The following is a 369,978-nucleotide window of genomic DNA, read 5'->3' as shown; positions in this document are numbered from 1 at the left end:
GACGGTCGGTGCGCTGGCGAACGGCGCGAACGCGACGCTGACGCTCACCGCGACGGTGACGCAGTCGGGCGCGATCGTGAACACGGCCACGCGCACCGGCGGCGACCAGCTCGATCCGGACAGCAGCAACAACGCCGGCAGCGCGTCGATCAACGGCGGCCTCTCGGCCGACATCCAGGTCAACAAGACGGTCGACACGCTGACGCCGAACCTGGGCTCGAACGTGAGCTTCACGATCACCGTGCGCAACGCCGGCCCGAGTCCGGCGACGGGCGTGAACGTGACGGACCTGCTGCCGGCCGGTCTGGCCTTCGTCAGCGCGACGCCGAGCCTCGGCTCGTACGACGACATCAGCGGCCTGTGGACGGTCGGCGATCTGGCGGCCGATGCGGAGGAGACGCTGACGATCGTCGCGACGGTGACGCAGCCGGGCGAGATCACCAACACGGCGACGGGCGCGGCGAACGAGCCGGATCCGAACACCGCCAACAACCAGTCCGGCGTGACGCCGAACGGGCAGGCGGCCGACCTGCAGGTCGTGAAGACGGTCGACGACGCCAATCCGCTGCTCGGCCAGAACGTGACCTTCACGGTGACGCTGACCAACCTCGGTCCGAACGCGGCGACCAACGTCCGCGTGAACGACGCGCTGCCGGCCGGCCTCGGCTTCGTCAGCGCCAACCCGAGCCAGGGTGCCTACGACGACGCGACCGGCGTGTGGACGGTCGGCGACCTCGCGGTCAGTGGCGCGGGTGCGGTGGCGACGTTGCAGATCACCGCGACGGTGACGCAGACCGGCGCGATCACCAACGTGGCGACCAGCGCGGGCGGCGACCAGACCGACCCGACGCCGAGCAACGACGAAGGCAGCGCGACGGTGACGGTGCCGGCGAGCGTGGACGTGTCGATCACCAAGAGCGGTCCGGCTACGGTGAGCGCCGGCGGCACGATCACCTACACGCTGGTGGTCGCCAACGCCGGTCCGGACCAGGCCAACGGCACCACCTACAGCGACGCCGTGCCGGCCGGCATCACCGGTGTCGGCGCGAGCTGCGGTACGCCGGTCGGCGGCGCGGTCTGCGCCAATCCGAGCGTGACCGGCAACACGGTCAGCGGCACGGTGCCGACGCTGCCGGCGAACGGCAGCGTGACGATCACGATCACCGGCACCGCGCCGGCCGAGGCGACGACGCTGACCAACACGGCGACGGTGACGCCGCCGGCCGGCAGCGACGATCCGACGCCGGGCAACGACACCAGTCCGCCGGTGGAAACGGAAGTGACGCCGGTGGCGGACCTGTCGATCACCAAGACCGGCCCAGCCACGGTCGCGGCGGGCGGCACGATCACCTATACGCTGGTGGTCGCCAACGCCGGTCCGAGCCGCGCCGACGGCGCCGCGGTCAGCGATCCGCTGCCGGCGGGCCTGAGCAACGCAGCGGCGAGTTGCGGCAATGCAACCGGCGGCGCGGTGTGCGGCGCGTTCGACACGAGCGTCGCCGGCACCATCGCGACCTTGCCGGCCGGCGGCAGCGCGACGATCACGATCACCGCGGCCGCGCCGACGCAGGCGAGCACGCTGAGCAACACCGCCACGGTGTCGCCGCCCGCCGGCGTGACCGATCCGGAGCCCGGCAACGACGCCAGCGCCACGGTCGTCACGACCATCGGCGCGCCGATCGCCGACCTGTCCGTGCGCAAGAGCGGCCCGACCTCGGTCGCGGCCGGCGCCACGCTGGTTTACACGGTGGTGGTGACCAACGCCGGTCCGGACACGGCGGTCGCCGTGAACGTCGCCGATCCGACGCCGGCCGGGCTGGTCTTCGTCGGCAACAGCGGCGGCTGCGCGACGGCGTATCCGTGCGCGCTCGGCGACCTCGCCAGCGGCGCCTCGGCGACCATCACCAGCACTTACCAGGTACCGCTCGACTACGCAGGTCCCGATCCGATCGCCAACACGGCGAGCGTGAGCAGCACCACCGCCGACCCGAACCCGGCCGACAACAGCGCCACCGCGCAGACCTCGGTCGACACCTCCGGCCAGGTGTCGGACATGATGGCGACCGGCGCACCGACGCAGACGGTGCCGGTCGGCACGCCGGTGACGGTGGTGACGACGTGCACCAACAACGGACCGCTGGCGGCGCTCGATGCGACCTGCTCGGTGCAGGAGCCGACCGGGCCGACCGCCGCGGCCGCCGTGCTGGCGACCGACTGCACGCCGACGATGCCGGTGGCGAGCCTCGCCGTCGGCGGCGTGATCACCTGTACGACGCAGTTCACGCCGACGCAGCCCGGCACCTGGACGTTGCAGACGACGGCCGCGAGCCGGACGCCCGACTCGATCCCGGCGAACAACGTCGCGCCGAGCGTGGTGATCGCGCTGGCATCGGATGCGGCGGACCTCGCCGTCAGCAAGCAGGGGCCGCCGACGGCGACCGCGGGCGGCAACGTCGTCTACACGCTGAGCGTGACCAACCTCGGTCCGGCGGCGGCGAACGACGTCACGGTGAGCGATCCGACGCCGTCCGGGCTGAGCTTCGTCTCCGCCGACGCGCCGTGCGCGAGCGGCTTCCCGTGCACCCTCGGCACCTTGGCGGGCGGCCAGACGGCGACGTTCACGGTGACCTACGCGGTCGCGGCGAACTTCCGCGGCACGATCACCAATACCGCGACGGCGGAGTCGAGTACCGGCGATCCGAACCCGGCCAACAATCGCAGCACGGCGACGACGACGGTCGGCGGCGGCGAGCCGGTCCCGGTCACGCCGGTGCCGGTCGACGCGCGCTGGATGCTCGCGCTGATGAGCCTGCTGCTGATGCTGGCGGCCGGTGCCGGATTGGCGCGTCGGCGGCGCTGATGCACGCCGTCCCGATCGCCGCACGTGGCGATCGGGACGGCGCGGGATCGACGATTCGACGGCCAGCAGCGCGCGGCGCTCGTCGCCGCGCGCGTTCGTCTATTGTTCTCCGAGCGTGAGCTGGCCGCCGTCCGCCTTGGTGCCGCTGGCGCGCAGCAGGAAGTTGACGTCGTAGCCGATCGCCTGCGCGATGGGCGTGAGATTTTCCTCGGTCAGATCCAGCGCGTACGGCAGGCTGCCGTCGAAACCGTCGGCGAACAGGCGATCGTCGTCCGGCAGGTGGATGGTGCCGATCCAGGAGCGCTGGCGCGTCGCGCCGACCAGGGGGAAGGTGGCCGGTGCGGTTCCCGTGCTGCCGTGCCAGTACAGCGCGATCAGTACGTCGCCGGGGCCGTCGATGCGCACGCCGCCGTTCGGCAGGGGAATCGATTGCAGCGTGCCGAGCGGCGCGCTCACGGCGACGTTCGGCAGCGTCGCGAGCAGCGTGGCGCCGTTGCGCGGATCGTGGTCGTCGTCGCGATAGACGTAGACGTCGAACCGATCGCCGACCGCGGCGCAGATGCGGCCGGTCGCGCCGACGCCGCGGAACAAGGTCTGCACGCTGTCGAGCGTGAACGGATAGTCGGTCGCGCTCGGCGTGAAGCGGTTGAGCCAGACGAAGGTCGAGCCGCGCAGCGTGCCGCCGAGCGCGCGCAGGTAGCCGCGACCCGCGTAGCCGTCGAGGCGCAGCGTGCAGTCGCCGCCGGCGCAGGCGTCGATCGGCGGCGGCGCTTCCGGCGCCTTCACCGCGACGCTGAAATGCTGCTCCGGCGAGGCGCCGTTCGCCTCGCTCAGCACCAGTTCGCCGAAGGCGAGATTGACGGTGTCGGTGGCTGACGGCGTCGCCGTGATCGTCAGCGTCTGCGAGGCGCCCGGAGCCAGCTGGAAGACCGCAGGCGACACGCTGACGCTGGCATCGCCGTAGCGGGCGCGATACGACGTGCTCCAACTGCCGGCGACGGCCAGCCGGTTGGTGACCGTGCGCGTCCAGCTGCAGCCGCTCGGTGCGCAGGCGGTGTCGCGCAGCGACGGCAGGTTCAGCTGCTCGAGAGCGACGGACGCGTCGGTCGGATCGGCCGCGACGAAGCGGTCGTAGCTTTCGTCGAGCGTGAGGCCGGCCAGCGCCGCCTTGCCGAGATCGACGCGGCCGCTGCCGGCGTCGTCGGCGTCCCACGGCGTCGGCTCGGGGGCGACGAAATCGAGCCGCGTGCCGGCGTCGTTAGCGGTCGTCATCAATGCCGATTTCAGCTCCATCGGCGTCCATTGCGGATGCACCGCGCGCAGCAGCGCGGCGGCGCCGGCGACGTGCGGCGTCGCCATCGAGGTTCCGCTCAGCACGCCGTAGTCGCCGTCGTAGGCGTCGAGCGCGGCGTAGACCAGCACGCCCGGCGCGCTGATGTCGGGCTTGGTCAGGTTCTGCAGCGGCGCCGGCGTGGGGCCGGTCAGGCTGAAGATCGCGTGCACGTCGGCGGCGATCGCCGACGCCGGCGGCTCGATCGAGGCCGCGGCGTCGGCGGGATGCGCGGCGATGAAGTCGAGCAGCGCGTCGCCGCTCGTGCGCGACACCGCGTAGATCGGCACGTCCGGCGCGCCGCTGGTATCGAGCACCAGCGGAAACGCGGCGGTCGCGATGACGACCGCGATCGCGCCCGCGTCGACGGCCGCGTGCGCCATCTGGGCGAAGAGGCAGTTCTGGTTCGCCGCCTCGGCCGGATCGAGCAGCAGCACGGCGATCGCGCCGTCGAAGGTGCCGGCGGGGATCGCGGCGCCGGCGGAGCAGCCGGAAAGGTTTCCCTCGTACGATTTCAGCGGCGCGGCGGGCAGCGCCGCGGCGACGATGGGCGTCGTACTGGTCGCCGCCAGCGCCATCGGTCCGAACGCGGCCGGTACGCCGCCGGCCGCGACCGCCAGCGACGGCACCAGCACTCTGTCCTGCGACGACGCGGCGACCGTGGTCATCCACGGTCCGCGGTGTCCGAGCGGCAGACCGTCGTTGCCGGCGGCGGCGGCGACGAAGATGCCGGTCGCGGTCGCGTCGAGGAAGCTGCGGTCCATGTCGTTCCAGGGATCGGTGCCGCCGCTGATCGAGAAGCTGATGACGTCGACCTGGTCGGCGATCGCGTTCTCGATGCCGGCGAGAATCCACGGCTCGGCGCACCACAGCGTCGAGCAGACCTTGTACTGGCGGATCGCAGCGCACGGCGCCACGCCCGACATGTGCACGCCGTCGGCCAGCGCGGGCGCCGGCGACACCGTGTTGTCGATTGTGTTGCCGGCCGCCGTGCTGGCGGTGTGGACGCCGTGACCGAAGCCCGGGATCGCCTCGGGATCCGGACCGCTGCACTGGCCGTTCTCGCTGCGCGTGCAGTCGACCGCGCGCAGCTTCGGGTGGCCCGCGTCGAAGCCGCAGGCCGGATCGTCGGCGAACGACGGGTGCGCGCTGGCGGTGCCGGTGTCGAGCACGCCGATGACGACGCCCTGGCCGCGCGTGGCGACGCCGCCCGGCGTCGCCGTGCCGTTCCACACCGAGTCGGCGCCGATGAACGCCGGTCCGCGCATCGTCGCCGGCTGTTCGTAGCCGGCCAGGCGCACCGAAACGACGCCGGGCAACTGCGCGACGCGCGCGGCTTCGTCGGCATCGAGTTCGGCGGCGACGCCGTTGCGCGTGATCGCGTAGCTGTGCGTGATCTCCGGCGCGTGGCCGAGCGCGTTGCGCATCGCCTGCACGTGCGCGTCGCGCGCAGCGGACAGATAGTCGGCGTACGCGCGTGCGGCAGGCGCTCGCACGTCGAACTTGCGCGCATGTTCGGCGCCGGTCGCGGCGAGACCGGCGACGCCGCCGCGATAGTGCAGCAGGCCTTCCTCGGCGAAGCGGATCAGATAGCTCCGGCGCCCGTCGGCGCGCGGCGGTGGCGTCGCGGCGGCAAGCGCGTGCGTCGGCGGCGGTTCGATCGCCAGCGGCGGCGCCGGCGGCGTGACGGTCGGCGCTCCGGCCAGGGCGAGGCCGAGGGCCGTGGTCAGCGTCTTCAGATAGAGCGGATACGCCATTGCGATGGTCTCCGAGGCGAAAGTGGGGCGGTCGTCGTGCCGCCGCGGAGCGGTCGGGCACGATCGCGGCGGTTGGGATCAGGGCGCGCTGGCGCCGTCGAAGCCGTCCTGGAAGATCGAATCGGCGTCGACCTCGAGCCGCACGCGCAGCGGCAGCAGATGCCGGTACGGATCGTTGCTGCGCAGGCACAGCGTCGTGTCGTAGCTGCCGGCGGCGAGTTCGCTCGCGTCGAGCGCGAGTGCGATCTCGCCGTCGCCTCCGGCGGCGAGCGTGCCCGCCGTCGTCGTCGGCGCCAGCCACGGCACTTGTTCAGGTTGCACGCAGGGACCGCGCGCGCCGGTGAACGAGAACGCGGTGACGCCGATCGGATCGGCGATCGAAGCGATACCGGTGCTGGCGCCGGTCGTCGTGTCGACCGAGAACAGCCAGGTGGTGGCGTCGTTGACGTTCATGCCATTGAGGTACAGGCGGCCGTCGCGCGGGTCGAAGGCGAGGCCGCCGGTCGGCAGGATGAACGGCGCGTCGGTGCCGAGCAGGCCGATGGTGTGCGTGGCGAACGTGACGGGATCGATCGTCAGCAGCAGGCCCTCGTTGTTCTCGTTGGTGGCGATGCCGAACAGGCGGCCATCGTCGTCGATCGCGAATTCCGGGATGCCGTTGGCGCCGAAGGCGAGCGCCGTTTCGTCGAACGTCAACTCACCGAGCCAGGTCGCCGCGCCGGTGTAGCGGTCGAGCGAGACCAGATAGGTCGCGGAGAGGTAGGGAACACTGTGCTGGACCAGGGCATAGAGCGTGTTCGACCACACGTCCCAGGCCGTCGCATAGATGCTGTCCAACTGGGCATAGGCGTTGCTCACGCCGGTGTCGCCGACCACCGCGATGGCGCCGGTCGCGGTGTCGATGGTTTCGAGGAAGCCGCGCGTGGACACGGTCGAGCCGTCGGGCGCGGTGCGCCAGCCGCGCGTCACGTATTCCTTCGAGAAATCGCCGTCGACGAAGGCGCCGCCGCCGTAGCCGCCGTCGATGGTCGCGATCGCCGTGGCGGGACCGCTCGCCGGCACGTCGATGCGCAGGAAGTCGTTCGCGCTGATGTCGATGAATCCGCTGCGCACGCCGAACGCGGACACCGGCGCGCCGGCGGCGGGATCGGGCGCGCCGAGCGTCCAGTCGAGCGCGTGGTCGCCCGGATTGGCGATGCGCAACGTCGCGCTGCGGCGCGCGCCCGGCGCGACGAAGAACGTCGCCGCCGCCGCGGCGTCGAGCTTGGGCCTGCCGACCGTGAGGTTCACGCCGGCACGGGCGACCTCGGCGGCGTTCGCGTTCCAGTCGATGCCCGAGCCGCCGTCGAGCGAGGCTTGCAGGTACGAGAACACCGTTGCGTTCTGCTCGCCGGCCTGCACGCCGACCGTCGCGCAGGCGCCGCCGTCGCAGATCTCCGGATCGCCGTTGGGGTCGAAGTAGGCGGTGTAGTCGACGTCGCCGTACTCGAACGAGAAGCCGCCGCTGGCTTCGTCGAACACGATCTCGAAGCTCGCGTTGTCGGCGTTCATGGTGATCGGCGCGTGGATGCGCTTGTGCCACTGCAGCACGAACTTGCGGTTCGGCGCCGTGCCCAGCGTGTCGGCGTACAGCGCGCCGAAGATGAAGCGGCACGGCCCACCACAGGAATGGCCGTCCGGCCACGGCACGAAGTCGTCCCACAGCGGCATCAGCGCCATTCCGGCCCTGGCCGCGGGCGGCGAACCGACGGCGTTGTTGTCGTACGGGAAGCGGCAGTCCTGCTGCGCCACGCCGACGACGCCGTTGGGAGCGATGCAGAGTCGGTCGGTGCGGATGCCGTAGAACGTGAACGGGAACGGCAGGGTGAAGTCGAGCGCGCCGTACTGCGATCCGACGAAGATCCGGTCGTCGAGAGGAATCGCCGTCGGATTCGCGCTGACGTCGACGAAAGCGCCCGCGCGCCGCTGCGCGGTATAGCCGGGTGCCTGCGCCTGCGCAGTCCAGGTCGCCGTCCGCAGGCCGCCGGCCAGCACGCGCGCGACGCGGTTGTACTGCCAGGTGTCGCCGGGCGCGAGGGAATGCGGCGTGCCGGGCGCGAGCAGGACGCCGTCGACGTCGTCGCTCAAGGCCTGGTAGTCGAGCGCCGCCGCCGTGCGGTTGGTGACGCGATAGCAGAAGTTGACCTCGTCGCCGAAGACCACCTCGAGCGAGGTGGCGCCACCGCAGGCGTTCGGCGAAAGATCGGTGCCGACGGTGACCGCGAGCGCGATGCCGCTGCCGGCCGTGGCCGCGGATGCAGGAGCCGATGCGCCGGCCAGCAGCATGAAGGCGAGAAGGCAGGCGCAGGCCGGCGCGGGTTTGATCGCATGCATAGGGAAGGGCTCTCCGGGCGGCGCGGCCGCGTCTGGTTCGAGCCTTCCATCTTGATGGCAAGCGCGATCTCGCCGCGTGCGCGTAGGGTCTCGCCGGCATCTCGGCGCGATCTCGACGCATCGCGCGCGGATCGCCGCGCGATTTCCGGCGGCCATTCGGCGGCGTACGGCCGACGATGCGCCGGCGTATCGAGCAGCCTATGGATGCGTCAGGGCGATATCGCGACGCGTTCGCCGGCCAGCGTGCGCGCCTTGAGGTCGGCGGCAGCGGCCGGCGCCGGCTGGTCGAGCAGGGCGTGCAGCCCGGCGGCGGCACGTGCGGCGCGGTAGTCGCGGTCGACGTAGGGATCGAGCCGCGTCAGCACGGGCGCGGCGCGCGCGCGGTCGTTGTGCGCGACCAGGAAGGCCGCATAGGCGGCCGCCGCGGTGACGATGTCGGCCGGCTCGCCGGCGCTGTCGGCCTGCGCCAGCGCGGCGGCGAAATGGCGGTCGGCGTCGGCATCCCCGCTCGACGCCTTCAGCTCGCCGCGCGCCAGTTCGGTGACGAACAGCCAGCCGGGATCCTGCGGCGCGGCGAGGAATTCGTCGAGTCGCGCCAGCAGCGGTTCGGCGGCGTCGGCGCGGCGGCTCTGCAACGCGGCCTCGGTCAGCACCAGCGCCGCCTGCGGGATCGAGTCGCTGCAGCTGCCGACCGGCGCGCGCTCGATGCGCGCCAGGATTTCGTCGGCGAGGTGCAAGGCGAGCGGCGCCTTGCCCTGGTCGAGCAGCAGGCCCGCGCGCAGCACGGCGAAGCCGGGATCCTGCGAGGCGTGGTCGCCGCCGCCCTCGAAACGGTCGAGCGCCTGGCCGGCTTCGGCCAGGCGTCCGCTCGAACGCAGCGCGCGGATGTGGTTCTGCGCGACGAACTCGATCAGGCGATGATCCTCCAGCCGCGGCAGCAGCGACCAGGCCTGCGCCGCGCTGGCGACGGCGCCGGTCGTATCGAGCAGGCTCAGCTGAAGGTTCGCCTTGTTCGCCAGCGAGGTGGCGAGGCCGTCGACGATGCCGAAGCGTTCGAAGGCGGCGCTCGAGCGGTCGAACGTCGTCAGCGCCTCGTCGTAGCGTCCGCGCTGGCCGGCGATCAGCGCGGCGTTGAGATCGGCGTAGGCGATGCCGAGCGGATCGCCGCCGCGGCCGAGTTCGCTGCGCGCGCGGCCGATGTCGGCGATCGCCAGGTCGACGCGGCCGAGGCCGCCGCGGACCACGGCGCGTTCGTTGTAGGCGCGGCCGAGCAGGTTGGCGTCGCCGTCCTCGCCGAGCGTGGTCAAGGCCTGCGTGTAGTGCGGTTCGGCGCGATCGTACTGGCGCCGGCGCACGGCGATGCCGCCGAGGCCGAGCTGGGCCTGCGCGCGGATCGCCGCCGGCGTTTCGCCGGTGATGCCGGCGAGCGGGGCGAACGCGGTTTCGGCGTCTTCCAGGCGGCCGCCGCGGAAGGCGATGCGCCCGCTGCGCAGGCGCAGGCGCGGATCGTCGCGCTGCGCGTCCGGAGCGTCGTCGCTCCAGCGGCGCGCCTCGGCGAGGTCGCCGACGAGCAGGGCGGCGTCGATGCGTTGCAGGCGTTCCTCGATCGCGCCGGGGGACTGCGTGCGCACCTGCGAGCCACGGCCGAGGCTGTCGAGAAACGCCGCGGCGGCCAGATCGGCCGCTTGCAGGGGCGCGGCCGCTTCGCCGCGGAAGGTGTGCGCCTGTCGGTCGCGATAGGCGTCGATGGCGAAGCGCCAGCGGCCTTCGGAAAAGCTCGCGCGCAGCGCCAGCAATTGCGCCGCGCCGGTGAGGTGCGCCAGGCGTTCGCGTTCCTGCGCGCCGGCATCGTCCGCGGCTGCCGCTGCGACCAGCGCGACCACGCGTTCGCTCGGCAGCACGCTGAGGTGCGCATCGCGCAGGCGCGAGGCGACGTAGTCCATCGCGCCGAGACGCACCCAGGCGTTCTCGGTCGCGCTGTCGGCCAGCGCGACCGGCAGCACGACGATGTCGGCGGAACTCGCCGCCGGCGCGGCGGCGCGCATCGACGGCCGCGCCAGCATCGCGATCGCGGCGAGCGCGAGCACGGCAGCGAGCGCGGCGAATGCTGCGATTCGCGATGCGCGTGGACGTGTCCGCGAGGGATTCGCGGCGGGCGGGATCGCCGGCGCCGTCGTTTCGGTCTCGGTGTGTTCGACGGAGTTCGTCGCGGCAGATTCGGCGGGCAGGCTGGAGGATTCGCCGATCGCCTCGACCTGCACCGGCGCGACCCAGCGGTAGCCGAACCGCGGCACCGTGCGCAGGCTGCCGTGCTCGCCGCTGCCGTCGCTGTCGCCGACCGCGCGGCGCGCGCGCCAGATCGTCTGCGTCAGCGGCGAGTCGCCGGTATCGACGCGGCCCCAGACGGCCGCGACCAGCTCGTCGCGCCCGACCGCGCGGTCGTGGTGTTCGAGCAGGTAGGCGAGGCATTCCAGCGCCTTCGGCGCGATCGCCACCGGTTCGCCGCGATGCCACAGCTCTCTTGCGGCGGCATCGAGGCGATAGTCGCCGAAACGATAGCGAACGGGCTTCATCCGGCAAGAATAACGCGGATGCCGATGCGCGGTCGGGCGCCGTCAGCGCGTGGCGATGTCCGCGCTGCAGACGAAGCGCACGGCGTCCAGCCGCGGCGCCGCGGTCGCCAGCGCCGCGCGCAATGCGTCGAGTTCTTCCGCCAGCGCGGCGATCTCCTCCGCGCGCACGGACGGATTCACCGCCGCCAGCGCGGTCAGGCGCGCCTGTGCGGCGCCGAGTTCGCGTTCGGCGGCGGCCAGCGCGGCGCCGATCTCGTTCGCCGCGGTGCGGCGCGCCTCGGTTTCGCAGGCGGCCAGCATCGGCGGCACCAGCTTGGCCAGCAGCGGCCGGTAGCGCGCGGCGTCGATCGGCTGCTCCTTCGCGCGGGCGAGGCTGGCCGGGTTCGGCGCGTAGTCGTTGCGCGTCGCCAGGCGCGTGTCGACCACCGTACGCAGCGGCAGCGGCGGCAGGAAGCGGCCGACGTCGAGGCGGCGGTCGGCGACGCAACCGAGCACGAACACGCATTCGAGCAGGGCGGTGCGCGGCGGCAGCGCGGCGTCGATCAGCAGGGCGGCGTTGCCTTGCTCGCTTTCCAGCAGCAGGTCGAGCGCGCCGAGCACGAGCGGATGATCGAGCCGCAGCAGCGGCAGCTCCTCGCGCGCGAGCGCGACGGCGCGGTCGAAGGTGACCTGCTGCGGCCCGTCCTTGAGACCGGGGAAGCCGTCGGTGCTGAGGTATTCGGGGTCGAGCACGCAGGTGCGCGGGCCGGTCTCCTCGCTGTCGACGCCGAACTGCTCGAACAGCGCGAGCACGAACTCGTCGGCGCCGACATCGGCGTCCTGCGCGCGCAGGGCCTCGGCCAGATGCTGCTCGCGCGCCTGGCGTTCGCTGGCGAGTTCGAGCAGGCGGTCGCGGCCGGCGTTGACCAGCTCGGACAATTCGCGGTGCGTCGCCGCGGTCTCGGCGATCAGCGAATCGATTTCGACGTCCGCCTCCTCGCCGCCGAGCGCGTGGCGCTCGGCTTCCTGCAGCAGGCGCGGGCCGTAGCGGCGCAGGATCTCGCGGCCGTCGGACGGGCTCGAGCGCAGCGCGTCGAGGCCTTCGTGGTACCAGCGCAGCAGCGCGTGCTGCGCGCTGCCGGAGAACGCGGCGGCGTGGATCTGGATGTCGTGGCGCTGGCCGATGCGGTCGAGACGGCCGATGCGCTGTTCGAGCAGGTCCGGATCGAGCGGCAGGTCCCACAGCACCAGATGATGGGCGAACTGGAAGTTGCGGCCTTCCGAGCCGATCTCCGAGCACAGCAGCACGCGCGCGCCGTCGGCTTCGGCGAAGAACGCGGCGTTGCGGTCGCGCTGCAGGATCGTCATGCCTTCGTGGAAGCGCGCGACCTTGGCGCCGCTCTTCGTGCGCAGCGCGTCTTCCAGCGCCAGTACCTTGGCCTGGCTGCGGCAGATCAGCAGCAGCTTCTGGCCGGCCAGCTTCTCGATCAGCGCGACCAGCCAGGGCAGGCGCGGATCGTCGGCGTAGTCCAGCTCGCCGGCCGGCGCGTGCGTCTGCGCGTCGGCGTGGAATTCCGCCAGCAGCTGCTGGCGCTGCGCGTCGTCGAGTTCGCCGCCGTCGAGCACGTCGATCTCGGCGACGCGGCGCGGAAAGCCGCCGATCTGCGCGCGCCGGTTGCGGAACATCACCCGTCCGGTGCCGTGGCGATCGATCAGCGCGTCGAGCAGCGCCGGCGCATTGGCGGCGCGGTCCTCGTCGTAGCGTTCGAGCAGGGCGAGCAGTTCGGCGTCGTCGGCGAAGCGCGCCTGCAGTTCCGCGCGCTCGTTCGGCGACAGCGCCTGCGCGTCGAGCAGTTGCGCGGCGACGGCGGAGAGCTGCACGTAGCCATCGGCCTCGGCGGCGAACGCGTCGAGGTCGACGTAGCGCGCCGGATCGAGCAGGCGCAGCCGCGCGAAATGGCCGCTGCGGCCGAGCTGCTGCGGCGTGGCGGTGAGCAGGATCAAGCCGGGCGAGGCCACGGCGAGGCGTTCGACCAGCGCGTAGGAGGCGCTCGTCGCGAGCGGCGACCATTCCAGGTGATGCGCCTCGTCGACGACGACCAGGTCCCACTCGGCGTCGCCGAGCTGCGCCGCGCGCCGGGGCGCGGCGGCGAGCCAGCCGATGTCGGCGATCACGCACTGCTCGTCCTCGAACGGGTTGCGTCCGGCATCGGCGACCTCGATCGCCTCGCAGCGCTCCTCGTCGAACAGCGCGAAGGAGAGATTGAAGCGGCGCAGCAGTTCGATCAGCCATTGGCTGGTCAGGCTGCCCGGCGCGAGCACCAGCACGCGCGCGACGCGTCCGGTGGCGAGCAGGCGGGCGAGGATCATGCCGGCCTCGATCGTCTTGCCGAGGCCGACCTCGTCGGCGAGCAGCGCGCGCGGCGGCTGCCGCTGCGCGACGATCTCGGCGACGCGCAGCTGGTGCGGGATCAGGTCGATGCGCGCGCCGGCGAGCCCGAACGCGGGCGAGCGCATCGCCTCGGCGCGGCGCGTGAGCGCCTGGCGGCGGAAGTCGAAACGGTCCGGCGCGTCGATGCGCGTGGACAGCAGGCGTTCGTCGGCGCGCGAGATCGGCTGCGCGTCGTCGAGCTCGGATTCCGACAGCACGCCGGCGCCGCCGTGGTAGCTGAGCAGACCGCCGGTCTCGCTGACGCGCTCGACGACGAAGCTGCGCTTCTGTCCGGAAATCTTCTGGCCGACGCGGAACTCGGCGCGGGCGAGCGGCGCGGCGTGCATCGCGTAGTGGCGCAGCACGCCGGCGGTGGCGAACAGCACCTGCACGTTACGGCCGTCGAGGCGCACGACGGTGCCGAGGCCGAGTTCGGGTTCGGCGTTGGAGATCCAGCGTTGTCCGGGTACGAAAGCCATCGATCACGAAAGCGGGAAGCGGGCGCGGATTATCCAGCCGCGGGCGACCCATGCAAAGCGCGACGATAGGCGCAGTCGATCACAGCGATCCGTTTTAGCCATTGGTATGCACATTTCGCCGGTGCTAGCGTGCCCGGGTCGTCGCGGTCGCGGCGACGTTCATGCCTCTTCAACCCAACGTTGTCCGGGAGGCCGTATGAAAGCGCATCCGAAGGAGTTCCCGAAGACCCTGCTCGCGATCGCCCTGAGCCTGACTCTCGCAGGCGTCGCGCAGGCCGCAGAAGACAAACCCCCGTCCAGCTATGCGCCGACCGTCGAGGAAGACCTGGCGACGGTGATGAAACGCATGAAGGCGGCCAAGCCCGACATCGAACGACGTCAGGCCGAGCTGCTGAAGCAGCGCTACGACCTGTCCGACAAGGCCGCAGCCGGCGTGACGATGTCGCGCGGCAAACCCGTTCAGGAAGGCGTACGCATCCGCCTCAAGCCCGGCACCAGCTGGGACGGACTCGCCGCGGCGAGTCCGGAGGAGATCCGCGACAAGGGCCTGTTTCCGGCCGGTTTCCTGCCGCTGCCGCATCCGAACCATGCCGAGGGCGGCATGGTGTTCCCGAAGTTCCACATCGAAGAGATCAAGCGCCAGGAGCAGCGCGACCTGACACGCTTCGATCTCGACTTCGATCTGCCCGACCATTTCCTGCCGGAGTTTCCCGCGCCGATCTACCTGACCACGCGTCCCGACCTCGGCGACGTCTCCAAGGGCAAGCTGGTCACGATCGAGAACTACTACGAGCTGTTCAACGGCGTGCTCAATCCCAAGCAGCTCGAAGGCCTGCGCCTCCTGGTCACGCCGTTCCCGCAGCAGCAGTTCAACCAGACCGCGGACCGGCGCAGCGAGCGGCCGAGCCGCGGCGTGGTCTGCTTCGACTGCCACGCCAACGGCCACACCAACGCCTCGACGCATCTGGTCGGCGACATCCGGCCGCAGGAATTCCGCCATCGCATCGACACGCCGTCGTTGCGCGGCGTCAACATCCAGCGCCTGTTCGGCTCGCAGCGCGCGCTGAAGACGGTCGAGGACTTCACCGAGTTCGAGCAGCGCGCGGCGTACTTCGACGGCGATCCGGTGATCGCGACGAAAAAGGGCGTCAACGTGCTCGAACGCGGCAGCCAGGTGCATTTCATGGCCGAGTTCGAGGCGCTGCTCGACTTCCCGCCGGCGCCGAAGCTCGGCATCGACGGCAAGCTCGATCCGCGCAAGGCGAGCGAGGCGGAACTGCGCGGCCAGGCGGTGTTCTTCGGCAAGGGCACCTGCGCGAACTGCCACACGCCGCCGTACTACACCGACAATCTGATGCACAACCTGCGCACGGAGCGCTTCTTCAAGCCGCAGATGATCAACGGCCGCATGGCCAACATGGACGGGCCGATCAAGACCTTCCCGCTGCGCGGCATCAAGGATTCGCCGCCGTACCTGCACGACGACCGCCTGCTGACGCTGGACGACACGGTCGAGTTCTTCAACCTGGTGCTCGAGACGAAGCTGAGCGGCGAGGAGAAGAAGGATCTGGTCGCGTTCCTGCGCACGCTGTAGGCGGATGCCTGCGCGAGCCCGGCGCATCGCCGGGCTCGCGCAGCATGGTCACGGTGTCGCGTCGAAGCCGTCGCGGAAGATCGTGTCGTCGGTCGGCGCATAGGCGACGAAGACGCCGCTGCCCCATTCGACCTGGTTGTCGCCTTCCGGATGGACGCCCGCGATGAACGCGACGTCGCCGAGGCCGTTGATCGCCGGTTTGCCGCTGAACACCGGCGAATCGTCGTGTTGGCCGATCTGCGCGCTGCCCAGGTCGGTCGCGACGACGTCGCCCTTGCCGATCACGCGCACCAGCGACTTGCCGTCGCCGACGTAGATCGCCTGACCGTTCTCGTCCTTGGCGCGGAACGCGACGAGGCCGGCGTCGTTGATCGCGGGCGCGAAGGACTCGATGTCGCGGATCGTCCCGGCGGGGTCGACGCGTGCGATCTCGGTCGCGACGTAGGCGCCGTCGCCCGGCGTGAAACGGTAGAGCGCGCGCACGTTGCCGTCGGCGAGCTTGACCGTGACCGCGATCGCGTTCTGCTGATTGAGGCCGAGGTTGTTGTCGAAGCCGGCGAACGGCGAAGCCGCATCGGTGGCTTGGTCGGCGACGACGAGCTCGCTCTGGTCCGGGCCGTTGAACAGGCGGATCTCGTTGTGGTTGTAGTCCGAGGTGCTGACCTTGCTGGCGATGCGATGCGCGTTGTCCATCGCCGGCGAGTAGATGAATGCATACGGGCTGGTCTCGTCGACGCCGGTGCTGACCGCGTAGATCGTCGTCGAGCCGTTGCCGGCCGTCGCAATGCCGTAGCCGGCGTTCATGCTGGCCCTGAAGCCGATCAGGCCGTCGTCGGCGATGGTCGGGCTGGCGATCGCCGACGGCGTCATCGGCAGCAGGCTGACCGGATTGGATTCGCCGGTGGCCGGATCGTACTTGCGCAGCGTGTAGGTTCCGCCGCCGACGCTGGTGTAGTAGGCGATCATGCCGGACGCGTTCAGTCCGGGCGTGTCGGCGACGATCATGAACGGCGGATCCTCCGGATCGCCGCCGGGCGGCAGCTCGTGCAGGGCGACGATCGCGCCTTCGCCGTGAGCGCCGAGCCACACCCCGCCGCCGGTGTGCGACTGGTCGCCGTCGATCGGGACGACGCCGGCCGTGAACGCGACCTGCTGCGCGTCGTTGATGGCCGGCGAGATGCTGTTGAACGAGGTGCCGGGCGGCAGGTTGAAGCCTTCGTCGTTGACGAGCAGGTTGCTGCGCGCCTGCAGTTCGAATTGGGTGTATTGCGGTACTTCGGCCGCTGCGCTGGCGGCGACGGCCGACGCGAGAAGCGAGAGAACGAGGCGGGTCTTCATGGGTTCGAGAACTCCACGGATTTCAGGGTGGAGCCGGGAACCTAGCGTTACGAGGCCGGAAAGAAAACCCCCGAAAGATCACGCTGCGAGGCTGCGCACATAGCGCAGCCTCGCGCAGCGATCACCAGATCTTCACCTGCTTGTCGCCGTCGCGCACCATCGCATCGCCGGCCTTGCACTGGAACGCCTCGGCGAACGCCGGCATGTTCGACGGCGCGCCGATCGCGCGGAATTTCGCCGGCGCGTGCGGATCCGTGTTGAGCAGCACGAGCTGCGCCTTGTCGCGGATGTTGCCGCGCCACACGCGCGCCCAGTTCAGGAAGAAGCGCTGCTCGCGCGTGAGGCCGTCGATCTTCGGATCGGGCTTGCCTTCGCTCGCCTTCTTCATCGCGTCGTAGGCGAAGGCGAGGCCGCCGAGGTCGCCGATGTTCTCGCCGAGCGTCAGCTTGCCGTTGACGTGCTGGTCGGGATGGTCGGCGAGCGGCACGTAGGCGTCGAACTGCGCGACGAGCTTGGCGGTGCGCTGCTCGAAGCGGTCGCGATCCTCCTTCGTCCACCAGTTCTCGTTGTTGCCGGCGCCGTCGAACTGGCTGCCCTTGTCGTCGAAGCCGTGGCCCGATTCGTGTCCGATCACCGCGCCGATGCCGCCGTAGTTGATCGCGTCGTCGCCGTCGGCGTAGAAGAACGGCGGCTGCAGGATCGCGGCCGGGAAGTTGATCGTATTGGTGCCGGCGCTGTAGTAGGCATTGACCGTCTGCGGCGTCATGCCCCATTCGTAGCGGTCGGTAGGCTTGCCGATCTTGTCGAGCTGGTAGCGGTAGTTGAACGCGGCCGCCGCGCGCAGGTTCGCCGCGTAGTCGTCCGGCACGATCGCAAGGCCGCTCCACTCGCGCCACTGGTCTGGATAGCCGATCTTCGGCAGGAAGGTCGCCCATTTGTCGAGCGCCTTCTTGCGCGTCTCCTCGCTCATCCAATCGAGCTTTTCCAGGCGGGCCTTCATCGCGCCGTTGACGTTGTTCACCAGCGCGAGCGCGCGCGCCTTCGCCGCCGGCGGGAAGTATTCCTTCACGTACAGCTGGCCGAGCGCCATGCCCATGCCGTCGTTGACGGCGTCGAGCACGCGCTTCCAGCGCGCGCGCTGCTCGGGCTGGCCGTTCAGCGTCTTGTCGCGGAACTCGAAGCTCGCATCCTGGAACGGCTTGGACAGATACGGCGCGGCCTCGTCGAGCGTGCGCGCGGCGAGGTAGTCGCGCCACTGCGCCGCCGGTACGCCGGCGAGCATCGCGTCGAACTCGGCGAAGAACTTCGGCTGCGACAGCGAGAAGCCGTCGCCGGGCGCGACGTCGAGCGTCTTGAAGAACGCGGCCCAGTCCAGGTGCGGCGTGATCTTGTTCGCTTCGGCGACGCCGACGAAGTGGTACTGGTTCTTCGGATCGCGCAGCTCGACGCGCGACAGCGACGCCTTCGCCAGGCGCGTCTCGAACGCGAGCACGCCGTCCGCCTTCTTCTTCGCGTCGGCGGGCTTCGTGCCGGTCAGTTCGAACAGCTTGGCCAGATGCGCGAGGTAGGCGGCGCGGATCGCCTTGTGTTCGTCCTTGGTGTAGTAGTCGGGCGTCGGCAGGCCGAGTCCGCCTTGTCCCGCGAACGCGATCTGGCGGCTGGCGTTCTTGAAGTCGGCGCCGGGACCGAAGCGGAAGCCGATGCCGTTGCCTTGCGCGAAGGTTTTACCGAGCCACGCGGCGACGTCGGCGCCGTTCTTCAGCTTGGCGATCGCGTCGAGATCGGGCTTGATCGGCGTCCATCCGGCTTTCTCGATCGCCGTCTCGTCCATGCCGGAGCGATACAGCCAGCCGATCTTCTGCTCGATCGATCCGGCCTGCGCCTGCTCGGCGTTCTTGTCGGCCGCGCCGACGAGCTTGTGTTGCGCGGCGAGGCTCTGTTCGCGCAGTTCGTCGAACGCGCCCCAGCGCGTCTTGTCGGCCGGGATCGGATTGGCGGCGATCCATTTGCCGTTCGCGTAGGCGTTGAAGTCGGCGCAGGCGGAGACGTTCGCGTCGAGATCGGACACGTCGAATACCGACGGAGGAGCAGCCGGCGCGGCGCCGGCCTCGGCGGCAAGCGCCAGCGTGAGAGCGGAAGCGAGGAGCTTGGGAGCGAAACGTGACATCGGGAGACCTCGGACATCGAAGAGAAAAAGCGCCGTACGATCGCGTCCGGCGCAGGACCGCGCGCGACGACGCGTACGGTCCGGCGAGATGTCGAGGAAGCGCTTTCCCGCACCTTCTCGACTCGGCGAGTCGACGGTGTGCGTCGTCGATTCGCCCGGCAGGCCGTCTCTCGACGGCCCGCCGGGCGTGGGATCACCAGATCTTCACCTGCTTGTCGCCGTCGCGCACCATCGCGTCGCCGGTCTTGCACTGGAACGCCTCGGCGAACGCGGGCATGTTCGACGGCGCACCGATCGCGCGGTACTGCGCCGGCGAATGCGGATCGGAGTTCAGCAGCACCTCCTGGCGCTCCGGCCGGGTGCTGCCGCGCCAGATGCGGCCGAAGTTGAGGAAGAAGCGCTGGTCCGGCGTGTAGCCGTCGATCTTCTTCTCGTTCTCGCCCGGGTTCTTCGCCAGCGCGATCTGCAGCGCGTCGAAGGCGACGTTGGCGCCGCCGAGGTCGGCGATGTTCTCGCCGAGCGTCAGCTCGCCGTTGACGCGCTTGCCCGGCAGCGGCTGGTACTCGTTGAACTGCGCCACCAGCTTGGCGGTGCGGCCGTCGAACTTCTCGCGGTCGTCCTTCGTCCACCAGTTGGCGTTGTTGCCCTGCGCGTCGAACTGGCTGCCTTCGTCGTCGAAGCCGTGCGTCGCCTCGTGGCCGATCACCGCGCCGATGCCGCCGTAGTTGAGCGCGTCGTCGGCGTGCGCGTCGAAGAACGGCGGCTGCAGGATCGCGGCCGGGAAGTTGATCGTGTTGTCGGTCGGGTTGTAGTAGGCGTTGACGGTCTGCGGCGTCATGCCCCACTCGAGGCGGTCGGTCGGCTTGCCGATCTTGGCGACATCGTACTCGTAGTTGTACTTCGTCGCGGCGAGCACGTTGGCGAAGTAGTCGTCGGCCGAGACGGTCAGGCCGGACCAGTCGCGCCACTTGTCCGGATAGCCGATCTTCGGCAGGAAGGTCGACCACTTCTCCAGCGCCTTCTTCCTGGTCTCCTCGCTCATCCAGTCCAGATGTTCGATGCGCGTCTTCAGCGCCGCGTTGACGTTGGTGACCAGCTGCATCGCGCGCTGCTTGGATTCCGGCGGGAACGCCTCGGCGACGTAGAGTTCGCCGAGCGCCATGCCCATGCCCTCGTTGACGCTGCCGAGCACGCGCTTCCAGCGCGGCTCCATCGCCTTCTGGCCGTTCAGCGTCTTGCTGTAGAAGGCGAAGTTCTCTTCCGCGAACGGCTTGGACAGATACGGCGAGGCCGAATCGATCGCATGGAAGCGCAGATACGCCTGCCACTGCTCGACCGGCACGTCGACCAGCATCTTGTCGATCTCGGCGAAGAACTTCGGCTGCGACAGCGAGAAGCCGCCCTGGATGTCGGCCTTCTGCGCGGCGAAGAACTTCGTCCACGAGAAATTCGGCGTCGCCTTGTCGGCGTCAGCGAGGCTGATGAAGTGGTACTGGTTCTCCGGCTTGCGCAGCTCGACCGGCGCGAGCGAGGCGGCGGCCAGGCGCGTCTCGAACGCGAGTACCTGCTCGGCCTGCTTCTTCGCCTCCGGCGCCTTGACGCCGGTCAGCTCGAGTACCTTCGCGATGTGCGCCTTGTAGCTCTCTCGCGTCTTGGCGTAGTCGGGCTTGGCGTAGTACTCCGAGGTCGGCAGGCCGAGCCCGCCCTGGTAGGTGTAGGCGATCTGCACCTTCGAGTTCTTGTAGTCGGCGCTGGCGCCCATGTAGAACAGCGAGCCGTGGCCTTGCGCGAAGCTGTCGGTGACGTAGCCGGCGATGTCGGCCGGCGACTTCAGCGCGTCGATCTTCGCGAGCTCGCCCTTGATCGGCGTGAAACCGGCCTTCTCGATCGCGCCCTCGGCCATGCCCGAGCGGTAGAACCAGCCGATCTTCTGCTCGATCGAGCCGGCCTTGGCCTTGTTCGCCTCGCGCGCGGCCTTCTCGACGATGCCGCGCTGCGTCTGCAGGCTCGCCTCGCGCAGGGCGTCGAACGCGCCCCAGCGCGTGCGGTCGGCCGGAATCGGATTGGCGGCGACCCACTTGGCGTTGACGAAGCCGTTGAAGTCGACGCAGGGACTGATCTTCGCGTCGAGATCCTTGACGTCGAACGACGGAGCCGAGGCGGCGCCGACAGCGCCGGTGGACAGGGCCGCGCAGATCGCCAGCGCGAGATTCAAAGGTTTCCGCATGGGAGAGACTCCGTATCGTTCGGTGAAAAGGGAGGTAAACCGCATAGTTTAAGGCCTGGGCGGCCCGGCTCGTGCGGTCGGCGGATTTCCGCCGGATTCGCAGCCACGGGGCCGGATCGGTGCGCGGTACCCGCGCGCGCCGAATCGAACGGCCGATCTGTCACGCCTCCCCGAAAGCGTGGCGCAAGGCTATGCGCCGGCCCGGGAGCGGCACAGTGTCGAAGGTCACTGCGGCCCGCGCCGCCGGGATCAGCCGCCGGCGCCGGCGCGCTTGCGTGCGGCGACTTCCGCACGGCCCCGGGCGACGAGATCGGCGTTGCTGAGTTCGTCCACGCGCAGCGGCACGCGCACGGCGTAGAGCGCGATGCAGGCGAGCAGGACGGCCGCGAACAGCGCCAGCCATCGGCGCAGGTCGGCCGCGGCGATGAATTCGGAGAAACCGGCCAGCACGACCATCGAGAGGATCGCCGCCAGTCCGGCCAGCATGACCGGCCAGGCCTTGCCGGCGACGATCGCGATCTTCAAACCGCACACGCGGCAGCGCGTGCTGCCGGCGGGGCCGAGGCAGAGCTTGCGCCACAGCGGCAGGCAGTGGTTGGAGTGGCAGTGCGGGCAGACGTTCATGCGGTTCGGTGCTGGGGCTTGTAGTGCCGGTAATGAATCGGATCGGTTTTCACCTCTCCCGCTTGCGGGAGAGGTCGCGCCACAGGCGCGGGTGAGGGGAGTCGGCGTGGAGTGCTTCACTTCGAGTTTCCCTCATCCGGCCCTTCGGGCCACCTTCTCCCACTAGTGGGAGAAGGGAAAGCGATGGTGTTCACCTCTCCCGCTCGCGGGAGAGGTCGCGCCGCAGGCGCGGGTGAGGGCCTGCGGAGTGGAGCGTTTCATTCCGACAGCTGCAAGGAAAAATCCCATTCGACTACACGAAAGCCCCCTCTCAAAGATGCGGCACGCCGTCGCCGTCGAGATACTTCTCGAACACCCCCACCGTATTGGCCAAGGTCACCTGAGCCGGAAACGGACTGCCGGTGGCGATGATCTTGGTCTGCGCCGGACCGTCGGAGAAGCGGCCCGGATCGCCCTCGCTGTCGCCGGCGGTCTGCAGCACGCGCTTGGACAACTGCTCCACCTGATCCGGCGAAAGGCTGTTGATCCACGACTGCAATCGATCGGCCGGCACGTGCTTGAGTTCAGCGTACTTCTGCAGGAACGGCAACTGGCCGCTGCCGGCCGCGCCGCTGAGCACGCCGCCCTGCTTGCTCAGTGCGGCCGCCGCCTTGTCGTTGTAGCCGGCCGAGATCAGGAACTTCTCGGAAGCGCCCTCGTACTGGTGCGCGTTCTTGATCGCGTCGTAGGCCAGCTTGCCGACCACGCCGACCGCGGTCACGCCGAGGCCGACCGGGCCGAGCCAGGCGGCCGCGCCGAACGCCGGCGCCACCGTCAGCGCGCCGCCGACCGCGGTGGTCGCCGAGAAGATCGCATTGCCGGTGTCCTGCGCGGTGCCGATGCCGAAGCCCGAGCGCACCGCACTGATGCCGTCGAACACCGCCGACACGCCGGCGATCAGGTCGCCGGCGGTAGCGCGCGCGGCGAGTTTCCATTCGCCGCCGAACTGGCCGAGCTTGGAGGCCTTGTCGACCGCGCCGAGGCCGACCAGGACCTCGGCGTTCTTCTGCGCGAAGCCGGCCGCGTCGAGCACGAGCTTGAGGTCGTTCTGGATGTCGCCCGGATTGGCGGCGGCCTTGTTGTACGAGTTGTACAGGCTGGCGCCGGCGAACGCGACGCCGACGCCGCGCAGCAGCTGGCCCGGCACGGTTTCCTTGTTGAAGGTCTTCGACAGCGCGGCGTCGGTGTCGAGCTTCTTGTTGAGGTCCTGCAGCGCCTTGTTCATCTCGGCCGGCGTGCTGCCGGCCTTGCCGACGGCGTCCTCGACCGCCTTCACGGCCTTGTCGAGATCGCCCTTGGTGACGCCGAGCAGCTTGGCGAAGTTCTCGTTCTTCAGGTCGCCGATCGCCTGCTTCGCCGCGGCGACGCTGGCCGGATCGTGCAGGTTCACGCCCTGCATCTTGTCGAGCACGTGCGTGCGCACGTAGGCCGATGCCGCTTCATTGGTGAACTTGCGCGCGACGTCGCCGAGCTTGGAGAACGCGAACAGGTTCGCCATGCTGGCCGCGTGCGTGTCGTCGGCCAGCTTCGGGTCGGTCTGCAGCGCGGTCGAGATCGCCAGGCCCGCCGAAGGATCGTCGGCGATCTTCTTCAGCGCGTCGTCGATCGCCGGCGCCGCGCCCGTCGGCGCCTTCTCGTTCAGCGCGATCATCTGCTCGGTCAGCTTGGTACCGTCGGCGGCGACCTGCTGGCGCAGCTTGGTTTCCTCGGCCTGCCAGTCGGCGCCCTTGCCCGCGCGGTAGTCGGCCACTGCCTTGTTGAGCTGCTGCGGCGACAGCCCGGCGCCGTCGTTCTGCACCAGCCACGACAGTTCGGCGTCGTGCTGGGCGAGCTTCTTGACGTCGTCGGCGACCTTGTCCTTGAACTTCTGCACGCCGTCGGTGGCGACCTTGACCACGCCGGTGGCGTCGACGCCGGCCGCTTCCATGCGCTTGGCGACGTCGAGCGTCGCCGCCGGGCTCTCGCCGTCGGCGATCTTCGACAGGTCGCGCTGGGTGATGCCGTCATTGATGTTCTGCACGACGATCTTCGGATCGCTGCCGGCCGCCTTCATCTGCCTGGCGAGCTCGATCGCGTAGGCCGGATCGGCGCCGTTGCCGATCGCATTGCGCACGGCATCGATGTGCCACGCGCCGCTGCCGGCGTAGCGCGCGATCGCCGCGTCGCCCTGCGGCGTGCCGGCGATGCGGCTGGTCACGTTCATCAGGTGGGTCACACCCTGCATGCCGAGCGGCGAGCCGCCGCCGAAGTGATCGGCGTTCGCCTTGGCGAAGGCTTCGTAACCGGGCAGCGTCTGCTCGACCAGCGCCGCCGCGGTCTGCTTGTCGAGGCCCTGCGTGATCTGCTCGAGGCGCTGCATCGACGAGGCGGTCTGGCCTTGCGGCAGCGTGCCGTTCGACGGCTTGTCGGTCAGCGGCTGGTTCACCCATGCCGCGGCGTCGGCGAGGATCTTCTTCGCGCCGGGGTCGGCCAGCACGGCGTCCTTGACCGGTTGCGGCACGTTGGCGGTGCCGGTGCCGAGCGCCTTCACCGCGTCGCTCGGATTGCCCTTCGCCTGCGCCGCGGCGACGATGCCCTGCGCCTGGCGCTCGGTGCGGATGCCGGCGACGGCGTCGGTGACGGCTTTCTGGTCGTTCGGATCGGTGTAGCGCGCGGCGATGTCCTGGCCGGCCTTGGCGACCGCGGCGTCGTCCGCCTTGGCGCCGACGCCGGCGTCGATCTCGGCCGAGACCGCCGTCTTCAATTCCTTCTGCGCGCTGGTGAGCTGGCGGTCGAGGTCGCGCACGTCGGCCTTCATCGCTTCGTTGCCGCGCGCGACTTCCTGCTTGTGGTAGGCGAGTTCGCCCTGCGTGCGCGAGACTTCCTTGAGCGCGCCGTCGACGCGCGCCGCTTCCGGCGTCTTCGGCGTCTGCGCCGGCGGCGTCTGCTGCACCGGCGGCTGCACCTGCGTGTCGGCCGGATCGTTCGCCGCCGCCTTCGGCAGCTTCACGCGATCGCCGGGATTGATCACGTCCGGATTGCGGATCTGCGGATTGAGTTTCTGCAGCGTCGGCACGTCGGTGGCGTGCTGCCTGGCGATGCCGTCGAGCGTGTCGCCGCGCTCGACGACGTGTTCGTCGTTCTGCGGCGGTGGCGCCGGCGTCTGGGCGGGCGTCTGCGGACGCGAAGGACTGTTGATCGGCGGCGACATGGCGGCGAGCTCGGGCGAGGGGAGGTCGCGATTGCACCGCAGCCGCGGCGCCGCCGGGATTGGGGAAAGCGATAGGTCGCTTTGTCACACGCGCGTCACCGAAGCGTGCGTCCGGAAATTTCCCCTTCGTGCAGAGGTCAGCGCGGCGCGCGCGCCTTCGCCAGCGCCGCGGCGTCGAGCCGTACGACCGGATAGGCGCCGATCTTCTGCATCGCGTACCACGGCGAGCGCTCGTAGAAGAACGCCAGCCGCGCGGCCGGCGATTTCGCGAACGCGGCATCGGCGGCGAGCTTCGCCTCGAACTCGCTCTTCAGCGCCGGATCCTTCGCCAGCATCTCGCGCGCGAGACGTTCGGCCACGCGCGCGTCGGCGTATTCCTTCTGCTCGAAGATCGTGTCGAAGAACCCCCAGTGCAGCAGCGAATCGGCGGCGCGCGGTTCGAGCAGGTTCACCGCGACGTTCGCGGCCGGCTGGTCCAGCGGTATCAAGATCGCGCCGGCGGCGAAGTCGGCGTCCGCCGTCTCGGTGCTCGAAGCGAAATCGCGCAGCCAGTGGCGGCTCTCGAACGGCTTTTCGTCCCAGCGCGGCGCGTCGAGTCGGTAGCGCTCGATGCGCAGGTGCAGCGGCTGCTCGACGCGCTCGAAACGGATGCCGTGCTGGCGCAGCTTGTCGGCGATCTGCGGCCAGCTCGCCGGCACCAGATAGGCCGCCGGCAGCCGCACGGTTTCCGTCGCCACCAGGTCGCGGAAGAACGGAATCGTGTAGGTCTTCGGCGTGCGCGGGTCGTAGCGGACCCAGCGGTCGCCGGAGATCGCGCTGGCCTCGTGCTCGAACGCGTAGCCTTTCAGCGTGAACGGCTCGGAGCGGTCGCTGGTGCGGAACGCGACCGGCAGGCTCGCCTGCGCGTCGCGCACGCGCGCGACGGTGTCGGCGTCGGCCTGTGTCACCGCCTTGCGCAGGTCGCCCGGATGGCGGTCGAGGTGCGCCAGCGTCGCGACGATCAGGTCGTAGGTCGCGCGCACGCGCGTGGCGTAAGGTTTGAGCATGTGCGTCTCGACCAGCATCGCGGCGCGGTTGCGCAGGGCGACGTAGCCGGTCGAGAAGCGCGCGCCGGAGCCGAAGTTGGCGATGCCCTTGCCGAGGTCGCGATGGTCGACCAGTTCGAGATACGGCGCGGCGAGATGCCCGCGCTTCTCGAAGTCCGGCAGGATCGAGCGCGCGAACGCCTCGCTCTGCCAGCGCTTCACCGCCGGATGCAGCGGGCCCCATTCCTCCAGGTACCAGGTCAGGTCGTACTGGTAGTCGGCGCCGTCGGTGGTGTGGATGTCGAAGAACAGGTCCGGCTGCCAGGCGTCGAACATCGCCAGCCAGTCGCGCATTTCCGGCGCGTCGGCCTTGATGTAGTCGCGATTGAGATTGAGGTTCTGCGCGGTCGCGCGGAAACCCATCTCGCGCGGCCCGTTCTGGTTGATGCGGTTGTACGGATGCGCGTTCTCGTGGCCGTCGACGTTGAAGATCGGCAGCCAGACCAGGATCGCGTGGTCGAGCAGGCGCGCGTGCTTCGCGCCGGCGCGCAGGTCGCGCAGCAGCATCAGCGCGGCGTCCTTGCCCTCGATCTCGCCGGCGTGGATGCCGGACTGCACCAGCACGATCTCCTTGCCCGAGGCGCGTGCCGCTTCCGGCGTGAACTCGCCGTCCTTCGCCGCGACCACCAGCATCAGGTCGCGGCCTTCCGGCGAGACGCCGAAGCGCGTCAGCCGGATCCGTTCCGGCGCGGACGCGGCGAGGCGTTCGAGGTACGCGCGCGTCTGCGCGTACGACGGCGTCGTCGCGAATTCGGCGCGTTCGGCCGGCGTGGTCCAGTCGGCCGACGTCGCCGGCACCCAGCCGAAGAGCAGGCACAACAGCGGAAAGTGTCGCAGCGGGGCGGGAATTCTCATCGCGGAACGGTACGCGGCAGCGGCGGAAGTCCGCGATGGTACGCCGCGCGTCCGCGCACGACGACGCTCAGTCGGGCAGCGGCCGGTTCGTCGCGCCGACGGTGAACGGCAAGGTGTCCGGCCCCGCCGCGCCGGCGGAGAGGATGAAGGCCATCGCCTGGTCGACGCTCCAGTCGGTGGCGATCAGCCGCTCGATCGGCACGATCTCCAGGTAGCCGCCGGTCGGATTCGGCGTGGTCGGCACGTACACCGCGGCGAGTTCGGCGCCGCCGGCGTCGCGGAACACGCGCGTGACGAAGCCGATCGACTTCAGCTGCGGCGACGGGAAGTCGATCAGCACGACGCGCTGCGTGCCGCCCGGCTTGCTCTGCAGCATGCCCATCAGCTTCTTCGCGCCGCCGTAGATGCTGTGCGCGACCGGGATGCGGTCGATCACGCGCTCGAACGCGCCGAGTAGGCGCCGGCCGAACACGTGGCTGACGGCGAAGCCCATCGCATACAGCGCGATGAGCGTGACCGCGAAGGCGAGCAGGGAGGTCAGCCATTCCTGGTTGAAGTGCCCGAGCGTTTCCGGGAACACGCCGGCCAGCGCGTCGAACAGCGCCGCGACCCACGGCAGGTTGACCTGCGAGAGCAGCGAGAAGATCGACTTGAACACGATCCAGGTCAGCCAGATCGGAATGAACGTGAGCAGGCCGGTGAGCAGATAGCGCTGGACGTAGAGCGGACGCATGGCCGCGCGAGTGTAGCCGAGCGCGATGCGCTCGTACGCATCCGTTCTACCGCTGTTCGCGGCGCTCGGCGTCGGGCTGAGGCAGCTCGCGCACGAGGCGGAAACCGACGCTCGCGTAGCCGACGTCGCCCGCGCTCAGGCCGACGCGCGCGAGGTTGGATTCGTCGCCGTCGTCGCGCCAGGACAGGCCGCGGAAGCTGCGTTCGCCGCATTCGCCGGCGCCCGGTTTCGCGCAGCCGTCGATCCATTGGCTGACGTTGCCGGCGATGTCGTACACGCCCGGCGGCGTCGTCGCGAAGCGGCCGACCGGCGCGGTCTGCGCATAGCCGTCGTCGCAGTTGGAGCGCTTGGCGAGGTTGGCGGCGCCACAGGCGGTGCCGGCTTCGGCGGGCTGCGCCAGCAGCAGCCATTCGCGCTGGGTCGGCAGGCGATAGCGCGCGCCGGTCTTGCGGCTGAGCCAGCTCGCGTATGCGCTGGCGTCTTCCCAGCTGACGCAGACGACCGGGTGGTCGTCGGCCTGGGTGAAGCCGGGCGCACGCCAGCTGAGGCCGTCGCGCGCGAACAGGCGCTGCGACTCGCGGCACGGCGCGGTGGCGCGGCCGGTGCTCTCGACGAAGCGTTCGTAGGCGCCGCGCGTGATGTCGCCGGTCGACACCGCGAAGGCGTTCTCCACGTGTCCGGCGGCGGCGAGCAGGCCCGGCACGATGACCAGCGGCGGACCGTCGACGTCGCGGAACGCGCCGCCTTCGGCGAGCAGCCGCTGCGGACGGTCGAGGTCGTCCTGCAGCACGCGCGCGAGCGGCGGGTCGAGCTTGCTCAGCACCCCCTGCAACGGTTGCAGCGCACGCGCCTGCGCGGTGTCGAACGGATCGCCGCCGCTGCGCGCGCGGCGCTGCTCGACCGCGCGCCGGATCGGCGCGGCGAACGCGACGAAGGCCGGGCCGTCGCCGAGCTGCGCGCGTTCGGCCAGTGAGATGCCGGCGCCGATCGGTTCGATCGCCGCCTGCACGTCGCGGCCCTCGATCGCCTTCGCCGCGCGCGTGGCGAGCAGGTTCAACACGTGTGCGATGCCCTTCAGCGCATCGCGCTGGCGCGGCTCCTCGGCGAGGATGTCGAGATAGCGCTCGGCCGCGTTGTCGCCGGCGGGAGCGACCAGCTGCCCGCGCGCGATCAGCGCAGCGGCGTCCTTCAGGCGCTGCGCGCGCGCGTCGTCCTTCGCTTGCGCGTCGTCGACCGGGGGCGATGCGGCCTCCTCGGGCGCCTGCTCGGATCCGGCGGCCGGCGCATCGGTCGAAGGAGGCGCCGCGTCGTTCGCCGCGGCGTGCGAGGCGGCCGGGGGCGCCGGTGCCGCCGTCGGCGGCACCGCGCGGTCCGGCCGGTGCGGCAGCAGCGCGAGCAGGCCTGCCAGCGCGACCAGCATGCCGATGCCGAGCGCGATCGCGCGCCGCTGGCGCGGGATCGCCACCAGGCGCTCGATCAGCGCCATCGACCATCGCGACAGCGCGAACTGCGGCGGCGCCGCCAGCCGCTTCTCGATCAGCGCGAGCGCGGCGAGCATTTCCTCGGCGCTCTGGAAACGCGCGTCGGGCGTCTTCGCCAGCGCCTTGTCGATCAGCGGCTGCCACAGCCGGCGCGTCAGCGGCAGGCGAGGCACCGGCTTCTCGATGTGCGCCAGCGCGACCGAGAGCGAGTCGGCACCCTGGTAGGGCAGCTCGCCGGTCAGCAGTTCGTAGCAGACCACGCCGAGGCTGTAGAGGTCCGAACGCCCGTCCAGCGACTGTCCGCGCGCCTGCTCCGGGCTCATGTAGCCGGACGAGCCGATCGTGGCGCCTTCGCGCGTCACCCGCGGCGCGCGCGTGGAGCTGAGCGCGATGCCGAAGTCGGCCAGCATCGGCCGGTCGAGCTTGTCGAACAGCACGTTCTCCGGCTTCACGTCGCGATGCACGATGCCCTGGTCGTGGGCGAAGCCGAGCGCCTCGGCGACCGCGCGCACGACCTCGAGCACGCGCTGCGGATCCTCGCGCAGGTTGCGCGACAACAGGTCGCCGTTGGCGAGGTACGGCATCGTGTAGTAGATGCTGCCGTCGGAGGTGCGGCCGACCTCGTAGATGCTGACGATGTGCGGATGGTCGAGCCGCGCGATCGTGCGCGCCTCGTGCTGGAAGCGGCGTGCGATCTCGTCGTCCGGCGCGCGCTCGCTGGCCAGCACCTTGACCGCGACCTGGCGCCCGAGCGATTCCTGCACGGCCAGGTACACCGTCGCCATGCCGCCGAGGCCGAGCCTGCGCACGATCCGGTAGCCGGGAATCTCGAACGGGAGGTTCAGGCGGGTCATGGCGTTCGCGCGGGGCCGGACCGCGATTCTAGCGAAGCGGCGCCGCCCGCGCGGGACGCCGCGCTCAGGCCGGCGGCTTGAGCCGGGCGCCCTTGAAGTAATGCACGCGCAGGTCGAGCCCGCGCGCGCTGCGCCCGATGTAGGTGAAGCGCGGATTCCACCAGCTCGCCGCGCGGCCCTTGTCGCGGAAGCGCGCGTTCTCCAGCTCGAGCAGGATGCCGATGCACGGGTAGTCGCGCGCCGCGGCGTACTCCTCCAGCAGCACGCAGGAGCGCTTCAGCAGCGCCATCACCAGCGGCGTCGAGCGCCAGCGCGCGCCGACGAAGCAGCGCCAGAAATAGACCGGCTGGCCGAGCGGCTGCGGCGTCGCCGGCAGCGCGGTGCAGACGCCGGCGACGCGGCCGTCGGCGTCGACGGCGTGCAGCACGATCTGCTGCAGGCGCTCGCTCATCTGCGCCTCGTCATTCAGCGCGCCTTCGGCGCGCCAGAACGCGCGGATCGCGTCGGCGTCGGCGGGGCGGATCGCCGGCCAGTCGACGACGTAGTCGTACGCGGGCGCGGTTTCGCTCATGCGTCGCCCGCTGCCGTGCCGGTGCCGTAGGCGGCCGTGGTCGCCACGGCTTGCGCTTCCGGTTGCGGCGTGAAGCCGACTTCGCGCAAGGCTTCGTCGGGCAGTGCGTAGGAGGAGGTCAGGAATTCGCCCTCGTGGATGATCTCCGGGAACAGCACGCCGGGCAGTGCCTGCACGGCGAAGATCTCCTGCACGCCGCCGGTGAACTTGAGCAGGCCGATCGTGTTGCCGGTGCCGATGTGCACCGCCCACACGCCGCTCTGGCGATCGGCGTTCGCCTCGGTGATCTCGATGTCGGTGAACGCGTTCGTCTCGCGCAGCTGCGACAGGCCGATGAAGGCGACCGGGCCTAAGAAATCGAGCCCGCGCGCGAAGCCGGGCACGCGCGCGACGTCCTTCTTCTCGCCGGTCTTCGGATCGATCGTGACCAGCGCGCCGCGGCCCGATTCGAGCACCCACAGGCGGTCGTCGTACCAGCGCGGCGAGTGCGGCATCGACAGGCCGCGCGCGATGACCTTGTCGGTGGCCATGTCGATCAGGATGCCGCCGTCGCGCTTGTTCTTGCGCCAGCCCTGCGGCTCGTTGGTCTCGCCGAGCGCGGTGAGATAGCGCGGCTTGCCGTCCCGCATCGCCAGTCCGTTGAGGTGGCAGCGGTCCTCCGGCGCGTAGTGCGAGACGAAGCGCGGCCGCCAGCGCGGCACGAAGCTCGACTTGGTGTCCAGCGTGCACAGGCAGGAGAACAGCGTGTTCACGAACCACAGGTCGCCGTGCTTGTCCCAGGCCATCTCGTGGATGTCGATCGCGCCGGTGATGTGGCCGCGCCGCGCCAGGTACACCGCGTCGTGCCGCGGCGGAGTCTGCAGGCGCTTGGCCACCGCCGGCATGTTGCGGAACTCGGCGATCTCGATCGCCGCGCCGAGCGCCAGCCGCTCGCCGTCGGCGGCCATGCCCATCGGCCGGTTGAACGTGCGGAAGTGCGTGTTGATCGAGGCGCCGTCGGGCCTGAGGATCACCAGCTTGCCGGCCTGGTAGGTGCTGACGACGAGGCAGCCGCCGAGCTGGCGCAGCAGGTCGGGGAAGTTGGTCGTGTGCACGCTGCCGAGGACTTCGGCGACGTTGGGCTGTGGGTTCTCCGGGGCGGGTCCAGTGGCGGCGGTGTCGTCGTGTTCGCTCATGGCAGGCTTGTCGATGGCCGGGCCGGCATCCTGTCACGAAAGGCAGGCGATGGCACGCCGGCGGCCTGCGGCGTGCCGTCGTCGTGTCTTTTCAGTCGAAGCCGTCGGCGAACAGCACGTCGCTCTCGATCGCGCCGATGTCCACTCCGGCGCCGACCCGGCGCGGGTAGCCGAGGCCGCGCTGGTCGTAGTCGCCGCTGCCGCTGCCGGCGTTGATCGCGATGCTGTGCGGCAGCGGCAGCATGGTCGGCGTGCGACCGCCGTTGTTCGCCAGCGGACCCAGCCGCGGATCGACGTCGAACAGCGTATCGCCCGGCATCGGGCCGAAGTTCGCCGCCGCTCCGATCAGGTTGTGGCTGCCGCCGACCACGCTGAGACTGCCGGTCGGAGTGCCGATGTCCGATGGCACGCTGGTCGTGTCGTCGAGCCGGTGGTTGCCGGAGACGATCGTGCTGCGCAGGTCGACGTCGACGTCGTAGGCGACGAACAAGCCGGCGCCGTAGCTCGTGTGCGAAGAATTCGCCTCGACGTTGCCGGTGATCGTGCTGTTGCTGATGATGGCGTCGCGACCGATGAACACGCCGCTGCCCACGGCCGAGTCGGTGGCGGTGTTGTCGGTGATCGTGCTATTGGCGATTTCCAGATTCGTTCCGGCGCCGACGCCGAACAGCACGAGACCTCCGATCTGCTCGGCGCTGTTGCCGTGCACGGTGACGAAGCCGATGGCCACGTTGCCCGCGATGGAGGCGGCGCCGCCCATGCCGCTGCTGCCGCCGCTCGAGTAGGCGGCGTTGTTGCGGAAGATGCTGTACTTGGCGACCACGCCGCCGTAGGTGTGCAAGCCGCCGCCGGCGGAAAACGCGCTGGCGGCGCGCACCTCGTTGCCGCTGATGACGCTGTCGAGCATCTCGGCGCCGAGCCTGGCATACACGCCGCCGCCGCGCGCCGCGCCCGTACCGTCGGCCTGCGCCAGGCAGTACTTGGCGCCGGCATCGACCATGCGCACGCCGCCTTGCGAGTAGACGCATCCGCCGAAGGCGTTGGCGCTCCCGCTGGTGTACTTGGCGCCGTCGATGACGGTGAGCCCTTCGATGCCCAAGCGGCCCGTGCCGAGGTGGACCAGCACCGGCGAGCTGTTGTTACCGCTGATGCTGAGTGAGTTCATTCCCGGACCGACCAGGAGCAGGTCGTCGACACCGGTGGCGAGCGCGCCGGTGGTCAGGGTGATCGTGCTGCACGTCAGTCCGCGCAGATCGATGGTGTCGCCGCTTGCCGCATCGCCAATGGCGTCGCGCAGGCTGCCGGCGCCGCTGTCGTCGCAGTTGGTGACGAGGTGGGTGACGCTCCCTTGCGGGCGCGGAGGCGTCGGCGGGTGCCGGAGTTTCCACTGCTCGGCCAGCGGGTTTTCCCCATCCGAAGCGCGTCCGGCGCGGTCGAGCAGCTCGTCGCGCGACAGCGCGGTGGCCGCAGCGGCGCCGCTCGCCGCGCCGAGCGCGAGCGCGACGGCGAGGCTGCCGGCGAGCAGGTGGAGGCTGGGCGGAGCGAAAGTACGTTTGCGATGGCGGTGCACGGCATCTCCCTGTGAGTCGGCCCGGCGGCAATTCCGCCGGTGTGGGATGCCAAGCGCAAAAGAGCGTCGTCAGGAGACAGGCCGTCGCGGATCGCCGGCGCGGCGCGGCTTCTCGCGCACGTAGAGCTGCTTGCGCACGCGCGCGACGACTTCGCCGCTCGCGGTGACGACGGGCGTCTCGCACCAGCGCAGGTATTTCTCGCCGTTCGCGGTGGCGGCGCGGATTTCCTCCAGCATCGCCTCGTCCACTTCGAACTCGGCGTAGACGTCTTCGCGGCCCGGGGCGACGAATTCGATCTCGCCGGCCTTGTCCCAGACGATGTAGTCGCGCCCCAGGCGCTGCATCGTCAGGATCATCCAGAACGGATCGGTCATCGCGAACAGGCTGCCGCCGAAGTGCGTGCCGACGTAGTTGCGGTTGTACCAGCGGCGGCGCAGCGCGACGCGCGCGCGGCACCAGTCGGCGGAGATGTCCAGCACGCGGATGCCCGCGAACAGGAACGGCGGCCACAGGTTCATGAGGCGGCGCAGGCGGGCGGGCTTCATCGTCGCGGGTCGGAAAGCGGGCACCGGCGCAAGCGTACCGGAACGCGCCGGCGCGTCGATGCGAGTTGCCGTGCGCAGGCGGCCGCCCGTATCATCGCCGCGCGCCACGGGGATCGTGGCGTCGTAAGCGTTCACGTCAACCAACGCGCCAACCCGTTTCCGGATTGCCGGACTCGTCGTGCCTTCGCGGAAGCGAGCACGAGGCGCTGTCGCTTGACCGGAATTGAATAGGATTTTCATGAACGCTCCTGCTTCTCCTTCTCCCGCACCCGTCGCTTTCGCGGCGCTCCGCCATCCCGGCTTCCGTGCGTACTTCCTGCTGTCGGCCCTGGCGATGATGGCCGACAACATCGAGCACGTGATCAGCTACTGGGTGATCTTCGAACACTTCCAGTCGCCGGCGCTCGGCGGCTTCGCGGTGGTCTCGCACTGGCTGCCGTTCCTGTTGTTCTCGGTGTATTCCGGCTCGCTCGCCGATCGCTACGACCCGCGCCGCATGATCCAGCTCGGCATGGTGCTGTTCATGGGCGTGTCGATCCTGTGGGGCGTGCTGTTCGTCACCGGGGCCTTGCAGATCTGGCACGCGGCGGCGCTGCTGATCGTGCACGGGCTCGCCGGCGTGCTGTGGGGTCCGCCGTCGCAGCTGCTGCTGCACGACATCGTCGGGCGCGAGCACCTGCAGAGCGCGGTGCGTCTGAACGCGACCGCGCGCCAGCTCGGCATGCTGATGGGCCCCGGCGTCGGCGGCGCGCTGATGCTCGCGCTGGGGCCGAACCTCGGCATCTTCGTCAATGCGCTGCTGTATCTGCCGTTCATCCTGTGGCTGGCGGTGGCGCCGTACGGGCCGAAGTTCCGCGCCGCCGGCGCGGTGGTCGCGACGCGCGCGGTGCGCACGCTCGGCGACGTCGGCCGCGCGTTGACGGAAATCGCGCAGCATCGCGTGATCCTGGCGATGGCCCTGCTCGCGGGCTGCGCGTCGCTGTTCATCGGCAACGCCTACCAGGCGCAGATGCCGGGCTTCGCGCACGACCTCGGCCAGGGCAAGGCCGATTTCTACTACAGCATGCTGCTCGGCGCCGACGCCGCCGGTGCGCTGACCGCCGGTTTCGTACTCGAAGCACGCGGCCTGCTGCAGCCGCGCGCGCGCACCGCCTGCCTGCTGGCGATGATCTGGTGCGTCGCGCTCGGCAGCTTCGCGCTGACGACGAGCTATCCGCTCGCGCTGGCGCTGCTATTCGTCGCCGGCTTCGTCGAGCTGTCCTTCGGCGCGATGGCGCAGACCTTGGTGCAGCTCGAAGCGCCGGCCGAGATGCGCGGCCGCGCGATCGGCGTCTACAACATGTTCGCGCTCGGCATGCGCATGTTCAGCGGCGTCACCGTGGGGCTGGTCGGCGCGCGCATCGGCATCCACTGGTCGCTGGCGTTGAGCGCGGCGGTGTTGTTCGTGGTGATCGGGCTGTTGATGCGGTTCGGTCTGGGCCGCAACGCGCGGAGCGACTGAGCGCCTGCGCGGATCTTCATCGAGGTGAATGCCGCTGTGACGGCGGCATTCCTTTCGGTCGACGTGGCGGTCGTCGGTATCGGTGCGCCTGCATCGGAGTCGCACGCGTCCGATACGTTCGGCGTTCCGATTTTCTCTTCTCTCGATCCGACGAACCGAAGGCTGCGCGGCGGCCGGGCGGCGTTCCGCATCGTGTGATCGTCGTCTCCGTCCGGCCATCACGCTTCGATCGAGCGCAGCAGCGCCGCCGTGCTTTCAGAATGAAAGCAACGTTTTTCAGAACGAAAGAGTCGGGCCTCGCCGGGAAGGATCGGCGTGGGCTAAGAATTTGATTCGAAAGGAAAGAGGAGGGTTGGCACGCAATCTGCCTTAGAGGCAGTCGCAACACTCGCAGCGGTAGGCGGACGAAGCCTAGCTGCGCATATTGCACTGCACAATAGGAAGGAGTCAAGCGTGTCGTCCCGAATCAAGATCATCGTTCCGATTCCGATGGGCGCCGACGGCGTCGCGGCGCGCGCGTCGCAGTTGCCGGCGCATCTGGTGCTGCCGGGCTTCGTGCCGGAATTCGTCTCCGTGGCGAAGGGCGCCGCGCTCGGCGACAGCGCCTACGACATGCTGCTGATGGATTTCGCGGTCGCCGAAGCCGGCATGCGCGCGCAGCAGGAAGGCTATGCGGCGGTGTGCATCGACACCGTCAGCGATTCCGGCCTGGCGGCGCTGCGTTCGCGCCTGGACATTCCGGTGATCGCGCCGGGGCAGGCGGCGTTCCACGTCGCCAGCATGCTCGGCAAGAAGTTCAGCATCCTCACGATGTGGGACGAGTGGTTCCCGCTCTACGAGAAGGTGCTGACCGAATACCGCCTGTGGCCGCGCGTCGCCTCGCTGCGTTCGATCAAGACGCGGCCCGACCTCGAAGAGCTGCTGGCCGGCAAGGAAGAGGTCGTCTTCAAGAAACTCGAGGCCGAGGCGCATCGGGCGATCGAGGAAGACGGCGCCGACGTGATCGTGCTCGGCTCGACCACGATGCACCAGTCGCACGCCTATCTCGCCGGCTGCCTGCCGGTGCCCGTGATCAATCCGGGCCAGGTCGCCTACAAGCTCTGCGAGATGTTCCTGACCCTGGGCCTTCGCCACAGCAAGAAGGCCTATCCCGCGCCGCAGGCGCCCAACGACGCCGTCTACCACGGTTTCGCGAACTGACCCGAGGAGTAACCGCATGTCCAAGCTCACCCGCCAGCAACTGATCGACCTCGGCGTCGAGAAGTATTTCGGCAACGTCGACCGCAAGAACATGGACGCCGTGCTCGCCTGCTGCCACGACGACTGCGCCGTGACGATCCAGACCGACCACCTCACGCACGGCGGCATCGCGGCCATCCGCCGCATGTTCGAGAACCTGTTCGCCGGCTTCGAGGAGATCTGGCACGGCGATTTCGAAGTCACCGCCGACGAGCAGAACCAGACTGTCGCGATGCGCTTCAACGTACGCCTGGTCGACGCCAAGGGCCAGGAGACTCGCTTGAGCAACTGCAACTTCTTCTACGTCGAGGGCGGCCGCTTCCGCCGCTACTACGTGTTCATGAGCGGCGACAACGTCCTGCGCTGAACGATCGACGGATGAACGCGAGCCCACGGCACGGAGCAGGACATCGATGAGCAAGGCGCTGCACGGAATACGCATTCTCGATCTCACCCACATGCTGTCGGGCCCCTACGCGGGGATGATCCTGGCGGACCTGGGGGCCGAGACGATCAAGGTCGAACCGATCGGCGGCGAGGGCACGCGCGCGCTGCTGGCCGGCGATCCGAAGCACTCGTTCCACGGCATGGGTGCGTATTTCATCACGCTCAACCGCAGCAAGAAGAGCATCTGCGTCGACCTGAAGCGGGAGCAGGGCCGCGCCGTGTTCCACGACCTGGTGCGCGTGTCGGACGTGGTGCTCGACAACTTCAGCGCCGGCGTCACGGCCAAGCTCGGCATCGACCACGCGCACCTCAGCCAGATCAACGAACGCATCATCACCTGCTCGGTGTCCGGCTTCGGCCAGGACGGGCCGAACTACCTGCGCCCGGCGTTCGACCAGGTCGTGCAGGGCATCGGCGGCGGCATGTCGATCACCGGCGAGAGCGCCGATCGCCCGATGCGCTCGGGCATTCCGATCGGCGACCTCGCCGGCGGCATGTTCGCCGTGATGGGCGTGCTGGCGGCTTTGCAGGCGCGCTCGCGGCACGGCCGCGGGCAGCACGTGGACATCAGCATGCTCGATTGCCAGATCAGCATGCTGAACTACATGGCGACGATGCACCTGATGAGCGGCGAGAACCCCGAGCCGCTCGGCAACGGCCACTTCGTCCACGTGCCCTACAACACCTACCGCACCGCCGACGGCTTCATCATCGTGGCGGTCATCTTCGACAGCTTCTGGGAACGCCTGGTCGAACTGCTCGACGTCGCCGAGTTCCGCGACGCCAAGTACCGCCAGCAGCCCGGGCGCCTCGCCGACAAGGCGGTGATCGACGCGCGGCTGAACGAGATCTTCGCCACGCAGAGCACGGCGCACTGGGTCGAGCGGCTCACCTCCGTGCGCGTGCCGTGCGCGCCGGTCAACCGCTTCAGCGAAGCGCTGTCCGATCCGCAGGTGCGCCATCGCGGCATGGTGGTGGAGATTCCGCATCCCGAGGGCGGCGCGGTGGAGGCGCCGGGCAATCCGATCAAGCTGTCGATCGACGACGGCGCCGAGTACGGCGCGCCGCCGCTGCTCGGCCAGCATACCCGCGCGGTGCTCGCCGACCTGCTCGGCTACGACGTCTCCAGGATCGACTCGCTGCACGGCGATCGAGTGGTCGCCTGAGATGGCCGCCGATCGGGTCGTCATCAACGAAGTCGGTCCGCGCGACGGCCTGCAGAGCCAGTCGCGCACGCTCGACCTCGACCAGCGCCTGGCGATGATCGAAGCGCTGGTCGCGGCCGGCCTCGCCAGCATCGAGGCCGGCAGCTTCGTCTCGCCGAAGGCGGTGCCGCAGATGGCCGGCACCGGCGAGCTGTTCGCGCGTCTGCCGCAGCGCGAGCGCGTGCGCTATTCCGCGTTGGTGCCGAACGCGCGCGGCTACGAACTCGCCCGCGCCGCCGGCGCGAACACCGTGTCGGTCGTGCTGTCGGCGACCGAGACGATGAATCGCCGCAACATCAACATGGGTCTGGACGAAACGGCCAGCGTCTGCGCCGCGCTGATGCAGCGCGCCGCCGCCGACGGCGCGGACGGATGGGCTTATCTCGCCGTCGCCTACGAATGTCCGTTCGAGGGACCGACGCCGGTCGAAACGGTCGAACGCCTCGCGGCGACCATGATCGAGGCCGGCGCGCGCAAGCTGATCGTCGCCGACACCATCGGCGCTGCGAATCCGGCGCAGGTGCGCACGCTGATCCGGCGTCTGGCCGATGCCTTCGGCGCGCCGCGCATCGGCTGCCATTTCCACGACACGCGTGGCATGGCGCTGGCCAACGTACTGGCCGCGCTCGACCTGGGCGTGCGCGATTTCGACAGTTCCGTCGGGGGGCTCGGCGGCTGTCCTTTTTCTCCCGGTGCGAGCGGCAACGTGGCCACCGAAGACGTGGTGCTGATGCTCGAATCGATGGGAGTGGAAACCGGCGTCGATCTCGACGCGCTGGTCGGTGCGGTCGAACGCTGCGGCGACCTGCTGCAAAGCCCGCTCGGCGGGCATTCCTTCCGCTGGCTGCGCCGGCGCGTCGAGCAGGCGAGGAAGCACGCGCATGCTTGATCGAATCTCCAGTCTGCTCGCGCGCGTTTCGCCGTGGGCCATCATCGCCGGGCTCGCGTACGCGGCGATCTTCGTCGAAGTCGACGTCGACGCGGAGTCGATGGCGCAGCCGCTGGCCGAGAACCGCGACCTGTTCTTCGGCGCGGCCGCCGCCGACGGCCATCTGTGGTTCGTCGGCCAGGGCGGCGCGGTGCTGGCGCGCGAGGAAGCGACGCGCCAATGGCAGCGCACGCAGCTGCAACCGGTCACCAACCTGCAAGGCATCGCGGCTTCGGACGCCGGCGTGCTCGTCGCGGTCGGCAACGGCGGCCGCTACTGGCGCCGCGGCGTCGGCGAAGCCTGGGAGGCGCAGACGCTGCCGGTCGGCGACGTCGGCAACAAGCTGCTCGACGTGGCGTTCTTCGACGGCCATTTCTGGATCGTCGGCGAGATGGGCGCGCTGTTCCGCGGCGATGCGCAAGGCACGAACTGGCAGCGCCTGCGCGATGCCGACGACGTCGCCTTCAATCGCATCCGCCCCGGCCCGGATGGCTCGATCTGGATCGCCGCCGAATTCGGCCGCCTGCTGCACAGCCGCGACGGCGGCGCCACGTGGACCGAAACCGAACTCGGCAGCGAGAGCCTGCAATCGATCGCGTTCGCCGGCGCCGAAGGCGTGCTGGTCGGCAATCGCGGACAGGCGTTCCATTCCGCCGACGGCGGCGCCAGCTGGCAGCCGATCGAACGGTTCAGCGCGGAGCACCTCTACGACGTGCTGGCGCGGCCGGACGGCTGGCTCGCGGTCGGCGACCGCGGCGCGCTGTTCGCCGGCGACCGCGCCGCGGCGCAGTGGCGCGCGCTGACGCCGCAGGGGCTCGGCAAGGGGTATCAGGTGCGCCTGCTCGCCTCGCGCGACGGCGACGTGCTGGTCGGCCGCGGCCTCGGCCTGCTCGGCGCCGACGGCGGCTTCCGTGCGTGGCCGGAGGCGGTGCGATGAAGAAGCTGCTCGACCTCGCCACCGCCGTTTCCTCGTTCTCGATCCGCCATCGCGTCGGCGTCTGCGCGGTCATCGCGCTGATCACGCTGTTCTTCGCCGCCTGCCTCGTGCGGCTCGATGTGCGCACGCGCTTCGGCGACATGGTTCCGCACGACCATCCGTACGTGAAGGTGCACCAGCAGTACCAGGACAGTTTCGCGGCGAGCAATCGCGTCACGATCCTGGTGCGCTCGCAGGACGGCGACATCTTCAAGACACAGGTTTTGGAGGAGATCCGCCGCATCACCTACGACCTGCAGCAGGTGCACGGCGTCAATCCGCTGCAGATCACCTCGCTGGCTTCGAAGAAGCTCAAGCGCGTCGACGCCTCCAGCGAAGGCATCGAGACGCGACCGATGATGTGGCCGGACGTGCCCAAGACGCAGGCCGACATCGACGCGCTGCGCCAGGCGGTGCTGAACAATCCGATGGTGTACGGCCTATATGTCGACGCCGAACTGAAATCGGCGCTGATCCAGGTCGACTTCTACGACCACCTGGTCGACTACGCGAAGATCTTCCCGCAGATCCAGGCCATCCTCGACGCCTCGCCGGCGAAAGAGCAGGTCAGCCTGCACCTGGTCGGCGAGCCGATCCTGTACGGCTGGGTCGCGCACTACCTCGGCGAGACGGTGTCGATCTCGCTGCTGTCGCTGGCGGCGATGCTGGTGCTGCTGTTCGTCATCAGCCGCACCTGGCGCGGCACGGTGCTGCCGCTGCTGGCCGGCCTGGTCTCGGCGACCTGGGCGCTCGGCGTCGGCAGCCTGCTCGGCTACAACTTCGATCCGCTGGTGATCGTGGTCGCCTTCATCATCACCGCGCGCGCGTTCTCGCATTCGGTGCAGCTGATCACGCGCTTCGACGACCTCGCCGTGGGCGAGTCGATCGAGCCGCGGCGCGCCGCCGAGCAGAGCATGCGCGAGCTGTTCCGCCCCGGCATGCTCGGCTTGTACGCCGACGCCGGCGCGATCCTGTGCGTGATCCTCACGCCGATCCCGCTGATGCACAAGGTCGCCATCATCGGCGCGATCTGGGTGATGACGATCGCCGTCTCGGCGGTGATCCTGACGCCGGTGCTGCTGTCGTGGGTGGAGCGGCCGGACCGCTACGTGCATCCGCTCCGGCTCGATCGCGTGCTCGGCCTGTTCACCAGTGCGGCGACGTGGGTGGCGACGAGCAAGGCGCGCTACGCGGTGGCGCCGCTGACCCTGGTGCTGCTCGCCGGGTTCCTGTTCGAGGCCACGCGCATCACCGTGGGCGACGCCAGCGACGGCTCACCGATCCTCTGGCAGGACTCCTCGTTCAACCGCGACAGCGCGCTGATCAACGGCCTGTATCCGGGTTCCGAGCAGATGTTCGTCGCCGTCGAGGGCAAGGCGCCGGACGCGCTGAAGCAGCCGGAGGTGCTGGACTGGATGCAGCGCTTCTCGCGCTACATGGAGCGCCAGCCGGAGATCGGCGGCAGCGTGTCGCTGGCCGACATCGTGGTGGAGATCCGCCGCAACCTGCACGAGGGCAATCCGCGCTACCGCGAGCTCGGCGCCGACGCGGGCGAGAACGGCGAGCTGATCAGCTTCTACATGCAGGGCGCCGACCCGGACGACCTCGACCAGTTCAGCGACGTGCACTTCAAGAACGGCGCGGTCACGTTGTTCTTCCGCGACCACAAGGGCGAGACGCTGCGCCACGCGATCCACAACGGCAAGCAGTTCATCGCCGACAACCCGATGCCGCAGGCCGAGGCGAAGCTGGCCGGCGGCGTGCTCGGCATCACCGCGGCGGTCAACGAGATCCTGCTGCGCGACCAGATCGAGGCGATCGCGCTGGCCTTCCTGGTCGTGGTGCTCTGCTGCCTGGTGGTGTACCGCTCGTCGGTCAGCGGCGTGTTCTTCATCATCCCGGTGCTGATCTCCAACGTGGTGACCTTCGCCTACATGGCCTGGCACGGCATCGGCATGAGCATCAGCACCTTGCCGGTGGTCGCGCTCGGCATCGGCCTCGGCGTCGACTACGCGTTCTACATCGTCGACGCGATCAAGGAACACCTGGAGAAGCATCCCGGCGCCTCGCCGCAGGACGCGGTGCGCCAGTCGCTCGGCTCCGCCGGCCGCGGCGTGATCCTCACCGCGCTGACGCTGGCCGCCGGCGTGCTGCTGTGGTCCGGCTCGTCGCTGCGCTTCCAGGCCGAGATGGGAATCCTCATCGGCCTGTGGCTGATGGTGTCGGCGTTCACCTCGCTGTTCGTGATGCCTTCGCTCGCACTCGTGTTCAAGCCCGATTTCATCTTCGGAAGCGCGCTTCCGGAACAGGCGGCGGCCTCGCACCGCCGCGACCCAGAGTCTTACGCCCGGAGGGGGACGATATGAGAAGAACAGAACACGGCGTCTCGGCGCCGAGATCGCACGCGTTGCACCTGGCTTGCGTCGCCGCGCTGGCCGGACTCGGCCTGGCCGGCACCAGCCGCGCCGACGACGGCTTCCTCGACGGCTGGGAAGTCAGCGGCTACCTGCGCGGCCACCTGTCGATGAACCTCGACAATCCGTACCTCGCCGATCCGACCAACAACGGCGCGCCGAAGGGCGACTACAAGTACGACCTGTCGATGCTGCGCGGCAGCCTCAAGCTGAACCTGTTCAAGGATTTCGGCAACTCCAAGGTCAACATCTCGCTGCGCGGTTCGCAGGAGTACGAGACCAGCTACCTGAAGGACCTGCAGAAGGTCGCCGACCAGTACGCCGCCACCGACCTCTTCAGCAACCGCCGCCGTTCCAGCGTCGACCTGATGGACGACGTCTACAACAAGGCCGAGGTGCGCGAGTTCTGGTGGCAGACCGACCTGCGTCCGGGCACCACGATCAAGCTGGGCAAGCAGCAGGTGGTGTGGGGCGAGACCGACTTCTTCCAGTCGATGGACGTCATCCACGGCTACGACTTCCGCTGGCGCTCGTTCCTCGAGGCGGAGAACGAGGAGCTGCGCAAGCCGCTGTGGATGGCCAACGTCGTGCAGCGCTTCGACGCCGTCGACGGCAGCCTGCAGTTCGTCTACATCCCCGGCCGCATGAACTCGGCCGACCAGCGCGGCAACAGCTACGACGTCGAAGGCGGGCGCTGGGCGAACACGCCCAACCGCGGCATCACCTTCGCCGCGGCGCCGTTCGGCGCCGACGTGCCGTACAACTACGACCACAAGGACGCGCGCATGGACGACGACGCGCTCGGCCTGCGCTGGAAGGCGGTGGCCGGCAAGTGGGAATACTCGCTCGGCTGGTTCCGCGGCCCGGCGCAGGTGCCGGTGATCAATCCCAATCCGGACAACCCGCTCGGCGTCGGCAACGCCACCAGCGGCCGCAGCTTCCTCGGCGCCTGGCACGGCGAATACCGCTCCGACCGCAGCTCCACCGTCGGCGAGCTGATCTTCCCGCAGATCGACGTGTTCGGCATCACCGCCAACCGCTACCTCGAAGGCATCGACTCGGTGTTCTCGATGGAGGCGTCCTACATCCCCGACAACACCTACAACGTCGGTGTGCAGGCCGGTGAGGCCGGCGGCTGCGCGTTCTTCCCCGGCTTCTGCGGCATCGTCGAGCGCGACGTGGTCAAGCTGATGTTGCGCATGGACAAGCAGGTCGACCTGAGCTCGTTCCTGAAGACCAGCCGCCCCTCGTTCCTGTCGGTGCAGCTGTTCGACACCTGGATCCTCGACTACGACCGCAAGGACGAGATCGTCAACCTGGCCGGCTTCGGCGGACGCACCAAGCAGCACTCGGCGATCCTCACCGCGATCCTCGGCATGAACTACAACAGCGATCGCATCAACCCGACGCTGGCGGTGGGCACCGATCTCAGCTACGGCGGCGGCTTCGTCATCCCCAGCGTCGAGTTCGCCTACGGCAACCACTGGCGCATCAAGGCCGAGGCCGACCTGTTCTTCAACCGCAAGTACCAGAAGCGCGCGCTGACCGGCTTCAACGACACCAACCTGTTCGGCTACTTCGACGGCAACAACCAACTGTCCGTCCGCGTGACGTACCAGTTCTGACGGAGCATCGCGATGAGAATCCTCGTTTCCACCCTCGCATTGGCCACACTGTCCTTCACCGCGGCGGTCGGCGCCGCCGAGCTCAAGCCCGGCACCGTGCTGAATGCCTCCAACCTCGCCACGCATCTGTCCGACAGCTTCGAGAACCACGCGATCTCCGATCTGCTGACCGAGCGCATGCAGAAGCTGATCAAGGACGAAGGGCTGACGATCACGCTGAAGGCCTCGCAGCCGGTCGAACTCGGCCGCGATTACCTCAAGGCCACGCAGGACAATGCCGGCAAGGCCAAGTACAACCACGACACGCGCCAGGTCGAAGGCTGGGTCGGCGGCATTCCGTTTCCGAAGGTGGAAGCCAACGATCCGGACGCCGCGGCCAAGCTGATCTGGAACCACCACTACGCGCAGCCGATCAAGAACCTGCAGGACTATCCTAAGTTCGCCTATCTCTTCATCGGCGAGAAGGGCGGCCTGGAGCGGCGCCAGGAGTGGGCGTTCCAGCGCTACTACATGAAGGGACGCCTCGGTGCCGATCCGGTGGTGGAGGGCGACGGTTCGATCCTGACCAAGACCCTGCTCTACGCGACCTATCCGAGCGACATCCGTGGTCTGGGTCTTTTCACGGTGCGCTACGACTCGCCGAAGCTCGAGGACTCGTGGGCGTACCTGAAGTCGGTGCGGCGCACGCGGCGCCTGTCCGGCGGCACCTGGATGGACCCGATCGGCGGCACCGACCAGCTCAACGACGACATCGAGATCTTCAACGCGCACCCGAGCTGGTACGCCGACTACAAGCTGATCGGCAAGCGCTGGATCCTCGCCGTCGCCAACTCGACGACGAAGACCTGGGACACCAAGGCGAGCGGCAACGCGGAATTCCCGGTGATCGACCTCGACGGCGCGCCGCACTGGAATCCGAAGGACGGCTGGGAGCCGCGTGAGGTGTGGGTGATCGAGGCGGTCACGCCGCCCGAGCATCCCTACAGCAAGAAGGTGCTGTACATGGACGCGCAGTTCCCGCGCTTCTACCAGGCCGAGGCGTACGACCGCAAAGGCGAGTTCTGGAAGTGGATGAACTACCACCTGAAGACGATCAAGACCGAGGACGGCGACAAGGGCATCATCTCGGCCGCCGGTTTCACGATCGACTACCAGCGCCGTCACGGCACGGTGTTCATCCTCGCCGACTCGGCCAAGCTCAACACGCCTGGCATCAAGGCCGACAACGTGAATCTGGGAGAGCTGGAGAAGGCGGCGCGCTGACGCGCGGACGACGTCAAAGGGTTTCTACTGGATCCTTCTCCCGCTTGCGGGAGAAGGTGCCGGCAGGCGGATGAGGGAGGCCTTGAGAGGGGCCTTCAAGTGTTCCCTCACCCGCGCCTGCGGCGCGACCTCTCCCGCGAGCGGGAGAGGTGACAGCTCGACTCCGGAGTATCGAGCTTCTGGCGCGCGCAGGCTCCTGACAACGATCAACTCGCAACGATTCAAGAACACGCCGGCCCTGGCCGGTTGCCGAACGGAGCAGTCATGGGTTTTCGATTGGGTGTGGATGTCGGTGGCACGTTCACCGACCTGTTGTTGATGAACGAGGCGAGCGGAGAGAGCTTCACGGCGAAGGTGCCGTCGACACCGCACGATCCGTCGATCGCGGTGCTGGACGGCATCGACAAGATCTGCCGCAGCTCGGGCGTGGCGCCGTCGCAGATCCATTCGGTGATGCACGGCACGACCGTGGCGACGAACGCGATCCTGACCCGCCGCGGCGCACGCGTCGGCCTGGTGACGACGCGCGGCTACAAGCAGGTGCTGCACATCGCGCGCTCGTTCGTGCCCGGCGGCCTCGGCGGCTGGGTCATCTTCAACAAGGGCGAGCTGCTGGCACCGCTGGAACTCACCATCGAAGCCGACGAGCGCGTCGACGCGCGCGGCGAAGTGGTGCGCGCGCTCGACGAGGACGGCGTGCGCGTCGGCCTGCGCCGCCTGCGCGAGGCCGGCGTCGAGGCGCTGACCGTGAGCCTGATCAACGCCTACCGCAACGACGCGCACGAGCAGCGCATCGCCGAGATCGCCGCCGACGTGCTGCCCGGCGTGCCAGTGTCGCTGTCCTCGGAAGTCGTGCCGGAGATGCAGGAGTACGAGCGCACCGAGACGACAGTCGTCAACAGCTACGTGCGCCCGCAGGTCGCGCACTACGTGCGGCATCTGCAAGAGGAACTGCAGCAGCGGCTGCGCCCCGACGTGCGCCTGGCGATCCTGCGTTCCGACGGCGGTCTGGCGACCAGCCAGTCGGCGGCGCAGGCACCGGTCAACATGCTGCTGTCCGGTCCCGCCGGCGGCGTCGCCGGCGCGATCTGGTTCTGTTCGCGCGGCGGTTACTCGAAGGTGCTGACCTGCGACGTCGGCGGCACCTCAACCGACGTCGCGTTGATCGACGACAACCACGCCCGCGTGCGCCGCGAGACGCGCGTCGGCGACATCGCCGTGCGCGCGCCGTCGGTCGACGTGCGCACGGTCGGCGCCGGCGGCGGCTCGATCGCCTTCGTGCCGGAGCTGACGCGCGCGCTGCGCGTCGGCCCGGAGAGCGCCGGCGCGGTGCCGGGTCCTGCCGCGTACGATCGCGGCGGCACTCAGGCCACCGTCACCGACGCCAACATCGTGCTCGGCTATCTGCCGTCGACGCAGAAGCTCGGCGGCGATTTCCAGGTGCGCCTGGATCTCGCCACCGCGGCGGTGCAGAAGATCGCCGACGCGATGGGCGTCGCGCTGCACGAGGCGGCCGAAGGCATCGTGCGCATCGCCAACGAACGCATGTACGGCGCGCTGCGCCTGATCAGCGTCGAGCAGGGCTACGACCCGCGCGACTTCGCGCTGTGCGCGTTCGGCGGCGCCGGTCCCCTGCACGGCAACGCGCTCGGCATCCTGATGAACGCCTGGCCGGTGATCGTGCCGCCGGGACCGGGCGTGCTGTGCGCCTACGGCGACGCGACCACGCGCATCAAGGACGAGGCCTCGCGCTCGCTGGTGCGGCGGCTCACCGAAATCACCGCGGACGAAGTGGCCGAAGCGCTCGATCAGCTCGGCGACGCCGTGCGCGTGTCGCTGGCCGCGCAGGACATTCCGCTCGACCAGCAGCAGATCAACTGGCAGGCCGACGTGCGCTACCAGGGCCAGGCGCTGCTGCTGACGCTGGAGATCGATCCGGCCGAGGTGCGCAAGCAGGGGCTGGAAGCGCTCGCGCACGCGTTCGACGCCGAGCACGAGCGCCAGTTCACCTTCGCTCTCAACGAGGCGCACGAGCTGGTCAGCCTGCGCGCGATCGCGCGCGCGCCACGCCCGGCGATCGCCGACAAGGCGGCCGACGACGCCGGCGCCGATGCCACCGCCGCGGTGATCGGCACGCAGACGATCCACTACGCCGGCCGCGACCACACGGCGACCCTGTACGACCGTTCCCGTCTCGCGCCGAAGCGGCGCGTCGACGGGCCGGCGATCGTGTTCGAAATGGATTCGACGACCTTGATCCTGCCGGATCACCATGCGGTCGTCGACGAGGTCGGCAACCTGCTGATCCGTCCCGGCAGCGAGGAGAAAGCGGCATGAGCGCACGCATCGTTCAATCCAACCCGGCGCCGTTCCGCCGCGTCGAGGTCGACGCGATCACCGTCGACATCGTCGAGAACGCGCTCGCCAACGCGCGCAGCGAGATGGACGCGGTGCTGTTCCGCACCGCGATGAGCCCCGGCATCCGCGAGCAGGGCGACGCGTTCCCGATCATCGCCACCCACGACGGCAAGATGCTGGTCGGCCAGTTCGGCTCGTTCATCGCCGGCCTGTTGCAGGGCTACGACGGCACGGTCGAGGAAGGCGACGTGTTCCTCACCAACGATCCGTACCTGTGCAACGGCGCGGTCAGCCATCTGCCCGACTGGCTGGTGCTGATGCCGATCTTCAAGGACGGCCGCCTGATCAACTACTCGGCGATGTTCGGCCACATGTCCGACGTCGGCGGCAAGGTGCCCGGCAGCCTGCCGACCGACGCGCGCACGATCTGGGAAGAAGGCATCCGCATTCCGCCGGTGAAGCTCTATCGGCGCGGCGAACTCAACGCCGACATGCTCGACGTGATCCTGCACAACGTGCGCATGCCGCGCTGGAACCGCTCCGACCTCAACGCGATCGTCGCCGGCTGCCGCAGCGCCGGCCGGCGCTGCGTGGAACTGGCCGAGCGCTTCGGCGACGACGTGTTCCACAGCGCGCAGCAGTCGATGCTCGAACGCACCTACCGCGCGATGAAGGAAGTCATCCAGCGCGTGGTGCCGGAGACGCGCCAGGTGTTCGAGGACTACATCTGCGACGACGGCGCCGGCTTCGGCCCGTACACGGTGCGCTGCGCGCTCTGGCGCGAGGGCGACAAGGCGATCTTCGACTTCGAGGGCACCGATCCGCAGGCCAGTTCCTCGGTGAACTTCTACCTCAACGAGGAGATGTTCAAGATCTTCTTCGGCGCGCTGACGATCAGCCTGTTCGATCCGGCGATCCTGCTCAACGACGGCTTCTACGACCTGGTCGAAGTGCGCATTCCGAAAGGCTCGATCCTGAAGCCGAACTTCCCCGCGGCGCTGTCGTGCCGCACGCACCTGCTCGGGCGCATCTTCGACGTGATGGGCGGCCTGCTCGGCCAGGGCGCGCCGCAGGCGATGAACGCGGCCGGCTTCTCCGACTCGCCGCATTTCATGTATTCGGGCTATGACGCCGCCGGCGAGTGGTTCCAGCTGTTCCAGATCGGCTTCGGCGGCATCCCGGGCCGGCCGGCCGGCGACGGTCCGGACGGGCATTCGCTGTGGCCGGGCTTCACCAACGTCCCGAACGAATACATCGAGGCGTACTTCCCGCTGCGCATCGAGACCTACGAGACGATCTGCGATTCCGGCGGCGCCGGCCTGCATCGCGGCGGCAACGGCCTGCGCGTCGCCTACCGGCTGCTCGCCGACGGCGACATCTCCATCCACGACGACCGCTGGCTGACCCACCCCTGGGGCGTCAACGGCGGCGAGCCGGGCCAGCGCAGCCGCAAGGAACTGGTGCGCGGCGACGGCAGCCGGCAGATCCTCGCCTCCAAGTGCGACAACGTGAAGGTCAAGGCCGGCGACCTGCTGCTGTTCGACACCTGGGGCGCCGGCGGCTGGGGCGATCCGTTGCAGCGCGAGCCGGCCAAGGTGCTCGCCGACGTGCGCAAGAGCCTGGTCAGCGTCGACGGCGCGCGCCGCTACGGCGTGGTCGTCGCCGGCGACGCGGTCGACGAGGTGGCGACGCGCACCTTGCGTGCGACGATGGCGCAATCGCGCGAACCGATCGGCCTGTTCAACCGCGGCGGCACGCTCGACGAGCTGAAACAGCGTTGCCTGGAAGAAACCGGCCTGCCGGCGCCGGCGACACCGGTGTGGACCTGAGCGAGGAACGCGGCATGGCGCTCGAATCCCGTCGACTCGACGCGGCGCGGCGGTACGCGCTGATCCTGGTCGATCTTTCGGTCGGCTTCACCGACCCTTCGCGCAGCCGCCTCGCCGCGCCCTGCGAGGCGGTGATCGCGGCCAACCAGCGCCTGCTCGCCGCGTTCCGCGCGCGCGGCGCGCCGGTGTACTTCACCACGGTGATGTACGACTCGCCCGATCAGGCGCGCGTGTTCCGCGAGAAGCTGCCGGCGCTGAACGATCTCGCCGCCGGCTCGCCGCTGGTGGAGATCGACGCGCGCGTCGCGCCCGCGCCGGGAGAGGCGGTGATCGTCAAGCGCGCCGCCAGCGGGTTCTTCGGTACCGACCTGGCGCAGCGGCTGCGCGAGGCCGGCGTCGACGGCGTGGTCGTCACCGGACTCACCACCAGCGGCTGCGTGCGCGCGACGGCGCTGGACGCGCTGCAGAACGACCTGCGCGTGCTGATCCCCGAGCAGGCCGTCGGCGACCGCGATCCGGTCGCGCACGCGGCGAACCTGCGCGACCTGCAATTGAAGTACGCCGATGTGGTCGATCTCGATGTCTGTCTGGCGCTGTTCGGCGGCTAGCGTCGTGGCGCTCGCGCTGACGGCGTGCGCGGCCGGCGGCGGATCGCGCGCGCCGGTCGCCGCCGCCGCGCCAGTCGTCGACGCGGCATCGCCGGACGCGGGCACGCCGCCGTCGTGCCGCGACTACGTCGCCGCCTGGGTCGAGCGTTTCCGCGGCCACGTCGCGCGCCTCGACCGCGGCGCCGCGGAAGCCGGCGAGGAACGCCTGCAACGCGCGCGCGAACGGCTGGCGACGGAGCACGTCGACGAAGCGGCGTGCGCGCGCCCGTACTGCATCGTCCGTCCGCTCGGCGACGGACGCCTCGACAGCTGGTGCGGCTATCGCGTGCCCGATCCGAGCGGCGCGGAGCTGTATCGCTGGATTCCCTATCGCTGATGCCCGGACCCAAGACCGTGACCGCCAGGACGCTCTACGACAAGCTCTGGGACACCCATCGCGTCGCCGATCTCGACGACGGTTCGAGCCTGCTCTACATCGATCTGCACCTGCTGCACGAGGTGACGTCGCCGCAGGCGTTCTCGAACCTGCGCCGCATGGGCCGCAAGCCCTGGCGCACGGACGCGACGCTGGCCACGCCCGACCACAACGTGCCGACCGTGCTGCGCGAACTCGGCCTCGGCGGCTTCGACGACCCGATCGCGCGGCGCCAGGTCTCCACCCTGGAAGCGAACTGCCGCGACTTCGACGTGCCGCTGTTCCCGCTCGGCGACCTGCGCCAGGGCATCGTGCACGTGGTCGGTCCGGAGCAGGGGCTGACCCTGCCGGGCATGACCGTCGTCTGCGGCGATTCGCACACCGCCACGCACGGCGCGCTCGCCGCGCTCGCGCACGGCATCGGCAGCAGCGAGGTCGAGCACGTGCTGGCGACGCAGACGCTGCGCAGCCGCAAGTCGAAGAACATGGCGGTGGTCGTCGACGGCCGGCTCGACGACGGCGTGGTCGCCAAGGACCTCGCCCTGCACCTGATCGGCCGCATCGGCACCGCCGGCGCGAGCGGCCACGCGATCGAGTTCCGCGGCAGCGCCGTCGAGGCGCTGTCGATGGAAGCGCGCATGACCTTGTGCAACATGAGCATCGAGGCCGGCGCGCGCGTCGGCCTGATCGACTACGACCGGGTCACGCAGGACTACGTCGAAGGGCGGCCGTTTGCGCCCGGCGGCGCGCAGTGGACGGCCGCGGTGCGCCATTGGCAGGACCTGCGCTCGGACGACGGCGCGTACTTCGACCGCATCGTCGAGCTGCACGCCGACGACGTCGCGCCGTGCGTCACCTGGGGCACCTCGCCGGAGATGGTCGTGCCGATCTCCGGCCGCGTGCCGGATCTGCACGACGCGCGCGACGAGGTGCAGCGCAACGACTGGTCGCGCGCGCTGGCCTACATGGGCCTGGAAGCCGGCCGGCCGATCCAGGGCACGCCGATCGACAAGGTGTTCATCGGCTCGTGCACCAACGCGCGCATCGAGGACCTGCGCGCCGCCGCGCGCGTGCTGCGCGGCCGCCGCATCGACCCGCGCGTCAAGCTGGCGCTGGCGGTGCCGGGCTCGGGCTTGGTCGCCCTGCAGGCCGAGCACGAAGGACTGGACGAAGTGTTCATCGACGCCGGCTTCGAGTGGCGCGCGCCGGGCTGCTCGATGTGCCTGGGCATGAACGCGGACCGCCTCGCGCCCGGCGAACGCTGCGCGTCGACGTCCAACCGCAATTTCGAAGGCCGCCAAGGGCGCGGCGGGCGCACGCATCTGGTGTCGCCGGCGATGGCCGCGGCGGCGGCGCTGGCCGGCGCGCTGATCGACGTCCGGGAGCTGTGAGCATGCAACCCTTGATCCGCCATCGCGGCATCGTGATCCCGATCGACCGCGCCAACGTCGACACCGACATGCTGCTGCCCAAGCAGTACCTGAAGAGCCTCGATGCTTCCGGCTTCGGCGATTTCCTGTTCGACGAGGAGCGCTGGCTCGATCCCGGCGAGATCGACACGCCGATCGCCGCGCGCCGTCCGAACCCGGATTTCGTGCTGAACCGGCCGCCGTACCGCAGCGGCACCGTGGTGCTGGCGCAGGCCAATTTCGGCTGCGGTTCCAGCCGCGAGCACGCGGTGTGGGCGCTGCGCGACTTCGGCGTGCGCGTGCTGATCGCGCCGAGCTACGGCGACATCTTCCGCAACAACTGCTTCAACAACGGCCTGCTCGCGATCACGCTCGGGCAGGACGTGGTCGATCGCCTGTTCGGGCAGGTCCGCGCGCAGCCGGGGCTCGAGGCCGAGGTCGACGTCGCCACCGCCACGCTGAGCGTGGCGCAGGCGAGCTGGACCTTCGCCCTCGACGAGGGGCGCCGCCGCAACCTGCTGAACGGCCTGGACCAGATCGGCGAGACCCTGCTGCTGGCCGAGCGCATCCGCGCCTACGAGGCGCGCCGCCGCGCGGTCGAGCCCTGGGCCTTTCGGCAGGGGCGCGGCGATGCGGTCTAGGCCAGGATCGGTCGTGTTGCCCGGCCGTCCGGCCGGGCCGATGATGCGAACCGGCGGCGCCGTCGGCGGTCGCAGGTAAGGTTTCCGGTCAGGGGGCTGCATGGATTTCGCCAACGTCGCTCAGAGCAAGCCGCGCATCTGCCTGATCGGCAATTCCAAGTTCAGCCAGATGGTGCACAGCCTGATCGGCGAGTTCGAGGCGGTCGCGCGCATCAACATCATCGACAACATCTTCAACGACGCGGTGCGCGCCGCGCGCGAGCTGATCGAGCAGCAGCAGGTCGACATCTTCGTCAGCGCCGGCGCGAACGCGTTCTACCTGCAGGACACCTTGTCGGTGCCGGTGCTCGGCCTGCGCGTCAGCTCCGCCGACCTGATCCAGGCGGTGCTGACCGCGCGGCGCATCTCGCGGCGCATCCTGCTGCTCACCTACGAGCGCCAGAAGACCGACCTCGACGTGCTCAAGGTGTTCGACGACATCGAGGTGACGCACCGCACCTACACCACCGCCGACGAGATCAAGGAAGTCTTCCATCAGTGCCGCGAGGACGGCTACGGCGTGGTGGTCGGCTCCAGCTACACCTGCGACCTGGCCGACCAGTGGGGCATGGCGTCGGTGCTGATCTACTCGCGCGAGTCGTGCCGCAACCTGCTGCGCAAGGCGATCCGCGTCGCCGGCCAGCACAAGCGCCAGCGCCAGCAGACCGCGCTGATGCAGTACGTGCTCGACCGCAGCGCGCATCCGACGGTGATCACCAACCTCGACGGCAGCGCGGTGGCCTGGAACGCGGCGGCGAGCGCGCAGCTGCCGCGCTTCGCCAAGCGCCGCCGCCTCGACGGCCTGCTCGACCGCCGCATCCTCGACGCGCCGAGCTTCCGCTCCGAGCGTCTGCTGCTCGAAGACCGCCTGTGCGCGCTCGACAAGGCGCCGTTCGAATTCGCCGGCGAGACCGTCGGCCACGTCTACAGCGTGCAGTGGAGTCCGGTCGCCGAGACGCAGGACGACAGCCGCCGCCTGGTGTTCCGTTCGCAGCGCATGGCCGAGGTGCACAACCTGCTGGCGGTGTACGGCGCCACCGCCGGCACCGTGCTGCTGCACGGCGAGACCGGCACCGGCAAGGAACTCGCCGCGCGCTGCATCCACGCCGCCGGCGCGAACGCGAAGGGGCCGTTCGTGGCGGTGAACTGCTCGGCGATTCCGGCCGACCTGTTCGAGTCGGAACTGTTCGGCTACGCCGACGGCGCGTTCACCAGCGCCAAGAGCGGCGGCCGTTCCGGCCTGCTGGAGACGGCCAACCACGGCTCGTTCTTCCTCGACGAGATCAATTCGCTGCCGCTGGCGCAGCAGGCCAAGCTGCTGCGCGTGCTGCAGGAGAAGGAAGTCACGCCGGTCGGCTCGCGCCAGGCGATCGCGCTCGACGTGAAGTTCATCGCCGCCTGCAACGTGGATCTGGCCGAGGAGATGCGCGCCGGCCGCTTCCGCGAGGATCTCTACTACCGCATCAGCACGTTCGCGATCCGCATTCCGCCGCTGCGCGAGCGGCCGGAGGACATCGCCGCGCTGACCGCGTACATGGTCCAGCGCGAGGCGCAGCGCTACGGCGCCGAGATCGACGCGAAGGCGCTGGTCGACGGCGTGGTGCCGGCGTTCCGGCGCTACCACTGGCCCGGCAACGTGCGCCAGCTGGAGAACGTGGTCGAGCGGCTGATCGTCTCGCATCGCCTGTACCGCAGCAGCGAGGCGATGGTCGACGCCTTGCCGGCGATCGCGCCGGAGCTGTTCGCGGTGGCGCGCCTGGAACCCGGCGGCGAAGGGCACCTGCGCACCGTCGAGCAGGAAGAGATCCATCGCGCGCTGACGATGTTCAGCGGCAACCGCAGCCGCGCCGCGGATTTCCTCGGCATCAGCCAGACGACGCTGTGGCGGCGGCTGAAGCGGCGGCGGTCCGATTCGCACTGAAGCTGCGGAAGCGGTGTCACGCCAGGATTCGCGAGAGGCATACCTAGACAACTGGCGGTCGGTCGCCGTGCGTCGTCATTCCCGCGTTCGCGGGAATGACGCAGACGAAATCATGCCAAGCGCTTGCGAGCAACCGCGCGAACGGCTGCGCGAATTGGCGGCCGCTGCACCGGTCCAGGCGCGCGCGGCCGCGAGGTTCTGCGGCTAGAACAACAGCGAAGCCATCTTGCGGCGGTAGGCGCCGACCAGATCCTCGTCGTCGAGCACGTTGAACGCGGCGATCAGGCGCTTCTTCGCCTGGCCTTCGTTCCAGTTGCGGTCGCTGCCGAGCACGTGCAGGAACTGGTCGAGGCCGGCCGCGGCGTCGCCGTCGATCAGCAGGCGCACGCCGAGCAGGTCGCGTGCGGCGTGGTCGTCCGGGTCGCGTTCGATGCGCGCGCGCAGCTCGGCCGCGGCCGGCGCGTTCTTCAGGCTCTGCGCGAATTCGAGCTGGCCGCGCAGGCGTCGCGCGCGATCGTCGCCGGCGAGGTTGGCCGGCAGCGCATCCAGCTCGGCTTCGGCGGCCGCAGCATTGCCGACCTGCATCTGCGCGACGGCGAGGTCGAGCTTGAGTTCGGACTTGTCCGGCTCGGCGGCGATCTCCTGCTGCAGCCGTGCGATCGCCTGCTCGGGCGTCTCCTGCACCAGCGGCGCGACGTCGACGTCGACGCCATCGGCCGCGGCCGCGTTCGGCTGCACGTGGCGCGACAGGAACTCGCGGATCGCGCTTTCCGGCAGGGCGCCGGTGAAGCCGTCGACGAGCTGGCCGTCGCGCATCAGCACGACGGTCGGAATGCTGCGCACCCCGAACGAGGCCGCCAGAATCTGCTCCTTGTCGCAGTCGACCTTGGCCATGCGCACGGCGCCGTTGAATTCGTCGACCACCTTCTCGAGCAACGGCCCCAGCGTCTTGCACGGCCCGCACCAGGTCGCCCACAGGTCGACCAGCACCGGCTGCTGGAACGAAGCCTGGATGACTTCGGCTTCGAAATTGGCTTCGGTGGCGTCGAAGACGTGCGGGGAAGGGGAGGCTGCGGACATCAATGAACTCCGGAATTTTCTTGCGTCGTGTGAGGAGAGGCGGCCGAGGCTCGCGGCCTGATCTTCGCGATCATGGCCGATCGCCAAGGCAAATTGCACCGGTGCGGCCGGAAGACAAGTCGATGTAAAAAGGATTTGACATTGGCTATCGAGAATGTAACCTAAAGCGAACATCATGTCCGCTGGGGAATACATCATGCGTCAACGTTGGCTGTTCACCGCCTTGCTGCTGGTCGGCGCCGCCGCGACCTGGCTGCTGCTGGCCGGCCCGGATCGCGTGCTCGGCATCGACACCGGCAATCTCGGCGTGTTCGCGCTGATCACGGTGTCGTGGGCGTCGCTGATCGCCGTCTCGCGACTGCCGCAGGACGGCATCGAGAGCGCCGTCTCGCCGGGCGAGTGGCGCGCGTGGATCGCCTTCGCCTTCACCGCGGTGATCGCCGCCTACGCGATCACCCACGTCGGCGCGTTCCAGGGGCCGCCGTTGTGGCAGAACCCCGATGCGCAGCGCGTCGGCCGCACGATCGCTTTGATGGTCATCGCCTGGATCATTCTGTTCGCCGTGCTGCGCCAGCGCTGGCACGGGCGCGTGCAGGAGGACGAACGCGATCGCGAGATCGAGGCGCGCGCGAGCGAATGGGCGCGCGTCGCGCTCAGCGTGCTGGCGATCGCGCTGGCGGTGCTGCTCGGCTTCACGCCCTCCGACCGGCTCGAATGGGCGCCGCCGCCGGTGATCGCGCACCTGATCGTGCTGGCGCTGATCGCGGCGAGCCTGATCGAGTACGGCTACACCGCGCTCGCCTACTGGCGCGACCGGCACTGACATGGGCGGCACGCCGATCCGCAACGAGATCCGCCGTCTGCGCTTCGAGCACGGCGAGATGACCCAGCAGGCGCTGGCCGACGCCTGCGGCGTCACGCGCCAGACGGTGATCGCGCTGGAGGCGGGCAAGTACGCGCCGTCGCTCGAACTCGCCTTCCGCATCGCGCGCACCTTCGGCGTGCGCGTCGACGACGTGTTCCGCTGGGAGGACGCGGACGCCGCGTCGTAGTGCGCAATCGCGCGCGATCCGCGCCGATGGCGTGATCCGATGCCCTTTGACGTATCCGGTCGTGCAGAGCGACTTCCGGAGCAGCGATCATGGGCCTAGGCCGCAACAATTTCGACCGCATCAGCGACTACGAGGCAGCGACACGCGACTTCCCCCAGGCCAAGCGCGCATTGTGCTTCGGCGACTCCTGGTTCCAGTACGTGCCGCACCCGACCGACCTCGACAAGCAGCTCGCGCGCCTGTTCCGCGGCACGCTGTTCCTCAACGAGGGTGTCGCCGGTCGCGACAGCGCGATGTGGAAGTCCGCGATACCGCGCGTCGAGCGCGAGATCGCCAGCTACCGGTTCGATGCGATCCTGCTTTCCAACGGCGGCAACGACGTGGTCGGCTCCGAAATGAAGGAGTTCATCAAGACCGCCGGTCAGCTGCAATCGCCCGGCTCGACCCGCTGGGGCGAGATCCCGCGCGAGGTGTTCGACCACGTCCGCCTCGAGACCTTCGAGCACGCGCTGCGCTACGCGATCCTCGATCTCAAGCAGATCGTCGACATCGTCAACCAGTACTCGCGCGAGTCGCTGGTGTTCGTGCACACCTACGACTACGTCTGGCCGAGCGGCAAGGGCTTCAAGCTCGGGTTGGTGAAGACCGGTCCCTGGATCAAGCCGTATCTCGACGAGGTCGGTCTGACCGATCCGGCCGGCCAGCGCGTGCTGACGTCCTGGCTGGTCGATCAGTTCGCGCGGGAGCTGAAGGCGTTCGTCTCCGTCAACGCGGCGAACGTCCGCCTGATCGACAGTCGCGGAACCCTGCCGCGGCAGGCGCAATGGGAGAACGAGATCCATCCGACCGCACGCGGCTTCGAGCTGATCGCGACGCAGTGCTGGAAGCCGGCGCTGGCGGCGGTGCTTCGCTAGAGCGTTCGACGTCGGCGCCTGTGCGCCGAGGACGGGCGTTGCGCGCGTCCCTCTCCCGCGCGCAGGAGAGGGAACATGCGGTCGTCGGAATCGAACAGGCGCCGGCTCGACGGCGCCGCGCGCTATTCCTTCGCCTTGCCGTCCTGCTTGTACACCACGCCGTCCTTCATCACGAAGCGCACGTCCTGCATGCGCTTGATGTCTTCGAGCGGATTGCCCTCGACCGCGACCACGTCGGCGAACTTGCCGGCTTCGAGCGAGCCGAGGTCCTTCGACTTCTTCAGCAGTTCCGCCGCGTGCGTCGTCGCCGCCTGCAACGCGTACAGCGGCGGGATGCCGGCTTCGACCATGTACTGGAATTCCTTCGCGTTCTGGCCGTGCGGGTACACCGCCGCGTCGGTGCCGAAGGCGATCTTCACGCCGGCCTTGTAGGCCTTGCCCGCGGTCTGCTGGATGATCGGACCGACCTGCTTGGCTTTCGCCGCGATCTGCGCCGGGTAGTAGCCGGGCTTCTCGGCCATCTCCTGCACGTAGCGGCCGGCGATGATGGTCGGCACGTACCAGGTGCCGTGCTGCTTCATCAGCTTCATGTCCTCGTCGGACATGAAGGTGCCGTGCTCGATCGAATCGACGCCGCCGATCACCGCGCGGCGGATCGCCTCGGCGCCGTGCGCGTGCGCGGCGACGGTGAAGCCGTAGTCGTGCGCGGCGGCGACCACGGCCTGGATCTCCTCGACCGTCATCTGCGCGTTGTCGACGCTGCTGCTCTCGTCGAGCACGCCGCCGGACGGCATGATCTTGAGCAGGTCGACGTGGTCCTTGTAGTGCTGGCGAACGGCCTTCCAGGCGTCGTCCGGGCCGTTGATGATGCTTTCCTTCGCGCCCGGGTCGCCCTGCAGGTCGGCGCGGTAGCCGTCGGTGTCGTCGGCGTGGCCGCCGGTGCTGCCGATCGCGCCGCCGGCGGTGAAGATGCGCGGGCCCGGCACGATGCCGGCGTTGATCGCGTTGCGCAGCGCGACCGACGCGTTGGCGCCGTCGCCGAGGTTGCGCACGGTGGTGAAGCCCGCCTCGAGCGTGCGGCGCGCGTAGACGGTGGAGCGGATCGCGTAGTCGGCGGTGTTCCAGCGGAACTGGTCGGTGTAGCCGGTCGGGCTGGTCTCGCCGGTCAGGTGCGTGTGGCTGTCGATCAGGCCGGGCAGGCAGGTGGAGCCGGCGAGTTCGATCGACTGCGCGCCGGGCACTTCGGCGCGTCCAGCCTTGAGTTCGCGGATGCGCTTGCCGTCGATCACCACCGTGGTTTCGCCGAGCAGCTTGCCGGCCGCGGTGTCGAGCAGGTTCGCGCAATGCAGCGCGACCACGCCGGGCGCCGCGTCCGCCGGTTCCGCGGCGGGGGCCGCGAGCGCGGCAATGGTGGTGGCGAGCAGCAGGTTCATCGCGGTCCCCTTCGGTGGTCGAAAGGCCGCATCTTAGCGAAGCCGCGTCGGCGCGAAGGTGCCGTTCGGCACGGTCGGCCGCGGCTTCGGACGATGCTCTAGAATTGATCCCGATCCGGAGCCCGCAATGGAAGACAGCGCCAACGTGACCCTCCAGTTGCAGCGCTGGCGCGAGGGCGACGCGTATGCGCTCGACGCGCTGCTGCCGGCGGTCTACGGCGACCTGCGCCTGCTCGCGGCGAAGCGGCTGGCCGACCATCCCGAGCAGCGCACGCTGCAGCCGACCGCGCTGCTCAACGAGATGTTCCTGCGCCTGCTCGGCGCCGAGCGCATCGACATCGTCGACCGCGAGCACCTGTTCCGCCTCGCCGCGCGCACGATGCGGCAGATCCTGGTCGACCGCGCGCGCCGCGCCGCCGCCGACAAGCACGGCGGCGACTGGCAGCGCGAGGACCTGACCCAGGCGCTCGGCCTGCCGCTGCCCGACCACACCGACCTCGGCGAACTGGACCAGGCGATCGCCCAGCTCGAACGCCTCGACGAGCGCCTCGCGCGCGTGGTCGAGCTGCGCTACTTCGTCGGTCTCAGCGTGCCCGAGGTCGCCGGCGTGATGAACGTCGACGAGCGCACCGTGTACCGCGACTGGGCGCTGGCGCGCAGCTGGCTGCGCACGCGCCTGGACGGATAGGAAGGGTATGCGCGACTGCCCGGACACCCGCAGCGTCCACCGATGACCGAATTGTCCAGCGAGCGCTTCGCGCGCCTGCGCAGCCTGTTCCATTCCCTGCTCGAGGCGACGCCGGAGACGCGCCGCGCCGAGCTCGCGCGCGTCGCCGCCGCGGACGCCGAGCTCGCGCAGCTCGTGCGCCGGCTGCTCGACGACGCCGACACGCAGATCGACGCCGACGGCGCGCCGCCGGTCGACGCCGGACTGGCGCCCGGCACGGTCGTCGCCGGCCGCTACCGCATCCTGCGCCTGCTCGGCGAGGGCGGTATGGGCGCGGTGCACCTGGCCGAGCGCGTCGACGACATCGCGCAGAAGGTCGCGCTGAAGCTGATGCGCGGCGGCAGCGCGGCCCTGCACAAGCGCTTCCTGCGCGAACGCCAGATCCTGGCGCGACTGAGCCATCCGAACATCGCGCATCTCGTCGACGGCGGCCTCACCGAGGCCGGCGTGCCGTGGTTCGCGATGGAGTACGTCGACGGTGCCGCGCTCACCGAGGCCTGCGACCGGCAGCGGCTCGACCTGCGTGCGCGCGTGCGCCTGCTCGCGCAGGTCTGCCGCGCGGTGCAGTTCGCGCACCGCAACCTCGTGCTGCACCGCGACCTCAAGCCCTCCAACATCCTGCTCGACGCCGAGGGCGCGCCGAAGCTGCTCGACTTCGGCATCGCCAAGCTGCTCGACGACACCGCCGCGGACCGGCCGCAGACGGTGACGATGACGCCGGCCTACGCCGCGCCGGAACAGCTGCGCGGCGAGGCGGTGACGACGGCGAGCGACGTGTACCAGCTCGGCCTGGTGCTGTACGAGCTGCTCGGCGGCGTGTCCGCGCACGAGCTGCGCCGCCGCCGCGCGCTCGCGCGCGAGACGACCAGGTCGCTGCCGCGGCTGGAGCAGGCGTACGCGCAATGCGACCCGCAGCACGCCGCGCGCATCGCCGCCGAACGCGGACTGGCTCCGGCGCGGCTGGCGCGCGCGCTGCGCGGCGACCTCGGCCGCATCGTCGCCAAGGCCACCGCCGACGACCCGCGCGAACGCTACGACGGTGCGCAGGCGCTGGCCGAGGACCTGGAGCGCTGGCTCGCCGGCCTGGCCGTGCTCGCCCAGCGCGGCTCGCTCGGCTACCGCCTCGGCAAGCTGCTGCGCCGGCACGCCTACGCGGCTGCGGCGATCGCGCTGCTCGGCGTCGGCCTGGTCGCCAGCAGCGTGGTGGCGATCAACCGCGCCGGGCACGAGCGCGAGCAGCGCCGCCGCGCGCAGACCGTGGTCGCGTTCATGCGTGAGGTGTTCCGCCAGGGCGATCCGCAGAACGCCGGCGCCGACGCGCGGCCGGTCGACCTGCTCGAGCGCGCGGCGGCGCGGCTGGAGGCGCGCAGGGACGTCGACGACGTCACGCGCGCCGTGCTGCTCGGCGAGATCGCCGGCGTGTTCCAGGCGCTCGGCCGCGACGACGAGGCGATGCCGCGCGCCGCGCGCGCGGTCGAGATGCTTGAGCCGGTGCGCGAGACGCACGCCGAGGAATACCTGTCCGCCGCCGGCAACCTGATCGAGGCGCTGCGCGCGCTCGACACTTCCGCGCGCGAGGTCGAGCTGATCGAGCACGCCCTGCCGCTGGCGCGGCGCACGCCGGGCGGCGAGCGGCTGTGGTACGGCGTGTTCCTCGCCTACCGCGGCTACGCGCAGTTCCAGCGCGAGGACAACGAGGGCGCGGCGGCGAGCCTGGACGCGGCGATCGCCGAGTTCGAGCGCGATTCGGCGCGTTCGCTCGACGACCTCGGCGGCGCGCTGTACCAGCGCGCGTTCGTCGCCGTGGACCGTGGCGACATCCGCAGCGGCATCGCGCTATACCAGCGCGCGCTCGACGCGCACGACCGCGCCGCCGACGGCAGCCGTTTCTCGCGCCTGGCGACCGAGGAGGTGATGGCGCGCGCGTACTGCCTGCTCGGCGACACCGCGACCGGCATCGAGCGCCAGCGCAGCGCGGTCGAGCGGCTCGGCGCGATGCTCGGCCCGACCCACGGCCGCGTGGTGATGTCGCGCGTGAATCTCGTGCAATGCCGGCTCAACCGTGCCGACTATGCCGCCGCGGCGGCCGAACTGGACGAGGTGCAGGCCGCGCGCCGCGGCGGCAGCGTGCTGACGCCGCTGCAGGGCGCGTTCGTCGACCAGGTGGCGACGCGGCTGGACCTGTACCGCCTGCGCACCGCCGCGGCGCTGGCGGGCGCGCGCGCGATCGAGAGTGCGCTGCGTGCGCTGCAGCCGCCGCGGCGCTACGTCATGCGCGCCGACATGCTGCTCGGCGAGAGCCTGCTGCAGGCAGGGCAGTGCGAACAGGCCGGACCGGTGCTGCAGGAGGCGCTGCGCTACGCGCAGGCGCTGTCCGCGGGCACGCCGAACGCCCACACCGGCGAGATCGAGGACAGCCTCGGCCGCTGCGCGCTGGTGCAGGGGCGCCACGACGAGGCGCAGCGCTGGTTCGCGCAGTCCGTCGCGCAGTTCGACGCCGCGCAGGTCGCCGGCGCGCCGTCGCGCGTGCGCAGCGAGATCCATCGCCTGTGGTCGCGCGCGCTCGCCACGCGCGACGCCGCCGCGCTCGAGGCGCTGGCGGCGCGGCGCGCGGAGCTGGTCGCCGCGACCGGCGGCGAGGAGGTCGCGCAGGTCTGGCAGTTCGACCTGCTGCTCGACGAGGTGCGCGCTGGCTTCGGCCTGCCGCAGGCCGATCCCGCCCGCAGCGCGCGCGCGGCTGCCAGCTTGCAGGCGCTGGCCGGTTCCGCGTCGCCGCCGCGCTTCGTCGGCCTGAACGGCTTCTGGTAGCCGGCTGCGCCGCGGCGGCGAAGTTTCGTGTCAGGGTTTCCGGCCACTCTGCGTTAGGGAAGATGCGTCGCGATCGCGCGCCGCCGAGGCGGCCGCGCGGAGCGGGACGCATCGGCGATATCCGTGGCCAGGGACGCGGCCGACAGCACAATCGAGAGGTGTCGGGGTGGCAACGAAGAAACTGGTATGGGCACTGGCCGGCAGCGGCCTTCTGTACGGCGCGCTCGCGGCCGCCGATCCGTCCGCGACGCTGGTGCCCGCGCGCGGGCCGGCGGCGGTGGCAGGGCAGGACAACACCTGCGACGCGGACGGCATCTGCCTCGCGGTCACGGTCAGCCGCAATCTCGATCCGCAGGCCTGCGACGGCGGTCCCTCGCTCGAGGCGGTCGCCGGCGAGCAGGTCAACTTCTGCTACACCGTCACCAACCATTCGGCGACGACCTACGAGTACCACACGCTCGGCGACAACGGCGCCGATCCGGACCAGCAGTTCCTGTTCGGCGTGCACCAGCCGCTGGCGCCGGGCGAGAGCTACCAGTACAACCGCATCCTGACGGTCGGCGCCAACCTCCGTTCGACCGCGACCTGGACCGCGGTCGCGGCACTGCCGAACTACGTCGCCGACGACACCGCGCCGGCGCAGTTCGTCGACATCACGGCCATCGGCCAGGCGCTCGACCTCGGCCAGAACGGCCAGACGCCGGTGGCGCTGCCGTTCCCGGTCCATTTCTACGGCGCTCCGTCGCGGCGCATCGCGGTCAGCGTGCACGGCGCGATCGGCTTCGGCACCGACGTCAGCGGCCTGATCGGCGGGCTCTGGGATCAGCCGCTGCCGACCGCCAACGCGGCCAACAGCGGCATCTATCCGGTGATCGCGCCGCTGTGGATGCGCCTGGACGCGCGCTACGGCGCGATCTACACGGCCACGCTCGGCAGCGCGCCGAACCGTCGCTTCGTGATCGAGTGGTACGACCGCGCCGCGTTCGCCTCCAGCGGGCCGGCCGATCCGCGCGGCGCCACGTTCGAGGTCGTCTTCACCGAGGGCAGCGACGAGATCGAATTCCAGTACCTGCACACGACGTTCGAGGATTCCTCCTACGACCACGGTCTGCAGGCCAGCGTCGGCGTGAACTACGGCGTGATGCCGGACGGCGCGATGGGCGTCGCCACGCAGTATTCGCTGAACGAATCGAGCATCCAGGACGGCATGGCGATCCGCTGGACGCCGAGCGCGATCACGCGCAGCGTCGCGTCGGCGTGGTCCGGCGTCACCGTCGGCGCGCCGGTGATCCGGCTCGACCACGACGCCTACGACGTGACGCTCGCGCCAGGCGGCTCCGCCACGCGGGCGCTGTCGATCGGCAACTACGGCAACCGGCCGCTCGGCTACGAGATCGGCACGCAGTCGACCTCGGCGCATGTGCCCCCGGGGCTGCGTCACGCGCCGGCGGCGCAATCGCCGGGCGAGCTGCAGCTCGACACGTCGCCGTCGGCGCGGCTGACGCCGGCGTGGCTCGCCGCCCTGCAGCGGTTGCAGGCGCCTCTTGCGGTACGGCGAGGGCCGTCGCCGATGGGCAGCGCCGGCGTGCCGGGCTATACCGGCATCAGCACGATCGACGTGAACACCTTCCTCGGCCACGGCGGCCTCGCCGCGTTCGATCTGCTCGCGCCGCAGACGCTGACGCCGGCGCCGTTCGCGCTGCCGGACGAGACGACGTGGTCCGCCGGCGACTTCATCGGCGAGGACCTGACGAACCTGTACGCGGTCACCACCGCCGGCGGCGTGCTGCTGCGCATGGACGTCGACAGCGGCACGGTCACCACGATCGGCGCGACCGGCATCGGCGCCAACGGCGGCAGCGTGACCGGTGCGGCCTACGATCCCGTCAGCGGCCTGTTCTACGTCGTCTCGGTCAGCGAGGACCTGCTCGGCCGCAGCAAGCTGTACACCGTGGACCCGGCCACCGGCGCGTCGAACTTCGTCGGCGGAATCTCCGTTCCCGGCATGCCGGCGGTCGCGATCACCGACATCGCCGTCGACGCCGGCGGCGCGATGTACGGCTTCGAGGGACTGAGCCACGCGCTGGTCGCGATCGACCGCGCCACCGGCGACGCCAACGTCATCGGCGACACCGGCATCTTCACGCAGTACACCGCGGCGATGGATTTCGACGACAGCGACGGCCGCCTGTACGTGGTGGCGCTCGACAACGCCGATACCAGCGGGCTGGTGACCAAGTCCTACGTCGTGGACCCGACCACCGGCGCGGCGACCGAATTGGGCGCGCTCGAAACCGGCGGCGCGCTGGACGCCTATCGCCTGTGGAGCGGAGGCCTTGCGATCGCGCGCTCGGGCAAGCCCTGCGCCAACCTCGACCAGGTGCCGTGGCTGTCCGCCGATCCGGCGGCCGGCGCGATCGACGACTACGGCGTGTCCAATCTGGTCAACCTGACCTTCGACGCGAGCGCTCTCGACGCAGGCGTCTACACGACGACGCTGTGCGTCAACAGCAACGATCCGCGCAAGCGGCACGTCGCCGTGCCGGTCACGTTGACCGTCGGCGACGGCGGCGGGCGCATCTTCGCCAACGGCTTCGACGGCTGATCCGTCGACCCCGCGGTCGGCGCACTCCCTCCGCGCCGCCTTCCGCGCCGCGCCGCCACGTCAGGGCGGCGCGGCTTTTTCGTCCGGGTATGCGCGCCGCGGCGGATTCCCGCGGCGGCGTGGCAGCGGTCCGGAAAAGCGCCGCCTCAGTCGAAGCCGTCACGGAAGAGGCGGTCGACGTAGCTCGATTCGAGCGCGCCGATGTCGCAATGCGCCTCGCCGTCACCGTCGCCGTCGAGCGGGCGCGGCACGCTGCGCGCGTCGTAGCGGGTGCAGCGGGCGTCGTCGCCGCCGTCGATCGCCGGCGCGCCGTGGGCCGGCGGCATCACCAGCACGTACTGGCCGAGGTTCTTCGGCGCGCCGAGCCAGTCCATCGGGCCGGTGACCAGGCTGGTCGGGTCGGGATCGGGCAGCGGGCAGGCGGCGTCGCTGTAGAGGTTGTGGCTGCTCGTCACCTGGCCGAAGCTGTAGGCGCAGCCGGGGCTGTCGGTGCTGCGGTTGTCGACGATGTTGTTGACCAGTTCGAGCGAGCCGACGTTGATTGTGAACGCGCCGCCGTACGGGTTGGCGAAGCCGTCGATGCCGCTGCGGTTCGCGCTGAAGGTGTTGTTGACCATCCGCGCGTAGCAGCAGTTGACGAAACCCACGCCGCCGCTCGAGGCGATGCCACGGTTGGTGTGGAAGGTGCTGTTGAGGATGTTCACGCGCGTCTGCGCCGCGTTGACGAACGACAGCGCGCCGCCGCGCAGCCCGACGTTGTTCTCGAAGAAGTTGCGCTCGACGTCGAAGGTGCCGGCGTCGCTGTGCAGCGCCGCCGCGCCGCCGTCGCCGGTGCCGTCGATGTCGTAGTTCGTGCCGGGCCGGCGGCAGGCGGTGCGATTGCCGGTGAAGGTGGAATCGACGATCGAGCCGACCGAGTTCGCGCCCGGCAAGTACAGGTGCACGGCGCCGCCGACGCCGCTGGAGCACGACGAGGGCAGGCTGTTGAACAGGTAGACACGGTTGTCGCGGAACGTGCTGCGCGCGATTGATACCGCGTGCGCGCCTTCGCTGGACAGCGCGCCGCCGTGCGCGTCGTTGGTTTCGGCCGACTCGCCGAGCGTAAGCGCTTCGTTGCGTTCGAACACGGAGTCGGCCACGGTCAGCGGTCCGGCCGCGTAGACGGCGCCGCCGCGCGCCGGAGTCGCCGCGTCGACGAAGACCTTGCATTCGACGAAGGTCACGTGGTCGATCTCGGTGACGGTATTGGCATTGTGCACACCCACGCAGCCGCCCTTGCCGATGATCTGGCCGCGGCGCAGCGTGAGGTTGGCGATGGTCAGCTTCGTCGTGTCGGAGTCGGCGGCGACGCTCACTTGCGTCCAGCCGCCGCCGTCGATGACGACCGCGCCTTGCATGTCGGCGCCGTCGATGCGCACGTCGGCGCCGACGATGGGTGCGACCGGGCCGTTGAGCGCGATCGGCAGCGTCCCGGAGTAGGCGAAGCGGATTTCCTGCGGCGTGGCGATCGGCTGCAACTGCGCCAGCGCGTCGGCGAAGCTACCCGGCCCGAAATTGCCGCTGTTGGTGACCCAGATGACGATCGGGTTGCCGGCACGGGCGACGCCGGCGAAGGCGAGGGCGAGAACGAAGGCGGCGGCGAGACGGACGCGCATGCGGATTTTCCTGGACGTGTCCATCCAGTACGCGGAAGGGCGCCGGATCTCCCAAATCCTGCGCCGCTGCGGCAGCGGCGAGGTTGGCGCGGATGCTGCGCTGCGATACGCTGGCGCATTCCCCGAAATCAAGGATGGCGCGGCCTCGCGGCGCGCCGCGAGGCCTATGCAAGAGACCTACGAGCCGCAGGCGGTCGAAGCCGCTGCGCAGAAGTACTGGAACGACACGCGCGCCTTCGAAGTGAAGGAGGATCCGGCCCGGCCGAAGTTCTTCTGCCTGTCGATGCTGCCGTATCCGTCCGGCGCGCTGCACATGGGCCACGTGCGCAACTACACGATCGGCGACGTGATCAGCCGCTACCAGCGCATGCAGGGCCGCAACGTGCTGCAGCCGATGGCCTGGGACGCGTTCGGCCTGCCGGCCGAGAACGCCGCGATCAAGAACAAGACCGCGCCGGCGAAGTGGACCTACGCCAACATCGACCACATGCGCGCGCAGCTGAAGACGATGGGCTACGCGATCGACTGGTCGCGCGAGTTCGCCACCTGCCGCCCGGACTACTACGTGCACGAGCAGCGCATGTTCGTGCGCCTGTTCAAGAAGGGCCTGGCGTATCGCAAGAACTCGGTGGTGAACTGGGACCCGGTCGACCAGACCGTGCTCGCCAACGAGCAGGTCATCGACGGCCGCGGCTGGCGCACCGGCGCGCTGGTGGAGAAGCGCGAGATTCCGCAGTGGTTCCTGAAGATCACCGACTACGCGCAGGAACTGCTCGACGGCCTCGACCGCCTGCCGGGCTGGCCGGATTCGGTCAAGACCATGCAGCGCAACTGGATCGGCCGCTCGGAAGGCCTGGAGATCCAGTTCGCCGTCGAAGGCGAGAGCGAGCCGCTGACGGTGTTCACGACACGTCCGGACACGCTGATGGGCGTGACCTATCTCGCCGTCGCCGCCGAGCATCCGCTGGCGCTGAAGGCGGCCGAGGACAAGCCGTTGGTCGCCGCCTTCGTCGAGGAATGCCGCCACGGCGGCACCGCCGAGGCCGACATCGAGACGGCCGAGAAGAAGGGCATCGACACCGGTCTGAGCGCGATCCATCCGATCACCGGCGAGAAGCTGCCGATCTGGATCGCCAACTTCGTGCTGATGGGCTACGGCACCGGCGCGGTGATGGCGGTGCCCGGCCACGACCAGCGCGACTGGGAATTCGCCACCAAGTACGACCTGCTGATCAAGATGGTGGTGATCAGCGACGCCGTGCGCGACGCGATCCGCGAGCTCGGCCGCGATGCCGCGCGCAACGCCGATCCGATGAGCGCCGCGCTCGGCGAGAGCCGCGCGATCGACCCCTACGAGCCGGCCGCCGCCGAGAGCATCGTCGAGGAATTCGAGCGTGCGATCGTCGAGGACGGCGCCTACACCGACTACGGCACGCTGGTGAATTCCGGCGAGTACGACGGCCTGGACTACCGCGGCGCGTTCGACGCGCTGGCCGCGCGGTTCGAGCAGGAAGGCAAGGGCGCGCGCCGCGTCAACTGGCGCCTGCGTGACTGGGGCGTCTCGCGCCAGCGCTACTGGGGCTGCCCGATTCCGATCGTCTACTGCCCCAAGTGCGACGCGGTGCCGGTGCCGGAAGACCAGCTGCCGGTGCTGCTGCCCGAGGACGTCGAGTTCATGGGCGTGCAGTCGCCGATCAAGGCCGACCCCGAATGGCGCAAGACCACCTGCCCGCAGTGCGGCGGTCCGGCCGAGCGCGAGACCGACACCTTCGACACCTTCATGGAGTCGAGCTGGTACTACGCGCGCTACACCTCGCCGGGTGCCGCGACGCAGATCGACCAGCGCGCGAACTACTGGCTGCCGGTCGACCAGTACATCGGCGGCATCGAGCACGCGATCCTGCACCTGCTGTACTTCCGCTTCTACCACAAGCTGCTGCGCGACCAAGGCCTGGTGCAGTCGGACGAGCCGGCGACCAACCTGCTGTGCCAGGGCATGGTCATCGCCGAGACGTTCTACCGCGAGAACGGCGACGGTTCGAAGGAGTGGATCAATCCGGCCGACGTCGAGATCCAGCGCGACGAGCGCGCGCGCGTGACCGGCGCCCTGCTCAAGGCCGACGGCCAGCCGGTGCAGATCGGCGGCATCGAGAAGATGTCCAAGTCGAAGAACAACGGTGTCGATCCACAGTCGATGGTCGGCAAGTTCGGCGCCGACACGGTGCGCCTGTTCTCGATGTTCGCCGCGCCGCCGGAACAGTCGCTCGAATGGAACGAGGCCGGCGTCGAAGGCATGGCGCGTTTCCTGCGCCGTTTCTGGCGCGAGGTCGCCGCGCACGCGGCGAATCCGCCGGCGGGGCCGGTCGACGCGGCGGCTCTGACGCCGGCGCAGAAGACCCTGCGCCGCCAGGTGCACGAGACGATCCAGAAGGTCTCCGACGACATCGGCCGCCGCTACGCCTTCAACACCGCGATCGCGGCGCTGATGGAACTCCTGAACGCGGTCGGCAAGTTCGACGACGCAAGCGAACTGGGCCGCGCCGTGCGCCACGAGGCGCTGACCGCGATGGTGCTGCTGCTCAATCCCGTCACGCCGCACGTCTGCCACACGTTGTGGCAGGCGCTCGGCCACGCCGAGGTTCTGCTCGAGGACCAGTCCTGGCCGAAGGTCGACGCGGGCGCCCTGGTGCGCGATGCCGTCACGCTGGCGGTGCAGGTCAACGGCAAGCTGCGCGGCACCATCGAGATGCCGGTGAACGCGGCCAAGGACGAGATCGAGCGCACCGCGCTGGCCGAGCCGCGCGTCGCCGAGTTCATCGCCGGCGCGACGCCGAAGAAGATCATCGTCGTGCCGGGCAAGATCGTGAACATCGTCGTCTGAAGAGAAGCTTCCCGCCGCGTCGTCCCGGTGCAAGCCGGGATGCGTCCGATCCCGGCCGTCGGCCGACCTGAATGGATTCCGGCTCGCGCCGGAACGAGGGCATCACGAACGTTGCGCTCATGACCCGACCCATCCTCTACAGCAATCGCGAATCCGGCCACAGCTACAAGGTCGCGCTCGCACTGCGCCTGATGGACGTCCCGTTCGAGCAGCGCGCGGTCGACCTGAACCTGCCGCGCGAGCGGCGCCCGGAGGACTTCCGCCGCGTCTCGCTGTTCGGCGAGGTGCCGGTGCTGGTCGACGAGGACGGCCTGGCCGTGTGCCAGTCGAACGCGATCCTCGACCATCTCGCGCGCCGCTACGGCAAGCTCGACGGCGCCACGCCGGCCGCACGCACGCGCGTGCGCGAATGGCTGGCCTGGGAGGCGAACCGCCTCGCGATGAGCTTTCCGCACCTGCGCTTCTCGCGCCGCTTCACGCCGGCCGGCGAGACGCTGGAGGCGTACTGGACCGCGCGCATGCAGGCCGATTTCGACCGCCTCGCGCTCGCGCTCCGCGGGAATGCGTTTCTGGCCTGCGACGCGCCGACGATCGCCGACGTGACCTGCTGCGGCTACCTGTTCTGGACCGACCAGGCCGGCGTCGATCTGGCGCCCTGGCCGGCGATCGCCGAGTGGCTGCAGCGCATCCGCTCGCTGCCGGGCTGGCAGGCACCGTATGATCTGCTGCTTGCCAGCCCGCCGATAGAGCCCGGAACCCGCACATGATCCTTCGCCGACTCGCCCACGCCTTCCTCGCCGTTCTCCTCCTCGCGCTGGCCGGTTGCGGTTTCCACCTGCGCAAGGAAGCCGACCTGCCGCCGAGCATGCAGCGCATCGTCCTGGTCGGCGTCGATCCGAACAGCGCGCTCGGCAAGGATTTGGCGAAGGCGCTGCCGCGATCCGGCGCGACCCTCGTCGACAAGGTCGAGGAGGGCGTGGCGGTAATGAAGTTCGTCGCCAACTCGTTCAACACCGACGTGCTCTCGGTCAGCGGCAGCGCCCGCGCGAACGAGTATTCGCTGCGCTACCACGTCGAATTCCTGGTCGAGAACGCCGGCGGCACCGCGCTGCTGCCGAAGCAGACGATCGAACTCTCGCGCGAGTTCACCTTCGACGCGAGCCAGGCGCTCGGCGTCGCCGCCGAGACCGACCTGCTGACCAAGGAACTGCAGCGCGACATGGTGCAGACGATCCTGCGTCGCCTCGAAGCCGCCGCGCACGCGAAGCCGTGACGCGGCCGCGTCGCCGCACGCCGCGATGGCCACCCATCTCCCCCTGTTCCGCAAGCAGCTCGCCTCCGGCGAGCTGAAGCCCGCCTACCTGATCGCCGGCGCCGAGCACCTGCTCGTGCTCGAAGCCGTCGACGGCCTGCGCGTGCGCGCGAAGGAACTGGGCTACCTCGAGCGCGACGTGCTCGACGTCGAGGCCGGTTTCGACTGGAACCGCCTCGCCGACGCCGGCCGCTCGCTGTCGCTGTTCGCCAGCCGCAAGCTGATCGACCTGCGCCTGCCGACCGGCAAGCCGGGCAAGGAGGGCAGCGCGGCGATCGTCGAGTACTGCCAGGCGCCGCCGGACGACACCGTGCTGCTGATCAGCGCCAACGACTGGAGCAGCAAGCACGACGGCGCCTGGTCGAAGGCGGTCGAGCGCATCGGCACGTTCGTGCCGGTATGGCCGCTGAAACCGGCCGAACTGCCGGACTGGATCGGCGCGCGCATGGCCAGTCGCGGCCTGCGCGCGACGCCGGACGCGATCGCGCTGCTGGCCGAGCGCGTCGAAGGCAACCTGCTCGCGGCGAGCCAGGAGATCGACAAGCTGGCGCTGCTGCACGAAGGCGCGACGATCGACCTCGAAACGCTCGAAGCCGGCGTCGCCGACGATGCGCGCTACGACGTGTTCCGCCTCGCCGACGCGGCGATCGGGGGCGACGCCGGCCGCGCCCTGCACATCGTCGCCGGCCTGCGCGCCGAGGGCGAGGAACTGATTCCGCTGCTCGGCTGGCTGCTGACCCAGTTGCGCCTGCTGTTGCGCCTCGCCTCGGCGCCGAACGCCGACGCCGCGCTGCGCAACGAGCGCATCTGGCCGCAATCGCGCGAGGGCTTGTTCCGTCGCGCGCTGAAGCATTCCGATCGCGTGCACTGGGAGCGCTGCCTCGACCAGGCCGGCCGCATCGACCGCATCGCCAAGGGGCGCGGCGACGGCGACGGCTGGCGCGAACTGGAACGCCTGGTCGCGGCGATCGCCACGCCGCGCCGCGGCGGAGGATTGCTCGCATGAGTGCCGCGCGCCCGCTGGCCCTGCTCGGCGGCACCTTCGATCCGATCCACAACGCGCACCTGCGCGTCGCCTGGGAAGCGGCCGAATTCCTCGACGCCGACGTCAGCCTGCTGCCGGCGCACGTGCCGCCGCATCGCGACCAGCCGCTCGCCGGCGCCGAACAGCGCGCCGCGCTCGTGCGCTTGGCGCTCGCCGGCCAGAACCGGCTGCGCCTGGACACGCGCGAGCTGCGCCGCGAAGGTCCGTCCTACACCGTCGACACCCTGCTGGAATTGCGCGCCGAGCTCGGCGAGGAGCACCCGCTGGTGCTGCTGGTCGGCGCCGACGCCTTCGCCGGCCTGCCGGAATGGCATCGCTGGAAGGAACTGTTCGAACTCGCGCACATCGGGGTGCTGACGCGGCCCGGCCACAACGGCGTGCTGCCGACCGAGCTGCGCACCAAGATCGCTTCGCGCCGCTGCAGCGAAACGCGCTTCGTGCGCGAGGCGCCGGCCGGGCGCGTGATCGCGATCCCGGTCACGCCGCTGGACATCTCCGCGACGCAGGTGCGCGCGCTGCTCGCCGATGGGCGCGAGCCGCGCTATCTGATGCCGGACGCGCTGTTCGCCGATCCGGGGCTGCTGGCGCCGTATCGGGGTGGGGGCTGAGGAGCTTCTGCGCTTCCTGGGAAGGCCGAGGGAAGAAGGCGTTTCTCGTAGAGGCGCAGAGAACGCAGAGGAAAAATCTCCGCTCTCTGCGCGTTCTCTGCGGCTCTGCGAGAGATGGCTTCTCGAACGCACGGATGGGCGTCAGCCTTTCGGCTGCTGCTTCGGTCTGTCGAACCGCAGTGCTTGCGGGCCGGTCGACAAGGCGATTTCTCGCAGAGGCGCAGAGAGCGCAGAGAAAAGATTTCTTTGCTCTCTCCGCGCTCTCCGCGGCTCTGCGAGCAATTGCTTTTTCGAACGTACCGCCGAGCGTCAGCCTTTCGGCCGCCGCTTTGGCTTGTCGAAGCCGCCTTGCGGCTTGGGACGGAACGATGGCGGCTTGGCGGCTTGTGGCTTGCGCGGCTTGCCGAAATCCGGCTCGTCGCCGCCGCGCGTGATGCGCAGTTGCTGGCCGGAGACCCAGACCTTCTTCAGATGCTTGAAGATTTCCGGCGGCATGCCGGACGGCAGGTCGACGTAGCTGTGGTCGTCCTGGATGTCGACGCGGCCGATGTGCTTCGAATCGAGCCCGGCTTCGTTGGCAATGGCACCGACGATGTTGCCGGGCTTGACGCCGTGCGCATGGCCGACTTCGATGCGGAAGGTCTCGAAGCCGGCTTCAGGCACGTGCGGACGATCGTCGCGTCGTGCCCTGTGCTCGCGTTCTTCGCCATGATGCGAGCGCGGTGGGCGGGTTTCGGTGCGCGCCGCGCGTTCGGTCGGAGCGGTTTGCGGACGATGCTCGGGGAATTCGCGCTGCGCAGAATGCGGGCCTTGTCGTGCGTCGTCCGTGCGCACGCCCGGGTCGGGTTTCTTCCTTCGTTCGGCTTGGGTACCGAACTCCGGTTTGCCGCGCAACGACGAATCGCCGCTGCGGTCGCGCGGGCGGGCGTCGCGATCCATTCCGCGCGCCGCGCGTTCGAATCCTGCGGCCCGCTCCGGCCGCGCCTGCGGCGCGAGCAGCAGCGGCTGCTCGCCCTGCACCAGCTTGGCCAGCGCCGCGGCGATCTCGACCGCGGGCACGTTGCGCTCCTGCTCGAACTGCTCGACGAGCTGGCGGAACACGCCGAGGTCGTCGGAGACGAGCGCGTCGGCGATGCGCTGCTTGAACTTGGTGATGCGATGGTCGTTGACCGCCTCGACGCTCGGCAGCTGCATCTCGGCGATCGGCTGGCGCGTGGCGCGCTCGATCGCCATCAGCAGGCGCTTCTCGCGCGGCGCGACGAACAGGATCGCCTCGCCGCTGCGTCCGGCGCGGCCGGTGCGGCCGATGCGGTGCACGTAGGCTTCGGTGTCGGTCGGGATGTCGTAGTTCAGCACGTGGCTGATGCGTTCGACGTCGAGGCCGCGCGCGGCGACGTCGGTGGCGACGAGGATGTCGAGCCGGCCGTCCTTGAGCTGGCCGATCGTGCGCTCGCGCTGCGCCTGCACCAGGTCGCCGTTGATCGCGGCGGCGGCGAAGCCGCGCGCCTGCAGCTTCTGCGCCAGTTCCTCGGTGCCCGACTTGGTGCGCGCGAACACGATCATCGCGTCGAACGGCTCGGCTTCGAGGATGCGCGTCAGCGCGTCGAGCTTCTGCAGGCCGCTGACGTACCAGTAGCGCTGGCGGATGTTCGTCGCGGTGGTGGTCTTGGCCTTGATCGTGATCTCGGCCGGCTCGCGCAGGTAGGTCTGCGCGATGCGCCGGATCGGTGCCGGCATCGTCGCCGAGAACAACGCGACCTGACGCTCCGGCGGCGTCTTCTTCAGCACCGTCTCGACGTCCTCGATGAAGCCCATGCGCAGCATCTCGTCGGCTTCGTCGAGCACCAGCGTGGTCAGCTCGGACAGGTCGAGCGAACCGCGCTCCAGGTGATCGATCACGCGCCCCGGCGTACCGACCACGACGTGCGCGCCGCGGCGCAGGCCGCCGAGCTGCGGGCCGTAGCTCTGGCCGCCGTAGATCGGCAGCACGTGGAAACCGGACAGGTGCGCGGCGTAGCGCTGGAACGCTTCGGCCACCTGGATCGCCAGTTCGCGCGTCGGTGCCAGCACCAGCGCCTGCGGTTTGGTCTTGCTCAAATCCAGTCTCGACAGGATCGGCAGCGCGAACGCGGCGGTCTTGCCGGTGCCGGTCTGCGCCTGGCCGAGCACGTCGCGGCCCTCGAGCAGCGGCGGAATCGTCGCCGCCTGAATGGGCGAGGGCGTCTCGTAGCCGACCGCGGACAGCGCCTGCAGCAGCGCGTCGGCGAGGCCGAGGTCTCGAAAGGCGAGGGTGGGTGCAGCGTCTTCGCGGTCCGCGTTCGACATGAGGGGAAGCGGTCGTGCCGCGGCGGGAATGGTCGTGTAGTTTACCGCGATCGGTTCCCGTACGCGGGAATCGCGCCTATCCGGGCGGATCGAAGCCGTTTCTGAAGATCCGATCGCCCTGCCACTCGAACGCGCCGATGTCGGGACCTGCACCGGCCGAGCCTACGGATGGGAGGCTGTGTCGATCCCATGACACCAGGCGGTCGATCGTCCCGCGGTCGATTGCAGGGCCGGCGCGCATCAGCGCCATCCGGGTCGGCAAGGCCGATCAATCGCGCCTGGTCGCGGTCTCGAAACCGTCCGCGAAGATCGCGTCGAGATCGAGCGGCAAGGTGAACTCGCCGCCGACCGGCGCGCTGCCGGCGTAGGCGCTGTCGACCGCGGCGACGCGCCAGACGTAGCGGCCGGGCGGCAGGCCGCCGAGGTCGCGGCGCAGCGTGTTGCCGATCGAGCCGGGCTGCGGCAGGCGGCCGGGCAGGGCGATCGGCGCGGCGTCGCGCCAGAGTTCGAGGTCGTAGGTCAGCTGGGCGCTCGGCGTGTGGTCGTCGGCCGCGGCGGTCCAGCTGAGGACGATGCCGTCCTCGCCGGACGGTGCCAGGGTGAGGCCGGTCGGCGCCGCCGGCGCGGCGTTCACGGCGACGGCGTCGTTGCGGAACAGGTGGATCTGCGCCTCGACCAGGCCGTTGCCGCCGGGCACGAAGAAGCCGCCGGCGACCAGGTAGTCGAGGTCGCCGTCGCCGTCGAGATCGAACCAGGTGAATGCGCCGCCGCGGCCGATCGAGCCGATCGGCGCCGGCAGCTGCACGCCGATCGGCGCGAAGCTGCCGCCGTCGTTGGCGTAGATCTCCGACTTGCCGGCGATCTTGCTGTCGCCGATGTAGCTGCCGGTGACGAGCAGGTCGACGTCGCCGTCGGAGTCGTAGTCGGCCCAGGTCGCCGCGTTGAAGTCGAGCCATTCGGCGGCCGGCGCGCTGATCAGGTCTTCCGCCGTGTAGCCTGCGCTGTCCTTGCGGTAGAGGCGCACGACGGTGACGAAGGTCTCGTCGGGCTCCTGCAGGTTGCCGGCGACCAGCAGGTCCTGGTCGCCGTCGGCGTCGACGTCGGCCATGTCGGCCAGCCCGTGCGCGACGCGGATGCCGAGAGGATCGCTGGCGTGGAAGCCGTCGGCGTCGTTGCGGTACAGGCGCACGTAGCCGTTGTCGGTGTTCGGATCGACGTTGGCGAGCAGCAGATCCAGATCGCCGTCGCCGTCGTCGTCGGCCCAGGCGCTCTGCGCGTTGACGCTCGGGTCGATCGCCGCGTCGGTGTCGGTGAAGGTCCAGCCGCCGGCGCCGTCGTCGCCGTCGTTGCGCAGCAGGCGCGTGCTGAACGTGAAGCTCGCCTCGTCGAAGACCGACGGCACCAGCAGGTCCAGGTCGCCGTCGTTGTCGACGTCGGCGAGGCTGATCGAACGCAGGTCGTAGGTGTCCTCGTATTCGGAATCCTCGTAGTAGGCCGGCAGCGCGACGTCGGTCGCGACCAGGCTGCCGCCGTCGTTGCGGTAAAGCGCCATCGCGCCGCCGGAGGCGACGAGCAGGTCGTGGTCGCCGTCGCCGTCGATGTCGCCCCAGGCGAGGTCGGAGGCGCCGGCGATCATGCCGTTCAGGGGCAGCTCGACGGTGGTGAACGACCACAGCCCGCCGTCCCCTTCGCCGTCGTTGTGCAGCAGGAGCAGCTTGTCCTCGACGCTGACGTCGTAGACGACGTAGAAGCCGATCACGGCGAGATCGGTGCGGCCGTCGCCGTCGTAGTCGGCCGGCGCGATCGAGTTGATCCAGAAGTCCTCCTCCGGCGGCGTGGCGAAGTACGGCGCCGTGGTCGGAGTGACTTCGCTGAAGGTCACCTGCGCGGCGGCGGGCGGGACGAGGAGCGACAAGGCAAGGAAGACGGATGGGCGCACTGCAATTCCCCGAAGACGAAGGCCACTGCGCCTGGGTTCCGCGGCAAGGGCCGGAAGGTTGCGAGCGGGCCGCCGGCGCGGCCGCCGTCAGTATCCTGTCAAGCAAATGCGCATATACTCGGCCCGCGCCGATCCCGGCGCCTGGCATGAATCGAGGTCGCCTCCACTTGGCTACGTCGGAACAACGCGCCCGGCCACGCAAGGCCGGAACTCCCAAGGCCGCCAAGGCCGCTCCCCGCAAGACCTCCGCTACCGCGAAGAAATCCGCACCCGCCAGGAAGGCGGTCGCTGCGAAGAAGGCGGTGGCCCCGAAAAAGAAGAACGCCGCGCCGCGCGCCGTCAAGCCCGCCGCGGTGAAGTCGGTCGCCAAGCCACGAGCGAAGAAGAAGGTCGATCCGACCGAGCGTCTGCGCGACGTGGTGATCGACGCGCTCGACGGCCTGAAGGCGAAGGACGTGCAGGAGATCGACGTGCGCGGCAAGAGCTCGGTGGCCGACCTGATGGTGGTCGCCAGCGGCACGTCGACGCGGCACGTGAAGTCGCTCGCCGACGAAGTCGTCAAGAAGGCCAAGCAGGCTGGCCTGCCGCCGATCGGCGTCGAAGGCCAGCGCGAGGCGGAATGGGTGCTGGTCGATCTCGGCGACGTGATCGTGCACGTGATGCTGCCGCGCACGCGCGAGTTCTACGGTCTCGAACGGCTGTGGACGGTCGGCGACGCCGAATACGCCGCTGCGGTCTGAGAGACGACTCCGCCGTCAACCGACGCCATGCCCGCGAACGCGGGCATCCGTCGAAACGGTGGCGTGGATGACGGCCCGCGTTCCGCGGGCGGTCCGGCGGGCCATTCGCTTCGCGGATGATGGGCTTTCTCGTATCGCCGCGCGGCCGCCCGACCCGCCGTTCCGCGTTCGCGGGAATGACGATCCTTTCGGAGGCCGCACGTGAAAACTCGCCTGATTTCGGTCGGCGAGCGCATGCCGGCCTGGGTCGCCGAGGGCTTCGCGGAATACCGCAAGCGCCTGTCGCACGATCTTCCGCTCGACCTGGTCGAAATCCCGCTCGGCAATCGCGGCAAGGGACGCGATGTGGCGCGCGCGATCGTCGACGAAGGCGCGGCCGTGCTGGCGGCGCTGCCGAAGGATGCTCATCTCGTCGCGCTCGACGGTCGCGGCAAGCCTTGGTCGAGCGAGCAATTGGCCGCCGAACTCGCGCGCTGGCGCATGTCCGGCCGCGATCTGGCGATCCTGATCGGCGGCCCGGACGGCCACGCGCCCGAGGTGCTCGCGCGCGCCGACCAGCGCTGGTCGCTGGGGCCGCTGACGCTGCCGCACATGCTGGTGCGGCTGGTGGTCGCCGAGCAGCTCTATCGCGCGACGTCGATCAACGCCGGGCACCCCTACCACCGCGCCTGAGCAGCAGGCGCGGCAGGCGTTCCGCTCGGGCGATCAGATGTTCGCCATCGCGTCGAGCGCGCTCTTCAGTCCATCCGCGTCGACGACGAAATCGACGACGTTGGCCTTCAGTGCGTCGTTGAAGCGGAACTCGTAGTGGCCGTCCGCCAGCGGGCGGAAGTCCAGCGTGCCGCTGTGCGCGAAGGCGCATTCCGTCGCGTGGCCGGCGCGGATGTCCGAGACGCAGCGCGCGAACTGCGCGTCGGAGCCGCGCAGGCGAACCACGTGCGCGTCGCCGTAGGCGGAGATCGCAGGCTGGTTGTCGAGTCGCTCGACGACGATGTTCTGGTGCGGGCCGAAGCGCGCCACCTGCAGCGAAGCGGCGGCGAGCAGTCCCAAGGTGGTGACGATCATGGTTTTTCCTTTCCCGTGTGCGGCAGTTCGCGGATCGGCCGCGATGACGTGCGCGAATTCTGTGGGAGGAACCGCGGTAAACAAGTCCTCCCATTTCAATTTGTTGCATTCGATCGAAGCTTCTTCACGGATTTTCACCGCGTGTCGTGATGAGCGATGCGGAAGGGCGCAAAACCGAGGCGTCGATTGCTTCGGCGCGGCAGGCACGGCAGGCTGCGCAGCCCTGCCGCAGCGCGAGCCACACTCATGACGATCCGGCTTTTCCTCGCTTCGCAATCGCCGCGCCGGCGCGAGTTGCTCGCGCAGATCGGTGTCGACTACGAACTCGTCGACGTCGAGGTGCCCGAGCGGCGCGAGCCGGGCGAATCGCCGGAGGACTACGTCAGCCGCGTCGCGCGCGAGAAGGCCGGCGCCGGCTTGCTGCAGCTCGGCGCGGTGCCGGACGCGCTGGTGCTCGGCGCCGACACCGAGGTGGTGCTGGACGAAGAGGTGTTCGGCAAGCCCGCCGACGCCGCCGACGCGACGGCGATGCTGCGCCGCCTGTCCGGCCGCGCGCACCGCGTGGTGTCGACGGTGTGGATCGTCAGCGCGGGCCGCGAGGAGCACGCCACCAGCCTGTCGACGGTCGAGTTCATGCCGCTGGACGAGGCGGCCATCGCCGCCTACGTCGCCAGCGGCGAGGCGTTCGGACGGGCCGGCGCCTACGCGATCCAGGGGCGCGCCGGCCGTTTCGTGCGCCACCTCGAGGGCAGCTACAGCGGCGTCATGGGCCTGCCGCTGTACGAGACCGGCGAACTGCTGCGGCGCTTCGGCGTCGGCTGACGCGTGCGCCGGGAAATCCCCTCATTCCCGCGCGAGCGGGAATCCACGGTGTTCCCGACCGCGCAGGAAAGTCCCGATGCACCCCGCTGCAAGCGCGCCGAGCGCTCGCCGCAGCCGCAGGGATGATCCGCGTCGCGGGATTCCCCGACGCGGCTATTCGACCGGTTCGAAATCGTCGGCGAAGATCGGATCGCGCACGTCGGCATCGACCGTGAACTCGATGTAGGAATCGGTGAAGCGTCCGCCGCCGGCCATCTCGGTGCCGAAGCGGCCTTCGCGGATCGTGCCGTTGAAGCGGTCGGTGTTCTCGATCACGTAGTCGAACGTGTTCTGGCCGGACCAACCGAGATCGACGCCTTCGAGGCGCACCTGCGTCTCCGGCGCGTCCAGCACCGGCACGTCGAAGGTGTAGTAGAAGTCGGCCGCGTCCTGCGTCCCTTCGGTGGTGTAGTGGATGACCAGGGTGGTGCCGATGATGCGGCCGGTGATCGGGCCGTTCTCGTCGCCGAAGTAGCCGAAGGTGAACGCGTAGCTGGCGGTATCCGGGAAATCGACGCGGCGGACCAGGATTTCGGCGTGGGCCGAAGGCGCGGCGAGGACGAGAGCGAGGCCGGCGGCGAGCGAGGCGCGAAGCATGGGATTCTCCGGGGGAATGGCCGTCGCATTGCACCGTGCCGGCGCCGCGCGAGTCTTGACGGTTTCATGACGCGGTCGCGACGAAGCGTGATCCGGCGCGGCTGCGGCGGATTCAGAACGCTGCCAGCCAGCGCGCGTCGAACTCCAGCTCGGGCGATTGCGTGAGCTGGTCGAGACGCGCCTGCTCGGCGTCGGCGTCGGCGTGGCGACCGGTGGCGCGCAGCGCGGCGATGCGCAGGGCGATCGCGTCGGGATGCTGCTCCAGCCACGGTTTCCATTGCGGCCGCGCCAGCAGGTCGGCCGGGCGGTCGAGCGCCAGCTGCCAGCGGCCGAGTTGGAACAGGGCGGCCTGCGCGACCGCGCCGTTGGCGTGGCCGTCGGTGTCGAGCAGCCGCGCCAGGTCGTCGGCGGCCCCGGCAACGTCGCCGGTGGCGCCGCGTTCGAGCGCGGCGATCAGCGGCTGCCAGGCGCGCCAGTGCGCCGCTTCGGCGCCGTTCGCGGTGCGGCGGCGGAACTCGTTCGCGGCCGCCTGCGCGCGCGGCGCGTCGCCGGCCTGCGCGGCGGTCGCGACGGTGTCGGCCAGCACCTGCACGACGTTGCGCTCGATCGCCGCCTCGGCGTAGAGCCGGCGCGCCTGGTCGAGTTCCTCGAAGGCGCGCGGCCAATCGTGCCGGCGCGCAGCGAGGCCGGCCAGCGCCCAGCGCGCCTCGGCCTGCCAGTACGGATTCTTCTCGCGTTCGGCCGCGGCCAGCACCTGTGCGGCGAGTTCGCGCGCTTCCTCGCGCCGCTCAAATGGCGCCAGCGTCCAGATCAGCTGGGTGCCGGTGAGCATCTGCAGATTGAGGTCGCCGCGCGTGCGCGCCAGCGCGATCGCCTGCTTGAACAGCGCGCTGGCGTCGAGCAGGCGGCCTTGGTTGGCCTCGGTCGCGCCGAGATTGCCGAGCGTGGCGCCTTCCAGATACGCATCGCCGGCGGCGCGCGCCGCGTCGAGGCCGGTGCGCAGCGCGGTCGATGCGGCGGCAGCGTCGCCGGCGCCGTTGTCGAGGCTGGCCAGATTCACCAGCACCAGCGCCTCGCCGCGGCGACTGCCGGCGGCACGGGCGAGTTCGAGCGCGCGCTCGAAATGCCGGCGCGACTCGGCGAAGCGGCCGCGCTCGTCCTCGATCGAGCCGTAGGCGACCAGCAGGTCGATCAGGGCCAGCGGCTGTCCTTTCGCCGGCAGCTGCGCCAGCGCCTCGTCGAGCAGCGCGGCGGCGGCGTCCAGGTCGCCGCGCGCGAAGGCGAGCGAGGCGAGCTGCTTCAGCGCCACCGCCAGCAGCTCGGCGTCGCCGCGCTCGCGCGCGGCGGCAGCGACCTTGCCGGCGTTGTCGCGGCTCTCGGCCGCCTCGCCGCTGCGCGCCTGCGCGGTGGCGAGGCCGAGCCGCGCCCAGGCGAGCCCCGGATCGTGGTCGAGGCAGATCGCGAAGTACTTCTTCGCCGTCGCCGCGTCGCCGCGCAGTTGGGCGTCGAGGCCGCGCGCGTAGGCTTCGGCGATGAACGGATTGGCGCGGCCGGCGGCACCGACGTCGGCCGGCGGCGGCGCCTCGAGGTCGAGCCAGCGGCGCACGCGCGCGACCGCGTCGGCGGCCAGCGCGGCCGGTTCGCTGCCGTGCAGGGTGTCGCGGCGCTCGGCGCCGCCGTCGGCGATCAGGCGCACGTCCAGCTCGTAGACCGGACCGAGCCGGCGCAGCTCGCTGGCCAGGAAATGCGTGGCGCCGAGCGCGCGGCGGAGCGTCTGCAGGCTGGCGGCGTCGGTCTCGGCGCGGTCGCCGACCACGGCCTGCACGCTGGCGGCGGCGGCGATCTCGGCCTTGCCGGGCTGACCGAACAGGCTGGTCATCAGCCCCATCAGGCCATTGCGCGTCCAGGCCAGCGTGGCGTCGCCGCTGCGATCGACCACCGGCAGCACGGCGATACGCTGCGGCGGACCGGCGGCGGGCAGGGAAGGCGCCTGTCGCCACAGCAAGCCGGCGGCGAGCAGCAGCACGGCGGCGAACGCGACGGCGAGATACCGGCGCCCGTGCGCGGCGCTGGTCGCCGGCGGCGGATCGACGGGAGGATTCGGCTGCGCAAGCGGCGCCGCGCTCGATGGCGGCGCCGTCTCGTCGGCATCGGCTTCGGCGGTGACCGGCGCGACCCAGCGCAGGCCGCGGCCGTGCACGGTGCGGATCACGCGCTGCGCGTCGCCGTCGTCGCCGAGCGCGCGGCGCGCCTTGCGCAACTGCTGCGAGAGCGCCGCGTCGGTGACCGGACGGTCGCCCCACAGGACGGCGTTCAGCTCGCGCTTGGACAGGGCGCGGTCGCGATCCTGCAGCAGCACGGCGATCAGGTCGAAGACTTTCGCTTCGAGCTCGACCGGGTGCCCGTCGCGATGGATCTCGCGGGCGCCGAGGTCGATCAGGTACTCGCCGGTGCGAAAGCGCGAGGGCGTGGACAAACTCGTTCCGGGGTGGTGCGGGCCCCGGATTCTAAGCGATCACGGGTGCCGGGTCGGACCGCGCGCGGGGCGGGCGCGCGGGCGACGTTGCGGCGTTTGCCCGTCCGGGGCAAAGAATTCTTGCAACGGCGGCGTTTCATTCGACAAGAACGCGCCCGGAAAGCTATAAGTCTCATCAGCTTCCCCCGCCAAGTGCTTTCATGTCCGAAGAAATCCTGATCAACGTCACCCCGCGGGAGACGCGTGTCGCGCTGGTCGAGAACGGCATGCTGCAGGAGGTGCACGTCGAGCGGGCGAGCCGGCGCGGCTACGTCGGCAACATCTACAAGGGCAAGGTCAGCCGGGTGATGCCGGGCATGCAGGCGGCCTTCGTCGAGATTGGCCTGGAGCGCGCGGCGTTCCTGCACGCCTCGGACATCGTGCGGCTGACCTCGCCGCTGATCGGCGACAACGGCGAGAGCGCGCCGGCGCCGCCGCCGCCGATCGGCGAGCTGGTGCGCGACGGCCAGGAAATCGTCGTGCAGGTGGTCAAGGACCCGATCGGCAGCAAGGGCGCGCGCCTGACCACGCACCTGTCGATCCCCTCGCGGCACCTGGTGCTGCTGCCCTACAGCAAGGTGCTCGGCGTGTCGGTGCGCATCGAGGACGAGGCCGAGCGCGCGCGCCTGAAGGAGACGCTGGCCGAGCTGCTCGGCGAGACGCGCTTCGGCTACATCGTGCGTACCAACGCCGAAGGCGAATCGCGCGAGGCGCTGGCGGAGGACATCGACTACCTCGGCCGCCTGTGGAAGGCGGTGCAGGCCGACATCGAGACGGCCAAGGTCGGCCGCTGCATCTACGAGGATCTCAACCTGCCGCTGCGCGCGCTGCGCGACCTGATGCGGCCGTCGGTGGAGAAGGTGCGCGTGGACTCGCGCGAGACCTTCGAGCGTGCCTCGCGTTTCGCGCAGCAGTTCATGCCGGAGTTGGCCGAACGGGTGGAACATTACCCGGGCGAGCGGCCGATCTTCGACCTCAACGGCGTCGAGGACGAGATCCAGAAGGCGCTGCGCAAGGAAGTGCCGCTGAAATCCGGCGGTTATCTGATCGTCGACCAGACCGAGGCGATGACCACGATCGACGTCAACACCGGCGCCTTCCTCGGCTCGCGCAATCTCGAGGAAACCGTGTTCCGCACCAACCTGGAAGCCGCGCAGGCGGTGGCGCGCCAGCTGCGCCTGCGCAATCTCGGCGGCATCATCATCATCGACTTCATCGACATGTCCGACGCCGAGCACCAGCGCCAGGTGCTGCGCCAGCTGCAGAAGTCGATGGCGCGCGACCACGCCAAGTCGACGGTGTACGAGATGTCCTCGCTCGGCCTGGTCGAGATGACGCGCAAGCGCACCACCGAGAGCCTCGAACACCAGCTGTGCGAGCCGTGCCCGGCCTGCAGCGGCCGCGGCACGCTGAAGACCGCCGAGACCGTGACCTACGAGATCTTCCGCGAGATCACCCGCGCGGTGCGCCAGTTCGAGGCCAAGCAGCTGCTCGTGCTGGCGGCGCCGAAGGTCGTCAACCGCATTCTCGAAGAGGACTCCGCCGCCGTCGCCGAGCTGGAGGAGTTCATCGGCAAGACGATCCGCTTCCAGCCCGAAGAGCATTACTCGCAGGAACAATACGATGTGGTCGTGCTGTAACGCCGGGGACGCCGCGTGACGACGGCTCTTCGGGCGCGCCTGCACCGCCTGCGCTTCGCCGCGCTGGCCACGGTGAGTGCGCTGGTGATCGTGCTCGGCCTGTTCGCCGGCCTGGTGCAGCTCGCGCTGCCGTGGGTCGAACGGCATCCGCAGCAGGTCGAGCAGTGGCTGTCGCAGCGGCTCGGGCGCAGCGTGGCGATCGGCCAGGTGCGCGGACAGTGGATCGGCGGCGGCCCGGTGCTGACGCTGGAGAACGTGCGCATCGCCGCGGCCGATCCCCAGGGTGCGCCGTTCACGGTTCCGAACGCGGAGCTGGCCTTCGATCCGTGGGCGTGGTTCCGCCGCAATCACGCGGTCAGCGAATTCCGCATCGGCGGACTCGACCTGCAACTGGCGCGCGTCGACGGTGCGTGGCACCTGCACGGCCTGGATCTCGCGTCGCAGGGTGGCGACGAGGCGTTCTCGATGGGCGCGCTCGGCGCGATCGAGATCCGCGATTCGAAGTTTTCGGTGGTCGATGCGGAACACGACCTCGACCTGCAGCTCGGCGTGCCGGTGCTGCGCCTGCTCAATCGCGGCGCGATCACGCGCGTGGTCGGGCGCGTGCGCCTGCTCGGCAGCGACTCGCCGCCGCTGGAACTGGTCGCCGACCTCGACGTCAACCGGCGCTCCGGCGAGATCTACCTCGGCGGCCGCGATCTCGATCTGGCGCGCGCCGGCGCGCGGCAGACGCCCGGCGGCGTGCTGGTCACCGGCGGCCGCGGCGACGTGCAGGTGTGGGCGCACGTGGACGCGGCGCGCCTCGGCGACGTGCGCGCCAAGGTCGATCTGCGCGAGGCGCAGTTCGGCGGCGTCGTGCCGATTGCATTGGAAGGAAAACCTGCGTCCGACGGCAAGACGCCGTTCGACGAGAAGGCCGAGGTCGCCCCGCGCGCCGCGTTCGAGCGGCTCGCCTTCGTCGCGCGCTGGCGGCGCGAAGACGGCGGCTGGAATCTCGACCTCGCCGATTTCCTCGCCGACGCCGACAAGCAGATGACGCCGGCGCGGATCAGCATCGAACGGCGCGGCGACGCGGACCATCCGAGCTATCGCGCCGGCGCCACCGCGCTGCCGCTGGAGCCGATCGGCAGCCTGGCGATGCTGTTCGCCTCGGCGCCGGAGGGCTTGCGCCGCTGGCTGTATCTGGCGCATCCGCGCGGTCTGGTCGCGAACGCGGGACTGCGCTGGAGCGGCGCGGCCGACTTCGAGGCGGACGCGCAGCTGCGCGGACTGGATCTCGCCGACGCGGACCGCGTTCCGGGCGCCGCATCGCTCGACCTCGACCTGCACGGCGACGCGCAGGCGATCCTGCTCGAGCTGCCGCCGCAGGCGCTGCGCATCGACTATCCGCGCGTGTTCCGCAAGCCGTTCCTGTTCTCGCAATTCGGCGGCGACGTGATCGTGCGCCCGGACGAGGACGGCTGGCACGTCGGGACCGACCGGCTCGTCTTCGAGGGCGAAGGCTACGGCGGCGAGCTGCGCGGCGACGTCGTGCTGCAAGCCGGCCGGCGCCCGTTCCTCGATCTGTACACGGTCGTCACGCACGGCGAGGTGGTCGCCGCCAAGCTGTTCTGGCCGACCACCAACATGTCGCCGAAGGCGATCGCCTGGCTCGACCGCGGTCTCGTCGGCGGCCGCCTCGTCGGCGCGCGCGCGGCGTTGCGCGGCGATCTGGCCGACTGGCCGTTCCGCGAGTATTCCGGCCGCATGATCGCGCGCGCCGAGGTCGCCGATCTCGATCTGATCTATGACGCGAACTGGCCGCGCGCGGAAAAGGTGCACGCGTTCGCGGCGTTCGAGAACAGCGGCATGCAGGTCGAAGTCGCCGCGGCGGAATCGATGGGCAACGAGATCGGCGAGGCCAGCGCGACGATCGCCGACTTCAACCAGTCGATCCTCGACCTCGCGCTGAAAGGCGAGGGCAGCGGCGCGAGCCTGCTCGGCTTCCTGCGCGCCACGCCGATCGGCAAGCGCAACGAGGATGCGCTGAAGGATCTGGAGATCGCCGGCAAGGGCACGGTCGCGCTGAAGCTGAACCTGCCGATCAAGCAGGTCGAGACGCTGGCGCTCGACGGCACGGTCGATCTCGCCGGCGCGAAAGTCGACCAGCGCGCCTACAACTTGCACTTCGACGAGGTCGCCGGCCAGCTGCGCTTCAACCAGAAGGGCATGAAGGTCGACGGGCTGGACGCGAAATTCCGCGGCCGTCCGGCCAAGCTCGGGCTGGCGATCGGCGGCGCGGCCGCGGACTCCCGCCACGCCTTCGAAGCGCGCCTGACCGGTCGCTACCCGGCCACGACGGTGTTCGCCGACGTGCCGACGATCCTGCCGGCGCTGGTCAAGTTTCCCGGCGAATCGACCTGGAACGCCGGTGTCGACATCGACACCGCCGCCGCCGGCGGCCGCAAGCGCCTGACCTTGCAGAGCGACCTGCGCGGCACCGCGATCGAGCTGCCGGCGCCGCTGGCGAAGAGCGCGGATGCGGCGCTGCCGTTCACGCTTGCGCTCGACCTGCCGTATGCGGGGCAGATCGTCGAGGCGACGCTTGCCGATCTGGTCACCGCCCGGGTGCATCCGCTGGACGCCAAGCGTCCGTTCGCGGCGCGCATCGAGTTCGGCAAAGCGACGCCGTCGGCGCCGCCGGCGCAGGGCGTGTCGATCGGCGGCCGCGCACCGAACTTCGACGCCGGCGGCTGGATCGACCTGACCCGCCTCGGCGGCGGCGACGCCGGCGGCGGCATCGGCGGCCTGCTGCAAGGCATCGACCTGCGCATCGACGACTTCCTGGTCGGCGGCCGCGGCTTCGGCGAGATGCGCCTGGTCGTCGACAGCAGCGCCGCCGCCTCGACCATCCGCCTCGACGGCGCGGCGGCGGCCGGCACGCTGACGATTCCGAACACCGATCTCGCGCGCCAGGGAGTCAGCGCCAGGTTCCAGCGCGTGTACTGGCCGGAGGCGCCGGAATCCAGCGGCGACGACGACAAGGGCACGCTCGCCGACACCGCGCCGTCCTCGCTGCCGCCGCTGCATCTGGTGGTCGACGATTTCCGCCTCGGCAAGGCGAGTTTCGGCGCCGCCGAATTCGAGAGCCATCCGATCGCCAACGGCATGCAGATCGAGAAGCTGCAGGCGCGTTCGCCGAACATGGAGATGAAGGCCAGCGGCGAATGGACCGGCGTGGCGAAGAACAACCGCTCCAAGCTCGCCATCGAGCTGACCGCCAAGAACCTCGGCCAGATGATGACCGCGCTCGGCTTCTCCGGCCTGATCGACGGCGGCGCCGCGCGCGCGACGATCGATGCGTCCTGGGTCGGCCCGCCGTCCGCGTTCGCGCTGCCGCGGCTCGACGGCACGCTCGACATCGACGTGTCGGAAGGCCGCTTCCCCGAGGTGGAACCCGGCGCCGGGCGCATCTTCGGCCTGCTCTCGCTGACCGAGATTCCGCGCCGCCTGAGCCTGGACTTCAGCGACTTCTTCAAGTCCGGCCTCAGCTTCAACTCGATCAAGGGCAAGTTCCGGCTCGCCGACGGCAATGCCTACACCGACGGCCTGATCATCAATAGTCCGGCCGCCGACATCGTCGTCACCGGCCGCACCGGCCTGCGCGCGAAGGACTACGACCAGCAGATGACGGTCAGCCCGCACGCCGGCGTGACGCTGCCGATCGTCGGCGCGATCGCCGGCGGCCCGGTCGGCGCGGCCGCCGGCCTGGTCATGCAGGGCATCCTGCACAAGCCGCTCGGCAAGGTCATCTCGATGCGCTACCACGTGCTCGGCAGCTGGGAGAAGCCGCGCATCGTCGCCGTCGCACGCGAGTCGCGCGACGCCAAGAGCGGCGATTCGGGCAAGAAAAACCCGCCGAAGTCCAAGGACTTGCGTTGAGGCGGATTGCGCTGCAGCATGCGCGGCCCCATTGAGGCGGTCATTGGCGATTGGTGATTGGTGATTCGTAAAAGCGAAGCCGCCCCCTCCCGTCGCCGGCGTCGCTCTTACGAATCACCAATCACGAATCACCAATCACAGCCCCCATGGATCTGATCACCCAAGCCGAACAACGCCTGCTGCGCCCCGGCGGTCTCGCCACCGGCGATCTCGACGGCCTCTTCGCGCGCCTGATGGGGCCGTCGATCGACGCCGCCGACCTGTATTTCCAGCACTCGCGCAGCGAGTCGTGGCTGCTCGAGGACGGCATCGTCAAGGACGGCAACCACTCGATCGAGCAGGGCGTCGGCGTGCGCGCGCTGTCCGGCGAGAAAGCCGGCTTCGCCTATTCGGACGAGATCGTGCTGCCGGCCCTGCTCGAAGCGGCCGGTTCCGCGCGTGCGATCGCGCGCGCCGGCAGCAACGGCGTCGGCAAGCCGCTGGCGATCGCCAGCGGTCGTGCGCTGTATCCGGCGATCGATCCGATCGACAGCTTGTCGAACGAGGCGAAGATCGCCGTGTTGCGCGAGGTCGACGCGTACTGCCGCGCGCAGGATCCGCGCGTGAAGCAGGTCATCGTCAGCCTCGCCGCGGCGCTCGACACCGTGCTGATCGCGCAGTCCGACGGCACGCTCGCCGCCGACGTGCGGCCGCTGGTGCGCATGAACGTGCAGGTCGTCGCCGAACAGAACGGCCGCCGCGAATCGGGCAGCCACGGCGGCGGCGGACGCTACGGCTTCGACGAACTGCTCGCCGACGGCCGCGCGCACGCGTTCGCGCGCGAGGCGGTGCGCGTGGCGCTGGTCAACCTCGAATCGGTGCCGGCGCCGGCCGGCAACATGACCGTCGTGCTCGGCCCCGGCTGGCCCGGCGTGCTGCTGCACGAGGCGATCGGCCACGGCTTCGAAGGCGACTTCAACCGCAAGGAAACCTCGGCCTTCGCCGGCATGCTCGGCGAGAAGGTCGCCGCCGACGGCGTCACGGTCGTCGACGACGGCACCCTGGCCGGCCGCCGCGGTTCGCTCAGCATCGACGACGAGGGCACGCCGTCGCAATGCACCGTGCTGGTCGAGAACGGCGTGATGAAGGGCTACATGCAGGACAAGCTCAACGCGCGCCTGATGGGCATGCGCTCGACCGGCAACGGCCGCCGCGAATCGTTCGCGCACCTGCCGATGCCGCGCATGACCAACACCTACATGCGGCCGGGTTCGCGCGATCCGGGCGAGATCATCGAGTCGGTCTCGCGCGGCCTCTACGCGGTCAACTTCGGCGGCGGTCAGGTCGACATCACCAATGGCAAGTTCACCTTCTCGGCCAGCGAGGCCTACCTGATCGAGAACGGCAGGATCACGCGCCCGGTCAAGGGCGCGACGCTGGTCGGTTCCGGCTCCGACGTGCTCAAGCGCATCTCGATGATCGGCAACGACCTGCAGCTCGACGAGGGCGTCGGCGTGTGCGGCAAGGACGGCCAGAGCGTGCCGGTCGGCGTGGGGCAGCCGACGCTGAAGATCGACAGCATGACCGTCGGCGGCACCGCGGCATGACGCTGGCGCGCCGTTTGCGCGGCGGATGCTGGCTGGTGGTCTTCGCGTTGTGCTCCGTCGCGGCGTTCGCGCAGGCGCGTGAGGCGGCCGTGACGACGGTTGCGGCGAAAAGCTGTGCGGCGCTGAAGAGCCGCGTCGATGCGGCGCCCGGCAAGGGCCCGCTGTTCCTGCGCAGCTACGACGGCGGGCAGGGCGGGGCCGAGCCACAGGAACCGGCGCTGCGCACCGCGGCCTTCGTCTACGACGAGGCGCTGGCGGTGATCGCGCTGGACGGTTGCGGCGCGCTGCCCGAGGCATTGCGCGTCGGCGAGGCACTGCGCCTCGCCGCGACGACGGATACGCGGCTGCGCAACGCGTATCGCGCCGGTCCCGTCGACGGTAAGGTGCTGCGCAACGGCTGGTGGGACGCGTCGCAGCAGCGCTGGGTCGAGGACGGCTACCAGGCCGGCACCGCGACCGGCAACGTCGCCTGGGCCGCGCTGGCCTTGCTCGCGTTGCACCGCGCGACGCACGAGGCGAAATGGCTCGACGCGGCGCGCGGCCTCGGCCGCTGGATCGTCGTTCACACCGCCGATACGCGCGGCGCCGGCGGATTCCGCGGCGGCGTGGACGGCTTCGACGAGGCGCCGGTGCCGCTCGACTGGAAGTCGACCGAGCACGCGCTCGATCTCGTCGCGCTGTTCGACGGGCTCGCCGCGGTCGACCGCGGCGGCGAATGGGCGACGTACGCGGCCTCGGCGCGCGCATTCCTCGCCACGCAATGGGACGAGCGCGAGGACCGCTTCACGATCGGCACCGGCGTCGACGGCGCGCAGCCGAACCTGCAGACCTCCGCGCTCGACGTGCAGCTCTGGTCGCAGCTGGTGCCGCAGGCCGAATCGAAATGGAAACGCGCGCTCGCCTACGCCGAACGCGCGCATAGCGTCGATTGCGGTTTCGACTTCGACGCCGACCGCGACGGCGTCTGGCTCGAAGGCACCGCGCAGGCGGCGCTGGCCTACCGCGTGCGCGGCGATCGCGCGGCGGCGGAGCGGCGCCTGGGATGCATCGCGCGTGAATTCAGTGCCGACGGCTACGTCTACGCGACGCGCGAAGCGCGCATCACGACGGGGCTCGCGGCCGGCGCGTACTACTTCCGCCTGCCGCATCTCGGCGCGACGGCGTGGGCCGCGCTGGCGGCACTGGGCAGGAATCCGTATGTCGCGGCACGCTGAGCGCGCCAGGCGTCATTCTTCGGCCGCGTCGTCGATCTCGTCGACGGCTGCGGCCGTCGCGTCGCGCAGGGCGCGGAACAGCTCGCGGTACGCGTGCGGCGGCTTGTTCGCCTTGCGCTCGGCCAGCGCGTTGCGCACCAGCTGGCGCAGTTGCTGGCGGTCGGCGGCCGGGTGCGCGGCGATGAATTCGGCCAGCGCTTCGTCGCCTTGCTCGAGCAGGCGCTCGCGCCAGACCTCGACGCGGTGCAGCGCGGCCGCTTCGCGATGCGCGGCGGTGCGATCGTGCGCCAGCGCTTTGCGGATCGGCTCGATCGCCTCGTCGTCCTGCTTGCGCAGCTGCTTGGCGAGGAACTGCGTCTGCCGCTTGCGCGCGATGTGCGACGTGATCGCACGCGTGCGCTGCACCTCGGCGAGCAGGTCTTCGTCGAGCGGCACCCGCGCGAGCTGCGCGTCGCTCAAGGAGGCCAGCGCCTCGGCGAGCTTGAAGATGTCGAGCGCGTCGCGGCGCAGCTGGCTGCGGCTCGGGCCGGTGAACTCGTCGTCGAAATCGTCGGTGTCGTGCATTCGTGGACAGATGGAGCGCCTGGTTGACGTCGGGACCGCGGAAGCGGGACGGCGAGGGCGGGATGCCTCGGCGGACAACCGCGCAGCGGATGGCCCGTGGGCGGCGTGCAGGATGCAGGTTGTCATCCGAAATCACAATGGATGCCCGCTCGCGCGGGCGTGAGCAGATCAAAAGCATGCCGTATCGCGGCGAAGGCCGCCACGGCGATCGAGGACAGTCCGTGAATACCGTAATGAACCCAGATGCCGCTTCCGTCGAACTCGACCGCCTCGCGCAGATCGCCGAGGACGTGATCCGCCGCTGCCGCGCCAAGGGCGCCAGCGAGGCCGACGTCGCCGCCAGCGTCGATTCCGGCCTCAGCGTCGGCGTGCGCCTCGGCGAAGTCGAGACGGTCGAGCGCACGCGCGACCGCGGCGTGTCGCTGACGGTCTACTTCGGCAAGCGCAAGGGCTCGGCCAGCACCGCCGATCTCGATCCCGCCTCGATCGAACAGACCATCGAGCACGCCTGCGCGATCGCGCGCTACACCGAGGAGGACCCTGCCAACGGCCTCGCAGACGCGGACCTGATGGCCAAGGACATCCCGGACCTGGACCTGTGGCATCCATGGAACATCACGCCCGAGGAAGCGATCCGCCTGGGCCTGGAGATCGAGGACGCCGGCCGCGCCTTCGATCCGCGCATCGACAACTCCGACGGCGCCTCGGTGCAGGTCGGCGCCGCGATGACCGCGTACGCGAACTCGCTCGGTTTCGTCGGCACCGAACGCGGCACGCACCATTCGCTGTCGGTCGCACTGATCGCCGAGGACGAAGGCGGCATGCAGCGCGACTACTGGTACGACAGCGTGCGCGCGGCCGGCGATTTCGCTTCGGCCGAGTCGATCGGGCGCAAGGCGGCCCAGCGCACGGTGGCGCGGCTCGGCGCGCGGCGGCTGTCGACGCGCGACTGTCCGGTGCTGTTCGTGCCGGAGGTCGCGCGCGGCCTGATCGGGCACTTCCTCTCCGCCGCCAGCGGCGGTTCGCTCTACCGCAGGACCAGTTTCCTCGTCGACCACGTCGGCAAGCAGGTCTTTCCGGAATGGATGCGCATCGTCGAGCGTCCGCGCATCCCGTGCGGCCACGGTTCCACCGCGTTCGACGCGGAAGGCGTCGCCACGCGCGACTCGGACCTGATCACCGACGGCGTGCTGGCGCGCTACATCCTCGGCAGCTATTCGGCGCGCAAGCTCGGCCTGCGCTCGACCGGCAACGCCGGCGGCATCCACAACGTCGTGGTGGAGCCGGGCGGCGACGATTTCGCCGCGCTGCTCCGGCGCATGCACACCGGCCTGGTCGTGACCGAGCTGATGGGGCAGGGCGTGTCGCTGATCACCGGCGACTACTCGCGCGGCGCGACCGGCTTCTGGGTCGAGAACGGGCAGATCGTCCATCCGGTCGAGGAGATCACCATCGCCTCGAACCTGCGCGAGATGTACGCCAATCTCGTCGCGGTCGGCCGCGACGTCGATCCGCGCTCGCACATCCTCACCGGCTCGATCCTGCTCGAACGCATGACCGTCGCCGGCGAGTAGTGTCCTTCCGTCCGATTACTTCGGCTGCAGCCGGATCGCGCCGTCGATGCGGATCGTTTCGCCGTTGAGATAGCGGTTCTGCAGGATGAAGGCGACCGTATCGGCGTATTCCTCCGGCTTGCCCAGGCGCGAGGGAAACGGCACCTGCGCGCACAGCGACTGGTAGACCTGCTCGGGCATGCCGTCGACCATCGGCGTGTGGAAGACGCCCGGCGCGACGGTCATCACGCGCACGCCGATGCGTGCGAACTCGCGCGCCATCGGCAACGTCATGCCGACCACGCCGCCCTTCGACGCCGAGTACGCGGCCTGGCCGATCTGGCCTTCGTAGGCGGCGACCGAGGCGGTGTTGACGATGATGCCGCGCTCGCCGTCCTCGCCCGGCGCGTTGTGCTGCATCAGATTCGCCGCCGCCTTGGCGACGTTGAAGCTGCCGACCAGGTTGATCATCACGGTGGTGGCGAAGGTCGACAGCGGCATCGGCCCTTCCTTGCCGAGCACGCGGCCGGCGCCGAGCACGCCGGCGCAGTTGATCGCGGCATTGAGGCCGCCCATTTCCTCCTGTGCAGACTTCAGGCTTTGCGCGACGTCGTCTTCGGACGTGACATCCGTTTGGATGAAGGCTGGGCGAGCATCGGCTCCCAGTTCACGAGCGGCGGCTTCGCCCCTGGCTTCGTTCACGTCGAGCAATACGACGCGAGCGCCGTGCGCCACGAGATGCCTGGCGACCGCGAAACCGAGTCCGGAGGCGCCGCCGGTGATGACCGCCTTGATCTGATCGAGCTGCATGGAAGATTCCTTGGGAAGAAGCGGGCGCGGATTCTAACCGAGCGCGCCGGACCGCCAGGTTCGGCCGGCGGGTTCTCAGTCGACCGTGCGGCGGAAGTCGAGGTCGTAGCGCGCGCCGCCGGTCAACGCGTGCAGGCGCAGGTTGGTGATGCGGATCGGCGCGCCGTGTTCGAGTTGGGCGGCGTTCGAGTCGCGCATCTCGGCCGGATCGATCAGGGTCACGCCGCCGCTGCCGACGACTTCGAGCACGTTGTCCGGTCCGATCACCGCGGCGGTGGCTGCGTCGAGTCCGAGCCCGAGCGCGAACGGGTTCAGCGCCAGCGCGGCGAGCAGGCGGCCGAGCCGGTCGCTGGCATGGCCGCCCTGGTCGACGATGATGCGGTTGGTGAGTCCGAGGCCCGGCGCAAGGCTGGCGCCGCCGCTGCGCGGCGTCGCGCCCTCGACGCCGTGCGCGAGCATGTGTTCGCACAGCACCGCCGCGCCGGCGCCGCCGCCGATCACCGCCATGCCTTCGGCGTTGCGGCGGCGGATCGCGCGTGCGAGCTGGGTGCCGCCGATCAGCGTCGACAGGCGCAGCGGCTGCTCGGCCAGCAGCAAGGTCAGGTGCGCGTGCTCGACCGCGTCGAGCAGGGCGCGCTGCTCGCTGTCGGCACGCGTCTGCAGCGTCTGCCGGCGCACTTCGCCGGCGCCGGCGTTGTACAGCGTGGTGTCGAAATCGACGTCGTCGTCGGCGGCTTCGGTCGGAATCAGCGCGACCACGCGCGGCTGCGTGCCGATCAGCGCGAACAACCGCGCGAGCAGCGTCGAGGCGCCCGCTTCGGCGCGCAGATCGCCGGCGGCGATGATCAGGCCGCGGTTGCGGTCCGGAGCGAGTTTGGCGGGCATTCGGACCGGCTCGCGGCGAGGAAACCGCGAGTATAGGGAACCTCCGACGACCTCGTCATCCTCGTGAACGCCGGGATCCGGCTCGGTTTTTCTACGACGCAATCCAGCGCGAAATGGATGGCCAGCCGTCGGTCGTCGAAGCAGCGTTCGCGGGAACGAGGCAGTTCGGCGAACGCCTCGGGATGGGCGTCTCGCGGGAATGATGCCAATGGGGTATGCGCCTGGACGACGCGGTGTTCAGGCCAGCCCGCGCCGGCGCGCGAAGGCCGCGAATTCCACCGCGTCGAGCGCCGGACTGAACAGGTGGCCCTGCGCGACGCGCAGGCCGTGGTCGAGCAGGAACTGCCGCTGCTGCTCGGTCTCGACGCCCTCGGCGACCATGCCGAGGCCGAGGCCCTGGCCGACGCGGATGATCGCCTCGCAGATCGCCGTGTCGGCGACGCTGGACGGAATGCGCCGCACGAACTCGTAGCTGATCTTCAGCGCGTCGACCGGCAGCCGGCGCAGGTAGTTGAGCGAGGAATAGCCCTCGCCGAAATCGTCGATGGTGATCCGCACGCCGAGCTCGCGCAGATCCTTGAACATCTGCGTCGTGTCCGGCGTGTCCTCGACCAGCATGCGCTCGATCATCTCGATCTCCAGCGAGTCGCCGGACAGGTCGTGGCGACGCAGCGCGGACACGACCGAATCGAGGAAGGATTCGCTCAGCAGCTGGCGATAGGACACGTTGACCGCGATGTGCGGCAGCGCCACGCCGAGGTCGCGCCAGTCGCGCAAGGTGCGGCAGGCCTCGTCGATGACCCAGGCGCCGATCGGCACGATGTCGCCGGAGCTTTCGGCGTGCTGCACGAAGGCGAACGGCAGCAGCTCGCCGCGCGAGGGATGCATCCAGCGCAGCAGCGCCTCGGCGCCGACCACCTTGCCGCTGACCAGGTCGACCTTCGGCTGGTACTTCAGATGCAGCTCGTGGCGGTCGAGCGCGTGGCGCAGCTGGTTCTCGACCGCGAGACTGCTTTCCAGGCGGCGTTCGGTGGCGACCGAGAACGCCTGCCAGGTGTTGCGGCCGCGGCGCTTGGCGTCGCTCATCGCGGCGTCGGCGTGCTGCACCAGCTGCTGCGCATTGCGGCCGTCCCTGGGGTGGCGTGCGATGCCGATCGAGGCGGTGATGACGTAGTCCTCGCCGACGTGCTCGAACGGGCGGCGGAAGCGGCTGTTGATCGTCTCGGCGACCTCGCTGGCGCGTTCCTCGCGCGTCGAGCGCGGCAGCACGACGAGGAACTCGTCGCCGGCGAAGCGGCCGCAGCGCGCGCCTTCGGGCAGGCACTCGCGCAGGCGCTCGGCGGCGGCGCCGAGCAGGCGGTCGCCGGCGGCCGCGCCGAGGATGTCGTTGATGACCTTGAAGCGATCGAGGTCGACGTAGAGGAGGGTCGGGCCGATCTGGTCGCGCGTGGCGATGATCTGGCGGTTCAGCTCGTCGACGATCGCCTCGCGGTTCGGCAGGCCGGTGAGCGGATCGGTGACCGCCTTGCGGCGCAGTTCGAGTTCCAGCTGCTTGCGCGCGGTGACGTCCTGGCACATGCCCGACACGCCCCAGATCGCGCCGCCGCGGCGCAGCGGCCGCATCGCGACGCTGAGCCAGCGCTGGCGGCCGAGCGGGGTGACGATTTCCTGTTCGTGCTGGATCGATTCGCCGCGGCGCAACGCGGCGAGGTCCTGCGCGAGCCGTTCGCGGCCGCCCGGCACCAGCGCCATCGCGCGCTCCAGCGTCATCGGCGTGCCGACCGGCAGGTCGAACAACCGGTACATTTCGTCGGTCCAGAACAGCATCTCGCCGTCCAGCGAGAACTCGAAGCCGCCGAGGTTGCTGACCTCCTGCGCCTGCGCGAGCACGTCGCGGGCGCGCTTGAGTTCGCTGACGTCGTCGTAGGCGACGACGGCCTGGTACGGCGCGTCCTCGCCGGCGCGGAACAGCGGCACCGCGGTGGTCGACAGCCACAGCGGCTCGTCCAGATGCGGCGCCGACAGGCACAGCAGCGTGCTGTGCACCGGCTGGCCGGTGGTCAGCACGCGCGTCGACGGCAGCTCAGAACGCGGCAGCAGGCGACCGTTTTCGTCGTACCAGTTCCAGCCCGGGAAGTTCTCGCGCGCGGCCTGGAGGTATTCCTCTTCGCGCATGCGCATCATCTGCAGCGCGGCCGGATTGACGTAGACGTAGCCGCCCTGCGCGTCGCGCACGTGCACGCCCTTGTCGAGCATCTTCAGCAGCAGCTGGTAGCGCAAGTCGGCGTCGCGCAGCGCGCTGGCGGTGCGCTGCCAGTGGCTGATGCCGCGCGTGACCGACAGCACGCGCTTCTGGCTGCCGTCGAGATAGACGTTGGAGTGGATCTCGACCGGAAAATCGCGTCCGTCGCTGCGCCGGATGCTGGTCTCGATGGTGAACGCGTCGTTGAGCCGGCAGGTCTCGATCACGTGCTGGATGTGATCGGGCGGCAGCGCCGGATTGAGATCGACCAGGTTCAGCTGCAGCAGCGATTCGCGCGAATGGCCGTAAAGACGGCAGGCGGCGACGTTGGCGTCGAGCACGTCGCCGCGTTCGTTGTGCACGGTGACCGCGTCGGGGATCGCTTCGAGCAGGCCGCGATAGCGCGAGGCGACCGCGAGCGCCGCGGCGTCCTGCGCGCGCAGCTTGTGCACGGCTTCGAGCACGAGCTGGCGCGCGTGCCCGTCGAGCTCCTGGTGCCTGGCGACGTCGAGCAGGGCGTCGACCGCGGTCGCGGTGCCGCCACCGCCGGGCAACGGCGCGATCCAGGCGCTCACTTCCGCGCCCTCGTGTTGCGATGTCGCGCTTTGCTGCATCGCCTCCGTCCCGAACGGAAGTCTTCCGGCTTGCGACGCGACCTTAGCACCGCATCCTCGGCAGGCGCGTGAAAGAACAGTGGAGGGCGGCTGCGGGAATTCCGACGGTGGGTGCGGTTCGCAGCCACGACCGGTCAGAGGCTGGCGCGGGCGACGCGGCTGGAGGTCTCGCGGCCGAGCTGGGCGCTGAGCCAGAGCCCGGTGGCGATCAGCGCGGGCAGGTCGATGCCGGTCGCGATGCCGAGGCCGTCGAGCATGTAGACGACGTCCTCGCTGGCCACGTTGCCGGTCGCGCCTTTCGCGTACGGGCAGCCGCCGGTGCCGGACACCGCGCTGTCGACCACCGCGACGCCTTCCTCGAGGCAGGCCAGGATGTTCGCCAGCGCCTGGCCGCGGGTGTCGTGGAAATGCACCGCCAGCGCCGCCATCGGCACCTCGCCGGCGACCGCCCGCAGCATCGCGCGGGCCTTGCCGGGCGTGCCGATGCCGATGGTGTCGCCGAGGGAGATCTCGTAGCAGCCGAGCGTGTGCAGGCGCTGCGCGACGTGCACGACGTCGGCGACCGGCACCTCGCCCTGGTACGGGCAGCCGAGCACGGTGGAGACGTAGCCGCGCACCTTGACGCCGTCCGCGCGGGCGCGTTCGAGCACCGGCGCGAAGCGCTCGATCGATTCGTCGATCGAGGCGTTGATGTTCTTGCGGCTGAACGCTTCCGACGCGGCGGCGAACACCGCGATCTCGTCGGCGCCGACGGCGCGCGCGCGTTCGTATCCCTGCAGGTTCGGCACCAGCACCGGATAGCTCACGCCGGGTTTCCTGGCGATGCCGGAGAAGACCTCGGCTGCATCGGCGAGCTGCGGGATCCACTTCGGGCTGACGAAGCTGGTCGCCTCGATCGTGCGCAGGCCGGTCGCCGACAGGCGGTCGATCAGTTCGATCTTGGTCGCCGTCGGGATGATCGTCTTCTCGTTCTGCAGGCCGTCGCGCGCGCCGACCTCGACGATGCGGACGCGGGGAGGCATGTCGTTCATGGCTCGGGCGGGGGCATTCATGCCGGCGATTCTAGCGCCGACCGGCGCGAGCCTGTGCGTCTCGTCCGCCCGGGCGGGACGCCCGCCGGGACGGCCGCCCGGCAGCGGAGAAATTTTTGAACATTTGGAATATTGGAATGCTCCGGCGCCCCCGCATCGGCGTATTCTTGCGCCGCAATTCTTTCTGCCACAGGGGGCACCATGGAATTCGACAGGAGCGCACGCCCACGCGTGCGCGGTGTACGTGCGTGCGCGTTGAGCGCCGCGGTGACGGCGGCATGGTTCGTCCAGGCGCATGCGGCGACGATCGAGGTGCACGATCCGGCCTCGCTTGCGCTCGCGCTGCGCTCGGTCGCGGTCGACGGCGATGCCGTCGACACCGACAACGTGATCCGCTTCGCCGACGACATCGTCCTCGGCGGCGATCTGCCCGCGGTCAATCTTCCCGCCGGCGCCACGTTGACGATCGACGGCGACGGCCACGCGCTCGACGGCGGCGGCGTCGCACGCGGGCTGTTCGTGTACTCGGGCACGGCGACGATCAGGAACCTGGCGATTCGCCAGGCCGTCGCGCACGGCGGCAAGGGCCGCGCCGGAGGCGGCGCCGGCGCGGGGTTGGGCGGCGCCCTGTTCGTCGCGACCGACGGCCGCGTGACTCTCGACGGCGTCGCGTTCGAGCAGAACGCCGCCGCCGGCGGAGACGCGGAGTCGGGCAACCGCGGCGGCGGTGGCGGCCTGGGCGGCGACGGCGCGTCCCAGGGCGGTGGCGTGTGCGGTGGCGGCGGAGGCGTCGGGGTGGGCGCCGACGGCGGAAGCATCGGCGTCCTCGACGGACTGGCCGGCATCGTCGCCGGCGCCGCCTCCGGAGGAGATCTGGGCGGCTCGCTCGGTGGCGCCGACGGCGGTGGCGGCGCCGCATCGCTCTCCATGAGTTCCGTCGCCTCGGGCGGCGGCGTCGCCGGTCAGAGCGGAAACATCTCGACGTTCAACGGCGGCGGCGGCGGATTCGGCGGCGGTGGCGGCGCCGGCTTCGTGGGCGGCCCGGGTGGTTTCGGAGGTGGCGGCGGCAGCAGCGGCGGCGGTGCCGGCGGCAACGGCGGCTTCGGCGGCGGCGGCGGACAGGGCCAGCCGACGGCGTTCGGCGGCTTCGGCGGCGGAGACGCGACCGACGGTGGCAACCCGGCGGGCGGAATCGGCGGCGCGGGCGCCGGTTTCGGCGGCGCCGTGTTCGTGATGGACGGCGCGACGCTGGCGATCGCCGGCCCCAGCACGATCGCCGGAGGCAGCGCCGTCGGCGGCAACGCCAGCGGCGGCGTGACGACGGCGGCGGCAGGCGGTGCGGGCCTGTTCCTGCACGGCGCCGGGACACTCGAATTCTCGCCCGCCTCGGGGCAGTTGCAGTCGGTGTCCGATTCGATCACCGACATGGCTTCCTTCGTCGACGCGGGCTACGTGCCGCCGGCGTGGTGCGGCGCGACGTGCTTCGACGCCTCGCGCGACCGTTGGAGCCTGGCCAAGACCGGCGTCGGAGTGCTGGTGCTGACCGGCGACCATGCCTTGGCCGCAGGCGCATCGGTCAGCGAGGGCTTGCTGGAAATCGGCGACGGCACGACCGCGACCCGTTTCGACGGCGACGTCACGGCGAGCGGCAACGGCTTCCTCGCCGGCGCCGGCACCATCGACGGCACCATCGGGCTCGGCAGCGGCGGCGTCCTTCTGGCGGGGCCGATCGACCTGCCGGTCGGCACGCTGCATGCGACGACGCTCGGATTCGCCGACGGCACGCTCGCCGCGCGCCTGTCCGGCGACGTCTCCGACGTGGCCGAGGTCGCGACCGTCGACTTCCAGCCGTCGACGCACGCCTACCGAGTGGTCCTGCTCGACGGTTCGGACGGCACCTTTCCGAGCCCGGGCACGACCTATTCGATCGTCAAGTTCGACGCGACCGCCGGCAACCCGTCGCCGACGTTCACCTGGAGCTATTTCGGCATGGCCAGCGGCGTCGCCGGAAGCCTCGCGCTGACCGCGGAGGCTCTGACGTTCACCGTCACCGCCGCCACGCCGCCGCCGCCGCCGGTGCTCACGGCGATTTTCGTGCCCGATGCCATTCCCGACACCGCCACGACGCAGCTCGTGCTGACGCTCCGCAACGACGCGCACAGCACGATTGCGGTGACCACCGCGCTGGCGCACGTCCTGCCTGCCGGCCTGCGCATCGGTGCGGACGCGCCTTCGACGGACTGCGCGAATGCGACGGTGGCGGCCGTGCCCGGAGATGCCTCGTTCTCGCTTGCGGCGGGAGCGCAGATTTCCGCCGACGGCAGCTGCACGGTGGTCATTCCCGTCGCCGGGGCGGCGGGGACGTACGAGGACGGTTTCGCCGCCGGCGTATTGCACACGACCAGCGGCCAGAACGCGGATGCCGTCGTCGCGCCGCTGTCCATCTCGGCGGACCGCGTGTTCGCGGACGGATTCGATCCCGCCGAGCCGTGAGCGCGTCGAATGGATGCTGCCGAGTTGGGTCGCGCGTAGAAGCCGGCGCGCGCCTCTTCGCGGCTGAAGTGTTTCCGCCGTCCGGCAGCGCGGATTGACGGGGCGGATTGACGGGGATGAACGGATGGATCTCGGGCGCCATTCCCGCAACGGCGGGAATGGCGCGGAAATCGGCGATTCCGTAGAGCCCGCGTCAGCCCGCTTCGAGCCGCACGAGCACCGCATCCGCGTCGACGAAGTCGCCGGCCGCGGCCTGCACGCTGTCGATCTTGCCGGCGCGCGGCGCCTTCAGGCTCAGCTCCATCTTCATCGCTTCCATGACCAGCACTTCCTGGCCGGCGGCGACTTCGTCGCCAGCCTGCGCCTTGACCACCACGATGCGGCCCGGCATCGGCGCGACGATGCGGTCGCCGCTCGCCGCCGATTCCTGCGTCCAGGTGAACGACGGCGCGTGCGTGAACGTGCGGCGGCGCACGCCGTCGTGCACGCTGACGCCGTTGCGATCGAACGCGACCTGCCAGCGCCGGGCGGTGCCGTCGGCTTCGAGAGTGAGCAGGCCGTCGGCGAGATGCGCGTGACCGACGGCGATGCGGCGGCCGTCCGCGTCGAGTCGATAGCTGCCCCCCGAGCCCTGCGCGACGACTTCGATGCGTTCGCCGCGATCGAGCAGGGCGACGATGCGCCTGCCCGGATGGCCGAGCCGCCAGCCGTCGGCGCGACCCCACGGCGAATGCGCGTCGCCGGAGGCGAGTGCGAGGCGCGGCGCTTCGGCCTCCTCGTGCAGCAGCCAGGCGGTCGCCGCGGCGGCGAGCGCGTCGTGATCGCGATCGTCGTCGGCGCCCAGGAACTCCTCGAGATGGCGATCGAGATAGCCGGTGTCGATGCGTCCCTCGACCACGGCCGGATGGCGCACCAGGCGTTCGAGGAATTCGACGTTCGATTTCGGACCGACGACTTCGCAGGCCGCCAGCGCTTCGCGCATGCGCTGCAGGGCGCTGGCGCGGTCGCGATCCCAGACGATCAGCTTGGCGATCATCGGATCATAGAAAATCGTGACGGTGTCGCCTTCGATCACGCCGGAGTCGATGCGCACGTTCGCCGACGGCGCCGGCAGGCGCAGGCGTTCGAGCTTGCCGGAGCCGGGCAGGAAGCCCTGCTCGGGGTCTTCGGCGTACAGGCGCAGCTCGATCGCGTGGCCGTTCGCCGGCACCGACTTGTTGCGGATCAGCGACGCCGGCAGCGGCTCGCCGGCGGCGACGCGCAATTGCAGCTCGACCAGGTCGAGGCCGAGCACCATCTCGGTGACCGGATGCTCGACCTGCAGGCGCGTGTTGATCTCCATGAAGTAGAAATCGCCGGCCGGCCCGACGATGAACTCGACCGTGCCCGCATTGACGTAGTCGAGCGCGCGCGCCGCGGCGATCGCGGCCTCGCCCATCTTCGCGCGCAGTTCCGGGGTGACGAACGGCGAGGGCGTTTCCTCCAGCACCTTCTGGTAGCGCCGCTGCGCCGAGCATTCGCGCTCGTTCAGATGCACGACGTTGCCGTGGCCGTCGCCGAACACCTGGAACTCGATGTGGCGCGGCTGCTCGATGTAGCGCTCCAGCAGCACGCGGTCGCGGCCGAATGCGTTGCGCGCCTCGCGCTGGCAGCTTTCGAGGTTCGGTGCGAACTCGGCCGCCGAGCGCACGATGCGCATGCCCTTGCCGCCGCCGCCGTGCGCGGCCTTGATCATCAGCGGAAAGCCGATGCGCTCGGCTTCGCGTGCGAGCAGCGCGGCGTCCTGGTCGGCGCCGGTGTAGCCCGGCACCACCGGCACGCCGCGGGCGGACATCAGTTCCTTCGCGCCGGCCTTCGAGCCCATGCGCCGCATCGACTCGCCGGACGGACCGATGAAGACGAGCCCGGCGCTCACGACCGCGTCGGCGAAGTCGGCGTTCTCGGAGAGAAAGCCGTAGCCCGGGTGGATCGCCTGCGCGCCCGACTTCAACGCCGCCTCGATGATCGCCTCGCCGCGCAGATACGAATCCGCCGGACGCGGGCCGCCGATCGGATAGGCGACGTCGGCCTGGCGAACGTGCTGCGCGCCGGCGTCCGCTTCGGAGTACACGGCCACGGTCTGGATGCCGAGCCGGCGGCAGGTGGGGATCACCCGGCAGGCGATTTCGCCACGGTTCGCGATCAGGATGCGTTGGAACATGCGTCTTCTCGTTGGCCCGGGTTTTCAGGGCGAGAGTGGGGGAAGGAACGGTCGCGTTCCCGGACCGGTCGGCATCGCCGGATTCATTCCGGCGCGTGGCAGACCGCTTCGATGTTGTGTCCGTCCGGATCGAGCACGAACGCACCGTAGTAGTGCTCGTGATAGTGCGGACGCAGGCCCGGCGCGCCGTTGTCGCGCGCGCCGGCGGCGAGGGCGGCCTTGTGGAACGCGTCGACCGCCGCGCGGTTCGGCGCGACGAAGGCGACGTGCGTGCGCGCGAGCCTGGCGTCGGCGCCGATCCAGAAGTACGGCTTGCCCTGCGAGCCGAAGCCGCCGGCCCAGTCGTCTCCGGTCTGTTCCGGCGTGACTTCCATGATCAGGCCGATGCCGAGCGGCGCCAGCGCTTTTTCGTAGAACGCTTTCGCCTTCGCGTAATCGGAAACCGGAATGCCGATGTGGTCGAGCACGGACAACCTCCTGCGAGCGAGACGAGAAAGCTTCGGCGCAGCGCCGAAGCGGCGGCGTACGGTAGCATGCTGGATTGACCCCAGAAACGCCCGATGACGTCCTCCGTTTCCGCCACCGGCGCCGCGCCGCCGAATCGACCTGCGTCGACCGAGACGGTCGCGACCGCATCGTCGGGCGCGTCCGCCGCGATCCTGCTCGAGGAGGGCCGCACGCTGGCGTTGAAGCAGGATTTCGCCGCTGCCGCCAAGGTTCTGCAAGCCGCGCTCGAACGCTTTCCGGACGACATCGAAGTGCCGCTCGCGCTGGCCAGCGTGCGCTGGCAGCTCGGCGATCGCGCGGTCGCGCAGGCCTTGCTGGAAGGCGTGCTCGAGCGGCAGCCCGGTCACGTCGGCGCGGCGTTCACCCTGGTGCGCCTGCACGCCGAGCGGGACGAATGGCCCGCCGCGGAAGCGGTGTTCCGCGCATTGTTCCGAGACCATCCGCAGCCGGCCGATCTCGCGTTGCGCGCGGCGAAGATGCTGGCCGACTGGAATCGCAAGCCGGCCGCCGCGGAGATCTGCGAGGCCGCGATCGCGGCGGGCGCCGAGGACGCGATGCTGCATCTGTACGCCGCCGCGCTGCAGGGCCAGCTCGGCGACTTCGAGCGGTCGCGTCGGCACTACCTGTTCGCGCTCGATCACGATCGGCGCACCTTGGACTACGGAGCCGCCTACGGTCTCGCCTCGATTTCGCGCTACGCGGATCCGGCGCATCCGGATCTGGCGCGCTTCGCGGCCCTGCTCGAACAGCCGGACTTGAATGCGCGTGCGCGTGCGTCGCTGCTGTTCGCGCTCGGCAAGATCCACGACGATCTCGGCGACTACGCGCAGGCCGCCGCGCGGCTGCGCGAAGCGAACGGCCTGGTCGACCGGCAGAACTGGTCGCGCAAGAACTGGCGTCGACTGGTCGACGCGCGCCTCGGCGCGAAACCGCTGCCGCCGCGCGCGCCGGCCGAGGACGAGTGCGTGCCGATCTTCATCGTCGGCGCGCCGCGCTCCGGCACGACGCTGGCCGCCGAACTGCTCGGACGCTCCTCGCAGATCCGCAATCGCGGCGAACTCGACTGGCTGCCGCACTACGCCGAACAGATCGCGGTGGCGGGCAAGCCCACGCCGGAATCGCTCGAGCGGGTCGCGCAGGCCTATCTCGGCAAGCTGCGCCAGGAGGAAGGCGAGGTGCGCTGGTTCGTCGACAAGCAGCCGCTGAATTTCCTGCACGTCGACCTGATCCGCGCATTGTTCCCGCAGGCCTGGATCGTGCACTGCCGACGCAGCAGCCGCGACACCGCACTGTCGATCTGGACGCAGCATTTCGGCTCGACCGAGTACCGCTTCGCCTACGACTTCGACGACATCGCCGCCGTTCTGCAGGGTTGTTCGCGCCTGATGGCGAAGGCGAAGCAGGACGCCGGCGCGCGCGTGCTGGAGGTGCGCTACGAGGAACTCGTGCGCCGGCCGCAGGCGGTGGTCGACGCGTTGGCCGACGCGATCGGCGTGCCGTGCTTCGATTGCGGCACGCCGGAGGAAAGGCGCCACGCCATCGGCACCGCCAGCGTCTGGCAGGCGCGCCAGCCGGTCTACACGCGCGCGATCGGGCGCTGGCGTGCGTATGCGGAGTTCGTGCCGGAGCTGATGAAGTTCGCTGACGATTGAGGAGGAGAGAGAAAAGCTTTTCTCGCAGAGGCGCAGAGATGCGCAGAGAAAAGCCGAGGATTCGTTCCTTCTTTTTCTCAGCGACCTCTGCGTCTCTGCGAGAGAACCGCTTCTCCGGAAAAGACCTCTCAGTCCGCCTTGATCCAGGCCGGCGCGCGCTTGTCGAGGAACGCCGACAGCCCTTGCTGGCCTTCGGGCGACACGCGCAGGCGCGCGATCAGCGCCGCGTTTTCGGCGTCGACGCGTTCGGCCGATTCGCGCGTCATGCCGGCCATGCGCAGGGCGAGCTGCTTGGCCTCGGCCTGCGCCAGCGGGCCGCCCTTGGCGAGGAAGTGCAGGGCGCGTTCGACCGCGGCGTCGAGCTGGTCGCCCGGCACGCTCTCGTGCAGCAGGCCGATGCGCGCGGCGCTCGCGGCGTCGAACACTTCGCCGCTGACGAACAGGCGCCGCGCCTGGCGCGCGCCGATCGCCGCGATCACGTACGGCGAGATCACCGCGGGAACCAGGCCGAGCTTGATCTCGCTGAGCGAGAACTTGGCGCCGTCGACGCCGATCGCGAGGTCGCAGCAGGCGACCAGTCCGACGCCGCCGCCGTAGGCCGAGCCGTTGACGCGCGCGACGGTCGGCTTGGAGAGGAAATTCAACGTGCGCATCAAGGTCGCCAGACGCAGCGAGTCGGCGCGGTTCTCGTCCTCGCCGGCCTGCGCCATGCCGCGCATCCAGTGGAGGTCGGCGCCGGCCGAGAACGACGCACCGGCGCCGGTCAGCACGACGGCGCGCACGGCCGGATCGCGTTCGCAGTCGTCCAGGGCACCGGTCAAGTCGGCGATCAGCGCGTCGTCGAACGCGTTATGCACGTTCGGCCGGTTCAGGGTGATCGTGGCGACGGAATCGGTGGCGGTGACGAGGACGGCTTCGCTCATGAAAGGGCACTCGGATCGACAGGTGCGCGATCATACCCGCGGTCGCTCGGGCCGTTCGCACGTGAAGGTGGGCTACGCATCGCGACGCGGCGGCCATCGGCGCACGAGCGCCCGCGTCGCGCGCAGATCCGTCGCGGCTTCGTCGCACAGCCACTCCTGGAAGCGCAGGATCTTGCGGCGGTTCCGCCGCACCGCCGGGCAGGCGAACCAGAAGGCGCGTCCGTCGCCGGCGACGAAGTCGTGCGCCGGCACCAGCCGGCCCGCGTCGAGTTCGCGCCGGAACAGGATCGGCGAACCGATCGCGATGCCGTGCCCGGCCATCGCGGCGGTGATGTCGAGGTATTCGGCCGACAGCGTGGTGCCGAAGCGCTCGGCGGGGATCGCTTCGTCGAAGCCGCGCGCGCGGTACCACAGGCGCCACCAGTCGGGCCGGCCGAGCAGCGGAACGTCGAGCGGAAGATCGGGGCGGGCGAGCGCCGCCGCGGCGGCGAGCAGCGCCGGCGCGCACAGCGGCATGAAGATGCTCGGAAACAGCTCCGTCGCGTGCAGTCCCGGCCATTGGCCGTCGCCGTTGCGGATCGCCGCGTCGAAATGGCCGCCGGTGAGATCCTGCGCCTCCGCCGAGAGATCGAGTTCGATCACGATGTCCGGATGCCGGGCGCGGAAATGTCCGAGTCTCGGCGTCAGCCAACTCGTGCCGAGCGTCGGCAGCGTGGTGAGCGAAAGTCGCGTCTCGTCGACGTGCGTCGCCTTGGCGAAGCTGGCGCGCAAGGTCGCGAAGGCCTTGCTCGCTTCCCGCGAAACGAGTTCGCCCGAGGCGGTCAGCGCGACGCGCTGCGGATGGCGCTCGAACAACGGCAGGCCGAGGTGCTGTTCGAGCCGGCGCACGTGATAGCTCACCGAGGCGGCGGTGGTGTCCAGCTCCTGCGCCGCCTTGGCGAAGCTGCCCAGGCGCGCCGCGGCCTCGAAGGCGCGGATCGCCGCGAGCGGAGGGAGAGGCGGCTGGCGGAGCATAAGTCTGCCTTAGCCTGCAGGCCACTCTTCGCGTGGTCAATGGGCAGGGCGGTTGCGACGATGCCGCGTCGATTCGGCTTGGAGCGGAGACTGGCGATGCACAGACGCGATTTCCTGGCGGCCGCGGCCGTCGTGGGCGGCATGGGCCTGGCAGGCGTGCGTCCGAGCGCCGCGGCGGCGAGCGGATTGCCGCCCGGTGCGCAGGCGGCGGCGGACGCGCACCGCAAGGATTGGCAGTGGCTGCTCGGCAACTGGGACGTGCGGCATCGCCGGCTGAAGGAGCGCCTGGTCGGCGACACGCACTGGCAGGAATTCGCCGGCAAGAGCGCGACCTGGTCCACGCTGGGTGGCCTGGGCACGATCGACGACAACCTCCTCGAGTTTCCGGACGGCGCCTATCGCGGCCTCAGCCTCCGTGCGTTCGACGCTGCCGCCGGCACCTGGGCGATCTGGTGGCTGGACGGACGCCAGCCGACGCGAATCGACCCGCCGGTGCGAGGGCGCTTCGACGCCGACGGCGGCACCTTCGTCGGCGCCGACGTCTTCAAGGGGCGGCCGATCATGATGCGCTTCCGCTGGCACGACATCCACGGCGCGCGACCCTGGTGGGAGCAGGCGTTCTCGCCGGATGGCGGCGCGACCTGGGAGGTGAACTGGCGCAATTGGTTCACGCGCACCGCGGCGCGGCCGAGCCCGTTGCCGACACTCGCCGACGCGCCGCGCGACTGGGACTTCCTGGCCGGCCGTTGGAACGTGCGTCATCGCCGCTTGCGCCAGCGCTTCGCCGGCAGCACGGACTGGGACGAATTCGGCGGCACGTTCGTCAACTGGCCCGTGCTCGGCGGCTACGGCAACGTCGGCGACAACGTGATGGAGTTCCCGGGCGGGACGGTTCGCGGCGTCGGCTTCCGCGCGTTCGATCCGGCATCGCGGCAATGGCTGAGCTGGTGGCTGGACGGCCGCAGTCCGGCCGAGATCGGCGTGCCGCTGCGCGGTGCGTTCGTCGACGGCGTTGGGCAGCTCGTCGGCGCCGACGTCCACGAGCGCAAGGCGATCAAGACGCGCGTGATCTGGTCGCGCATCACCGAACGCTCGGCGCGCTGGGAGCAGGCCGGCTCCGCCGACGACGGCCGGACCTGGGAGGTGAACTGGATCAGCGACTTCGAGCGGCAGGCCTGAGTGCTCGAACGCTCGGCGCGGCACGCATCGGCAATGCGCGACGAGGCGGAGCGGTTGCGCGCGTTCGCGAGGTGATTCTCGCCTTCGTCGCCGGCGCGGTATCGCGATCCTTCGGATGGGTTCCGGCATCGACGCGCTAGGGACGTCGAAAAAGCCTATAATGCGAACCATTCTCATTTAATGCGGTCTGTCGAGCGTGCGGTTATCCGAGTTGAAGAAAGGCGCGTCCGCCGTGGTCCGTGAAGTCGAAGATGCCCATGCCGCCGATCCGATCGCGCGCCGCCTGCGCGAACTCGGCTTCGTCGGCGGCGAGCCGGTACGCGTCGTCGCCAGCGGACCGGTCGGCGGCGATCCGCTGCTGGTGCAGATCGGCTACACGCGCTTCGCGCTGCGCCGCGCCGAGGCGGCGCGCGTGCTGGTCGACGGAGGTGTCGCGTGAACGCGCTCGTCGAGTCGCCGCGCATCGCCCTGGTCGGCAATCCGAACAGCGGCAAGACCGCGCTGTTCAATCGCCTGACCGGCAGCCAGCAGAAGGTCGCCAACTACGCCGGCGTCACGGTCGAGCGCAAGGAAGGGCGCTTCGTCGCGCCGTCCGGGCGTACCCTGCGCCTGCTCGACCTGCCCGGTGCCTACAGCCTCGACGCAGCCAGCCCCGACGAGGCGATCACGCGCGACATCTGCGAGGGCCGCTATCCGGGAGAGCCGGCGCCGGACCTGATCGTCTGCGTCGCCGACGCGACCAACCTGCGCCTGCATCTGCGCTTCGTGCTCGAAGTGAAGCGCCTCGGCCGGCCGATGGTGCTGGCGCTGAACATGATGGACGCGGCGCGCAAGCGCGGCATCCGCATCGACGTCGCCGCGTTGTCGGACGCGCTCGGCGTGCCGGTGGTCGAGACGATCGCCGTGCAGCGCGGCGGTGCGGCAGCGCTGGTCGAGCACCTCGATCGCAGCGTCGCTGCCGTCGCGACCGCGCCGTCCCTGCCGGACAGCGGCGACGCCGCAGTCGAGGCCGACCTGCACGCGCAGGTGCGCGCGGCGCTCGCCGCGGCGGTGACGATGCCGCGCGCGACCTCGACCGTCGACGACGCGCTCGACCGCATCGTGCTGCACCCGATCGGCGGACTGGCGATCCTGGCGGCGGTGATGTTCCTGATCTTCCAGGCCGTGTTCTCGTGGGCCGCGCCGCTGCAGGACGCGGTCGGCGCCGGCGTCGGCGCGGCCGGCGCATGGATCGGCGGCCTGCTCGAGTCGATGCCGCTGCTGCACAGCCTGGTCACCGACGGCATCTTCGCCGGCCTCGGCACCGTGCTCGAATTCCTGCCGCAGATCCTGATCCTGTTCCTGTTCATCCTGATGCTCGAGGAATCGGGCTACCTGCCGCGCGCGGCGTTCCTGCTCGATCGCCTGATGTTCAAGGCCGGATTGACCGGGCGCTCGTTCATTCCGCTGCTGTCGAGCTTCGCCTGCGCGATCCCCGGCATCATGGCCACGCGCAGCATCCAGGACCCGCGCGATCGCCTGACCACGATCCTGGTCGCGCCGCTGATGACCTGCTCGGCGCGCCTGCCGGTCTACACCTTGCTGATCGGCGCGTTCATCCCGCGGCAGACGGTGCTCGGCCTGTTCAACCTGCAGGGCGTGGTGCTGTTCACGCTGTACTTCGCCGGCATCGTCAGCGCGCTCGCGGTGGCGTGGGTGATCAAGCGCCTGCGCCGCGACCGCAGCGAGCATGCGCTGCTGATGGAGCTGCCTTCCTACCGCCTGCCCAATCCGCGCGACGTCGCCATCGGACTGTGGGAGCGCGCGAAGATCTTCCTGCGCCGCGTGACCGGCATCATCCTCGCGCTGACCGTGCTGCTGTGGTTCCTGTCGAGCTTCCCGGCGCCGCCGGAAGGCGCGACGCTGCCGCCGATCGACTATAGCCTGGCCGGCCGCATCGGCCGCTGGATGGAGCACGTGTTCGCGCCGATCGGCTTCAACTGGCAGATCTGCATCGCGCTGATCCCGGGACTGGCCGCGCGCGAAGTCGCGGTGTCCTCGCTCGCCACGGTGTACGCGATGTCGGCGGTCGGCGAGGACGCGATCGCGGCGGAACTGGGCACCGCGATCGCCGCGCAGTGGTCGCTGGCGACCGCGCTGTCGCTGCTGGCCTGGTACGTGTTCGCGCCGCAGTGCATGTCGACGCTGGCGGTGATCCGGCGCGAGACGAATTCCTGGCGCAACGTCGGCGTCGCCGCCGGCTATCTGTTCGCGCTGGCGTATCTCGCCTCGTTCGTCACCTATCAGATCGCGAGGGCGCTGACGTGAACGCGGCGCTCTTCGCGCAGGCCGTGGTGATCGCGCTCGCCGTCGCCTGGGCGGCGTGGTTCGCGTTCCGGCGCCTGCTGCCGAAGACCTACCGGCGCCTGCTGTCGCATGCGGTGGCCGCCTTCGATCGCCCGTCCGCGCCGCGCTGGCTGCGCGAGTACGCGCGGCGCGCGCAGCCGACCAGCACCAGCGGCGGCAGCTGCGGCGACGGCTGTTCCACCTGTGGCGGCTGCGCCGCCGCCGCGAAACCGACGGTCGAAGCGCAGCCGCTGGTGTTCCGCCCGCGCGCGCCGAAGTGACGCGCGCCGGACGGAACGGACTTCGTCATTCCAGGCCGTCGGCGAAGATCCGGTCGATGTCGATCAGCGCCTGCTCGCAGTCGAGCCGCGGGAAGGACAGGCTGTTCTTCGGATCGACCACGCGCGTCGGCGAGGCGATCAGCGCGCTCTTCACGCGTTCGCGCGTGAGCGTCGGCTTGAACTGGAACAGATCGGCGATGCAGGCCGCGACCAGCGGCGCCGCCTGCGACGTGCCGCCGTAGCTCGACGTGGCGCCGGCGAGCCCGGTCGACACCGTGTAGGCGCCCGGCGCGTACAGCGCGACGTTGACGCTGCTGTTGGTGAAGCAGGTGGGCCGGTCGGCGACGATGCCGGTGTCCACGCAGCCGAGGAAGTTCTGGTTCGGCATCGTACTGTCCCAGACCGCGCCGACGGCGAGCACGTTGGACAGGCATGCCGGTGCGGCGATGCTGGTCGGCGACGCCTGGTTGCCGGAGGAAACGGTCATCAAGGTGCCGTTCGCCGCCACCGCGGCCGCCGCCTGCGCCAGCGCGATCGTCCAGGCGGTGCTGGTGTCGCAGTTGCCGGCGAACAGCTGGTCGGTGCCCAGGCTGAGGTTGACCACCTTCGTGTCGGGGTGATGGCTGGCGATCCAGTCGAGCGCGGCGACGATGTCGGCGGAGGAGTTGAAGCGGCCCTGGTCGTCGAGCATGCGCACCACCACCGTCGAGGCCGCCGGCGCGCCGCCCAGCGGCGACTGCGTGCCGTTGCCGGTGATGATGCCGGTGACGTTGGTGCCGTGGCCGTTGCCGTCCGCGGCGGCGCCGGCGCCGCTTTGCGTGTCGCTGCCGTTCGGGCAGCAGCCGGTGCCCGGCGTGGCGCTGGAGCAGAAGCATTGCTGGCCGACGATGCTGTCGGCGAGGTCGGGGTGGTTCAGGCGCGCGCCGGAATCGATCACCGCGGTCTTCACGCCCATGCCGACCAGGCCGCGCGCGCGCACGTTGCTCACGTGCGCCAGCGGCGCGGCTTCCAGCATCTGCGCGCCGCCGCCGACGTCGAGGTCGACGCGCGCCACCTCCGCCTGCCGGCGCAGCGCGTCCACCGCCTTCGTGGAAACGTCCATCGAGAGCGCGGCCACGTGTTCGAAGCGGCGCCGCAGCGTGTAGCTGCCGTCGGGCAGCGCGGCGAGCACGGCGTCGGCGCTCGCCGCGATCCGCTGCGTCCGCGCGTCGCGCTGTGCGGCGTCGTGCGCCGGCGTGCTTTCCTTCAACGCGACCACCACGGTCACCCGCGGTACGGTGCGCAGGCGCGCATAGACCTCGCTGCCGATCTTGTCGGCGGCGAGCGCGCTTCCGCTCGCCGCCAGCGACGGCAGCGCGGCGAGCAGGAGCCAGAGCAGGGTGCGAGTCATGTGCCTTCCTCCGTTGAGCGGGACGGGACGCGCCGATCAGGGTCGGTGCCCGGCGATTCTAGGCCGGGATCCGTTCCAGGCGGATGTCCGCGGAGGGAGCCTGCCGCGTCCGGGCTACACTTGCGCGCATGGAATCGATCTTCGCTCTGCACCGCGGCAGCGCCCCGCTGCTGATCAGCCTGCCGCACGACGGCACCAGGCTTCCCGACGAACTCGCCGCGCGCATGACGCCGGGCGCGCGCCGCGTGCCCGACACCGACTGGCACGTCTCGCGCCTGTACGCGTTCGCACGCGAACTCGGCGCGTCGACGATCGTGCCGGCCCATTCGCGCTACGTGGTCGACCTCAACCGGCCGCCGGACGACGTCTCGCTGTACCCGGGACAGAACACGACCGGCCTGTGCCCGATCGTGCAGTTCAGCGGCGCGCCGGTCTATCTCGACGGCCAGCAGCCGTCGACGGACGAGATCGCCGCGCGCGTCGAGCGCTACTGGAAGCCGTACCACGAGGCGCTCGCCGCCGAGATCGCGCGCCTGCGCGACGCGCACGGACGCGTGGTGCTGTGGGAAGGCCACTCGATCCGCGGCGTGGTGCCGTTCCTGTTCGAAGGACGGCTGCCGGACTTCAACCTCGGCACCGCGAACGGAGCGAGCTGCTCGCCGGCGCTGCAGCAGCGCCTGGCCGACACGCTGGCCGCGCACGGCGGCTATTCGCACGTCGTCAACGGCCGCTTCAAGGGCGGCTACATCACGCGCCACTACGGCAATCCGCGCGAGCACGTCGACGCCGTGCAGCTCGAACTCGCGCAGTCGAACTACATGGACGAAGAGCGTTTCGAGTATCTGCCCGATCGCGCCGCGGCGACCCAGGTCGTGCTGCGCGAGTTGTTGTCGCGTTGCCTGGAGACGTAATTTTTCCAGTTTGAATGCGCGCCAACGGGGCTCGTGAAAACTCCGTTGGGTTCAGCTTCGATATTCCCTCCCGACCCTAGCGTGCACACCGCGCGACGAACGGATGTCCCGCTAGCGCGCACTCAACGACTTCTGGGAGAGAATCCATGCGTAAGTCCATCCTCGCTGCCTTGATCGCCGGGGCTTTCGTCGCCAACGCGTTTGCAGCCGAGGGCACGGCAACGGCCGCGAAGGCGGTCGAGACGGCCAAGCCGGTCGCCGCTCAGGCGGTCGCCAAGACCGAAGTCGCGCAGGCGGCGAGCGGCGAAGCCGCATCGCAGACGGGCAAGGTAGAAGCCGCTTCGACGATGAAGCAGGACGCCGCCAAGGTCGAGACCGCCGCGGAAACGGGCAAGGCCGCCGGCGCAGCGACCAAGGCCGAGCCGATGGCTGCGGCGAGCGAGAAGGCCGAGGCGAAGACCGCGCAGGCCGAAAAGGCGACGCGTCATCACGCCGGCAAGCACGCCAAGCACCATCACGAAGCGAAGCAGGAAGCGCCGACGCCGGCGCAGTAAGCGCGGCCGTCGACCGGATCGAGACCCCGGGCGCAGATCCGCGCCCGGGGTTTTTTCTTGGCGGTCGTTCTAGCGCTTCGCCGCGCGTGCGGGCTCGATCGCCGGCAGGAACCACGCCAGCAACCCGATCGCCGGCAGGAAGGCGCAGATGCCGTACACCGCCTCGATGCCGATGTGGTCGGCGAGCTGGCCCAGCACCGCGGCGCCGACGCCGCCCATGCCGAAGGCGAAACCGAAGAACAGGCCGGCGACGACGCCGGTGCGGCCGGGCACGAGTTCCTGCGCGTAGACCAGGATCGCCGAGAACGCCGAGGCGAGCACCAGGCCGATGACGATCGTCAGCACCGTGGTCCAGAACAGGTTCGCGTGCGGCAGCAGCAGGGTGAACGGCAGCACGCCGAGGATCGAGCCCCAGATCACGTACTTGCGTCCGATGCGATCGCCGACCGGTCCGCCGACCAGGGTGCCGAGCGCGACCGCGCCGAGAAACACGAACAGGTGCAGCTGCGCGCTCTCCGGACTGAGCGCGAACTTGTGCATCAGGTAGAACGTGTAATAGCTGGTCAGGCTGGCGAGGTAGAAGTACTTGGAGAAGATCAGCGCGCCGAGGATCGCCATCGTGACGACGATCGTGCGCCGCGGCAGCGCCGTGCCGGTGGAGCGGCGCACCGCGCGTTGCGCCGGAATGTGCGCGCGGTACCAGCCGCCGATGCGCGTCAGCAACACGATGGCGGCGAGCGCGGCCAGCGCGAACCAGCCCACGCTGCCTTGTCCGCGCGGCATCACCACGAACGCCGCCAGCAGCGGGCCGATCGCCGAGCCGACGTTGCCGCCGACCTGGAACAGCGACTGTGCGAGCCCGTGCTGGCCGCCCGACGCCATCCGCGCGACGCGCGAGGATTCGGGATGGAACACCGACGAGCCCGAGCCGACCAGGGCCGCGGCGAGCAGCAGCATCGGGAAGGTGGTCGCCTGCGACAGCAGCAGGAGGCCGCACAGCGTGAAGCCCATGCCGATCGGCAGCGAGTACGGAAGCGGCCGTCTATCCGTATAGACGCCGACGAACGGCTGCAGCAGCGAGGCGGTGATCTGGAAGGTCAGCGTGATCAGTCCGATCTGGCCGAAGTCGAGCCTGAAGCTCTCCTTCAGCAGCGGATAGATCGCCGGCAGCAGCGACTGGATCATGTCATTGAGCAGATGGCAGGTGCTCAACATCAGCAGGATCGGAAAGGCCGTGCGCGCGACCGTTTCGCCGGCGGCGGGCGCGGGCGGCGAGGTCGGTGCGGAGTCGGGAATCGGCGAGGGTGTGTCGGAGGTGAGCGGGGAGGCGGCGTCCATGGCGCGTAGTAGACAATGCCGGGTGCGTGCCCGCATTATCGGATAGGTCAAAGTTCTTCGAGATCGGGCCAATGCGCAACGTCCACGCGACCAAGGCCGATACGCTGCCGGGCCGTATCGTCGCGACCGCCAACGAATACTCGGTCAACCATCGCGTGCATCGCCATCGCCACCGGCGTTCGCAGCTGCTGTACGCCGCCACCGGCACCATGATCGTGGGCACCGAAGCCGGCCGCTGGATCGTGCCGCCCGAGCGCGCCGTGTGGGTTCCCGCCGGCATGCAGCACGAAGTGAAGTCGCTGGTGCACGTCAGTACGCGCAGCCTCTACGTCGATCCCGCGGTCGATCCGGCGCTGCCGGTCGACTGCCGCGTGATCGCGATCTCGCCGCTGATGCGCGAACTGCTGCTGGAAACCGCCGACCTGCCGCTGCCCTACGAACCGGGCTCGCGCGCGGACGCGATCTTCTCGCTGCTGGTGCACGAGATCGTGCGCGCGCCCGTGCTGCCGCTGGACATTCCGATGCCGGCCGACGCGCGCATCGCCGCGCGCTGCCGCGCGTACCTGCGGCGACCGTCGCCGCACGAGACGATCGACGACTGGTGCCGCGACCTGGACCTGAGCCGGCGCACGTTCACGCGCCGTTTCCGCGCCGAGACCGGCGTCAGCTTCGCCAACTGGTGCCGCCAGGCGGCGATCTTCGCGGCGCTGCCCAGGCTCGCCGCCGGCGACGCGATCACGCCGCTGGCCTTCGATCTCGGCTACGACAGCGCGTCGGCGTTCACCACCATGTTCAAGCGCGTCGTCGGCGTGCCGCCGAGCCGTTACCTGGCGCAGTCGCCGTCGACTTCCTGACGCCTGCCGCCGAAGTCCGCATCGACGCCGTGGCGCGAACGCACGCATCCCGGCGCCGCGGCCTCGACACCTGTGTGGCTTCGCCGTGCCGTCGGCGAACCCGGCATCGGCTAGCATGCGGTTTCCACCTCCGTGCGCGAAGAAGGACGACGGCATGCGATTTTCCGAGTTGATGCGCAGCGTCGCGCGCAGTGGCGACACCTGGTCGGTCGAGGTCGGTGAGGACTGGGCGCAGGGGCGCAGCCTGTTCGGCGGTCTACAAGGCGCGCTGGCGGCGCGGGTGATGCGCGACCTGCTGTCGATCGAGGCGCCGCTGCGCAGCCTGCAGGTCGCGTTCCTGGCCCCGGTGCCGCCTGGACCAGTCACGCTGCACGCGCGCGTGCTGCGCACCGGCAAGAACGTGCAGCAGATCGAAGCGCGCATCGTCGCGGGCGACGATACGTTGTGCCTGGCGATCGGCGTCTACGGCGCCGCGCGCGCCTCGCGCATCGGCGTGCTGCCGACGCAGCCGCCGGTGCCGGCCGGGGCGTTGATCGCGATGCCGCGCCTGCCCGGCGTGGTGCCGGAGAATGCGCCGTCGATGCTGCCGGCGCCGCTGCGCCTGCCGTACGTGCCCGGCCTGACGCCGAACTTCACGCAGCATTTCGCCGCGCGCTGGCTGCACGGCAGCCTGCCGCTGTCCGGCAGCAGCGAAACGCACCAGGTGCTGGAGCTGGACTTGCTCGATCCGGGCGGCGATCCGCTCGACGAAACCCACGTGCTGGCGTTCGCCGATTTCATTCCGCCGATCGCGCTGAATTTCCTGACGACGCCGGCGAACGGCAGCTCGCTGAGCTGGATGGTCGAGTTCCTGCGCGACCGCTACGACGACCTGGCGCCAGACGGGTGGCGCGTGCACGCCGACCTCCTCGCCGCGCGTGACGGCTATCTCAACCAGAGCGTGAGCCTGTGGGCGCCGGACGGCACGCCGGCGGCGATCGGGCGGCAGGCGATGACGGTCTTCGGCTGATCGGGTTGCATCGCTTAGGTGTCCCTCGCCCGCGCCTGCGGCGCGATCTCTCCCGCGAGCGGGAGAGGTGAAGGCTCACGACGTGGAGCGATATCGCTGTTCTCCCCCTCCCGCAAGCGAGAGGGATGACGGCTACCGCAGTGCCGTCGCAATTCAACGATCGATCGCCACGAGGGATGACTTCCGTCGGTACGGCGCTCGTATCGCGTATGGCACCATGCGGCTTCGCCTTTTCTGGAATCGAACGCATGAGCGAGCAGGAAAACCGGTCCATCCTCACGATCAGCCTGATGGCCTCGTTCGCCGACGGCGCGACGGACGAACGCGAGCGCAACGAAGTGCGGCGCATCGCCGAAGGCCTCGGCGGCAGCGGCCTCGACGTCGCCGGCCTGTATCAGGACGTCCTGCTCAAGCGCGTCGACCTCGATGACGCCGTCGCCGGACTGGCTTCGCCGCAGACGCGTCAGCTCGCCTACGAAATGGCGGTCTGTGTGTGCGGTGCCGACGGCGCGCGGAGCGACGCAGAGGGCGCCTTCCTCGCCGATCTCGCGACCAGGCTCGGCCTCGACCCGGCGAGCAGCCGCGAATACAGCGCGCAAGCGGAAGCGATCGCATCCGCGCCGCTCGGCGCGGCCGGTTCCAGCGGCGGCGACCTCGCCGCATCGCCGGCCGCCCCGCAGAGTTCCGCGACGGCGGAACGTCCGTCGTCGATGAGCGATGCGGAGATGGACAAGGCCATCCTCAACGCGGCGATCCTCAACGGCGCGCTCGAGCTGCTGCCCGAATCGCTGGCGACGATGGCGATCATTCCGCTGCAGATGAAGCTGGTCTACCGCATCGGCCAGTCCTACGGCTACGAACTCGATCGCGGCCACATCAAGGACTTCCTCGCCACCGCCGGCGTCGGCCTGACCTCGCAGTACATCGAGCAGGCCGGACGCAAGCTGCTCGGCGGCCTGCTCGGTGCGATCGGGGGTGGTTTCCTCGGCGGCCTGGGCCGCCAGGCGGTCAGCTCCGGCATGAGCTTCGCCAGCACCTACGCGCTCGGCCACGTCGCGCAGCGCTACTACGCCGGCGGCCGCGTGCTGTCGACCGAAATGCTGCGCACAGCGTTCGAGCAGATGCTCGGCGAAGCGAAGGGCCTGCAGGCGAACTATCTGCCGCAGATGCAGGAGCAGGCACGTTCGCTGAATCCGGCGAAGATCCTGCAGATGGTGCGCGGCGGCTGACGGCGCCTCGGCAGGCGCGCTCCTCGTCATCCTCGCGGTCGCGGGGATGACGAAGTTTCGGAGTCCGTGAACTGTGCGGTGTGAAGCCGGGCGTCGCCCGCCTCAGACCTCCAGCGAGGCGAGATCGCCCTTGGTCTCGAGCCATTCCTTGCGATCGGCGGCGCGCTTCTTCGACAGCAGCATGTCCATCAGCTTGGCGGTGCCGTCGTCGCCGTCCGCCGGATCGGCGACGGTGAGCTGCACGAGGCGGCGCGTGTCCGGGTCGATCGTCGATTCGCGCAACTGCGACGGGTTCATCTCGCCCAGACCCTTGAAGCGCGTCACGTTGACGGCCCCTTTGATCTTCTCGCGCTCGATCTTCTCCAGCATCGCGTCGCGCTCGGATTCGTCGAGGCAGTAGAACACCTGCTTGCCGACGTCGACGCGGAACAGCGGCGGCATCGCGACGAAGGCGTGGCCGCCGCGCACGAGCGCGGGGAAGTGCTTCAGGAACAACGCCGACAGCAGCGTCGCGATGTGCAGGCCGTCGGAGTCGGCGTCGGCGAGGATGATGACCTTGCCGTAGCGCAGGCCGGACAGATCGTCCTTGCCCGGATCGCAGCCGATCGCGACGGCGAGATCGTGCACCTCCTGCGACGACAGCACCTGGCTGGACTCGACTTCCCAGGTGTTGAGGATCTTGCCGCGCAGCGGCAGGATCGCCTGGAAATCCTTGTCGCGCGCCTGCCGCGCGCTGCCGCCGGCGGAGTCGCCCTCGACCAGGAACAGCTCGGTGCGCGACAGGTCGCTGGAGGCGCAGTCGGCCAGCTTGCCGGGCAGGGCCGGGCCCTGCGTGATCTTCTTGCGCACGATCTGCTTCTCGGCCTTCAGCCGCAGCGTCGCGCGCTCGATCGCGAGCTGGGCGATCTTCTCGCCGATCTCGACGTGCTGGTTCAGGTACAGCGAGAAGCCGTCGTGCACGGCGTTCTCGACGAAGCCGGCCGCGTCGCGCGAGGACAGGCGCTCCTTGGTCTGGCCGGAGAACTGCGGATCGCCCATCTTCAGCGAGAGCACGAAGCAGAGCCGGTCCCAGACGTCCTCCGGCGCCAGCTTGATGCCGCGCGGCAGGAGGTTCCTGAACTCGCAGAATTCGCGCAGCGCGTTGGTCAGGCCCGAGCGCAGGCCGTTGACGTGCGTGCCGCCCTGCGCGGTCGGGATCAGGTTGACGTAGCTCTCCTGCGTCAGTTCGCCTTCCAGCAGCCAGGCCACCGCGAACTCGACCGCGCCGCTGTCGCGCCCGCCTTGTTCGCGCGCGTGGTGGTTCACGTACAGCTCGGCCGGCAGGTACTCGGTCGCGCCGAGCATCGAGCGCAGGTAGTCGCGCAGGCCGTCCTCGTAGTACCACTCGATCTGCTCGCCGCTGGCCTCGTCGGTCAGGCGCACGGTCAGGCCGGCGCACAGCACCGCCTTCGCGCGCAGCACGTGCTTGAGGCGCGGCAGCGAGATCTTCGGCGAGTCGAAGTACTTCGGATCGGGCCAGAAATGCACGGTAGTCCCGGTCTGCTTCTTCGGCACGGTGCCGGTCACGCTGAGATTGCTCGCGCGATCGCCGTCCTTGAAGTTCATGCGGTAGACCTGGCCGTCACGCTTGATCGTGACTTCCACGCGCTGCGACAGCGCATTGACCACCGACACGCCGACGCCGTGCAGGCCGCCGGAGTACTGGTAGTTGCGGTTGGAGAACTTGCCGCCGGCATGCAGGCGCGTGAGGATCAGTTCGACGCCGGGGATCTTCTCCTCCGGATGGATGTCGACCGGCATGCCGCGGCCGTCGTCGGCGACCGTCACCGAACCGTCCGCGTGCACGGTCACGTCGATGGTCTTGGCGTGGCCGGCGAGCGCCTCGTCGACCGAGTTGTCGATGACTTCCTGCGCCAGATGGTTCGGCCGCGCGGTGTCGGTGTACATGCCCGGGCGGCGTTTGACGGGGTCGAGGCCGGACAGGACCTCGATGTCGGCGGCGTTGTAGCGAGAACTCATGCGGAAAGCGTTCCGTATACGGCGTGCGGAGCCGCGCAGCATGGCGACAGGGGCAGCGGCGATCAAGCCCCGCGTCGGGAAGCCCGCGACGCCTTGCCGCGCGGCGGCTGCCGGTCGCCGCGTCCGCGGCCCGTGTCGGGATGCTCTGGCTTCCGGCGCGAGCCGGGACAGGCTCGCGCTTCCTGCGGCGGAGGCGGCTCTCGAAACCCCTCGGCTTCGCGCGGCGCGAGAGCGTCGGCTGCGCTCGCGCGGCTGGCGCCGGCCGAGCCGGCACGGCGTGGAGAGACGAAGGCGCGTGTGGCGCTCAGCCGTCGAAACCGTTCGCGAACAGGCGGTCCGCGCCGTACTCGTACGCGCCGATGTCCGGCACGGTGTCGCCGCGCTGGCGGCGCACGAATCCGCGCTGGTCGGTGACGGCGTAGTACTGGATCCAGGTCACCGCGTCACGCGCCGGGCTGTTCGCGGCGATCGCGTTGGTCCATGTCGGTCCGCCGTTGTCGGCGAGCGGGCCGAGCAGGGGATCGGTCGCGTACAGATTGCCTTCTTCGGCGTAGTTGACGGCTTCCGGCGTCTTGACGCCGATGAGGCTGTAGTACGCCTCGACTCCGCCGCCGTTGCCGCCGTGGCGGCCAAGGTCGACGTTGCCGTCGTCCAGCGTCGCATTGCCCCAGAGCAGGGTTGCGCTGAGCACGAGCCGGCCCTGGGCGCTGTCGTATTGCAAGCCCGCCGCCCGGTCCGGATCGCGAACGGAGGGCGTTTGCGCGCGGTTGTTCGCGATCGTGCTCTGCGAAATGCGGGCCGAACCCGCCAATGCCATGCCGCCGCCACTGGCGGTGGGTTGGTCGCCGAAGACGAAGTTGCTGCTGATCGTCACGTTCTCGAACACGGCTTCCGCGCCGCTGGCGTTCAGGTCGATGCCGGCGCCGCGAATCGACGACTGGTTGAGCGTCACCAGCGAGCGCCGCACGTCGACGGCGTAGGGTGTGTCGATGTGCAGGCCACCGCCGCGTTTGGCGAAGTTGCTCTGGATCGTGCTGTCGCGGATCGAGACCGGCGCGTCGAGCACGCTCATGCCGCCGCCGGCGGAGCTGGCGCTGTTGCGCCGGAACGTGGACCGGTCGATCTTGAGCGAGCCGCCGCGGAGATAGAGACCGCCGCCCAGTTCTTCGTCGATCGAGTTGGTGGTGTCGTTGTCCTCGACGATGGTGTAGCCGAGGAAAAGATGGGTGGACGAACTGACGATGCCGGCGCCGCGCGCCGCCGCGCCGCCGCGAATGGTCATGCCGAGGAGGCCCACGTCGATGGAGTCGAAGACGTAGCTGGCCGTGGCGATCACGCTGTGTCGGCCTCCGGCGTCTAGGCTCAGCCGGTCCGCGCCGGGGCCGACGATCAGGACCGAGTCGGTGATGCGCAAGGCGCCTTCGACGAGCTGGATCGTGCCTTCCAGCGCCGCGTCGATCTCCACGACGGCGAGTCCGGGTTGCGCGTTGGCCTGCGCCACCGCGTCGCGCAGCGAACCCGGGCCGGCATCGGCCAGCGTGGTCACGGCGAGTCTCGGCGGGGCGGTCGCGCCTTGCGCGTACTCGGCGAGGAAGGCGGTGGCAGCGGCTCGCCGCCCGGCGTCGTCGTGCACGGACGCCGACGACGAAGGAGCGACGGCGAGCGCGGGGCCGGCGAGCGCGCAAGCGAGCGCGGTCAGGTGGATGGAGAAGCGAAACATGCGGATTCCTTTCTGGGGGGAGAGCGAGGCTCGACTTCAGACATCGAGCAGGCCGGGCGGCAAACGAGCCTCGAGCGGATCAGCCGTCGAAGCCGTCCGCGAACAGGCAGTCCGCGCCGTGTTCGTAGGCGCCGAGGTCCATGACCTCATCGTCGTGGCGGCGGCGCTGGAATCCACGCTGGTCGGTGTCCACCGCGTACTGGATCCAGGTCGCCGCGTCGCGCGCAGGGCTGTCCGCGGCAATGGCGTGGGTGTGCGTCGGGCCGCCGTTGTCGGCGAGCGGTGTCAGCAGCGGATCCACTCCGAGCAAGGTGCCCTGGTCGGCGCGATTGACGGCACCCGGGGTCGTCGCCCCGATCAAGTTGTGGATCGCCTCGATCATGCCGCCGCCGTCGCGGCCGAGGTCGACGTTCCCGCCGCTCAGCGTCGCATTGCCCCAGAGCAGGTTTCCGTTGAGGAACAGCAGTCCTTGCGGGGAGTCGTACTGCACGCCCGCTGCGACGTTCGCGTCTCGTTGAAAGGCATACGCGAAGTTGTAGGCGATCGTGCTCAACGCGATGCGCGCCGAGCCGGTCAGCGCGATGCCGCCGCCGCCATCGGTGGGTTGTTCGCCTTGGGCGAAGTTCCCGCTCACCGTTACGTTCTCGATCACGGCCGCGGCGCCCGTGGCCTTCAGCTCGATGCCGCCGCCGCGACGGGCGGCATTGTTGGACGCGACCAGCGATCGCCGCACGTCGACGGAAAACGGCGTGTCGACGTGCAGGCCGCCGCCGCTCCTGGCGAGATTGCCCGTGAACGATGAATCCCGGATCCACACCGTTGCGTTGCGCACGGACGCGCCGCCGCCCGCGGCGCCGGCGCTGTTGTCGCGAAAGACGCAATGGTCGATCCGCAGCGAACCGTCCCGGAAATAGAGCCCTCCGCCCGACAGATCGCCGAGCGAGTTGATCGTGTTGTTGTCCTCGACGATCGTGTCGGAGAGCAGGAGATGGCTGTTGTAGACGGTCATGCCCGCCCCCGAAGCGGCGGAGCCGCCGCGGAGCGTCAGGCCGAGAATGGCGAGGTCGAGCGTGTCGGAGCCGTAGGCGTAGAGGATCGAGTGCTTGCCGCCGGCGTCGATCGCGAGCTTGTCGGCGCCGGGGCCGACGATCACGATCGAATCGTGGATGAACAGCGCGTCGTCCGCCAGATGGATCGTGCCTTCCAGCGAGGGCGAGAAGTCGACGATCGCCATGCCGGGTTGGGCATTGGCTCGCTCGATGGCGTCGCGCAGCGAACCCGGAACGTGGTCGGCGAGCGTGGTCACCGTCAACTGCTGCGTCGCCGTCGCCTCGTGCCCATGCTCGGCGAGGAAGGTGGCGGCGATGGCCCGCCGCTGGGCGGCGTCGTGCATGCGTACGGGCGCTGGCTGCGGCGAGGCCGCGGCCAGCGTCGGGCCGGCGAGCGTGCAGGTGAGCGCGATCGCGCGGATCGAGGAACGAAGCATGTGGAATCCTTTCTGGAAAAGAACGGTGTCCCGCCTCGGGCGGACGCCGAGGCGTGAAGCGGTCGTGCGGATCAGCCGTCGAAGCCGTCGCCGAAGAGGCGGTCCGCGCCGTACTCGTACGCACCGATGTCGACGTTGCCGTCCCACGACGAGCGTCGCGGGAAGCCGCGCTGGTCCGAATAGGCGATCCCGCAGCCTTGGTCGCGCGCCGGACTGTCGGCGGCGATCGCCATCGTCAGCGTGCCGCCGCCGTTGTCGGCCAGCGGTTGCAGCAGCGGATCGACGCCCAGCAAGGTTCGACGACTGTCGTCGCTCAATGCCCGCGATACGGGCGAATGTATGATGGTGCAGTAGGACCGGATCGCTCCTCCGGTGCTTCCTACGTCCACATTGCCGCTGGCGACGCGGTTGAAGGCGATCGCGCTGCTGTCGAGCTCGAGCGTGCCTGGGCCATCGAAATGCACGCCCGCGGCCGAATTCTCGTCGCGGGGAAAGTTGAAGAGCGTGTTCCCGCTGATCGTGCTCAGTTGCAGTGAGCCGGATCCGCCGAGCCAGATGCCGCCTCCGGCGTCGGCCGGCGTTTCGCCGCGCACGTGGTTTTCGGCGACGGTGAGGTTCTCCAGCAGCGCAGGTGTGCCGCGCGCCGTCACGTCGATGCCGCCGCCCCGGTGGATGGCGAGGTTGTAGCCGACGAAGGAACGCCGCAGTTCCACGGCGCCTTGCGTATCGGCGTGGATGCCGCCGCCCTGCGTGGCCAGGTTCGAATCGACGAAGCTGTCCTGCACCGCCAGGGTGGCGTTTCGCGCGGCGATGCCGCCGCCGGCCGAGCCGGCGCTGTTCGCATGGACGACGCAGCGGTCGACGTGCAGCGAACCTTCTTCCTGGAGAACGCCGCCGCCGTACTTCTCCCACAGCGCGTTGCTCGTGTTGTTGTCGCGGATCACGCAGTCGGTCAGGGTCAGGTTGGAATCACGGCTGCCGATGCCGGCGCCCGACGGCGCCGAGCCGCCGCTCACGGTCAGGCCGCTGATCAGGACCTCGGGTCGATGCTCGGTGCCCGATTTCCCGATCCGGAACACCTGGTGCTGGTTGCCGCCGTCCACCGTCAAGCGCTCCGCGCCCGGACCTGCGATCACGACGGAATCGAGAACGGCCAGCGTCTGCGTCAGCACGATGCGACCTTCCAGTGCCGGCGCGAACTCGATCAATGCCATGCCCGGCTGCGCATTGGCGGCGTCGATCGCTTCGCGCAGCGAGCCCGGGCCGGTGTCGGCGAGCGTGGTGACGTCGTGGCGAGAAACGGAGGCCGGATCGATGGAGCGTGCGGACAGGAATGCTTCGGTGTCGCGCACGCGCTCGGCCGCGTGGTGGATGCGTACGCCGCGCGCGAGCGCGGCGGTCGCCGGCTCCGAGGCGGGCGACGCCGCGCCGGCAAGGACCGTAGTGGTGGCGACGGCGATGAGGAAGGAATTCGCAAGAAGTGGGCGCACGCGCTGTCCGCTGAAAGAGAAAAAAAGAGCGCCCACGCGATCGCGTGGGCGCAGGATCGTGGACGGGGCGCCTCGCGACGGACGCGAGGCGCGATGCCGTCGGGGTCAGCCGTCGGCGCCGAAGCCGTAGCAGAAGATCGTGTCGCCGCGGTACTCGTAGGCGCCGATGTCGGTGACGTGCACGTTCGGGCGGCGGCAGGCATTCGCGTCGATGGTGCGCGCGACGCCTGCGCCGCGCTGGTCGGTGGTCAGGTTGCCGGGGTTGCTGCCCTTGTCGACCGCGGGACTTGCGTACGGGATCGGGTGCACGGGCGTGCGGCCGCCGTGCGTGGTCGTCAGTTCCTGGAGCAGCGCGTCGCCTTCGATGTTGTCGCTGCCCGTCGTGATGATGTTGATGGCCGGCATGATCTGGAACAGGCTGTGATCGACGCTCAGCGTGCTGAACGGAGTGCCGGTGTTGCGCGTCAGGTCGATCGGCTGGTTCGAGTTGCCGTGCGTGTTGCGGTTGAACAAGGTGCTCTGCACGGTGGCGCGCGTCTTGATGCCGTTGTTCACCCACATCGCGCCGCCCGCATTCGCTCCGGGGACCTTGTCCGGCGCAGTCTTGTTGTCGGCGAAGGTGGCGTTGCGCACGGTGAGAAAGCCGTCCCACATCGCCAGCCCGCTGCCCACCGCGAACTGGTGCTGCGACTCGTTGCGCGAGAACGTGCTGTTCTCGATCACGCTCTCCGGCGTATCGGTATTGGTGGCGCCGCTGAAATAGATGCCGCCGCCGTAGCTGCTGATGGCGACGTTCTCGACGAACGCGCTGCGCGACAGCGTGAAGCTTTCCACCGTGATGGTGTCGATGCCGCCGCCTTGCTGCGCGGTGTTTTCCTGGAACACGGTATCGGCGATCACCGCCTTCGCGGCGGGCGAGGAGATGCGCAGGCCGCCGCCGTATTGGGCGCTGTTGTCGACGAAGAGGCTGCGGTCGATGCGCAACTGGCCGCGGCTGAAGAACAGCCCGCCGCCGGAAGGCTGGAACTGGCCGTTGGCGGTGTTGCCGCGCAGGACGACGTCGCTCAGGGTCAGGTTCGCGCCGGCGACGCTGACCGCGCCGCCGGCGCGGCTCGCCGTGTTCTGCTGGAACACCATGTCCGACAGGCGGATGTCGGCGTGGATCGAGTTGGCTTCGTAGAACAGGCCGCCGCCGCTCTCGTTGCTCGGCGTCACGCCGTTGATGACCGTCATGCCGCTGATCGCGAACGTCTTGTCGGACGCGTTGGCGTTGATCAGATGGAAGGCACGGCCCTGGTTCGCGTCGATGGTGACGCGCGCGGCGCCGGGGCCGGTGATGGTCAGGCTGTCGCTGATGGTCAGTTCGCCGCTGGTCAACGTGATCGTGCCGGGCGCGGCGAGCTGGAAGGTGATGGTGTCCGCGCCGGCGGCCTGGTTGGCCTGCGCGATCGCGTTGCGCAGGGTGCCCGCGCCGCTGTCGCCGAGGCTGGTGACGGTAAAGGTCGCGGCGTGCGCGCAGGGCGCGCCAGCGATCAGGGCGGCGCAGAGCAGGGGATGAATCGTTCGCATGGCTTGTTCCTGGGGTGAAGATCCTTGACCGCGCACTGTCGCAACGAACGCCGTCCGCGTGGTTGCCGATCCGAGTGCGCAGAGGTTGCTTCGGTTGCGGGAAAGCGACGGCGGCGGCGCCGGCCTTCATCGTCCCGCCGGGCGGAGCGCTCTAGAATCCGCCGCGGAGCGACGCGAACGAGGATTCCGGATGAACCAAGCCCCACGCGCCGGCCGTGCCTTGCTCTGGCTGGTCGCACTCGGCGTCTTCATGCAGATGCTGGACTCGACCATCGTCAACACGGCGCTGCCTGCGATGGCCAAGGATCTGGAGGAGAGTCCGCTGCGCATGCAGTCGGTGGTGATCGCCTACGCGCTGACGATGGCGATGCTGATTCCCGCGTCGGGCTGGCTCGCCGACCGTTTCGGCACGCGGCGCGTGTTCTTCGCGGCGATCGTGCTGTTCACGTTCGGCTCGCTGCTGTGCGGGATTTCGCGCAGCCTCGGCGAGATCGTCTCGGCGCGCGTGCTGCAGGGTGTCGGCGGCGCGATGCTGCTGCCGGTCGGCCGGCTGGCGGTGCTGCGCTCGTATCCGCGCGGCGAGTTCCTGCGCGCGATGAGCTTCGTCACGTTACCGGGCCTGATCGGACCTCTGATCGGCCCGACGCTCGGCGGCTGGCTGGTGCAGGCGATCTCCTGGCATTGGATCTTCCTGATCAACCTGCCGGTCGGCGCGATCGCCGCGGTGGCGGCGCTGCGCTTCATGCCGGACGCGCGCGCCGAGGTCGCGCGCTTCGACCTCGGCGGTTATCTGATGCTGTCGTTCAGCATGGTCGCGATTTCGCTCTCGCTGGACGGCCTGTCCGAATTCGGCTTGCGCCGCGCGCTGGTGCTGGTGCTGCTGATGTTCGGTCTGGCCAGCCTGGTCGCCTACTGGCTGCACGCGGCGCGCTCGCCGCGGCCGCTGTTCACGCTGGCGCTGTTCGGCGTGCCGACGTTCCGCGTCGGCCTGCTCGGCAACCTGTTCTCGCGCATCGGCAGCGGCAGCATGCCGCTGCTGATTCCGTTGCTGCTGCAGGTCAGTCTCGGCTACGCGCCAATGCAGGCGGGGCTGATGATGATCCCGGTCGCGCTGGCCGGCATGGTGTCCAAGCGCGCGGTGGTGTCGCTGGTGAAGTCGTTCGGCTACCGGCGCGTGCTGCTGGTCAACACGATCCTGGTCGGGCTCGCCATCGCCAGCTTCGCGCTGATCTCGGCGGAGCAGCCGATGTGGCTGCGCCTGGTGCAGCTGTCGTGCTTCGGCCTGGTCAACTCGCTGCAGTTCACCGCGATGAACACGGTGACGCTGCGCGACCTGGAAGGCGAACTCGCCAGCGCCGGCAACAGCCTGCTGTCGATGGTGATGATGCTGTCGATGAGTCTCGGCGTCGCCGCGGCCAGCGGCCTGCTCGCCGCGTTCGCCGCCCTGTTCGGTTCCGAGCGCGGCGCCGCCACGCTGCCGGCCTTCCACGCGACCTTCGTCTGCGTCGGCATGGTCACCGCCGCTTCGGCGTGGATCTTCTGGCAGCTGGAATCTGAGTCGAAGCCGGAGCCGGCGACGGCGCAGGTCGACGCGTCGAAGTAGCGGCTCAGCGCCGCCGCGCGGGCAGGCAGAGGCGGAGTTCCGCGCGCGGGTCCGACGATGCGCGTTCGTGCGCGCCGATGTCCGTCGCGGCGCCGATCGTGCGCGGATGGCAGCGGCCGCGCTGATCGTATTGCAGCAGATGCGGATTCGCGCCGGCGTCGATCGCGGGGCTGTCGGCGGCGAGCGCATGCGTCGGCAGCAGGGCGGACGGATCGAGGGCCGCGTCGAGGCGCGGATCGAGATCGAGCAGGTTGCCGCCGCGGTCATCGTCGATGGCGCCGTCGGCGACGCGCTCGATCAGGCTGTGCGAGACGTGCGTGCCGCCCGGTATGGACGCGAGGTCGTAGCCGCTGCCGTAGGTGTCGCGGTTGCCGGCGAGCAGCGAACTGCTCAGCCACAGCGCGCTGTTCCTGCCGGCTCCGCACAAGCCCGGGCAGTGGCCGGGGATGCCGTCGAACAGGCTGCGGTTGTAGGCCACGGTGCTGTTGCCGACGACTACCGCACCGTCGAACCAGATCGCCGCGTTGCGCGTCGAGCGGTTGCCGGAAACAGTGCTGTTGAGGATGCCGCTCGGCGGGCCGCCGCCGGCGAGCAGGAACAATCCGCCGCCTTGCGTCGTGGCGCTGTTCGCGTCGATGACGCTGTCGCGCACGAGCAGCGTGCCGTCGGGAGGGAGTTCGGCGTAGACGCCGCCGCCGAGCGCGTCGGCTTCGTTGGAGGAAATGCGCGTCGCCTCGATCGTCACGCTGGTGTTCTTCGCGTAGATGCCACCGCCGATGCCATCGCCGTCGCGGTCGATCGTCTCGCTGCGGTTGCCCCGCAGCAGCGAGCGCTCGACGCGCAGGTCACCGCCGTAGCTGGCGATGGCGCCGCCGCGGCGTCCGGTGTTCCGCTCGAGCGTGCTGCTGCGCACGGCGAGGAGCGCGCCCTCGTTGACGATCGCGCCGTCGCCACCCGCGCTGAACTGCAGTCCGTCGAGCGTGACCTCGCCGGCATCCGCGACGACGCGAACGATCGGATGCTCGCCGTCGCCGCGCAGGCGGATGCGGTCGCCGCCGGGACCTTCGACATGCAGCGCATCGAGGATCAGCAGCGGCGCCGCGGCGACCGGGATCTCGCCGGCGAGTCCGTGCGCGAAGCGGATGCGGTCCGCCCCGGCGTGCGCGTTGGCGGCTTCGACCACGGCGCGCAGGGAGCCGTCGCCGCCGTCATGGAGGTTCGTGACGAGGAAAGTCTCGGCTTGCGCCGGCAGCGCGCCGACGAGGCCGACGAGACAGGCGAGGAAAACAGGAAGCTTCATGGGCGACTCCGCAGGAGGCATTCGCGCCGCGCGCCGGCCTGCGCGACGTTTGCAGGAACGAGGGACATTCGCGTGCCTCAGCGCGTGCCGAGCGAATCGAAATCGCCGACGAAGAAGGCGTCCGCGCGGTACTCGTACGCGCCGATGTCGGGCACGCCGTCGGTGGCGTTCGGCGGGCTCCAGCGGCGGACGAAGCCGTCGCCGCGCTGGTCGGTGGCGAGTTCGGCAGGATTGCTTCCGCGGTCGACGGCGGGGCTGTCGCCGGCGAGCGGATGCACCGGCGCGAATCCGCCGTGCTCGTAGGTCAGTTCCTGCAGGCGCGCATCGGCTTCGATGTTGGCCCCCTCATGGGTGATCACGCCGATGGGAGGCAGGACGCCGAGCAGGGAATTTTCGACGAGGAGTACGCCCCCCGGCGAACGCATGCGCGCCAGATCGCTCGGCGGTCCGGAAGCGCCGGATGTATTCGCGGCGAAAAGGGTGCTCCGCACGATTGCGTGCGTGACGCCGTATGCGACCCAGAGTGCTCCGCCGGTGTCGGGCGCGGGCTTGTCGTCGGGCGAGACCTGGTTGAAGGCGATGGTGCTGTTGTGCACCCTCAGACGGCCCAGCAGCGCGGCGATCGCGCTGCCGGAGGCGGAAGGATTGGGCGTGCGGTTGCCGGAGAACGTCGAGTTCTCGATCACGTATCCCTGTCCCGGCGCGTTCGCCGTGCCGGTGGACAAGGTGACGCCCCCGCCGCCGTCGTCGGCGGTGTTCCCGATGAAACTGCTGCGGTGGATCGACAAGGTCAGCACCGAGAAGAATCCGCCGCCGCCTTCCTCGGTGGCGGTGTTCGCTCGGATCGTCGAATCGAGAATGCTCGCTCGGGTATCGGCGCCGAGGAGAAGGAGGCCGCCGCCGCGGCCGGCGACGAGGCCGCCGACGAAGTTGTCGGCGACGTTGCTGCGCTCGACGCGCAGGCTGCCGCCGTCGAAGTACAGCCCGCCGCCGCCGTGGCCGGCGCGATTGCCGGTCAGCGATACGCGATCGAGGACGAGGTCGATGCCGGAAGCGGCGATGCCGCCGCCGTAGCGAACCGCGCCGCCGTCGACGAAGGCCATCCCGGTGAGCGAGAGCGTCGACTTCGGGCTGACGCCCGCTTCGCCACGAGCGTAGAGCGCGCCGCCGTCGTCTCCGGTCGCGGCGTTGCTGAGGCCGCGCGAGACGGTGATGCCTTCCAGCCTCCAGTTCGCGGTGGCGCCTTCTGGGCTTTCGAAACGGAACGCGCGGCTGCGCTGGCCGAGTTCGATCGTGAGGCGAGTCGTGCCGGGGCCGAGGATGCTGAGGTCCCCGCGCACGAGAAGTTCGCCTCCGAACTGGACGATGGTGCCGGCGAGGCCGTCCTGGAACGTGATGGTGTCGGGTCCCTCGTCGTCGTTGGCTTGCGCGATCGCCGCGCGCAGGCTGCCGGGGCCGCCGTCTTCGAGGTTGTCGACGACGATCGTCGCGGCGTCGGCGAACGAGGAAGCGAGCAGCAGGGCCGGGTAGAGCAGTCGCTGGCGGAAGCTCAACGTCGATCTCCTTCGTGTGTAAAAAAGCGCACGCCGTGGCGCTCGACGGCGTGCGCCGCGCCTCAAGCGATTTCAGAAGCGCGCTTCAAAGCCGTTGGCGAAGATGCGATCCGGGTTGCCGCCGAACTCGTAGGCGCCGAGGTCGTACGTTCCGTAGCGGTTCGCGTGGGTTGCGCTGTCCTCGCCGCGTGGCTGCCGATCGAGATCGGCCTGCCGGCTCGACGGCGCGCTGTCGTCGCAGTAGTCGATGGCGAGGTTGTCGGCGGTCAGGCGGAAATCCGCACCCGCCATGTCGACGAACTGGATCGGAGCGACCTCGCTGCGTTCCGCGGCAGGTTCCGGGTCGCCGCGGTCTTTCAGGACGCAGTCGTAGTGCTCGCTGTAGTCGGGACTGTTCGACGGCGGCCGGAAGATCTTCTGGTATCCCGACACCAGACTGGAACGGCCGATGACGTGCGTTCCATCCAGATCGGCGCCGTAGGCGTGGACGAGCGGGGTCCAGACGCAGGCGGGCGCGGAGCGGACGAACGTCGAATGCTCGAACTCGAACGTCCCGCCCCACATCCCCACGAGATGGTAGTAGCAGCTCGTGGGGGCGCTGTTGCTGACGAGGCTGCCGGTAATGCGCAATCGCGAGCGGTGCGCACCGACGGAGATCAGGCTGTGTTCGTTGACGCTTTCGCGGACGACGACGCCGTCCAGGAGCAGCGAGCCGCCATCGGTGACGTGGACCGTGTTGTTCGGCCCGTTGTCGGACAGGCGCAGGCATTGCAGCTCGGGTGGGCAGTCGCGCGCGCCCGGCTCCGCGCTGCGCGCCAGCGACGCCTTGCCCTGATACCCCACGTAGAGGGCGCTGCCGAGCGTCTGCGCGTGGTTGCCCTGCACGACGAGCTGGTCGGCCAGCAGCTCGGCGTCCGGCCCGCCGAGCAGGATGCCGCCGCCGCTGCCGCCGGCCCGGTTGTGGCTGATCACGACGCCGTCGACGGGCAGTTCCGGCGCTTTCGGGTCGGTCCGGACGATCACCGAGCCGCGATCGAGGATGAGGACGCCGCCGCCGCCGTCGAGCGCCAGGTTGTGCCTGATCGTGACGCCGTGCGGCAGGATGCGCACCCGACCGCCCACGACGCTGAGGCCGGCGCCGCCGCTCGCCGTGTTGTCGTGGATGTCGACCGCGCGTTCGATGACCAGAGAGGCGAGCGCCCCGTTCAGCGCGACGCCGCCGCCTCGGCCGCTCGAGGCGCGTTCGACGAGCGAGGCGTCGTTGTGATGGATGATGGAATCGGAAAGCCGCACCCGCGCCGCGCCGCGGATCGACAATCCGCCCGAATCGACATTCCGGGCGTCGGCGCCGCCGCCGCTGACGTCGAGTCGATCGAGGCGCACGTCGATGCCGGCGCCGCTGGAGCCGCCGTCGATGGTGACGACGGCCATGGTTCCCGTGCCGAACAGCGGCGTGTAGCCGGAACGGTCCTCGGCGCCGCAGCTGCCATAGCCGCCGATCAGTTCCACCGACGTGTCGATGCGCACGGACTGATCCTCGTACGGCTGGTCGGTAGCGATGCGGATCGTGTCCGGCTCGACGGAGGTGCGCGCGCTGGCGATCGCTTCACCGAGCGAGGCGGTGGTGCAGGAGGGGCCGGCGCCGACCCAGATTTCTGCGGCGCCGGCCCAAGCAGCTTGCAGAAGGCCGAATACGGCGAGAAGGAACAGTTTCGATCTCAAGCGGGAGTCCTTGGCGACGGGGACGTCGTCACTGGGCAGGAGGGGATGACGAAAAGGCGCCACGACTGATCGGTGTCGTGCCGGCTTCGTGTTCGCGGCTTGCGCCGGCGATGATCGGTACGTCGACGTGCGGCATTGGCGTGGCGTGATTTCCGGCGGGCGGGACGGAGCGTTCGCGGTGGTTTGGATGGCCGTGCAGAATTCAGCGAGCGGCTTCGAAGCCGTTCGCGAACAGCCGGTCGGGCACGTTGCCGAATTCGTAGGCGCCGAGGTCGTAGGTGTGGGTGTTGCGGCCGAACCGATTGGGATGGTTCGGATCGTCGATGCCCCGGGGTTGGCGGTTGAGGTCCGGCTCCTGGCTCGACGGCGCGATGTCGTCGCAATAGTCGATCGCCGCGTTGCCCGGCGCGAGGCGGTAGTTGCCGTCGTCCGGATCCTGGAAGGTGATCGGGTGGACGTCGCCGGTCTGGCCGCGGTTCTTCAAAAGGCAGTAGAGATCCTCGTTGGGCGGAATGCCCTGGAGCGAGTAGAGACGTTCCTTGTCGGCGATCAGGCTCGTGTAACCTTCTATGGTGGCGACGTCGTCGCCCTGCGTATCGCTGTAGATCAGGGCGCCGCCTTCATCGGCGTTGCGTGCGAACGTCGTGAACTCGAAGCGCAGCCGGCCTCCCCGCATCGCGATGACGGCGCATTCGGGGTCCGTTGCGCTGCACGCATTGTCGGCGACGACGCTGCCGATGATCTCGAGGTTGGAAGCATTGCCGTGAACGACGAAAGCGCTTCCTCTTCGACGTTGGGCATAGCCGAGCGTGCTTCCGCGCATGACCACGCCTTCGACGCGCGCACGGCCGCCGGTGCGCACCGCCAGCGTTCCCCCGCTGAAGGAGGCGTTGTCGGAAAGACGCAGGCATTCTTGTTCCGGCAGGCAATGGCGGAGTGCAGGATCGGCGGAAATCCCGAGGCGGACGTCGCCCTGGTCCTCGACCAGGAGGCCGCTACCGAATCCGCCGACGGAATGGTCGCTGATGACGATCTCCCCGGCGCGTAGTCTGGAATCGGCCCCGCTGACGAAGATGCCTCCGCCGTTCATCGCGTCATTGGCGACGACGAAAACCGGCTGCACCGGCAGGGCAGGACCGGTAGGATCGGTTTCCTCCACCATGACGCCGCCGTTCAAGATCGCGATGCCGCCACCTTTGCCCAAACCACCGGCCGCTCGGTTCTGCTTGATCGTCACCAGATGCGGCCGGATGGTGAGTCTGCCGCCGTCGACGAGAATGCCGCCGCCGTTCCCGCTGGTGACGTTGCTGCGGATGTCGACCCAGCGCTCGATCGCCAGCTCGGCGTTCGGACCGCGCACGGTGATGCCGCCGCCGAAGCGATCGACGGTGCCTTCGGGAACATTGTTCAGGCGGTTGTTGCGGACGACCGAATCGTAGAGATGGACGCGCGCGGTACCGTCGATCGAGATGCCGCCCCAGTGCGCGGTGTCGATGGCCCAGCCGCCCTGGCTGATGTCGAGCCGGTCCAGATGGACCTCGATGCCGTCGGCGGCATCGGAGGCGATGACGAGCACGGCTTCCCTCAGGTTCCCGGCCAGCGCGGTGTAGCCCAGGCGATCGGTCGCGCCGCAGGTCGGATAGCCGCCGATCAGTTCGACCGAGGTGTCGACGAGCAGCGCCTGGTTGACGTACGTACCGTTCCTGGCGATGCGGATCTTGTCCGCCTCCGGCGTGGCGCGCGCGGCGGAAATGGCTTGCTGGATGGTCGGGAAGTCGCAGGGACTTCCCGCGCCTACCCAGTATTCGGCGGCGTGCGCGGATGCGGCGAGCAGCGTCAGCGCGGGCAGCAGCGAGAAAGAAGAGAGCTTCATGGCAAGACTTCCGTTGCGGTCTTCGGCGGTGCGTTCGAGATGCGGGCGAGTGCGTGCGCAGGCGATCAGGACGCGGTGTCGAAACCGTTCGCGAACAGCCGATCGGGCACGTTGCCGAACTCGTACGCGCCGAGGTCGTATGCGCCGTAGCGATCGGCATGGTTCGGATCGTCTATACCGCGCGGCTGGCGGTTGAGGTCGGGGTCCTGGCTCGACGGAGCGACGCCGTCGCAATAGTCGATCGCGGCGCTGCCGGCGACGAGACGGTAGTTGCCGGCGTCGGCGTCGTGGAACGCGATCGGCCGCACGTCGCCGCGAGCGCCTTCCGCTCGGCCGCGATTCTTCAACATGCAGTCGACGGAGATCGTGGCCTCGGGAGTCAGTGGATCGATGACGGGGGTGTAGAGCTGGTGTTTGTCGGCGAGCACACTGGAATATCCGCGGATACCCGCGATTCCCGTTTCTTCGCTGGCATTGATGCGTCGACCGGTGACCAGCGCGCCTCCTTCGTTGCCGTTGCGTGCGAAGGTGACGTGTTCGAAGCGCAGATTGCCGCCGAACATGCTGATCACCGGACATTCCGGTTCGTCCGCGCTGCAGGCGTTGTCGGTGACGAGGCTGCCGAGGAGGTTCAATCTCGACGCGTTGCCGAAGAGGTGGAAGGCGTTGCCGCCGGGTGCAGAGCCGGTCGACCTTAGCGTGACGACGTTTCCGCGCACGACGACGCCGTCGAGTCGCGCCGTGCCGCCGCTGCGCAGTGAAACCGCTGCGCCGGCGTCCTTGGCAATATTGTCGGAAATGCGCAGGCAGTCCTGTTCGGGCGGGCAATTCCGGAACGGGCCGTCGCTCGACGGGGCCAGCTGCGCGTAACCTCCGCCGGTGACGCAGAGTCCACCGCCGCTGTCCAAACGACTTTCGTTGTTTTCGACGATGAGGTTGCTGGCGAGCAGCGTGGAATTGGCGCCGTCGACGTAGATGCCGCCGCCGCAGCTGGCGTTGGCCAGGTTGTAGCCGACCAGGGCGCCGTCCACCGGCAGTGTCAGCCCCTTCGGGTCGGTCTGCACGCTCATCAGGCCGCTGTTGACGATCGCGATGCCGCCGCCCTTGCCGTTTCCGTACACCTGGTTCTGCTTGATCGTCACGCCGTGCGGGCGGATGTTCAGGACGCCGCCGTCGACGAGAATGCCGCCGCCGTCGTCGCCGGAGTTCTCGCGAATGTCGACCCAGCGTTCGATCGTCAGCGACGCCCGGTTGCCGCGCACGGTGACGCCTCCGCCGAACCGGATGGGGTGGCCGAGCGGCCCCAGTACCCGATTGTTGCGAACGACCGAATCGTAGAGATGGACACGGGCGTTTCCGGCAATCGAGAGGCCGCCCCAGTGCGTGGTGGTTTCGGTTCCACCGCCTCCGTGGATTTCGAGGCGGTCGAGATGGATCTCGACGCCTTCGGCGGCGTCGGAGGCGGCCACGAGCACGGCCTGTTGACCGTTTCCGGTCAAGGAGGTGTAGCCCTCGCGCTGCATATCGCCGCAAGCCCGATGACCGCCGATCAAGCTGACCGGTGTGTCGAGGAGCAATGCCCGCGCCGGATAGGTGCCGTTCCGTACGATGCGGATCGTGTCGGCTTCTGGCGTGATGCGCGCGGCGGCAATTGCCTGCTCGATCGTCGCGAAGTCGCAGGAACTTCCCGCGCCCACCCAGTATTCGGCGGCATGGGCGGATGCGGTGAACAGCGCCGATGCGGACAGCAGCAAGAGAGGAAGGATCTTCATGACGTGACTTCTGCAGTGGCTTCGGGCGGGCAGCTGGACTAGGCGACCGTGTCGTGCTTATCGCTCAGGGGCCGGCTTCGAGGCCGTCGGCGAACAGCCGGTCGGGCACGTTGCCGAACTCGTAGGCGCCGAGATCGAAGAGGCCGTAACGATCGGGAGCGTTCGGGTCGTCGATACCGCGCGGCTGGCGGTTGAGGTCGGGATCCTGGCTCGACCCGGCGATGCCGTCGCAGTAGTCGATGGCGTCGTTGCCGGGGGCGAGGCGGTAGTTGCCGGCGTCCGCGTCCAGGAACGTGATCGGCGTGAGCGCGCCGCGGTTTCCTTCCGCCCTGCCGCGGTTCTTCAGCACGCAGTTGCCCTCGATCGTGGCACCTGGGATCGGCGGGACTTCGCGGGTCGAGGTGTAGAGCAACCGCTTGTCGGCGAGCAGGCTCGAGAAGAGGCGGATGTCGGCCAAGCTCGCTCCGCTCCCGTCGCGGGCATCGCCGAAGATCAGCGCGCCGTCCTCGTTGCCGTTGCGGGCGAAGGTAGTGTGCTCGACGTGCACCCTTCCCCCGCGCGTGCGGAACACCGCGCAGGCGGGATTGGACTGGCTGCAGGCGTTGTCGGCGACGACGCTGTTGAGGATGCGCAACTGCGAGGTGTCGCCGTCGACGTCGAACGCATTGCCCTTGTCGTCGCCGCCGTTCTCGTGCGGCCGGTTGCCGCGCACGAACACACCGTTCAACCGCACGATGCCGCCGCGATCGACGTACACGGCCGCTCCGCTGACGGCGCTCGTGTTGTGCGACACACTGAGGCATTCCTGCTCCGGCAGGCAATGCCGGAACGGGCCGTCGAGCGAGATGCCCATTTGCGCGTAGCCGCGGTCTTCGACGCACAGGCCGCCGCCTTGGCCGGTGCGGCTTTCGTTGTGCAGGACCAGGAGATTGGTGGCGAGCATCGAGGAATTGGCGCCGCCGACGTAGACGCCGCCGCCGCAGCCGGTGTCGCCTTCGACGGTGTTGTGGCCGACGAGGACGCCGGTCACCGGCAGTCCCGATCCCTTCGGATCGGTTTCCACGCTCATCACGCCGCCGTTGACGACTGCGATGCCGCCGCCGTTGCCGCCGCCGGTGACGACGTTCTGCTTGATCGTCACGCCGTGCGGCTGGATGCGCAGGGTGCCGCCGTCGACCAGGATGCCGCCGGCGTCCCTGCCGGTGTTTTCGCGGATGTCGACCCAGCGCTCGATCGTCAGGATCGCGCCTGGTCCACGCACGGTGACGCCACCGCCGGCACGAGCCTCCGCGCCGACCGGGACGTCCGTCGTCTGGTTGAGGCGAATGACGGAATCGGAGAGATAGGTACGTGCGTATCCGCTGATCGACAGTCCGCCCCAGCTCTGCGGGTCGCCGCTCGAACCGCCGTTGTGAATATCGAGGCGGTCGAGATGGACGTCGATGCCGGGATGATCGTCGGCAATGACGACGATCACCGCTCTCATGCCGGTTCCCGACAGCGAGGTGTAGCCCTCACGTTCGAGCGAGCCGCAGGCCAGATAGCCGCCGATCAGGTGGACCGAAGTGTCGACGAGCAGCGTCTGGTTCGTGTACGGCTGGTCGTCGGCGATGCGGATCGTGTCCGCGTCGGGTGTCTCGTGCGCCGCAGCGATCGCCGCCTGGATCGTCGGGAAGTCGCAGGTCTGTGCGCCGCCGACCCAGTATTCGGCCGCGTGCGCGGAAGTGGCGCACAGCGCCAATGCGAAAACGGGAAGCAGACGTGACGTCATGGCGCGGCTTGTCCTTTCTTCCAGTCGTCGGTGAGCATTCCGCAAAAACCCCAGTTCGCCTCGGCGATCTCCTGGATGACGACGTGCGTGTGCTCCGGCTTCTTGCCGAGGACACGCGAGAGGGAGGCGGTGATGTCCTGGACGATCCGGGCTTTCTGCTCGCGGCTCGCGCCTTGGAGGATTTGTACGTTGACGTAGGGCATGGGATGGCTTTCTCGTCAGGTCGAAAAAGGGAAGCGCCGGAGGCGGATTTCACACGAGGCCTGCGAAGCCTGCGTTCCGTTTCCGGACAAGGGGGCGGTCGAGGTGAAGCCGGAACGGAGCGGAGGAATCACTCCCCGATCGACTTCAATACCTCTTCATTGCTGACCGAGTAGTCCACCAGCCGGTTGGCGTACACGCCGTTCAACCACTGCTTCGCGGGGTTCGGCGCGTCGTAGTTCACGGCCGGTTTTCCGAAGCGGACGTAGTCGACGGAGAGCTCGAAGTCGGGCTTGCCGAGGTGGTCGAATGTTTCGTTGTTGAATCGGAACGCGTCTCCCCAAAGGATCTCTTCGGGCACGGCCATGCTGTTGGTGTAGCCGTTGAGGCCGACCTGCAGGACCGGCGGCCAGTCGACGAGATAGAAGCGATCGTGCAGCGTCCACGACGTGTCCTTGTCGTATCGATACGACAGGAGGAACGCGTTCCCCACGCGCGTGACGCGAAGAGTGATCCACTCGGCCTTGGCGTCGCGAAGCTTGAGGTGGGATTGGCTGTTGATCGTGTACTTCGTCTCGATCACCGGCTTGCCGGGTTCTTCCGCGATGCCGGCGGTGATGAACAGCCAGTTTTCTTGCTTGGGCTTCCAGCGATCTTTACCCGCCTGCTTGGGGACGCGAACCATCAGTCCGCCCAGCGACCACGCCGTCGTGGCGACGGGATTGTTCGAACCGGTGGCGCGAATCCGCGCGCGAACGTCGAAATCGCCCTTGATGTCCTTGTAGAGGAACGGCGCGTTCTTGTCGGCGAACCAGCCGGAGGTGCCCATGTCGAGACGGAGCACGCCGTCCTTCCATGCCTTCTTGCGCACCTTGTCGGGCCAGCCTTCCGTGTCGTGCAGCCACTTCCATCCGGAGAGGTCGTTTTCTTTCGAGAAGTCGTCGTCGAGGGCGGCGTTGCTGACGGATTGCCCGAACGCCGTGGTCGACAAGAATCCACAGAGAAGGAGCAGTGCAGGGATTGCTTTCATGGAATCGGTGATCCGGGCGTTGATGTCGGGCAGGAGCGGGCGGAGCGACTTTCCCGCGAAGTTGCAAGAGAGAGCGCGGACGGCGATGCGGTCGTCACTTCCACGCGGGGCGAAGCCGCGGATGAGTCACGGCGCGGAAGGCCTACTTACGCTCCGTTGGGGGCGCGGACTCGAATCCGTCCGCGAAGATGCGGTCGTACACCGCATGGAATTCGTAGGCGCCCAGATCGAAGGTGTTGGCGGGAGAGTCGTCGCGATTCGGACGCTCCGGGTCGTCGATGCCGCGGGGCTGGCGATGGAGATCGAGTTCGGCGGAGTCGTGACTGCAGTAGTCGATCGCCACGCTGCCGCGCCTGAGTCGGTAGTCGCCGCTTTCCTGGTCCTGGAATGAAATCCCTCCCACCTCGGTAAAGGGGTCGGGATCGCCCTGGTCCTTCAGCAGGCACTCGGTAGTCAGTTGCGCGACGGGCCACGGGACAGGGCCTCGATATTCGAACAAGCGCCGCTTGCCGCCGATCAGGCTGCTTGAGGCGTCAAGGACGATGCCTCCCTCGGGGCGTCCGTTCAGGGTGGTGGAGATCAGCGCGCCATTCACGGGGCCGTTATGCGCGAAGGTGGTGAAGGCGAACCAGAATTTGCTCCGGTTGGACACCGGGCCGGCGATCATGTCGACGACCGAACACACGCTGAGGATTTGCAGATCGCACGAATTGTCGGCGACGACGCTGTTGGCGAGCCGGAGGCTCGAATCGGTGTCGTCGATCAGGAAGGCGTTTCCTCCCATCTCGCTGCCGAGCAGCAGGTTCCGGCGCACGATCGCGCCGTCGATACGCGCCGAGCCGCCGCCGCGCACAGCCAGGGCAGCACCGCTGCGAGTGCTCGAGTTGCCGGACAGGCTCAGGCACTCCTGCCCCGGCGGGCACGCGCGGAACGGCGGATCGGGAAAGCCCGACAGCTGCGCGTAGCCTTGGGTCTCGACCAGGATGCCGCCGCCGTGTCCGTCGTCGCTGGTGTTCTCGTCGACGATGATTTCGCTGGCGAGCAGCAAGGAGTTCACGCCCGCCACGTAGGCGCCGCCGCCGCCGCGTGCGCCGTAGTTCTGCAAGATGCGCACGGGTTCGACCGGCAGCAAAGGCCCGAACGGATCGGTCGACTCCGACACCGAGCCACCGTTCACCACGGCGATGCCGCCGCCCTTGCCGTTGAGGTTGGCCCGGTTCTGCTTGATCGTCACGCCGTGCGGCCGGATGTTCAGCGCGCCGCCGTTGATGAGAATGCCGCCGCCGTTGCCATACGTCGTGTTCTCCCGGATGTCGACCCAGGCTTCGATCGTCAGGATGGCGCGCGGACCACGTACGCCGATGCCGCCACCGCCGCCCGAATAGTTATTGCGCACGACCGAATCGCGCAGGAAGACGTGGACGTTGCCGCTGATCGAGATTCCACCGCGATGCGCGACGCCGTTGCTCTCGCCGCCGCGGCTGATGTCGAGCCGGTCGAGATGCACTTCGATGCCGTCGGGATCGCCAGAGAACGCGGCCAGCACGGCGTTGCGGGTGGTTCCTTCCAGCGAGGTATACCCGTCGCGTTCCGCGGCGCCGCAGAGCGGATAGCCGCCAACCAGCGTGAGCGACGTATTCAGCGACAAGGCCTGATTGGAATAGACCTGATTCTTGGCTATCCGGATGGTGTCGGCTTCCGGTGTCGCTTGCGCGGCGGCGATGGCCTCCTCGATCGAGGAGAAGTCGCAGGACTCTCCGCTACCGACCCAGAATTCGGCGCCACGCACGGGTTCGATCGTGCACAACGCCAGCGCACCCACAGCGAAAAGCGAACTCGGTTTCAAGACCAGCTCCGTCGTGCCGAATCCTGTCGGCTTCAGGGCGCGTCGCGAGTGGGGCGGTTCGTGAAGCGCGGTCGTCCGGCTTCGACGTGGCATCCGACTTCGATCAACGAGTCGTACTTACAGAACGGAACGGGGCGGGATTTCCTATCACCGCCGCGCGCAGAATCGCCGCGCGTCATTGCAGGTCGCAGGGGCGAACGAGGTCCGCAGGTGCCGGTCGGTTTCCGCTCGAAGGCTGGTGTCGAGCGGCGACGATCGCTTCGTCGCCGCGCAGGTGCAGCGGCCGTGTCGTGCGCGTGATCCTGGAGACGACCGGGCGGTATCGCCGCCCGGTGGGTATCCGGCGAGCGCCGCTGGGATGACCGGCGCTCGCGGCGGCCCGGGCGGCAATACCGACCGGTCGTCGAGGCTCAGCGTCGCGGTTCGGTCCCGCTGGCGAAGATGCGATCCGATTCGTAGGCGCCGAGGTCGTAGGGGCCGAAGAGGTCGGCCTTCGCGGCGTCCAGTCCGCGCGGCGTGCCGTCCATGTCCGGCGATTGGCTCGATATCGGCAGTCCGTCGCACCAGTCGATCGCGGCGCTGTCGCCCGGCAGGTGGTAGTCGCCGCGCTCGGGATTCTGGAACGCGATGGGCAGGACGTCGCTGCGCGTCGCGTCGCCTTCCTGTTCGCCGCGGTCCTTGAGGATGCAGTCGTAGCGTACGGCCGGCACCGGGCCGAGAAAGTCGAAGAGCCTCGACTTGCCGGCCACCAGGCTCGAATAGCCTTGGATGTCGGAGGCGATGATCCCTTCGGGATCGTCGCTCAGGACGAGCGCGTCGCTGCCGGCGTTGTCGGCGAACGTGCTGTGCTCGAAGCGCAGCGTGCTGCCGATCGTGTAGATCGTGGGGCAGTCCGGCGCCGACTCGGCGCAGTCGTTGCCGACGACGAGGCTGGCGTAGAGGCGCAGGCTGGAACCTTGGTCCAGCCAGAATGCCGGACCGTCGGCCGCGCCGTTGCCGCGCACGATGGTCTGGTCGACGTGGGCGATGCCGCCGTAGCGGACGGACAGCGCGCCGCCGCGGTCGGCGCGGTTGTTCGACAGGCGCAGGCACTCCAGTTCGTCCGGGCAATGGCGCGACGGACCCTCGCGGAAGCGCGAGAACTGCGCGTAGCCGCCGGTGGTGGCGTAGACGCCGCCGCCGTCGGTGGCGACGTTGTCGCGCACGACCATGTCGTCGGCCAGCAGCGACGAGCCGGTCCCGCCGACGTACACGCCGCCGCCGGAGCCTTGGACGATGTTGCCGGCGATCAGCACGCCGTCCACGCGTGTCTCCCGGTCGTCGATGTCGGTGCCGACGCTCATCAAGGCGCCGCCGGTCACGGCGACGCCGCCGCCGCTGTAGGCGACGTTGTCGTGGATGGTCACGCCGTGCGGACGCACGCGCAGCGTCGCGCCGTGCACGCGCACGCCGCCGCCGAGCCCGGCGCGATTGTCGTGCACGTCGACGTCGCGCTCGAAATCGACGATCGCGCCCTCGGCGATCGTCAGGCCGCCGCCGGCATCGCTGGCGTTGTGGTGGATCTCGACGTCGGCGAACGCGGCCAGCGTATTGCTTCCGACGTAGAGGCCGCCCCAGAAGCCGAGGTCGCCGTTGATGCCGCCACCGCTGATGCTCAGTCGTTCCAGGCGCACCTGAATGCGGTTTTGTGTATTGCCGATGACGAGCGTCGCCCATTGGCCGGTGCCGACCAGGGCGGTCCTGCCGGACGGGGCGAGGCTGCCGCAGTTCGCATGACCGCCGATCAGGTTCACGGAGGTGGTGATCTCGACCTTCTGCTCCGCGTAGGGCTGGTCGTCGGCGAGGCGGATCGTGTCGATCTCGTCCGTCGCCGCCGCGAGGACGAGCGCATCGGCGATCGTGTGCGTCGTACAGGAGGGGCCGGCTCCGACGCTGATTTCGGCGGCGGACGCGTGCATGGCAACGAACGCGAGGGTGGACAACAGGGGAAGGGCGAAGCGCATGGCAGGTCTCCTTGACCTCAGGGTGGTCGCAATCCACCCAGTACGGAGTCCGTATGCGTTTCCTATCAGCCGGAGCGTTCCTTGCGCAGCGCGCCGCCGGGCGGACGCGCTGCGGCCGGTTTCCCGGCGAGGAGCGCGGTCTTGCGTGGATGACGTGCGAGTCGATCGGGCGGGGAGCTGGCGGCGCGGGTGGCCATGCCCGGCCGCCCCGGGGTAGGCCGCTGTTCCGCCGGCGCGAACCGACACCGCCGGTCCGCGGGGCGCGAGCGGATGAATCGGGGCAGGAGGGGCGGCGCGCGGCGGGAAGGACACCGTTTGCGACTCGCCTGTCAGGCGTCGACCCGATAGAATACGGATTTCCAGCGGAAAGCTTTACCCATGACCCCCCTCGTTTTCGTGACCGGCGGCGTGGTGTCCTCGCTAGGCAAGGGCATCGCCGCGGCGTCGCTGGCTGCCATCCTCGAAGCGCGCGGCCTGCGCGTGACGATGATGAAGCTCGATCCGTACATCAACGTCGACCCGGGCACGATGAGCCCGTTCCAGCACGGTGAGGTCTACGTCACCGACGACGGCGCCGAGACCGACCTCGACCTCGGCCACTACGAGCGCTTCGTGCGCACGCGGCTGACCGGCAAGAACTCGATCACCACCGGCAAGATCTACGAGAGCGTGATCGCCAAGGAGCGCCGCGGCGACTACCTCGGCGCGACCGTGCAGGTGATCCCGCACATCACCGACGAGATCAAGCACCGCATCTACGAGGCGACGCAGGGCTACGACGTCGCCCTGGTCGAGATCGGCGGCACGGTCGGCGACATCGAGTCGCTGCCGTTCCTGGAGGCGATCCGCCAGATCCGCATCGAGCACGGCGCGGACGCGGCGATGTTCATGCACCTGACCCTGGTGCCGTACATCAAGGCCGCCGGCGAGATCAAGACCAAGCCGACCCAGCATTCGGTCAAGGAACTGCGCTCGATCGGCATCCAGGCCGACGTGCTGCTGTGCCGCTGCGAGCAGCCGCTGCCGCAGGCCGACCGCCGCAAGATCGCGCTGTTCACCAACGTGCCGGAAAAGGCCGTGATCAGCGCGGTCGACGTCGACGTGATCTACAAACTGCCGCAGTGGCTGCACGCGCAGAAGCTCGACGAGATCGTGGTCGACCGCCTCAAGCTCAACGCCAAAGCGGCCGACCTGTCCGAGTGGGATCGCACGGTCGAGGCCGTCGAGCATCCGCACGGCGAGATCACGATCGCGATCGTCGGCAAGTACGTCGAGCACAAGGACGCCTACAAGTCGCTCGGCGAAGCGCTGCGCCACGGCGGCCTGAAGCAGCGCACGCGCGTGAATCTGCGCTGGATCGAGTCGGAGGAGATCGAGCGGCGCGGCCCCGAACAGCTCAAGGACGTCGACGGCATCCTGGTGCCAGGCGGCTTCGGCAAGCGCGGCTTCGAAGGCAAGATCGCCGCGGCGCGCTACGCGCGCGAGAACAAGGTGCCGTACTTCGGCATCTGCTACGGCATGCATGCGGCGGTGACCGACTTCGCGCGTCACGTCGCCGGCCTGGAAGGCGCCAACTCGAGCGAGAGCGACCGCAACTGCGCGCATCCGGTGATCGCGCTGATCACCGAGTGGACCACCGGTTCGGGCGACGTCGAGAAGCGCGACGAAAGCTCGGACAAGGGCGGCACCATGCGCCTGGGTGCGCAGGAATGCCGCCTCAAGGCGGGCACGCTGTCGCGCGAGCTGTACGGCCAGGACGTGGTGCGCGAACGCCATCGCCACCGTTACGAGTTCAACAACCGCTATCGCCAGCAGTTCGAAGACTTGGGGCTGATCATCGCCGGCAAGTCGATGGATGATCTCCTCGTCGAGATGATCGAGCTGCCGAACCACCCGTGGTTCGTCGCCTGCCAGGCGCATCCGGAATTCACCTCGACGCCGCGCGACGGCCATCCGCTTTTCATCGGCTTCATCCGCGCCGCGCGCGAGCAGAAGGCGGTGCGCGAGGCGCCGCGTCTCGCCGAGGCGGCCACGGCATGACGCGGTCTCGCCACGTGTCGTCCGGAACGGGAGACTGACCGACGATGCACCATTCGCGCCTGTGTTCCATCCAGATCGACTGCAAGGTCGACGACGTCGATGCCGCCGCAAATTTCTGGGCGGGCGCGCTCGGATGTCGCGTCGACCTCGCGCATCCGGGCAGTCGCGAGCGCTACCGTCAGCTCGAGACGCCGAGCGACCAGCCGATGGTGCAGATCCAGCGCGTCGACCACGAAAGCCGCGTGCACCTGGACCTCGAAACCGACGACATCGAGGCCGAAATCGCGCGGCTGGAGGCGCTCGGCGCCGTGGTGCATGCGCGGCTGGAACGCTGGGTCGTCATGCAGGCGCCGAGCGGCCAGCGTTTCTGCGTGGTCCGCGTGCAGCGACCGGATTTTCCATTGAACGCCAACCGCTGGGACTGATTGGAAATCATGAAACTGTGTGGATTCGAGGTCGGCCTCGACCGGCCCCTGTTCCTGATCGCCGGCCCCTGTGTCATCGAGTCGATGCAGCTGCAGCTCGACACCGCCGGCACGCTGAAGGAGATCACCGGCAAGCTCGGCGTGCCGTTCATCTTCAAGTCGAGCTTCGACAAGGCCAACCGCACGTCCGGCACGAGCTTCCGCGGCCCCGGCCTCGAGGAAGGCCTGAAGGTGCTCGCCGAGGTGAAGCGCCAGATCGGCGTGCCGGTGCTGACCGACGTGCACGAGTACACGCCGATGGACGAGGTCGCGAGCGTCGTCGACGTGCTTCAGACGCCAGCGTTCCTGTGCCGGCAGACCGATTTCATCCAGAACGTCGCCCGCGCCGGCAAGCCGGTCAACATCAAGAAGGGCCAGTTCCTGTCGCCGTGGGAGATGAAGCACGTCGCCGCCAAGGCCAAGGCCGTCGGCAACGAGCAGATCATGGTCTGCGAGCGCGGCGCCAGCTTCGGCTACAACAATCTCGTCTCCGACATGCGCTCGCTCAGCGTCATGCGCGACACCGGCTGCCCGGTCGTGTTCGACGCGACGCACTCGGTGCAGCTACCCGGCGGCGCCGACGGCAAGAGCGGCGGCCAGCGCGAATTCGTGCCGGTGCTGTCGCGCGCCGCGGTCGCGGTCGGCATCGCCGGCATCTTCATGGAAACCCATCCCGATCCGGACAAGGCGCTCAGCGACGGGCCGAACGCGTGGCCGCTGGGCAAGATGGCGGCGTTGCTGGAGACGCTGGTCGAACTGGACCGAATTCTTAAGCGTCGTAGTGGTTGGTGGGAATCATAGAGAATTTCAGAGCGGGGCGGCTTTTTATTTAGATGGTTTTCAATAGGGGGTGGTCAATGTATATGAAACGATTGGTTGCATTGCTCTCGCCTGTTGCAATCTTATTCTTCAGCATCGCGTCATCTTTTGCTCAACAGCAGATTGCCCCCACGGTTGGTGTGGGGGAATATCCTGAGTTTGGCTCATCTTTTGGCGTTTCAAGGGATATTATGGTCGTCGGTGCGCCGACTGGTCGCGACGATTTCGCTGGATATGTTTCTCTTTTTCAAAGAAAGCTGGACGGGTGGGGTTTTGTCTCCCGCATTGATCCGGTGGATACGAGGCAGTTTGGGAATCTTGTTGCCATTAGCCGACGTTGGCTGATTGTGGCGTCATGGTCATCCAACGTGCCTTACAACGCACTGGACGTATTCGAGCGTGATGACCTTACTTGGCGTTTCGTTCAGCGGCTTGGTCTTCCAGTAAGCGCACGCAACATAAATGCACTCGTCGCCTCCGATGTCGGTATTGCAATTCAAACATTGGATTTTGATCCTGAGGGTGGGGTGGCGGCGAGCCACGTATTTGGCTATGTGTTCGGTGGATCCGTTTGGGGTGGTGCGCAGGAACTGCTCGTGCCCTTCCCATTCCCTCGGCTCGGTTACGCTATGGCCATGGATGGAGACCGTCTAGTTGCTTCCGATATGTCTGCTGTGTCCAGTTTTGTAGTGATCCAGGGGCAATGGGTGCATGCATCGACGATTTTTTCGCCGTTGCCTGCATCGAGCAAGTTTGGAACTGCCTTGGCACTTTGCGGCAGGCATCTTGCCGTAAGTTCAACCAACTATCAGGATCAGTCGGGAATGTCAGACCAGGTGCAGCTATTTAGCGGCACCCCGTTGCAATGGCGGAATGACGGAGTGGCGTTTTACTCCGGAGATTTTGGTCGTCGCTTTGGTCGCAGCATAATCTGCGATGGCGATAATTTGGCCGTGCTGAGCGAAGTGCAACATAAAGTCTTCTTGTTGTCGATGGACGGAAGTTCGGGGCCTCAGTCATTCGAGGTCGTGGACGAGGAATCGCAGGGCGCTTTCAATGGGGTGGCGCTTGGTGGTGGCGATATCCTCGTTGCGGATTCTCGGCGGCCGCCGACGCATTTTTCCAACTCTACAGGTATGGTTTACTCATTCAATGGAGTCATTGATGGGATTCATAAGGATGGCTTTGAGTGAGCTGCTTCTAAATTCGATGATTTCGGAGTCATATAAGCGGGAAAATTTTTTGTTCGGCGCAAAATTTACTCTTGGCCGATGAGCCGATCAGGGATTGCATTCGTTCGGCGCTTATGATTTCTCGCGGTTGGTCGTTTTCGATATGCGATTGAACATTGTATCGGTATCTGCAATCGCGAAATTCTTTAAGTTCGCGCTTAGAAGACAACATTGATAGGGCATCAAGAATCATGTCGAATATTGTGCAAGTCCACGCCCGCGAGATCCTCGACTCCCGCGGCAATCCCACCCTCGAAGCCGAGGTCACGCTGGCCGACGGCTCGTTCGGCCGCGCGGCGGTGCCGTCGGGCGCTTCCACCGGTTCGCGCGAGGCGGTCGAGCTGCGCGACGGCGACAAGGCGCGCTACCTCGGCAAGGGCGTAAAGAACGCGGTTGCCAACGTCAACACGACGATCGCGAACGCGCTGAAGGGCTTCGACGCGGACGACCAGCGCGGGCTCGACGAGAAGCTGATCGCGCTCGACGGCACGCCGAACAAGGGCAAGCTCGGTGCGAACGCGCTGCTCGGCGTGTCGCTGGCGAATGCGCACGCGGTCGCGGCGTCGAAGAAACTGCCGCTGTGGAAGCACCTCGCCGGCAATCGCGCGGCGCGCCTGCCGGTGCCGATGATGAACATCATCAACGGCGGTGCGCACGCGGACAACAACGTCGACATGCAGGAATTCATGATCCTGCCTGTCGGCCTGCCGAGCTTCGCCGAAGGCCTGCGCGCCGGTACCGAGATCTTCCACGCGCTGAAGTCGGTGCTGAAGGGCCGCGGCCTCAACACGGCCGTCGGCGACGAGGGCGGCTTCGCGCCGAACCTGAAATCCAACGAGGAAGCGATCGAGACGATCCTCGAAGCGGTGTCGAAGGCCGGCTACGCGATCGGCAAGGACATCTGGCTCGGCCTCGACGTCGCCAGCTCCGAATTCTTCAAGGATGGCGCCTATCACCTCGAAGGCGAGGGCAAGGTGCTGTCGTCCGCGCAGTTCGCCGACTTCCTCGCCGGCTGGTGCGCGAAGTATCCGATCGTCACCATCGAGGACGGCATGGCCGAAGGCGACTGGGACGGCTGGAAGCTGCTGACCGACAAGCTCGGCCAGAGCGTGCAGCTGGTCGGCGACGACCTGTTCGTGACCAACACGGCGATCCTGAAGGAAGGCATCGACAAGCACATCGCCAACGCGATCCTGATCAAGGTCAACCAGATCGGCACGTTGACCGAGACGCTCGACGCGATCGCGATGGCCGAAGCGGCGAAGTACGCCTCGATCATCTCGCATCGTTCCGGCGAGACCGAGGACACCACGATCGCGGATCTGTCGGTGTCGACTGCGGCGACGCAGATCAAGACCGGCTCGTTGTGCCGCTCCGATCGCGTCGCCAAGTACAACCAGCTGCTGCGCATCGAGGAGGCGCTCGGTTCCGCCGCGCGCTACGCCGGCAAGGATGCGTTTCCGAACCTGCCGAACTTCAAGGGCTGAGGCCGCCGCAGCGTGCTGCGCTACGTCGCCCTGATCCTGCTGATCCTGCTGATCGCCCTGCAGGTGCGCCTGTGGACCGGGCAAGGCGGCCTGCACGAGACCTGGCGCCTGCGCGAGCGCGTCGAGGAGCAGAAGGCGGAGAACGCCAAGCTGAAGGCGCGCAACGACACGCTCGCGGCCGAGGTCGAGGACCTGAAGCACGGCGACGAGGCGATCGAGGAGCGCGCGCGCGCCGAGATCGGTCTGCTCAAGCCCGGCGAGACGTTCTATCAGGTCGTCGACCAGAACGCGGACAAGTCGAAAGACGGCAAAGGGCGATGAGCGGCGACAAGCCTGCGCATGACGCGTCATTCCAGCGCGCGCGGGAATCCGGGGATGACGGTACTTCGGATGCTCGCGTTCGCGGGCACGCCGCCGAGGGCGGGCGGATCCGTGTCGAACGTCCGTGGTGCGTCGTCCCGGCGGCCGGCCGTGGTGCGCGTTTCGGTGCGGAGCGGCCGAAGCAGTACGTCGCGCTGGCCGGCAAGCCTTTGCTGTTGTGGACGTTGCAGCGCCTGGCCGCCTGCGAGGGCGTCAGCGGTCTGCTCGTCGCGCTGGCGGACGACGACGCGTATTGGCCGGGCTTGCACGAATTGAACGGCAAGCCGGTGTTGACCACGGTCGGCGCGGGCGAGCGCAGCGGTTCGGTGCTGGCCGGCCTGCGCGCGCTGCCGGATTCGGTCGGCGAGGGCGACTACGTGCTCGTCCACGACGCGGCGCGCCCGTGCGTGCGCGGCGAGGACATCGAGCGCCTGATCGAGCAGGCAATCGCCGCCGGCGGCGCGCTGCTGGCGGCGCCGTTGCGCGACACGCTCAAGCTCGGCGACGCGCAGTCGCGCGCGATCGCCACCGAGCCGCGCGAGGCGCGCTGGCGCGCATTGACGCCGCAGATGTTCCGCCGCGGCGAACTGGTCGCCGCGCTCGAACGCGCCGAACGCGACGGCGTCGCAATCACTGACGAGGCGATGGCGATGGAACGCGCGGGCCACCGGCCGTTGCTGGTCGAAGGCAGCGAGAGCAACATCAAGGTGACGACGCCGACGGATCTGGCGTTGGCGGAGTATCTGTTGAGCCGGGAATCGTGATTGGTGATTGGTAAGAGCCGCGCATACGCGATGCTCAGGAAACACGCCGCCGTTTGCACAGCGCTCCAAGACCTGTAGCCTTTCACGAATCACGAATCACGAATCACGAATCACGAATCACGAATCACCATGCGCATCGGCCAAGGCATCGACGTCCACGCATTCGGTCCCGGCGATCACGTCGTGCTCGGCGGCGTGCACGTGCCGCACGACCGCGGCCTGGTCGCACACTCGGACGGCGACGTCGTCATCCACGCGTTGTGCGACGCCGTGCTCGGCGCGCTGGCGCTCGGCGACATCGGCATCCATTTCCCGCCGAGCGACGCGCGCTGGAAGGGCGTCAGCAGCCGGCATTTCCTGCTGCACTGCGCGACCTTGATGATCGACCGCGGCTACGCGCTGGCGAACGCCGACGTGACGATCGTCTGCGAGCGGCCGAAGATCGCGCCGCACGTCGAGGCGATGCGGCGCAATCTCGCCACCGATCTCGGCTGCGGCATCGGCGACGTCAGCGTGAAGGCGACCACCAGCGAGAAGCTCGGCTTCACCGGTCGCGGCGAGGGCATCGCCGCGTTCGCGGTGGTGCTGCTGCAGCGCAGCCGCGCGCCGACGACCGTCGCCGCCGACGATCCCGCGCTGCGCGAGCTGGTGACGCGCGTCGAGCTGGATCCGCAGTCGTGATCGGCCCGTTCTCCGCCGGCGCGTGCGTGGCCGCCGCATTCGCGATCGCCACGTTCCGATGAACGAACTGCCGTTCGCCCACGGCGCGCCGCCGCTCCGCGGTCGCCTGCGCGCCGACCCGGCCGATTTCACGGTCGAGGAGGAACTCGGGTTCGAGCCGAGCGGGCAGGGCGAGCATGCGTTCCTGGTCGTCGAGAAGGTCGGCGCGAATACCGAGTGGGTGGCGCGCCGGCTCGCCGCCGCGGCGGGCGTCGCGCCGGTCGCGGTCGGCTACGCCGGCCTCAAGGATCGCCACGCGCTGACGCGGCAGGCGTTCACGGTGCAATTGCCCGGCCGCGTCGATCCGGACTGGTCCGCGCTCGGCATCGCCGGCGTGACGGTGCTGTCGGCGACGCGCCACGATCGCAAGCTCAAGCGCGGCGCGCATCGCGGCAATCGATTCCGCATCCGGCTGCGCGACGTGCAAGGCGACCGTGCCGAGGCCGAGACACGCATCGAGGCGATGCGCGCGCGCGGCGTGCCGAACTACTTCGGCGAGCAGCGTTTCGGCCGCGAGCAGGGCAACCTCGATCTCGCCGAAGCGCTGTTCGCGGGAAAGCGCCTGCCGCGCGAGCAGCGCGGTTTCGCGTTGTCGGCGGCGCGGGCGGAGTTGTTCAATGCGGTGCTGGCGGCACGCGTCGCCGACGGCAGCTGGGATCGCGGCCTCGACGGCGAGGTGTGGATGCTGGCCGGCTCGAACGCCATCTTCGGTCCGGAACCCTGGAGCGACGAACTCGCGCGTCGTCTGGCCGAATTCGACATCGACCCGACCGGGCCGATGTGGGGTGCCGGCGAGCTGCGCAGCACGGGCGCCGCGCGCGAGGTCGAACTGGCGGCGCTCGAACCGCTCGCTTCCTTCGCGCGCGGGCTGGAACGCGAAGCCCTGTCGCAGCAGCGACGTGCCTTGCGCCTGCGCGCCGAGGAGCTGCGTTCGAGCTGGGAAGCGGACGACGCTCTCGTGCTCGATTTCCGGCTGCCGGCCGGCGCTTTCGCAACCACCGTCGTACGCGAGCTTTGCGATACGCGCTCCGCGTCGACCTGAGCGGAGCGCCCGACGATCTCGTCGACAACCGAACGGCTCCGCCGGCGTCATGCCGGCGAACGCATGCTTTCATTGAAAGCGGTTCTCGCAGAGACGCAGGGACGCAGAGGAAGAGCTTTTACCTCCGCGTCTCTGCGTCTCTGCGAGAAAACTTCCTTTTGAGCTCCCGGGCAGCAGCCGGGAAAGAAAGTGCCATCCGCACGCCTCGACAGGGCAGACCCGCTTCGATCCTTCCCCTGGGCGAGGAAGGACCGAAGCGAAGCCCGTCGATCAGGCGTGCGCGACGCTCGCGGTGCCGTGCTGCACGAGCTTGCGACCCGACAGCTTGCGCAACCCGACGTAGAACACCGGCGTCAGGAACAGGCCGAACAGCGTCACGCCGATCATGCCGGAGAACACCGTGATGCCGGTGATCGAGCGCACCTCGGCGCCGGCGCCGTGCGAGAACACCAGCGGCACGGTGCCGGCGATGAAGGCGACCGAGGTCATCACGATCGGACGCAGACGCAGGCGGCAGGCTTCCAGCGCGGCCTCGACGATGCTCTTGCCCTGGAACTCCAGTTCGCGCGCGAACTCGACGATCAGGATCGCGTTCTTGCACGCCAGTCCCATCAGCACGACCAGGCCGACCTGCACGAAGGTGTTGTTGTCGCCGCCGAGCAGTTTCACGCCGGCCAGGGCCGACAGCATGCACATCGGCACGATCAGGATCACCGCCAGCGGCAAGGTCCACGATTCGTACAGCGCGGCGAGCACGAGGAACGCGAGCAGGATCGCCAGCGGGAAGACCACCAGCGCGGCCTTGCCCTGGGTCGCTTCCTGGTAGCTCAGGTCGGTCCACTCGAAGGTCATGCCGTTCGGCAGCACCTGCTTGGCGATCTCGCCGATCTTGTCCATCGCCTGCGCCGACGACAGCATCGACGGCTCGGCTTCGCCGAGCAGATCCGCCGCCGGATAGCCGTTGTAGCGCAGCACCGGATCGGGGCCGTAGGTCTGCTTGATCGTCACCATCGAACCGATCGGCACCATCTCGCCGCGGTCGTTGCGCGTCTTCAGGTTGGCGATGTCCTCGACGCTGTCGCGGAACGGTCCGTCGGCCTGCGCGATCACCTGCCAGGTGCGGCCGAACAGGTTGAAGTCGTTGACGTAGGCCGAGCCGAGATAGGTTTGCAGGGTGGCGAACAGCTCGGTCAGCGGCACGCCCTGCGCCTTCGCCTTGGCGCGGTCGACCTCGGCGTCGTACTGCGGCATGTTCGCCTGGTAGGTGCTGATCGGAAAGCCCATGCCCGGCGTCTGCGCGACCGTGCCCTGGAACGCGGTGACGGCGCTCTGCAAGGCGCCGTAGCCGAGGCTGGCGCGGTCCTCGATGAACAGCGAATAGCCCGAACCGTTGCCGAGACCGAGGATCGGCGGCGGCAGCAGGGCGAAGGTGAAGCCCTCCTGGATGCCCTGGATCTTCTGGTTGATCGAGTCGTTGATCTCCTTGGCGGTGCGGTGGCGCTCGCCGAACGGCTTCAGCGGGAAGAACACCAGGCCGGTGTTCGGCGTGTTGCTGAACTGCAGCGCGTTCAGGCCCGGGAACGCGCCCGAACTCTCGACGCCTTCCTCGGCCAGGCCGATCTTCACGACCTTGTTCAGCACCGCGTCGGTGCGTTCGATCGAGGAGCCTTCCGGCAGCTTCACGCCGGCCATCAGGTACATCTTGTCCTGGATCGGGATGAAGCCGCGCGGCACCAGCTGGAACATCAGGCCGGTGCCGACCAGGAGCAGGGCGTAGACCAGGAACACCGCGCCGCGGAACTTCAGCGTGCGCGAGACGGCGCCCTGGTACTTGTCCGAGCTCGCCTTGAAGAAGCGGTTGAACGGCCGGAAGATCCAGCCGAACAGCCGGTCGATCAGGCGCGACGGCAAATCCTTCGGCGCGTCGTGCGCCTTCAGCAGCTTGGCCGCCAGCGCCGGCGACAGGGTCAGCGAGTTGATCGCCGAGATCACCGTCGAGATCGCGATGGTCACCGCGAACTGCTTGTAGAACTGGCCCGTCACGCCGGTCAGGAACGCCATCGGCACGAACACCGCGCACAGCACCAGCGCGATCGCGATGATCGGCCCGGACACCTCGGTCATCGCCTGGTGCGCCGCCTGCAGCGGCGTGCGGCCTTCCTCGATGTTGCGCTCGACGTTCTCGACCACCACGATCGCGTCGTCGACGACGATGCCGATCGCCAGCACCAATCCGAACAAGGTCAGCGTGTTGATCGAGAAGCCGAGCACGTACAGCGCGGCGAACGTGCCGACGATCGACACCGGCACCGCGATCAGCGGAATGATCGAGGCGCGCCAGGTCTGCAGGAACAGGATCACCACCAGCACGACCAGCAGCACCGCCTCGAGCAGGGTGCTGACCACCGCCTTGATCGAATCGCGCACGAAGATCGTGGTGTCGTACGGCGCGCTGTACTCGATGCCCTCGGGGAAGCGCTTGGACAGCTCGGCCATCTTCGCCATCACCGCTTCCTGGATCGCCAGCGCGTTCGCGCCGGGCGCCTGGAAGATGCCGATGCCGGCGGCGCTGTGGCCTTCCATCTGCGCGCGCAGCGTGTAGTCGCCGGCGCCGAGCTGCAGGCGGGCGACGTCGGACAGGCGCACGATCTCGCCGTTGGCGCCGCTCTTGAGCACGATCTCGCCGAACTGCTCCGGCGTGGAGAGGCGTCCCTGCGCGTTGACCGGGATCAGGAAGTCGCTGCCGCCGGGGATCGGCTCGGCGCCGACCTGGCCGGCCGAGACCTGCACGTTCTGCTCGCGGATCGCGTTGAGCACGTCGCTGGCGGTGAGCCCGCGCGAGGCGATCTTGTCCGGATCGAGCCAGATGCGCATCGCGTAGTCGCCGCCGCCGAAGATCTGCGCGTCGCCGACGCCGGGCAGGCGCGCGAGCTCGTCCTTGACGTTCAGCACGGCGTAGTTGCGCAGGTACAGCGTGTCGTACTTGCCGCTCTTGGACGACAGGAACACCACCATCAGGAACGTCGGCGACTGCTTCTGCACGGTCACGCCCTGGCGCCGCACGTCCTCGGGCAGGCGCGCCTGTGCCTGGCTGACGCGGTTCTGTACGCGCACCGCGGCGTCGTCGGCGTTGGTGCCGGGATGGAAGGTGACGGTGATCTGCAGCACGCCGTCGGAGCCGGCGACCGACTTCATGTACATCAGGTTCTCGACGCCGTTGATGGCGGCCTCGAGCGGCTGCGCGACGGTCTCGGCGATCACCTTCGGGTTGGCGCCCGGATACACCGTGCGCACGATCACCGACGGCGGCACGACCTCGGGGTATTCGCTGATCGGCAGCAGCGGGATCGCGATCAGGCCGGCGGCGAAGATCACGATCGACAGCACCGCCGCGAAGATCGGGCGGTCGATGAAGAACTTGGAGAAATCCACGGGGGCGTCTCCTTATTTCGCCGCCACGGCCGGCGCGGCGGGCGCCGCACCGGGCGCCGCACCCATCGGGACTTCGGCGGGCTTCACCGGCGCGCCGGGGAAGAAGATCTTCTGCACGCCCGAGACGATGACCTTGTCGCCGGCCTCGAGCCCGGACTGCACCACGCGCAGGCCGTCGACCATGCCGCCGAGCGCGACGTCCTTGCGCATCGCCTTGTTCTCCGGCCCCAGCACGTAGACGTACTTGCGGTCCTGATCGGTCAGCACCGCCTTGTCGTCGACCAGCATCGCGGTGAACTCGGCGCTGCCCTCGAGCTGCACGCGCGCGTACAGGCCCGGCGTGAACACGCGGTCGGGATTGGGCACCACGGCGCGCGCATTGATCGTGCCGGTGGCGGCGTCGACCTGGTTGTTGACGAAGTTGACCGTGCCCGAGTACGGGAAGCCGGTGTCGCTGGCCAGGCCCACGCGCACCGGATTGTCCGAACTCGCGCGCGCGCCCTTGCGGGCCAGTTCGCTGTAGCGCAGGAAGGCCTGCTCGTCGGGCTGGAAGTAGACGTAGACCGGATCTTGCGAGACCACGCTGGTCAGCACGCTCTGGTCGGCCTGGATCAGGTTGCCGAGCGTCAGCAACGCGCGGCCGACGCGGCCGGCGATCGGCGAGCGCACCTCGGTGTACTCGAGGTTGAGCTTGGCCGTCGCCAGCGCGGCCTCGGCGGCGCGCACCTCGGCGTCGGCCTGGCCGAGCGTCGCTGCGCGCGTGTCGTAGTCGTCGCGCGAGATCGCGCCGGTCTTGATCAGCGACTGCGCGCGCTGGTCCTGCGCCTGGGCCAGCTTGGCCGAGGCGCGCGCACGGTCGAGCTGCGCCGCGGAATTGTCGAGCGCGGCCTTGTACGGCCGCTGGTCGACGACGAACAGCAGGTCGCCCTGCTTGACCTCGTCGCCTTCCTTGAACGCGATGCGCTGGATGTAGCCGGAGACGCGCGCGCGCACGTCGACCGAATCGGTCGCGGCGACGCGGCCGGTGAACGCATCCCATTGACGTACCGGCTTGGACACCACCGCGGCCACGCTGACGTCGGGCGGCGGCGGCATGCCGGCATGCGGCGCAGCCGCGTTCTTGTTGCAGCCGGCCAGGGCGGCCAGGAGGCCGACGGCGAGCAGGGACATCAGGGAGCTGGAAACGCGCGTACGCATGGTGGTCATTCCCTAGAGATATAAGAGCGGAGCGCACCCTCCGCTGCCGACGGGCGGCAGGGCTCGTGTCGTTGGCGGCGGCTTCGACGAGGCATCGGGATGGCGAGCCGGATATGCTCGCCCGAGCCTGCTGCCACCGTCGTGGCAGGAGCCTCGGGCAAGTTCATGCCGGCGAGCCGAGTGCGCATCGGCATGGCTGTTTGGGGCGCCCGTGCCGATATCAACGGATAGTTTGAAGAAAAGTTTAGTTTTGTAGATTCGATGCCGCTGCCGGCCGGGCGCACGGCAGCCCGCAGCGCCGCCGGCGCTGGTTCAGGGAGTGACGATCGGGCGGATCAGATCTCGTTCAAGATCGCCGCGCGGCGCTTGTCGTACTCGTCCTGGGTGATCGCGCCGTTCTTGTACAGCTCGTCGAGCTTGCGCAGACGCGCCTCGAGCGAGCCGGCTCCCTTCTTGCCGGCGCCCGCCGCCGGCTTCGTCGACTTGGCCGGTTTGGCGGGCGGCGCGTCGGCGACCTCGGGTGCGGTCGACCAGACCTTGCGGAAGGTCGGGTCGTTCAGCATGCGCGAAAGCGCGTCGGCCAGCGACTCGCTCAAGACCTCGTTGCAGCCGTCGACGCTGCGGCCCTTGCCGTAGTGGTCGACGTTGCCGGAGAAACTGCCCTTGGACAGCACGCGTCCGAGCCGGTTGGTGAGCGTGTATTCGACGGTCGAGTCGCCGACGTAGGTGGCGCCGACCGCACGGTTGTTGTGGGTGACGCTGAACTTCGTGTAGCGGACGGTCAGGGTGCCGTTGGTCGGCTCGCCGATGTGCAGGCCCCAGTTGGCGAGCACGCTGCGGGTGATGTCCTCGACGTGCTTGGTGACGTCGTTGGTGGCGAAGATCGGGTAGACGGCGACGCCGTCGTTGACCGCCTGTCCGATCACCGCGCCGGCGCTCGCGCCGCGTCCGTCCTCGATGCGCAGGGCGATGCTGCGTTCCTGCGCTCCGGGAATCGGATTGGGCTGGGCGATTTCGGCGAGATTGCCCTTGACGGCCAATTGCACCTGCAGCGGGCGGCGTTCGGGGGCCGCGGTCGCCGGATCGGCGATGGCGACACCGAGCAGCGTGGCGAGACAAATCCTGGCGAGCATGATCATGCTGATTCCCTGCTGTGAAAGCCCCGGCCGAAGAGTAACGGCGTGCGGTGGCTCCGGCAACGACGCGCAAGGAGGTTTCGCCGTGCTCGGGCGGTGCTCGGCGCGCGCGCTCGAATGTCGAGCCGCCGTGCGGCCCGTCAACGTCCCTGCAGCAGCACGATCACCGCGCCGGTGCCGCCCTGCACCGGGCGTGCCGACGTGAACGCGAGCACGTCCGCGCGCCGGCGCAGCAGCGTGTCGGTCAACTGCTTCAGCACCGGTCCCTGCGCCTTCGAGCGCAGGCCCTTGCCGTGCACGATGCGCACGCAGAGCTCGTCCTTGCGCCGGCATTCGTCGAGGAACTGGCGGATCGCCTCGCGCGCGACCGCGCTGGTCATGTCGTGCAGGTCGATCTCGGCGCGCACGCTGAACTGGCCGCGGCGCAGGCGCTGCAACAGGCGATGCTGCTGGCCGGGCTTCAGGTAGGCGATCTCGTCGCCGCCTTCGACCATCGCGTCGATCGGATGCGTCAGCAACTCGTCGACCACGCGCGCTTCGTCCAGGCGCGCCTGCAGCGGTTCGGGCGCCGGACGCTCCGCGGACGGTGGCGGCGTCGAGTCCTTCAACGGCCGCACCCGGCCGATGGCGTCGCGAAACAGCTGCGCATCGTCCTCGGCGGGCGGTTCGGGTGCGCGGTTCACGGCCTCGCGCGCGGCACGCAGTCGGCTTCTCATCCGCTGAGCATAGCCCAGCGGATGCGTCGGCTCACCGTCGACTGAACATCGCGTTAAATCCCCGTCCGCGGCTCAGTTTTCGTTCGGCCTGGCTTGCCGACGATGCGGCGACGTTCCAACGCGAGGAGGCAGGCATGAAGACCATTCTGTTCGGAACCCTGTTGGTCGCCGGCATCGGCGCGGCATCGGCGCAGAGCGTGCCGCGCGACCGGCCCGACGCACACGCGGTCGATACCGGCAAGGTCGCGACCGTCGAGCAGTGGAGCAAGCGGCGCGGCTCGAAGGTGATCTGGTCGCAGGATCCGCAACGTCTGGCGAAGACCTCGGCGGTCGACAACGGCTCGCGCGTCGACGCGGGTGCGGTCGAGGCCGTCGACCAGCAGTCGAAGGAGCGCGGTCACCGGCAAGTCTGGTTCAAGTATCCGGAAAAGCGCACGCAGGCGGTCGCCGTGAACCATGCGTCCGCGTCTCGCGCGTCGACGCGCCCGGCAGCGTCTCCGGTCGCGAAGAAGAAGGCGGCCGAGCCGTCCGCGAAGACGGACGACGACAAGGCGCTGTAACGCCACCCGAAGGACGACGATCCTTCGCCGCGCGGAGCCTCGACGCAGGTTCGCGCTCCGCCGCTGCAACGGACTGCTCGCACCCCTGCCCGCGGCGCGATGGCGTCGCGGGCAGGTGGCGTTTTCGACTCGTCCACCGCTCGCTTCGCGCCGCGCACTCGCGCGCGAGCCGATCCTCGCCGGCGCCGCTGCGCGCGAGGGACGCTGCCAATCCGCTATCATTCGCGCTTCGCCGGACGGGGTTCGGCGGCCGCATCTTCGATGCGGTCGCGTGCCGTCCGCGCCCCGCATCGCCGACGCGGCACGTTCGCCTTCGTCCGCGGGTGTTCCGATGAACCTGCACGGATGGAGAGCATGCGAGTCCTGGTCAGCAACGATGACGGCGTCGACGCACCGGGCATCCGCGTGCTGCACGAGCGTCTCGCGGCGGTCGGCGAAGTCACCGTCGTCGCGCCGGACCGCGATCGCTCCGGCGCCAGCAATTCGCTGACCCTGGACCAGCCGATCCGCGCGATCCGCCTCGACGACGGGCGCTGGCGCGTCGCCGGCACGCCGACCGATTGCGTGCACCTGGCGCTGTCCGGCCTGCTCGATCACGAACCGGACATCGTCGTCTCCGGCATCAACAACTCGGCCAACCTCGGCGACGACGTGATCTACTCGGGCACCGTCTCGGCCGCGATGGAAGGCCGCTTTCTCGGCCTGCCGGCGATCGCGGTGTCGCTGGTCTCGCGCGACCACAAGGGTCTTCATTACGACAGCGCGGCGCAAGCCGTGCTGCTGCTGATGCGCCGGCTGCTGATCGATCCGCTGCCGGCCGACACGATCCTCAACGTCAACGTGCCGGACCGCCCCTGGAGCGAGATCCGCGGTCTCGCAGTGACGCGCCTGGGCAGGCGCCATCGCTCGGCGCCGTGCATCGCGCAGACCGATCCGCGCGGACGGCCGATCTACTGGATCGGTCCGCCCGGCGAGGCGGCCGACGACGGCCCCGGCACCGATTTCAACGCGGTGCGCGACGGCTACGTCTCGATCACGCCGATCCACGTCGACCTGACGCGCTTCCAGGCGCTGGAAAAGGTCAGCGGCTGGGTCGCCGCGCTGCAGCCGAAGTTCGACGCCGCATGAGTCGGCCGTTCAAGAGCCCGTTCGCATGAGCCTGTTCTCGCGACGCGACTCGTCGGCGCGCGGTCTGGGCATGACCTCGCAGCGCGCGCGCGACCGGCTGATCGAGCGCCTGGTCGCCGAAGGCATCCGCGACCGCCGCGTGCTCGACGTGATGCGGCAACTGCCGCGCCATCTGTTCATCGACGAGGCGCTCGCCTCGCGCGCCTACGAGGACACCGCGCTGCCGATCGGGCAGGGGCAGACGATCTCGCAGCCGTTCGTCGTCGCGCGCATGACCGAGGCGCTGATCCAGCTCGAGCTGCCGCGCCGCGTGCTCGAGATCGGCACCGGCTCGGGCTACCAGTGCGCGGTGCTGGCGCAGCTGGTCGAACAGGTCTACACGGTCGAGCGCATCGACGAGCTGCTGCGCAACGCGCGGCGGCTGTTCCGCAAGCTCGGCATCGCCAACGTGCGCTCGCGCCACGCCGACGGCCGCCTCGGCTGGCCGGACGAGGCGCCGTTCGACGCGATCATCCTGACCGCCGCCGGCGCCCAGCTCGAAGAAGCGCTGCTCGACCAGCTCGCGCCCGACGGCTGCCTGATCGCGCCGGTCGGCCCGCCCGGCCGGCAGCAGCTCGTGCGCGTGCGTGCCGACGCCGAAGGCTGGGTGCGCGAATCGCTCGGCGCGGTCAGCTTCGTACCTTTGCTCGGGGGAGTCGGATGACTTCGCGAAAGGAGTTGCCTTGAAACTGTTCCGACCGATGTACGAAGCCGCGCTGCGCTGGGCGTCGCATCCGAAGGCCGAGACCTATCTCGGCGGACTCAGTTTCGTCGAGGCGATCGTCTTTCCGATCGCGCCGGAGATCATGCTGGCGCCGATGGTGCTGGCCAAGCCGGAGCGCTGGTTCCGCTACGCCACGATCAGCCTGGTCTTCTCGCTGCTCGGCGCCCTGGTCGGCTACGCGCTCGGTCACTACGCGTTCGCCGCGGTGCGGCCGCTGCTCGATGATCTCGGCTGGCTGCCGCGCATCGACGCACTGGTGCTGCAGCTCAAGCAGGACGTCGCGCAGCATCCGTGGACCGCGTTCTGGACCCTGGTCGTGGCCGGCTTCATGCCGGTGCCGTTGAAGATTTTTACCTGGGCCTCGGGCATCGTCGGAGTACCCTTGATCGCGTTCGTCGCCAGCATGTTCGTCGGCCGCGGCAAGCGCGTGTACCTGCTCGCCGGCGTGATCCGCCTCGGCGGCAAGCGCGCCGAAGAGGCGCTGCATCGCTGGATCGAATGGATCGGCTGGATCGCGATCGCGCTGATCGTGCTGGTGATCGTCTACTTCAAGTTCCTTCGCTGAAGAGTCGCCATGGAAAAGTACTTCGTGATCCGACACGGCGTCTGGTTGATCCTGCTGGCACTGCTCGCCGCCTGCGCCTCGACCGGACCTGCGCCGGTCGAGGACCGCAGCCTCGGCGGCGCGCGTCCGGCCGCGTCGAAGTCGGAGACGAAACCGGCGACGCCGCCCGGCGGCACCTACAAGGTCCAGCGCGGCGACACGCTGTACAGCATCGCGTTCCGCCACGGCACCGACTACCGCGAACTGGCCGGATGGAACGGCATTTCCGCGCCGTACACGATCTACGTCGGGCAGGAGCTGCGGTTGGCGCCGAAGTCGGCGGCCAGGACGGCGGCGGCACCGGCGACGCGTGCGCCGGCACCGGTCATCGCGACCGCGGTCGCTCCCTCCAACCATCCTTCGATGCCCGCACCGGCGCCGTTCGAGAACGTGTCGGCGACGCCGGCGGCGAATCCGCCGCCGGCCTCCGCGAGCTCGCCGTCGACGGCGGCACCGCCGCCGGCAGCGCCTGCGCCCGCGCCGGGCACGCCGGTCGCCGCCGCGCCGCCGCCGAAACCGGTCGAAGCCGCGCCGCCGCAGAGCGCGCCGTCCACGTCGACCAATGTTTCCGGCGACGTCGCCTGGCGCTGGCCGGCCGATGGACAGGTCGTCGCGACCTTCGTCGCCGGCGACCAGACCCGGCAGGGCATCGACATCGCCGGCAAGTCCGGCGATCCGGTGCGCGCAGCCGCCGACGGCAGCGTCGTCTACAGCGGCAACGGCTTGATCGGCTACGGCGAGCTGATCATCGTCAAGCACAGCCCCGGCTTCCTCTCCGCCTACGGCTACAACCGCAAGCGGCTGGTGAAGGAGGGCGACGCGGTCAAGTCCGGTCAGGTCATCGCCGAGATGGGGTCGAGCAGCGCCAGCCGCGACTCGCTGCATTTCGAGATCCGCAAGAACGGCAAGCCGGCCAATCCGCTCGATTATCTGCCGCGGCGTTGACGCGCTAAGCTGGGCGAGTGAGCGCACGCCATACCCGCGACGACGGCCCGGAATCGGACGATTCCGCGCTCGAAGGCCTGCTCGACCTGATCGACGCGGTCGAGCCGCAGGACGAGGAGGCGCGCAGTTCGACCGGCGCCTATCTCGCCGAGATCGGCCTGATCCCGCTGCTCGGTGCCGAGGACGAGTGGGCGCTGGCCGCGCGCGTGCAGGCCGGCGACGCCGAAGCGCGGCGACGCATGATCGAGGCGAACCTGCGCCTGGTGGTCACCGTCGCGCGTGCGTATGTCGGCCGCGGCGTGCTGCTGATGGATCTGATCGCCGAAGGCAATCTCGGCCTGATCCGCGCGGTCGCGAAGTTCGATCCGGCGCGGCGCCTGCGCTTCTCCACCTACGCGGTGTGGTGGATCCGCGACGCGGTGCAGTCGGCGGTGATGAACCAGGGCCGCACCGTGCGTGTGCCGGTGCACGTGCTGCGCGAACTGGCGCAGATCCTGCGCGAGGAACGCGAACTCGCCGCGCGGCTCGGTACGCCGCCGAGCCTGGAACAGATCGCCGCGTCGGTCGGCAAGAGCGTGCAGGACGTCGCCGAGCTGTTCCGCATCAACGAGCGCGTCGGTTCGCTCGACGCGGCGCTCGAAGCCGGCGAACGCGCGCTGATCGGGCAGATCCAGGAGACCGAGGAACCGCCGAGCCGCACGACGATCAGCAGCGAGCGCCTCGGCACCGCGATCGCCCAGCTCGGCGAACGCCAGCGAGCGGTGCTGCAGCGCCGCTTCGGCCTCGACGGCACGCCGGTGCAGTCGCTGGCCGAGATCGGCCGCGATCTCGGCATCTCGCGCGAACGCGCGCGGCAGATCCATGCCGACGCGCTGAAGAAGCTCAGCGCCTTGCTGCGCGACGCGGACGGGGCGAGGGAAGGGTAGCCGGTCGCGGCGCGCGGCGAGGAATCGACCGCGGCTTCGGCAGCGTGCGAAGGGCGCGGCCGCATGTCCCGGCGGGCGGGCAAGTCCCGAAGGCGCGATCGCCAGACCGCGACTGAGCATTTACGCGAAATCGTCCAGCAGACTCTTTCTTCCCGGGCGTCGATGTGCTCGACTAGATCGTTGTGTTCGAACGTAGGGTTCGGCAGCGGCGAATCCGGCCGCCGGAGCGGTCGGGCGCTGCGGCGACGAGACCGTCGGCAAGTACCTGCGCGCTTCGCTGCTCGTGGCGCGTCGTCATCCATTCATGGGGGTTCATATGAAAAGCGGTTCGGCATCGCGCGTCGCGCGCGAGTTGGGCAAGTCGTTGCTGGTCGTTCCCATCGCGCTCGCGCTCGGAACGTTCGCGTCGTCGGCCGAGGCGGCGGATTTCGCCGGCGTCGATGCGTTGCAGGCGTCGCACGCGCCGGCGAGCCGTCTGCCGTCGGGATATCGCGCGACGGTGCAGGCGAACCTTGGCATTCCGGAATTCCTCAAGGCCGGGCGCTCGGTGCCCAATCAGGCCGGCTCCATGTTGCTGGTTTCCGACCCGGCGCCGATCGCGCGCACCTATCTGAAGTCGCTGGCCGAGGTCTACCGCATCAGCGCCGCGGAAATCGACGCGCTGGACGTGTTCGACAGCCAGCGCCTGCGCAACGGCGCGGCGATCGTGCGCTTCGAGAACCGCGTCGACGGCGTCGCGGTCTTTCGCGACGGCTTCAACGTGTTGATCCGCGCCGACGGCTCGCTCGACACGGTCAGCGGCTACGCCTCGGGCGCGAACGGCGACGCGGCCATGCGCCGCTTCGCGCGCAGCGCCGAGCAGTCGATCGCGAGCGCGCTGCGGCAGGACTTCAACTTCGTGTCGTCGTCCGCCGCGACGGCGTTCACCCTCAGCGGCGAGGCTGGTGACTACGCGTCGTACGCGACCAGCCTGACGGGCGCGAACGGCGAGACGCTGCTGCAGGACGCGCGCGTCAAGCCCGTCTACTTCCGTACCGCCGACGGGCTGACGGCGGCCCACTACGTCGAGTTGAACGTCGGCTCGACGGACGGCGAGCGCTATTACTCCTACGTCATCTCGGCGCAGGACGGCAGCATCCTGTTCCGCAACAACCTGACCGCCGACCTGTCGCCTTTCAGCTATCGCGTGTGGGCGGACACGACGGCGCCGTTCGTGCCGTACGCGGGCCCTCAGGGCCGCAACGGCACGCCGCATCCGACCGGCCAGCCGGACGGCTACCAGGCGCCGTTCACGCAGCCCAACCTGGTCACGCTGGTCAACGCGATCACCGATCCCGCGTCGGTGGCCGTCAATGACCCCTGGCTCGCCGATGCGGCCACCGAGACGGTCGGCAACAACGTCAACGCCTACGCCAATCTCACCGGCGGCGATGCGCTGAATGCGCCGGGCGACTATCGCGCCGACGTCACCAGCGCACGCACCTTCGACCGCGTCTACGACACCACCAAGGATCCGCAGGTCGACTCCGACCAGATCAAGGCGTCGGTGACGCAGCTGTTCTACATGAACAACTTCCTGCACGACTGGTACTACGACGCCGGCTTCGACGAGCCCGCGCGCAATGCGCAGACCAGCAACTACGGCCGCGGCGGCAACCAGAACGACGAGATCCAGGCGCAGGCGCAGGACGTCAGCGGCACCGACAACGCGAACATGGGGACGCCGTCCGACGGCGGCAAACCGCGCATGCGCATGTTCGTCTTCAACGGCGCCGGCGGCGCGCGCATCACCTATTCGGACGGCCTCAGCGGCGAAGTCGAGCCCGGCACGGGAGCGTTCGGCCCGACCAACTTCGATCTCACCAACACGATCGTGCGGCCCGCGCCGCTGGATGCCTGCGCGGCGCTGACCAATACGGCCGAAGTGGCCGGCAAGATCGTGCTGGTCGATCGCGGTGGTTGCGATTTCAACGCCAAGGCCAAGACCGCGGAAACCGCCGGCGCGGCCGCCGTGATCATCGCCAACGTCGCCACCAGCAACAACCCGGGCGATGCGCCGGGCATGGCGGCGAGCACGCCGCCGATCCCGGTCACCATCGGCACCCTCAGCCTCAATCTCGCCGACGGCAACGCGCTGCGCACCGCGGTCGGCGCCGGCACGGTCACGGCGCACATGGAGCGCGCCTCCGGCATCCGCCGCGACGGCACCATCGACGACGGCATCATCGCGCACGAGTGGGGCCACTACATCAGCAATCGCCTGGTCGGCAACGCGAACGGCCTCAGTACGAACCAGGCCGGCGGCATGGGCGAAGGGTTCGGCGACTTCCACGCCATGCTGCTGCTCGTGCGCGCCGAAGACGCGGCATCGGCGGCGACACCGGACTTCACCGGCGTCTACGCGAACGGCGCCTACACCGCGTCGACCTTCGTGACGCTGCCGGGCCAGATCAACAACGGCTACTACGAAGGCATCCGCCGCTATCCGTACTCGATCGACATGTCGAAGAACCCGCTGACCTACCGCCACATCGTGGACGGCGTCGCGCTGCCGACCACGCCGCCTCCGGCGTTCGGCGCCTCCGGCGGCTCGAACAGCGAAGTGCACGCGACGGGCGAGGTGTGGGCCAGCATGCTGTGGGAATGCTATGCCTCGCTGCTGCGCGACAGCGACCGCCTGAGCTTCCTCGAGGCGCAGGACCGCATGAAGCGCTACCTGGTGGCGGGCTACAAGCTGATGCCCAACGCGCCGACTTTCATCACCGCGCGCGATGCGATTCTCAGCGCGATCCAATCGCAGAGCGAAGAGGATTACGCGCTCTGCGGAGCGGGCTTCGCCAAGCGCGGCCTCGGCGCCGGCGCGGTGGCCGGCAGTCCGAACGACAACTCCGGTGCGGTCGAAAGCTTCGTCGGTTTCGACGACACGATCTTCGCGAACGGATTCGACGCAGACTGAGAAGCCGAACGGCGCTGCCACGGCGCCGTGCTGACCCGTCCTCGGGCACGAAACAAGGAATCGCCGGCATCATGCCGGCGATTTCTTTTCGATCGTCCAATGGGTTGGCGGATGCAGCCGCCGCGGAGCGGGTGTCGGGGGACCGGTTCGACCTTCGACGGGATTGGCGCTGCCGGCGCGTCGTCATCGCCACAACAGCAGCGCCGCGATCACGGCGACGTCGATCAGCGCGACGCCGAGCAGGATCGAGCGCGCGTAGGCGAAGCCGCCACCGAGCGCGGCCACGCATTTCATGACGGAATTGGTGATGAAGGCGATCGCCAGGGCCAGGGTCGCCTCGGGCACGGCGAGGGTGTTCGTCGCCGTCAGTTGGCCGATCGACACCGCCGCCGCGTGGACGTCGGCGAGGCCGCTCGCGGCGGCTGCGGCGAGCACGCCACCGTCGCCGATCCAGTGCTTGAGCGCGGCGGCGGCGAACAGCGCGACGGCGACGATCGCGGCGAACAGCAGCGCGTGGCCGAGATCGAACGGTCGCGTGCTGCCGATCGGCGGCAACGCTTCCCCGGAGTTGCCGCGCGCGCGCAGCGCGAACAGCAGCGCGACCACTGCGGCGACCACGCCGGCGGCGAGCAGCGGCGGCGCGAACGCACGCAGCAGCGGCGGCGACAGTGCGGCGAGGATCAGCGCGAGCTGGATCACCGTCGCGACATTGGACAGCAGCGCCGCGGCGACGGCCGAGCGCCGCAGCGTCGGCATCGCGCGGGCGCGCTGGCCCATGCCGCCGATCGTGGCCGTGCTCGACACGAACCCGCCGAGCAAGCCCGCCAGCAGCATGCCGCGATTGCCGCCGATCGCGCGCAGCGCGACGTAGCCGGCCGCGTTGATCGCCATCACCAGCACGACGAGCAGCCACAGCTTGCGCGGATTGAGCACGTCGAACGGACCGAAGGTGCGGTCCGGCAGCAACGGCAGAACGATCAGCACGGAGGCCGCGAGCAGCAGCAGGTCGGCCAGCTCCGCGTCGCCGAGCACCTGATGCGTGAACCGGTGCAGCGTCTGCTTGCTCGCCAGCAAGGCGGCCATGGCGACGAACAGCGCCGCGGCGACCTGCGGCGCGGCGAGCGCCAGCGCACCGAGCAGGAAGGTCGCGACGAGGGCGAGTTCGCTGGTCAGCCCCGGATCGTGCCGGCGGCTGAGCTGGTAGCTGGACAGGGCCAGCGCGACGATCGCGACGCCGGCGATCGCCAGCGCCACCGCGCCGAGCAGGGAGCCGACGGCGCCGAGCAGGCCCGCGAGGGTGAACGTGCGCACGCCGGCGGCCGCCCCGGCTGCGCTGGCCGCTTGGCTGCGCTCGCGTTCCACGCCGACCAGCAGGCCGCCGCCGATCGCGGCGAGAAAACCCGATAAGGACGCGCCGTCGAATTCCACTGGAGTCCCCCGTCTGCGCCGACCTGCGCCGAGAATAGCAATGTGAAGAATGCACCGAGAGGAGGATGTGCGCGTGCTGCGCCGGGCAGGCCGCGAGAGCGGCGAAGGACGCGCACGACGCCTGCGCGCCCGCCATGCGGCGACACGGTCACGGGGAACACCACGCATGGGAAGTGGGCCGGCGTGAACTCTTCAGCGCGCGACGCCCGACTTCGGACAGTGGATTGGTTGCGAATGGCTGGCGGAGAGGGTGGGATTCGAACCCACGTTACGGCATAACCGTAAACCGGATTTCGAATCCGGCGCATTCGACCACTCTGCCACCTCTCCGTTTCGTTGCTGGCCGTCGGCTGTGGCGAGTCCGTCGGCGTTCCGCTGGCCGGGTGCGAAGGCCCCGTGCGATCAGCGAGCCGCGCATGATATTGCCTGGCGCGACGCGACACAACCGGCAATCGAATATCGCTTCGCGGATCGGGACGGTGGCGCGGAGCGGCGGCGCTGCGGCTTCAGGAACCGCCGAGCATGATCGCCGCGACCACGCGCCGGCCTTCGCCGGCGAGCAGGTTGTAGGTGCGGCAGGCGGCGGCGTTGTCCATGACTTCGACGCCGATGCGCCGGCGCAGCAGGGCGACCAGTCCCTCGCGCGGCGGGAACACCTGGCGCTGGCCGGTGCCGAGCAGGACGACCTCCGGTTCGAGCGCGGCGATCGCCTCGGCCGCCGCGGCGTCGAACCGGTCGGCGCGCTCGACCGGCCAGTCTTCGACCAGCCGGTCCGGCGCGAGCAGGAAACTCTTCGTCAGCGTGCGGTCGACCACCGTCACCGCATCCGCCGCGCAGGCGCGGAAGAAGAGATAGCCTTCGGGGAGTTCTTGCGTGAACTGCACGACGCGACTACTTCGGCAGGGTGAACTGCGCCTTGTCCGGGTTGCGCTTGTAGAAGCAGGCGACCTTGCCGATCGTCTGCACCAGCTCGGCGCCGGAATGCGCACGGATCGCCTCGATCGACGCCGTGCGCGAGTCGCGCTCGTCGTCGGCCAGCTTGACCTTGATCAGCTCGTGATGCGCCAGCGCGCCGTCGAACTCGGCCAGCAGCGCCGGCGTGACACCTTTCTGGCCGACCAGAATCACCGGCTTCAAATCGTGCGCGAAACCGCGCAGGTAACGCTTCTGGGAGGCGGACAGGGGCATGAGCGGAAACTGAATGGAGACGGACGGCACGGGGCGCCGCGGGTCGTGCAGGGTATCATGCCCGGCTATTTCGTCCGACCACCGCGGGGAATGCGTTCGAGCCATGGCGCGCAGCAAATCCAGCAGCCGCTGGCTGCAGGAGCATTTCAGCGATCCCTACGTGAAGCGCGCCCAGGCCGAGGGCTGGCGCTCGCGCGCGGTGTTCAAGCTGGAGGAGCTGATCGAGCGCGACCGCCTGCTCAAGCCGGGCATGGTCATCGTCGACCTCGGCGCGGCACCGGGCGGCTGGTCGCAGGTCGCGCGCGAGCGGCTCGGCGAGACGGGGCGTGTGATCGCGCTCGACATCCTGCCGATGCAGGGCATCGGCGGGGTCGAGTTCATCCACGGCGACTTCCGTGAAGAGTCGGTTTTGGAACAATTGAAACAAGCGCTTGGCGGCGCCGAGGTCGATCTTGTGCTTTCCGACATGGCCCCCAATCTCAGCGGCATGACCGCCGTGGACCAGCCGCGTTCGATGCATCTGGTCGAACTGGCCGAGGAATTCGCCGCTGCGCACCTGCGCAAGGGCGGCTCCTTCCTGACCAAGGTGTTCCAGGGCGAGGGTTTTGACGATTTCGTAAGGCGCTTGCGTGCAGGCTACGAGCGCGTCAGCATCCGCAAGCCGAAGGCCTCGCGGGCGCGCAGCTCCGAGGTGTACGCGCTGGCGGTGGGCAAACGCAGCTAGCGGCTGAAGTCGGGTACAGCGGTTCCATCGAGTGACTTGAGTAAGACGATCGGGCGTATTCCATGAACGACATGGTGAAAAATCTGCTGCTCTGGGTGGTCATCGCGATCGTCCTGCTGACGGTGTTCCAGAGTTTCAATCCGCGCACGGCGCCGCCTTCGGACGTGTCGTATTCGGACTTCACGCAGCAGGTCTCCAACGGCGGCATCGCCTCGGTCACGTTCACCGCGGAACTGCCGTCGAAGGCGACCGCCAAGCTGAAGGACGGCAGCACCGTGTCGACGATCGTGCCGATCGAAGGCAATCGTCAGCTGCTCGACCTCCTGTCGAAGTCGAACGTCGAGGTGCGCCAGACGCCGGTCGACAACGTGATGCCGCTGTGGCGCATCCTGCTCGACTGGGTGCCGATCCTGATCTTCATCGGCCTGCTCATCTATTTCATGCGCCAGATGCAGGCCGGCGCCGGCGGGCGCGGCGCGATGTCGTTCGGCCGCTCGCGCGCCAAGCTGCAGGGCGAGGACCAGGTCAAGGTCACCTTCGCCGACGTCGCCGGCTGCGACGAGGCGAAGGAGGAAGTCTCCGAGCTGGTCGAGTTCCTGCGCGATCCGTCCAAGTTCACCAAGCTCGGCGGCAAGATTCCGCGCGGCGTGCTGATGGTCGGCTCGCCGGGCACCGGCAAGACCCTGCTCGCCAAGGCGATCGCCGGCGAGGCGAAGGTGCCGTTCTTCTCGATCTCCGGTTCCGATTTCGTCGAGATGTTCGTCGGCGTCGGCGCCGCGCGCGTGCGCGACATGTTCGAGCAGGCGAAGAAGCACGCGCCGTGCATCATCTTCATCGACGAAATCGACGCGGTCGGCCGCCATCGCGGCGCCGGTCTCGGCGGCGGTCACGACGAGCGCGAGCAGACGCTGAATCAGCTGCTGGTCGAGATGGACGGCTTCGAGGGCAGCGAGGGCGTGATCGTCATCGCCGCGACCAACCGTCCGGACGTGCTCGACCCGGCGCTGCTGCGTCCGGGCCGCTTCGACCGCCAGGTCGTCGTGCCGTTGCCGGACCTCAAGGGCCGCGAGCAGATCCTGAAAGTCCACATGCGCAAGGTGCCGGTCGCCTCCGACGTCGAGCCGCTGACGATCGCGCGCGGCACGCCGGGCTTCTCCGGCGCCGACCTCGCCAACCTGGTCAACGAAGCGGCGCTGTTCGCCGCGCGCGAGAACTCGCGCGACGTGCGCATGGACCACTTCGAGCGCGCCAAGGACAAGATCATGATGGGCGCCGAGCGCCGCTCGATGATCATGAGCGACGACGAGAAGAAGCTGACCGCCTACCACGAGGCCGGTCACGCGATCGTCGGCCTGTCGGTGCCCGAGCACGATCCGGTGCACAAGGTCACGATCATTCCGCGCGGCCGCGCGCTCGGCGTGACGATGTTCCTGCCCGAGCAGGATCGCTACAGCCACTCCAAGAGCTCGCTGGAGAGCCGCCTGGCCAGCTTGTACGGCGGGCGCGTCGCGGAAGAGCTGATTTTCGGCGAGGACAAGGTCACCACCGGCGCCTCGAACGACATCCAGCGCGCGACCCAGCTCGCGCGCGACATGGTCACCAAGTACGGCCTGTCGGAAGAGCTCGGCCCGATGACCTACACCGACGAGGAGGACGAGGTCTTCCTCGGCCGCTCGGTCACGCAGCACAAGCACGTCTCCGAGGAGACCGCGCGCAAGATCGACGAAGTCGTGCGCGGCGTCATCGACCGCGCCTACGGCCGCGCCAAGGACATCCTGGTCAGCCACAACGACAAGCTCGAGGCGATGGCGCAGGCGCTGCTGCAGTACGAGACGATCGACCGCGAGCAGATCGCCGCGATCATGGACGGGCGCGTGCCCGGCCCGCCGAAGGACTGGCAGGGCGGCGGTCGTCCGCCGCGTTCGAACGACGGCGGCGGCACGCGCGGCGAAAGCCCGATCGGCGGGCCGGCGGTACAGCCGCGCGAACGGCTCTGAGTTCCGTTCCGATTCGATCCCTTCGCGGCCGGCTTCATGCCGGCCGCTTCGTCATGCGGTCGGCGCTTCCAGGTGCGGCCGGATCAGCAGCCCGAACCATTCGATGAACGCCGACAGGCGACGTGACGGTTGGCGGCGGTGCGGATACAGCGCCGAGATCGCCATCGCGCCGGCCCGGTGCAGCGGCAGCACCTCGACCAGTTCGCCCGAATCGAGCAGGTGCTGCACGTCGTAGCGCGGCACCTGGATCAGTCCCAGCCCGGCGCTGCAGCAGGCGATGTAGCTTTCGGCGTTGTTGACGACGACCCGGCTCGGCAGCCGCAGCGTGCGCGCGCCTTGCGCATCGCATTCCCATACCAGTTCGCGCCCGGTGGTCGGTGAGGCGTAGCCGACCGACCAATGTCCTTCGGTCAGGTCGTCGAGCTGTTCCGGCACGCCGTGTTCGCGCAAGTAAGCCGGACTCGCGCAATTGACCAGCGCGAGATGGCCGAGCGGCCGCACCACCAGGCTGCTGTCGTGCAGATGGCCGACGCGGATCGCGCAGTCGACGCCTTCGCGCACGAGGTCGATCATGCGGTCGGTCGAGCCGAGCTTGAGCTGCAGGCGCGGATAGCGGCGCAGCAGGCCAGGCAGGGCCGGCGCGATCAGGCGCCGCGCGACGCGGCTCGGCACGTCCACGTGCAGGCGTCCGGAGACCTGGCGCTGGCGCGCCTGGAACAACTGGTCGATGTCCTCCGCTTCGGCCAGCAGCGGACGCACGCGTTCGAGCAGTTGGGTGCCGTCGGCGGTCAGGCGCACGCGGCGCGTGGTCCGGTGCAGCAGGCGGGTGCCGATGTCGGCCTCCAGCCGCTGCAGCGCCGCCGACACCGACGCGCGCGGCAGGTCGAGCGCGTTCGCCGCGGCGGTGAAGCTGCCCATTTCGGCGACGTGCACGAAGACGCGATAGCGATCGAGTTTGTCCATGGCGCGAGCGGAGCGGAGCCGCCGCCTCAGTGGCCGGTGATGCGCATCTCGCGGATCGCCTCGCCGTCCAGCACGAAGACGAAGCGGGAGTCGCCGCTGTAGTACTCGCTCTTCCAGCCGGCGTCGACGGTGACGGTGTCGCCGCTGCGGCTGACCTTGCGCGGCGTCAGCACGCCCTTCGCGCCTATGAATTCCTTGTCGCTCCAGGTGCGGATCGCCGCGTGGCCGTTGAAGCGGCGGCCCCAGTCGTCGACCACGCCGTCGGCCGGGAACAACGCCAGGAAGGCCTCGGTGTCGCCGGCCGCGACGGCGGCGACCAGCTTGGCGACGGGGGTGGGAAGTTCGGACATGGCTCGCTCTCCAGATTCGACGGCAGGGGCGGCCGCGGCGCAGGCGGTGCCCGGTGGCACGCCGCCGCACAGCGACAGCGCGAACAGGGTTGCAGACAGGCGGACGCGCGCGCGGCTCATTGGAACAGCGCCAGGCTGGCGGCGATGTCCTTGCCGGCGTAGGGCGGGAACACGTCGAGCGGCAGGTCCGGATTGCCGATCAGCATCGCCTTGGTGTTGCTCAGCGCGTCGAAGCCGGCCTTGCCGTAGTACTTGCCCATGCCGCTGTACCCGACGCCGCCGAACGGCAGGCTGTCGATCCAGCAGTGCAGGTTGGTCTGGTTCACGCAGCCGCCGCCGAAGGACAGGCTGCCGAGCACGAAGTCGACGGCGCGCGGGTTCTTGCTGAAGACGTAGGCGGCCAATGGTTTCGGCCGCCGCTTGATCGTCGCGACGAGGTCGGCGAGGTCGCGATACGGCAGGATCGGCAGCACCGGGCCGAAGATTTCCTGCTGCATCGCCGGATCGTCCCAGGCCGATGGATAGAGCAGGGTCGGCTCGACGTAGCGCGCGGCGACGTCGTAGCGCCCGCCGAGCACGATCTTTTCCGGAAGGAGATAGGAGACGACGCGCTCGACGTCGTGCTCGCTGATCATGCGCGCGAAATCGGGACTGTGCTGCGGATCCTCGCCGTACATCCGGACGATCGACGCCTTCAGCTTGGCGACGAACTCGTCGGCCACGCTCTCGTGCACGCAGACGTAGCCGGGCGCGATGCACCACTGCCCGGAGATCGCGTTGTGGCCCCAGGCGATGCGGTCCACCGCGATGTCGAGGTTGGCGGTCTCGTCGACGATCGTCGGGTTCTGCCCGCCGAGTTCGAGGACGACCGGCGTCAGGTTCTCCGCGGCGGCGCGCATGACGACCTTGCCGACCGCGGAGCTGCCGGTGAAGAAGATGAAGTCGAACGGCAGCTTCAGCAGTTCGCCGATCTCCTCGCGTCCGCCGGTGACGACGGCGACGTCGCGCGGATCGAAGTACTGCGGCACGAGCTTCTGGAACAGCGCCGCCGTCGCCGGCGTGGTATTGGCCGGTTTCAGGATCACCGGATTGCCGGCGGCCAGCGCGGCGATGGCCGGATCGAGCAGCAGCAGGACCGGCGCGTTGAACGGCCCGATGACGAGGGTGACGCCGTAGGGTTCCTTGTAGACGACGCCGCGATTGCCGGTCGCCTCGAGTCCCTTCGGAATCTCCACCGGTTGCGGCGCCATCAGTTCTTTCAGGTTCTCGCGGTAGTACTTGATGACGCCGGTCGGCACCGTGATCTCGAACAACTGCTCGAACGGCGGCTTGCCGAAATCCTGGTACAGAGCGGCGCAGAACGCGTCCCGATTCTCCAGCAGCAGGCGCTGCATGCGATCGAGCTGGTCGATGCGCCACTCGTAGGATTTGGTGGCGTCGGAGAAGAAGCGCGCCTTCTGCGCCTCGAAAAGAGACCCGAACCGGTTGTCCATCGCGGCACTCCCGTGAGGCGCGGTGCGGGCCGTGGCGACCCGCACCGCAGGTCGTTTTACTTCGTCGTGTAGCCGCCGTTGATCAGGATCGTCTGTCCGGTCATCCACCAGCCGTCGGAGACCAGGAAGCGCACCCACGGCGCGATGTCCTCGATGTGGGTCAGACCGGTCGGCGTGAACTTCGACAAGGCCGCGGCGGACTTGTGATAGGCCACCGCATCGGCGCCCTCGGCCGGATAGAAGAACGGCGTGTCCATCGGTCCCGGGCCGATCGCGGTCACCGAGATGCCGCGCTCGCCGAATTCCTTCGACGCCGCGCGCGTGAAGTGCTCGACCGGCGCCTTGGTGCCGGCATAGGCCGCGTAGAACGGCGTGTACGCGCCGAGCAGGGAGGTGACCAGGGTGCAGATCTTGCCGTTGTCGGCGACGTGCTTGCCGGCTTCCTTGAGGAAGAAGAACGCGCACTTCGAGTTCACCGCGGTCATTTCGTCGTACTCGGCTTCGCTGATCTCGACGAAGGGCTTCTTCAGCACCTTGCCGACCGTGTTGATCGCGATGTCCGGCCGGCCGAGCTTGGCGACGACGTCGGCGAAGAGCTTCTCCACCGCCGCGGCGGTGGTCAGGTTGCCCTGGAACGCCGCGGCGTTCGCGCCGGCGGCCTCGATCGCCGCGACGGTCGCGTCCGCATCGGCCTTGCTGGCGGCGCTGTTGTAGTGGATCGCGACGGCCTTGGCGCCGTGCGCGGCGAGATCGCGGGCGATCAGGCCGCCCAGATTCTTCGCGCCGCCGGCGATCAGTACGGTCTTGCCTTGGATGGAATGGTCGGTCATCGCAATCTCCTCGGGTCGTTTTGGCGTTTCGAAACTTCGCGCAGCACGCCGGCGTCGTGACACGGCGGCGGTGAGCGTCGACCCAAGTCTAGGAGCGCCGCGCGGGCGGATATACGCGCGCGGCCTGGATGAATTGTCTAGATTTGTAAAACAATCGGCGTTCCGGGCGCGGTCGACGTTCCCGTTGCGGGAATCGTGCAGGACGACGCTTGTGTACCATGCGCGCCTGTCCTCCGAGGAATGCGACCGATGCCCTGCAAAGCCGCGCTTGCCGCCGCCGCCGTGGTGGCGAAACCGTGATCGCCGCGACGCTGGACTGCAACGGCCGCACGCTCGTGCTCGACCGGCCGCGCCTCTGCGGCATCGTCAACGTCACGCCCGATTCGTTCTCCGACGGCGGCCGCTTCCTCGATCCGCGGCAGGCGGTCGAGCACGGGCTGAAGCTGGTCGAGCAAGGCGCCGACCTGCTCGACGTCGGCGGCGAATCCACGCGGCCGGGCGCCGACGAGGTCTCCGTGGCGGACGAGATCGCGCGCGTGGTGCCGGTGATCGCCGAACTGGCGCGGCGTACGTCGGTGCCGATCTCGATCGACACCGGCAAGCCCGAGGTTATGCGCGCCGCGGTCGCGGCCGGCGCCGGCCTGATCAACGATGTGCGTGCGCTGCGCGGCGAAGGCGCGCTCGACGCCGCCGCCGAACTCGGCGTGCCGGTGTGCCTGATGCACATGCTCGGCGAGCCGCGCACGATGCAGGACGATCCGCGCTACGACGACGTCGTCGGCGAGGTGCATCGCTTCCTCGCCGAGCGCCTGTTCGCCTGCCAGATGGCCGGCATCGACAAGAAGAAGATCCTGGTCGATCCGGGCTTCGGCTTCGGCAAGACGCTGCAGCACAATCTGGCTCTGCTGCGCGCGCTGGCGCGCTTCTCCGAACTCGCGCCGGTGATGGCCGGACTGTCGCGCAAGTCGATGATCGGCACGCTGACCGGGCACCAGGACAGCGCCGACCGCGCCGCCGGTTCCGCCGCGGCGGCGCTGATCGCCGTGCAGCGCGGCGCGGCGATCGTGCGCGTGCACGACGTCGCGATCACGCGTGACGCGCTGGCGGTCTGGCAGGCGGTGGCGGAGGGCGACGCCGCGCCGAAGCCGCCCGCGGCGAAGAAAGTCTCGCTCTGGGACGATGACTAGCCTGCATCCGCGCGCCGCCGCGCCGACTTCGCGCACATGAGCATGCGCCTGCAGCTCAACCTGCTGGTGGCGAGCCTGATCGCCGTCTTCACCGCGGTCGTGCTCGCCTTCAAGGTGATCGACACGCGCCGCAGCGTGCGCGAGGAGACCGAGGCGGCGAACAAGGTCGCCACGCAGCTGCTGGAATACTTCGTCGAGACCTACGCGCAGACCAGCCGGCCGATCGTGCTGCATTCGCTCGAGCGTCTCGGCCGCGTGCGCTCGACCGAGATCGTGCTGCGCGATGCCGACGGCACCGCCGTCTACCACTCGCCGCCGTCGCCGTACAAGGCCGGGCGCGACGCGCCGGCGTGGTACGCCGCGCTGGTCGCGCCGCAGCCGATGCGCAAGGAGCTGCGTTTCGCCGACAGCGTGCTGGAGATCGAGTCGAACGCCTCGCGCGCCGTGCTCGACGGCTGGGACGACACGCTGCGCCTGCTGCAAGTCGGCGCGTTCGCGATGCTGCTCGGCAACCTGCTCGTGTTCTGGCTGGTGCGGCGCATGACGCGGCCGTTCCGGAGCATCGTGCGCGGCCTGGAGGACATGCAGGCCGGCGCGTACCACACGCGCCTGCCGGAGTTCGCCGGTGCCGAGGCCGCTTCGATCGCGCGCGCGTTCAACCGCAGCGCGCAGGCGATCGAGGACAACCTCGATGCGCGACGCGAGGCGATCGAGGCGACCTTGCGTCTGCAGCAGAGCCGCGAGCTGGCGGCCGCGGTGCAGAGCCGGGTCGAGGACGAGCGCCGCCAGATCGCGCGCGAGCTGCACGACGAAACGGGGCAGGGCATCACCGCGATCCGCAGCCTCGCGCAGGTGCTGCTGCAGCGCGCCGGCGATCCGTCCGCGCGCGAGGCGGCGCAACTGATCGCCGACACCGCCGCCCGCCTGTACGACGCGACCCACGCGCTGATTCCGCGCCTGCGGCCGCCGAGCCTCGACGCGCGCGACCTCGCCGCCGCGATCGAGGACGCACTGGTCGCCTGGCGTCGCGAGCAGCCACGGGTGACGTTCGCGTTCGCCGGCGGCGACCTGCCGGAGTCGCTCGGCGAGAACCACGTGCTGGCGGCGTACCGCATCGTGCAGGAGGCGGTGACCAATGCGCTGCGCCACGCGCAGGCGCAGCGCATCGACATTTCGGTCGGCTTCGTCGAAGGCGCGTTGGAGGTCGAAGTGAGCGACGACGGCCGCGGCCTCGCCGCGGATTGGCGACGCCCGGGCCACTACGGCGTGCGCGGCATGGACGAACGCGCGCAGGCGCTCGGCGGGGCGGTCGAGGTCGCCGATCGCGACGGAGGCGGCGTACGCGTGCGCGCACGGCTGCCGCTGGCATGAACGCGGCCGATCCGAAGATCCGCGTGATGCTGGTCGACGACCATGCGGTCGTGCGCGTCGGCTTCCGCATGCTGCTCGCCGCGAGCGGCGACGTCGAGGTCGTGTTCGAAGCCGACAGCGGTGAGCTCGCCTACCAGAACTACGCTGCGGTGCGGCCCGACGTGGTCGTCATGGACCTGTCGATGCCCGGCATGGGCGGCATCGAGACCGTGCGCCGCCTGCTGGCGCGCGACCGCTCGGCGCGCGTGCTGGTGCTGTCCGCGCACCAGGACGGCGCGCATCCCAAGCGCGTGCTCAAGGCCGGCGCGCTCGGCTATCTGTCCAAGCGCGGCGCGCCGGAGGCATTGATCGAAGCCGTGCGCGCGGTCGCCGCCGGACGCCTGTATCTCGACGCCGAGATCGCGCGCTGCCTGGCGCAGCAGGATCTCGGCGGCGCGGTCGATGCCCTGTCCGAGCGCGAGTTCGCCGTGTTCATCCAGCTCGCGCGCGGGCAGTCGGTGAACCGCATCGCCGAGGTGCTGAAGCTGTCGCCGAACACCGTCGGCACGCACCTCTACCACATCAAGCAGAAACTCGGCGCCGGCAACCAGGCCGAGCTGACCCTGATCGCACTGCGCAACGGTTTGATCGAGGCCTGACGCTCAGGCGTCTACGCGCAGTCGATGACGATGCAGGTGCTCGTACAGCGGCCGGCATTCGTCGGCGACGCGGGCGGCTTCGCCGTGCAGCTCGTGCGGATACTCGCGCGGCGCTTCGAAACCGGTCGAACGCCACACCGCCGCGTACCAGTGCGGTGCCCATACGCCGTCGCTGGCGCGCGGCCCGGCCGGCCACTGCAGCATGCGCTCGGTGAACGGGATGCCGAAGTGCGCGCAGAGCGCGCGCAGATGCGCTGCGGGCGCACGCAGGAAGTCGTCGGCATCGATCACCGGCGGCGCCGCGCCGCTGCGCTCGGCGAGCTCGTCGAAAAGGCGTACTTCCTGCGGCAGGCCGATGTCGTTGGCGCAGATGTCGGCGCGCGCCTTCACGTAGGAGTGCGCGACCTGCGCCGGATCGCGGATCAGGAACGCGTTGGCCAGCCCGTGGATCCAGTCGTGCCCGATGTGCGCGAGCAGATGATGGCTCATGTGCTTCTGGTACCAGATCGGCCGGTCGTCCGGAATCGCGCCGGCGAGCGCGGTCGTGACCTTGCGCCAGTCGGTCTCGCCGGCGGCGATCACTTCCTCGCGCATCGGATGGTCGATGCCGGTGTGCGCGAGGTAGTGCGCGTACAGCGGCTCGTCGGCGACAGTGCAGTCGCCGCGGTTCTCCCAGGCGCGCATCATCGCGGTGGAGATGTTGCGCGGCCCGGACCACATGGCGATGCGCAGCGGCGCGGCTCGCACGGGCGCGCTCACGCCGGCGCTCCTTTCGCCGCCCGCGCGGCGACGTCGCGCGCGGCGAAGGCGCGATACAGCGCCTGCAGGCGCTCGACCATCGGTCCGCGCCGGCCGTCGCCCATGACGCGGCCGTCGACTTCGCGCACCGGCACCACACCGGCGAAGGTGCCGGTGCAGAACGCCTCGTCGGCGCCGTAGACGTCGGTCAGGCTGAAGGATTTCTCGAACGCCGGGATGCCGGCCTCGCGGCACACCGCGAGCACGTTCGCGCGCGTGATGCCGCCGAGACAGTACTGGCCTGTCGAGGTCCACACCTCGCCCTTGCGCACGATGAAGAAATGCGTCGAGTTGCAGGTCGCGACGAAGCCGTGCGGATCGAGCATCAGTCCCTCGTCGGCGCCCGCGGTATAGGCCTGGATGCAGGCGGTGATGCAGTTGAGCTTGCTGTGGCTGTTGAGCTTGTTGTCCTGCACGTCCGGATAGCCGCGGCGCACGTGCACGGTGAACAGCGTCAGGCCGCGCTCGACGGTGGCCGGCAGCGGGTTCTTGAACTCCGGAATGATCACGATCGTCGCGGGCCCGATCACCACGCGCGGATCCTGGTACGGCGTGCGCTTGACCCCGCGCGTGACCATCAGGCGCAGGTGCACGCCGTCGCGCATGTCGTTGGCGGCCAGCGTCGCGTAGATCGCCTGCGTCAGCGCCGCACGATCGAGCCCGACGTCGAGCGCGATCGTCTTCGCGCCTTCGTAGAGGCGGTCCAGGTGCGCGTCGAGGAAAGCCGGATGGCCGTCGATCACGCGCAGGCCTTCCCACACGCCGTCGCCGAGCACGAAGCCGGAGTCGAACACCGACACGACCGCCTGCTCGCGCGGTTTCATCTCGCCGTTGACGTAGATGCGGATGTCGCGATTGCGCGGATCGTCGGCGAACTCGTGGATGCTCTGGGCCATCGGCGCCACCTCGGCAAGGATCGAAGCGCGCAGCATAGGCGATTCGGCTGGTGGGGCGAGATGTGGGTTCGGAGATCTTTGACGCTGATTTGCGCGGATCGACGCGGATAAGGCCAATGAACAAATCAATGCTCTATCCGCATCCATCCGTTCAATCCGCGTCCAAAGCTCCTCCCCCGCCAGGTCACGTGCGCGTCACGTGCAAGTCCGACGATGCGCGTCCCCTGAAGCCGGAGACTTTCGCATGTTCGCTCGCTGCTTTCGCTCGTCCGTCCATCCGCGTCTGACGCTCGTCGCGCTGTTCGCCGGTCTCGTCGCGGCGCTGCCGGCGCTCGCCGCCGACCAGACTGTGCCCGGCCAGGGGAATGCCGATGCCGTGCGGCTCGCCGATCGCTCGCCGCTGGTGCGTTCGGCGCACCAGTTCCTGATCGAGCAGGCGTACAAGATCCGCCAGCCGGCCGTGCGCCGCGAAACGCTGGACATCCTGACCAATCCGCGCACCTGCGTGCGGCATCGCGTCGGTCTCGCGTCCGATGCGGCCAAGGACGCCGTCGTCGCGCAGCTCGTCGACGCCGGCCTGGTCAAGGTCGACGATGCCGCGACGTTTCCGGGCGGCCTGCGCGCGGCGATCTTTCCGCCGGTGCTGAACGAATCCTCGTCCTGTCCGCAGTTGCCGCAGCCGTTCCGTTCCGCGCCGGGCAGCGCGTACGGCGGACATCATTCCTATCCCGGCGGCCTGCCGGTGCACGAGGCGAACAATGGCGTCTCCGACGTGCACCTGGCCGAGCAGTACCAATCGGTGTACGGCTTCACCGCGTTCCGCGGTTTGCCGCAGGTCGATCCCGATGCCGCCGGACAGCACTGGCATCCGAACACCGGCGACCTCGCGATCGACGGCGACACCATCGTCGCCGCGCCGATCTGGCACGACTGGGCCAAGACCATCGTGTTCCAGTGGAACGCCGACGGCAGCGAGTTCGCCGAATTCAACTTCGGCGGCAATGGCGCGACCGACGCCTGGGGCGCCGGCGGCGACTCGCGCACCGGCGGCCATCACGTGCTCAGCATCGCCGAGGCGATGGCGCGCGGCCTACCGCCGCTGCTGGTGATCGCGCAGGCCAGCGCGCATTCGGCGCCGACCTACGGCAACGAATACAAGGTCGTGAACTGGCTGCGCGCGGCGGCGATCATCGCGCGCGTCGATGCGGTCGCCGCCGGCTATCTCGCGCCCGACGGCGAAGGCCGCCTGCGCCTGCCGCCGATCGGCCGGCTCGGCGACGTCGACCTGAACGCGGCGGGGCAGACCAACCTGCGCGCCGAGTACGTGCTGCACAACCTGTCCGATGCCGACTACACCTATTCCGGCCCGGTGGTGTCCACGGTCGCCGTCGTGCTCGCGCAGCTGGCGCCGGAGTTCGGCTACGCCGCCGCCGAGACCACGCGCTACAACACCGCGTTCCGCAATCCGGCCTTGGCGTACCTCAGCGCCGAGCGGCTCGGCATCGTCTACGGCGAGCGCGGGCTCGACGGCGTGCGTCGCGAACTGAAGCGGCTGCGGCAGCTGGGCGTCATCTGACGCGCTGCGTCCGGCGTATCCGTTGCGGAAGCGCCCGCGGACATCCCGACGTCATGCCCGCAATTGCGTGCATGACGTCGCGTTCGCAATTCGCGCGGCGCCCGCGGATCCGCGCTCGCGGGAATGACGGGACTCCCGGTCCGCAGCGTCAGCGCAATACGCGCAAGTTGAGCTGCGCGTAGGCGCCGGCCGACGTCAGCGCGGTCACGGTCTGGGCGCCCGTATCGGTGAAGGCGTATTCGAACGATTGCCCACCTTGCGTGCTGCCTTCGAGCCGGCCGTTGACCAGCCACAGCACGTCGCCGCCGCCGCCGAGCACGCGCAGGCGCACGGAGGCGGGCTTGTCGCTGTTGGGGGCGCGCGCGATCGCGGCGCCTTCGGCGAGGCCGTCGATGCGCAAGGATTGGCTCGCGTCGAGGCCGTCGTCGGCGCAGCCGGGGGCGAGCGGCGGCAGGCTGGCGCGACGGCGCAGGTCGCGCGGCAACCACGGATAGGCCAGCGAGGGCCAGCGCGCGACGTCCATTTCGCGCACGTGCTTCCTCGCGCACGTCGCGCTCAGGCGCGCACCGCTGTCGGCGTCGACGCGCAGATGCACCAGGCCCGCGCTCCAGCTGGTCGCGTCGCGCTCGGGCAGGGTCGGCGGGATCACGCCGTTCAACACCCAGGCGGTGCGCTTCTGGTGGCACAGGTCGGCGCGCGCGGCGTCGAAGGCGAGGCCGAGCGGCCAGCAGACCTCCGCTTCGGTCACGCTCGGCGGCGGCGGTTGCGGCGTGGCCGACAGCGTGCTGCGCGGCAGGCTGTCGACGACCTGGAACATCAGCGGCAGCGCGGTGACCGCGCCGTACTGGCCCGGCAGCGGCGTGCCATCGGGACGGCCGATCCACACCGCGACGGTGTACGCGCGCGTCGCGCCGACGGCCCAGGCGTCGCGGAAGCCATAGCTGGTGCCGGTCTTCCACGCCACGCGCGGTCGCGAGCCGGGGTCGAAGGTGCCGGGTGCGTAGCCCGGACGCGGATTGGCTTCGAGCACGTCGCGCACGATCCAGGCCGCGCCGTCGGAGAGCAGCCGGCGGTCGATCGCGGCGTCGTCGGCGGCGTAGCGCACGCGTCCGGCGACGCCGCCGCGGTTCAGCGCGGCGTAGGCGCCGACCAGGTCCTCCATGCGCGCGCCGGCGCCGCCGAGGATCAGCGACAGGTTCGGCTCGGCGCCGCGCGGCAGGCGCAGGCGCAGGCCGGCGTTCGCCAGGCGTCCGGCGAAGCGCGCCGCGCCGACGCGGTCGAGCAGGTCGACCGCCGGCACGTTCAGCGACAGGCGCAGCGCTTCGGCGGCGCCGATCGGGCCGTTGTAGGCGAGATCGAAATTGCCGGGCCGATAGCCGCCGAACGATTGCGGCGCGTCGATCAGCAGGCTCTCCGAGTCGATCAAGCCGTCGTCGAGCGCGAGGCCGTACAGGAACGGCTTCAGCGTCGATCCCGGCGAGCGCCACGCGCGCACCATGTCGACGTGGCCGAGCCGCTGCTCGTCGCCGAACACCGCCGAGCCGACGTAGGCGCGCGCTTCCAGCGAGACGTTGTCGACGACGAGCAGGGCGGCCGAGGTGCGCTCGGGCAGGCGCCCCAGGTAGTCGCCGACGCGCGCTTCGAGCGCGCGCTGCAGGCCGGCGTCGATGGTCGTCGCGATGCGCCGCTGCGCCGGGCGTTCCGCGCGCAGCCGTTCGGCCAGCAGGGCGGCCGACAGCGGCGGTTGCAGCGCGCGCGCGGCGACCGATTCGATCTGCGCGTCGTGCACTTCGGCCGGCGACCACACGCCGAGTTCGGCCATGCGCGCGAGCACCTTGTCGCGCGCCTTGCGCGCGGCGTCGGCGTTGCGATCCGGGCGCAGCCGGCTCGGCGCCTGCGGCAGCACGGCGAGCAGGGCCGCCTCGGCGCGTGACAGCTTCGAGGCCGGCTTGCCGAGGTAGGCCCACGACGCCGCTTCGACACCCTCGATGGTGCCGCCGAACGGCGCGCGCTCGAGATAGAGCGCGAGGATCTCGTCCTTGGACAGGTGCGCCTCGAGCTGCAGCGCGCGCAGGATCTGGCGCAGCTTGCCGGCCATGCTGTGCGGCGTGCCGTCGAGGATGCGCGCGACCTGCATCGTCAGCGTCGAGCCGCCGGAGACCAGGCGCCGATGCACGACCCATTGGCCGAGCGCACGCGCCAGCGCCAGCGGATTGATGCCGGGGTGGCGGCGGAACCAGCGGTCCTCGTAGGTCAGCAGCGCTTCGACGTAGAGCGGTGAGACCTCGTCGATCCGCACCGGATAGCGCCAGACGCCGTCGCGATCCGGAAACGCGCGCAGCGGCGAGCCGTCGCGCGCGAGCACGACGGTGCTGCCGCCGTCTGCGTCCGGCAGCGGCAGCGGAAACAGGCGATCGAGCAGCAGCGCGAGCGCAAGCAGCACGAGGACGGCGGCGGCGGCTCGTTCGAGCCGGCGGCGAAGGACGGACTTCCTGCGCGGCTGCGCGGGCGGGGCGTCGTTCCGGTCCGATGGCGCCGAGGACGGATCGTGCGAGGCAAGGGTCATGCGGCAATGATGCCGCGCCGTTGCGGCCGGCGCGCGGCCGGCCAATGAATTCGATGTGGCGGATGGCGCGGACGACACGCCTGGGCGGCGTGCCGTCCCGAGCTTGCGTCACGCAGCCGGCAGCGCCGAAGCGGACGCCGCCTTCGGCAGCGGCGCGTCGCGCGCCGCTGCCTGGGCTCATGTCACGGCTGTACGAACGGGCAGGGGTTCGGATCGAAGCCGTCGAGGAACAGGATGTTTTCCACGCCGGTGTGCCAGCCGATGTCCTGGAACAGCGGCAGCGTCAGGTCGACCTTGTCGAAGATGGTCGTGTTCAGCGCCGGCTCCATCAGCAGGTTCGGGAACGCATCGGCGGTGAAGTGCGACACCGACGAGCCGAGCACCACCGGGTCCGGCGCATTCAGGCGGATGCAGCCCGACTGCGTGCCGGCCAGCGGCGCGCCGATTTCCGTGCCGAGCGTCGCATTGACGCCCGGGCTCGCCAGGTTCGCCTTGATCGAGGTGCCGGTCGCCTGCGCGACGCCGAGCGACGGGATCGTGATCGAGGCGTCGCTGCCGCCCATGCCGGGCAGGCCGCTGGCCGCGTTGTTGGCGACGATCACGCCGATCGCGCCGGCGAGCTGCGCGTTCTTCGCCTTGAGGGTGAAGTTGCAGTAGCCGCGATCGACCAGCGCGATCTTGCCGGCCACCGCGGCCGCGTTGGCGAACGGCGTCTCGCAGCCGTCGTTGACGGTGCCGGCGGTCGGATGGTCCGCGTCGACCGCGCCGACGACGCCGTCGTCGACGTAGACGACGTCGCCGGTGGCCGGATGCGTCGCGACGTTGGCGCCGAACTCGGCCGTCTGCGCGTCGTAGTTGCCGGCGATGCCGGCCGGCGAGTTGACGATCAGCTTCGCCGGCGGCCCGAGGAACTTCGGCGACTGCTTGTTCGTGCGCGTGCCGGCCCAGACCAGGTGCGGATCGTTGATCTTCGACACGTTGCGCTCGGCATCGGTCATGTCCTTCCAGTACTTGTGCGTCTCCTCGTCGTACAGGTAGTAGCCCCAGATCGGCGTGTCGTCGGTGAGCTGGGTGCCGTCCGCGTTGTCGTACAGCGAGGTGAAGCCGAGGCCGTGGCCGATCTCGTGGAACACCACCGGCAGCAGCGGGGTGCGGTTCGCCGGGCGCGGCGTGTTCGGATTGGTGTCGTACCACCAGCCGGCGGTGCCGTTGAGGCAGGTGCCGTTGTCCATGCTGACGTTGAACTGGGCGCGGATGTCGCTGGTGGTCGGGGCGAGGTCCTCGCCGGCGAGCGAGTTGGCCAGCGCGGCCTGGTAGGCAGTGGCGGGCTTGGGCGCGTTGGGGAAGTCGGCGAACGCGCTCAGTGGTCCGGCCGAGCCCAGCGTGGCGGAACTGCCGGCGCAGGTCAGCGGATTCATCGCCGCGTTGACGGTGATCGTGACGTCCGAGTCGAGCAGCTGTCCCCATTGCGCGGCGGCGACGTTGAACACGCGCAGGCGGCATTGGCCGAGCGTTTCGCCGGATTGGCAACCGGCATCCGCGGCCGGCACGGCCGGATCGTTGAAGCCTTCGCCGGCACCGTCGGTGTTGATGATGGTGATCGTCGCGACGGCGGACGCGTTGGTCGCCGCGGCGCAGGCGAGCAGGCCGAGTACGGTGCGCTGCAGGAGCTTAGCGGTCATCGCGCACCTCCGGCTTCAGCGCGTGCGGCTGGCCGACGGGAACGTCGTGCCCGACGCAGCGGTATTCGAGCGAGCCGTCCGGGCGCACCGTGGCGACCAGCGCTTCGTCGGCGCGGCCGTTGAGGTCGTATTCGCGCATGCCGTTGGCGTGCTGGATCTTGGTGACCTTGGCGGTGTTGGGCGCGAGCGCGTCTGCGGCGGCGCGCTTCTGCTCCGGCGTCACCGGCCGGTCGACCAGCCTTCCGGTTTCCGGGTCGACGTAGGCGCGCATCGCCGACTGCGCGGCAGGCTGCGCGGCCGCTTCTTCGTTCTTGCCCGACACCTGCTGCGCATCCGCGTACGCGGATGCGGCGAGCGTCATGCCGAGCACGCTGGTGCCCAGATGCTTCAACGTGAACATGGATATCTCCCTATGGACGGACGGCATGCGCTCGATGTCCGGCAGCGCATCGGCCGTACCGTAGCGGAAACCCGCCAACGTACGTCCCGGCCCTGATCGAAACGGCCCATTTGTCCAGTCTTCGGCGGTCGCGAACGCGTGACGCCGAAGCCCTGCGGAGCGCCGTGCACGCCGCACGGCGAGGGGAGTGCCGGGCGTCGTTGCGGGCGCGCGGAACCTCCGCGCGCCCGTCGCGGCGGGACGGGTTCGCACCCGTCCCGCGATCCTACGGTTCGACCACCTTCACCGATTCCGGCACGCTCTTGCCGATGCCGCGCACTTCCGGCTTGTACATGTCCTCGACCAGCGGCGGCGGCACCTGGAACGTGCCCGGCGAGACCGCACGGACGAGATAGAACACGTTCGCCTTCTGACCCTTGTCGAGCCTGAGCGCGGCGACGTAGCGGTCGTCGCGGAATTCCTCGTGGCGCACGTCGGCGGCCTGCGCGCGATCGGTGATGGTGATGCCGTCGACGACCACGTCGGCCCACTGCTTGGCGTCGGTCAGGTTGAAGTTCTCGATCTCCAGGCCGCCGGGCAGCAGGTCGACCAGCAGCGCGTCCGGCATCGCCTCGCGCGCCTCGAGCTTGAGGCCGACGATCAGGCTGTCGCCTTCCTTCAGCGGCTTGGGCTCCCACGGCTTGCCGTCCAGCGTGTAGTAGCGGCGCTGGATCGCGACGTAGCGGTCGTTCGCCGCCGGTGCGGTCTTCGGAACGCCGGCGACGTCGGTGCTGACGTACAGCGGCAGGTCGCCCTGCGGCGTGAAGCGCACGCCGGCGGCGGCCTCGGCGCCGCTGAAGGAGCGGCTCCACAGGCGCTCCGGACTGATCTCGGTCGAGTTCGCGCCGATCGCCAGCGTGCCGGCGACGACCTTGTCGCCGTCCTTGATCAGCGTCTTGCCGAGCCGCGCGATCGCGATCTGCTCCTGCGTGCTGAGGTAGAGCGATCGCCAGCCGTAGCGGCGCTGGTCGTCGTCGGCCTGGCGCTGCTCGTTGGTCAGCGTGCGCGCGAGGTCGAACACGCGGCCGTCGTACTCCGGCTTGGACAGGCCGTAGCGATGCACCAGCGCGATCATCAGCGCGGTGTCGCGCAGGTCCGAACCGTAGTCGCCGAGATACCACGGACGCTGGATCTTCTTCGCGAACGCTTCCTCGATCGCCTTCTCCGCGCGCGGCTGGTCGCCCATCAGCTTCAGCGCGATGCCGAGATGGACCAGCGGCAGGGCGGTGATCGACTTGCCGCGGTCGTTGTCGAACAGCGCGCGCAGCGTGCCGAGCGGAGCGCGGTTGACGCGCGCGAGCACGAACCCGGAATGCGCCTGGTCGGCGAAGCGCAGATGGTCGCTGTGCTCGTAGTTGTAGTACGGATGGCCGCCGGACAGCAGGTCGTCGTTGAGGCGCTTGAGCGACTTCTGCAACAGGTCGTCGGGAACCAGGAAGCCGTCGTCGCGCGCGTCCTCGAGGAACTCGACCACGTACGGCGTGAGGTACTCGTTGACGTAGCTGTCGCCGCCCCACATCGAGTAGTGCCCGGACGGAATCTGCATCGAGGCGATGCGCCCGATCGCGCCGTCGACGCGCGCCTTGCGCTGCTCCGCCGGCAGGCCGTCGACGTGCAGGTTGGCGGCGGTCTGCTCGTCGAGCAGCAGCGCGGCGAAGCCCTTGCTGGTGGTCTGTTCGATGCAGCCGTACGGATACTTCAGCAGATCCTTCAGCGCCGCCGCGAACGGCAGCGGCGGCAGGCTGGAGATGGTCATGCGCGCGTTGACCGAATCGGCGAGCAGGCCGTCGATCGCCTCGCCGCCGAGCACCACCGGTTCGAGCTTGTCCAGCGTACGCGGCGTCGAGCGCAGCACACTCGGCCAGGCCGCGCGCACGACCATCTCGAAATGGCGATCGATCTTGATGTCGCCGCCGGCGGCGGTGACGTTGATCTTGCCGACGCCGTAGCCGTCGAGCGCGGTCAGCGGGAAGTTCAGCGTGGTCTTGGCGCCGTCGGCGAGCTTGACCTTGCGCTCGCCCTGCGCGACCGACAGCGGCCGCTCCGCGGCGACCTTGACCGCGAACTCGCGTTCATTGCCGGAGAAGTTCTGCAGGTCCAGCGTCAGCGCGCTCTGGTCGCCGGGAGCGAGCACGCGCGGCGTGGAGATCTCGGCGACCAGCGGCGCGCGCACGATCGTCTCGGTATCGGTGCCGCCGTACTGGTTCTCGCCGAACACCAGCGCGGTCACGCGCACGGTGCCGTTGAAGTCCGGCATCGCAAGCCGGACCTCGGCCTCGCCCTTCGCGTCGAGCGCGACCACGCCGGAGAACAGGTCCACCGTCAGCACCTTCGCGGTCGGTCGGCGTGCCTGCGGCAGCGACGCCAGCGCCATGTCGCCGCCGTAGCGCAGCTTGGCGGCGACGCCGTCGAAGCTCTCGATGACGCGGCCGTAGAGGTCGTAGGCGTCGACGCCGAGCGCGCGCTGCGCGAAGAACCAGGCGTTCGCGTCGGGGCGCGCGAAGCGCGTGATGTTGAGGATGCCGACGTCGACCGCGGACACGGTCACGTAGGCCTTCTTGCCGGCCAGCGCCGGCGCCTTCACCGTGACCGGCAGATCGGTCTCCGGCTTCATCTGCTTCGGCGCATCGACGGCGACCTCGATCTTGCGTGCGCTGCGGTCCATGGCCACGAACGCCTCGCCGACGGCGCGCGCCGGCGTGATCTTCTCGACCGCCGAGCCGCCGCGGAACACCACGGCGGTGACGTACACGTCGTGGCGCTCCCAGTCCTCGGTGACGGGAATCTCGTAGGTCGCGCCGGGCTTGGCGTCGATGTTCCTGGTGTAGAGCAGATGATCGGATTCGACGATCAGCAGGCCCGGGCCGGCCTGCGGCGGCGTCACCGTCACCTTCAGCGTGTCGCCGGCGCGGTAGCTCGGCTTGTCCAGCGCCAGCTTGATCTTGTCCGGGCGCGCTTCCTTGCCGCGGTTGTCGTCGTTCCAGCTCCAGCCGGCGAAGAACGGCAGGCGCGTGGTCAGGCCGGTGGCCGGGTCGAGGATCTCGACGCGGTAGTTGCCCCATTCGACCGGTACGTCGAACTTCAGCGACTTGCCGGCTTCGACGTCGAGTTCGCGCGTCTCGGTGTTCTCGTAGCGGTCGGTGTAGTCGAAATGCCAGCCGGTGCCGTTGTCGAAGGTCCAGCGGTAGTCGCGATGTTCGCGCACCAGGGTCAGCTTCAGTTTCTGCCCGGCGAGCAGTTCGCCCTTCGCGTCGCTGCGGATCAGCTCGAAGCCGGCGCGCGCGCGCGCGTCCGAGCCGTCCTTGAGGTCGAACAGCGGGCGCACGCCGACCAGCGCCTCGGCCGGCCACACCGTGCGCTTGACGCTACGTGTGACCGTGCGGCCGCCGCTCTCGTAGACGCTGCCGGCGACGATCGCCGCCACCGGCGCGCCGGCCTTGGCCGCGTCGGCGAGTTCGACTTCGAGCGCGAGCTTGCCGTGCTCGTCGAGCGCTTCGTCGGCGACGTCCTTGGCTTCCTTCGGCAATTCGACGGCCGGATCGCCGAAGTAGTAGTCCTTGTGCGCGTCGACCGGATGCTGGTCGGCGGCCAGCGTCAGCCGCGCTGTGAAGCGGTTGCCGGAGGCGGGCGCGCCGTAGAGGTAGTCGCCTTCGACGTCGAGCTTGAGCGCTTCGCCGGGCTTGAGCGTGTCCTGCTGGGTGGCCAGATCGAGCTTGAGGCGTTCGGGCAGGAATTCCTCGATGCGGAAGGTGAGTCCTTGCGCGGCTTCGGTCGACTTCGGGTCGGTGCGGAATTCGACCTGCCAGCGGCCGGTCGGTGCGTCGACCGGAATCTCCTTCGACCATTCGAAATAGTTCAGATCCTTCGGATCGAGCTGCGCCTGCGCGTACGGCCGGCCGTCCGGCTGCTTCAAGGTCACGAACAGCGGCTGCGGCTTGATCGCGTTGCCGTCATGGTCGCGCAGCAGGGCGGACAGGCGGATCGTCTCGCCGGGGCGGTAGAGGTCGCGGTCGGACCAGCCGAACACCTCGAACCAGGTCTGCTTGCGGCCGGCCACGGCGAAGTCGGACAGGTCCAGCGCCGGCTGGTTGAACGGCAGCAGTGAGACGTCCTTGCCGCTGCGCGCGACCAGCACCTGGTCGGCCTTCAGCGCGTAGGCGAGCTGCGCGTTGCCGTCGGCGCCGCTCTTGCCAGTGACGACGGTCTCGCCCTTGGCGTCGAGGATGCTCAGTTCGACACCGGCCAGCGGCTCGCCGGTCTTCAGCGAGGCGGTGTGCACGAACAGCGCGTCCTCGTAGGCGCGCGTGTGCACGCCGATGTCGCTGACGAAGAAGAAGCTGGTCTCGTATTCCGAATCGAAACTGCCGGCACGCTTCATCACGGCGAAGTACAGGCCCGGCTGGGACAGCTCGGCGATGTTCTGCGTCGGCAGGTAGTTCAGCGTGCGCTCGTTCTCCTTGCCGCTCAGCGCGAAGCGGTTCGAGTAGACCGATTCGGCGATCTGCGCGACCGGCTTGCCGGCGCGGTTGTACCAGTAGCTCGCGTCGAGCTCGTAGCTGCTGCGCTTGCCGTTCTTCTGGTAAGCGGCGAAGAAGTTCGCCAGTTCCTTGTCGTGCACGCGCAGGAACTCGACGTCGACTTCCTTGACGTTGACCGACACCACCGGCAGGCCGCGCGTCTCGCGCGCCGGCAGCACGCTGCCCTGCGAGGCGAAGCCGACCGCCGGCTGCATCGGTCCGGTGTAGACCTCCTTGGCCACTTCGCTGCCGAGCGTCTTGCCGTCGGCCGCGGCGAGTTCGCCCTTGACGCGCACGCTGTAGTTCTGGTCCGCCTTCACGTACGGCAGGCGCAGCGTCCTGCCGTCCTCGTCCAGCGCCCAGCTGTCGTGCACGGCGCCGCCGCTGGCGTCGGTGACCGCGATCAGCGTGTCGAACGCCTGCGTGCCGACCAGCGGCTGCGAGAACTCCAGCGCGATCATCAGCTGGCCCTGGTACTGCTCCGGCCGCGCGGAGGTCAGCGCGAAGCCTTGCGGCTGCTCGGCCTTCTGCGCAGGTTCGGCGGCGACGGGCTTCTTGCCCTGTACGTCGGGCACGCCGTCGCTCTGCCGATGGCAGGCCGTCAGCGCGAGCAGCAGGACGAGGGCGACATGCCGCAGCAGACGTGCGGGCGAACGCAGTTCCATTGTGTACTCCCCAGCGAATTGACCGGGAAAGTATAGCGGTCCGATTGTGGCGGTCTGCGGGCGGGGGACGACGGGCTCGTGTCACGGCGGCGGCGGACCGCCGAATCGGGTAAAGCCCGCTATCGACGGTTCATGCCTGCAGCGACGTCGAGATGGCGCCGGTGCGGCTTTTCTTCCGCCGACCGGGACGTGCGCGGAAATCGGGGCGGCGCCGTTCCGTTACCTATCCGTTACTCATTCATTACCGGTTCGTGCCTACGCGATCCGGCTGTACTGGCTAGCTTCCCTCCGCCTAATCACGAAAGAGTTCGTACCCGTGCAGAAGCAGACATCCGACCTTACCCCGTCGATCGGCGTCACCACGAACTCCCGGACCGCGTCCGGGGGGAAAACCTGGTGGCAGGGACTGATGAAATCGACGGCCTATGTGGTGGCGCTCGCATTGTTCCTCGGACTGGGACTCTGGACGGGACCGCGATTGCACGCAGTCTATCAGCGTGTGTTCCCGGAGCCGTCCTACGTCACCGGCAACTACGACGCCCTCTACCGGCAGGCCGGCAAATCGGTCGTGATGTTCTCCAGATCGACCTGCCCGTTTTGCCGCGAGGTGCGCGAGCTGCTGGAACGCGAGCACGTGGATTTCCGGGAGTTGGTGATCGATCAGTCGGCCGATGCCAAGCGGCAATTCGAGGCGCTCGGCGGCAGCCGCGTGCCGATGCTGTTCGTCGGCGACCGCAGGATCATCGGATTCCGCGAAGAGACGATTCGCCAATCGCTCGAGTCGGCCCGGCGCTGATCGAAGCGGACCATGCGTCGAAATCCGGTCGCAGGGAGGCGGCCTCGACCCGTCGAATGGCGTAGCCCGCTTTCGACGTACCGCCGACTGTCCGCCAAGGATGGGCGGGCAGTCGTCTCACGAAGGAATCGAGAAGGAGTAAGCGATGATCAGGAAATATCGTTTGGGCCTGCTGCTGGCCGGCTGCGCGTTCATGCTCGGAGCGGGTGCCAGCACGGCGGCGTTTGCGAGTGGAAGCAAGGCATTGCCGTGCTGCATCGATTGCAGTTCGGGTGATTGGTGCGAGGATGTTCCTCCTCCGTGCACGTACTACTGCTGAAGGAACAAGCGCGACGGACGGTAGGTTTTTCGTGATCGTCCGGCGCGTGGGAAGCCGACGTTGCGTCGGCTTCCCGTTTTTCCCGGTCCGTTCTTTCAACCGATGCTGCTTCGTTCGTCCGCCGATCCGGCTGGATCCCGCGGGGCAAGGACCCGACTACTCGACGGTCAGGCTGACCGGCACGACGACGATGCGCCGGTCCGCATCGTTGCTGCGCACGCACAGCGTCGCCGTGTAGGTACCCGCGCCGAGCGCGCCGGCGTCCAGGTCGATCTCGACCGGCGTGCTGGCGCCGGCGGCGATGGTGCCGGACGTCGTCGCCGCGCTCAGCCACGGGATGTCGGACGGCACCGCGCACGGACTCGACGGCAGCGCGATCGCGAACGCGGCGATCTGCGCCGCGGCCGGATCGGCCGAGATGCCGCCGACCAGGGTGGCATGGCCGGTCGTCGTGTCGATGGTGTACATCTGGCCGGGCTGCGAGAACACGCTTTCGTCGTTGACCGCGGCGAAATAGAGCACGTTCGTCGACGGGTCGAAGTCCAGGCCCTCGGCGAACTCCGCATTGAAGCCGAGCGCGCCGATCGGGCTGCCGGCGCCGCCGGCCTTGTCGATCGCGACCAGCGCGTCGCCGGCGATGTCCACGCCGTAGAGCTGGCCCCCGACATCGGCCGCGATCTCGATGATGCGGCCGCCGGCGCTGATCGGTCCGATCGGCGTGGCGGCGCCGGTGGCCGGATCGATCGTGTACAAGGTCGAGGAGATGCCGCCGCTCATCAGCGTGCTGCTCGCGTACAGCGTGCCGCTGGCCGGATCCAGCGCGAGGCCGCTCCAGTCCTCGCCGTTCACCGTGGTCGCCACGCCCACCGCTTCGACGCCGGCGTCGGCGGTGTTCACGCGCACCAGCTCGCCGCTGTCGAAATCGAGTGCGTACAGCGTGCCGAAGTCGCCGTCGAGGAAGGCGCCGCCGACCAGGGTGCGCTCGATCGCGCCGATCGGCGTGGTGGAACCTGGATGCGCCGCGTCGAGGCCGACCAGGGTGTTGCCCTCGATCGAGTTGAGATTCACGCCGAAGGCCGGCACGTCCGCGCCGGCGAGCCCGTCGCCGGCCTTGTCCGCCGGCCACAGGGAAGACGCGGCCGATCGCGGAGCGTAGCTGCTGGTCGGCGCATCGGCGCCGGCGGTCGACGATGCGGCCGGCGCGCGTGACCGCAGCGTCGGCGCCGCCGCTTCGGTCAGGCTCCAGACCAGGTCGGCGTCGCCGTCGTTGCCGATGCCGAGCTGGATCTGCGTGGCGGCGCCGGCCGCGACCGTCGCCGACAAGCTGGCCGGATTCACGACGATGTCCGGGCTGCCGGCGGTGATCGTCACGACCGCGCTCGCGCTGTAGGAGGTCACCGGCGTCGGCACGAAACGGATCGCGTCGCCGGCAGCGACGGCGGCGGTGTCGTAGGAATACTGGTTCGCGCGCGCGCCCTGGTTCAGGCCGATCGTCGCCGACAGGCCGCCGTCGAATTCCTCGCCGTCCATGTCGACGTCGGCGTACTGGAACACGATCGCATTGCTGCCTTCGTACAGAGTCGCCTCGAACGTGGCCGGATCGGTGGCCGTGCCGGAGGAGACGTAGTGCGGGCGCTGGTTCCATTGCACGACGAAGCGGCGGTTCGGCGCCTCGCCGAGCGTCTGTGCGAACACGCCGCCGCTGGTCGCGGCGAAGTCGTCCCAGAACGGCAGGATCGCCGGTCCCAGCGTCGCGTTCGGCAACACCAGGTTGCCGTAGCCGACTTCGCCGCTATCGACGCCGAACAGCATCGCACCGTTGTTGCCGACGCGCACGACATCGGAGGTCACGCCGTAGAAGCTGACGTCGAAGCCGATCTGCGCGGTGGCCTCGCCGTCGTCGTCGAGCCCGAGATCGGTGCCGGTCGCGCTGATGTCCTCGAAGGCGTAGTTCGGCGGTGCCGCTCCGCCGTCGAAACCGTCGGCGAAGAGGCGGTCCGGATCGTTGACCGCCGTGGCGTAGTCGGCCAGTGCGGTGGCGGCGGTCCAGGTCGACGTGAGCGTCTGGCTGGCGCCGACGATGCGCACGTCGTTGTACTGAAAACTCTGGCCGGCCGGCACGTCCGCGGCGTGGTCGAGCAGCAGCACGCCGTTGACGTCGTCGCGCAGCGTGTGGAAGGCGAGATCGTCGGGACTCGCGTTGGTGATCGTGTAGCAGAAGTTGACCGGATCGCCGGCAGTGACGTGCAGCGACTGCGCGTCACCGCAGCTGCCGGGCGTGAGATCGGTGGAAACGGTGACGGCGAGCGTCAGCGGATCTCGAGCGTGCAGCTCGGAAGCCGCGGCGAACAGGCAGAGGCCGGCGACGGCCAGGGATCGACAGCAGGACATGGGTGCACCTCGTCGCGTGGACAGTGCAAGTCCCTTCCCGGGCCGCGGACGGCCGATCGCTCACCCCGGATTGCCGATTCGCTATAGCGGCCGGCGCCGACGGCTGTCAAGCGAGCGCGCTGTGCGGATGCAGCAAAATGGAAAAAGAAACATTCCTCAGTTGAGGAACAGCTTCTCGGTCAGCCGCGCCAGCGGCGTCTCCAGCGTGCGCAGCAGGCGCGCGGGCAGGTCGAGCGGCTTCAGCAGCATCTTCACCGTCATGTCGGCCGGGATGTGGCGGCGCAGCAGGTCGCGCGCGCGGCCGGTGACGCGGCGCAGCTCGACCTCGTCGGTGGCACGCTCGGGATAGCGGGCGAGGAAGACGTGGCGCAGGGCGATGTCGCTGTCCTCGTCGCGGATCTCCAGCACGCGCTTGAGCACGGCGCGGAACACGCGGTAGCGGCCGATCGACTCGCGTTCGCGATAGCGGTTGAAGTGCTGGTAGAAGTGCTTGTAGTGGCGCACCTCGTCCTTGCGGATCTGGTCGGTCAGCGCCTGCAGCACCGGTTCTTCGGCGATCGTGTTGAGCGCGCGGTACAGACTGGCGGTGCCGGTCTCGACGACGCAGCGCGCGGCGAGTTCGAGGCCGCGGCTGTCTTCCAGTTGGGAAGCGGTGCAGACCGCGCCGTATTCGTTCCAGAACGCCTTGAACGCGCCGTCCCAGTCGAATTCCGGCCAGACGCGGCGGACGTAGGCGGCCAGCGCGCGGCCGTGCTGCAGTTCTTCCTGCTCCCAATGATCGGCCAGCCAGCCCTGCAGTTCGGCGTCGCCGGCGAAGTGGTCGATCAGGTTGCGCGTGTACAGATCCGAGCCGCTTTCGACGAAGGACGAGCTGGCGAGCAGGAAGAACAGGTCCTCGTTGGGACGGATGCGCTCGATCTCGATGCGATCCAGGCCGATGCTTTCCAGCGTCCAGGGCAGGGCGTGCGCGTAGCTCATTGGAATACCTGAAAGTTCCAGCCGCCAAATATGACCGATTCGCGACAAAAATGCATAGGCCAGGCGCGGCGGCGCTTCAGTCGCGTCGCAGCCATTCCAGGCGCGATTCGCCGGCCTCGGCGGCGAGCAGGCGCTGCGCGGTCGGCAGCCAGGTCTCGATCGCGCGATCGAACTGCCACGGCGGGTTGACGATCGTCGCGCCGCAGCCGTTCAGGCGCAGCGGCGAGTCGTCCGGATGGATCAGCAGCTCGGCCACCAGCACCTCGGCGCCGGCGCCGCGCAGCCAGCGGTGGAACGGCACGATCGCCTCGCGCCGCTTGATCGGATACCAGACCGCGTAGATCGCGTTCGGCCAGCGCTTGAACGCCTCGCCGAGCGCGTTCTGGATCGCCGCGTACTCGCCGCCCTGCGCCTCGAACGGCGGATCGATCAGCACCAGGCCGCGCTTCTGCGGCGGCGGCAGCAGCGCCTTCAAGGCGGCGTAGCCGTCGCGTCGGTGCACCGCGCAGCGCGCGTCGCCGTGCAGGGCCTGGCGCAGCGCGGCGGCTTCCTCGTCCTGCAGTTCGCACAGGATCGCGCGGTCCTGTTCGCGCAGCAGCGTGCGCGCGAGCAGGGGCGAGCCGGGATAGCGGACGATCTCGCCGGCGGTGTTGCCGTCCAGCGCACGCACGCGTTCCACGTAGTCGCGCAACGCCGCCGGCAGCGCGTCGGCGGCGAGCAGGCGGTGCACGCCGTCCGCCGCTTCGCCGGTGCGCGTCGCCTCCTCGCCGCGCAGGTCGTACAGGCCGCGTCCGGCGTGCGTGTCGACGTAGCAGAACGCGGCCGGCTTGGCGCGCAGCGCCTCGAGCAGGCCGATCAGCAGGGTGTGCTTGAAGACGTCGGCGAAATTGCCGGCGTGGAAGGCGTGGCGGTAGTTCATGAGGCGCGCAGCTTGGGACCGGGCGCGCGCCGCGTAAAGCCCGTCGTGGCGAATCCCGTGCGATCGCAATGGCGACGCCGTGCGTCGGCGACCGCCCATGGGCCGCGTCCACGGCGCCGCGTGCATGACTTCTGCGCGATGGCCTGCGCTCCGGCGAGCCGCTACGCTGCGGCCTTTCCCCGGGGGAGTGGCGGGCATGCGGACCGTATTCAAATGGCTGTTCAGGCTGATCCTGCTCGGCGTGCTGCTGTGCGCGCTGTTGTTCGTGCACGTCTGGTACTTCAAGCCGTACAAGATCGACTGGTTCTACGCGCGCGTGTTCGGCCAGTTCGCGCTGCAGAGCCCGGAGATGCTGAGCGGCATGCGCATCCTGCCGGACTGGGCCGACTTCTACAGCGGCAAGCTCGACGACGCCTCGCCGGCGCACGAGGACGCGATGGCGGCGATGCTTAAGTCGGATGTCGAGACGCTGCACCGCTACGACCGCGACGCGCTCGACCGCGAGGGCCGGCTGTCCTACGACGTGCTCGACTACTTCCTGACGATCCAGGTCGAGGGCGACCGCTTCCGCCGCCACGACTTCCCGGTCAACCAGATGTCCGGCATACAGTCGAACCTGCCGAACTTCATGGCCGAGACGCATCAGGTCAAGAACGAATCGGAGGCGAAGGCCTACGTCGCGCGCCTGGACCTGTTCCCGACCAAGTTCGCGCAGGTGGTCGAAGGCCTCAAGCAGCGCGAAGCCAGCGGCGTGGTGCCGCCGAAGTTCACCGTCGACGGCGTGCTGGCGCAGATGACCGGCTTCATCGGCGTGCCGGCGAAGCAGAACATGCTGTACGCGACGTTCAAGGAGAAGCTCGACAAGATTGCGCCGGAGGCGATGCCGCAGGCCACGCGCGACGCGCTGCTCGGACGCGTCGAGACCGCGATCGAGCACAGCGTCTATCCGGCCTACCGGACGCTGATCGACTACTTCACCGCGTTGAAGCCGAAGGCGCAGAAGAACGAAGGCGCCTGGAGCCTGCCGGACGGCGAGGCCTACTACGCCTGGTGCGTGCGCATGCACACCACCACCGACATGACGCCGGAGCAGGTACACACGCTCGGCCTCTCCGAGGTCGAGCGCATCACGGCCGAGATGGACGCGATCCTGCGCGGCCAGGGCCTCGCCGAAGGCACCATCGGCGCGCGCGTGCAGCAGCTCGCGCGCATGCCCGACGCGACCTATCCGAACACGCCGGAAGGCAAGGCGGCGATGCTGAAGCAGTACCAGGCGATCCTCGACGAGGTGAACGCCGGCCTCGGCGACGCCTTCGACGTGCGGCCCAAGCTCGGCGTGCAGGTGAAGGCGGTGCCGGAGTTCTCCGAGAAGACCGCGCCCGGCGCCTACTACGAGCCGGGCGCGTTCGACGGTTCGCGCCCCGGCGTGTTCTTCGCCAACATGCGCGACGTCACCGAGACGCCGAAGTTCGCCATGCGCACGCTCGCGTACCATGAAGGCATTCCCGGGCATCACTTCCAGATCGCGATCCAGCAGGAGCTGAAGGGCGTGCCGTTCTTCCGCCGCGTGCTGCCGTTCACCGCGTACGCGGAAGGCTGGGCGCTGTACGCCGAGCGGCTGGCCTGGGAGCTCGGCTTCGAGAAAGACCCGCTCGACGACCTCGGCCGCCTGCGCGACGAGATGATGCGCGCGGTGCGCCTGGTGGTCGATTCCGGCATCCACTACAAGCGCTGGACGCGCGAGCAAGCGATCGCGTACATGATGGACAACACCGGCATGGCCGAGAGCGACGTCACCGCCGAGATCGAACGCTACTTCGTCGATCCGGGCCAGGCGCTGGCGTACAAGGCCGGCATGCTGAAGATCCTCGAGCTGCGCGAGAAGGCGAAGCAGGCGCTGGGCGCGAAGTTCACGCTGCGTGACTTCCACGACCAGGTGCTGACCCACGGCGCGCTGCCGATGGCCTTGCTGGAGCGGGTGATCCAGGAGTGGATCGAGCAGCAGTCGCGGACCTGACAGGCGTCATGCGCGATCGCTGACGGTCGCTCCTGATCCCGCGCGCCGCCATCGGCGACGATCCTCCCGCACCGCTGAAGGTGCGGGAGGATCGTCATGAACGTCTCGATTCCGGCTCTGTCGCCGTCGCTGCAGGAAAAAGTCGACAAATACCTGCCTGCCGTGCTCGTGCTCGCCGCCGTGTGGCTCTTCGCGCGCGGATTGAAGAAGCTGTTCTGGAATCTGTTCGGTCTGTACTGGGCGTTCCACGCGCTGCACGTGTCGCGCCTGTTCTGGTGAGCGCGGCGCGGTTGCTACCATGGCGGCCGGTCCATTCCGACGAGGCAGCCGCCATGTCCGCGCAAGACACGATCGCCCTGATCGAGAACTACTACGCCGCGTTCAATCGCGGCGACTGGGAAAGCATGCTCGCCCACCTCAGCGACGACGTCGCGCACGACCTCAACCAGGGTCCGCGCGAGAGCGGGCGCGAGGCGTTCCGCGCCTTCCTCGCGCGCATGAATCGCAGCTACGCCGAGCGGTTGACCGACATCGTCGTGTCGAGCACGCCGGACGGTTCCCGCGCCGCCGCCGAATACGTCGTGCACGGCACCTACAAGGCCAGCGACGAAGGCCTGCCGGCGGCGAACGGACAGCAGTACGTGCTGCCCGGCGGTGCGTTCTTCGACATCCGCGACGGCCGCATCGCGCGCGTGACGAACTACTACAACCTGCAGGACTGGATCGCGCAGGTCGGTGGGTGAGTTCTTCGGCGTGGAGTGCCGGATCGGCCGCGGACGGAACTTCGGAGAGCGCCGCGAATGATCCCGTCCTTCGCGCGAACGCGGGGATGACGGTGTTCAAGCTTCTTCGAGACGACCAAGCGCCCTCGGCGCGTCATCGCGATCCGCTTTCCGGGCCACTCGCGGCGTCTCGAAAAGGCATTCGGCGATGAGTGCGCGAGTACACATCCTCGGCGGCGGCCCGGCCGGACTGATGGCGGCCGAAGCCGCGCGCGCCTTCGGCGCCGAGGTCGACCTGTACGATCGCATGGGCTCGGTCGGGCGCAAGTTCCTGATCGCCGGCAAGGGCGGCCTGAACCTCACGCACTCCGATCCGTTCGACACGTTCGTCTCGCGCTACGGCGATCGCGCGCGCGAGGTCGAACGATGGCTCGCGCGTTTCGACGCCGAAGCCTTGCGCGAATGGGCGCGCGGACTCGGCGTGGAGACCTTCGTCGGCAGTTCCGGCCGCGTGTTCCCGAGCGACCTCAAGGCCGCGCCGTTGCTGCGCGGCTGGCTGCGGCGCCTGCGTGCGAGCGGCGTGCGCTTCCACGTCAACCATCGCTGGCTCGGCTGGGACGACACCGGCGCATTGCGCTTCGCGCACGAGGAGGGCGAGCGGCGCGTACGCGCCGACGCGGTCGTGCTCGCGCTCGGCGGTGGCAGCTGGCCGGTGCTCGGCTCCGACGGCAGCTGGACCGGGGCGCTCGCGGAACGCGGCATCGAACTCGCGCCGTTGCGGCCGGCGAACTGCGGCTTCGACGTGGCCTGGAGCGCGCACTTCGCATCGCGCCACGCCGGCGCGCCGATCAAGCCGGTGCGGCTCGAATGGCGTGACGACGACGGCACCGTCGTTCGCCGGCAGGGCGAATTCGTGGTCAGCGCGAACGGCGTCGAAGGCAGCCTGATCTACGCGCTCGGCGCGGGCCTGCGCGAGGCGATCGCGCGCCACGGCTCGACTGCGATCCGGCTCGATCTGGTGCCGGGCCGCGACGCAGCCAGGCTCGCGCGTGATCTCGCCGCACCACGTGCCGGGCGGTCCTTCAGCGAGCACCTGCGGCGTCGCGCCGGCATCGACGGCGTCAAGGCCGGGCTGCTGTACGAAGCGCTGCCGAAGCAGGATTGGCAGAACCCCGAGCGTGTCGCCGCGACATTGAAATCGCTGCCGCTGACGCTGCTGCGTCCGCGCCCGCTCGACGAGGCGATCAGCACCGCCGGAGGCGTGCGCTTCGACGCGCTCGACGACGCGCTGATGCTGCGCGCACGACCCGGCGTGTTCGTCGCCGGCGAGATGATCGACTGGGAAGCGCCGACCGGCGGCTACCTGCTGACCGCCTGCTTCGCCAGCGGACGCATCGCCGGCGAAGGCGCGGCGCGCTGGCTGGCCGGGCGCGACCGTTCGTCGCTTTGCGCGGCACCGGACGAGCCGCTACCGTAGCCGGATGATCGACGTGCACACGTACGCCGGCGCCGAAGTCGCGCCGTACCTCGACGCGGTCGCCGAGCTGCGCATCGCGGTGTTCCGCGACTGGCCGTATCTCTACGCCGGCGACCGCGACTACGAGAAGAACTACCTGGCGACCTACGCGCAGTCGCCGGAAAGCCTGTTCGTGCTCGCCTTCGACGGCGCGCGCGTGGTCGGCGCCTCGACCGGCATTCCGTTGACCGACGAGACCGCGGCGTTCCAGCAGCCGTTTCTCGATCGCGGCATCGCGCTCGCCGACGTGTTCTATTTCGGCGAATCGGTGCTGCTGGCCGACTACCGCGGTCGCGGCCTCGGTCATCGCTTCTTCGACGAACGCGAAGGCTACGCGCGCCGGCTCGGCCGCTTCGCGCGGACCGCCTTCTGCGCGGTCGAGCGCGACGAGGACGACGCGCGCCGGCCCGCCGGCTTCCGCGGCAACGACGCGTTCTGGACCAAACGCGGCTATCGGCGCCAGGACGACATGTTCTGCCGGCTCGAATGGCAGGAGATCGACCGCGAGGAGCCGAGCTGCCATCGCCTGCGCTTCTGGCTGCGCGAACTGGAGTCGACGTGAAACTGAAGATCGCCGCCGCGCAGTACGGCATCGGCGAGCCGCGCGATTTCGCCGCCTTCGCCGAGCGCGTCTCCTCGCGCGTCGCCGCCGCGGCGCAGGCGGGCGCAGAGTTCGTCGTGCTGCCCGAGTACCTCGCGCTCGAAGCCGCGGCAGCGCTCGACGCCGCCACGCGCGCGGACTTCGCCCGCTCGCTGGCCGGATTGCAGGCGCGCCACGAGGACTTCCTCGCGCTCGCGCGCGGGCTGGCGCACGAGCACGCGATCCATCTGGTCGCCGGCACCTTCCTGCTCGACGTCGGCGGCGGTCGCTATCGCAACCGCGCCCACCTGGTGTCGCCGGAAGGGAAGCTCGCATTCCAGGACAAGCTGACCCTGACCGGTTTCGAGCGCGCGGCCGGCGTGATCGAGCCGGGCGACGAACTGAAGGTGTTCGACACCGCGTTCGGCCGCGTCGGCATCGACGTCTGCTACGACGTCGAATTCCCGCTCTACGCACGCGCCCAGGTCGAGGCCGGCGCGCGCGTGATCCTGGTGCCGAGCTGCACCGATACCGAGGCCGGCGCGACGCGCGTACGCGTCGGCTGCCAGGCGCGCGCGCTGGAGAACCAGGTCTACGTCGCCTGCGCGGTCACCGCCGGCACCGCGCCCTGGAGTCCGGCGCTCGACGTGAACAGCGGCCGCGCGGCGATCTACACGCCGATCGACCGCGGCTTCCCGTCCGACGGAGTGCTGACGCACGCGGACGAGGGCGCCGACTGGACCATCGCCGAACTCGACCTCGCCGCGCTCGACGCGTTCAAGCGCGAAGCGCAGGTCGCCAATGCGAACGACTGGTTCGCGCAGGAGCGGCCGGCGGTCGCGCGGGCGAGGCTGGAGCGGTTGTAGCGTCTCGCGTCGGCGGACGTCGAATCGGCCTCAGCCGATCCACGCCGCCGGTGCGAACACCCACGACACCTGCGCCAGCGCGACGCCGATCAGCGTCGCCGCCAGCACGTCGCTCGGGTAGTGCATGCCGAGCACCACGCGCGACATCGCCACCAGCACGGTGAAGCCGATCAGCAGCGGCGCCAGCAGCGGAACATAGGCGATCGCGATCAGCGTGAAGCTGACCGCGTGCAGCGTGTGGCCGGACGGGAAGCTGAACTCGTCCAGCGGCGCGACGTAGGGCGTGATGTCCGCGTGCGAGCGGAACGGCCGCGGCCGGCGCGTCCAGCGCTTCAGCACGCGGTACAGCGTGGCCGCGACGAGGCCGACGATCGCCATGTGGATCGCCGCATGCAGTCCGCGCAGGCCGCCGAAGGCGGCGAGCAGGGCCATCAGCCAGTACCAGAACACGCCGTCGCCGAGCCGGCTGATCGCGCAGAACAGTCGCGTCAGCGCGCGGCGCGCGCCCCAGCGGTTCATCGCCAGGCACAGGCGGCGTTCGCCGCTGCCGATTTCCAATCTCTGCCAGGTCGTCATGCCGCCCTCCGCATCGCAAGGTCGCCGAGCAGGTCGGCGAAATGAGTGGCCACGCTGGTCGGACTCAAGGTCGCCACCGCGTCGCGCGCGGCGCGGCGCAGCGGTGCCGCCGCGAGCGCGACGCGCTCGGCGAGATCGCTCGCCGCGGCGACGAAGGCCGCCTCGTCGCCGAGCGCGACGCGCGTGCCGGCGTCCGCTTCGTGGATGTGTTCGTGCGCGGCGCCGTAGTCGAACGCGACCACCGGCACGCCGCTGGCGAGCGCTTCGAGCGTCACGTTGCCGAAGGTCTCGGTCAGACTCGGGAACAGGAACAGGTCGCCCGAGGCGTAGTGGCGGCCGAGATCCTCGCCGCGGTGCACGCCGGCGAAGATCAGGTCGGGATGCTGCGCGGCGAGGCCGGCGCGCGCCGGCCCGTCGCCGACGACGACGAAGCGTGCGCGCGGCCGGTGCTGCTGGATCGCGCGGAATGCGCGCACGGCGAGGTCGAGATTCTTTTCCGGCGCCAGGCGGCCGACGTGGACGACGACCAGATCGTCCGGCGCCGCGCCCCAGGCCGCGCGCAGGGCGTCGTCGCGGCGCGCGGGGTCGAATACCGTGGTGTCGACCGCGCGGCGCAGCAGGCGCACGTTGCGGAAGCCGTGCTCGCCGAGGAAGGTCGCCAGCTCCGTCGTCGGCACCAGGGTCGCCGCCGCGCGGTTGTGGAAGCGGCGCAGGTAGGCGAACACGACCGGCGTCAGGAAGCCGAGGCCGTAGTGGCCGGCGAAATCGTCGAAGCGCGTGTGGAAGCCGGTGCAGGCGGCAATGCCGAGCCGGCGCGCCGCGCCGAGCGCGGTCAGGCCGAGCGGGCCTTCGGTGGCGATATAGACCACGTCCGGGCGCTGCGCCGACCAGTGGCGGTGCAGCGAGCGATGCGCCGGCAGGCCGAAGCGCAGACCGGGGTAGCGCGGCAGCGAGGCGCCCGGCAGCAGCAGCTGCTCGAAGCCCTGTTCCGTTTCGGCCGCCTTCTCGGGCTGGCGCGGGCGCACCAGTTCGATGGCGTGGCCGAGCCCGGCCAGTCCGCGCGCGAGCGCCTGCACCGTCAACGCAACGCCGTTGATCTCGGGCGGCCAGGTTTCGGTGACGATCGCGATGCGCATGCGCACGGACTGCGGGGACGTTGCGCGCAGGCTGGACCGCGCGCTTGAAGCGCGTATTGCGCCGGCGTGGCGAATCCATGACAGTCACCGTGATAGGTGTAACGTGACTGTCACATAACGAACCTAGCGTGCACGAATGCCCGCCAATCCAGCCACTTGCGATCGTTTCCTGAGCCAGGACTTCGTCCGGCACGCGGCGCGCCGCCGCGCGCGGCGCGAGCGCCTGCGCGCCGGTCTGGTGCTGGCCGGCACCGCCGTGGTGCTCACCGGCCTGCTGGCGATTCCGCTGTATCTGATCGGCGCGCTGCTGCCGTGGCCGCACTTGCCGGCCGAGATCGGCGCGCGGCTCGGCGTGCTGCTCGCCGGCAGCGCGCGCGCGGCGGCGTGCGCGATCGCGGTCGCGCTCCCGCTCGGCTTGGCGACCGCGATGTTCAGCGCGCACTACGCCGCGCCGCGACTGCGCGCATGGCTGAAGCCAGGGCTGGAGATCCTCGACGCGGTGCCGACCGTCGTGCTCGGCCTGATCGCCGCGGCGACGCTGGCGCCGTGGCTGAAGCTGCACGTCGCCACCGTGCTCGCGCTGCTGGCGATCGTGCCGCTGGCACTGCTCGCCGCGGGCATGGCGTTCGGCGCGCGCGTGCGGCGCGAAGGGTGGTTGCCGTTGTGGCTGCTGCCGCTGCTGCTCGCGCTGGTCGTGGCGGCGACCGCGATCGCCGCACGCAGCGAAGCGCCTGCGATCGTGCCGACGATGCCGTGGAACGCGGCGCTGGTCGGCCTCGCGCTCGGCGTCGCCGCGCTGCCGACGGTGTTCTCGGTGGCGGAAGACGCTCTGTTCCTGGTGCCGCGCGCGCAGTCGCAGGCCGCCTTCGCGCTGGGCGCGACGCGCTGGCAGGCGTTGACCACGGTGCTGCTGCCGGCGGCCGGTTCCGGACTGGTCGCGGCTGCTTTGCTCGGTCTCTCGCGCTGTCTCGGCGAAACGATGATCGTGCTGATGGCCAGCGGCAACACGCCGATCGGCGGCTTCGATCCGCTCGCCGGCTTGCGCTCGCTCAGCGCGGAACTGGCGTTGGGCCTGCCCGAGGCCGCGCCGGACGGAGCGGCCTGGCACGGTCTGCTGCTGGCGGCGCTGCTGCTGCTGGCGCTGACGATGGCGCTCAGCCTGATTGCCGACGCGGTGCGCGAGCGCCTGCGCCGCCGTCTGCGCAGCGGCGGATCGGCGACATGAGGCGATCGTCCGGTGACGCAGGCGCCTGGCTGATCGCAGGGCTCGCCGCGGTCAGTCTCGCGCTGCTGCTCGGCCTGCTCGGCTTGCTGCTGAAGGCCGGCCTGGCGCCGTTCTGGCCGGCGCAGGTCGACGAGATCCGGTTGCGCGACGGCAGTGTCGTGCTCGGCGAGATCGTCGTCGCCGACGCCGTCGCGTTGGCGCTGCGCACCAGCGAACTCGAACGCATCGGCGGCGCTTACCGGCGCGTTCCCCGCGACGAGATCGCGGCGCAGTCGCAGCCGCCGGATGCCGACCTGATCGTGCTCGACGACGGCCGCCGCCTGTACGCGCGCGGCGACGCGGATGCGCTCGTCGCGCAAGCCGGCGGGGCAGTCAGCTCGCACGTGCAGCCGAACGCGCTCGGCTTCTTCGCCCGCGTCGCCGCGGCGATGCGGGGGCTCGCGCATTTCCTCGGCAGCGCGCCGGTCGCCTCGAACCTCGAAGGCGGCGTACTGCCGGCGCTGATCGGCACGGTGACTCTGGTGCTGCTGATGAGCCTGGTGGCGATGCCGCTCGGCGTCGCCACTGCGATCTATCTGCATCAGCGCCGCGGCTTCGGCCTGCGCCTGGTGCGCGGCGCGATCAACCAGCTCGCCGGCATGCCGGCGATCGTCTACGGCGTGCTCGGCCTCGGCCTGTTCGTGCATGGCATCGGCGCGGGCATCGACCGCTGGTTCTACGCCGATCGCCTGCCGGTGCCGACGTTCGGCAGCGGCGGCCTGCTGTGGGCGGCACTGACCTTGGCCCTGCTGACGCTGCCGGTGGTGGTGGTCAGCGTCGAGGAAGGACTGGCGCGGATTCCGGCCGGCTTGCGCGAAGGTTCGCTCGCGCTCGGCGCGACGCGCGACGAGACCTTGTGGAAGCTGCTGCTGCCGGCGGCGCGGCCGGCATTGCTGACCGGCCTGGTGCTCGCCGTCGCGCGCGCAGCCGGCTCGGTCGCGCCGCTGATGCTGGTCGGCGTGGTCAAGCTGGCGCCGGCGCTGCCGCTCGACGGTACGTTCCCGTACCTGCATCCGTCGCAGCAATTCATGCATCTCGGCTTCGCCGTCTACGACGCCGCGCTGGCCAGCCCGGACGCGATCCGCGGCGTACCGCGGGCGTATGCTTGCGCCGGATTGCTGGTCGGCGTGGTGATCGTGCTGAACCTGTCGGCGATCCTGCTGCGCAATCGACTGCGCGATCGCTATCGCGCGCTGGAGAGTTGAGGTTGAACGCCGCATTCCAATCCCTGCCGCCGTCGGCGGCGTCGAGCGTCGTCGTCGAGGAGACCGCGCTGCGCACCGAGGCGTTGTCGCTGTGGTACGGCAAGCGCCAGGCGTTGTCGGACATCGACCTCGACGTGCCGGCGCGGCGGATCACCGCGCTGATCGGGCCGAGCGGCTGCGGCAAGTCGAGCTTGCTGCGCTGCCTGAACCGGCTCAACGACGAGATCGCCGAGGCGCGCGTCGCCGGTCGGGTGCGCGTGGGCGAGATCGACGCGTACGCGAAGGACACGCTGGTGCACGATCTGCGTCGTCGCGTCGGCATGGTGTTCCAGAAGCCCAATCCGTTCCCGCTGTCGATCCACGACAACGTCGCCTACGGCCTGCGCCTGCTCGGCATCAAGCGCCGGCGCGAACTCGACGAGCGCATCGAGTCGGCGCTGAAAGCCGCCGCCTTGTGGGACGAGGTTTCCTCGAGGCTCGACGACAGCGCGCTGGAATTGTCGCTCGGCCAGCAGCAGCGCCTGGTCATCGCGCGCGCGATCGCGGTCGAGCCGGAAGTGCTGCTGCTCGACGAGCCCGCGTCCGCACTCGATCCGGCCGCGACACTGCGCTTCGAGGAGCTGCTGCACGAACTCGCGCAGCGCTACACCTTGCTGCTGGTCACGCACAACATGCAGCAGGCCGCGCGCGTGTCGCACTACGCGGCGTTCCTGCACGAAGGTCGGCTGGTCGAGTTCGGCGACACCGACGCGCTGTTCACCAATCCGCGCGTGCGTCAGACCGAGGACTTCATCACCGGAAGGTACGGCTGAGCCGTTCGTTTCCCGACACATCGCGAGCGTAGACTGAGCGCATGGACCGCCTGCATCTCACCCAACACATTTCCCGCCAGTTCAACAGCGAGATCGAGGACGTGCGCCGGCAGGTGCTGGCGATGGGCGGTCTGGTCGAGGAGCAGATCGAGGCGGCGCTGCACGTGCTGGTCGAGCGCGACGCGGCGGCGAGCGCCGAGATCCGCGAGCGCGAGCAGCGCATCAACGCGGCGGAGCTGGCGATCGACGAGCGCTGCGCCTTCATTCTCGCGCGGCGCCAGCCGGCGGCGTCGGATCTGCGTCTGGTGCTCGCGGTGATGAAGATGCTGGCCGATCTCGAGCGCATCGGCGACGAGGCCAAACGCATCGCCAAGATGGCCGAGAAGCTGGTCGGCGAGGAGGGCGGTACCGAGGTCACCGCGGCGCTGAGCGACCTCGGTGTGCTCGCGCGCGGCATGCTGCGCGGCTCGCTGGATGCGTTCGCGCGCTTCGACGAGCACCTCGCGCTCGACATCATGCGCCGCGACCGCCGCATCGACGAAACCTACCGGCGCCTGTTCGCCGTGCTGGTCGCGCGCATGCAGCAGCAGCCGGAGCAGATTCCGGTCGAGCTCGACCGGCTCTGGTGCGCCCGCTCGCTGGAGCGCATCGGCGACCGCTGCAAGAACCTGTGCGAGTTCGTGCTGTACCTGGTGCGCGGCAAGGACGTGCGCCACTCCGGACTCGCCAAGGGCGATTCGCCGCCGTTCTGAGCCGGTTCCGCGTCGAGGAGCCTCGAATGATCACGTCATCCCGCGAAGGCGGGAATGACGGTCTTTCAGGTTTTGGCGCCGATGGCGGTCGCGCTATGCCGGTTTCAGTTCGGGCGAATCCCAGCCCGGCCGCGGCTTGAAGCGGTCGCCGTACTTCGCCGCGAGCGCTTCGAGCTTGCCCTTCAGCACGTCGGCGCCGGTGTCGCGCACGTGCTGGATCGGGCCGCCGCGGAACGGCGCGAAACCGGTGCCGAAGATCACGCCGGCGTCGAGCAGGTCGGCGTCGTCGACGACGCGGTCGTGCAGGCAGGCGACGGCCTCGTTCAACATCGGCAGCAGCAGGCGGTCCTCGAGATCCTCGGGCGCGGCGTAGTTCGGGTCGACCTCGGGCTTCTGCGGCTTGCCGTCCTGCCAGACGTAGAGGCCTTCGCCGTCCTTCTTGCCGCGCTTGCCGTTCTCGACGCGCTCGCCGAGGGTCGGCGGAATGTCCAGGCCGAGGAAGGGACCGAGCTCCTTGCCGACCGAGGCGGCGACGTCGAGGCCGACGGTGTCGATCAGCTCGATCGGCCCCATCGGCATGCCGAACTTCTTCGCCGCCTTGTCGATGACCGGGCCGGGGATGCCTTCGCTGAAGGCGCGCGCGGCTTCGAGCATGTACGGCATCAGGATGCGGTTGACCAGGAAGCCGGGCGTGCCCTTGACCGGCACCGGCAGCTTGTCCAGCGCCTTGCAGAAGGCGAGCGCGCGCTTCTCGTTGGCGCCGTCGAGGCGATCGTGGCGCACGATCTCGATCAGCGGCATCAGCGCGACCGGATTGAAATAGTGCAGGCCGAGGAAGCGGCCCGCGTCGGCGACCGCCTGGCGCAGTTCGTCGAGCGGGATGCTCGAGGTGTTGGTCGCCAGCAGCGCGTCGGCTTTCAGCGTCGGCTCGTCGGCGCGATAGAGCGCTTCCTTCGCCTCGGCGTTCTCGAAGATCGCCTCGATCAGCAGGTCGGCGGAGGCGATGCCGGCGCCTTCGACGTCGGCCTTCAGGCGCGCCTGCGCCGGGTCGATGCGCTCGGGCGTCTTCAGTTTCTTCGCGAACAGCTCCTTGGCGCGATCCAGCGCCGGCTGCACGTATTTCATCTCGCGGTCCTGCAAGGTCACCTCGAAGCCGCGCAGCGCGCACCAGGCGGCGATGTCGCCGCCCATCACGCCGGCGCCGACGACGTGGACGTGCTGGATGCCGTGCTCGGCGCCGCCGGCGAGTCCCTTCAGGCGTTCCTGCAGGAAGAACACGCGGATCAGGTTGCGCGCGGTGGAGGTGGTGGCGAGCTTGGCGACGCCGCGCGCCTCGAGCTTGAGCCGCTGCGCGATGCTCGATCCGCCGCGGCGCCAGGTTTCGATCAGGGCGAACGGCGCCGGATAGTGTTCCTTGCGCACCTTGGCCGCGGTCTGCTTGACCAGCATGGGCGCCAGGATCTGCCGCGCCGGCCAGGTGTTGGTGGCCCAGGCGGTCGCGCGCTGCGCGAGCAGGCGCGTGCGCGGATGGCGGATCAGTTCCTTCGCGGTTTCGACCAGCAGTTCCGGCGAGCTCAGCGCGTCGACCAGGCCGATCGCCTTGGCGTTCTCGGCCGAGGCGGCGCGGCCGGTCAGCATCAGCTCCATCGCGGCCGGCGCGCCGATCAGGCGCGGCAGGCGCGCGCTGCCGCCCCAGCCGGGGAAGATGCCGAGCTTGACCTCGGGCAGGCCGATGCGCGTGGACGGGTCGCGCGCGGCGACGCGGTAGCGGCAGGCCAGCGCCATCTCGGTGCCGCCGCCCATGCACGCGCCGTGGATCGCGGCGACGGTGACGCAGGGCAGGCGCGCGAGTTTCTGCAGCACGCGCTGGCCGTTCTCGATCGCGTCGAGCACGCCGCCGCTGGCTTCGTAGCCGGCGAATTCCTTCAGGTCGGCGCCGACGACGAAGCCGGCCGCCTTGCTCGAACGGATCACCACGCCCTTCGGCGGCTCGAACGACAATCGCTCGACGATCTCGGCCAGCTCGTCGAGCACGGCGCGCGAGAGCGCATTGACCGAGCTGCCGGCACGATTCAGCGCGAGCACCACGATGCCGTCGTCGTCGCGCGTGGGATGCCAGTGCTGGAAACGCAGGCCTTCGAACATGACCGGCTCCGGGAAGCGGGCGAGGGGACGGCTATAATCCCGGCTAGCCGTGCGCCGGGTCAATCTGGCCGGCTACGGCAGCCTGCAGTGCGAGCCGGGGGTGGAGCGCGAGGATCAGGGGGCGTACGTGATCGACAAGCAGGCCGAATCGTCGCAGACGCAGAAGCTGCTCGACCGCATCTTGCGCTCGCCGCAGCATCTGATCGTGCTGGAGACGCCTAACGTCGCCGAGACCTTGGCGCAGATGCGCGTGCTGGCGATGCGCGGCGGCATCTCGATCTACGTCTGGAGCCCCGACGACGGCATCGATTCGCTGCGCGAAAGCGGCCTCCACGTGCCCGGCTCCAAGCGCATCGGCGACGCGCTGCGCTACGTGCTGCAGAGCATGCATTTCGGCATCTATCTGTTCGTCGACTTCGCCGAGCACCTGCGTCCGGCCGACACCGTGCTGTTGCGACGCATTTCGCGCATGCAGACCGCGAACGAGCGCAAACTGGTGTTCGTCGGCGACGATTTCGAGTGGCCGGAGGAACTGGACGGCATGTTCGAGCGGATCACGGCGGCGACCCGGGAGCAGCCGCGCCTCCGATTGCGCGACGGGCGCTGGGTCGAGTGACCGCGGTCGACGACGCCGGCGCCGTGCTGGTCGTCGCGGCCGATCGCGACGATCGCCGCCTGCTGTTCGACGCGCTCGACGCACAGGGCTTCGACGCGATCTATTCGGCGCGCGACCTGGCCCAGGCGCGCGGCTTCCTCGAGCAGGATCCGCAGATCGACCTGGTCCTGCTCGAATTCCGCGGCGAGGCGATCGACGCGCTGGCGTTCTGCGGCGAGCTGCGCCAGTACCGGCCGGGCGCGCCGGTGCCGATCATCGGATTGCTCGGTGGACCGCCCGGCGCGCTGCGTTGGCGGCGCGGCGGCGAACCGCCGGGCGTGGTCGACTGGATCGCCCTGCCGGCAGTCGCCGAGGACGCGCGCAGCCGCATCCGCCAGGCGATGAGCGGCCGCGGGCGGCACGCAGCGGTCAGCCCGGCCGGCGGCGTCGACCGCTACCAGTTCGCGTTCGACGGCAGCCTCGACGAGCTGGCCGTGGTCGATCCGGTCAGCGGCCGCATCCTCGACGTCAACACCGCCTTCGTGCAGCGCTCGGGCTATTCGCGTGCGCAGCTGCTGGCCGGCTGCATCGACAGTTTCGATCTCGCGCTGTCGCCGGAACGGCGCGCCGAGATCAATGCGGGACTCGGCCGGGAAGGCGGTGCGCAGCTGCGCGGCCGCAAGCCGCGCGCCGACGGCAGCACCTATGCGGTCGACGTGCACGTTCGGCTGGCGGTGCAGGATGGCCGCCTGGTGCATTTCTATCTGTTCCGCGAGCTCGGCGAGCTCGGCCGCTACCAGGAAGCCCTGCACGCGCTCGGCCGGCTCGCCGCGACCGGTGCCGGCAGCGAGGGCTTCGACGCCGCCACGCAGGCGATCATCGACTGGCTCGCGCTGGATTTCCTCGTCCTGATCGAAGCGCTGCCCGAGCGCATCGGCGAGGTGCAGCCGCTGATGGTCTTCCATCGCTTCGGGCTGGCGGAGAACATGCCCGATCCGTTGCGCCAGCCGAGCCTGAAGCGGGTGCTCGCCGGCCGCGAGATCGCGCTCGGCGCGGACGCCTGGAGCGCCGCCGGCGACGACGCCTTCGTGCGCGAGCGCCGCTTCGAATGCCTGATCGGCCTGCCGCTGGTCGGCGAGCGCCGCACCGGTCTCGGGGCCTTGCTGGTGGCGCGGCGCGAGCCGCTGGAAGCCGCCGGTGCGGCGCTGGAAGGTCTGCGTGTGTTCGCGCACGCGCTGGCGGTCGAACTGGAATTGCGCCGCGCGCGCGAGCAAGGGCGCGAAACCGCCCTGATGGATCCGCTGACCGGCCTGCCGAACCGGCTGCTGTTCAACGACCGCCTGAACTCGGCGATCCACGAGGCGCATCGCAGCAGCGAGATGTTCGCGGTGATGTTCGTCGATCTCGATCGCTTCAAGACGATCAACGATTCGCTCGGCCATCCGGTCGGCGATCAGGTGCTGGTGGCGGTGGCCAAGCGCTTGCGCGCGAGCGTGCGCGCGTCCGACACGGTCGCGCGCTACGCCGGCGACGAGTTCACGCTGATCCTGCGCCACATCGTGCAGCGCGAGGACGTCGAGCGCATCGCCGAGAAGATCGTGCGCGCGATGGAGGCGCCGCTGACCTTGTCGGGCGGCCTCGAACTCAGCATCACCGCCTCGCTCGGACTCAGCTTCTATCCGGATGACGCGACCGATACCGAGCGCCTGCTGAAGTACGCCGACGTCGCGATGTACTCGGCCAAGGGCATGGGGCGCAACAATTTCCAGGCCTACGTCGCGGTGCCGGAGGAGTCGCACCAGCAGCGTCTGGCGCTGGAGGCGAAGCTGCGCCAGGCGGAGAAGAACGGCGAGCTGCGCGTGTTCTACCAGCCGCAGATCGACGGCCACAGCGAAGACATCGTCGGCATGGAGGCGCTGATCCGCTGGGAGCATCCGGAACTCGGCATGATCAGCCCCGGCTTCTTCATTCCGCTGGCCGAGGAATCGGGGCTGATCGTGCAGATCGGCGAATGGGTGCTGCGCGCGGCCTGCCGCGACGCGCATCGCTGGCAGCGGCGTTTCGGCCTGCCGCTGCGCGTCGGCGTGAACCTGTCGGCGCTGCAGCTGCGCCAGCCGAACCTGGTCGCCCTGGTCGAGTCGGTGCTGGCCGAAACCGAGATGGACCCGCGCCTGCTCGATCTGGAAGTGACCGAGAGCATCAGCATGAAGACCATCCCGCGCCTGCTGGAGACGCTCAATGCGCTGCGCGACCTCGGTTGCGCGATCTCGATCGACGACTTCGGCACCGGGCAGTCCTCGCTCGACTACATCCGCCGCTTTCCGGCCGACCGCATCAAGATCGACCAGGCTTTCGTGCGCAACATCGGCATCGACCCGGACGACGAGGCGATCGTGCAGGCGACCATCGCGATGGCGCACAATCTGAATCGCGAGGTCGTCGCGGAGGGCGTGGAGATCGAGCAGCATCTGGATTTCCTGCGCGAGCAGGGCTGCGAGGTGCTGCAGGGCTTCCTGTTCTGCCGGCCGCTGCCGGCGGCGAGCTTCGAGAACCTGTTGCAGGAGCGCGAGCGCCTGATCGGCGGGCGCCTGAATGCGCCCTCGGCGCATGCTTGAGCGGGGCGCGGCACAACCTCATATGGAATCCCCGGGGCGCGATCTGGAGGGGCGATCGGCCGGCGAATCGCCCATGGACGGCGACGCAAGCCGTTGATCCACGAGGCAGGCGGTGCGCTCCGGTGCGATCGCCCGGGCGGAAACGGGAGCCGGGCGGTCTTTCTCGATATCCTGCTGGGGTCACGAACTATTTTCGCCGCGGGCGGTCAGTCGGGCATGCCTGACCGTGTCGGCAACGAAGGAGAACGGCCCGGATGGGCGAAAGCGACTTGGATCAGGCGCTGGTCGAGCGTGTTCAGAATGGCGACAAGCGCGCGTTCGACCTCTTGGTCAGGAAATACCAACATAAGCTGGTCAGCGTCATCTCGCGCTACGTCAACGACTGGAGCGAGTGTCAGGACGTGGCCCAGGAGGCGTTCGTGCGCGCGTACCGCGCGATCGGCTCGTTCCGCGGCGACGCCCAGTTCTACACCTGGCTGTACAAGATCGCCATCAACACGGCGAAGAACTACCTGGTGTCGCAGGGACGGCGGCCGCCGACCGAGGACGTGGCGGTCGAGGATGCCGTGCTGTTCGACGGCGCCACGCGCCTGCACGAGTCCGCTACCCCCGAGCGCGAACTCATGCGCCAGGAAATTGAACGAACCGTGTTCGCCACGGTCGAAGCCCTGCCCGAGGAGCTGAAGACGGCCATCACGCTGCGCGAAGTGGACGGACTCAGCTACGAGGAAATCGCGGAAGCGATGAATTGCCCGATCGGCACGGTCCGGTCCCGCATCTTCCGCGCCCGTGAGGCGATCGACGAACAATTGCGTCCGCTGTTGTCGGAAGGAAGCAAGACGGCATGAACCGAGAAGGCATGAACCAGACGATCAACGAACAGTTGTCGGCCCTGATGGACGGCGAGCTGGAAGGCGACCAGACGCGCTTCCTGCTCAAGCGCATGGCAGCCGAGTCCGAACTGCCGCAGCGCTGGGCGCGCTACCACGTGGTGCGCCAGACCCTGCGCCGCCAGGAATTGCAGCCCATGTCGGTGGATTTCGCCGAACTGGTGATGGCGAAGATCGAGATCGAGCCCGCCGTGCACGCACGCGCGCAGTCGACCTGGCTGCGCTGGGGCACGGGCGGCGCGATCGCGGCGTCGGTCGCGGTGGCCGCGTTGATGCTGGCGCAGCCGCGCAATGCCGAGCCGGACCGGCCCGCGCTGGCGGCGAGGAATCCGGCGCCGGCTTCGCCGCAGCTGGCCGCGGCCCCGGTCGCGACGGCACCGGCGTCGGTGACGACGGCGCCGACGGCGAACGATTTCCGTCCGCCGCTGCTGGCGCCGAACATGCCGATCGAGACCGCGCCGGTCAGCTTCGGCAGCGACGTGACCCAGCCGATCGCGACCGATCCGCGCACGCAGTCCTACCTGATCCGCCACTACCAGACGATCGGTGGAGTCGGGCAGAGCAGTGCGGTGCCGTACGTCCTGCTGGTCGCGCCGCAGCGCGAGGCGCAGGTCGGCCAGGTCCCGCAGAACCGCTGATCGTGCGCGGGCAATCGGTTGCCGTCACGAAGGCCGGTTCAGCAGCATCTCCTGTGATCACCAAGCAAGGACGTCCTCCACGGACGTCCGCGGTGCGTGCGCGTTGGCGCCCGGGATACCTGCGCGACGTGCTGGCGATGTTGGCGCTCGGACTCGGGCTCCTGTCCGGCCAGGCGCGGGCGCAGGACGAAGCCGCGGTCGCCGCCAATCTCCTGCAGCGCATGTCGGGCGCGCTGCGCACCCTCGACTACCAAGGCTCGTTCGTCTACCAGCACGGCGGCGAGATCGACTCCCTGCGCCTGTTCCACGAAGGCGGCAACCGCGAGCGCGAGCGGCTGGTCAGTCTCAATGGTCAGCGCAGCGAAATCCTGCGCGAGGGCGAGCTGATCGTCTGCGTGCAGGACGGCCGCCCGACCACCTTGTTTCCGAGCCGCCTCGATTCGCGTCTGCTGCCGTTGGTGCCGGAGGCGCGCAATCGCGCGTTCGGCACGCAGTATTCGCTCGGTCTCGCCGGCGAGGACCGCGTCGCCGGCTATCGGGCGCGCGTCGTCGAGATCCGGCCGCGCGATGCGTATCGCTACGGTTACCGTTTGTGGCTGGAAGAGGATTCCAATCTGCCGCTGCGTTCGGCCGTGGTGGATTCGGCGCAGCGCGTGCTGGAGCAGTTCGTGTTCGTCGCGCTCGACATCCACGTCAAACCGAAGGCCGGCGATCTCACGTCGGCGGCCAGCGCTGGAGCGGCGTCCGCGCCGGACGAGGTCGCGTTGAATTCGGTGCCGCGCTGGCGCGTCGCCGATCCGCCGCCGGGCTTTCTCTTCGTGCGCGGCCAGCGCCCGACGCAGGCACCGACCTCGGCCGAGCACTACGTCTACTCGGACGGGATCGCCAACGTGTCGGTCTACGTCGAACCGCGCGACACCAAACAGGCAGCGCCGCCCGACAGCGCGCTGACGCGCGGTCTGCTCAACATCTACGTGCACGTCGAGGGCGACTGGAAGATCACCGTGGTCGGCGACGTGCCGCGCGCGACCGTGCAACGCATCGCCCGCTCGGTGCAGCCGGTTCCCTCCGGTTCTCACTGAAGCGTGCCTGAAATGGTGGAAAATGCCACGGTCGCGGATCGGAACTTTGCATGACGCGTTTCATCAAAGCGCCTAGTTCGGGTCGTCCCGGTTCCGGTGGCCACCCGCTCCGTCCAATCAGGGAAACAAAGAGGTAGTGTCATGACGTACATGAGGAGCGGGACGCTCTCCCGCTGGTTCTGCGCGGCGTTGGTGACGTGCGTCCTCGCGACGCCGGCGGTGGCCGCCGATCTGCCGGATTTCACCGGTCTGGTCGAGAAATACGGTCCTGCCGTAGTCAACGTGCAGGCCAAGGGCAATTCGGAAGCGCAGCCCGACGAAGACCAGGGACCCGATCAGCAGGACGTTCCGGAAATCTTCCGGCGCTTCTTCGGTCCGATGCCCAATCCGCGCGGCGGCGAGCGCGTGTCGATGGGCTCGGGCTTCATCATTTCGCAGGACGGCTACGTCCTGACCAACAACCACGTCATCGAGGGCGCGGACAGCGTCACCGTGAACCTGTCCGACCGCCGCGAGTTCGACGCCAAGGTCGTCGGCGCCGACGCGCAGTACGACATCGCGCTGCTGAAGATCGACGCGACCGGCCTGCCGGCGGTCAGCGTCGGCGACTCGAAGACGGTCAAGGCCGGCCAATGGGTGGTCGCGATCGGCTCGCCGTTCGGCTTCGATCATTCGGTCACCGCCGGCATCGTCAGCGCGGTCGGGCGCAATTTCGGCAGCGCCGACCAGCGCTACGTGCAGTTCATCCAGACCGACGTGCCGATCAACCGCGGCAACTCCGGTGGCCCGCTGTTCAACCTGGCCGGCCAGGTCGTCGGCATCAACTCGCAGATCTTCTCCAACACCGGCGGCTTCATGGGCGTGTCGTTCGCGATCCCGATCGACCTGGCGATGAACGCGGTCGATCAGATCAAGACCCATGGCCGCGTCACCCGCGGCATGATCGGCGTACAGATCCAGAACGTCGACCGCGAAAAGGCCAAGGCACTCGGCCTGCCGCGCGGCGGCGGTGCCCTGGTCAACCAGGTCACCCCCGGCGGCGCGGCGGACAAGGCCGGCGTGCAGCTCGGTGACGTGATCCTCGCCTTCGCCGGCCGCGACATCGTCAGCTCGGCCGATCTGCCGCCGCTGGTCGGTTCGACCAAGCCGGGCAACACCAGCGACCTCAGCATCTGGCGCGACGGCAAGACGCTGACCATCCCGGTCACGATCGGCGAGCAGCCGGCCGACGGCAAGGCGCTGGCGAGCACGCGCGACGGCGCCGGCGCGGCCAGCAATCCGCTCGGCATCGTGGTCGAGGAGCTGACCGCCGAGCAGCGCAAGCAGTTCGGCGTCACCGGCGGCGAGGGCGTCGTCGTCACGCGCATCACCGGTGCGGGCGCGCGCCGCTCGGGCCTTGCGCCCGGCGACGTGATCCTGATGGTCGGCCGGAAATCGGTGAAGTCGGTCGCCGATTTCACCGCGGCGACCAAGGATGCCAAGCCCGGCGACTCGGTCATGCTGCTGGCGCGCCGCGGCGAGCAGACCCAGTTCCTGGCGGTCACGGTGCCCAAGCCGAAGGCCGGTTGATCCGGGAAATCGCACGAAGACGGGGCCGCAAGGCCCCGTTTTTTTGTCCGGGGCGCCTATCGCGGCCCCGATTCTGCGATAATCCGGCGATTGTGCCGACCGCCCGTCGCGGCCACCGCAGACCCGATGCTTCACATCCGCAATTTCTCGATCATCGCTCACGTCGATCACGGCAAATCCACGCTCGCCGACCGCATCATCCAGCTGTGTGGAGGACTGACCGCGCGCGAGATGGAAGCGCAGGTGCTCGACAACAATCCGATCGAGCGCGAGCGCGGCATCACGATCAAGGCGCAGTCGGTGTCGCTGCCGTACAAGGCGCGCGACGGCCAGACCTATCAGCTCAACTTCATCGACACGCCCGGCCACGTCGATTTCAGCTACGAGGTCAGCCGCTCGCTCGCCGCGTGCGAGGGCGCGTTGCTGGTCGTCGACGCGGCGCAGGGCGTCGAGGCGCAATCGGTCGCCAACTGCTACACGGCGGTCGAGATGGGCCTGGAAGTCGTGCCGGTGCTGAACAAGATCGACCTGCCGACCGCCGACGTCGACAAGGTCAAGGAAGAAATCGAAGCCGTCATCGGCATCGACGCCACCGACGCGGTCGCGATCAGCGCCAAGACCGGCCTCAACGTGGTCGAGGTGCTGGAAGCCATCGTGGCGCGGATTCCGCCGCCCAAGCCGCGCGACACCGACAGGCTGCAGGCACTGATCATCGATTCCTGGTTCGACAACTACCTCGGCGTCGTCTCGCTCGTGCGCGTGATGCAGGGCGAGATCCGACCGCGCGACAAGCTGCTGGTGATGTCGACCGGGCGCGCGCACGAAGTCGATTCGGTCGGCGTGTTCACGCCCAAGCGTCTGGTCAAGGATGCACTCGGGGCGGGCGAGGTCGGCTGGGTCACCGCGTCGATCAAGGACGTGCACGGCGCGCCGGTCGGCGATACGTTGACGCACGCCGGCAAGCCGGCCGACAAGCCGCTGCCGGGTTTCCAGCAGATGCAGCCGCGCGTGTTCGCCGGCCTGTTCCCGGTCAACGCGGACGACTACCCGAGCCTGCGCGAGGCGCTCGAGAAGCTCAAGCTGAACGACGCCGCGCTGGTGTTCGAGCCGGAGTCGTCGGAGGCGATGGGCTTCGGCTTCCGCTGCGGCTTCCTCGGCCTGCTGCACATGGAGATCATCCAGGAGCGGCTCGAGCGCGAGTACGATCTGGATCTCGTCACGACCGCGCCGACGGTGATCTACGAGGTGCTGAAGACAGACGGCGAAGTGATGCCGCTCGACAATCCGGCCAAGCTGCCGCCGAGCCCGATGATCGAGGAGATCCGCGAGCCGATCATCGTCGCCAACATCCTCACGCCGCCCGACCACATCGGCAACGTGATCAAGCTGTGCGAAGAGAAGCGCGGCGTGCAGCGCTCGATCCACTACATGGCGAGCCAGGTGCAGATCAGCTACGAGCTGCCGCTGGCCGAGGTCGTGCTCGATTTCTTCGACAAACTGAAGTCGGTGTCGCGCGGCTACGCCTCGATGGACTACCACTTCGAGCGCTTCCAGGCCGCGCCGCTGGTGCGCGTCGACGTGCTGGTCAACGGCGACCGGGTCGACGCATTGAGCTTGATCCTGCACCGCTCCAGCGCGGACCGCCGCGGCCGCGAGCTGGTCGAGAAGATGAAGGAACTGATTCCGCGCCAGCAGTTCGACGTCGCCATCCAGGCGGCGATCGGCGCGCAGATCGTCGCGCGCTCGACGGTCAAGGCGCTGCGCAAGAACGTGCTGGCCAAATGCTACGGCGGCGACATCACGCGCAAGCGCAAGCTGCTGGAGAAGCAGAAGGAAGGCAAGAAGCGCATGAAGCAGGTCGGCAGCGTGGAGATTCCGCAGGAAGCGTTCCTCGCTGTGTTGCAGATGGACAAATAGAAAGGCCGGGGTTCGGGATTCGGGATTCGGGATTGAATAGGGAGCAAAGCCGCTCTCCCAATCTCCAATCCCGAATCTCCAATCCCGGCTCCGAAGGAGCCCCGATGGACTTTGATTTCGCGTTGCTGCTGGTCGTGCTGACCGCCGTTTCCGGCGTGGTCTGGCTGCTCGATCGCCTGTTCCTGGCGAAGGCGCGCGCGCAGCGTGCGCAGGCGTTCGAGTCGATGGCGGCGCTGTCGCAGGAGGAGCGCGACGCGCGTTCGCGCAATGCGTTGCGCGAGCCGGTCGCGGTGGAATACGCGCGCTCGTTCTTCCCGGTGCTGTTCGTGATCCTGCTGTTCCGCTCGTTCATCGCCGAGCCGTTCAAGATTCCGTCCGGTTCGATGATGCCGACCCTGCTGGTCGGCGACTTCATCCTGGTCAACAAGTTCGCCTACGGCTTGCGTCTGCCGGTGCTGAACAAGAAGGTCCTCGACGTCGGCTCGCCCAGGCGCGGCGACGTGTTCGTGTTCCGCTATCCCGAGAACCCGAAAGAGGACTACATCAAGCGCGTGATCGGCCTGCCGGGCGACGAGATCACCTATCGCAACAAGGTGCTGTACGTGAACGGCCAGGAGATCGCGGAAACCCCGCTCGGCCCGTACGTGGGTCCGGGCGAGTCGGGCCGCAGCATGGCCAGCGCCCAGGTCAAGCTGGAGAAGCTCGGCGACGTCGAGCACCGCATCATGGAGTTCCCGCAGGCCTATATCGGCCACGAGGGCACCTGGAAGGTGCCGCCGGGGCACTATTTCGCGATGGGCGACAACCGCGACAACAGCCAGGACAGCCGCTTCTGGGGCTTCGTGCCGGAGCAGAATCTGGTCGGGCGCGCGTTCGTGATCTGGATGAATTTAGATAACGGCATCGACTTCAGCCGCATCGGCACGCTGATAAAGTAGCGCCGGCATCCACAGAGGGGAGGGCGTATGGTCGGTCAAAAGAGGATCGGGGGCATCACGCTGATCGGTTTCGTCATCGTGCTGTGCGTGGCCGGGTTCTTCGCGTACATGGCGATGCGACTGGTGCCGATGTACACCGAGTATTTCGGCGTGGTGAAGTCGATGGAGCAGTTGCGCAAGGAACCCGGTATTGCGCAAAAATCGCTCGAGGAAATCCGACGCGATCTCAGCCTGAAGTTCGACACGCAGTACGTCGACTACGACAGCGTGCCGCCGTCCGCGATCCAGCTCGTACGCCAGGGCGGCGGAGCGACGCTGCGCATCGCCTACGAGAAGCGCGTGCCGTTCATCTACAACCTCGAACTGGTCGGCAAGTTCGACAAGTCGGTCAATCTCAGCAGTACCGGTGACGACTGATCCCGTACTAGGACACGCCTTCGTCGACGCGACGCTGCTCGAGCGCGCGCTGACGCATCGCAGCGCCGGCCACCTCAACAATGAACGCCTCGAGTTTCTCGGCGACGCGCTGCTGAATCTGTTCGTCGCCGAGCTGGTCTACGAACAGTATCCGCGCGCCGACGAGGGGGAGATGACGCGCCTGCGCGCTGCGCTCGTCAACGGCGCCGCATTGGCCGAGCTGGCGCGCGCGGAGGAGCTCGGCGACCGGCTGCATCTCGGGCCCGGGGAACTGAAGAGCGGCGGTTTCCGGCGCGAATCGATCCTCGCCGACGCGTTCGAGGCCGTGCTCGCCGCGATCTACGTCGATTCCGGCTGGTCCGCCTGTCGCGATACGGTGCGGCGCCTGTTCGCCACACGCGTCGCGGCCGGTGCGAACACGCCGAAGGACGCCAAGACGCGCCTGCAGGAACTGCTGCAATCGCGCAACCTGCCGCTGCCGGCCTACGAGCTCGTCGGCAGCTGGGGCGAGGAACACGCGCGGATCTTCGAGGCGGTGTGTCGCATCGACAGCGCCGACATCCTCACGCGCGGCAGCGCGTCGAGCCGCCGTGCCGCCGAACAGATCGCCGCCGAACAGGCGTTGACGCAGCTCGAACGGAGTTTTTCCGATGAATGAGACCACGGCGCACCGCTTCGGCCGCGTCGCCCTGCTCGGCCGGCCGAACGTCGGCAAGTCGACCCTACTGAACGCGCTGCTCGGCACGCGCCTCAGCATCGTCACGCCGAAACCGCAGACGACGCGGCATCGCATCCTCGGCGTCGTCACGCGCGCCGACGCGCAGGTCGTGTTCCTCGACACGCCCGGACTGCACCAGGACGGCAAGCGCGGGCTGAACCGCCAGCTCAATCGCGTCGCGCGACAGGCGCCGGACGAGGCGGACGTGCTCGTGCACGTCGTCGACGGAACGCGCTGGCGCGAGGAAGACGAGGCGGTCTGGCAGCTCGTCGCGCCGCGTGCGGCCGCGTGCCTGCTGGTGATCAACAAGGTCGACAAGCTCGCCGACAAGGCGGCGCTGCTGCCGTTCGCCGCCGAGACCACGCGCGAACGCGGCTATGCCGGTGTGCATTTCGTCGCGGCGCGCCGCGGCGACGGCGTGCCGGCCTTGCTCGACGATCTCGTCGCGCGATTGCCGGAAGGCGAGGCGGAGTACGCCGAGGACGAATACACCGACCGCAGCGAGCGTTTCCTGGTCGCCGAACTGATCCGCGAACAGCTGATGCTGCAGCTCGCCGCCGAGCTGCCGTACGCGACCACGGTGGAGATCGAGCGCTTCGAGGACGGTGCCGACATCACCCGCATCGGCGCCGTGATCTGGGTCGAGCGCGACGGACAGAAGGGCATCGTGATCGGTGCCGGCGGCGCGCAGCTGAAGAAGATCGGCAGCGCGGCGCGGCGGGCGATCGAAGCGGTGCTCGAGCGCCGGGTGTTCCTCGAACTGTGGGTGCGCGTGCGCGAATCGTGGAGTGACGACGCGGCGGCGCTGAAACAGTTCGGCTATTCGGAGTGAAGGAGCCGGGATTCGGGATTGGGGATTCGGGATTGGATCGACCATCCCTAGCCGGTAGCCGCTTGTGCGTGCGGCGCCCCCTTTCCAAATCCACGATCTCCAATCCCGGTTCTCCATGCGCATCGAGCAGCAGCCAGCCTACATCCTGCACGCGCGGCCGTATCGCGAAACCTCGCTGCTGATCGAGACCTACACGCGCGACCACGGTCGCGTCGGACTGGTCGCGCGCGGCGTCCGGCGTGAACGCAGCCGCCTGCCGCGCGGAGTGCTGCAACCCTTGCAGCCGCTGCTGCTCGACTGGATCGCGCGCGGCGAATTGGGCACCCTGGCCGGCGCCGAAGTCGCCGGCGCGCCGATCGCCCTCGCGGGCGACGACCTGCTCGCGGCGATCTACGTCAACGAACTCGTACTGCGCCTCGGCGGACGCAACGATCCGCACGTCGGCGCGTTCGCCGCCTACGCCCTGTGCCTGGCTCGGCTGGCGGAAGAATCCTCGGCGGCGTGGACCCTGCGCCGTTTCGAGCGCGATTTCCTCGCCGACCTCGGCTACGCGCTGGCGCTGACCTATGCCGCGGACGGCGGGCCGATCGAGGCCGATGCCGACTATGCCTACGATCCCGACGCCGGCGCGTTCGCCTGGCGCACGGGAACGCGCTGGCCGCAGGTGCGCGGCGCCGCGCTGCTGGCGCTGGCGCGCGACGAGCGCCCGACCGCGGACGAACTCGCGCAACTGCGGCGCCTCGTGCGCGCCGTGGTTCGCCACCTGCTCGGCGGCGACCTGAATGCGTGGACGATGACGGTGCGGCCGGCCGCGGATCGACGCGACTGAATCAGGCCAGCAGCGCGCGGACTTGCGTGCAGATGCGCAGGAATCGGGCGACGGCGTGGTCCGGCCAGTCGACTTCCTGCAGCGCCGTGCGCAGCGAAGCGCTCGCTTCGCCGAGCGCCGGCGCGCCGCAGAAGCCGGCGGAGGCGTCGAGCTTGTGCAGGCGTTGGCGCAGCGCGTCCGCGTCGCGTGCGGCCGCGATCGCCGCCATTTCCGAAGGCAGCGCGTCGAGTTCGGCGGCGAGCAGGCCGCGCAAGGCGCTCACGATCGTCGCATCGCCGCCGGCCGCGGCCAGCGCGCGCGCGTCGTCGAGCGCCGGGGCGGGGTCGGGCGGCGCCGGCTCGATCGAATGGCGTGCCAAGGCGGCGCGCAGTTCGGCCACCGTCAGCGGTTTGTGCAGCACGTCGACGAAGCCGGCGGCGAGCAGGTCGGCGTCGATCCGCGCTTCGGCAGCGGCGGTGGTCGCGATCGCGACCGCACGCCGCGAGAGGCCCGCGCCGGCGCGCAGCCGGGCCAGCACCTCGGCGCCGTCGAGTCCGGGCATGCGTGCGTCGAGCAGCAGCACCTCGAAGCGCGACGCATTCGCGCGCCGCAGCGCGTCGGCACCGTCGGTCGCCATCTCGGCGACGCAGCCGAGTGTGCGCAGCGCCTCGGCGAAGAAGTGCAGGCTGAGCGGATTGTCGTCGGCGACGAGGACGCGCGGCATGGCACCCGGGATCGGAAACGCAATGACTGGCAGAATGGCCGCCGATGCGCACTTCGTCAATGCGAGCCCGATGGACGACCGCCGCTCTCGCCGTGCTGGCGCTGGCGCCCTGCGTCGCGTCGGCGCGCACGTTGACGCTGGCGGCGGCCAGCGTGCGCAACCCCGAAGCGAATTTGCGCGATCTGCGCGTCCGCGTCGTCGAACAGGACGGGACGGCCTCGGTCCTGATCGATGCGGCCGAGTTCGCCGCGCCGCGGCTCGGCCTCGCCGGACGTGTGGAATGGCGCTGCGAGATCCGCCGCGACGCGCAGTCGCGCCGCTGCGCAGGGCCCGTCGTCCTGCACGGCGAACGCGGCGCGCAGGATGCCGACCTCAAGCTGAATCTCGCCGAGAAACAGGTTGAACTGAGATTGAAGCGCGACGCCGCGCAAGTCGTCGTGACGATTCCCTTCGCGGCCGACCAGCCGTACGCGGCTTCGCTGCAGCAGGTGCCTGCCGCCTGGCTGAAGGCGCCGCTGGCGCACAGCTGGCGCAACGGCGAGCTGCGCAGCGGCTCGTTCGACGTGCAGGCCGACGTACAGAGCGACGGCCGCGTCGAGGCGACCTACGCCGTCGCCGGTCTCGACTTCAACAGCGGCGACGGCACTGTGGCGGGCAGCGGACTCGCCGCTTCGGGGCGGTTGCGGACGGCCCCCGACGGCGAAGACCTGCATCTGGTGGTCGACGCGGATCTGCGTGGCGGAAACCTGCGGCTCGGCGAACTGCGCGTCGCCTTGCCCGCGACGTCGGTGACCGCGAACCTCGACGCGCGGATGCGTGCCGACGGACGCTGGGACATCGCGCAGTTCGGCTGGAACGACGCCGACACTCTCGTATTCGACGCCAGCGGCGCGCTCGAGCCGGCCGCGATGGCGCCGCTCGCCGCGCTCGACGTCCGTCTGCAGCGTGCCGTCCTACCGCTCGCGGCGCAGCGCTACGCGCGTGAGGTGCTCGCCGCGCAGGGCTACTCGACGCTCGCGCTGAAAGGCGAACTGTCCGGTGAATTCGCCATCGACCGCGACGGCGCGCGCCATGTCGCGTTGACCACCAGCGGGCTCGACGTCGACGACGGTGCCGGCCACGTCGCGCGCGGCATCCGCGGCGGCATCGATTGGGCGCCGTCCGGCGAACGGCCGCCGGCGACGCTGGCCTGGAAATCCGTGCGCGTGGCCGACTGGGTGATACCGGCGACGAGTGCGCGGTGGCAGTCGCGCGACGGCGCGCTGCATCTGGTCGGCGAGCTGCGCACGAAGCTGCTCGGCGGCGAGGTGAAACTCGCGCGCACGGTGCTGCATCCGTTGGTCAACGACGGTGAGCGTCTGGCGACGCGGTTCGCCATGCGCGGCCTGGGCTACGACAGCGCCGACGGCACGCTCGGCGCGGCGCACGTCGTCGCCGACGGCGAGCTGCGCGTTTCCGGCACGAACGCGGAGCCTCGCGTCCGGCTCGAGGCGAACCTGCTCGGCGGCGAGGCGCTGGCCGGTGCCGTCTACGTCAAGCTGCCGGCGACGCCGGTCAAGGCGATGCTCGACGCCGGCTGGGACGGCCAGTCGCTGAGCCTGCAATCGTTCGACTGGAGCGACCCCGGCACGCTCGAATTCAGCGCGCGCGGCGACATCGTGCCGACGGACGAGCGCCCGTTGCGCGCCTTGCAGGTCGACCTGCGCGAGGCGCGGATCGGTCCGGCACTCGATCGCTACGCGCGCAGCTGGCTGGCCTCGAAGGGTTATCCCGAGCTCAGCGGCGAGGGCAGCTTCACAGGTTCCCTGCATTTCGACGCCGACGGCGTGCAAGGCTTCGGCTTCGATGCCCGCGGCGCGAGCGTGCGCGACGGCGGCGGCCGCTTCGCCTTCGACGGCATCGACGGCGGCATCGGCTGGGCCTATCGCGGCGAGATGCCGGCGACGACGCTGGCGTGGCGCTCGATGGAATTGTTCAAGATTCCGTTCGGCGCGGCGACGGCGAGCTTCGAATCGCGACGCAGCGCGATCGTGCTGGCGCAGCCGGTGAAGGTCGGCGTGCTCGGCGGCCAGCTCAGTCTGGAGAAACTCAGTCTTTTGCCGAGATCGCCGCGCGGCGACCGCTACGCCGGTTCGTTCGCGGTCATCGGCCTCGACATGTCGCAGATTTCGGCTGCGTTCGGCTGGCCGAAATTTCCTGGCAGTCTGTCGGGCGGCATTCCGGAAATCGAATTCTCCGGCGACACGATCGAGTTCCGCGGCGGCCTGGACCTGTACGTGTTCGACGGCCACCTCGGCGTCAGCGGCCTGACGCTGGAGCGGCCGTTCGGCGTCGCGCCGTCGCTCGGCGCGAACATCCATTTCGAGAACTTCGATCTCGAGCAGTTCACCAGCGCGTTCTCGCTCGGCGGCATGAGCGGGCGCCTGTTCGGCACGATCGACGGCCTGCGCCTGGTCGATTGGAGTCCGGTCGCACTCGATGCCTGGCTGCGTACGAAGGACGGCGGGCGCCTGAGCTACAAGGCGGTCAACGACATCACCTCGCTCGGCGGTGGCGGCGGGCTGTCGAGCAATCTGCAGACGATGGCGCTGAAGGTCTTCGACACCTTCGGCTACAGCCGCTTCGGTCTGCGTTGCCGGCTGACCAAGGAAGTCTGCCTGATGGGCGGCATCGACCCGTTGCCGGACGTGCCGACGACGCCGGATTCGGCCGCCGATCGCTACACTATCATCGAGGGTTCGGGCGTCCCGCGCCTCGACGTCGTCGGTCACCGCCGCCGCGTCGACTGGCCGACGCTGGTCCGCCGCGTGCGCGAGTCGATGCAGGGCGACGGGCCGGTGGTGAAGTAAACCGAAACCGAGGCAGGCTTTTTTTCGGGTAGTCAAGTAAGCCGACAGCGAAGCCAAGCTGTTCATTGAAAAGTCGAGCGAATCGACATCGATGGCAGGCTGTTCATTGAAAAGTGCGGCCATGGATGGCCGCTTTGTCTCCCGCGTTCAAGGACGAACGCAAAAACAACGGAGCGGTCATGAGAAAGCTTTTCGCCGGAGTCGCAACCTTCACCGCGCTGGCATTGCTCGCGGCCTGCGTGACGATCAACGTCTACTTCCCCGAGGCGGCGGCGGACAAGGCGGCCGAGCAGTTCGTCGACAAGGTGCTCGACACGCCGGCGCAGAGCACGCCGCCGGCGAACGAGCCGCAGCAACCGCCGCCGGGCAAGTCGCCGGGCGCGATGCTGCTCGACTTCCTCGTGCCGAGCGCCTACGCCCAACAGGCCAACATCAACATCCAGACGCCGCAGATCCAGGCGATCCAGGCGCGCATGCAGCAGCGCTTCGCCTCGATCCTGTCGAAGTACTTCGCCAGCGGCGCGATCGGCTTCACCAAGGACGGCCTCGTCGCCGTGCGCGACGCGGCCGCCGTGCCGCTGCCGGAGCGGCCGGCCTTGAACACCGCGGTCGCCGACGAGAACCGCGATCGCCAGGCCGTCTACCGCGAGATCGCGGTCGCCAACGGCCAGCCCGGCTGGGAAGCGCAGATTCGCAGCACCTTCGCCAAGCAGTGGGTGCAGCAGGCGAAGCCGGGTTGGTACTACCAGGATGCCGGCGGGGCGTGGAAGCAGAAGTGACGTTCCAGTAGGCGGCGGGATCGTAAAGAGACATGATCAACAGAGAACACAATCCAGCCGAATGGGTGCTGTTTCTCTACGAATTGAAAGATGCGCATGAGCATCTCGGCAGTTTGTTGAACAGCCTTTCAGAGCACGCAGACTACACGGAAGAGGAATTCAGGATTGACCTCGGCCATGTTTACGCGCATCTCAATCGTGCGTGGTACCGGCGGAATGCAAAGGGTGACATCCTCGATGCCGAATGGGACACTGCGTCCCAGTTCCCTGGCGACATCGAGCCGATCGGCTGATTCCTAACGCTGCCGAATCGCTCGAACAGTTCAACAACTCCTCCAGATGACGCCCACCCACAGGGTGGGCGTCGCGTTTTCAGCATGCAAACTTCCGAAGTCGACATCACCGATCTCTCCCACGACGGCCGCGGCGTCGCGCGCATCGACGGCAAGACCGTCTTCGTCGCCGGCGCCTTGCCGGGCGAGCGCGTGCGCATCCGCACGGTCAAGCGCAGCCGCAATTTCGACGAGGCGAAAGTCGAAGAACTGCTCACGCGCGCGCCCACGCGCGTCGAACCGCGCTGCGTGCATTTCGGCACCTGCAGTGGCTGCTCGTTGCAGCACCTCGCGCCGGCCGAACAGATCGTCGCCAAACAGCGCGTGCTGGCGGAGAATTTCGAGCGCATCGGCAAGGTCGCGCCGGCGCGCTGGTTCGATCCGCTGGTCGACGAGCCGTGGGGCTACCGGCGCAAGGGCCGGTTGTCGGTGAAGTGGGTCGCGAAGAAGGACAAGGTCCTGGTCGGCTTCCGCGAAGACAATCCGCGCTTCGTCGCCGATCTGTCGATCTGCCATACGCTGCTGCCGCAGGTCGGCGAGCGCCTCGCCGCGCTGGGCGAACTGGTCGGCTCGCTCGAGGCGAAGGCGCAGATCGCGCAGATCGAGATCGCCGCCGGCGACGACGCCGTCGCGCTGACGTTCCGCAATCTGCAGCCGCTGTCCGAAGCCGACCGTGCGGCGCTGACCGCGTTCGGCCAGGCGCATTCGATCGCGATCCTGCTGCAGCCCGGCGGGCCGGACAGCGTCACGCCGCTGTGGCCGGACAGCGTGCCGCTGTCGTTCCGCATTCCCGAATCGGACATCGACATCGCGTTCCGCCCGCTCGACTTCATCCAGGTCAACGCCGGCATGAACCGACGCATGATCGCGCGCGCGCTGGATCTGCTCGATCCGCAGCCGGAGGACAGCGTGCTGGATCTGTTCTGCGGACTCGGCAATTTCACCTTGCCGATCGCGCGGCGCGCCGGCAGCGTGGTCGGCGTCGAAGGCGAGGCGGCCCTGGTCGCGCGCTCGCGCGAGAACGCGACGCGTAATGGCTTGGCGAACACCGAATTCTTCGCCGCCGACCTCGCTGCGGATCAGCGCGGCACGCCGTGGGCGGCGCGCAGCTACAGCAAGCTGCTGCTCGACCCGCCGCGCTCCGGCGCCGCCGCCGTGCTCGACTACCTGCCGCGCAAGGACGCGCAGCGCATCGTCTACGTGTCCTGCCACCCCGGTTCGCTCGCGCGCGACGCCGGCGTGCTGGTCGAACGCCACGGCTTCCGCCTCGAGGCGGCCGGCGTGATGGACATGTTCCCGCACACGGCGCACGTCGAATCGATCGCGCTGTTCGAGCGCTGAGACGTTCAAAAGCGGTTTCTCGCAGAGGCGCAGAGATGCGCAGAGATGCGCAGAGGAAACCAGAAAGAATCTTTGCTTTCTCTGCGTATCTCTGCGCCTCTGCGAGATACGCTTCTCACTCACCTTATCGATGCAGACCCACATGCCCATCGAAATCGAGCGCAAGTTCCTCGTGGTCGGCGATGCCTGGCGCGAGAAGGTTTCGCGCAGCGAGCGGATGATGCAGGGCTACCTGGCCGGACCGCCGGCGGCGCGTTGCTCGGTCCGCGTACGCATCGGCGGCGCGGCGGCGTTCCTGAACATCAAGTCGGCCACGCCGGGCGTGCAGCGCGACGAGTACGAATACGCGATCCCCACCGAGGATGCGCAGCGCCTGCTGCGCACCTTGGCCGGTGATGTGGTCGAGAAGGTTCGTCATTACGTCGAGGTCGACGGCCACACGTTCGAAATCGACGAATTCGCCGGCGACAACGCCGGCCTGATCGTCGCCGAACTCGAACTCGACCGCGTCGACGAGCCGTTTCCGCGCCCGGGCTGGCTGGGACGCGAAGTCAGCGAGCTCGTGCGCTATTACAATCTGCATCTCGCCGCGCATCCGTACTCGCGCTGGAGCGACGAGGAACGTAACGCGGATGACGCGCACTGAGGTCACCCTGAAGACATGTTGATCATCGGAATTCCCGGCAAAACCCTCGGCGACGCCGAGCTCGCGCAGCTCGCCGCGCCGCACGTCAGCGGCGTGATCCTGTTCGCGCGCAATTTCGACAGCCGCGACCAGGTCACCGCGCTGATCGACGACATCCGCAATGCGCGACCGGAGCCGTTCCTGGTCTGCGTCGACCAGGAAGGCGGCATGGTGCAGCGCTTCCGCGACGGTTTCACGCGGTTGCCGCCGCTGCTGCGCATCGGCGAGCTGTACGCGCGCGATCCGGCCGCGGCGATCCGGCGCGCCGAGGAGCACGCCTGGCTGATGGCGAGCGAGATGCGCGCGATCGGCATCGATCTCAGCTTCGCGCCGGTCACCGATCTGGCGCGCGGCAACCGCGCGATCGGCACGCGCGCGTTCGACGCCGATCCGCAGGTCGCCTCGGAACTCGTGCAGGCGTACCTGCGCGGCATGCATCTGGGCGGCATGGCGGCGACGCTGAAGCATTTCCCCGGCCACGGCTCGGTCGCCGAGGACACGCATTTCGACGCCGCGAACGACCCTCGCACGCTGGACGAACTGCGCACCAGCGATCTGATCCCGTTCGCCGACGGCATCGCCGCCGGCGCCGAGGCGGTGATGATGGCGCACGTGACCTATCCGGCGGTGGATTCGCGCGCGGCCGGCTATTCACGCCTCTGGATCGAGGACGTGCTGCGCGGCGAGCTCGGCTTCCGCGGCCTGGTCATCGGCGACGACATCGGCATGGCCGCGGCCGAGTCGGTCGGCGGCATCCAGGAGCGCATCCAGGCGCACCTCGCCGCGGGCTGCGACCTGCTGCTGGCGTGCAGCCCGGCGATCGTGCCCGAGTCGATCGCCGCCAGCGCCGGCCTGCCGCCGTGCGATCCGCAGCGTCTCGCGACTCTGCAAGGCATGGTCGCGCAGACCTGGGACAAACTGGTCGCCAACCCGCAGCGCGACGAATTCATCGCGAGCGTGACCGCGCTCGACACCGCGACGGAGCCCGCATGACCCCCGAACTTTCCGTCGCGCTCGCGCGCGCCGACTGCGTCCACGAAGAACCGGCCTTGAAGGCCGCGATCGCCCGTCTCGGCGACGAGATCGACGTCGCGCTGGACGGCCAGGAGGCCGTGTTCGTCACGGTCATGCAGGGCGCGCTGCCGTTCGCCGGGCAGCTGGCGACCGCGATCCGTTCGCCGCTGCTGTTCGACTACGTGCACGCGACGCGCTACCGCGGCACGACCAGCGGCGGCGGGCTGACCTGGGTCAAGCGGCCGTCGACCGCACTGGCCGGCAAGACCGTGCTGCTGGTCGACGACATCCTCGACGAGGGCCACACGCTGAAGGCGATCCGCGATTTCTGCATGGAGGAGGGCGCCGCGCGCGTGCTGCTCGCGGTGCTGTGCGAGAAGCGCCACGACCGCTGCGTGCCCGGGCTCGCCGCCGATTTCGTCGGCGTCGAGGTGCCCGACCTGTACGTGTTCGGCTACGGCATGGACTACCACGAGCAGGGACGCAACCTGCCGGCGATCTACGCCATGCGGGACTAGCACGGCGCGATCCAGACGTCTGCTTTGGAAGCGTTTCTCGCGGAGGCGCAGAGGCGCAGAGAGAAGACCGAAACTGGAGTAGTGCTTTTCCTCCGCGACCTCTGCGTCTGTGCGAGAAAAGCTTTTTTCACGGCACGAGTCGCTCAGATCGAGTGCCGAAGGCAGCTACGACGGAACATCCCACACAGGCAGACACCATGAGCATCGACCTGGCCGTCATCGGCGGCACCGGCTTGTACAAGTTCCCCGGCCTCGAGGACGTCGAGCGCTACGCCAGCGACACGCCGTACGGGCATCCGTCGGACGCCGTCGTGCTCGGGCGGGTCGGCGGCCATCGCGTCGCCTTCCTGGCGCGCCACGGCGAAGGGCACACGATTCCGCCGCATCGCGTGAACTACCGCGCCAACCTGTGGGCGCTGCACGACCTCGGCGCGCGCCGCGTGATCGGCGTCAATGCGGTCGGCGGCATCCGCGACGACATGGGACCGCGCGTGCTGGCCGTGCCGGATCAGATCATCGACTACACGTACGACCGCCTGACCAGTTTCTGCGACGTCGCCGGCGCCGAGGTCAAGCACATCGACTTCAGCGAGCCGTACTCGGCCGGCTTGCGCGGCGACCTGCTCAATGCCGCCGCGCGCGTCGGCATCGCCGTGATCGACGGCGGCTGCTACGGAGCGACCCAGGGACCGCGCCTGGAGACGCGCGCCGAGATCGCGCGGCTGCGCCGCGACGGCTGCGACCTGGTCGGCATGACCGGCATGCCCGAAGCCGCGCTCGCGCGCGAGCTCGAACTCGACTACGCCTGCATCGCCCTGGTCGCCAACTGGGCGGCCGGCTGCGGCGACGAGGCCGAGATCAGCCTGCCGGAGATCTTCGCCAACCTCGAGGCGGCGACCCAGCAGGTGCCGAAGATCGTCGCCTCGTTGCTGGCGGGCTGAGTCCGGACGGGATTCAAGGAGCGGATCGGACCTGTTTCACGTCCCCATTCATTCCCGCTTGATTTTTAAAGTTAATTAATAGTTATATTGGACCGTGCAGCCGCGTACGGTCCGCGGTACTCGCGTCCTAAGACCTCGACTGCACGCATTCCACGGCAAGGGGTTTCATCGATGCTTACCGGTACAGTGAAATGGTTTAACGATGCCAAGGGGTTCGGGTTCATTGCGCCCGAAAGTGGCGGGGAGGACGTATTCGTTCACTACTCGGCCATCAATTCACAAGGATTTCGAACGCTGCAGCAAGGGCAGCGCGTCAATTTCGAGATCGTCCAGGGCCCCAAGGGCCAGCAGGCGTCGGGCGTACAGCCGGTCAAATAAGACGATCGTACGAAGCATCACCTAGCCCCGCATCCGGCGGGGTTTTTTTTGGAATAATTTAGAAAGTCCATTGCGGACGGCGCGGGCGGATCTTCCGGAAAAACCGCGACCTCGGCGCGCTCGGCCTCGCCGACGTACCGACCGGGACCGCCGCGCAGCCGCCGTTACCGCCCCGTTACCGCGGCGTTCCCGCCGCGTGCCGACTCCCGCGCCGCGCATCCGTAGTATCGCGCGCCTCGAATCATCCCTATTGGAGTCATTCCGGTGCTTCATCCGATCCTTCGTCCTCGCTACGCCCTGCTGGCCGCCGCCCTGGCTGCTCCGTTCGCGACCGCTGCCGATTGGCGCGTGGTCGGGAATTCGCGCAATCCGGAGATCGTCCTGCCGCAGCTGCCGCCGGTCAGCGAGAACTACCGCATCGAGAGCATGACCATGGCCGATCGCGGCCCGCCGCTGCTGAGCTTCGCGCGCACGCGGTCGAGCCTGCCGAACGAGGACTGGGTGGAGAAGGGCGGCCAGATGCTGCCGATCGCGCGCGCCGGCAGCAACGACGCGACCGGTCCCGGACGCACGGGCGCCGAGGCCGGCGACGTGTTCCTCAACATCCAGGCCGATCGCGACGGCTTCGGCACCAACCATCGCGTGTTCGCCGCGATCGCCGGCGCGCCGGGTTCGTCCGGCAATCCGCAGAGCGTCTGGCGCTGGGACGGCACGCGCAACGTCGAGATCGCGCGCAACGGCGTCGGCTCGGAAAGCGCGCTCGGCCCGGGCCTGCCGGCCGGCTGGACGTTCTACACGCTCAAGCCGTTCGGCTCGTTCCGCGACATCGACGCGCGTGCGCTGCCACACGGCGAGGCGGTGATGAGCGTGCAGATCAACGGCAACGGCGCCGGCAACCTTCGCGACGCCGTCATCCGCCATCGTCCGGGTTCTGGCAACCAGGCCTGCCTGTTCGCCTACGACGCCGGGCCGGACTGGGCGCCCGACGTCAACGGCATCGGCGTGTTCGCCAGCGGCGCCGGCCCCGACATGCTGGCGGTCAGCCCGCGCGGCGAAATCTATTCGGTGGCCGGCACCACCGGCGTGGAGAACGTCCCGGGCAGCGCGCGCGCCGGCATCTGGCGGCTGTGCGACGGCTCGCCGCGCGCCGTGGCGCTGACCGGCGACAGCGGCGCGCTGGGACCGGGCATGGGCGGGTCGGCCGTCTTCACCACCCTCTATTCGCTGCTGGCGACCGGCCGGCCCGGCGAGGTGCTGTTCACCGCCAAAGGGCAGGCCGATTCCGGCGAGTTCTTCGGCCTGTTCCGCCACGCGCCCGACGGCAGCCACGCGCCGGTGCTGCTGCGCGGCACGGAAGGCGCCCTCGGACCGAACCTGCCGGGCTGGGTGTTCAAGGACATCGACACCTCCTATCAGGTCCGCTCGGCCGGCCGCTACGGCGCGATGAAAGCCTGGGTCAGCTCCGTCGCCAATCCGCAGCAGAGCATGCGCGGCCTCTGGCGCATCACGCCGGAAGGGGGCGCGACGCCGGTCGCCCTGCTCGGCGACACCGGCGCCTACGCGCCGGCGGCGGGCCGCACCTGGACCGAGTTCTACCGCTTCTCGGTGTTCGACAACGGCGACATCGCGGTCTTCGCCGAGGTCAGCAATCCGGGCGAAAGCTCGATCTGGCGCCTGAGTCCGGGAAAACCGCCGCAGAAGGTGCTCGGCTACGGCACGATGGTCGACGTGCCGACCGCAAGCGGCGTCGTGCAGGCGCCGGTCAGCATGATCTACTCGATTCAGACCACCGGCGTTGCCTCGCCGGGCGACGACGACGTGTTCAACGCCTCCGGCTTCGCGCTGCAGAGCGTCGAGCTGCAGGGCTACGCCAACAGCGTGCTGGTGCGCGGCAACGCCTCCGATCGCATCTTCGCCGACGGCTTGGGCTACGAGTGAGTCCCGCGCGACGCGTCGACTCGCGTCGGCGCGTCGCTTCCACCGCGCAACTCGTGTAGTGCCGCGGCGAAATCCGCAGCCTGCGCGCCGGCGTCGCAGAGGCGCTCCAGCATCGCCGCGCGCAGCGACGCACGGCGCGTGCGCAGCACGGCGGCCTCGGATGCGATCGCCACGGCGCGTTCGACGTAGTCGTCGCGGTCGCGCGCGATCCATTCCTCGCGGCCCAGTCGCCACAGCAGACTCGCGCTTTGCCGGCTGACGAACGTCTCGCCGGGCAGCGCGAGCGTCGGCACGCCCATCCACAGCGCGTCGCAGGTCGTCGTGCAGCCGGAGAACGGAAACGGATCGAGCGCGACGTCGACGCGGCGATAGGCCTCGAGCAGGTCGGCGTACGCGCGCCGGCCGTGCAATCGCAGGCGTTCCGGCGCGATGTCGTGGCGGGCGAAGCGCGCGGAGGTGTACTCGCGCGTGGCCGCGTCGTCGAGCAGGCGCGTGCCGAGTTCGAGTTCCGCCTGCGGCACGCGTCGCAGGATCTCCGCCCAGGTCGCGACGACCGCGTCGTTGAGCTTGGCCAGCCGGTTGAACGAGGCGAAACGCACGCGGCCGTCGCCGCCGTAGTCGGCCGGCGGCGAGGATCGCGGCGGCGTGTAGCAGAAGCGTCCGCTCGGCAGTCTCAGCAGGCGTTCGCTGTAGCGTTGGCCGGAGTCTTCCGGCGTGAGCCAGCGATCGCTGATCCAGGCGTCCATTGCCGGCGACGCGGTGGTGTCGAACCAGTCGAGCCAGGAAATCTGCAGCGGCGCGACGCGTTGCGCGACGACGCGCGCACGGTTCCAGGTCGAATGGCCGGCGAGATCGATCAGCACGTCGAGGTCGAGATCGCGCAGGCGCCGCAGCAGCGCCTCGTCGTCGAGTCCGCTGGCCTCGATCCAGTCGTCGGCGAGCGCGTGCAGCCGGCCTGCCGTGGCGTCGCGCGAAGGCTGCAACGCGATCAGCAGATGACGATGGCGCGTGCGATCGAACGCATCGAGCAGGCCGCCGAGAAAGGTCGCCACCGGCCCTTCGTCGAACCTCGGCGACAGCCAGCCGACGCGCAAGGTCGACGCGCCGCCGCGCCGGGGAACGAACGGCGCGCCGAACGCGGACAGATGGCGCTGCGCGAAATCGCGATGAGCGGCATAGAGGCGCTCGTTATCCTGGTGCGGGTCGTAGTGCATCAGCACCAGATGCCGCGCCGCCGTGTCCGCGTTCGGTTCGCGCAGCAGTTCGCGGTACTGCGCGAGGCCGGCTTCGACGTCGCCGCGGTCGATCAATGCCGTCGCCAGCACTTCGCGCGGCGCACGCGCCTGCGGTCGCAGGGCGAGCGCGCGTTCGCTCCAGTGTACGGCGGCGCCGAGCGCGCCGCGGGTGTGCGAGGCCTCGGCCAGCGCGAGCAGGCTGGCGTAGTCCTGCGGATGACGCTGCACGCGCGCGTGCAGCAGATCCGAGTGCTGCGGCCAGGCTTGGGCACGGGCGAAGTCGCCGAGCGCGCCACCGAATTCCGCGCCGGCGTCGAGCAGGCCCGGATCACGGGCGAGGGCGAGCGCTTCGTCCGCCCGTCGCTCGTGCAGCAGTGCGCGGATCAGTGCGCAGCGGGCGAGCAGTCGCTGCGGCTCTCGCCGCAGCACCTCGGCGAGTTCGTGCGCCGCTTCGGCGGAGCGCTCGCAGAAGAGCAGGGCGAGACCGAGCAGCAGGCGTGCCGGAACGCTCGCCTTGTCCAAGGCGAGCGCGTCGCGCGCAGCGAGGATCGCCTCGTCCGGCTGCCCGGCGGCGAGCAAGGCTTCGCAGCGGCGGAGCGCGTCGGAGAAGTCGGTCCGCGCGGCGGAAGGCGGCAGGGATCGGGTCACGCGCGGAAGATAGCGCAACGCGCCAGGTCTTCACTTCTTCGGCGGCGGGAGAAGGGAAGGTCGGGCTCCCTCACGTCGCGAACTGCAACCGCGCCAGCTCCGCATACAAGCCGCCCTCGCGCACCAGCTCTGCATGCGTGCCCTGCGCGACGATGCGCCCGGCGTCCATCACGACGATGCGATCGGCGCGCTGCACGGTGGCCAGGCGATGCGCGATGACCAGCGTCGTGCGGCCGTGCATCAGGCGTTCCAGCGCCTGCTGGACGAGATGTTCCGATTGCGCGTCGAGGCTCGAGGTCGCCTCGTCGAGCAGCAGCACCGGCGCGTCGCGCAGCAAGGCGCGCGCGATCGCGACGCGCTGCTGCTGGCCGCCGGACAGGCGCACGCCGCGTTCGCCGAGATAGGTGTCGTAGCGCTCCGGCAGCGCGTCGAGGAAATCGTGCGCCTCGGCCGCGCGCGCGGCGGCGAGGATCTGTTCGCGCGTCGCGTCGCTGCGGCCGAAGCCGATGTTGTCGGCGGCGCTGGCGCCGAACAGCACCGGATCCTGCGGCACCAGCGCGAACGCGCCGCGCAGGTCCGGCAGGGCGAGCGCGGCGAGATCGACGCCGTCCAGCGTGATGCGGCCGGACTGCGGATCGTGGAAGCGCAGCAGCAACTGGAACACCGTGCTCTTGCCGGCGCCGGACGGACCGACCAGGGCCACGGTCTGGCCGGGTTCGACGGCGAGCGTGAAATCGTGCAGCGCGGCGCGATCGGGGCGCGAGGGATAGCGGAATTCGACGCCGTCGAAGCGGATCGCGCCGCGCACCGGCTGCGGCAACGCGTGCGGCGCGGCCGGCGTGCGGATCTCGGCCTGCGTGTCGAGCAGTTCGCCGATGCGGCCGAGCGCGCCGGCCGCGCGCAGGATTTCGCCCCACACTTCGGTCAGCGCGCCGACCGAGCCGGCGACGAGCACCGCGTAGAGCACGAACTGGCCGAGCACGCCGGCGGCCATGCTGCCGCCGATGACCGCCTGCGCGCCGGCCCACAGCACGGCCGTGATGGCGCCGAAGGTGAGCAGGATCACCAGTGCGGTCAGCGTGCCGGTCATCGCGATGCGCTTCTTCGCCGTCGCCAGCGCGCGCGCGACCGCGCCGGCGTAGCGCGCCGATTCCTGCGGCTCGCGCGTGTACGCCTGCACGGTGTGCATCGCGTTCAGCGCCTCGCTGGCGGTGGCCGAGGTGTCGGCGATGCGGTCCTGGCTCTCGCGCGAGAGGCGCGAGACGCGACGGCCGAACACCACGATCGGCAGGATCACCGCCGGAATCACCAGTGCGGTGAAGCCGGCCAGGCGCGGGCTGGTCGCGACCATCGCGACCGCGCCGCCGATCAGCGTGACCAGGCTGCGCACCGCCACCGACAAGGTCGAGCCGACCACGGTCTGCACCAGCTCGGTGTCGGCTGCCAGGCGCGAGACCAGCTCGCCGCTGCGCGTGCGCTCGAAGAAGGCCTGGTCCAGCGTGAGCAGATGATCGTACAGGCGCCGGCGCAGATCGGCGGCGACGCGCTCGCCGAGCAGGCTGACGAAGAAGAAGCGCGCCGCGGTGGCGATGGCGAGTACGGCGGCGACGCCGAACAGGCCGAGGAAACTGGCGTTGATCGCCGCCGCGTTGGCTTCGCTGAAGCCGCGATCGATCATCACGCGCACGGCCTGCGGCAGGGTCAGGGTCGCGGCCGAGGAGAGGGCGAGGAAGCCGAGCCAGCCGGCGATCAGACCGCGGTACGGCTTCAGGTACGGCAGCAGCCGCGTGAACGAACGCAGGCGGCGCGGCGCCTCGGCGGATTTCTCGGTCGTTGCGGCGCGGGTCATCGGAGCGAGGCGAGCGGAAGAGGAATCCAGTTGCGGGTTCGCCGCGGCGCGTTCAAGGGACGGGCTCGACGACGGCGCGGCCGCGCGACAGATCGCGCAGGAACGTGCCGAGCCTGTCGGCCTGCTCGCGCGGCAATTCCAGTTCGAGTTCGACGCCGTCGGCGGAGGCGTGTTCGCTGCGCTTGCCCGCTTCGAATTCGCGCAGGCGCGCGTGCAGGTTCGCCGCGGTGGCAAAATCGCAGCGCACGCGCAGCGTCACGTGCTGCACCAGCAGGCGTTTCCCGGCCAGGCGCAAGCACTCCGCCGCGCAGCCGCCGTAGGCGCGCACGAGTCCGCCCACGCCGAGCTTGACGCCGCCGAACCAGCGCGTGACCACCACCGCGACGCGATCCAATCCCTGCCCGTCGATCGCGGCGAGGATCGGCCGGCCGGCGCTGCCGCCGGGTTCGCCGTCGTCGTTGAAGCGGTAGTTCGTGCCGATGCGGTAGGCCCAGCAGTTGTGCGTCGCCTCGCGCACGCCGACGCGCGCGAAGAAGGCAAGTGCGGCCTCGGCGTCGTCGACCGGCGCGGCCTGCGCGAGGAAGCGGCTCTTCTTGATCTCCTGTTGCAGGCTCGCGAGGTCGGCCAGGGTGGTGATCGGTGGGCTCATACGGCGGCGCTAGGGGCCTTCGTCGTCGGATGCGCGCGTCGCGTGCAGCCAGCCGACGATCTGCGAAAGCAGCATCAGGCTGCCGGCGCCGATCCACCACCAGCCGACGGTTTCGCGCGGACGCATGAAGTGGTCCCAGTACGCCGAGAACGCGCCGGCCAGCAGGATCAGCGTACCGATCGCGACGACCAGCACGAAGAGCACCATCCGCAGCCAGGAGGAATCCCGGATCAGCAAGGTCGCCCAGCTGCCGAAGACCAGCAATCCGAACAGCGCCAGCGGCGGCGAGGTCGCGGCTGCCGCATCGAGCGGGGCTGCGTCCTCGATGCGCGGCGTCGGCGCGTCGAACATCGTGAAGCCGGCGACGCAGGCGAGGACCAGACCGATCAGCAGGAACAGCATGCCGCGCATCGGGCGTTCCTCTTCAGCGGTCCAGCGCGCGCAGTTCGTCCGGCAACTGCCAGTCCGGATGGGCGCGGCGGAACAGTTGCAGGCTCTTGATCGCCTGCTGGCGGCGGCCCTGCTTGACCAATTGCTGGATGCGCGCGAGCCAGAGTTCCGGTGCGAGCTGCATATCGCGGCGCAGCTCCGCCGAACTCGACAGCGCCGGGGTACCGGTGGCGCGCTCGCGCTTCGGCACCGTTTCGGCGGCCTGCTTCGATAGAGCGGCGGATTCCCCGGCGGATGCCGCGGTGGAATCGGCGGCGCCGAACGCCTCGCGCTTCTCCGCCTCGGCGGCAGGGGCCGGCGCGCTTTGCAGCATCGGCTGCGGTTCCGGCGCCGCGACGGGGGCTGCTGGCGGAGCGGCCGGCGCTGGAGCCGGAGCGCGGCGCTGAGAGGGAGCGGCTTTCTCGACGGCTGGCTTGGCGGCGTGCGTCTCGGTCTCGGCGGCGACGTTCGCCGACGCGGGGGCTGCCGCCGGCGCCTCGGCGGCAGGCGCGCTCGCGGCGTCGGCCGCAGGCTTGGATTCGTGTCGGCGCGCCGGCGCCTCGATCGGCTTCACCGGCACGTAGCTCGGCGTGCCGTGCACGGCTTCGGGACTCTGCTGGCGCAGAGCCTCGTGGCCGACGTGCCAGGCGACGCCGGCGGCGAGGACCAGGCCGGCGGCGGAGCCGAAGCCGACCAGCCAGCGCTGCCGCCGCGGGCGCGTGCCGTGCACCGCCCGCGCGGCTTCGGCGAGCACGCTGCGGTCGAGCCGCCGCGGCGGTTCCGCGCGCGGCAGGCGCCGGTACAGCGCACCGAACTCGCCGCCGTCGTCGGCGAGCAGGCGCTCCAGATCCTGGTCGGGCCGGCGCGGCGTGTTCATGTCGCGAATCTCGCGCGGATGCGCGCCAGCGCGTAGCGCAGGCGCGACTTCACGGTCTCGCGGCCGGCGCCGGTGATTTCGCCGATCTCCTCCAGGCCCAGGCCGCCTTCGATGCGCAGCAGGAACGCGAGGCGCTGTTCCTCCGGCAGTTCCTCCAGCGCGAGCTGCAGGCGGCGGCGCTGCTCGAACTCGCTGAGCGCGCGTTCGGGCTGTTCCGATTCGGGTGCGTCGAGCGTACGCAGCACGGCCTCGGTCTCGTCCGCCGAGGCCTGCGGACGCTGGCGTCGGAAGCGGTCGATGACGAGGTTGTGCGCGATCTGCAGCAGCCAGGTGGTGAATTTCGCTTCGGGGCGGTAGCGCTCGCGCGCGGCGATCAGACGGCTCCAGGTTTCCTGGAACAGTTCGTCGGCATCGGCGCGCTGACGCAGGTGACGCAGCAGGAAGCGGTACAACATGCCGCGGTGGCGCCGGTAGAGCATCTCGAAAGCGAGCAGGTCGCCTCCGGCGTAAGCGAGCATCAGTTCCTCGTCGGTCTTCTCGGCCCCCATCCCAAAAGGTTAAGCGAAACGCTCGGTCAGCGTCATCCGTGGCAAGGGGCATCCGCATGAAACGCACGCGGCGCGGCGCCGGGGTTGGCGCAGGGGAGGGCCGATCGGCACGGTTGTCCTCGTGGCCGCGCTCGGCGAAGATGCCGCCGCCGCCCGAGTGGTGAAACAGGTAGACACAAGGGACTTAAAATCCCTCGGCCGCAAGGTCATGCCGGTTCGAGTCCGGCCTCGGGCACCAAGTGCGATCCGCGCGAGCGATCTCTCTCGGCTCGTTTTCTCTCGGCTCGTTCTCTCGGCTCGATGCGCCGCCGCCTCTCGCACGGCCTTTGACTCGCCCAGTTCGCCTGCGTACGCTGCGCGTTCGCCATGCGCATCACGTTCGAACTCGAGCCCGCCGACATCGAGCGCTTCCACGCGGCGCTGGTGCGCTCGCGGAGCACCGCGCGCTGCGCGGACGAACTCGACGTCATCGACGCGGCGAAGTACGCGCTCGACAACCTGAACCTCGGCGCGGCGCCGGCATACGTGCGCAAGCGATTGTTCGAAGTGCAGAAGCTGATCGCGATGCTCGAGGACGAGGCCTGGGCCCTGCCCGATCCCGAGCGGGCGGACGTGATCGAGACCTTGATCTACTTCAGCGATCCTGACGACCTGATTCCGGACGAGATCGAAGTGATCGGCCTGCTCGACGACGCGATCATGCTGGAGCTTCTGCTGCGCCGCCTGCGTCACGTGCGCAAGGCCTATGCGGACTTCTGCGCGCAGCGCGCCGCGCTCGGCAGCATCGCGGCGGATGCGCAGGAGCGGCAGCGCATCGCACGCGAGCTGGCCGCGCGACGCGCGGCACTGCAGATGCGCATGCGCCGCGCGCGCCTGCGCGACGAGGCGCGCCGCGCCGCGGCGGTCACGGCGAGCGGCTGACGGCGGCGCCTGGCGGTCGCCGCGCGACGATCACGAAACTGTTGAACGGCGTGCTGCCCCACAGCGGGCGCACGTCGGGTTCGAGCCCGGCCGCGCGCAGCGGCGTCTCGATTTCCCCGCGTTCCGGGTAGTGCACGGCGGGCGAGCGCATCCAGCGCGAGGCGTACAGGAAATATTCTTCCCAGACGGTGAGGCGGAAACGCCAGCCGCGTTCGCGCAACACGTTGCGCAGGATCAACGCCGCGCCGGGTGCGACGCGCGCGGCGGCGTCGCGCAGCAGGCGCTGCTGCGCGGCGGCGGGCAGGTAGTGCAGCACGTCGAGCAGGGCGACGTGGCCGCTGAACGGCGGCAGCTCGCCGGCGTCGCCGTCGTCGAAGGCGAGATCCAGGCTGTGGCGCGCCGAGATCGCGCGCGCGATGGCGATCTTCTCCCCGTCGAAATCGATGCCGCGGTAGCCCGCAGCGAAGCCGCTCTCGCGCAGATAGAAGCCGAGCAGGCCGAGGCCGCAGCCGATGTCGAGCAGCGGCGAGGCGTCCTCGGCGACGACCGCGGCGACGGCCGCGTAGGCGGGATCGAAGCGCAGCTTGCTGCGCACGTAGTCGCGATGCCATCGACGCGGGAAGCGGTCGGCGATGCGCCGGGCGACGGCACGGGGTTGCTGCTCTGGCATCGGCACGGCGGCGGCAAGGCGACCGGGCGCCGCCGCTGCGAGCATAGCGGACTTGCCGCCGATATGACGGGCGGCACGCAGCCTGCTATGCTCGCGCGCTTTTCTTTTTGCGGAGCCCTGTGGTGAAAGTCGAAGCGAACAAGGTCGTCTCGTTCCATTACACCGTCAGCGACGGAAGCGACGCCCCGGTCGATTCCTCGCGCGAACGTGGCGAACCGCTGGCCGTGCTGATCGGAGCGCAGAACATCATTCCGGGACTGGAGTCGGCCATGCTCGGCCGCGAGGTCGGCGAGAGCTTCCAAGTCGAAGTCGCGCCCGGCGAAGCGTACGGCGAGCGCCGCGCGGATTTCGTCCAGCGCGTGCCGAAGAAGTACTTCCAGCAGCCCGAAACGCTGCGTCCGGGCATGAGCACGGTGTTGCAGACCAAGGAAAGCGGCCCGCGCATGGTCGTCGTGCTGAAGGTCGGCTCCAGCGTCATCGACGTCGACCTGAACCATCCGCTGGCCGGCAAGACGCTGGCGTTCGACGTCGAGATCACCGACATCCGCGACGCCTCGCCGGAAGAGATCGCGCACCGCCACGTGCACGGCACCGGCGGCCACGAGCACTGAGTTCGCGCGATCCCGTCCGGGATCGCTGCGTCGCCGTTGTCCCGCTCGAATCACCCGGTAGCCGGAGGCGGCTGCGGATCGTCGATCCGCGGCCGCGCTCCGCATTGCCCGGGGCGGTCGTTCGCGCTCGCCGAGCCCGGCAGATACCGTCCGTGACCGCTTCGGCGGACCGCGCGCTTCATTCCAGCGCGCGCTTGCCGTAGACGAAGTGCTCGCGCCACCAGGCGCCGTCGAGGCTGTCCAGCCGCACGGTGCCGCCGCGGTTCGGCGCGTGCACGAAGCGGCGTTCGCCGACGTAGATGCCGACGTGGCTGACCGTGCGGCTTTCGGCGAAGAAGACCAGATCGCCCGCCTGCAATGCGTCGACCGCGAGCTTGCGCTTGCCGATCTCGCTCATCTGCATCGAGGTGCGCGGCAGGCCGACGCCGGCCGCGTCGCGGAAGACGTAGCCGACCAGGCCGCTGCAATCGAAACCACCGTCGGGCGTGTTGCCGCCGTAGCGATACGGCGTGCCGACGAGCGCGATGGCGCGGAACAGCACCGCGTTGGCCGCGTCGGCGCGCGGCGTGCCGGCGACCAGCGGCGGTTCGGCGCGGCGCGGTGTGCTGCCGCAGGCGGCGAGCAGTAAGGTCAGGACGGCAAGGGCGGCGAGACGCAGGACGGAGGCGGTCACCCGGCTACGTTGGCCGAGGCCGCGCCGCGCTGTCAATGCGCCGCGAGACGGTTCCGCTCAGGCGGTTCCGCCACAAAGTGTCAATTTTGGTCGCATCGGTACGACGGTGTCGGCCGGCGGCAGGACGACCAGCGCATGCAGTTCCTCGACCGTGCGCTCGAACTGCGCCAGGCGTTCGTTCGCCGCCTCGGCGACCGCCGAGGGCACCCGGGCCTGGTCGAGCAGGGCGCGCACCAGATCGCGCTGCGGGGCGCCGAAATCCGGATCCTGCAGGGCTTCGTCGAGCGCGCAGATCAGCGCCGCCAACCAGCCGGCGCCGGGAGCACGCAACGCCAACAGCAGTTCGTTCGTCGAGACCTTCATCGCAGCGCCTTTGGGGTTCGGATGCGCAAAAGGCTGCAGGTTTGGTGCCAACTGCCGGGCCGGCTGCCGCGGCCGGCGTGGCGAGCACGAACGCGCCTGATACCGGCGGCCCCATGCATCGCGGCGACGTGTCGCTGCCGCCGCGGGCCGCCGGTCGATTCGCATTCGCCGCGGGCATTGCAGTCGTCGGTCTGCTCTCGATGACGACGTGTGTTGCCGCCGATGACATCGGCATCGTCGTCGGTGCGGAGAGTGGATCGTGCTCCGACGGAGGTCCGTCGACGCGTCGGGTCCGCGCGAACGCACCGGCGGTGCGGATTCGCACGGCGGTCGGCCGGCGCGACCGCATACAATGCCGCGATGAGCAAAGAGCGAACGGATGTGCTGATCCTCGGCGGCGGCGTGATCGGCCTGGCTTGCGCGCATTACCTGCTCGCCGCCGGGCGCAGCGTGACGGTGCTGGAACAGGGCCGTGTCGGCGGCGGCAGCTCGCACGGCAACTGCGGCACGCTGACGCCGAGCCACGCCGCGCCGCTGGCGCAGCCGGGCATGATCGGCACCGCGTTGCGCTGGCTGCTGAAACCGGACGCGCCGCTGCGCATCAAGCCACGCTTCGATCCGGCGCTGCTGCGCTGGCTGCTCGGTTTCGCCGCGCATTGCAACGCGCGCGACTGCGCGCGGGCCACCGCGGCGAAGGCGCCGCTGCTGTCGCGCTCGCGCGAATGGATCGAGGCGCTGGTGCGCGAGCAGGGTCTGGACTGCGAATTCGAAGCGCTGGGCACGTTGTACGCATTCCGCGACGCGGCGCATTTCGAGGAAGTGCGGCAGCAGATGGCGCACCTGGCCGACTACGGCATCGACGTCGAGGCGATCGACGAGGCCGAAGCGCTCCGCCGCGAGCCGGCGCTGAAGCCCGGTCTCGCCGGGGCGCTGTTCAATCCCGGCGACGCGCAGCTGCGGCCGGATCGCTACGTCGCCGAACTGGCGCGCATCGTGCGCGCGCACGGCGGCGCGATCGAGGAGGGCGTGCGCATCGAGGGCTTCGTGCGCGAAGGCGGCCGCGTGACCGAGGTCGCGACGTCGAACGGCGCGTACCGGGGCCGCGACGTCGTGTTCGCGCTCGGCGCATGGTCGCCGGCGCTCGCGCGGCAGCTCGGTCTGCGCCTGCCGATCCAGCCGGGCAAGGGCTACTCGATCACCTACTCGCGACCGCAGCGCTGCCCGCGCATTCCGCTGACGCTGAAGGAGCGCAGCGTCTGCGTGACGGCCTGGGGCTCGGGCTACCGGCTCGGCAGCACGATGGAATTCGCCGGCTACGACACTAGCCTGAATCGCACGCGCCTCGACGCGCTGCGGCGCGGCGCGGCCGAATACCTGTACGAGCCGGAGGGACCGTCGGTGGTCGAGGAATGGTACGGCTGGCGGCCGATGACCCCCGACGATCTGCCGATACTCGGCCGCGCGGGGACTTGCGAGAATCTGCTGCTGGCCACCGGGCATGGCATGCTCGGCGTCAGCTTGTCGGCGGTGACCGGCGTGATCGTCAGCGAGATCGTCACCGGCGCCACGCCGTCGTTCGATCTCGCGCCGTTCGCACCGGCGCGGTTCGCCTGAATTTGCAAGACTGCGCAATCGCACGATCCGGATCCCGACTCGCAACGGGGGCCATACATCCGCCGCGATCGTGCGCGTCGAAGGAGATGGGAGAGTCCTCTTTCGACGCTCGGCTAGGGAGGAGGGAGTACATGTTGCATCGTCGTCTTCTGTTGGTTCTCGCGGTGGCGGGCTGTGCGATCGTTCCGGTGCGCGCGGACGAGGGGCGGAGCGAAACCGCGTCGGTCGCGTTCGAATGGGGCGTCAAGATTCCGCTGCGCGACGGCGTCGAGCTCAACGCGACCTTGTACAAGCCGCTCGGGCAGAGCCAGCCGCTGCCGTGCGTGTTCACGCTGACGCCGTACATCGCGCAGAGCTACCACGATCGCGGCATGTACTTCGGCGCCAACGGCTACGTCTTCCTCGGCGTCGACGTGCGCGGGCGCGGCAACTCGGCCGGCGAGTTCACGCCGCTGCTGCAGGAGGCGAAGGACGGTCACGACGTGGTCGAGTGGCTGGCCAGGCAGCCGTACTGCAACGGCAAGGTGACCATGTGGGGCGGTTCCTACGCCGGCTACAACCAATGGGCCAGCGCGAAGGAGTTTCCGCCGCACCTGGCGACGATCGTCCCGGTCGCCTCGCCCAAGCCCGGCGTCGACTATCCGATGTCGCACAACATGTTCTATTCCTACGACACGCAGTGGCTGACCCTGGTCAGCGGCCGCACCGGCCAGGAGAAGATCTTCGGCGACGGCGCGTTCTGGGGCACGCAGTTCCGCCGCTGGTACGAAGCGCAGGCACCGTTCAAGGAACTGGACCACTACGTCGGCAATCCCTCGCCGCACTTCCAGACCTGGATCGCGCATCCGATGCAGGACGCCTACTGGGACAGCTTCAGTCCGACGCGCGAGGAGTACGCCAAGCTCGCGCTGCCGATCCTGAGCATCTCCGGCCAGTACGACGGCGACCAGCCCGGCGCGCTCGCGTTCTATCGCGAGCACATGCAGTACGGCTCCGACGCGGCGAAGGCGACGCACTACCTGATCATCGGTCCCTGGGACCACGCCGGCACGCGCACGCCGAAGGCCGAGGTCGCCGGATTGAAGTTCGGCCAGGCGTCGCTGCTGGACATGAACGCGCTGCACAAGTCCTGGTACGACTGGACGATGAAGAACGGCGCCAGGCCCGAGTTCCTGAAGGACAAGGTCGCGTTCTACGTGACGGGCGAGGAAGCCTGGCGCTACGCGCCGACGCTGGACGCGGTGACCGCGCGGCACGAAGCCTGGAACCTCGACTCGGTCGCCTCGCGCGCCAACGACGTGTTCGCCTCCGGCGACCTGAAGCGCGACCGTCCGGGGCAGGGCAAGCCGGATCGCTACGTCTACGATCCGCTCGACACCCGCTCGGCGGAGTGGGAGATCGAGGAATACGAGAACGCGCTGACCGACCAGCGCGGCGTGATGCGCGCCGACGGCAAGGGATTGTTCTATCACACGCCGGCGTTCGCGGCGGACACCGACATCGCCGGATTCTTCAAGCTGTCGGCGTGGATCGAGCTCGACCAGCCGGACACCGACATCGCCGTGGCGGTGTACGAGGTGAAGGCCGACGGCAGCGTCGTCTTCCTCGCCAACGACGCGGTCCGCGCGCGCTACCGCAAGAGCTTGCGCGAAGCGACCCTGGTCAAGCCCGGCGCGATCGAGCGCTACGACTTCGACCGCTTCACCTTCGTCGCGCGGCGCATCGCCAAGGGCAGCCGCCTGCGCCTGGCGATCGGGCCGGTCAACTCGATGTACGCCGAGAAGAACTACAACGCCGGCGGCGTGGTCGCCGAGGAATCCGGCAAGGACGCGCGCCGGGTGACGGTCACGCTCCATCACGACGCCAATCGCCCGAGCGTGTTGTCGCTGCCGATCGCCGCGGCATCGTCGATCGCGTCGACGAAGAAGTAGCGCACGCCGTCGCCGGGCATCGCGCAGGCCGGCCTCGTTCGAGGCCGGCCCGGGTCATTCGACGTCCTGCGTCAGATCGACCGACAAGGCGAACGTGCGCAGTTCGCCCGGCCGCATCGCGCCGACGCCGATCAGCTTGCGTTCGATCTCCTCGCCGCGTTCGTTGCGGATCGACAGCACCATCGAATACTCGGAGAAGCCGCCGGCGCGCGGCTGCTCCAGCGTGCCCTCGACGCGCAGGGCGCACGACTTCCGACGCGTCGCCGCGCCGGACGCGCTGAAGCGAAGATGATGCTGGCACGACGGACAGACGTCGGCGCTGGCGAGGATCGTCGCCTTGCAGTGCGGGCAAACGCGCGTGACGCGCGCTCGATGCGCATTCACGATGCGGCGCCGTTCTCCGCGCCGTTGCGGCCGGCCTTCGACGCGGTCTTCTCGTCCCAGCCGAATTCGACCTGGCCGCGCATGCGCGAGCCGGCGGCGACGGTCAGCGAACCGGCCTTGAGGTCGCCGATGAGCACGCCGCTCTGCTGCAGCTCGACCTGCGCGGCCGCGTCGATGTTGCCTTCCAGTTCGCCGGCGAGGATGACCTTCTTCGCGCGCACGCCGCCGGCGACCTTGGCGTCGCGCTCGATGCTGAGATCGCCCTGCACGTTGACGTCGCCCTTGAAGCGCCCGGCGATGCGCACGTGGCCGCTGCCTTCGATCTTGCCCTCGATGGTGATGTCGGAGGCGATCAGCGACTCCTTCGCGTCGCTGCGTTCCGCGCGATAGGCGGGAGCGGGCACGTAGTCCACGGCGGGCATGGATTCCTTCGGCGCGACCGGCGTCGGCTCCGGTACGAACGTGGGCGTTTCTTTCTTCGCCGAGGGCTGCTGGTTGAAGATGGCCATGGTGGTGCGTACTCCGCTTCAGGGGGACGGGCAGGGTAGTCGCCAATCCGTTGCGCGGCCTGTGAACTTACTCACGATTCGCGCATCAAGTATTTGATGAATAACGAAATATTTGCACGGTTAACAAACGCCTCGAAGGCCGGCGAGAGGCCATTCGGATGCTGTTCGCGTGCCCGCGCCGAGCGTCGGCCGGGTTGACGGACCGTGCGCTTGCCGGATCGCGCGGGCGGGCCCGTAACGCAGGCGCGCCGGTCGTCAGCGAAACGATCGGATGGCTGCCGCGGTGCGGTACAGTCGGGCGATTCCTTCCGACGATCGCCAGGTCCGCGACGTGAACACACACTCCTTCGATTTGGTCGTCCTCGGTGCCGGTTCCGGCGGCATCGCCACCGCGGTGCGCGCGGCCAGGCACGGTGCGCGCGTGGTCGTGCTCGAACCCGGTGCGCTCGGCGGCACCTGCGTCAACGTCGGTTGCGTGCCGAAGAAGGCGATGTGGCTGGCGGCGGAACTCGCCGAGGCGCAGCAGCTCGCGCACGAGGTCGGTTTCTCCGTCGCGCCGGCCGCGTTGGACTGGAGCGAGTTCGTGTCCCGGCGCCAGCGCTACATCGGCGGCATCCACGCGAGCTATCGGCAGCGCTTCGCCGAGCTCGGCATCGAACTGGTCGCCGCGCGCGGCCACTTCGTCGCGCCTAACCGCGTCGCGGCCGGCGAGGACGAATTCGTCGCGCCGCACGTGCTGGTCGCGACCGGCGCGCGGCCGGTGCGGCCGTACGTGCCCGGCGCGGAACTGGGCATCGACTCGAACGGTTTCTTCGACTTGCGCGCCGTACCGCGTCGCGTCGCGATCGTCGGCGGCGGCTACATCGCGGTCGAATTCGCCGGCGTGCTGCAGGCGCTCGGCGCCGAGGCGCACGTGTTCGTGCGCGGACCGCGCCTGCTGCGCGACTTCGACGCCGAGACGATCCAGGTGCTCAGTGAGGCGATGCGCGCGCGCGGCGTCCGTCTGCATCTGCGCCGCGGCCTGGAAGCCGTGCGCCGCGAAAGCGACGGCTACGCGCTGGCGCTGGACGGCGAGGAAGTCATCGGCGGCTTCGACGAGCTGATCTGGGCGACGGGACGCGCGGCGAACTCGGGCGGCATCGGGCTGGCCGAGATCGGCGTGGAATTGGACGCGGACGGCCACGTCGTCGTCGACGACTGGCAGGACACGAAGGTCGCCGGCGTGCACGCGGTCGGCGACGTCACCGGCCGGCTCGACCTGACGCCGGTCGCGATCGCCGCCGGCCGCAAGCTGGCCGATCGCCTGTTCGGCGGCAAACCGGAAGCGCGGCTCGACTACGACAATGTGCCCACGGTGGTGTTCGCGCATCCGCCACTGGCGACGGTCGGCCTCGGCGAGGACGAGGCGCGCCGCCGCCACGGCGACACGGTACGCATCTACCGCGTGCGCTTCCGGCCGATGCTGAGCGCGCTGGCCGGGCGCGAGCACAAGACCTTCATGAAGCTGGTCTGCGCCGGTGAGGACCAGCGCGTGGTCGGCATCCACCTGGCCGGTCCGGGCGCCGACGAGATGCTGCAAGGCTTCGCGGTCGCGCTGAAGGCCGGCGCGCGCAAGGCGGATTTCGACGCGACCATGGCGATCCATCCGACCGCCGCCGAGGAACTGGTGCTGATGAGCGAGCCGGGCGAGGCGTTCGTCGGCGCGGCGGACTGACGGCGCAGTGCCGCCGCGCACCCTGCAAAAAGCGAAACTCCCGCGCGAGGCGGGAGTTTCGTGATCACCACTTGGCGATGCGACCTTACTGCACGCCGCCGACCGCGGCCTGGCCGATCTTGAACATGACGTCGGTGTTGTCGAAGACGCCGTGGAACAGGCTGGCGCCCTGGCCGAAGGCCGACAGCGGAATGTCGGTGCCGGTGTGCACGGCCTGGTCGCCGGCGACCTGGCCGACCACCAGGAATCCGACGCCTTCGTTGCGCACGCTCGGGTTCGCCGGCGATTCCGACGGCGGGAACGGCTGCTGCGTGTCCTTGGTCGGGAACGCGTTCGGCAGCCAGGTCTCGTAGCGGTCCGCGTTCGCGCCGTAGCCGATCAGCATCTTGTGGTCGACGTTGGTCGTGGTCGGATAGCCGTCCTCGGCGATCGTGTACTTCGGGAACTTCGCCGCTTCGTAGACGCCGACCGCGTCCTTGCCGAGCGCCGGATTCGCTTCGAGGTCGGCGGCCGTCTTCACCGACGCGCCGATGATCGCGGCGCCCGAGCATTCGTGGTCGGCGGTGACGATGACCAGCGTGTCCGGATTCTTCTCGGCGAAGGCCTTGGCGACGGCGACGGCGCGATCGAACTCGATCACTTCCAGCGGCCAGCGGTCGCTGTCCATCAGGTGCGCCTGCTTGTCGATCGAGGCGCCTTCGATCATCGCGACGAAGCCGTTCGGATTCTTCGACAGCACCTTCAGCGCGGCGTCGGTCATCTCGTCCAGCATCGGCTGGTCCGGAAAGCCGAACTCGTCGACGACGGTGCCGTCGCCGCGGCGGCCGGCGATCTTGTCGTAGGCGACGTTCATGTTCGAATACGCGAACAGGCCGAGCAGCTGGTCCGGCACGCCGCGCTTGAACAGCTCGTCGAGCGCGCTCTTGTCCGGCGCGTACTTGAAGCCGGCGGTCTGGAAGTCGGCGATCAGATCGCGTTCCGGATCGAGCTTGCCCGGCGCCGCGCCCCAGCCGGCGACGACGTCGGACGGCAGCACGTAGTCGTTCGCCTTGCGCCGCTGCGAGCCGTTCGCCGGCTGCGGGCTGACGCTGTTGGATTCGTTCGGCAGGAACCACTTGCGGCCGCCGCCCATCAGCACGCTGAGGCCGGTCAGGTGGCGGTCGTCGAGGAACTGGTCGACGATGCCGGTGCCGTTGCCGCGCGCGGAGGTGTGCACGCCGTTCGAAGCCGGCGTCGCGTCGAACACGTCGGCGGTGGTGATCACGCCGAGCGCCTTGCCCTGCAGGTTGTGCAGGTATTCGGACAGGTATTCGACGCGCGGATTGTCGAACGCGTTCAGCGTGTCGTCCGGGAACACGCCTTCCTCGTTGTTGTTGGCCTTGTTGCCGGTGACGTAGTTCTGCATGCCCGGCGCCGAGTCGGTGACGATCGAGTTCAGCGACGCCGTCATCACCATGCCCGTGTACGGGAAGGTGTCCATCGCCAGCTTGCCCTTCGCCTTGCCCTGCGCGTAGCCCTTGGCCATGATGCGGCCGGCCGTGCGGTGCGCCGCGCCCATGCCGTCGCCGAGCAGCACGATGATGTTCTTGGCGACCGCGCCTTCGCCCTTGTCGATGCCGACGATCTCGAAGTTGCCGACGGCGCTGATTTCCTTGCCGTCGTACTGGCGCGCGATGACCTTCAGTTCGTGCACGCCGGGCTTGGCGTTGGAATAGCCGCGCTGCGAGATCACGGCCGTGTTGGCCGGCAGGCCGGCGACCAGCGTGCAGCCGGACGCGCCCTTGGTCTTGCCGCTCTGCGCGTCGATGCAGGTTTCCGCCGGCCCGGTTTCAGTGACGTTGCTGAGCGTGCCGTCCTTGCGGCGCACGAAGTCGCCGTCGACGTAGAAGGTGAAGCTGCGGATGGTCTGGCCGGGATCGGGCTGCACGGTGGCCTGCAGGTCGAACAGCTGGCCCGGCAGGAAGCGCGCGACGACGGGATCGGCCTCGCCGGAGGCGAACAGCTCGCTCGGCGGCGTCAGGCGCGAAATGCTGGCGGCGGCGGCGTCGAGCGCGACGCCGCCCGACAGGGCGAGGATCAGGGTCGGAAGCGTCTTGCGGAGAAGATGCGGCATCGGAGTGGCTCCTGCAGGTAGTTCGAAATTCTGGCGAGAGGGCTCAGCGCGCCTTGGCGGACGATGTCGCTATCGTCTTGGCCTGGCGCAGCAAGCTGCGTTCGGGGGCGCGGTCGAGCTCGAGCACGGCCGGCGCGACGCGGCCGGCGCCGGCCATGTCGCGCGCGCCGACGTGCAGCGTGCCGGTCAGCTGGATGAGGCCGGCGAGCGGCGGGACGATCGTGTCCGCGCCCTTGGGCAGGGTCACGAAGATCGCGCTGGCCGGAATGTCGTCGGCGTAGGAATCGTCCGCGTCGCCGGCAGCGACCGGCAGCGGCGACAGCATGAAGCCGCCGGCGATCGGCGGTTCCTGCTGCACCATGTAGCCGACGATGCGCACGCGCTTGCCGTCGAGGCCGGCCAGCTTCTCGGTCGGCTCGAGACCTTGCGGCCCGACCGGCAGCTTGAACAGCTCGCGGAACTTCAGATCGGTGACGCCGGCCGGCGCGGCGCCGAGTGGTTTGGTCACGGCCAGCGAAGCGGGCGGCTTGACCACGCCGGGATGGCCGGCGGCGGCGTGTGCCGGAACGGCGGACGCAGCGAACAGGGCTGCACCGAGCGCGAGAACGCGTGCAAGGGAAAGTGCGAGAGAGGACATCCGACGGGCCTGTGGCGGCGCGCGGCAGGAGCGCCGTACGCGAACGGCGTCACGTTAGAGAGCCTGCGTGAAACTTAATTGACGCGGCGATGACAGATCGGCGTGCGCGGGCGGCTGAGCGATCTCGCGTGCGTCGGTCGCCGGATCATCCGCCGGGCGCGCGCGCGAGCGACGCGCGCAGGTGGGCGCGCTGGCGCCACAGGTCGGCGAGCCAGAATCCGAGCGCGATCGCGGCGCCGATCTCCGCGTACCGCGAGATGCCGACGCCGGCCAGCACCAGCAGCTTCACCAGCGGAACGAGGAAGATCAGACGCCAGCCGACGAACCGGCCGAACCAGTCGAACGCGCCGGCGCCGCTGCGATGGCGATAGCGGACGAAGGCCAGCACGGCGGCCGCCGCGGCCATGCCGGCCGAGACGATCATCACGAGCGGCCAGAGGTCCTCGCGCACCGCCAACGGCACCAGGCGACGCAGCGCCACCGCGGCGATCGCCAGCAGCGGGATGAAGCCGAGCCGCCACCACGCCGCGGGGCCGGGAGCGTCGTCCGCTTGCCCTCGATCCTGCCACTGCACCAGTCCCATCCAGGTGTAGTAGGCGACGCAGCCGACGCAGCCGTAGGCCAGCAGCAGCGTCATCAGCGGTGCGACGCCGCCACTGAGGAAGAGTCCGACGTCGATCAGCGTCGCCAGCAGCATCGCCGCGGCGAATCGCGCGGCCACCACCGTGACGCGCGACAGGCTGACGCGCGAGCGATCGCCGGCGCGCCGCCAGAACGCGATGCGCCGCCGGTCGAACGCCGGCGGCAGCGATTGGACTTTCGCCTGCTCCAGCCAGCGCAGGAAGTTCGCCATCTCGCTCGGCTGATACGGCGGCAGCGCCTTCCACAGCACCGCGAACCAGCGGAACGGACCCGACAGCATGGCGAACAGCGTGGCGGGCTCGGTATTGACCGGCGGCTGCGCGTGGCGCAGCTCGATGCGCAGTTCGCGCCGATCGGGCTGGCGCAGCAGCCATTCGACGTGCAGGCGGCGGCGCAGCAGGTTCAGCTGCAGCGCGTTCTGTCCGGACAGCACGTGGTCGAGATCGAAGAAGGCGAGGATGGCGTCGAGGCAGCGATCCGGCAGCGGCGGCGCGTAGCGATACAGCGCCGGCATCAGCGTCTGCGCGGCCTCCGCCTTGGTCGTCAGCGACCACAGCGGCGGCTGGCGATGCAGCCAGTCGCGCACGGCGTCGGCGTCACCGAGCGCCGCCTGTCGCACCAGCGTGTCGAAGAAGGCGTCGAAATCGAACGCGCTTCTCGCGTCGGCCACGTGCTCCGTCGGCGTTGCCTGCGGCGCAGGGTGGTCGGAGACGGTATCCCAGCGGACGTCGACGGGCGGCGCTTCATGCGGAATCCCGGTGTCGGTCGCCCGCGGCGGCGTCCAGGCGACCTGCACGGTCGGCGCATCCGGCGGCGCGAACGAGACGGCGGGCTGCGCCGGTTCGAGCGGCGGCGAGGATGCTTCGGCGGCGACCTCGTCGAAGCGAATGGGGGTGAACGCGTATGACACGACCGGCTCGGCGGGCGCGTAGGCATCGCGCTGGCGCACCCATTCCAGCGCGTGATGGTAGAGCTCGTTGAGATGCTGGAAACCGGCCGGGTCGACGTCGGGCCGCACCTCGCGCAGGCGCCTGGCGTATGCGCGCTTGACACTGCGCTCGTCGGCGTCGTCGTCGAGACCGAGCTGGAACAGGGGCGTGGACATCTCAGACGCTGGCTTCGAGGCGCTCCAGCGCCGCTTCCAGGCTGCGCCGGTGCTCGCCGATGCGCTGCTCGTCCTGGCTCGCCAGCACGCTCTGGAAATCGGCGATCCACTGTTGCAGCGTCTGGCGCTCGCGCAGGTGTTCCTCGTACAGCCGTTCGGCGCGCGCCAGCAGGGCGACGTTTTCCTGCTTGTCGCGCGGATGGATCTTGAGATCCGCCAGCGCGGCCAGGCGCGTGCGGATTTCTTCCGCGCTGAGGAGCCCCGGATTCTGTTCGAGCACCAGCTCGTGCGTCCTGCCGGTCGCGAGCACGGTGGCTTCGACCTGCAGCACGCCGTTGACGTCGTAGGTGAAACGCACCTTGACGCCGTTCTCGTGCCGCGGCGTGCGCGGCGGCAGATCGAGCAGCAGTTCGCCGAGCTTGACGTTGCGTTCGACCATCGGGCTCTCGCCCTGGTAGACGTCGATCGACAGCCGCGCCTGGTTGTCGTGCACCGGGTAGAACGTGTCCTCGCGACTGACCGGCACGGTGCTGTTGCGCTGGATGATCGGATGGAAGAAGCCGGTGCGGCGTTCGCCGTCCTCGCCTTCGCGCGAGACTTCGGTGCCGAGCGTGTACGGACAGACGTCGGTCAGGATCACTTCCTCGAGCCGCGCGTCGCGCGCCTTCAGTCCCGCCGCGACCGCGGCGCCGCGCGCGATCGCCTCGTCCGGATTGACGTGGCGCAGCGGCAGCCGGCCGAACATGCGCGAGACCAGCCGCGCGACCAGCGGCATGCGGCTGGCGCCGCCGACCAGGACGATCTCGTCCAACTGCGCCGGCTGGAGGCGCGCGTCGCGCATGGCGCGCTCCAGCGGCGCGCGCATGCGCTGGATCAACGGCTCGGCGAGCCGTTCGAAGCGTTGTTCGTCGATCTCCCACGGCGCCTCCTTGCCGCCGGCGCGCACTTCCAGGCGCACGCGCGCGTTGGCGCTGAGTTCGCGCTTCACCCGGTCCAGCCGGTGGCGCAACTGGCCGAGTTCAGCGGCGGCGAGCGCGCGTTCGTCGATGCCGAGGTCGGCGCAGCAGGCGCCGGTCAGCAGGTCGAGGAAGTCCTCGCCGCCGAGGAAGTTGTCGCCGGCGCTGGCGTGCACTTCGACGACGCCGTCGAACAGCTCAAGGATCGACACGTCGAAGGTGCCGCCGCCGAGGTCGAGCACCAGGAAGCGACTGCCTTCGCGCCGCTCCTGCAAGCCGTAGGCGAGCGCGGCCGCGGTCGGTTCGTTGATCAGGCGCTCGACGCGGATGCCGGCCAGCTCGCCGGCGGCGCGCGTGGCCTTGCGCTGCGCGTCGGAGAAGTAGGCCGGCACGCTGATCACCGCTTCCTCGACCTTCTCGCCGAGCGCAGCCTCGGCGTCGGCCAGCAGCGAGCGCAGCAGCAGCGCCGACAGTTCCTCCGGGCGGAAACCTCGCTCGCCCAGGCGCGTCTCGCGCGCGCTGCCCATCCAGCGCTTGAAGGTCGCCACGCTGCGCTCGGGATGCGTCGCCAGCCGGTCGCGCGCGGCCTGGCCGAGGATGAAGTCGCCGCGTTCGTCGACGCTGACCGCCGACGGCGTCAGCAGCTCGCCGAGCGCGTTCGGGAACAGCCGCGGCTCGCCGTCGATGAAGGCGCCGATCAGGGAGTTGGTGGTGCCGAGGTCGATGCCGACGATCATGATTCGTCCCTGATTGACTGTCTTTCATGAGAAGTGCGGCCAGGGATGGCCGCCGCTGGGGGGTGCCGAAGTCGTCATTCCAGCAAGCAGAGCAATCGTCGGCAAGATTGCAGCGATCAAGGACGATCGCATTTCACATCTCGGAGAATTGCGGCCATGGATGGCCGCGGTTGGACGTTCCGAAGCCGTTGTTCTGCCCGCAGAGCCATCGCCGGCAAGATCGCAGCGATCGAGGACGATCGCACTACATGCGAAACACGCCGAACCGGCCCGGCTCGATCGGCGCGTTCAGCGACGCGGAGATCGCCAGGCCCAGCACGCGGCGCGTATCGGCCGGGTCGATGATGCCGTCGTCCCACAGCCGCGCGCTGGCGTAGTAGGGATGGCCCTGGCGTTCGTACTGTTCGCGGATCGGCGTCTTGAAGGTTTCTTCCTCTTCCTTCGACCAGTGCTTGCCGGCCGCTTCGAGGCCGTCGCGGCGCACGGTGGCCAGCACGCTGGCGGCCTGCTCGCCGCCCATCACGCTGATGCGCGCGTTCGGCCACATCCACAGGAAGCGCGGCTGGTAGCCGCGGCCGCACATCGCGTAGTTGCCGGCGCCGAAGCTGCCGCCGATGACGACGGTGAACTTCGGCACGTGTGAGCAGGCCACCGCGGTGACCATCTTGGCGCCGTCCTTGGCGATGCCGGCCTGCTCGTACTTCTTGCCGACCATGAAGCCGGTAATGTTCTGCAGGAACACCAGCGGCACGTTGCGCTGGTTGCACAGTTCGATGAAGTGCGCGCCCTTCAGCGCGCTCTCGGCGAACAGGATGCCGTTGTTGGCGACGATGCCGACCGGATAGCCGTGGATGTGCGCGAAGCCGGTCACGAGCGTCTTGCCGTAGCGCGCCTTGAATTCCTGCAGTTCGGAGCCGTCGACGATGCGCGCGATGACCTCGCGGATGTCGAACGGCTTCCTCGTGTCGGCCGGTACGCAGCCGTAGAGTTCCTCGGTCGCGTACTTCGGCGCGACCGGTTCGCGCGTGGCGAGCGCGACGGTCTTCTTGCGGTTGAGGCTGGCGACGATGCCGCGCGCGATGTCGAGCGCGTGCGCGTCGTTCTCGGCGAAATGATCGGCGACGCCGGAGACCGAGGTGTGCACGTCGGCGCCGCCGAGCGTCTCCGCGTCGACGACTTCGCCGGTCGCCGCCTTCACCAGCGGCGGGCCGCCGAGGAAGATCGTGCCTTGTTCCTTGACGATGACGGTCTCGTCGCTCATCGCCGGCACGTAGGCGCCGCCGGCCGTGCACGAGCCCATCACGACGGCGATCTGCGGGATGCCGAGCGCGCTCATGCGCGCCTGGTTGTAGAAGATGCGGCCGAAGTGGTCGCGGTCCGGGAACACCTCGTCCTGCAACGGCAGGAAGGCGCCGCCGGAGTCGACCAGGTAGATGCAGGGCAGGCGGTTCTCGAGCGCGACTTCCTGCGCGCGCAAGTGTTTCTTCACCGTCATCGGGAAATAGGTGCCGCCCTTGACCGTGGCGTCGTTCGCGATGACCAGCACCTCGCCGCCGTGCACGCGGCCGATGCCGGTGATCACGCCGGCGCAGGGCGCGGCGTCCTCGTACATGCCGTGCGCGGCCAGCGGCGACAGCTCGAGGAACGGCGAGCCCGGATCGAGCAGGGCGCGGATGCGCTCGCGCGGCAGCAGCTTGCCGCGCTCGGTGTGCTTGGCGCGCGCCTTGTCGCCGCCGCCTTGCGCGACTTTCGCCATCTCGCGCTGCAGGTCGTCGACGGCGAGCTGCAGCTGGGCGGCGTTGGTCTGGAAGTCCGCCGAACGCGGATTGATCTGCGAGGAAAGAATGGTCACGTCAGTCGTCCACTGGGCCTGATTCGTTCGCGCTCGGCAGGAGCACGATGGTCACCGCGGCGACTTTTCCCTGATGGACGACGACACTGAGCTCGCTGCGGCGGCTCAGGCGGTATTTCAGGGCATGCATCGGTTCGCCGCTGATTTCGTTGTTCGACATCTCGCTGCGTCGGTCGGGCGGGCCGAGCGCTTCGAGCACGTGCGCCTCGGTGCTGCCGTCGATCCCGCTCTGCCAGGCGAGCAGGGTCTGGATTGCGGCGTCAGCGTCCGCCGGCAGGCGCTTGCGCACCGGCGTGTCGGCGGCCGTGGCGACGTTCGCGACGGCGCATGCCGTTGCCGCCAAGGCGGCCAGGCGAAACGCGGGGGGAAGTTTCCGAATCGGCATGTCGATTCCATGAGCAGGTTGCGACGCCGGACATTCGGTCGCGGTTCGCGAGGAAACGCTTGCGGCGGAGCCACGCATCGTTTCCCTCATCGGACGCTAGCACGCTCGGCCCGACAGCACATCCCGGTGACGGAAAAGGACGGCGAGCCGCGCTCCATTGAAGCACCGGCCGCTCGAGGCGGCCGGTGCGGGGGTGGAGCGTTCTGCGACAGGACTCAGTTCTTGTCCTTGTCCTTGCTGTCGACGGAGTCCTTCGCGGCGTTCTTCGCGTCGCGCGCGGTGTCGGCGATGTCGTGGCCGACCTCCTTGGTGCCTTCCTTGATCTCGTGACCGGCCGCCTTGGCGGCTTCCCAGCCGCTCTTGGCGGTTTCGGAAACGGCCTGGCCGGCGGCAGTGGCGCCTTCCTTGATCGCCGTGCCGGCGTGGCCGGCGGCTTCCTTGGTCGCGTCGACGGCATCGCCAGCCGCTTCCTTGGCCTTGTCGCCCGCGCTCTGCATGGCGTCGCCGGCCTGCGCGGCGGCGTCGCCGGCCGCCTTGCTGGCGTCGCTGGCGGTCTGCTGGGTCGCTTCCGCGGCCTTGCGCGCGGCTTCGGCGGTCGCGTCGGCCGCCTTCTGCGCGGCCGCCTTGGCGTCTTCGGCGGCCTGCTTGGTGGCGGCAGCGGCCTTGTCGGCGGCTTCCTTCGCCTGCTGCTGCGAGTTGTCGCTGCAGGCACCGAGCGCCACGACCAGCGCAGCGCCGAGCAGGAGCGGTTTCAGATTCGTCTTCTTCATGGTTTCCTCTACTCCCCGTTGTGGTTGCATGAACTGAAAGGCGGTTCTTGACGCGAATCAACGCGGATCAGGGCCGATGAAGAGCGATCCATTTTTGAAATAGCTCTATCGGCGCTCATCCGCGTCAAATCCGCGTCCGACCGCTTTATACCAACTCCACCGCGATCGCGGTCGCTTCGCCGCCGCCGATGCACAGCGAGGCGACGCCGCGCTTGCCGCCGCGCGCCTGCAGCGCGTGCAGCAGGGTGACGACCAGACGCGCGCCGGAAGCGCCGATCGGATGGCCGAGCGCGCAGGCGCCGCCGTTGACGTTGATCTTCTCGTGCGCGATGCCGAGATCCTTGATCGGCGCCATCGCGACCACCGCGAACGCCTCGTTGACCTCGAACAGGTCCACGTCGGCGACCTTCCAGCCGGCCTTCTTCAGCACGTTCTCGATCGCGCTGACCGGCGCGGTGGTGAACCACTGCGGTTCCTGCGAGTGCGTGGCGTGCGCGACGATGCGCGCGATCGGCTTGAGGCCGCGCTTGTTCGCCTCGTCGGCGCTCATCAGCACGGTCGCGGCGGCGCCGTCGGAAATGCTCGACGAGCTGGCGGCGGTGACGGTGCCGTCCTTCTTGAACGCGCCCTTGAGGGTCGGGATCTTGGCGATGTCGGACTTGCCCGGCTGCTCGTCGGTGGCGAATTCGACCTCGCCCTTGCGCGTGGCGACCTTGACCGGAACGATCTCGGAGGCGAACGCGCCGGAGGCGATCGCGGCCTGCGAGCGCTTGACCGACTCGATCGTATAGGCGTCCTGCTGCTCGCGCGTGAAGCCGTACTTCTCGGCAGTCGCCTCGGCGAACACGCCCATCGACTGGCCGTCGTACGGATTGGTCAGGCCGTCCCAGGCCATGTGGTCGACGAGCTTGGCGTCGCCGTAGCGCAGGCCGGGACGCGCGTTGACCATGTGCGGCGCGTTGGTCATCGACTCCATGCCGCCGGCGACGACGACGTCGGCCGAGCCGGCCTTGATCAGGTCGTTGCCGAGCATGATCGCCTTCATGCCCGAGCCGCAGACCTTGTTGATCGTGGTGCAGCCGGCCGATTTCGGCAGGCCCGCGGCGATCGCCGCCTGGCGCGCCGGCGCCTGGCCGAGGTTGGCCGGCAGCACGCAGCCCATGATGACTTCGGAGACGTCGTCCGCGGCGACGCCGCCGTGTTCGAGCGCGGCCTTGATCGCGGCGGCGCCCAGCGTCGGCGTCGGCACGCCGGTGAACTGGCCGAGCATGGAACCGATGGCGGTGCGCTTGGCGCCGACGATGACGACATCTGACATGGCAAACCTCGTTGCGGATGGCCGGCGCGGGATACGCCGACGAAGGCCGAGGATTATCGCGCCGTCGCTGCGCTGCGGCAAACGGAGCTAGAGCCTGAAATCGCCGCGCTTGCGAATCGCGCGTCGATCGGTTCGGGCACTCGATGCGCGGCGCCCCGACGCACGAACTTCAGCGAGAGCGGGTTCTGTTCGTCGCTCGACATGCTCGAAGCACATCTAGCGTGAATCCGGCAATCGGCGGCTCGGCATCGGATTCGCCCGGTCGCGCGTCTCGCAGAACCTCCAATACGCGCTCCAGCGAGAAGTGAATCTCCGGCATCGGAATCAGCTCTTGCCGTGGAACAACTCGCGCCCGATCAGCATGCGCCGGATCTCGTTGGTGCCCGCGCCGATCTCGTAAAGTTTTGCGTCGCGCAGGATGCGGCCGGTCGGATACTCGTTGATGTAGCCGTTGCCGCCGAGCGCCTGGATCGCCTCCAGCGCGACCTGCACCGCGCTCTGCGAGGCGTGCAGCAGGCACGAGGCCGGGTCGATGCGCGACTTCACGCCGGCGTCGTAGTTCTGCGCAACGAGGTAGGCGTAGCCGCGCGAGGACTGCAACGCGGTGTACATGTCGGCGATCTTGCCCTGCATCAGGCCGAAGGTGCCGATCGGCGCGTTGAACTGCTTGCGCTCGCGCACGTAGGGCAGGGCGATGTCGAGCGCGGCCTGCATCAGGCCGATCGGCCCGCCGCTCAGCACCAGGCGCTCGGTGTCCAGGCCGCTCATCAGCACGCGCACGCCTTCGTTGACTTCGCCGACGCGGTTCGCGTCGGGGATCTCGCAGTTGTCGAACACCAGCTCGCAGGTGTTGGAGCCGCGCATGCCGAGCTTGTCGAGCTTCTGCGCAGTGCTGAAGCCCTTCATGCCCTTCTCGACGAGGAAGGCGGTCATGCAGCGCGAGCCGGCCGGCCGGTGCGCGGTGCGCATGTAGACCAGCAGCACATCGGCGTCGGGGCCGTTGGTGATCCACATCTTCGAACCGTTGGCGACCCATACGTCGCCCTTCTGTTCGGCGCGGCAGGTCATCGAACCGACTACGTCGGAGCCGGCGCCCGGTTCGCTCATCGCCAGCGCGCCGACGAATTCGCCGCTGCACAGCTTGGGCAGGTATTTCTGCTTCTGCGCCTCGGTGGCGTTGTGGAAAATGTTGTTGACGCAAAGATTCGAATGCGCGCCGTAGGACAGGCCGACCGAGCCGGAGGCGCGCGAGATTTCCTCCATCGCGACCAGGTGCGCGAGGTAGCCGAGTTCCGATCCGCCGTACTCGCCCGACACCGTCACGCCGAGCAGGCCCATCTCGCCGAGCTTGCGCCAGAGGTCGGCGGGGAACGCGTTCTCGCGGTCGATCAGGTCCGCGCGCGGCGCGATTTCCTTCTCCGCGAACGCGCGTACGCTCTCGCGCAGCAGGTCGAGTTCTTCACCGAGAGGGAATGGGCGCATGGACGGGTCCGTCGTGGGAAACGAACCGAAATCATAGCGCCCGCGGATCGTTTGCGGGCAGGGCGCGCGTCGGCGGCCTTCCGCCGTCGCGGCCGTCGACGTGCCGGAGCGCGTGCTCCGGCACGTCGATCGGGGTCTGCTCTCAGGCCGCCTTTTCCGCCGTGGCCGGCTTCAACTGGCCGCGGATCGGCAATTCGCGGACGCGCTTGCCGGTGGCGGCGAAGAGCGCGTTGACGAAGGCCGGCGCGACCGGCGGCAGGCCCGGTTCGCCGACACCGCCGAGCGGCTGCGAGAAGTCCTCGTGGGCGACCAGGTGCACGCGGATCTCGCGCGGCGCCTCGTTCATGCGCAGGATCTGGAACTGGTGGAAGTTGGTCTGCTCGGCGCGGCCTTCCTTGAAGCTGACCTCGCCGTAGCGCGCCAGGCCAATGCCCTGGATCACCGAGCCTTCCATCTGCGAGCGCACGCGTTCGGGATTGATCTGCGGGCCGCAGTCGACCGCGATGTCGACGCGCGGGATGACGATGGTGCCGTCGTCGCCGACCTCCACTTCGCACACCACCGCGGTGTAGGTGACGAAGCTGCGGTGCGCGGCGAGACCCAGGCCGCGTCCCTTCGCCAGTTTGCGGCCCCATCCGGCTTCCTTGGTCACCGTCTCGATCACGCGGCGCCAGCGCGCCGTGTCGATCGGATACTTGGCCGGGTCTTCGCCGTAGTTCCACGGCTCCACGCCGTCGGCCAGCTTCGAATCGACCGCGCGGTCGGGGCCGAGCAGTTCGAGCAGGAAGTCCTTGTGGTCGCGTCCGGCCGCGTGGGCGAGTTCGGCGACGAAGCTCTGGATCGCGAACGCGTGCGGAATGTTGTAGACCGAGCGGAACCAGCCGATGCGCGTGTGCGCGGCGGCCTCGGGATTCTCCAGGCGCACGTTCGGGATCGCGAACGGCAGGTCGGTGATGCCCATGCCGAGTTCGAAGGAGCCTTCGTGCTTCGGATCGGGTCCGAAGGTCGAACCGATCGACGGCGCCGCGATGCGGTGCAGCCAGCCGCTGACCTTGCCGGACTTGTCGAGCGCGGCTTCGAAGTGCGAATGCGCGACGGCATGGAAGTAGTCGTTGACGAGGTCGTCCTCGCGCGTCCAGGTCACCTTGACCGGCTTGCCGAGCTGCCGGGACAGCAGCGCGGCCTCGACGATGAAGTCCGGCTTGGACTTGCGCCCGAAGCCGCCGCCGAGCAGGGTCACGTTGATCGTCACCTTGTCGGCGTCGAGGCCGAGCGCCTTGGCCACTTCCTCGCGCGCCGCCTGCGGCGCCTGCGTGCAGGCCCAGACTTCGCAGCGCCCGTCCTTGAACTGCGCCAGCGCGGCCGGCGGCTCCATCGTCGCGTGAGCGAGGTGCGGCACGTAGTAGTCGGCGCTGACCTTCTTCGCCGCCGCGGCGAACGCCTTGTCGACGTCGCCGTCGTCGCGGATGCGCTTGCCGGGCTTGCGGTTGGCCGCTTCCAGCTGCTTGCGGTAGGCGAGCGAGTCGTAGCTCGCGTTGGGGCCGGCGTCCCACTGGATCTTCAGCTGCGCGCGCGCCTTGATCGCGCTGCCGGTGTTGTCGGCGACGACGGCGACGCCGCCGAGCGGCCGGAAGCCCGAGGGCAGCGGCGTCGTGTCGAGCGGCACGATCTTGACCACGCCCGGCAGCTTGTCCGCGCCGGCCGCGTCGAACGAGGCGACCTTGCCGCCGTACACCGGCGGCCGCGCGACGACCGCGAACAATGTGCCGGGCAGATGCGCGTCGATGCCGTACTGCGCGCGGCCCGCGACGATGTCGGCACCGTCGATCAGGTTGGTCTTGCCCTTGCCGATGTAGCGGAATTCGGCCGGCGCCTTCAGTTTCAGCGTGTCGGCTTTCGGTGCAGGCAGCGCCGCGGCCTTGGCGGCGAGTTCGCCGAACGTCATCTTGCGTCCGGACTTGGCGTGCACGACCTCGTGCACGCCGGTCTTCACCTCGGCGACGTCGACCGCCCAGGCCGCGGCCGCGGCGGCTTCGAGCATCGTGCGCGCAGCGGCGCCGGCGCGGCGCAGGGCGGCGAAGCTCTGGCGCAGGCTGCGCGAGCCGTCGGTGTTCTGGTTGCCGTACTTCGGTTCGTCGCCAGGCGCCTGCTTGACCTTCACGCGCGCCCAGTCGGCGCCGAGTTCGTCGGCGATCACCATGGCGACGCTGGTGCGCACGCCCTGGCCCATCTCGGCGCGGATGCAGACGATGCTGACCGTGCCGTCGGCGGCGATCTCGACGAACAGGTGCGGATCGTCGCGCAGCCCGTGCGGCATGCCTTCGCCGCCGTACTTCGGCGCTTCCTCCTTCTTTTCCTGCGCGTGCACGAGACGCGCCAGCGCGCCGCCGCCGAAGGCGAGCACGAGGCTGCCGGCGCCGAAGCCGCGCAGGAAGCCGCGGCGACTGTCGTTGACGATGATCAGCTGGTCGGCAGGGGAGCGCTTCATTTCGTCTCTCCCTGCGCGGCGGCCTGCTTGATCGCGGCGCGGATGCGCGTGTAGGTGCCGCAGCGGCACAGGTTGCCGGACATCATCTCGTCGATGTCGGCGTCGCTCGGGTTCGGCTTGGTCTTCAGCAGCCAGGCCGCCTGCATGATCTGGCCGGGTTGGCAGTAGCCGCACTGAGCCACGTTCAATTCCTGCCAGGCCTTCTGCAGCGGGTGCTGACCGTCGGGCGAGAGGCCTTCGATCGTCGTCACCTGCTTGCCGGCGGCGGCGGCGACCGGCGTGACGCACGAACGCGTCGCCTGGCCGTCGATGTGCACCGTGCAGGCGCCGCACAGCGCCATCCCGCAGCCGAACTTGGTGCCGGTCTGGCCGAGCGCGTCGCGCAGGTACCAGAGCAGCGGAAGGGTCGGATCGCCGTCGAACTGTCGTTCGCTTCCGTTCACCGTGAGCGTGATCATCGTCCACCTCTTCGTGGGTGATCGCGCGGCGGCTGGGCCGCACGATCTGCCTGCGTCGTGTGCCGCCGTGCAGCGCCGATGCCGCGTGGCGGATTCGCTGCGCGGAAACGCGCAGCCGCGCATAGCCTAAGGGATATCGGCTGCGCTTGTCGTAAGGAGAAAGTGATGACCGTCGTGGCGCGCAATCCCGCCCGTCGAGGGGCGCCGGGGGCGCTGACGAAGAAGCGATCTCTCGCAGAGACGCAGAGGCGCGGAGAAGAGCGCTCAGGCGGAAAACTGCTCTTTGCCTTTCTCCGCGCCTCCGCGTCTCTGCGAGAAAAGCTCTTCTGAAAGAGGCAGCACCGCCGACAGGCGGCGCTGCACGCAATGAAGCGGGTGACCTGGCGGGTCGCAGGTGCGCCCGGCCGTCGGTCCGGCAAGGCGGGCGCCATTGCCGTATGCGGACGAATCGCTCCGCAGTTACTGTCCGCGCATGCGGCCGAGGAAGCGCGGCGAGCCGTTGCCCATCGTCGGCAGCTTGATGCGGCCGATCGCGGCGATGCGCTCTTCCGCCATGCGGTCGGCGGCGAGGTAGGTCGGGATCGAGTCGCGCTTGGCGATCTCGAAGATGCGGCCGACGTTGTAGTAGATCGTGCGCATCATGCGCATCGCGCGCTCGCGGTTGTAGCCGTCGATCTCCAGCGAGACGTTCATCACGCCGCCCGCGTTCACCGCGTAGTCCGGCGCGTACAGGATGCCGCGCTTCTCGACCTCGGCGCCGATGGCGTTGTTGGCGAGCTGGTTGTTGGCGGCGCCGCAGATGATCTTGCACTTCAGGCGCGGCAGCGTCGCCTCGTTGATCGTGCCGCCGAGCGCGCACGGGCTGTAGACGTCGGCGTCGGTGTCGTAGATCTCGTCGAGGCCGACCGCGATGCAGCCGTGCTCGTCGACGGCCTGCTGCACGAGCTGCTTGTTGATGTCGGTGACGTAGATCTTCGCGCCCTGCTCGCGCAGCAGCTTGACGAACTCCATGCCGACGTGGCCGAGGCCCTGCACGGCGTAGCTGTACTTGCCGACTTCCTCGTTGCCGAACTTGTGGCTCAGCGCGGCCATCAGGCCCTGCAGCGTGCCGTAGGCGGTGAACGGCGAGGGATCGCCCGAGCCGCCGTGGACCTGGTGCACGCCGGTGACAAACTCGGTCTCGCGGAACACCCACTCCATGTCGTTGACGTCGATGCCGACGTCCTCGGCGGTGATGTAGCGGCCGTTCAACGAGCCGACGAAGCGGCCGAAGGCGCGGAACAGCGCTTCGGACTTGTCCTTGGCCGGATCGCCGATGATGACCGCCTTGCCGCCGCCGAGGTTGAGGCCGGCGACCGCGTTCTTGTAGGTCATGCCGCGCGACAGGCGCAGCACGTCGTTCAGCGCCTCCGCCTCGTTCTTGTACGGCCACATGCGCAGGCCGCCGAGTGCCGGGCCGAGCACGCTGTTGTGCACGGCGATGATGGCTTTCAGGCCGGCGTCCTTGCTGTGGCAGAACACGACCTGCTCGTGGCCGGTCTCGGCGATGGTTTCGAAAATCATGGCAACTCCGAATGTGGCGCTGGGCGGAAGCGGGGCGACGAAAGTGCGCCTTCGGCGAGAACCAGCCGCAGGAATGCGCGTTATCGCATTGTTCCTGCTGGAATGTTCCCGTCGTGTCGTCGGCCGCGGGGAGAAAACGGCGCGTAGTGTAGTCCTCCGGCGCGGAGACACAACACCCGAACGGCACGGCGCGCCGCGCGCGGATGCTGCATCGCGCGTTGTCGCGCGTCGTCGTCGGGGGCAAGATCGAGCGCTCCGCCGCCTCCGTCGAGGAAGTCGCCATGCCGTTCGCGCATCCCCGTTCGTCGTTCGTGTTCGCCGCCGCCTGCCTGATGCTGCTTCCGCTGTCCTCGATCGCGCAGGACGCCGCCGAACGCCAGGCCGCCGCCGCCGTGTTCGGCGCCTACAACAAGATGCTGGAAGCGAAGTTCGCGGTCGACATCCAGTCCACCGACGACAAGGGCAACCAGGCCAAGGCGCTGGCCGAGTACGAGAGCCTGTCGCGCTTCCACGTCAAGACCGACCGCCTCGAGATCGTCAGCTTGCCCGAAGGCAGCTGGGTCAAGGCCGACCAGGCCGGCTGGACGCGCTCGCCGGCCGAGATGGCGGCGATGGTGAAGCAGTTCGTGCCGAAGTCGGCGGCGGAGCTGCAGGCCAGTTCGAGCAACTTGAAGGACGAAGGCGCGACCACCTGGAACGGCCAGCCCGCGCACGCCTACAGCTACGACACGCGCATGCAGGTGATGGGCGCCGACGTGAAGGCGCACAACAAGGTCGTCATCGACCAGGCCGGGCGGTTGGTCCGCTCGGAGAGCGACGGCGAGGCGATGGGCATCAAGTCGCATTCGGTGCAGCAGATCCGCTACGACGAGGCGATCGAGGTCGCGCCGCCGCGCGAGTGAGGTCGCTCGCGGCGCTGATTCGGACGGCGCGCTTCTGCGTTTCACATCGGAGTTCCGGAACGCCCGAACGATGCTTCAGACGTCGTGCCCGAGCGCGGGCATCCATGGAAGACGTTCTTCGGATGAAGGCTTGCAACGGTTGAGAAGCGCTTCGCATTCGCGGGAATGAATTCGACGTGTCGGTCGAGGGATCCTGCGCCAGCAAAGCGCGTTGAACTGTATGGAACGATCGTGCTATTTTCCGATCCATGCAGACCGAACACCGAGCCGCCACCGCGAAAGGCGCCGCCACGCGCAGCCACATCGTCGAACGTGCGCTGGAGATGGTGCGCGTCGCCGGCTTCGACGGCTTGTCGATCGGCAGCGTCGCCGAGACCGCGGCGATGTCCAAGAGCGGGGTGTTCGCGCATTTCGGTTCGCGCGAGGAATTGCAGCTCGCGGTGCTCGACGCCGCCGCCGAGCGGTTCACGCGCGAGGTGTTCGTGCCGGCCCTGCGCGCGCCGCGCGGCCTGGCTCGCTTGCGCGCGATCGCGGCGCATTGGCTCGATTGGCTGCGCATGAGCGAGGGCGGCTGCCCGATGGTCGGCGCCGCCGTGGAGTTCGACGACCGCCAGGGACCGGTGCGCGAACGCGTCGTGTTCTACGAGGAGCGCCTGCGCGCCGAGCTGGTGCGCGCCGTGCGCATGGCGATCGAGACCGGCGAGCTGCGCGCCGACACCGACGCCGAACAGGTCGCGTTCGAGCTGTTCGCGATCGCGCTCGCCACCCATCACGATCATCGCCTGCTCGGCGATCCCACGCCGCGCGGCGATCGCGCCGTCGAGCGTCTGATCGATTCCTTCCGCATCTGATTCGAACGAGGTTCGCCATGGCCGGTTTCGCGCCACAAAAAAGCACGATCGTTCCAAAAAGAGTGATCTTCGCCGCGCTGCGAGCGCGCTACGCGCTCGGCGCCCGCCTCGCGCCGGAGGACACCGCGCGTCGCGCGCTGCGCTTGTTCGGCACGCCATTGCCGTCCAGCCGTTCGCGCGCGCGACAGGCCGACGACGGCGGCGCGGCACTGTCGACGCTCGACAGCGGCGGCGTCGCGTTGAGCCACTACGTGTGGGGCGACCCGCATGCCGAGCCGTACGTCCTGCTCGCGCACGGCTGGTCCGACTACGCGCTGCGCCTGCTGCCGTGGGTGCGCGCCTTGCGTGCCGCCGGCTACGCGGTGGTCGCGTTCGATCAGCCCGGCCATGGACGCAGTGCGCCGGGGCGCGGCTATCTGATCGACTTCGCCGCGCACATCGCCACGGCGGTGCAGCGCTTCGGTCCGGCGGCGGCGATCGTCGGTCATTCCTTCGGCGCCGCTGCGGCGGCGCTGGCGATGTCGGAAGGTGCGCGCATCGATCGCGCGGTGCTGATCGCGCCGCCCGCCGACGTGGTCGCGGCGACGCATCGCTTCGCGCGCGGCTTGTCGATGCCGGCGCGGATCGCACAGCGCATGTGCGCGCTGGTCGAAGCGGAGATCGGGCGAGAACTGGAATCGTTCCAGATCCAGCGTCGCGCGCCCGCGCTGGCGCCGCCGGCCCTGGTCGTGCACGACCTCGACGATCGCGAGGTGCCGTGGGCCGAAGGCGAGCGTTACGCGCGCTACTGGCCCGGCGCGCGCCTGCTCAACACCGCCGGGCTCGGTCATCAGCGCATCCTCGTCGATGCCGGCGTGATCGAGCAGGCGCTGCGCTTCCTTCGCGGCGCCGAGGTCGGCGAGCGGGTGGTGTCGACGTTCGAGTTGCCGTTCGGGGTGGCTTGAAGGACTCGGAAGACTTCGAGCCGCCTCATGGTCGTCGTCGCCGCGAGCGCGGGACTGCGAACACATGGATGCCGAAGCGGCCATTCGCGCAGCGAGTGATCGAAGAGTGCGCAGCGGAACCGCTGCGCGTCCTCCCTTCGACTTTCCTCAGGTTCGATCCGGATCTCCTGGACGAAAGCCCTCCAGGCGACCGTCTGGAGGGACACGCGACTCAGAGCGCGGCGTCGAAGCCGTCGGCGAAGATCCGATCCAACTCGTCCGCCTCGTAGGCGCCGACGTCGCACGCCGCCGTGCCGTCGCCATTGCCGTCCTGCGGGCGCGGATGGCTGCGCTGGTCGAGGTTGCCGACCGGCGCCGCGGCGCAGGCGTCGTCGTCGCCGCTGTCGATCGCGACGCTGCCGGGAAGCAGCGCATGCGTCCACGTCGGCCCGCCGTTGTCGGCCAGCGGCGCCAGCGCCAGGGCCGCGGCGGCGACCGGCACGCCGCCGATCAACGTATCGTTGCCGCAACTGGCGTCGGTGGCGATGTTGTGCGTGCTGCCCGCGACCTCCAGCGGCTTGCTGCACAGCGCCGCTCCGCCTTCGGCGGTCGAGGCGATCACGCTGTTGGTGGCCATGATGAGGCCGGTGCCGGGATTGGCGGCGATGGCGATCGCGACGCCGCCGGCCGAGACCGAGGCGTTGTCGACCACCGTGCTGTTGCTCAGCGTGATGTTGCCGGAAACGCTCATCGCGCCGCCGTCGATGAAGCCGCCTTCGGCGTTGTCGCCGAGCGTGCGGTTGCCCGACACCGTGCTGTTGATCAGGAACGCGTTGCCGCCGACGGCGAGGGCGCCGGCCTGGCTGCCGTTGCCGCGCGTCTCGTTGTCGGAAAGGGTGCTGTTGACGAAGGTCGCGTCGAACCAGTACCAGAACACGACGATGCCGCCGCCGCCGGCCTTGTCGCCCTGCGTCCAGTTGCCGGCGATGGTGCTGTCGACTACGGAGGCGGCTCCGAACACGACCATCACGCCGCCGGCCAGTCCGCCGTAGCCCTCGGTCCAGTTGCGCGTGATCCGGCTGCGCAGGATCTCGGTGGTGGTGGCCGTGGCCAGTGCGCCGCCGACGGCGTTCGCTCCCGCCGTGGAATTGCCGCTGACGACCGAATCGACCAGATGGAAGGCGGACATGCTGCGTACCGCGCCGCCGTTCTCGCCGTCGGCGGTGGTGCGCCCGCCGGTCAGGGTCAGGCCGGAAAGCGTCGTCTCGTAGGAGGTTTCCTGGTCGCCTTCGATGTCGAAGAGGCGCGACTGGCCTTGTGCGTCGATCGTCAACGCGTCGGCGCCGGGGCCGCTGATGATGACCTTGTCGGAGATCGTCAGCTGGCCACTCGTCAGGGCGATCGTTCCGGTGACCTCGGGCGCGAACACGATCTCGTCGTTGCCGACGTCGCCGGAGGCGCAGCCGGCGACGGCCGCGTTGGTGTTCGCGGCGGCGATCGCGTCGCGCAGAGTGCACTGGTCCGGCACCGAGCCGTCGGCGCTGGTGGTGACGGTGATCGTGGCCGCGCCGGCGGCCGCCGGCAGCAGAGCGACGGCCAGGGCGACGGCGAGCGAGCGGCGTCGGCAGGAGCTGATGAGCATGAGCGGGTTCCGTTCCAGGGACGCCGGAACATCCGCCGGCGCATCGGCGCGGCGCCGCCGGCACCGCAGCCCCCGACGCTAGTCGCGGCGCGTGAGGAAGTCGTTCCGGACGCGTTCGAATCCGTCTGCAAACCCTTTCAAATCCGCGAATGTGAAAGGGTTTGCCCAGGAGCGGGAAGGATGACCGGCCTTTCGCTTTGTTCGCACGGCGTGCTCGCCCTTCGGGCCGGCTTCGTCATTCGCTCGCCACGCCCGCCGTCGCGGAATGACGGCCATCGACGTTTTTCGAGGCGCCTTTCAGCGGCTGGCAACGACCGTCGGCGGTTCCAGCAATACCGCCGGGATCGTGCGTTCGCCGGCCAGTTGCCGCGCCTGCTGCAAGGCGCGCGTCCAGGCCTCCGGCTCGCCGCCGGCGTGGAAGACCGCGGCCTGCAGCAGCGCGCTGTCGAAGTCGCGGTCGGCCCAGACGCCGGCGCGTCCGCTGCGCGCGGCCGCGTCGGCGGTGCGCTGGCGCGCGAGCAGCCAGGGCACGTAGGCGCCGCTCGCCAGCACGATGCCGTCCGGTACGCCCTGCGTTTCGGCGAGGTCGGCGGCTTCGCGCAGCAGGGCTTCGGCGTCCGCGCCACTGCCGTGGGCGGCGGCCCATTCGGCGCGCGCGACCCGGTCGGGCACGGCGAAGCCGGGATCGCCGCGCGGTTCGAGGGCGTCGATGCGCGCCTCGGCCGGTTCGCCGACGGCGATCGAGGCACGCTGGCGCAGCAGCGCGGCGCGGGCGCGCTCCTCGGCCTCGGCGTTCGACTCCGGCGGCCAGACTTCGAGCGCACGGCTGGCCGCCGCCAGCGATTCGCGGGACTGGCCGCGCCGCGCCGCCAGCTCGGCGCGCGCGAGCAGGGCGTAGCGCAGGTATTCGGGGGCGAAGTCGGGCTGCGCATCGGCCGGGTACGGCGCCAGCACGCGCTCGGCTTCGGCCAACCGGCCGTTGCCAATCAGCGCCATCGCGTAGTAACCCTCGCTGGCCGCGCGCAGCCCGGTGTTCTCCAGCCGTTCGCGCAGCGCCCACAGCCGCTCGCCGGTGGCCAGCGCGTCGGGCCATTGCAGCAGACGCATCTGCGACTGCAGCAGCGCGGTGAGGTTGTAGCGCAGCGAGTCGATCGAGCCGAACGACTCGGCGATCTCGGCGGCGGTGCGGAAGTAGGGCAACGCCTCGCCGACGCGAAGGCGCGCCAGTTCCAGGTGGCCGAGGTAGTTGTTCATCTCGCCGAGCGTGTGGCGGTCGCCGGCGATCTCCAGCTGCGCGCGCGCCTGGCCGAAGTCCAGCGCGGCCGCGTCGAGCTGGCGCAGCATCACGTGCGCGACGCCGCGCTCGGCCAGGGCCATGCCGAGCGCGCCCGGCGCGCGCACGCCGTCCAGCGCATGCACGGAGGCGTCGAACGACGGCGCCGCCGCGGCCCAGCCGCGGTCCTTGCCGATCGCGATCCAGCCGCGCATGCGCAGCGCCCGCGCGCGCAGTTGCGGCAGCGCGGCGGCGGCCGGGTCGGCCAGCACGCGCTCCACGATCGCCTCGGCGCGGTCGAGCTGGCCGGCGTGGAACTCGACACGCGCGAGTTCGTAGCGCAGTTCCGGCGCCTCGCGCATCGCGTCGGGCGCGCTTTCGATGGCCGCGCGTCCGGCGTCGAGCTGGTTCGCCAGCAGGGCGGCGCGGGCGCGCTGCAGGCGTTCCTCCAGCGGCGTATCGGTGGCCGCCTCGTCGGCGGCGTGCCGGCCGAGCGCGGTGAGCAGCAGGTCGGAGGCGCGCCGCGCGGAGTCGACCAGTTCGTAGCGGCCGGACTCGACGCGCCGGCGTGCGTCGTCGGCCGCGTCCGCGCTCAGCTCGACGGTCCAGCCGTCCTTCGCGTGCGTGGCGACGCCGTGCACGAGCAGGCCGGCGCCGAGCGTGCGGCGCAGCGCGGCCTCGCGTTCGGCTTCCGGCAGCGCGGCGCTGGCGTGCACCGCGGCGACCACCGCGTCGCTCGGCGGCACCGGCAGGCCGGCGCGGCGCAGGCGGCCGGCGACCTGATCCATCACGCCGAGCCGCGCCCAGCTGGCATCCACTTCCTCCGGCGCGTCGACCTCGAACGGCAGCACGATGACGGCTTCGCCCGAGGCGTTCGCCAGCGGCCGTGGCGCGAACAGGCGCCAGCCTGCGGTGAGCAGGACGGCGAATACCAAAGCGGTCAGCAGGATCGCGCCTATGCGGCGGTGTGCGCGGGGCGGCGTGGCTTGGTCGGTCGATCGCGCGGCGTTGGCCTCGACGGTCGCTGCCTCGGCGGCCGGCGCAGCGGACGGCGCTTCCGCCGGCGCCTCGTCCGTGTCGATCGCCTCGGTCGGCACCACCCAGCGATAGCCGAAGCCGGCGATCGTGCGCACGCTGTGCTGCGCCTGGCTGTCGTCGCCGACGGCGCGGCGTACCTGCATGATCAGCTGGCTGAGCTGCGCGTTGGCGACGTCGACGCGGCCCCACAGCGCGGCGATCAGCTCGTCGTGGCCGACCGCGCGTTCGCGCTGCTCGACCAGGTAGGCCAGGCCGTCGAACACGCGTCGCGGCAGCGACAGCAGCTCGCCGTCGCGCCGCAGCTCGCGCGCGGCGGGATGGATGAGGTACTCGTCGATGCGGTACACGCCGAAGCGGTACGCGCGCGGCGTCGGGGCGCGGGATGCCACGGGGCGGGGGATTTCCGGTGCCGAAAGAAGCGGAATCGTAACGGTTGCGCCGCGCGCGCGGCAGGCGCCGCCCGCCGCGTAGAATAGGCCTCTGTTTTCAGCAAGCCGGATCGCGCGCCATGAGTACACCCGCCAAGCACGTCGCCCCCGAAAGCGCCGCCGAACAGAAGCCGCTGCGCTTCGTCACCGCCGCCAGCCTGTTCGACGGCCACGACGCCGCCATCAACATCATGCGCCGCCTGATCCAGGCGCAGGGCGCGGAGGTGATCCACCTCGGCCACAACCGCTCGGTCGAGGACGTGGTGCGCGCGGCGCTGCAGGAAGACGCCGACGCGATCGCGCTGTCCTCCTACCAGGGCGGCCACGTCGAGTACTTCAAGTACATGGTCGACATGCTGAAAGAACGCGGCGCCGGCCACATCCGCGTGTTCGGCGGCGGCGGCGGCACCATCACGCCGGAGGAGATCCGCGAACTCGAGGCCTATGGCGTCGAGCGCATCTACCACCCCAACGACGGCATGAAGATGGGCCTGGTCGAGATGATCGAGGACGTGGTCAAGCGCGCGCGCGCCGCATCCGACGCGCACTCGGCCGGCGAACTGCGCAGCGAAGTGCCGCCGGCCAAGGTCGCGATCGACGACGAGATCGCCGTCGGCCACGCGCTGACCGCGATCGAGGAGGGCGCCCACGACGAGCACACGCTCGAACGCCTGCGCAAGGAATGGCAGCTCGCCGGCGGCAAGACGCCGGTGGTCGGCATCACCGGCACCGGCGGCGCCGGCAAGTCCTCGGTCGTCGACGAACTGCTGCTGCGCTTCCTGCACGCCTTCCCGCAGATGCGCATCGCCGTGCTCGCCGTCGACCCGACCCGCCGCCGCTCCGGCGGCGCGCTGCTCGGCGACCGCATCCGCATGAACAGCTTGCGCAGCCATCGCGTGTTCATGCGCTCGATGGCCACGCGCCGCCAGCACGCCGCCACCAGCGTGGTGCTGAAGGACTGCATCGCGTTCCTGAAGGGGCAGGGCTACGACCTCGTCATCGTCGAGACCGCCGGCATCGGCCAGAGCGATTCGGAGATCGTCGACCTGGTCGACTTCCCGATGTACGTGATGACCAGCGACTACGGCGCGGCCAGCCAGCTCGAGAAGATCGACATGCTCGACTTCGCCGAGCTGGTCGTCTTGAACAAGTTCGACAAGCGCGGTGCCGAGGACGCGCTGCGCGACGTGCGCAAGCAGTGGAAGCGCAACCGCGTCGCGTTCAAGCTGAAGGACGAGGACCTGCCGGTCTATCCGTCCATCGCCAGCCAGTTCAACGATCCGGGCGTGACCTGGATGTTCACCAACCTGTGCCGCCTGCTGCGCGAGAAGCTCTCGCTGGCCGGCACCGCGCACGTCGACTGGCAGCCGCAGCTAGACACCTCGCTGAAGGAGCCGCGCGCGACCGTGCTGATTCCGGGCAGCCGCGTGCGCTATCTCGCCGAGATCGCGGAAGCCGGGCGGGCGATCAATGCGCGGATCGAGTCGCAGGCGGAGGTGGCGGACCGGGCGCAGGCGTACTGGCAGTCGCTGCGCGATCTCGACGACGCCAAGCTGCCGAAGGCGCTCGACCTGTATGACGTGGCCGCGCTGACCGAAGGCGACGACCGCTCGCTTCTCACCCTGCGTCAACGCTACAACGACGCCATCCAGTCGCTCGACTCCGAAGCGTTGCGCCTGCTGCGCGAATGGCCGGCGCGCCTGAAGTCGATCACCGACGAGGTCAACGAATACGAAGTCCGCGGCAAGGCGATCCGCGTGGAGAACTACCGCGAATCGCTCTCGCACCAGAAGATTCCGAAGATCGCCGCGCCGACCTACAAGAGCTGGGGCGAGCTGCTGGTCTTCCTGCAGAAGGAAAACCTGCCCGGCTACTACCCCTACACCGGCGGCGTCTATCCGTACCGCCGCACCGGCGAGGACCCGATCCGCATGTTCGCCGGCGAAGGCACGCCCGAGCGCACCAACCGCCGCTTCCACTACCTGAGCCAGGGTCTGCCCGCCGCGCGCCTGTCCACCGCGTTCGATTCCGTCACGCTCTACGGCGAAGACCCGGCGCCGCGCCCGGACATCTACGGCAAGATCGGCAACTCCGGCGTCAACATTCCGACGCTGGACGACATGAAGAAGCTGTACTCGGGCTTTGACCTCTGCGCGCCGACCACCTCGGTGTCGATGACGATCAACGGCCCCGCGCCGATCATCCTCGCGATGTTCATGAACACCGCGATCGACCAGCAGGTCGAGAAGTACCTGAAGGAAGATCCCGCGCGCTGGGCGGAAGCCGAGAAGAAGATCGCCAAGCTGTTCGAAGGGCGCGGCCTTGATCAGCAAAGCCGTCCGCGCTACCACGGCGACCTGCCGGCGACCAACAACGGCCTCGGCCTCGGCCTGCTCGGCGTCACCGGCAACCAGGTCGTCGACGCCGACACCTACGAGAAGATCAAGGCCGCCACGCTCTCCACCGTGCGCGGCACCGTGCAGGCCGACATCCTCAAGGAAGACCAGGCGCAGAACACCTGCATCTTCAGCACCGAGTTCGCGCTGCGCATGATGGGCGACATCCAGCAGTACTTCGTCGACCGCAAGGTGCGCAACTTCTATTCGGTGTCGATCTCCGGCTACCACATCGCCGAGGCCGGCGCGAACCCGATCAGCCAGCTCGCCTTCACGCTGTCCAACGGCCTGACCATCGTCGAGTACTACCTGGCGCGCGGAATGCGCATCGACGACTTCGCGCCGAACCTGTCGTTCTTCTTCTCCAACGGCATGGACCCGGAATACACCGTCATCGGCCGCGTCGCCCGCCGCATCTGGGCGCGCGCCATGCGCGAGCGCTACGGCGCCAACGAGCGCAGCCAGATGATGAAGTACCACATCCAGACCAGCGGTCGATCGCTGCACGCGCAGGAGATCCAGTTCAACGACATCCGCACGACGCTGCAGGCGCTGTACGCGCTGTTCGACAACTGCAACTCGCTGCACACCAACGCCTACGACGAAGCCATCACCACGCCGACCGAGGAAAGCGTGCGCCGCGCCGTCGCGATCCAGATGATCATCAACAAGGAACTCGGCCTCAACTTCAACGAGAACCCCTGGCAGGGCAGCTTCATCGTCGACAAGCTCACCGACATCGTCGAGGAAGCCGTCTACAAGGAATTCGAGGCGATCAGCGAGCGCGGTGGCGTGCTCGGCGCGATGGACACCATGTACCAGCGCGGCAAGATCCAGGAAGAGAGCCTCTACTACGAACACAAGAAGCACGACGGCAGCCTGCCGCTGATCGGCGTCAATACGTTCCTGCCGAAGGAGCACGGCGGCGAAGTCGTCACCGAGATCGAGCTTATCCGCTCGACCGAGGAGGAGAAGGGGCAGCAGATCGAGAATGTGCGGGCGTATCAGGCCAATCGAAATCGTCTTGCGCCGGCCGGGGAGACTTCACGCGAGCACGGTACGGACGTCGACGAAGCTGATGTTGGCGCGCATGATGGGCATGGGTTGCGCTATCTGCAGGATACGGCGCGGAATCGGCAGAATGTGTTTGCGGCGTTGATGGAGGCGGTGAAGACGCATTCGTTGGGGCAGATTAGCCATGCGTTGTATGACGTGGGTGGGGAGTATCGGCGGAATATGTAGGTTTTCTAAAGAGAAAAGCATATATCTCCATATATCTCGAGCCTGGAAGGTTATGTATATTCATAAAGTTATTCTTGAGAATATAAAAGGATTTAATCATCTTGACGTAAGGTTCTCGAGAGAGACAGCTGCTGGCCCCCAATATTCGGGCTGGAATGTCCTTACTGGAGGCAATGGTTCGGGAAAGACTACGGTCTTGAAGGCGATTACTCTCGCATTGGTTGGGCCAGAAATCGCTCGTGCTCTTCAGCCATCCTTCGCTGGATGGATAGCTGACGGTGCAGACGAGGCGACAATCGCCGTACAAATTAAGGCAAGTGAATCGGACTCTTTCGAAACAGGGCGTAGACCCGTTGGTCCCTTTTATGCCGAGCTGCATTTGGAGCGAAAGGGTGGCGACGTTGTTGTCTCACCAGGTCGTGCGTATGTGCAAGGGAAGAGGTCCGCAATTAACGGTCCATGGTCGACGGGGCAGAGTGTATGGTTTGCTGCAGCATATGGGCCATTCAGAAGGCTCTATGGTACCTCTCCCGATGCAATGCGACTCATGTCATCGCCCGGAAAGCCTCCAAGGTTTGCGACACTATTTAAGGAAGATGCAACTCTCGTTGAGAGTCAGAATTGGCTTCAAGAGCTGCAATTCAAGGTTTTAGAAAAGCGCCACAAAGAAACCGAAGTTCTTGCTGACGTTATGGAGTTATTGAATGCGGATTTTCTTCGTCACGGCTTGCGAGTTGATAAGGTAAATTCTGACGGCTTGTGGCTGAAGAATTCAGAGGGTGTCTCCCTTGTTCTGGCAGATATGAGTGATGGTTATAGATCGTCTCTAGCATTACTCATAGATATTGTTAGGCATTTAACTCTGGCATATCCCGATCAGCCTCTTATTGCAAGAGAGGGGGATAAGGTCTATATCCCGCATTATGGGGTTGTTTTGATCGACGAGGTTGACGCGCATCTTCATCCCGCATGGCAAAGAGACATTGGGTTCTGGTTGAAGAGTCATTTTCCTAATATACAATTCATTGTTTCATCGCATAGTGCTTTTGTTTGTCAATCAGCTGATGAGCGCGGGATATTTATCCTGGACAAGGATGGGCCTTCCGGAGATGCGCGAATTGGTGTTGATGAGTGGAGAAAGGTGGTTTCTGGGACGGTCGATCAAGTTCTTTTGTCGTCTGCATTCGGGATGGTGCATACGCGCTCGCCTCGTGCTGTTGCTGCACGTAAAGAGTGGAGCGAATTGAATATTAAAAGCAAAAGAGATGTTCTAAACGCGTCGGAAAAGAAGAAATTTGAACAGCTTTCATTGTTCGTTGTAGATGAAGAAGAATGAGGCCTATTAATCGCATCGCTCTAGGAAGAGCTGCGTCAAGTTGGCTTGCTAGGCAGCAGGCTGCTTTAGATCGTGATCATGCCCTAAGTGCGGTTCATCATTGGTCTGCGAGAAGGCAAACCATGGCCACGAATGGAGTTGTTTTTGCGCTCAGATCTATGGCTGGGATTCGGAATCGCTGTATGTACTGTGGCGACTCTGAGGCTTGCGATATAGAACACTTCCGACCAAAAGGTAAGCCTGAATGGCGAGCCAATGTTTTCGATTGGGGAAATTTTCTTTGGATATGTCAGCCTTGTAATAGATTAAAGAATTCTGTATTCCCGGTCATGGATGATGGGTGGCCTATGATGTTAGATCCAGCAATAGATAGGATTTGGGACTTCTTTGATTTTTCTCCTGAGACTGGGTATTTAGTTCCGATTTCTGAGGTCGGTACTATTGCTTATATGCGAGCCGCAGCGACGGTTAGTGAGGGTAATTCAAGGTTATCTTATGAGGTAATTCTTGGTGAGCGACAGAGGGCATATAGGAATCTTAAGAGGTCAGCTCAGATTTTTTTCTCTAGCGAACAGCTTGAGGAAGACGTTGAAGGATTTATTCAGGCAACATTGGATTCGGGATATCCTGAGTTAGTTGAATGGGCGTATTCGTTGCGTGGCCGCGAGATACATCCTTTCTCGTCTCTTTCTAATGATGCAATTTTTGTTGAAAGGCTGCGCAGCGCTATGAATAATGCATATCCCGGGGTTTGGTGAATTTAGAGCGTTGTCAGATTCGCATATATAGGGAAAACCGGGGTCAGAGTCGACTTTCACGATCTGCAATGGCTTCCGGTGGCGACGGCGACTTGCATGGACGTTCGATCTTGCGTGGGCCGACTGTCCGGCCCAGTTGCGCCTCGATGGCGCGGCGGAAGCGATCGGGACCGTAGACATGCTGGCGCTGCAGGTGTGAGCGGATGGCGTCGGTTTCCTCAGGGCGATCTCCTCCATGACGAACGCCCGATAACGGGCGCAGCGCTGATCCGTTCGATGGCGAGTTCGCGATAGGTCGGGTGCGGACGAATGAGCGGATCGTGCTCGCCGAACGCGTTGTGCCGATGGCTTGGCCACGGATAGTCGCGCGGGTCCACCACCATTGCCGCGCTGGACCACGTATCGGGCGACGCCGGAAGATCGAATCGAGGCTTGCGGGTCGTGCTGACGTCCTGCACCGAATGCCGGAATCGCGCACGATGATCCGGCCCGCTATCGCGACTCGTGAACGTCCACGTGGGAATTCTCGGGAATTCGACTGATCCCCGTTTCTCCCTTCGAGCCGGCAACGACAGCTGGCCGAACCTGGCCGACTCCTTGTCCCTACTCGGGGCTCTTTATCGTATCGATTGGTGATCCCGACAGGAGGCTGCTTGGAGGAGCGCCCTGACGGAACCGGGCTCGCGCCCGGGAAGCGTTCACTACCCGCAAGAAAAGGGACACACACCATGAGATCGATGCGAATCGCGCGCGAACGCCATCACCGTGCCTCGGCACCGCCGTTCGGTCGCGTGCACTGGCTGGCAGCGCTCGCGCTGTACGCGGCGGCGACGTCCGCCTCGGCCGACGTCTACACCGTCAACGTCGGCACCGATGCGGGCCAGGACCCGGCCATCACCGACCACTGCGCCGCGCTCGGCGACACCTCGCACTGCACCCTGCGCGCCGCGATCGCGATCGGCAACACGCGCTCGGGCAGCCACACGATCAACATCGGCGTGCCGGTGATCACGATCGTCAACGGCAGCCTCACGCAGATGCGCGCGCCGTTCATCGTCAATGGCAACCACGCGACGATCGACGGCAACGGCCGCGGCTGCTTCGACCTCATCGATTCGGGCACGGCCGCGATCGGTCACGCCGACGGCGCGAGCGGCTCGAAGCTGCTGAATCTCGTGATCGGCAACTGCAACGGCGCCGGCATCAGCGCGAACGGCCACGACTACGTGTTCAGCGGCAACTTCATCGGCGTCAACGCCGCCGGCGTGGCGGCGATGCCGAACAGCGGCTCCGGCATCTCCGTGTCGGCATCGCACGTCTACCCGGACACGAGCACGAACTTCCTGTTGAACCTGTACCAGCAATTCCCGGTGCAGCCGGTCGACGCCTCCGGCATCAACGCGTTCTCGAACAATCTCGCGACCGCGCTGGCGTCGCTGCACCCGGTCGTCATCAGCAACAACGTGATCTCGGGCAACGGACAGAACGGCATCGAGATCTTCAGCGAGAACCTCGCCGCCGTCACCGTCAGCGGCAACATGATCGGCACCGATGTCAGCGGCAACCTCGCGATCCCCAATGGCGCCGACGGCGTGCACCTGGTCGGCAGCACCTTCGGCAACCTCATCGGCCCGGGCAACGTCATCAGCGGCAACGGCGCCAACGGCATCCGCGTCGATGCCGGAAGCGTGTTCCTGCCGAACTTCATCATGGGCAACCGCATCGGCCTCAGCGCGACGCTGCAGGGCGTGCACATCGGCAACGCATTGAGCGGCATCGTCGCCGACACCAAGCCCGACACCGATCCGACGAGCTTCAATCCGAGCAGCACGGCGCTGGTGATCGGCCCGGCCAACGTGATCTCCGACAACGACGGCGCGAACAACAATGCGTTCCCCGACACGCTCGGCGACGACAGCGCCGGCGTCGTCATCACCGGATCGAGCAACGGCGTGAAGGTGCTCTACAACACCATCGGCCTTGCCGAGTTCCCGTCCGGCACGCCGCTGAACTCGACCGCGTACGGCAATGCCGGCGACGGCATCATCGTGACCGCGACGGGCAATTCGATCAGCAGCAACGTCGTCGCCGCGAACGCGCGCCACGGCGTCGTCGTCAGGGGCAGCTCGACCGCGAGCACGCACATCGTCGGCAACTCGATCGGCGTCAGCCCCGCGTTCGCCGGCAACATGGCGCTCGGCAACGGCGTCGACGGCGTCCACATCAATGCCGCCAGCGCGACCACGATCGGCGGTCCCGCGGCGTCCGACGCGAACACGATCGCCGCGAACAAGCGCAACGGCATCAAGCTGCGCAACGGCGGCGGCGACCAGAACGGCTGGAGTAACCTGTTCCAGCGCAACCGCGTGTTCGGCAACGCGAAGGCGCTGGCCGGCATCGACATCGACCTGGAGCATCCGGAGAACGCCGCCGACGGCCCGCATTCGGAAATCCCGGCGAACTACGCCAACCGCGACCAGGCGCCCGCGCAGATCTGCGCCGGCACCGAAGTATCTGGCGTGTGCGCCGGCTCGACGCCGCCGACGAGCAACGGCGGCATGACCTTGCAGTGGACGATCAGCACCCACGGCGTGGCCGATTTCCGCATGGAATTCTTCGCCGTCGACGCAGTGGCGACGACCGCGGCGACGTCGATGGCGTTCCTCGGCGAGCAGCTCGTGACGACGACCGCGGCCGGCTTGCCCGCGAACAGCGCGGCGTGCGCGGGAGGGCGCTGCACCGCGACCTTCGGCGGCGTCGCGCCGGGAAAGCGCATCGTCATGACCGCGACCGACGTCACGCCGCTGACCGACACGCCCGCCGGCGGCAGCGGATGGCAAGCGATGCTCAAGTGCTTCGCGGGCAACAACGGCATCATCCTCGCCGCCTGCACCGCGAACGACACGTCGGAATATTCGAACGCGGTCGCCGTCGTCGGCAACGATCGCATTTTCAAGAGCGGGTTCGAAGCGCAGTAAGGCGAGGTCCGACGCGGCGGCCTTCCACGTTGCCGCTTGCGGAAGTGGAGGGTGGGGGAATGACGCAGCGTCGGCGAGGTGCTCGCGGCGTTGCGCTCCGCTTTCCCTCATTCGCCGCGCTGCGCGCATCAGGCTCTTCCGTGAGGGGGCGGCATATTTCGAGACCGGGATGAGGGCGCGCGGCGGATGTGGCGTCGCGAGGGCCGATCTTGCGCCGGGAATCTGCCCGACGCTGTCGGCCGATCCGTGGCTTACCGATACGGCCCCGGCCCGCTCCAGACCACGGAACCCCGCTGATAGACGCGCTGTATGCGGATGACCTCGCGCGCGTCGCCGATGGTCTTGAGTTCCGGGGAATCCATTTCGACCATGCGGCACGCGCCGGAGCCGCGTCGCAGCGCCACTTCCAGCGGGCAGACCATGAGGCGCCGCGTGCCGGGCATCGGAAGAAAGAGTTCGGTCATCCCCTGGTCGCGCCAGGCGCGCAGACGGGTTTCGTCGGCCAGGTCGTAGTACACCTCGAAGCCGTCCACGCCCACGTTGGGTCCGACCGGGCGCTCGTTGTTGTCGCTCTGCCTGCGGCTACTGCCGAGCTTGGCGGCCAGCGCCGCATTCGCCTGGTCGGCGTCACTGGGGCGCGTGCGCATAGGGAAGCCGACCTCGGCGGTGTCGCGCCGGGGCTCAGGCGGCGCGGGCGCGGGAGTAGGGGGTGCGGTCGAGGTGTCGGCCGCTTCAGGCGGCATGGGGACGGCGCCCTGCATGACCGGCATGGACGGCGGGCGCTGGATCGCGCGCGGTGCCTTGGGCCGCTGGACGGGTACCGGCTGGCGAACTGTCAGCGCGGGATCGTGCGGCGGCGACGGGTGCGCCTCGTCGAGGAGCGTCACGTCCATCCGGCTGCCGCCCGGGCTGCCCTGTGGCGCGGACATCGTCATCGGGGTGGGAGGCTGGGTCACCAACAGCACGAGCAGTGTATGCAGTAGAACCGTCGCCAGCACGGCCGTCCAGCGGTGCACGCGCTCGGTTCGATCGTGAGGCCCTTCGATGGCCTGGCGCGACGTACCGCTCATGTCGTCGGCGAGGGATGCACGTGGCGGGCCTTCATGGTGCTTCTACAGTGTGCGGGCTTGGGGGCGGGCATCGTAGCGCGCAGGAAACGGGATCGGGCTCGACGTCGCGGTGCACGCAGACAGGCCGTGGGTCGGACGCGAAAACGCGGCCGGAGTTCCAAACGGGATCAGATCTACTTATTGACCGAGAGATCGTTGCAAGGCCCGATGAGCAAGACGTGCGGGCATCATTGTCCGTCAGTACACAGGCGTGCAGCGCAATGTCGGCGTCGAGCAGGGCCTCGCTCAGCCCACGCATACCGCATCGCCGATCGCTGTCATCGACGACGCACGGCAGCGGGTAGTTGTCACCGCTCCGGACGACACGCTGTGCGATACGGAGAATGTCGAGTCGAGGCCGATGCGCCACGCGGCGAGCGTAGCCGTCGAATGAGACTTCGCGTCAGCGGCGAAGGGCGATTCTCGCGTCGGGAATCCACCCGAAGCTCGTTCGGCCGATTCAGCCGAAGTGAGCCTGACTGCGTTTCGGTTTGTCGGCCCCGCTTCGCCGTCACACCGCCAGCCCGACGTCTCCTTCGACGACCGTCTGCCGCATCCGCGGCATCGCGTCGTTCCCCTGGCAGCGGCGGTCGCGATGGAACGATCGTCCGGCGCAACGCTAGTCCCGGTCGGGTAGCAGCGAGCGCGCCGGAAGTCGGAGACGGGTTCGCTTGCCCGGAGGTGGCCTCCGTGCGCGGCCGATGAGTGGACGGGTGCCTGGGAAGCGTCGGGTCCTGGCTTCGACCATGACGCGGAAGTCGGCGCGGCCCCGCGCGTGTTGCTGTTGCAGATACGAGTGGAAGACTTGGAGATCGTCGTCCGATAGTGCTTTCCTTGGCAGCGATTGTTAAGCAGCGGCGCGTTCGGCTGGCGAAGCGCCCATCTCCGCATAGGTAGGCGCAACTCGACTATTCGAATCGAGCTGGATCGTCAGTCATTGTTGATTCGCTGGGGCGACGTGCTACTAACCCGATTGCGTACCGTCGGGGCGCTGGCCGCGCCGGATAGACCCGTTCGGCATCCGCGCCGGCACAGCGTCCTCGTTTGGCGTGCACGTATGGTCGTAGTCCCACTTGAATTCGGGCTTGTCACGGTAGGCGCGCGTCATAGCCTTGCAGTATTCCGCGGTGTCGGTCCCCTTCTGTGTGTACGCGAACGTACTCCAGGCGTCGCCGGAGTCGGGGTACGCGTCGAGCAGGCGGCGCGCCATCGCGACGGCATCATCGTGACGCTTGAGGTGTTCCTGGTAGAGGCCGACCAATGCCGCCATCGCTTTGGCATTGCGCGGATTGACCTCGATCATCTTCTCGTTCAGAGCCGCCGCGGCCTCGAACCGGTTCGAGGCGGCCAGAGCCTGCGCATACTTCTCGAGGTCCGGTGTCGTCGGCGAGCCGAGATCGGCGGCACGCATCACGTATTCCCGGGACCACTCCGGTTCCCCTGCAAATTGCAGCGTGAGCGCGGCGCGCATGTAGTTCTCGACGGTCGGCTCGAAGCGCACCAGCGGAGTAATGAGGGGAGCGTCCGTTTGCGCGAGGCGGCCCAGGTTGTCCAGCGCGAAGTTATCGGGCGCGATGGCGAGGATCTCTAGGGTATCGTCGCGCGACAGCTCACGTCGGGTGGCGAGCGCATTGAAGTAGCGTACGCGCGCCGCAACGAGCGACATCAGCGGGTTGCTGCCTTCGCGTGCCTTGGCCGCGTTCGCGATTTCCTCGAGCTCCTCATTCGAACCGCCCCACAGCGGAGAGGCTTCCTTTGCCCAGAAGATATAGGCGCGATACTCGTCGGGAGCGATCGCGATCGCCTTGCGGCCCAGTTCCGCGATTTCCGCCCGGCCGCCACCCGTACGTGCTGTGGCGGGAATCAGGTAGGTCGCCGGCACGACGAAGTCCGCCTTGATCGCCAGCGACGCCTTCAGGTCGCTCACGGCACCTGCCATGAGCCGCTCCATCGTGTCGAAGTTTTCCTGTGGCGTGTCTGCAGCGTACTCGGTGCCACGGGCCTCGGCGGCAGTGCGCATGCGGAACACGCCGCGCGCAGCGAGTGCATACACGCTGTGCGGCGAGGCCTTCACCCAACGTTCGATGACGCTCCCGATCGCCGGATTGCTGCTCTCGAAGCGCTGCTCGAATGCGCGGAACAGGATGCCGCGCCGTTTCGGATCTGACGCGTCCTGTGTCGCGTAGTCCTGGAAGATGGCGTCGACGCCTGCGCTGTCACCAGCGGCGAGCTTCGCGTCGATCTGATCGACCGTGATGATGTCGAGCGCCGTCAGGCGGCAGCGTTCGGCGATGAACGCCGGGTTCCAGTGCAACGGCGGCACGTCGGGAAATTCGACGCAGCGCTTGAGTGGATCGACAACCTTGTCGGCGGCACGCAGCGCCGCAATGCGCGCGCTACGATCCGTGCGTATCGCTTCGGCCTTGGCATGGCTTTGCGCCGCTTGCTGGCGCGTGGCTTCGGCTAGACGCTCCATGTGCCAGCGGTCATACCCGAGGATAGATCCCACGATCAACAGGGCGATGCCGGCTGTCGCCAAGATGATTCTGATCAACGAATGCATCGCCACTCCCCAGTGTGGATCGGAATCAGGCCCTCCGACGTCGCGCATCCGTCGTGTTCGTGCCGTGTCGCCGTGACTCTAGCATTTCCGACGTGACGGCAACGGATCGTCTCGCCTATCGTAGAGGTATGCGCAGCTCGACTGATCGTCAGTCGTGCGCGAGTAGTAATGACAAACGCCGATCCCGGAGTCCGAAATCGGCTCGATGCAACACACGAAAACCATCGAACGTGAACCTGACCGCGTTCCCTAACCCTTGCGCTTCACGAACAGCACATCGAACGCCGGCGTCCACGTCTTGCCGCCGTCCTTGGACATCACCGCGTACTCGCGCACGCCCTTGTCCTGGGCTTTCCAGGTGATGCGCTGGAGGACCGTCGTGCCGTTCTGCATGTGTGCCTCACCTTCGAGAACCAGCGCGCCGTCCTTGAAGTTGCCCACCAGCACCATGATCGAGCCGCGATTGGTCACCCAGGTCTGCTGCCAGTGTTTGCGCACGGGGTCGTAGCTCAGGATGCTGTCGCCGATGAGCCCGTCGGTCTGCTCGTAGAGTTCGTGGAGGGCACAGCCCTGGGCGATGGGCTCGACGCGCGCACGTGCGATGGACGGACCGTTCGGGGCATCGCTCTCGAAGGTATCCCAGTCTCCGATCCAGAAATCCAGTTGATGGTATTCCGGGGCGTTGGCGCAGCCGGGAGGCGCGGGCGGCGCGACGGCAGGGGCGGCGACGGCGTGGTTGAGGGCGCCCAGCAGCACCGATGCAAGAAATCCTCTGAACAAGGTCGACTCCTTTGGAATGGACGCCCGAAGGCAAATGCGCCCGATGCACGACCGTGCGCGTGATGGCGGGACAGTGGGTTGCGGCGGAGCGAGTGGTGCGCGCGGCAGCGTCCGCCGATGCTATCGCCGGCTCGATCACCGGGCTCGCCGTTTTCGGCCATCATCACCCTGCGGCGGCGAAGACCAAGGTCGAGTTCACTCGCTGAGTTCCCGACGGGCACGCCGGATACCCGTGCCGGCAAGCGTCGAGAGTCATCGACGATGCATGGCTTCCATGCCGCGGCGATCGCGCAGCTTCGATGGCGCGGCGGACGCCGTGGAGGCCGTAGAACTGCCGGCGCCGCACCGTTCCCGCGCCACTCGTTCAGACACCGCTCCTCCCCGCATTGCTAGCTTGGCCCAACCGCACTGGGAGCCCGCCATGCACAACGACCAAGCCGTCCACACCGCCATCGCCGAAGTCGCCGCGCTCATCGAAGGCACCGAGGTCGTCATGTTCACCACGCGCAACGCCGAAGGCCGGCTGGTGAGCCGGCCGCTCGCCGTGCGCGAGAAGCCCTTCGACGGCAGCGCGTGGTTTCTCACCGCGCTCGACAGCCGCAAGATCGGCGAACTCGAGGCGGACCCTCGCGTCAACCTCGCCTACGTCAACGCCGGCAACGGCACCTACGTTTCGATCGACGGCCGCGCGCACGTATCGGTCGATCGGGCGCAGATCGCGGCGTTGTGGTCCGACGCGCTCGATGCGCTGTTCTTTCCCGCCGGCAAGGACGATCCGAACCTGGCCGCGCTGCGCGTCGACGCCGACACCGCAGAGGCGTGGACCTCGGCCTCGACGGCCGTCGGCCGCGCCTTCGACTTCGTCAAGGCGAGGCTGACCGGCGATTCCGCCGCGCTGGGCACGCAGCAGCATTTCGATCTGCGCAGCGGACTGCGCACCACCACGAGCCGCTGACGTGCGCCGCGAAGGGGCGCCGCAGCGAGCGCGCGCAGGCCTTCCCGCGCAACCCGGCCTGCGCATCGGCTGCGCCGGATGGTCGTTGCCGGCGCCGCCGAAGCCGCTGCGGGCGCAGGCGCGCAGCCAGTTGGAACGCTATGCCGAACTGTTCGATACGGTGGAGATCAACTCCTCGTTCTATCGGCCGCACCGCCCGGCGACCTATGCGCGCTGGGCGCAGTCGGTGCCGGACGATTTCCGTTTCTCGGCCAAGCTGCCGCGCACGATCAGCCATCGACGCCGCCTGAAAGAGTGCGCCGCGGAGCTGGACGCCTTCCTGGCCGGCGTCACCGAGCTGGGCGGCAAGCTCGGCGTGCTGCTGCTGCAACTGCCGCCGACCCTCGCGTTCGACACGGCGGTGGCCGAGCGCTTCTTCACGGACTTTCGCGACCGCCACGCCGGCGCGATGGCGTGCGAGCCGCGCCATATTTCATGGTTCGCGCCCGAGGCGGAACGCCTGCTGCGCGCGTTCTCGATCGCCCGCGCCGGCGCCGATCCGGCGCGCGTGCCCCGCGCCGCCGTTCCCGGCGGCGACCACCGCATCGAGTACCTGCGCCTGCACGGATCGCCGCGCATGTACTACGACGCCTACGACGACGCCGCGCTGCGCCGCGTGGCCCGACGCCTGTCGCGCAACGCAGAGGTAACGAGCGAACGCTGGTGCGTCTTCGACAACACCGCGCGCGGCGCTGCGCAGGTGGATGCGGTGAGGTTGCAGCGGCTTCTCGGTGTGGAGCGTTGAGCTTTGCGGATGTCTCGCACGGGAAAGGGTGGTTCACTTGCCGCGAGCCGGCGCATTCGCTTGCGCACGCCCTTGAAATCCATGACGGATTGCGTCACACGGCCAATCGGCTGGAAGCCCTGAAAAGCAATCGCAAGGGCCAGCACAGCATCCGGATCAACGACCAATGGCGCATCTGCTTTCGCTGGAGCGACGGCGATGCGCAGGACGTGGAAATCGTCGACTACCACTGAACCGTCGAGCCTCCATGAAGACCCTGCCCAACATCCACCCCGGCGAAGTGCTGCTGGAAGAATTCCTCCATCCGCTGGGCATCAGCCAGAACGCGCTCGCACGCGCGGCCGGCGTCCCGCCACACCGCATCAACGAGATCGTGCTCGGCAAGCGTGGCGTGACCGCCGACACCGCCGTCCGCCTCGCGGTGGCCCTGGGCACCAGCGAAAAAGGTTCTGGCTCGGATTGCAGGCGGACTACGATCTGGAAGAAGCCCATCGGGCACTCGGCAATGCCGTCAAGCGAATCGAGAAGATCGCCGCCTGAGCGCAGAGGTCGAATCCGAGCGGCGGGCTGCTCGATGCAGCTGCCGTGCGTCGAAGGCGCGATTCCGAGCCACCGCACTGCAACTTGAACGACCGCCGCTTTTGTTGCCTACTTCTCAAATCGACGCTTCAGGGGGCGGAGATTCGGGATGGATTCCTCGGCGGGATGCCGGTGTCGGGAAGCACCGCGCAATGGTTTTCGGATCGCGCTGATCGGCACCGTCGCCGTCTGCGCCGCTGCCTGCCAGCGCCAGGCCGCCGACACGGCGGCTGAGAAGCCTCGCCCGCAGCAAGCCGGGCAACCCGTCAATCCCTACGCCACGGCCGGCCATATCGCCGGCGCCCGCGTGGCGCTCCTGGCCGGCAATCAGCAAGCCGCCCAACAGCACGTCGACGCGATGGCGCGCGATTTCTCGCGCTCGATCCGCCTGCGCGACGTCAGCCGGCCCGTCGACCACGAAGCCGCACGTGCCGTGGTGCGTCCGATGCCGGGCGTGCGCTCGGCCATCTGGCTCGACGCCGACAACCTGGCGGTGATGGTCGACGGTCAGCAGTATCGCGATAGGGACATGATCGACCGCATCTGTGTGGCGCTGGAGCCGCTCGGCGACACCTTGGGCGTGGTCGTGAATCTGCAGGACGCGAAGGCGAGGAATGGCGACGAGGCGACGACGTTGTCACGCAACTGTCAGTTGCCGGAAGGGCAGAGGGCGTTGCTGCAGAAGAAGCGGCAGGTGGATGTGGTGGAGCCGGAGGTGAGGGAGCAGTTCAAGACGATGCAGCGAAGATAGGAAAGTAATGAAGAAGTGAGCCCGACCCCGTTTCCAGTCGGGCATTTGTGGGCACGGGAGTGGAGTAGGGGATGAATTTAATTGAAAGCATAGAAATTGCATATTTCCGTTCTATCTATAAAGAACGTTTGGACGACCTGAAGGGGCTTACGGTTTTCTTTGGACGCAACGATAGCGGAAAAAGTAATTTTCTTAGAGCCCTTAACTTATTCTTCGAAGAGCATACAAACCCTGGATTATCATTCAACTTTGACAGGGATTTTAATCATGCAAGACTCGAAGAAGCAAATAAGAGTGATGGTGCTAGAAAGTTTGTGTACATAAAAGTATATTTTAGATCACCATCAAATTGGAGGAATTCACTTGGCGATACATTTTGGGTTAAAAAGCAATGGAGTATAACTAAACAAATTTCTCCAGGATTTGAAACGTCGGTTCCGACTGCGAAGCAGCAATATCTCACTAGATTTCTTAATAATGTTAAATTTCACTATATTCCGGCAATAAAGGATCGAACAATCTTTGAAAGATTATTAGGTAAGCTGTATGCGGTGCTCTCTAGTCAGCGAGAATTTAATGAATCATTAAATTCTTTCTCCGAGGAGCTTCGGGGTAAAACGGAAGAGCTTAGCGAGGGTCTCCTTGGAGAGCTGGGTGTTGCCAGCACTATTGCTCCACCATCGGATTTGACTGAATTATTCAAGTCACTTGATTTTGAGACCGTTGGAAAGCATGGCGACTCATATTCATTGACCTTGCAGCGTGGCGATGGCGTGCAGGTCCGTCACATACCCGAGATACTCTCATTTCTATCCGATCGCGGAAATGAGGATTATCACATCTGGGGTTTTGAAGAGCCAGAGAATTCACTTGAATTGGCTTCCGCAATAGATGAGGCTGCTCGTTTTCAAAAGCTCAGCGGTTCGTCGAATAAACAAATATTCCTAACAAGTCATAGTCCAGCATTCTTTCGTGCAATAGGTGACGGTATAAGGCGCTATTTTGTTTCTAAGAAGGTTGAGAATGGTTTTTCCAGAGAAATATCAAAAGCTCAACGTATTGATGGTCTGTCTTCTGAAGAGCTTCCAGCTGATTTGATGGGTGAGACTCCGCATTTGGCAATCCTAAGTTCATATCTAGATGATGCAGCGAAAAAAATTCAATCTCTTGAGACGCAGGCGGTTGAGTTGGTTAATAAGTTAAAGGATAACGCTACACCAATACTATTTGTTGAAGGTTCAAGCGATGCGAGAGTTCTTCAGGCTGCTTGGGATCATTATGTTGGTGAGGCTCATCCATTGCGGATAGAGGCGTGTGCCGGGACTACAAAAATGGAGAGTCTCGCGAAAGACGGTTCTGTGTTACGTACGCTGGCGCCTGATCGATCAATGTACGTATTGGTGGATAATGATAAGGAAGGGAGGTCTCTTAGGGCGGATGGCAAATTGCAGGCAAGAGGTGGTGTATGGATTCAGCACAATTCCAATAAGACGTGGTGGTGTCGACTGTGGGTGCCGAGCGAATTTCAGGAAGAAATGCGGACACTTAATATAGTGGAGGCGTTATGGCCGGCAACCCTAGAAAATATATTCTCAAGAGAGGTTCGCTTAAGGGCCATTAATGACGGCTCATATAAAATAGGTAATTCTCCTTATTCTGATCTTCTTACGCCAGATATTTATCCGAAGATTAGCGATCGCCTTTCGGGTAATCAGGAGGGTAAGATTTATATTATGGCACCTACGGTTGAGTCAAAGGATGCATTTTCACAATGGCTGATTGCTCAGAAAGATGTGGTTGATCTATTATTTCCGCTTAAGCAGTTAGTATTACGCCTGAAGGAGCTTATGGAGGCAGCGAAAGAAAATTAAGTATGAAATATTAATAATATTTTCTTGGCGCGTAGGTAGAATTTGAATTATTCTTTGATGGTGTGGGCTACATGAAGTAAAGATTGGCCACGTCGATGTGTATTGATATTATTGTCTTGCTGCAGTAAATATTTTTGCCGAATTTGACAATTCGAATCATAAGGCGCGCCTGTGCCCGATGGTGTTGGAATCCCTAATCGAACAAGGAATCCGACATGACCCGCTCCAGATAAACTCGTTCCTGTTCCGTCGCTCTAGTTGCGTCACCTAGGCAACCCACGCGCTCACTTTCCACCGCTGCGGTTGCGCCAAGAATTGTTCCCGCTACGCCTGCGGTTCATCTGGACCATCCGTCCGCGCCACGCAAGCGCTTCCGTACTCTCGCTCGCTGCACGATGGGCTACCTGTACTACGACGAGCGCTGCGGCAAGCAAAGCGTCGGGCGCGCCGCGCCTGCGGCTCGGAGGACGTTGGCTGGAACAGTTCGGGTTCTCCGTGGGCGATGACCTGCAAGTGACCGCAGGCCAAGGCCTCTTGCTGATCAGCCGCCGACGGAAGACCAGCTAGACGAGACTTCTATCTCATCGCAGCCACAGGGCGGGACTGCCTGCCTTGTGGCTGAGTCTTGAGAGCCAGAGTCTCTGGCTGGATGTCGGCGGGCGTCAGACCAATCGCCGTGTACGCCGATCCGTGCCTTTGTCTTCGAATCCGAGCGCGAATCTCCCGAAGACGAATGACAAGCCCAGCGACGACAGTACGGTGCCGATCCAGCCGTCGTCGATCTCCCCGTAGAAAACGTCGCTCAGGAAAAAGACGGCACAGGCCAGACCGCCGAGGGACAGGAGGCCTGCGAGAAACCGGAAGATGGCGGTGCGCATGAGCGTTGGCTACTTCATGGCTGGCGTTGGGAATGGCCGAGTCGATTATGTGCCGCGCGTGCTTCGCCGATCCATGCCCGCCGCATCATCCAACCAATTCGCCCCCTTGTTCTTCAGAAAGACCACATACACGATCAACGATACCGCGATCACCGCGGTGACGTACCCCGCGAACAACTTCACCTGACCGGTGCGCAGCGCCGCCTGGTACAGCAACGGCGCGGTGCCGCCGAACGCGGAGTTGGCCAGCGCGTAACCCAGCCCGACGCCGAGCGCGCGCACGTGGGTGGGGAACAGCTCGGCCTTCACCACGGCGTTGATCGAGGTGTAGCCGGTCAGGATCACGAAGGCGAGGGCGAGGATCGCGAAGGCGGGCAGCCAGTGGGTCTGCTGCGGCAGCGCCAGCACCAGGTAGGCGGTGTAGAGCACGCCGCCGATGCCGAAGAACACCAGGAGGCTCTTGCGACCGACGAGGTCCGACAGCCAGCCGCCGATCGGCTGCAGCAGCATCAGCACGATCAGGGCGATCAGATTGATGACCACGCCGGTCATCGTGTCGTCGCCGGCGAAGCGGGCCTGGATCATCTTCGGGCCGACCACCGAATAGGTGTAGAACGCGACGGTGCCGCCGGCGGTGATCAGGAAGCACAGCAGCAGCGGGCGCCACTGGTGCACGAACAGCTCGCGCAGCGAGCCGGAGGCGCGCGCCTGGCCGCTGCGCGCGGCCTGGATGGAGTCGGCGCCGAGGGATTCGTCCATCGTGCGCCGCATCCAGAACACCACGATGGCGGCGACGCCGCCGAGGGCGAAGGCGACGCGCCAGCCCCACAGCGAGATCTGCGCGGCGTCGAACAGCTTCAGCATCGCCAGCAGGGTGAGCTGCGCCAGCACGTGGCCGCCGACCAGGGTGACGTAGTGGAACGAGGACAGAAAACCGCGCCGGCCGGGCATCGCCGCTTCGGACAGATACGTGGCGCTGGCGCCGTACTCGCCGCCGGTGGCGAAGCCCTGGATCAGGCGCGCCAGCAGCAGGATCATCGGCGCGGCCACGCCGATGGTGGACACGGTGGGCGTGATCGCGATGGCGAACGAGCAGCCGGCCATGATCGTCACCGACACCGTCAAGGAAAGACGCCGGCCGTAGCGGTCGGCGAAGCGGCCGAAGAACCACGCGCCGATCGGCCGCATCAGGAAGGTCACGGCGAAGATCGCCCAGATGAACAAGGTGGCGTTCTTGTCTTCGGGCGAGAAGAACTGCGATTCGAAGTAGCCGGCGAAGACCGAGTAGACGTAGACGTCGTACCACTCGACCAGGTTGCCCGCCGATCCCTTCAGCGTGTTGGAGACTGAGCGGCGCAGACGGGCGCGGGTGTCGGTTTCGGGTGCTGCGGCCGTCGGGGCGGGGGCGGATGCGGTCATGCGGAAAGCCGGCGGCTGACGGGCTGGGAGAGGAGTCCGATCGGCGAGGCGTGATTGGTGTCGAACGGCAGACTCATGGGGTCGATGAGGTCGTTGGTGTCGTCGCGCATATGCATTCGGCCCGTTCGATCGAGGATTCCGCGCGATCCTCCTAGCCGGAGTGTACTTCCGGATATCGAAGTGGACGGGCATGGTCGTCTCGTTTCACTGGTCGTCGCCCATCGGCGGATGATCGAGCGTCCATTCTTTCGCCGTGGCTGCGACGACCAGCGAGCCGACAAGCCGAACGCCTGCGGGGCGTGCGCCATGCGAGACGATCGAAGCGCCATGGCTGCGGCCTCCGCCTCCGACACGAAATCCGCAAGGTCGACTCCGACCTGCTTCGCGTTGGTTTCGCATGACCAATTGGCCTGCACACCGCTCATGCACTGCTGCTAGAAAGAGACCCCGATCTCCGGTTTGAAGGAACGCATCCCTTGAAGGCCAAACGAACCCACCCATGCGCGCTGGCCGCGCTCGTCCTCGCGACGCTGCTGCCGTGGAGCGCAGGCTTCGCGACGGAAGCGGAAGCTCCCTCGTGCCGAGCCCTCGCGACCCGCGCCGATCCGGTCGCGACCGTCGAGACGACACTGGCCGGCGTGCCGGCCATCCTTCGCGTGCCGAAGACGATAACCCAGCCGCCGATCGTCCTCTGGCACGGCTTCGGTCCGCCGGCGAGCGAGCAGGCGCTGATGGAGGCGTTGCCGCTGGACGATGTGCCGGCGATCAAGGTGTATCTGGGACTTCCGCTGTTCGGCAAGCGCGCCGAAGCAGGTGGCGTCGAGGCGCTGAAGCGTCGGCAGGCGAACGACTTCGCCTCGCAGATCTTCGCGCCCGTCGTGGTCGGCGCGGCGGAGGAATTGCCGGCTGTCGTAAACGCATTGCGCGCGATGGGCTGCCTGGCGCGTGACGGAAAGATCGGCCTGTTCGGTTTCTCGGGCGGCGGCGCGGCGGTCCTGCTGGCGCTGGCCGAGCACGAGGTGCCGGTCGGTCGCGCAGTCGTGCTGAATGCATCGACCGGCCTCAGCGCGTCGATCGCTGCGTTCGAGAAGGCGACCGGGAGGCCGTATGCGTGGAGCGACGCGGCGCGTGAACTCGCGCGTCGCACCGATGCCGCGGGTCGCGCCGGCGAGATCGCCGCGGGGCATCCGCCGGTCGCGCTGCTCATCGTGCAAGGCACGGCGGATGCGACGCTGACGCCGCAGCTCGCCACCGATCTGCATGCCGCGCTGAAAGCCAAGTACGCGGCGCGCGACGCGCAGCGATTGCAGCTGATCCTTGCGCAGCACATGACCCACAACGTGACCGACGCCGGCAGCCTCGGCGAGGTGGGGAAATGGGCCGGAGACTGGTTCAACCGCTGATGAGTGCTGGAACGAACCGGAGCCGAGACCGACTTCCCGCCCGTTTCGATCCCGCCCGCGACTGGGTACGATCCAGCCACCATCACGAACACTCAAGGGGAGAACATCATGCGTCCGATCGTCCTGATGATGCTGGGTCTTGCGGCGACCTGCGCCGGTTCGGCGTGGGGGCTGGACATCAACGGCAACACGATCGGCATGCCGATCGAGCAGGTGGCCAAGCCCTACGGCAAGCGTTGGACCTGCGACACGGCGACCGATGCGCGGGCGGGCGACAAGATCTGCCGGAAGAGCACGGCCGTGGACGAGTTCCCGCGCATGCAGAACGACTATTTCGGTCGCAACCACGTCGCCATCTTCTATCGCTTCCACGACGATCGGCTGGTGCAGGTCCGCGTCTCGGGACTGGCGAAGGATCGGTTCGACGACGTTCTCGGCACGCTGACGAAGGCGTACGGCGAGCCCAAGCGTGAAGCGGGCAGCGCACAGGACGCGTCGGGGAAATCGTCCGACCGCACCACCGCGCGTTGGGAAAGCGAGGGCGCCGTCCTCGATCTTTCCTCCGGTAACCAGCCGAAGTCGCCCGCGTTGAGCCTGTCGCTCTACGACGCGGCGTACTGGAAGACGGACAGCGCGGCGCCCAAGGCCGACGGCGGCTGAGGCGGGAAGGCGCCGGGCCGGCGAATCGTCTTCGCCCGGACCGGCGCCGTGAGTCTGCGGCGGAAGATACCCGCCGCACGTACATTGCCGATTGAGCTGAAGCCGCGCGAGAAGCAAGCGCCTCGCGCGGGCGCGTCGCCGTCCGCGCGATTCATCCGCGCAGGATCTTCTCCATCGCCTTGCCCTTGGCCAGCTCGTCGATGAGCTTGTCGAGATAGCGGATCTTGCGCATCAGCGGATGTTCGATCTCTTCCACGCGAACCCCGCAGACCACGCCCGTGATCAGGCCGGCGTTCGGGTTGAACGCCGGCGCCTGGCCGTAGAAGGTTTCCAGGTCGTTGTCGCTGTCGAGCTGCTGGCGCAGGCCCGCCGGCGTGTAGCCGGTCAGCCAGCGGATCACCTGGTCGAGTTCCTCGCGCGTGCGGCCCTTGGCCTCGGCCTTCTTCACGTACATCGGGTACAGGCTGGCCCAGCGGATCGCGAAAACCTTGTCCTGGCGCATCGAATCTCCCCCGACCGTGTTCGCGCGGCTCAGCCGTGCGAGGGCTTCCATCCTGCGGGCGGCACGGTGTTGACCATCCACGGCACGCCGAAGCGGTCGACCAGCGAGCCGTATCCGGGCGACCAGAAGGTTTCGGCGAACGGCATCACCGTCTTGCCGCCTTCGGCGAGCTGGTCGAACCAGCGCCTGGCTTCGGCGCTGTCGTCGGTGTGCAGGGTTACGTCGAAACCGTTCTTCGGTTTTTCGATGTTGGGCGCCCAGGCCACGTCCATGTCCGCGCCCATCAGCGCTTGGTCGCCGACCTCGAGCCAGCAGTGCATCAGCCAGGTCTTGTATTTCTCGTCGGTGATCGGCATTCCCGGCGGCCCGTCGCCGTAGGGAAACGCGGCGGTGATCTTGCCGCCGAGGACTTTGGCGTAGAACTCGAACGCTTCGCGGCATTGCCCCTGGAAGCTCAGGCTGGTTACGATCTTCATGGGTCACCCGGTGTTCGGTGGTGGGACTGGATACGTACCACACCGGCCGTTAAGCGCGCGTCCGTGCCATCCGCCGTCGTCGGTCCGGCCTCGCTCCACGCGCGAGCGATGTGTTCGTGACGGAAACCCGCTCGAGGTTCCTTCGCCCGATCCGCGAAGTCGACCGCGCTCTCCGATGCGGCGCGAGCCGATTCCCGCACAGGAACCGGCTCGCCGCATCGGGGCTACTGCGGCGGCGTCTCCTCGAATCCGTCCGCGAAGATGACGTCCCGCTCGCGCACGCCGGCGCTGCTCTGGTTGTTGCCCGCAGGGTCGGTCAGGCTCGATCCCTTCGGCAGCGCGACGCTCGCCGTGTTGTAGAACTCCGCGTATTCGTTCGCGGGATCGGACGCGGGAATCAACTCGCCGCGCAATTCGAACTGCACTGCGGCGCCCACCGGCAGCGAGGAAACGACTGTGTCGAGCGTGCCGGTGCCCGACCCCGGCGAGGGGCACGCGGCTCCGACCGCCGTCAGGCACTGCCAGGTCACGGTGCCGGCATCCAGGCGGTCCGGCGGCAGGTCGAGCACGCGCACATCGGCGGCATCGGCCGGGCCGTCGTTGCCGACGAGGATCGAATAGCTCACCGTGTCGCCGAGATTCACCACGGCGGCGTCGGCGGTCTTCTGGATCCACAGGTCCGCTTCCGTCGGCACGACGATGTCGACCGTCGACGTCGCCTGCGGCGCCGCCGTGAAGTTGTCGTCGCCGGCCTGGTCCGCGGACAGGACGCACGAGCCCGCCGCCACCATCGTCACGGTCGTGCCGTTGACCGTGCACACGCCTGGGGCGAGCGAGCCGTAAACGATCGGTGAACCCGAATTCGGCTCGGCACTGGTGGCGAGCGGCGCGATGGCGAAGGTGCTTGCCGCATGGAACCAGCGGCTCGGCTCGGTCTGCGCCGGGAACGTCAGCGACTGGCCGGCCTGCGCGATCACCAGCGATTGCGACACCTGCGGCGCCGGATTCCACGCGACGTCGCCCGGCTGGTCGGCGGTGATCGTGCAGGTGCCTGCCGCGACGATCGACACGGTCGTCGCGTTGAGCGTGCACACGCCGGGGGTGAGCGAGCCGTAGACCACGGCGAGGCCGGAACTCGCGATCGCCGGCGGATCGACGGGGAATGTTCCGCCCAGGCTGTAGGTCCGGCCGGGTTGCGGGCCGAAGATGATGGTCTGGTTGCCCATCGGCGTGACGGGATTGCTGGGCGTGGATGAGGCGCCCGTGCCCACGCCATTGATGGCCGCGACGGTGCAGGTGTAGGTCGTGCCGTTGGCGAGGCCGGGTACCATGATGGGCGGTGCGGTTCCGCCGGCACTGACGCTGTTCGTCCCGTCGGTGCAGGTCGCGGTGTAGCCGGTGATGGGGTCTCCGCCGTCGCTGGCGGGCGCCGCCCAGCTCACGTCCACGACGGCATCGCCGGCGCTGGCGACGATGTCCGTGGGCGCGGCGGGCGCGACGGGCACCACCACGATGGAGTAAGGGCGTGAACCGCTGCAGCCGCTGGCGTCGCTGACCGTCACGGTGAAGTTGGACGTGCCCGCCGTCGTCGGCGTGCCCGACACGGTGCCGTTGAACGACAGCGTCATTCCGGGCGGCAGAGCGCCGGCGGTGATGGCGTAGTTCGGCGCGCCCAGGGCCCCCGTCTGGCTCAGGGACTGGCTGTAGGACTGGCCCCAGGTCGCGTTGGGCAACGAGGACGGCGAGATCGTCAAGGCCGGGCAGACGTAGGGCATGTAGACGACGTTGTCGACGCCGATGTAGTCGGAGTTGGATCCCGACGGCCCGGCGCCGGTGACGAAATAGCGAAACGCCAGGCGACCGGAGGTCGGTGCGGGAAGCCCCGACATCGTGATGGTGTATTGCGTCCACACCTGGGGATAGACGTTGATCGTCAGGGTCGGGTTGATCGACAGCATCAGCGTCGTGAAATCCCCCACGACTTGTGCGCCCGAACCCACGTTCGTGCTCGCGCCGTTCGTGCTCAGGCGCACTTCGAGGCGGTCGGGATAGTCGATCTGGCCCGGCCCGATGGTCGGCTTGCGGGTGAAGAACGTGAAGACGTCGCCGTTGCGGAACGTGCGGTTCGGCGCGATCAGCCAGTCGCTGATCGTGCCCGTGCCGCCCGTGGTGGCGCCGAAGTTGGCCGCGATGTAGGCGTTCGGTGCTCCGTTGTACGCATTGAATGGCCCCGGATCGGGCGACGCGGTGGTGGGAATGCCCTGGTACCAGCTGTTCGGCCCCAGCGGGTTGCTGTTGTTCTGGATGACCCAGCCTTGCGATGCGAGCAGGGCGACGTCGTCGAAGTTCTCGACGAACGCCTGCGCACAGGCCGATCCGGACACGGCGGCGAAAAGAAGGCTCGCGGTGGCGCGAAACACGCGTGCGCCCACGCCTGGGCCTGCGCCGGTGGAGGTGGCGAGGCAATGCCTTCCGAAACGACGGACGAGTGATGACATGGTGACGATCCCCCCTAGGATGACGGCCTCAACACTACCATGCGCTCGCGCTGTGGAGCAGCCGTTGCAACGCGCTGCGTGCGCGGCCGATGCCGGGAAAATCGTTCGACCGCAACGCGCGTTGGGAAAGCGAAGAGGTCGTCCTGCTGGAGTTCGCTTCGTTTGCGTGCGCGACGCCCATCGGGGCGCTGACGCACGATGTGCTGCGGCGTCGTTCCAGGCGGTTGCCGGACGAGCGGGTGCAGCTGCCGCCGCGTGCGGAGCGGAGTACGATGCGACTGCCGGAGGATTCCGGAACCGCGTCGACTCCGGGGGGAGGCTCGTCATGCATCGGTCGTTCGTCGTCCTGTCTGCGGCCGCGATGTTCGCGTCGGCGTATGCGCCACGCGCGTCGGCGCTCGATGCGATCTTCGCCGACGGTTTCGAGTTCCGCGATTTCCCCGCCCAGCCGATCATCGACGCCGGCGCGCCGGCGGATGCGCCGGCGCTGTTCGGCGCTGCCGGTGCGCCGAGTGGCGGGCCGTGCCTGGCCGATCCGCAGATCGGCACGCTGTTTCCCGGCAACTGGATGCGCCCGCGGTTCACGTGGATTCCGAGCGGCAGCGAGAACCTGTTCGAGCTGCGCCTCGCCGCGCAGAACCAGAGCAACGCGCTGGTGGTGTACACCACGGCGTCGTCGTGGACGATGCCCGCCACCGTCTGGGCCGCGTTGTCGCAGCACACCGTCGACCGGCCCATCACGGTGACGGTGCGCGGCGCGACGTACGCGTCCGGCAGCCTGACCAGCGGACCGGAGCTTGGATCGAGCGGTGCCGTGCGGGTGGCGCCGGTGTCCGCGCCGGGCGCGATCGTGTACTGGACCAACACCAGCAACGGCATGTGGCTGCGCGGGTTCCGCATCGGCGACGAAAACCTGAAGGACATCCTCGCTCCGGCCGATGCGGGGGCCGGCTGCTTTGGCTGCCACACGGCGACGCCCGACGGCGCCTGGGTCGGATTCTCGGCGGGCGAGGGCGGCGGCGCCGGACTGGGCCTGCTGTCCGCCGACGGCCAGCACCTCACGCCGTCTTTCATCAGCAGCAGCGCGCAGATGCTGATGGCGCGCCAGGATCAGGACGCGCCGTCCTTCTCGCCGCTGCACTGGACCAGCGGCGACCGCGTCGCGCTGACGATGTACCAGAACCAGATCATCTGGACCGACCTCGAAGCCGCCTCGGCGGCGCAGGGCGACGGGTGGGGTGTTCTCGCGCGCGGCGGCGAGAGCACGAATGCGGCGTCGGCCTCGTTCGCGCACACCAGCGACGACATCGTGTACGTGTCGACGCCCGATGCGGTCTCCATCGGCGTGACGGTGACCAATGGCGACATCCACGTCGTGCCGTACAACAACCGCGCGGGTGGCACGCCGGTTGCGGTCGTGGCGAGCGGCGACAACGAGTACTACCCGGCGTTCTCGCCCGACGACCGCTACATCGCCTACGACCGCGCTCCGGCCGGCACGAACAGCTACAACAACGCGCAGGCGGAGGTGTACGTCGTGTCCGCGAACGGCGGTCAGCCGGTGCGCATCGCCGCCAACGATCCGGCCTCGTGCAGCGGCCTCAGCAGCCCGGGCGTCACCAACAGCTGGCCGCAATGGTCGCCCGCGGCGGGCGACGCCGCCGGCCGGCGGTTCTACTGGCTGACGTTCTCCTCGACGCGCGCCGGCGGTGCGCCGCAGATCTACGTCGCGCCGGTCGTCGACGACGGCACCACACTGATCACCTATCCCGCGCTGTATCCGTGGAACCAGGCCGCCGGCGACGCCAGCCACACGCCGGCGTGGGGCAACTTCGCGATTCCGTTCTGATCCGCGGGCTTCGGCTTCCGCCGAAAGAAGCGATAGGTTTTCCTGCTCGACGTCGGATGCCCGCAAGTGCCGGGCACGACCAGGCGGCGCGCCGGATTCAGGAGGTATCGTCGCCGCCGCGCACCCGCTGCACGCGCGTGCGATACGCGCCCACGTTGTCGCCGCGGATGCGCGTCTCGCGCGTGCCCTTCACCTCTTCGACCTTGCGCTCGGAGCCGGTCACCGGCTTGGCCTCGACGGCGGTCTCGCGCTCGAACGCGTGCGATTTGTCGGTGTTGCGGTAGTACCGGTACAGGGCCCAGTACAGCGTCGTCGCGCCGGCCGGGCCGAGGGCGAGCAGCCAGAGTCCGCCGTCGTCGCTCATGAGGAATTCCCGATGATCCAGAGGGCGATGCCCTCGAGGAAGGTGCCGACGGTGATCGCGGTCATCAGCAGCTTCCACTGCTGCACCGGTACGCTGCCCATCGTCTCGCCGGTGCGGCCGTTGACCGCGATGTAGTGCAGCAGGCCGCCGTTGCGACCGGGCTGGTGATACGAATACAGCCAGACCGGCAGGTACATCGACACCCAGCGCGTGCCGTGCACGTCGAGGCGTTCCTGCTCCCAGCGCACGCCGCGGTCGTAGCGGCGCACCGAGCTTTCCACCTGCGCGCGGGCGATCGACAGCAGCTGGTCTTCCACGCGCGGGCGCAGGTTTTCCACGTCCTGGTTGCGTTTTTCCGAGGTGAAGCCCGACAGGTACGACGCGTTCCACTTCACCGCGTTCTTGGTGTCGAACGGCAGGATCGTGTTGATGATGTTGTTGGTGTTGACGCGCGTATCGAGGTTGCCGCGTTCGGTGGAGGATTCCAACGGCAGGTCGTCGACGGTGAAGTCGACGTGGCGTTCCACCTGGTACACGTCGGCGTCGTAGTAGGTCTTCTTGTCGTTGCCGGTGCCGCGCGTGTAGCGACGCGTCTCGATCTCGCCCTTGCCGGCGACGTCGGCGCTCGCGTTGGCGTCGACGATCATGTAGGGCAGGTAGACGCCGACGACATTCTCGGGCGTGAACTGCTCCTTGAACTCCTTCAGCGCGAACAGACGCCGCTTGTCGACGAACTGGCGGATGCGCGCGACGGCGTCGTCCTTTTTGATGTGGAACGGCAGCACCGCGTCGGGCACCGCGCCGTTGGCGATCTGCTCGTTGACGCCGAGCACGTGGCGGCACCAGTGGCAGCGCGCCGTCATCGCGTTCTCGGTGTTGACCGTCACCTCGGCGCCGCAGCCGCCGCACTTGAAGGTCATCAGGCTGGCGGCGTCGGCGGCGATGTCGCGTGCGCCCGAAGCGATGACCGTGCCCTTGAGCTGGTCGATGCCTTCGCCGAGGCCGAATTCCTCCTCGACGCGCGCCGCCTGCCATTGATGGCGGCAGTACAGGCAGACCAGCAGGTCGCTGCCGGCCCGCTGGCGGATCTCGGTCGAGCCGCATTTCGGGCAGCGGTTGACGCCGTCCTTCAGCTCCTCCGCGGACGTGTCGATGGCGACCGGATCGGGCGCCAGCACTTCGTTGCGGATCGGCTCGGGCAGCGTCGCCGGGTCGATCGGAAAGCTGCCCGGTGCCGGCGGCACGTCCTGCGGCGATCCGGGCCCGGCGGGAGGCGCCGCCGGGGGCTTGGTGGCGTTGGACATAGGTCTTCGCGCGATTCGTCGCTTACAGGCCCAGCGCCTTGGCTTTGAGCGAGTCGTAGTCGGCTTGCGTGATCAGGCCGAGGTCGAGCATCTCCTTGGCCTTCTTCAGCTTGGCCACCGGATCGTCGGCCGCCGGCGCGGCCGGCGCCACCGGCTGCTGCAGGCCGCCGATGCCGCCCATCATCCCCGAGGCCATGCCGATGCCCATCATGCCCGCCGCGCCGCCGTTCTCGCCGGCCGACTGGATGCCCGCGGCGACGCTGGCCTGCAGGTTGGAATTGCCGCGCGCACCGGACAGCGCATCGGCGCGCTGCACGTTCTTCAGCAGCTCGCGCGTGTTGGCGTCGTATTCGATCGAGACGATGGCGGTCTTGACGATGGTCAGGCCGCGATCGGATTTCCACTGGTAGGCCTGTTCCACCGCGTCGGACAGGCTCTTGGCGAAGCCGACCGAATCCTGCTGCAGCTTGGTGATGCGATTGCCCTTGCCGGGATCGTTCGTGTACAGGCTGAACGCCGGCGCGAGCGAACCGACCACTTCGTTGAACAGCTGGCTGGCGGCGGCGTTGTCCATGTCGGTGAAATCGAACATCTGGCCGGGCTGCAGGTACGAGGCCGGCACGAAATTCTTCACGAACAGGATCGGGTCGACGATCTTCAGCGTGTAGGAGCCGCGCGTGACCGCGCCGACCTGGGTGTTGAGGAAGCCGTCGTCCCAGTAGATTTCCGACTGCGTGCCGAAGCGGTTGTCCGGCAGCTCCTTCAGCGAGACGAAGAACGCGGCCTGCTGCGAGCCCGGCTGGCCGCCGAACTTGAAGCGCTCCCAGCTCTGCTTGATCAGCGAGTCGACCAGACCGCCGCCGGTGAAGATCGACTGCGAGTTGATGTCGTCCGAGCGCCACTCGTAGCCGCCCGGCTCGGCGGCGAAGCCGGTGATCTTGCCGTCCTGGAACAGCAGCAGCCCGTAGCCCTCGGGCACGACGATCTTCGACCCGTTGGTGATGATGTTCGACGAGCCCTTGGTGTTCGAGCCGCGTCCGGCATTGGTGCCCTGCGGCACCGCGGCGAACAGCGCCGCCGTCGCCGGCAGGCCGCCGGGAACCGTGTAGAAGTCCTTCCACTGGTCGGCGAGCGTGCCGCCGATCGAACCCACCACTGCCTGAACGAGACCCATGACATCTCCCTGCGGTTCGTGGTCGGGCGACGTACCCGCCATGCCGGGCGAACTATACGATCCCGGGCGCAGGAGGAGTGGGCGGGGAGAAAAAAAGTTGGGGCGGAGATCCTGAAAACGTGGGTTGGGTCGATCTCGCCACGCAAGTCGGCACTCGGGTGCGGCGGAGGACGCTCTCCTCACTCCCGCTGCAATCGCTCCAGAATCTCGCCGGCGTGGAACACGCGGTTTCGACGCCGGGCGGGTTCGGTGAGGATGCCGCGCGCGACGAGCTGGTCGATGGCGCGGTTCGCCGCGACGAAGGAGATGCCGAAGGATTGGGCGACCTGATTGACTGAAGTCACGGGATGGCCGAGCAGGAAGGTCGGCAGTTTCCGTGCGGTGGCGTCGGATCGCAGCGTCGACAGTTGCGTGAGCCAGCGTTCGCGCAGCGCGTTGAGATCCTGCGCGATGGCGACGGCGCTGTCGCAGGCTCCGACCACGGCGCGGCAGAGCAGGATGAACCATGGCGTCCAGTTGCCGTGCAGTTGCACGTCGGCGAGAGCGTCGTAGTAGGCGCGGCGATATCTCAACAGCATTCCGGACAGATACAGCGGCGGATAGCCTTCCGCCGCCAGGATCAACGGCATCAGCAGTCGTCCGGTACGGCCGTTGCCGTCGGCGAAGGGATGGATGGTCTCGAATTGCGCGTGGGCGATGGCGATCTGCGCGACGGGCATCAGCTCCCATTGTTCGTCGTCCCGAGGTGCGTACCTGAGCATCGAGGCTTCGAGCTCATCCATGCAGGCGGGAATCGCGGCCGGGGGCGCCGGAACGAAGATCGCGTCCTCGATGCGACCCGCGCCGATCCATGCCTGCACGTCGCGGTATTCGCCGGGACGGGCGGCGGGAGTGTCCTGCAGGAGGATCGCGTGCATCTGGCGTATCAGGCGCGTATCCAGCGCGGCGCGCGAAGCGGGCGAACGGATTGCATGCAGTCCTGCGTCCAGCGCCTGGACGTAGCGTTCCGTGACCGTGGCATCGGCGGGCAGGCCGTCGATGCCGTGCGTCGCCTCGTACTCCAGGAGTTCGGGCAACTGGGTGCGCGTGCCTTCGATCTGCGAGCTTTGCACCGCTTCGCGACGTGCCAATGTGCGCGTCACCATGTCGGTGTTCGGCAGCAGGGCAATGGTGACCTTCAGCCGCTCCAGCGCCTGCATCGCGCGAGCGATGTCCTGCGCGACGGCGGCGCCATCCGGCAGTCGTCGCGGTGTCGGTGGCGCGACGAGGGCCATGCAGTGGGGATGACCGTCGCATCGGACCAGATAGGCTCGCAGCGCTGCGCTGACGTCGGTGCGACGCATGGCGGAACCCCTCGATAGAGTTCAATGAGCCTGCCATCTATTTAACTTTAAGGCAATAGTTTTAAATAAAGAGCAGTGTTATTGAACGCTCGAACGACCTCTGGATTGTGCGTGGGACGTTCGCACCGGTTTTCGGTACTGTCCGCTTATCGTCTCTGGGAGGGGAATCACGATGAACCGTCGATCCGTGCTTCGGCCGTTGCCGATGATCCTGCTGGCGCTCGTGCTGGCGAGTTGCGACACCACGCGAAAAGCGACCACCGAAACCGCCAACGCCCCCGCATCCACCGCGCTGCCGCTGTTCGACACATTCGGCGACCTGCACCGCGACGTGGGCACCCGCGTGCCCGCCGCGCAGCGCTATTTCGACCAGGGCCTGCGCATGGCCTACGGCTTCAACCACGAAGCGGCCGGGCGCGCCTTCGCCGAAGCGGCGCGGCTGGATCCGCAGTGCGCGATGTGCGTCTGGGGACAGGCCCTGGTGCTGGGGCCGAACATCAATCTGCCGATGGAGCCGGCGCTGGCGAAGGACGCCACCGCCTTCGCCGCGCGCGCCGCCAGCCTGGCCGGATCGGCGAAGCCGGCCGATCGTGCGCTGATCCAGGCGCTGCAGGCGCGCTACGCGGATCCGGCGCCGGAGGATCGCAAGCCACTGGATCGCGCCTACGCGAACGCGATGGCGCGCGTGGTCGAGCAGTTCCCCGATGACGACGATGCCGCGACGCTGTACGCGGAAGCGCTGATGGATCTCTCGCCGTGGGCGTACTGGGAAAGCGACGGCAAGCCGGCGGAATTCACGCCGCGCCTGCTCGGCGAACTCGAGCGCGTGCTGGCGCGAAATCCGCGCCACATCGGCGCGATGCACTACTACATCCACGCCACCGAAGCCTCACCCGAGCCGCAGCGCGCCGAACGCTACGCCGATGCGCTGGCGGCGCTGGCGCCGGGGTCCGGCCATCTCGTGCACATGCCCGCGCACACCTACATCCGTCTCGGCCGCTACCACGACGCGACGCTGACCAACTTCGCCGCCAGCACCGCGGACAAGGATTTCCTGGCGGTGTGCCGCGGCAGCAACGGCGTCTATCCACTCGGCTACGTGCCGCACAACTGGCACTTCGCCACGATGACGACCGGCCTGACCGGCTCGCGTGCGATGGCGCTGCTGGCGGCGAAGCAGACGGCCAGCCGCGCCGATCGCGCCGCGATGGGACAGGCGCCGCTGGAATTCATGCAGCAGTTCGTCGTCGCGCCGCTGCTCACGCAGGTCCGCTTCGGCGATTGGGACGACATCCTGTCCGATGCCGCCACGCCGTCGGAACCGCCGTATCCGACTGCGATCCGCCACTTCGCCCGCGGCATGGCGCAGGTGCGCAAGGGCGCTTTGGCGGAGGCCGCGCGCGAAGCCGACGCCCTGCACGCGATCGCGCGCGATCCGGCGATGGCCAAGGTGAGCTTCTTCGACATCAATCACGCCGACGCCGTACTGCGTGTGGCCGATGGGCTGCTGCGCGGCGAGGTGTTGCGCGCACGCGGCGAGCACGCGCAGGGCATCGCCGCGCTGCGCGAAGCGGCAGTCGCCGAAGACGCGTTGGCCTACAACGAACCGGCCGACTGGCCGCTGCCGGTGCGCCCGTATCTCGGCGCTGCGCTGCTCGAAGCGGGCGACGCGCACGGTGCGGCGGAAGCGTTCGGGCAGGATCTGAAGTCCTACCCGCGCAACGGCTGGTCGTTGTTCGGCCTTGCGCAGGCGCAGCAGAAGCTCGGGCAGGCCGACGCGGCGCGCGAAACTTCGCGCTTGCAGGCGGCGGCGTGGCAGTGGGCCGACGCGCCGTTGACGGCGTCGCGCTACTGAACGCCGTTCGGCTGTCCGTGATCGCCGCCTTCGAAACTCGGGTTCGTGCTGATCTCGGGCCGAAGCGGCGGCGCCGGAAAATGCATTCTCGAAAGCCGGCGATCCGCTGAAGCTCGTGCCCATGGATGACTCATCGCTGCCGCCGCTCACCTTCGCCGTCATCGAGGCGCGTATCCAGGCGATGCCGGAGGGCCCGGTGTCGCTTCTCGATACGCCGCGATGGGCTGTCGTCCTCTACGCAATCGGCGTGGTCGCGGCGTTCTTCGGCATCCTGCCGTCCTTGCTGATGCAATTCTGGGAGCCGCGTCCTTGGATGGCTTGGATGGCGCGTGGCGGCCTCGTCGTCATGTGCGGTACGTGCGCGCTGCCGGCGCTGCAATCGATGTGGGCGCTTCTGACGCACATGCTGCGTTTCAAGAAGTCGATGATCGAGCAGATGGATCACGATCGCGTGGCCGTCGGCGCGCTTGCACGCTGGCTGGCGCGGTATCCGAAGCCGGTGCTGGTAGACCACCTTCGCTTCGCCCAGCACGCGCAGGCGAGACTCCAGGCGAAGCTCGGCTTCTTGGCCGGCAGCCTGGACAAGCTCGGCATCCTTCCCGCGGCAGCTGCCGTCGTCATTGCCTTGCAGAATTGGAACGGCGCCCGGTCGATTCCCGCGTGGCTCGCGATTGCCGGCATCTTCCTGGCGCTGCTCTGGCTCGTCGGCGTGTTAGCCGCTGACGTGCGTCTGCGCGTGCATTTGTTCGAAACCCTTCTCGGCGAAGCCATGAGATTTCAGGAGTCAGAGGAGGCGGAGGCTCGGTCGAGCGGGGCGACCGGCTACGGCTTCCGATGTGAATGAGATTTTGTTCATCACACGATCGCGTATGCGGCCGATCGTTCCAGTGTCGTGTGATGTGCTGCGATTGCGCACAAGGTAGACGAACTAGGCCGCAGGGTGTCCGCGCATGCCCATCGCCGCGGCCGCGCTCATGATGCGCAGGAGACGTTCGCGCACGGTATTGGCGAGCTACGCTTGGAAAAGCGCTGCGGCGTCGTCGAACCAGTCTTCTTTGCTCTTGCTTCCGTCCTTGCATGCGAGACATCGATATGAAGTCCCATCGCCTTGCTTTCTTTCTGCTCGCCGCGTCGATTGTCGGTTCTCCCGGCGTATCTCGTGCGCAGTGCGTCGAATGCGCGCAACAGATGTTTCAGGCCACGCTGACCACCAACGCCTGGTACAACATCAACCAGGACCAGATCGACCGGACGCGCAGCAGCGATGCGAGAAACGGCACCTGCTACGACGCCAATCGGGATTTCGAAGGATGCCGGGGGCGGGCGACGAGCGGGAGGTCCACGGGCATCGCGCCCGCGGCCGCCGACCGGGCGGAGAGTGTCGTGCTGGCCGTGCTCGAGGCCGAGCATCGGCGTCGCGTCCGAGCGTATGGCGAGGCGAACGCCAACCAGTGGCTCAACAAGGCGGCGGGCGACACGGGCCGCCAGGTCGGCGCGCTGACCGCGGAGTATCGGCGCCGCGCGGGCACGAACGGCGGCGCCGGCGTCGACACGTGGTACGTGGAAAGCGCATCCCGGATCGCCACGCGCTATGTCGACGGAGGCCGCGGCGCCGGCGCCGAAGAAACGAACGCAGGCGACATTCCGGCTGCGACGCGCAAACGCGCGGAAGAGGCGACCTTCGCCGTGTTCGAGCCGGAGATCGACCGCCGCAGCAAGAAGGACGGGCAGGCGGCGACGGTGGCATGGGCGCGGTCGATGGGGACGGCGGTGGGAGCCGGAGTCAGGAATCTGGCCCCTGAGTACCTGCAGCGCGCGAAGGTCGACGGCCAGGCGAGCGCCGAGGCGTGGTACGTCGAGCAGGCGAGGAGCCTGGCCACGCGGCAAATCCACAGCCGGCGCTGATTCGCCTGCGCGAAATCCGGGCGCAGCCCGTTCGATGCCGGGCCGAGCGAAGTGCGGCGTGGCGCCGCTGCCTCAATCGCGCGACGCCGCCAGCAGCGGATCGGACTGTACGAAGGCGTGCAGGTGATCCACCAGCGCGCGCACCCGCGCCGGCAGGTAGCGTTGCTGCGACCACACCGCGAACATCGGCCGGCGACGCGGCGTCCAGCCGTCCAGCACGACGCTCAGCGCGCCGCGCGCGACGGCATCGCGGGTCAGCGTGGCCGGGCAGAGCAGCACGCCGAGTCCGGCTTCCGCGGCGGCGACGGCCAGCCGCATTTCGTCGACGCGCAGGCGCGCTTGCGGATGCAGGGTCTTTTCCTCGCCGCTGGCCGGATCGCGCAGCGACCACGTCAGCAGCGGCGTGGCGATGATCGCGTCGTGTCCGGCCAGTTCGCGCGCATGCGTCGGCGTGCCGCGTCGCGCGAGATAGGCCGGCGAGGCGACCAGGTGCACGCCGATCTCGCCGAGCCGCTTCTGCGTCAGCAGCGAATCGCCCTGTGCGCCGACGCGGATCGCCAGGTCCGCACCGCTGCCGACCAGGTCCTGCACGGTATTGCTGAGCTGCAATTCCAGGTTCACCTCGGGATGCGCCTCGAGAAAGCCGGCCCATGCCGGCATCAGCGTCGTGCTGGCGAGGTTCACGGGCGCCAGCACGCGGATGTGGCCGGCGATGCGGCGGAGATTGTCGTCGAGCGATTGCGTGGCCTGGGTCAGTGCGTGCACCAGCGGCCGGCATTGCTCGTAGTACTGCAGACCTTCGGCCGTGGGTTGCAGGCGCCGCGCGCTCCGGTGCAGCAGGCGGCAGCCGAGGTCGCGTTCCAGTGCTTGCAGGCGCCGCGTCACGGTAGCGGCCGGAAGGTCGAGACGTTCGGCCGCGGCACTGAGGCTGCCGGCCTCGACGATGGCGACGAACAGGGCGATGGCGTCGAACATGGCTGTCCTATGATTGCTGATTCGGCAATCATAGATTGATCCGCGTCGTCTATTTTCGGAAGTTGGATATTTCTACTCTGTGCGCCGTCCCCATACGGAGTGCCTCCATGTCCCAGTCCCAGCTTCTCCGCTTCGTCTTCTCCGGCCTGATGTCCTTGTGGATGTCGCTGCTGATGACCGCCTTCGTCGTCTGGCTCAATCTCGGTTTCGACAGCAGCTATCTCCTGCGTTGGCGGCAGTCCTTCCTGTCCGCATGGCCGGCGGCCTTCGTCATCGTGCTGCTGTTCGGTCCGGCGGTGCAGCGGCTCAGCCACGCGCTGGTGGCGCGACTCCCGGTCTGGGCGTGGCGGCGCTGAGGCGGCAGGCCGCGGATGCCGATCCGGCGGCGTCGAATGATGCGCGAGGTGTCTGGCCGCATCGGGTTCCTGCTGGCGGCCGTTATTCTCGGCGAGCCGGTCGCCTGGAGCAGGATCGCATCGACGTTGATCGTCGCATGGTGCGGAAACGCTTCGCCTGAGCGCGAGGCGGGCACGTTCGCCGCGCGAAGACGTGCGGTCGCAGCGGGCCGGCTGTTCTCACGCGTCGGTTTGAGGTTCGGCCGGGTAGACGAGCGTGCCGTCGGATCGCACCACCGCACCGGGCGTCAGGCGGGCGGGCTCCAGGCGGCCCTTGCCCATGAGGTGGAAGACGGTCTCGCCGGCGGCGAGCAGATAGTCCGCCACGATGCGCCGGTGGCAGCGCCACCACACGGCCTCCGAGCACATCAGTGCGCAGCGTCGCTCGCGTGCCTGATCGACGACCTGCGCAAGGCCGTCGCGGAACGGCGGCGACAGCGCGTAGTCGGCGTAGCGATGGAAGCTCGCGTTCCGCCACAGGCCATTGAGTTCCTTGGGCACGTCCGCTGATTTACCGCGAAGGCCGCCGAGGGCGGCGACGTGCTCGTAGGCGATGTCGAGATCCGCGAGCGAGCCGGCGAGGACGTCTTCGTTGAACTGCGGATGCGCTCTCGATCCGGGCAGCTTGCGGATGTCGGCGAGCAGGCCGATGTCGACTGCCGTCAACAGGCCGGTGAACTCGGCGAGGCTTCGATCGGAATGGCCGACGGTGTAGAACGGCAGTTTCACGCGTCGCCCTTCAATCGTGTGCGAGCGCGCCGCCCTTGTGGACGGCGACGTGATCGGTCCTGTCGCTTCGGATCTCGTACTGGGGATCCTCCGCCGAGGCATGGTGCACGTAGCCCTTCCAGTCGAAGTCGCGCGTGTGTACGGCGGTGATGGTGCCGGAGACCCAGCCGGCCTCCGAGTTCCAGCGGACGTGATCTCCTCTCTTGAGCGTTGGGGTCATCGTTTGGCTCCTGTGGTCCCCGGCGCCCGTGCCTGCATGCAGTCTAGTCCTCTTCGCGATTCGTCGAGACCTGCACGTGACGAGCTGCGACGGTAGCGGCGCGGAGGGCGACGTCGGCCACTGGCGATCGCGGAACGGACGCGGCAATGCGGTGAATTGCGTATGGCTGCCATCATGTAATATCGTAAGTTACATGATAAGAAGGCGAGTTCCTTCGCGCTTCACGCCATTGCGCGTGGCACGGACGTATCCGCTTCCGGTCTCTTTCGAACAGCGATCCGCACCCCGTGAACAAACCGACGTTCGACAACGATTACTGGGACCAGCTCTGGTCGAAAACCCTGCGCGAGCATGCCGACAAGGTCGCCCTGCGCCCGCCGAACACGCATCTGCTGACGGAGATCGCGACGCTTCCGCCGGGACGTGCACTCGACGCCGGCTGCGGGCACGGCGCGGAGACGCTGTGGCTCGCCGCGCGGGGCTGGCGCGTCGACGCGGTGGACTTCTCCCCGACGGCATTGACCCACGCGCGCTCGCTGGCCGAACGGGCAGGGCAAGCAGTGGCCGGCCGGATCGATTGGATCGAGGGCGATCTCGCGCGCTGGACGCCGGCGCCGGGTCGCTACGACCTGGTGGTGTGTCTGTACGTGCACATTGCCGGCACGGTCGAGGATATGGTGGAGCGGATGGCATCCGGTGTCGCGCCTGGCGGCACCTTGTTCCTGGTCGGGCACCGGCCGATCGATCCGGCGACCGGCGCCGCCACGCTGGCGGCGAACCAGGTGCAGGTTTCCGTCGAGGCCGCGGTCGCTGCGCTCGATCCCGACGCATGGGAATTTCTCGTCGCCGAGGAGCGTCCGCGCGCGCACGCCGGAACGGGCGTGGATGCGCTCGTGTGCGCACGTCGTCGCGCTCGCGAGGGCAGCAGTGGAATGCAGACGTGAAGAAGGACAGCCGTCTCTCTTCCGTCCTCCACGTGCTGCTGCACATGGAGCAGAGCGACGGCCCGCTCACGTCCGACGCGCTCGCGCGCATGCTCGGCACGAACCCCGTGGTCGTGCGCCGCGTGCTGTCGAGCCTGCGCGAATGCGGCTACGTCGCTTCGACGAAAGGGCACGGTGGCGGCTGGGTCGTGGCCTGCGATCCTCGGGTCGTGACCTTGCTCGACGTCTATCGCGCCGTCGGCGAGCCGACCGTGTTCGCGATGGGGCATCGTCTCGAAAAGCCACGGTGCCTGGTCGAGCAGTCCGTCAACGAGGCATTGGACGGCGCCTTCCGTGCCGCCGAAGCACTGCTGGTGGAGCGCCTCGGACGCGTCACGCTGGCGGATCTCGCTGCGAGTCTCGGCCGTCGCATGAAGCACACGCGGCTCCAGTCCTGCAGGAACGACACCCGCACAGGACCATGACGTCGATGTCTTCCCGATGCGATCGTCGGCGACGGCAGTAATTTCCGACGGCCGGACTCGTGCACGCTACAGCAAGTGCGGGCGACGGCGTCGACGGCTTGCTGAGAAGGAATTCGTGTGCTTGCCGGCCCTGAGGGCGATCGAAACACTCACTCCCAGGTCACGCTTCTCAGCGATGCCGCGAGTTCGTCGAGGTCGGCAGGCACCGCCTGAGGAGCCAGAAGATGGCGAAGGTTGAGATATCGGCGATTCTGGATTCCGCCTGCGGTCCGTTCCGGAAATCGGTCGGCGCGAGTTCGTCGCACAGGAAGAACTTGTGTCCTTCCTCGATCTGCCAGCCCAGCGCTCTGGCGGCTTCGCAGGCCCGAAGAATCCGTTCCGTTTCGTCCGCGGTCCGAAATTTTCGGACGTTCCCGCTCTCCCCACTTCACCATAGTAAACCATGCCCGGCTTGCGGCAAGACCGTGCGCGTGAGGCAGATTCGCCGTCCGACGCAGATGGCTGCGCAGACGGGAGTGGCGAAATGCGGAAAGAAGTCATCGACGTGATCGTGGTCGGCGCCGGGCCGACCGGACTGATGCTGGCCGCCGAGTTGCGCCTGCACGGCGTGCGGGTGCTCGTGCTCGAACGGGATGCGGAACCGACGCCGATCGTCCGCGCGCTGGGCATGCATGCGCGCAGCATCGAGATCATGGACCAGCGCGGTCTGCTCGATCGGTTCCTCGCGCACGGCAAGACCCATCCGCTCGGCGGCTTCTTCGCCGGCATCCAGAAACCGGCACCGGAGCGGCTCGACACCGCACATCCCTACGTCCTCGGCATTCCGCAACCGCTCATCGACGGCCTGCTCGCGGAGCGCGCCGTCGAACTCGGTGCCGAAATCCGGCGCGGGTGCGGGCTGGCATCGCTGACGCAGGATGAGGACGCGGTGACGGCCGAGCTCGCCGACGGTACGCGATGCCGTGCGCGCTACCTCGTCGGCTGCGACGGCGGCCGCAGCATGGTGCGCAAGCAGCTCGGTGTCGGTTTTCCGGGCGAGCCTTCCCGTGTCGACACGCTGCTCGGCGAGATGCGGTTGACCGCGTCGGCGGAGGAACTGGCCACCGTGATGGCGCGAGTGCGCAGGACCCAGCTGCGCTTCGGCGCCATGCCGCTCGGCGACGGCAGGTATCGCGTCGTCGTGCCGGCCGAGGGCGTGGCGGCGGACCGCTCGATCCCGCCGACGCTGGAGGAATTCCGGCGCCAGTTGCGCGCGACCGCCGGTACCGATTTCGGCGTGCATTCGCCGCACTGGCTGTCGCGCTTCGGAGACGCCACGCGCCTGGCCGAGCGCTATCGCGTCGGCCGCGTGCTGCTGGCCGGCGACGCGGCGCACATCCATCCGCCGGTCGGCGGTCAGGGGCTCAACCTCGGTGTCCAGGATGCGTTCAATCTCGGCTGGAAACTTGCGGCCGCGATCGCCGGCTGGGCGCCGGAGGGTTTGCTCGACAGCTACGAGGCCGAGCGACGCCCCGTGGCCGCCGACGTGCTGGACAATTCGCGCGCGCAGATGGAACTGATGTCGCTCGAACCCGGTGCGCAGGCGTTGCGCCGGCTGTTGTCGCGGCTGATGGACTTTGATGAGGTGACGCGTTACCTGACCGAGAAGATCATCGCGGTCGACGTGCGCTACGACTTCGGCGAAGGCCACGCGCGACTCGGTTGGCGACAGCGCGACGTCGCATTGGCGCACGGGCGTCTCTACGAACGCATGCACGGCGGTCGCGGATTGCTGCTCGACCCGGCCGGTCGGCTCTCGGTGGCGGGTTGGGAAGATCGTGTCGATCACGTCGTCGACACCGGCGAGGAGTGGGAATTGCCCGCGGCGCTGCTGCGTCCGGACGGCCACGTGGCATGGATCGGTGACGACGAGCGCAGCTTGCAGGGTCCGCTGCGGCGATGGTTCGGCGCTCCCGCCGGTTGAGGTGCCGCGCGCGATGGCGCACGCATTCGTTAGGATCACGTTCGGCGGAGCGAAAGACGGGCAGTGGAAGCACGGCCTTTGCCGCGCTTTACTTGAACTCCGTGCTTGCGAAGGCGTCCAATGGCCCCAAGCTCGATGACCAGGTACGCACTGCCGAGCGCCTGCAGGACGAGGAGTCACCCGTGAAAGCTTCCATCGTTGCGAAGGTCGGCGCTTTCGTCGTCGCCGGCACCTGTCTCCTGTGTGCAGGAGCCGTCTCGGCGCAGTCGCTCGCGCCGGCGCAGACGACGGCCTCGACCGACCAGGCCGCGACTTCCTCCGAGCCCTTGAAGCTGCAGCTTCCCAACCAGGACTCGAAGCCGTGGCCGCAAGCCGGAGGGCAGGACAGCCCCGGCGAGTACTACGGCGACAACGGCAAGGACGAGAACGACCAGGGCGTCGAGGTGCACGGCAGCGTCACCACCGGAATCGGCTACTCCAAGGGCTACGGCACCAGCCAGATGAACGCGATCGAGCTTCACATCAGCAAGCCGTACGGCGATGGGAAGACCTTCGACATGCACATCAACGCCGAGCACACCAAGGGCCCGGGCTTCTCCCCGTACCGCTATCCGTACGGCGGCTACTACGGACCGCGGTATCCGTGAGAGATCGGGACCGGCGTCGACCTTCCTTCACGCTCCACGCGGTCCGGGACATCGCCGCCGGATCGAGTCGTCGGTAGTTTCGGTCGGGAAAGAGGCGACGAAGCGCTACGGATTCAGCGCGCCGATTCACTTCCTCCGGCGCGCGCTTCACCTACAGGGAAATTCCATGAAGCAAAGCCTCATCGCGCTGACTCTCGGCGCCTTGATCGGTTCGATTTCCGTCACGACGTCGGCGGCTCCCGCCGAGCAGAACCCTGCCGCAGGTCCGCCGATCCACGTCGAAGACGTCTACCGTTTCTATCGCCTGTACGACGCCACGCACGGCCGTCCGAGCGCGGAACAATTGCAGCGCGACTATCTGGACGCGGGCTCGGAAGGACTGCATCACCTCGCGAAGATCCGCAAGGTCACCGGCGAGGCCATCGCGAAGTCGCTCGACGCGCGGTCCGAGGTCTACGTCGACGCCAAGCGCTGCATGGACGTGCTGCCGCGCGTGCGCGAGCGGCTGGCGCTCGCCTTGGCCGAATTGAAGCGCCTTTACCCGACGATCGAATCCGCCCCGTCGACGGTCGCGGTCAGCCGCGGCAAGCCGGTCGCGGTGACCGATGCGCAAGGCGTGATCGTCGGACTGGAAGCGCTGTGCGGCGTGCAGTACCTCGAGGCCAACCTGGAAGACCGCTTCGTGCACGTGATGGCGCACGAGTACGCGCACGTGCAGCAGGCGCGCAAGGCGGCGGCGCTGGTCGACGCACCGAAGTACACGGTGCTGGAAGCGTCGCTGCTGGAAGGATCGGCCGAGTTCGTGGCGGAACTGGTGTCCGGCAGCGTCGCCTACGTCGGCTTGCCGGCGATGGCGAAGGGGCGCGAGAAAGCGCTCGAAACCGCCTTCCTCGTCGATCAGGACAAGACCGACCTTTCCGACTGGCTCTACAACGGCACCCTCACCAAGCCCGGCGATCTCGGCTACTGGGTCGGCTATCGCATCGCCAAGTCGTACTACCGGCACGCCGACGACAAGCAGCGGGCGCTGCGCGAGATCCTCGAGATGACCGACGCCAAGGCCTTCCTCGCGGCCAGCGGCTGGTCGCCCAGCATGTCGTTGCCGTGAAGCGATCGCATCGAGCGGGAGTGCCTTTCGTCGCTTGACCCGCGCGGATCGGATGCGGGAAGGTCGGCGCAGGCTTCCGCTCGGAGATGTCCGATGATCCGTTCGCTTCGGTTCGCGCTTTCCCTCGCGCTGCTTCCGTTCGTGTCCGCCGTCGCCGCGGCGGCGGACACGCCGTCGTCCGCTCCGGCCGCGCGCGAGATCGTGCTCGTGCGCCACGGCAACTACACGCCGGATACGTCCGTCGACGAGAAGATCGGCCCGCCGCTGTCGCCGATCGGTGTGGCGCAGGCGCGGCTCGCCGGCGCGCGCCTGCACGGCGAGCTGTCGCGACTGGACGGATTGCACGTCAGCCCGATGCAGCGTGCGCGCGACACGGCGGCGGCGATCGGCGCGGAATTTCCGGGGCGTGCGTTCGAGGTGGTCGACGATCTCGCCGAATGCACGCCGCCGACGCGTCGCGCCGAAGTCATGGCGAAGGAGAAGCCCGAGGACGCGGCCGCCTGCAAGGCGCGCCTGGATCGCGTGTTCGCGACGTATTTCCGTCCGGCGCAGGGCGCAACGCACACCGACCTGTTCGTCTGCCACGGCAACGTCATCCGCTATCTCGTCACGCGCGCGCTCGGCGTGGACACCGCAGCGTGGCTGGAAATGTCGGTCGGCCATGCGAGCCTCACGCGCATTCGCGTCGAGGCGGACGGCCGCTTCAAGGTGATCGCGGTCGGCGACGTCGGACACATCCCGGCGAACCTGCGCACCGGCGCCAGCGGCGATGCCGACCGCAGTCTCGCGGCGCCGCCGCTCGAGACGGCGCCGAAGTCCGGAGTGGCGGGGGCCTGAAAGCGGCGGCACGGATTCGTCGCCGGTGGCGTAGCCGCGCCGGCGGCTATCGCGCGACGGCGAGCGAGAACAGAATGCGCGCGAATCCGACGCGCGTCGGTGCAGCAGTGGCGGAAGCGGTGAGATTCGAACTCACGGTGGCATTGCTGCCACGCCGGTTTTCAAGACCGGTGCCTTAAACCGCTCGGCCACGCTTCCGGGATCTGGATGGGATCGATTGCAGGCCCGGCACGGTCTCTCTTCGCGAAGCGCGGCGACTTCGGGATCGATCCGGCCGGTTTGCAGCCGGCAACTTTACTACAGAGTCCGGCGCCGTTCGCAGACCGGTTTGCTTGTCTGCGCTGCGTTTTAAGCGCAGATTGAAAAGTTGGGGCCAACTAGGGAAGGGAAGATGATCAAAGTCGTGCTGGTCGACGACCACGAGCTGGTGCGTACCGGTTTCCGCATGATCCTCGCGGGGCAGCCGGGAATCGAAGTCATCGGGGAAGCGGCCGATGGCGAAAAGGGACTGGAACTGATTCGCCGCACGAAACCGGACGTCGCCATCGTCGACGTGCACATGCCGCATCTGAGCGGCATCGAATTGACCGATCGGGTGCGGCGCAGCAAGCTGCGCACGCGCATCGTGATCCTGACCGTCGTCAACGAGGCGCCGTTTCCGAAGCGATTGGTGGAGGCGGGCGCCAGCGGCTATCTGACCAAGGGCTGCGCCGCCGACGAACTCGTGCGTGCCGTGCGCCAGGTCGCCGACGGTCGCCGCTACCTGTCGCCGGACGTCGCCGAAGCGATCGCGCTGGGAGCGCTCGACGGCGTCACCGCATCGCCGTTCGACGCGCTGTCCGCGCGCGAACTCGACGTCGCGCTGATGCTGGCGCAAGGCCAGGACATGCAGCACATCGCGGGTCTGCTCAAGCTGAGCGCGAAAACCGTCGCCACCTACAAGTACCGGCTGTTCGACAAGCTCAGCATCGACAACGCGGTGGAGCTGGCGCACCTGGTGCACATGCACGGCCTGCTCGACAACCGTGCACGTGCCCTGACGGGCTGATCGGGCCGCGCGGATCGCGCGCGGCCCGATGCGGTCAGTCCGCTTTCGGTTCGTCCGGGGCGGACGGCTTCGGTTCGGCGGAAGCGGTGGGCTTCGGCTCGACGGGAGCCGCGGGCTTCGGTTCGGGCGAGGCCGTGGGTTTCGGATCGACGTATGCCGTCGGCTTCGGCTCGACCGGAGCCACCGGCTTCGACTCGGCCGGCGTCGGCGCGGGAACAGGCTTCGCCGCCGGTTCGTCGCGCTTGGCGACATCGGGAGTCGACGCCGGAGCCGCCGTCGAAATCGGAGTCACGGCCGGCCGCGACAGCGGCAGTTCGAGCGTCTGCTGACCGCGGTTCGCGGTGTCGCGCGGCGCTTCCGGCTCGGTCTTCGCGGTGCGTTCCGGACTCGCCGGCGCAGCGGTCGGTGCGGACACGGCGCGCTCGCTCGACGTCGTCGTCACTGCGGCGGCAGCGGCGGCTGCCGAAGGCGCGGCCGGAGCGTTCGCCGACGAACCGGGCGCCGGACGCGGCGTCGGCGCGCTCGCCGGTGCCGCGGGGGCCGGCGTCGCCGGAATCGACTGGATCGCGGCGCGAACGGCGGCCTGCACGGTCGACGGCGGCGGCGAGATCGCCGCGCCGGTGGCCGGCGTCGTCGCAGCGGCAGGAGCGGCAGGAGCGGCAGGAGCCGGCGCGGCCGGGCGCGGCGTTGCCGGAGCCGTGGCCGGTGTCGGCGCAGGCGTCGACGCGGCCACACTCGGCGTCGCGGGAGCTGCCGCGGCCGGTGACGGCGTCGTGGCCGGAGCCGGACTCGGCGCCGCGGTGGCGGTCACCGGGCTCGCTTCGGCGCTGGCCGCGATCCGCTTCTCGGGTTCCTTGGCCGGAGCGGTCTGTTCCTTGGCGTTCGGTGCCGTCGCCGGCGCGGACGCGCGCTCGGTGGCGCCGGTCGACGGCAGGTCGTCCTCGTCGTCGAAGTCCGCCTGGGTCTGATCGATCTGGCCTTCGGCCGAACCGATATCGGCGACACCGTCCTTGCGACGGCGACGGCCGCCGCGACGGCCGCGGCGACGCGAACGCATCTCGTCGCGCTCGCCGGCAGGCTTGGGCTCGGCATTCGCGGCGGTCTGCGTCGCGGGAGTCTGGGGCGGCGTGGCGATCGGGGCAGCCGTGGCGGGCGCTACGGCCGGATTCGCCGGCTTCGGCTGCGCTTCGGTCTGGCGCGAAGGCGGCGGTGGCGTCTGCGTGCGCAGCTCGGACACGACCGGCTGCTCGCCGGTATTGCGGCCAGGGCCGCGCTCGTCGCGCCGGTTGCCGCGCTGTTGCTGCCCCTGTTTCTGGCCTTGACCGCCGCGCTGGTCGTTGCGCTGCTGATCACGCGGCTGGTCGACGCCGGAACGGCCGTCGCGACGGTTCTCCTGGCGCCGCTGCTGTGGCTGCTGCTGGCCCGGACGATTGCCGGGCTGACGCGCCGGCTGGGCGGGGCGCGCCGGCTGCTGCGGCCGTGCGGCCGGAGCCGGCGTCGTCGCCGTCGGAGCGGGGGCGGCGTTGCCGCCGCGGAACCAGCCGACGAAGCGCGCGAGCAAGCCGCCGCTCGGTGCGGCGGCCGGTGTCGGCGCCGGTGCGGCGATCGGCGCGGGCGCGACCGGTTCCGGACGTTCCGGTGCCGGCGTCGCGCGGACCACGCCGGCGACCGCCGGCTGTTCGGGCTCCTCGCTCGGGCGCAGCATCGTCGGCAGCGGCTTCGGCGCGACCGGGGTGGTGCGCTGGTAGCTCGGCTTCACTTCCTCGCCGATGTCGGCCGCGCGTAGGCGCTGGATTTCCAGGTGCGGCGTTTCCAGCTGCTCGTCGGCGACGACGATGACGTTGACGTCGTGGCGCGCCTCGATCTCGTTGAGCTGGCGACGCTTCTCGTTGAGCAGGAAGTTCGCCACGCTCGGCGGCGCCTGCACCAGCACCTGGCCGGTGCTGTCCTTCATCGCGTGCTCCTCGACCAGGCGCAGCGCCGACAGCGCCAGCGATTCGACGCCGCGGATGCGGCCGTGGCCTTCGCAGCGCGGGCAGACGATCTGGGTCGATTCGCCGAGGCTCGGGCGCAGGCGCTGACGCGACATTTCCAGCAGGCCGAAGCGCGAGATGCGGCCGACCTGCACGCGGGCACGGTCGAGCTTGAGCGCTTCCTTGAGCTTTTCCTCGACGTCGCGCTGGTGGCGCGGGGAATCCATGTCGATGAAGTCGATCACGATCAGGCCGCCGGCGTCGCGGATGCGCAGCTGGCGCGCGATCTCGACCGCGGCTTCGCAGTTCGTGTTGAACGCGGTTTCCTCGATGTCGCTGCCCTTGGTCGCCTTCGACGAGTTGATGTCGATGGCGGTCAGCGCTTCGGTCTGGTCGATCACGATCGAGCCGCCGGAGGGCAGGCGCACGCTGCGCTCGAAGGCGTTCTCGATCTGCGTCTCGATCTGGAAGCGCGAGAACAGCGGCGTGGTGTCCTGGTACAGCTTGAGCTTGCGCAGGTTGTTCGGCATCACCTGCTGCACGAATTCGCGCGCGTCCTGGTAGAGCTCCTCGTGGTCGATGAGGATCTCGCCGATGTCGTTGCGCAGGTAGTCGCGCAGGGCGCGGATGATGAGCTTGGATTCCTGGTAGATCAGGAACGGAGCGGCGCGCGACTGCGCGGCTTCGGAAATCGCCTTCCACAATTGCAGCAGGTAGTCGAGGTCCCACTGCAGTTCTTCGGCGTCGCGGCCGAGGCCGGCGGTGCGCACGATCAGGCCCATGTCGTCGGGCACGTTCAGGTGGTCCAGCGCTTCCTTGATGTTGGCGCGGTCCTCGCCCTCGATCCGGCGCGAGACGCCGCCGGCCTTCGGGTTGTTCGGCATCAGCACCATGTAGCGGCCGGCGAGGCTGATGAAGGTGGTCAGTGCGGCGCCCTTGTTGCCGCGTTCCTCTTTCTCGACCTGGACGACCAGTTCCTGGCCTTCCTTGAGCAGCTCGCGGATGCCGGCCTTGTTCGGGTTCAGGCCCGGGGTGAAGTACTGGTCGGAGATTTCCTTCAGCGGCAGGAAGCCGTGACGGTCGGCGCCGTAGTCGACGAAGCAGGCTTCGAGGGAGGGTTCGACGCGGGTGATGCGGGCTTTGTAGATGTTGGCTTTTTTCTGTTCCTTGGACGGGATCTCGATGTCGAGGTCGTAAAGGTTCTGTCCGTCCACGATCGCGACGCGCAACTCCTCCCGCTGAGTCGCGTTGATCAACATGCGTTTCATTGTCGTTTTTTCCTGTGGGGGCGCTCGACTGTCGTCGGTGCTGCGCGTTGTCGCGCTGCGCGATGCCCGCATTTCGCGGGCCGACGGCGGCAGGTGCGCCTTGAAACCGGTGCTTCCGCGCACCGGCGTACATGGGGTTGCGCGCATCCGCGGACCCGCGCCGTCGTTCCGACGGCGAGCAATCCGCGACCCGACCCATTACGATGGCCGTTCGCCCCGGCGCCGCGCTCCGATGGAGTCACCGCGGGCGCAGAGTGCGAAAGGACGCAATGGATGGGTGCGTCAATGGCTGTTCCGTACTCCCGCGGATGGGGGCAGGGAACGGCGCGACACGCACTTGCAGCATATCAGTTCCAGGACGTTTTTTTCAATGAAGACACAGACTTCGGCGACAAATCGCGACGCAGGCGCAGGCCCGCGCGCGCAACTCGTCGCCGTGCCCGAGGATCGCGACGGCCAGCGCCTGGACAATTTCCTGGCCTCGCGGCTGAAAGGCGTGCCGAAGAGCCTGATCTACCGCATCTGCCGCAGCGGCGAGGTGCGCGTGAACGGCGGCCGCGCCAAACCGGACCGGCGCCTGGCGGTCGGCGACCAGGTGCGCATCCCGCCGGTGCGCGTCGCCGAGCGCGGCGAGGCGGCACCGCCGCCTGAGCGGCAGATGAGCCGCGTCGAGGCGTCGATCATCCATGAGGACCGCGAGTTCCTGGTCATCGACAAGCCGGCCGGGGTGGCCAGCCACGGCGGCAGCGGGGTCAGTTTCGGCGCGATCGAACTACTGCGTGCGGCACGGCCGCGCGACACGCTGGAGCTGGCGCACCGGCTCGACCGCGACACCAGCGGCGTGCTGGTGCTGACGCGCAAGCGCTCGGCGCTGACCGCGCTGCAGGCGGCGATCCGCGAGGGGAGGGTCGAGAAGCGCTACCTGGCCCTGATCGAGGGAGCCTTGCCGAAAGCGCGCCTCACCGTCGATGCGCCGCTGAAGAAGTCGGTGCTGCAGGGCGGTGAGCGCATGGTCCGCGTCGACCCGGACGGCAAGGAGTCGCGCTCGCGCTTCAGCGAACTGCAGCGCTACCCCGGCGCCAGCCTGGTCGAGGTCGCGCTGGAGACCGGACGCACCCACCAGATCCGCGTGCATGCCCAGCACCTGGGCCATCCGCTGGCCGGCGACGAGAAGTACGGTGATCGCGAATTCAATCGAGAAATGCGCGACAAGGGCTTGAAGCGGCTGTTCCTTCACGCTGCGCGCTTCGAGTTCGCGCTGGGCGAGCGCAGCTACAGCTTCAGCGCGCCGCTGGCGCCGGAGCTGGCGGCCGCGCTCGACGCCATTTCAGGTTGACGCCGAGCGTGCCGAGCACGATCAGGACGATGCCGACCAGCTGGATCGGCTTCAGCACGTGCCCGTACAGGACGAAGTCGAGCAGCAGCGCGACCAGCGGGTAGATGAAGGCGAGCACGGCGATCGTCGCCACCGACAGGCTCGGATAGGCCGAGTAGAACAGCACGTAGCAGATGCCGCTGTGCACGAGCCCCAGGCCCGCCAGCCAGATCCAATGCGGCCCGAGGTGCGCCGCCGCGGCGTAGTCGGCGAACGGCGCCAGCATCGCCACGCCGGTGAGGCACTGGATCAGCACCACGGCGAGCGGTCGCTCGCGGCTGATCCGGCGCGACAGCAGCAGTGACGCTCCGCACAGGACGGCCGCGACGAAGGTCAGGCCGATGCCGACGAGGTACGTCGCGTCCGCGCTGCCGATCAGCTTGAACGGATCGGCCGACAGGCCGACGCCGACGAAGGCAAGGGCGGTCCAGGCCAAGTCGGCCGGATGCGTGCGTTCGCCGAGGAACAGCGCGGCCAGCCCGAGCATCGCGAACGGAAAGAAGTGGTAGACCATCGTCGCGACGCCGATCGACGAGCGCGCCATGCCGGCGAACAGGGCGACCCAGTTCAGCACCAGCAGCACGCCGCTGAGCACGGCCGCGCCGATCAGCTCGCGCTGCTGCGCGAGGCCGCGGAAGTGCCCGCGCAACACACCCCAGGCGATCAGGAAAACGCTGCCGAACGCGCAGCGGAAGAATACGGTCGTGATCGGGTCCTGGCGGCCTTCATGGGCGAACACGCCGACCGAGCCGATCAGGAGCTCGGCGACGACGAGCTGGAGCAGGGCGGTGCGGGTTTCGCTGGGCGAGACGGTCGGCATCGGAGTGCATCGAGTGACTGGGGGAGCCAGCGTAGGTCGGGCCGATTGAGCGATACAGATGCAGTTATCATCGAAGCATGCCGATACAGATGTGCCTATGAGCCTGCTCTACGAACGTGTCGCCGAATCCTTGCGCGGGCAGATCCGCCGCGGCGTGCTGCGCGCCGGCGAACGGCTGCCTTCGTTGCGCCGGGTCGGGCGGCAGCAGCAGGTCAGCCTCGCCACCGCGGTCGAGGCCTACGTGCAGCTCGAGCGCGAAGGTCTGGTCGAGGCGCGTCCGCGCTCCGGCTACTACGTGCGCGGCGCGGCGCCGGACTTGCCGGAGCCCGCATTGCGCCGAACCCCGCGCGCGCCGTGTGCGATGCGCAATCCGGCGCTGCTCGACGTGCTCGACGTGCTGACGCGCTCCGACCTGTTGCCGCTGCACGCGGCGACGCCGTCGCTGGAACTGCTGCCGGCCGCCGGCATCGCCGCCGCAGTGGCGCGCACGATGCGGCGCCATCGCGATGCGGCCCTGCGCTACGCCATGCCACAAGGGCAGCCGGGCCTGCGCCTGCAGATCGCGCGTCGGTACGCGCATTGCGGCGTCGACGTCGATCCGGACGAGATCGTGGTGACGGCCGGCGCGATGGAGGCGATCAGCCTCGCCTTGCGCAGCGTCACGCGCTCCGGCGACGTGGTGTTGCTGGAGACGCCGACCTACTACGGCCTGCTGCAGGCGGTCGCCGCGCTCGGCTTGCGCGTCGTCGAAGTCCCCAATCGCCCAGGGGCGGGCATCGACGTCGCGCAGCTCGAGGGCCTGCTCGCACGCCACGAAGTGCGCGCCGCGGTGCTGGTGCCGAACTTCAACAATCCGGTCGGCAGCCTGACCGGCGACGCCGGCAAGCAGGCGATCGTCGCCGCCTGCGCGGCGCGCTGCGTCGTGCTGATCGAAGACGACCTGTACGGCGAACTGGCGTATTCCGGCACGCGGCCGCCGCCGTTGCGGCGGTTCGATCGCCAGGGCGGCGTGATCACCTGCGGCTCGTTCTCGAAGATGCTCGCGCCAGGCCTGCGCGTCGGCTGGGCGTTCGGTTCGCGCTGGACCGACGAGCTGCTGCGCGCGAAGTGCTTCTCCAGCGTCGCCACGGCGAGCCTGCCGCAACTCGCGATCGCCGACTATCTGGCGCATCACGACGTCGACCGGCCGCTGCGCCGCCTGCGCCGCGAACTGGCCGCCAACGCGCAGCGCTATCGCGACGTCGTCGCGCGGTATTGGCCGGCCGGCACGCGCGTCTCCGAGCCGGTCGGCGGCATGGCGCTGTGGCTGGAGCTGGCGGACGGCGTCGACGCGCAGGCGCTGTTCGAAGCGGCACTCGCGCAAGGCATCGGCACCCTGCCGGGACATCTGTTCTCCAACCGCGACGAGTACCGCCACCACTTGAGGCTGAGCTGCGGGCTGCTCTGGGATGCGAAAATAGAGCAGGCGCTGCGCGCAGTCGGTGCGCTGGCGGATCGACTGAGGAAAGAGAAATGATCGAGCTGGTCGGCTTCGACGGCGACGACACGCTGTGGCACAGCGAGGGCTACTACCAGCATGCGGGCGCCGAGTTCGAGCGCATCCTGGCGGCCTGGATCGACATCGGCGACGCCTCGGTGCGCAGCCGTCTGCACGCGGCCGAGCGGCGCAACCTCGCGCTGTTCGGCTACGGCGCCAAGAGCATGACCTTGTCGATGGTCGAGGCCGCGATCGAGCTGACCAACGGCGCGATCTCGGCCGGCGACATCCACCGCATCGTCGTGCTCGGCAAGAGCATCCTCGAGCATCCGGTGGAGCTGCTGCCGGACATCCGCGCCGCCGTCGAGGCGGTCGCGGCGCGGCATCGCATCGTGCTGATCACCAAGGGCGATCTGTTCCACCAAGAGCGCAAGGTCGCGCAGAGCGGGCTCGGCGACCTGTTCGAGCGCATCGAGATCGTCTCGGAAAAGGACGCGCGCAGCTACGCGCGCGTGATCGCCGAATGCGACACGGTCGCCGCGCGTTTCGCGATGATCGGCAATTCCCTGCGTTCGGACGTCGAACCGGTGATCGAACTCGGCGGATGGGGCATCCACATGCCGTATCACGTGACCTGGGCGCACGAACTGGAACACGGCGTCGACGGCGCGCATCCGCGCGTGCTGACGATCGACGCGCCGAGCGCGATTCCCGAAGCGGTCGCGCGTTGCGACGCGGCCGGACACACCGAAGCGGCCGCCTGAGTCGCGAAGAGACGCGTCTCCAGGTCGGCCCCGGTTCCTTCGCGCGCTTCTCGCTCAGGTTTTCGCGTTCACGAAGGAACGCGCAGATCCTCGACCCTGGCCGCGCAGATCAGGTCGTTCAGCGACAACCCGCCGACGTCGTGCGTCGAGTAGCGCACCAGGCAGCGGTTGTAGTGGACTTCGAGGTCGGGATGGTGGTCTTCGCGATGCGCGATCGAGGCGACCGCGTTGACGAAGGCCATGGTGTGGAAATAGTCGGCGAAGCGGAATTCCTTGCGGATCTCGCCGCCGTTCGCGTCGATCTGCCAGCCCGGCAGCTCGGCCAGGCCGAGGCCGACTTCGGTCGCCGAGAGCGCGTCTTCCTTGCCTTTTCGCGGACGGCAGTGCTGTCTGAGTAGCGAAGTGAAATCGGTCATCGCGGGGCTCGCATCGGGGTCGGCGGAATGGGCGAAGTATAGTCCGAGGTGACGCTGCGCCTAATCCAGGACTAGAATGGTCCTGTATTGATCGCGGCCGTTCTGGCCCCAGGAAGAGCGTTCGCCCAGGCCGCGCCCTTCCGGATATCCGAGGACGTCGACGTCCTGCAAAGAGCGGCCATGCGGCCGCGCTCTCCAACAAGCACAGAGTCTTTCATGATCTCGCTCTCCGCCACCGCACAGGAACACTTCCGCAAACTGATCGAGCAGCAGGCGCTCCCGGGACTCGGCATCCGCTTGCGTGCGATCGAGGCCGGCACGCCGCGCGGCGATTGCCAGCTCGAATTCTCCGAGCCGTCCGATCGCGACGGCAGCGAGTGGGAAGTGGAATGCGAGGGCTATTCGTTGTTCGTCGACGCCGAGAGCGTTCCGTTCCTCGACGGTGCGACGATCGACTACGACAAGTCGACCACCGGCGGCCAGCTGACGATCCGCGCGCCCGCATTGCGCGGCGCGGTGCCGAGCGAGGACGCCAGCGTGGTCGAGCGCGTGCGCTACGTGATCGAGTCGGAGATCAATCCGCAGCTCGCCTCGCACGGCGGCCGCGTGTCGCTGCGAGAAGTGACGGCGGATGGCGTGGTGGTGCTGCAGTTCGGCGGCGGCTGCCACGGCTGCGGCATGGTCGACGCGACCTTGCGCGGCGGCGTCGAACGCACCTTGAAGCAGCGCATCCCCGAGGTCACCGGCGTCGCCGACGCGACCGATCACGCCAGCGGCACGAATCCGTACATGCGGCGCGAAGCGGCGGCGAGAGGCTAGGGCGCAGCCGCGAGCCGGTGACGAATGCGCTGAAACGAAAAAGGCCCGCATGTCTGCGAGCCTTTCCGAATCCCGAATCCCGGCTTTTAACCTACTCGCCCTGCACGTGCCCGTGCAGATCGCCGAGCTTGCCGCCCGGCAGGCTGGCGAAGTACGCCGCGAGGTTCTCGATGTCCTGATCGGACAGCGGCGCGACGAAGCCGGCCATGATCGGGTTCTTGCGCTCGCCCTTCTTGTACTCGTGCAGGGCGCGCGCGAGATAGTCGCGGTACTGGCCGGCGAGACGCGGATACTGCGGATCGGTACCGGCATTGCCGTCGGCGCCGTGGCAGGCCTGGCACGCGACCGCCTTGGCCTTGCCGGCTTCGAGGTCCGGCTCGGCGGCGAAAGCGGCGGTCGAGAAGACGAACGTCGTGATCAGCAGCGGTGCGAAGAAGCGCTTCATGTGGAGAACTGTCCCGTTGCGGCCCGAACTCAGGGCGTGATGCTGGAGAGGTAGGTGGCGATGTCGCGGATGTCCTGCTCGGACAGGCTCTCGGCCTGCGCGCGCATGGTCGGATGCGTGCGCTCGCCCTTCCTGTACTCGGTCAGCGCGTTCACCAGATAGTCGTAGTTCTGGCCGGTGATCTTCGGCACGTGATAGTTCGGGTAGGCGTTCTTCCAGCCGGTGATGCCGTGGCAGCCGGAGCAGGTGTAGACCTTGATCTTGCCGGCGTCGGCGTCGCCTTTCTCGACAGCGGCGGCGCAGGGGAGCGAAAGGGTCAGCAAGGCAAAAGCCAGCAGGGAAGCTCGGATCATGTCGGTACCGGTATGGATCGCGCGGATGTAAACCTCGCGAGTATAGCGTGTCGTTCAGGATTTCGAACCGCTGCGGTTCGATCGAACCTCGCCGAGTGTGTCGCGCATCGCGACCGAGCGACAAATTGCCGCAACCTTTTGGGCGTTCCAGGCATCCAGTGTGGTGTGCGTGCTCGTGACTACCGGCTCACGCGATCGTGCGGGAAAACGCTCAAGCTGAGCATGCAACCTGGAGGCTGCGGATCGTGTCTCGGGAGATCGGCGATCCGGTGAACGTCACGCCTTGAACCACTCGGCTTCCCGCATTCCTTGCGGCAGTTGCACATAGATAGTGATGTAGTTTAGTATAACACCATATCAATTCCCCTCAGGACTCCGTCCGATGCTCACGACTCGCAACCCACGCTCCCTTGAACGGGCGGCTCGCCGTGCCCGCTGGTCCGCGCTCGCCGCGGCCATCGCGATTTCCGTCGCCGCCTGCGGCGGAGCGGGTCCGGGCAAGGACGCCAATGCGAACGCGCAGACCGCGATTCCGGTCGAAGTCGCTGCGGCCAATCACCAGTCCGTCACCGCGAACTACTCGGGTACGGCGACCTTGGAAGCCGTCGGCGACGCCCAGGTGGTCGCGAAGACCACCGGCATCGTGCTGAAGATCCTGGTCGAGGAAGGCCAGCGCGTCGAAAAGGGCCAGCTGCTGGCGCAGCTCGACGACGACCAAGCGCGCAACAAGTTCGCGCAGTCCGATGCGACGTTGAAGAAAGCGCAGGCCGCCTACGACAAGGCCGAGAAGGGATTGGCGCTGAAGATCACGCCGCGCGCGGACTACGATCGCGACAAGTACGACCTGGAAACGCAGAAGGCCGTCGTCGCCGGCGCGCAGCTCGACCTTTCCTACACGCGCATCGTCGCGCCGATCGCAGGCGTGATCGCGAAGCGCTCGATCAAGGTCGGCAACCTGGTGCAGACCAACCAGAACCTGTTCCAGATCGTCGACCTCGATCCGCTCGAAGCGGTGCTGAACGTGCCCGAGCGCGACCTGGACACGCTCAAGCCGGGCCAATCGGTGCAGATCCGGGTCGACGCGCTCGGCGGCAAGAGTTTCGCCGGCTCCATCGCGCGCATCGCGCCGGTGGTGGACGCGGCGAGCGGCACGTTCCGCGCGACCTGCCAGTTCCGCGACCAGAGCGGCGCGCTCAAGCCCGGCATGTTCGGCCGCATCGAGGTCGCCTACGACCAGCGCCACGACGCGCTCGTCGTGCCGCGCACGGCGCTGGTCGAGGAGGACGGCGAAAGCTCGGTCTTCATCATCGAGCCCGCGCCGCCGAAGGCGAAGACCGACAAGCCGGACGCGACGAAGGGCAAGCCCGGCGAAGCCGTCGCGGCCGAGAAGGCCCTGCCGCCGACGCCGGCCTTCGTCGCCAAGCGCCGCATCGTCAAGACCGGCTACGTCGAGGGCGATCGCGTCGAGATCCGCGACGGCCTGAAGGACGGCGAGCGCGTCATCACCATCGGCCGCAACGCGGTGCGCGACGGCACCGAGGTGCAGGTGCTCGAAGAGACCAACAAGCCGACCGCCGTCGCTTCCAACGCCGTGCCCGGAAAAGCCGTATGAATCTGCCCGAGCTGGCCACGCGCCGGCGCGTCACCATCGGCATGCTGACGCTGACGATGGTGCTGTTCGGCCTGATCGGACTGGTTGGCCTGAAGGTCAACCTCTTGCCGGACCTGTCGTACCCGACGTTGACCGTGCGCACCGAGTACGAGGGCGCCGCGCCGCTGGAGATCGAGAACCTGATCAGCCAGCCGGTCGAGGAGGCCGTCGGCGTGGTCAAGAACGTGCGCAAGGTGCATTCGGTCTCGCGCACGGGTCAGTCCGACGTGGTGCTCGAGTTCGCCTGGGGCACCGACATGGACATGGCCAGCCTCGAGGTGCGCGACAAGCTCGACACCCTGCAGCTGCCGCTGGAAGCGAAGAAGCCGCTGCTGCTGCGCTTCAATCCGTCGACCGATCCGATCATCCGCCTCGGCCTGACCGTGCAGGGCGAAGCGACCGAGGCGCAGCTCAAGCAGTTGCGCCGATTCGCCGACGACGACCTCAAGAAGCGCATCGAGCCGGTGGTCGGCGTCGCCGCGGTCAAGGTCGGCGGCGGCCTCGAGGACGAGATCGACGTGTCGATCGACCAGCAGAAGCTGGCGCGGCTCGGCATCGACATCAACGACGTCATCACCCGGCTGAAGAACGAGAACGTCAACGCCTCCGGCGGCCGCATCGAGGAGGCCAGCCAGCGCTTCCTCGTGCGCACGATCAACCAGTTCAAGACGCTCGACGAGATGCGCGAGCTGCTGATCAAGATCGACGGCAACGTGCCGATCCGCCTGAAGGACATCGCCGAGGTGCGCCAGGGCTACAAGGAGCGCGAAGGCATCGTGCGCATCGACGGCCGCGAGGCGATCGAGCTGGCGATCTACAAGGAAGGCGACGCCAACACGGTCAGCGTGGCCACCGCGGTCAAGGCGCAGCTGGCCAAGCTGCAGGACACGCTGCCGAGTGGCACCACGCTGACCACGATCGAGGACCAGTCGATCTTCATCGAGCACGCGCTGAGCGAAGTCAAGTTCGACGCGCTGCTCGGCGGCGTGCTGGCGATCCTGATCATCTTCTTCTTCCTCGGCGATTCGTGGAGCACGTTCATCATTTCGCTGTCGCTGCCGGTCTCGCTGATCGCGACGTTCTTCTTCATGGGACAGCTGCACCTGTCGCTCAACGTGATGTCGCTGGGCGGACTGGCGCTGGCCACCGGCATGGTGGTCGACGACTCGATCGTCGTGTTGGAGAACATCGCGCGCCTGCGCGAGAAGGGCGTGCCGATCCTCGAAGCTGCCGTGCGCGGCACGGCCGAAGTCGGCATGGCGGTGACGGCGTCCACGCTGACCACGGTCGCGGTGTTCTTCCCGCTGGTGTTCGTGCAGGGCATCGCCGGCCAGCTGTTCCGCGACCAGGCACTGACGATCACCTTCGCGATGCTGGTGTCGCTGCTGGTGTCGATGACGCTGATCCCGATGCTGGCCTCGCTGAAGGGCCGCTCGCCGCTGGCCTATCGCGAGGAGCCGACGAAAGCGCCGCGGCCACTGCCGGACAACCGCGTCCTGCGCGCGCTCGCGCTCGGCGCGCGCGCGCTCGGCGAATTCTTCGGTCACACCGTGCCGCGACTGTTCGCGTTGCTGATCGCGATCGTCGCGCGCTTTTGCGGGCTGGTGTTCGGGCGCGTGCTGCGCTTCATCGGCCGCTTCGTGATCTGGCCGTACGACCGCGCCGCAGCGTTCTATCACCGCTCGCTGCCGAAGGCGCTCGAGCATCCCTGGCGCGTGCTCGGCCTCTCCGCCGCCGCGCTGGCCGCGACGCTGACGCTGGTGCCGACGCTCGGTCTCGATCTGATTCCGCAGCTCGCGCAGGGTCGCTTCGACATGACCGTGACCTTGCCGCCCGGCACGCCGCTGGCCGAGACCGACAAGCTGGTCGCGCAGATTTCCGAGCGCCACGCCAAGGATCCCGGCGTCGCCTCGATCTACGGCGTCGCCGGCGCCGGCACGCGTCTCGACGCCAATCCGACCGAATCGGGCGAGAACATCGCACGCCTGTCGATCGCGCTGAAGGACGGCGGCAGCAAGGCGATCGAAGCGGCCGAGATCGAGCGCCTGCGCGCCGGCATGACGCGCGCGGACGCCAGCATGAAGTTCGCGCGACCGCAGCTGTTCAGCTTCTCGGCGCCGCTGGAAATCGAAATTCGCGGTTACGACCTCGACGCGCTGGCGAAGGGCGGCCAGCGACTGGCCGAGTTGATGAAGGCCTCGCCGCGCTTCACCGACGTCAAGTCGACCGTCGAGGGCGGTTATCCGGAAATCCAGGTGCGCTTCGACCAGGATCGCGCCGCGGCGCTCGGCCTGACCACGCGCGACATCGCCGACCGGCTCGTGCGCAAGGTCAAGGGCGAGGTCGCCACGCGTTACGAATTCCGCGACCGCAAGATCGACGTGCTGGTGCGCGCGCGCGCCTCCGATCGCGGCAGCGTCGACGACATCCGCAATCTCGTCATCGGCTACGTGCCGGCCGCGGGCGCCGCGTCGAACGGCAGCAGCGGCACGGCGAGCTCCGCTTCCTCGTCCTCGTCGACGGCAGCGTCGGGTTCCAGCGCCAAGGCCAGCGAAAACGCGCAGTCGAACAACGACACGCCGATCCGCCTGTCCGCGGTCGCCGACGTGATCGCCAGCGAAGGACCGAGCGAGATCCACCGCGTCAGCCAGGAACGCGTCGCGATCGTGTCGTCGAACCTGCGCTACGGCGACCTTTCCAGCGCGGTCGCCGAAGTGCAGCAGATCGTCGCGACGCATCCGCTCGCGGCCGGCGTCAAGACGCGCATCGGCGGACAGAGCGAGGAGCTGGATTCCTCGGTGCAGTCGCTGGTGTTCGCGCTGGGTCTGGCGATCTTCCTGGTCTACCTGGTGATGGCTTCGCAGTTCGAATCGCTGCTGCACCCGTTCGTCATCATGTTCTCGATTCCGCTGGCCGCGGTCGGCGCGATCCTCGCGCTCAAGCTCAGCGGCTCGGCGATCTCGGTGGTGGTCTTCATCGGCCTGATCATGCTGGTCGGCATCGTCGTGAAGAACGCGATCGTGCTGATCGACCGCGTGAACCAGCTGCGCGAGGCCGGCGTGCCCAAGCGCGAAGCGCTGGCGCAGGGTGCGGAGTCGCGCCTGCGCCCGATCGTGATGACGACGCTGTGCACGCTGATCGGCTTCATGCCGCTGGCGATCGGCGTCGGCGAAGGCGCCGAGGTGCGTGCGCCGATGGCGCTGACCGTGATCGGCGGCCTGGCCGTGTCGACCTTGCTCACGCTGGTGGTGATTCCGGTCGTCTACGACCTGCTCGACCGCCGCGGCGACCAATGGTACGTCGCCAGAGGCGAGCGCCACCGGGCCAAGATCGCCGAGGCGGCGGAGCCCGATGCGGCCGGAGAACCCGCATGACGCTCGCCGAGCTCAGCCTGAAGCGTCCCGTCACCGCGATCATGTTCTTCGTGTCGATGGTCGCGGTCGGCCTGATCGCCGCGTTCCGGCTGCCGCTCGAACAGTTCCCGAGCATCGACGTGCCGTTCCTGTTCATCGAGATCCCGTATCCGGGCTCGACGCCGACCGAGATCGAACGCACGCTCGCGCGCCCGGTCGAGGAGGCGCTGGCGACGCTGCCGGGGATCAAGCGCATGCGCTCGACCTCCGACGCCGAATCGGCGCAGATCTTCATGGAGTTCAAGTGGGGCGAGAACGTCGCGATCAAGGCGGTGCAGGCGCGCGAGAAGATCGACGCGATCCGCGCCGACCTGCCGTCGGACCTGCAGCGCTATCACGTGCTGAAGTTCTCCACCACCGACGACCCGATGCTGCAGCTGCGCATCGCCAACGACGGCGGCGACCTCGCCAACGCCTACGAGTTGATCGAGCGCGAGATCAAGCGCCCGCTGGAACGCATCGCCGGCGTCGCGCGCGTCGACATCTCGGGCATCGGCAAGCCCGAGGTGCAGATCGAGCTGTCGTCGGACCGGCTCAGCGCGCACAACCTCAACCTCAACGACCTGTACCAGAAGCTCGAGAAGGCGAACTTCGCCGTCTCGGCGGGGCAGATCAACGCCGCCGGCACGCGTTTCCGCGTGCAGCCGCAAGGGCAGTGGACCAGCCTCGACGACATTCGCGCGATTCCGCTCGACGCGAAGGGGCTCAAGCTCGGCGACATCGCGACGGTCGGCCTGCGCCCGGCGCGGATCGAGTTCGCGCGCCGGCTCGACGGCAAGCCGGCGGTCGGCGTCGACATCTTCCGCGAACGCAACGCGAACCTGGTCGACACCGGGCGCCAGGTGATGGCCGAGGTCGAGCGCATCCAGTCCTCCAAGGAGCTCAGCGGTTTGCAGGTCTACGCGATGGAGAACCAGGCCGACAGCGTGACCAGTTCCCTGCGCGAACTCGGCAAGGCCGGCCTCGAAGGCACCTTGCTGTCGGTGCTGGTGCTGTTCTTCTTCCTGCGCGACTGGCCGTCGACGCTGATGGTCTCGCTGGCGATCCCGATCTGCATGGTGATGACGCTCGGCTGCATGTACTTCCTCGGCATCAGCCTCAACGTGCTGTCGATGATGGGCCTGCTGCTCGCGGTCGGCATGTTGGTCGACAACGCGGTGGTGGTGGTCGAGAGCATCTATCAATATCGCGAGAAACATCCCGACCGGCCGTGGTACTCGGCGGTGCAGGGCACCCAGGTGGTCGGCATCGCGATCGCGGCCGGCACGCTGTCCAGCATCGTCGTGTTCCTGCCGAACATCTTCGGCGAGGCGAACGACATCTCGATCTTCCTGGCCCAGGTCGCGATCGCGATGTCGATCGCGCATCTGGCGTCGTGGCTGGTCGCGGTCAGCCTGGTGCCGATGCTGTCCTCGAAGTTGCCGCCGCCGAAGTTCCTCGGCCGCGAGAGCGCGATCTCGCGCCTGCGCGAGCGCTACGGCCGCGTCGTCGAGTGGACCTTGCACCATCGGCGCTGGACCGTCGCCGGCGTGCTCGCGCTGGTCGTCGCCAGCTTCGTGCCGATCACGCAGACCAAGTCGAACATGTTCGACGACGGCGAGACGCGCCAGCTGCGCCTGTGGTACCAGCTCAATGCGAACTACCGCCTGCAGGACCTGAAGCCGGCGGTGCTGCAGGTCGAGAAATTCCTCGACCAGAACCGCGAGCGCTTCGAGATCAAGTCGGTCTACACCTGGTACAGCGAACAGGGCCAGGCGCAGACGCGCGTGCTGCTGACCGACGCTGCCGGCGGCACCGTGCAGAATCTGATCGATCGCATGCTCGGCCGCGAGGTGAAGAAGCAGCGCCCCGTCTCCGAGATCAAGGAGGACATCCGCAAGGGCCTGCCGCAGCTCGCGGTCGGCAAGATCGGCTTCGACTTCCAGGGCGGCACCAGCGGTGGCGTCGACATCTCGCTGGTCGGCGATTCGATGGACCAGCTCAAGGAACTCAGCGAAAGCGTGCTGCCGGTGCTGTCGCACCTGTCGAGCCTGCGCGACGTGCGTACCGAGAAGGGCAACGGCGACCGCGAGGTCGCCGCCCAGGTCGACCGCGTGCGCGCCAAGCAGTACGGTTTCGACGCGCAGACCGTGTCGAACTACATCCAGATCGCGCTGCGCGGCATGCCGCTGAAGGATTTCCACGCCGGCGATCGGCAGCTGCCGACCTGGCTGCGCTTCCAAGGGTCCGACACGCAGAGCCTGTCCGGCCTGTCCGACTTCAAGCTGCGCGCCCCGGACGACACGCAGATCCCACTTCTCTCGATGCTGCGCACCGACACGCGCGAGACGCCGTCGGCGATCCAGCGCGTCGATCGCATGACCGCGCTGAAGATCAACGCCAATCTGGCCGACGGCAAGACCATGCCGGAAGCGCGCGAGGAGATCACCAAGGCGATGAACTCGCTGGCGCTGCCGCCGGGCTATCGCTGGAGCTTCGGCGAGGGCTTCGACCGCGACGAGAACGCCGGCAAGCAGATGCTGATCAACACGCTGATCGCGCTGATCCTCGTCTACGTCGTCATGTGCGCGATGTTCGAATCGCTGATCTTCCCGGCGGCGATCCTGATGACCTTCGTGTTCTCGATCTTCGGCGTGTACTGGCTGTTCTGGCTGACCGGCACCACGTTCTCGATCATGGCCGCGATCGGCGTGCTGATCCTGATGGGCGTGGTCGTCAACAACGGCATCGTGATGATCGTGCACATCAACCAGCTGCGCCACGAAGGGCATCTGCGCACCGAAGCCCTGGTGCTCGGCGCGAAGGAGCGCTTGCGTCCGGTGCTGATGACGATGGCGACCGCCATTCTCGGCATGCTGCCGCTGACCTTCGCCGGCGCGCAGGCGTGGAGCAACGGTCCGCCGTACTACCCGATGGCGCGCGCGATCGCCGGCGGGCTGACCTTCTCGACCATCGTCACCCTGCTCGCGCTGCCGTGCATCTACTCGCTGCTCGACGACTCGCGCCTGTGGGTCCGCGGCGTGATCGCCGATGCGCGCGCCGGACGGGTGCGGCGCGCGCGGCCGCAACTCGCCTGAGCGAAAGACGGAGCGCGTCGTACGGACGCGCTCCGGCAGATCAGGGCAAGGTGTCGATAGCGCCGGCGAGGGCGCGCTCGAGGCGCTGGTCGAGCGCCGCGTCGGCCGCTTCGAGTTCGCTCCAGCGTGTCAGCAGCGCGGCCAGTTCCTGCGCCGGCTGCGTCGCCGCGCCGCCGCGCATGCGCGCAGACAGGCGCTCCACCTGCAGGACGCGGCGGCGTTCGCGGTCGTCGCCCGGCGATTCCATGCCGGCGAACATCTCCAGTTCGATCAGCACGTCGCGCGCGGCGCCGTCGTCGGCGGACGTCGGTGCCGATCCGGCGTCGGCGCGTGCGAAGCGCGTATCCAGCGCAGCGCCGGCGATCTCGCTCGATCTCGCCGCTTCCCATCGTTCGCGCAGCGAGCCGGCCACGGCGCCTGCCTGCTCGGCCTCGCGGCAGAGCCGGTAGCGTGCCAGCCAATGCGCGAAGCGGGCGTGGCGCGCATCGCGTTCGCGGCGCACGGCGGCCTCGCGCAATTGCGCGCGCGCGGCTTCGAAGCGCTTGCCCAGCCCCTCGTCGACGCGACCGAGCGCGTTCCACGAGGCGTCGATCCGCGCGACGGCGGCACGATCCGCATTCGCCGCGTCCGCCGCCAGCGCTTCGAGCTCGGCGCACACGGTCTCGGCCTGGCCGCGCACCTCGGCGTCGCGCGCCGAGCGCTCGGCGCGCTCGGAGTCGAGGCGGCCGAAGACCGCGTCGATCGCGGCGCGGAAGGATTTCCATTGCGCCTGGTCGCGATCGCGGCGGCCGTGGCCGATCGCTTGCCAGCGCTGCTGCAACTCGCGTGCGGCGGCGACCGCGCCGCGCTGCAAGGTCGGCTGGGTCAGCGCTTCGGCGCGCCCGATCAGTGCCTGCTTGGCGGCGGCGATGTCATCGTCGTGCGCGGCGATGCGCGCGTCGAGCATGGCGAGCGCGCTCCGCAGGCGCTCCGCCAAGGCCTTGCGCTCGCGCGGCTCGACGCGGTCGAGATCGCGCAGCGCGGCCACGACGTCGCGGCGCGCGGCGACCGCCGCCGTCGCCTCGGCCCCTTCACCGCCGCTCGCGGCAGCGCGTTCGAGCAGTTCGCCGATGCGCTGCGCCTGCGATTCGCGCAGTTCCTGGCGTTTCTTGAAATACGCCCGCGCGGGGGCCAGCGCGCCGCGACAGGCGGCATGGAAGCGTCGCGCGAGCCCGCCGTGGCGAGCGGCTTCGGGACCTTCCAGCGCGTCGAGGCGGTTCCATTCGTTCTGCGCGTCGCGCACGCGCGCGGCGACCGCGTCCGGATGCAGGCCGGCAATGGCCAGCGCTTCGATCTCCTCGCACAGCTGCTGGCGACGCTGGCTGTCGGCCCAGTGCTGCCAGCGGCTGAGTTCGGCGTAGCGCTGTTCGGCGTCGGCGAGGCGCGTCGCCAGCGCGCGCGGCAGCGGCGCCTCGGCCTGGCGGCGCAAGGCGTCGATCTCGACCTTCGCCGCATGCGCCTGCGCGCTCTTGCCGGCGCCGAGCGCGGCGGTGAGCGGCGCCAGCATCGTTTCGATGCGCGCGAACAGCGCCTGCTGGCGTTCGCGCTGCTGCTGCCGCTCGGCGTTCGCGCTGTCGAGCGAGGCGGTGAAGCGCGCCTGCGCGATCAAGGCGTTGACCGCGGCCGAATCGGGCGCGGGCTCCGCCGGCGCCTCGACGTCGACATCGGGAGTCGCCTCGGCGTCGGCGAGCACGGTGTCGTCGACCGCTGCCGGCGGCGCGGGCGCGGGTGCGACGCGTTCGCTGCGGCTGGCGACGAGCAGGTTGCGTGCGGTGTCGTAACGCTGACGCAGAGCGGTGCTCGTACGCGCCTCGATTTCACCCCAGCTCGCGGCGATTTCGGCTTCGGCAGCCGCCGTCTGCGGCTCGCGCACGAGCTGTTCGAGTCGTTCGCACAGCGCACGCGCGCGCTGTTCCAGCGTCGCGTCGTCGCCGCGCCCGATGCGCAGCGCTTCGACGCGCTCGCGCGCCAGGCGGTTGATCTGCTTGTCGGTCTTGCGCGCGCGTTCGGCCAGGCGCAGCAGCTGTGCCTCGTCGTCGATGCGCGCGAGCGCGGCGGCGCGCACACCGGCATCGGCGTCTTCGAGCGCGCGCTCGAACAGCAGGGCGGGGCGCTGACTGCGTTCGAGCGCGGCCAGCCGCAGTTCGGCGTCGCGCGAGCGTCGCGCCAGATGCTCGATCAGCTCGGCGTCGTCCTGTGCCTTCAGCAGACGCAGCCGATCGGCCAGCTCGGGCGCGGCCGCGTGCGTGCCGGCCATCAGATCGAACCACAGCGCGCGCGCCTGCCGGCGCACGTCGGCGTCGGCGTCGTCGCGGGCGAGGCCCTGCACGAGGCCGGGATCGGCCAGGCGCTGCATCGCGGCGATGCGCACGCCCGGATCGGCGTCTTCGCGGGCGAGGCGGCCGAGGTCGGCGACCAGCTCGGGTTCGCCGTCGCGCGCCACGGCGGCGCGGCGGACCGCTGCGTCCTTGGATTGCCAGCGCGGTTTGCTGAGGAATGCGGGTAGTTTCATGAGAAGTTGAAAAGTGAAGCCCGATGGCCGCTTTTGACTTTCGCGATCGGCGTCGATCGCGCGCTAGGTATTCAGAACAGGTTCTTGATGATGCGGAAACCGGCGACGTAACTGCCGATCATCGTGCCGAGCGTGACGAACAGGAAGTTCAGCAGCGTGCGCGCGATGCGGTTCTTCCACCAGCCGCTCCAATGCGCGACGTCGTCGCGCAGGCTGTCGAAGTCGGCCACGCGCGGCTTGCGCAGCCAGGCCTCGACGCCGGCGCTGAACGCCGATGCCGGAATGCCGGGCCGGAACGGTTTCAGCGGCGCCGCGATGAAGGCGGTGAGCACGCTGAGGGGATGCGCGGCGGCGACGATCGCGCCGAGCGCGGCGAAGCCGCCGCTGAACACGATCCAGGTCTGCAGGGCGTCGATGCCGGTGCGCGCGCCGCGCGTGAAGGCGAAGCCGATCGCGCCGGCGATGGCCACGAAGACGGCCGCGGCCAGCCACTTCGGCCAGCGCGACGGCGTCGGCAGGCGCGAGAGTTTCTCGATCAGCGGTTGTGGAATTTCGTTCTGCGCGGTCAGCTCCCGCTCGATGCCAGCGAGATGGCCGGCGCCGATCACCACCAGCACGCGCCTGGCGGTGCTTTCCGAGGCGTGCTGGCGCAGGCGCGCGGTCATGTAGCGGTCGCGTTCGCCGATCAGCGCGTCGTACAGCGGCGGCGACTCGCGCGCGAACTCGTTGAACATGCTGCCGAGCAGGTCGCCCTGCTTGAGCTTCTCGATTTCGTCCTCGCTGACTTCCTCGCGCGTCAGCAGGCCGGCGCCCAGGCCGCCGACGATCGACAGGCGATCGAGCAGGCCGACACTGTGGTAAGCGCGTTTCAGGGTCGTGCCGATCTCGCGGTCGATCAGCCAGATCGGCAGGCCGCGCGCGTCGGCGCCGTCGATCGCCGCCTTCATCTCGGCGCCGGGTTCGATGCCGAACTGCTCGGCGAGGCGGCGCTGGAACGCCGACAGCGCGAGATTCGCGGCGATCAGCCCGGCCTTGCCCTGGCGGATCACCTGGAACAGGTCGAGCTTGCGGAACGCCTCCGGATCGCGGATCGACTGGTAGCGCGGCTCGCACAGCTCGACGGCGACCGCGTCGAACGGCTCGCGCTCGAGCAGGGCGTGCACGGCGTCGACGCTGGCGCGCGACACGTGCGCGGTGCCGAGCAGGACGTATTCGAGCTCGCCGCGGCGGACGCGGGCGATCGGTTGTTCGGCCAGCGCGTCGGGCGTGGACGCGGGTTCGGAAGCCGGCGCGGCGCCGGCGGCAACGGAAGTGTTCAATCGCGGAACCGTTTGGTCAGGTCGGCGTAGGCGTCGATGCGGCGGTCGCGCAGGAACGGCCAGATGCGGCGCACGTTCTCGCTGCGGGTGAGGTCGATGTCGACGAGCAACAGTTCGCGGCGGTCGGTCGAGGCCTGCGCGAGGAACTCGCCCTGCGGCCCGGCGACGAAGCTGGAGCCCCAGAACTGCAGGCCGCGGCCGCCGTCGGGCGCGGCCTCGAAGCCGATCCGGTTGCAGGCGAGCAGGGGCAGGCCGTTGGCGACCGCGTGGCCGCGCTGCACGGTGATCCAGGCGTCGCGCTGGCGGTCCTTTTCTTCCTGTGCGTCGGCCGGATCCCAGCCGATCGCGGTCGGATAGAGCAGCACGTCCGCGCCGGCCAGCGCCATCAGGCGCGCGCCTTCCGGGTACCACTGGTCCCAGCAGACCAGCAGCCCGAGCTTGCCGACCGAGGTGCGGATCGGCTCGAAGCCGAGGTCGCCGGGCGTGAAGTAGAACTTCTCGTAGAACGCCGGATCGTCCGGGATGTGCATCTTGCGGTAGGTGCCGGCGATCGCGCGCGAGCGGTCGAACACGACCGCGGTGTTGTGGTACAGCCCGGCCGCGCGGCGCTCGAACAGCGAGGCGACCAGGACCAGCTTCAGCTCCTCGGCGAGCGCGCCGAGGCGCTCGGTGCTCGGTCCCGGGATCGCCTCGGCACGGTCGAATTCCTCGACGCTCTCGTGCTGGCAGAAATACGGTCCGTTGTGCAGTTCCTGCAGCAGCACCAGCTCGGCGCCGGCGGCCGCGGCTTCGCGCAGGCCGGCTTCGATCGCGTCGAGATTGGCGTCGCGGCCGCCGCGGTCGGACTCCTGCAGCAGGGCGGCCTTGAGGATTCTCTGAGTCATTTCTTTTCACGGTATCGCGGGAACTCGCGATGGTAGCGCGGATCAGTGTCAGCGGTCGCCGCGGCCGCCTTGCCGGCCGGCGACGACAGGTGTAGGAAGGAGCCATTCAGGTGGACGACTTAAGCGGATGAGCGCGCTGCACGTCCTGATCGTCGCGGGACCGGCGGAGGCGAGGCGGATCGGGGAGCCGCTCGGCGAGACCGGGCTCGCGCTCGAACTGGAGCACCACGAGGACGCCGCCTCGGCGACGGTGCGGCTGCGCGCCGCCGTCTGTGACGCGATCCTGCTCGCCCCGCCGTCCGTGGACGCGGGCCTCGCCGCGGTGCGCCTCCTGCACGCGGCCTCGCCGGACAGCGCGATCGTGGTGATCGCGCCGCGCGACGACGAGGAATTCCGCGCCGCCGTGCTGGAAAACGGCGGCACGGACTGCATCGCGCATGACGAGGTCGAAGCGCGCATCCTGCGCCGCGTGCTGCGCAACGCCGTTTCGCGCAAGGCGCTGGAATGCACGACGTGCCGCCACGAGGCGCAGCTGCGCACGCTGTTCGACCTCAATCCGCATCCGATGTGGGTGTACGACGCGCGGACGCTGCGCTTTCTCGCGGTGAACCAGGTCGCGGTGCGCTCCTACGGCTACAGCGAGGACGAGTTCCTGTCGATGACGATCGCCGACATCCGCTCGCCCGCCGAGGTCGCGCGCCTGCGGGAACACCTCGCCGCCGGCCTGCAGCCGCGGCAGCCCGACGGGTTGTGGCGCCATCGCTACCGCAACGGCGAGGAGATCGAGGTCGAGGTCAGCGCCCAGGCGGTGCCTCTGTGGGGGCCGCACGCGCGCCTGGTGCAGGCGCGCAACGTCACCGCGGAGCGCCGCGCGATCCGCGCGATCGAGACCAGCGAGCGGCGTTTTCGCGATCTTTTCGAACACAGCGCCGGCTACATCTGCATCCACGATCTCGCCGGCGTGCTCCTGGCGATCAATCCGGCCGCCGCGGCCTCGCTCGGCTACACCGCCGTCGAGCTGCTCGGACGCTCCCTGAGCGATCTGATCGGCGCGAAGCTGCGCGCCGAATGCGAGGCCTACCTGCAGCGCATCGCCCACCACGGAGAAGACGAAGGTCTGCTGCGCGTGCGCGCCGGCGACGGCGGCGAGCGGCTCTGGCAGTACCGCAACCGCGTGTTCGTCGACGTCGACGGAATCGCGCGCGTGATGGGTCATGCGCAGGACATCACCGCCCTGCGCGCGGCCGAGCGCGGCCGCGAACTCAGCGAACGGCGCCTGCGCACGATCGCGGACGCGCTGCCGCTGATGATCGCCTACGTCGACGCCGGGCAGCGCATCGTATTCGCCAACACCGCGTACCGGCGCCTGCGCCAGCGCGACGGCGACATCGTCGGCGTGCACCTGCGCGACGTGCTCGGCGAGCGGCGCTACCGACTCCGCCTGCCGTACCTCGAACGCGCGCTGCGCGGCGAACGGGTGGTGTTCGAATACGAGGAAGGCGAGGGCGACGCGGCGCGCAGCGTCGAGGCGACGCTGATTCCGCAGCTCGGCAGCACCGCCGAGGTGGTCGGCGTGCACGCGATGCTGCAGGACGTGACCGCGAAGAAGCGCGAGGAAAGGCGCCTGCTGCACCTCGCGCGGTTGGACGCGCTGACCGGCCTGCTCAACCGCAACGGCTTCCAGGAGCGGCTGGACAACGCCATCGTGCGCGCGCACGACCAGGGTTCGATGCTGGCGCTGCTGTATCTGGACGTCGATCGTTTCAAGCGCGTCAACGACACGCACGGCCACGCCGTCGGCGACGCCCTGCTGCGCGCGTTCGCGATGCGCCTGTCCGAAAAAATGCGCGCGTCGGACGTCGTCGCGCGGCTCGGCGGCGACGAGTTCACCGTGTTGATCGAGGCGATGTCGGGCGCGCGTCACGCCGAACGCATCGCCGGCAAGCTGGTGGCGGCGATGCGGCGGCCGTTCGAGCTGCACGGCGAGGCGCTGACGGTATCGGTCGGCGTCAGCATCGGCCTTTGCCTCTGCCGCGGCGGCGCCCTGTCGGCGAAGGAGATGCTGGTGCGCGCCGACACCATGCTCTACGCGGCGAAGCAGTCCGGCCGCGGCACGTTCCGCATGACCGCGGTACCGGCGAGCGCGGCGACCGAGAAGGCCGTGCTCGACAGTTTCGAACGAAGACTCGGCTGAGGCTAGGTGGCCAGCACGCCGGCGGGGAGCTGCATCGTGAGGCAGTGCACGCTGCCGTTCTGCCAGATCAGCGCCCGCGCGTCGACCGCGACGACTTCGCGTCCCGGGTGCGCGGCGGCGACGACGCGCGCGGCCTCGGCGTCGGCCGGATCGCCGTACGCCGGCATGATCACGCCGCCGTTGACGATCAGGTAGTTCGCATACGACGACGCGAGGCGGCGGCCGTCGTCGAGGATCGCGCGCGCCCAGGGCAGCGGATGCAGCCGGTACGGCCGGCCGTCGACGGTGCGCAGCGCGGCGATTTCCTCGCGCATGCGCGCGAGTTCGGCGTGATGCGGGTCGGCCGGGTCGTCGCAGGTCTGGAACACGATCGCCTCGTCCGGCGCGAAGCGCGCCAGCGTGTCGATGTGCGCGTCGGTGTCGTCGCCCTCGAGGTAGCCGTAGTCGAGCCACAGCACCCGATCCGCGCCGAGCGAGTCGCACAGGAGCGCGTCCATCTCCTCGCGCGTCGCCAGCGGGTGGCGTTGGTGCAGGCAGCGCCAGGTCGTCAGCAGCGTGCCGGCGCCGTCGGATTCGATCGCACCGCCTTCGAGCGCCCAGTCGACGCGGCGATGCTCGGCGGCGCCGAACAGGCCGTTGCCGATCAGGGTTTCGATCAGGCGATCGTCGCGACCGCCTTCGAACTTGCCGCCCCATCCGGTGAAGCGGAAATCGACCAGGCGGAAGCGCGCGCCGTCGGCGAGGGTCAGCGGCCCGGAATCGCGCAGCCAGGTGTCGTCGTAGGCAGCTGCGACGTAGCGCACGCGCGAGGCGTCGACGCCGGCGGACGCGAGCAGGCGCGCGGCACGTTCGCGCACCGCGTCGTCGGCGACGCAGACCAGCAGCGGCTCGAAGCGCGCGATCGCGGCGGCGAGGCCGACGTAGGCGGTCTCGATGCGCTCCAGGCGCGGGCCCCAGTCCGTGTCGGCGTGCGGCCAGGCGATCAGCACCGCATCCTGCGGCGACCATTCCGCAGGCAGGCGAAAACCCATAGTCATCAGGATGGAGTCGTCGGATCAGGATTTCGGCGCGGCGGCGACGACCGAGTCGCGCACGCTGTGGATCACGCGGTTGCGTTCGAAGTAGACCGTATAGCCCTGGTAGCGCCAGCGGTTGATCGGCGGATGGCGCGGCGCGTCGCCGCCGGCCGTCGGCAGCTTTTCCAGCGGCGCGCCGTAGCGGCGCTCGACCTGGGCCATGCTGAGACCGCGGCCCGGCATGCCGGCGGCGGCGCTGGAGGCCTTCGCGTCGAGCTTGAGGGTATCGGCCTGGACCGGCGAGGCCAGCAGTGAGGCCGTGCCGAGCACCGACATCGCGAGGAGGGCGGACTTCAGGAACATGGCGCAATCCCCTGTTCTAGTTATGAAAAAGAAATGAGAAGGGCGTAGATCGCCGTCTTTGTAGCAGAAGCCCGCGGTCGGTTCCATGACAGCGCCGACAATGGCAGGTCGAAGTCGGGCGCTGCGGCCGAGGAAGGTCGCGAGAGGCGTTCTTCAAAGAATCCGCGGGCGGCTGCTCGCTTCCGTTCGCGCGATGGCGACGCGGCAGCGCATCGGACAAAACGAGAAAGGGCCGCATGGCGGCCCTTTCGCGGAATCCTGTCGGCAGCGCTGGTTCAGCGCTGGCGCGCCTTGAAGCGCGGATTGCTCTTGCAGATCACGAACACCTTGCCGCGACGGCGCACGACTTTGCAGTCGCGATGGCGCTTCTTAGCGGACTTCAGAGAAGACAATACTTTCATGGACGCCTCGCGGGGTATTTCTGGACACGGAAAACGCGGAATTATAAGGAATTCTCCGGATCATGCAAACCCCCGCGGCAACCGACGCGGAGAGGCCGTTGCGCACGCGGCCGGCCGGCCGATCGCGCACGCCTTGATTCTGCGCCGAATATCCATAGCGTAGCGGGATGCCCAAGGTGCTTACCATCGAAGACGACGCGGTCACCGCGCGCGAGATCGTCGCCGAGCTGCAGAGCCGCGGCAACCAGGTGGACTGGGTCGACAACGGTCGCGAGGGTCTGGCGCGCGCGGTCGGCGGCGGCTACGACGCGATCACGCTCGACCGCATGCTGCCCGAACTCGACGGCCTCGCCCTGGTGACCTCGTTGCGCAGGGCAGGCGTGCAGACGCCGGTGCTGATGATCAGCGCGCTCAGCGACGTCGACGAGCGCGTGCGCGGCCTGCGCGCCGGCGGCGACGACTACCTGACCAAGCCGTTCGCGCCGGACGAGATGGCCGCGCGCGTCGAAGTGCTGCTGCGCCGGCAGCAGGCGGCCGCGCGCGCGACCCTGCTGCGCGTCGGCGATCTCGTGCTCGACCTGATCGAACGGAGCGCGCGGCGCGGCGACAAGGGGCTGGAGCTGCTGCCGATCGAATTCCGCCTGCTCGAGTTCCTGGTGCGCAACTCCGGCCAGGTGCTGACGCGCACGATGATCTTCGAGGCGGTCTGGGGCTACCACTTCGATCCGGGCACGAACGTCATCGACGTGCACATCGGCCGCCTGCGCAAGAAGGTCGATCCGCCGGCGCTTTCGCCGCTGATCGTCACCGTGCGCGGTTCGGGATACATGCTCGTCGAAGCGCCGCCTTGTTGAGACTCAGCGACCACTGGCGCTCCGCCACCGCCCGCCTGATCTTCATCTATGGCGCATTCTTCGTCGTCTGGAGCAGCCTGCTGATCGGCCTGGTGTACTGGGAGACCTCCCGCTATCTGGCGCACGTGGTCGACGAGATCGTCGAGCAGCGCGCGCACTACCTGACCTCGATCGAACGCGAACGCCTGCCGCAGGCGCTGGAGGCGACCGGCGCGCTCGATCTGCGCGGCGTGATGTCGCTCGGGCTGTTCGCCGCGGACGGCACCTACCTGGAAGGCAACATCGAGAAGATTCCGCGCGATCTGCCGGCCGACGGCCGCATCCGCGAGCTGCCGCTGGGACTGCAGCGCGCCGGGCGCGATCCGCAGCGCGCGCGCGGCCTGGCGACGCGGCTGCCGAACGGCGAGCTGCTGGTCATCGCACGCGACACCAGCGTGATCGACCAGGTCGGCGCGATCCTGCGCCACGCGCTGTTCTGGGGACTGACGCTGACGGTGATTCCGGGGCTGATCGGCGGCCTGCTGCTGAGCCGCCGCCCGCTGCGTCGTGTGCGCGAGATCGAAGCCGCGGTGGCGCCGATCGCGCGCGGCGATCTGGGGCGCCGGCTGCCGGTGTCCGGTCGCGGCGACGAAGTCGATCTGCTCGCCGGCATCGTCAACCGCATGCTCGGCGAGATCGAGCGCCTGATCGGCGAGGTCAAGGGCGTCTGCGACAGCATCGCGCACGACCTGCGCACGCCGCTGACGCGCCTGCGCACGCAGCTGCATCGCCTGCAGCAGAAGGGCGACCAGTGCGCGGACCGCGGGCCGCTGCTCGAGCGCTGCGTCGCCGACGTCGATGCGCTGCTCGACCGCTTCCGCGCCTTGCTGCGCATCTCCGAACTGGAAGACCTGCGCCGCCGCGCCGGTTTCGACAGCGTCGACCTCGGCGAAACGCTGCGCCAGGTGCACGAGCTCTACGCGCCGTTGGCGGAGGACCAGGGCATCGCCTTCCGCCTGGAAACGCCGGCGAAGGCGTCGGTGCACGCCGATCCGAATCTCCTGTTCGAGGCGTTCAGCAACCTCGTCGCGAACGCGATCAAGTTCACCCCCGGCGGCGGCAAGGTCTGCCTGCGTGCGAGCCTGGAAGCGCGCGGCGCGCGCGTCGACATCCTCGACAGCGGCCCGGGCATTCCGAGCGGCGAGCGCGACATCGTGCTGCAGCGTTTCTATCGCAGCGAGCGCGATCGGGAGCTGCCGGAGCAGGGTTACGGTCTGGGTCTCAGCATCGTCTCGGCGATCGTGCGGCTGCACGGTTTCCAGCTGCAGATCGGCGACAACGAGGGCGGCGGCGCGCGCATCAGCGTGTGCTGCTGGAGACAGGCGCTGCCGTCGTAGGCGGCGTCGCGAAGGGACGCCGGCCGCGCGGCGGCCGGAACAGGAGGGAGCTATGCGTTGGAAAGGCGGAATGATGTGGGTGCTGTGCAGCGTGCTGGCCGCGTGTTCCGCGGCGGTGCCGACGGTGCAGCGCGCGAATCGGCCGATGCAGGCCGGCTCGATCGTCGGTCCGGCCTCGCCGCTGTGGGACACCCCGGCCAGCCTGGTCAGCGGCGACTCGCCGGTCTATCCGATCAACGAATTCCTGACCGGCGGGGAAGGGCATGCCGAGGTCGAGTTCGTGGTGACGCGCGAAGGCGCCACGCGCGACATCCAGGTGATCTCGGCGCGGCGGCCGGCGTTCGGCCGGCATCTCGCCGCGGCGGTGCGCGGCTGGCGCTTCGAGCCGGCCAGGATGGACGGACTGGCGGTGCCGTCGACGCTGCGCATCGAATTCGATTTCTCGATCGAGCGGGGCTACGACAAGCCGCTGTCGCCACGCGAGAAGGAGTACCGGCGCGAGCGCGAAAGCCAGCGCTGAGTGCCGCGGCGCAGCAGCCGTCTCGATGCGCCCGCGGGATCTCGCAGATCGTCCGCAAAACGATCGTCGGCGCTGTGCGCCGGCGCCGGAGATGAAGTTTTCTTAATTCGGCGGGGGCTTGGCGATTTCGCGGGCGAGACCTACCTTGATGCGCTGCATCAGCCCCCACCTCCTCTGGTACACGCATGATCGGAATCGTCCGCATCGCGCTGTCGCGCCCGTACACGTTCGTCGTGATGGCCCTGCTGATCCTGATCATCGGGCCGCTCGCTGCGCTGCGCACGCCGACGGACATCTTTCCGAACATCAACATCCCGGTGATCGGCGTGGCCTGGCAGTACACCGGCCTGCCGCCGGACCAGATGGCCGGGCGCATCACCACGCCGTTCGAGCGCGTGCTGACCACCGCCGTCAACGACATCGAGCACATCGAGGCGAACTCCTATACCGGCTTCGGCATCGTCAAGATCTTCTTCCACCCCGGCGTCAACATCGCCACCGCCAACGCGCAGGTCACCGCGGCGGCGCAGACGATGCTGCGGCAGATGCCGGCCGGCACGACGCCGCCGTTCATCCTCAACTACAGCGCCTCGACCGTGCCGATCCTGCAGCTCGCGCTGTCCGGCAAGGGCCTGACCGAGCAGAACCTCGCGGACCTGGCGATGAACCAGCTGCGCACGCGCCTGGTCACCGTGCAGGGCTCGGCGGTCCCGTATCCGTTCGGCGGCAAGTCGCGCCAGATCCAGATCGACCTCAATACCGACGCGCTGCAGGCGCGCGGCCTGACCGGCCAGGACGTCGCCAACGCGCTGGCGGCGCAGAACGTGCTGACCCCGATCGGCACGCAGAAGATCGGCAGCTTCGAGTACGCGCTCAATCTCAACAACGCGCCGTCCGACCTGAAGGACATCGCCAACCTGCCGATCAAGGCGGTCAACGGCGCGATGGTCTACGTGCGCGACGTCGCCAACGTGCGCGACGGCAACTCCGTGCAGACCAACATCGTGCACGTCGACGGCGGCCGCTCGGTGCTGATGAACGTGCTCAAGAGCGGCGCCACTTCGACGCTGGCGATCGTCAGCGGCATCAAGGACATGATCGAGCAGGTCAAGCCGTCGATGCCGGAGAACCTGGAGATCAAGGCGATCGGCGACCAGTCGATCTTCGTGCGCAACGCGATCGGCGGCGTGGCCAAGGAGGGCGTGATCGCGGCCGCGCTGACCAGCCTGATGATCCTGCTGTTCCTCGGCAGCTGGCGCTCGACGGTGATCATCGCGATCTCGATCCCGCTGTCGATCCTCGGCGCGATCATGATCCTGGCCGCGCTCGGCGAGACGCTCAACATCATGACGCTCGGCGGCCTCGCGCTCGCGGTCGGCATCCTGGTCGACGACGCCACGGTGACGATCGAGAACATCAACTGGCACCTGGAACACGGCAAGGACGTGCGCACCTCGATCCTCGACGGCGCGGCGCAGATCGTCACGCCCGCGTTCGTGTCGATGCTGTGCATCTGCATCGTGTTCGTGCCGATGTTCTTCCTCGAGGGCGTGGCGCGCTTCCTGTTCGTGCCGATGGCCGAGGCGGTGATGGCGGCGATGGTCTGTTCGTTCCTGCTCTCGCGCACGCTGGTGCCGACGATGGCGAACTACCTGCTGCGCCCGCACGCGCCGCACACCGACGAGCACGGCCTGGAAGGCGTCGCGCCGCGCTCGCGCAATCCGCTGGTGCGTTTCCAGCGCGGCTTCGAGGCGCGCTTCGAGCGCATGCGCCGCAGCTACCACGACCTGCTTGGCTTGGCGCTGGCGCATCGCAAGATGTTCGTCGGCGGCTTCCTTGCCGTGATCGCCGCCTCGTTCCTGCTGGTGCCGTTCCTCGGCCGCAACTTCTTCCCGTTCGTCGACGCCGGGCAGATCCTGATCCACGCGCGCGCGCCGGTCGGCACGCGCGTGGAGGAGACCGCCGCGCGCTTCGCCGACGTGGAGCAGGCGATCCGCGAGGTGATCCCGGCGCACGACCTGCGCGCGATGGTCGACAACGTCGGCACCTACATCTCCTCGATCAACACGATCTACAACAACACCGGCACGATCGGTCCGCAGGACGGCGACATCCAGATCGCGCTCGCCGAAGGCCACGCGCCGACCGCCGACTACATGCGCCGCCTGCGCGAGGAGCTGCCGCGCCGCTTCCCGGGCATGACGTTCTCGTTCCTGCCGGCCGACATCGTCAGCCAGATCCTCAACTTCGGCGCGCCGGCGCCGATCGACCTGCAAATCCGCGGCAACAACCTGGCCGAGAACTTCGCCTACGCCAACAAGCTACTGGAGCAGATCCGGCGCATTCCCGGCATCGCCGACGCGCGCATCCAACAGTCCGGCGGCGCGCCCGCGTTCAAGGTCAACATCGACCGCTCGCGCGCGCAGTACGCCGGCGTGACGACGCGCGACGTGACCAACAGCCTGGTGGTCAACCTGGCCGGTTCCAGCCAGGTCGCGCCGACCTTCTGGCTCAACCCGGCCACCAACGTGACCTATCCGATCGTGATGCAGACGCCGCAGTACCAGCTCGATTCGCTGGAGGCGCTGCGCAACGTCTCGATCAACGCGCCGGGCGGCGGCACCACCGTGCTCGGCGGCATCGCCGACCTCGAACGCACCCAGGTCAACGGTGTGTTCAGCGAATACGACATCCGTCCGATGGTGCAGATCTTCGCCACCACGCAGGATCGCGACCTCGGCGCGGTCTCCGCCGACGTGCAGCGCGTGATCGACGCCAACGCGAAGGACGTGCCGAAGGGCGCCAACGTGGTGCTGCTCGGCCAGGTCAAGACGATGAACAGCGCGTTCTCGGGCCTCCTGTTCGGACTGCTCGGCGCGATCGTGCTGATCTACTTCCTGATCGTGGTCAACTTCCAGTCGTGGAGCGACCCGTTCGTCATCATCACGGCGCTGCCGGCGGCGCTCGCCGGCATCGTCTGGATGCTGTTCGCAACCCACACCACCTTGTCGGTTCCGGCCCTGACCGGCGCGATCATGTGCATGGGCGTGGCGACCGCGAACAGCGTGCTGGTGATCGCCTTCGCGCGCGAGAAGCTCGACGAGCTCGGCGACGCGACCGCCGCCGCGCTCGAAGCCGGCTTCGTGCGCCTGCGTCCGGTGCTGATGACCGCGCTGGCGATGGTCATCGGCATGGCGCCGATGGCGCTCGGCCTCGGCGAAGGCGGCGAGCAGAACGCGCCGCTCGGCCGCGCCGTCATCGGCGGCCTGATCTTCGCCACGATCGCCACCTTGTTCTTCGTTCCCGTCGTCTTCAGCATCATCCATCGGCGCCACGGCGAGAAATCCCGCCCGAATCCGGCGCCGCACGCTTCGCTCGGAGAGCCCCATGTCGCAGTCTGACGCCCCCCATTCCGTCTCGCGGCGCGGTTTGCGCCTGACCGGCCTCGTCGCGATCGTCATCGCCGGCGTGGTCGTCGCGCACGGGCTGATCGTGCGCGCCTCGGAGTCCACGCGGCTGCGCGAATGGACCGACGCGCAGGCGCTGGCGACGGTCGCCGTCAATCCGCCGTCGAACGCCGTCAACACCGCCGGCCTCGAACTGCCCGGCCGCGTCGAAGCCTGGCAGCGCGCGCCGATCTACGCGCGCGTGTCCGGCTACGTGAAGGACTGGAAGCACGACATCGGCGCCACCGTGAAGGCCGGCGAGGTGTTGGCGAACCTGGAGACGCCCGATCTCGACCAGCAGCTCGCGCAGGCGCGCGCCGACCTGATCAGCGCGAAGGCGGACGCGGCGCTCGCCGACACCACCGCCAAGCGCTGGCGCGCACTGGTCGCGACCGGCGCGGTGTCCAAGCAGGCCGCCGACGAGAAGTCCGGCGACGCCGAAGCCAAGCAGGCGCTGGTCAAGTCGGCGCAGGCGAACGTCGACCGCATGCTGGCGATGAAGGGCTTCGCGCGCATCGTCGCGCCGTTCGACGGCGTGGTGACGGCGCGCAACACCGACGTCGGCGCGCTGGTCAACGTCGGCAGCGCGAGCGGGCAGGAACTGTTCGTCGTGTCGGACACCAGGAAGCTGCGCGTCTACGTCAGCGTGCCGCAGAACGACGTGCCGCGCGTGCCGCCCGGCACCAAGGCGACGATCAGCGTGCCCGAACATCCGGGCACGACCTACGCCGGCACGGTGGAATCCTCGGCGCAGGCGGTCAACGCCGCCAGCGGCACCACGCTGATGCAGCTCAACGTCGACAACGTCGCCGGCGATCTGCTACCCGGCGGCTTCGCCAACGTGCGCCTCGATCTGAAGGGTGAGGCGGGCGCGCTCAGCGTTCCGGGCAGCGCGTTGATCATCAATGCGAAGGGCGTCAGCGTCGCCACCGTCGACGCGGACGACAAGGTCGTGGTCAAGCCGGTGACGATCGCGCGCGACCTCGGCAAGGTGGTCGAGATCGGTTCCGGCCTGGCGCCGACCGACCGCGTGATCGAGAACCCGCCGGACGGCGTCGTCACCGGCACGCAGGTGCGCATCGCCGAAGCGGCGAAGCCGGCGCAGACCGCCGCGACGAAGGGCGGCAACGGCAAAGGCTGAAAGCGAGGCGCGAGCGGCGGGATCAATCCGCCTGGCAGCCGGCGACCCTGAGATCGTCGATCGCCCAACCCGGGTTCGCTCGCGCGCCGGAGTTGTCGTTGGCCATGCGGAAGCGGAACTTCACCGTCTGGCCGGCGTGACTCTGGATGTCGACGATCGAGTTCAGATACGACTGCGGATCGCCGCACCAGGCCTGTTCGCCGGCGAGCGGATTGTCGTACCCGTCGTCTACGGCGCCGTCGTAGGGATCGGTCAGCAGCGATGTGGACGGCAGCGGGGTCCAGCTGGCGCCGTCGTCGCTCGACACTTCGAGGATCGCAGCGTCGAAGCAGCCGCCGCCGAAGCTCGCCTCCAGGGATTGCCGGTTCCAGAATGACAGCGTGAGGCCGGTCAGCGCGCCCGGCAGGGCCACGCTCGGCGAGACCAGCCGCTGGTCGGACACTGAATCGGTGTTGTTCGCCTGCCACGCATGCGTGCCGCCGTGCGCGTTCGCGCCGAGCGTCCACGAATCCTGCGTGCCGCTGTGCGACCAGCCGTTGGTGTCGCCTTCGAGGTCGTCGCTCCAGAGCACCTGCTGCGTGCTGCCGATCGAGCAGTCGCCGGGCAGGGCCTGGGTCGTGAAGACGAAGCTCTGCGACAGCGGCGGCAACGGCGTCTCGTCGAAGCCGTCGCCGAAGATGCGGTCGCCGCCGGCGCCGCCGCTGTCGCCGCAGGCGTTGAGCGCCGTCACGCGCCAGTAGTAGCGCGTGTTCGAGTTCAGCGCCGGGGCGACGGTCCAGCTCGTATCGGCGACGGTCGCCGAGGCCACGAGGGTCGAGAACGCCGCATCGCTCGCGACCTCGACGCGATAGCTGCCCGCCTGCGCCGCGGCCTGCCAGCTGAGCACCGGCGTCTGGCTCTGGTTCGGCGCGCCGTCGGCGGGGGCTTGCAGGGCCGGTTCGGACGGCGCCGTGGTCGCATAGGTCAGGTCGATGGCGAGCGACTTGGTGCTCGTGCCCGAGGTGCCGGTCAGGGTCAGCGTGTAGTCGCCGGCCGCCACCGCATCGGAACCGGTCACCGAGACGGTCGCGTTGCCGGGCGGCGTCACGTTGGTCGGTGTCACGGCGGCGCTCGCGCCGGCCGGCGCGCCGCTGAGCGCGAGCGCGACCGGGGTGTCGTAGCCCTGGATCGAACCGATCGCGATCGGCGCGCTGAAATCGGTGCCGGAGCAGACCTCCGCGCTCAGCGCGGGCGTGCTCACCGTGAACGTCGGCTGCCGCACGCAGTTGCTGCAGACCAGGGCGAAATCCTGGTCGGTGGCATCGCCGCTGCCCGGCACGCCGTCGCCGGCGATGTTCGCGGCCGTCACCGTGATGGTGAGGTCGGTCGCGCCGGCCGGAAGGAACACCGCCTCGTAGTTGTTCCTGGTGTCCGCGCTGCCGCCGGTCGTGCTGAAATTGCTCGCGAAGTGGTTGCCCAGATAGGTTGCGCCCGCGGTGTCGACTGCGAGATCGAGATCGTTGACCTGCGGGCTGGTGCCGAGCGCGCCGAACGCGTCGGTGTAGGCAAGCACGACGCGCACCGGCTTGGTCGGATCGGCGACGCTCCAGGTGTAGCTGCGCGTGTCGCCGGTGTCGTCGAAGGTTTCGCTCTGGTCGAGCACGATCTTCGGCGTCGCGTCGAACATCGTGTCGATGTTCGGCATGCCGTAGCCCTGGTTGTTGCTCGGCAGGTCGTCGTTGCCGTCGACGCCGGTCAGGTAGCTCGGGTGCGCGATCAGCCAGGCTTTCATCGCGGCCGGGCTCGGCGCGCGTGCGCCGCCGATCACGTCGACCGTTCCGGCCGCTGCGCCGACGCCGCCGTGCTCGATCCAGTAGTACGAGAGCGAGGCCAGGCCGGCGACCGCGGGCGCCGAATGGCTGGTGCCGGTCGAGGCGGCGAAGATGGTCTGCCCGGTCGGGTAGTACTTCGAACAGACGCCCGAGCCGGTGTAGCCCGAATAGATGCTCGCGCCGGAGGTGATGTGCGAACCGGGCGCGATGACCTCGGGTTTGACGCGCTGGCCGGGAGACGGGCCGCGGCTGGAGAAATCGGCGACCGAGGTCGGATCGTCCGCGGCCGTCGCCACGGCGACGCCGCTCAGTTCGCAGTGGTCGGGGACGCCGCTGTACGGGCGCAGGTTCTCCGATGCGCCGACCACGATCGTGTTCTTCGCCGCGCCCGGCGAGCCGACGCTGGCCGCGTCGGGTCCGCTGTTGCCGGCCGAGAACACGTAGATCATTTCCTGGTTGCCGGCGCTGCCCGGGTCGGCGTCGCGGACGCCGGCGTCGTAGGCCTGCTGCCCGGCGTCGTAGGTGCTCGGCGGAAAGGTCGAGCCCCAGGAGTTGTTGCTGATGCGCGCGCCGTTCTGCCAGTTCGCCAGGATCACGCCGGCGTCGTTGCCGCCGCAGTTGGCGCGGCTGATCGAGGGGCCGCTGCCGGTGAAGAGCGCCGTCGAACCGACGCGGCCGAACGGATTCACGCCGAGGCCGAGCTGATGGCCGTCCGCGTCCTGGTACGGCGTGCCCGCGGTCTGGTCGTAGCCGGCGACGATGCCGGCGTTCAGGGAGCCGTGGCCGTCGATCGCGCCGACCGAGGTGTCCGCCGTCGTGGAGCAGTTGCGGAAGTACGCCACGCGCGACGGATTGGCGACGTCGCCGCCGACGTGCAGGCGCGGGTCGGCGGTGTTCACCGCGGTCACGCCGGTGCCGCCTTCGTCGATCGTGCTGTCGGTGAGGTCGACGATCGGATAGTCGGCCGGATCCTGGCTGAAGCCGCGGTCGAGCAGGAACTGCAGGTAGTCGATCGAGCCCGTGCCCGGCGCGAAATCGCCGGTCATGATGAGGTCCTGCTTCTCGTCGAGCAGGCGCACCGGCAGCACCGCGCCGACGAAGGTCACGTCGGGGCGCTCGGCGATCGCCGGGATGTCCGACACGCGCACGCGCAGTTCCAGGTTCTCGAAGCGATCGGCGATGCCGGCCCAGGCATAGGTCGCCTTGCCCGGGCCGAGCGGACCGAGCTGGCCGGTCGGGACCAGGCCGAGCGTCTCGACGAAGCGGCGCGTCGCGGCGACGCCGTCGTGCCGGTACACCTGCACGACGACGTCGACTTCGTCGCCGCCGCTGCCGGCCTGCGCGAGCTGCGCGCCGAGTTTCGGATCGACCTTGAGGAAGCCGTAGAACGGCGAGGCGAACTGCAGCCAGTTCGCGTCGGTGCGCAACTGTTCGAGTCGCGGCTGCGCGTCGATGTCGACCCACACGAGATAACCGTTGTTGGCGACGTACTGCACCGGCTGGATGCCGCGCGCCTTCAACGCGTCGAGCCACTGCTGCTTGATCGGACCGACGAACTGCACGACGTCGAGCCGCGGGCCCTGCGCGCTGCGCAGCGCGAACGGCGCCGGCGCCTGCAAGGTGCCGCGCTGGGTGTCGAACGGATAGGCGCTGAACAGCAGGCTGTCCGCCTCGGCGTCGGCACGGACGCGCGGCGATGCCGCCTGCATGCTCGACAAGGTCGCCGCGTCGACGCGGTACAGGCCGAAACGGCCGTAGCTCTCGACGGCTTGCGCGCCGGCCGGCGCGAGCGACTTCGGTGCGAACACCTTGTGGGTCTGCGGCGGCGCCGCCGCTGCGTGGTGCGCGGGCGCGAGCGCGCCGGCGGTTCCTGCGAGCGCGGCCGCAATGGCCGTTGCGATGGTCTTGTGCATGACAGCGAATACCTCCCGGTTCCGATCTGCGGACGAACGCCTCCCCTGCGCAGGCGACCGGAATGGTAGTCGTGCGACGACGCGGTTGATGCCGTGTCGATGCGACAACTGTACGAATCGCCGCAATTGTCCAGCGCGGTGAAGGGATTCCGAAAAAAAGACGTCATCCGTGGACGCGGGGACGAGGCGGCTTGCGGGGATTCACGCAGCGAACGTCGTTTCGGGAGTGTCGGATCGAGGGCGTGCCGATCCGGGCGTCGCGGGTTCTTACGGACGCGAAAAAACTCCGCACGGGCCTGTGGGGTACGTGCGGAGGTGGCGACGGATCGCGCAGGTGGACGGTGCGCTCAGTCGATGCTGAAGGACTGCAGGGAAACCGGGTTGGTCACGCGCAGGACGCCGGACATCTGCTGGCCGTGGACTTCGCACAGGTACGGAATGTCCGCGTGGCCGGCCGAGGCGGGGATCGTGATCACGGCGGTCCAGCTCGCGTTGCTGCCGGCGTTGTCGCTGGTGCAGTCCACGGCGCAGCGGAACGTGAAGCCGGCGCCCGGATCCTGATTGGTCGAGGCGACGTTGTGAAAGCCGCCTGCGTTGCTGAAGGTGACGGTGTCGCCGACCTGCACGTCGAGGCTCGACGGCGTGAAGACGTTGCCGGCGCTGCCGCCGACGGTGACGTTGTGGTTCGCCGCCCACACGCAGGCGGGGGCGAGCAGGGATGCGGCGAGCAGGGCGATTCGAGTTTTCATGCGTACTCCTTCGTTTCGGGATGAAGCGTGTTTCCGGGTGAGGCGTGCGTCTGGATGCAGGGGGTGTCGGATGAAGCGCGCCCGCGGTCGCGCGAGCGGTACGAGCGGCCCGTGCGGGGAGACGGGGTGCGACGGCGTGTGCGAGCGGCGGTGTCCTCCTTGCGGCGCCTCAGGGCGAGTGGGAAGCGAGCCAGGCGGCGAGCGCGGCGATCGCCTCGTCGTCGAGGCTGCGCGCGACGCCGCGCATGACGAATTCGTTGCTGCTGACGGCGTCCTTGCCGTCGCGGTAGGCCTTGAGCCGCGCGGCGAGGTAGTCCGCGTTCTGTCCGCGCAGCGCCGGCCAGGTCGCGAAACGCGAATCGGCAGGCCCTCTCGCGTCGGCCCCGTGGCAGCCCTGGCAGGGTGGCGTGCCGCGCGCCGGATCGCCGTCGCGGAACAGCGACTCGCCGCGCGCGGACGGCATCGCGGGCAGCGGCGATTTCGTCGCGGTCTGTGCGGCGAAGTAGGCGGCGAGATCGTGCAGGTCGGCATCGCTGAGGTTCGCGGTCTGCGCCGTCATCACCGATTCCGGCCTCGCGCCGCGCTTGAAGTTCGCCAGCCGCCAGTAGAGATAGTCCGCGCGCTGCCCGGCCAGGCGCGGGAAGGCCGGCACGACCGCGTTGCCGTTCGGCCCGTGGCAGGCGACGCAGACGGTCGCCTTCGCCGCGCCGGTGGCGGCGTCGCCGCGGATCGGCGCCGCGCCGCGCAGGTCGATCCATTCGATCGCCGCCGACATGCGCGGCGCGGCGAGCGCGGCGACGAGCAGGAAGCACAGACGTGTCGGGACGTTCATCGCGTCGACCTCACAGCTGCACGTCGAGCAGGATGCCGACGAGATGCGCGCTGTAGTCCTGCGGCCCGCCGTCGGTGTACACGCGATGGTCGATCACGCGGCCGGTGCCGAAGCCTGCGTAGTGCCAGTCGTCGACGCGGCCGCGTTCGTAGACGCCGAACGCGCGCAGCGACACGCGCTCGACGATCGGAATCACCAGCGCCAGGGCGAGCGTGTCGACGCGATAGCGCATCGGCGCGAACGCGCCGCTGCCGGCGGCGTCGTTCGGCACCGTGTCGGACCAGGCCAATGCCAGCGACGAGGCGTAGGAATAGGCGGTGACGCCGCGCGCGTACAGGTTGTTCCAGTCGACGTCCAGGCGCACGCGACCGAAGTCGTGGCGCAGGTTCGCGCCGGCGCTGTGGTTGCGCTGCGTATCGGTCACCCACCAGCGCCCGGCGAGCGGATAGGTCAGCCCGCCCAGGCGCGGATCGACGCCGCTGGCGTTGAGTTCGTTGACGTTCGCCTCGCGCAGGCGCGAGCGGTCGTAGCCGTAGTAGACGCTGGTCTGCGTGCGCGGCGTCGGCTGCCACTCCCATTGCAGCGTGGCGCCGAAGGTCGAGTAGCCCTGGCGGCCGATGCGCGCGTCGTAGTCGTTCCAGTCGCCGCGCAGCGACGCGGTGAGCGTCATGTCCTCGCGCGGCGTCAGCGTCGCCATCACGTTCGCCTTGCGCTGGTCGCGGCTGGACAGGTCGTACTTGCGCATCGCCTCGACGGTGTGCGCCGGCACGCCGCCGGGCGGCGCGATGAAGCCGGGCAGGCTGCTCGACCAGGTGAATTCGTACGGGTCGTAGTCGTAGCGGTCGCCGGTCTGCTTCAGGAAGGTCAGGCTCGCGCGCAGGGTCAGCCAGTCCAGGCTGCGGTTGATCCAGTTCAGCTTGAGGCTGCTGCTGTCGACCTGGCGGCGCTCGCGGTTGGTCGGTTCGTACCGGTTGAACGCGAAGGTCGCGCCGAGCGTGTCGCGCTCGCCGAGTTTCCAGTCCGCGCCGAGGTTGGCGTCGATCGTCTGCAAGTCGAGCGGCAGGCTGCGGATGCGCGTCAGGTTGCGCGCGTCGGCGCCGGGCGCCCAGATGCCGCTTTCTCCGGGCACCACGCTGCCCTGGCTGCCGTTCTCGCTGACGTAGCCGTATTGGCCGGTGAGCGGATTGCGCATCAGGTAGCCGTTGCGATAGTCGTCGCGATTGAAGCGCAGGCCGCCGCGCACGCTGAGGTCGGCGGTCGGCTGCAGAGCGATGCGCGCATCGAGCAGGGTCGTGTCGATCTGCATGTCGGCGCTCTTGCGCGACAGCGCCGCGGGCGTGTTCCACTGCGCGCAGTCGTACAGGAACGGATTGTGCGGACCGAGCTGCAGGCTGCCGCCGAGGCCGATGCCGAACACGCCGCGGCAATCGACCGGCGCGATCAGCGTGTCGTCCTGGCGCATGCGGCCGACCGAGGCGGTCAGCGAGAACTCGCCGTTCAGCGGCAGCTTGCGCGTCAGCGCGGCCTTCAGGTTGTGGTAGTCGTTGTCCGGTTCGGTCGACATCTGGCCGGTCGTCAGCGGCGCCGATACCGCGTTGGGCACCACCGGCGTCAGCGCGTACGGCGTCTGGAACGTGTAGCGCCGGTTGGCGTCGCGATAGAACGAGCCGGAGTAGCCGAAGTCCAGCCGCCACGCCGCGCCGGCATAGCGCAGGCCGGCGTTGAGGTTCATCGTCGAATCGTCGATCGGCTTGACCGTCTCGAACACGCCGCCGTTGCCGGGGAACGGGAAGTTGAAGAAGAACGTGCCGCCGTACGGACGCGCGCCCTTGCGCTGCTCGTTGCTGAAATCCGCGTACGCGCTCCAGTCCGGCGTCAGGTACGCGCTGTAGCCGAGCACCTGCTTGGAACGCTTGACCTTCAAGGTCCGCTCGGCCGCCGCCGACGACACCGCGGCGACCTGTTCGGGCGTGCTGCCGCCCGGCGTCAGCCCGTCGGACAGGGTCAGCGTGTTGCTGCCGACGCCGTTCCAGATCGACTTCGCATTCGCGCTGAGCACGTTGGAGATGTCGCGCAGCGAGGCTTGCAGGCGATAGCTGCCGGCGCGGCCGAAGGCGAGCTGGTAGTACTGGTCGTCGTCGCTGACGCGCGTCGCGCGCAACTTGGCGTAGCTGCCGTCCTGCGCGCGTTCGGCGTCGACGGAGAGCAGGCCGAGCACGGGGCCGGTGTCCCAGAACGCGTAGCGATTCCACAGCGCGGCGTCGTCGTCGCCGCCGGTGCCGAGATAGCCGAGCTGCAGCACGCCGGAATAGGTCCAGTCGCCGCGCTCGTGCAGCGGCGCGGACGCGGGCGGGCACGGGTAGAGATTCCCCGTCGGCGTGCGCCGCTGGCCCGGCACCAGCCACCACGTGCCGCGTTCGTCGCAGCCCTCGACGGCGGCGCCGGCGGTGGGATCGAGCTTGGTCGCGCGCCAGGTGTCGACGCCGACGCCGCTGTCGGCGAGCGCGACGGACGACAGCAGCATCGCCGTCGTCCCCGCGAAAGCGGGACAGCGCAGGCGCGATGCCGAAGCGAACAGCCGTGCAGCGAACGGCTCGAAGAGCAGACTGCGGATGCAACTCGCCATCCCGTTGCGTGGCGGCAGACGCAACATGGATTCCCGCGTTCGCGGAAACGACGAAGGGAAGTGAGCCGGACTCGACATCGCGCGTTGCTCCCTTGCCTCACTCGTGGAACTTCGGCCCGGCCGGCGCATTCGAGCCGTGGATGTTGGCGTGGCAGGTGATGCAGCCGCGGCCCATGATGCGTTCGTCCGGATGCGCGCCGGTCGCCAGCGACTGCGGCGTGTGCAGGTCGTTCGGATGGCGCAGTTGCGTGTGGCACTGCAGGCACAGGAACGGAATCGGCGCGACCAGCAGCGCGTGCTGGTTGGAGCCGTGCGGCGTGTGGCAGTTGAGGCAGTTCTCGCGCACCGGCGCGTGCTCGAACAGGAACGGGCCGCGCTTCTCGGCGTGGCACTGGTAGCAGGTCTCGTTGACCGTGTTGGTCTTCAGCAGCGGACCGGTCAGGCTGCCGTGCGGGTTGTGGCAGTCCACGCAGCTCATCTGGCCTTCCGGCAGAGGCATGTGCGAACGGCGGTTGAATTCCAGGCGCACGTCCTTGTGGCACTGCGCGCAGGTGTCGTTGATCGACGGTCGCGCGAGCGAGCCTTCGACGGAGAACTTCGCCATCGGGTTGTGGCAGTCGCTGCACGACACGCCGTTGCGCTGATGGATCGAGCCAAGCCAGTGGTCGCGCGGGCCGCCTTCGTGGCAGGTCAGGCAGGTCTTGGTCTGCACCTCGATCGGCGTGCCGCCGTTCTTGGTGTAGGCGAGGATCGAGCCCTTGGTCAGCGGCGCCTGCGCGTGCTGCGAGCCGGGGCCGTGGCAGGTCTCGCAGACCGGAATCGACGCGTCGGCCTTGTTCGCCGCGTGCAGGCCCAGCGAATGCAGCGTGTGCGTGAAATGTTCGGCTTCGAGCTGATGGCAGGCGAAGCAGGTGGCTTCGCCGACCGGCTTGGCGTCCGGCGCGTTCGGATTGACGGCGACCTTCGCCTTGGCGAATCCCGGCGCGACGGGCAGCGCCTGCGCCACGGCATCGTCCGTCGCTGCGGCGCCCGCCGCGGGCGCCAGCCAAGCCACGGCGCACGACACCACGACGGCGAGAAATCCGGCTTGCAGCCCGCGACGGCATCGAGACGCGACGCGGACACTTCCCTGCAGCGGCATGAGCACGAGCCTTCGGCTGGGCGAACGACCCTAGGTACCGAAGCGATGCCGAAAGGTTGCGCGTCCGGCGAATCCGCGTGGAGGAGTTCCGTTGCGCGGCTCGCCGAAGCGTCGCGCGGGTTCCCGAAACGAGCGCGCCGGCCGCACGCTGCGGCCGGCGCGTCGGGTCATCGTCGCGTCACCGGCCGTCGAAGCCGTCGGCGAAGATCGCGTCGCCGCCCGCGCCGACGTTCAGCGTGACCGGTACGGCGAACGGGTGGGAGTTCCTTCCCGGCGTCAGGCACATCGAGCCGCGATAGCTGCCGTCCGCGCGGCTGCCGGCGTCGAACGTCGCCTGCAGCGGCACGGCGGTGTCGGCGGCGATGGTGCCCCCCTGCGAGGAGACGCCGAGCCAGTCCACCGGCGTCGCGTTCGCGCCGCACGGATCGCTGGCCATCGTCTCGACGCCGAGCACGAGGTGGATCCATCCGAAACCGGCCTCCGCGTAGGTGACGGGCTCCGGATAGCCGCACGTCGTCGACGCCCAGTAGGCCGGCGCGGTTTCTCCCGCGCCGTTGCCTCCCGGATAGAACAGCGAACCGGTGCCGGTGCCGTCCGGCACGCTGAGTTCGGCGACCAGCACGGTGTCGCCGCTCACCGACAGCGGCGGGTCGAAGCTGACGCTCATCGTGCGCGAACCGGAATCGGCGACGTCGACGACCTTCTGGCCGACCCGTTGCAGGTTGGCGAGGGTGAACTCGCCGACGAGCTTGTACACGCTCACCGTGAGCGGCTGCGAACCGCTCGTCGAGATGGCGCTGTCGACGGCGAAGTTGACCTTGGTCACCAGCACCTCGTCGCCCGGCAACTGGCGTTCGGATAAGTCGAACTTGCGCATCCAGCGGTTGTCGCCGGAGAAGGCGCCGCGACAGCCGAAGCTGACGTCCGCTTCGGGCTGCATGTCGAGGTTCTGCACCCACGGCACCAGCGTCTTCACGGCGGGATCGCCGCCGGCACGCAGGGTCCATGTCGCGCCGGCCGCGCCGGTGTTCATCACCACGAACGGCTGCTGCAGCGACTGCCCCGGTTCGACGCGGGCGCTCAGCGCCGGCGGATCGGTGACGACGCAGGCTTGCAGCGGACGCAGGTCGAAGTCGGCCGTCGCCTGCGCGCCGGCGACGACCGGGAACTGCGCGCTCGCCGCCAGGTGGTCGGCCGCGGTCGCGGTCAGCGTGAACGGTCCGAGCGCGGAATCGACCCAGTACTTGTAGCTGCCGTCGGCGGCGCTGGTCGTCGTGTGCGTGGTGCCGTTGCGGTCGACGATCGCGATGGTCGCGCCTTCGAGCGTGCGCGGATCGGCTTCGCAGTAGCCCAGACCACGCACGCTGCCGGCCAGCCAGCCCCACGAGGCCGGCGCCGTCACCGTCATGCGCACCGTGACGTCGCCGAGCTGCCAGTCGTACGGCGTGTCCTCGGCCATGCGGACGGCCACTTCGTAGACGCCGGGCTGCTCGACCGCGCGCGCGTCGAGGGTCGCGTTCAAGTTGCGCGACTCGCCGGCCGCCAGCGATCCGGCGTCGGGAGCGAGATCGAAGATCGGACTCGAATTGACCGTGTTGAACAAGTGCACCTGGTCGACGATGACCCAGCCCCACGGCGGCACGGCCGTGAAGTGGAAGCGCACGCGCACGTCGCTGGCGCCGACGAAGGCGCTGAGGTCGATCTCGATCAGCGCGCCGGGGCCCATGCCGTTGTTGTCGTGCGTTTCGCTGTGCACGGTGGTCCAGTTCGTGCCGCCGTCGACGGACACGTCGACGTCCAGGCGCGGAACGCTGTCGGCGCCTTCGAACAGCGCGAGGAAGAAGCCGACCGACGCGGTCCGGCTGTCGCTGAGATCGAGCGGCGGCGAGATCAGCGACGTGTCCGTGTCGGCGCCGCCCATGCACGGGAACAGCTGCACGGCCGCCGCGTCGCCGGCGCCGCCGGCGTAGTTGCCGAGCGATTCGAAGTCGATCGGCGCCCAGCCGCAGCCGCTGGGCGTGTCGACCGTCCATCCGGCCGGCGGGAACGTGCCGCTTTCGAAGTGTTCCTCGATCGGCGCCTGCTCGAAACCGAACTGGAGCGGCGCCGTGCCGGTGTTGCCGACGCTGACCTGCACGTTCCTGGTCGTGCCGAGTTCGACGCTGCCGGCGATCAGGTTCGGGTACACGCGCAGGCGTCCGGCCGGCAGGGCCAGGTCGACGAGCGTGTTCGCGCCGCTGGCGACGGTCGGCGTCGCGCCGGCGTCGCCGTAGCCGACCGGCTGGCTTCCGCGCGTGGCGACCAGGTTCGACGTGCCGGACGGCGCGTGCAGCACGAAGAAACCTTCGCCCATGCTCGCATCCGGACTGATCGCGGTCGCGACGCTCGCGCCGCCGTCGATGCGCACCTCGGCGCCGTTCAGGCCGGCACCGGTGTTCGCGTCGCGCACGTGGCCGAAGACCAGGCCGCCGCTCGGCGGCGCCGCGCAGCCGCCGACCACGGCGACGTCGTCGATCGCCCAACCGGTGCCGAACAGATCGTTGCCGGGCGTGGTGCCGTCGCTGGAGTGGAAACGGATGCGCGTGTTGGCCGAGACCACGCCGGCCAGGCTGACCGCTTCGCGCGTCCACGGATCGTTCCAGCTCGCGCTCTTGGGCACGCCGAGCGCGGTCCAGGTCGCGCCGCCGTCGGTGCTGGCCTGCACCTGCACGCTGGCGTAGCCGTCCTTGAAGTAGAAGCTGCGATAGGTCAGCACCGGCTCGGCCAGGCCGAGCAGGTTCAGCGACGGCGTGGTCAGGTAGTCGGCGCTGGCGTCGTTCTCCCAGCCTTCGCCGGCGCCGAGCTGGTCGTTCGACGCGGCGAAGCGGCCGTGCTCGGTGACCGGGAAGTAGCTGCTGGCCAGGTCCGCCTGCGTGCCGAACAGCCAGCCGAGGCCGTTGCTCGAACGCGTCCAGCCGCTGGGCGTGCCGTTGCCGTTGTTCTCGAAGCCTTCGCTGAGGCGCGAGGCGGTGTAGGCGTAGCCGGGCGCGCTGCAGGCGACCAGGTCGGCCGGCAGCGCGAAATCCTGCGCGGCGCCGCCGTTCGAGGCGACTTCGCGCGTCTGCGCGCGGTAGCCGGGAATGTCGGTGTCGACGTCGAAGCGGTATTGGCTGCCTTCCGCCAGGCGGATCGAGTAGCGGCCGGTCGCCGGATCGGTCCACACCGGCTGGCCCGGGTAGCCGCTGACGACGATCTTCGCGTGCAGCGGCCAGCCGGTGGTCGCGTCGGTGACACGGCCGTTGATCTTGTAGGTCGCGGCGGTCGCCAGTTGCACGTCGTGGACCACGGTGACGTCGTCCTGCACGACGATGCCGCTTTCGCTGGAGGGCAGGTAGCCGTAGGCGCTGATGCGGATCGTGTAGCCGCCGTTCGGATTCACCGGCAGACGGCGCACGTAGCTGCCGTCGTTCTCGGTCACGCTCTGGTAGATGCGCACGTTCGCGTCGGCGAAGATCTCGACCTTCGCGCCGGACACCGGACGGCCGCTCGCGTCGGTGACGGTGCCGCGCGCGATGCCCTGCGGGCCGCAGGCGTGCGCGGCGGCGTCGACCGCGGCCGGCGCGTCGATCTCGCCCCAGCCGGCAGCGTAGTTCGGCACGTTGCCGGGGCCGGGCGGCGGCGAGCCGCCGCTGGCGTAGTCGATCGGCCGCGCGGTCTGCATGATCATCGTGCCGAGCGTGGCGTAGTCGCCGCGCAGGCACTCGCCGGCTTCGAGCATCAGCGCGACCAGGCCGGTGATGTGCGGCGCCGACATCGAGGTGCCGGTCATCGCCTCGTAGGTACTGGCGCCGTCGATCGAGGACACGATGTCCACGCCCGGCGCGACCACCTGCGGCTTCAGCGTCGGCCAGCCGCGCGGGTCGGGATAGTTCGGCAGGCCCAGGCTGCTCTCGGCGCTCGGGCCCCACAGCGAATGCGGTGCGTAGAGGCCGTCGTGGTTGCCGCTGGAGCCGACCGCGAAGGCGGCGCCGAGCGAGGCGGGGCTGAGCACGGTCGACAGTCCCGCCGGCTCGGGGAAGCCGCACATCGCGGCGTTGCCGGCCGCGAACACCGGGAAGATGCCGGCGGCGATCCAGTTCTCGACGATGTCGCGAAAGAAGTCGTTGGCGGTGCCGTCGCAGGTGAAGCTGCCCCAGGAGTTGTTGACCACCTGCGGGCGACGATCGGGGTCCGGCGCGCTGCCGTCGGTGCGCGTCGGCGCCAGCATGAATTCGCCGCAGGCGGGCAGGGTGAATTCGGTGGGGGCGTCCTCGGCCAGGCCCTGGCAGGCGATCCATTTCGCGCCCGGCGCCATGCCGATGCGCTTGCGCTGCGCGGGATCGGCGGCGCCGTTGTCGCCGACGACGGTGCCGGCCACGTGCGCGCCGTGGCCGCCGTTCGAGCTCGGCGTATCGGTCTGGCCGATCGGCGTGTACCAGTTGTAGTCGTGGTCGACGCCGGCGGCGCCGAGATTGCCGCGGTACTGCCGCCACAAGGCCTCGTGCGTCGCGAACACGCCGTCGTCGAGAATGCCGACGGTGACGCCGTCGCCGGTGGTGCCGCTGGCCCAGACGCGGTCGGCGCCGACCTGGGCGATGTTCGGCGCGACGCCGTCGGCGTTGAGGCCGGCCGATTTGTGCGGCGTCTGCGGCTCGGGCTTGACCAGCGCCGTCTTCGGCGCCTCGCGGATGCGCGCCACTTCGGCGAAGGCGGCGCTGGCCTGCAGCGTCGCCAGGTCACCGTGCTCGACGACGATGGCGTTCTTGATCCAATAGGGGTGGTAGCGGGCGCCGCGGACGTCGAGCATTGCGCGCAGGCGGGCCTGGCTGCGCTCGGCGGTCTCGCGCAGCCGCTGGTGGACGTAGCGGCCGCGCTGCAGCCAGTCCATCCGGTACGCCGCCGACAGGTCGGCGCGTTCGCGCAGTTCGATGGTGAAGTTGCGCTTGCCGCCGGACAGCAGGTCGCGCTGCAGCTTCGCCGAGATCTCCACGCCGGCCGGCGTGACCGGCGCCGCGCCCGGGCCGGAGACGGACGGAAGCGGCGCCTTCGGCGTCCCCGCGACCGGCTTGCCGGCCGCCAGCACGCCGCTGCCGAAAACCAGCGCGGCACTGCACAGGACGGTCGCGGACAGATGGGTCCAGCGGCGGCGCGCCGGCCGTCGCTGCGATGGTGAGCATTCCCCAAGCATGAATGGTTCCTCGATTGCAGGAAGAGCGATCGCCCGGACGCACCCGCGCGGCGACGGGGGCCGAGGCTGCCCCGAACCTAGACGATGCGCCCGCGGCACCGCATTCGCGCGCCCTTTGCGCAGCCTTTGCTGCGCCTTACTTCAGTCGGAACAAAGGGATGCGGGGGGCCGCGTCAGCGTTTCACGGTCGCTTCGTCGTCCAGCATCGGCGGCAGCACGCGCTCGCCGGCGAGGCGTCGCGCCTGCGCGATCGCGTTGCGCGCCGCCGCCGGTTGTTCCAGCGCGCGGTACAGGCGCGCCTGCAGCAGGGCCGCCTCGTAGCTGCGCGGCGCCCAGCTGGCGACGCGCGCGGCGACCGCGCCGGCGCGCGCCAGGTCGCCGCTGCGGATCAGCCAGGCGGCATAGACGCTGCACACCTCGAGCAGGTCCTCCGGCACGCGCGCGGCCTCGGCCAGCGCCAGTGCGCTTTCGAACGCCGGGCCGGCCCTGGCCGAGTCGCCGGCCGCGGCGGCCTGTTCGGCGCTCGCCAGGTCGGCCATCAGGCGCGTGATCGGGCCGTTCTCCTGCGCCGCCCAGGCGGTCATCGCGGCGAGGCTCGCCGGCGCTTCCGGCGAGCGTTGTGCGATCTGCGCGCGCAGCTGGATCAGCCAGGCGCCGGCGCGCTCGCGCGGGGTTTCCGCTTCCCAGGTCTTCGCCAGCGCCGCGCCGGCGAGCCGCGCCGCGGCGGCGGCATCGCCGGCGGCGAGCGCCATGCGCGCGGCGACGATCCGCGCCGAGCCGAGCAACGCATCGTCGTTGGCCGCGGCCGATTCCTTCAGCACGCCTTGCAGCAGCTCGTTCGCCTCGGCGAGGCGGCCGTTGGCGTCGAGCGCGTCGACGCGCGCGATGGTCGCGTAGCGCGCGTACTGCGGATTGGGTTCGCGCGCGACCAGCTCGCGCAGGCGCGGTTCGCCGGCCAGCGCCGCGGCCGGATCGAGCAGGGCCAGATGCGCGTAGGAAGCGGTCACGCGCACGAACAGCTCGCTGCTGAGATCGTGGAAGCTGGCCAGTCGGCCGGCCACGTCGTCGAGCAGCGGCAGCGCTTCGGCGTAGCGCTCGCGGCGCGCTTCGAGGATGCCGAGGTTGGCGTCGACGCGCGCGATGCCGAAACGATCGCCGACGCTCTCGAACACGACGCGGCCCTGGGCGAAGTCGGCGACCGCCTGATCGAAGCGGAACTGCGCGCTGCGCGCGATGGCGCGGCCGACATAGGCGTTGCCGAGTTCGACCGACGGCGCCAGCGCGCCGAGCAGGGCGATCGACTGCTCGGCGAGGCGTTCGACGCGCGGATAGTCGTCGCGACGCAGGAAGAGATTGCCGAGCCCGGCCAGCACGCGCGCGTGCAGCAGCGGGTCTTCCTTGACCGAGGCCGAGGCGAGCAGCGCTTCGAACTCGGGCTGCGCGGCGTCGAGGCGGCCGCTCTGGAAATCCGCCGCCGCGCGGCGCAGGCGCACCTCGGGCAGGGCGCGCTGCTCGGCGTCGAGGCTGTCGAGCAGCGCACGCGCGGTGTCCGGCTGGTCGGCGAGCCGGGCCGCGTCGACCTGCTGCAGCAGGCCGGCCAGCGCGCGTTCGCGCGGCGGCAGCAGGTCGCCGTCGGCCGGCGGCGTCAGGCCGAGCGCGCGCGCCGCGCGCTCGGCGACACCGAAGGCGAACGCCGCGTAATCCGCACGGTGCCGCGCTTCGGCTTTTCCTGGGT

General features: G+C 68.9%; 278 protein-coding genes, 3 tRNA genes and 5 pseudogenes. 153 read left to right on the top strand and 133 right to left on the bottom strand.

Annotated elements, in window-relative coordinates; genetic code table 11:
* A pseudogene (locus tag J7520_RS12035) lies at positions 1-2,860 on the top strand (hypothetical protein); the annotation flags it as partial.
* 99 nt (positions 2,861-2,959) lie between these two features.
* Here J7520_RS12035 and J7520_RS12030 read toward each other — a convergent pair.
* The 4 genes from J7520_RS12030 to rapA all read right to left on the bottom strand — a co-directional run bounded on the left by J7520_RS12030 (position 2,960) and on the right by rapA (position 13,782).
* Positions 2,960-5,947: a S8 family serine peptidase gene (locus tag J7520_RS12030; RefSeq protein WP_291188551.1), complete on the bottom strand. Its 2,988-nt coding sequence runs from the start codon at positions 5,945-5,947 to the stop codon at positions 2,960-2,962.
* Between the two features lie 78 nt (positions 5,948-6,025).
* Complete coding sequence (locus tag J7520_RS12025) at positions 6,026-8,320, bottom strand: hypothetical protein (protein WP_291188550.1); 2,295 nt, start codon at positions 8,318-8,320, stop codon at positions 6,026-6,028.
* 209 nt (positions 8,321-8,529) lie between these two features.
* Positions 8,530-10,893 (bottom strand): winged helix-turn-helix domain-containing protein, encoded by a 2,364-nt coding sequence (locus J7520_RS12020; protein ID WP_291188548.1) that lies wholly within the window; start codon positions 10,891-10,893, stop codon positions 8,530-8,532.
* A gap of 42 nt (positions 10,894-10,935) precedes the next feature.
* A complete protein-coding gene (gene rapA, locus J7520_RS12015) occupies positions 10,936-13,782 on the bottom strand; it encodes an RNA polymerase-associated protein RapA (protein ID WP_291188546.1) in 2,847 nt (948 codons plus the stop codon).
* A 196-nt stretch (positions 13,783-13,978) separates the two neighbouring features.
* Between rapA and J7520_RS12010 the strand changes: the two genes are divergently transcribed.
* A complete protein-coding gene (locus J7520_RS12010; RefSeq protein ID WP_291188544.1) occupies positions 13,979-15,376 on the top strand; it encodes a hypothetical protein in 1,398 nt (465 codons plus the stop codon).
* Between the two features lie 48 nt (positions 15,377-15,424).
* On the opposite strand, the gene J7520_RS12005 is transcribed toward J7520_RS12010, so the two are convergent.
* The 12 genes from J7520_RS12005 to J7520_RS11950 form a co-directional block, all read right to left on the bottom strand.
* The gene (locus tag J7520_RS12005; protein WP_291188542.1) at positions 15,425-16,714 is read right to left on the bottom strand and encodes a choice-of-anchor tandem repeat NxxGxxAF-containing protein; all 1,290 of its coding nucleotides are present in this window, start codon (positions 16,712-16,714) and stop codon (positions 15,425-15,427) included.
* 121 nt (positions 16,715-16,835) lie between these two features.
* Positions 16,836-18,881 carry a M13-type metalloendopeptidase gene (locus J7520_RS12000; RefSeq protein WP_291188540.1) on the bottom strand — a complete coding sequence of 682 codons (2,046 nt, stop codon included), beginning with the start codon at positions 18,879-18,881 and terminating at the stop codon, positions 16,836-16,838.
* A 193-nt stretch (positions 18,882-19,074) separates the two neighbouring features.
* Complete coding sequence (locus tag J7520_RS11995; protein WP_291188538.1) at positions 19,075-21,108, bottom strand: M13 family metallopeptidase; 2,034 nt, start codon at positions 21,106-21,108, stop codon at positions 19,075-19,077.
* Positions 21,109-21,357: 249 nt separating this feature from the next.
* Positions 21,358-21,732: a hypothetical protein gene (locus J7520_RS11990; protein ID WP_291188537.1), complete on the bottom strand. Its 375-nt coding sequence runs from the start codon at positions 21,730-21,732 to the stop codon at positions 21,358-21,360.
* Positions 21,733-22,042: 310 nt separating this feature from the next.
* On the bottom strand, positions 22,043-24,961 hold the full coding sequence (locus tag J7520_RS11985) for a LysM peptidoglycan-binding domain-containing protein (protein ID WP_291188535.1): 2,919 nt from the start codon (positions 24,959-24,961) through the stop codon (positions 22,043-22,045).
* Between the two features lie 137 nt (positions 24,962-25,098).
* Positions 25,099-26,901 carry a M14 family metallopeptidase gene (locus tag J7520_RS11980; RefSeq protein WP_291188533.1) on the bottom strand — a complete coding sequence of 601 codons (1,803 nt, stop codon included), beginning with the start codon at positions 26,899-26,901 and terminating at the stop codon, positions 25,099-25,101.
* A 67-nt stretch (positions 26,902-26,968) separates the two neighbouring features.
* Positions 26,969-27,634, bottom strand: a complete 666-nt coding sequence (locus J7520_RS11975; protein ID WP_291188531.1) for a DUF502 domain-containing protein — start codon at positions 27,632-27,634, stop codon at positions 26,969-26,971.
* A 46-nt stretch (positions 27,635-27,680) separates the two neighbouring features.
* Positions 27,681-29,969 carry a bifunctional serine/threonine-protein kinase/formylglycine-generating enzyme family protein gene (locus J7520_RS11970; protein WP_291188529.1) on the bottom strand — a complete coding sequence of 763 codons (2,289 nt, stop codon included), beginning with the start codon at positions 29,967-29,969 and terminating at the stop codon, positions 27,681-27,683.
* Between the two features lie 64 nt (positions 29,970-30,033).
* Positions 30,034-30,540, bottom strand: a complete 507-nt coding sequence (locus J7520_RS11965) for a hypothetical protein (protein ID WP_291188527.1) — start codon at positions 30,538-30,540, stop codon at positions 30,034-30,036.
* A complete protein-coding gene (locus tag J7520_RS11960; RefSeq protein ID WP_291188526.1) occupies positions 30,537-31,715 on the bottom strand; it encodes a TIGR03032 family protein in 1,179 nt (392 codons plus the stop codon). Before J7520_RS11960 ends, J7520_RS11965 begins: the two co-directional genes overlap by 4 nt.
* Positions 31,716-31,806: 91 nt before the next feature.
* A complete protein-coding gene (locus tag J7520_RS11955) occupies positions 31,807-33,285 on the bottom strand; it encodes a choice-of-anchor Q domain-containing protein (protein ID WP_291188524.1) in 1,479 nt (492 codons plus the stop codon).
* 69 nt (positions 33,286-33,354) lie between these two features.
* The gene (locus tag J7520_RS11950) at positions 33,355-33,831 is read right to left on the bottom strand and encodes a DUF4442 domain-containing protein (RefSeq protein WP_291188522.1); all 477 of its coding nucleotides are present in this window, start codon (positions 33,829-33,831) and stop codon (positions 33,355-33,357) included.
* Between the two features lie 238 nt (positions 33,832-34,069).
* On the opposite strand from J7520_RS11950, the gene J7520_RS11945 reads away from it, so the two are divergent.
* The 17 genes from J7520_RS11945 to J7520_RS11865 all read left to right on the top strand — a co-directional run bounded on the left by J7520_RS11945 (position 34,070) and on the right by J7520_RS11865 (position 54,649).
* Positions 34,070-35,332: an MFS transporter gene (locus tag J7520_RS11945; protein WP_291188520.1), complete on the top strand. Its 1,263-nt coding sequence runs from the start codon at positions 34,070-34,072 to the stop codon at positions 35,330-35,332.
* Positions 35,333-35,356: 24 nt separating this feature from the next.
* On the top strand, positions 35,357-35,530 hold the full coding sequence (locus J7520_RS11940; protein WP_291188518.1) for a hypothetical protein: 174 nt from the start codon (positions 35,357-35,359) through the stop codon (positions 35,528-35,530).
* A gap of 255 nt (positions 35,531-35,785) precedes the next feature.
* Positions 35,786-36,532, top strand: coding sequence for an aspartate/glutamate racemase family protein (locus J7520_RS11935; protein ID WP_291188516.1), 747 nt, complete (start codon positions 35,786-35,788; stop codon positions 36,530-36,532).
* A gap of 16 nt (positions 36,533-36,548) precedes the next feature.
* A complete protein-coding gene (locus tag J7520_RS11930) occupies positions 36,549-36,938 on the top strand; it encodes a nuclear transport factor 2 family protein (protein WP_291188515.1) in 390 nt (129 codons plus the stop codon).
* A gap of 46 nt (positions 36,939-36,984) precedes the next feature.
* Positions 36,985-38,184: a CoA transferase gene (locus tag J7520_RS11925; RefSeq protein WP_291188513.1), complete on the top strand. Its 1,200-nt coding sequence runs from the start codon at positions 36,985-36,987 to the stop codon at positions 38,182-38,184.
* A 1-nt stretch (position 38,185) separates the two neighbouring features.
* A complete protein-coding gene (locus J7520_RS11920) occupies positions 38,186-39,112 on the top strand; it encodes a hydroxymethylglutaryl-CoA lyase (protein ID WP_291188511.1) in 927 nt (308 codons plus the stop codon).
* Positions 39,105-40,088 (top strand): YCF48-related protein, encoded by a 984-nt coding sequence (locus tag J7520_RS11915; RefSeq protein WP_291188509.1) that lies wholly within the window; start codon positions 39,105-39,107, stop codon positions 40,086-40,088. Before J7520_RS11920 ends, J7520_RS11915 begins: the two co-directional genes overlap by 8 nt.
* Complete coding sequence (locus J7520_RS11910; RefSeq protein WP_291188507.1) at positions 40,085-42,493, top strand: efflux RND transporter permease subunit; 2,409 nt, start codon at positions 40,085-40,087, stop codon at positions 42,491-42,493. The genes J7520_RS11915 and J7520_RS11910 overlap by 4 nt, the downstream gene beginning before the upstream one ends.
* Before the next feature lie 41 nt (positions 42,494-42,534).
* Entirely contained in the window at positions 42,535-44,166 is a 1,632-nt protein-coding gene (locus tag J7520_RS11905) for a DUF1302 family protein (protein ID WP_291188505.1), read from the top strand.
* A gap of 12 nt (positions 44,167-44,178) precedes the next feature.
* Entirely contained in the window at positions 44,179-45,429 is a 1,251-nt protein-coding gene (locus tag J7520_RS11900) for a DUF1329 domain-containing protein (RefSeq protein ID WP_291188503.1), read from the top strand.
* A 264-nt stretch (positions 45,430-45,693) separates the two neighbouring features.
* Positions 45,694-47,766: a hydantoinase/oxoprolinase family protein gene (locus J7520_RS11895; RefSeq protein WP_291188501.1), complete on the top strand. Its 2,073-nt coding sequence runs from the start codon at positions 45,694-45,696 to the stop codon at positions 47,764-47,766.
* Positions 47,763-49,616 carry a hydantoinase B/oxoprolinase family protein gene (locus J7520_RS11890; protein WP_291188499.1) on the top strand — a complete coding sequence of 618 codons (1,854 nt, stop codon included), beginning with the start codon at positions 47,763-47,765 and terminating at the stop codon, positions 49,614-49,616. Before J7520_RS11895 ends, J7520_RS11890 begins: the two co-directional genes overlap by 4 nt.
* Before the next feature lie 14 nt (positions 49,617-49,630).
* A complete protein-coding gene (locus tag J7520_RS11885; protein WP_291188498.1) occupies positions 49,631-50,224 on the top strand; it encodes an isochorismatase family protein in 594 nt (197 codons plus the stop codon).
* A 4-nt stretch (positions 50,225-50,228) separates the two neighbouring features.
* Positions 50,229-50,600, top strand: coding sequence for a hypothetical protein (locus J7520_RS11880; protein WP_291188496.1), 372 nt, complete (start codon positions 50,229-50,231; stop codon positions 50,598-50,600).
* A gap of 17 nt (positions 50,601-50,617) precedes the next feature.
* Positions 50,618-52,030 (top strand): 3-isopropylmalate dehydratase large subunit, encoded by a 1,413-nt coding sequence (leuC, locus tag J7520_RS11875; RefSeq protein ID WP_291188567.1) that lies wholly within the window; start codon positions 50,618-50,620, stop codon positions 52,028-52,030.
* A gap of 2 nt (positions 52,031-52,032) precedes the next feature.
* Positions 52,033-52,689 carry a 3-isopropylmalate dehydratase small subunit gene (gene leuD, locus J7520_RS11870; RefSeq protein ID WP_291188494.1) on the top strand — a complete coding sequence of 219 codons (657 nt, stop codon included), beginning with the start codon at positions 52,033-52,035 and terminating at the stop codon, positions 52,687-52,689.
* A gap of 100 nt (positions 52,690-52,789) precedes the next feature.
* A complete protein-coding gene (locus J7520_RS11865; RefSeq protein ID WP_291188492.1) occupies positions 52,790-54,649 on the top strand; it encodes a sigma 54-interacting transcriptional regulator in 1,860 nt (619 codons plus the stop codon).
* Between the two features lie 204 nt (positions 54,650-54,853).
* Here the strand turns inward: J7520_RS11865 and trxA are convergent, their stop codons facing one another.
* Positions 54,854-55,729 carry a thioredoxin gene (gene trxA / locus J7520_RS11860; protein WP_291188490.1) on the bottom strand — a complete coding sequence of 292 codons (876 nt, stop codon included), beginning with the start codon at positions 55,727-55,729 and terminating at the stop codon, positions 54,854-54,856.
* A 196-nt stretch (positions 55,730-55,925) separates the two neighbouring features.
* Here trxA and J7520_RS11855 point away from each other — a divergent pair, with 196 nt between their 5' ends.
* The 3 genes from J7520_RS11855 (at position 55,926) to J7520_RS11845 (ending at position 57,695) form a co-directional block, all read left to right on the top strand.
* Positions 55,926-56,552, top strand: a complete 627-nt coding sequence (locus tag J7520_RS11855) for a DUF2178 domain-containing protein (RefSeq protein WP_291188488.1) — start codon at positions 55,926-55,928, stop codon at positions 56,550-56,552.
* 1 nt (position 56,553) lies between these two features.
* Positions 56,554-56,781, top strand: coding sequence for a helix-turn-helix transcriptional regulator (locus J7520_RS11850; protein WP_291188486.1), 228 nt, complete (start codon positions 56,554-56,556; stop codon positions 56,779-56,781).
* Positions 56,782-56,870: 89 nt separating this feature from the next.
* On the top strand, positions 56,871-57,695 hold the full coding sequence (locus J7520_RS11845) for a hypothetical protein (protein WP_291188484.1): 825 nt from the start codon (positions 56,871-56,873) through the stop codon (positions 57,693-57,695).
* 122 nt (positions 57,696-57,817) lie between these two features.
* Here J7520_RS11845 and J7520_RS11840 read toward each other — a convergent pair whose 3' ends face one another.
* Entirely contained in the window at positions 57,818-59,128 is a 1,311-nt protein-coding gene (locus J7520_RS11840) for an amidohydrolase family protein (RefSeq protein WP_291188482.1), read from the bottom strand.
* A gap of 127 nt (positions 59,129-59,255) precedes the next feature.
* On the opposite strand from J7520_RS11840, the gene J7520_RS11835 reads away from it, so the two are divergent.
* The 3 genes from J7520_RS11835 to J7520_RS11825 all read left to right on the top strand — a co-directional run bounded on the left by J7520_RS11835 (position 59,256) and on the right by J7520_RS11825 (position 65,268).
* Positions 59,256-59,816: an ECF-type sigma factor gene (locus tag J7520_RS11835; protein ID WP_291188480.1), complete on the top strand. Its 561-nt coding sequence runs from the start codon at positions 59,256-59,258 to the stop codon at positions 59,814-59,816.
* A 42-nt stretch (positions 59,817-59,858) separates the two neighbouring features.
* Positions 59,859-62,663 (top strand): serine/threonine-protein kinase, encoded by a 2,805-nt coding sequence (locus J7520_RS11830; RefSeq protein WP_291188478.1) that lies wholly within the window; start codon positions 59,859-59,861, stop codon positions 62,661-62,663.
* Positions 62,664-62,829: 166 nt separating this feature from the next.
* Positions 62,830-65,268, top strand: a complete 2,439-nt coding sequence (locus J7520_RS11825) for a hypothetical protein (RefSeq protein ID WP_291188476.1) — start codon at positions 62,830-62,832, stop codon at positions 65,266-65,268.
* A 146-nt stretch (positions 65,269-65,414) separates the two neighbouring features.
* Here the strand turns inward: J7520_RS11825 and J7520_RS11820 are convergent, their stop codons facing one another.
* Positions 65,415-66,923: a choice-of-anchor Q domain-containing protein gene (locus tag J7520_RS11820; RefSeq protein WP_291188474.1), complete on the bottom strand. Its 1,509-nt coding sequence runs from the start codon at positions 66,921-66,923 to the stop codon at positions 65,415-65,417.
* Between the two features lie 166 nt (positions 66,924-67,089).
* Between J7520_RS11820 and leuS the strand changes: the two genes are divergently transcribed.
* From leuS to nadD, 5 genes are all read left to right on the top strand, one after another.
* Positions 67,090-69,804 (top strand): leucine--tRNA ligase, encoded by a 2,715-nt coding sequence (leuS, locus tag J7520_RS11815; RefSeq protein ID WP_291188472.1) that lies wholly within the window; start codon positions 67,090-67,092, stop codon positions 69,802-69,804.
* Positions 69,805-69,923: 119 nt separating this feature from the next.
* Positions 69,924-70,571 (top strand): glutathione S-transferase family protein, encoded by a 648-nt coding sequence (locus J7520_RS11810; protein ID WP_291188470.1) that lies wholly within the window; start codon positions 69,924-69,926, stop codon positions 70,569-70,571.
* Complete coding sequence (gene lptE / locus J7520_RS11805; protein ID WP_291188468.1) at positions 70,568-71,077, top strand: LPS assembly lipoprotein LptE; 510 nt, start codon at positions 70,568-70,570, stop codon at positions 71,075-71,077. The genes J7520_RS11810 and lptE overlap by 4 nt, the downstream gene beginning before the upstream one ends.
* A gap of 25 nt (positions 71,078-71,102) precedes the next feature.
* A complete protein-coding gene (gene holA / locus J7520_RS11800) occupies positions 71,103-72,122 on the top strand; it encodes a DNA polymerase III subunit delta (RefSeq protein WP_291188466.1) in 1,020 nt (339 codons plus the stop codon).
* Positions 72,119-72,769: a nicotinate-nucleotide adenylyltransferase gene (gene nadD / locus J7520_RS11795; protein WP_291188464.1), complete on the top strand. Its 651-nt coding sequence runs from the start codon at positions 72,119-72,121 to the stop codon at positions 72,767-72,769. Before holA ends, nadD begins: the two co-directional genes overlap by 4 nt.
* A 309-nt stretch (positions 72,770-73,078) precedes the next feature.
* Here nadD and J7520_RS11790 read toward each other — a convergent pair whose 3' ends face one another.
* Together J7520_RS11790 and J7520_RS11785 are read right to left on the bottom strand one after the other, a co-directional pair.
* Positions 73,079-75,094 (bottom strand): DEAD/DEAH box helicase, encoded by a 2,016-nt coding sequence (locus J7520_RS11790; RefSeq protein WP_291188462.1) that lies wholly within the window; start codon positions 75,092-75,094, stop codon positions 73,079-73,081.
* Between the two features lie 268 nt (positions 75,095-75,362).
* Positions 75,363-77,033: a VCBS repeat-containing protein gene (locus J7520_RS11785; RefSeq protein WP_291188460.1), complete on the bottom strand. Its 1,671-nt coding sequence runs from the start codon at positions 77,031-77,033 to the stop codon at positions 75,363-75,365.
* A 407-nt stretch (positions 77,034-77,440) separates the two neighbouring features.
* Between J7520_RS11785 and rsfS the strand changes: the two genes are divergently transcribed.
* Together rsfS and rlmH are read left to right on the top strand one after the other, a co-directional pair.
* A complete protein-coding gene (gene rsfS, locus J7520_RS11780) occupies positions 77,441-77,773 on the top strand; it encodes a ribosome silencing factor (RefSeq protein ID WP_291188566.1) in 333 nt (110 codons plus the stop codon).
* Between the two features lie 201 nt (positions 77,774-77,974).
* Positions 77,975-78,445 (top strand): 23S rRNA (pseudouridine(1915)-N(3))-methyltransferase RlmH, encoded by a 471-nt coding sequence (rlmH, locus tag J7520_RS11775; RefSeq protein WP_291188458.1) that lies wholly within the window; start codon positions 77,975-77,977, stop codon positions 78,443-78,445.
* A 33-nt stretch (positions 78,446-78,478) separates the two neighbouring features.
* On the opposite strand, the gene J7520_RS11770 is transcribed toward rlmH, so the two are convergent.
* Positions 78,479-78,838 (bottom strand): hypothetical protein, encoded by a 360-nt coding sequence (locus J7520_RS11770; RefSeq protein ID WP_291188456.1) that lies wholly within the window; start codon positions 78,836-78,838, stop codon positions 78,479-78,481.
* A 246-nt stretch (positions 78,839-79,084) separates the two neighbouring features.
* On the opposite strand from J7520_RS11770, the gene J7520_RS11765 reads away from it, so the two are divergent.
* Positions 79,085-79,660 carry a Maf family protein gene (locus J7520_RS11765; protein ID WP_291188454.1) on the top strand — a complete coding sequence of 192 codons (576 nt, stop codon included), beginning with the start codon at positions 79,085-79,087 and terminating at the stop codon, positions 79,658-79,660.
* Between the two features lie 153 nt (positions 79,661-79,813).
* Here the strand turns inward: J7520_RS11765 and J7520_RS11760 are convergent, their stop codons facing one another.
* The gene (locus J7520_RS11760) at positions 79,814-80,296 is read right to left on the bottom strand and encodes a hypothetical protein (protein ID WP_291188452.1); all 483 of its coding nucleotides are present in this window, start codon (positions 80,294-80,296) and stop codon (positions 79,814-79,816) included.
* Between the two features lie 112 nt (positions 80,297-80,408).
* Positions 80,409-82,772, bottom strand: coding sequence for a tetratricopeptide repeat protein (locus tag J7520_RS11755; protein ID WP_291188450.1), 2,364 nt, complete (start codon positions 82,770-82,772; stop codon positions 80,409-80,411).
* Positions 82,773-82,972: 200 nt separating this feature from the next.
* On the opposite strand from J7520_RS11755, the gene rng reads away from it, so the two are divergent.
* The 4 genes from rng (at position 82,973) to J7520_RS11735 (ending at position 91,172) form a co-directional block, all read left to right on the top strand.
* Entirely contained in the window at positions 82,973-84,451 is a 1,479-nt protein-coding gene (rng, locus tag J7520_RS11750; protein WP_291188448.1) for a ribonuclease G, read from the top strand.
* Positions 84,452-84,466: 15 nt separating this feature from the next.
* Entirely contained in the window at positions 84,467-88,372 is a 3,906-nt protein-coding gene (locus J7520_RS11745; RefSeq protein WP_291188446.1) for a YhdP family protein, read from the top strand.
* A 146-nt stretch (positions 88,373-88,518) separates the two neighbouring features.
* The gene (gene tldD, locus J7520_RS11740) at positions 88,519-89,958 is read left to right on the top strand and encodes a metalloprotease TldD (protein ID WP_291188444.1); all 1,440 of its coding nucleotides are present in this window, start codon (positions 88,519-88,521) and stop codon (positions 89,956-89,958) included.
* The gene (locus J7520_RS11735) at positions 89,955-91,172 is read left to right on the top strand and encodes a hypothetical protein (protein WP_291188442.1); all 1,218 of its coding nucleotides are present in this window, start codon (positions 89,955-89,957) and stop codon (positions 91,170-91,172) included. Before tldD ends, J7520_RS11735 begins: the two co-directional genes overlap by 4 nt.
* Before the next feature lie 12 nt (positions 91,173-91,184).
* Here J7520_RS11735 and yjgA read toward each other — a convergent pair whose 3' ends face one another.
* Positions 91,185-91,736: a ribosome biogenesis factor YjgA gene (yjgA, locus tag J7520_RS11730; protein ID WP_291188440.1), complete on the bottom strand. Its 552-nt coding sequence runs from the start codon at positions 91,734-91,736 to the stop codon at positions 91,185-91,187.
* Between the two features lie 233 nt (positions 91,737-91,969).
* On the opposite strand from yjgA, the gene pmbA reads away from it, so the two are divergent.
* Positions 91,970-93,310, top strand: a complete 1,341-nt coding sequence (pmbA, locus tag J7520_RS11725; RefSeq protein ID WP_291188438.1) for a metalloprotease PmbA — start codon at positions 91,970-91,972, stop codon at positions 93,308-93,310.
* Between the two features lie 15 nt (positions 93,311-93,325).
* On the opposite strand, the gene J7520_RS11720 is transcribed toward pmbA, so the two are convergent.
* The 4 genes from J7520_RS11720 to J7520_RS11705 form a co-directional block, all read right to left on the bottom strand.
* Positions 93,326-94,099: an SDR family NAD(P)-dependent oxidoreductase gene (locus J7520_RS11720; protein WP_291188436.1), complete on the bottom strand. Its 774-nt coding sequence runs from the start codon at positions 94,097-94,099 to the stop codon at positions 93,326-93,328.
* Between the two features lie 75 nt (positions 94,100-94,174).
* A complete protein-coding gene (locus J7520_RS11715) occupies positions 94,175-94,984 on the bottom strand; it encodes a cyanophycinase (protein ID WP_291188434.1) in 810 nt (269 codons plus the stop codon).
* A gap of 237 nt (positions 94,985-95,221) precedes the next feature.
* A complete protein-coding gene (locus J7520_RS11710) occupies positions 95,222-97,801 on the bottom strand; it encodes an EAL domain-containing protein (protein ID WP_291188432.1) in 2,580 nt (859 codons plus the stop codon).
* A 173-nt stretch (positions 97,802-97,974) separates the two neighbouring features.
* Complete coding sequence (locus J7520_RS11705; protein WP_291188430.1) at positions 97,975-98,862, bottom strand: hydroxymethylglutaryl-CoA lyase; 888 nt, start codon at positions 98,860-98,862, stop codon at positions 97,975-97,977.
* Positions 98,863-99,102: 240 nt separating this feature from the next.
* On the opposite strand from J7520_RS11705, the gene J7520_RS11700 reads away from it, so the two are divergent.
* Positions 99,103-101,364 carry a hypothetical protein gene (locus J7520_RS11700; protein WP_291188428.1) on the top strand — a complete coding sequence of 754 codons (2,262 nt, stop codon included), beginning with the start codon at positions 99,103-99,105 and terminating at the stop codon, positions 101,362-101,364.
* Between the two features lie 193 nt (positions 101,365-101,557).
* Here the strand turns inward: J7520_RS11700 and J7520_RS11695 are convergent, their stop codons facing one another.
* Entirely contained in the window at positions 101,558-103,564 is a 2,007-nt protein-coding gene (locus tag J7520_RS11695) for an acetyl/propionyl/methylcrotonyl-CoA carboxylase subunit alpha (RefSeq protein ID WP_291188426.1), read from the bottom strand.
* 83 nt (positions 103,565-103,647) lie between these two features.
* The gene (locus J7520_RS11690; protein ID WP_291188424.1) at positions 103,648-104,031 is read right to left on the bottom strand and encodes a VOC family protein; all 384 of its coding nucleotides are present in this window, start codon (positions 104,029-104,031) and stop codon (positions 103,648-103,650) included.
* A gap of 93 nt (positions 104,032-104,124) precedes the next feature.
* Here J7520_RS11690 and J7520_RS11685 point away from each other — a divergent pair, with 93 nt between their 5' ends.
* Positions 104,125-105,723: a sulfotransferase gene (locus J7520_RS11685; protein ID WP_291188422.1), complete on the top strand. Its 1,599-nt coding sequence runs from the start codon at positions 104,125-104,127 to the stop codon at positions 105,721-105,723.
* A 128-nt stretch (positions 105,724-105,851) separates the two neighbouring features.
* Here J7520_RS11685 and J7520_RS11680 read toward each other — a convergent pair whose 3' ends face one another.
* Positions 105,852-106,646: an enoyl-CoA hydratase-related protein gene (locus J7520_RS11680; RefSeq protein ID WP_291188421.1), complete on the bottom strand. Its 795-nt coding sequence runs from the start codon at positions 106,644-106,646 to the stop codon at positions 105,852-105,854.
* A 72-nt stretch (positions 106,647-106,718) separates the two neighbouring features.
* Positions 106,719-107,660, bottom strand: a complete 942-nt coding sequence (locus J7520_RS11675; RefSeq protein ID WP_291188419.1) for a LysR substrate-binding domain-containing protein — start codon at positions 107,658-107,660, stop codon at positions 106,719-106,721.
* A gap of 96 nt (positions 107,661-107,756) precedes the next feature.
* On the opposite strand from J7520_RS11675, the gene J7520_RS11670 reads away from it, so the two are divergent.
* From J7520_RS11670 to J7520_RS11655, 4 genes are all read left to right on the top strand, one after another.
* Positions 107,757-108,839, top strand: coding sequence for a hypothetical protein (locus J7520_RS11670; protein ID WP_291188417.1), 1,083 nt, complete (start codon positions 107,757-107,759; stop codon positions 108,837-108,839).
* 196 nt (positions 108,840-109,035) lie between these two features.
* The gene (locus J7520_RS11665) at positions 109,036-109,278 is read left to right on the top strand and encodes a FeoA family protein (protein WP_291188415.1); all 243 of its coding nucleotides are present in this window, start codon (positions 109,036-109,038) and stop codon (positions 109,276-109,278) included.
* Entirely contained in the window at positions 109,275-111,146 is a 1,872-nt protein-coding gene (locus J7520_RS11660; protein ID WP_291188413.1) for a ferrous iron transporter B, read from the top strand. The genes J7520_RS11665 and J7520_RS11660 overlap by 4 nt, the downstream gene beginning before the upstream one ends.
* Complete coding sequence (locus tag J7520_RS11655; RefSeq protein ID WP_291188411.1) at positions 111,143-111,445, top strand: DUF6587 family protein; 303 nt, start codon at positions 111,143-111,145, stop codon at positions 111,443-111,445. Before J7520_RS11660 ends, J7520_RS11655 begins: the two co-directional genes overlap by 4 nt.
* A gap of 25 nt (positions 111,446-111,470) precedes the next feature.
* On the opposite strand, the gene J7520_RS11650 is transcribed toward J7520_RS11655, so the two are convergent.
* A complete protein-coding gene (locus tag J7520_RS11650; RefSeq protein ID WP_291188409.1) occupies positions 111,471-112,835 on the bottom strand; it encodes a S8 family serine peptidase in 1,365 nt (454 codons plus the stop codon).
* A 128-nt stretch (positions 112,836-112,963) separates the two neighbouring features.
* On the opposite strand from J7520_RS11650, the gene hutG reads away from it, so the two are divergent.
* Positions 112,964-113,746, top strand: a complete 783-nt coding sequence (gene hutG / locus J7520_RS11645; RefSeq protein WP_291188407.1) for an N-formylglutamate deformylase — start codon at positions 112,964-112,966, stop codon at positions 113,744-113,746.
* Between the two features lie 146 nt (positions 113,747-113,892).
* Positions 113,893-114,300 carry a hypothetical protein gene (locus J7520_RS11640; protein ID WP_291188404.1) on the top strand — a complete coding sequence of 136 codons (408 nt, stop codon included), beginning with the start codon at positions 113,893-113,895 and terminating at the stop codon, positions 114,298-114,300.
* 69 nt (positions 114,301-114,369) lie between these two features.
* On the opposite strand, the gene J7520_RS11635 is transcribed toward J7520_RS11640, so the two are convergent.
* Positions 114,370-115,638, bottom strand: coding sequence for an MFS transporter (locus tag J7520_RS11635; protein ID WP_345776912.1), 1,269 nt, complete (start codon positions 115,636-115,638; stop codon positions 114,370-114,372).
* 71 nt (positions 115,639-115,709) lie between these two features.
* On the opposite strand from J7520_RS11635, the gene J7520_RS11630 reads away from it, so the two are divergent.
* From J7520_RS11630 to J7520_RS11620, 3 genes are all read left to right on the top strand, one after another.
* On the top strand, positions 115,710-116,492 hold the full coding sequence (locus J7520_RS11630; RefSeq protein WP_291188402.1) for a helix-turn-helix transcriptional regulator: 783 nt from the start codon (positions 115,710-115,712) through the stop codon (positions 116,490-116,492).
* 154 nt (positions 116,493-116,646) lie between these two features.
* Positions 116,647-117,501, top strand: coding sequence for a thioesterase family protein (locus J7520_RS11625; RefSeq protein WP_291188400.1), 855 nt, complete (start codon positions 116,647-116,649; stop codon positions 117,499-117,501).
* Positions 117,502-117,749: 248 nt separating this feature from the next.
* A complete protein-coding gene (locus J7520_RS11620; protein ID WP_291188398.1) occupies positions 117,750-118,730 on the top strand; it encodes a DUF533 domain-containing protein in 981 nt (326 codons plus the stop codon).
* Between the two features lie 102 nt (positions 118,731-118,832).
* Here J7520_RS11620 and parE read toward each other — a convergent pair whose 3' ends face one another.
* From parE to J7520_RS11595, 5 genes are all read right to left on the bottom strand, one after another.
* A complete protein-coding gene (gene parE, locus J7520_RS11615) occupies positions 118,833-120,749 on the bottom strand; it encodes a DNA topoisomerase IV subunit B (protein WP_291188396.1) in 1,917 nt (638 codons plus the stop codon).
* A 304-nt stretch (positions 120,750-121,053) separates the two neighbouring features.
* Positions 121,054-122,469: a right-handed parallel beta-helix repeat-containing protein gene (locus J7520_RS11610; protein WP_291188394.1), complete on the bottom strand. Its 1,416-nt coding sequence runs from the start codon at positions 122,467-122,469 to the stop codon at positions 121,054-121,056.
* Positions 122,470-122,548: 79 nt separating this feature from the next.
* Entirely contained in the window at positions 122,549-123,955 is a 1,407-nt protein-coding gene (locus J7520_RS11605; protein ID WP_291188392.1) for a right-handed parallel beta-helix repeat-containing protein, read from the bottom strand.
* Positions 123,956-124,026: 71 nt separating this feature from the next.
* The gene (locus J7520_RS11600) at positions 124,027-125,445 is read right to left on the bottom strand and encodes a choice-of-anchor Q domain-containing protein (RefSeq protein ID WP_291188390.1); all 1,419 of its coding nucleotides are present in this window, start codon (positions 125,443-125,445) and stop codon (positions 124,027-124,029) included.
* Between the two features lie 105 nt (positions 125,446-125,550).
* Positions 125,551-127,014 carry a choice-of-anchor Q domain-containing protein gene (locus J7520_RS11595; RefSeq protein ID WP_291188388.1) on the bottom strand — a complete coding sequence of 488 codons (1,464 nt, stop codon included), beginning with the start codon at positions 127,012-127,014 and terminating at the stop codon, positions 125,551-125,553.
* A 190-nt stretch (positions 127,015-127,204) separates the two neighbouring features.
* On the opposite strand from J7520_RS11595, the gene mdtD reads away from it, so the two are divergent.
* The gene (gene mdtD, locus J7520_RS11590; RefSeq protein ID WP_291188387.1) at positions 127,205-128,617 is read left to right on the top strand and encodes a multidrug transporter subunit MdtD; all 1,413 of its coding nucleotides are present in this window, start codon (positions 127,205-127,207) and stop codon (positions 128,615-128,617) included.
* Positions 128,618-128,621: 4 nt separating this feature from the next.
* Here mdtD and J7520_RS11585 read toward each other — a convergent pair whose 3' ends face one another.
* The 9 genes from J7520_RS11585 to J7520_RS11545 all read right to left on the bottom strand — a co-directional run bounded on the left by J7520_RS11585 (position 128,622) and on the right by J7520_RS11545 (position 143,688).
* Positions 128,622-129,917 carry a choice-of-anchor Q domain-containing protein gene (locus J7520_RS11585; protein WP_291188384.1) on the bottom strand — a complete coding sequence of 432 codons (1,296 nt, stop codon included), beginning with the start codon at positions 129,915-129,917 and terminating at the stop codon, positions 128,622-128,624.
* A gap of 77 nt (positions 129,918-129,994) precedes the next feature.
* A complete protein-coding gene (locus tag J7520_RS11580; protein WP_291188381.1) occupies positions 129,995-131,470 on the bottom strand; it encodes a choice-of-anchor Q domain-containing protein in 1,476 nt (491 codons plus the stop codon).
* A 72-nt stretch (positions 131,471-131,542) separates the two neighbouring features.
* Entirely contained in the window at positions 131,543-133,192 is a 1,650-nt protein-coding gene (locus tag J7520_RS11575; protein WP_291188378.1) for a hypothetical protein, read from the bottom strand.
* Between the two features lie 202 nt (positions 133,193-133,394).
* Positions 133,395-135,299, bottom strand: a complete 1,905-nt coding sequence (locus J7520_RS11570) for a hypothetical protein (protein ID WP_291188375.1) — start codon at positions 135,297-135,299, stop codon at positions 133,395-133,397.
* A gap of 1,602 nt (positions 135,300-136,901) precedes the next feature.
* Complete coding sequence (locus J7520_RS11565; RefSeq protein WP_291188372.1) at positions 136,902-138,608, bottom strand: hypothetical protein; 1,707 nt, start codon at positions 138,606-138,608, stop codon at positions 136,902-136,904.
* On the bottom strand, positions 138,605-138,811 hold the full coding sequence (locus tag J7520_RS11560) for a 4-oxalocrotonate tautomerase family protein (RefSeq protein WP_291188369.1): 207 nt from the start codon (positions 138,809-138,811) through the stop codon (positions 138,605-138,607). Before J7520_RS11560 ends, J7520_RS11565 begins: the two co-directional genes overlap by 4 nt.
* A 128-nt stretch (positions 138,812-138,939) precedes the next feature.
* Positions 138,940-139,839, bottom strand: coding sequence for a DUF1349 domain-containing protein (locus J7520_RS11555; RefSeq protein ID WP_291188366.1), 900 nt, complete (start codon positions 139,837-139,839; stop codon positions 138,940-138,942).
* Positions 139,840-139,981: 142 nt separating this feature from the next.
* Positions 139,982-141,685, bottom strand: a complete 1,704-nt coding sequence (locus J7520_RS11550) for a hypothetical protein (RefSeq protein WP_291188363.1) — start codon at positions 141,683-141,685, stop codon at positions 139,982-139,984.
* A gap of 410 nt (positions 141,686-142,095) precedes the next feature.
* On the bottom strand, positions 142,096-143,688 hold the full coding sequence (locus J7520_RS11545; protein WP_291188360.1) for a hypothetical protein: 1,593 nt from the start codon (positions 143,686-143,688) through the stop codon (positions 142,096-142,098).
* A 378-nt stretch (positions 143,689-144,066) separates the two neighbouring features.
* On the opposite strand from J7520_RS11545, the gene J7520_RS11540 reads away from it, so the two are divergent.
* From J7520_RS11540 to truD, 9 genes and pseudogenes are all read left to right on the top strand, one after another.
* On the top strand, positions 144,067-145,728 hold the full coding sequence (locus tag J7520_RS11540; RefSeq protein WP_291188357.1) for a CTP synthase: 1,662 nt from the start codon (positions 144,067-144,069) through the stop codon (positions 145,726-145,728).
* Between the two features lie 44 nt (positions 145,729-145,772).
* Positions 145,773-146,153, top strand: a complete 381-nt coding sequence (locus J7520_RS11535; RefSeq protein WP_291188354.1) for a VOC family protein — start codon at positions 145,773-145,775, stop codon at positions 146,151-146,153.
* Positions 146,154-146,162: 9 nt separating this feature from the next.
* The gene (gene kdsA / locus J7520_RS11530) at positions 146,163-146,993 is read left to right on the top strand and encodes a 3-deoxy-8-phosphooctulonate synthase (protein ID WP_291188351.1); all 831 of its coding nucleotides are present in this window, start codon (positions 146,163-146,165) and stop codon (positions 146,991-146,993) included.
* A gap of 62 nt (positions 146,994-147,055) precedes the next feature.
* Positions 147,056-148,204: a hypothetical protein gene (locus J7520_RS11525; protein ID WP_291188348.1), complete on the top strand. Its 1,149-nt coding sequence runs from the start codon at positions 147,056-147,058 to the stop codon at positions 148,202-148,204.
* 230 nt (positions 148,205-148,434) lie between these two features.
* Positions 148,435-149,730, top strand: coding sequence for a phosphopyruvate hydratase (gene eno, locus J7520_RS11520; protein ID WP_291188345.1), 1,296 nt, complete (start codon positions 148,435-148,437; stop codon positions 149,728-149,730).
* A gap of 15 nt (positions 149,731-149,745) precedes the next feature.
* Positions 149,746-150,051 carry a cell division protein FtsB gene (gene ftsB, locus J7520_RS11515; RefSeq protein WP_291188563.1) on the top strand — a complete coding sequence of 102 codons (306 nt, stop codon included), beginning with the start codon at positions 149,746-149,748 and terminating at the stop codon, positions 150,049-150,051.
* A gap of 107 nt (positions 150,052-150,158) precedes the next feature.
* Complete coding sequence (ispD, locus tag J7520_RS11510; protein WP_291188561.1) at positions 150,159-150,854, top strand: 2-C-methyl-D-erythritol 4-phosphate cytidylyltransferase; 696 nt, start codon at positions 150,159-150,161, stop codon at positions 150,852-150,854.
* A 129-nt stretch (positions 150,855-150,983) separates the two neighbouring features.
* Positions 150,984-151,454 (top strand): annotated as a pseudogene (ispF, locus tag J7520_RS11505) (2-C-methyl-D-erythritol 2,4-cyclodiphosphate synthase); the annotation flags it as partial.
* A 139-nt stretch (positions 151,455-151,593) separates the two neighbouring features.
* Positions 151,594-152,616 (top strand): tRNA pseudouridine(13) synthase TruD, encoded by a 1,023-nt coding sequence (gene truD, locus J7520_RS11500; protein ID WP_291188342.1) that lies wholly within the window; start codon positions 151,594-151,596, stop codon positions 152,614-152,616.
* Positions 152,617-152,886: 270 nt separating this feature from the next.
* Here the strand turns inward: truD and J7520_RS11495 are convergent, their stop codons facing one another.
* From J7520_RS11495 to J7520_RS11480, 4 genes are all read right to left on the bottom strand, one after another.
* Positions 152,887-156,048 carry a multidrug efflux RND transporter permease subunit gene (locus tag J7520_RS11495; RefSeq protein WP_291188339.1) on the bottom strand — a complete coding sequence of 1,054 codons (3,162 nt, stop codon included), beginning with the start codon at positions 156,046-156,048 and terminating at the stop codon, positions 152,887-152,889.
* A gap of 12 nt (positions 156,049-156,060) precedes the next feature.
* Complete coding sequence (locus tag J7520_RS11490; RefSeq protein ID WP_345776910.1) at positions 156,061-157,254, bottom strand: efflux RND transporter periplasmic adaptor subunit; 1,194 nt, start codon at positions 157,252-157,254, stop codon at positions 156,061-156,063.
* A gap of 326 nt (positions 157,255-157,580) precedes the next feature.
* Positions 157,581-158,384: a YajG family lipoprotein gene (locus J7520_RS11485; RefSeq protein WP_291188333.1), complete on the bottom strand. Its 804-nt coding sequence runs from the start codon at positions 158,382-158,384 to the stop codon at positions 157,581-157,583.
* A gap of 137 nt (positions 158,385-158,521) precedes the next feature.
* Positions 158,522-159,064: a Smr/MutS family protein gene (locus J7520_RS11480; protein WP_291188330.1), complete on the bottom strand. Its 543-nt coding sequence runs from the start codon at positions 159,062-159,064 to the stop codon at positions 158,522-158,524.
* 167 nt (positions 159,065-159,231) lie between these two features.
* On the opposite strand from J7520_RS11480, the gene J7520_RS11475 reads away from it, so the two are divergent.
* The 7 genes from J7520_RS11475 to J7520_RS11445 all read left to right on the top strand — a co-directional run bounded on the left by J7520_RS11475 (position 159,232) and on the right by J7520_RS11445 (position 166,979).
* Positions 159,232-159,657 carry a hypothetical protein gene (locus tag J7520_RS11475; RefSeq protein ID WP_291188328.1) on the top strand — a complete coding sequence of 142 codons (426 nt, stop codon included), beginning with the start codon at positions 159,232-159,234 and terminating at the stop codon, positions 159,655-159,657.
* A 354-nt stretch (positions 159,658-160,011) separates the two neighbouring features.
* Positions 160,012-160,785: a 5'/3'-nucleotidase SurE gene (gene surE, locus J7520_RS11470; protein WP_291188325.1), complete on the top strand. Its 774-nt coding sequence runs from the start codon at positions 160,012-160,014 to the stop codon at positions 160,783-160,785.
* A 25-nt stretch (positions 160,786-160,810) separates the two neighbouring features.
* Complete coding sequence (locus J7520_RS11465) at positions 160,811-161,488, top strand: protein-L-isoaspartate(D-aspartate) O-methyltransferase (protein ID WP_291188322.1); 678 nt, start codon at positions 160,811-160,813, stop codon at positions 161,486-161,488.
* A gap of 19 nt (positions 161,489-161,507) precedes the next feature.
* A complete protein-coding gene (locus tag J7520_RS11460; RefSeq protein WP_291188319.1) occupies positions 161,508-162,113 on the top strand; it encodes a YqaA family protein in 606 nt (201 codons plus the stop codon).
* Between the two features lie 9 nt (positions 162,114-162,122).
* Complete coding sequence (locus J7520_RS11455) at positions 162,123-163,097, top strand: peptidoglycan DD-metalloendopeptidase family protein (RefSeq protein WP_291188316.1); 975 nt, start codon at positions 162,123-162,125, stop codon at positions 163,095-163,097.
* 17 nt (positions 163,098-163,114) lie between these two features.
* Positions 163,115-164,023 carry a sigma-70 family RNA polymerase sigma factor gene (locus J7520_RS11450; RefSeq protein WP_291188313.1) on the top strand — a complete coding sequence of 303 codons (909 nt, stop codon included), beginning with the start codon at positions 163,115-163,117 and terminating at the stop codon, positions 164,021-164,023.
* 316 nt (positions 164,024-164,339) lie between these two features.
* Positions 164,340-166,979 (top strand): M36 family metallopeptidase, encoded by a 2,640-nt coding sequence (locus J7520_RS11445; RefSeq protein ID WP_291188310.1) that lies wholly within the window; start codon positions 164,340-164,342, stop codon positions 166,977-166,979.
* 183 nt (positions 166,980-167,162) lie between these two features.
* On the opposite strand, the gene J7520_RS11440 is transcribed toward J7520_RS11445, so the two are convergent.
* From J7520_RS11440 to yhbY, 4 genes are all read right to left on the bottom strand, one after another.
* Entirely contained in the window at positions 167,163-168,407 is a 1,245-nt protein-coding gene (locus J7520_RS11440; RefSeq protein ID WP_291188307.1) for a DUF4010 domain-containing protein, read from the bottom strand.
* Positions 168,408-168,646: 239 nt separating this feature from the next.
* A tRNA-Ser gene (locus J7520_RS11435) sits at positions 168,647-168,737 on the bottom strand.
* A gap of 176 nt (positions 168,738-168,913) precedes the next feature.
* Positions 168,914-169,291 (bottom strand): Mth938-like domain-containing protein, encoded by a 378-nt coding sequence (locus J7520_RS11430; protein ID WP_291188304.1) that lies wholly within the window; start codon positions 169,289-169,291, stop codon positions 168,914-168,916.
* Between the two features lie 7 nt (positions 169,292-169,298).
* Positions 169,299-169,595, bottom strand: coding sequence for a ribosome assembly RNA-binding protein YhbY (gene yhbY / locus J7520_RS11425; RefSeq protein ID WP_291188301.1), 297 nt, complete (start codon positions 169,593-169,595; stop codon positions 169,299-169,301).
* 103 nt (positions 169,596-169,698) lie between these two features.
* On the opposite strand from yhbY, the gene rlmE reads away from it, so the two are divergent.
* Both rlmE and ftsH read left to right on the top strand, forming a co-directional pair.
* A complete protein-coding gene (gene rlmE, locus J7520_RS11420) occupies positions 169,699-170,319 on the top strand; it encodes a 23S rRNA (uridine(2552)-2'-O)-methyltransferase RlmE (protein WP_291188297.1) in 621 nt (206 codons plus the stop codon).
* Positions 170,320-170,381: 62 nt separating this feature from the next.
* Complete coding sequence (gene ftsH / locus J7520_RS11415) at positions 170,382-172,316, top strand: ATP-dependent zinc metalloprotease FtsH (protein WP_291188293.1); 1,935 nt, start codon at positions 170,382-170,384, stop codon at positions 172,314-172,316.
* Between the two features lie 51 nt (positions 172,317-172,367).
* Here the strand turns inward: ftsH and J7520_RS11410 are convergent, their stop codons facing one another.
* The 4 genes from J7520_RS11410 to J7520_RS11395 form a co-directional block, all read right to left on the bottom strand.
* Entirely contained in the window at positions 172,368-173,279 is a 912-nt protein-coding gene (locus tag J7520_RS11410) for a LysR family transcriptional regulator (RefSeq protein ID WP_291188290.1), read from the bottom strand.
* 26 nt (positions 173,280-173,305) lie between these two features.
* Complete coding sequence (locus tag J7520_RS11405) at positions 173,306-173,629, bottom strand: nuclear transport factor 2 family protein (protein ID WP_291188287.1); 324 nt, start codon at positions 173,627-173,629, stop codon at positions 173,306-173,308.
* A gap of 116 nt (positions 173,630-173,745) precedes the next feature.
* Positions 173,746-175,122 (bottom strand): aldehyde dehydrogenase family protein, encoded by a 1,377-nt coding sequence (locus J7520_RS11400; protein ID WP_291188284.1) that lies wholly within the window; start codon positions 175,120-175,122, stop codon positions 173,746-173,748.
* 56 nt (positions 175,123-175,178) lie between these two features.
* The gene (locus tag J7520_RS11395) at positions 175,179-175,952 is read right to left on the bottom strand and encodes an SDR family oxidoreductase (RefSeq protein WP_291188281.1); all 774 of its coding nucleotides are present in this window, start codon (positions 175,950-175,952) and stop codon (positions 175,179-175,181) included.
* Positions 175,953-176,248: 296 nt separating this feature from the next.
* On the opposite strand from J7520_RS11395, the gene folP reads away from it, so the two are divergent.
* The 3 genes from folP to J7520_RS11380 are packed head-to-tail and all read left to right on the top strand — an operon-like array spanning position 176,249 to position 179,148.
* On the top strand, positions 176,249-177,139 hold the full coding sequence (gene folP / locus J7520_RS11390) for a dihydropteroate synthase (protein WP_291188279.1): 891 nt from the start codon (positions 176,249-176,251) through the stop codon (positions 177,137-177,139).
* A 36-nt stretch (positions 177,140-177,175) separates the two neighbouring features.
* A complete protein-coding gene (locus tag J7520_RS11385; RefSeq protein WP_291188276.1) occupies positions 177,176-178,510 on the top strand; it encodes a sensor histidine kinase in 1,335 nt (444 codons plus the stop codon).
* Positions 178,507-179,148, top strand: a complete 642-nt coding sequence (locus J7520_RS11380; protein WP_291188272.1) for a response regulator transcription factor — start codon at positions 178,507-178,509, stop codon at positions 179,146-179,148. Before J7520_RS11385 ends, J7520_RS11380 begins: the two co-directional genes overlap by 4 nt.
* 3 nt (positions 179,149-179,151) lie before the next feature.
* On the opposite strand, the gene J7520_RS11375 is transcribed toward J7520_RS11380, so the two are convergent.
* Together J7520_RS11375 and J7520_RS11370 are read right to left on the bottom strand one after the other, a co-directional pair.
* The gene (locus tag J7520_RS11375) at positions 179,152-179,907 is read right to left on the bottom strand and encodes a hypothetical protein (RefSeq protein WP_291188270.1); all 756 of its coding nucleotides are present in this window, start codon (positions 179,905-179,907) and stop codon (positions 179,152-179,154) included.
* Complete coding sequence (locus tag J7520_RS11370; RefSeq protein ID WP_291188267.1) at positions 179,904-180,842, bottom strand: aminotransferase class IV; 939 nt, start codon at positions 180,840-180,842, stop codon at positions 179,904-179,906. Before J7520_RS11370 ends, J7520_RS11375 begins: the two co-directional genes overlap by 4 nt.
* Before the next feature lie 244 nt (positions 180,843-181,086).
* On the opposite strand from J7520_RS11370, the gene J7520_RS11365 reads away from it, so the two are divergent.
* Positions 181,087-182,418 (top strand): hypothetical protein, encoded by a 1,332-nt coding sequence (locus J7520_RS11365; RefSeq protein WP_291188264.1) that lies wholly within the window; start codon positions 181,087-181,089, stop codon positions 182,416-182,418.
* A 148-nt stretch (positions 182,419-182,566) separates the two neighbouring features.
* On the opposite strand, the pseudogene pbpC reads toward J7520_RS11365, so the two are convergent.
* The 4 genes and pseudogenes from pbpC to J7520_RS11345 form a co-directional block, all read right to left on the bottom strand.
* A pseudogene (gene pbpC / locus J7520_RS11360) lies at positions 182,567-184,864 on the bottom strand (penicillin-binding protein 1C); the annotation flags it as partial.
* Positions 184,865-185,166: 302 nt separating this feature from the next.
* Positions 185,167-186,666: a PA domain-containing protein gene (locus J7520_RS11355; protein WP_291188261.1), complete on the bottom strand. Its 1,500-nt coding sequence runs from the start codon at positions 186,664-186,666 to the stop codon at positions 185,167-185,169.
* Positions 186,656-187,066, bottom strand: a complete 411-nt coding sequence (locus J7520_RS11350; RefSeq protein ID WP_291188258.1) for a hypothetical protein — start codon at positions 187,064-187,066, stop codon at positions 186,656-186,658. The genes J7520_RS11355 and J7520_RS11350 overlap by 11 nt, the downstream gene beginning before the upstream one ends.
* Positions 187,067-187,331: 265 nt before the next feature.
* Complete coding sequence (locus tag J7520_RS11345) at positions 187,332-192,287, bottom strand: alpha-2-macroglobulin (RefSeq protein WP_291188255.1); 4,956 nt, start codon at positions 192,285-192,287, stop codon at positions 187,332-187,334.
* A 316-nt stretch (positions 192,288-192,603) separates the two neighbouring features.
* On the opposite strand from J7520_RS11345, the gene J7520_RS11340 reads away from it, so the two are divergent.
* Positions 192,604-193,083, top strand: a complete 480-nt coding sequence (locus J7520_RS11340) for a glutaredoxin family protein (RefSeq protein ID WP_291188252.1) — start codon at positions 192,604-192,606, stop codon at positions 193,081-193,083.
* Positions 193,084-193,558: 475 nt separating this feature from the next.
* Here J7520_RS11340 and J7520_RS11335 read toward each other — a convergent pair whose 3' ends face one another.
* From J7520_RS11335 to rlmJ, 3 genes are all read right to left on the bottom strand, one after another.
* Positions 193,559-195,793 (bottom strand): hypothetical protein, encoded by a 2,235-nt coding sequence (locus J7520_RS11335; protein WP_291188249.1) that lies wholly within the window; start codon positions 195,791-195,793, stop codon positions 193,559-193,561.
* Between the two features lie 156 nt (positions 195,794-195,949).
* Positions 195,950-196,771, bottom strand: a complete 822-nt coding sequence (locus tag J7520_RS11330; protein WP_291188246.1) for a ferritin-like domain-containing protein — start codon at positions 196,769-196,771, stop codon at positions 195,950-195,952.
* Between the two features lie 76 nt (positions 196,772-196,847).
* Entirely contained in the window at positions 196,848-197,690 is an 843-nt protein-coding gene (rlmJ, locus tag J7520_RS11325; RefSeq protein WP_291188243.1) for a 23S rRNA (adenine(2030)-N(6))-methyltransferase RlmJ, read from the bottom strand.
* 196 nt (positions 197,691-197,886) lie between these two features.
* Between rlmJ and J7520_RS11320 the strand changes: the two genes are divergently transcribed.
* From J7520_RS11320 to J7520_RS11295, 6 genes are all read left to right on the top strand, one after another.
* The gene (locus J7520_RS11320) at positions 197,887-199,707 is read left to right on the top strand and encodes a DUF885 domain-containing protein (RefSeq protein ID WP_291188240.1); all 1,821 of its coding nucleotides are present in this window, start codon (positions 197,887-197,889) and stop codon (positions 199,705-199,707) included.
* 96 nt (positions 199,708-199,803) lie between these two features.
* The gene (locus tag J7520_RS11315; protein WP_291188237.1) at positions 199,804-199,986 is read left to right on the top strand and encodes a hypothetical protein; all 183 of its coding nucleotides are present in this window, start codon (positions 199,804-199,806) and stop codon (positions 199,984-199,986) included.
* Between the two features lie 53 nt (positions 199,987-200,039).
* Positions 200,040-200,450: a ketosteroid isomerase-related protein gene (locus tag J7520_RS11310; protein ID WP_291188235.1), complete on the top strand. Its 411-nt coding sequence runs from the start codon at positions 200,040-200,042 to the stop codon at positions 200,448-200,450.
* Positions 200,451-200,637: 187 nt separating this feature from the next.
* Positions 200,638-201,906, top strand: a complete 1,269-nt coding sequence (locus J7520_RS11305; RefSeq protein ID WP_291188232.1) for a TIGR03862 family flavoprotein — start codon at positions 200,638-200,640, stop codon at positions 201,904-201,906.
* A 4-nt stretch (positions 201,907-201,910) separates the two neighbouring features.
* Positions 201,911-202,507: a GNAT family N-acetyltransferase gene (locus J7520_RS11300; RefSeq protein ID WP_291188229.1), complete on the top strand. Its 597-nt coding sequence runs from the start codon at positions 201,911-201,913 to the stop codon at positions 202,505-202,507.
* A 2-nt stretch (positions 202,508-202,509) separates the two neighbouring features.
* Positions 202,510-203,391 (top strand): carbon-nitrogen hydrolase family protein, encoded by an 882-nt coding sequence (locus tag J7520_RS11295; protein WP_291188559.1) that lies wholly within the window; start codon positions 202,510-202,512, stop codon positions 203,389-203,391.
* Positions 203,392-203,421: 30 nt separating this feature from the next.
* Here the strand turns inward: J7520_RS11295 and J7520_RS11290 are convergent, their stop codons facing one another.
* Complete coding sequence (locus tag J7520_RS11290) at positions 203,422-203,967, bottom strand: phosphatase PAP2 family protein (RefSeq protein WP_291188226.1); 546 nt, start codon at positions 203,965-203,967, stop codon at positions 203,422-203,424.
* Positions 203,964-205,103 carry a glycosyltransferase family 1 protein gene (locus J7520_RS11285; RefSeq protein WP_291188222.1) on the bottom strand — a complete coding sequence of 380 codons (1,140 nt, stop codon included), beginning with the start codon at positions 205,101-205,103 and terminating at the stop codon, positions 203,964-203,966. The genes J7520_RS11290 and J7520_RS11285 overlap by 4 nt, the downstream gene beginning before the upstream one ends.
* 136 nt (positions 205,104-205,239) lie before the next feature.
* Between J7520_RS11285 and J7520_RS11280 the strand changes: the two genes are divergently transcribed.
* From J7520_RS11280 to phoU, 4 genes are all read left to right on the top strand, one after another.
* Positions 205,240-206,328 carry an ABC transporter permease subunit gene (locus tag J7520_RS11280; RefSeq protein WP_291188219.1) on the top strand — a complete coding sequence of 363 codons (1,089 nt, stop codon included), beginning with the start codon at positions 205,240-205,242 and terminating at the stop codon, positions 206,326-206,328.
* On the top strand, positions 206,325-207,572 hold the full coding sequence (locus J7520_RS11275; RefSeq protein ID WP_291188216.1) for an ABC transporter permease subunit: 1,248 nt from the start codon (positions 206,325-206,327) through the stop codon (positions 207,570-207,572). Before J7520_RS11280 ends, J7520_RS11275 begins: the two co-directional genes overlap by 4 nt.
* A 68-nt stretch (positions 207,573-207,640) precedes the next feature.
* Entirely contained in the window at positions 207,641-208,384 is a 744-nt protein-coding gene (gene pstB / locus J7520_RS11270; RefSeq protein WP_345776913.1) for a phosphate ABC transporter ATP-binding protein PstB, read from the top strand.
* 41 nt (positions 208,385-208,425) lie between these two features.
* On the top strand, positions 208,426-209,136 hold the full coding sequence (gene phoU, locus J7520_RS11265) for a phosphate signaling complex protein PhoU (protein WP_291188176.1): 711 nt from the start codon (positions 208,426-208,428) through the stop codon (positions 209,134-209,136).
* A gap of 93 nt (positions 209,137-209,229) precedes the next feature.
* Here phoU and J7520_RS11260 read toward each other — a convergent pair whose 3' ends face one another.
* Positions 209,230-211,281: a 3-hydroxyacyl-CoA dehydrogenase NAD-binding domain-containing protein gene (locus J7520_RS11260; RefSeq protein WP_291188170.1), complete on the bottom strand. Its 2,052-nt coding sequence runs from the start codon at positions 211,279-211,281 to the stop codon at positions 209,230-209,232.
* 49 nt (positions 211,282-211,330) lie between these two features.
* Between J7520_RS11260 and J7520_RS11255 the strand changes: the two genes are divergently transcribed.
* The 12 genes from J7520_RS11255 (at position 211,331) to recO (ending at position 224,321) form a co-directional block, all read left to right on the top strand.
* A complete protein-coding gene (locus J7520_RS11255) occupies positions 211,331-211,897 on the top strand; it encodes a hypothetical protein (protein WP_291188167.1) in 567 nt (188 codons plus the stop codon).
* A complete protein-coding gene (locus J7520_RS11250; RefSeq protein ID WP_291188164.1) occupies positions 211,894-214,491 on the top strand; it encodes an EAL domain-containing protein in 2,598 nt (865 codons plus the stop codon). The genes J7520_RS11255 and J7520_RS11250 overlap by 4 nt, the downstream gene beginning before the upstream one ends.
* 254 nt (positions 214,492-214,745) lie before the next feature.
* Positions 214,746-215,339 (top strand): RNA polymerase sigma factor RpoE, encoded by a 594-nt coding sequence (rpoE, locus tag J7520_RS11245; RefSeq protein WP_291188161.1) that lies wholly within the window; start codon positions 214,746-214,748, stop codon positions 215,337-215,339.
* A complete protein-coding gene (locus tag J7520_RS11240; RefSeq protein WP_291188158.1) occupies positions 215,336-216,019 on the top strand; it encodes a sigma-E factor negative regulatory protein in 684 nt (227 codons plus the stop codon). The genes rpoE and J7520_RS11240 overlap by 4 nt, the downstream gene beginning before the upstream one ends.
* A gap of 92 nt (positions 216,020-216,111) precedes the next feature.
* On the top strand, positions 216,112-217,101 hold the full coding sequence (locus J7520_RS11235) for a MucB/RseB C-terminal domain-containing protein (protein WP_291188155.1): 990 nt from the start codon (positions 216,112-216,114) through the stop codon (positions 217,099-217,101).
* Between the two features lie 141 nt (positions 217,102-217,242).
* On the top strand, positions 217,243-218,670 hold the full coding sequence (locus J7520_RS11230) for a DegQ family serine endoprotease (protein WP_291188152.1): 1,428 nt from the start codon (positions 217,243-217,245) through the stop codon (positions 218,668-218,670).
* 126 nt (positions 218,671-218,796) lie between these two features.
* On the top strand, positions 218,797-220,587 hold the full coding sequence (lepA, locus tag J7520_RS11225) for a translation elongation factor 4 (RefSeq protein WP_291188149.1): 1,791 nt from the start codon (positions 218,797-218,799) through the stop codon (positions 220,585-220,587).
* A gap of 104 nt (positions 220,588-220,691) precedes the next feature.
* Positions 220,692-221,525 carry a signal peptidase I gene (lepB, locus tag J7520_RS11220; RefSeq protein WP_291188146.1) on the top strand — a complete coding sequence of 278 codons (834 nt, stop codon included), beginning with the start codon at positions 220,692-220,694 and terminating at the stop codon, positions 221,523-221,525.
* Positions 221,526-221,552: 27 nt separating this feature from the next.
* Positions 221,553-221,942, top strand: coding sequence for a DUF4845 domain-containing protein (locus J7520_RS11215; RefSeq protein ID WP_291188144.1), 390 nt, complete (start codon positions 221,553-221,555; stop codon positions 221,940-221,942).
* Entirely contained in the window at positions 221,932-222,600 is a 669-nt protein-coding gene (rnc, locus tag J7520_RS11210) for a ribonuclease III (protein ID WP_291188141.1), read from the top strand. Before J7520_RS11215 ends, rnc begins: the two co-directional genes overlap by 11 nt.
* Entirely contained in the window at positions 222,593-223,492 is a 900-nt protein-coding gene (era, locus tag J7520_RS11205; RefSeq protein ID WP_291188138.1) for a GTPase Era, read from the top strand. Before rnc ends, era begins: the two co-directional genes overlap by 8 nt.
* Positions 223,493-223,607: 115 nt before the next feature.
* Positions 223,608-224,321, top strand: coding sequence for a DNA repair protein RecO (gene recO, locus J7520_RS11200; RefSeq protein WP_291188135.1), 714 nt, complete (start codon positions 223,608-223,610; stop codon positions 224,319-224,321).
* A gap of 1 nt (position 224,322) precedes the next feature.
* Here recO and J7520_RS11195 read toward each other — a convergent pair whose 3' ends face one another.
* Entirely contained in the window at positions 224,323-225,024 is a 702-nt protein-coding gene (locus tag J7520_RS11195; RefSeq protein WP_291188133.1) for a response regulator, read from the bottom strand.
* A gap of 59 nt (positions 225,025-225,083) precedes the next feature.
* Here J7520_RS11195 and J7520_RS11190 point away from each other — a divergent pair, with 59 nt between their 5' ends.
* The 10 genes from J7520_RS11190 to J7520_RS11145 all read left to right on the top strand — a co-directional run bounded on the left by J7520_RS11190 (position 225,084) and on the right by J7520_RS11145 (position 235,799).
* Positions 225,084-227,873 (top strand): hypothetical protein, encoded by a 2,790-nt coding sequence (locus J7520_RS11190; protein WP_291188130.1) that lies wholly within the window; start codon positions 225,084-225,086, stop codon positions 227,871-227,873.
* Between the two features lie 179 nt (positions 227,874-228,052).
* Positions 228,053-228,652 (top strand): DUF1318 domain-containing protein, encoded by a 600-nt coding sequence (locus tag J7520_RS11185; protein ID WP_291188127.1) that lies wholly within the window; start codon positions 228,053-228,055, stop codon positions 228,650-228,652.
* Between the two features lie 32 nt (positions 228,653-228,684).
* Entirely contained in the window at positions 228,685-228,945 is a 261-nt protein-coding gene (locus J7520_RS11180; protein WP_291188125.1) for a hypothetical protein, read from the top strand.
* 9 nt (positions 228,946-228,954) lie between these two features.
* Positions 228,955-230,325, top strand: a complete 1,371-nt coding sequence (gene rlmD / locus J7520_RS11175; RefSeq protein ID WP_291188557.1) for a 23S rRNA (uracil(1939)-C(5))-methyltransferase RlmD — start codon at positions 228,955-228,957, stop codon at positions 230,323-230,325.
* A gap of 142 nt (positions 230,326-230,467) precedes the next feature.
* Positions 230,468-230,971, top strand: coding sequence for a CYTH domain-containing protein (locus tag J7520_RS11170; protein WP_291188122.1), 504 nt, complete (start codon positions 230,468-230,470; stop codon positions 230,969-230,971).
* 15 nt (positions 230,972-230,986) lie between these two features.
* Positions 230,987-232,003: a beta-N-acetylhexosaminidase gene (gene nagZ / locus J7520_RS11165; RefSeq protein WP_291188119.1), complete on the top strand. Its 1,017-nt coding sequence runs from the start codon at positions 230,987-230,989 to the stop codon at positions 232,001-232,003.
* Positions 232,000-232,542 carry a hypoxanthine-guanine phosphoribosyltransferase gene (locus J7520_RS11160; protein WP_291188117.1) on the top strand — a complete coding sequence of 181 codons (543 nt, stop codon included), beginning with the start codon at positions 232,000-232,002 and terminating at the stop codon, positions 232,540-232,542. The genes nagZ and J7520_RS11160 overlap by 4 nt, the downstream gene beginning before the upstream one ends.
* Positions 232,543-232,739: 197 nt before the next feature.
* Positions 232,740-233,483 carry an S-methyl-5'-thioinosine phosphorylase gene (locus J7520_RS11155; RefSeq protein WP_291188113.1) on the top strand — a complete coding sequence of 248 codons (744 nt, stop codon included), beginning with the start codon at positions 232,740-232,742 and terminating at the stop codon, positions 233,481-233,483.
* Positions 233,484-233,654: 171 nt separating this feature from the next.
* Positions 233,655-233,861 carry a cold-shock protein gene (locus tag J7520_RS11150; RefSeq protein ID WP_291188110.1) on the top strand — a complete coding sequence of 69 codons (207 nt, stop codon included), beginning with the start codon at positions 233,655-233,657 and terminating at the stop codon, positions 233,859-233,861.
* Between the two features lie 264 nt (positions 233,862-234,125).
* Entirely contained in the window at positions 234,126-235,799 is a 1,674-nt protein-coding gene (locus J7520_RS11145) for a hypothetical protein (protein ID WP_291188107.1), read from the top strand.
* Here the strand turns inward: J7520_RS11145 and J7520_RS11140 are convergent.
* The 6 genes from J7520_RS11140 to J7520_RS11115 form a co-directional block, all read right to left on the bottom strand.
* Positions 235,790-237,682, bottom strand: a complete 1,893-nt coding sequence (locus J7520_RS11140; protein ID WP_291188105.1) for a hypothetical protein — start codon at positions 237,680-237,682, stop codon at positions 235,790-235,792. The two genes, J7520_RS11145 and J7520_RS11140, sit on opposite strands and share 10 nt — an antisense overlap.
* 70 nt (positions 237,683-237,752) lie before the next feature.
* Complete coding sequence (locus J7520_RS11135) at positions 237,753-239,531, bottom strand: ABC transporter transmembrane domain-containing protein (protein WP_291188102.1); 1,779 nt, start codon at positions 239,529-239,531, stop codon at positions 237,753-237,755.
* A gap of 52 nt (positions 239,532-239,583) precedes the next feature.
* Positions 239,584-240,180, bottom strand: a complete 597-nt coding sequence (locus J7520_RS11130; protein ID WP_291188099.1) for a YigZ family protein — start codon at positions 240,178-240,180, stop codon at positions 239,584-239,586.
* A 9-nt stretch (positions 240,181-240,189) separates the two neighbouring features.
* Entirely contained in the window at positions 240,190-240,591 is a 402-nt protein-coding gene (locus J7520_RS11125; RefSeq protein ID WP_291188096.1) for a hypothetical protein, read from the bottom strand.
* Positions 240,592-240,604: 13 nt separating this feature from the next.
* Positions 240,605-241,486, bottom strand: coding sequence for a hypothetical protein (locus J7520_RS11120; protein WP_291188094.1), 882 nt, complete (start codon positions 241,484-241,486; stop codon positions 240,605-240,607).
* A complete protein-coding gene (locus tag J7520_RS11115) occupies positions 241,483-242,034 on the bottom strand; it encodes an RNA polymerase sigma factor (RefSeq protein WP_291188092.1) in 552 nt (183 codons plus the stop codon). Before J7520_RS11115 ends, J7520_RS11120 begins: the two co-directional genes overlap by 4 nt.
* 151 nt (positions 242,035-242,185) lie before the next feature.
* Between J7520_RS11115 and J7520_RS11110 the strand changes: the two genes are divergently transcribed.
* Positions 242,186-242,272 (top strand) — tRNA-Leu (locus J7520_RS11110).
* A gap of 128 nt (positions 242,273-242,400) precedes the next feature.
* On the top strand, positions 242,401-242,955 hold the full coding sequence (locus tag J7520_RS11105; RefSeq protein ID WP_291188089.1) for a YkvA family protein: 555 nt from the start codon (positions 242,401-242,403) through the stop codon (positions 242,953-242,955).
* Here the strand turns inward: J7520_RS11105 and J7520_RS11100 are convergent.
* Complete coding sequence (locus tag J7520_RS11100; RefSeq protein ID WP_291188087.1) at positions 242,939-243,625, bottom strand: class I SAM-dependent methyltransferase; 687 nt, start codon at positions 243,623-243,625, stop codon at positions 242,939-242,941. The genes J7520_RS11105 and J7520_RS11100 overlap by 17 nt on opposite strands.
* Positions 243,626-243,747: 122 nt before the next feature.
* Here J7520_RS11100 and J7520_RS11095 point away from each other — a divergent pair, with 122 nt between their 5' ends.
* Entirely contained in the window at positions 243,748-244,236 is a 489-nt protein-coding gene (locus J7520_RS11095) for a peptidylprolyl isomerase (RefSeq protein ID WP_291188084.1), read from the top strand.
* 178 nt (positions 244,237-244,414) lie between these two features.
* Here the strand turns inward: J7520_RS11095 and J7520_RS11090 are convergent, their stop codons facing one another.
* On the bottom strand, positions 244,415-244,909 hold the full coding sequence (locus J7520_RS11090; protein ID WP_291188081.1) for a C40 family peptidase: 495 nt from the start codon (positions 244,907-244,909) through the stop codon (positions 244,415-244,417).
* Positions 244,910-244,966: 57 nt separating this feature from the next.
* A complete protein-coding gene (locus J7520_RS11085; RefSeq protein ID WP_291188078.1) occupies positions 244,967-245,272 on the bottom strand; it encodes a hypothetical protein in 306 nt (101 codons plus the stop codon).
* A 360-nt stretch (positions 245,273-245,632) separates the two neighbouring features.
* Here J7520_RS11085 and J7520_RS11080 point away from each other — a divergent pair, with 360 nt between their 5' ends.
* Positions 245,633-246,886, top strand: a complete 1,254-nt coding sequence (locus tag J7520_RS11080; protein ID WP_291188075.1) for an FAD-dependent oxidoreductase — start codon at positions 245,633-245,635, stop codon at positions 246,884-246,886.
* 131 nt (positions 246,887-247,017) lie between these two features.
* Positions 247,018-248,817: a CocE/NonD family hydrolase gene (locus tag J7520_RS11075; protein WP_291188072.1), complete on the top strand. Its 1,800-nt coding sequence runs from the start codon at positions 247,018-247,020 to the stop codon at positions 248,815-248,817.
* A 54-nt stretch (positions 248,818-248,871) separates the two neighbouring features.
* On the opposite strand, the gene J7520_RS11070 is transcribed toward J7520_RS11075, so the two are convergent.
* On the bottom strand, positions 248,872-249,201 hold the full coding sequence (locus J7520_RS11070; RefSeq protein WP_291188068.1) for a hypothetical protein: 330 nt from the start codon (positions 249,199-249,201) through the stop codon (positions 248,872-248,874).
* 56 nt (positions 249,202-249,257) lie between these two features.
* A pseudogene (locus tag J7520_RS19915) lies at positions 249,258-249,575 on the bottom strand (polymer-forming cytoskeletal protein); the annotation flags it as partial.
* Between the two features lie 466 nt (positions 249,576-250,041).
* Between J7520_RS19915 and gorA the strand changes: the two are divergent.
* Positions 250,042-251,424: a glutathione-disulfide reductase gene (gorA, locus tag J7520_RS11060; RefSeq protein WP_291188062.1), complete on the top strand. Its 1,383-nt coding sequence runs from the start codon at positions 250,042-250,044 to the stop codon at positions 251,422-251,424.
* A gap of 85 nt (positions 251,425-251,509) precedes the next feature.
* Here gorA and J7520_RS11055 read toward each other — a convergent pair whose 3' ends face one another.
* The 12 genes from J7520_RS11055 to J7520_RS11000 all read right to left on the bottom strand — a co-directional run bounded on the left by J7520_RS11055 (position 251,510) and on the right by J7520_RS11000 (position 267,930).
* On the bottom strand, positions 251,510-253,537 hold the full coding sequence (locus tag J7520_RS11055; protein ID WP_291188060.1) for an alkaline phosphatase: 2,028 nt from the start codon (positions 253,535-253,537) through the stop codon (positions 251,510-251,512).
* Positions 253,538-253,580: 43 nt separating this feature from the next.
* Positions 253,581-254,174: a hypothetical protein gene (locus tag J7520_RS11050; protein ID WP_291188058.1), complete on the bottom strand. Its 594-nt coding sequence runs from the start codon at positions 254,172-254,174 to the stop codon at positions 253,581-253,583.
* A gap of 145 nt (positions 254,175-254,319) precedes the next feature.
* Positions 254,320-255,921: a hypothetical protein gene (locus tag J7520_RS11045; protein ID WP_291188055.1), complete on the bottom strand. Its 1,602-nt coding sequence runs from the start codon at positions 255,919-255,921 to the stop codon at positions 254,320-254,322.
* A 1-nt stretch (position 255,922) separates the two neighbouring features.
* Positions 255,923-257,614, bottom strand: a complete 1,692-nt coding sequence (locus J7520_RS11040) for an Hsp70 family protein (protein ID WP_291188052.1) — start codon at positions 257,612-257,614, stop codon at positions 255,923-255,925.
* A gap of 244 nt (positions 257,615-257,858) precedes the next feature.
* On the bottom strand, positions 257,859-259,466 hold the full coding sequence (locus J7520_RS11035; RefSeq protein ID WP_291188049.1) for a carboxyl transferase domain-containing protein: 1,608 nt from the start codon (positions 259,464-259,466) through the stop codon (positions 257,859-257,861).
* A 1-nt stretch (position 259,467) separates the two neighbouring features.
* Entirely contained in the window at positions 259,468-259,929 is a 462-nt protein-coding gene (locus tag J7520_RS11030; protein WP_291188046.1) for a hypothetical protein, read from the bottom strand.
* Positions 259,930-260,066: 137 nt separating this feature from the next.
* Positions 260,067-260,621, bottom strand: a complete 555-nt coding sequence (locus tag J7520_RS11025; RefSeq protein ID WP_291188043.1) for a hypothetical protein — start codon at positions 260,619-260,621, stop codon at positions 260,067-260,069.
* Positions 260,622-260,766: 145 nt separating this feature from the next.
* Positions 260,767-261,939 carry a thiolase family protein gene (locus tag J7520_RS11020; RefSeq protein WP_291188040.1) on the bottom strand — a complete coding sequence of 391 codons (1,173 nt, stop codon included), beginning with the start codon at positions 261,937-261,939 and terminating at the stop codon, positions 260,767-260,769.
* A gap of 324 nt (positions 261,940-262,263) precedes the next feature.
* Positions 262,264-263,421, bottom strand: a complete 1,158-nt coding sequence (locus J7520_RS11015) for an isovaleryl-CoA dehydrogenase (protein WP_291188037.1) — start codon at positions 263,419-263,421, stop codon at positions 262,264-262,266.
* Positions 263,422-263,563: 142 nt separating this feature from the next.
* Positions 263,564-265,909, bottom strand: a complete 2,346-nt coding sequence (locus J7520_RS11010; protein ID WP_291188034.1) for a molybdopterin cofactor-binding domain-containing protein — start codon at positions 265,907-265,909, stop codon at positions 263,564-263,566.
* Positions 265,906-266,367 (bottom strand): (2Fe-2S)-binding protein, encoded by a 462-nt coding sequence (locus tag J7520_RS11005; protein ID WP_291188031.1) that lies wholly within the window; start codon positions 266,365-266,367, stop codon positions 265,906-265,908. Before J7520_RS11005 ends, J7520_RS11010 begins: the two co-directional genes overlap by 4 nt.
* Positions 266,368-266,826: 459 nt before the next feature.
* On the bottom strand, positions 266,827-267,930 hold the full coding sequence (locus tag J7520_RS11000; RefSeq protein WP_291188029.1) for a Glu/Leu/Phe/Val dehydrogenase dimerization domain-containing protein: 1,104 nt from the start codon (positions 267,928-267,930) through the stop codon (positions 266,827-266,829).
* A gap of 203 nt (positions 267,931-268,133) precedes the next feature.
* On the opposite strand from J7520_RS11000, the gene J7520_RS10995 reads away from it, so the two are divergent.
* The 3 genes from J7520_RS10995 (at position 268,134) to J7520_RS10985 (ending at position 270,627) form a co-directional block, all read left to right on the top strand.
* A complete protein-coding gene (locus tag J7520_RS10995) occupies positions 268,134-268,832 on the top strand; it encodes a hypothetical protein (protein WP_291188026.1) in 699 nt (232 codons plus the stop codon).
* Between the two features lie 248 nt (positions 268,833-269,080).
* Positions 269,081-269,683 carry a TetR/AcrR family transcriptional regulator gene (locus J7520_RS10990; RefSeq protein WP_291188023.1) on the top strand — a complete coding sequence of 201 codons (603 nt, stop codon included), beginning with the start codon at positions 269,081-269,083 and terminating at the stop codon, positions 269,681-269,683.
* Between the two features lie 17 nt (positions 269,684-269,700).
* Positions 269,701-270,627 (top strand): alpha/beta fold hydrolase, encoded by a 927-nt coding sequence (locus J7520_RS10985; RefSeq protein WP_291188020.1) that lies wholly within the window; start codon positions 269,701-269,703, stop codon positions 270,625-270,627.
* A gap of 211 nt (positions 270,628-270,838) precedes the next feature.
* Here J7520_RS10985 and J7520_RS10980 read toward each other — a convergent pair whose 3' ends face one another.
* Positions 270,839-272,248 carry a choice-of-anchor Q domain-containing protein gene (locus J7520_RS10980; RefSeq protein WP_291188017.1) on the bottom strand — a complete coding sequence of 470 codons (1,410 nt, stop codon included), beginning with the start codon at positions 272,246-272,248 and terminating at the stop codon, positions 270,839-270,841.
* Positions 272,249-272,545: 297 nt separating this feature from the next.
* Positions 272,546-274,948 (bottom strand): winged helix-turn-helix domain-containing protein, encoded by a 2,403-nt coding sequence (locus J7520_RS10975; RefSeq protein ID WP_291188014.1) that lies wholly within the window; start codon positions 274,946-274,948, stop codon positions 272,546-272,548.
* Positions 274,949-275,067: 119 nt separating this feature from the next.
* Between J7520_RS10975 and J7520_RS10970 the strand changes: the two genes are divergently transcribed.
* The 4 genes from J7520_RS10970 (at position 275,068) to J7520_RS10955 (ending at position 283,697) form a co-directional block, all read left to right on the top strand.
* Positions 275,068-278,625 (top strand): methylmalonyl-CoA mutase family protein, encoded by a 3,558-nt coding sequence (locus J7520_RS10970; protein WP_291188011.1) that lies wholly within the window; start codon positions 275,068-275,070, stop codon positions 278,623-278,625.
* Positions 278,626-278,677: 52 nt separating this feature from the next.
* Positions 278,678-279,961, top strand: a complete 1,284-nt coding sequence (locus J7520_RS10965; protein WP_291188009.1) for an AAA family ATPase — start codon at positions 278,678-278,680, stop codon at positions 279,959-279,961.
* A gap of 122 nt (positions 279,962-280,083) precedes the next feature.
* Entirely contained in the window at positions 280,084-280,719 is a 636-nt protein-coding gene (locus tag J7520_RS10960) for a hypothetical protein (protein ID WP_291188006.1), read from the top strand.
* A 728-nt stretch (positions 280,720-281,447) separates the two neighbouring features.
* Positions 281,448-283,697 carry a hypothetical protein gene (locus J7520_RS10955; protein WP_291188003.1) on the top strand — a complete coding sequence of 750 codons (2,250 nt, stop codon included), beginning with the start codon at positions 281,448-281,450 and terminating at the stop codon, positions 283,695-283,697.
* A gap of 251 nt (positions 283,698-283,948) precedes the next feature.
* Here J7520_RS10955 and J7520_RS10950 read toward each other — a convergent pair whose 3' ends face one another.
* The gene (locus tag J7520_RS10950) at positions 283,949-284,767 is read right to left on the bottom strand and encodes a type II toxin-antitoxin system RelE/ParE family toxin (protein WP_291188000.1); all 819 of its coding nucleotides are present in this window, start codon (positions 284,765-284,767) and stop codon (positions 283,949-283,951) included.
* 250 nt (positions 284,768-285,017) lie between these two features.
* Between J7520_RS10950 and J7520_RS10945 the strand changes: the two genes are divergently transcribed.
* Positions 285,018-285,200 carry a hypothetical protein gene (locus tag J7520_RS10945; protein ID WP_291187997.1) on the top strand — a complete coding sequence of 61 codons (183 nt, stop codon included), beginning with the start codon at positions 285,018-285,020 and terminating at the stop codon, positions 285,198-285,200.
* Between the two features lie 570 nt (positions 285,201-285,770).
* Here J7520_RS10945 and J7520_RS10940 read toward each other — a convergent pair.
* Complete coding sequence (locus J7520_RS10940; protein ID WP_291187995.1) at positions 285,771-287,369, bottom strand: hypothetical protein; 1,599 nt, start codon at positions 287,367-287,369, stop codon at positions 285,771-285,773.
* A 249-nt stretch (positions 287,370-287,618) separates the two neighbouring features.
* Positions 287,619-288,149 (bottom strand): hypothetical protein, encoded by a 531-nt coding sequence (locus J7520_RS10935; RefSeq protein WP_291187992.1) that lies wholly within the window; start codon positions 288,147-288,149, stop codon positions 287,619-287,621.
* Between the two features lie 421 nt (positions 288,150-288,570).
* On the opposite strand from J7520_RS10935, the gene J7520_RS10930 reads away from it, so the two are divergent.
* From J7520_RS10930 to J7520_RS10900, 7 genes and pseudogenes are all read left to right on the top strand, one after another.
* Entirely contained in the window at positions 288,571-289,104 is a 534-nt protein-coding gene (locus J7520_RS10930) for a pyridoxamine 5'-phosphate oxidase family protein (RefSeq protein ID WP_291187989.1), read from the top strand.
* Between the two features lies 1 nt (position 289,105).
* Positions 289,106-289,888 carry a DUF72 domain-containing protein gene (locus tag J7520_RS10925; RefSeq protein ID WP_291187987.1) on the top strand — a complete coding sequence of 261 codons (783 nt, stop codon included), beginning with the start codon at positions 289,106-289,108 and terminating at the stop codon, positions 289,886-289,888.
* Positions 289,885-290,121, top strand: coding sequence for a type II toxin-antitoxin system RelE/ParE family toxin (locus J7520_RS10920; RefSeq protein WP_291187985.1), 237 nt, complete (start codon positions 289,885-289,887; stop codon positions 290,119-290,121). The genes J7520_RS10925 and J7520_RS10920 overlap by 4 nt, the downstream gene beginning before the upstream one ends.
* Positions 290,122-290,135: 14 nt before the next feature.
* Positions 290,136-290,428, top strand: a pseudogene (locus J7520_RS10915) (HigA family addiction module antitoxin).
* Between the two features lie 148 nt (positions 290,429-290,576).
* Positions 290,577-291,218, top strand: coding sequence for a hypothetical protein (locus J7520_RS10910; protein WP_291187983.1), 642 nt, complete (start codon positions 290,577-290,579; stop codon positions 291,216-291,218).
* A gap of 71 nt (positions 291,219-291,289) precedes the next feature.
* The gene (locus tag J7520_RS10905; RefSeq protein ID WP_291187981.1) at positions 291,290-293,089 is read left to right on the top strand and encodes an AAA family ATPase; all 1,800 of its coding nucleotides are present in this window, start codon (positions 291,290-291,292) and stop codon (positions 293,087-293,089) included.
* A 258-nt stretch (positions 293,090-293,347) separates the two neighbouring features.
* On the top strand, positions 293,348-293,656 hold the full coding sequence (locus J7520_RS10900; RefSeq protein WP_345776908.1) for a SymE family type I addiction module toxin: 309 nt from the start codon (positions 293,348-293,350) through the stop codon (positions 293,654-293,656).
* 95 nt (positions 293,657-293,751) lie between these two features.
* On the opposite strand, the gene J7520_RS10895 is transcribed toward J7520_RS10900, so the two are convergent.
* Both J7520_RS10895 and J7520_RS10890 read right to left on the bottom strand, forming a co-directional pair.
* Positions 293,752-293,967: a hypothetical protein gene (locus tag J7520_RS10895; protein ID WP_291187978.1), complete on the bottom strand. Its 216-nt coding sequence runs from the start codon at positions 293,965-293,967 to the stop codon at positions 293,752-293,754.
* A gap of 45 nt (positions 293,968-294,012) precedes the next feature.
* On the bottom strand, positions 294,013-295,386 hold the full coding sequence (locus J7520_RS10890) for an MFS transporter (protein WP_291187975.1): 1,374 nt from the start codon (positions 295,384-295,386) through the stop codon (positions 294,013-294,015).
* A gap of 476 nt (positions 295,387-295,862) precedes the next feature.
* On the opposite strand from J7520_RS10890, the gene J7520_RS10885 reads away from it, so the two are divergent.
* Positions 295,863-296,789: a prolyl oligopeptidase family serine peptidase gene (locus J7520_RS10885; RefSeq protein WP_291187971.1), complete on the top strand. Its 927-nt coding sequence runs from the start codon at positions 295,863-295,865 to the stop codon at positions 296,787-296,789.
* A 3-nt stretch (positions 296,790-296,792) separates the two neighbouring features.
* Positions 296,793-297,449 carry a hypothetical protein gene (locus J7520_RS10880; protein WP_291187967.1) on the top strand — a complete coding sequence of 219 codons (657 nt, stop codon included), beginning with the start codon at positions 296,793-296,795 and terminating at the stop codon, positions 297,447-297,449.
* Between the two features lie 151 nt (positions 297,450-297,600).
* On the opposite strand, the gene J7520_RS10875 is transcribed toward J7520_RS10880, so the two are convergent.
* From J7520_RS10875 to J7520_RS10865, 3 genes are all read right to left on the bottom strand, one after another.
* Complete coding sequence (locus tag J7520_RS10875) at positions 297,601-297,951, bottom strand: DUF2200 domain-containing protein (protein WP_291187965.1); 351 nt, start codon at positions 297,949-297,951, stop codon at positions 297,601-297,603.
* Positions 297,952-297,980: 29 nt separating this feature from the next.
* The gene (locus J7520_RS10870; RefSeq protein ID WP_291187962.1) at positions 297,981-298,427 is read right to left on the bottom strand and encodes a VOC family protein; all 447 of its coding nucleotides are present in this window, start codon (positions 298,425-298,427) and stop codon (positions 297,981-297,983) included.
* 224 nt (positions 298,428-298,651) lie between these two features.
* Entirely contained in the window at positions 298,652-301,252 is a 2,601-nt protein-coding gene (locus J7520_RS10865) for a choice-of-anchor J domain-containing protein (protein ID WP_291187959.1), read from the bottom strand.
* Between J7520_RS10865 and J7520_RS10860 the strand changes: the two genes are divergently transcribed.
* Positions 301,251-302,774, top strand: a complete 1,524-nt coding sequence (locus J7520_RS10860; RefSeq protein ID WP_291187956.1) for a hypothetical protein — start codon at positions 301,251-301,253, stop codon at positions 302,772-302,774. The genes J7520_RS10865 and J7520_RS10860 overlap by 2 nt on opposite strands.
* 97 nt (positions 302,775-302,871) lie before the next feature.
* On the opposite strand, the gene J7520_RS10855 is transcribed toward J7520_RS10860, so the two are convergent.
* The 4 genes from J7520_RS10855 to J7520_RS10840 form a co-directional block, all read right to left on the bottom strand.
* Positions 302,872-303,138 carry a hypothetical protein gene (locus J7520_RS10855; protein ID WP_291187954.1) on the bottom strand — a complete coding sequence of 89 codons (267 nt, stop codon included), beginning with the start codon at positions 303,136-303,138 and terminating at the stop codon, positions 302,872-302,874.
* Positions 303,135-304,442, bottom strand: coding sequence for a TFIIB-type zinc ribbon-containing protein (locus tag J7520_RS10850; RefSeq protein ID WP_291187952.1), 1,308 nt, complete (start codon positions 304,440-304,442; stop codon positions 303,135-303,137). The genes J7520_RS10855 and J7520_RS10850 overlap by 4 nt, the downstream gene beginning before the upstream one ends.
* A gap of 22 nt (positions 304,443-304,464) precedes the next feature.
* Positions 304,465-305,616 (bottom strand): SPFH domain-containing protein, encoded by a 1,152-nt coding sequence (locus J7520_RS10845; RefSeq protein ID WP_291187950.1) that lies wholly within the window; start codon positions 305,614-305,616, stop codon positions 304,465-304,467.
* A gap of 179 nt (positions 305,617-305,795) precedes the next feature.
* Positions 305,796-306,959: a Fic family protein gene (locus tag J7520_RS10840; protein WP_291187948.1), complete on the bottom strand. Its 1,164-nt coding sequence runs from the start codon at positions 306,957-306,959 to the stop codon at positions 305,796-305,798.
* 172 nt (positions 306,960-307,131) lie between these two features.
* Here J7520_RS10840 and J7520_RS10835 point away from each other — a divergent pair, with 172 nt between their 5' ends.
* From J7520_RS10835 to J7520_RS10825, 3 genes are all read left to right on the top strand, one after another.
* Positions 307,132-308,814: a hypothetical protein gene (locus J7520_RS10835; RefSeq protein WP_291187945.1), complete on the top strand. Its 1,683-nt coding sequence runs from the start codon at positions 307,132-307,134 to the stop codon at positions 308,812-308,814.
* Between the two features lie 121 nt (positions 308,815-308,935).
* Positions 308,936-309,658: a hypothetical protein gene (locus tag J7520_RS10830; RefSeq protein WP_291187942.1), complete on the top strand. Its 723-nt coding sequence runs from the start codon at positions 308,936-308,938 to the stop codon at positions 309,656-309,658.
* A 248-nt stretch (positions 309,659-309,906) separates the two neighbouring features.
* The gene (locus J7520_RS10825; protein WP_291187939.1) at positions 309,907-310,719 is read left to right on the top strand and encodes a hypothetical protein; all 813 of its coding nucleotides are present in this window, start codon (positions 309,907-309,909) and stop codon (positions 310,717-310,719) included.
* A 72-nt stretch (positions 310,720-310,791) separates the two neighbouring features.
* On the opposite strand, the gene J7520_RS10820 is transcribed toward J7520_RS10825, so the two are convergent.
* Complete coding sequence (locus J7520_RS10820; protein ID WP_291187936.1) at positions 310,792-311,694, bottom strand: LysR family transcriptional regulator; 903 nt, start codon at positions 311,692-311,694, stop codon at positions 310,792-310,794.
* A 107-nt stretch (positions 311,695-311,801) separates the two neighbouring features.
* Between J7520_RS10820 and J7520_RS10815 the strand changes: the two genes are divergently transcribed.
* A complete protein-coding gene (locus tag J7520_RS10815; RefSeq protein ID WP_291187933.1) occupies positions 311,802-312,050 on the top strand; it encodes a DUF2798 domain-containing protein in 249 nt (82 codons plus the stop codon).
* A gap of 219 nt (positions 312,051-312,269) precedes the next feature.
* On the opposite strand, the gene J7520_RS10810 is transcribed toward J7520_RS10815, so the two are convergent.
* A complete protein-coding gene (locus J7520_RS10810; protein ID WP_291187931.1) occupies positions 312,270-312,818 on the bottom strand; it encodes a DUF488 domain-containing protein in 549 nt (182 codons plus the stop codon).
* A 10-nt stretch (positions 312,819-312,828) separates the two neighbouring features.
* Positions 312,829-313,038: a DUF2945 domain-containing protein gene (locus J7520_RS10805; protein WP_291187928.1), complete on the bottom strand. Its 210-nt coding sequence runs from the start codon at positions 313,036-313,038 to the stop codon at positions 312,829-312,831.
* Between the two features lie 287 nt (positions 313,039-313,325).
* Here J7520_RS10805 and J7520_RS10800 point away from each other — a divergent pair, with 287 nt between their 5' ends.
* The 6 genes from J7520_RS10800 (at position 313,326) to J7520_RS10775 (ending at position 319,001) form a co-directional block, all read left to right on the top strand.
* Positions 313,326-313,982, top strand: a complete 657-nt coding sequence (locus tag J7520_RS10800; protein WP_291187925.1) for a class I SAM-dependent methyltransferase — start codon at positions 313,326-313,328, stop codon at positions 313,980-313,982.
* A complete protein-coding gene (locus J7520_RS10795; RefSeq protein WP_291187922.1) occupies positions 313,979-314,446 on the top strand; it encodes an Rrf2 family transcriptional regulator in 468 nt (155 codons plus the stop codon). Before J7520_RS10800 ends, J7520_RS10795 begins: the two co-directional genes overlap by 4 nt.
* A 523-nt stretch (positions 314,447-314,969) precedes the next feature.
* Positions 314,970-316,409, top strand: a complete 1,440-nt coding sequence (gene rox, locus J7520_RS10790) for a rifampin monooxygenase (RefSeq protein ID WP_291187919.1) — start codon at positions 314,970-314,972, stop codon at positions 316,407-316,409.
* Between the two features lie 182 nt (positions 316,410-316,591).
* Positions 316,592-317,056 carry a hypothetical protein gene (locus tag J7520_RS10785; RefSeq protein ID WP_291187916.1) on the top strand — a complete coding sequence of 155 codons (465 nt, stop codon included), beginning with the start codon at positions 316,592-316,594 and terminating at the stop codon, positions 317,054-317,056.
* A 166-nt stretch (positions 317,057-317,222) separates the two neighbouring features.
* On the top strand, positions 317,223-318,164 hold the full coding sequence (locus J7520_RS10780; protein ID WP_291187914.1) for a DUF2268 domain-containing putative Zn-dependent protease: 942 nt from the start codon (positions 317,223-317,225) through the stop codon (positions 318,162-318,164).
* 93 nt (positions 318,165-318,257) lie between these two features.
* The gene (locus tag J7520_RS10775) at positions 318,258-319,001 is read left to right on the top strand and encodes a histidine phosphatase family protein (protein ID WP_291187912.1); all 744 of its coding nucleotides are present in this window, start codon (positions 318,258-318,260) and stop codon (positions 318,999-319,001) included.
* A gap of 108 nt (positions 319,002-319,109) precedes the next feature.
* Here J7520_RS10775 and J7520_RS10770 read toward each other — a convergent pair.
* Positions 319,110-319,199: transfer RNA gene (locus J7520_RS10770), tRNA-Ser, on the bottom strand.
* A gap of 193 nt (positions 319,200-319,392) precedes the next feature.
* Here J7520_RS10770 and J7520_RS10765 point away from each other — a divergent pair.
* Complete coding sequence (locus J7520_RS10765) at positions 319,393-320,049, top strand: response regulator (protein ID WP_291187910.1); 657 nt, start codon at positions 319,393-319,395, stop codon at positions 320,047-320,049.
* A 34-nt stretch (positions 320,050-320,083) separates the two neighbouring features.
* On the opposite strand, the gene J7520_RS10760 is transcribed toward J7520_RS10765, so the two are convergent.
* On the bottom strand, positions 320,084-323,281 hold the full coding sequence (locus tag J7520_RS10760; protein WP_291188554.1) for an Rne/Rng family ribonuclease: 3,198 nt from the start codon (positions 323,279-323,281) through the stop codon (positions 320,084-320,086).
* Between the two features lie 379 nt (positions 323,282-323,660).
* On the opposite strand from J7520_RS10760, the gene J7520_RS10755 reads away from it, so the two are divergent.
* Positions 323,661-324,626, top strand: a complete 966-nt coding sequence (locus J7520_RS10755) for an RluA family pseudouridine synthase (protein WP_291188552.1) — start codon at positions 323,661-323,663, stop codon at positions 324,624-324,626.
* On the opposite strand, the gene J7520_RS10750 is transcribed toward J7520_RS10755, so the two are convergent.
* Positions 324,571-325,485 (bottom strand): DMT family transporter, encoded by a 915-nt coding sequence (locus J7520_RS10750; RefSeq protein WP_291187908.1) that lies wholly within the window; start codon positions 325,483-325,485, stop codon positions 324,571-324,573. The two genes, J7520_RS10755 and J7520_RS10750, sit on opposite strands and share 56 nt — an antisense overlap.
* A gap of 97 nt (positions 325,486-325,582) precedes the next feature.
* Here J7520_RS10750 and J7520_RS10745 point away from each other — a divergent pair, with 97 nt between their 5' ends.
* Together J7520_RS10745 and J7520_RS10740 are read left to right on the top strand one after the other, a co-directional pair.
* On the top strand, positions 325,583-327,001 hold the full coding sequence (locus J7520_RS10745; protein ID WP_291187905.1) for a PLP-dependent aminotransferase family protein: 1,419 nt from the start codon (positions 325,583-325,585) through the stop codon (positions 326,999-327,001).
* The gene (locus tag J7520_RS10740) at positions 326,998-327,726 is read left to right on the top strand and encodes an HAD family hydrolase (protein WP_291187903.1); all 729 of its coding nucleotides are present in this window, start codon (positions 326,998-327,000) and stop codon (positions 327,724-327,726) included. The genes J7520_RS10745 and J7520_RS10740 overlap by 4 nt, the downstream gene beginning before the upstream one ends.
* A gap of 68 nt (positions 327,727-327,794) precedes the next feature.
* Here the strand turns inward: J7520_RS10740 and J7520_RS10735 are convergent, their stop codons facing one another.
* On the bottom strand, positions 327,795-328,142 hold the full coding sequence (locus tag J7520_RS10735) for a 4a-hydroxytetrahydrobiopterin dehydratase (protein WP_291187901.1): 348 nt from the start codon (positions 328,140-328,142) through the stop codon (positions 327,795-327,797).
* Between the two features lie 216 nt (positions 328,143-328,358).
* On the opposite strand from J7520_RS10735, the gene J7520_RS10730 reads away from it, so the two are divergent.
* The gene (locus J7520_RS10730) at positions 328,359-328,961 is read left to right on the top strand and encodes an NfuA family Fe-S biogenesis protein (protein ID WP_291187899.1); all 603 of its coding nucleotides are present in this window, start codon (positions 328,359-328,361) and stop codon (positions 328,959-328,961) included.
* A 91-nt stretch (positions 328,962-329,052) separates the two neighbouring features.
* Here the strand turns inward: J7520_RS10730 and J7520_RS10725 are convergent, their stop codons facing one another.
* Together J7520_RS10725 and J7520_RS10720 are read right to left on the bottom strand one after the other, a co-directional pair.
* Complete coding sequence (locus tag J7520_RS10725; protein WP_291187896.1) at positions 329,053-329,406, bottom strand: cytochrome c; 354 nt, start codon at positions 329,404-329,406, stop codon at positions 329,053-329,055.
* Positions 329,407-329,435: 29 nt separating this feature from the next.
* Complete coding sequence (locus J7520_RS10720) at positions 329,436-329,759, bottom strand: cytochrome c (protein WP_291187893.1); 324 nt, start codon at positions 329,757-329,759, stop codon at positions 329,436-329,438.
* A 382-nt stretch (positions 329,760-330,141) separates the two neighbouring features.
* On the opposite strand from J7520_RS10720, the gene J7520_RS10715 reads away from it, so the two are divergent.
* From J7520_RS10715 to J7520_RS10705, 3 genes are read left to right on the top strand one after another with little or no spacing between them, the layout of a single operon-like run.
* Positions 330,142-331,371, top strand: a complete 1,230-nt coding sequence (locus tag J7520_RS10715) for an efflux RND transporter periplasmic adaptor subunit (RefSeq protein ID WP_291187890.1) — start codon at positions 330,142-330,144, stop codon at positions 331,369-331,371.
* Complete coding sequence (locus J7520_RS10710) at positions 331,368-334,784, top strand: efflux RND transporter permease subunit (protein ID WP_291187887.1); 3,417 nt, start codon at positions 331,368-331,370, stop codon at positions 334,782-334,784. Before J7520_RS10715 ends, J7520_RS10710 begins: the two co-directional genes overlap by 4 nt.
* Positions 334,781-337,900 carry an efflux RND transporter permease subunit gene (locus tag J7520_RS10705; RefSeq protein ID WP_291187884.1) on the top strand — a complete coding sequence of 1,040 codons (3,120 nt, stop codon included), beginning with the start codon at positions 334,781-334,783 and terminating at the stop codon, positions 337,898-337,900. Before J7520_RS10710 ends, J7520_RS10705 begins: the two co-directional genes overlap by 4 nt.
* A 40-nt stretch (positions 337,901-337,940) precedes the next feature.
* Here the strand turns inward: J7520_RS10705 and J7520_RS10700 are convergent, their stop codons facing one another.
* The 3 genes from J7520_RS10700 to J7520_RS10690 form a co-directional block, all read right to left on the bottom strand.
* The gene (locus J7520_RS10700) at positions 337,941-340,451 is read right to left on the bottom strand and encodes a DUF349 domain-containing protein (RefSeq protein WP_291187881.1); all 2,511 of its coding nucleotides are present in this window, start codon (positions 340,449-340,451) and stop codon (positions 337,941-337,943) included.
* Between the two features lie 71 nt (positions 340,452-340,522).
* A complete protein-coding gene (locus tag J7520_RS10695; protein ID WP_291187878.1) occupies positions 340,523-341,770 on the bottom strand; it encodes a TraB/GumN family protein in 1,248 nt (415 codons plus the stop codon).
* Entirely contained in the window at positions 341,767-342,654 is an 888-nt protein-coding gene (locus tag J7520_RS10690; protein WP_291187875.1) for a carbon-nitrogen hydrolase, read from the bottom strand. Before J7520_RS10690 ends, J7520_RS10695 begins: the two co-directional genes overlap by 4 nt.
* Before the next feature lie 127 nt (positions 342,655-342,781).
* Between J7520_RS10690 and J7520_RS10685 the strand changes: the two genes are divergently transcribed.
* Entirely contained in the window at positions 342,782-344,848 is a 2,067-nt protein-coding gene (locus tag J7520_RS10685) for a diguanylate cyclase (protein WP_291187872.1), read from the top strand.
* Between the two features lie 2 nt (positions 344,849-344,850).
* Here J7520_RS10685 and J7520_RS10680 read toward each other — a convergent pair whose 3' ends face one another.
* From J7520_RS10680 to ykgO, 3 genes are all read right to left on the bottom strand, one after another.
* Entirely contained in the window at positions 344,851-345,885 is a 1,035-nt protein-coding gene (locus tag J7520_RS10680) for an agmatine deiminase family protein (RefSeq protein ID WP_291187870.1), read from the bottom strand.
* Between the two features lie 18 nt (positions 345,886-345,903).
* The gene (locus J7520_RS10675; RefSeq protein WP_291187867.1) at positions 345,904-346,227 is read right to left on the bottom strand and encodes a hypothetical protein; all 324 of its coding nucleotides are present in this window, start codon (positions 346,225-346,227) and stop codon (positions 345,904-345,906) included.
* A 275-nt stretch (positions 346,228-346,502) separates the two neighbouring features.
* On the bottom strand, positions 346,503-346,628 hold the full coding sequence (gene ykgO, locus J7520_RS10670; RefSeq protein WP_291187865.1) for a type B 50S ribosomal protein L36: 126 nt from the start codon (positions 346,626-346,628) through the stop codon (positions 346,503-346,505).
* A 167-nt stretch (positions 346,629-346,795) separates the two neighbouring features.
* On the opposite strand from ykgO, the gene J7520_RS10665 reads away from it, so the two are divergent.
* From J7520_RS10665 to J7520_RS10645, 5 genes are all read left to right on the top strand, one after another.
* Positions 346,796-347,482: a response regulator transcription factor gene (locus J7520_RS10665; RefSeq protein ID WP_291187863.1), complete on the top strand. Its 687-nt coding sequence runs from the start codon at positions 346,796-346,798 to the stop codon at positions 347,480-347,482.
* Positions 347,476-348,858, top strand: coding sequence for a HAMP domain-containing sensor histidine kinase (locus tag J7520_RS10660; RefSeq protein ID WP_291187861.1), 1,383 nt, complete (start codon positions 347,476-347,478; stop codon positions 348,856-348,858). The genes J7520_RS10665 and J7520_RS10660 overlap by 7 nt, the downstream gene beginning before the upstream one ends.
* A gap of 52 nt (positions 348,859-348,910) precedes the next feature.
* On the top strand, positions 348,911-349,378 hold the full coding sequence (locus J7520_RS10655) for a TonB family protein (RefSeq protein ID WP_291187858.1): 468 nt from the start codon (positions 348,911-348,913) through the stop codon (positions 349,376-349,378).
* A 185-nt stretch (positions 349,379-349,563) separates the two neighbouring features.
* Entirely contained in the window at positions 349,564-352,779 is a 3,216-nt protein-coding gene (locus J7520_RS10650; RefSeq protein ID WP_291187855.1) for an efflux RND transporter permease subunit, read from the top strand.
* Complete coding sequence (locus J7520_RS10645) at positions 352,766-353,965, top strand: efflux RND transporter periplasmic adaptor subunit (RefSeq protein ID WP_291187852.1); 1,200 nt, start codon at positions 352,766-352,768, stop codon at positions 353,963-353,965. Before J7520_RS10650 ends, J7520_RS10645 begins: the two co-directional genes overlap by 14 nt.
* A 22-nt stretch (positions 353,966-353,987) precedes the next feature.
* Here the strand turns inward: J7520_RS10645 and J7520_RS10640 are convergent, their stop codons facing one another.
* The 7 genes from J7520_RS10640 to J7520_RS10610 form a co-directional block, all read right to left on the bottom strand.
* Positions 353,988-357,689 (bottom strand): S8 family serine peptidase, encoded by a 3,702-nt coding sequence (locus J7520_RS10640; RefSeq protein WP_291187849.1) that lies wholly within the window; start codon positions 357,687-357,689, stop codon positions 353,988-353,990.
* Between the two features lie 347 nt (positions 357,690-358,036).
* Entirely contained in the window at positions 358,037-358,438 is a 402-nt protein-coding gene (locus J7520_RS10635; protein ID WP_291187846.1) for a plastocyanin/azurin family copper-binding protein, read from the bottom strand.
* Positions 358,439-358,607: 169 nt separating this feature from the next.
* Positions 358,608-359,270 carry a c-type cytochrome gene (locus J7520_RS10630; protein ID WP_291187843.1) on the bottom strand — a complete coding sequence of 221 codons (663 nt, stop codon included), beginning with the start codon at positions 359,268-359,270 and terminating at the stop codon, positions 358,608-358,610.
* Between the two features lie 10 nt (positions 359,271-359,280).
* Positions 359,281-361,794, bottom strand: coding sequence for an MtrB/PioB family outer membrane beta-barrel protein (locus J7520_RS10625; RefSeq protein ID WP_291187840.1), 2,514 nt, complete (start codon positions 361,792-361,794; stop codon positions 359,281-359,283).
* A gap of 199 nt (positions 361,795-361,993) precedes the next feature.
* Positions 361,994-362,902 carry a DmsE family decaheme c-type cytochrome gene (locus J7520_RS10620; RefSeq protein ID WP_291187837.1) on the bottom strand — a complete coding sequence of 303 codons (909 nt, stop codon included), beginning with the start codon at positions 362,900-362,902 and terminating at the stop codon, positions 361,994-361,996.
* A 313-nt stretch (positions 362,903-363,215) separates the two neighbouring features.
* Entirely contained in the window at positions 363,216-368,243 is a 5,028-nt protein-coding gene (locus J7520_RS10615; RefSeq protein WP_291187833.1) for a S8 family serine peptidase, read from the bottom strand.
* Between the two features lie 173 nt (positions 368,244-368,416).
* Positions 368,417-369,978, bottom strand: a 1,562-nt coding sequence (locus J7520_RS10610) for a hypothetical protein (protein ID WP_291187830.1), incomplete at its 5' end; no start/stop codon positions are given.

Source organism: Dokdonella sp. (genome assembly GCF_017744955.1).
Classification (GTDB): domain Bacteria; phylum Pseudomonadota; class Gammaproteobacteria; order Xanthomonadales; family Rhodanobacteraceae; genus Dokdonella_A.
Note: the sequence above shows the minus strand (reverse complement) of the source record. Positions and strands in the feature narration are given on the sequence as shown.

Bases quoted from the DNA above. Each gene is read 5' to 3' on its own strand.
- J7520_RS12030 (WP_291188551.1), bottom strand. From the start codon at position 5,947: ATGGCGTATCCGCTCTATCTGAAGACGCTGACCACGGCCCTCGGCCTC.
- J7520_RS12025 (WP_291188550.1), bottom strand. From the start codon at position 8,320: ATGCATGCGATCAAACCCGCGCCGGCCTGCGCCTGCCTTCTCGCCTTC.
- J7520_RS12020 (WP_291188548.1), bottom strand. From the start codon at position 10,893: ATGAAGCCCGTTCGCTATCGTTTCGGCGACTATCGCCTCGATGCCGCC.
- rapA (WP_291188546.1), bottom strand. From the start codon at position 13,782: ATGGCTTTCGTACCCGGACAACGCTGGATCTCCAACGCCGAACCCGAA.
- J7520_RS12010 (WP_291188544.1), top strand. From the start codon at position 13,979: ATGAAAGCGCATCCGAAGGAGTTCCCGAAGACCCTGCTCGCGATCGCC.
- J7520_RS12005 (WP_291188542.1), bottom strand. From the start codon at position 16,714: ATGAAGACCCGCCTCGTTCTCTCGCTTCTCGCGTCGGCCGTCGCCGCC.
- J7520_RS12000 (WP_291188540.1), bottom strand. From the start codon at position 18,881: ATGTCACGTTTCGCTCCCAAGCTCCTCGCTTCCGCTCTCACGCTGGCG.
- J7520_RS11995 (WP_291188538.1), bottom strand. From the start codon at position 21,108: ATGCGGAAACCTTTGAATCTCGCGCTGGCGATCTGCGCGGCCCTGTCC.
- J7520_RS11990 (WP_291188537.1), bottom strand. From the start codon at position 21,732: ATGAACGTCTGCCCGCACTGCCACTCCAACCACTGCCTGCCGCTGTGG.
- J7520_RS11985 (WP_291188535.1), bottom strand. From the start codon at position 24,961: ATGTCGCCGCCGATCAACAGTCCTTCGCGTCCGCAGACGCCCGCCCAG.
- J7520_RS11980 (WP_291188533.1), bottom strand. From the start codon at position 26,901: ATGAGAATTCCCGCCCCGCTGCGACACTTTCCGCTGTTGTGCCTGCTC.
- J7520_RS11975 (WP_291188531.1), bottom strand. From the start codon at position 27,634: ATGCGTCCGCTCTACGTCCAGCGCTATCTGCTCACCGGCCTGCTCACG.
- J7520_RS11970 (WP_291188529.1), bottom strand. From the start codon at position 29,969: ATGACCCGCCTGAACCTCCCGTTCGAGATTCCCGGCTACCGGATCGTG.
- J7520_RS11965 (WP_291188527.1), bottom strand. From the start codon at position 30,540: ATGAGCGAAACCGCGCCCGCGTACGACTACGTCGTCGACTGGCCGGCG.
- J7520_RS11960 (WP_291188526.1), bottom strand. From the start codon at position 31,715: ATGAGCGAACACGACGACACCGCCGCCACTGGACCCGCCCCGGAGAAC.
- J7520_RS11950 (WP_291188522.1), bottom strand. From the start codon at position 33,831: ATGAAGCCCGCCCGCCTGCGCCGCCTCATGAACCTGTGGCCGCCGTTC.
- J7520_RS11945 (WP_291188520.1), top strand. From the start codon at position 34,070: ATGAACGCTCCTGCTTCTCCTTCTCCCGCACCCGTCGCTTTCGCGGCG.
- J7520_RS11930 (WP_291188515.1), top strand. From the start codon at position 36,549: ATGTCCAAGCTCACCCGCCAGCAACTGATCGACCTCGGCGTCGAGAAG.
- J7520_RS11925 (WP_291188513.1), top strand. From the start codon at position 36,985: ATGAGCAAGGCGCTGCACGGAATACGCATTCTCGATCTCACCCACATG.
- J7520_RS11920 (WP_291188511.1), top strand. From the start codon at position 38,186: ATGGCCGCCGATCGGGTCGTCATCAACGAAGTCGGTCCGCGCGACGGC.
- J7520_RS11915 (WP_291188509.1), top strand. From the start codon at position 39,105: ATGCTTGATCGAATCTCCAGTCTGCTCGCGCGCGTTTCGCCGTGGGCC.
- J7520_RS11910 (WP_291188507.1), top strand. From the start codon at position 40,085: ATGAAGAAGCTGCTCGACCTCGCCACCGCCGTTTCCTCGTTCTCGATC.
- J7520_RS11900 (WP_291188503.1), top strand. From the start codon at position 44,179: ATGAGAATCCTCGTTTCCACCCTCGCATTGGCCACACTGTCCTTCACC.
- J7520_RS11895 (WP_291188501.1), top strand. From the start codon at position 45,694: ATGGGTTTTCGATTGGGTGTGGATGTCGGTGGCACGTTCACCGACCTG.
- J7520_RS11890 (WP_291188499.1), top strand. From the start codon at position 47,763: ATGAGCGCACGCATCGTTCAATCCAACCCGGCGCCGTTCCGCCGCGTC.
- J7520_RS11885 (WP_291188498.1), top strand. From the start codon at position 49,631: ATGGCGCTCGAATCCCGTCGACTCGACGCGGCGCGGCGGTACGCGCTG.
- leuD (WP_291188494.1), top strand. From the start codon at position 52,033: ATGCAACCCTTGATCCGCCATCGCGGCATCGTGATCCCGATCGACCGC.
- J7520_RS11865 (WP_291188492.1), top strand. From the start codon at position 52,790: ATGGATTTCGCCAACGTCGCTCAGAGCAAGCCGCGCATCTGCCTGATC.
- trxA (WP_291188490.1), bottom strand. From the start codon at position 55,729: ATGTCCGCAGCCTCCCCTTCCCCGCACGTCTTCGACGCCACCGAAGCC.
- J7520_RS11855 (WP_291188488.1), top strand. From the start codon at position 55,926: ATGCGTCAACGTTGGCTGTTCACCGCCTTGCTGCTGGTCGGCGCCGCC.
- J7520_RS11850 (WP_291188486.1), top strand. From the start codon at position 56,554: ATGGGCGGCACGCCGATCCGCAACGAGATCCGCCGTCTGCGCTTCGAG.
- J7520_RS11845 (WP_291188484.1), top strand. From the start codon at position 56,871: ATGGGCCTAGGCCGCAACAATTTCGACCGCATCAGCGACTACGAGGCA.
- J7520_RS11840 (WP_291188482.1), bottom strand. From the start codon at position 59,128: ATGAACCTGCTGCTCGCCACCACCATTGCCGCGCTCGCGGCCCCCGCC.
- J7520_RS11835 (WP_291188480.1), top strand. From the start codon at position 59,256: ATGGAAGACAGCGCCAACGTGACCCTCCAGTTGCAGCGCTGGCGCGAG.
- J7520_RS11830 (WP_291188478.1), top strand. From the start codon at position 59,859: ATGACCGAATTGTCCAGCGAGCGCTTCGCGCGCCTGCGCAGCCTGTTC.
- J7520_RS11820 (WP_291188474.1), bottom strand. From the start codon at position 66,923: ATGCGCGTCCGTCTCGCCGCCGCCTTCGTTCTCGCCCTCGCCTTCGCC.
- leuS (WP_291188472.1), top strand. From the start codon at position 67,090: ATGCAAGAGACCTACGAGCCGCAGGCGGTCGAAGCCGCTGCGCAGAAG.
- J7520_RS11810 (WP_291188470.1), top strand. From the start codon at position 69,924: ATGACCCGACCCATCCTCTACAGCAATCGCGAATCCGGCCACAGCTAC.
- lptE (WP_291188468.1), top strand. From the start codon at position 70,568: ATGATCCTTCGCCGACTCGCCCACGCCTTCCTCGCCGTTCTCCTCCTC.
- holA (WP_291188466.1), top strand. From the start codon at position 71,103: ATGGCCACCCATCTCCCCCTGTTCCGCAAGCAGCTCGCCTCCGGCGAG.
- nadD (WP_291188464.1), top strand. From the start codon at position 72,119: ATGAGTGCCGCGCGCCCGCTGGCCCTGCTCGGCGGCACCTTCGATCCG.
- J7520_RS11790 (WP_291188462.1), bottom strand. From the start codon at position 75,094: ATGTCGAACGCGGACCGCGAAGACGCTGCACCCACCCTCGCCTTTCGA.
- J7520_RS11770 (WP_291188456.1), bottom strand. From the start codon at position 78,838: ATGATCGTCACCACCTTGGGACTGCTCGCCGCCGCTTCGCTGCAGGTG.
- J7520_RS11765 (WP_291188454.1), top strand. From the start codon at position 79,085: ATGACGATCCGGCTTTTCCTCGCTTCGCAATCGCCGCGCCGGCGCGAG.
- J7520_RS11760 (WP_291188452.1), bottom strand. From the start codon at position 80,296: ATGCTTCGCGCCTCGCTCGCCGCCGGCCTCGCTCTCGTCCTCGCCGCG.
- rng (WP_291188448.1), top strand. From the start codon at position 82,973: ATGTCCGAAGAAATCCTGATCAACGTCACCCCGCGGGAGACGCGTGTC.
- tldD (WP_291188444.1), top strand. From the start codon at position 88,519: ATGGATCTGATCACCCAAGCCGAACAACGCCTGCTGCGCCCCGGCGGT.
- J7520_RS11735 (WP_291188442.1), top strand. From the start codon at position 89,955: ATGACGCTGGCGCGCCGTTTGCGCGGCGGATGCTGGCTGGTGGTCTTC.
- yjgA (WP_291188440.1), bottom strand. From the start codon at position 91,736: ATGCACGACACCGACGATTTCGACGACGAGTTCACCGGCCCGAGCCGC.
- pmbA (WP_291188438.1), top strand. From the start codon at position 91,970: ATGAACCCAGATGCCGCTTCCGTCGAACTCGACCGCCTCGCGCAGATC.
- J7520_RS11720 (WP_291188436.1), bottom strand. From the start codon at position 94,099: ATGCAGCTCGATCAGATCAAGGCGGTCATCACCGGCGGCGCCTCCGGA.
- J7520_RS11715 (WP_291188434.1), bottom strand. From the start codon at position 94,984: ATGCCCGCCAAACTCGCTCCGGACCGCAACCGCGGCCTGATCATCGCC.
- J7520_RS11705 (WP_291188430.1), bottom strand. From the start codon at position 98,862: ATGCCTCCCCGCGTCCGCATCGTCGAGGTCGGCGCGCGCGACGGCCTG.
- J7520_RS11695 (WP_291188426.1), bottom strand. From the start codon at position 103,564: ATGTTCCAACGCATCCTGATCGCGAACCGTGGCGAAATCGCCTGCCGG.
- J7520_RS11685 (WP_291188422.1), top strand. From the start codon at position 104,125: ATGACGTCCTCCGTTTCCGCCACCGGCGCCGCGCCGCCGAATCGACCT.
- J7520_RS11680 (WP_291188421.1), bottom strand. From the start codon at position 106,646: ATGAGCGAAGCCGTCCTCGTCACCGCCACCGATTCCGTCGCCACGATC.
- J7520_RS11675 (WP_291188419.1), bottom strand. From the start codon at position 107,660: ATGCTCCGCCAGCCGCCTCTCCCTCCGCTCGCGGCGATCCGCGCCTTC.
- J7520_RS11670 (WP_291188417.1), top strand. From the start codon at position 107,757: ATGCACAGACGCGATTTCCTGGCGGCCGCGGCCGTCGTGGGCGGCATG.
- J7520_RS11650 (WP_291188409.1), bottom strand. From the start codon at position 112,835: ATGACTCGCACCCTGCTCTGGCTCCTGCTCGCCGCGCTGCCGTCGCTG.
- hutG (WP_291188407.1), top strand. From the start codon at position 112,964: ATGGAATCGATCTTCGCTCTGCACCGCGGCAGCGCCCCGCTGCTGATC.
- J7520_RS11640 (WP_291188404.1), top strand. From the start codon at position 113,893: ATGCGTAAGTCCATCCTCGCTGCCTTGATCGCCGGGGCTTTCGTCGCC.
- J7520_RS11635 (WP_345776912.1), bottom strand. From the start codon at position 115,638: ATGGACGCCGCCTCCCCGCTCACCTCCGACACACCCTCGCCGATTCCC.
- J7520_RS11630 (WP_291188402.1), top strand. From the start codon at position 115,710: ATGCGCAACGTCCACGCGACCAAGGCCGATACGCTGCCGGGCCGTATC.
- J7520_RS11625 (WP_291188400.1), top strand. From the start codon at position 116,647: ATGCGATTTTCCGAGTTGATGCGCAGCGTCGCGCGCAGTGGCGACACC.
- J7520_RS11620 (WP_291188398.1), top strand. From the start codon at position 117,750: ATGAGCGAGCAGGAAAACCGGTCCATCCTCACGATCAGCCTGATGGCC.
- parE (WP_291188396.1), bottom strand. From the start codon at position 120,749: ATGAGTTCTCGCTACAACGCCGCCGACATCGAGGTCCTGTCCGGCCTC.
- J7520_RS11610 (WP_291188394.1), bottom strand. From the start codon at position 122,469: ATGTTTCGCTTCTCCATCCACCTGACCGCGCTCGCTTGCGCGCTCGCC.
- J7520_RS11605 (WP_291188392.1), bottom strand. From the start codon at position 123,955: ATGCTTCGTTCCTCGATCCGCGCGATCGCGCTCACCTGCACGCTCGCC.
- J7520_RS11595 (WP_291188388.1), bottom strand. From the start codon at position 127,014: ATGCGAACGATTCATCCCCTGCTCTGCGCCGCCCTGATCGCTGGCGCG.
- mdtD (WP_291188387.1), top strand. From the start codon at position 127,205: ATGAACCAAGCCCCACGCGCCGGCCGTGCCTTGCTCTGGCTGGTCGCA.
- J7520_RS11585 (WP_291188384.1), bottom strand. From the start codon at position 129,917: ATGAAGCTTCCTGTTTTCCTCGCCTGTCTCGTCGGCCTCGTCGGCGCG.
- J7520_RS11565 (WP_291188372.1), bottom strand. From the start codon at position 138,608: ATGACGTCACGTCTGCTTCCCGTTTTCGCATTGGCGCTGTGCGCCACT.
- J7520_RS11560 (WP_291188369.1), bottom strand. From the start codon at position 138,811: ATGCCCTACGTCAACGTACAAATCCTCCAAGGCGCGAGCCGCGAGCAG.
- J7520_RS11555 (WP_291188366.1), bottom strand. From the start codon at position 139,839: ATGAAAGCAATCCCTGCACTGCTCCTTCTCTGTGGATTCTTGTCGACC.
- J7520_RS11545 (WP_291188360.1), bottom strand. From the start codon at position 143,688: ATGCGCTTCGCCCTTCCCCTGTTGTCCACCCTCGCGTTCGTTGCCATG.
- J7520_RS11540 (WP_291188357.1), top strand. From the start codon at position 144,067: ATGACCCCCCTCGTTTTCGTGACCGGCGGCGTGGTGTCCTCGCTAGGC.
- J7520_RS11535 (WP_291188354.1), top strand. From the start codon at position 145,773: ATGCACCATTCGCGCCTGTGTTCCATCCAGATCGACTGCAAGGTCGAC.
- kdsA (WP_291188351.1), top strand. From the start codon at position 146,163: ATGAAACTGTGTGGATTCGAGGTCGGCCTCGACCGGCCCCTGTTCCTG.
- J7520_RS11525 (WP_291188348.1), top strand. From the start codon at position 147,056: ATGAAACGATTGGTTGCATTGCTCTCGCCTGTTGCAATCTTATTCTTC.
- eno (WP_291188345.1), top strand. From the start codon at position 148,435: ATGTCGAATATTGTGCAAGTCCACGCCCGCGAGATCCTCGACTCCCGC.
- truD (WP_291188342.1), top strand. From the start codon at position 151,594: ATGAACGAACTGCCGTTCGCCCACGGCGCGCCGCCGCTCCGCGGTCGC.
- J7520_RS11490 (WP_345776910.1), bottom strand. From the start codon at position 157,254: ATGACCACCATGCGTACGCGCGTTTCCAGCTCCCTGATGTCCCTGCTC.
- J7520_RS11485 (WP_291188333.1), bottom strand. From the start codon at position 158,384: ATGATCATGCTCGCCAGGATTTGTCTCGCCACGCTGCTCGGTGTCGCC.
- J7520_RS11475 (WP_291188328.1), top strand. From the start codon at position 159,232: ATGAAGACCATTCTGTTCGGAACCCTGTTGGTCGCCGGCATCGGCGCG.
- surE (WP_291188325.1), top strand. From the start codon at position 160,012: ATGCGAGTCCTGGTCAGCAACGATGACGGCGTCGACGCACCGGGCATC.
- J7520_RS11465 (WP_291188322.1), top strand. From the start codon at position 160,811: ATGAGCCTGTTCTCGCGACGCGACTCGTCGGCGCGCGGTCTGGGCATG.
- J7520_RS11455 (WP_291188316.1), top strand. From the start codon at position 162,123: ATGGAAAAGTACTTCGTGATCCGACACGGCGTCTGGTTGATCCTGCTG.
- J7520_RS11445 (WP_291188310.1), top strand. From the start codon at position 164,340: ATGAAAAGCGGTTCGGCATCGCGCGTCGCGCGCGAGTTGGGCAAGTCG.
- yhbY (WP_291188301.1), bottom strand. From the start codon at position 169,595: ATGCCCCTGTCCGCCTCCCAGAAGCGTTACCTGCGCGGTTTCGCGCAC.
- rlmE (WP_291188297.1), top strand. From the start codon at position 169,699: ATGGCGCGCAGCAAATCCAGCAGCCGCTGGCTGCAGGAGCATTTCAGC.
- ftsH (WP_291188293.1), top strand. From the start codon at position 170,382: ATGAACGACATGGTGAAAAATCTGCTGCTCTGGGTGGTCATCGCGATC.
- J7520_RS11410 (WP_291188290.1), bottom strand. From the start codon at position 173,279: ATGGACAAACTCGATCGCTATCGCGTCTTCGTGCACGTCGCCGAAATG.
- J7520_RS11405 (WP_291188287.1), bottom strand. From the start codon at position 173,629: ATGTCCGAACTTCCCACCCCCGTCGCCAAGCTGGTCGCCGCCGTCGCG.
- J7520_RS11400 (WP_291188284.1), bottom strand. From the start codon at position 175,122: ATGGACAACCGGTTCGGGTCTCTTTTCGAGGCGCAGAAGGCGCGCTTC.
- J7520_RS11395 (WP_291188281.1), bottom strand. From the start codon at position 175,952: ATGACCGACCATTCCATCCAAGGCAAGACCGTACTGATCGCCGGCGGC.
- J7520_RS11385 (WP_291188276.1), top strand. From the start codon at position 177,176: ATGAGCATGCGCCTGCAGCTCAACCTGCTGGTGGCGAGCCTGATCGCC.
- J7520_RS11380 (WP_291188272.1), top strand. From the start codon at position 178,507: ATGAACGCGGCCGATCCGAAGATCCGCGTGATGCTGGTCGACGACCAT.
- J7520_RS11370 (WP_291188267.1), bottom strand. From the start codon at position 180,842: ATGGCCCAGAGCATCCACGAGTTCGCCGACGATCCGCGCAATCGCGAC.
- J7520_RS11365 (WP_291188264.1), top strand. From the start codon at position 181,087: ATGTTCGCTCGCTGCTTTCGCTCGTCCGTCCATCCGCGTCTGACGCTC.
- J7520_RS11355 (WP_291188261.1), bottom strand. From the start codon at position 186,666: ATGACCGCTAAGCTCCTGCAGCGCACCGTACTCGGCCTGCTCGCCTGC.
- J7520_RS11350 (WP_291188258.1), bottom strand. From the start codon at position 187,066: ATGTTCACGTTGAAGCATCTGGGCACCAGCGTGCTCGGCATGACGCTC.
- J7520_RS11345 (WP_291188255.1), bottom strand. From the start codon at position 192,287: ATGGAACTGCGTTCGCCCGCACGTCTGCTGCGGCATGTCGCCCTCGTC.
- J7520_RS11335 (WP_291188249.1), bottom strand. From the start codon at position 195,793: ATGTCCTGCTGTCGATCCCTGGCCGTCGCCGGCCTCTGCCTGTTCGCC.
- J7520_RS11330 (WP_291188246.1), bottom strand. From the start codon at position 196,771: ATGAGCTACGCGCACGCCCTGCCCTGGACGCTGGAAAGCATCGGCCTG.
- rlmJ (WP_291188243.1), bottom strand. From the start codon at position 197,690: ATGAACTACCGCCACGCCTTCCACGCCGGCAATTTCGCCGACGTCTTC.
- J7520_RS11320 (WP_291188240.1), top strand. From the start codon at position 197,887: ATGCGGACCGTATTCAAATGGCTGTTCAGGCTGATCCTGCTCGGCGTG.
- J7520_RS11315 (WP_291188237.1), top strand. From the start codon at position 199,804: ATGAACGTCTCGATTCCGGCTCTGTCGCCGTCGCTGCAGGAAAAAGTC.
- J7520_RS11310 (WP_291188235.1), top strand. From the start codon at position 200,040: ATGTCCGCGCAAGACACGATCGCCCTGATCGAGAACTACTACGCCGCG.
- J7520_RS11305 (WP_291188232.1), top strand. From the start codon at position 200,638: ATGAGTGCGCGAGTACACATCCTCGGCGGCGGCCCGGCCGGACTGATG.
- J7520_RS11300 (WP_291188229.1), top strand. From the start codon at position 201,911: ATGATCGACGTGCACACGTACGCCGGCGCCGAAGTCGCGCCGTACCTC.
- J7520_RS11290 (WP_291188226.1), bottom strand. From the start codon at position 203,967: ATGACGACCTGGCAGAGATTGGAAATCGGCAGCGGCGAACGCCGCCTG.
- J7520_RS11285 (WP_291188222.1), bottom strand. From the start codon at position 205,103: ATGCGCATCGCGATCGTCACCGAAACCTGGCCGCCCGAGATCAACGGC.
- J7520_RS11280 (WP_291188219.1), top strand. From the start codon at position 205,240: ATGCCCGCCAATCCAGCCACTTGCGATCGTTTCCTGAGCCAGGACTTC.
- J7520_RS11275 (WP_291188216.1), top strand. From the start codon at position 206,325: ATGAGGCGATCGTCCGGTGACGCAGGCGCCTGGCTGATCGCAGGGCTC.
- phoU (WP_291188176.1), top strand. From the start codon at position 208,426: ATGGACCGCCTGCATCTCACCCAACACATTTCCCGCCAGTTCAACAGC.
- J7520_RS11260 (WP_291188170.1), bottom strand. From the start codon at position 211,281: ATGTTCGAAGGCCTGCGTTTCCAGCACTGGCATCCCACGCGCGACGAC.
- rpoE (WP_291188161.1), top strand. From the start codon at position 214,746: ATGGGCGAAAGCGACTTGGATCAGGCGCTGGTCGAGCGTGTTCAGAAT.
- J7520_RS11240 (WP_291188158.1), top strand. From the start codon at position 215,336: ATGAACCGAGAAGGCATGAACCAGACGATCAACGAACAGTTGTCGGCC.
- J7520_RS11230 (WP_291188152.1), top strand. From the start codon at position 217,243: ATGACGTACATGAGGAGCGGGACGCTCTCCCGCTGGTTCTGCGCGGCG.
- lepA (WP_291188149.1), top strand. From the start codon at position 218,797: ATGCTTCACATCCGCAATTTCTCGATCATCGCTCACGTCGATCACGGC.
- lepB (WP_291188146.1), top strand. From the start codon at position 220,692: ATGGACTTTGATTTCGCGTTGCTGCTGGTCGTGCTGACCGCCGTTTCC.
- J7520_RS11215 (WP_291188144.1), top strand. From the start codon at position 221,553: ATGGTCGGTCAAAAGAGGATCGGGGGCATCACGCTGATCGGTTTCGTC.
- era (WP_291188138.1), top strand. From the start codon at position 222,593: ATGAATGAGACCACGGCGCACCGCTTCGGCCGCGTCGCCCTGCTCGGC.
- recO (WP_291188135.1), top strand. From the start codon at position 223,608: ATGCGCATCGAGCAGCAGCCAGCCTACATCCTGCACGCGCGGCCGTAT.
- J7520_RS11195 (WP_291188133.1), bottom strand. From the start codon at position 225,024: ATGCCGCGCGTCCTCGTCGCCGACGACAATCCGCTCAGCCTGCACTTC.
- J7520_RS11190 (WP_291188130.1), top strand. From the start codon at position 225,084: ATGCGAGCCCGATGGACGACCGCCGCTCTCGCCGTGCTGGCGCTGGCG.
- J7520_RS11185 (WP_291188127.1), top strand. From the start codon at position 228,053: ATGAGAAAGCTTTTCGCCGGAGTCGCAACCTTCACCGCGCTGGCATTG.
- J7520_RS11180 (WP_291188125.1), top strand. From the start codon at position 228,685: ATGATCAACAGAGAACACAATCCAGCCGAATGGGTGCTGTTTCTCTAC.
- J7520_RS11170 (WP_291188122.1), top strand. From the start codon at position 230,468: ATGCCCATCGAAATCGAGCGCAAGTTCCTCGTGGTCGGCGATGCCTGG.
- nagZ (WP_291188119.1), top strand. From the start codon at position 230,987: ATGTTGATCATCGGAATTCCCGGCAAAACCCTCGGCGACGCCGAGCTC.
- J7520_RS11160 (WP_291188117.1), top strand. From the start codon at position 232,000: ATGACCCCCGAACTTTCCGTCGCGCTCGCGCGCGCCGACTGCGTCCAC.
- J7520_RS11155 (WP_291188113.1), top strand. From the start codon at position 232,740: ATGAGCATCGACCTGGCCGTCATCGGCGGCACCGGCTTGTACAAGTTC.
- J7520_RS11150 (WP_291188110.1), top strand. From the start codon at position 233,655: ATGCTTACCGGTACAGTGAAATGGTTTAACGATGCCAAGGGGTTCGGG.
- J7520_RS11135 (WP_291188102.1), bottom strand. From the start codon at position 239,531: ATGACCCGCGCCGCAACGACCGAGAAATCCGCCGAGGCGCCGCGCCGC.
- J7520_RS11130 (WP_291188099.1), bottom strand. From the start codon at position 240,180: ATGAGCCCACCGATCACCACCCTGGCCGACCTCGCGAGCCTGCAACAG.
- J7520_RS11125 (WP_291188096.1), bottom strand. From the start codon at position 240,591: ATGCGCGGCATGCTGTTCCTGCTGATCGGTCTGGTCCTCGCCTGCGTC.
- J7520_RS11120 (WP_291188094.1), bottom strand. From the start codon at position 241,486: ATGAACACGCCGCGCCGGCCCGACCAGGATCTGGAGCGCCTGCTCGCC.
- J7520_RS11115 (WP_291188092.1), bottom strand. From the start codon at position 242,034: ATGGGGGCCGAGAAGACCGACGAGGAACTGATGCTCGCTTACGCCGGA.
- J7520_RS11105 (WP_291188089.1), top strand. From the start codon at position 242,401: ATGCGCATCACGTTCGAACTCGAGCCCGCCGACATCGAGCGCTTCCAC.
- J7520_RS11100 (WP_291188087.1), bottom strand. From the start codon at position 243,625: ATGCCAGAGCAGCAACCCCGTGCCGTCGCCCGGCGCATCGCCGACCGC.
- J7520_RS11085 (WP_291188078.1), bottom strand. From the start codon at position 245,272: ATGAAGGTCTCGACGAACGAACTGCTGTTGGCGTTGCGTGCTCCCGGC.
- J7520_RS11080 (WP_291188075.1), top strand. From the start codon at position 245,633: ATGAGCAAAGAGCGAACGGATGTGCTGATCCTCGGCGGCGGCGTGATC.
- J7520_RS11075 (WP_291188072.1), top strand. From the start codon at position 247,018: ATGTTGCATCGTCGTCTTCTGTTGGTTCTCGCGGTGGCGGGCTGTGCG.
- J7520_RS11055 (WP_291188060.1), bottom strand. From the start codon at position 253,537: ATGCCGCATCTTCTCCGCAAGACGCTTCCGACCCTGATCCTCGCCCTG.
- J7520_RS11050 (WP_291188058.1), bottom strand. From the start codon at position 254,174: ATGTCCTCTCTCGCACTTTCCCTTGCACGCGTTCTCGCGCTCGGTGCA.
- J7520_RS11045 (WP_291188055.1), bottom strand. From the start codon at position 255,921: ATGTCCACGCCCCTGTTCCAGCTCGGTCTCGACGACGACGCCGACGAG.
- J7520_RS11040 (WP_291188052.1), bottom strand. From the start codon at position 257,614: ATGATCGTCGGCATCGACCTCGGCACCACCAACTCCCTGATCGGCGCC.
- J7520_RS11030 (WP_291188046.1), bottom strand. From the start codon at position 259,929: ATGCGTGGCTCCGCCGCAAGCGTTTCCTCGCGAACCGCGACCGAATGT.
- J7520_RS11025 (WP_291188043.1), bottom strand. From the start codon at position 260,621: ATGAAGAAGACGAATCTGAAACCGCTCCTGCTCGGCGCTGCGCTGGTC.
- J7520_RS11020 (WP_291188040.1), bottom strand. From the start codon at position 261,939: ATGTCAGATGTCGTCATCGTCGGCGCCAAGCGCACCGCCATCGGTTCC.
- J7520_RS11015 (WP_291188037.1), bottom strand. From the start codon at position 263,421: ATGCGCCCATTCCCTCTCGGTGAAGAACTCGACCTGCTGCGCGAGAGC.
- J7520_RS11010 (WP_291188034.1), bottom strand. From the start codon at position 265,909: ATGAAGCGCTCCCCTGCCGACCAGCTGATCATCGTCAACGACAGTCGC.
- J7520_RS11005 (WP_291188031.1), bottom strand. From the start codon at position 266,367: ATGATCACGCTCACGGTGAACGGAAGCGAACGACAGTTCGACGGCGAT.
- J7520_RS11000 (WP_291188029.1), bottom strand. From the start codon at position 267,930: ATGATTTTCGAAACCATCGCCGAGACCGGCCACGAGCAGGTCGTGTTC.
- J7520_RS10995 (WP_291188026.1), top strand. From the start codon at position 268,134: ATGCTGCATCGCGCGTTGTCGCGCGTCGTCGTCGGGGGCAAGATCGAG.
- J7520_RS10990 (WP_291188023.1), top strand. From the start codon at position 269,081: ATGCAGACCGAACACCGAGCCGCCACCGCGAAAGGCGCCGCCACGCGC.
- J7520_RS10985 (WP_291188020.1), top strand. From the start codon at position 269,701: ATGGCCGGTTTCGCGCCACAAAAAAGCACGATCGTTCCAAAAAGAGTG.
- J7520_RS10980 (WP_291188017.1), bottom strand. From the start codon at position 272,248: ATGCTCATCAGCTCCTGCCGACGCCGCTCGCTCGCCGTCGCCCTGGCC.
- J7520_RS10970 (WP_291188011.1), top strand. From the start codon at position 275,068: ATGAGTACACCCGCCAAGCACGTCGCCCCCGAAAGCGCCGCCGAACAG.
- J7520_RS10965 (WP_291188009.1), top strand. From the start codon at position 278,678: ATGTATATTCATAAAGTTATTCTTGAGAATATAAAAGGATTTAATCAT.
- J7520_RS10960 (WP_291188006.1), top strand. From the start codon at position 280,084: ATGGCCACGAATGGAGTTGTTTTTGCGCTCAGATCTATGGCTGGGATT.
- J7520_RS10955 (WP_291188003.1), top strand. From the start codon at position 281,448: ATGAGATCGATGCGAATCGCGCGCGAACGCCATCACCGTGCCTCGGCA.
- J7520_RS10950 (WP_291188000.1), bottom strand. From the start codon at position 284,767: ATGAGCGGTACGTCGCGCCAGGCCATCGAAGGGCCTCACGATCGAACC.
- J7520_RS10940 (WP_291187995.1), bottom strand. From the start codon at position 287,369: ATGCATTCGTTGATCAGAATCATCTTGGCGACAGCCGGCATCGCCCTG.
- J7520_RS10930 (WP_291187989.1), top strand. From the start codon at position 288,571: ATGCACAACGACCAAGCCGTCCACACCGCCATCGCCGAAGTCGCCGCG.
- J7520_RS10910 (WP_291187983.1), top strand. From the start codon at position 290,577: ATGGATTCCTCGGCGGGATGCCGGTGTCGGGAAGCACCGCGCAATGGT.
- J7520_RS10905 (WP_291187981.1), top strand. From the start codon at position 291,290: ATGAATTTAATTGAAAGCATAGAAATTGCATATTTCCGTTCTATCTAT.
- J7520_RS10895 (WP_291187978.1), bottom strand. From the start codon at position 293,967: ATGCGCACCGCCATCTTCCGGTTTCTCGCAGGCCTCCTGTCCCTCGGC.
- J7520_RS10890 (WP_291187975.1), bottom strand. From the start codon at position 295,386: ATGACCGCATCCGCCCCCGCCCCGACGGCCGCAGCACCCGAAACCGAC.
- J7520_RS10875 (WP_291187965.1), bottom strand. From the start codon at position 297,951: ATGCGCCAGGACAAGGTTTTCGCGATCCGCTGGGCCAGCCTGTACCCG.
- J7520_RS10870 (WP_291187962.1), bottom strand. From the start codon at position 298,427: ATGAAGATCGTAACCAGCCTGAGCTTCCAGGGGCAATGCCGCGAAGCG.
- J7520_RS10860 (WP_291187956.1), top strand. From the start codon at position 301,251: ATGCATCGGTCGTTCGTCGTCCTGTCTGCGGCCGCGATGTTCGCGTCG.
- J7520_RS10865 (WP_291187959.1), bottom strand. From the start codon at position 301,252: ATGACGAGCCTCCCCCCGGAGTCGACGCGGTTCCGGAATCCTCCGGCA.
- J7520_RS10855 (WP_291187954.1), bottom strand. From the start codon at position 303,138: ATGAGCGACGACGGCGGACTCTGGCTGCTCGCCCTCGGCCCGGCCGGC.
- J7520_RS10850 (WP_291187952.1), bottom strand. From the start codon at position 304,442: ATGTCCAACGCCACCAAGCCCCCGGCGGCGCCTCCCGCCGGGCCCGGA.
- J7520_RS10845 (WP_291187950.1), bottom strand. From the start codon at position 305,616: ATGGGTCTCGTTCAGGCAGTGGTGGGTTCGATCGGCGGCACGCTCGCC.
- J7520_RS10840 (WP_291187948.1), bottom strand. From the start codon at position 306,959: ATGCGTCGCACCGACGTCAGCGCAGCGCTGCGAGCCTATCTGGTCCGA.
- J7520_RS10835 (WP_291187945.1), top strand. From the start codon at position 307,132: ATGAACCGTCGATCCGTGCTTCGGCCGTTGCCGATGATCCTGCTGGCG.
- J7520_RS10830 (WP_291187942.1), top strand. From the start codon at position 308,936: ATGGATGACTCATCGCTGCCGCCGCTCACCTTCGCCGTCATCGAGGCG.
- J7520_RS10825 (WP_291187939.1), top strand. From the start codon at position 309,907: ATGAAGTCCCATCGCCTTGCTTTCTTTCTGCTCGCCGCGTCGATTGTC.
- J7520_RS10820 (WP_291187936.1), bottom strand. From the start codon at position 311,694: ATGTTCGACGCCATCGCCCTGTTCGTCGCCATCGTCGAGGCCGGCAGC.
- J7520_RS10815 (WP_291187933.1), top strand. From the start codon at position 311,802: ATGTCCCAGTCCCAGCTTCTCCGCTTCGTCTTCTCCGGCCTGATGTCC.
- J7520_RS10805 (WP_291187928.1), bottom strand. From the start codon at position 313,038: ATGACCCCAACGCTCAAGAGAGGAGATCACGTCCGCTGGAACTCGGAG.
- rox (WP_291187919.1), top strand. From the start codon at position 314,970: ATGCGGAAAGAAGTCATCGACGTGATCGTGGTCGGCGCCGGGCCGACC.
- J7520_RS10780 (WP_291187914.1), top strand. From the start codon at position 317,223: ATGAAGCAAAGCCTCATCGCGCTGACTCTCGGCGCCTTGATCGGTTCG.
- J7520_RS10775 (WP_291187912.1), top strand. From the start codon at position 318,258: ATGATCCGTTCGCTTCGGTTCGCGCTTTCCCTCGCGCTGCTTCCGTTC.
- J7520_RS10765 (WP_291187910.1), top strand. From the start codon at position 319,393: ATGATCAAAGTCGTGCTGGTCGACGACCACGAGCTGGTGCGTACCGGT.
- J7520_RS10760 (WP_291188554.1), bottom strand. From the start codon at position 323,281: ATGTTGATCAACGCGACTCAGCGGGAGGAGTTGCGCGTCGCGATCGTG.
- J7520_RS10755 (WP_291188552.1), top strand. From the start codon at position 323,661: ATGAAGACACAGACTTCGGCGACAAATCGCGACGCAGGCGCAGGCCCG.
- J7520_RS10750 (WP_291187908.1), bottom strand. From the start codon at position 325,485: ATGCCGACCGTCTCGCCCAGCGAAACCCGCACCGCCCTGCTCCAGCTC.
- J7520_RS10745 (WP_291187905.1), top strand. From the start codon at position 325,583: ATGAGCCTGCTCTACGAACGTGTCGCCGAATCCTTGCGCGGGCAGATC.
- J7520_RS10740 (WP_291187903.1), top strand. From the start codon at position 326,998: ATGATCGAGCTGGTCGGCTTCGACGGCGACGACACGCTGTGGCACAGC.
- J7520_RS10735 (WP_291187901.1), bottom strand. From the start codon at position 328,142: ATGACCGATTTCACTTCGCTACTCAGACAGCACTGCCGTCCGCGAAAA.
- J7520_RS10730 (WP_291187899.1), top strand. From the start codon at position 328,359: ATGATCTCGCTCTCCGCCACCGCACAGGAACACTTCCGCAAACTGATC.
- J7520_RS10725 (WP_291187896.1), bottom strand. From the start codon at position 329,406: ATGAAGCGCTTCTTCGCACCGCTGCTGATCACGACGTTCGTCTTCTCG.
- J7520_RS10720 (WP_291187893.1), bottom strand. From the start codon at position 329,759: ATGATCCGAGCTTCCCTGCTGGCTTTTGCCTTGCTGACCCTTTCGCTC.
- J7520_RS10715 (WP_291187890.1), top strand. From the start codon at position 330,142: ATGCTCACGACTCGCAACCCACGCTCCCTTGAACGGGCGGCTCGCCGT.
- J7520_RS10710 (WP_291187887.1), top strand. From the start codon at position 331,368: ATGAATCTGCCCGAGCTGGCCACGCGCCGGCGCGTCACCATCGGCATG.
- J7520_RS10705 (WP_291187884.1), top strand. From the start codon at position 334,781: ATGACGCTCGCCGAGCTCAGCCTGAAGCGTCCCGTCACCGCGATCATG.
- J7520_RS10700 (WP_291187881.1), bottom strand. From the start codon at position 340,451: ATGAAACTACCCGCATTCCTCAGCAAACCGCGCTGGCAATCCAAGGAC.
- J7520_RS10690 (WP_291187875.1), bottom strand. From the start codon at position 342,654: ATGACTCAGAGAATCCTCAAGGCCGCCCTGCTGCAGGAGTCCGACCGC.
- J7520_RS10685 (WP_291187872.1), top strand. From the start codon at position 342,782: ATGAGCGCGCTGCACGTCCTGATCGTCGCGGGACCGGCGGAGGCGAGG.
- J7520_RS10680 (WP_291187870.1), bottom strand. From the start codon at position 345,885: ATGACTATGGGTTTTCGCCTGCCTGCGGAATGGTCGCCGCAGGATGCG.
- J7520_RS10675 (WP_291187867.1), bottom strand. From the start codon at position 346,227: ATGTTCCTGAAGTCCGCCCTCCTCGCGATGTCGGTGCTCGGCACGGCC.
- ykgO (WP_291187865.1), bottom strand. From the start codon at position 346,628: ATGAAAGTATTGTCTTCTCTGAAGTCCGCTAAGAAGCGCCATCGCGAC.
- J7520_RS10665 (WP_291187863.1), top strand. From the start codon at position 346,796: ATGCCCAAGGTGCTTACCATCGAAGACGACGCGGTCACCGCGCGCGAG.
- J7520_RS10655 (WP_291187858.1), top strand. From the start codon at position 348,911: ATGCGTTGGAAAGGCGGAATGATGTGGGTGCTGTGCAGCGTGCTGGCC.
- J7520_RS10650 (WP_291187855.1), top strand. From the start codon at position 349,564: ATGATCGGAATCGTCCGCATCGCGCTGTCGCGCCCGTACACGTTCGTC.
- J7520_RS10645 (WP_291187852.1), top strand. From the start codon at position 352,766: ATGTCGCAGTCTGACGCCCCCCATTCCGTCTCGCGGCGCGGTTTGCGC.
- J7520_RS10640 (WP_291187849.1), bottom strand. From the start codon at position 357,689: ATGCACAAGACCATCGCAACGGCCATTGCGGCCGCGCTCGCAGGAACC.
- J7520_RS10635 (WP_291187846.1), bottom strand. From the start codon at position 358,438: ATGAAAACTCGAATCGCCCTGCTCGCCGCATCCCTGCTCGCCCCCGCC.
- J7520_RS10630 (WP_291187843.1), bottom strand. From the start codon at position 359,270: ATGAACGTCCCGACACGTCTGTGCTTCCTGCTCGTCGCCGCGCTCGCC.
- J7520_RS10625 (WP_291187840.1), bottom strand. From the start codon at position 361,794: ATGCTGCTGTCGTCCGTCGCGCTCGCCGACAGCGGCGTCGGCGTCGAC.
- J7520_RS10615 (WP_291187833.1), bottom strand. From the start codon at position 368,243: ATGCTTGGGGAATGCTCACCATCGCAGCGACGGCCGGCGCGCCGCCGC.